General features: G+C 55.1%; 407 protein-coding genes, 8 tRNA genes, 6 rRNA genes, 1 other RNA gene, 3 pseudogenes and 1 riboswitch (2 of these 426 only partly in view). Of the genes and pseudogenes, 278 read left to right on the plus strand and 147 right to left on the minus strand.

Translation table 11 applies throughout. The features are described from left to right. From RGU70_RS02525 to RGU70_RS02555, 7 genes are all read left to right on the plus strand, one after another. A protein-coding gene (locus RGU70_RS02525) for an ABC transporter substrate-binding protein (protein WP_416186543.1) crosses the window boundary here: on the plus strand, positions 1-459 show its end. Its footprint begins 1,185 nt before the window's first position; the window shows 459 of its 1,644 coding nt (coding positions 1,186-1,644); its start codon lies beyond the left edge, outside the window; it ends in the stop codon at positions 457-459. A gap of 121 nt (positions 460-580) precedes the next feature. Next, on the plus strand, positions 581-1,534 hold the full coding sequence (locus RGU70_RS02530) for an ABC transporter permease (RefSeq protein WP_322207844.1): 954 nt from the start codon (positions 581-583) through the stop codon (positions 1,532-1,534). A gap of 2 nt (positions 1,535-1,536) precedes the next feature. Next, positions 1,537-2,427: an ABC transporter permease gene (locus tag RGU70_RS02535; protein WP_322207845.1), complete on the plus strand. Its 891-nt coding sequence runs from the start codon at positions 1,537-1,539 to the stop codon at positions 2,425-2,427. Further along, on the plus strand, positions 2,424-3,527 hold the full coding sequence (locus tag RGU70_RS02540; protein ID WP_322207846.1) for an ABC transporter ATP-binding protein: 1,104 nt from the start codon (positions 2,424-2,426) through the stop codon (positions 3,525-3,527). Before RGU70_RS02535 ends, RGU70_RS02540 begins: the two co-directional genes overlap by 4 nt. Next, positions 3,520-4,521, plus strand: a complete 1,002-nt coding sequence (locus tag RGU70_RS02545; RefSeq protein ID WP_322207847.1) for an ABC transporter ATP-binding protein — start codon at positions 3,520-3,522, stop codon at positions 4,519-4,521. The genes RGU70_RS02540 and RGU70_RS02545 overlap by 8 nt, the downstream gene beginning before the upstream one ends. Positions 4,522-4,577: 56 nt before the next feature. Beyond that, complete coding sequence (locus RGU70_RS02550) at positions 4,578-5,798, plus strand: amidase (protein WP_322207848.1); 1,221 nt, start codon at positions 4,578-4,580, stop codon at positions 5,796-5,798. After that, positions 5,795-6,316 (plus strand): ureidoglycolate lyase, encoded by a 522-nt coding sequence (locus RGU70_RS02555; RefSeq protein ID WP_322207849.1) that lies wholly within the window; start codon positions 5,795-5,797, stop codon positions 6,314-6,316. The genes RGU70_RS02550 and RGU70_RS02555 overlap by 4 nt, the downstream gene beginning before the upstream one ends. Positions 6,317-6,375: 59 nt before the next feature. Here the strand turns inward: RGU70_RS02555 and RGU70_RS02560 are convergent, their stop codons facing one another. Together RGU70_RS02560 and RGU70_RS02565 are read right to left on the minus strand one after the other, a co-directional pair. Continuing rightward, positions 6,376-7,296: a LysR substrate-binding domain-containing protein gene (locus RGU70_RS02560; protein WP_322207850.1), complete on the minus strand. Its 921-nt coding sequence runs from the start codon at positions 7,294-7,296 to the stop codon at positions 6,376-6,378. Between the two features lie 135 nt (positions 7,297-7,431). Then, positions 7,432-8,661: an amidohydrolase family protein gene (locus RGU70_RS02565; protein WP_322207851.1), complete on the minus strand. Its 1,230-nt coding sequence runs from the start codon at positions 8,659-8,661 to the stop codon at positions 7,432-7,434. 394 nt (positions 8,662-9,055) lie between these two features. Here RGU70_RS02565 and RGU70_RS02570 point away from each other — a divergent pair, with 394 nt between their 5' ends. The 9 genes from RGU70_RS02570 to RGU70_RS02610 all read left to right on the plus strand — a co-directional run bounded on the left by RGU70_RS02570 (position 9,056) and on the right by RGU70_RS02610 (position 18,044). Next, positions 9,056-10,273, plus strand: a complete 1,218-nt coding sequence (locus RGU70_RS02570; protein ID WP_322207852.1) for an ABC transporter substrate-binding protein — start codon at positions 9,056-9,058, stop codon at positions 10,271-10,273. A 14-nt stretch (positions 10,274-10,287) separates the two neighbouring features. Next, on the plus strand, positions 10,288-11,160 hold the full coding sequence (locus tag RGU70_RS02575) for a branched-chain amino acid ABC transporter permease (protein WP_322207853.1): 873 nt from the start codon (positions 10,288-10,290) through the stop codon (positions 11,158-11,160). Further along, positions 11,160-12,047: a branched-chain amino acid ABC transporter permease gene (locus tag RGU70_RS02580; protein ID WP_322207854.1), complete on the plus strand. Its 888-nt coding sequence runs from the start codon at positions 11,160-11,162 to the stop codon at positions 12,045-12,047. The genes RGU70_RS02575 and RGU70_RS02580 overlap by 1 nt, the downstream gene beginning before the upstream one ends. Continuing rightward, on the plus strand, positions 12,044-12,823 hold the full coding sequence (locus RGU70_RS02585) for an ABC transporter ATP-binding protein (protein WP_322207855.1): 780 nt from the start codon (positions 12,044-12,046) through the stop codon (positions 12,821-12,823). Before RGU70_RS02580 ends, RGU70_RS02585 begins: the two co-directional genes overlap by 4 nt. Continuing rightward, complete coding sequence (locus RGU70_RS02590) at positions 12,823-13,527, plus strand: ABC transporter ATP-binding protein (RefSeq protein ID WP_322210684.1); 705 nt, start codon at positions 12,823-12,825, stop codon at positions 13,525-13,527. Before RGU70_RS02585 ends, RGU70_RS02590 begins: the two co-directional genes overlap by 1 nt. A 329-nt stretch (positions 13,528-13,856) precedes the next feature. Continuing rightward, positions 13,857-14,579: a FadR/GntR family transcriptional regulator gene (locus RGU70_RS02595; RefSeq protein ID WP_322207856.1), complete on the plus strand. Its 723-nt coding sequence runs from the start codon at positions 13,857-13,859 to the stop codon at positions 14,577-14,579. Positions 14,580-14,705: 126 nt separating this feature from the next. After that, entirely contained in the window at positions 14,706-15,461 is a 756-nt protein-coding gene (locus RGU70_RS02600; protein ID WP_322207857.1) for an SDR family oxidoreductase, read from the plus strand. 12 nt (positions 15,462-15,473) lie between these two features. Beyond that, entirely contained in the window at positions 15,474-16,334 is an 861-nt protein-coding gene (locus tag RGU70_RS02605) for a fumarylacetoacetate hydrolase family protein (protein WP_322207858.1), read from the plus strand. Between the two features lie 390 nt (positions 16,335-16,724). Further along, positions 16,725-18,044, plus strand: coding sequence for an MFS transporter (locus tag RGU70_RS02610; RefSeq protein WP_322207859.1), 1,320 nt, complete (start codon positions 16,725-16,727; stop codon positions 18,042-18,044). A gap of 107 nt (positions 18,045-18,151) precedes the next feature. On the opposite strand, the gene RGU70_RS02615 is transcribed toward RGU70_RS02610, so the two are convergent. Beyond that, positions 18,152-19,048 carry a DMT family transporter gene (locus RGU70_RS02615; protein ID WP_322207860.1) on the minus strand — a complete coding sequence of 299 codons (897 nt, stop codon included), beginning with the start codon at positions 19,046-19,048 and terminating at the stop codon, positions 18,152-18,154. 346 nt (positions 19,049-19,394) lie between these two features. Here RGU70_RS02615 and RGU70_RS02620 point away from each other — a divergent pair, with 346 nt between their 5' ends. Next, positions 19,395-19,979: an outer membrane beta-barrel protein gene (locus tag RGU70_RS02620; protein WP_322207861.1), complete on the plus strand. Its 585-nt coding sequence runs from the start codon at positions 19,395-19,397 to the stop codon at positions 19,977-19,979. Between the two features lie 223 nt (positions 19,980-20,202). Here the strand turns inward: RGU70_RS02620 and RGU70_RS02625 are convergent, their stop codons facing one another. The 3 genes from RGU70_RS02625 to RGU70_RS02635 all read right to left on the minus strand — a co-directional run bounded on the left by RGU70_RS02625 (position 20,203) and on the right by RGU70_RS02635 (position 25,259). Next, the gene (locus tag RGU70_RS02625; protein ID WP_322207862.1) at positions 20,203-20,709 is read right to left on the minus strand and encodes an acetone carboxylase subunit gamma; all 507 of its coding nucleotides are present in this window, start codon (positions 20,707-20,709) and stop codon (positions 20,203-20,205) included. Between the two features lie 66 nt (positions 20,710-20,775). After that, positions 20,776-23,100: a hydantoinase B/oxoprolinase family protein gene (locus tag RGU70_RS02630; protein WP_322207863.1), complete on the minus strand. Its 2,325-nt coding sequence runs from the start codon at positions 23,098-23,100 to the stop codon at positions 20,776-20,778. Then, the gene (locus tag RGU70_RS02635) at positions 23,097-25,259 is read right to left on the minus strand and encodes a hydantoinase/oxoprolinase family protein (RefSeq protein ID WP_322207864.1); all 2,163 of its coding nucleotides are present in this window, start codon (positions 25,257-25,259) and stop codon (positions 23,097-23,099) included. The genes RGU70_RS02630 and RGU70_RS02635 overlap by 4 nt, the downstream gene beginning before the upstream one ends. Positions 25,260-25,707: 448 nt before the next feature. On the opposite strand from RGU70_RS02635, the gene RGU70_RS02640 reads away from it, so the two are divergent. The 4 genes from RGU70_RS02640 (at position 25,708) to RGU70_RS02655 (ending at position 30,754) form a co-directional block, all read left to right on the plus strand. Further along, positions 25,708-27,750: a sigma-54-dependent Fis family transcriptional regulator gene (locus tag RGU70_RS02640; protein WP_322207865.1), complete on the plus strand. Its 2,043-nt coding sequence runs from the start codon at positions 25,708-25,710 to the stop codon at positions 27,748-27,750. 281 nt (positions 27,751-28,031) lie between these two features. Next, the gene (locus RGU70_RS02645) at positions 28,032-28,751 is read left to right on the plus strand and encodes a DUF969 domain-containing protein (protein ID WP_322207866.1); all 720 of its coding nucleotides are present in this window, start codon (positions 28,032-28,034) and stop codon (positions 28,749-28,751) included. Beyond that, on the plus strand, positions 28,748-29,734 hold the full coding sequence (locus tag RGU70_RS02650; protein WP_322207867.1) for a DUF979 domain-containing protein: 987 nt from the start codon (positions 28,748-28,750) through the stop codon (positions 29,732-29,734). Before RGU70_RS02645 ends, RGU70_RS02650 begins: the two co-directional genes overlap by 4 nt. A 9-nt stretch (positions 29,735-29,743) precedes the next feature. Beyond that, positions 29,744-30,754, plus strand: coding sequence for a DUF2891 domain-containing protein (locus RGU70_RS02655; protein ID WP_322207868.1), 1,011 nt, complete (start codon positions 29,744-29,746; stop codon positions 30,752-30,754). A 166-nt stretch (positions 30,755-30,920) separates the two neighbouring features. On the opposite strand, the gene gyrB is transcribed toward RGU70_RS02655, so the two are convergent. From gyrB to RGU70_RS02685, 6 genes are all read right to left on the minus strand, one after another. Next, on the minus strand, positions 30,921-33,419 hold the full coding sequence (gyrB, locus tag RGU70_RS02660; RefSeq protein WP_322207869.1) for a DNA topoisomerase (ATP-hydrolyzing) subunit B: 2,499 nt from the start codon (positions 33,417-33,419) through the stop codon (positions 30,921-30,923). Positions 33,420-33,593: 174 nt separating this feature from the next. Further along, positions 33,594-34,700: a DNA polymerase III subunit beta gene (dnaN, locus tag RGU70_RS02665; protein WP_322207870.1), complete on the minus strand. Its 1,107-nt coding sequence runs from the start codon at positions 34,698-34,700 to the stop codon at positions 33,594-33,596. A gap of 323 nt (positions 34,701-35,023) precedes the next feature. Continuing rightward, complete coding sequence (gene dnaA, locus RGU70_RS02670; protein WP_322207871.1) at positions 35,024-36,400, minus strand: chromosomal replication initiator protein DnaA; 1,377 nt, start codon at positions 36,398-36,400, stop codon at positions 35,024-35,026. A gap of 262 nt (positions 36,401-36,662) precedes the next feature. After that, a complete protein-coding gene (locus tag RGU70_RS02675; protein ID WP_322207872.1) occupies positions 36,663-37,427 on the minus strand; it encodes a class II glutamine amidotransferase in 765 nt (254 codons plus the stop codon). Positions 37,428-37,694: 267 nt separating this feature from the next. Then, positions 37,695-38,060 carry a hypothetical protein gene (locus tag RGU70_RS02680; RefSeq protein ID WP_322207873.1) on the minus strand — a complete coding sequence of 122 codons (366 nt, stop codon included), beginning with the start codon at positions 38,058-38,060 and terminating at the stop codon, positions 37,695-37,697. 136 nt (positions 38,061-38,196) lie between these two features. Further along, positions 38,197-38,430 (minus strand): hypothetical protein, encoded by a 234-nt coding sequence (locus tag RGU70_RS02685; protein ID WP_322207874.1) that lies wholly within the window; start codon positions 38,428-38,430, stop codon positions 38,197-38,199. A gap of 264 nt (positions 38,431-38,694) precedes the next feature. On the opposite strand from RGU70_RS02685, the gene RGU70_RS02690 reads away from it, so the two are divergent. Together RGU70_RS02690 and RGU70_RS02695 are read left to right on the plus strand one after the other, a co-directional pair. After that, positions 38,695-39,645 carry a LysR family transcriptional regulator gene (locus RGU70_RS02690; protein WP_322207875.1) on the plus strand — a complete coding sequence of 317 codons (951 nt, stop codon included), beginning with the start codon at positions 38,695-38,697 and terminating at the stop codon, positions 39,643-39,645. 32 nt (positions 39,646-39,677) lie between these two features. After that, entirely contained in the window at positions 39,678-41,690 is a 2,013-nt protein-coding gene (locus RGU70_RS02695) for an AsmA family protein (protein WP_322207876.1), read from the plus strand. Positions 41,691-42,384: 694 nt separating this feature from the next. Here the strand turns inward: RGU70_RS02695 and RGU70_RS02700 are convergent. Then, on the minus strand, positions 42,385-43,266 hold the full coding sequence (locus tag RGU70_RS02700) for a LysR family transcriptional regulator (RefSeq protein ID WP_322207877.1): 882 nt from the start codon (positions 43,264-43,266) through the stop codon (positions 42,385-42,387). A 171-nt stretch (positions 43,267-43,437) separates the two neighbouring features. Here RGU70_RS02700 and RGU70_RS02705 point away from each other — a divergent pair, with 171 nt between their 5' ends. From RGU70_RS02705 to RGU70_RS02765, 13 genes are all read left to right on the plus strand, one after another. Next, positions 43,438-44,946 (plus strand): CoA-acylating methylmalonate-semialdehyde dehydrogenase, encoded by a 1,509-nt coding sequence (locus RGU70_RS02705; RefSeq protein WP_322207878.1) that lies wholly within the window; start codon positions 43,438-43,440, stop codon positions 44,944-44,946. A gap of 26 nt (positions 44,947-44,972) precedes the next feature. Further along, positions 44,973-46,598, plus strand: a complete 1,626-nt coding sequence (locus RGU70_RS02710) for a GMC family oxidoreductase (RefSeq protein WP_322207879.1) — start codon at positions 44,973-44,975, stop codon at positions 46,596-46,598. 287 nt (positions 46,599-46,885) lie between these two features. Then, a complete protein-coding gene (locus RGU70_RS02715) occupies positions 46,886-47,656 on the plus strand; it encodes an ABC transporter ATP-binding protein (RefSeq protein WP_322207880.1) in 771 nt (256 codons plus the stop codon). Next, the gene (locus RGU70_RS02720; protein ID WP_322207881.1) at positions 47,656-48,420 is read left to right on the plus strand and encodes an ABC transporter ATP-binding protein; all 765 of its coding nucleotides are present in this window, start codon (positions 47,656-47,658) and stop codon (positions 48,418-48,420) included. Before RGU70_RS02715 ends, RGU70_RS02720 begins: the two co-directional genes overlap by 1 nt. 124 nt (positions 48,421-48,544) lie before the next feature. After that, complete coding sequence (locus RGU70_RS02725) at positions 48,545-49,756, plus strand: ABC transporter substrate-binding protein (protein WP_322207882.1); 1,212 nt, start codon at positions 48,545-48,547, stop codon at positions 49,754-49,756. A gap of 313 nt (positions 49,757-50,069) precedes the next feature. Beyond that, on the plus strand, positions 50,070-50,954 hold the full coding sequence (locus tag RGU70_RS02730) for a branched-chain amino acid ABC transporter permease (RefSeq protein ID WP_322207883.1): 885 nt from the start codon (positions 50,070-50,072) through the stop codon (positions 50,952-50,954). 16 nt (positions 50,955-50,970) lie between these two features. Further along, complete coding sequence (locus RGU70_RS02735) at positions 50,971-51,942, plus strand: branched-chain amino acid ABC transporter permease (RefSeq protein ID WP_322207884.1); 972 nt, start codon at positions 50,971-50,973, stop codon at positions 51,940-51,942. Between the two features lie 87 nt (positions 51,943-52,029). Further along, positions 52,030-52,791 carry a sulfite exporter TauE/SafE family protein gene (locus RGU70_RS02740; protein ID WP_322207885.1) on the plus strand — a complete coding sequence of 254 codons (762 nt, stop codon included), beginning with the start codon at positions 52,030-52,032 and terminating at the stop codon, positions 52,789-52,791. 163 nt (positions 52,792-52,954) lie between these two features. Beyond that, complete coding sequence (gene mnmG / locus RGU70_RS02745) at positions 52,955-54,862, plus strand: tRNA uridine-5-carboxymethylaminomethyl(34) synthesis enzyme MnmG (protein ID WP_322207886.1); 1,908 nt, start codon at positions 52,955-52,957, stop codon at positions 54,860-54,862. A 29-nt stretch (positions 54,863-54,891) separates the two neighbouring features. After that, positions 54,892-55,581, plus strand: a complete 690-nt coding sequence (gene rsmG / locus RGU70_RS02750) for a 16S rRNA (guanine(527)-N(7))-methyltransferase RsmG (RefSeq protein ID WP_322207887.1) — start codon at positions 54,892-54,894, stop codon at positions 55,579-55,581. After that, a complete protein-coding gene (locus tag RGU70_RS02755; protein WP_322207888.1) occupies positions 55,578-56,162 on the plus strand; it encodes a lipocalin family protein in 585 nt (194 codons plus the stop codon). The genes rsmG and RGU70_RS02755 overlap by 4 nt, the downstream gene beginning before the upstream one ends. Before the next feature lie 126 nt (positions 56,163-56,288). After that, positions 56,289-57,062, plus strand: coding sequence for an AAA family ATPase (locus tag RGU70_RS02760; RefSeq protein ID WP_322207889.1), 774 nt, complete (start codon positions 56,289-56,291; stop codon positions 57,060-57,062). 6 nt (positions 57,063-57,068) lie between these two features. Beyond that, entirely contained in the window at positions 57,069-57,965 is an 897-nt protein-coding gene (locus RGU70_RS02765; protein ID WP_322207890.1) for a ParB/RepB/Spo0J family partition protein, read from the plus strand. Positions 57,966-58,241: 276 nt separating this feature from the next. On the opposite strand, the gene RGU70_RS02770 is transcribed toward RGU70_RS02765, so the two are convergent. Further along, the gene (locus RGU70_RS02770; RefSeq protein ID WP_322207891.1) at positions 58,242-60,083 is read right to left on the minus strand and encodes an ABC transporter ATP-binding protein; all 1,842 of its coding nucleotides are present in this window, start codon (positions 60,081-60,083) and stop codon (positions 58,242-58,244) included. 346 nt (positions 60,084-60,429) lie between these two features. Between RGU70_RS02770 and RGU70_RS02775 the strand changes: the two genes are divergently transcribed. The 6 genes from RGU70_RS02775 (at position 60,430) to RGU70_RS02800 (ending at position 67,012) form a co-directional block, all read left to right on the plus strand. Next, complete coding sequence (locus RGU70_RS02775; protein ID WP_322207892.1) at positions 60,430-62,208, plus strand: ABC transporter ATP-binding protein/permease; 1,779 nt, start codon at positions 60,430-60,432, stop codon at positions 62,206-62,208. A 163-nt stretch (positions 62,209-62,371) separates the two neighbouring features. Continuing rightward, the gene (locus tag RGU70_RS02780) at positions 62,372-63,220 is read left to right on the plus strand and encodes a D-amino acid aminotransferase (protein WP_322207893.1); all 849 of its coding nucleotides are present in this window, start codon (positions 62,372-62,374) and stop codon (positions 63,218-63,220) included. A 90-nt stretch (positions 63,221-63,310) separates the two neighbouring features. Further along, on the plus strand, positions 63,311-63,622 hold the full coding sequence (locus tag RGU70_RS02785) for a YbeD family protein (RefSeq protein ID WP_322207894.1): 312 nt from the start codon (positions 63,311-63,313) through the stop codon (positions 63,620-63,622). A gap of 17 nt (positions 63,623-63,639) precedes the next feature. Continuing rightward, complete coding sequence (gene lipB / locus RGU70_RS02790) at positions 63,640-64,284, plus strand: lipoyl(octanoyl) transferase LipB (RefSeq protein WP_322207895.1); 645 nt, start codon at positions 63,640-63,642, stop codon at positions 64,282-64,284. A gap of 38 nt (positions 64,285-64,322) precedes the next feature. Next, positions 64,323-65,306: a lipoyl synthase gene (gene lipA, locus RGU70_RS02795; protein ID WP_322207896.1), complete on the plus strand. Its 984-nt coding sequence runs from the start codon at positions 64,323-64,325 to the stop codon at positions 65,304-65,306. A gap of 113 nt (positions 65,307-65,419) precedes the next feature. Further along, the gene (locus tag RGU70_RS02800; protein ID WP_322207897.1) at positions 65,420-67,012 is read left to right on the plus strand and encodes a hypothetical protein; all 1,593 of its coding nucleotides are present in this window, start codon (positions 65,420-65,422) and stop codon (positions 67,010-67,012) included. An 85-nt stretch (positions 67,013-67,097) separates the two neighbouring features. On the opposite strand, the gene RGU70_RS02805 is transcribed toward RGU70_RS02800, so the two are convergent. Beyond that, on the minus strand, positions 67,098-68,333 hold the full coding sequence (locus RGU70_RS02805) for a DNA sulfur modification protein DndB (RefSeq protein WP_322207898.1): 1,236 nt from the start codon (positions 68,331-68,333) through the stop codon (positions 67,098-67,100). Beyond that, positions 68,333-68,821 carry a hypothetical protein gene (locus tag RGU70_RS02810; RefSeq protein ID WP_322207899.1) on the minus strand — a complete coding sequence of 163 codons (489 nt, stop codon included), beginning with the start codon at positions 68,819-68,821 and terminating at the stop codon, positions 68,333-68,335. Before RGU70_RS02810 ends, RGU70_RS02805 begins: the two co-directional genes overlap by 1 nt. 711 nt (positions 68,822-69,532) lie before the next feature. Between RGU70_RS02810 and RGU70_RS02815 the strand changes: the two genes are divergently transcribed. The 7 genes from RGU70_RS02815 to RGU70_RS02845 are packed head-to-tail and all read left to right on the plus strand — an operon-like array spanning position 69,533 to position 84,718. Then, positions 69,533-70,507 (plus strand): DUF4007 family protein, encoded by a 975-nt coding sequence (locus RGU70_RS02815; RefSeq protein ID WP_322207900.1) that lies wholly within the window; start codon positions 69,533-69,535, stop codon positions 70,505-70,507. A gap of 3 nt (positions 70,508-70,510) precedes the next feature. Next, positions 70,511-73,912, plus strand: a complete 3,402-nt coding sequence (locus RGU70_RS02820) for a hypothetical protein (RefSeq protein WP_322207901.1) — start codon at positions 70,511-70,513, stop codon at positions 73,910-73,912. Beyond that, complete coding sequence (locus RGU70_RS02825; RefSeq protein ID WP_322207902.1) at positions 73,909-74,760, plus strand: phosphoadenosine phosphosulfate reductase family protein; 852 nt, start codon at positions 73,909-73,911, stop codon at positions 74,758-74,760. The genes RGU70_RS02820 and RGU70_RS02825 overlap by 4 nt, the downstream gene beginning before the upstream one ends. Before the next feature lie 22 nt (positions 74,761-74,782). Beyond that, the gene (locus RGU70_RS02830; RefSeq protein WP_322207903.1) at positions 74,783-76,615 is read left to right on the plus strand and encodes a hypothetical protein; all 1,833 of its coding nucleotides are present in this window, start codon (positions 74,783-74,785) and stop codon (positions 76,613-76,615) included. Positions 76,616-76,617: 2 nt separating this feature from the next. Further along, positions 76,618-78,186 carry a hypothetical protein gene (locus RGU70_RS02835; protein ID WP_322207904.1) on the plus strand — a complete coding sequence of 523 codons (1,569 nt, stop codon included), beginning with the start codon at positions 76,618-76,620 and terminating at the stop codon, positions 78,184-78,186. Further along, positions 78,183-83,606: an FtsK/SpoIIIE domain-containing protein gene (locus RGU70_RS02840; protein ID WP_322207905.1), complete on the plus strand. Its 5,424-nt coding sequence runs from the start codon at positions 78,183-78,185 to the stop codon at positions 83,604-83,606. Before RGU70_RS02835 ends, RGU70_RS02840 begins: the two co-directional genes overlap by 4 nt. After that, positions 83,603-84,718 (plus strand): cysteine desulfurase family protein, encoded by a 1,116-nt coding sequence (locus tag RGU70_RS02845; RefSeq protein ID WP_322207906.1) that lies wholly within the window; start codon positions 83,603-83,605, stop codon positions 84,716-84,718. Before RGU70_RS02840 ends, RGU70_RS02845 begins: the two co-directional genes overlap by 4 nt. 32 nt (positions 84,719-84,750) lie before the next feature. Here the strand turns inward: RGU70_RS02845 and RGU70_RS02850 are convergent, their stop codons facing one another. From RGU70_RS02850 to RGU70_RS02875, 7 genes and pseudogenes are all read right to left on the minus strand, one after another. After that, entirely contained in the window at positions 84,751-85,347 is a 597-nt protein-coding gene (locus tag RGU70_RS02850) for a class I SAM-dependent methyltransferase (RefSeq protein WP_322207907.1), read from the minus strand. A gap of 64 nt (positions 85,348-85,411) precedes the next feature. Beyond that, positions 85,412-86,101 (minus strand): hypothetical protein, encoded by a 690-nt coding sequence (locus tag RGU70_RS02855; RefSeq protein WP_322207908.1) that lies wholly within the window; start codon positions 86,099-86,101, stop codon positions 85,412-85,414. 81 nt (positions 86,102-86,182) lie between these two features. Then, positions 86,183-86,758 carry a hypothetical protein gene (locus RGU70_RS02860; protein ID WP_322207909.1) on the minus strand — a complete coding sequence of 192 codons (576 nt, stop codon included), beginning with the start codon at positions 86,756-86,758 and terminating at the stop codon, positions 86,183-86,185. A gap of 6 nt (positions 86,759-86,764) precedes the next feature. Continuing rightward, positions 86,765-87,208, minus strand: a pseudogene (locus tag RGU70_RS17660) (TniQ family protein); the annotation flags it as partial. Between the two features lie 5 nt (positions 87,209-87,213). Continuing rightward, entirely contained in the window at positions 87,214-88,110 is an 897-nt protein-coding gene (locus RGU70_RS02865; RefSeq protein ID WP_322207910.1) for a TniB family NTP-binding protein, read from the minus strand. A gap of 1 nt (position 88,111) precedes the next feature. After that, positions 88,112-90,016, minus strand: coding sequence for a helix-turn-helix domain-containing protein (locus RGU70_RS02870; RefSeq protein ID WP_322207911.1), 1,905 nt, complete (start codon positions 90,014-90,016; stop codon positions 88,112-88,114). Beyond that, positions 90,009-90,674, minus strand: coding sequence for a TnsA endonuclease N-terminal domain-containing protein (locus RGU70_RS02875; protein ID WP_322207912.1), 666 nt, complete (start codon positions 90,672-90,674; stop codon positions 90,009-90,011). Before RGU70_RS02875 ends, RGU70_RS02870 begins: the two co-directional genes overlap by 8 nt. 216 nt (positions 90,675-90,890) lie before the next feature. On the opposite strand from RGU70_RS02875, the gene RGU70_RS02880 reads away from it, so the two are divergent. Next, a complete protein-coding gene (locus RGU70_RS02880; protein WP_322207913.1) occupies positions 90,891-91,367 on the plus strand; it encodes a 3'-5' exoribonuclease in 477 nt (158 codons plus the stop codon). Positions 91,368-91,507: 140 nt separating this feature from the next. Then, on the plus strand, positions 91,508-92,287 hold the full coding sequence (locus tag RGU70_RS02885) for a metallophosphoesterase family protein (RefSeq protein WP_322207914.1): 780 nt from the start codon (positions 91,508-91,510) through the stop codon (positions 92,285-92,287). A 24-nt stretch (positions 92,288-92,311) separates the two neighbouring features. Here the strand turns inward: RGU70_RS02885 and RGU70_RS02890 are convergent, their stop codons facing one another. Next, positions 92,312-92,629 carry a hypothetical protein gene (locus RGU70_RS02890; RefSeq protein ID WP_322207915.1) on the minus strand — a complete coding sequence of 106 codons (318 nt, stop codon included), beginning with the start codon at positions 92,627-92,629 and terminating at the stop codon, positions 92,312-92,314. 141 nt (positions 92,630-92,770) lie between these two features. Between RGU70_RS02890 and RGU70_RS02895 the strand changes: the two genes are divergently transcribed. Then, a complete protein-coding gene (locus tag RGU70_RS02895; protein ID WP_322207916.1) occupies positions 92,771-94,021 on the plus strand; it encodes an ISL3 family transposase in 1,251 nt (416 codons plus the stop codon). Here the strand turns inward: RGU70_RS02895 and RGU70_RS02900 are convergent. Further along, positions 93,945-94,382: a hypothetical protein gene (locus RGU70_RS02900; RefSeq protein WP_322207917.1), complete on the minus strand. Its 438-nt coding sequence runs from the start codon at positions 94,380-94,382 to the stop codon at positions 93,945-93,947. The genes RGU70_RS02895 and RGU70_RS02900 overlap by 77 nt on opposite strands. A 172-nt stretch (positions 94,383-94,554) precedes the next feature. On the opposite strand from RGU70_RS02900, the gene RGU70_RS02905 reads away from it, so the two are divergent. Both RGU70_RS02905 and RGU70_RS02915 read left to right on the plus strand, forming a co-directional pair. Beyond that, the gene (locus RGU70_RS02905) at positions 94,555-94,746 is read left to right on the plus strand and encodes a helix-turn-helix transcriptional regulator (RefSeq protein WP_322207918.1); all 192 of its coding nucleotides are present in this window, start codon (positions 94,555-94,557) and stop codon (positions 94,744-94,746) included. A gap of 447 nt (positions 94,747-95,193) precedes the next feature. Continuing rightward, a complete protein-coding gene (locus tag RGU70_RS02915; protein WP_322207919.1) occupies positions 95,194-95,928 on the plus strand; it encodes a hypothetical protein in 735 nt (244 codons plus the stop codon). On the opposite strand, the gene RGU70_RS02920 is transcribed toward RGU70_RS02915, so the two are convergent. Both RGU70_RS02920 and RGU70_RS02925 read right to left on the minus strand, forming a co-directional pair. Then, the gene (locus RGU70_RS02920; protein ID WP_322207920.1) at positions 95,888-96,442 is read right to left on the minus strand and encodes a hypothetical protein; all 555 of its coding nucleotides are present in this window, start codon (positions 96,440-96,442) and stop codon (positions 95,888-95,890) included. The two genes, RGU70_RS02915 and RGU70_RS02920, sit on opposite strands and share 41 nt — an antisense overlap. 751 nt (positions 96,443-97,193) lie before the next feature. After that, on the minus strand, positions 97,194-98,123 hold the full coding sequence (locus RGU70_RS02925) for a sodium-dependent bicarbonate transport family permease (protein WP_322207921.1): 930 nt from the start codon (positions 98,121-98,123) through the stop codon (positions 97,194-97,196). A 97-nt stretch (positions 98,124-98,220) separates the two neighbouring features. On the opposite strand from RGU70_RS02925, the gene RGU70_RS02930 reads away from it, so the two are divergent. Then, entirely contained in the window at positions 98,221-99,225 is a 1,005-nt protein-coding gene (locus RGU70_RS02930; RefSeq protein ID WP_322207922.1) for a LysR family transcriptional regulator, read from the plus strand. Between the two features lie 114 nt (positions 99,226-99,339). Further along, positions 99,340-99,984 carry a DsbA family protein gene (locus RGU70_RS02935; protein WP_322207923.1) on the plus strand — a complete coding sequence of 215 codons (645 nt, stop codon included), beginning with the start codon at positions 99,340-99,342 and terminating at the stop codon, positions 99,982-99,984. A gap of 18 nt (positions 99,985-100,002) precedes the next feature. Here RGU70_RS02935 and RGU70_RS02940 read toward each other — a convergent pair whose 3' ends face one another. Beyond that, positions 100,003-100,572, minus strand: a complete 570-nt coding sequence (locus RGU70_RS02940) for an aldehyde dehydrogenase (RefSeq protein ID WP_322207924.1) — start codon at positions 100,570-100,572, stop codon at positions 100,003-100,005. A 390-nt stretch (positions 100,573-100,962) separates the two neighbouring features. On the opposite strand from RGU70_RS02940, the gene RGU70_RS02945 reads away from it, so the two are divergent. The 3 genes from RGU70_RS02945 (at position 100,963) to RGU70_RS02955 (ending at position 103,395) form a co-directional block, all read left to right on the plus strand. Beyond that, the gene (locus tag RGU70_RS02945) at positions 100,963-102,132 is read left to right on the plus strand and encodes an HPP family protein (protein ID WP_322207925.1); all 1,170 of its coding nucleotides are present in this window, start codon (positions 100,963-100,965) and stop codon (positions 102,130-102,132) included. Positions 102,133-102,735: 603 nt separating this feature from the next. Then, positions 102,736-103,068 (plus strand): hypothetical protein, encoded by a 333-nt coding sequence (locus RGU70_RS02950; RefSeq protein WP_322207926.1) that lies wholly within the window; start codon positions 102,736-102,738, stop codon positions 103,066-103,068. A gap of 84 nt (positions 103,069-103,152) precedes the next feature. Further along, complete coding sequence (locus tag RGU70_RS02955; protein WP_322207927.1) at positions 103,153-103,395, plus strand: hypothetical protein; 243 nt, start codon at positions 103,153-103,155, stop codon at positions 103,393-103,395. Between the two features lie 89 nt (positions 103,396-103,484). Here the strand turns inward: RGU70_RS02955 and RGU70_RS02960 are convergent, their stop codons facing one another. Next, a complete protein-coding gene (locus RGU70_RS02960) occupies positions 103,485-103,955 on the minus strand; it encodes a hypothetical protein (protein ID WP_322207928.1) in 471 nt (156 codons plus the stop codon). Positions 103,956-104,009: 54 nt separating this feature from the next. On the opposite strand from RGU70_RS02960, the gene mnmC reads away from it, so the two are divergent. From mnmC to RGU70_RS02975, 3 genes are all read left to right on the plus strand, one after another. Next, complete coding sequence (mnmC, locus tag RGU70_RS02965; RefSeq protein WP_322207929.1) at positions 104,010-105,953, plus strand: FAD-dependent 5-carboxymethylaminomethyl-2-thiouridine(34) oxidoreductase MnmC; 1,944 nt, start codon at positions 104,010-104,012, stop codon at positions 105,951-105,953. A gap of 480 nt (positions 105,954-106,433) precedes the next feature. Further along, positions 106,434-108,038: an NAD(P)/FAD-dependent oxidoreductase gene (locus RGU70_RS02970; protein WP_322207930.1), complete on the plus strand. Its 1,605-nt coding sequence runs from the start codon at positions 106,434-106,436 to the stop codon at positions 108,036-108,038. Between the two features lie 265 nt (positions 108,039-108,303). Continuing rightward, positions 108,304-109,638: a ferric reductase-like transmembrane domain-containing protein gene (locus tag RGU70_RS02975; RefSeq protein WP_322207931.1), complete on the plus strand. Its 1,335-nt coding sequence runs from the start codon at positions 108,304-108,306 to the stop codon at positions 109,636-109,638. A gap of 91 nt (positions 109,639-109,729) precedes the next feature. Here the strand turns inward: RGU70_RS02975 and phaP are convergent, their stop codons facing one another. The 3 genes from phaP to RGU70_RS02990 form a co-directional block, all read right to left on the minus strand. Continuing rightward, on the minus strand, positions 109,730-110,293 hold the full coding sequence (gene phaP, locus RGU70_RS02980; protein WP_322207932.1) for a TIGR01841 family phasin: 564 nt from the start codon (positions 110,291-110,293) through the stop codon (positions 109,730-109,732). A 216-nt stretch (positions 110,294-110,509) separates the two neighbouring features. Beyond that, positions 110,510-111,664 (minus strand): patatin-like phospholipase family protein, encoded by a 1,155-nt coding sequence (locus tag RGU70_RS02985; RefSeq protein WP_322207933.1) that lies wholly within the window; start codon positions 111,662-111,664, stop codon positions 110,510-110,512. A gap of 119 nt (positions 111,665-111,783) precedes the next feature. Next, positions 111,784-111,996: a DUF3717 domain-containing protein gene (locus RGU70_RS02990; protein ID WP_322207934.1), complete on the minus strand. Its 213-nt coding sequence runs from the start codon at positions 111,994-111,996 to the stop codon at positions 111,784-111,786. 245 nt (positions 111,997-112,241) lie between these two features. On the opposite strand from RGU70_RS02990, the gene RGU70_RS02995 reads away from it, so the two are divergent. After that, on the plus strand, positions 112,242-114,143 hold the full coding sequence (locus tag RGU70_RS02995) for a potassium transporter Kup (RefSeq protein WP_322207935.1): 1,902 nt from the start codon (positions 112,242-112,244) through the stop codon (positions 114,141-114,143). 211 nt (positions 114,144-114,354) lie between these two features. Here the strand turns inward: RGU70_RS02995 and RGU70_RS03000 are convergent, their stop codons facing one another. The 4 genes from RGU70_RS03000 to rsmB are packed head-to-tail and all read right to left on the minus strand — an operon-like array spanning position 114,355 to position 119,271. Further along, complete coding sequence (locus RGU70_RS03000; RefSeq protein ID WP_322207936.1) at positions 114,355-115,077, minus strand: response regulator; 723 nt, start codon at positions 115,075-115,077, stop codon at positions 114,355-114,357. A 14-nt stretch (positions 115,078-115,091) separates the two neighbouring features. Next, positions 115,092-117,353: a sensor histidine kinase gene (locus RGU70_RS03005; RefSeq protein WP_322207937.1), complete on the minus strand. Its 2,262-nt coding sequence runs from the start codon at positions 117,351-117,353 to the stop codon at positions 115,092-115,094. Beyond that, positions 117,350-117,904: a DUF4390 domain-containing protein gene (locus RGU70_RS03010; RefSeq protein ID WP_322210685.1), complete on the minus strand. Its 555-nt coding sequence runs from the start codon at positions 117,902-117,904 to the stop codon at positions 117,350-117,352. Before RGU70_RS03010 ends, RGU70_RS03005 begins: the two co-directional genes overlap by 4 nt. Before the next feature lie 53 nt (positions 117,905-117,957). After that, complete coding sequence (gene rsmB / locus RGU70_RS03015) at positions 117,958-119,271, minus strand: 16S rRNA (cytosine(967)-C(5))-methyltransferase RsmB (protein ID WP_322207938.1); 1,314 nt, start codon at positions 119,269-119,271, stop codon at positions 117,958-117,960. Between the two features lie 203 nt (positions 119,272-119,474). Between rsmB and RGU70_RS03020 the strand changes: the two genes are divergently transcribed. Next, on the plus strand, positions 119,475-120,683 hold the full coding sequence (locus tag RGU70_RS03020) for an MFS transporter (protein ID WP_322207939.1): 1,209 nt from the start codon (positions 119,475-119,477) through the stop codon (positions 120,681-120,683). A 68-nt stretch (positions 120,684-120,751) separates the two neighbouring features. Here the strand turns inward: RGU70_RS03020 and RGU70_RS03025 are convergent, their stop codons facing one another. The 4 genes from RGU70_RS03025 to RGU70_RS03040 form a co-directional block, all read right to left on the minus strand. Further along, positions 120,752-121,096, minus strand: a complete 345-nt coding sequence (locus RGU70_RS03025; RefSeq protein WP_322207940.1) for a DUF1840 domain-containing protein — start codon at positions 121,094-121,096, stop codon at positions 120,752-120,754. A gap of 160 nt (positions 121,097-121,256) precedes the next feature. Continuing rightward, complete coding sequence (locus RGU70_RS03030) at positions 121,257-121,790, minus strand: hypothetical protein (RefSeq protein WP_322207941.1); 534 nt, start codon at positions 121,788-121,790, stop codon at positions 121,257-121,259. A 129-nt stretch (positions 121,791-121,919) separates the two neighbouring features. Beyond that, the gene (locus RGU70_RS03035) at positions 121,920-123,455 is read right to left on the minus strand and encodes a YifB family Mg chelatase-like AAA ATPase (RefSeq protein ID WP_322207942.1); all 1,536 of its coding nucleotides are present in this window, start codon (positions 123,453-123,455) and stop codon (positions 121,920-121,922) included. Positions 123,456-123,468: 13 nt separating this feature from the next. After that, entirely contained in the window at positions 123,469-123,717 is a 249-nt protein-coding gene (locus RGU70_RS03040) for an accessory factor UbiK family protein (protein WP_322207943.1), read from the minus strand. A gap of 436 nt (positions 123,718-124,153) precedes the next feature. On the opposite strand from RGU70_RS03040, the gene RGU70_RS03045 reads away from it, so the two are divergent. The 59 genes from RGU70_RS03045 to RGU70_RS03335 all read left to right on the plus strand — a co-directional run bounded on the left by RGU70_RS03045 (position 124,154) and on the right by RGU70_RS03335 (position 172,445). After that, positions 124,154-124,966 carry a TorF family putative porin gene (locus RGU70_RS03045; protein ID WP_322207944.1) on the plus strand — a complete coding sequence of 271 codons (813 nt, stop codon included), beginning with the start codon at positions 124,154-124,156 and terminating at the stop codon, positions 124,964-124,966. Between the two features lie 11 nt (positions 124,967-124,977). Continuing rightward, positions 124,978-125,316: a P-II family nitrogen regulator gene (locus tag RGU70_RS03050; protein ID WP_322207945.1), complete on the plus strand. Its 339-nt coding sequence runs from the start codon at positions 124,978-124,980 to the stop codon at positions 125,314-125,316. Positions 125,317-125,362: 46 nt separating this feature from the next. Then, a complete protein-coding gene (locus tag RGU70_RS03055) occupies positions 125,363-126,868 on the plus strand; it encodes an ammonium transporter (protein WP_416186470.1) in 1,506 nt (501 codons plus the stop codon). 277 nt (positions 126,869-127,145) lie between these two features. After that, on the plus strand, positions 127,146-128,444 hold the full coding sequence (gene gshA / locus RGU70_RS03060) for a glutamate--cysteine ligase (protein ID WP_322207947.1): 1,299 nt from the start codon (positions 127,146-127,148) through the stop codon (positions 128,442-128,444). A gap of 95 nt (positions 128,445-128,539) precedes the next feature. Continuing rightward, on the plus strand, positions 128,540-129,490 hold the full coding sequence (gshB, locus tag RGU70_RS03065) for a glutathione synthase (protein WP_322207948.1): 951 nt from the start codon (positions 128,540-128,542) through the stop codon (positions 129,488-129,490). Positions 129,491-129,539: 49 nt separating this feature from the next. Further along, positions 129,540-129,944, plus strand: a complete 405-nt coding sequence (locus RGU70_RS03070) for a PTS fructose transporter subunit IIA (RefSeq protein WP_322207949.1) — start codon at positions 129,540-129,542, stop codon at positions 129,942-129,944. Between the two features lie 56 nt (positions 129,945-130,000). Further along, positions 130,001-130,270, plus strand: a complete 270-nt coding sequence (locus RGU70_RS03075) for an HPr family phosphocarrier protein (protein ID WP_322207950.1) — start codon at positions 130,001-130,003, stop codon at positions 130,268-130,270. 132 nt (positions 130,271-130,402) lie between these two features. Then, a complete protein-coding gene (gene ptsP, locus RGU70_RS03080) occupies positions 130,403-132,193 on the plus strand; it encodes a phosphoenolpyruvate--protein phosphotransferase (RefSeq protein WP_322207951.1) in 1,791 nt (596 codons plus the stop codon). Between the two features lie 434 nt (positions 132,194-132,627). Then, positions 132,628-133,767 carry a homoserine O-succinyltransferase MetX gene (metX, locus tag RGU70_RS03085; RefSeq protein WP_322207952.1) on the plus strand — a complete coding sequence of 380 codons (1,140 nt, stop codon included), beginning with the start codon at positions 132,628-132,630 and terminating at the stop codon, positions 133,765-133,767. Then, complete coding sequence (metW, locus tag RGU70_RS03090; protein WP_322207953.1) at positions 133,764-134,369, plus strand: methionine biosynthesis protein MetW; 606 nt, start codon at positions 133,764-133,766, stop codon at positions 134,367-134,369. Before metX ends, metW begins: the two co-directional genes overlap by 4 nt. 157 nt (positions 134,370-134,526) lie before the next feature. Next, positions 134,527-135,795, plus strand: a complete 1,269-nt coding sequence (locus RGU70_RS03095; RefSeq protein WP_322207954.1) for an AmpG family muropeptide MFS transporter — start codon at positions 134,527-134,529, stop codon at positions 135,793-135,795. Positions 135,796-135,836: 41 nt separating this feature from the next. Then, positions 135,837-135,922, plus strand: a tRNA-Tyr gene (locus RGU70_RS03100). A 107-nt stretch (positions 135,923-136,029) separates the two neighbouring features. Then, positions 136,030-136,103 (plus strand) — tRNA-Gly (locus RGU70_RS03105). A 68-nt stretch (positions 136,104-136,171) separates the two neighbouring features. After that, positions 136,172-136,246, plus strand: a tRNA-Thr gene (locus RGU70_RS03110). A gap of 119 nt (positions 136,247-136,365) precedes the next feature. Further along, the gene (gene tuf, locus RGU70_RS03115; RefSeq protein WP_322207955.1) at positions 136,366-137,556 is read left to right on the plus strand and encodes an elongation factor Tu; all 1,191 of its coding nucleotides are present in this window, start codon (positions 136,366-136,368) and stop codon (positions 137,554-137,556) included. Between the two features lie 75 nt (positions 137,557-137,631). Continuing rightward, positions 137,632-137,707: transfer RNA gene (locus RGU70_RS03120), tRNA-Trp, on the plus strand. A 32-nt stretch (positions 137,708-137,739) separates the two neighbouring features. After that, a complete protein-coding gene (gene secE / locus RGU70_RS03125; RefSeq protein ID WP_322207956.1) occupies positions 137,740-138,120 on the plus strand; it encodes a preprotein translocase subunit SecE in 381 nt (126 codons plus the stop codon). Between the two features lie 2 nt (positions 138,121-138,122). Further along, the gene (gene nusG / locus RGU70_RS03130; RefSeq protein WP_322207957.1) at positions 138,123-138,701 is read left to right on the plus strand and encodes a transcription termination/antitermination protein NusG; all 579 of its coding nucleotides are present in this window, start codon (positions 138,123-138,125) and stop codon (positions 138,699-138,701) included. A gap of 154 nt (positions 138,702-138,855) precedes the next feature. Beyond that, positions 138,856-139,287 (plus strand): 50S ribosomal protein L11, encoded by a 432-nt coding sequence (rplK, locus tag RGU70_RS03135; protein ID WP_322207958.1) that lies wholly within the window; start codon positions 138,856-138,858, stop codon positions 139,285-139,287. Next, positions 139,287-139,982 (plus strand): 50S ribosomal protein L1, encoded by a 696-nt coding sequence (gene rplA, locus RGU70_RS03140; protein WP_322207959.1) that lies wholly within the window; start codon positions 139,287-139,289, stop codon positions 139,980-139,982. The genes rplK and rplA overlap by 1 nt, the downstream gene beginning before the upstream one ends. A gap of 332 nt (positions 139,983-140,314) precedes the next feature. Continuing rightward, positions 140,315-140,812, plus strand: coding sequence for a 50S ribosomal protein L10 (gene rplJ, locus RGU70_RS03145; RefSeq protein ID WP_322207960.1), 498 nt, complete (start codon positions 140,315-140,317; stop codon positions 140,810-140,812). A gap of 96 nt (positions 140,813-140,908) precedes the next feature. Beyond that, positions 140,909-141,280: a 50S ribosomal protein L7/L12 gene (gene rplL, locus RGU70_RS03150; protein WP_322207961.1), complete on the plus strand. Its 372-nt coding sequence runs from the start codon at positions 140,909-140,911 to the stop codon at positions 141,278-141,280. A gap of 249 nt (positions 141,281-141,529) precedes the next feature. Further along, positions 141,530-145,636, plus strand: a complete 4,107-nt coding sequence (rpoB, locus tag RGU70_RS03155; RefSeq protein WP_322207962.1) for a DNA-directed RNA polymerase subunit beta — start codon at positions 141,530-141,532, stop codon at positions 145,634-145,636. Between the two features lie 105 nt (positions 145,637-145,741). After that, entirely contained in the window at positions 145,742-149,980 is a 4,239-nt protein-coding gene (rpoC, locus tag RGU70_RS03160; RefSeq protein ID WP_322207963.1) for a DNA-directed RNA polymerase subunit beta', read from the plus strand. A 300-nt stretch (positions 149,981-150,280) separates the two neighbouring features. Further along, the gene (gene rpsL, locus RGU70_RS03165; protein ID WP_322207964.1) at positions 150,281-150,664 is read left to right on the plus strand and encodes a 30S ribosomal protein S12; all 384 of its coding nucleotides are present in this window, start codon (positions 150,281-150,283) and stop codon (positions 150,662-150,664) included. Positions 150,665-150,795: 131 nt separating this feature from the next. Beyond that, positions 150,796-151,266, plus strand: a complete 471-nt coding sequence (gene rpsG / locus RGU70_RS03170) for a 30S ribosomal protein S7 (RefSeq protein WP_322207965.1) — start codon at positions 150,796-150,798, stop codon at positions 151,264-151,266. A 139-nt stretch (positions 151,267-151,405) separates the two neighbouring features. Continuing rightward, positions 151,406-153,511, plus strand: a complete 2,106-nt coding sequence (gene fusA / locus RGU70_RS03175; protein WP_322207966.1) for an elongation factor G — start codon at positions 151,406-151,408, stop codon at positions 153,509-153,511. Between the two features lie 102 nt (positions 153,512-153,613). Next, positions 153,614-154,804 (plus strand): elongation factor Tu, encoded by a 1,191-nt coding sequence (tuf, locus tag RGU70_RS03180; RefSeq protein ID WP_322207955.1) that lies wholly within the window; start codon positions 153,614-153,616, stop codon positions 154,802-154,804. A 67-nt stretch (positions 154,805-154,871) separates the two neighbouring features. Then, positions 154,872-155,189, plus strand: coding sequence for a 30S ribosomal protein S10 (gene rpsJ / locus RGU70_RS03185; protein WP_322207967.1), 318 nt, complete (start codon positions 154,872-154,874; stop codon positions 155,187-155,189). Between the two features lie 175 nt (positions 155,190-155,364). Continuing rightward, positions 155,365-156,021, plus strand: a complete 657-nt coding sequence (gene rplC, locus RGU70_RS03190; RefSeq protein ID WP_322210686.1) for a 50S ribosomal protein L3 — start codon at positions 155,365-155,367, stop codon at positions 156,019-156,021. 3 nt (positions 156,022-156,024) lie between these two features. Then, positions 156,025-156,645 (plus strand): 50S ribosomal protein L4, encoded by a 621-nt coding sequence (rplD, locus tag RGU70_RS03195; protein ID WP_322207968.1) that lies wholly within the window; start codon positions 156,025-156,027, stop codon positions 156,643-156,645. Beyond that, a complete protein-coding gene (rplW, locus tag RGU70_RS03200; RefSeq protein ID WP_322207969.1) occupies positions 156,642-156,959 on the plus strand; it encodes a 50S ribosomal protein L23 in 318 nt (105 codons plus the stop codon). Before rplD ends, rplW begins: the two co-directional genes overlap by 4 nt. Further along, a complete protein-coding gene (rplB, locus tag RGU70_RS03205) occupies positions 156,959-157,786 on the plus strand; it encodes a 50S ribosomal protein L2 (protein WP_322207970.1) in 828 nt (275 codons plus the stop codon). Before rplW ends, rplB begins: the two co-directional genes overlap by 1 nt. A gap of 10 nt (positions 157,787-157,796) precedes the next feature. Continuing rightward, positions 157,797-158,072 carry a 30S ribosomal protein S19 gene (gene rpsS / locus RGU70_RS03210; RefSeq protein WP_322207971.1) on the plus strand — a complete coding sequence of 92 codons (276 nt, stop codon included), beginning with the start codon at positions 157,797-157,799 and terminating at the stop codon, positions 158,070-158,072. 6 nt (positions 158,073-158,078) lie between these two features. After that, entirely contained in the window at positions 158,079-158,411 is a 333-nt protein-coding gene (gene rplV, locus RGU70_RS03215; RefSeq protein WP_322207972.1) for a 50S ribosomal protein L22, read from the plus strand. 9 nt (positions 158,412-158,420) lie between these two features. After that, complete coding sequence (gene rpsC / locus RGU70_RS03220; protein ID WP_322207973.1) at positions 158,421-159,266, plus strand: 30S ribosomal protein S3; 846 nt, start codon at positions 158,421-158,423, stop codon at positions 159,264-159,266. A gap of 2 nt (positions 159,267-159,268) precedes the next feature. Further along, positions 159,269-159,688, plus strand: a complete 420-nt coding sequence (gene rplP / locus RGU70_RS03225) for a 50S ribosomal protein L16 (protein ID WP_322207974.1) — start codon at positions 159,269-159,271, stop codon at positions 159,686-159,688. Positions 159,689-159,700: 12 nt separating this feature from the next. Continuing rightward, positions 159,701-159,895: a 50S ribosomal protein L29 gene (rpmC, locus tag RGU70_RS03230; RefSeq protein WP_322207975.1), complete on the plus strand. Its 195-nt coding sequence runs from the start codon at positions 159,701-159,703 to the stop codon at positions 159,893-159,895. Further along, on the plus strand, positions 159,892-160,164 hold the full coding sequence (gene rpsQ, locus RGU70_RS03235; protein ID WP_322207976.1) for a 30S ribosomal protein S17: 273 nt from the start codon (positions 159,892-159,894) through the stop codon (positions 160,162-160,164). Before rpmC ends, rpsQ begins: the two co-directional genes overlap by 4 nt. Positions 160,165-160,350: 186 nt before the next feature. Further along, complete coding sequence (rplN, locus tag RGU70_RS03240; protein ID WP_322207977.1) at positions 160,351-160,719, plus strand: 50S ribosomal protein L14; 369 nt, start codon at positions 160,351-160,353, stop codon at positions 160,717-160,719. Between the two features lie 9 nt (positions 160,720-160,728). Then, entirely contained in the window at positions 160,729-161,043 is a 315-nt protein-coding gene (gene rplX / locus RGU70_RS03245) for a 50S ribosomal protein L24 (protein ID WP_322207978.1), read from the plus strand. Between the two features lie 6 nt (positions 161,044-161,049). Further along, positions 161,050-161,589, plus strand: a complete 540-nt coding sequence (gene rplE / locus RGU70_RS03250) for a 50S ribosomal protein L5 (protein ID WP_322207979.1) — start codon at positions 161,050-161,052, stop codon at positions 161,587-161,589. A 7-nt stretch (positions 161,590-161,596) separates the two neighbouring features. Further along, on the plus strand, positions 161,597-161,902 hold the full coding sequence (gene rpsN / locus RGU70_RS03255; protein WP_322207980.1) for a 30S ribosomal protein S14: 306 nt from the start codon (positions 161,597-161,599) through the stop codon (positions 161,900-161,902). Between the two features lie 13 nt (positions 161,903-161,915). Next, positions 161,916-162,311, plus strand: a complete 396-nt coding sequence (gene rpsH, locus RGU70_RS03260; protein ID WP_322207981.1) for a 30S ribosomal protein S8 — start codon at positions 161,916-161,918, stop codon at positions 162,309-162,311. 10 nt (positions 162,312-162,321) lie between these two features. Next, positions 162,322-162,855: a 50S ribosomal protein L6 gene (rplF, locus tag RGU70_RS03265; protein WP_322207982.1), complete on the plus strand. Its 534-nt coding sequence runs from the start codon at positions 162,322-162,324 to the stop codon at positions 162,853-162,855. Between the two features lie 9 nt (positions 162,856-162,864). Then, entirely contained in the window at positions 162,865-163,227 is a 363-nt protein-coding gene (gene rplR, locus RGU70_RS03270; RefSeq protein ID WP_322207983.1) for a 50S ribosomal protein L18, read from the plus strand. Between the two features lie 11 nt (positions 163,228-163,238). After that, complete coding sequence (gene rpsE, locus RGU70_RS03275) at positions 163,239-163,757, plus strand: 30S ribosomal protein S5 (RefSeq protein ID WP_322207984.1); 519 nt, start codon at positions 163,239-163,241, stop codon at positions 163,755-163,757. Positions 163,758-163,768: 11 nt separating this feature from the next. Then, positions 163,769-163,948 carry a 50S ribosomal protein L30 gene (gene rpmD, locus RGU70_RS03280; protein WP_322207985.1) on the plus strand — a complete coding sequence of 60 codons (180 nt, stop codon included), beginning with the start codon at positions 163,769-163,771 and terminating at the stop codon, positions 163,946-163,948. Between the two features lie 26 nt (positions 163,949-163,974). After that, positions 163,975-164,406 carry a 50S ribosomal protein L15 gene (rplO, locus tag RGU70_RS03285; protein WP_322207986.1) on the plus strand — a complete coding sequence of 144 codons (432 nt, stop codon included), beginning with the start codon at positions 163,975-163,977 and terminating at the stop codon, positions 164,404-164,406. 25 nt (positions 164,407-164,431) lie between these two features. Further along, entirely contained in the window at positions 164,432-165,763 is a 1,332-nt protein-coding gene (secY, locus tag RGU70_RS03290) for a preprotein translocase subunit SecY (protein WP_322207987.1), read from the plus strand. A 34-nt stretch (positions 165,764-165,797) separates the two neighbouring features. Next, a complete protein-coding gene (gene infA, locus RGU70_RS03295; protein WP_014004414.1) occupies positions 165,798-166,016 on the plus strand; it encodes a translation initiation factor IF-1 in 219 nt (72 codons plus the stop codon). Positions 166,017-166,054: 38 nt separating this feature from the next. Beyond that, complete coding sequence (rpmJ, locus tag RGU70_RS03300) at positions 166,055-166,168, plus strand: 50S ribosomal protein L36 (protein WP_322207988.1); 114 nt, start codon at positions 166,055-166,057, stop codon at positions 166,166-166,168. A 28-nt stretch (positions 166,169-166,196) separates the two neighbouring features. Continuing rightward, on the plus strand, positions 166,197-166,562 hold the full coding sequence (rpsM, locus tag RGU70_RS03305; RefSeq protein ID WP_322207989.1) for a 30S ribosomal protein S13: 366 nt from the start codon (positions 166,197-166,199) through the stop codon (positions 166,560-166,562). A 45-nt stretch (positions 166,563-166,607) separates the two neighbouring features. Next, on the plus strand, positions 166,608-167,012 hold the full coding sequence (gene rpsK, locus RGU70_RS03310; RefSeq protein WP_322207990.1) for a 30S ribosomal protein S11: 405 nt from the start codon (positions 166,608-166,610) through the stop codon (positions 167,010-167,012). Positions 167,013-167,164: 152 nt separating this feature from the next. Further along, positions 167,165-167,788, plus strand: a complete 624-nt coding sequence (gene rpsD / locus RGU70_RS03315; protein WP_322207991.1) for a 30S ribosomal protein S4 — start codon at positions 167,165-167,167, stop codon at positions 167,786-167,788. Between the two features lie 177 nt (positions 167,789-167,965). After that, positions 167,966-168,943: a DNA-directed RNA polymerase subunit alpha gene (locus tag RGU70_RS03320; protein WP_322207992.1), complete on the plus strand. Its 978-nt coding sequence runs from the start codon at positions 167,966-167,968 to the stop codon at positions 168,941-168,943. Positions 168,944-169,110: 167 nt separating this feature from the next. Continuing rightward, complete coding sequence (rplQ, locus tag RGU70_RS03325; protein ID WP_322207993.1) at positions 169,111-169,506, plus strand: 50S ribosomal protein L17; 396 nt, start codon at positions 169,111-169,113, stop codon at positions 169,504-169,506. A gap of 467 nt (positions 169,507-169,973) precedes the next feature. Beyond that, the gene (gene dsbD / locus RGU70_RS03330; protein WP_322207994.1) at positions 169,974-171,680 is read left to right on the plus strand and encodes a protein-disulfide reductase DsbD; all 1,707 of its coding nucleotides are present in this window, start codon (positions 169,974-169,976) and stop codon (positions 171,678-171,680) included. Between the two features lie 126 nt (positions 171,681-171,806). Next, positions 171,807-172,445 (plus strand): peroxiredoxin, encoded by a 639-nt coding sequence (locus RGU70_RS03335; RefSeq protein ID WP_322207995.1) that lies wholly within the window; start codon positions 171,807-171,809, stop codon positions 172,443-172,445. Between the two features lie 85 nt (positions 172,446-172,530). On the opposite strand, the gene hemB is transcribed toward RGU70_RS03335, so the two are convergent. Further along, positions 172,531-173,541 (minus strand): porphobilinogen synthase, encoded by a 1,011-nt coding sequence (gene hemB / locus RGU70_RS03340; protein ID WP_322207996.1) that lies wholly within the window; start codon positions 173,539-173,541, stop codon positions 172,531-172,533. A gap of 265 nt (positions 173,542-173,806) precedes the next feature. Continuing rightward, positions 173,807-174,541, minus strand: a complete 735-nt coding sequence (gene yihA / locus RGU70_RS03345; RefSeq protein WP_322207997.1) for a ribosome biogenesis GTP-binding protein YihA/YsxC — start codon at positions 174,539-174,541, stop codon at positions 173,807-173,809. 200 nt (positions 174,542-174,741) lie between these two features. Here yihA and RGU70_RS03350 point away from each other — a divergent pair, with 200 nt between their 5' ends. From RGU70_RS03350 to RGU70_RS03375, 6 genes are all read left to right on the plus strand, one after another. Further along, positions 174,742-175,413, plus strand: a complete 672-nt coding sequence (locus tag RGU70_RS03350; protein ID WP_322207998.1) for a c-type cytochrome — start codon at positions 174,742-174,744, stop codon at positions 175,411-175,413. 110 nt (positions 175,414-175,523) lie between these two features. After that, positions 175,524-177,695 carry a cytochrome c biogenesis protein ResB gene (locus RGU70_RS03355; protein WP_322207999.1) on the plus strand — a complete coding sequence of 724 codons (2,172 nt, stop codon included), beginning with the start codon at positions 175,524-175,526 and terminating at the stop codon, positions 177,693-177,695. A 43-nt stretch (positions 177,696-177,738) separates the two neighbouring features. Beyond that, complete coding sequence (gene ccsB / locus RGU70_RS03360) at positions 177,739-178,887, plus strand: c-type cytochrome biogenesis protein CcsB (protein ID WP_416186471.1); 1,149 nt, start codon at positions 177,739-177,741, stop codon at positions 178,885-178,887. Between the two features lie 110 nt (positions 178,888-178,997). Next, positions 178,998-179,978, plus strand: a complete 981-nt coding sequence (gene msrP, locus RGU70_RS03365; protein ID WP_322208000.1) for a protein-methionine-sulfoxide reductase catalytic subunit MsrP — start codon at positions 178,998-179,000, stop codon at positions 179,976-179,978. Positions 179,979-179,993: 15 nt separating this feature from the next. Beyond that, positions 179,994-180,623, plus strand: a complete 630-nt coding sequence (locus RGU70_RS03370) for a protein-methionine-sulfoxide reductase heme-binding subunit MsrQ (RefSeq protein WP_322208001.1) — start codon at positions 179,994-179,996, stop codon at positions 180,621-180,623. A gap of 222 nt (positions 180,624-180,845) precedes the next feature. Continuing rightward, positions 180,846-181,085, plus strand: coding sequence for a hypothetical protein (locus RGU70_RS03375; protein WP_322208002.1), 240 nt, complete (start codon positions 180,846-180,848; stop codon positions 181,083-181,085). Between the two features lie 57 nt (positions 181,086-181,142). Here RGU70_RS03375 and RGU70_RS03380 read toward each other — a convergent pair whose 3' ends face one another. From RGU70_RS03380 to RGU70_RS03400, 5 genes are all read right to left on the minus strand, one after another. Continuing rightward, positions 181,143-182,138 (minus strand): NAD(P)H-dependent glycerol-3-phosphate dehydrogenase, encoded by a 996-nt coding sequence (locus RGU70_RS03380; protein ID WP_322208003.1) that lies wholly within the window; start codon positions 182,136-182,138, stop codon positions 181,143-181,145. 52 nt (positions 182,139-182,190) lie between these two features. Then, positions 182,191-182,640 carry an SH3 domain-containing protein gene (locus RGU70_RS03385; RefSeq protein WP_322208004.1) on the minus strand — a complete coding sequence of 150 codons (450 nt, stop codon included), beginning with the start codon at positions 182,638-182,640 and terminating at the stop codon, positions 182,191-182,193. A gap of 51 nt (positions 182,641-182,691) precedes the next feature. Then, on the minus strand, positions 182,692-183,186 hold the full coding sequence (gene secB, locus RGU70_RS03390) for a protein-export chaperone SecB (RefSeq protein WP_322208005.1): 495 nt from the start codon (positions 183,184-183,186) through the stop codon (positions 182,692-182,694). 86 nt (positions 183,187-183,272) lie between these two features. Continuing rightward, positions 183,273-183,533 carry a glutaredoxin 3 gene (gene grxC / locus RGU70_RS03395; protein WP_322208006.1) on the minus strand — a complete coding sequence of 87 codons (261 nt, stop codon included), beginning with the start codon at positions 183,531-183,533 and terminating at the stop codon, positions 183,273-183,275. Then, positions 183,530-183,955: a rhodanese-like domain-containing protein gene (locus RGU70_RS03400; protein ID WP_322208007.1), complete on the minus strand. Its 426-nt coding sequence runs from the start codon at positions 183,953-183,955 to the stop codon at positions 183,530-183,532. The genes grxC and RGU70_RS03400 overlap by 4 nt, the downstream gene beginning before the upstream one ends. Before the next feature lie 141 nt (positions 183,956-184,096). On the opposite strand from RGU70_RS03400, the gene gpmA reads away from it, so the two are divergent. The 7 genes from gpmA to RGU70_RS03435 all read left to right on the plus strand — a co-directional run bounded on the left by gpmA (position 184,097) and on the right by RGU70_RS03435 (position 192,171). Continuing rightward, the gene (gpmA, locus tag RGU70_RS03405) at positions 184,097-184,843 is read left to right on the plus strand and encodes a 2,3-diphosphoglycerate-dependent phosphoglycerate mutase (RefSeq protein WP_322208008.1); all 747 of its coding nucleotides are present in this window, start codon (positions 184,097-184,099) and stop codon (positions 184,841-184,843) included. A gap of 32 nt (positions 184,844-184,875) precedes the next feature. Beyond that, complete coding sequence (locus tag RGU70_RS03410; protein WP_322208009.1) at positions 184,876-186,234, plus strand: murein hydrolase activator EnvC family protein; 1,359 nt, start codon at positions 184,876-184,878, stop codon at positions 186,232-186,234. A 4-nt stretch (positions 186,235-186,238) separates the two neighbouring features. Then, entirely contained in the window at positions 186,239-187,738 is a 1,500-nt protein-coding gene (locus RGU70_RS03415; RefSeq protein WP_322208010.1) for a S41 family peptidase, read from the plus strand. A gap of 72 nt (positions 187,739-187,810) precedes the next feature. Then, positions 187,811-188,566, plus strand: coding sequence for a molybdopterin-synthase adenylyltransferase MoeB (locus RGU70_RS03420; RefSeq protein WP_322208011.1), 756 nt, complete (start codon positions 187,811-187,813; stop codon positions 188,564-188,566). A 454-nt stretch (positions 188,567-189,020) separates the two neighbouring features. After that, positions 189,021-189,425: an RNA polymerase-binding protein DksA gene (dksA, locus tag RGU70_RS03425; protein ID WP_322210688.1), complete on the plus strand. Its 405-nt coding sequence runs from the start codon at positions 189,021-189,023 to the stop codon at positions 189,423-189,425. Positions 189,426-189,573: 148 nt separating this feature from the next. Further along, the gene (locus RGU70_RS03430; protein ID WP_322208012.1) at positions 189,574-189,912 is read left to right on the plus strand and encodes a hypothetical protein; all 339 of its coding nucleotides are present in this window, start codon (positions 189,574-189,576) and stop codon (positions 189,910-189,912) included. 237 nt (positions 189,913-190,149) lie between these two features. Continuing rightward, positions 190,150-192,171, plus strand: a complete 2,022-nt coding sequence (locus tag RGU70_RS03435) for a TonB-dependent receptor (protein WP_322208013.1) — start codon at positions 190,150-190,152, stop codon at positions 192,169-192,171. 37 nt (positions 192,172-192,208) lie between these two features. On the opposite strand, the gene recD is transcribed toward RGU70_RS03435, so the two are convergent. Genes recD through RGU70_RS03455 form a run of 4 tightly spaced genes read right to left on the minus strand, consistent with a single transcriptional unit; the run spans position 192,209 to position 203,186 of the window. Beyond that, on the minus strand, positions 192,209-194,224 hold the full coding sequence (gene recD, locus RGU70_RS03440; protein ID WP_322208014.1) for an exodeoxyribonuclease V subunit alpha: 2,016 nt from the start codon (positions 194,222-194,224) through the stop codon (positions 192,209-192,211). Next, complete coding sequence (gene recB, locus RGU70_RS03445) at positions 194,221-198,045, minus strand: exodeoxyribonuclease V subunit beta (protein ID WP_322208015.1); 3,825 nt, start codon at positions 198,043-198,045, stop codon at positions 194,221-194,223. Before recB ends, recD begins: the two co-directional genes overlap by 4 nt. Next, a complete protein-coding gene (recC, locus tag RGU70_RS03450; RefSeq protein WP_322208016.1) occupies positions 198,042-201,518 on the minus strand; it encodes an exodeoxyribonuclease V subunit gamma in 3,477 nt (1,158 codons plus the stop codon). The genes recB and recC overlap by 4 nt, the downstream gene beginning before the upstream one ends. A 36-nt stretch (positions 201,519-201,554) precedes the next feature. Further along, positions 201,555-203,186, minus strand: coding sequence for a glucan biosynthesis protein D (locus RGU70_RS03455; RefSeq protein WP_322208017.1), 1,632 nt, complete (start codon positions 203,184-203,186; stop codon positions 201,555-201,557). A 239-nt stretch (positions 203,187-203,425) separates the two neighbouring features. Between RGU70_RS03455 and RGU70_RS03460 the strand changes: the two genes are divergently transcribed. From RGU70_RS03460 to RGU70_RS03470, 3 genes are all read left to right on the plus strand, one after another. Continuing rightward, positions 203,426-204,724: a divalent metal cation transporter gene (locus RGU70_RS03460; protein WP_322208018.1), complete on the plus strand. Its 1,299-nt coding sequence runs from the start codon at positions 203,426-203,428 to the stop codon at positions 204,722-204,724. 92 nt (positions 204,725-204,816) lie between these two features. Further along, positions 204,817-205,356: a DUF4142 domain-containing protein gene (locus RGU70_RS03465; RefSeq protein ID WP_322208019.1), complete on the plus strand. Its 540-nt coding sequence runs from the start codon at positions 204,817-204,819 to the stop codon at positions 205,354-205,356. 40 nt (positions 205,357-205,396) lie between these two features. Then, on the plus strand, positions 205,397-207,826 hold the full coding sequence (locus RGU70_RS03470; protein ID WP_322208020.1) for a DUF3772 domain-containing protein: 2,430 nt from the start codon (positions 205,397-205,399) through the stop codon (positions 207,824-207,826). 55 nt (positions 207,827-207,881) lie between these two features. Here the strand turns inward: RGU70_RS03470 and RGU70_RS03475 are convergent, their stop codons facing one another. The 3 genes from RGU70_RS03475 to RGU70_RS03485 form a co-directional block, all read right to left on the minus strand. Further along, positions 207,882-208,553 (minus strand): C39 family peptidase, encoded by a 672-nt coding sequence (locus RGU70_RS03475; RefSeq protein WP_322208021.1) that lies wholly within the window; start codon positions 208,551-208,553, stop codon positions 207,882-207,884. Between the two features lie 547 nt (positions 208,554-209,100). Continuing rightward, positions 209,101-209,457 (minus strand): hypothetical protein, encoded by a 357-nt coding sequence (locus RGU70_RS03480; protein ID WP_322208022.1) that lies wholly within the window; start codon positions 209,455-209,457, stop codon positions 209,101-209,103. Further along, on the minus strand, positions 209,454-210,392 hold the full coding sequence (locus tag RGU70_RS03485; RefSeq protein WP_322208023.1) for a hypothetical protein: 939 nt from the start codon (positions 210,390-210,392) through the stop codon (positions 209,454-209,456). The genes RGU70_RS03480 and RGU70_RS03485 overlap by 4 nt, the downstream gene beginning before the upstream one ends. A 529-nt stretch (positions 210,393-210,921) precedes the next feature. Here RGU70_RS03485 and RGU70_RS03490 point away from each other — a divergent pair. Then, a complete protein-coding gene (locus RGU70_RS03490; RefSeq protein WP_322208024.1) occupies positions 210,922-211,368 on the plus strand; it encodes a hypothetical protein in 447 nt (148 codons plus the stop codon). Between the two features lie 38 nt (positions 211,369-211,406). Next, positions 211,407-211,715 (plus strand): type II toxin-antitoxin system RelE/ParE family toxin, encoded by a 309-nt coding sequence (locus RGU70_RS03495; RefSeq protein WP_322208025.1) that lies wholly within the window; start codon positions 211,407-211,409, stop codon positions 211,713-211,715. Between the two features lie 277 nt (positions 211,716-211,992). Here RGU70_RS03495 and RGU70_RS03500 read toward each other — a convergent pair whose 3' ends face one another. Genes RGU70_RS03500 through RGU70_RS03510 form a run of 3 tightly spaced genes read right to left on the minus strand, consistent with a single transcriptional unit; the run spans position 211,993 to position 217,945 of the window. Then, positions 211,993-213,498: an efflux transporter outer membrane subunit gene (locus RGU70_RS03500; RefSeq protein ID WP_322208026.1), complete on the minus strand. Its 1,506-nt coding sequence runs from the start codon at positions 213,496-213,498 to the stop codon at positions 211,993-211,995. 3 nt (positions 213,499-213,501) lie between these two features. Beyond that, the gene (locus RGU70_RS03505) at positions 213,502-216,696 is read right to left on the minus strand and encodes a multidrug efflux RND transporter permease subunit (RefSeq protein WP_322208027.1); all 3,195 of its coding nucleotides are present in this window, start codon (positions 216,694-216,696) and stop codon (positions 213,502-213,504) included. Positions 216,697-216,727: 31 nt separating this feature from the next. Then, positions 216,728-217,945: an efflux RND transporter periplasmic adaptor subunit gene (locus tag RGU70_RS03510; RefSeq protein WP_322208028.1), complete on the minus strand. Its 1,218-nt coding sequence runs from the start codon at positions 217,943-217,945 to the stop codon at positions 216,728-216,730. A 248-nt stretch (positions 217,946-218,193) separates the two neighbouring features. Between RGU70_RS03510 and RGU70_RS03515 the strand changes: the two genes are divergently transcribed. Further along, a complete protein-coding gene (locus RGU70_RS03515; protein WP_322208029.1) occupies positions 218,194-219,216 on the plus strand; it encodes a LysR family transcriptional regulator in 1,023 nt (340 codons plus the stop codon). Between the two features lie 42 nt (positions 219,217-219,258). On the opposite strand, the gene RGU70_RS03520 is transcribed toward RGU70_RS03515, so the two are convergent. The 3 genes from RGU70_RS03520 to RGU70_RS03530 form a co-directional block, all read right to left on the minus strand. After that, positions 219,259-220,701 (minus strand): hypothetical protein, encoded by a 1,443-nt coding sequence (locus tag RGU70_RS03520; RefSeq protein WP_322208030.1) that lies wholly within the window; start codon positions 220,699-220,701, stop codon positions 219,259-219,261. 578 nt (positions 220,702-221,279) lie between these two features. Further along, a complete protein-coding gene (gene ribA, locus RGU70_RS03525) occupies positions 221,280-221,918 on the minus strand; it encodes a GTP cyclohydrolase II (RefSeq protein ID WP_416186544.1) in 639 nt (212 codons plus the stop codon). A 62-nt stretch (positions 221,919-221,980) separates the two neighbouring features. Continuing rightward, a complete protein-coding gene (locus RGU70_RS03530) occupies positions 221,981-223,414 on the minus strand; it encodes an MFS transporter (protein WP_322208032.1) in 1,434 nt (477 codons plus the stop codon). Between the two features lie 306 nt (positions 223,415-223,720). Here RGU70_RS03530 and RGU70_RS03535 point away from each other — a divergent pair, with 306 nt between their 5' ends. The 7 genes and pseudogenes from RGU70_RS03535 to RGU70_RS03565 form a co-directional block, all read left to right on the plus strand. Continuing rightward, complete coding sequence (locus tag RGU70_RS03535) at positions 223,721-224,968, plus strand: M20/M25/M40 family metallo-hydrolase (protein ID WP_322208033.1); 1,248 nt, start codon at positions 223,721-223,723, stop codon at positions 224,966-224,968. A 488-nt stretch (positions 224,969-225,456) separates the two neighbouring features. Continuing rightward, positions 225,457-226,987, plus strand: a 16S ribosomal RNA gene (locus RGU70_RS03540). Positions 226,988-227,116: 129 nt separating this feature from the next. Continuing rightward, positions 227,117-227,193: transfer RNA gene (locus RGU70_RS03545), tRNA-Ile, on the plus strand. 40 nt (positions 227,194-227,233) lie between these two features. Then, positions 227,234-227,309 (plus strand) — tRNA-Ala (locus RGU70_RS03550). Positions 227,310-227,624: 315 nt separating this feature from the next. After that, positions 227,625-230,498, plus strand: a 23S ribosomal RNA gene (locus RGU70_RS03555). Between the two features lie 152 nt (positions 230,499-230,650). Beyond that, positions 230,651-230,763, plus strand: a 5S ribosomal RNA gene (gene rrf / locus RGU70_RS03560). Together the 16S, 23S and 5S rRNA genes with 2 tRNA genes alongside form the textbook arrangement of a ribosomal RNA operon. Positions 230,764-230,984: 221 nt before the next feature. Then, a pseudogene (locus tag RGU70_RS03565) lies at positions 230,985-231,550 on the plus strand (transposase); the annotation flags it as partial. 46 nt (positions 231,551-231,596) lie between these two features. Here the strand turns inward: RGU70_RS03565 and RGU70_RS03570 are convergent. After that, positions 231,597-232,702 (minus strand): IS3 family transposase gene (locus RGU70_RS03570; RefSeq protein ID WP_416186472.1). Its coding sequence is split into 2 segments (ribosomal slippage): positions 231,597-232,444 and positions 232,444-232,702, totalling 1,107 coding nucleotides; the frame shifts between segments, so codons are not numbered across the junction. 730 nt (positions 232,703-233,432) lie between these two features. Here RGU70_RS03570 and RGU70_RS03575 point away from each other — a divergent pair. The 5 genes from RGU70_RS03575 (at position 233,433) to rrf (RGU70_RS03595) (ending at position 238,739) form a co-directional block, all read left to right on the plus strand. Then, positions 233,433-234,963 (plus strand): 16S ribosomal RNA (locus RGU70_RS03575). 129 nt (positions 234,964-235,092) lie between these two features. Continuing rightward, a tRNA-Ile gene (locus RGU70_RS03580) sits at positions 235,093-235,169 on the plus strand. A gap of 40 nt (positions 235,170-235,209) precedes the next feature. After that, positions 235,210-235,285 (plus strand) — tRNA-Ala (locus RGU70_RS03585). A 315-nt stretch (positions 235,286-235,600) separates the two neighbouring features. Continuing rightward, positions 235,601-238,474: ribosomal RNA gene (locus RGU70_RS03590) — 23S ribosomal RNA — on the plus strand. Between the two features lie 152 nt (positions 238,475-238,626). Next, positions 238,627-238,739 (plus strand): 5S ribosomal RNA (gene rrf / locus RGU70_RS03595). Between the two features lie 177 nt (positions 238,740-238,916). Here rrf (RGU70_RS03595) and ureG read toward each other — a convergent pair. The 7 genes from ureG to RGU70_RS03630 form a co-directional block, all read right to left on the minus strand. Next, complete coding sequence (gene ureG / locus RGU70_RS03600) at positions 238,917-239,546, minus strand: urease accessory protein UreG (protein WP_322210689.1); 630 nt, start codon at positions 239,544-239,546, stop codon at positions 238,917-238,919. 186 nt (positions 239,547-239,732) lie between these two features. Beyond that, positions 239,733-240,413: an urease accessory protein UreF gene (locus RGU70_RS03605; RefSeq protein ID WP_322210690.1), complete on the minus strand. Its 681-nt coding sequence runs from the start codon at positions 240,411-240,413 to the stop codon at positions 239,733-239,735. 18 nt (positions 240,414-240,431) lie between these two features. Then, positions 240,432-240,968 carry an urease accessory protein UreE gene (gene ureE, locus RGU70_RS03610; RefSeq protein ID WP_322210691.1) on the minus strand — a complete coding sequence of 179 codons (537 nt, stop codon included), beginning with the start codon at positions 240,966-240,968 and terminating at the stop codon, positions 240,432-240,434. 23 nt (positions 240,969-240,991) lie between these two features. Further along, on the minus strand, positions 240,992-242,692 hold the full coding sequence (gene ureC / locus RGU70_RS03615; protein WP_322208035.1) for an urease subunit alpha: 1,701 nt from the start codon (positions 242,690-242,692) through the stop codon (positions 240,992-240,994). Further along, positions 242,689-243,030, minus strand: coding sequence for an urease subunit beta (locus tag RGU70_RS03620; RefSeq protein WP_322208036.1), 342 nt, complete (start codon positions 243,028-243,030; stop codon positions 242,689-242,691). Before RGU70_RS03620 ends, ureC begins: the two co-directional genes overlap by 4 nt. Before the next feature lie 29 nt (positions 243,031-243,059). Beyond that, on the minus strand, positions 243,060-243,362 hold the full coding sequence (locus RGU70_RS03625; RefSeq protein WP_322208037.1) for an urease subunit gamma: 303 nt from the start codon (positions 243,360-243,362) through the stop codon (positions 243,060-243,062). Positions 243,363-243,467: 105 nt separating this feature from the next. After that, on the minus strand, positions 243,468-244,376 hold the full coding sequence (locus tag RGU70_RS03630) for an urease accessory protein UreD (RefSeq protein ID WP_416186545.1): 909 nt from the start codon (positions 244,374-244,376) through the stop codon (positions 243,468-243,470). A gap of 52 nt (positions 244,377-244,428) precedes the next feature. Here RGU70_RS03630 and RGU70_RS03635 point away from each other — a divergent pair, with 52 nt between their 5' ends. Then, a complete protein-coding gene (locus RGU70_RS03635; RefSeq protein ID WP_322208039.1) occupies positions 244,429-244,647 on the plus strand; it encodes a hypothetical protein in 219 nt (72 codons plus the stop codon). Between the two features lie 151 nt (positions 244,648-244,798). Here RGU70_RS03635 and RGU70_RS03640 read toward each other — a convergent pair whose 3' ends face one another. After that, on the minus strand, positions 244,799-245,626 hold the full coding sequence (locus tag RGU70_RS03640; protein ID WP_322208040.1) for a ferritin-like domain-containing protein: 828 nt from the start codon (positions 245,624-245,626) through the stop codon (positions 244,799-244,801). Positions 245,627-245,838: 212 nt separating this feature from the next. On the opposite strand from RGU70_RS03640, the gene RGU70_RS03645 reads away from it, so the two are divergent. Next, complete coding sequence (locus tag RGU70_RS03645; protein WP_322208041.1) at positions 245,839-247,062, plus strand: Bcr/CflA family multidrug efflux MFS transporter; 1,224 nt, start codon at positions 245,839-245,841, stop codon at positions 247,060-247,062. A 129-nt stretch (positions 247,063-247,191) separates the two neighbouring features. Further along, positions 247,192-248,859, plus strand: a complete 1,668-nt coding sequence (gene ettA / locus RGU70_RS03650) for an energy-dependent translational throttle protein EttA (RefSeq protein WP_322208042.1) — start codon at positions 247,192-247,194, stop codon at positions 248,857-248,859. Positions 248,860-248,969: 110 nt separating this feature from the next. On the opposite strand, the gene RGU70_RS03655 is transcribed toward ettA, so the two are convergent. After that, the gene (locus RGU70_RS03655; protein WP_322208043.1) at positions 248,970-249,548 is read right to left on the minus strand and encodes a DUF4337 domain-containing protein; all 579 of its coding nucleotides are present in this window, start codon (positions 249,546-249,548) and stop codon (positions 248,970-248,972) included. Between the two features lie 192 nt (positions 249,549-249,740). Here RGU70_RS03655 and hisC point away from each other — a divergent pair, with 192 nt between their 5' ends. Next, positions 249,741-250,805: a histidinol-phosphate transaminase gene (hisC, locus tag RGU70_RS03660; protein WP_322208044.1), complete on the plus strand. Its 1,065-nt coding sequence runs from the start codon at positions 249,741-249,743 to the stop codon at positions 250,803-250,805. 199 nt (positions 250,806-251,004) lie between these two features. On the opposite strand, the gene RGU70_RS03665 is transcribed toward hisC, so the two are convergent. Then, positions 251,005-252,219, minus strand: a complete 1,215-nt coding sequence (locus RGU70_RS03665; protein ID WP_322208045.1) for a YbfB/YjiJ family MFS transporter — start codon at positions 252,217-252,219, stop codon at positions 251,005-251,007. A 206-nt stretch (positions 252,220-252,425) separates the two neighbouring features. On the opposite strand from RGU70_RS03665, the gene RGU70_RS03670 reads away from it, so the two are divergent. Continuing rightward, on the plus strand, positions 252,426-253,622 hold the full coding sequence (locus tag RGU70_RS03670) for an MFS transporter (protein WP_322208046.1): 1,197 nt from the start codon (positions 252,426-252,428) through the stop codon (positions 253,620-253,622). Then, complete coding sequence (locus tag RGU70_RS03675) at positions 253,619-254,314, plus strand: alpha/beta fold hydrolase (protein WP_322208047.1); 696 nt, start codon at positions 253,619-253,621, stop codon at positions 254,312-254,314. The genes RGU70_RS03670 and RGU70_RS03675 overlap by 4 nt, the downstream gene beginning before the upstream one ends. Before the next feature lie 203 nt (positions 254,315-254,517). Here the strand turns inward: RGU70_RS03675 and RGU70_RS03680 are convergent, their stop codons facing one another. From RGU70_RS03680 to RGU70_RS03715, 8 genes are all read right to left on the minus strand, one after another. Next, positions 254,518-254,865 (minus strand): hypothetical protein, encoded by a 348-nt coding sequence (locus RGU70_RS03680; protein WP_322208048.1) that lies wholly within the window; start codon positions 254,863-254,865, stop codon positions 254,518-254,520. A gap of 144 nt (positions 254,866-255,009) precedes the next feature. Next, entirely contained in the window at positions 255,010-255,972 is a 963-nt protein-coding gene (locus RGU70_RS03685; protein ID WP_322208049.1) for a nitronate monooxygenase family protein, read from the minus strand. Between the two features lie 175 nt (positions 255,973-256,147). Next, positions 256,148-257,092 carry an MBL fold metallo-hydrolase gene (locus RGU70_RS03690; RefSeq protein WP_322208050.1) on the minus strand — a complete coding sequence of 315 codons (945 nt, stop codon included), beginning with the start codon at positions 257,090-257,092 and terminating at the stop codon, positions 256,148-256,150. Continuing rightward, positions 257,089-257,514: a YchJ family protein gene (locus RGU70_RS03695; RefSeq protein WP_322208051.1), complete on the minus strand. Its 426-nt coding sequence runs from the start codon at positions 257,512-257,514 to the stop codon at positions 257,089-257,091. The genes RGU70_RS03690 and RGU70_RS03695 overlap by 4 nt, the downstream gene beginning before the upstream one ends. Then, complete coding sequence (locus RGU70_RS03700; protein WP_322208052.1) at positions 257,515-258,120, minus strand: 2-hydroxychromene-2-carboxylate isomerase; 606 nt, start codon at positions 258,118-258,120, stop codon at positions 257,515-257,517. A 56-nt stretch (positions 258,121-258,176) separates the two neighbouring features. Continuing rightward, on the minus strand, positions 258,177-259,961 hold the full coding sequence (gene aceK, locus RGU70_RS03705; protein ID WP_322208053.1) for a bifunctional isocitrate dehydrogenase kinase/phosphatase: 1,785 nt from the start codon (positions 259,959-259,961) through the stop codon (positions 258,177-258,179). A gap of 30 nt (positions 259,962-259,991) precedes the next feature. Further along, entirely contained in the window at positions 259,992-261,176 is a 1,185-nt protein-coding gene (locus tag RGU70_RS03710) for an isovaleryl-CoA dehydrogenase (protein WP_322208054.1), read from the minus strand. A 146-nt stretch (positions 261,177-261,322) separates the two neighbouring features. After that, positions 261,323-261,727, minus strand: a complete 405-nt coding sequence (locus tag RGU70_RS03715; protein ID WP_322208055.1) for a MerR family DNA-binding transcriptional regulator — start codon at positions 261,725-261,727, stop codon at positions 261,323-261,325. A 129-nt stretch (positions 261,728-261,856) separates the two neighbouring features. Here RGU70_RS03715 and RGU70_RS03720 point away from each other — a divergent pair, with 129 nt between their 5' ends. Next, positions 261,857-262,927 (plus strand): MBL fold metallo-hydrolase, encoded by a 1,071-nt coding sequence (locus tag RGU70_RS03720; RefSeq protein ID WP_322208056.1) that lies wholly within the window; start codon positions 261,857-261,859, stop codon positions 262,925-262,927. Positions 262,928-262,993: 66 nt separating this feature from the next. Here the strand turns inward: RGU70_RS03720 and def are convergent, their stop codons facing one another. Further along, positions 262,994-263,512 carry a peptide deformylase gene (def, locus tag RGU70_RS03725; protein WP_322208057.1) on the minus strand — a complete coding sequence of 173 codons (519 nt, stop codon included), beginning with the start codon at positions 263,510-263,512 and terminating at the stop codon, positions 262,994-262,996. Positions 263,513-263,723: 211 nt separating this feature from the next. Between def and dprA the strand changes: the two genes are divergently transcribed. The 4 genes from dprA (at position 263,724) to RGU70_RS03745 (ending at position 269,631) form a co-directional block, all read left to right on the plus strand. Then, positions 263,724-264,869, plus strand: a complete 1,146-nt coding sequence (gene dprA / locus RGU70_RS03730; protein WP_322208058.1) for a DNA-processing protein DprA — start codon at positions 263,724-263,726, stop codon at positions 264,867-264,869. Positions 264,870-264,965: 96 nt separating this feature from the next. After that, positions 264,966-265,442 (plus strand): DUF494 domain-containing protein, encoded by a 477-nt coding sequence (locus RGU70_RS03735; protein WP_322208059.1) that lies wholly within the window; start codon positions 264,966-264,968, stop codon positions 265,440-265,442. A 293-nt stretch (positions 265,443-265,735) separates the two neighbouring features. Continuing rightward, the gene (locus RGU70_RS03740; RefSeq protein WP_322208060.1) at positions 265,736-268,405 is read left to right on the plus strand and encodes a DNA topoisomerase III; all 2,670 of its coding nucleotides are present in this window, start codon (positions 265,736-265,738) and stop codon (positions 268,403-268,405) included. Positions 268,406-268,497: 92 nt separating this feature from the next. Continuing rightward, positions 268,498-269,631 carry a hypothetical protein gene (locus RGU70_RS03745; protein ID WP_322208061.1) on the plus strand — a complete coding sequence of 378 codons (1,134 nt, stop codon included), beginning with the start codon at positions 268,498-268,500 and terminating at the stop codon, positions 269,629-269,631. Between the two features lie 89 nt (positions 269,632-269,720). Here the strand turns inward: RGU70_RS03745 and RGU70_RS03750 are convergent, their stop codons facing one another. Beyond that, on the minus strand, positions 269,721-270,494 hold the full coding sequence (locus RGU70_RS03750) for an exodeoxyribonuclease III (RefSeq protein WP_322210692.1): 774 nt from the start codon (positions 270,492-270,494) through the stop codon (positions 269,721-269,723). 167 nt (positions 270,495-270,661) lie between these two features. On the opposite strand from RGU70_RS03750, the gene pyrE reads away from it, so the two are divergent. Further along, complete coding sequence (gene pyrE / locus RGU70_RS03755; protein ID WP_322208062.1) at positions 270,662-271,324, plus strand: orotate phosphoribosyltransferase; 663 nt, start codon at positions 270,662-270,664, stop codon at positions 271,322-271,324. A 277-nt stretch (positions 271,325-271,601) separates the two neighbouring features. On the opposite strand, the gene gatB is transcribed toward pyrE, so the two are convergent. The 3 genes from gatB to gatC form a co-directional block, all read right to left on the minus strand. Continuing rightward, positions 271,602-273,089, minus strand: coding sequence for an Asp-tRNA(Asn)/Glu-tRNA(Gln) amidotransferase subunit GatB (gene gatB / locus RGU70_RS03760; protein WP_322208063.1), 1,488 nt, complete (start codon positions 273,087-273,089; stop codon positions 271,602-271,604). Continuing rightward, positions 273,086-274,552, minus strand: a complete 1,467-nt coding sequence (gene gatA / locus RGU70_RS03765) for an Asp-tRNA(Asn)/Glu-tRNA(Gln) amidotransferase subunit GatA (RefSeq protein ID WP_322208064.1) — start codon at positions 274,550-274,552, stop codon at positions 273,086-273,088. Before gatA ends, gatB begins: the two co-directional genes overlap by 4 nt. A gap of 87 nt (positions 274,553-274,639) precedes the next feature. After that, the gene (gene gatC, locus RGU70_RS03770) at positions 274,640-274,942 is read right to left on the minus strand and encodes an Asp-tRNA(Asn)/Glu-tRNA(Gln) amidotransferase subunit GatC (protein ID WP_322208065.1); all 303 of its coding nucleotides are present in this window, start codon (positions 274,940-274,942) and stop codon (positions 274,640-274,642) included. 398 nt (positions 274,943-275,340) lie between these two features. Between gatC and RGU70_RS03775 the strand changes: the two genes are divergently transcribed. The 7 genes from RGU70_RS03775 to RGU70_RS03805 all read left to right on the plus strand — a co-directional run bounded on the left by RGU70_RS03775 (position 275,341) and on the right by RGU70_RS03805 (position 282,875). Further along, positions 275,341-276,384, plus strand: a complete 1,044-nt coding sequence (locus RGU70_RS03775; RefSeq protein WP_322208066.1) for a rod shape-determining protein — start codon at positions 275,341-275,343, stop codon at positions 276,382-276,384. Positions 276,385-276,462: 78 nt separating this feature from the next. Continuing rightward, on the plus strand, positions 276,463-277,599 hold the full coding sequence (gene mreC, locus RGU70_RS03780) for a rod shape-determining protein MreC (protein WP_322208067.1): 1,137 nt from the start codon (positions 276,463-276,465) through the stop codon (positions 277,597-277,599). Continuing rightward, on the plus strand, positions 277,596-278,111 hold the full coding sequence (mreD, locus tag RGU70_RS03785; protein ID WP_322208068.1) for a rod shape-determining protein MreD: 516 nt from the start codon (positions 277,596-277,598) through the stop codon (positions 278,109-278,111). The genes mreC and mreD overlap by 4 nt, the downstream gene beginning before the upstream one ends. A 20-nt stretch (positions 278,112-278,131) precedes the next feature. Then, positions 278,132-280,075: a penicillin-binding protein 2 gene (mrdA, locus tag RGU70_RS03790; protein WP_322208069.1), complete on the plus strand. Its 1,944-nt coding sequence runs from the start codon at positions 278,132-278,134 to the stop codon at positions 280,073-280,075. A 66-nt stretch (positions 280,076-280,141) separates the two neighbouring features. Further along, positions 280,142-281,251 carry a rod shape-determining protein RodA gene (gene rodA, locus RGU70_RS03795; RefSeq protein ID WP_322208070.1) on the plus strand — a complete coding sequence of 370 codons (1,110 nt, stop codon included), beginning with the start codon at positions 280,142-280,144 and terminating at the stop codon, positions 281,249-281,251. Positions 281,252-281,452: 201 nt separating this feature from the next. Next, positions 281,453-282,538 carry a septal ring lytic transglycosylase RlpA family protein gene (locus RGU70_RS03800; protein WP_322210693.1) on the plus strand — a complete coding sequence of 362 codons (1,086 nt, stop codon included), beginning with the start codon at positions 281,453-281,455 and terminating at the stop codon, positions 282,536-282,538. A gap of 4 nt (positions 282,539-282,542) precedes the next feature. Further along, positions 282,543-282,875, plus strand: coding sequence for a DMT family transporter (locus tag RGU70_RS03805; RefSeq protein ID WP_322208071.1), 333 nt, complete (start codon positions 282,543-282,545; stop codon positions 282,873-282,875). A gap of 44 nt (positions 282,876-282,919) precedes the next feature. Here the strand turns inward: RGU70_RS03805 and rsmI are convergent, their stop codons facing one another. Further along, on the minus strand, positions 282,920-283,849 hold the full coding sequence (rsmI, locus tag RGU70_RS03810) for a 16S rRNA (cytidine(1402)-2'-O)-methyltransferase (protein WP_322208072.1): 930 nt from the start codon (positions 283,847-283,849) through the stop codon (positions 282,920-282,922). Positions 283,850-283,860: 11 nt separating this feature from the next. Here rsmI and RGU70_RS03815 point away from each other — a divergent pair, with 11 nt between their 5' ends. From RGU70_RS03815 to RGU70_RS03835, 5 genes are all read left to right on the plus strand, one after another. Next, positions 283,861-285,075, plus strand: a complete 1,215-nt coding sequence (locus RGU70_RS03815; RefSeq protein WP_322208073.1) for a penicillin-binding protein activator — start codon at positions 283,861-283,863, stop codon at positions 285,073-285,075. 5 nt (positions 285,076-285,080) lie between these two features. Then, complete coding sequence (locus RGU70_RS03820; RefSeq protein WP_322208074.1) at positions 285,081-285,458, plus strand: YraN family protein; 378 nt, start codon at positions 285,081-285,083, stop codon at positions 285,456-285,458. Positions 285,459-285,507: 49 nt separating this feature from the next. Next, positions 285,508-286,104, plus strand: coding sequence for a phosphoheptose isomerase (locus RGU70_RS03825; protein ID WP_322208075.1), 597 nt, complete (start codon positions 285,508-285,510; stop codon positions 286,102-286,104). A 22-nt stretch (positions 286,105-286,126) separates the two neighbouring features. Then, positions 286,127-286,786, plus strand: coding sequence for a BON domain-containing protein (locus tag RGU70_RS03830; RefSeq protein WP_416186546.1), 660 nt, complete (start codon positions 286,127-286,129; stop codon positions 286,784-286,786). 97 nt (positions 286,787-286,883) lie between these two features. After that, positions 286,884-287,417, plus strand: a complete 534-nt coding sequence (locus RGU70_RS03835; protein WP_322208077.1) for a TlpA disulfide reductase family protein — start codon at positions 286,884-286,886, stop codon at positions 287,415-287,417. A gap of 71 nt (positions 287,418-287,488) precedes the next feature. On the opposite strand, the gene RGU70_RS03840 is transcribed toward RGU70_RS03835, so the two are convergent. The 3 genes from RGU70_RS03840 to RGU70_RS03850 all read right to left on the minus strand — a co-directional run bounded on the left by RGU70_RS03840 (position 287,489) and on the right by RGU70_RS03850 (position 291,856). Beyond that, positions 287,489-288,343: a PA4780 family RIO1-like protein kinase gene (locus RGU70_RS03840; RefSeq protein ID WP_322208078.1), complete on the minus strand. Its 855-nt coding sequence runs from the start codon at positions 288,341-288,343 to the stop codon at positions 287,489-287,491. A 75-nt stretch (positions 288,344-288,418) separates the two neighbouring features. After that, the gene (gene dbpA, locus RGU70_RS03845) at positions 288,419-289,807 is read right to left on the minus strand and encodes an ATP-dependent RNA helicase DbpA (protein ID WP_322208079.1); all 1,389 of its coding nucleotides are present in this window, start codon (positions 289,805-289,807) and stop codon (positions 288,419-288,421) included. Between the two features lie 285 nt (positions 289,808-290,092). Further along, on the minus strand, positions 290,093-291,856 hold the full coding sequence (locus RGU70_RS03850; RefSeq protein WP_322208080.1) for a methyl-accepting chemotaxis protein: 1,764 nt from the start codon (positions 291,854-291,856) through the stop codon (positions 290,093-290,095). Positions 291,857-292,228: 372 nt separating this feature from the next. Here RGU70_RS03850 and RGU70_RS03855 point away from each other — a divergent pair, with 372 nt between their 5' ends. Next, positions 292,229-293,179, plus strand: a complete 951-nt coding sequence (locus RGU70_RS03855; protein ID WP_322208081.1) for a DnaJ C-terminal domain-containing protein — start codon at positions 292,229-292,231, stop codon at positions 293,177-293,179. Beyond that, on the plus strand, positions 293,176-293,520 hold the full coding sequence (locus RGU70_RS03860; RefSeq protein WP_322208082.1) for a chaperone modulator CbpM: 345 nt from the start codon (positions 293,176-293,178) through the stop codon (positions 293,518-293,520). Before RGU70_RS03855 ends, RGU70_RS03860 begins: the two co-directional genes overlap by 4 nt. Before the next feature lie 24 nt (positions 293,521-293,544). Here the strand turns inward: RGU70_RS03860 and cysW are convergent, their stop codons facing one another. From cysW to RGU70_RS03895, 7 genes are all read right to left on the minus strand, one after another. After that, a complete protein-coding gene (gene cysW / locus RGU70_RS03865) occupies positions 293,545-294,381 on the minus strand; it encodes a sulfate ABC transporter permease subunit CysW (RefSeq protein ID WP_322208083.1) in 837 nt (278 codons plus the stop codon). After that, entirely contained in the window at positions 294,378-295,220 is an 843-nt protein-coding gene (cysT, locus tag RGU70_RS03870) for a sulfate ABC transporter permease subunit CysT (protein WP_322208084.1), read from the minus strand. Before cysT ends, cysW begins: the two co-directional genes overlap by 4 nt. Positions 295,221-295,336: 116 nt before the next feature. Further along, positions 295,337-296,341, minus strand: coding sequence for a thiosulfate ABC transporter substrate-binding protein CysP (cysP, locus tag RGU70_RS03875; RefSeq protein WP_322208085.1), 1,005 nt, complete (start codon positions 296,339-296,341; stop codon positions 295,337-295,339). 336 nt (positions 296,342-296,677) lie between these two features. Next, positions 296,678-297,613, minus strand: coding sequence for an AEC family transporter (locus tag RGU70_RS03880; RefSeq protein WP_322208086.1), 936 nt, complete (start codon positions 297,611-297,613; stop codon positions 296,678-296,680). A 102-nt stretch (positions 297,614-297,715) separates the two neighbouring features. Further along, positions 297,716-300,151 carry a penicillin-binding protein 1A gene (locus RGU70_RS03885; protein ID WP_416186473.1) on the minus strand — a complete coding sequence of 812 codons (2,436 nt, stop codon included), beginning with the start codon at positions 300,149-300,151 and terminating at the stop codon, positions 297,716-297,718. Between the two features lie 118 nt (positions 300,152-300,269). After that, entirely contained in the window at positions 300,270-300,440 is a 171-nt protein-coding gene (locus tag RGU70_RS03890) for a hypothetical protein (RefSeq protein ID WP_322208087.1), read from the minus strand. Positions 300,441-300,682: 242 nt separating this feature from the next. Continuing rightward, on the minus strand, positions 300,683-301,321 hold the full coding sequence (locus tag RGU70_RS03895; RefSeq protein WP_416186474.1) for a siderophore-interacting protein: 639 nt from the start codon (positions 301,319-301,321) through the stop codon (positions 300,683-300,685). A 131-nt stretch (positions 301,322-301,452) separates the two neighbouring features. Here RGU70_RS03895 and RGU70_RS03900 point away from each other — a divergent pair, with 131 nt between their 5' ends. Continuing rightward, positions 301,453-301,917, plus strand: coding sequence for a MarR family winged helix-turn-helix transcriptional regulator (locus RGU70_RS03900; protein ID WP_322208089.1), 465 nt, complete (start codon positions 301,453-301,455; stop codon positions 301,915-301,917). On the opposite strand, the gene RGU70_RS03905 is transcribed toward RGU70_RS03900, so the two are convergent. The 3 genes from RGU70_RS03905 to RGU70_RS03915 are packed head-to-tail and all read right to left on the minus strand — an operon-like array spanning position 301,914 to position 303,419. Next, positions 301,914-302,141: a DUF3820 family protein gene (locus tag RGU70_RS03905; protein ID WP_322208090.1), complete on the minus strand. Its 228-nt coding sequence runs from the start codon at positions 302,139-302,141 to the stop codon at positions 301,914-301,916. The genes RGU70_RS03900 and RGU70_RS03905 overlap by 4 nt on opposite strands. 2 nt (positions 302,142-302,143) lie before the next feature. Then, positions 302,144-302,470 (minus strand): hypothetical protein, encoded by a 327-nt coding sequence (locus RGU70_RS03910; protein ID WP_322208091.1) that lies wholly within the window; start codon positions 302,468-302,470, stop codon positions 302,144-302,146. A 7-nt stretch (positions 302,471-302,477) separates the two neighbouring features. Further along, entirely contained in the window at positions 302,478-303,419 is a 942-nt protein-coding gene (locus RGU70_RS03915) for a DMT family transporter (RefSeq protein ID WP_322208092.1), read from the minus strand. Positions 303,420-303,717: 298 nt separating this feature from the next. Between RGU70_RS03915 and RGU70_RS03920 the strand changes: the two genes are divergently transcribed. After that, complete coding sequence (locus tag RGU70_RS03920) at positions 303,718-304,113, plus strand: hypothetical protein (protein WP_322208093.1); 396 nt, start codon at positions 303,718-303,720, stop codon at positions 304,111-304,113. 65 nt (positions 304,114-304,178) lie between these two features. On the opposite strand, the gene RGU70_RS03925 is transcribed toward RGU70_RS03920, so the two are convergent. Continuing rightward, the gene (locus RGU70_RS03925) at positions 304,179-305,450 is read right to left on the minus strand and encodes a D-amino acid dehydrogenase (protein WP_322208094.1); all 1,272 of its coding nucleotides are present in this window, start codon (positions 305,448-305,450) and stop codon (positions 304,179-304,181) included. Positions 305,451-305,607: 157 nt separating this feature from the next. Between RGU70_RS03925 and rnpB the strand changes: the two genes are divergently transcribed. The 19 genes from rnpB to lpxC all read left to right on the plus strand — a co-directional run bounded on the left by rnpB (position 305,608) and on the right by lpxC (position 327,603). Then, positions 305,608-305,935, plus strand: an RNA gene (gene rnpB / locus RGU70_RS03930) — RNase P RNA component class A. A gap of 87 nt (positions 305,936-306,022) precedes the next feature. Next, complete coding sequence (locus RGU70_RS03935; protein ID WP_322208095.1) at positions 306,023-307,180, plus strand: enoyl-CoA hydratase/isomerase family protein; 1,158 nt, start codon at positions 306,023-306,025, stop codon at positions 307,178-307,180. Between the two features lie 443 nt (positions 307,181-307,623). Then, positions 307,624-308,052 carry a division/cell wall cluster transcriptional repressor MraZ gene (mraZ, locus tag RGU70_RS03940; protein ID WP_322208096.1) on the plus strand — a complete coding sequence of 143 codons (429 nt, stop codon included), beginning with the start codon at positions 307,624-307,626 and terminating at the stop codon, positions 308,050-308,052. A gap of 10 nt (positions 308,053-308,062) precedes the next feature. After that, positions 308,063-309,025 carry a 16S rRNA (cytosine(1402)-N(4))-methyltransferase RsmH gene (gene rsmH / locus RGU70_RS03945; protein WP_322208097.1) on the plus strand — a complete coding sequence of 321 codons (963 nt, stop codon included), beginning with the start codon at positions 308,063-308,065 and terminating at the stop codon, positions 309,023-309,025. Beyond that, positions 309,022-309,294: a cell division protein FtsL gene (ftsL, locus tag RGU70_RS03950; protein WP_322208098.1), complete on the plus strand. Its 273-nt coding sequence runs from the start codon at positions 309,022-309,024 to the stop codon at positions 309,292-309,294. Before rsmH ends, ftsL begins: the two co-directional genes overlap by 4 nt. Positions 309,295-309,299: 5 nt before the next feature. After that, on the plus strand, positions 309,300-311,081 hold the full coding sequence (locus RGU70_RS03955; protein WP_322208099.1) for a penicillin-binding protein 2: 1,782 nt from the start codon (positions 309,300-309,302) through the stop codon (positions 311,079-311,081). Continuing rightward, the gene (locus RGU70_RS03960) at positions 311,078-312,643 is read left to right on the plus strand and encodes a UDP-N-acetylmuramoyl-L-alanyl-D-glutamate--2,6-diaminopimelate ligase (protein WP_322208100.1); all 1,566 of its coding nucleotides are present in this window, start codon (positions 311,078-311,080) and stop codon (positions 312,641-312,643) included. The genes RGU70_RS03955 and RGU70_RS03960 overlap by 4 nt, the downstream gene beginning before the upstream one ends. Next, entirely contained in the window at positions 312,643-314,088 is a 1,446-nt protein-coding gene (locus RGU70_RS03965) for a UDP-N-acetylmuramoyl-tripeptide--D-alanyl-D-alanine ligase (protein ID WP_322208101.1), read from the plus strand. Before RGU70_RS03960 ends, RGU70_RS03965 begins: the two co-directional genes overlap by 1 nt. Before the next feature lies 1 nt (position 314,089). Further along, positions 314,090-315,259: a phospho-N-acetylmuramoyl-pentapeptide-transferase gene (mraY, locus tag RGU70_RS03970; RefSeq protein ID WP_322208102.1), complete on the plus strand. Its 1,170-nt coding sequence runs from the start codon at positions 314,090-314,092 to the stop codon at positions 315,257-315,259. Positions 315,260-315,269: 10 nt separating this feature from the next. Then, positions 315,270-317,027 (plus strand): UDP-N-acetylmuramoyl-L-alanine--D-glutamate ligase, encoded by a 1,758-nt coding sequence (murD, locus tag RGU70_RS03975; RefSeq protein ID WP_322208103.1) that lies wholly within the window; start codon positions 315,270-315,272, stop codon positions 317,025-317,027. Continuing rightward, positions 317,024-318,256: a putative lipid II flippase FtsW gene (gene ftsW, locus RGU70_RS03980; RefSeq protein ID WP_416186475.1), complete on the plus strand. Its 1,233-nt coding sequence runs from the start codon at positions 317,024-317,026 to the stop codon at positions 318,254-318,256. The genes murD and ftsW overlap by 4 nt, the downstream gene beginning before the upstream one ends. Continuing rightward, positions 318,253-319,347, plus strand: coding sequence for an undecaprenyldiphospho-muramoylpentapeptide beta-N-acetylglucosaminyltransferase (gene murG / locus RGU70_RS03985; RefSeq protein ID WP_322208104.1), 1,095 nt, complete (start codon positions 318,253-318,255; stop codon positions 319,345-319,347). The genes ftsW and murG overlap by 4 nt, the downstream gene beginning before the upstream one ends. Further along, a complete protein-coding gene (murC, locus tag RGU70_RS03990; RefSeq protein ID WP_322208105.1) occupies positions 319,344-320,774 on the plus strand; it encodes a UDP-N-acetylmuramate--L-alanine ligase in 1,431 nt (476 codons plus the stop codon). The genes murG and murC overlap by 4 nt, the downstream gene beginning before the upstream one ends. Then, positions 320,771-321,757, plus strand: coding sequence for a D-alanine--D-alanine ligase (locus RGU70_RS03995; protein WP_322208106.1), 987 nt, complete (start codon positions 320,771-320,773; stop codon positions 321,755-321,757). The genes murC and RGU70_RS03995 overlap by 4 nt, the downstream gene beginning before the upstream one ends. Positions 321,758-321,776: 19 nt before the next feature. Then, positions 321,777-322,544 carry a cell division protein FtsQ/DivIB gene (locus tag RGU70_RS04000; protein ID WP_322208107.1) on the plus strand — a complete coding sequence of 256 codons (768 nt, stop codon included), beginning with the start codon at positions 321,777-321,779 and terminating at the stop codon, positions 322,542-322,544. Between the two features lie 13 nt (positions 322,545-322,557). After that, positions 322,558-323,790 (plus strand): cell division protein FtsA, encoded by a 1,233-nt coding sequence (gene ftsA / locus RGU70_RS04005; RefSeq protein ID WP_322208108.1) that lies wholly within the window; start codon positions 322,558-322,560, stop codon positions 323,788-323,790. A gap of 165 nt (positions 323,791-323,955) precedes the next feature. Next, on the plus strand, positions 323,956-325,131 hold the full coding sequence (ftsZ, locus tag RGU70_RS04010; RefSeq protein ID WP_322208109.1) for a cell division protein FtsZ: 1,176 nt from the start codon (positions 323,956-323,958) through the stop codon (positions 325,129-325,131). A gap of 902 nt (positions 325,132-326,033) precedes the next feature. Next, positions 326,034-326,540 (plus strand): peroxiredoxin, encoded by a 507-nt coding sequence (locus tag RGU70_RS04015; RefSeq protein WP_322208110.1) that lies wholly within the window; start codon positions 326,034-326,036, stop codon positions 326,538-326,540. A 127-nt stretch (positions 326,541-326,667) separates the two neighbouring features. Next, positions 326,668-327,603 carry a UDP-3-O-acyl-N-acetylglucosamine deacetylase gene (gene lpxC, locus RGU70_RS04020; RefSeq protein WP_322208111.1) on the plus strand — a complete coding sequence of 312 codons (936 nt, stop codon included), beginning with the start codon at positions 326,668-326,670 and terminating at the stop codon, positions 327,601-327,603. A 92-nt stretch (positions 327,604-327,695) separates the two neighbouring features. Here lpxC and RGU70_RS04025 read toward each other — a convergent pair whose 3' ends face one another. Continuing rightward, on the minus strand, positions 327,696-328,217 hold the full coding sequence (locus RGU70_RS04025) for a DciA family protein (protein ID WP_322208112.1): 522 nt from the start codon (positions 328,215-328,217) through the stop codon (positions 327,696-327,698). A gap of 102 nt (positions 328,218-328,319) precedes the next feature. On the opposite strand from RGU70_RS04025, the gene RGU70_RS04030 reads away from it, so the two are divergent. From RGU70_RS04030 to RGU70_RS04055, 6 genes are all read left to right on the plus strand, one after another. Further along, positions 328,320-329,273 carry a M23 family metallopeptidase gene (locus RGU70_RS04030; protein WP_322208113.1) on the plus strand — a complete coding sequence of 318 codons (954 nt, stop codon included), beginning with the start codon at positions 328,320-328,322 and terminating at the stop codon, positions 329,271-329,273. Between the two features lie 149 nt (positions 329,274-329,422). Beyond that, positions 329,423-332,185 carry a preprotein translocase subunit SecA gene (gene secA, locus RGU70_RS04035; RefSeq protein ID WP_322208114.1) on the plus strand — a complete coding sequence of 921 codons (2,763 nt, stop codon included), beginning with the start codon at positions 329,423-329,425 and terminating at the stop codon, positions 332,183-332,185. Between the two features lie 150 nt (positions 332,186-332,335). After that, on the plus strand, positions 332,336-332,656 hold the full coding sequence (sugE, locus tag RGU70_RS04040; protein WP_322208115.1) for a quaternary ammonium compound efflux SMR transporter SugE: 321 nt from the start codon (positions 332,336-332,338) through the stop codon (positions 332,654-332,656). Between the two features lie 97 nt (positions 332,657-332,753). Beyond that, positions 332,754-333,989: a bifunctional glutamate N-acetyltransferase/amino-acid acetyltransferase ArgJ gene (argJ, locus tag RGU70_RS04045; protein ID WP_322208116.1), complete on the plus strand. Its 1,236-nt coding sequence runs from the start codon at positions 332,754-332,756 to the stop codon at positions 333,987-333,989. 13 nt (positions 333,990-334,002) lie between these two features. Beyond that, positions 334,003-334,878 (plus strand): ATP-binding protein, encoded by an 876-nt coding sequence (locus tag RGU70_RS04050; RefSeq protein ID WP_322208117.1) that lies wholly within the window; start codon positions 334,003-334,005, stop codon positions 334,876-334,878. Further along, positions 334,875-335,282 (plus strand): NUDIX domain-containing protein, encoded by a 408-nt coding sequence (locus RGU70_RS04055; protein WP_322208118.1) that lies wholly within the window; start codon positions 334,875-334,877, stop codon positions 335,280-335,282. Before RGU70_RS04050 ends, RGU70_RS04055 begins: the two co-directional genes overlap by 4 nt. Positions 335,283-335,351: 69 nt before the next feature. Here RGU70_RS04055 and yacG read toward each other — a convergent pair whose 3' ends face one another. From yacG to ispB, 10 genes are all read right to left on the minus strand, one after another. Beyond that, on the minus strand, positions 335,352-335,546 hold the full coding sequence (gene yacG / locus RGU70_RS04060; protein ID WP_322208119.1) for a DNA gyrase inhibitor YacG: 195 nt from the start codon (positions 335,544-335,546) through the stop codon (positions 335,352-335,354). Between the two features lie 8 nt (positions 335,547-335,554). Continuing rightward, positions 335,555-336,310, minus strand: coding sequence for a cell division protein ZapD (gene zapD, locus RGU70_RS04065; protein ID WP_322208120.1), 756 nt, complete (start codon positions 336,308-336,310; stop codon positions 335,555-335,557). 161 nt (positions 336,311-336,471) lie between these two features. Beyond that, on the minus strand, positions 336,472-337,131 hold the full coding sequence (gene coaE / locus RGU70_RS04070) for a dephospho-CoA kinase (protein WP_322208121.1): 660 nt from the start codon (positions 337,129-337,131) through the stop codon (positions 336,472-336,474). Between the two features lie 46 nt (positions 337,132-337,177). Further along, on the minus strand, positions 337,178-338,071 hold the full coding sequence (locus RGU70_RS04075; protein ID WP_322208122.1) for an A24 family peptidase: 894 nt from the start codon (positions 338,069-338,071) through the stop codon (positions 337,178-337,180). Beyond that, positions 338,068-339,285, minus strand: coding sequence for a type II secretion system F family protein (locus RGU70_RS04080; RefSeq protein ID WP_322208123.1), 1,218 nt, complete (start codon positions 339,283-339,285; stop codon positions 338,068-338,070). Before RGU70_RS04080 ends, RGU70_RS04075 begins: the two co-directional genes overlap by 4 nt. After that, on the minus strand, positions 339,282-340,943 hold the full coding sequence (pilB, locus tag RGU70_RS04085; RefSeq protein WP_322208124.1) for a type IV-A pilus assembly ATPase PilB: 1,662 nt from the start codon (positions 340,941-340,943) through the stop codon (positions 339,282-339,284). Before pilB ends, RGU70_RS04080 begins: the two co-directional genes overlap by 4 nt. A gap of 227 nt (positions 340,944-341,170) precedes the next feature. After that, positions 341,171-342,475, minus strand: a complete 1,305-nt coding sequence (locus RGU70_RS04090; RefSeq protein ID WP_322208125.1) for an HlyC/CorC family transporter — start codon at positions 342,473-342,475, stop codon at positions 341,171-341,173. A gap of 114 nt (positions 342,476-342,589) precedes the next feature. Further along, positions 342,590-344,119 (minus strand): SulP family inorganic anion transporter, encoded by a 1,530-nt coding sequence (locus tag RGU70_RS04095; protein WP_322208126.1) that lies wholly within the window; start codon positions 344,117-344,119, stop codon positions 342,590-342,592. Beyond that, a complete protein-coding gene (locus tag RGU70_RS04100) occupies positions 344,116-344,739 on the minus strand; it encodes a carbonic anhydrase (RefSeq protein WP_322208127.1) in 624 nt (207 codons plus the stop codon). The genes RGU70_RS04095 and RGU70_RS04100 overlap by 4 nt, the downstream gene beginning before the upstream one ends. Positions 344,740-345,077: 338 nt before the next feature. Then, positions 345,078-346,007, minus strand: a complete 930-nt coding sequence (gene ispB / locus RGU70_RS04105; protein WP_416186547.1) for an octaprenyl diphosphate synthase — start codon at positions 346,005-346,007, stop codon at positions 345,078-345,080. Positions 346,008-346,366: 359 nt separating this feature from the next. Here ispB and rplU point away from each other — a divergent pair, with 359 nt between their 5' ends. The 4 genes from rplU (at position 346,367) to proB (ending at position 349,575) form a co-directional block, all read left to right on the plus strand. Beyond that, positions 346,367-346,678, plus strand: a complete 312-nt coding sequence (gene rplU, locus RGU70_RS04110; protein WP_322208129.1) for a 50S ribosomal protein L21 — start codon at positions 346,367-346,369, stop codon at positions 346,676-346,678. A 53-nt stretch (positions 346,679-346,731) separates the two neighbouring features. Beyond that, positions 346,732-346,989, plus strand: coding sequence for a 50S ribosomal protein L27 (gene rpmA / locus RGU70_RS04115; protein WP_322208130.1), 258 nt, complete (start codon positions 346,732-346,734; stop codon positions 346,987-346,989). 201 nt (positions 346,990-347,190) lie between these two features. Further along, complete coding sequence (gene cgtA / locus RGU70_RS04120; protein ID WP_322208131.1) at positions 347,191-348,303, plus strand: Obg family GTPase CgtA; 1,113 nt, start codon at positions 347,191-347,193, stop codon at positions 348,301-348,303. Between the two features lie 138 nt (positions 348,304-348,441). Next, the gene (proB, locus tag RGU70_RS04125; protein WP_322208132.1) at positions 348,442-349,575 is read left to right on the plus strand and encodes a glutamate 5-kinase; all 1,134 of its coding nucleotides are present in this window, start codon (positions 348,442-348,444) and stop codon (positions 349,573-349,575) included. Positions 349,576-349,688: 113 nt separating this feature from the next. Here proB and RGU70_RS04130 read toward each other — a convergent pair whose 3' ends face one another. Further along, the gene (locus RGU70_RS04130; RefSeq protein WP_322208133.1) at positions 349,689-350,303 is read right to left on the minus strand and encodes a CNP1-like family protein; all 615 of its coding nucleotides are present in this window, start codon (positions 350,301-350,303) and stop codon (positions 349,689-349,691) included. Positions 350,304-350,305: 2 nt separating this feature from the next. Beyond that, complete coding sequence (locus RGU70_RS04135; protein ID WP_322208134.1) at positions 350,306-350,881, minus strand: RNA pyrophosphohydrolase; 576 nt, start codon at positions 350,879-350,881, stop codon at positions 350,306-350,308. Between the two features lie 222 nt (positions 350,882-351,103). On the opposite strand from RGU70_RS04135, the gene RGU70_RS04140 reads away from it, so the two are divergent. Beyond that, the gene (locus tag RGU70_RS04140) at positions 351,104-352,852 is read left to right on the plus strand and encodes a proline--tRNA ligase (RefSeq protein ID WP_322208135.1); all 1,749 of its coding nucleotides are present in this window, start codon (positions 351,104-351,106) and stop codon (positions 352,850-352,852) included. Between the two features lie 163 nt (positions 352,853-353,015). Here RGU70_RS04140 and RGU70_RS04145 read toward each other — a convergent pair whose 3' ends face one another. Further along, complete coding sequence (locus RGU70_RS04145) at positions 353,016-353,354, minus strand: SWIB/MDM2 domain-containing protein (RefSeq protein ID WP_322208136.1); 339 nt, start codon at positions 353,352-353,354, stop codon at positions 353,016-353,018. A 173-nt stretch (positions 353,355-353,527) separates the two neighbouring features. Continuing rightward, positions 353,528-354,895: a signal recognition particle protein gene (gene ffh, locus RGU70_RS04150; protein ID WP_322208137.1), complete on the minus strand. Its 1,368-nt coding sequence runs from the start codon at positions 354,893-354,895 to the stop codon at positions 353,528-353,530. 137 nt (positions 354,896-355,032) lie between these two features. Between ffh and RGU70_RS04155 the strand changes: the two genes are divergently transcribed. The 8 genes from RGU70_RS04155 (at position 355,033) to RGU70_RS04190 (ending at position 363,652) form a co-directional block, all read left to right on the plus strand. Beyond that, positions 355,033-355,842 carry a cytochrome C assembly family protein gene (locus RGU70_RS04155; RefSeq protein ID WP_322208138.1) on the plus strand — a complete coding sequence of 270 codons (810 nt, stop codon included), beginning with the start codon at positions 355,033-355,035 and terminating at the stop codon, positions 355,840-355,842. Continuing rightward, positions 355,839-356,087 (plus strand): PP0621 family protein, encoded by a 249-nt coding sequence (locus tag RGU70_RS04160; RefSeq protein WP_322208139.1) that lies wholly within the window; start codon positions 355,839-355,841, stop codon positions 356,085-356,087. Before RGU70_RS04155 ends, RGU70_RS04160 begins: the two co-directional genes overlap by 4 nt. After that, positions 356,087-356,725 (plus strand): 1,6-anhydro-N-acetylmuramyl-L-alanine amidase AmpD, encoded by a 639-nt coding sequence (gene ampD / locus RGU70_RS04165; RefSeq protein ID WP_322208140.1) that lies wholly within the window; start codon positions 356,087-356,089, stop codon positions 356,723-356,725. Before RGU70_RS04160 ends, ampD begins: the two co-directional genes overlap by 1 nt. 354 nt (positions 356,726-357,079) lie before the next feature. Further along, positions 357,080-359,953, plus strand: coding sequence for a ribonucleoside-diphosphate reductase subunit alpha (locus RGU70_RS04170; RefSeq protein WP_416186476.1), 2,874 nt, complete (start codon positions 357,080-357,082; stop codon positions 359,951-359,953). A 263-nt stretch (positions 359,954-360,216) separates the two neighbouring features. After that, positions 360,217-361,395, plus strand: a complete 1,179-nt coding sequence (locus tag RGU70_RS04175; protein ID WP_322208142.1) for a ribonucleotide-diphosphate reductase subunit beta — start codon at positions 360,217-360,219, stop codon at positions 361,393-361,395. A gap of 564 nt (positions 361,396-361,959) precedes the next feature. After that, complete coding sequence (locus RGU70_RS04180; protein WP_322208143.1) at positions 361,960-362,661, plus strand: histone H1-like DNA-binding protein; 702 nt, start codon at positions 361,960-361,962, stop codon at positions 362,659-362,661. Between the two features lie 166 nt (positions 362,662-362,827). Then, on the plus strand, positions 362,828-363,346 hold the full coding sequence (locus RGU70_RS04185) for a YggT family protein (protein WP_322210696.1): 519 nt from the start codon (positions 362,828-362,830) through the stop codon (positions 363,344-363,346). A 3-nt stretch (positions 363,347-363,349) separates the two neighbouring features. Beyond that, a complete protein-coding gene (locus RGU70_RS04190) occupies positions 363,350-363,652 on the plus strand; it encodes a DUF167 domain-containing protein (protein WP_322208144.1) in 303 nt (100 codons plus the stop codon). 80 nt (positions 363,653-363,732) lie between these two features. Here the strand turns inward: RGU70_RS04190 and RGU70_RS04195 are convergent, their stop codons facing one another. The 12 genes from RGU70_RS04195 to RGU70_RS04250 all read right to left on the minus strand — a co-directional run bounded on the left by RGU70_RS04195 (position 363,733) and on the right by RGU70_RS04250 (position 374,927). After that, complete coding sequence (locus RGU70_RS04195) at positions 363,733-364,290, minus strand: peroxiredoxin (protein WP_322208145.1); 558 nt, start codon at positions 364,288-364,290, stop codon at positions 363,733-363,735. A 116-nt stretch (positions 364,291-364,406) separates the two neighbouring features. Beyond that, complete coding sequence (locus RGU70_RS04200) at positions 364,407-365,342, minus strand: carbohydrate kinase family protein (protein ID WP_322208146.1); 936 nt, start codon at positions 365,340-365,342, stop codon at positions 364,407-364,409. A 139-nt stretch (positions 365,343-365,481) separates the two neighbouring features. Continuing rightward, positions 365,482-366,339, minus strand: a complete 858-nt coding sequence (locus RGU70_RS04205) for an alpha/beta hydrolase (protein ID WP_322208147.1) — start codon at positions 366,337-366,339, stop codon at positions 365,482-365,484. 1 nt (position 366,340) lies between these two features. Further along, complete coding sequence (locus RGU70_RS04210; RefSeq protein ID WP_322208148.1) at positions 366,341-367,132, minus strand: TSUP family transporter; 792 nt, start codon at positions 367,130-367,132, stop codon at positions 366,341-366,343. Positions 367,133-367,190: 58 nt separating this feature from the next. After that, positions 367,191-368,300, minus strand: a complete 1,110-nt coding sequence (locus RGU70_RS04215; protein ID WP_322208149.1) for a hypothetical protein — start codon at positions 368,298-368,300, stop codon at positions 367,191-367,193. 528 nt (positions 368,301-368,828) lie between these two features. Continuing rightward, positions 368,829-370,172, minus strand: a complete 1,344-nt coding sequence (locus RGU70_RS04220; RefSeq protein ID WP_322208150.1) for a DUF3426 domain-containing protein — start codon at positions 370,170-370,172, stop codon at positions 368,829-368,831. A 29-nt stretch (positions 370,173-370,201) separates the two neighbouring features. Continuing rightward, entirely contained in the window at positions 370,202-371,113 is a 912-nt protein-coding gene (gene prmA, locus RGU70_RS04225; protein ID WP_322208151.1) for a 50S ribosomal protein L11 methyltransferase, read from the minus strand. Continuing rightward, entirely contained in the window at positions 371,113-372,495 is a 1,383-nt protein-coding gene (accC, locus tag RGU70_RS04230) for an acetyl-CoA carboxylase biotin carboxylase subunit (RefSeq protein WP_322208152.1), read from the minus strand. Before accC ends, prmA begins: the two co-directional genes overlap by 1 nt. Positions 372,496-372,645: 150 nt before the next feature. Continuing rightward, positions 372,646-373,107 (minus strand): acetyl-CoA carboxylase biotin carboxyl carrier protein, encoded by a 462-nt coding sequence (gene accB, locus RGU70_RS04235; protein ID WP_322208153.1) that lies wholly within the window; start codon positions 373,105-373,107, stop codon positions 372,646-372,648. 116 nt (positions 373,108-373,223) lie between these two features. Further along, complete coding sequence (gene aroQ, locus RGU70_RS04240; RefSeq protein ID WP_322208154.1) at positions 373,224-373,661, minus strand: type II 3-dehydroquinate dehydratase; 438 nt, start codon at positions 373,659-373,661, stop codon at positions 373,224-373,226. Between the two features lie 74 nt (positions 373,662-373,735). Next, entirely contained in the window at positions 373,736-374,269 is a 534-nt protein-coding gene (locus tag RGU70_RS04245; RefSeq protein WP_322208155.1) for a TlpA disulfide reductase family protein, read from the minus strand. Positions 374,270-374,297: 28 nt separating this feature from the next. Then, on the minus strand, positions 374,298-374,927 hold the full coding sequence (locus RGU70_RS04250) for a hypothetical protein (protein ID WP_322208156.1): 630 nt from the start codon (positions 374,925-374,927) through the stop codon (positions 374,298-374,300). Between the two features lie 150 nt (positions 374,928-375,077). Here RGU70_RS04250 and mpl point away from each other — a divergent pair, with 150 nt between their 5' ends. The 7 genes from mpl to mtgA all read left to right on the plus strand — a co-directional run bounded on the left by mpl (position 375,078) and on the right by mtgA (position 382,646). Continuing rightward, a complete protein-coding gene (mpl, locus tag RGU70_RS04255; RefSeq protein WP_322208157.1) occupies positions 375,078-376,526 on the plus strand; it encodes a UDP-N-acetylmuramate:L-alanyl-gamma-D-glutamyl-meso-diaminopimelate ligase in 1,449 nt (482 codons plus the stop codon). Beyond that, positions 376,523-377,140 carry a YqiA/YcfP family alpha/beta fold hydrolase gene (locus RGU70_RS04260; RefSeq protein WP_322208158.1) on the plus strand — a complete coding sequence of 206 codons (618 nt, stop codon included), beginning with the start codon at positions 376,523-376,525 and terminating at the stop codon, positions 377,138-377,140. The genes mpl and RGU70_RS04260 overlap by 4 nt, the downstream gene beginning before the upstream one ends. Further along, positions 377,137-377,721, plus strand: a complete 585-nt coding sequence (locus RGU70_RS04265) for a chorismate--pyruvate lyase family protein (RefSeq protein WP_322208159.1) — start codon at positions 377,137-377,139, stop codon at positions 377,719-377,721. Before RGU70_RS04260 ends, RGU70_RS04265 begins: the two co-directional genes overlap by 4 nt. 84 nt (positions 377,722-377,805) lie before the next feature. Continuing rightward, positions 377,806-379,908 carry a ribonuclease catalytic domain-containing protein gene (locus RGU70_RS04270; protein WP_322208160.1) on the plus strand — a complete coding sequence of 701 codons (2,103 nt, stop codon included), beginning with the start codon at positions 377,806-377,808 and terminating at the stop codon, positions 379,906-379,908. 25 nt (positions 379,909-379,933) lie between these two features. After that, a complete protein-coding gene (locus RGU70_RS04275) occupies positions 379,934-380,824 on the plus strand; it encodes a TonB family protein (protein WP_322208161.1) in 891 nt (296 codons plus the stop codon). 51 nt (positions 380,825-380,875) lie between these two features. Continuing rightward, positions 380,876-381,694, plus strand: a complete 819-nt coding sequence (gene aroE, locus RGU70_RS04280; RefSeq protein ID WP_322208162.1) for a shikimate dehydrogenase — start codon at positions 380,876-380,878, stop codon at positions 381,692-381,694. A 193-nt stretch (positions 381,695-381,887) separates the two neighbouring features. Further along, positions 381,888-382,646 (plus strand): monofunctional biosynthetic peptidoglycan transglycosylase, encoded by a 759-nt coding sequence (gene mtgA, locus RGU70_RS04285; RefSeq protein ID WP_322208163.1) that lies wholly within the window; start codon positions 381,888-381,890, stop codon positions 382,644-382,646. Here the strand turns inward: mtgA and RGU70_RS04290 are convergent. Both RGU70_RS04290 and RGU70_RS04295 read right to left on the minus strand, forming a co-directional pair. After that, positions 382,597-383,736, minus strand: a complete 1,140-nt coding sequence (locus RGU70_RS04290; protein WP_322208164.1) for an anhydro-N-acetylmuramic acid kinase — start codon at positions 383,734-383,736, stop codon at positions 382,597-382,599. The genes mtgA and RGU70_RS04290 overlap by 50 nt on opposite strands. A 116-nt stretch (positions 383,737-383,852) precedes the next feature. Then, a complete protein-coding gene (locus RGU70_RS04295; protein WP_322208165.1) occupies positions 383,853-385,244 on the minus strand; it encodes a M23 family metallopeptidase in 1,392 nt (463 codons plus the stop codon). A 265-nt stretch (positions 385,245-385,509) separates the two neighbouring features. Here RGU70_RS04295 and tyrS point away from each other — a divergent pair, with 265 nt between their 5' ends. From tyrS to RGU70_RS04335, 8 genes are all read left to right on the plus strand, one after another. Next, a complete protein-coding gene (gene tyrS, locus RGU70_RS04300) occupies positions 385,510-386,781 on the plus strand; it encodes a tyrosine--tRNA ligase (protein ID WP_322208166.1) in 1,272 nt (423 codons plus the stop codon). Then, complete coding sequence (locus tag RGU70_RS04305; protein WP_322208167.1) at positions 386,778-387,446, plus strand: histidine phosphatase family protein; 669 nt, start codon at positions 386,778-386,780, stop codon at positions 387,444-387,446. Before tyrS ends, RGU70_RS04305 begins: the two co-directional genes overlap by 4 nt. 122 nt (positions 387,447-387,568) lie before the next feature. Next, positions 387,569-388,585 carry a tRNA dihydrouridine synthase DusB gene (gene dusB / locus RGU70_RS04310; protein WP_322208168.1) on the plus strand — a complete coding sequence of 339 codons (1,017 nt, stop codon included), beginning with the start codon at positions 387,569-387,571 and terminating at the stop codon, positions 388,583-388,585. A 75-nt stretch (positions 388,586-388,660) separates the two neighbouring features. After that, positions 388,661-388,894, plus strand: coding sequence for a Fis family transcriptional regulator (locus tag RGU70_RS04315; protein WP_322208169.1), 234 nt, complete (start codon positions 388,661-388,663; stop codon positions 388,892-388,894). 208 nt (positions 388,895-389,102) lie between these two features. Continuing rightward, on the plus strand, positions 389,103-390,668 hold the full coding sequence (purH, locus tag RGU70_RS04320; protein WP_322208170.1) for a bifunctional phosphoribosylaminoimidazolecarboxamide formyltransferase/IMP cyclohydrolase: 1,566 nt from the start codon (positions 389,103-389,105) through the stop codon (positions 390,666-390,668). Between the two features lie 68 nt (positions 390,669-390,736). Then, positions 390,737-391,279: a crossover junction endodeoxyribonuclease RuvC gene (gene ruvC, locus RGU70_RS04325; RefSeq protein ID WP_322208171.1), complete on the plus strand. Its 543-nt coding sequence runs from the start codon at positions 390,737-390,739 to the stop codon at positions 391,277-391,279. Positions 391,280-391,369: 90 nt separating this feature from the next. After that, a complete protein-coding gene (locus tag RGU70_RS04330; protein WP_322208172.1) occupies positions 391,370-391,624 on the plus strand; it encodes a type II toxin-antitoxin system Phd/YefM family antitoxin in 255 nt (84 codons plus the stop codon). Further along, entirely contained in the window at positions 391,621-392,046 is a 426-nt protein-coding gene (locus RGU70_RS04335; RefSeq protein WP_322210697.1) for a type II toxin-antitoxin system VapC family toxin, read from the plus strand. Before RGU70_RS04330 ends, RGU70_RS04335 begins: the two co-directional genes overlap by 4 nt. An 81-nt stretch (positions 392,047-392,127) precedes the next feature. Here the strand turns inward: RGU70_RS04335 and RGU70_RS04340 are convergent, their stop codons facing one another. Continuing rightward, entirely contained in the window at positions 392,128-393,072 is a 945-nt protein-coding gene (locus RGU70_RS04340; RefSeq protein WP_322208173.1) for a DUF808 domain-containing protein, read from the minus strand. Positions 393,073-393,222: 150 nt separating this feature from the next. Here RGU70_RS04340 and ruvA point away from each other — a divergent pair, with 150 nt between their 5' ends. From ruvA to RGU70_RS04355, 3 genes are all read left to right on the plus strand, one after another. Next, positions 393,223-393,801: a Holliday junction branch migration protein RuvA gene (gene ruvA, locus RGU70_RS04345; RefSeq protein WP_322208174.1), complete on the plus strand. Its 579-nt coding sequence runs from the start codon at positions 393,223-393,225 to the stop codon at positions 393,799-393,801. Between the two features lie 54 nt (positions 393,802-393,855). Beyond that, positions 393,856-394,923, plus strand: a complete 1,068-nt coding sequence (ruvB, locus tag RGU70_RS04350; RefSeq protein WP_322208175.1) for a Holliday junction branch migration DNA helicase RuvB — start codon at positions 393,856-393,858, stop codon at positions 394,921-394,923. A gap of 139 nt (positions 394,924-395,062) precedes the next feature. Further along, positions 395,063-395,908 (plus strand): 4-oxalocrotonate decarboxylase, encoded by an 846-nt coding sequence (locus RGU70_RS04355; protein ID WP_322208176.1) that lies wholly within the window; start codon positions 395,063-395,065, stop codon positions 395,906-395,908. Positions 395,909-395,963: 55 nt separating this feature from the next. On the opposite strand, the gene RGU70_RS04360 is transcribed toward RGU70_RS04355, so the two are convergent. Together RGU70_RS04360 and RGU70_RS04365 are read right to left on the minus strand one after the other, a co-directional pair. Further along, positions 395,964-396,404 (minus strand): DUF2147 domain-containing protein, encoded by a 441-nt coding sequence (locus RGU70_RS04360; protein WP_322208177.1) that lies wholly within the window; start codon positions 396,402-396,404, stop codon positions 395,964-395,966. A gap of 234 nt (positions 396,405-396,638) precedes the next feature. Further along, positions 396,639-399,455, minus strand: coding sequence for a valine--tRNA ligase (locus tag RGU70_RS04365; protein ID WP_322208178.1), 2,817 nt, complete (start codon positions 399,453-399,455; stop codon positions 396,639-396,641). 172 nt (positions 399,456-399,627) lie between these two features. Between RGU70_RS04365 and RGU70_RS04370 the strand changes: the two genes are divergently transcribed. The 6 genes from RGU70_RS04370 (at position 399,628) to thiE (ending at position 406,099) form a co-directional block, all read left to right on the plus strand. Beyond that, positions 399,628-401,298, plus strand: coding sequence for a hypothetical protein (locus RGU70_RS04370; RefSeq protein WP_322208179.1), 1,671 nt, complete (start codon positions 399,628-399,630; stop codon positions 401,296-401,298). Between the two features lie 129 nt (positions 401,299-401,427). Beyond that, positions 401,428-401,527: riboswitch (TPP riboswitch) on the plus strand. An 85-nt stretch (positions 401,528-401,612) separates the two neighbouring features. Continuing rightward, positions 401,613-403,526, plus strand: a complete 1,914-nt coding sequence (thiC, locus tag RGU70_RS04375; protein ID WP_322208180.1) for a phosphomethylpyrimidine synthase ThiC — start codon at positions 401,613-401,615, stop codon at positions 403,524-403,526. Positions 403,527-403,535: 9 nt separating this feature from the next. After that, a complete protein-coding gene (thiS, locus tag RGU70_RS04380) occupies positions 403,536-403,736 on the plus strand; it encodes a sulfur carrier protein ThiS (RefSeq protein WP_322208181.1) in 201 nt (66 codons plus the stop codon). A 60-nt stretch (positions 403,737-403,796) separates the two neighbouring features. Next, on the plus strand, positions 403,797-404,603 hold the full coding sequence (locus tag RGU70_RS04385; RefSeq protein ID WP_322208182.1) for a thiazole synthase: 807 nt from the start codon (positions 403,797-403,799) through the stop codon (positions 404,601-404,603). Between the two features lie 2 nt (positions 404,604-404,605). Further along, positions 404,606-405,451 carry a hydroxymethylpyrimidine/phosphomethylpyrimidine kinase gene (locus RGU70_RS04390; protein WP_322208183.1) on the plus strand — a complete coding sequence of 282 codons (846 nt, stop codon included), beginning with the start codon at positions 404,606-404,608 and terminating at the stop codon, positions 405,449-405,451. A gap of 12 nt (positions 405,452-405,463) precedes the next feature. Further along, positions 405,464-406,099 carry a thiamine phosphate synthase gene (thiE, locus tag RGU70_RS04395; RefSeq protein ID WP_322208184.1) on the plus strand — a complete coding sequence of 212 codons (636 nt, stop codon included), beginning with the start codon at positions 405,464-405,466 and terminating at the stop codon, positions 406,097-406,099. 91 nt (positions 406,100-406,190) lie between these two features. On the opposite strand, the gene RGU70_RS04400 is transcribed toward thiE, so the two are convergent. The 3 genes from RGU70_RS04400 to RGU70_RS04410 form a co-directional block, all read right to left on the minus strand. After that, on the minus strand, positions 406,191-406,913 hold the full coding sequence (locus RGU70_RS04400) for a hypothetical protein (RefSeq protein WP_322208185.1): 723 nt from the start codon (positions 406,911-406,913) through the stop codon (positions 406,191-406,193). Between the two features lie 123 nt (positions 406,914-407,036). After that, positions 407,037-407,537 (minus strand): Dps family protein, encoded by a 501-nt coding sequence (locus tag RGU70_RS04405; protein ID WP_322208186.1) that lies wholly within the window; start codon positions 407,535-407,537, stop codon positions 407,037-407,039. Positions 407,538-407,640: 103 nt separating this feature from the next. After that, complete coding sequence (locus tag RGU70_RS04410; protein ID WP_322208187.1) at positions 407,641-408,852, minus strand: MFS transporter; 1,212 nt, start codon at positions 408,850-408,852, stop codon at positions 407,641-407,643. Between the two features lie 159 nt (positions 408,853-409,011). Between RGU70_RS04410 and RGU70_RS04415 the strand changes: the two genes are divergently transcribed. Both RGU70_RS04415 and RGU70_RS04420 read left to right on the plus strand, forming a co-directional pair. After that, entirely contained in the window at positions 409,012-411,288 is a 2,277-nt protein-coding gene (locus RGU70_RS04415) for a UvrD-helicase domain-containing protein (RefSeq protein ID WP_322208188.1), read from the plus strand. Positions 411,289-411,660: 372 nt separating this feature from the next. Continuing rightward, complete coding sequence (locus RGU70_RS04420) at positions 411,661-412,485, plus strand: hypothetical protein (protein ID WP_322208189.1); 825 nt, start codon at positions 411,661-411,663, stop codon at positions 412,483-412,485. 31 nt (positions 412,486-412,516) lie between these two features. On the opposite strand, the gene RGU70_RS04425 is transcribed toward RGU70_RS04420, so the two are convergent. The 4 genes from RGU70_RS04425 to RGU70_RS04440 all read right to left on the minus strand — a co-directional run bounded on the left by RGU70_RS04425 (position 412,517) and on the right by RGU70_RS04440 (position 415,781). Continuing rightward, positions 412,517-413,302: a BPSS1780 family membrane protein gene (locus RGU70_RS04425; RefSeq protein WP_322208190.1), complete on the minus strand. Its 786-nt coding sequence runs from the start codon at positions 413,300-413,302 to the stop codon at positions 412,517-412,519. Position 413,303: 1 nt separating this feature from the next. Further along, complete coding sequence (locus RGU70_RS04430; RefSeq protein ID WP_322208191.1) at positions 413,304-414,260, minus strand: homoserine kinase; 957 nt, start codon at positions 414,258-414,260, stop codon at positions 413,304-413,306. Positions 414,261-414,428: 168 nt separating this feature from the next. Continuing rightward, positions 414,429-414,821 (minus strand): hypothetical protein, encoded by a 393-nt coding sequence (locus RGU70_RS04435; protein WP_322208192.1) that lies wholly within the window; start codon positions 414,819-414,821, stop codon positions 414,429-414,431. 225 nt (positions 414,822-415,046) lie between these two features. Further along, positions 415,047-415,781 (minus strand): TIGR00730 family Rossman fold protein, encoded by a 735-nt coding sequence (locus RGU70_RS04440; protein ID WP_322208193.1) that lies wholly within the window; start codon positions 415,779-415,781, stop codon positions 415,047-415,049. Here RGU70_RS04440 and polA point away from each other — a divergent pair, their 5' ends adjacent. The 9 genes from polA to RGU70_RS04485 all read left to right on the plus strand — a co-directional run bounded on the left by polA (position 415,782) and on the right by RGU70_RS04485 (position 425,350). After that, positions 415,782-418,574, plus strand: coding sequence for a DNA polymerase I (gene polA, locus RGU70_RS04445; RefSeq protein WP_322208194.1), 2,793 nt, complete (start codon positions 415,782-415,784; stop codon positions 418,572-418,574). A 48-nt stretch (positions 418,575-418,622) separates the two neighbouring features. Continuing rightward, positions 418,623-419,504 carry a dienelactone hydrolase family protein gene (locus RGU70_RS04450; RefSeq protein WP_322208195.1) on the plus strand — a complete coding sequence of 294 codons (882 nt, stop codon included), beginning with the start codon at positions 418,623-418,625 and terminating at the stop codon, positions 419,502-419,504. 79 nt (positions 419,505-419,583) lie between these two features. Next, positions 419,584-420,264: a YqgE/AlgH family protein gene (locus RGU70_RS04455; RefSeq protein ID WP_416186477.1), complete on the plus strand. Its 681-nt coding sequence runs from the start codon at positions 419,584-419,586 to the stop codon at positions 420,262-420,264. Next, complete coding sequence (gene ruvX / locus RGU70_RS04460) at positions 420,257-420,691, plus strand: Holliday junction resolvase RuvX (protein ID WP_322208197.1); 435 nt, start codon at positions 420,257-420,259, stop codon at positions 420,689-420,691. Before RGU70_RS04455 ends, ruvX begins: the two co-directional genes overlap by 8 nt. 6 nt (positions 420,692-420,697) lie before the next feature. Next, positions 420,698-421,222, plus strand: a complete 525-nt coding sequence (gene pyrR, locus RGU70_RS04465; RefSeq protein WP_322208198.1) for a bifunctional pyr operon transcriptional regulator/uracil phosphoribosyltransferase PyrR — start codon at positions 420,698-420,700, stop codon at positions 421,220-421,222. Then, positions 421,215-422,174, plus strand: a complete 960-nt coding sequence (locus RGU70_RS04470; protein WP_322208199.1) for an aspartate carbamoyltransferase catalytic subunit — start codon at positions 421,215-421,217, stop codon at positions 422,172-422,174. Before pyrR ends, RGU70_RS04470 begins: the two co-directional genes overlap by 8 nt. 569 nt (positions 422,175-422,743) lie before the next feature. Continuing rightward, a complete protein-coding gene (locus RGU70_RS04475; protein WP_322208200.1) occupies positions 422,744-423,235 on the plus strand; it encodes a GIY-YIG nuclease family protein in 492 nt (163 codons plus the stop codon). Beyond that, positions 423,219-424,517: a dihydroorotase gene (locus RGU70_RS04480; RefSeq protein WP_322208201.1), complete on the plus strand. Its 1,299-nt coding sequence runs from the start codon at positions 423,219-423,221 to the stop codon at positions 424,515-424,517. The genes RGU70_RS04475 and RGU70_RS04480 overlap by 17 nt, the downstream gene beginning before the upstream one ends. A gap of 5 nt (positions 424,518-424,522) precedes the next feature. Then, the gene (locus RGU70_RS04485; protein WP_322208202.1) at positions 424,523-425,350 is read left to right on the plus strand and encodes a lysophospholipid acyltransferase family protein; all 828 of its coding nucleotides are present in this window, start codon (positions 424,523-424,525) and stop codon (positions 425,348-425,350) included. Here the strand turns inward: RGU70_RS04485 and RGU70_RS04490 are convergent. Continuing rightward, positions 425,280-426,098, minus strand: coding sequence for a symmetrical bis(5'-nucleosyl)-tetraphosphatase (locus tag RGU70_RS04490; protein ID WP_322208203.1), 819 nt, complete (start codon positions 426,096-426,098; stop codon positions 425,280-425,282). The genes RGU70_RS04485 and RGU70_RS04490 overlap by 71 nt on opposite strands. Positions 426,099-426,506: 408 nt before the next feature. On the opposite strand from RGU70_RS04490, the gene rfbF reads away from it, so the two are divergent. From rfbF to RGU70_RS04505, 3 genes and pseudogenes are all read left to right on the plus strand, one after another. Further along, positions 426,507-427,277, plus strand: a complete 771-nt coding sequence (gene rfbF / locus RGU70_RS04495) for a glucose-1-phosphate cytidylyltransferase (protein WP_322208204.1) — start codon at positions 426,507-426,509, stop codon at positions 427,275-427,277. Between the two features lie 198 nt (positions 427,278-427,475). Further along, complete coding sequence (locus tag RGU70_RS04500; protein ID WP_322208205.1) at positions 427,476-428,090, plus strand: class I SAM-dependent methyltransferase; 615 nt, start codon at positions 427,476-427,478, stop codon at positions 428,088-428,090. Positions 428,091-428,493: 403 nt separating this feature from the next. Further along, positions 428,494-429,219: pseudogene (locus RGU70_RS04505) on the plus strand (IS3 family transposase); the annotation flags it as partial. 38 nt (positions 429,220-429,257) lie between these two features. Here the strand turns inward: RGU70_RS04505 and RGU70_RS04510 are convergent. Further along, positions 429,258-430,403, minus strand: a complete 1,146-nt coding sequence (locus RGU70_RS04510; protein ID WP_322207422.1) for an IS30 family transposase — start codon at positions 430,401-430,403, stop codon at positions 429,258-429,260. Between the two features lie 113 nt (positions 430,404-430,516). On the opposite strand from RGU70_RS04510, the gene RGU70_RS04515 reads away from it, so the two are divergent. Together RGU70_RS04515 and RGU70_RS04520 are read left to right on the plus strand one after the other, a co-directional pair. Then, positions 430,517-431,604 (plus strand): IS3 family transposase gene (locus RGU70_RS04515; RefSeq protein ID WP_322208206.1). Its coding sequence is split into 2 segments (ribosomal slippage): positions 430,517-430,769 and positions 430,769-431,604, totalling 1,089 coding nucleotides; the frame shifts between segments, so codons are not numbered across the junction. Between the two features lie 82 nt (positions 431,605-431,686). Further along, positions 431,687-432,832, plus strand: coding sequence for an IS30 family transposase (locus tag RGU70_RS04520; RefSeq protein ID WP_322207422.1), 1,146 nt, complete (start codon positions 431,687-431,689; stop codon positions 432,830-432,832). Positions 432,833-432,972: 140 nt separating this feature from the next. Here RGU70_RS04520 and rffA read toward each other — a convergent pair whose 3' ends face one another. The 7 genes from rffA to RGU70_RS04555 form a co-directional block, all read right to left on the minus strand. Next, positions 432,973-434,112: a dTDP-4-amino-4,6-dideoxygalactose transaminase gene (gene rffA / locus RGU70_RS04525; RefSeq protein ID WP_322208207.1), complete on the minus strand. Its 1,140-nt coding sequence runs from the start codon at positions 434,110-434,112 to the stop codon at positions 432,973-432,975. A gap of 545 nt (positions 434,113-434,657) precedes the next feature. Beyond that, positions 434,658-435,032: an EamA family transporter gene (locus RGU70_RS04530; RefSeq protein ID WP_322208208.1), complete on the minus strand. Its 375-nt coding sequence runs from the start codon at positions 435,030-435,032 to the stop codon at positions 434,658-434,660. Beyond that, positions 435,032-435,940: a hypothetical protein gene (locus tag RGU70_RS04535; RefSeq protein ID WP_322208209.1), complete on the minus strand. Its 909-nt coding sequence runs from the start codon at positions 435,938-435,940 to the stop codon at positions 435,032-435,034. The genes RGU70_RS04530 and RGU70_RS04535 overlap by 1 nt, the downstream gene beginning before the upstream one ends. 2 nt (positions 435,941-435,942) lie before the next feature. Then, a complete protein-coding gene (locus tag RGU70_RS04540) occupies positions 435,943-436,608 on the minus strand; it encodes an acetyltransferase (protein WP_322208210.1) in 666 nt (221 codons plus the stop codon). Positions 436,609-436,610: 2 nt separating this feature from the next. Next, a complete protein-coding gene (locus RGU70_RS04545) occupies positions 436,611-437,240 on the minus strand; it encodes a class I SAM-dependent methyltransferase (protein WP_322208211.1) in 630 nt (209 codons plus the stop codon). After that, complete coding sequence (locus RGU70_RS04550; RefSeq protein WP_322208212.1) at positions 437,221-438,150, minus strand: glycosyltransferase family 2 protein; 930 nt, start codon at positions 438,148-438,150, stop codon at positions 437,221-437,223. Before RGU70_RS04550 ends, RGU70_RS04545 begins: the two co-directional genes overlap by 20 nt. Next, positions 438,147-438,842, minus strand: a complete 696-nt coding sequence (locus tag RGU70_RS04555; RefSeq protein ID WP_322208213.1) for a WbqC family protein — start codon at positions 438,840-438,842, stop codon at positions 438,147-438,149. Before RGU70_RS04555 ends, RGU70_RS04550 begins: the two co-directional genes overlap by 4 nt. A gap of 659 nt (positions 438,843-439,501) precedes the next feature. On the opposite strand from RGU70_RS04555, the gene RGU70_RS04560 reads away from it, so the two are divergent. From RGU70_RS04560 to RGU70_RS04640, 18 genes are all read left to right on the plus strand, one after another. After that, positions 439,502-440,284 carry a transketolase gene (locus RGU70_RS04560; protein WP_322208214.1) on the plus strand — a complete coding sequence of 261 codons (783 nt, stop codon included), beginning with the start codon at positions 439,502-439,504 and terminating at the stop codon, positions 440,282-440,284. Beyond that, the gene (locus tag RGU70_RS04565) at positions 440,281-441,189 is read left to right on the plus strand and encodes a transketolase (RefSeq protein ID WP_322208215.1); all 909 of its coding nucleotides are present in this window, start codon (positions 440,281-440,283) and stop codon (positions 441,187-441,189) included. The genes RGU70_RS04560 and RGU70_RS04565 overlap by 4 nt, the downstream gene beginning before the upstream one ends. Position 441,190: 1 nt before the next feature. Further along, positions 441,191-443,167 (plus strand): NAD-dependent epimerase/dehydratase family protein, encoded by a 1,977-nt coding sequence (locus RGU70_RS04570; RefSeq protein WP_322208216.1) that lies wholly within the window; start codon positions 441,191-441,193, stop codon positions 443,165-443,167. Positions 443,168-443,600: 433 nt separating this feature from the next. Then, a complete protein-coding gene (locus tag RGU70_RS04575; RefSeq protein WP_322208217.1) occupies positions 443,601-443,984 on the plus strand; it encodes a hypothetical protein in 384 nt (127 codons plus the stop codon). Continuing rightward, positions 443,981-444,385, plus strand: coding sequence for a GtrA family protein (locus tag RGU70_RS17665; RefSeq protein ID WP_416186478.1), 405 nt, complete (start codon positions 443,981-443,983; stop codon positions 444,383-444,385). Before RGU70_RS04575 ends, RGU70_RS17665 begins: the two co-directional genes overlap by 4 nt. 224 nt (positions 444,386-444,609) lie before the next feature. Beyond that, positions 444,610-446,202, plus strand: a complete 1,593-nt coding sequence (locus tag RGU70_RS04580) for a hypothetical protein (protein ID WP_322208218.1) — start codon at positions 444,610-444,612, stop codon at positions 446,200-446,202. Positions 446,203-446,430: 228 nt separating this feature from the next. Continuing rightward, entirely contained in the window at positions 446,431-448,125 is a 1,695-nt protein-coding gene (locus RGU70_RS04585; RefSeq protein ID WP_322208219.1) for a hypothetical protein, read from the plus strand. A gap of 374 nt (positions 448,126-448,499) precedes the next feature. After that, complete coding sequence (locus RGU70_RS04590) at positions 448,500-448,898, plus strand: acyltransferase (protein ID WP_322208220.1); 399 nt, start codon at positions 448,500-448,502, stop codon at positions 448,896-448,898. A gap of 5 nt (positions 448,899-448,903) precedes the next feature. Further along, complete coding sequence (locus RGU70_RS04595) at positions 448,904-450,445, plus strand: acyltransferase family protein (RefSeq protein WP_322208221.1); 1,542 nt, start codon at positions 448,904-448,906, stop codon at positions 450,443-450,445. Positions 450,446-450,770: 325 nt separating this feature from the next. After that, positions 450,771-452,186, plus strand: a complete 1,416-nt coding sequence (locus RGU70_RS04600) for a mannose-1-phosphate guanylyltransferase/mannose-6-phosphate isomerase (protein WP_322208222.1) — start codon at positions 450,771-450,773, stop codon at positions 452,184-452,186. 167 nt (positions 452,187-452,353) lie between these two features. Next, positions 452,354-453,421, plus strand: coding sequence for a dTDP-glucose 4,6-dehydratase (gene rfbB / locus RGU70_RS04605; protein WP_322208223.1), 1,068 nt, complete (start codon positions 452,354-452,356; stop codon positions 453,419-453,421). Positions 453,422-453,434: 13 nt separating this feature from the next. Then, positions 453,435-454,325 (plus strand): glucose-1-phosphate thymidylyltransferase RfbA, encoded by an 891-nt coding sequence (gene rfbA / locus RGU70_RS04610; RefSeq protein ID WP_322208224.1) that lies wholly within the window; start codon positions 453,435-453,437, stop codon positions 454,323-454,325. A 68-nt stretch (positions 454,326-454,393) separates the two neighbouring features. Further along, positions 454,394-454,939: a dTDP-4-dehydrorhamnose 3,5-epimerase gene (rfbC, locus tag RGU70_RS04615; protein WP_322208225.1), complete on the plus strand. Its 546-nt coding sequence runs from the start codon at positions 454,394-454,396 to the stop codon at positions 454,937-454,939. Next, positions 454,936-455,835: a dTDP-4-dehydrorhamnose reductase gene (gene rfbD / locus RGU70_RS04620; RefSeq protein WP_322208226.1), complete on the plus strand. Its 900-nt coding sequence runs from the start codon at positions 454,936-454,938 to the stop codon at positions 455,833-455,835. The genes rfbC and rfbD overlap by 4 nt, the downstream gene beginning before the upstream one ends. Beyond that, positions 455,828-456,649: an ABC transporter permease gene (locus tag RGU70_RS04625; protein ID WP_322208227.1), complete on the plus strand. Its 822-nt coding sequence runs from the start codon at positions 455,828-455,830 to the stop codon at positions 456,647-456,649. The genes rfbD and RGU70_RS04625 overlap by 8 nt, the downstream gene beginning before the upstream one ends. Next, positions 456,639-458,015, plus strand: coding sequence for an ABC transporter ATP-binding protein (locus RGU70_RS04630; protein WP_322210698.1), 1,377 nt, complete (start codon positions 456,639-456,641; stop codon positions 458,013-458,015). The genes RGU70_RS04625 and RGU70_RS04630 overlap by 11 nt, the downstream gene beginning before the upstream one ends. 102 nt (positions 458,016-458,117) lie before the next feature. Next, complete coding sequence (locus tag RGU70_RS04635) at positions 458,118-461,258, plus strand: glycosyltransferase (RefSeq protein ID WP_322208228.1); 3,141 nt, start codon at positions 458,118-458,120, stop codon at positions 461,256-461,258. A gap of 28 nt (positions 461,259-461,286) precedes the next feature. Beyond that, positions 461,287-461,373, plus strand: the 5' portion of a protein-coding gene (locus RGU70_RS04640) for an acyltransferase (RefSeq protein ID WP_322208229.1). Its footprint extends 888 nt past the window's final position; 87 of the gene's 975 nt are visible here — the first part of the coding sequence; it begins with the start codon at positions 461,287-461,289; its stop codon lies beyond the right edge, outside the window.

The raw sequence follows: 461,373 nt of genomic DNA on the forward strand, positions 1-461,373 counted from the left end.
CTGCCGATGAATGAATTCATGCAGCAGAATCTGAAAGCCTGCTTCTTCGACGTTCAGTTCGATGTGGTGGAGTGGAACACGCTATACAACAACTGGCGCGTCGGTGCCAAAGACCCGAGCGCGCATGGTGCGGATGCGGTCAACATCAGCTTTGCCGCCATGGACCCGTTCTTTGCAATGGTGCGTTTCGTCAGCTCCAAAGCTGCGCCTCCGGTATCGAATAACTGGGGCTTCTACAGCAACCCCAAGATCGATACGCTGGTTGAAAAAGCCCGCACCACCTTTGAAGACAAACCACGCGATGCTTTGTTAGCGCAGTTGCACGCCAGCATCGTCGATGACGCCCCGTTCATCTGGGTCGCGCATGACACCGGTCCGCGCGCCATGTCGCCCAAGGTCAAAGGTGTAGTGCAACCGCAAAGCTGGTTCATCGATATCGCCACCATGTCGATGGACTAATCCTGCCGCAGGCGGTGGCAGAAGTTGCCACAAGAAGTTGCCACAGATAGACGCCACCGCCTGCGCCTCATTATCCCGCTCACCGGAGGCTGCCGCCGCAAGACGGCAGCCGCACAGCACGATGATTTCCTATTTGATACGCCGCATTTTGTACGCCATGCCCATCATGCTGGGCGTGGCCTTTCTTTGTTTCATGCTGGTGCATATCGCCCCCGGCGATCCGCTGTCGTCCATTCTGCCGCCGGACGCCTCGGTCGATCTGCGCAACCAGCTCATGGAACTCTACGGTTTCAACCGCAGTTATCCCGAACAGTTTTTTAGCTGGATTATCCGCGCCTTCCACGGCGATCTCGGCAGTTCCATCGCCACCGGCAGGCCGGTGGCAGAAGAAGTATTCAAGGCCGTCGGCAATACCCTGATGCTGGCCTCGGTGGCGACGCTGATCGGGTTTTTCTTCGGCTCGCTGTTCGGCTTCGTGGCCGGTTATTTCCGCCACTCCTGGGCTGATCGGTTGGCCTCGCTGATTTCCGTCGTCGGCGTCAGCGTGCCGCATTACTGGCTGGGCATGGTGCTGGTGATCGTGTTTTCGTCGCAGCTGATGTGGCTGCCGCCCACCGGTGCCGGCCCTGACGGCTCTGCCGCCTGGGTCTGGGATATGGAGCACATCAAGTACATGATCATGCCGGCAGTGACCATGTCCTTCATCCCTATGGGCATCATCGCTCGCACCGTGCGCGCACTGGTGGCCGACATCCTCTCGCAGGAATTTGTGCTCGGACTCAAGGCGCGTGGATTGCTGGAGTTCGGCGTGTTCAAGCATGTGCTGAAAAATTGCGCACCGACCGGGCTGGCAGTCATGGGCCTGCAACTCGGTTATCTGCTGGGCGGCTCCATCCTGATCGAAACCGTGTTTTCCTGGCCCGGTACCGGCTTCTTGTTGAATCAGGCGATTTTCCAACGCGACCTGCCGCTGCTGCAAGGCACGATCCTGATCCTGGCCCTGTTTTTTGTCTCGCTCAATCTGCTGGTGGACATCCTGCAGACCGTGCTCGATCCCCGCATAGAAAGAAGCTGACCATGCAAGCTACCACTACCGCACTCCCTGCCAGCCCGACCAGCTTCGTCCGCTCACGCGGCCATCTCACTAACGTCGCAGCGCGCATCGTGCGCAATCCCATCGCCATGGCCGCTGCTGCGGTGATTGTCGTGTTGCTGGTCATGGCGATCGCCGCGCCGTGGCTGATGCCGGGCGATCCCTTCGAGGCCTCAATGTTTACCCGCCTCAAGCCGATAGGCACCGTCGGCCATCTGCTCGGCACCGATGAACTCGGCCGTGACATGCTGTCGCGTCTGATGCTGGGCGGTCGGCTGTCGCTGTTCATGGGACTCACCCCGGTGCTGCTGGCATTCCTGATCGGTAGCAGTCTCGGCATTCTGGCCGGCTACGCGGGCGGCATCATCAATACGGTGGTCATGCGCAGCATCGATGTGCTGTATGCGTTTCCCTCGGTGCTGCTGGCCATTGCGCTTTCCGGCGCGCTGGGCGCGGGCATTCTGAACGCCCTCACTTCGCTGACGATTGTGTTCATCCCGCAAATCGCACGGGTGGCGGAAAGCGTCACCACGCAAGTGCGGCGCAGCGATTATGTCGACGCCGCCCGCGCCTCCGGTGCTGGTCCGTTTGCCATTGTGCGGGCGCATGTGCTGGGCAATGTACTGGGGCCGATTTTCGTTTATTCGACCAGCTTGATTTCGGTCTCGATGATTCTGGCCTCCGGCCTGTCCTTCCTTGGTCTGGGCGTGCGGCCACCGGAGCCGGAATGGGGTCTGATGCTCAACACCCTGCGCACCGCCATCTACACACAACCGTGGATCGCGGCCTTACCGGGCGTATTCATTTTCATGACTTCGATTTCTTTCAATATGCTGTCGGACGGCTTGCGTGCGGCGATGGAGGTGAAGCAATGAGCGATTCAAGCATCAATGCAGAAAACGCAGTCAGCGCCCACGTTGACATCCGTGATGTCGGCGGCCCGCGCCAGCCCCTGCTGCAGGTCAGGAATTTGCTCAAGCACTTTCCCCTGAAAAACAAGGCGCTGCAATTCGGTAAAGTATATCGTCGCTCGGTGCGGGCGGTGGACGGTGTCAGTTTCGACATCCTCAAAGGCGAAACGCTGGGCGTGGTGGGCGAGTCCGGCTGCGGCAAATCGACCACGGCGCGGCTGCTGATGCAGTTGATTGAACAAGACCGCGGCGAGCTGGTATTCGACGGTGAAACAGTTGGCTCGCGTGCCTTGCCCTTGCGCGAATTCCGGCGGCAAACGCAGATGGTGTTTCAGGACAGTTATTCCTCGCTCAATCCGCGCATGACCATCGAAGATTCGATTGCGTTTGCGCCAACGGTCCACGGCACACCGGCACGCACTGCGATTACCCGCGCCCGTGATTTGCTGGCACGGGTAGGTCTGGAGCCGCAACGCTTCGCAGGTCGCTATCCGCATGAGTTGTCGGGCGGACAGCGCCAGCGGGTCAATATCGCCCGGGCGCTGGCACTGGAACCGCGACTGGTGATTCTGGACGAAGCGGTGTCCGCGCTCGATAAATCGGTCGAAGCCCAGGTGCTCAATCTGCTGCAAGATCTGAAGCAGGAATTCGGCCTGACCTATTTATTCATCAGCCACGATCTGAATGTGGTGCGCTTTATTTCCGACCGCGTGCTGGTGATGTATCTGGGCGAAGTGGTGGAAATCGGTAGCGCGGATCAGGTGTTCGACCAACCTAAACATCCCTACACGCAGGCCTTGCTGCAATCGATGCCCACCTCCGACCCGCTGCAAAGGACGATGGTTGCCCCACTGTCCGGCGATCCGCCGAATCCGATTAATCCGCCGTCCGGCTGCCGCTTCCACACGCGCTGCGCACTGGCGCAAACGGTGTGCAGCGAGCGCGCACCCTTGTTTATTAACGATGCCAGCGGACACGGCGCGGCCTGTCTGCGCTACGAGCCGGATTCCGGCTATGTCGGTGCCACTACCTTTTTACCTGCCTGGGGGACTGCTGATGTCTGATACCAACATGATCAGTTTGCGCGATTTCCACGTCAGCTTTGCCGCACCCGGCAAACTGGTGCGCGCTGTCAACGGCGTGAATCTGACCGTGGCACAGGGCGAAGTGGTGGCGCTGATTGGCGAATCGGGTTCCGGCAAAAGCGTCACGCTGCGCGCCATCATGCGTCTGCATTCGGAACGCTCCACCCGCATGAGCGGCCAGCTGGAAGTCGATGGCCAGGATGTACTGAAGCTGTCGCCACGCGGTCTGGCCGACTTGCGCGGAAAAACCGTCGCCATGATTTTTCAGGAACCGCTGCTGGCACTGGACCCGGTCTATACCGTCGGTGCGCAAATCATGGAAGTGATTCGTCGCCACAAAAAAGTGTCGCCACAAGAAGCGCACCGGCAAGCGCTGGCCTTGTTTGAGAAAGTGCGCATTCCCAGCCCTGAAAGCCGGCTCGATGCCTATCCGCATGAAATGTCGGGCGGCATGCGGCAGCGGGCCATGATTGCCTTGGCGCTATCGTGCTCGCCCAAAGTCTTGCTGGCCGATGAACCGACTACCGCGCTGGATGCAACCGTGCAGATTCAGATTTTGCTGTTGCTGCGCGATCTGCAAAAAGAGCTGGGCTTGTCCATTGTGTTCGTGACCCACGATATCGGTGCGGCAGCCGAAGTGGCCGACCGCATCGCAGTGATGTATGCCGGCAAGATCATCGAACAGGGCAGTGCTGCTCGTCTGCTCACTGCGCCGCGCCATCCTTACACGCAATCCTTGCTGATGAGTCGTGGTCATGGCGCGATGCAAAAAGGGCGGCGGCTGGAAACCATCATCGGTGCGCCACCGGATTTATCGGACTTGCCGCCGGGCTGCGCGTTTGCCGCCCGCTGCAAATACGCCGCGCCGGAATGCCTGCTTGCCACACCGCCCGAAGTGGCCCTCGGTGAGGGTCATGTCGTCAGCTGTGTGCGTCTTGAGCAAATTGCCGCATCCGCATTGGCAAGCTCATAAACGCTCTGCTTTTCCTTGCTTCCTCCCTCTGTTTTTCCATTGTGAAAGAGTGATTCATGCCTTCGATTACGCTTAAAACTACGCTCTCCGACGCCGATGCCGATGCCGCCCACTGCTTCGTGCCCTATCCGACCAGCACTACGCCTGTCGCCGGTGCCGTCAGTTCCTCGCCACTAGCGGGATTACGTTTTGCGGTGAAGGATATTTTCGATGTGGCCGGCTACCCGACCGGCTGCGGCAATCCGCACATGCTGGCGCTCTCCGGTATCAAACCCGTCTCCGCGCTTGCGGTGCAGGCACTGGCGCAGGCCGGTGCGACTTTCGTCGGCAAAACCATTACCGATGAACTGGCCTTTTCCATGAATGGCAAGAACGCCCATTTCGGTACGCCACGCAATGGCGCAGCGCATGAGCGGATTACCGGCGGCTCCAGCTCGGGTTCGGCATCGGTGGTTTCCAACGGGCTGGCCGATATCGCGCTGGGGACCGATACCGGCGGTTCGGTGCGCGCACCCGCCAGTCATTGCGGCCTGATTGGTCTGCGTCCGACCCACGCGCGTATCGACCTCAAGGGGACCATGGACTTGTCTCCCGGCTTCGATACTTGCGGCTGGTTCGCACGCGATATCGATACCTTTGCTCTCGCAGGCGGGGTCTTGCTTGGGGCCGATACCGGCACCTTGCCAGCGTCGCCGGAAATCATCGTTCCGACTGACTTACTGGCCTTGCTCAATCCACGGGTGCAATCCGTGTTTGCGCAAACGCTGCAACAGTTGTCGTCCAAGCTGGGCGAGGCAAAGCCGGTGAACGTTGCCGCGCCGTCATTCGATGCGATGTATTGGGCCTTCCGCCACATTCAGGGGTATCAGGCCTGGCAAAGTCACGGTGAAACCATCACCCGCTACGGTCTGCAACTCGGGCCGGGAGTGAAAGACCGTTTTGCGTGGTCGAGTCAGATTACGGAAACGCAACTGGCCGAACATAGCGCGATACGCGCCAATTTTTGCGCGCATTTCACGTCCTTGCTGGCGGGGGGAAAGCTGATGGTCTTGCCGACCATGCCCGATGTTGCGCCGCTGCTGTCGGATACGGAAGACATGCTGGAAGACTATCGCAATCAAGCGATTCGTATGCTGTGCCTGTCCGGCTTATCGGGCTTTCCGCAAATTTCCTTGCCGCTGATGCACATTGATGGCGCGCCGCTCGGGTTTTCTCTGATCGGCCCGCCGGGCAGCGATCTGGCCTTGATCCGCTTTGCGCGCACCTTGCTGGCATGAGTCTGCGCCTGATTACGGCAGTCCCACTGACTGCCGCTGGGATTGCGCCGTTCGGTGATCTGCTGATGCCGCACGCGCAAGCGGGGGTCGAAAGTGTCGCGGGTGTGGCCATCAATGCCGGTACAGCGCAACGCTTCGACCTTGCGCATCTGGATGTAGCCGGCGAGGGCGGTACGGCCTGCGTAACGATCTTCCGCACGCAGGAAGGAGCGCATCGCGCACCGTACCGGCTCACCGCATTCGAACGGCACCGCCACGGCAGTCAGACTTTCGTTCCTTTGGGCGCGGCGCGCTGCCTCGCCGTCGTTACCTCGGGCGCGGATGCGCCGGATGAGTCGGCGATCCGCGCCTTCATCGTCGAGCCGGGTCAGGGACTGACGCTGCGACGCAGTGTCTGGCACCATCCGCTCATTACTCTCGACGCGGCCGACGTGTTAGTCATCGAGCGCCGCGCAGCGGAAGTCGATTGTGAGGTCCAGCCGATTGCGGGGCAGTTTGCTGTGGTGATCGGGGATTAGTGCAGCACCCACCTGAGCAGCATGAGAAATAGGTAAGGCACTGTCTTAAGGCCAAAAAACTATTCCGCCGGACTGCCTTTGCGCACGCTCTCCAGCATGATCCATTTGCGGAAGGTATAAGAAGCGGTCGATTCGGCGCGGTCGCTTGGCCATACGGTGTAGTAGCCGCCACCAAGACTGGCACTGGCGCTGCCCTTGCATGCACGCACCAGCAGCCCGGAGTCGATGCAGGAGTCGATCATGTGGCGCCATCCGAGAACGATGCCGCCCCCTTCGATGGCGAGCTGAATCAGCAAGGGGTAATGGTTTGCCACCAACGTGGTCTGAAAGCGTGAGGTCGAAATGCCGTTTTGCGCAAACCACGCCTCCCAGGACATCCATTGCCGCTGTCCGTCTTCCAGCATCAGCAGCATTTCTTTCGGCAGGTCGACTGGCAAAATGGTGCGGCCTGCCAGATATTTCGGAGAGCAGACAGGAAACACTTCTTCCCCGTAAATCCGACGCGCAGCCAGTCCTTTTGGCGCGCCTTCGCGCAGATAATAAATGCCGACATCAAAGTCGGATTCCGACAGCGAAGACAAACTGTCGTTGACGATCAGGCGCAGGTGCACTTCGGGATGTTCCGCGCGAAAATTGCCGAGTCGGGGCGCGAGCCAGAGCACCGTCGCGCCGGAAGAGCAGGCAATCGTCAGTTCGCTGCCGCCCTTGTTTTTCATCAGCGCGCCGGTCGATTCGGCGCAACTGACGAGCAGACGCTGTACCTGTTCGGCATAAATCTGACCGCTGACCGTGAGCCGCAAGGTGCGGCGCTCACGCAAGAATAATTTTTTGCCGAGGAATCGTTCGAGCTGCGCAACCTGACGGCTGATGGCGCTTTGAGTCAGGTGCAGTTCGTTGGCGGCGCGCGTGAAACTGCCGTGTCGCATGACGGCTTCAAACGCAATCAGCGCCTGAAGCGGTGGAAGGGGGGAGATGCGCATGGACTACCCGGAAATAAAGTAGCCCCGATGATAAGTTCAAACACGGCTCATGTATATCGCTTATCTTTGCCGCGCATTTCTGCTGCATATCTCCCCTATGTGATTGCTGCGCCGTGATTCAAGTCTATTCGAACCTCAGTCACCATTCCGTATCCGCCCACCCTGCATCACCACCGAGATATGCTGCGCACCGTTGGAGAGGAAAGAAATGTCGGCCAGCGGATTGCCGTCCACCACAATCAGATCGGCCATCGCGCCTTCACGGACGGTGCCGAGTTCGCCTTCGCGCTGCAAGATGGCGGCGGCAATCGAGGTGGCCGAACGGATGGCTTCCAGATTGCCGATCAGTTCGGCGCGGAGGCGGAATTCGCTGGATTGGTCTTCGTGCATTTCGCCCAGCAAATCAGAGCCAAAGCCCATAGGTACGCCAGCCTCGGCATAAATCAGCAGCGAATTGCGGCCGGCCAGTCGCACCGAGTCAACTTTCGCAATCGATTCGGGCGGCATGCCCAGACGCGCGCCGTCGCGTGCCAGCGCTTCATATGTCACTAGGGTCGGAACGACGAAGGCACCGTGTTTGCGCATCACGTCGGCGGCTTCGCGGTCGACCAGATTGCCATGTTCGATTGTGCGCACACCGCAACGCACGGCGCGGGCAATGGCGCGGCCGGTGTAAGCATGGGCCATGACATAGGTTTGCGCCGCTTCGGCTTCGGCGACGATGGCGCGGATTTCTTCCTCGCTATATTGCGTGTTGCCGATAGGATCGACCGGGGAGGCAACGCCGCCGGAGGCCATGATTTTGATCTGCGTTGCGCCCTTCTGGATTTCTTCACGCGCTGCCAGTCGTACCGCATCGACACCATCAACGATGCGGGCAATGGCACCGGCCTGGAAAGCGCAGGAGCAAGGTTCCATGTTTTCCAGACGAGCCCGGAAATCGCCGTGGCCGCCGGTCTGCGACAGCGCCTTGCCGGAGGGGAAGATACGCGGTCCGGGTACCAGTCCCAGTGCGATTGCATGCGCCAGTCCCCAGTCAGCACCGCCAGCGTCACGCACCGTGGTGAAGCCGCGCTTGAGCATGGCCTCCAGGATAGGCAGCGAACGGAGGGCGATCAATACCGAAGGGGTCTTGGCATTCAGACCGAGATTGGCGTTGGAGGCCAGCACATGCACATGGCAATCGATCAGACCGGGCATGACGGTTTTGTCCGTTGCATCAATCACTGTTGCACCGGGTGCGTCAATGGGCGTTGCCGACACCTGCTTGATGCGGTCGCCCTCAATCAATACATCGTGGCCGGCGAGAATGGTGCCGAGGCCGGGATCGAAGACGTTGCCGTTTTTAAAAAGGATCTGGGTCATGATTGCCTGATAGAAAGAGAGTGTCTTGGTGGTGAACGCACATAGGGCAATTTCAATCGTCATTGCAGAGCCGATTTAAATGCCGCCTTGAAGCCGGGCTGAATGCTAGCTTAGTGTTTATTTCAACTACGATAGTAGGGCCGTCCATGCCGCTGGCGGTAATGAATTTTTCGCATGTATCTATTCGCAGAATTCATTTTCAGTTCTGGCTTGCCTGGCTCTATGATCGCTGAGCAAGTTTGTTGTCCTCAGTCAAATGTGGACTGATCGTAAATGTTCAGGGATGATCGGGGCGCAACGTATCGGTGCCATGGTTACAGTGGCCATGCGTTGCCCAGTAGATAGTGCAGCAGCTGAATGATCGCCTTTTCACAATAACTTAAAAGAGATGAATATGAATCGTCGCAAGCTCATCACGCTCGGTACCGCCGCGCTCATCGCATGTCAGTTCGGTGCTTCCGCATTGGCGGAGCAGGGAACATTCAAGGTCGGCTCACTCAATCCGATTACCGGCGCAGGCTCACCGTACGGCTCCGGCATGTTGAAAGCGTCGCAAATGGCCGTCGCAGAAGTCAATGCAGCGGGTGGTGCTGGCGGTGCCAACTTTGAGCTGCTGCCGGAAGATTCGCAGACCAGTCCGCAGGCCGCCGTGCTTGCCGCCAAAAAACTGATTGAAGTACAGAAAGTCAAAGCGATCATCGGCACCTGGAGTTCCGGCGTGTCGCTGGCGGTGATTCCGATTACCAACGATGCCAATGTGCTGCTTCTGCATACCTCCGGCGCACCCGCGCTGAGCGTGGCCCCGGCCAATGCAAAAAAACTGGGCTTCCGCTTTCAGGCCACCAATGACCGTTTCGGTCGTGCGTTTGCCGAAATCGCCAAGCGCGAAAAATTCAAGCGTCCTGCCACGATGGCGTTCAACAATGCGTCCGGCATCGGCAATACCGAAGGCTTCCGCAAATCGTGGACGGCCAGCGGCGGCACTGTGGTGGCCAACGTGGTGTATGAACCGAACCGTCCTTCCTACCGCTCCGAATTGCAGGAAGTGCTGCGCGGCAAACCGGATGTGATCGTGACCGGTTCCTATCTGGCCGACACCACCATCATCCTGCGCGAGTGGTATCAGAGCGGTCAGCCGGCACGCTGGATCATTCCGGGCTGGGCGGCCAATAGCGACTTGCTCAAGGCGCTCGGTCCCGATGTGACCGAAGGCATCATCTCGGTGGAATCGATCAGCGCTGAAAACTCGCCTTCCTACAAGAGCTTCGCGGATCGTTTTGCGAAGCAGACCAAGATGGCAGCGCAGGACAATGTGTATGCCGCGATGACCTACGATCAGGTGATGGTTCTGGCACTGGCAGTGCAGGCAGTCGGTCCGACCGCCAGCGCCGATGTGCTGGCCAAGAAGGTGCATGAAATCGGCACACCCGGCGGAACCATCGTCAACAGCTTTGCAGAAGGCAAGAAGCTGCTCGCCGCCGGCAAACGTGTGACGTATAACGGGGCCTCCAGCGCGCTCAATTTCGATGAATTCAACGACGTCACTCCCGACTTCGCGGCGTCTTTTGTCGAAAAAGGCAAGCTGGTCCGTAAATACGTCGTCAAGCTGTAAGCGGAGCGAATCGAATGACTCTTGCGGATTTCATCAATCTGGCGCTCAACGGTCTGGTGGAGGGATTGCTGATCGCACTCCCTGCGCTGGCCGTGACGCTGGTCCACGGGCTGGCGCGCTTTCCTAACGCCGCCACCGGCGATGTGGTGGCGGCCGGCGGTTTTGGCGGCTACCTCAGCTTCAACGCCACTGGTTCGCTGCTGCTGGCGGGTCTCGGCGGCGCGCTGGTCGGCGCGATCGTGTCGCTGGCGTCTTACTATCTGGCGTTCAAGGCGGTGATGCGACGCTCGGTCATTACCCTGCTGCTGACCTCGATCGGGGTCGGCTTTTTTATCCGCGCAGTGATGGGCTTGAGCTTCGGCCATGAATTGAAGATGTTCAGTCTGCCACTGACCCGCTCTCTCAATTTCGACGGCATCATGCTCAACCCGACTGATGCGACGCTGGCCGGTATCATCCTTGCCGTTCTGGCAGCGGTGTTTGCGATGTTGTATGTCGCGCCGGTCGGCCGCATGATGCGGGCGCTGGCAGATGATCCTGACCTGGGCCGTGTCAGCGGCATTCGCAATGATCGTGTGATGCTGATCATGTGGTCGGTGACCGGTGCCGTGTGCGGTATCGCCGGCACCGTGCTGGGCATGCGCACCGTGTTGTCGCCAGAAATGGGATGGGCGATGTTGCTGCCAGCCTTTGCCGCCGCAGTCATCGGCGGACTCGGCAATCCGGTCGGCGCTGTGGCCGGGGCATTGTTGCTGGGCGTGGTGCAGGAGTTATCGACGCCGGTAGTGGGCTTTGTTTACAAGATCGCGCTGGCTTACGTCGTGATGCTATTGGTATTGCTGGTGCGTCCGCAAGGTTTGTTCAATCGTCCTCAGGGAGTTCGCTGATGCTCAGCTACCTGCTCACGATTCTGATCGTCATGCTGATTTATATCTTGCTGGCGTTCTCGCTTGATCTGCAATACGGGTTTACCGGTCTGATCAACTTCGGGCTGGTCGGTTTTTTTGGCGTGGGTGCATACACGTCTGCGCTGGTGACCATGAATCTCGGCTTGCCGGCGTGGATATCGTTTCCGGCGGCGATGCTGGCGGCGGGATTGCTATCGTGGCCGCTGGGACGCATTGCGCTGCGCTTGCGCGACGATTACCTTGCCATCGTGACGCTGGGGTTTTCGGAAATTATCCGACTGGTGATCGTCAAGGAAGACTGGCTTACACATGGCGTGCAGGGCATTTCCGGTGTGCCGCGTCTGTGGCCGGAGTGGCGCAGTAGCGCCAGCGAATTATTCCTGTTCGGTGCGCTGGTCACGGCCTGCGCCGTCACCACGGTAGTCATGCGTCGTATCACGCAAAGCCCTTATGGCCGCACCATTCAGGCCATTCGGGATGATGAAGTCGCCGTCATTGCGCTCGGCAAAGACCCTGCCATTTTCAAAACGCAAGTGCTGGTGATAGGCGGTGCGATTGCCGGTCTGGCGGGTGCTTTTTATGCGCATTACATTACGTATATCGTGCCTGACCAGTTCGTGCCCGTCACCACCTTCTACATCTGGATGGCGATCATTATGGGTGGCGTGGCGCGCTTGCTGGGGTCGGTATCGGGTGCGGTCTTGTTGGTAGTGCTGCTGGAAGGCACTCGCTTCCTGCGCGGCGTCGTGCCGGGCGTGACGGATGCCGGCATGGCCAGCTTTCAGCTTGGCGTGATCGGCTTGCTACTGATTCTGTTCATGCGCTTCCGTCCGCAAGGTCTGTTCGGCAAACGGAGCGCCTCATGAGTATTGCTGCGACATCCACGCCTATGCTGAGTACTTCCGGTCTCGAATTATCGTATGGCGATTTCAAGGCGCTCGACGGCGTGACGATGGAAATGAACCTGAGCGGATTACACGGCATGATAGGGCCGAACGGCGCAGGCAAAAGCACCTTGTTTGCGGTATTGAGCGGCTTTGCGCGACAAACAGCGGGCAAGGTGAATTTTGCGGGGACGGCGTTCGAGTCCCTGTCACCGGTAGAACGCGCGCGCCACGGTTTTGGCCGTACCTTCCAGGTGCCGCGTGAATTCAAACATTTGACTGTGCGTGAAAATCTGAAAGTCGGCGCACGCAAACAACCGGGCGAATCCTTGCTCAAGCTCTTGCTTGCACCGCGTGAAGTGCGGGAAGCGGAAGCCGCGCTCGATGCGCGTGTCGAACAGAGCCTCGATTTTCTGAAGTTGCGTCCCGTTGCTGACGTGCCTGCCAGCGGATTATCGGGCGGCCAGAAAAAACTGCTGGAACTGGGCCGCATTTTGATGTCCGATCCGCAATTCATTCTGCTCGACGAACCTTATGCCGGCGTGAATCCGGTATTGATTGAAGAAATTTCCGAACGCATCCGCGAACTGAACCAACAAGGAATCGGCTTCTTGATCATCGAGCACAACCTGGAAGCCCTGAACCGTCTGGTCGACGATTTGTATGTCATGGACCGCGGCGCCTTGCTGGCACACGGCAAGCCGGACGACGTACTAGATAACGCCGCCGTGCGGGCCGCTTACATGGGGAGCCAATGATGAATCCCGTTTTCGATATCAAGGGGCTCAGCGGCGGCTACGGCGAAGTGGACATCCTCAAGGGGATCCATCTGCATGTCATGCCGGGCGAAATCGTGACCATTGCCGGGACCAACGGCGCGGGTAAATCGACCATCATCAAGGCGGCAATGGGCTTGCTGCCGCGTGTCAGTGGCAGCATCCTTTTTAATGGCGTCGATATTGCACACGCCAGTGTGGAATCGCGCCTTGAGCACGGCATCGGCTACGTTCCGCAAGTGGCGAATGTATTTCCGTCGCTGACCGTGCATGACAATCTGCTGGTGGTACAGGGCGTGCGTCAGCAGAAGCAGCGGGCGGAAGAAATGTATGCCTTGTTTCCCGCCCTGGCCACGCATCGCAGGCGCAAAGCAGGCTTGTTGTCGGGTGGCGAACGGCAACAGCTGGCGTTCGCTCGTGCATTGATGCGCACGCCCTCCATGATGCTGCTGGACGAACCCACGGCCGCGCTTTCGCCGTCGCTGGTCGAAGAAATTTTTACCTACGTCGCCCGCCTGCCTGCGGCGGGTGCGGCGGTGTTGATGGTGGAGCAGCGAGCGCGCCAGTCGCTCGCCATCAGCCATCGTGGTTACATCATTGATCAGGGAAGCGTTGCGATGGAGGGCGACGCTGCCATGCTGCTCAACGATCCGCGTGCGGCTGATCTTTTTATCGGCAAGCACTGATCCGGCACTTCTGATGCGGTACTCTTGATACGGCAGCTTCAGGCGGACGTCCTCATTGCCTGAAGCTGCCATTCATTTTGTTGCGGAATTTGCGCAGTAACTCGCTACTGACACGCAAGTACGGGTCATCTTCGGCAAACACTTCCCTCTGTTTTCTGATCGCCAGGATGCGGCCGCTTCCCATGCATTCTCATGGCGACAAGGCAGGCATTCCCGTCCCTCCCTTCCTGTTTTGCGCACAACATTGTTGACACATCACAATATTTTGCCTATTCTTGCCCCACCGGTCTTACCACTGAAGTGGCAAAGCTCCACCTTACCCCCACACCATGTCATTCGATCCCATTATTCAAACCACGGTCTCCGAGCAGGTTGCGCAGCGCTTGCTGGGCATGATCCGCAGCGGCCAACTCAAGCCGAATCAGCAGTTACCGCCCGAACGCGAACTGGCCGCCATGTTTGACGTCGGCCGCCCGGCGGTGCGCGAGGCGATCAAGGGATTGTCCTTGCTGGGTCTGCTGCGCATCCGCCAGAGCGAAGGGACCTTTGTCGGTTCGCTGGAAACCCGCGAACTGCTGGAGCCGCTGGAGATGATCATCAACCTTAATGCTGGCACGCTGGATGCGCTGTTCGATGCGCGCATCGTCATCGAAAGCGGCGTTGCTGCACTGGCGGCGCAACACATCAGCGACGAGCAACTGGCCTTTCTGACGACGACGATCGACAGCGAAAGCGGCTTGCTGGGCGATGGCGAGACGTTTGCCGCTTCCGATGTGGCCTTCCACGAGACCATCATCGAGGCTTGCAACAATCCCTTCATGCAAAGCATTGCCGGCAGTTTGTACGTGCTGGGCAAAAAGAGCCGCGCCATTACGTCGCGCATTCCGGCCGTGCTGGAGCGCAGTTTGCAAGATCACCGCGACATTCTGGAGGCGTTGCAAGCACGCGATCCTGAGCGCGCAGCGCAGGCCATGCGTCAGCATTTGCTGCGGGTGCGGGAGGGCTATCACCACGCCGAGAATGCTGCCTCTCTGACTGCGTCGGTCAAGTGAACGGCCACTCGAAAGTCAGCGCCGGGCTCGCACTATCCGGTCGGCAATCGGTGATGAGCGGACAGCGCCTACGCACACCAATCCTGCTTCATGTCACTTCATTTATCCCCTCTTAAGGAATCATTCATGACCAATCGCCTGACGGGTAAAACCGCGCTGATTACCGCTGCTGCTCAGGGCATAGGACGCGCGACTGTCGAAACTTTCCTGCGGGAAGGCGCGCGCGTCATCGCCACCGACATCAACGAATCGCTGCTCGCGGAACTGGCCGGGTTGCCTAATTGTGTCGTGCGCAAACTGGATGTCACCAGCAGCGCCGAGGTTAATGCACTGGCCGCTGAGTTGGGCGCGATCGACGTGTTGTTCAATTGCGCCGGTTACGTGCATCACGGCTCCATCCTTGAGTGCGACGAAGACGCCTGGAATTTCTCATTCAACCTCAACGTGAGTGCCATGTACCGCACTATCCGCGCCTTCCTGCCGGCCATGCTGAAAAATGGCGGCGGCTCGATCATCAACATGTCCTCCGCGGCGTCGAGCATCAAGGGCGTGCCGGCGCGCTTCGCTTATGGTGCCAGCAAGGCGGCCGTGATTGGCCTGACTAAAGCAGTGGCCGCAGATTTTATTTCGCAGGGCATCCGCTGCAATGCGATCTGTCCCGGCACAGTGGAATCGCCTTCGCTGCGCGGGCGCATCGCCGATCAGGCGCACAACAGTGGCAAGAGCGATGCGCAAGTGCGCGAGATGTTTGTGTCGCGCCAGCCCATAGGCCGCGTCGGCAAGGCCGAAGAAATCGCTGCACTGGCGCTATATCTGGCATCGGACGAATCGGGATTCACCACCGGCACCAGCCAGATTATTGACGGCGGCTGGTCCAACTAAAAGGAAATCACCATGAAGTTATTACGTCACGGCCCCAAGGGCCACGAAAAACCCGCTGCCATCGACGCCAGCGGCAAGATCCGCGATTTGTCCTCCGTCATTGCCGACATCACGCCGGAAATGTTGTCCCCCTCCGGATTGGCAAAACTGCGCGCGCTCGATCTGTCTAGCCTGCCGGAAGTTCTTGCGCCCAAGCGCATCGGCACGCCGTTCACCGGCCTGGGCAAGTTCATGTGCGTCGGACTCAATTACAGCGATCACGCGGCGGAATCCGGCCTGCCGGTACCGCCGGAGCCAGTGCTGTTCAATAAGTGGAATAGCAGCTTTACCGGCCCGAATGATCCGGTAGTGATGCCGAAAAATTCAGTCAAGACGGATTGGGAAGTTGAACTCGGCGTGGTGATCGGCAGCAAGGCACGCTACGTTACGCTGGAAGATGCGCTGAACCATGTCGCCGGTTACACGGTGATTAATGACGTGTCGGAGCGCGAATATCAAATCGAGCGCAGCGGCACCTGGGACAAGGGAAAAGGATGCGACACCTTCGGCCCGGTCGGTCCGTGGCTGGTGACGTCCGATGAAGTCGGCGATCCGCAAAACCTCTCGATGTGGCTGGAAGTGAACGGCAAGCGCTATCAGAACGGCTCGACCAAAACTATGATTTTCGATGTCGCGTTTCTGGTGCATTACATCAGCCAGTTCGCCACCTTGTATCCCGGCGACATCATCTCCACCGGCACGCCTCCCGGCGTCGGCATGGGCCAGAAGCCACCGGTGTATTTGAAGAATGGTGATGTGATTCGCCTGGGTATCGACAAGCTGGGTGAGCAGCAACAAACGGTGCATAGCTGGGATGAATCCTTGCTCGACTAAACAGGAACGTCGTTTTTGAAAAGTGACGACGGTGATTACGGAGCAGACCGGCGTGCCGCCGGATCCTTCGATACGGCGCGATGCGCCTACTCAGGACGAACGGTGGGTGGATATTGAAACTGCAAACGACGACACATTATTCGTCACTGGCAGCAGCTCAAGCATCACTTACCGTTCGTTCTGAGTAGGGAGGCAATCCCGATCGAAGGATCCGGCGGTAAGCCGGCCGAATCGCCAACATGAATTGGCGTCCTTCAAATGCCGCTCATCTCCCATGCAATCGCGTTTATATGCAGTGTTGGTATAGAACAAGCTTAAATATTCCATGTGATTGCGTCGGATAGTCGCGTCATCAGTGGTTCATCAATAATAAAATCTCAGGAGACAAACATGACAGCAAGTCCCGGCCTTCTTTCGGCCAGCAGCAAGGCATTTGAAGAAGCGACCTATCGCAAAATTACCTGGCGCATCATTCCCTTTTTGATCGTCTGTTTCATCTTCGCGTATTTCGATCGCGTCAATATCAGCTTTGCCAAACTGCAAATGCAAGGCGACCTTGGCTTGAGCGATGCGGCCTACGGTTTCGGCGCGAGCATCTTTTTCATTGGTTATTTCATTTTTGAAATCCCGAGCAACATCATCCTGCATCGGGTCGGCGCCAAGCTCTGGATTGCGCGCATCATGGTGTCGTGGGGCATTGCTTCCTCGCTGCTGATGCTGGTAGAAAACGAGACCTGGTTTTATGTGCTGCGCTTTATCATCGGCGCTACCGAAGCGGGTTTCCTGCCGGGCATCATCCTGTATTTCACTTACTGGTTTCCGGCACAGAGAAGAGCGCGCATCAACGCGATTTTCATGACCTCGATCGCCATCTCGGGCGTGGTCGGCGGTCCCATTGCCGGTTTCATCATGACCCGTTTTGCCGGGGTGAATGGCTGGGCCGGCTGGCAATGGCTGTTCCTGCTGGAAGGGGTGCCGACCATCGTGCTGGGCTTGCTGGTACTGCTGTGGCTGGACGATAACATCGGTAAAGCGAAGTGGTTATCGACGGAAGAGAAAACGCTGTTGCAAGACAATATCGACCGCGACAGAAGTGCCGCAGTAGCGCATAGCTTCCTCGATGCGGTCAAACAGCCTGTCACTATTTTTCTTTCCGTGGTGTATCTCTTCATGCTGATGGGTCTGTACGGCCTGACCTTCTGGCTGCCGCAACTGATCAAGAATACCGGTGTCGCCAGTCCGATGACGATTGGCCTGCTGAGTACCATTCCCTACGCAGCCGCAGGTATCGCGATGGTGCTGATTGCGCGCAGTTCCGACCGCCACGGCGAACGTCGCTGGCATCTTGGCTTGTCGGTGCTGGTCGGTGGGATTGGGTATGTGCTGAGTGGTTTGTTTGGCGATCATACGGCTATTGCGATTGCGGCATTGTCGCTGGCGGCCGTCGGTGTGATTGGTTGTCTGCCGGTGTTCTGGACGCTGCCGCCCAAATTTTTATCGGGCAGCGCCGCCGCCGGGGGTATCGCGCTGATTAATTCCATCGGCAATCTGGGCGGCATCATCAGCCCCTACATGGTGGGCAAGGTAAGGGACGTCACCGGCAGTACGGCCGGCGGTCTGTACGCCATCGCTGCCGTCACACTGTTAGCCGCGCTGCTCATTTTGTTTGCTTTGCCGCGCAGCATATCGGAGAAGGATCCGGTGCACTGAACTGTCGTTTGATCTCTGCATCATGAAACCGGCAGCCGGGCAGATTTGCTCCGCTGCCGGTTTTCTTTCCGGCCTCCTTATTTTTTGCTCCCACTCTCCACGGCATCTCAGCGCTTGCGCTCTTTTGCCGGCGACCTGAGCATGGCCCAGATTGCCGCGCAGATACAGGCTCCGCCGACGAAATGCGCCAGGGTCAGCGTTTCGTTCAGAAATATCACCCCCCATAAAACACCGAACGGCGGAATCAGAAACGTGACGGTCATCGACCGCGTCGGACTAATATCGGCAATGAGCCGGTAATAAATAATGTAAGCGAACGCGGTGCATGCCAGTCCCAACCCCGCCATGGCCAGCCATACGCCGCTACCGCCCCAGCTTACCGGCGGCGCGGCAAGTACGCTATATGCCGCGAATGGCAACAGCAACAGCACCGCGCCAAGCTGACTGCCTAGCGCAAGCAAGGTACTGTCGAGCCCGCCTTTTTCTGAAATCCATTTTCTCGTGAGAAAACCGCCCAGACCGTAGCAGGCCGTGGCGATAAGGCAGGCTCCTGCCCCCATCAATACCTCGGGCGTCAGTTTCACCGGTCCCGCATTGGTGAGTATGGCAACACCGGCAATGCCCAGAAATACGCCGGCTACTTTTAACGGTGTCAGTTTTTCAGAAAAGAACAAGGCGCCGATAACCGCACCCATCAGCGGCGTAGTGGCATTAAAGATGGCCGAGTATCCCGCCGGCAGTACCCGTGCGGCGACGCTATACATGGCAAACGGAATCCCGGAATTGACGACACCCAGCAGCAATGCAAGACCCAGCTTGCCCTGATAGCGGAGACGGATGCGCAACAGCAGCGCAATGGCGAACAATCCGCCCGTGGCCAGCAGTACCCGAAAAAATGCCGTCGGCAGTGCGCCAAGGACCGGCACGATCATCCGCATAAACATAAAACTGGCACCCCAAACGGCGGCCAGACCAAGCATGCGCAAGCTATCTGCTGTTCTCATGGATTTTAAAATAGTCGGCCAGTGTTGATGGCGACGAGAGTAAGTAATAAGGGCTGACAGTCTAACCGTGATGATCGTTTGGCTTTTGCAGAAAGCGCCGCATCATGGCGCATGCCAAATGCGGCAGGGTTTAACTCCCCCGATAATCAATAATCAATAATCAGCACGAACAATTGCCTGGAACTTACGCAAAAGCCTTTTGACTGTGTTGCTTTTTACTATCTTTTTTAGCGCGTAATGTAGCCGTGTTTTATCGGCAGTGCTAGACTGCCGCGGTGGGTTGAAAGCGATTGTTTTCTTGAAAAGCGCGCTGCCATTGTCATAACAACAACAATTGAGCACAAAAATGATTACATCTGTCATGGCAAGAGTGGATATAAAGAAGATCATGGGCATCGCCTTATTGGCCATTAGCCCGACTGCCTTTGCACAATCCCAGAATTTTGAAGGCGTTGGAGTCTCGCTGGACTACGGGCTTTTTGCCATCAAAGACAAGTCCACTCCAGGCAGCAGCATCACCAGCAATAGCGGGATTCCTGCCGTCACACTAGATTATTACCATGCCGTTACCGACAAAGTGTTATTGGGCGGGTATTTTACTTATGACCTGGTATCAAGCGATACTTACGGCTCGGATCCCGATGCGCAACATCCGATGGAGTTGGGCGCTAAAGCCGCCTATGCGGTAACGGATTCGCTCATAGGCTATGTCAAGCTCGGTTATGCGTGGACTAGATTCAGCTCTCCCGGGTTTTACCAAATCATGCGCGGCCCGGCTTTCGGTATTGGTGCCGAATATTTATGGACCAAAAATATCTTTACCCGTGTTGAGATTGCCCGTCAAAATTACAAGCAGGTCAACTGGTCCGATGGTACTGCCGACAAGGTCAACATCGATTCCTATACGGTTTCTGTCGGCTACCGGTTTTAGTAACCCGTAAAACCTGTATGCCGTTGGTTTTCCGAAAATGCTAACGGCAGGCAACGTAAAAAATCCCCGCTCGGTTCAGAACTTAATGAACTTAAGCGGGGATTTTTTATGCCAAGCGCACTTTTAAAACCACGCATCAGTACGTACAACTCTTCATAAAAAAATCACAACATCCAGCGTGAACGGAAAGAGACCGGATGCAATGTCCGGCCTCTGGAGCACCTTAGTTAGCTTTTTCCGGCAAAGGCAAATGCACCCAGTCGTTGTAAAAAGCTTCGATATCCGGCTCAAATTCATGGATCACCGGGTACCAGGGAGTCGGCGCTTCCACATCGTGCATGATGCCGCATTCAGGACAATAGTACTCACGATAAACCTGCCAGGCGGTGTCCGGTGCCATCAGCGTCGGATAAATTTCGTGCATCGCTTCCGGCGTATCGCGCACATAGACCAGGGCTTCCAGCTTCCAGTTTTTCCGATAGTCGCCGAATTCATGGCCACAACTGCACTTGGTCACCCACTCTTTGCTGGTCTTGTTTTGCGCGATGTAGAGATGCAGACTGATCGGCAGAATCAACTTGTCATCCCACGTTAATTTGGACTGCAAGGTATTCAAATACATCTTGAAGCGGTCATGGTCCTTGGGCATCGACAGCATGCGCATGGTGGTTTCCCAATCCAGCTTGCCTTCCACCAGATAGTTCACTTGCTCTTGTGTATAAACAGACATTGTTATCTCCTCTATATGGGGTGGTCGGGGTGCATCCCGCTTCGCGGAAGCAACCCCGACCTGAAATCACTCTTCGACCAGAACCACCGTACGAACATCCGGCAACTTCGACAGATCCATCCGGTACTTGGAACCGAAAGACGGAACGCCCAACTCGGATTCCGGCAATTCCCAATCTGCAGGCAGATCCCAAAAAGCCTTGAACTCATTTTTGAATTTGGCGCTGAGATCGAAGCTGGTGGAAAACATATGCCGCACCTGCACCGAAGCCTGCTTGGTGACAATGCGTTCACGCTCCTCTTTCATCCATTCACGCGTCGGCTTGGCTCTGGCAATACGTTCTTTACGAATTTCCTTGCGACGCTTGGTCGTCTCCGCCACATTAACCTTCCACTCCTGATTCGCATCCAGCTTGATAACAACGCCGTAGACCTTTTGCGCAAACTCGGGCAACACGAAGCGAGAATTGAGATCCGTTTCAATCGATGCGCAATCGCGGTCGAGTGGATCACCGAAACCGGGGCCGCCGCGAATATAGTTCAGATATAAATCGTGGTTTTCAAAAATGGCTTCGGTCGTGGTGCATTGCTGATCACGCTTGACCTCCGCCGTCGAACTGATGTGCTGCTCGTATCCGGCCGTTTCAGGATTACGATCGGCCCCCAGAGGCAGCGACAGATTCTCTCTGATGCGTGCTTCCAGATCGGTCTTGTGCGCTTCAAAGCGATAACCGGTAGCAGACGGATAACCGCCCATCAGACCCCAATCGCTATTCATGTAACCATTGCCCATGAAATACATGCTCCAGTCTTCGGCCTTCCACACCATGCGCAGCGTTTCGAAACCGCAACCGCCGCGATACTTGCCGTAGCCGCCGGAGTTCGTCTTCACATTGCGTCCGAGATAGAGCAGCGGCTCAGCCATTTCCCAAATTTCGATATCGCCCATATCGCCTTCAGGGTTCCACACCGCAGCCGCATGGTTGAGCCCATCCTTCACCGCGCAAGCACCGGTGCCGCAAGCCGCCGGTTCGAAACTATTGACCGCATGCGCCTCACCATCCTGATTGATACCGCCGCCTTGCAACCAGTTAGAAGTGTTGGCGTTACCGGCATTCACTTCTTCCAGATAACCGCGGGCAAAGTAAGACTGACTCATGCCGCGCCAGATCGCGCTCCAGCCCGACACAAGGAAATGCCATGCATAAGAATGCGCCGTGCGACGGTCATCCGGATTCATCCAGGTGCCTTTCGGCAGTTTGAATTCGGTGGCGTAATACGCGCCATCATTGATGCGCGCAGTGGGAACCAGCGTTTGCGTGAGCATCACCCAAATGCCGCTGGTAAAGGCCACTTGATTAGCATTGAAGCTATGCCAACCCCAGCGACTTGCCCCCTCGAAATTAAGCCGCCAGGTGGCATCAGGACGGATCGTCATTTCGCAAGGTGCGTGCATGATGGTGTTCATCTTGCCGAATTCGGAAGCGAGATGCACATCGTCATGCGCATAAGGAATATCGACAAAAGCAACGCGGCGATACACGCCCGGCACGGTCATCGCTTTGAGCCGCGCCTGCAGGCCGCGCCGCCCCTCTTCGATAATTTCGTGCGCGAACTTGGTGTAGCTCTCAATGCCTTCCGCCGCCAGCACTTCCTCGACGAGCGTGCGCACCATATGGCAACCGGCAATGCGAGTGCGTTCGTCCAGAATCCAGTATTTGGTAGTGCGCACATTACGCTGGCTCTCATGCAACCAGTCGCGCAGCGGCGTATCGTTGATCCCGGTCTTGCGGCAAGTGACTTGCATGCCGTCACCGAAACGCGATACCTGCCCGGTGGACATCGAACCGGGCGTCATTGCGCCAAGGTCGATCACATGCGTAACACCGCCGACCCAACCGACTAACTTGCCTTCCCAGAAAATCGGCACGATGGTGGCGATATCGCAAGGATGCACATTGCCGATGGAACAATCGTTGTTGGTAAACATGTCGCCGGGATTAATGCCGGGATTGTTTTCCCAGGCGTTCTCGATCATGTACTTGATGGCTGCGCCCATGGTGCCGACGTGAATGATAATCCCGGTCGATGTGAGCAGGCAGTCGCCGGCGGCGTTATACAGCGTGAAGCACAGCTCCCCTTCTTGCTCGACGATAGGCGATGCGGCAATTTTTTTCGCAGTTTCGCGGGCATGCACCAGACCGCCGCGAATTCTGGAAAACATTTTTTCGTAAGTGATCGGATCGGATTCCTTGAACTCCAATGTCTCCAGTCCGTTGTAGAAGCCGGTTTGCTTGGTCCGCTCCAATACCTCGTCGCGGTGTTCCTTGAGGGTTTTGCCGTTGCCCAGCAAATCGGGAAATCCCATTTCTTTTCTCGACATCGTATTCATGACTTGGCTCCTTCTTTAATTTCTTTCAAATGAAATAAGCGATGGGTGTCGCAGTAGGTTTCAAAGCCCAGCGGCACGATGAAGGTGGTGGAAGGCGATTCAACAATCGCCGGACCCACCACGCGATTGCCTGCCTTCAATGCTTCCATCGACCAGATTTTGGCGTCCTGCCATGCTTTATGCCGATAGAAAGGACGGCTGCCAATCAAGGCTTCCGGTGGCGGAATTGGCCCTGCGTCCGGCTCTTCAGGCAGTTCCGGTTTGGAAGAGATGACGCTGCCGCGCATGATGGCGCCGGTCACACCGAAGCCGAGTTCCGGCGAACTGGCCGAACTCGCGTACACCCGCGCATAACGATCTTCAAACGCGCGCACCAACTGATCCCAATCCTCCAGCGTCGACGCATTCGTGACCGGCGAATTAATTTCCAGATCATTGAGCTGCCCCATGAACTGCATGCGGTAGCCAGGACTCAGCAAGACGTCTTCCGGTTTGAAGCCATTGATGATGAATTCTTCGATGACCTTTTCAGCCAGATCACCCCAGGCTTCGGTCAGTGTTTTGCAGGCGGCAATTTTTTCTGCATCGCTGGCTTTCGGGCCAACGCCAAGATCGACGCTCTTGTCGTAACGGTATTCATATTCAGCGCAAGCGCAACCGAAGGCAGAGAAACCGGCTGCCCAAGCGGGAACAACGACATCTTTGAAATTCAGACCTTCGGTGTAACCGTAGGTATGCACCGGGCCAGCGCCGCCATATGAGAAGCAAACGAAGTCGGCCGGGTTGTAACCCTTGGCGCTAATGGTGGAGCGCATGTATTCGCGCAAATTCAAATCCAGCAGTTCGATCACGCCTGCGGCGGCATCTTCAACGGTCAGGCCTAGCGGATCGGCAATCTGCTCTTTCAGATATTTGCGCGCGCGGTTGACGTCGAGCTTGATCGCGCCACCGAGGAAATTATCCGGATTCAGATAACCGAGCACGACGTGGCAATCGGAGACCGACACGGTGTCCAGTCCGCTATCAGCCCAACACATGCCGACGCGATAGCCTGCGCTGTCCGGCCCGAGCTTGATGGCCTTGCTGTACGGATCAATGCGGATGAAGCTGCCGGCACCGGCACCCACGGAATCCATTGCCACCAGCGGCAAAGACAGCAACAGACGCGCCATATCGGGATCAGATTGAATCGCGAAATTGCCCTTCGTAATAATCGCCATATCGAAACTGGTGCCGCCGATATCACTACAGGCGATGTTGTCGTAACCCAGTTTTTCGCCGAGAAATTTCGAGCCTATCACCCCGCCGATAGGGCCGGAGACGATGGTGCGCGCCAGTTCCTTGGCTTTCCAACCGATGGTGCCGCCGTGTGTTGCCATCACGCGCAAATCAAACTTTGCGCCGTGCTTCTTGAAACGGTCACTGACTTTTTTCAGCGTTTCACGCGAAGGTTCGGCGGCATAGGCTTCGAGGATGGTGGTGTTGGTGCGATGCGTTTCTTTGCGTGAGGGGTAGTAATCGACCGTGGCAAATACAGGAATAGTCAGCCCCATTGCCGTCAATTCTTCGCGGCAGATATCGCGGGCGCGCAGTTCGCTTTTATCGTTCTTGTGTGACTGCAACAAGCTGATCACGATGGCCTTCGATCCACGGGCAACCAGTTCGCGGGTGGCGACGCGGACTTCTTCTTCGCGCAACGGAATGACGACTTGCCCCTGCACATCGGTACGTTCGGTAACGCCACGCGTACGCGACAGCGGTACCAGTGGTTCTTCGTAGCGATGGCAGTTCAGATGGATGCGTTCTTCCAGCGCATAACCGAGATAACTCTGCGCGGCGCGACCCATGGAATGAATATCTTCAAAACCGCGATTGCACATCAGGCCCACGTCCAGACCCTTGCGCTGAACGACGCGGTTCAACATCGCCGTGCCGGAATAGACGCAGGTCAGCAGCTCAGGAAAAACGTCGTCTACTTGACGGTTCCATTCGAGCAGCGCATCGATCGATGATTCGTAGATAGCCTGCGACTCGTCACCGGGATTGCTCTGCGCTTTACCGACAACGAAAGCGCCGTCCTCCCTGACGAAAAAGGTGTCGGTCATCGTGCCACCGGCATCGATGCCCATCACCTGAACGGGCGAATGTGGAGTGTGCATGTGTGTCTCCTTAGTAGGTATGTTGCTTTTTGAAAGTCAGCCATTCAGTCTCAAATCAGCTTCACTTCAGCTTCATTGAGCGCCTTTGGCTGCCCACCGTGCGTATGAATCGCATGCCGGTAAGCCACTAAGCGCAAGGACTATGCCAATGCGTCATAGGCTGATTTTTCCGGGTTCTTTTTGCTATGAAGATCAGATAGCGAGAACATCGAATCAGGCACTGTCCGGCATTGTTGCGAGCGTCTGTTTTCCGGCCGCTCTGACTCAATGCGACCGGAAATCGAACGCTGGATTGGAAGCCCGGACGCGGTTCGATATGCCTGCATACATCAAGGGATACCTCAATGGAGCGGCCCGTCAGCGTATTGAGGTGTATAGTAAAAATCGGTCCGCCAGGGGAAGCGATGACTCACCACAAAAATAGAATGCACACCCAGTAGGAGACAACATGATGCTTAACCCGCCAGATCAACGGCACTCCAATCCACGCAACGACCAGAAGATCATGGCGGCGTGGGAAGGCTTTGTCAGCGGCCATGCGCCACATGCGAATGCGCTGCGTTGTCTGATCGACGATTCCTGGCGGCGCTGCCTCGATGTGCAGGTCGACCCAACGCGCCGACAAGCACCTGCTCCTGTCAACGAAGACATCCTCACATCCTTGCAACACCAACACCGGGAATTACTGAGCGCCGGAAAACAGGTAATGGCCATGGCCAGAGATTTTCTGGCAGAGACCGGCACCATCATGATTCTGACCGATCCGAACGGGATGATCCTGGGCGTGGAAGGCGACTACCGCGCGCTGGCCTCGGCAGAATCCATTCATCTCATTACCGGTAGCAACTGGAATGAAGGCGTGTGCGGTACCAATGCGATCGGCACGGCGCTATCGATTGGTCAACCGGTGCAGATTCACGCGTCAGAACATTTTTGTGCCGGCGTCAAACAATGGACCTGCTCCGCCACGGTGATTCGCGATCCTTATGATGGCGCGATTCTGGGAGCCGTCGATGTATCGGGATTAGGTCAGACATTCAACCCGCATAGTCTGGCTCTGGCAGTCACTACAGCCAGCCGTATCGAGAGTCAATTGGCGCAGTTAGAGATGGATGTGCGCTATCACTTGCTGGAACGAGGCATGGCGAAAATCACGACGGGGACCGACGGCGTGATTATTTGCGATCGTCGCGGTTATCCGATCAAGGCCAACGAACAGGCTGCCACAGCCCTGTTGGAGCGTGGTATTGATTACGATCTGAAAATCAAGACGCTGATTCCAACTCTCCGCACGGGCACATTCGCCTCGCCCACTAGCATCTGCGCACCCGAATGGCTCAGTGCCGATTGGATAGAGCCGATCATTGAGGCGGGTGAGCGCATCGGCACACTACTGACGATTCCGCGCATGCCGCAGTACGCCAATACTTCCGGTTTTTCACGCAAGGAACGCAGCGCGAAAGTCGCCATGACCTCGGACATCAAAGGCTTCGCGGGAATCGTCGGCAATAGCACTGTGCTGGCTCAAGCGGTGCAGAAGGCCAAGCTACTGGCACGAACCAATGTCCCTGTTTTGCTGCTTGGCGAAACCGGCGTTGGAAAAGAAAACTTTGCGCAAGGTATTCACCGCTCAGGACACACGGAAGAACGACCCTTCGTAACGCTGAACTGTGGCGGTCTGTCCAAAGATTTGCTTGCTGGTGAACTGTTTGGGCACTGCGAGGGTGCGTTCACTGGTTCGCGTCGCGGCGGCATGATCGGCAAGGTTGAGGCAGCGAACGGCGGCACTTTGTTTCTGGACGAAATTGGCGAAATGCCGCTGGAGCTGCAACCGCATTTTTTGCGCGTGCTTGAAGAGGGCGAAATTTATCGCATCGGCGAAACTACGCCGCGCAAGATTGCATTCAAACTCATCACGGCCACCAACCGCAGTTTGCGCGAGGAAGTGGCAGAAGGTCGCTTCCGCATGGATCTTTTTTATCGGGTGTCGGTGACCAGCATCACTATTCCCCCGCTGCGTGAGCGGGCAATCGATATTGCACCGCTCGTCGAACACTTCCTGCAAAAATTCGCGGCAAAATACGCGCTGGGTGCCAAGCGCATTGCGCCGGAAGTGATCGCCGCATTGAAACTCCATGCATGGCCAGGCAATGTGCGCGAACTGCGCAATGTGATCGAGAGCATGTTTCTGACGACGGTCGGAGAGACGCTAGGCTTGAGCGAGTTGCCGCCGGAAATCGGAATGGCTGGAATAGCCGGAATAGTGATACCTTCTGGCACACCGATTGTTACGGCGGGTTCATCGGCTGCTGCCGGAACGCTGGAAGATGCGGAGTTGAAATCGATACGCGAAGTACTTGAGTCCGATCACGGCAACCTTACTCTCGTTGCCCGACATTTGGGAATTGCGAAAAGTACCTTGTATGTGAAGCTGAAGAAGTATGGCCTGGATCAGGTGGTGAGTGGGGCGAGGGGGCAACCACTACACTGAATACCGTGTGCGTATACCGTAACGAGTTCCATAAGGGCCTGCTGCCTGGCCTTTTTGATACAAAAGACCGCATCATTTTTCTCCCGAAATATCGCATTCGCAATACACTACGCGTCCTTCGTTTATTTCACTCGATCGCGAACTACACCAACGCCTGAACACTCCACGGGCAATGAAAGTCGACACCTCTCTTCCCTTGCTCCGCGCAAGTTATGCAAGTCCACCAAGTAGTTAACGGACTCGGGGCGGCGCAACGACCGCCTCCAGACCAGGAGATCGCAATGACCGTTATAGATTTATTGCCACTCATCGGCATCCCGATAGTGGTTGCTGGCTTTGCGTTTAAATTTAACCCCCTGCTGGTTGTGACCGTGGCAGGTCTGGCAACCGGCCTGTCAGTGGGTATGGATGTCGGGACTTTGCTGGAATTATTTGGCGAAAAATTTATTAATAGCCGTTCCCTGGCGGTCTATGTGCTGATCCTGCCGATAATCGGCCTGCTCGAAAGTTATGGTCTGAAAGAGCGTGCGAAAGACTGGATTTCCAGCATGGCTGGCGCCACTTCCGCACGTATTCTGATGTTGTATTTTATTTTGCGTCAGGGATTGGGCGCGCTTGGATTAACCTACATCGGCGGTCATGCGCAAACGGTGCGGCCACTGCTTTCACCGATGGTGGAAGGTGCTGCAACAGCGCGCTACGGTGAATTGCCGCGGCACATTCGCGACAAGTTGCGCGCGCATTCTGCTGCGTGCGACAACATCGCCGTGTTCTTTGGTGAAGACATTTTCATTGCCTTCGGCGCGGTGCTACTGATGGATGCCTTCCTCAAGGAAAACGGCATCACCAATATCGAACCCTTGCATCTCGGGCTGTGGGCTATCCCTACCGCTATCGCGGCCCTCATCATTCACATGTTCCGCCTGGTGCGCTTAGATGCCCGTATTGATCGCGATGTCACTGCCTGGAAAAAATCGAATGCGCAAGGAGCAAGCGCATGAGCACCCTGCTTACCCTTAATGAAATCTACTATCTGATCGGCGTTATTCTCATGCTGCTGGTTGGCATGACCTTGCGTGATAAAGGAAATCCGAAACGCCTGACCACGGCACTATTCTGGTTTTTGTTTGGTTCGGTATTCCTGTTCAGCGATTTGCTGGTTTCTTCACTAGGAAAGCCGCTGGCCTATCGCATCATCGGCGCGATGGTGATACTGATGTCGCTGATCGCCGGCGGCGGTTTGCTGTCCATCGGCTCGTATAAACAACGCAGCGCCGAAATGCGCCAGGCATCCGCCAATCGGATTGGCAACTGGATATTCTTGCCAGCCCTGCTGATACCGATTGTCACTGTGCTGTGCACGGTTTTTCTCAAAGGCGTGTCCATCGGCGGGGTCTATCTGCTCGACCAGAAACAACTAACGCTGGCCGCTCTGTGCGTTGGGTGTATCTGCGCGATTCTGACTGGTTGGAAACTCACCGGTGGCACGCCGCTGCATGCAGTGCGTGAATCGCGTCGGCTGCTCGATGCCATCGGCTGGGCCGCTGTCTTGCCGCAAATGCTGGCGATGTTGGGTGGTGTGTTCGTTGCCGCGCACACGGGCAAATCGGTGCAGGATGTGGTCAGCCTGTTTATCAATCCAGACAGCCGCCTCATGCTGGTTGTGATTTACTGCGTCGGCATGGCCTTGTTCGCGATGATCATGGGCAATGCCTTCGCTGCTTTTCCTGTCATGACCGCGGGTATCGCCTTGCCCTTTTTGATTGTCGGCCAGCATGCCGATCCTGCACCGCTGGTAACGATGGGCATGTTGGCCGGCTATTGCGGAACTTTGATGACGCCCATGGCCGCCAACTTCAACATCGTGCCGGCGGCGCTGTTGGAGCTGAAGGATAAATACCTGGTCATCAAGGTCCAGATTCCCACTGCATTGACGCTATTGGCCGCCAATATTGTGTTGATGTATTTCATCATATTCCGTTAGGGAGATTCCATGCAGCTCACTCTTGATCAGGTTTCGGCCTTCGTTCGCTTGCCTCTGCGCTCTTTGCGCCACGAATATCCGAATCACATCATGCACGTCTTGAACGACCCGCAGGATATCTTGTCGCCGCGTACCCTGCACCCGGTGTTCTACGGTTGCTACGACTGGCATTCAGCGGTACACGGCTACTGGCTGTTGGTCCGTTGCGCCCGTCTTTATCCGCTGCTGGAACAGCAAGATGAAATTGCAACGCTGTTCGACGAACACTTTACTACGGCCAATATGCACCAGGAGCTGGCGTATTTTCAGGCACCGGGACGCGCTCCTTTTGAACGCCCTTACGGCTGGGCGTGGATCATGGCGCTGGCGCAGGAACTGGAAACGTGGCAGCACCCAAAGGCGAAAATCTGGCTGGCAAGCATGGAGCCTTTGGTCGCGGAAATACGCGCGCGCGTGTTCAGTTATTTCGCCAAACTCAGCTATGCCATTCGCGTCGGTACCCATTACAACAGTGCGTTTGCCTTAAAGTTGATACTCGATTTTGCTCGCCATCGCGGTGACACGGAACTGGAAAACGCCGTGGTCAACGCCGCCCTCCGTTACTTCACGGGCGACAGCAATTATCCAGCGCATTACGAACCGGGCGGCGACGAGTTCCTGTCGGCTGCGTTGACTGAAGCCCTGCTGATGGCCGATGTGCTTGATGCGGAGGTCTTCATCGACTGGTTTGCCCAGTATTTGCCGGCGTTAGCTGACATCGACAGACTGATGAACCCGGCCGAGGTCAGCGATCATAGCGACCCCAAGATTGCCCATTTGAATGGTTTGAATTTGAGCCGCGCCTGGTGCATGAAAAAGATCGCCCGACATTTGCCGGAAAGCGCACCGGTCACGTCCACATTGCTTGCGGCGGCGCACCGTCATATTGAGGCGGGTCTACCCCATGTTGTCAGCGGCGAATATGCCGGTGAACACTGGCTGGCGACGTTTGCCATGCTGGCGTTGGAATCAGCAAACTAGGAGGGAGCAGGCATTGTCTGCTTATGAAGAGGCTTGAGATAACTGTGGCATATAGAGAGGCATTGAAGGGCTGCATTGCACGGCCTTTCAATGCCTCTTGCCCTTGATGAAATTCCAGAGTCTGTTGAGGTTTCGTTAGTGAGTAGTGTCAACAGACTCTAACTCATCAGACGTCAATATTCCCCGCCCTCAAGGCATTCAACTCAATAAACGCACGGCGCGGTTCCACGTCGTCGCCCATCAGGGTCATGAAAATCTGATCCGCAGCAATGGCGTCTTCGATCTGCACTTTCAGCAAGCGGCGCACGGTTGGGTCCATGGTGGTTTCCCACAGTTGTTCCGGGTTCATTTCGCCCAGTCCTTTGTAGCGCTGTTTGCTGACGCCGCGTTCGGCTTCGTCGCGCAGCCAGGCCATGGCTTGGTGGAAATCGCTGATGGCGGATTCCTTGATTTTGTCGCCTGTACCGCGGCGAATCATGGCGCCCGGTGCGATCAGGCCCTTGAAGGTAGCAGCGGCGGAAGACAGCACGAGGTAGTCGGGACTGGCGGCGAAGTCGGCGTCGATGGTGCTGATTTTGATGTTGCCGTGCAGGAGCCGCTGTATGCGCAGGGAGTGCTTGTCGGTCAGTTCGTCGGTGCTGATGACGACTTCGACTGCCGGGTCGCCGATGGCGGCGGTCATGTTCCTGGCGGATTCGGTGGCGGCTTCTTCGCTGTCGAGTTGCAAGGTGACGCCGGTCATGATGGCGGTCAGTGCGGCGCTGTCGATGGCGCGGGTGAGACGCATGATGATGGCGTTGGCAGTGTTGTACTGACGAACCAGTTCGGCCAGCGCGTCGCCGCTGATGGCGGGTGCGTTTTCCGAAGGGATCAGGGCAGCGTCGTTGAGCGCGATTTGCATCATGTACTGCGCTTCTTCGACATCGTCTTTGAGGTAGCGCTCGTCCTTGCCAGCTTTGACTTTGTACAGCGGCGGTTGGGCGATGTAGATGTGGCCGCGTTCGACCAGCAACGGCATTTGACGGTAGAACAGCGTCAGCAGCAGGGTGCGGATGTGGGCGCCATCGACGTCGGCATCGGTCATGATGATGATGCGGTGGTAGCGCAGTTTGTCGATGTTGAATTCATCGGGGCCGATGCTGGTGCCGAGTGTGGCGATGAGCGTGGTGATTTGCTCGGACGAGAGCATTTTTTCGAAGCGGGCTTTTTCGACGTTGAGCACTTTGCCGCGCAACGGGAGGATGGCCTGGAATTTACGGTCGCGACCTTGCTTGGCGGAGCCGCCAGCGGAGTCACCCTCGACGATGTAGAGTTCGCACAGCGCCGGGTCTTTTTCCTGGCAGTCGGCCAGCTTGGCGGAGAGGCCGAGGCCGTCCATGATGCCTTTGCGGCGCGTGAGGTCGCGCGCTTTGCGCGCAGCTTCGCGGGCGCGGGCGGCTTCGACGATTTTGCCGCAGATGATTTTGGCGTCGTTCGGTTTTTCTTGCAGGAAGTCGGTAAGCGTCTTGGCGACGATCTCTTCGACCGGTCCGCGCACTTCGGAGGAGACCAGCTTGTCCTTGGTTTGCGAGCTGAATTTCGGCTCGGGCACTTTGACGGACAGCACGCAGGTGAGGCCTTCGCGCATGTCGTCGCCGGAGATTTCGACTTTGGCTTTTTTGGCGAACTCGTGTTCTTCAATGTACTTGTTGATGACGCGGGTCATCGCGGCGCGCAGGCCGGTGAGATGGGTGCCGCCGTCGCGCTGAGGAATATTGTTGGTGAAGCAGAGCACTTGTTCGTTGTAGGCGTCGTTCCATTGCATGGAGACGTCGACGCTGATGTTGGTGCCGTGCTCCGACATTTTTTCGCCGGTGGCCTGGAAGATGGTCGGGTTGAGGACACTCTTGTTCTTGTTGATGTATTCGACGAAACCACGGGTGCCGCCTTCGAACGCGAAATTTTCTTCCTTGCCGGTGCGATGGTCGGACAGTTTGATGCGCACGCCGTTATTGAGGAAGGACAGTTCGCGGATGCGCTTGGCCAGAATCTCGTAGTGGAATTCGACGTGTGTGAAAATTTCTTCATCGGCCCAGAAGTGAACTTCAGTGCCGCGCTTGTCGGTTGCGCCGAGTTCTTTGATGGGCGAGGTGGCGATGCCGTCGAGCATCACGATCTGACGGTCTTGCGGTATGCCGCGCACGAAATCCATGGCGTACATTTTGCCGTCGCGACGAATCGTCAGCTTGAGCAGTTTGGACAGGCCGTTGACGCAGGAAACGCCGACGCCGTGCAAACCGCCGGAGACTTTGTAGGAGTTCTGATCGAACTTGCCGCCAGCGTGCAGTTCGGTCATGACGATTTCAGCGGCGCTGCGCTTGGGGTCGTGCTTGTCGTCCATCTTCAGGCCGGTCGGAATGCCGCGGCCGTTGTCGGTGACGGAAATCGAGTTATCGACGTGGATGGTGACGTTGATTTCGGTGCAATGTCCGGCCAGCGATTCGTCGATGGAATTATCCAGCACTTCGAATACCAGATGGTGCAGGCCCGTGCCGTCGGAGGTGTCGCCGATGTACATGCCAGGACGTTTGCGTACGGCTTCCAGTCCTTCCAGAATCTGGATGGAGGAGGCGCCGTACTGTTCTTCCGACGCGACGCTGGAGTTCTCTGCTGGAGTGGTGGACATGGCTACCTTTTGAAAAAACGATGACGGAGTGCAAGAAACTCAAAGACTGAATGCGCAAAACTAATTGCAAAATCACTTGTAAAACTGAATTCTTAAAAGCGGCAAAGGGGCGCGCTGTTGCGGCCCCTTGCGGTAATGCGGCGCTTGCCGCGGGGACCGAAGTCCCCGGCGGTGCTAGATGCGCATTGGCATGACGACGTATTTGAAGTCGGCTTGCTCAGGCACGGTGATCAGTGCGGATGAGTTGGCGTCGCCCAGCGCGATGTTGACGCTGTCGGACTTCAGATTGTTGAGTACGTCGAGCAGATAGGTGACGTTGAAGCCGATGTCGACGCTGTCTCCGCCGTAATCGATTTCCAGTTCTTCGACGGCTTCTTCCTGATCCGCATTGGTGGAGCTGATCTTGAGGCTGCCCGGTGCAACAATCCAGCGCACGCCCTTGAACTTGTCGCTGGTCATGATGGCGGCGCGTTGCAAGGAACGCAGCAATTGATCGCGTCCGATGGTGAAGTTGTTTTTGTAGCCTTTAGGCACTACGCGGGTGTAGTCGGGGAATTTGCCCTCGACCAGCTTGGAAATCAGTTCGATATCGGCAAAGCCGAGCTTGACCTGATTGTTGGCAATGTCGATCTGCACCGGCTCATCGCTGTCGCCTAATAAGCGTTGCAGTTCGATGATGGTCTTGCGCGGGATGATGACTTCCTGACGCGGGAAATCCTGTTCGGTTTCGACCTGGCAGAAAGCCAGACGATGACCGTCAGTGGCCACGGCGATCACGTTTTTGCCTTCGACGACGAGCAGCAATCCGTTGAGGTAATAGCGGATGTCCTGTTGCGCCATGGAGAAATGAACCATGTTGAACAGGTGCTTGAGCGTTTTTTGCGGCAGGCTGACGGAGGCGTTGTAGTGCTCGGCCTGGGCTACGGTCGGAAACTCTTCCGCTGCCAGCGTTTGCAGTGCGAAGCGCGACTTGCCCGATTGCACCGTAAGGCGCTTGTTGGACAAGGTCATGGTGACTTCGCCGGTGTCAGGCAGGGCGCGCAGGATGTCGAGCAGTTTGCGCGCGGCGACGGTGGTGGCGACGCTTTCACTGCCGGAACCGACTTCTGCGTGCGTCGTGATCTGCACTTCTATATCGGTAGACAGAAAGGAAACCTTTTCGCCGTCTTTGCGTATGAGGATATTGGCCAGAATCGGCAATGTGTGCCGACGCTCGACAATACCGCTCACGATTTGCAGTGGCCGGAGAATGGTGTCTCTGCTGGTTTTGACCAATTGCATAGTCTCGAACCCTTACGAAGAGTGGTTGATAAGTTGCCCGGGGCGACTGCATTGAGAGGCGCTTTTTTGCGCTTGCCGCCGGGTGTCATGACTGCATTGCGACTTCATTACGACTGTATTGCGGCCTTCATTCCATTCACTTCTCAGTACATTTCCAAGCTCTGCTGCTAAATTGCATCAACTGCATGTATTTTTTGCTATCGCCGTACAAAAGTCTGCTTTTATCTTGCATCACCGCCAAATAGTCAGCTTATTACTGCTGCTGTACGGATTTGTGAAAAAAGCACTCGCCATTGTATCAAATCAGCCCTGACCCGGCTGTTTTAACCCTTCAGGGTCTGCTCAAGCACATGCAACTCATGATTGCATTCGGGATTCTTGAGGCGGTCCGCTGTGATCTTGCGTACCGCATGCAAGACGGTGGTGTGATCGCGACCACCGAACAAGTCGCCGATTTCCGGCAAGCTTTTTTGTGTCAGTTCTTTGGCCAGGTACATGGCGATCTGACGTGGCCGCGCAATGTTGGCTGGCCGTTTTTTGGAGTACATGTCAGCGACTTTGATATTGAAAAAGTCAGCCACGGTCTTTTGGATGTTCTCTACTGAAACTTGTCGGTTCTGCACCGAGAGCAAGTCCTTGAGAGCATCCTTGACTACGTCAATGGTGATGTCCTTGCCGTGAAAACGCGAGTACGCCAGAATTTTGCGCAACGCGCCTTCGAGTTCGCGCACGTTAGAGCGCAAATGCTTGGCGACGAAAAAGGCGACGTCATCGCTCAGCTGCACCCCTTCCTGCGTGGCTTTTTTCATCAGGATGGCAACCCGCATTTCAAGCTCGGGCGGTTCGATCGCTACCGTCAGGCCGGAGTCGAAGCGCGAAGTGAGGCGCTCGTCCATGCCGGTGATTTCCTTGGGGTAGGTATCGCTGGTGATGATGATTTGTTTTTTGGCGGCGATCAGCGCTTCGAATGCGTAAAAGAATTCTTCCTGCGTGCGGCTCTTGCCGCCGAAAAATTGAATATCGTCAATCAGCAACAAATCGAGTGAATGATAGTAGCGCTTGAAGTCGTCGAAACCCTTGCGCTGATAGGCCGTCACCACGTCGCGCACATATTGCTCGGCGTGGATGTAGCGGATTTTTGCCGACGGATTGTCGATAAGGACCTGGTTGCCGATTGCGTGAATCAGATGGGTTTTGCCCAATCCGACGCCGCCGTAGAGAAATAGCGGGTTGTAGGACACCCCGGGATTATTCGCGACCTGGGTTGCGGCGGCGCGCGCCAGCTGGTTGGCTTTTCCGGTGACGAAGTTATCGAAAGTCAGGACATCGTTGATGCGCGACAGGTCTTGACGTGGCACAACCGGTGCTTGCGCTTCCGGAGACCTCTGTTGAGACGCGACGTAAGAAGCCGCCTCGGTATTACCGGCCGGATAAGCAACGGGCGCGGTTTTTTTAGCGCCGCGTGGATCGAGGACGAATTGCACATCGATCGCCATTTCCCAATACGATGCGGCGATTGCTGTAATACGGCTCGCGAACTGCGTCTTGACCCAGTCGAGCTTGAAGCGATTAGGCGCGGCAATGCGCAGCCGGCCGTCTTCGTAGTCCAGCGGTACCAGCGGCTTGATCCAGGCACTGTACTGCTGGGGCGTCAGCTCTTGCTCTAATTGCGCAGAGCAAGCCTGCCAGAAATTTTCCATGAATCTACTTATGACAAGAGGTGAAAAGCGCATCCGCTGCCAACGAGTGGCAGCAGACAATATGGGGGTACGGGGTGGTATTGATTCAGGAACTGCCAGCTGTTTCAGCTGCCGCGTGCTATTAATTTTACCGGCATGCCTGTTCAACGAAGAGGACATGGCCGCTTGATGCACGGTAGGTCATTTTACTCCCGACAGCGAAAGTTATCCACAGGCGGCTTCTTTTTTACGAACAGATTTTTATTACATGAACCGTTTAAGCTTATGCAACTTCTCCGTCGATGAACGTGATGAGTTCACCGCTTTGAAACGCCGTCCAGGTTTCGTTGGTCGTCAGCGGTTGGGTGACGATGACCGCCACCCGATCATTGGTAGTCGTGACCTCGGCGAAGTCGACACTCAGGTCTTCATCCGATAACTTGGCGGTGGTGAAGGGGTGCTGGCGAATTACGTAGTACAGATTGGTGGAGCAATGTGCAAACAGCGCAGAGCCATCCGACAACAGCATGTTAAATGCGCCGTGTGCTGCAATTAGTGGCATCAGCCGTGCTAACTCCGCGCGCAAGTCTGCCAGGGGTGGCAAGGCAGAACCGAACGTACGTTGTAATTCTTGCAAAAGGTAGCAAAAGGCGTGTTCGCTGTCAGTGGTTCCGACGGGCCGATAAGGGCCATCCAGCGTCGGGTTGAAATTCTTCAAGTCCCCGTTATGCGCAAACACCCAGTAACGCCCCCACAGTTCCCGGACAAACGGGTGACAATTGGCGAGTGTGACTCGTCCTTGGGTTGCTTTACGGATATGGGCAATAACGTGCTGCGATTTGATCGGGCAGCGACGGATAAGATCGGCTACGGGCGACGTTACCGCCGCCTGATAATCGACGAAATGGCGTACGCCAGAGCCTTCGAAGAAGGCGATGCCCCAGCCATCGCTGTGATGATCGGTCAAACCCCCGCGTGTTGCGAAACCGGTAAAGCTAAAAACGATATCAGTGGGCGTATTGCAATTCATCCCGAGTAACTGGCACATGTCTGTTTGGTCAAGCTGTAGCGGATAAGGGTGGAGGGATGGGCTGCGTTTTCTTAGCTGGTTACGGTAACACGCGACTGCGGCTCGAAAAATATAAATTACTGCCAGCGTTTTTTTCAGCTTTGAACAGAGGATTAACCGCTACACCCCCGGCATCAATAAAAAAACCCCGCATGTAAAAACAGGCGAGGTTCGTTTTACGGCAAATCTTACTTCTTGGTATAGCCTTACTAACAGTCTTACGCTAAGCAGTTTTACAAGCCAAAATTAATCGCGGGCAGCAATAGCGCGCAACTCCGCAGCAAGTCCTGGTTGGCTATTGTTATAGTGGTTGGCCATACGGTTCATTATGCGCAAGCCTTCAAAGCGGTGTTTTTCACGGCGTTCTGCCAAAGACTGCCTTGGCTTGAACAGCACCAACAATGCGCGCAATACCCCTGCAACCAGCGGTTTGAATACCACTAATAATGTGGCCAGGGCTCCAACACCCAAAACAGGGCGAACCAGTGCGATTGTTGCGCCGGCTACCGTTTGTGCGAAAGGGGCCGCAGCTTCAATTGCTTCCATTGGGAAGGCTAAGTTGGTCAGGAACATGGTGTTGCTTTCTTTAGTGATTGCCTGCTGTTGTTTCATTGCGGCTGTCGTTGTGGCCGCAGGGCAACTCAACAGCGAGGCAAATCGGTCATGCTTTTTGTGCGGCGCGGAAAGAACTCTTTTCTCCGCTTTCAACCGACGATCAGCGAGTGATTAACGTACGTTTGGCGGGTTATTAACCGCGTGATGCAATGAAGCGCAATTCTGCCGCCAGATTCGGTTGCGTTGCTTCCATGCTGTTGCTCATGCTGTTCAAATAGGCCAGTTCACGATCCGCATGCAGGTTTTGCGCATTCAGCAAGCGTTGTTTCTTGTTTGCTGCAATAGCGATGGACAATGTATGCAATACAGTGCGGATCTTGCTAACAAGACTGGTGTGGGAAGAGTAAGAAGCGGTCAGGGTGCTCATGATGTATTCCTTGGTAGTTGATTTTCAATGTAGGGGCTGGCGCTAACGCGGCACTGCATCCCTATGAATTTCATCTCTAAATGCGTTAATGTTGCATTGCAGTGTAATGATCCCCTCGAATAATTTCCAATTTTGATTGGCGATAACAGTTATATTGTTCATGAATGTGTTTTGCATGCGTTATCAGCCTCAGCGCTAGCGGCTATTGCGACCTTCGCCCCCGCACCTTCACCGTCATCGACACCGTCAATTTGCAGGACTGCCATGAACTTTCTGACTCTCGATCTCAACTTGTTACGCGTCTTCGACGCTGTAATGACCGAACAAAACCTGACACGCGCCGCCAATCTGCTGGCGATGACACAGCCGGCGGTATCGAATGCCTTGAAGCGTTTGCGCGATTCCCTGCACGATGACTTACTGATCCGTACCGCACACGGCGTAAAGCCAACACCCCGCGCCGAAGAGCTCTGGCCGACCATACGCCGGGCCTTATCGGAACTGGAGGCGATTATTACGCCGGAGACCTTTGACGTGACGCGCGCCCAGAACACCTTTCGCATGGCGATGGTGGATGCGACAGCCGCTCTGTGGCTACCGTCGCTGGTGCGCACCATACTGCGTGAGGCCCCACAACTTAAAATCCGCATGATGCCGTTGACCACCCGCGACCCACGCTCGATGCTATTGCGCGGTGATGTTGATCTGGCAATTGGGTTTTTCCCGGGCGTTGCGGCACAACTTGCCGATGGCGGCATGGCAAAAACGCAAATCAGCCATCAGCGTCTGTATACCGGCCACTATGTCTGCGTGATGAACAAGAACCATCCTTTAGCAACGCAAGAAATGACGCTGGACCGGTATTGCGCTGCCGATCATTTGCTCGTGAGTCTTTCAGGCAAGCCGCACGCTGTTATTGACGATGTGCTGGCCAGCATGAACCGCGAACGGCGTATTTTATTGACCGTGAACCAATTTTTTACTGCGGGTCGCATCGTTGCCAGTTCCGATCTGATCACGGTATTACCGCGCCATCTGATCGCCGCCACAGGAATGACGGAAGCGCTGGTCGTCAAGGAATTACCGTTTCAGACCCCACAAGAGCATGTCGATATGCTCTGGCATGAGCGCGATGCCCGCAATCCGGCCCATAAATGGCTGCGAGCGCACTTGAGCGCCACCACACACGACGAATTCGGTCGTATTGATACTTAAAAATCAGACTTATTAGGTCTATCAGGACTCACATGCACTCTCTCCCCAAATACGTCGCCTGGTTTTTTGCCTTTATCGTCACTCTGATTATTCTGTGCGCGGCCATCTTGCTCAACCTCGATATCGACCGTTTCAAGCCTTGGTTAAATCAGCGCATCAGTAACAATACTGGTCGGCATTTTGCTATTAACGGCCCGCTTTCTTTGGAGTGGAAGAAATCACAAACAGCCCATCAAGGCTGGATACCTCTGCCAGAAATTACAGCACAGGATATTCGCCTGTCCAATCCTGATGGGGCATCTGCTACCGAGGACATGCTGAAAATAGACCGTTTGCGCTTCAGCGTAGAACTGTTGCCCTTGTTGCAGATGAACATCGTGTTACCGACACTGGAAATGGATGCCCCGTCGCTTTCTCTCTCTCGCAGTAAATCCTTACAAAATAACTGGACCTTCAAAGTATTACCTCCTTCCGCATGGAATGTTCGCCTGGAACGCATTGCTATCAACAAAGGATCGGTGCAACTCAACGACGCCTTCCTGAAAATTCGCGCTCGCATGCTGATGGACACCTTACCGCAGGCGCTCCCGGGCAGTTATGGCTTGCTATGGTCGGTGAATGGTGATTACAACGGCGCGCCCATTGTCGGCAACGGTAAGGCGGGTTCCGTACTTTCGCTGCAAAATGAAGCCGTCCCTTTTCCGCTGGAAGCTAAAGTGCAGCTCGGTAAAAGCGCTATTGCGTTCAAAGGTAACCTGACAAAACCAAACAATCTGGCAGCAATTGATCTGCAACTCAGTTTATCGAGCGACAGCATGGCGCATCTGTTTCCCCTCACGGGCATCTTGTTGCCGCAGACACCGCCCTTCCACACGGAAGGGCATTTAACCGGGCAATTGGATAAAGTCCACAGCCTTTGGACCTACGATCAATTTTCCGGCAAGGTGGGTGCCAGCGATCTGAGCGGTTCGGTGCAATACGAAACCAGTCCACAGGCCCGCCCTGTTTTGAGCGGCAAAGTAGCGTCGCGTCTGCTGCGACTACAGGATTTAGGCCCGGTCATTGGTGCTGATTCGAATGCGTCCAAACAGCAGCGCGGCGCGGAAGAAAGGCAACCTACAGGAAAAGTGCTGCCACAGATGCAGTTTCAAACAGCCAACTGGGATGCGCTAGACGCCGATATCCAGTTCACGGCCCGGCAAATCGTGAAAGACAAAAATCTGCATTTTTCCGACTTGGTCACGACTATTCGCATGAAAGATAAAGTACTGACGCTGTCACCACTTAATTTTTCTATGGCTGATGGCCAACTGGTTTCCAAGGCAATTCTGGATGGACGTTCGGAACGCATTAATGCGGCAGTTACCGTGTCAGCACGGCATCTAAAAATTCAAAAGTTATTCCCGGCGCTGGAAGTGAATCAAACAAGTTTCGGCGAAATTAACGGAGATGCTCACCTATCAGCCTCTGGTGATTCCGTTGCAATGATGCTGGGGAATTCGAACGGTGAACTAAAGACTTTGATCAACCAAGGGGCTATCAGCAAGTTATTGCTGGAAGAAATGGGGCTGAATCTGGGAAATATTGCTGTTTCCAAGATGTTCGGAGACAAGCAGGTGAAATTGAACTGCCTTGTCAGCGATTTCAATATCAGTCATGGGGTCATGGATGCACGTACCTTCCTTCTCGATACCGAAGACGCGCTCATATCCGTCACAGGCCAGATCAATCTGAACAAGGAAGTGATCGCCTTGAAGATCAATCCCAAAAGCAAGGGCATCCGTATTTTTTCCCTGAATGCTCCGCTTTACGTTACTGGCAGCTTTAACCAGCCGGATATCAGCGTCGACAAGGGCGTGCTTGCTTTGCGTGCAGGTGGCGCTCTGGCGCTGGGACTGCTGGCGGCTCCGGCGGCTTTGCTGCCCTTAATGTACGCAGGATCGAGCAACGATGATAACTGCAGCCAGTTTCTTGTCAAAGCCGGCATCAAACCCCTCGCAGCCGTTCCTGTTACGGCTGCGCCGCTTCCAGGTCCTACCAACTAAAACGACTGCACTGGCTTGCTGAATGCTTTCTGGCAAGCCAGCAGGCACGTCGCTCTCTTCCCCACTTTCTGTCTGTCGCTTGAAGCAAGCCCTTGTTTCGGCTGTGGATAAGCCTGGGGATAAGCTGTTGAGCATTATTGGACAACTCCCGCCATTTACCCCCCTTCCGTTTTTATCCCAAACTCATCCTGCGTTCATACAGAGTTTACAAGTCACTTATTTTCGCGATAAGTACCTGTATATAAAGAGGAATAGTGACTTATCCACAATTTAGCGAATGCCTACTATTATTACTATTTATATATATAAGCTGTTAACTTAATAAATCAAAAACGGGATTTTTTCAAACTGAGGGGATTTTTTCTTTTTTTAAAAACGGAAAACAACTTTATTCAAAACAAGTCTTGTTAATAACTCTGTGGATAAGCTGTTAGCTATTAATGAACAACTAACAAAAAAATCGCCTTGTCTTTTTTTATCCTGAATTCATCCTCCTTCCATACAGAGTTTACGAAGCATTTATTTTCGAACCAAGTACTTGAAAATAAAAGAGAAAAACCAGTTATCCACAAATTTTGCACTCCCTACTATTACTACTATTTATATATATAAGCTTTTAATTTAAGAACACGATAAAGCCATCTCAAACCAAAACATCCCGAAACAACATATTTGGAAACTCAAACCGACAGTTTCATTGCCACAAATTTTTAACAATATCGAATGCCGCTGCAATTGCCGATTCGTTAAAGCGTTTTTCAAGAACGACGAACGACAGTTCAGTCGATAGGCTAACGGCGTTAGCAATGACCAGTCCATGCGCTTGCGCCTGATTGAGCGCTATTGAAGTTCTTGCAAGCGACAAACCCACGCCAGATTTCACCAAATCCAACATGGAGGCTTCCTGGTCGACCAGAGCGACTTTGTCTGGATTAACTTTATATTGCTGAAAAATTTTGCTCAGCAAACGATGATGCGCAGACTCAGGGGGAGTCCAGATCCACGGCAGACTTGCCAATTGTTTCCAGTTTTTGTCCACAACGCGTTGTTTCCAGCCGGCTGGGGCTATGACGCTGTAAGTAAAAGAAGTGAGTGTCAGCGCATGAAAACCTTTGCCTGGCTCTCCAAGATAAAAGCCCACATCCAGCTCCCCACTGCGCACATGCTGCAACACTCCGCCTGACATATGGTGCTGTAACCGGGTAGCGATAGCCGGCTGTTGCTCCACCAGACGCTTCAGGAAGGCCCCCAGTCGTATAAATTCGGGATCCAGTATGGTCCCTATGGAAAGTTTGTCTTTCAGCCTCAGCGGCTGTATTTGCAAAGCATGGGCAGATTGTTTGAAGTCCTGCATTCCGGACAATAATTTTTGCGCTTGTGGAAGCAGTTTCAAACCATCGTCTGTCAATTTCATTCCGGTAGGAGTGCGCTTGAATAAAACAAGATTTAAATCTTGTTGCAAGGTTTTGAGCTGTAAGCTGACTGCCGGTTGACTCACATGCAATTGTTCTGCGGCACGAGTGAGATTACCTTCCTGTGCCACTGTCACGAAAGCGCGAAGTTGTGTGAGGTCCATGATGCTTCTTTCTGAAAACGAGGGTGTTGACTTGTTTGGGACGTGCGGAATCAAGCCCTTATTATAAGTTTTACTAATATTGACGTTGATAATTACTGATTGGATTTATATTAAATTCGTCGATATGCTCCTAAATTACATTAAACCTAACTTTTATTAAAAGGCTTGCTTATGACTACCCCGCTCCAGCATTTCATTCATGGCCGTTTGACGGCATCGACCAGTGGCCGCGAGCAGGATGTGTTCAATCCGGCAACCGGTGAAGTGACGGGGCGTGTGGGTTTAGCCAGTATTGAAGATGTCAATACGGCTGTTGCGTCTGCGCAGTCAGCAGCCCCTGCATGGGGTGAAACGGCGCCGCTCAAGCGCGCCAGAATTTTGTTTAATCTCAAACAAATAATGGAACAGCAGCAAGATGCCCTTGCTGCGTCGATTACCAGTGAGCATGGAAAAGTCTTATCCGACGCAAAGGGCGAAGTCACCCGTGGCCTGGAAGTCGTCGAATTTGCGTGCGGCATACCGCAATTGATGAAAACGCAATTCAGCGACAACATCGGTGGTGGTATCGATAACTGGAATTTGCGTCAGCCCTTGGGCGTTACAGTCGGCATCACACCCTTCAACTTTCCCGTGATGGTGCCTCTATGGATGGCCCCGGTCGCTATTGCTACTGGCAACAGCTTCATCCTGAAACCTTCGGAACGGGATCCTTCCCCTTCCTTGTTGCTGGCGGATATGTTCAAACGTGCTGGGCTCCCAGACGGTGTTTTCAATGTGGTGCAAGGGGATAAAGTCGCGGTTGATGCTCTATTGCAGCATCCGGATGTCAAGGCGGTCTCCTTTGTAGGTTCAACACCTATCGCGGAATACATTTATCAACAGGCGACTTTGCGTGCAGGTCCCTACCCATTACGCGCTCAGGCACTGGGCGGGGCAAAAAACCATCTGGTCGTTATGCCGGATGCCAATCTGGAGCAAGCTGTCGATGCACTGATCGGCGCTGCCTACGGTTCTGCAGGAGAGCGCTGTATGGCGATTTCTGTGGCTGTTGCCGTAGGGTCGGTGGCAGATGAGCTGATTGCGGCGCTGGTGCCCCGTGTAAAGGCTCTGGTGATCAAGAATGGTGTGGAAGCTGATGCTGAAATGGGGCCGTTAGTCAGTGCCGTGCATAAAGCCAAGGTAGAGGGCTATATCGAAGAGGGCGAGCGCGCAGGTGCCAAGTTGCTGGTCGATGGTCGTGGTTTGCGCGTTGCCGGCCATGAAAATGGTTTCTTCCTCGGTGGTACTTTGTTCGATCACGTTACTGCCGACATGAAGATTTATCAGGAAGAGATTTTCGGGCCGGTTCTGTGCGTGGTGCGTGTTCCCGATTTTGCAGCAGCGGTCAAATTGATCAATGCGCATGAATATGGCAATGGCGTTTCCCTCTTCACCGCAGACGGCAATACGGCGCGTGAGTTCTCGCGTCGAATTGAAGTGGGCATGGTCGGTATCAACGTGCCTATCCCTGTGCCTATGGCCTGGCATTCTTTTGGTGGCTGGAAACGATCCTTGTTCGGTGACAGCCACGCCTACGGCGAAGAAGGCATCCGTTTTTACACCCGCTACAAATCCATCATGCAGCGCTGGTCGACCAGCATCGGTAAAGGGGCGGAATTCACCATGCCCGTCGCCAAGTAAAAGCAATCAGACAAGAGGGGACAGGAATGGAATCAGCAGGCAAATACGACTATATCGTTATCGGCGCCGGAACGGCCGGTTGTGTGTTGGCTAATCGGCTGAGCAGGGATAAGGATGTCAAAGTCCTTCTGATTGAAGCCGGTGCAAAAGACGATTACCTGTGGATTCACATTCCTGTCGGATACCTGTATTGCATCGACAACCCACGCACTGACTGGCGTTTCCGTACGGAGGCAGACATTGGCCTGCAAGGACGCAGTCTGCTTTATCCGCGTGGCAAAGTACTCGGGGGATCTTCTTCCATCAATGGCATGATTTACATGCGTGGCCAGGCTCGCGATTACGACCAGTGGGCATCTGCTACCGGGGACGATAGTTGGAGTTGGGATAAGGTCGTGCCGGTTTTCAAGAAAAGTGAAGATTATTACAAAGGCGCTGATGCAATGCATGGCGCTGGCGGTGAATGGCGCGTCGAAAAGCAGAGGCTGTCATGGGACTTGTTGGACGCGTTTCGTGATGCAGCGGCAGAAGTAGGCATTCCCAAGATTGATGACTTCAATCGTGGCGACAACGAAGGTTCCAGTTATTTCGACGTCAATCAAAAACGCGGCATACGCTGGAATACGGCGAAAGCCTTCCTTAAGCCTGCTATGCAATACGGCAATCTGGAAATCATGACGGGTTGCCATGTGACGCGTTGTCGCATCGAAACCGACGAAAACGGCCCTCGCTGCAGCGGTGTTGAGTTTACCGGGGGTGGGCGTCAGTGGTTCGCTGAAGCAACGCAAGAAACATTGCTGACGGCAGGGGCGATAGGATCACCACAGATTCTCCAGATGTCCGGAATAGGACCGGGTTCTTTACTGCAACAGCATGCTATTCCGGTGGTGCATGAGCTATCTGGTGTCGGTGAGAATTTGCAGGATCATCTTCAACTGCGCATGGTTTTTAAAGTTAACGGTGTAAAAACCTTGAACATACTGGCCAACAGTTGGTTTGGAAAATTCAAAATCGGTATGGAATATGCGATGTTCAGGTCGGGCCCTATGTCCATGGCGCCGTCGCAATTAGGTGCTTTTGCCAAATCCGATCCTGGGCAAAAAACGGCCAATCTTCAGTACCACGTTCAACCCTTGTCTCTGGAGAAATTTGGGGATGCGTTACATACCTTCCCGGCATTTACTGCGAGCGTGTGTAATTTAAGGCCAACTTCCCGTGGCCACGTCCGTGTTGCAGGCGGTTCTACAGAAGCCCCAAAAATTACGCTTAACTATCTTTCTACCGAGGCAGATCGTCAAGTTGCTGCGGATTCTATTCGTCTAACGCGGCGCATTGTGGCGGCGTCCTCTTTGCAAAAATACCAGCCGCAAGAGTACAAGCCGGGTTCAGCCTATCAAACTGAAGCTGAGCTGACACAGGCGGCCGCTGAGATTGGTACAACCATTTTTCACCCTGTAGGTACTTGTGCAATGGGGCACACAGATGATCCGCTGGCAGTGGTTGATAGTCAGCTGCGGGTGAGGGGGGTGCGTGGCCTACGTGTAGTCGATGCTTCAGTGATGCCCACTATCACCTCAGGTAACACCAATACGCCTACCTTGATGATTGCTGAAAAAGCCGCGCAAATGATACGAAACGGCAAAGTAAAGTAATCTCTCTGCTTCAGGTATTTTCTGCAACTGGCTTGCCCAGAATTGACTCCGCGCAATTATCCGTAAAATTGCGTATTGTCGGAACCCGATAGCTCGGATACCATGCAGCCAGAATTAAATTTGTTCGAGTAATAATTTCGAATTATTACGGTCGCCAAAAACACCAAAAGAGTGAAGTGACCGCCAAGGCAGGCATATATCACCTCGGTTTCGAAAGTCTGTCCCCTACGGGATGGAGACACGTCCGGGGGGATTGCATGCCAGTCGATACATGATTGGATGAGACGATGAGTGATGTCATTCTTGAAACCAAGAATCTGACCAAAGATTTCAAGGGCTTTACGGCAGTGAGTGCGGTCAATTTACAAATTGAACGCGGCCATATTCACGCGCTGATCGGCCCTAATGGAGCTGGTAAAACTACCTGTTTCAATTTGCTTACCAAATTTCTGGAACCTACCTCAGGCCAGATATTGTTTAACGGGAAAGACATCACGTCGGCAGCGCCGGCGCAAATTGCCCGCCAGGGCATTATCCGTTCATTCCAAATCTCGGCAGTGTTTCCTTACCTCAGCGTGATGGAAAATGTCCGTATTGGCCTGCAACGCAGCCTTGGTACTTCCTTCCACTTCTGGAAAAGTTCTGCCTCTCTGAATCAATTGAATGAGCGCGCTATGGCGCTGCTTGAGGAAGTTGATCTCAGCGAATTCGCTGACACGATTACGGTTGATTTGCCCTACGGCCGCAAACGCGCTCTGGAAATTGCCACGACATTGGCGATGGAGCCTGAGCTGATGCTGCTTGATGAACCTACACAAGGCATGGGTCATGAAGATGTCGATCGCGTGACTGCTTTGATCAAGAAGGTGTCAGTGGGTCGTACCATCCTCATGGTGGAACACAATATGAATGTGATCGCGGGTATTTGCGATCGCATTAGTGTTTTGCAACGCGGCGCAGTACTTGCTGAGGGTCGTTACGAAGAAGTATCGAAAAACCCGCAAGTGATGGAAGCCTATATGGGTACTAGCACTGCTGAGCTTGAAGGAGCGCATTGATGAGTGAAGTTATTGCAGCACCTGCACCGACTGGCAAAAATTCGGCTACTTCAACTCATGTTCCCGCCCTTGAAATCAGCAATTTACAAGCCTGGTATGGTGAGTCGCACATCCTCCACAATGTGAATTTGACCGTTGGTCGCGGTGAAGTCGTAACGCTGCTGGGCCGTAACGGTGCCGGTCGCACCACTACTTTGCGCTCCATCATGGGTTTGACAGGTGCGCGCACTGGTTCCATCAAGATTAACGGCGTCGAAACCATCGCCTTGCCAACTTACAAAATTGCGCATCAAGGTGTGGGCTACTGTCCTGAAGAGCGGGGCATCTTCTCTTCGCTTTCCACGGAAGAAAATCTGATGCTGCCACCTTCGGTCTCGAAGACGGACAAAGGGATGTCGGTTGCAGAAATTTACGAGATGTTCCCCAACCTGGAAGAGCGCAAGCACAGTCAAGGCACCCGTTTGTCAGGCGGCGAACAGCAGATGCTGGCAGTCGCACGTATTTTGCGTACGGGCGCTCGTCTGCTTCTCCTGGATGAAATTTCCGAAGGACTTGCTCCGGTGATCGTGCAAACCCTTGCACGCATGATTACGACGCTGAAGTCCAAGGGCTACACCATCGTGATGGTAGAACAAAATTTCCGTTTTGCCGCACCGCTGGCAGATCGTTTCTATGTCGTCGAGCATGGCCAGATTGTTGAGTCTTTCGCTTCTTCGGAACTGGATGCTAAATCCCATCGACTCAACGAATTGCTGGGCGTTTGACCAGGATTTCACTTGCTTGCGTGCAATCAGTTTTGACGAAGCTTCTTTAAGTTTCATGTAAGCATGCTGCATGCGTATTACCTTGACCTCTGTTCGCATAGCTTCACCCACCAGGAGATAAAAAATGAAACTCAATAAAATGGCTTTTGCAATCGCGACCGCGGTTGCAGCGGCTGCCTTTGCGGCACCAGTATCTGCGCAGATTTCCGGCGATGTCATCAAGATCGGTTTCATTACCGACATCTCCGGTGTGTATTCGGATATTGATGGTCAGGGCGGCGCGGAAGCTATCAAGATGGCAATCGCTGAAATGGGTGGCGCTATCAATGGCAAGAAAATCGAACTGGTCGTTGCCGACCATCAAAACAAAGCCGACGTTGCAGCCAGTCGCGCCCGCGAATGGTTTGATCAACAAGGGGTGGACGTTCTGATCGGTGGTACCAATTCCGGCACTGCATTGTCCATGGCGAAAGTGGCCTCCGAAAAGAAAAAGATTTTCATTGAAAATGGTGCTGGTTCGGCGCGTCTGACCAATGAAGAATGCTCTCCTTATACCGTTCACTACGCTTACGATACTGTTGCTTTGGCTAAAGGTACTGGTTCAGCAGTGGTTAAGCAGGGCGGTAAGACTTGGTTCTTCCTGACAGCCGATTATGCGTTTGGCGCGTCACTCGAAAGCGACACATCGACCGTGGTCAAGGCCTCTGGCGGTACGGTGCTGGGTTCGGTTAAGCACCCTCTGGGCGCATCCGATTTCTCGTCTTTCATGCTGCAAGCACAATCATCCAAGGCGCAAATCATTGGTTTGGCGAATGCCGGCGGCGATTTCATCAATGCGGTCAAAGCAGCTAACGAATTTGGCGTGACAAAAACCGCAAAACTGGCTGGCCTGCTGGTGTTCATCAACGATATTCATTCCTTGACGCTGAAAACCACGCAAGGTTTGTATTTGACTGATAGCTGGTACTGGGATCAGAACGAGCAAACCCGCGCATGGTCGCAGAAGTATTTTTCCAAACAGAAAAAGATGCCATCCAGTCTGCAAGCTGCTGACTATTCCGCTGCCTTGCAGTATCTGATGGCAGTCAAAGCAGTGGGCAGCGACGATACCGACAAGGTACTGGCGCAAATGAAAAAGACCAAGTTCACCGACGTCTACCAAAAGAACGGTTATTTGCGTGGTGACGGCCGCGTTGTTCATGACATGTACTTGTTCCAGGTCAAAACACCGGCTGAATCCAAGTACCCTTGGGACTACTACAAGCTGGTTCAGACGATTCCTGCCGAGCAGGCATGGACTACTAAGGCTGAGTCGAAGTGTGCTGCCTGGAAGTAATCTAGTGTTGTTCTCTGTCCTATAGGGCAGGGGACATTTCGCGGCGGGTCACGATTGCTGTGGCCCGCGGCATTGCACTTTTCTTTCGTATGGCTTGATACAGATGTTTATTGCTTTAGTTTTATCTCTGTTTTGACTACGTCGTTCGTCTCTCTGATAGCGTGTTTTCTTTTTTGTCGGCTGCAGTGAACTCAATCTTAAACAACTAAACCAGTTCGCTTTGCTGTCTGTCGCTCACATCGATTCGTCAGAAGTTTCTTTCTGACAATAGTTTTTCTTTTCAACCCTACTGATAAGGTTTGAACCTGATTCCATGGAAATCTTCGGTATTCCTTTGCAAGCCATGTTGAGCCAGCTTTTGCTGGGCTTGGTCAACGGCTCGTTTTACGCCATGTTATCGCTAGGACTCGCGGTAATTTTCGGCCTGCTTAATGTTATTAACTTCGCCCACGGCACCTTGTATATGTTGGGTGCGTTCACTGCCTGGATGGGCATGAACTATTTCGGCTTGAACTACTGGGAGATGCTGGTACTTGCTCCTTTGCTCATTGGTTTGTTCGGAATTCTCATCGAAAAAACCATGCTGCGTTGGCTTTATAAGCTGGATCATCTTTACGGCTTGTTATTGACCTTTGGTATTACGCTGATGGTAGAAGGCTTGTTCCGGTCGGTGTATGGGGTCTCGGGTCAGCCGTATTCGGTCCCGGATGCCTTGTCAGGCGCAACTGATCTGGGTTTCATGGTCTTGCCTAATTATCGAGCATGGGTGGTTCTGGCTTCGCTGGTAGTGTGTTTTTCGACCTGGTTTGTGATCGAAAAGACCCGACTCGGCGCCTACCTTCGCGCAGGTACTGAAAATCCAAAAATGGTCGAGGCCTTCGGCATCAACGTCCCGCTGATGGTTACTCTGACTTATGGCTTTGGTGTGGCACTCGCTGCTTTCGCCGGAGTACTGGCCGCGCCGGTGATTCAGGTGTCTCCTTTGATGGGTTCCAATCTGATCATTGTTGTTTTTGCCGTTGTCGTCATCGGGGGCATGGGTTCTATTCTCGGCTCCATTCTTACCGGTCTTGGCCTGGGGGTGATCGAAGGATTGACGCGGGTGTTTTATCCTGAGCTGTCTGCCACGGTCGTGTTCATTATTATGGTGATCGTGCTGCTGCTGCGTCCGGCAGGGTTATTCGGGAAAGAGAAATAAGTCCATGGGCGCTCTTATGAACAAGAAATTATTTGCCATCGTCATTCTGCTTTTGTTGCTGGCGGCACCGTTCGGCATCTATCCGGTGTTCCTGATGAAGATGTTGTGTTTTGCCCTCTTCGCTTGCGCCTTCAATCTGTTGATTGGTTACACCGGTCTGCTGTCTTTCGGTCACGCTGCTTTTTTCGGTGGTGCGGGCTACGTTGCAGGACAAGCCTTGAAGGTGTGGGGATTCCCAACTGAGATAGGACTTTTATTGGGAACATTGGCAGGCGCCAGTATCGGTTTGCTGATGGGCTTGCTGGCTATTCGCCGGCAAGGGATTTATTTCACCATGATCACCCTGGCGCTGGCACAAATGCTGTTTTTCCTCTGTCTGCAAATGCCCTTTACTGGTGGCGAGGATGGATTGCAAGGCGTACCTCGCGGTACCTTGTTTGGCTTTATCAACCTAGGTAAAGACATCAATATGTACTATGTGGTGCTGGCTATTTGTGTTGCTGGCTTCGCTTTGATTGCTCGCACTATCAACTCTCCTTTCGGGCAGGTCCTGAAAGCGATCAAGGAGAACGAACCGCGCGCTATTTCGCTTGGTTACGATGTGGCGCGCTATAAACTTTTGGCCTTTGTTTTGTCGGCTGCACTGGCTGGTCTGGCCGGCGCGACCAAGACATTGGTGCAGGGCTTTGAGACCCTTACTGATGCGCACTGGTCCATGTCAGGCTTGGTTGTACTGATGACTCTGGTGGGTGGTCTGGGTACGCTGGTGGGGCCAATCGTTGGTGCTGTCCTCATCATCTTGCTAGAAGAAAAGCTGGGTGATATAGGCATGTGGCTCTCCCACGCGACCGGTGTTGAGTGGTTCAATACTTTGGGTGACTCGGTAACGATCGTGACGGGTTTCATTTTCATCGTTTGCGTATTGGCTTTCCGACGGGGTATAGTCGGCGAAGTCCTTGCGCTGTTCCGGCGATTCCAACGTCCCTAGCAACACCTTGCTTTAGACCCTATGAACTGGCGCGTCTTGTAAGACGCGCCTTTTTTTCGCCCCTTACTTTATCCTCAGATTTTTTCCATGCTTGATTACTTTATTCTGTGCATTGCCGCCTTTGTTGCCGGTCTGATCGACGCTGTCGTCGGTGGTGGAGGTCTTGTTCTGGTACCGACTTTGTTCTCCGTTTTCCCCAATACCGCCCCGGCAACCTTGTTAGGAACCAATAAGGTTGCCAGCATTATGGGTACCACTGCTTCCGCTGTTAACTATGCACGCACAGTTCGCATTCGTTGGAGTACGGCCGCACCCGCCGCCATTGCCGCATTGTTGCTGTCATTCCTCGGTGCCTTTACGGTTACGCATATCCCCACTGGCTTGATCAGGCAATCTCTTCCCTTTGTTCTTGTCGCTGTCGGTGCCTATACGTTTATGAAGAAAGATTTTGGCCAGCATCATGTGCCACTTTTGTCCGGTTCAAAAGAAAAGTGGATGGCTGTTTTGGTAGGGGCGTGGGCGGGCTTCTACGACGGCGTCTTTGGGCCTGGCACTGGCAGCTTCCTTGTTTTCGCTTTTGTCCGCTTGTTTGGCTTCGACTTCTTGCGCGCTTCTGCCGTATCCAAAGTCGTTAATATCGCGACCAATCTTGCGGCGCTTACCTGGCTGGGTTACACCGGACACGTCATCTGGCAGTTGGGCATATTGATGGCGGCATTTAATATTGCTGGCTCCCTGTTCGGGACAAAGCTCGCGATACGGCATGGCAGCGGGTTTGTCAGGCGTTTATTTTTAGTGGTTATTTCCGCCCTTGTTCTCAAGACTGGCTACGACGCCTTCTTCCGTTAATGGTCAGCGTGACAGCACATTGTTTCACGTGAAACTACCGCAAGAACCGGAAGGTTTGGCTGTTAGTGGTTTCACGTGAAACGCTCGGCGCAAGGCGAATGTCCGACGAGCGATCAAAAGGACTTATAATCTCGCCTCTGCTCATCCTTTCCGTACCCATTCCATGTTATTTCCTACTCAGTTCGATGTCATCGTAGTCGGCGGCGGTCACGCCGGAACGGAAGCCGCTCTGGCTTCCGCTCGTATGGGGCAGAAGACTTTGCTGCTCAGTCACAATATCGAAACCCTGGGGCAGATGTCATGCAATCCCTCAATTGGGGGGATTGGCAAGGGACATCTGGTGCGGGAAGTGGATGCAATGGGCGGGGCGATGGCGCTGGCGACCGACGAAGCTGGCATACAGTTCCGCATCTTGAATTCTTCGAAAGGCCCGGCCGTCCGTGCCACGCGCGCCCAGGCTGATCGCATTCTGTACAAGCAAGCAATCCGCTTCCGCCTGGAAAATCAACCTAACCTGTGGCTGTTCCAGCAAGCAGTCGATGATTTGATGGTGGAGGGCGATCGCGTTATTGGTGCGGTAACGCAAGTCGGGATTCGCTTTGCGGGCAGGGCGGTAGTGCTAACTGCCGGCACTTTCCTTGATGGCAAAATTCATGTCGGCCTGAATAACTATTCAGCAGGACGTGCGGGTGATCCCCCAGCCATCTCTTTATCTGCACGCTTGAAAGAATTGAAGCTGCCGCAGGGACGCTTGAAAACCGGGACGCCTCCGCGCATTGATGGGCGTAGCGTAGATTTTTCAGTGATGGAAGAGCAGCCCGGCGATCTTGATCCCATACCTGTTTTTTCAGTCATGGGGAATGCCGCCATGCATCCGCGGCAAATGCCATGCTGGATTACCCACACCAATGAGCGGACGCACGACATCGTCCGCGCCGGACTGGATCGCAGCCCGATGTATACCGGAGTCATCGAGGGCGTCGGGCCGCGTTATTGCCCATCGATAGAAGATAAGATCCACCGTTTTGCCGGCAAAGATTCGCACCAGATATTCATGGAGCCGGAAGGACTGACGACCAACGAGTATTACCCTAACGGCATCTCCACCAGTCTGCCATTCGATGTGCAGTTAGCGCTGGTACGGTCAATGCGCGGCTTGGAGCAGGCGCATATACTTCGCCCCGGCTATGCCATCGAATATGACTACTTTGATCCACGCGGATTAAAGGCATCGCTGGAAACGCGCCAGATTCAGGGCCTGTTTTTCGCAGGTCAGATCAATGGAACCACCGGTTACGAAGAAGCCGCAGCGCAAGGCATGCTGGCAGGACTCAACGCCGCGTTGCAAACGCAGCAACGCGATGCATGGACACCGCGCCGCGATCAGGCCTATCTGGGTGTGCTGGTCGATGATCTCATTACGCAAGGTGTGCAGGAGCCGTACCGGATGTTCACCAGCCGCGCTGAATACCGGCTTAGCTTGCGCGAAGATAACGCTGACATGCGTCTGACCGAAATCGGACGTGAACTGGGTTGCGTCGGCGATGCGCAGTGGGAGCAATTTGAGCGCAAGCGCGAATCGGTTGCCCTCGAACTGGAAAGACTCAAATCCACTTGGGTGAATCCGCGTACCCTGCCCGTAGCAGAAGCAGAGCGGGTTCTGGGTAAGCCCATCGAGCGTGAATATTCTTTGCTTGATCTGTTGCGCCGTCCGGATGTCAGCTACCAAAGTCTGATGAGCTTACGCGATGCAGAAGGACAGCCGATGGCCGGTCCCGGCGTTAGTGAAGACCATGTGCGCGAACAAGTAGAAATTCATGTCAAATACGCCGGCTACATCGACCGTCAGGCCAAGGAAATCGGTCGTCACGAGCACAACGAAACACTGAAGTTGCCGCTCGATCTGGATTACATGGAGGTCAGCTCACTGTCGATAGAAGTCCGGCAAAAACTGAATCAGCACAAACCCGAAACCTTGGGACAGGCCTCGCGCATTGCGGGCGTAACTCCGGCCGCCTTGTCCTTGCTGTTGGTGCATTTAAAAAAGGGCGACTTGCGGCAGCGCGCCTGAATTGTGCCGCCCCCTCTGATCAAGAACCCATGACAACGACAACTAGCAAACCACATTTCCCCCCCGCCACGGATGAAGCCCTGGCGCACACCTTGCGGGAGGGCGTGCAAGCACTCGGTCTGCAACTGAGCGAAGCGCAGCAAGCAAAGCTGCTTGCGTATCAGGCGCTGATGGCCAAATGGAACAAGGTCTACAACCTGACTGCCTTGCGCGAGCCAGCGCAAATGATGACGCACCACTTGCTCGATTCTCTGGCCGCAGTCAGTGCATTCGCCAATGCCCGTCAGGTGCTGGATGTGGGCGCAGGGGGTGGATTGCCGGGTATCGTCCTCGCTATCTGGGCAGAAGAGGCCTTTCCTGAGATGCACGTCTCGATGGTCGATGTGGTCCATAAAAAAACCGCGTTCTTAACGCAGGCCAAAGCAGAGTTGCACTTAGGCAATGTCAGTGTCTATACGGACCGGGTAGAAAACTTGCCTTTGAAGCAACATTTTGATGTCATCACCTCCCGCGCTTTTGCAGAGTTGCACGATTTCGTCGACTGGTCGCAACACCTGCTAGCCCCCGGAGGGCAGTTTATAGCCCTCAAAGGGCTACTGCCAGAGCAGGAAATGGATCGCCTGCCGGAGGGGTGGCAGGTGGCGCGTATTACGCCTCTGACCGTGCCTGGCTTGTCCGCATCACGGCATTTAATTTTCATCGAGAGAAAATCCGCATGAGTCTCCAACAATCTAAGATCAAAACAATGCGCGGGTTGCAAACCACCTTGCGTCGCAGCCTCTGCGCCCTGACTTCGGCTACATTGCTGCTAAGTACAGTGCAGGCACAAGAAGTGCAAACAGTCGGCACGGTGGATCTGCAGCGCTACGCAGGGACATGGTACGAAATTGCCAAATTTCCCAATCGCTTCCAGAAAAAATGTATCGCCAATACCCGGGCCGACTATGCCGCACAGGAAGATGGCCGTATCAGCGTGCTTAACCAATGTAAAGTGGCGGGCGGGGTGGTAGATCAAGTAAACGGTGTCGCACGTATCGTCGATACCAAAACCAATGCCAGGCTAAAAGTGCGATTCGCACCGGCATGGCTTTCATGGTTGCCGTTTGTCTGGGGCGATTATTGGATTATTGGGCTCACCCCCGATTATTCCGTCGCCACAGTGGGGTCGCCTGATCGGGATTATCTGTGGATATTGTCGCGTACGAAGAGCTTGTCGACCGCCGCCTACGATGCTGCCGTTGATAAGGCAACCCGGCAAGGATTCGATACTTCGAAACTGGAAAAATCCGTGCAGGAGTAGGCGGATGCCGACGTAATTTGCATCAGGCAGTCACAGAGCAGTAGAGGGGTAGTAGATGGGTAGTAGATGGATCAGAGCTTCTTAAAAAAACTTAAAGCGCCACAACGAACATTTCGAAAAGAAGCCATGGCAAAAATTTTCTGTATCGCGAATCAAAAGGGCGGCGTTGGCAAAACGACTACTGCGGTCAATCTGGCAGCGGCGTTGAGCCAGTTGCAGCAGCGGGTGCTGCTGGTCGATCTCGACCCGCAAGGCAATGCCACCATGGGTGCAGGAATCAACAAGGCGGAGCTGAAAGGCTCCATCTATGAAGTGCTGCTCGGCATGGCTGATATCGCCTCAGTGCGCCAGCGCTCGGAAGCGGGCGGCTTTGATGTGTTGCCGGCCAATCGCGAACTGGCCGGTGCGGAAGTCGAAATGGTCGAGCTGGACAACCGCGAGAAACGGCTCAAGGACGCCTTTGTACCCGTGATCGATGAATATGACTTCATCCTCATCGATTGCCCGCCAGCGCTCTCTATGCTGACCCTGAACGGCTTGTGCGCAGCGCATGGCGTGGTCATTCCAATGCAGTGCGAATATTACGCATTGGAAGGACTGTCGGATCTGGTCAACACCATCAAGAAAGTGCACGCCAAGCTGAACCCGGAACTGAAAGTCATCGGTCTGTTGCGCGTCATGTTCGACCCGCGCATGACCTTATCGCAGCAAGTCTCGGAGCAACTTGAAAAACACTTCGGCGACAAAGTATTCAAAACGGTTATCCCGCGCAATGTGCGGTTGGCCGAAGCCCCGTCCTACGGACTGCCGGGTGTTGTCTTTGATGCCGCCTCAAGAGGTGCGCAAGCCTACATCGCGTTCGGTGCCGAAATGGTCGAACGTATTAAAACTCTCTCGTAAAAGAACATGGCAACTAAAAAATCAAAAGGTCTCGGCCGCGGGCTGGACGCATTATTGGGCGGCGCGGATATTGTGGCGGATACGCCGGTTATCGCCGGTGCGCCCACGAACCTGTCAGTGGATGACCTGCAAGCCGGGAAGTATCAACCGCGCACTCGCATGGACGAAGGTGCGCTCAACGAGCTGGCCGCCTCGATCAAGGAGCAGGGCTTGCTGCAACCTATCCTGATCCGGCCGATTGTCGCCCGTGAAGGCCAGCCGCAATACGAAATCATCGCCGGCGAACGACGCTATCGCGCCGCCAAAATCGCCGGACTGACCGAAGTGCCGGTGCTGGTCAAGGATGTGGACGACCAGACCACCGCCGCTCTGGCGCTGATTGAAAACATGCAGCGCGAAGACCTCAATCCGCTGGAAGAAGCGCAGGGCATACAGCGACTGATCGGCGACTTTGATTTCACCCATGAGCGCGCTGCACTGGCAGTGGGCCGTTCCCGTAGCGCAGTGTCTAACTTGCTGCGCTTGCTGAATCTGACGCGTCCGGTGCAGACCATGCTGATGGCCGGCGATATCGACATGGGTCACGCCCGCGCTTTACTGGCCGTCGATGCTGCGAACCAGATCACGCTGGCCAACCAGATCGTCGCCAAACGGATGTCGGTGCGCGAAGCAGAAAAACTGGTGACGCGCGCCGGACTGGAGCAAGCCGCCGGCGGCAAATCACGTGACAACGGCAAGGACAAATCGCGCGACATCGTGCGATTGGAAGAGGAATTGTCGGATGTGTTGACGACGCAAGTTGTTATCAAAGCCAACGCCAAAAACAAAGGCCAGATCGTGATTCATTTCGATAATCTGGACGCGCTTGATGGCGTGATTTCCCGGTTGCGCGGGCCGCAGTAAGCCGGACGCTTCGGGCTTACTGTGCATGGATGCAGCTCTCGAGTCTTCGTGCAGAGCGGGTCGACCGGCGCAGCGCCGGATCCTTCGATACGGCGCGTTGCGCCTACTCAGGACGAACGGTAGGTAGTTGTTTAAGCTCCGTATGAATTAAGCTCCATATGAAGAAATTTGCTGGCGTTGCACTATCCACGAACCGTTCGTCCTGAGGAGGGATGAAATTCCGTATCGAAGGATCCGGCGGTCTGCACCGCCAACGCAGAGCAGGCCGCAATGGCCTTAAGCTTCTTCGCCCAAGAAACCGCCGCTCTGATGCGCCCACAAGCGCGCATACAACCCCTGTTTTTCCAGCAGCTCGTGGTGCGTACCCTCTTCGATAATACGACCCTCATCCAGCACCACCAGCCTGTCCATGGCCGCAATGGTCGACAGGCGATGCGCGATGGCCACTACCGTTTTCCCTTCCATCAAGGTGTACAGGCTGGCCTGAATCGCTGCTTCGACTTCGGAATCGAGCGCGCTGGTCGCTTCGTCCAGCAACAGGATGGGCGCATCCTTGAGCATCACGCGAGCGATGGCGATACGTTGTCGCTGACCGCCAGATAGCTTGACGCCGCGCTCACCCACATGCGCGTCGTAAGCACGCCGTCCATGCGCATCGCCGAGTTGCGCAATGAATCCGTGCGCCTCGGCGCGAGTGGCCGCTGCGATCATGTCGGCATCATCGGCGGCAGGACGGCCGTAAAGGATGTTGTCGCGCACCGAGCGGTGCAGTAGCGAGGTGTCCTGCGTCACCATGCCGATTTGCTCCCGCAGGCTGTCCTGAGCAACGTGGGCGATATCCTGGCCATCAATCAGCACCCGACCTTGCTCCACATCATAAAACCGCAGCAGCAAATTGACGATGGTCGACTTGCCCGCGCCGGAACGGCCGACCAGTCCGAGTTTTTCACCCGGACGTATGGTCAGGGACAAGTGATCAATGATCTGACGCGCATCCGCGCCGGTCGCGCCATAGGCGAAGCTGACATCGTCGAAACGCAATTCACCCTTCGTTACTTTCAGCGGTGGCGCATCGGCACGATCGGTGACGCGGTGCTGCTGGGAGAGCGTATTGATGCCATCCTGCACGGTGCCGATTTGTTCAAACAATGAAGTCATTTCCCACATCACCCAGTGCGCGATACCGTTCAGGCGCAAGGCCATGGCAATCGCGGCGGCCACCGCACCGACCCCCACGCGACCTTGCGTCCACAGCCATAAAGCCAGTCCGGCAGAACCCGTAATCAGCAGCATGTTCAGAATATGATTGACGACCTCAAAGCCGCTGACCATGCGCATCTGGCGATGCACCGTTTGCAGGAACTGCTGCATCGCGGTGCGGGAATAAGCGGCTTCGCGGCCGGCATGGGAAAACAGTTTGACCGTCGCAATATTGGTATAGGCATCGGTAATGCGGCCAGTCATCATGGAGCGCGCATCGGCTTGCAATTTGCCCACCTTGCCCAGACGCGGCACGAAGAATTTCAGCATTACCAAATACAACAGAGCCCAGATCGCGAACGGCAGCACCATCATCAGATCGAAGGCACCCAGCACGGCGCTCATGGTGATGAAATAAATCAGCACGAATACCAGAATGTCGGCAGCAATCATGCACACGTCGCGCACCGCCAGCGCGGTTTGCATCACCTTGGCCGCGACCCGGCCGGCAAATTCGTCCTGATAAAAATACATGCTCTGATTCAACATCAGACGATGAAAATTCCAGCGCAGCATCATCGGAAAATTGCCTGCCAGCGTCTGATGTTTGAGCAAGGTCTGCAACCAGACCAACAAGGGACTAGCAAGCAGTACCAATGCCAACGGGATCAGCGCGTGGCGCTCTTGCGTCCACAATTGGGCCGGTCCGATCGAACTCATCCAATCAACGATGCGACCCATCATGGCAAAGAGCAGCGCTTCGAACGCACCAATGACGGCGGTCAGTGCCGTCATTGCCGCAATCATGGGACGTGCGCCTCTCGTGCTGCTCCAGATGAATTGCAAAAATCCCGACGGAGGCGGCGTAGGCACGTCGGCAGGGAAGGGGGACAACAGACGCTCAAACCAGCCAAACATGGCACTCTCCGGGTAAATTAGAAATAACGCAAACGCAGCTGCCGTGGCTGCAACACCTTGCTGCGCTGTTTGCACTGCCTGCGGCGATGCGCCTGGTTAGCGGCGTTTTGCGCAATTCCTATAGATTTCAGACGCATTGGGTAAAATGGATGCGCCGGACTGGCGAATTCTAGAGCAGTTTTGTTTTGTCTGCGCCGTAGCCGCCGGTCATCCCCTTTTAGCAACTTTTGATAACGCTACTGGCAGGGCAATTAAGGGTGGCGTTTCTTTGCGCTGCCCTGATTTTGTTCTGCCGTTGCCGGTGACACGGCATCAGATAGCCCTATTTAGAAAACACTCCATTTTCATGAATCCACAAGTAGACCGAGCGGAACATACCAAGCTGCGCGCCATCTGGCGATTGATCAAACCCTACTGGACATCCGAGGAAAAATGGACGGCCTGGGGCCTTCTCGCCATCATCATTGGTCTGGCGCTGGGGATGGTCTACATCAATGTCGAGATTAACCAATGGAATCGCGATATTTACGATGCCTTGCAGAATCACGACTTCGTCTCGTTCAAGACACTGCTGTGGCGCTTTAGTTATCTCGCGGTCATTTTCATTTGTATTTACATCTCTCGTGTCTATCTGGTGCAGGCCCTGCAAATTCGCTGGCGCGCCTGGATGAGCGGGCGCTACATGGAAAAATGGCTGGCGCACCGCGCCTACTACCGGATCGAAGACCAGCACAGCGCCGACAATCCTGACCAACGTATCGCGGAAGATTTACGCAGTCTGACCTCCGATACGATCAGTCTGGTGCTGGGCTTCATTTCCAGCACCGTCACGCTGGTCTCCTTCGTCGGCATTTTGTGGGCGATCAGCGGGCCGCTGGCCTTCGCATTGGGCGGCCGCGACTGGGTATTGCCGGGCTACATGGTCTGGTTTGCGCTGGGGTATGCCTTCATTGGTTCCTGGCTGATCTGGTGGATCGGCCGGCCTCTGGTGAGGCAAGGCGTGACGCAGGAACGGTTCGAAGCCAACTTCCGTTTCGGCCTGATCCGCGTGCGCGAACATGCGGAAGCCATTGCCTTTTACCGGGGCGAATCGCAAGAGCAGGCCGAGCTAGGCAAGCGCTTCGAGGATATTCGTAAAAACTGGTGGACCATCATGCGGACCACCAAATGGCTCAATATTGCATCCAGTTTTTATGGCCAGTTCGCCAATATTTTCCCCATGCTGGTGAGCGCGCCGCGCTATTTTTCCAGCGCCATCACGCTTGGCGCGCTGATGCAAATCAGCAGCGCGTTCGGACAGGTGCAGGACGCCTTGTCCTGGTTCATCAATGCCTTTTCAACATTGGCAAGCTGGAAAGCCAGTATCAATCGTCTGGCCGGTTTTAATCAGGCGGTGGAGCTAGCCGAGCAACTGGCGCAGCAACCGACTATCCATGTCGAGCGTAACAATGTCGGGGCGATTCTGATCGATGGACTGTCCCTGAGCCTGCCGCCTGCAGCGGACGGGTCAGATGCGCTGCTGATTGCCGACATAACTGCGCAAATACATGGCGGCCAAAAAATTCTGGTCAGCGGCCCCTCCGGTTGCGGCAAATCGACCTTGTTCCGCGCACTGGCTGGCATCTGGGCTTACGGTGCTGGCGATGTACAGATTCCGGTCCAGGCCAAGTTGCTGTTTTTGCCGCAACGCAGTTATCTGCCCATAGGCAGCCTGCGCACGGCAATTTCCTATCCGGCCGCATCCGGGACTTATACCGATCTGGCGATCCGGCATTACCTCGACCTGTGCGGCTTGCCAGAACTGCAAGAGCAACTCGATGCGTCGCGCGACTGGAGTCGTGTGCTCTCGCCCGGCGAACAGCAAAAACTGGCGTTTGCCCGCATCTTCCTGACCCGCCCCGATTACCTGTTCCTCGATGAAGCCAGCAGTGCGATGGATGGTGAAACCGAGGAGGCCGTGTATCGACTGCTGCAACAGGAATTGCCGGACACCGCCGTGATCAGCATCGCCCATCGCGAAACGCTGGCGCGCTTCCATCAGACGCGCTGGCATTTCACTGCGACGGCAGGCGGCGTGCAGAAGACCGCCTCGGCAAAATGCCGGTTGGTTGTCAGCACTTTATAAGCAGAAAAAAGAGACAAGGGCAAAACAGGCGCGTCCATTGATGTGCTATATCAGCAAAAAAGAATGCGTCGCCCGTTCCCGGTGACGCATTCTTTTTTTGCATAACGCGCAGCAGTGGTCTGTGTGAGAATGCCTTCTCTCCTCCTTCTTATCGGATCACACCATGCAAGACCCCATCGTCTATCTGAACGGCGCACTGACGCCGCTTTCCGAAGCCCGCATTCCGGTGCTCGACCGCGGCTTCATTTTCGGTGATGGCGTGTACGACGTGATCCCGCTATACCGACGCATTCCCTTCCGTGGCGCGCACCACCTGGCGCGCTTGTTCCGCAGCATGGCGGCTATCGGCATCGCCAATCCCTACGATGCGCCGCAATGGCAGGCGCTGATCGATAGCGTGGTCGAGGCCAACAGCTACGACGATCAGATGGTGTACCTGCACGTCACGCGTGGCGTGGCCAAGCGCGCCCATGCTTTTCCGGCAGACACGCAGCCGACCATCTTCATCATGACCAACCCCATGAAATTGCCGTCCGCCCAGATGTTGAAAGACGGCGTGGCCTGTATTGCCATCGAAGACCAGCGCTGGCTGCACTGTGAAATCAAGGCGATTTCTCTGCTCGGCAACGTCCTGGCAGCACAATGCGCGGCTGAAAACGATGTGACCGAGGCGATCCAGTTCCGTGACGGATTCCTGAGCGAAGCCTCAGCGTCGAATGTCTGGATCGCCAAGGATGGCGTGCTGTCAGCGCCGCCCAGAGATAACCTGATTCTGGAAGGCATCCGCTATGCCTTGGTCGAGGAGTTGTGTGCCGCGCAGACTATTCCGTTTCAGGCGCGCCGCATCATCCGGGCAGAAGTGTTTGATGCCGACGAAGTCATGCTGACTTCTGCCAGCAAGGAAATTCTGCCGGTCGTGCGCATCGACGGCAAGCTGATCGGCCAAGGCGTGCCTGGCCCCCTGTTCAGCAAACTGTATGCGGCCTATCAGGCGGCTAAAGCAGCGCTCTGAGTCCCGCTTGCCTGACGACAGGCGCTGCGGGAGCAGGGCGGGGCAGCATGGCGTAAAATGGGGCATCCCCATTCACACCTGCCTGCTGCCATGACCGAACCTAGCGTTAGCGCCGCGCCTGCCGCTGCGACCGTCCCGGAATCTCTGGACTTCCTGATCGATTACCCGAGTGACTTCCCCATCAAAGTGATGGGCTTGCAGCACGACGCCTTTGTCGAGACCATCCTGCAACTGGTGCAGCAGCACGACCCGGAGTTTCACGGCGGAAAAATCGAACACCGACCCTCCAGCAAGGGCACCTACCTTTCCCTGACCGTGACGGTGGTCGCCACCAGCCGTGAGCAACTCGATAACCTGTACCGCGCCCTGTCCTCGCACGACATGGTCAAGTACGTCCTTTAACCGGGACCCGAGCGCGCATGCGCATTCCCCCCGAAATCATTGACCGCGGCGTCGAGGATTACCAAACCAGTTTCGACGCCATGCGCCGTTTCACCGAGACGCGCGATGTCGATACGCCCGACCAGTTGTGGCTGGTCACGCATCCCCCGGTGTACACCTTGGGGCTGGCAGCCGATCCGGCGCATATCCTCGACGCTGGCAACACGCCTGTGGTGCAGACCGATCGCGGCGGCGAAGTGACGTATCACGGCCCAGGGCAAGCCATTATTTATCTGCTTATGGACCTGCGACGCGATCAGCCCGGCGCGCGCCTTTTTGCGCGGGAATTCGTCCAGAAAATCGAGCAAGCCGTCATCGCCACACTGGCGGCGTATAATCTTTCGGGTCAGCGCAAGCCCGGCGCGCCGGGCATTTACGTCACCGAAGGTGCGTGGCAAGGGGCAAAAATCGCCGCGCTGGGCCTCAAGATTCGCGGTAACGGCCGCACGTATCACGGCGTATCGCTCAACGTCGACATGGACCTGACGCCGTTTGACCGCATCAATCCTTGCGGCTACGCCGGTCTGGTCACTGTCGACATGAAAACGCTGGGCAGCAACGCCGCCTTGCCCGACGTGCAACGCCTGCTGGCGCACCAGCTGCTTGCACACTTCACTCACTGAATATTCCCGTACGAGCCAAGCGCTCCACCAATCACACCATGACCACAGAAAACACTCCCGTCGCCGCACCATTGCGCAATCCCTCCGACAAGCAAAAGGGTGCCGGCAAAACCGCCTGGATCCCGATCAAGATCGTCGCTGCCGAAAAGCTGAAAAAGCCGGACTGGATTCGCGTCAAGGCCGGGTCGCCCAGCACCCGCTTCTACGAAATCAAAGACATCCTGCGCGCCAACAAGCTGGTGACGGTGTGCGAAGAAGCGTCCTGCCCCAACATCGGCGAATGCTTCGGCAAGGGCACAGCCACCTTCATGATCATGGGCGACAAATGCACCCGGCGCTGCCCGTTCTGCGACGTCGGCCACGGTCGGCCCGATCCGCTCGACGCCGACGAACCGGAAAATCTGGCACGCACTATCGCCGAGTTGAAACTGAGCTACGTCGTCATCACCAGCGTTGATCGCGACGATCTGCGCGATGGCGGCGCAGGCCACTTTGCCGCCTGTATCCAGCGTGTGCGTGAATTGTCGCCCGCCACCCGTATCGAAATTCTCACCCCCGACTTCCGCGGCCGCATGGATCGCGCGCTGGAAATCCTGAAGATGGCCCCGCCGGACGTCATGAACCACAATCTCGAAACCGCACCGCGCCTGTACAAGGAAGCGCGTCCCGGTTCCGACTATGAATACTCGCTGAACCTGCTCAAGCGCTTCAAGGAACTGCACCCGACCACGCCGACCAAATCCGGCATCATGGTTGGCCTCGGTGAAACCGATGAAGAAGTTTTGCAAGTCATGCGCGATATGCGCGCCCACAACGTCGATATGCTGACCATTGGCCAGTACCTGTCACCGAGCGGCGACCACTTGCCAGTACGTCGTTACGTCCACCCCGACACCTTCAAGATGTACGAAGAAGAAGCCTACAAAATGGGTTTTGTGCATGCGGCAGTCGGCGCGATGGTGCGTAGTTCTTACCACGCAGATGAGCAGGCGCATGGCGTGGTAGCGGGTGTGAAATTGTGAAGTAAATGAGAATTTTTCTAAGTTGGTGAGATTTTCACTAAGTGAGTGAGATTTTCTAAGTAAAAATAACGATACCGTATGTCTTTAACCAGCGAGGGGGCTGGGTTCATTAGATGGCGGAAACAGACTCACTGATTGTTGGCGCGCTGCCCAAAGACGGCCACGCATGGCGAATTGATTGGTTCGGGAATCTCGCATTTCCGAATCGGATGATTCGCCGGACACAGACCTCGATGCTTTTGCATTTTTCTCGGGTCTGCGACGATCCTTACGATCCTGCCGCACTACTCTCCGCCTCCTCAACGAATACCCACTATCAACGCAAGGCATGGGTGTCGATCGGCAGCCTTGGGCTCTTTCGTGTTGGCGATATTTGGCGCAACGGACGACTTGAATCTCGCCCTGATTATCAACTAGAGACTTTTGATGATCTTTTGATCGACAAAAGCACAACGACTATTGTAAAGGCCGGCTTGAGTCTGGACTGCGACTGTTTCTTGCTGCCATTAGAAGAGCATCCTTGGCATCGTAATAACACGCAGTCCTACTGTCTCACGGTTGATCTGCCCGACAACAAGCGCCTAATTATTCCCTGCTATGAACTTATCCGCTTTTATTTCGGTTCATCCAGCAATCTTCTCGCACAGTTTTTTCGCCCACCGCTAAATCGCGATACGCTTTATAGCGATCTCAAATTCGACAGAGTGTCGAAACATCTACAAATAACTCTTGCTTCCAAACTTTCAGGATTCTCTGCTGCCGATATCGCTCGCATTGCGCTCGATCCCGTAGCGTGGCGAGCTGCGGCTCACATCGGCACGTCCAGCCTAAAAGCATCGACATCCGGCCAGTCGATATATCCACAGGCAATATTTCCATTCGAGGGAACGACCCACCTGTCAGCATCTGGTAAATGGATGCCGTTTGGCGAACGAGAAAATGCTACTTTTGTAGTGTTCAGCCTTCGCTCCTGTTCGCACCCGTTTCCTTTTAAATCCATGCGCTATGAAACTGACCGGCAACATCAGACCGCTAACGATATAGATAAGGAGCGTGAGGACAATCCGAATCCGCGATCTCCACGCCTTCGGTCTGCACCGGATTCTAGAACCCAAGATTTAACCGACCAAGATGCATCAAGCCGCCTTTCATCCAAAACAAAAATGATTCAGTCGGATTTAAGATTCCCAGATCTATTGAAAAAATCTATATGGAAAACAAAACCGTTAAATAACGAAGGAGTCGGTGCAACTGCGAAGGGTGTGGCGCTTGAAGGCATGGCTGTTGGCGAGCCTGGCTCGGATCGAAAAATTCGACCGATCGATATAATAATTGCATGTCAGCGAGAAGAGAGCAATACATCAATCCCCGATTTTTTACGTTCTTTCGTGAGCATATTATTGGATATCAAACACGTCCAAATTGATTTGCTTACTTGCAGCGATGAAGACGGATGGACGATTCCAATTTCAGTTGTGTCTAATGAAGATGGTGAAATCGATTTAAGGCATTGCATCACCGATGCCTCAGGAAAACCGCGCTTGCGTAAAACGTCCATGTTTTCGCTAAAACGAAATCAAGATCACATATATGTAGTTCTAATAGAAGCTTCGCCTATCTATTTGAAGATTTATTCTGCCACGGACGGAATAAATAAAATATTACTTCAGGCGGCGGTCGACTACGTTGCAGAAATCAATAATTAAATTGCAAATAAGCTAAAGGACAACCGGATTCAATTTCTTAATAGACCATCCAAATTCTGCTTCGATAATATTTGGATAGTTGTCCTCATACTGACTGATTTGTAATAGCAGTAAGAAAGCCTCTTAAGTCAGCTTCGTTTTTTTTCGTATTCGCCGCCTGCCCCGCCTGCAATAACAGTTGAGTCTCCGCCATCGATAATTTGGTAGATATCATGGCTTCACTAATTGGGTTCCACAATAAATGGTGCCAAATGGGATTAAACAAGTTTAGATCAACCTTACTCAATATTGCGACTGCGGCGCTTATGGTATTTCCTCTTTCTATCAGCAAGCTAGCGGCCCTAGCAAAAACCCTTTGTCCAGCGGGACGAAATAACAAATGATTTATAGTCTTCGACCGAAATTCGTTGGCGTTCTTTTTTTGGTCAATAAAAACCTGTTTGTATTCAGGGATTTTTGTTAAAAGCGCGTCTAAATATTCAATGCAATGATTTGCGAAGCTTTCAATATCTGGATCTGACGGCCTTTCAGATTCAAAGTCTTTTCGTTTTAACTGTCCATATAGCTCTTTGACGATTTCATATAATCCGACTACGCTCGTTATAGTTGTTGGATTATTTGCTGAAAGGGAACCGGTGCTCGTATAAGAAATATGTTCCCGATTGTCTTCAAAAAGCCAATGCGTATCAATGATGAATCTCGTCACCACCGCAAATCCGTTATCCTCATCGAGTGCAATGATTCCGGCTGTCGATACCCGCTTGGCTTTTTTATTTACGGTCGTAAAGAGCCGTCTTGTGCGTATTTTTCCTTCTGGTGTGGACGCATCATGGCCAACGAATATTGCCGCGACTTCATCGAGACGAGCTGCGTCATCAGTTTCCCAACTTTGAACCGCGTTCTTAATTCCGGCAACCCTATGCTGTCCATCAATTGCAAATAACTTTTCTGTTCCGCTAAGCTGCAAAAAGCCCAGTCTTCCGGTAACTTGTTCTTGTTGTTCTATAGTTGCATTTAACGCGTTGGCCTTGAAGCTGACATCTAAGGGAGCCCATGTGGGATTACCATCATAAATACCAATAATTATTGCACCCAGAAATCTCTGCTGGTTTGCCAATATATATTTTGCGATTGCTTCAGAGTGTTCGTTAATTGCCTCCCTCTGTATCCACGTTGAAAGCTGCTTTCTTTCATGAATTTCATCAGGGTCTTTTATTAAGGTCGCGACATCATTTAGCGTTAATGCCGTCACATAAAAATTCCAGTCACCTATATGGGATCGGATCGCAGGCAATAATGTAGTAGTGACGGAATCAGCCATTAGGAAAATGCTCTCATGACGCGGCTAGTGGTAGCGGCTTTATATTGTTTATTAAATGGCGGGCGAAATGCTTCGATCATTTCTTCCTCTAGATTTTCAGCTGCTTCGACAGTGGCGGTCGTCACATAGAAATATCGCAGGTGACCATTCCACTGATTTAGCATGCTCCAGATTGCTGGACGCCCGCTGACCGCGAAGTCTTTACCGATTTCTGCAATGTAGGCCGATATTCTATTGTGCAAGCTTGTTGCCTTGCCAACGTAAAATAGGCCGCCAGCATAATCAAAATTAAAAATATTGGGAGTTGCCACAAAGGCATAAACTCCTGGCACCTTGGGTGCAACATTTGGAGTTGGGGGGAAATCAAACTGATGCCAGGTTAATGACACTGAAGGCGCGGCCCTCCACGCTGACGGAAGAAACATCATCTCAACTTGATGGATTTTAACAAATGCCAAGTCATGTATGGTCGTAGCTGCAGTCGCCATTAAATAAACAATCTCCGTCGAGTACCGTCTCGGCCAACCGATTCGATTTTTATTGTTAAATTTGCAATAGACCAATTTACGAAGCACCGTTAAATTGGAAAACGCATTCAATTTGTTATCTGCGGATGATAGTCAATATATAAACCCGCCGCAATCTAATCGAAAATTTCGCACAGAAATATGCGCTTCCTATTTCTGCATCACCGCCATCATAGTCCACCCGACGGCTATAGACAATATGACTAATTTACTTGCATTGCTAGCACATATAGCATTAATATCATTGCTATGTATGCTAGCACTTACTGAGTAAATTTATGCCTCGAGCAAAACAACGCCAATTGAAGATAGCAACTGACATGGCTTCGGCTAAAACAGTTTTTTTAAGAGTACCGCCTGAACTTCACGCCGCACTGATCATGGCCGCAGGAGTTGAGCAACAGAGGCGGGGTGAAAGAACTAGTGTAAATTGGCTAGCGACGAAGGTGCTGGCCGAAGCCATGGACTTTGTCGTCTCTGATTGAAGCCACTAAGCGCGACTATGGCCTTACTCACTGGCTGAGTATTCGAGCTTTTAGCCGGAGCACTCTATACTATGTGATCTATGAATATGATGTGATTAAAAGCTAAAAAATATTTTCCAAACACATCCTTACGAATTTGTAATTAGCAGTTAATCTGCCGCACTCTATCTTTACGTCCGGGTTCTAAATGTCAAAAGTCCTTACCAATTTGCAACCTGCTGATTTCAACCAGCCTCTTGAAAAAGCCTCCCGCTTTCGTTTTTCGGGCCATCAGTCATTTTCATTACGCATTGCATGGTTACCAAAAGCGATCAAAGAAATTTCCAAAGGACATGATCCACTTACTGATATCGATCTAGGCATCACCTCAATGGGTCTTGGTAAAAACATGGTCGAGTCACTTCGGTGCTGGATAGAAGCATTCCAGGTTGCTACAAAAGAAGGCTCGGATTGGAAGCTTACGCAAATTGGCGAGCTGATATTTTCTCCAAAAACTGGCCAGGATCCATATTTAGAAGACCATACCTCTAATTGGTTACTTCATTGGCTAATTTGTAGTAACACCTCCTACACTCTTTTTGCTTGGGAATGCCTTTTTAATCGTTGGCCAACCACTGAATTCAGTGCCGCGGAGGTTATGACCGCATTTCGCCGAGAATTTGAGAAAAACAATAGAGAGGCTTCCCCGGTTACCTTAAAACAGCATTGGGAGGTTTTTCTCCACAGCTATCGGCCTCCTCGTGGAGGAAAAGGTGAAGATCACTTGGATAGTGCGCTTTCAGCGCTCGGATTAATTCGTGAGGTCGGCGAAAGGCAAAATTCGCAGGGGAAATGGGAGCCGCTTTATTCTTTCGATATCGGTCAAAAGGCCAGTATTCCGCAACAACTTTTTGCGTTTTTTATTCATGACTGGTGGAACCGCAAATTCCCTGCAGAAAAGACCGTTTCGCTTCAAGAGATTGTTTCGGGCGAACACAGTCCTGGCCGATTACTTAAGCTGCAGGAAAAGGAATTGCTGTTACGGATCGAAAACCTTGCGCATATTTATCCAAAGGTTTTCAAACTTACAGAATCAGCAAATGTAAGGCTGCTTCAGAGACCGACAACACAGAGTGGATACGAAGCTCTCATAACTGCTTACACGAACCCAATTTTTCTTTGACCGATGCCTACTATAAAAGCCAAATTCGAGGAACAACCGATTTCCTCCCTTCTGCAGATCCATCCCCGGTTCATGCGGTCGGCGCATCTTGAACGTGACATTCAAGATCCCAGATCCTCGCAGGCTTACATTCTTACTCCAGTTGCTCGGCAAGCGTTAGAGCGTATCACGGAAGGTTTTCTGCCAAATTCCACCCAACGCGCATGGCGTATCGCCGGAGACTACGGCTCGGGAAAAACTGATTTTTCGTTGGCCCTCGCTCGGGTCGCCAAAGGGGCAAAGAATGAGCTACCCAACGATATTCGCAAATTCGTCGGCCGCACTACATTTTTTCCAGCGATGGCCACGGGCGACAATGAGCCGCTCGGGATAACTATTCTTCGCGCACTTAACGTGCCCTGGGAGCACAAACGCCAGCCGTCTACAGAGGACGTTCTCGTTGCCGTTCGAACTGCGGTAACTAAAGCGCGGAAAAGGCAGCATGGAGGCCTACTGCTCATTTTAGATGAATTGGGGAAAAATCTTGAATACGCGGCCAGAAACCCAGAGCACGACGATATTTTTCTGCTGCAGCGGTTGGCAGAAGAAGCTAGTCGAAGTGGCGAAAAGGCGTTTATTGTTGTGGCGATGCTTCACCAAGGCGTTGCCGCATATGCTTCAGGATTGGACTCCGTCTCGAAAAGGGAATGGGACAAAGTAGCTGGGCGCTTTGAAGAAATAATTTATGCTCAACCGACCGAACAAGTAGCCGCATTAGTGGCGGCGACCTTAAATGTTCAAACTGACCGACTTCCGCAGGTGATTCAAAAGGAGTCACACGCAGCCATGCGAGCCGCCCTCACTGCAGGACTTTATGGATCGGTTGCCGCAGAGTCCCTATTGGATCTCAGCGCCAAAATTTTCCCTCTTCACCCTACAGTCCTCCCAATTCTTATCCGTACGATGAGAAAATTTGGTCAGAATGAGCGATCACTTTTCAGCTTTATTTCATCCGGAGAGCCATTAGGTCTGCAACATCACATTACGAGAAAATTCGGTGATGCAGACTATTATCGTATGTCGAATTTATTCGACTATGTCCGCTCAAACTTACTCCCCACAATTACCGCTGGCAACTCATTTACTCATTGGGGTGTGATAGAAGCTGTTTTAGCGTCGACAGCGATCGAAAGTCCAGCGGAAGATGCTGTTCTGAAATCTATTGCGATGTTGAGTCTACTTGACGCGCCGGATCTTCCATCTACGGAAGAGGCTATTAAGCTAGCAATCGGGGGAAATCGCGAAGCCACTACAGTGGCGATTAATAATCTTCGCGTCAGAGGGGTCGTTTATGAGCGCGGTACCGTCCGGGGACTGTGTCTGTGGCCACATACCAGCGTTAACCTTGATGAAACTTTCACTCAAGCAACGGAGGTGACATCAGATCGTGGGGATGGTATTCGCGGGTTATGCGATCACATCCAATCAGAAACGCTCGTCCCCCGTGCCTATTACACGGAAACGGGAACATTGAGATATGCTGATGTGCAAATTCTTTCAGTGGTCGACTTAGAGGCTCGTTTTGCGAATTTGCCAAAGCTTGATGGCAAGGGTGCCGACTTAAATATTTACGTCGCGCTACCGGTCGACGTTAATCAATATAACAAAGCTCGAAAATTCCTCATCGCCAATTCTGAAAAAATACCCAAGGGGTCTTATATAACCTTGGCGGTGCCACAGGGGATGGCGATTAAAGCAATGGCGGATCTTATAGCGTGGAAATGGGTGAAAGACAATGTACCTACATTGTCTGGGGACCGTTATGCGCGCGAAGAGGTAACTCGTCAAATTAATCTGGCAGAAAAACAAGTTCGGGCGAAACTGGGCGGCATTGATAACCTTGCCGTCTCCAATGGGAAACGTCTGGACTGGTTCTACCACGGCGCAGAATCTCCCCTGCGTCTGCTTACAGGAAGGGAGCTTCTGACTTTTCTTGGTGAAGAATGCCGGCGCATCTACACCGCCACGCCCCGAATCTTAAATGAACTGATAAACCGCAGATCTCCATCCAGCGCTGCCGTCGGTGCACGAACAAAGCTCGTTGAAGCGATGACCACATCGCCAGAAAAACCAAACCTCGGACTAGATATAACTAAGCGTCCACCAGAAATGGCGCTTTACCTATCGATTCTTCAGCATGGTGGCTTTCACGTCGAAACTGAAACTGGCTGGATGTTTCGTTCGCCCAAAAAACGTGACGATCATTGTAATCTGCTACCGGCACTCGACCTTATTACCAAAACTCTTCAAGCAAAGGGAATAGACGTACTTATTCCTTTGCCCGAAATATTTGAAGCACTATCACGCCCTCCGTTCGGAATTCGAGAAGGCCTTCAACCATTTATTGTCGCGATTTACCTGGCCACTCATCATCAGCGTGTTGCACTGTATGAAGACGGCACTTATCTGCATGAGGTCGGTGGTGAAGCCTTCCTCCGGTTAATGAAAGAACCCCAATATTTTCATTTGCAGTATTGTGAATTGGATATTGTCCGTGCGGAAGTTTTAAATAGCTTATTAACTCAACTTCAGATTGATCCAAGAGACGCATCTAAAACCGATTTGCTGGATTTAATCCGACCCTTGGCAATTTTCATTAGTCGAGAAGTTCCAGAGTACGCTCGCAAAACACATACTCTTTCAGCAACGGCATCTACTGTACGTGCCGCTCTTCTAGATGCGCGAGAGCCTATTAAACTTGTTTTTACTACACTTCCTTCAGCATGTGGCCTTCCACCAATCGACAAGGGCGGTTTGAAGAATCCCGAAGCTTTTGCCGCAGGCTTAAAAAACGCGCTGCACGAAATTCGAACTGCCTACCCTAATCTAATACAGCGTCTAAGTAACTCCCTAACTGCCGCGTTCAAAATAGAGAATTCTGCGCCTAAGGCACGCGAAAACATCATGGATCGAGCCGCGCAATTAGGCGCGGCTGTGACCGAGCCAACACTAAAGGCTTTCGCTTTGCGCCTTTCAGATAAAGCGCTCGGTCACCGAGAATGGGTTGAATCTATCGCCAATTTGCTTGCTAGAAAATCACCTGAGCGATGGACAGATAAAGACGAGATGGAGTTTAATCATCAATTGGAACTCGCATCCGCCAAATTTTTGCGTACGGAAATGGCGCTTATTGGTACCACGAAAAAATTAAATGGGCACGCCTGCAGAATTGCTATAACGAAGAGTGATGGTACTGAAATGGGCGAACTTATTAACTGGGACGGAATGGATGACGCTCGTATTGCGACTGCGGAAATCGCCATACAAAATATTCTTACTCAGCATGGCCGTTATGGCATGGCCGCCGCTATGCGAGCCATATGGGACCGTCTTGAAAGTGAAAGCAACGCAACAAGGAAAGTATGACTGAAAAATCAACTGGATCCCCCATCACATGGCCCGAAGATCCATCATTAGTACGGCACATACTGAGTCTCTCAGGCGGGAAAGATAGTGCCGCGCTCGCCGTTCATCTCCGTGATCGAGTTGAGAACATTGAGTATATTTTTCATGATACTGGCAAAGAGCTTCCAGACACGTATGAATATCTTGAACGATTGGAAGGTTATCTGGGGCAGAAAATCGTTCGCACGACATTTGGGACAACTTTCGATCATATTCTTAGAATAAAAGGAGGCATGCTTCCTTCAACACATCGGCGGTGGTGTACCGACCTGATGAAACTCAAACCATTCGAAAACTATATTGGTGATGATTTTTGCATAAACTATGTCGGTATCCGTGCCGATGAAGACCGTGTGGGATACATCAGCCACAAACCTAACATTCGTGCAGTTTTCCCGTTTCGAGAAGACGGAATTGCCTATGAAGGTGTTCAACGCATTCTGGAAGAGTCAGGGCTAGGCATGCCTCCCTATACAGAATGGGGTAGGACCCGGAGCGGTTGTTTCTTCTGCTTCTATCAACAAAAAATTGAATGGGTTCGGCTTAAGAGACGCTATCCCGAGCTATATGAAGAAGCAAAATCTTACGAAAAACCTAATCACATAAACGGAAACGTCTTTTATTGGTGTGGAACCGAGTCATTAAGCGATTTGGAGCAGCCAGAACGAATGGCACAAATTGAGGGAAACTGGAATAAAGCCCAAATACGGATTGCAAAGCACCAGCCAAATCGTTCACTTGCCGAAACTCTCGGGGGACTTCATGTAGAGCCCAGACGTCGAGAAGGCTGCTTAATCTGCCAACTGTAATACCACTTTCAAGCGGGAAGTCATGCTGACACAAAAAAAGGGTGAGAAATGGGTTCGCCTACTAAGAAACTATAGTCCAGTCGGCGGCAATGAGGCGATGCAAGCTGAAACCGTAGATTCACTATCAAAATTTCTTGGTATCTCGAAGCTCGCATTCACGCATCCCGCTCGTCAGAAAATACTCGATTGCTTCCCCGAAACTGGTTCGTTTCGAAATATTGTATTAACCGGGACGGCAGGAGATGGTAAGACGTCCCTTTGTATCGATCTCGTAAAAACGCTAGAAGGCACATCAAGCAGCACCACAGATGGAATCAAAACTATTCAAGTGGAAACAGCAGATGGACCAAAGCACATCACATTAATTTACGATGTCACCGCCTGGCGAAATCAAGCACGGGTCCGAACTAGTGGCGAAGATCTCGCTGTTTTAACTGAAATGGCCGCTTCGGTATATGGAGACACAAATAAATTCTTTGTACTTGCCGTCAATGATGGGCAAATGCATGAATTATTTCGTTCCCTTCCTATTGATACAAGCGAAAACGTTCGAAGACTTGAAAAGGATCTGATTGCGCTTCACGCCCAAGGCGTAAGAGATCAGGGGGAACGCCTAAGGTTAATTAATCTCAGTCACGTCCGAAGCGAAGAAATCATGGCGCTCTGCCTGGACGCGATATTGCAACGTGAGGAATGGAAATGCTTTGAAGAGGAGCCTGATAATCCGCTCTTTGCTGAAGGGTCATCGCTTCGCAAAAATTTTATGTTGCTTAATACGCCGGAGCTTCGGGCTAAGCTTCTTATGTTTGCGCAAATTGCGGATATGACCGGTTATCACTTTCCGATAAGAGGCGTTTTTTGCTTACTTGCCAATGGCTTACTGGGTCACCCCGACGCCAAGGATGGCGTAATTCGGCCAGGAAAAGAAGCTGCTCAGCTACTAAAGAAATCAACCCACTACAAGGCAGCGCTCCATCGCACACTTTTCGGTGAAAATTTAAGGGAAAGTACGCGTAACAAAAGGAGTGTATATCGGTTTTTTTCGATGCTGCATATCGGAGAAGAAACAACGAATGACCTTGACGAATTATTTGTATTCGGAACGAGAGATTCCAGTCTAACTGCCGCATATGACGATTTGGTCGCACCCGATCAATTTGATCAGCGCAACCCCCAATTTCATGAAATGCTCAATCAATACATTCGAGGAGATTTAGCAGACGAAGGTGCTACCGAAACATTTTTATCGGAGCTTGCCGTAGAACGCCGTAGGGTATTTTTATATGCAAGTCTCGACCAATTAGAAAAATATCACCTTTGGCAAACGACTGTATTTCATCACGCTGGCGAATATATTAAAGAAATTTTAATTCCGCTCGAAATCGGAAAACGACCAGCACGCCCGCATTTACGAAAAATCGCTTCCGGGCTTAATCGTATTTGGACGGGCTTATTGTTAGCGGAGAACGCAAATGAAATTTATTTTGCTACCGGCTTAGATCTAACAACCTCACCTGTTAGCGATATTTTACTTCGTCAGGCAGATATCAATGGTGACGAACCGGCATTGGAGATTGCCCTAAACGAAAATAGCCCCATTCCTAACGTGATTCTTTCGACAAATGGGCGCTCATTCACATTTCGCTTAACATTGCCACGTTACGAATTTCTTTGTCGCGTAGCTGATGGTGCAATGCCATCAAGCTTTTCTCGAGAATCGTCATCGGACTTTATGTCCCTAAAGCAGAGGTGTTTACGTGATCTTGGTATTAGAGCGAGCACGCATACCCTGAACCTCATAGAGGTTCAGGACTCCGGGATCATTCATAAACGTTCCATCCATTTCGCAGAATAAAAATGATTGAATTAGATAACACGGAAGATTTTTCCGGATCAAAAAATCAAAACGATTCTTGGATTATCGAAGCGATTTGGGGACACCGCATAGAACGTCAACCATTTTCCGCTTTAATGCTGGAATTTTTGGGAATGGCTGAAGGAATGTATCGCCAAAAGAAATTGTTTGCACATACATCCCCTTCCGATAATCCGATATATGTAGCAAATAGATCTCTCCAATTGCGCAATATTCTCTTTAACAACCCACAAATGGAAGAAATTTTACGCAACTCATTAGGAGATGACGCTTCAGCTTGGGAGAAATGGCTTGAAGTTATGAAAATTTCTGCGTCGGTGGGAGAAAACCTCAGCCCAGATTTTTCATATTTAAAGAACAACTTTGAAACATTTGGCGAATTGGTCAATGTTGTTCGTCTGCTGCGAAATATCACAATCGATCAGGAGAGCGAACGTGGCTGGACGACACAATTTATTTTCCCTATCGGCCCAGCCGCTCTTTATGAGGCACTTTTAGAGCGCGGTGACAAGTTCGAAAGAACTCGGAGAGTTTTTACTCGTACGGGAGAACTCGGCTATTTAATGGTCTCTCGCGCATCCGAGGAGCTCCGCAATAAAATCGAGAGAAAATTAGCACATTCATTTGATCCCAATGGGGCCCGCAATAAATTGGTCTTACGCCTTTTATCGTCGGATGAACCCGATAAAGGCGAAAAAAAAAGTGGGACATATTTACCCTATAAGACACACCCCGCTTACAACAGAATGGCTGAGGACATCTCTGCCATTCTCGATCTAGATTTGCCCGATCAGGACTCATTTGAATTTATCCAGCCACTGCTCGGATTGCATATTTATCTTTATGGAATAGAGACCGCTAGCCATTGGGTTGGAACTCCCGAAATGCCGCCTATGGTTTGTGAAATTCTCGCTCCTCGAAGCGATTTAGTCCGCAAAGCGGCCGTCGCATCGTATCTCGATAATGATGGACTTGGAAGCCAAGCGGTACGAACATTTATTGATACAACGCTATTTTCGGATCCAGATTTAAAGCGAATGCTCGCCAATAACGAGGCAGACGACGAATCCAAAAGGGATTACCTTTTGCACTTCCTGGAAAAATCATGCGCCCTAAATAAGGAAGGTATGGCGAATGCTCCTGACACCAAGTCATTAATCCAAAATTTTTATAGTTTTGCAGATAAATTTTATCGAAGCTATGCTGCAGATGGATTGACCGGTCTCGCAACCGGATGTGGATTTGTTTCTCGTCGTGGGACCACTCGTTTTCGATATGCACCAACTGACGGCCTATTACGAGCATTGGTACTTGCAAATGTTACCGCCCCTGTGGAGGAAGGCGCTTTTCTACGCCGCCTCTATGATCGATATCGTATTGTCATAGGTCCCGTCGAAGCAAAGGCTACCGTACGCGCTACACTTTTTGACGAAACTGATTTTAAGAAAAATCGTGACAGACTGGTCCAACATCTAATAGGCATGGGACTCGCGCAAAGGATGAGTGATGCCTGTACTTATGTACTTAATCCAATGGATGAACACGCGTGAAAACCCTTTCAGAAATTTCCGCACCGGACTCGCTTGTTGGAGCCATTGCCCTTGAGTATGTTCTATTAAAATTCAAGCCTTTAATGGAAGACGACGACTCTCGAGGAGCCTTCCATGTGTTGTCGGGATTTTCCGCCGACCAGTTAGTTGGATTTATTAGAGCTAAAGATGCAAAAGGCCAAGAAACAACGCGGCTAAGACTTCAGTTTCCCGCGACGGCATTATCCGGCCACGACATTAATCCGCTTTATCTAACGGATGACTCGGCGGTTGGTGTACGCAACCAACCACGAGGAAGTGGTCTCATCGTACTTACTGCCGAGGTGGAAAATGATGCGGAGGCATCACTGGCCGATAGTGATAGAACGGATGCCTCTGATTTAAAAGATAAAAATATCGCTCATATTTGGGTCGATTTTGTATCGAGGAATGTAAAACGCGCGCTTTTACCTGATGAAACTCCAAAGGCAGAGGCCCTTTTAAAGGGACTATTTGATACCGGACGATGCCCGACTACGAAGGTAGGTGAATATCTAGAGGCAGTTCTTGAAGCATTCAAGGACGAACCCCTAACAAGAGCGGCCGGAAGATCGCTGCCAATTATTGGTCTTCCCCGTTTCGATGATTGCTTCAGTTCTTTGAACGATAAAAAGATGGGACAGGCGTCGCAATGGGCAGAAAAATTCAAAAGCCACTACACCTTAGAGTGTTACGTTGACAAGCGAGGCCCGTCACAAGAATTGCTAGATACAGAAACTTTGCGCAAGACACTAGCGAGGCTATTGGCCGATGAACAACAGCCGCCAATTCCTGAGGACGTTCTAGATGCATTTTCAAGCTATATAGATTCCGAAGGAAAACGTAACGCGGCAACAGAAAATCTGCTTTTCGAATTCGATTGGAGTTATACACGCCATTGCTTCGATAAAAATAGACGAAGCTCATCGAAAGATTTTTCCGACCGCACTCGCAAGGCTTTAGATGATGAAGGGGTCGTGCCAACTGACGACGACATATTAGTCATTGAATCACTAAAAAAAGTTACTCGCAGGTCAGGTACTGCACCGCCAGATTTTCGAGAATTCTTCGAGCGAAAATCTGAAACTTTAGAAAAGGACACGAAGCTTTTCATTGAATGGGAAGATTATGTCCATGGCAAAAAAATTGAATGCTTTGATTTGTTTCAAGGAATTTTCGAGTGCTTACAGCGGACAGTCCGCGGTCTAGGATTAGACGAGTCGGCATACATCGAACTCGAAGGGCGTAGACAGAGCAAACCAAATAGTTTCATGGAAAGTAATCAGCGCGCGTGTGAATATTTTGAAAGATCATATGGGTCACTCAGCGCTCTAACAAACAACAAAATCCGTTTCAAAGATACCTTGGTACTTAAGTACTCCAAGGAGGTACTGCCTAAGTTGAAAGATAAGCCGAAATTCAAAAACGCAAAGAAAACGACTAAAGCTATTACTTTAGAATTTTTTGCCTCGGTTTTTCAAACAAAGAACGGCAACACGGGCCGTAAGATCGGCATGTTAGCTTTAACGTGGAAATTCCCCATCGAATCTGTTCTTGCACAGGAAACTCCGGATTTCGATGCTATCTGTCGATACCATAACCAAAAAGCAACCACGCTAGTCCATTGTTTTGCAGAATATGAGGGGGTTGGACGCAAGGGTCTACCTCTTTCGCTCTCATTGCAAAACACAGAGGGTTTCGCTGATGTCGTCCGCGGAGGTGGGCGCGGCGCATTTGTGCCGGCGCAGGATCGAATCAAATCATTAGCGGCAGATTGGCATAAATTAATCAAGGAAGGCGAAGCTTTATCATGGTTCTCAGAAAACGCTAGTTTAAGTTTACAGACCAGGTTCAAATTATTCGAAGAGGTCTATAACAATGGCGTTTTAAGCCTGCGCAAAGACGCCATGGCTCACGGCTATACAGCCGAGATTGCGTCGGCGTACCGTACGCTTTTACTTGAGATTAATCAGCTTTCTCATGAAAATGCACGGAGGTCTTTACTTCAGATATTACTTTCCGTGGGATTGGCACAAGTCAAACGATCTGGGGGACGGAACTCTGTAGCTATCGTTTGCCCATGGCATCCGCTGCGTATGGAGGCGACAGCGGCACGACAACATCAGCTCCTTGGATTCATACATCAGTTGCTCGAAAATGGGCGCCTGCCATTTTCTGATGGCGCCAGTGGCGCGCTATTCTTCCGTGAGTTGGAACAACTCCAAATTCACCCCCTATACCCAGAAATGGCCTTAATTTGGGAAAACAAATCTCCCTCTGAACGAGTTGTCGCTCAGGCATTTTCTGGCTACACCCTTCATCACTCAGCAAAACGATCAAAGGCACCCATTTTGGCCGAATCTGATGACGGCTCGGCCTCTGCCTCCGCAACAATTGAGCATGAGGTCGGCGAATACCTGCGTCTTCAACCGCACGAAAGAGACAATCTTTCAATCCTTCTCTATAACTGTGCCTCCCCAACATTACCCTTAGCCGTCGTAAAAAGTATTAACCGAATTAACGAAAAAAGAGATGGCACCAAAATTACTTGTCAGGTTCTACTCGTACACCGTGACGAAAAACAGCTTCGACAAATTTACCGCGATATTATGTCCCGCGGTACAGAGGCGGAAGGTGATTCAACTGAAGCTACTGGAGATTTTCTTGCCAAAGTAAGGGTAAATATAACGGCTGCGAACCGGTTGAGGCGAACAGGGCGCGCTCAGCCGGTAGACATTGCATACTGCCGTGACCTCATATCCAATGAGTCTGAAGCAATATGGGAATGGGTACATCGGGAAACCGTTGCTCCAATTGAATTAAAACCACATCAATGGAGTCGTAAATTTCCAGTCATTGCAGGTGATCGTAAAGTGCGCCTGCAGCTGGTTTGCCCTGCGCAGACCGAAACAGGATGGACCTATCTCTATGCCATCGCGGAACTTTGTGCAAATGGCGCGGAAAAAGCATGGAAAGCCGGCGATTGCCCGGTGCTAATGCGAAGGCTGGACTTCGATGATCAAAGTGTTGAACGAATTTTTAAAGAGACACATGAATTGGCAACGTGGGTAGTCAACCAGGATGAGCTTCTGGATCGAAAACTTCTCGAAGCGTGCCAGGTCAAGGTCATCCGATATATTCAATCCGCTACACATGGCCGTAATTTAATCATCTCTTCTGATGCCCGTGACACCCTCCTGGTAAATACCCTTAAAGAGAAAATTAAAGCAATATTGGTGTCAGAGACTGCCGAGAATTTCATAGTTAATCTAAGCAAAAAATTTATCGACGACGCAAATCGCATTTCCGGCGGATTAATTCTCAAAGCAGCTCGACGTGCGAACAATACAAACGAACTATTGGGAATGGTCTTATCAAGATATATTGTCCAATCGGAGCTTGGACTTGAGCGGGCTATCGCATGGTGCTTTTTAGATGACTATAGTCAATGGCTCGGCAAAAAAGAAGGTGCCCAAATTGCTGATCTATTAGTTCTTGCACCGACCACCAAAGAAGATGGTTCGCTGCACTTGGACGTCATCGTTACCGAGGCAAAATTCGTTACAAATGATGCCGTGGGCAATGCGGCCAGCAACTCAGCAAAGCAGCTTGTTGACACACTGTCCCAATTGGCTGAAGCCCTTAATGGTACGGCACCTACCATTGACCAAGATATTTGGCTAGCCAGGCTCTCTGATTTGCTTATTCTCCAAACCGTGACGGTCTCGGGAAAACCTGCCCTTGATGCCATCGCTTGGCGGCGTGCCATACGTAACCGGGATTGCTCATTTCGGATACACGGCTATTCTCATGTCTTCGTGTATGAACCACAGGATTATTCCGCTCAAGAATCGTCAGTTAAAGGCGTGCCTGCGCCAAAAACTAAAATAGCGCTTGATGCTATTCAGGAAGTTTTTTCTCCGAACGATGTTCGTGAACTTTTAATGCAATATCAGAGGGAAGATGGCAAAAGCACCAATGAAATGCGAATTCGAAATGGCCATCCTTCATTTGGGCTGGGCAAAATCCAAATACTTACGCCAAAGTTAAATCCGAAAGCCTCCCATTTAACGGACAGCTCGGTCGGAAACATCGAGGGCAACCCAAATCTTCTAACTGATACGAGTGCGATTCACAATGACCATGACTCGCCTAAAGAAGAAATTAAAACGGTCGCGGTAGAATTGCCTCCTGAAAATGCAGTGGGAACCAATGGCAACCATGAACTAATTAGCTTCCTTGACGCTGCATCGTCTCAATTCGAAAGTTCTAAAACAGACGGAAATATTTGGCTCAAAGACGTCACTGCTCAGCTACGTCAAGCACTAATAAGTCGAGGCTTGACAGCAAAGCTTAGTGAAGAATTTTCTCCTATTCTTACCCCTAACGCGGGCATTATAAAATTGCAAGGAACAAAAGAATTAACTGTTCAAGCTATAGAATCACGCGCCAGTGAAATCTTCACTTCAGACGGCATACAGATTATTAGTGTCATGCCCGAGTCCGGAAGAATCTCTATTGCGGTAAAACGGCCGATACGAGAAATTTTGCACACCGAAAGAGTGTTATTAGATTATCTTAAAAATTTTGACGCGCTTAACGCTGGTGAAAGTATCTCCATCGGCATCGCCGAAGAAGATGGCAAACAAATATTGCTTGATCCGCTATCCCAACCGCATACACTAGTGGCGGGTATAACTGGAAGCGGCAAATCAATTTTAATTCAAAATATTCTTATAACGATCGCAGCATCACGTTCCCCGGATCAAGCGCTCATATATCTCATCGATCCAAAATTTGGCCTCGATTACCGTCCTCTTGAAGGTCTTCCGCATCTGAAGGCAGGTTCTGGCCGCATCATTGATGACACGCAAGAAGCTATTGAGATGCTAAAAAACCTCGTCACTGAGATGAACAATCGTTACGTATTATTCAAAGAAGCCGGTGTACCAAACATCGGCGCTTATCGGCGCGCAACAGGTAAAAAAATGCCGACGCTATGGGTAATTCATGACGAATTTACTGACTGGATGATGATTGAAGAATATCGAAAAGCTGTGCCAGATGTAGTTAGCCGATTAAGCGTAAAAGCCCGTGCAGCTGGTATTTTTTTAATTTTTGCTGCGCAACGTCCTGACAAAGATGCAATGCCAATGCAACTACGCTCCCAGTTAGGAAACAGGCTGATATTAAAAGTAGATAATGAAGCGACCTCAGAAATTGCGATGGGTATAAAAAACGGTGGCGCCGAAAGGCTGCTCGGACGCGGACATATGCTTGTGCGAATTGGCCAGCCCGATTCCATATACGCCCAGGTGCCATTCATTGATATCGAAACTGTCGTTCCAGAAATCGTTGAAATCATTCAACGCCAATATAGAGATCTTCTCGTCCCCGCATGATTTATCTAGATAATAACGCGACCACTAAGCCAAGTTCAGCTGCAATAACAGCGATGCAAATTTATTTGCATGAATGTTATTTCAATGCGTCTACATCAACTGCCGAACTGACCGGTGCCAACAGGCCGTATGACGATGCTGCCGCGGCCATGACCTTCCTACTGGAAGCAGAAGATCCGACATGCTTTACTTTCACTTCTGGTGCCACTGAGTCTAATAATTGGATATTTTCAAATTTTTCAGACTCCTCACACGGCAGAATTGTCATCAGTACGATAGAACATCCTTCAGTTTCTGATTCTGCATCGCAAGCCGCCACTTGCGGTAAAGAGGTAGTGAATCTCCCTGTAGACGGCCAAGGCATTATTCTTCTCGCCGATCTTGCAAATTTACTCACACCAAATACGCAACTCGTCTCAATTATGGCGGCGAATAACGAAACCGGCGCACTCCAGCCTATCCACGAAATTGGCCAATTAGTCCGCAAGCTTAGTCCAATGGCGCTTTTTCATACCGATGCAACGCAAGCAGTTGGAAAGATCGCGATAAACCTTCAGGAGGATTGGAGTGACGTTGATTTGCTTTCATTTTCAGCGCACAAATTTCACGGGCCAAAGGGCATTGGCGGCTTGTATTGCCGCCCTGGAATTGAACTAAAACCATTGATATTAGGTGGTGGCCAGCAAAAAGGACTGAGATCTGGAACAATGAATACCCCGGCCTTGGCCGGGTTAGCAGCGGCTGTTCAAAGTCTGAATCTCCTTGCTGCCAGCAAGATTGAAGCCCTTCGTGACTATTTCGAACAACACTTAGCCCAGGCTCTTCCAGTAACCATGCATTCCGTTAATACAGAAAGACTGCCTAACACAAGCTGCTTTTCAATTGCCGGCACGTCTGGGGAATATCTCGCTCAAGAACTCGCGCTTGCAGGTATCATTGTCGGGACGGGATCCGCATGTTCCTCTGGGTCGCTACATCCCCCAAAAACTCTTCTTGCTATGGGTATAGAGTATGGCGTCGCACAAAGTGCATTGCGGGTGAGCCTTAGTAGCCTAACTACAATTGAAGAGATTGATATGCTATTAAATCAATTAATCCATATCAACAAATAGTAAGCATTCAATGGCTAAAAATAAATCTAGTTTTACTTTTTTATAAATACCAATTTTTTCCAATATACATCCAGGCGACTCATGGAGTCAAAAGTCCTGCGCCCGTTATAAATAAGAAATAATCCTGCTTTTTCTGCTTGTTTTATTAATTCATCTATCTCGACTGGATACATCATCCGGTCCTTGCTTGCCGGGCCAAAGCGAATAGTTAGGGCAACATGACCGGTTCTACTTAAAATAGAACAAAGCGAAAACAACGCTTGCTGCCTATCATCTGGGCTAACGTGCATCCACACCGCACTCAATAAAATAAATTCATACTTTTCATCTAGCCTTCGTACTTTTGATAACGAAGGAAGACTGTCATTTATCCAATGGATCTTATATTGATTATGAGTTCTCTTAGCCAAACGCATCAATGTACCGCTGGGTTCGACCGCGGTAACAATATATCCACGCTTAGCAAGGGCAACGGCATCCCGGCCAGAACCAGAACCTATATCTAAACAATTTGTCCCAGTTGCTGGTAAATATTTTAAAAAATTACGATGAATCTTATTAAAGCTTAATTGCTCATACGTTTGAAAAAATTGTTCGCCAAATAAGTCATAATTTTCCCAGCTAACCATAATTGCTCTCAATACAGTTGCACTACATTGTCGTATTTTTGCTTTTATTAAAATCTAAATTTTTCTAATTTTTCTTTCTGACTTCATGAGGAGTCCGCTCAGAAATTTGTTTTTGCCGCAGTGTTAATGCCTTTATTTCATTTCGAATTTCAGTTTCAAAATACAGTTGTGCTTTTATTGAAGCGTCCAATTCGGATTGCAAAGGATATAAACTTTGCGTTGGCGCTTCGTTTTTTTTCACAACTGAAGGAAAAAACGCTCCCGTAAAACTAAGAGAGGCAGCGAATAAAAGTAAAAGGCTCCAACAAAAAACAACCACATATCCCTTGGGTAAATAATCTTTTATTTTCTTTTTCTGAGCCCCGATGGCTATTTGAATATTTTTATTTGCAAGAGGATATTTTTGTTGCACCAAGATATTCTTGCCGATTAATCCTCTCAAGCGGAAGAGAACTACTATCGTAAGCAAATTGAAGGTCCCAACAAAAATTAATGTCAGCATTTTTGGCATATCGGCAGCTAGCTGAGTTACACCGTACCAAAGCCCACCGGTAATCGCAATTGTCATTCCTGGCACCCGCCATAAAAACCCATTTAAAGACCGCAAATGCAGACCGGCCTCTAGATAACCGATTTCCTCTTGCCGAGCGTGTATTTTTTTCTCCTCTAATTTACTAGAGTAGTTATATTTTATTTTTTCAAGTTTGGCGTCTGACATTTTTTCGTCCATATATTTATTTAAATTTTCAGGCATCTGTGTTCACGGCGTAAATTGTATGGATAAAAGCAGTGATTTCCTTATTTTCGATCAAATACAAAAATCCGATTATTCTATTTAGAAATGAATTTTTCGTTCTTTCGCATGTGCCATTCGTTGAATTAAATTGCCATACCAATTCGGATGCTCAGGGAAATCCTTCAGAAATAAGTTGTATCGGACCGCTTGCGCGCGCCAAGCCTCCATTAATCTGTTATCTAGATCAACTAACAACCAAGCGGCTAATTGAATCAGATGATGACGTTCCTCGATAGGACGTACTTCAAAAGAGATATGTCCTTTGGTTAAATGAATATCAGGAAATCCAAGTCGATCCAAAATGAAATCACGCAAGCTGGCATGCCTATATCGAGTGGTCATGATTCTGGCCAATTGATGCATAACTGAATACCGTCCAATTTCCCATCTCATATCATGGCAAACTGGGTCACAAAGAGAATTACTTGCTTTCATTAGTAATTCAAATGCCTGATTATCGTACGAAATAGGCTTTGTTCTTATCCCTGTTCGTAAATCGAACTTGCACGCATGGCACGTCGATATCGGACCAATCTCATGGCCAGCAAGACAGCCAATGTCCAACCGATGTGCCGCAACTGAAGAACCACATTTTGGGCAACGATCAAGCAACATGGTTTTATGCTCGTTACAAACGGTATAAAAAGCGACCCGCCATCTTCTACGAAAATAAGGTACAGAATCCTCCGCCAAACACGTCGGACAAAATTGGAGGCCGTACGCATTTCTCTTACGGTGATACATTTTTAGCACTAGTATCCAATGCAGCGGTCCCGCGTACCGAAATTTCCGATATAGAAATCCCTCATATGAACGTAAAGTCGTATTCCAAACCACTTGGGGACTTGTTCCAGTCCGATAGCTAAGCTCTTCTAGAAGCCATGCTGGTGCCAGCCTATCAATGTCTCGGTTCCAGACCTGTAAATTATTACCGAATATCTGATTGCAAAACGTTTGAACTTTAAGTCCATGCCCATGAGCTAAACGCACAAGCCAGCACGATAACAATTCATCGGGTAATGGCTTGTAATGGATCGGCCAAAGCGATGATGTTATCCCGCGCATGATAATTAGTTGGGACGAACAGACTGCTTACGCTTGGACGGCGGCGTCCACTGGAGATCGGCGATCTGATCGAGCGTGATCCGCTCTGCGCCGCTTCGAATAGCGTCAATCGCTGCCGTTTTAATCAAATCGCAGAAATCCCCTAGCATCCCTTCACTTAGCGAATGGATTCTCAGCATCAATCCGGGCTCGTCGAGTCCCGATGGATATCTGAGCGGGGTGCGGCGCTCAAGCGTCGCGAGCAAACTACCGAACGTCTCATCAGCACGCCATCTGGTCAACACTTCAGGCACGAAACGGCTCGACATCTGCGGGTCGATATTGAAAGCATTAAACGCATCCTCAACACCGGCAGCAACAATCGTTACCTTGGTTTCATTACCCAGACTTTTGATCGCATTTCTAAATTCACGCTGTCGGTTCAGACTCCCGGCAATCAAATGCTGGATTTCGTCAATGATGAGCAGACGCACCTTCAATTGCGCAAACAGCACTTTGACTTGATAGTATCGTTCCGCCGGCGACGAGGTCGGTTTATAGGGCGACATTAACGCCTGCAGGATGCGACTGTAGAAATCGGATGCATCGGGCTTAGTCGGCGCCTCCACCATCACCACCGGACAAATGGTGCATTCTCCGTCCGGATCAATATCGGGCGGATGCGTATTTACAAACCGCTCAAGAATAGAAGTCTTCCCGCTAAAGGATGGCCCGACCAAGAGCATGTTGGGCATTCGTGTAATGCGAGGATAGTTCAATAGATCCTCCATGCGCCCGATGACTTCCTTCGCGCGCGCATAGGGCAACCAAGATCCTTCCTGAATGGAGCGGATACGCTCGGCGGCCGTCCATGCCATTTGATCGGTGGCGACATCGTTGAGATGTGGATAATCCGTCGGCATGTCAGTACTCATCCTCAAGCGGCTTTACCTTGGACGGATCGTATCCGCGAACCGCAGAAGGAGGACCGGACGGCCCCGGCGTACTTACCGTTGGCAGATCGGCCGCGTTCTTCTTTCTCGCTTTCTCGTGTTCCGCACGTTTTTGGACGTTACGACGCGCTACTTTGGTTTTATGCGCAGCATCGGATTCCAGCTCGCGCTGGCGATTAATGAGCGCAAATACCTCTTTCTCGTGATCGGTCGGAATCCCCAACTCACGCGCTCGCGCTTTCGCGTCACGCAGCTCCCAAATACTCACCGGCGGCAGGCTGAGATCCCGATAAGGGATAGCGCAGTACCGTTTAACCTCTGGATCGAAGAAATAGACGTGGCTGATGTCTCGTAGGTCTCGCTTGAACCGGAATTTACGGCGATGACGCGGAAAGTGCGGATCCGGTACGTTGATCCAAGGCCGCAGCACGTCATGGAAATAATGTACGTCATCAATCACGATGCCGTAGTCCTGGACCGTACGTTCCTCGAAGGGCATGAAGTCTAGGCGGATTTTCTCTTCATCAAGCCGACGGGCGGGCAATCCGCGCGCAGGCCGACCGTTACCGCCCAATAAACCTTCGCGCCACTTCTGCAAGGGTGTCGTACCGATTCCGGCATGAATGCGCCGGTGGTAACGCCCGAAAAATAGTACCAACCACTTTTCGAGTTCAGCCAGTGTGAGAAACGCCCGCACCTCAGAATCGTATTCGCCTTTTTCCTTCGGTCCGGAGAATGTCGCTCCGTCCAACGTTTTGAGCGCCTCGGAGACCGTTCCCATCAGCCGTTCGATGTGCGCCCCATAGCGCGGCTTTTTCACCGGACGCAGATGCAGATCGATGTCATATTCTGCGCAAGCTACTTTCAGCATATCGCCGCGGAATTCACGGGCGTTATCCATGTGCAACGTGCCCATGACGCCCCAACAGGGCCATTCGACATCTTCCGCTAACTCGGCGAGCCACTTCTCTTTACCTATTATCGCGTGCGAGACGCACATGCCGGCCGACATCGCCGACGGCGGATCCAATGTCAGGCACATGCCCAGATTCATCCGACTTGATACGTCGATAGCGAGAGTGATCCATGCGCGACCGATCGACAGACGCGATATGTCGTCGACGATCATGACAGGTAATAGGGTGTGATCGATCTGCACCATGGCCAGCGGCCACTCAGCGTCGGGAATGCTGCTGATGTTAGGATCGAAACGTTGTTCAGCCGCGCGAGTACCTTTACGCCGACTGAGGAGCTCCCTTTCGGTTATCCACAGAATTCGCCGCCGTACCGTCGATGCATCAGGCAATGGAAAATTTGCATTCGAGCATAAACGGCGGACTTCTTCAGCCGTTGCGCTCACTGAGCGCTGCTGATCCGTCAAATGATAGTTCTCGATGCAATCTTTGATAATCGCTTCGACCTCGTCGGAAAGCCGACCTCGGCCGCGACCGCCATCGCGTTTTGTAGGGAGCAAGGATGATAGCAAGCCGGTATTGCGAAAAGCTTGAACCCAACGATATAGCGTGGCGCGGCTCACGCCGCTTTCCTCTGCTATTTTTGCGTACAAAACACTGGCGCGGTCTTGCGGCTCCAGCAACGGATCGATGATCTCGCGATGCTTTTCTGCGATCAGCCAATCCTCGCTTGATGTCTCCAACAGATCTGTGGAATCATTTTTCGACGTCTTGGCGATCACTTTAGAAAACTTTTTCGTGCTGAGATCGGTGATTTTGAGTAAAACCTTTTCACCGGAACCGACTTCCCGCGCGAGCAACAGATTCAGATCGGCCACCGCAACGATGACGTAGTCTCGACCATTGCTTGTTACCGTTGCGCCCTTGTCCAGGCGCAGCACTGTGCTTTGTTGTTCAGCCATTGCTCACCTGCGGCAGCCATATGAGTATGTTGTCGGAGAAAGGCGTGTCCAAATCGGTGTGAATCTCTTTGGTTACTATTAAATGCCAAATGATCGGTATCCAATACAGCTTGTCTTGGCTGTCGGTCAGTAATTTATCGATCATCGTATTAAACGACGCCGGGCTTCGAAGTCCCTTTAACGCCTCCAAAGCCTGACCTAAATCCGATTCCGCCGGATTGATATTGCGGTATTCGCGTAAAAATTTCAGATTACTTAACTTGGGTATACGGATATCTTTTTGAGTGACAATTCGAAAATCCCAATTATTAACCGCCGCATATGCCGTGGCCAATTCAAATTTAGGAGCATATTTTTTAGAATTTTTTGTTAGGTCGTCCGTATGCTTGACTTCAACAAGGCACGGCCGCTGAGCAACCGTCTGTTGGACAACCGGATGAAAGCGAACCAGTAAATCAGGAGTGTAAGAATTTTTCGTTCCGGGAATCGGGATGGAAACGGGTTGTTCCTCGAAACTCTCCACGGTTTCATCGAACTCCAGCAAGAGCATGTACTCTTTCTCGAGCAGCGATTCGAAGCCTAGCATCTGCCCGTTCTTCTTGCTGGCGAAACCGCCTGTGACTCCTAGGTAGTTTTTCGGTATTTTTCGGACCGGCATGTTGCTCCTTCATGGAGAATGACTGACAGATAGTATCGGGCAGAACGAGATATCTCAACCGACAATAGTCAGCACTTTGATTTAATTATTAGCCGATAAAATAATATATTTTAAGAAATGGATCAAAGCGTGCGCAGGAAAGATAAATTTCAGTATGCTCATCAAATCTCCTCGAACCCCGATTAGCGCGCTATTTGATTTGATGAAAGATACGCAATGTCGTTTAAGGTCTTCATCGATACGGAATTCACGGATTTTATCAACGTATCTCTCATTAGCATCGGAATGGTAGCTGATTCCGGCGAAGAATTTTATGCGGAAATTCCTTATCCGCCGAATGAATGCAGCCCATTCGTGCACGAAGCCGTCATTCCGCTACTTGGACGTTTTCCTGACGCAGCTTGTTCTCAAGAGGCGTTGCCAGAACGGCTGCTGACGTGGTTGGAAAAAGTCAAAGGGCAACATGAACAATTAGAAATCTGTTTTGATTATCAAACAGATTGGGACTTGTTTAACGATACATTGGAATATCGGGTACCGGAGTGGTGTAGGCCGCGAAACGTCGTACGAAATATAAACGAATTGCTTTCCTATACGTTTCACAAGAAAAATAATTTCCCGCAACATCACGCGCTTTACGATGCACGCGCAAATCGTTATGCGTACCGAGAAAGACCGGATATATCATCGTGACTTGATGTGCCCGACTATCCGGGCATTGGCGATGTTCGCGTGAGGAAGCGGATCAGATTGATCCTCTCCACGTACCAAAAAACCGGAATAAATATGCGGTTGTAATTCGTTATGAAAGACTCAGAACAAATGGCCAGAACATGCGCTTACTAATCCTCTCAGATCTACATCATGAACTGTGGCGCGAACATGCCCCGGTTATCAATCCAGAGATTAGCTTGCCGGACGTGGTGATTCTTGCCGGGGATATCAATAAAGGCGCTAAAGCCGTGGAGTGGGCTGCGAGGACCTTTTCTGAGATACCGGTGATGTACGTTCACGGCAATCATGAGGCCTACAGTAAAAATCTGGAAGATGTGCCGGATGAAATCCAAGCGGCATGTGAAGCGTCGAAGAATGTTCACTTCCTTAACCGTGGCGAATACCTGTTGGGCAATGTCCGCTTTCTTGGCGCGACCTTATGGACTGATTTCCGGTTACTTGGTGACGATGAACGCCAAGCCAGTATGCGGGCTGCAGAGGCGGCCATGGCGGATTACAAGCTGATTCGTTTGGCCAAGAAAAATTACCGGAAATTGCGCTCCAGCGATACGGCGCAACTCCATGCGGAAGATAAGTCCTGGCTTCTGCGGAAACTTGCCGAGCCTTTCGTCGGATCGACAGTGGTCATTACGCATATGGCACCGTCCATGCTGTCCGTTGCCGATCAATACAGTTTCGACCGCGTTTCATCAGCTTATGCGTCCCGTCTGGATGAGGTCGCAAGCCTCGCGGATGTATGGGTTCATGGCCACATGCACGACTCTTCCGATTATCGAATCGGTCGATGTCGCGTGGTCTGCAATCCGTGTGGCTACAAGATGCGCGGAGGGGGAACCGAAAACGTTCAGTTCGACCCAAATTTTATTATTGAAATATAAGATAGCCTAAATACGCTTGCACTTTTAGGCGGATTCGCGGGCTGAGCAACACGCCGCGCAGTGAGCAAGAAGCGACTCACGTTCGCTCATCAGAATTTGATGCTTCAATTTCGCCTCATCTGAATTGATCAGGCAAAGGAGCCTGCCCATGCGCACCGCGCCCTTGAGGTAATCAATCCGTCGCTCGATTTCGCTCATTACACTTTCGGGCGACGATGATTCTTCGCGCGTGATGATCAGCTCTAGCCGGGTGCGCTCCGTGTTGAGCAAGAGCTCGAAGTAATTCTGAAAATGCTGCTGCAAATCGGTGCTTTTTGGAGGGAATGCCTGGGCTTTCCACATAGTGTTCCTCCTCAAATAACCGTCGCCAGGCTTTTGCCATGACGGCAGTTATCATTTTGAAAGGTTTAAAGTTTGGGTTCTTCGGACATTTCTGTGGGTAAGGGGTACGCTATGGCGCAGGTTTAGCCAGGGAGTAGCGCAATGGAAGGCAAGGAGCTGTACCAGAATTTGTTGGGTTTGAATGAACCGTGGACGGTGGAGCGAGTTGATCTGGACATGGCGAAGCTGCATGTTGACGTGCACGTCGCGCACCCTGCCGGTACCCGGTTTGCGTGTCCTGACTGCGCGGCGTCGTGCACGGTCTATGACCATTTGGCGGAGCGTGTTTGGCGGCATCTGGACAGTTGCCAATTTCTGACGTACTTGCATGCCCGGCCACCGCGGATTTCGTGTCCCGAACACGGTGTGCGCCAAGTTGGGTTGCCGTGGGCGGAGCAAGGCAGTCGGTTCACGCATCTGTTTGAAGTGTTGGCCATCGAGTTGCTGCAGGCCGCCAACGTCAAACGCGCAGCGCAGATCCTGCGCATTAGCTGGGATCAAGCGTGGCACCTGATGGAACGCGCGGTATTGCGCGGGCGTGCGGCCAAAGGCGCCGCCGTGCCAAGACAGATTGGTATCGACGAGAAGGCGATTGCGAAAGGCCATCAGTACATGACGCTGGTGTGCGACCGGCAAGCAGCGACGGTGGAGTATGTCGGGGAAGGTCGTACCCAGGAAAGCCTGGCGGCGTACTTTGCCGCCTATAGCAGGGAGCAACTTGCTGGGATCGAGGCGATCAGCCTGGACATGTGGCCGGCGTACATCAGCGGCTGCAAAGCGCACGTTCCGCAGGCGCAGGAGAAGATGGTATTTGATCGCTTCCACATCATGCAGCATGTCGGCAACGGTGTCGATCGCGTGCGCAAGGAGGAACACAAAACACTGCTGCAACAGGGCGACGAAACACTCAAGCGCAGCAAGTACCTGTGGCTCTACAGCGCCGAGAACATGCCTGCAGCTGCACGCGCCAGATTTGATCAGATCAAGCACGGCAACTTGAAAACGGCCCGCGCCTGGGCGCTGAAGGAATCGTTGCGGGGGATGTGGGCTTACCAAAGCCTCGGCTGGGCCAAACGGTTCTGGAAGCGCTGGTATTTCTGGGCCACGCACAGCCGCCTGCCGCCCATGATTGAAAAGGCCAAACTGGTTGCCCGGCACTTGCCCAACATCTTGACCTATTTTAATCATCGCATTACCAATGCCGTCGCAGAAGGATTGAATTCGAAGATTGCAACTGTACAAAAACGCGCCTGTGGCTTCCGAAATCGTGACAACTTCAAGATCGCCATTTACTTCCATTGTGGTGGCCTTGATCTTTATCCGGCATCAGTGACCCACAGGAAAGTCTGTTGAACCAAAGTTTGAGTTCGCTCACGCTGTAGCTTTCGACGATGCCTTTTTTATCGAATACGAAGCGCACGTATTTACCTGTGATGCCGCTAGAGCCCGTCACTATGGAGGAGAAGGGAATGAAGCTGAGGACGCTGTTCTGAGCCATCTGATACGCCCAATATTCCTTACCCTCATTAATGCCGGTCTCGGCCGGTTCGCCAAACGTGGCGCGCAGCTCGGTTTTGTTGGTTTTTCCTTTGATGACCTTTTGTTGGATGCTGCTGGCCGATTCATTGGTCATGGAAGCATTGCCATTGACGCAACCGGTAAGAATCGATGCGGTCAACGCCAAAGCGCAGGTAAGGATGGGAAGTTTCTTCATAAATTTGTATCTCTGATAGTTTAATTGAAAAAATTTATGCATTTCCTCTGGAAACGTATTGCCAGAAAGAATATTACAACGTTTTTGCTATTAATAGAGTGTCGATTCAAAGGGTGCAAATCATTGTAATGTCCGCATGGACAAGAGACTGGCACCCGAAAAAAGAATAGGCATGGCCATCAGAGCCAAGCGGCTAGCCAAAGAATGGTCTCAGGAACAGCTGTCTTTTGAATGTGGCTTGCACCGGACTTACATCGGCGCTGTTGAGCGAGGCGAAAAAAATCTGACGTTGAAAAATCTCGTTAGGTTGGCCAGGTCGCTTGATACTGTGGCTTCCGAGATCATGGCGGCGGCGGGTCTTTGATAAGAACATCCATTTTTGGATTAGTGGCGTTTCTTGGGCGGTCTTTTCGTGGCACTCAGCGACCTTCCTCTCCAATATCTTAATGGAAAGATTGTTCCAGAGTCTGAAATCCGAATAGGAGCTACCTGACAGTACAACAAGCGTATCGGGATGATGCAACGATATAACTGGATACGGCCACATGAGTTCAGCGACGGACTTGCACTGGCAGTGGACGAGCAAAAACTTAATATAGTGTCCGGAAATACTTGATCTTTAGGTGACGGTAGCTCGGATTAATTTGCCTAAATAATTACTGATATTTATCTCATTAACTTCTGGACGAATTTATACTAACCGGGCAGTTTATGATTGACCTCAGACGCTCATATTTATAAAAGAATACTAGATTCCGAGAGCACTAATATTCTCAACAAAGATTATGCCCACAACGATTGAGAGATCTAGATGGAAACAGCGTGTTATGGGCACCCTAACGGGCCATTCGTCAGCGTTCAAGCGTTTCATGAACGAGCGTCTTCAAACTATAAGGAAAAAGGTATCTTTCCCTACTGTCCTCAATGTTCCGAAATCGTTGAACTGTACGGCGTCCATAACTGGGGGATTTCAAGATTCGATCATAAAAATCGTGCGGAGGACCTTGATCCGTTAGATGATTGTCCTTCAGCAAATCGTGGTGATAGTAGGTTTGCCGGGATGGCACCGGATGCATGGGACTATGAAAGAGGGAGACAGCTGCGTCAGGCTTTTTTTGAAGACGACAATCTTAAAAGCGCATATGCATTTTGCCGGAGTTTGGCACGGACCGGCAATATGCCTCTCTCCAAATTCAGGTCCATGATTCGAAAGGCCGATAGGAGAAAAATATGGTCCTATGCTGACATTCCGCTGTGGTTGATTCCCTATATTTTATTAACCCTAGAAAATTTTACCCAAGCAGCTGCTGAAAAAACAAAAGGGTATGAATTTCACTTCGTCTTTGTTAAGCCCAGAGGAACAACTGCGTCAGCACTTTGGAATCAACAGATAGCCACGGCGCTGAAAAAGGTTTTTCCGAACGGAAGCGAGGTCCAAACCGCTGACAATCCCTATCCATTATCGAAAGAAGATAAGCAACGGAAAGCGCAAGATACCGGTTGGATTACGGTCGATTTTTTACGACAGTTAAAAAAGTTGGCATAGGTGGAGGAGCCCAAGCGCCATTTTCGTCAAAAGCCCCTGTCATGCCATATACATTAAGAATGCGATTGTCTGCTTGACTTCCGTCAGCAAGTTTGCTGTCACATCCACAACGTTTTTTGATATCAAATTCGATGACCATCATGGCGAGTTCAGTAGCCGCGCCGATTAAACTTTTAGATTCAGAGTAAACATCGCCGTCTCGTTGAGACAGGCAGGGTTCATATTCAAGCCGATCCATGATCCAGTAGCGAAACCGCTCAAACTGCAGGTGAGTCGAAGGCGCGTTCACCAGTTTTGTACTCCATACAATTGTCGATACAAAAACTTTCGGTTTATCAGGGTGTTCCATAATATGAGCATACCAATAGCCAAAAGTCGGGTCGTCCGCATAAATTAGCCCTAAAATTTCCGCAGCTCCGGAGGGCCCAATTGGAACGCCAAACACTTTTTTCTGTATGAGAAGTCCCGTATGACATTTAGGATTACTATTTAGTGCGCTAGTGAGCATAGCCATGCAAGATTGCAGCACGATCCACCTCCTTGGATTCATTGGCTCAAATTAGCGGTAGAATTTGTCTCGCCAACTTGAATAAATAATCTCAGCTTCTTAGTATAAAAATGCTGAAATTCCTGGCAAAAATCTCATTAACTTAGTTAATTCACAGCGGGTTGAAAAATCAGTTCTAGACTGAGACAAGGTCAGAAGTAGTGACGCCATCCTGACGTGGAGCAAAGGCGCTTTACGACAGAGAGTAAGCGCGCGACAGTCAATTTGAGCGTAAGGTTTTCCAGTGCATCACAGCGTAAGGCACGAATGTCTGCGCGATGGATGCCATGACTTGACCTATTTTTTGATTGGATGATGCTAGTAAATTCAAGGTACCTAATACAGAAAGAAACCAAAAAATTCTTCACATGTCCATGAGGTCTGACAGCGAAATGGTTCGCTGCATATAGGAGATGAATGTGAAGATTCCAATTGGTACAACCGTCGGAACGGGTCAAAAATGCCCTGAAAGTGGTATATGGGAATCGCAAGATGCGCCGCCCACAACAGCGCCGATTGCCCGGCACAATACAATGCCGCCGCATCGGGGCAAAGCCGTGGTCTGGAAGCTGATTTCCTACGCATGACAAAAGCATCCCGCCTGCCTTTGCATTACTCACGGCGATCAGGTTTTTAGTCTGACCGCAGTGGTTAAGTAAAACATACAAATAAAAACAAGAGGAATTGCCGATTTACCGATGCAAGCTAATCACTCATCCTAATAAAACAGCTGCACCCAGTGCTGGTAAATCGGCAGTCCAACTAATACGTTGATGGGGAAGGTAATCCCCAATGCGGCCAGCATGGCCAGGCCGATATTGGCGTTGGGAATGGCGGCCCGAATTGCAGCCGGCGCGGCAATATACGAGGCGCTGGCGGTCAGACTGGCGAGCACCACGGCGCTGCCAGCAGGCAAACGCAAGACCAGCGACGCAGCAATACCCACCCAGGCCAGAGCGAATGGCATCCCCGCTGCGAACACCATCAAGCGCCAATGCTTCAAGGGCAGCGGTGAGCAGACTTTGGCGGTACACAATCCCATTTCCAGCAAAAACAAAGCCAGCATGGTCATGAATCCATCGAGCAGAACTGGCTTGATCGGTGCCAGTCCCACCGGGCCATACAGGTAGCCGATCAGAAGCCCGCCGCCAAGCAGCAACACGCCGCGGCTAGTCAATGCTTCGCGCAGGATGCTGCCTTTGCTGCCCGCGCTGCTGTGCCGACGATAAAACCACAACATGATGAGGATGGACGGCAGCTCAAGCATGACTAAATACAGCGTCGTTTGCGGATTGGTCGGCATGCCGGATTTCTCAACCAGCGTCAGCACCACGGCGAAGGTGCCGGCACTGACCGAGCCATAGTGCGCCGCTACGCTGACGGCATCATCGAGCGATAAACCCACCACTCTGCGCAAGATCGGGTAGCAGACAAACGGCAGCGCCAATCCGAGCGCGGCGATCGGCAGCAATTCGGCCAGCATGCCCAGTTCGAATTTACCGTGCAGTGCCATTCCGCCCTTCAGTCCAAGCACCAGCATGAGCAATATCGACAGCGTTTCGTAAATCGATTGCGGTACTTTCAAATCCGCTTTAATCAGGCCCGCCAACAAGCCAAGTGCAAAAAAAGCGATCACGATATCCGGCATTTTTGCCTCTCCTAAATTGAATCAAGGAGGCAATTGTGCGGGGGATTTGGTATATTAAGTTATAAATTGTTTAACACTATTGCATAGAGAATAATCTATGAATGTCCGTCATCTGAGTTTTCGCTTGCTGCAGGTTTACGTCCAGGTTGTCCGGCTGGGTAACATTTCGGCGGCTGCTCGCGCCTTGCATTTGACGCAGCCGACGGTTTCCTTGCAGTTGAAAAAACTGGCGGAAGCGGTCGATGAGCCCTTGTTTGACAGCCGTGACGGCCGCATGGTCGCGACCCCCGTCGGAGAAGAGTTGTACCGCGCCGCGTGTGATGTGCTGGGGCGCTTTGACGATTTCAACGGTTTTATCGAACAAGCCCGTGGCGGTCATTCAGGCAACTTAAGTATCGGCATTGTCACCACGGCAAAATATGTCGTGCCGCGCATTCTGGGGGCGTTTTACCGCCAGTTTCCAAAGGTCAAAATCACTCTCAATATTGGCAACCGCGCGCACATTCTGGGGCGCTTCGCCAGACAGGAAGACGACTTGTATGTGTTCAGCCATCCGCCCAGTGGCATTGACGTGCAGGCCACGCGCATCCTGCGTAATCCTCTGCAAGTCATTGCCCCGCTGGATCACTGGGCCGCAGGCAAAAAGCAGCTCAGCTTTGCCGAATTGCGCGCAGAGCGTTTCCTGATCCGCGAACCCGGTTCCGCCACCCGCATGATGTTCGAATCCTGGCTGATCGGTCATGGTCTTGAGCTGGGCGATACGATGCAGATTGAGAGCAATGAGGCGATTCGTCTTAGCGTCGCCGCAGGCTTGGGGCTGTCGGTGATTTCGACGCACACACTGCAGGAAGGGCGCGAACAACTCGTCATTTTGCCGGTGGAGGGGTTTCCGCTGGAAAGCAACTGGTATCTGGTCAGCAGAAAAGACCGTCGCCTGCACTACGTGGCGATGCAATTGATTCAGTTCATGGCAGAGCATTTGCCGCACTGCGTCGATCCGGCGCTGGTCGCTGCCGACATCGCCAGCCTGGCGCAACACTTTTCCTTCGCCTCGCCTGCGCAAGCGAACGGAACGATTCGGAGCGATAGAAAATCTCCGTAACTGTGACCCATTGCCGGACACATATTTGCCTTGCTCGATGAGCTGGAAAATCCGGCGCATATCCGTCAGCGCTTCACGGTAGGTTATTAATCATCTTTAACGAGGAACTGCGCCATGAGCCTTAATACGGCCGTCTTGCATTACATTTACGACCCGCTGTGCGGCTGGTGTTACGGCGCTGCGCCGCTGGTCGCTGCGGCGCGCACGGTCTTGCCGGTGGTCGGTCACGCCGGTGGCATGATGACCGGAGCCAATTGCAAGCAGGGCGGTCCTGGCTGGCGCAACTATGTGATGCCGCACGATCATCGTATTGCGGATCTGACCGGGCAGGAGTTCGGCGCTGCCTACTTCAATGGCTTGCTGCTGGATGAGGAGGCGATATTCGATTCAGCGCCGCCGACGGCCGCCATTCTTGCTGCAGAAGAGATGGCGGGAAGCGGACTCGACATGCTGGCCCGCCTGCAGCAAGCGCATTACGCGGAAGGCCGACGGATTGCCGATGTGGCAGTACTGCACGCGTTGGCTGTCGAACTGGGATTGGATGAGGGAGTTTTTGCCGCCGCGTATGGACGTATTAACGACGATGAATTGCAACAGCACATCACCGTTAGTCGCCGTTTGCTGTCGCAGGTCGGCGGCCACGGTTTTCCTACCTTTGCGCTGGAACGGGATGGGCGCATGGAAGTTCTCGATACCGGACTCTGGTTGGGCCGACCCGATGCGTGGCGCGAACATCTCGCGCAGATGCGTCCCCGCTAAGCGGAGACGATCAATCCTCTACTGCTTTTGTCCGATCTGAAACAACAAGCCTTGTCCCGTTACTTCCGTTGAAAACACTTTGTCGCCGATGACTTCGGTCGCGCGCTGGCCGGGAAAGTCCAGCGCGCTGTTGGTGAGTCGGGTGATTGTCGGTAGCAAGGCTTCGTTGACGAAGACCTTGCCGGTAGCTTCCGCGCACAGGAAAAATTCATCACGCGCAGCTTGCGTGCGTTCTGTCAGTAAGACCCCTACCGTTTTTAATTTTCCCTCGGTGGTCATGCTGCCGAGCAGCGTCGTGTGCGTCATGCCGACGCTGATTTCAAATACGCGCGGCTGGTCGTTAGTGAGAAAGCGATCAACGTCCATCACGTAAAGCCGCGCCATGCGCCTCGACGCCGAACCAGGGCCTTTGGTGCGAAATAGCACTTCCGGTAAGGTCTGGTTGAATTTTTCTGCAAATACAGCCGGTGCCATGTCGAGCGAACGCTCAGCCGCTTTGATGGCTGCCAGCTTGTCATCAACGGAATGGTCGCAGGCGCAAAGCAGCGCCGCCGTCATGACGATTAACGATGTAATTTTCCACCTCATCCCGTACTCCTCTTTGATAGGACTCACGCAACCGCTGGCCTTGTCGCAATGTCTTGCCACATGGACGGCCGGCAACAACAGGCCTGTCCAGTGGCCTTTTGCGCAAGTCCTGTTTTATTGTCATTTTGTTATTAATTGTCTGTGCAATATCTTTAACGCCAAATACAGCATACGTGATGTTGGATAAAAAGCTTGAACAGTAGTAAATGCTGGGCATCCGGAGCGGATGCGCGGCATCTGAAATGTTGAATGCTTATCCGCAAAAATTGAATCGCGGGTCAAAGACTATTGGATAGCGAACAGGATGGTATTGACACGGAAAGACGGGAGGAAGAGAGGCATTATTGATATCGCCCCATGCTATATTTGAAAAAAAGGGGCGCACAGATAATGACAATAAAAAACCGATTCGAATGGGTCCTCGCCTATTTCACTGCAGAAAATACAGTCGACCGTTTCGAGCGCATGCGCGCCTGTGCCGGCGCCCTGATCGGCATCACGCTGACCGGTTTGTGCAGTTACCTCATGCTGGACAACGATAGTGCTGCCTTGTGGCTGATTGCGCCTATGGGCGCTTCCGCCGTGCTGTTGTTTGCTGTGCCGGCAAGTCCGCTGGCGCAGCCGTGGTCTCTCGTTGGCGGCAATCTCTGTTCCGCGTTCGTTGGCGTGACATGCGCCAAGCTCATCGGCGAACCGATACTCGCAGCAGGATTGGCAGTCGCCCTGGCGATTGCCATCATGTTCTGGTGGCGCTGCCTGCACCCGCCCAGCGGTGCAATCGCCCTGACCGCCGTGTTGGGCGGACCGGCGGTACAGCATCTGGGATACCACTTCTTACTGACGCCGGTGGCGCTCAATACCTTGCTGCTATTACTGATCGGAGTCTTGTTCAACAACGCGACGGGACGCCGGTATCCCCATGCAAGCAGGGCCGATCCAGTGAGACAACAACCCGGGGAAAATCCGCAGCCGATGGCACGCATCGGGTTTTCCGCCGACGATCTGGACGCCGTATTGCGCCGCTATAACCAGGTGCTCGCTATCAGTCGTGACGATCTGGGAAAAATTCTCTATGAAACCGAAATGGCGGCCTACCAGCGCAGATTTGTCGTCGTTACTTGCAAGGACATCATGTCCAGTGTCGTCTTCCGCGTCGAGTTCGCAACCACCCTGCTGGATGCCTGGAAATTATTGCGGGAACATGATCTCGAGGCCCTGCCCGTCGTGGGGAACGGCGGTCACGTCATCGGCATGATCAGTCGCTCCGACTTCATCCGTCATGTAGCGCCGCGCAACTATGCGCAAATTGAAAAAAAACTGCGGCAGCTGCTGCGAGTCGTACCGCGCGCGCACTCCAGAAAACCGGAAGTCGTGGGGCAAATCATGCTGACCGATGCGACCAAGGTCAGGCAGGACCAGCCCATCGTGGAAATCGTCGCCTTGATGTCTAACCACGGCCATCACGTACTTCCTGTGGTGAACGACGAGGGCAAGCTGGTGGGCATCATCAGTCAGACCGACCTCATTGCGGCACTCTACGAAAGCCGCCTGCGCACCTAGGAACCGCTGATTAAGCTACTGCGCGGCGCAATCTCAGGGCTGCGATGCTCGTCGTACTCAAGTACGACTGCGCTTCTTACCCTGACCTTGCATCGCTCGCTACGCTTACTCAGCGGTTCCGGAGTTGTGGGTAGGAACGCGGGTTGCGGCGTGGTGCGTAGAAAGGACGGTTGCCGGGTGGCGCAATCTCAGGGCTGCGATGCTCGTCGTACTCAAGTACGACTGCGCTTCTTACCCTGACATTGCGTCGCTCGCTACGTTTACTCAGCGGTTCCGGAGTTGTGGGTAGGAACGCGGATTGCGGCGTGGTGCGTAGAAAGGACGGTTGCCGGGTGGCGCAATCTCAGGGCTGCGATGCTCGTCGTACCAGAGTACGACTGCGCTTCTTACCCTGACCTTGCGTCGCTCGCTACGCTTGCTCAGCGGTTCCGTTGCAGTGCCTGGGGCTGGCTATTGCGCGGCTTGTTTGGAATTTCAATACTCGACCCATATTCGACTTTGCAAATATCAATTAACTTCGATTCTATGATCAATTTTAATTGGTAATTGCATCGCAATTTTTTGATTGCGAGGGCGGGGGTGGGGTGAAAAATGGTGTCGAATATGGAAAGTGATCCGAATGTGTGGACCAACAGCGAGCTGATCAGTCTTGCCATGGTGGCGGGGCTTTATCTGCTCGGGCTGGTATTTTCGGTCTGGAGTGGATTTCGCGCCATGAAATGGCGCATTTACTGGAAAACATGCGCGGCGATGATGCTGGTGGGGGCGTTGGGGGCGCTTGTGAGTTCGTTCTATTCGCTGGATGAAATCGATATGCCGACCATCTTTGATCTCAGTCTCTGGCTCCTGCTGGCGGGGCAGTCCGGAGCGGTCATCGGTGCTTGTTGGGTCGGTTGTAGTCGACTTTCACAGCGACTCACCAAAACCAGCCTGTAAATTCCCTGTCGCGGAGAGTGGTTATGGAAGTGGTTATCATAGGGATTTCCTTGTCTTGGCAAGTCAACCCGGGAGGACATCACTATGCGCCGTTTGCGCCGTTGGATGATTGCATTGCTGTTGGTCGTTTCATCGGCCAGTTACGCAGAAGGTCAATACGACCCCTTTAGCTCCAAAGACCCGGTGGAGCGCGCCAACGCTGCCGCCATGCGCGACGCCATCGTTGCCGGTCATTGGGATCAGGCGAAAACCTTTGCCACGACCGATGCGCTGAAGAACCTGTACCGGCAAGCGCAAAAAGAATATCCGCAACCACCCGCGAAATAAATCGGGCAAGTCTCCATTCTTAGTCGCCACTGTAACTCGGCATTCTTGTTTGCCATTCTTGGCTGTATTTCAACGGCGATCTGATCGGCTCAGAGCGAATTGGCGATAACCGTCGCGCCGAAGAAATCGCTGCCTACGCGCAAGGCGTCGCGCAAGCGTTGCCGTCCTGCTTCATCGGCTGGCAGAGTCAGGGTCACCGTCATGTACTGGGTGCTGACTGCGGGCGCAATCACTGGTGCGGCGGCGGCAAGGTCGGGGACCGGCGCGGTCGCCACGACTGGCGGCATGGTCGCTCGCAGCGCAGTAGCGATTTCCTCTTCGCTGACGATCACGGTGGTGTGCGGCTCCAGCCACTTCCTGCTGTTGCCGGTGACGGTAAGCAGACCGCCCGTCAGTTCGTATTCGGTGGCGGAAATTTTTTCGTAGTGGAAAGGCTCCCACCCGGCCACGCCCTGCTTGTTTATGGCAATCGTCTGCATCATCTGCACAGCCGCGTGGCCATTGGTCAGCATGCCGACCGGCAGAAAATCGGCGTCGTCGCCAGTGGTGGATGGATTCATGGGGCTTCCTTCTGAGGCGCTACGGTATGATCGGGGCGATGCAATGCGCTCGGCATGCACGCTCGACAGGCATTATCGCTGTCTTTCTTCCCTGGCCCCCATGTTTCCTTCTTTGCTGTCATGCTTGGCCTGAATCCTGATGTCCTCCTCGCCCCGGCGCTGCCGTCTTCGGACTGGCGCGGACGCGATGGTTTCGTCATGCTCGAACTCGGCTTGCCCGACCTGACCCGCCTGATGGCAACGGCTGCCTTGCTGCAGGCCGATGCGCAGCGGCCGCGTCGTCTGCATTATCTGGCGCTCACCGCTACCCCGCCCGATGCGGCGCAACTGGCGCAATGGCTAACACAATGGCTGGCGCTGCATGACGCTACCGCACCGCTGGTTGACGAACTACGGGCGCACTGGCCGTCGCCGCTACCGGGATTCCATCGCTTGTTACTGGACGACGAACGGCTGGTATTGACGCTGGTGTTTGGCGACGTCGATACCAGCTTGCCGCAGCTCGACGCACAAGTCGATTCCTTCCACTTGCATCCCTGTCTGGCGCAAGAGCCTGGCCCCGTGTGGTCACGCACGCTGGTGACCTGGCTGGGCCGTCTGGCGGCACCGCAGGCGACATTGACGGCAACGATGCAGGCCGAACCGTCTCCCGCGCTATTGCAAACGAACAAGCGGGCGCTGGAAACAAGCGGCTTCCTTGATCTGCGCTGGCAGCAAGTTGGCGATACCACTCAGCACTGGCTGCACGCCCGGTTCGCCCCGCGCCGTCCCGTCGCGGCATTGCCTGTGCCGGAGCGTGCGCAACGACGGGCGATTGTCATCGGCGCAGGTCTGGCCGGTGCGGCCGTCTGCGAACGACTGAGCGCACGCGGCTGGCAGCTCGACTTGATTGAGCAGCACGCTGCTCCGGCACAGGAAGCCTCCGGCAATGCGGCCGGGATTTTCATGCCGCATATCGCGCGTGACGATAACCGCGCCGCGCGTTTAAGTCGCGCAGCGTATCTGTTTTCGGCGCATGTCTGGCAGCGTCTGGGGGGCATAGGCGCGGCGTTTCCCGGCGAAGCCTGCGGCGTGTTGCAAACCATGCGTGACGCTGAACAGGAGCATGCGCAGCGCGAGGCCGCGCATTACTGGCGCTATCCGGCGGCATACGCGCAGTGGCTGGAGGCCGATGCCGCCAGCGACTTGCTCGGCATGGCCAGCGGCGCGGGATGGCTGTATCCGCAGGCCGGTTGGGTGCATCCGGGCGGGCTGTGCGCGGCGCTGATCGCGGCTTGCGGCGACCGGGTGCGCACGCACTTCAATACCAGAGCAATGCAGGTGCAGCGGGATGGTGAACTCTGGCGCGTGTATGACCACGCGCAGCGCTGCATCGCCGAAGCGCCGGTATTGATTCTGGCAAGCGGCAAACATGCGCTGGAATTCGATCTCGGCGCGGATTTGCCGATCAGTCTGGTGCGCGGGCAAGTCACCTACGTGCCTGCGGCGGCCTTGCCGGTGTTGCCGGTAGTGCTGTGCGGTGATGGCTACCTGACGCGCCCGGCGCAGCAGCTGTGCAGTCTGGGCGCGAGCTACGAACCCGACGCAGCAGCAGACGACACCGGCCTGCGCACACAAAGCCATGTGGACAATCTGGCGCGGCTGGCGCGACTGGTGCCGCCGACGCTGACGCCGCAATTGAACCGTATCGATCCAGCGACGCTCGACGGCCGCGCCGCCATACGCTGCGTATCCGCTGACCGTTTGCCGCTGGTCGGTGCCTTGCCGGATCGCACGGACGGCTTGTCGGGCGCGGCCAACAGGAAGCTGAGCGACTGGCCGCGTTTGCCACAGGTCTATGGTTTGCTGGGCTACGCCTCACGCGGGGTGATCTGGAGTTCGCTAGCGGCGGAATTGCTGGCGGCGCAATTGCAGGGCGAACCGTTGCCGCTGCCACGCGATCTGGTCGCCGCGCTCGACCCGGCGCGCTTTGCTTGCAAGGCGGCGCGACGGATATAAGGCCTGCGCTGAATGTGCCGGTCCTGACTTTCTGTGACGTCAGCGTTGACCGGCGTGCCGCCGGATCCTTCGATACGGGATTGCATCCCTACTCAGGACGAACGGTTGGAGGGGAGGGCAACGTGAAAACAGCACTAGGGCGTGTTGACGTTTCATTTGCGAGTGCGAACGCGCGGCAGGCGGTAACTGCCTGGGCGCAGCGACACGTCGTAGCGGGACTGCGGCAAGGAGCTGCAACAACGGCAGGCGACGCCTGCCGCACTTTCTGGCGGAAACGCATCTCACAAATGAAGCATCAACACGCCCTAGTCATTGAACTTGAATGCACTGCCTTCCCTTCGTCCTGAGCAGGAGCAGCGCTCCGTATCGAAGGATCCGGCGGCACGCCGGGCTGATCCATCAACCGTTCTCTTTAAGGCTTATCGTAAAATAGCGCATTGCCGGATAAATCCTGGCCTCCCTGCCTGATTGGATGCACGTATGCTGCGACTGACTGAACTACAACTCCCCATTGACCACACTGACGACGACCTGCAAGCCGCGCTCCTGGCGCGCCTTGGCATTGAGGTCGATCAGCTACTGGGTTTCACTATTTTTCGGCGCAGCTACGATGCGCGCAAAAAGTCGGCTGTCACGCTGACCTATGCGCTTGATGTCGATGTGCGCGATCAGGTGGCGGTGTTGCTGGCAATGGCAGGCAGTCGCAATGTGGTGCTGTCGCCGGACATGGAATACCGTTACGTCACGCAAGCGCCGGCCGGGTTGGCTTCGCGTCCGGTCGTGGTCGGCACCGGCCCCTGCGGTTTGTTTGCCGCGCTGATTCTGGCGCAGATGGGGTTTCGTCCCATTGTTCTGGAGCGCGGTAAAGCGGTGCGGGAACGTACCAAGGACACCTGGGGCATGTGGCGCAAGGGAGAACTCAATCCCGAATCGAATGTGCAGTACGGCGAGGGCGGTGCCGGGACTTTTTCGGATGGCAAGTTGTACAGCCAGATCAAGGACCCGATGCACTACGGGCGCAAGGTGCTGATTGAATTCGTCAAGGCCGATGCGCCGCCTGAAATCATGTATGTCAGCAAACCGCACATCGGTACTTTCCGGCTGGTCAAGATGGTCGAGCAGATGCGCGAAACCATCGAGGCGCTGGGTGGGGAATACCGTTTCGAGCAGCGCGTCGACGATATCGACATCGCCGATGGCAAAGTGCGCGGGCTGGTGATGGCAGACGGGACGTATCTGGCGGCCGACCATGTGGTGCTGGCGATCGGCCACAGCGCGCGCGATACCTTCGAGATGCTGCATCGGCGCGGGGTGTATATGGAAGCCAAGCCGTTCTCGGTGGGTTTCCGTATCGAACACCCGCAGTCGCTGATCGACCGCGCCCGCTTCGGTCCTAGCGCCGGACATCCGATACTGGGCGCGGCCGATTACAAGCTGGTGCATCACGCGGCCAACGGGCGTTCGGTATACAGTTTTTGCATGTGTCCCGGCGGTACGGTAGTGGCGGCGGCGTCCGAACCGGGGCGCTTGGTGACGAACGGCATGAGCCAGTATTCGCGCAATGAACGCAATGCCAACAGCGCCATCGTGGTCGGCATTACGCCTGCCGATTATCCCGGTCATGCGCTGGCAGGGATTGAATTTCAGCGGCAGTGGGAAACCCGGGCGTTTGAGCTGGGCGGGAGCAATTACCATGCGCCGGGCCAACTGGTGAGTGACTTCCTGGCGCAACGGCCTTCTACCGCATTGGGGACGGTCACGCCGTCTTACCAACCGGGCGTGGCGCTGGTGGATCTGGCGGCGGCGTTGCCGGCCTACGCCACTGAAGCAATCCGCGAAGCCCTGCCGGCTTTCGATAAGCAGATTCGCGGTTTTTCCATGGGCGATGCGGTATTGACCGGCGTGGAGACGCGCACATCGTCACCGGTGCGCATCCGGCGCGACGATCGCAGCTTGCAGAGCATTAATACCGTGGGCTTGTTTCCGGCGGGCGAGGGAGCCGGTTATGCGGGGGGGATTCTGTCGGCGGCGGTCGATGGCATCAAGGTGGCTGAGGCGCTGGCGCTGAGCATGGTGGCGGGCTAAACGCCTTCCGGCCTTGAGTAAAAAGAACTTACGCAAAACGCCGCTGGCGTTGTTGCTTCGCCTTGTCGTCCGATTTGTACTGCCAGCGGCCTTTTGGAGAGGTCCTGTCAAATGGCGAATTTTGCGGCAACGGTGGACCGACTGATTTTTTCTGCGCTCGGTTTTGTCGCGCAAATTTGATCCAGTCGCTTGACCTGTGGTTGAAAAGCCAAGACTCTGACGGATTGAGGTTCGGTATGAAGAATCTCTCTGACCGGAGTTGAATATGAAGCAGATTAAATTAAGTTTGTGGTTCTTTTTGCTCGCCCTGAGCGGTCTATGGTTGCTGGCAGATACCTTGATGCCAACCCCTTTTACCTATTTTACGTTTCGCAAGGTCCTGGTCCAATTCACCGGGGTGATTGCCATCGGTGCCATGAGCGTGGCTATGATGCTGGCGATTCGCCCCAAGTGGCTGGAGCGGCATCTGGACGGACTCGATAAGATGTACCGCTTGCACAAGTGGCTTGGGATGACGGCGTTGATTGCGGGTGTCACGCATTGGTGGTGGGTAACGGGTACCAAATGGATGGTGGGCTGGGGCTGGCTGATCCGACCGGCGCGTAAGCTCAAGACGGAGCAGAGTTTCGGCGTGATTGAACTCTGGCTGCGCACACAGCGCGGTACCGCCGAATTTCTCGGCGAGTGGGTGTTCTATGCCGCAGTGGTGCTGATTGCGCTGGCCTTGATCAAGCAGTTTCCGTATCACCTCTTCACCAAAACCCATCAATGGATGGCCGCGATTTATGCGGTGCTGGTTTATCACGCGGTGATCCTTATCAAAATGGACTACTGGCGCCAACCCGTGGGCTGGGCGCTCGCTGTGTTGATGCTGGGCGGCTCTTGGGCGGCTGTGCTGGCGCTATCAGGCCGCATCGGAAATCGGCGGCGAACCTCCGGGAAAATTGAATCACTCCTCTATTACTCGGAACTGCGGATGCTTGAAGTTTCAATCCTGTTAGCGGAGGGCTGGGCTGGGCATGCCGCGGGGCAGTTTGCGTTTGTCACGTCCAACAAGCGGGAAGGGGCTCATCCCTACACCATTGCTTCGTCTTGGAACGCGCAGGACCGGCGGGTCGTGTTCATCGCCAAAGCCTTAGGGGATCATACAAGTCGACTGCACAATAACCTCAAGGTCGGTATGCCCGTCACCGTAGAGGGGCCGTACGGTTGTTTTGATTTTTGCGATCAGCGGCCACGTCAAATCTGGATTGGGGCCGGGATTGGTATTACGCCGTTTATCGCACGTATGAAACAACTGGCGCACATGCCCGTGGCGCAAGAGATTGACTTGTTTCATCCGACGGCGGAGGTTGACCAGGCGATGCTCGACAAACTGATGGCCTATGCACAAGAGGCTCATGTCAGGCTACATGTGCTGGTGACGGGGACGGACGGACGGCTTGATGGGGCGCGCATCCGTGCGGCCGTGCCAGAGTGGCAGTCGGCCAGTATTTGGTTCTGCGGCCCTCCTGGATTTGGGCAAGCCCTGCGCGATGATTTTGAGGCGCAGGGTGTTGCGAATACGGAGTTTCATCAGGAGTTATTTCAGATGCGCTAATTCATTCATGGTTTGCGCACGACAAAACGGATCGCCGAGGCGATCCGTTTTCACATCTGTACCGGCTAGGAAGCCGATGTTGCTCAGATAGTTACTTCTTTGTGGCGCGAGTCGCTTTTTCAGCAACTTGTGTGAACTGCTGGGTAGCGGCTGTCAGGTTGGCTTCCAGGGATTCCACGGCTTGCTTAGTGGTTTTGCTGAATTGCTCGTAACCTGCATTGGCGTTGCCAATCACGGACTTCAGGATGGCAATGGTCTGTTCCGAACCGGCTGGTGCATTCTTGCTCAGCTCATCGACCAGCGAAGATACTTTGCGGCTGGTGTCGGCGATTTGTGCTTCGGCAGTGCGGGTGAATTCTGCTTGCGCACCGGACAGGATGCCCGCCAGATGACGGCTATAGGCCAGCGCTTTTTCTGAAGTCGGTTGTGCCTGGGCAGCAACAGCAGTCAGGAATTCTTGTGGGTTCTTGGTGGCGGCCAGGTGCTGTGCGGAAGCGGTAGATTCTTCCAGCGATGCTTTAGTGGCGCTCAGATTCAGTTCAATGATTTTCTCGACGCCGGCAAACGCTTTTGCTGTCAATGTATTGAGCAAGGCATATTGGGCTTCGAAATGGGCTTTGGTGGCGGCGGAAAATTGGTCTTGGAACGAAAACACGGTGCTCTCCTTGAATGTGTTGTAGGAAAATCAACGTCTGACTTCAGATGGGGAACCGGGCGGGAAAATTCAGCTTTCAAACACTGGTTTAACCGGATTCCTCAAACTGAGGCAGTACGCGTAGCGACGGTGGGTAACGAATGATGCGCCGCAACAAAAATACATTTTACGCACTTATTTGGTGAAGTCAAGCACTTATTGTGCATTGCAACACAACTATTTTTCAGAGGCATTTTTCCCGTATTCATGCACCACAACACCGGCATCGGTGGGTTCAAAAATCCAACCCTGGTCGCTGTCGATGGCTTTTAATGCGTCGTTATAGCCCTGTTCCCAGCGCCATTCAATGGAGCCACGGGCGAAATTGACGTCCTTGGAAGCCATGTTCCAGTCTCGTCCGGCATAGGCCAGCCGCAAAATATGAATGGTGCCGTCGTTTTCCAGTGCCGCCAAATCTTTCAGGTCGGCATGTTTGCGTGTGGCAGCGGGGAGTCGTTCATACAGATCGCGCATCTGGCGGCGCATCTGATGGGTGTGCAGGTAGGCATCGATGTGGCGTTGCGAACGGGAGGCGAAGGTCACGTCCTTTTGCCGGGTCTGCACTTCTTCCAGGGTGCGCGGTTCATTGCCGTCGGCGTGCCACAGGTCGACCATGACGCACAGCGTGTTGCGGCCGGGTGCGTCGTCCAGCACCACTTCCAGCGGGGTATTGGAGTACAGGCCGCCGTCCCAGTAGAGATCGCCGTCCACCCGTATCGGGGCAAAGCCGGGGGGCAGCGCGCCGCTGGCCATGATGTGTTCGGGGCCGATGCGTTGTGTGCTGCTGTCGAAATTGACCAGCGTGCCGGTCGCGACTTTCACTGCGCTGACGGTCAGGCGCATGCTTTTGTCGCTATTGAGATAGTCGAAGTCGACCAGCCCCTCCAGTGTGGTGCGCAAGGCCGAGGTGTCGTAAAAGCTGGCGTTTTCAGGCGGAACCGGCAGTCCCATTGCAAAGGGATTGAACGGGCGCGGAGAAAAAAAGCCGGGGACGCCGCGGGCGAAGGTGTCCATGGTCAATAGCCAGGTATTGAGCTGACGGGTGGCATCAGCCACGGCGTTCATGTCCAGTGCATCGTCGTGCGCGATGCCCTCCCAGAACTGACGCAAGCGGGTGATCCGTGTTTCGCGCGGGTTGCCGGCGATGATCGCGGCGTTGATGGCGCCAATCGAGGTGCCGACCACCCAGTCCGGAGTCAGGTTGCGTTCGTGCAGCGCTTGGTAAACCCCGGCCTGATAGACGCCCAACGCGCCGCCGCCTTGCAGGACGAGTGCAACATTCGGTCGCGTGGGGGAAGGGTCTTTTTTCTTGCCTGGTGTGCGCGTAGCCATGATGGAGGATCCTTTGATGAGCTGCGGGAAACGGAATGGCAGAGCACGTTCGTGATGTTGCTGGAGCCCGGTCGAATGAAACATTAATACGCCGGACGACGGGAGAACCAGGCAGTGTACTAAGTATGCGTTTGCCAGTTTTCCAATAGCGTACGTTGCTTGTTTTCCAGTGCGTCCAGGGCGAGTTTGCCGCGATGCTCAAAAATCATCAGGGCGTAGAGACTGGCGAGGGCGTTGACTTCGCTAGATAAGGCGCATTCCTCGCCAGTAGCGGGGGATTGCAGTCGCCAGAAATTGATGGCGGCTTCCAGTTCAGTAAGGGTAATTTCCATAAGGCAATGATTCCGGTGGGCGCTATCGTAGCCGCTGAGAGTGGCTGAAGTGTAGCGTAAAAATATGACCGGGCTTGTCTGGGTGTGTGTGGCTGTCTTCTAGGCTTCCCGTAGGGCACTGTCAAGTTATTTTGCGGTGCAACGCAGATTTTCTGCAACGTCTGAGTGACGATGAATGCATTTTTGAGTGAAGCTCCAAATAGTACGATAAAGTACGCGCAATTGCTTTTACCCTCGGGATATCCATGCGCTCTTCAACAGTTCGGCCCAATCATTCCTTTCGTTCACAACGCTTGCACATCATCACTTTGGCGGCGCTGGGAGTGGTGTTCGGTGATATCGGTACCAGCCCTCTTTATGCGCTGAAAGAATGCTTCAGTCCGGAACACGGGATTCCTTTTTCGGCAGCGGGCGTGCTGGGCATCATTTCCATGCTGTTCTGGGCTATTACGATTGTGGTCTCGCTCAAATACATCATGTTTGTCATGCGGGCCGACAATAACGGCGAAGGTGGCGTACTGGCGCTGATGGCGCTGTCGCTGCGCACGGCGGTGGCCGGATCGCGCTGGGCCAAGCTGCTGATGATGCTGGGCGTGTTCGGTGCCTGCATGTTTTATGGCGATGTCGTGATTACGCCGGCCATTTCCGTGCTGTCTGCGGTGGAGGGGCTGACCATTGCCGCCCCTTCATTTACCCAGTGGGTAGTGCCGGTCACTATTGTGATTCTGGTGGCGCTGTTTCTGTTGCAGCGGCATGGCACGACGGTGGTGGGCAAGCTGTTCGGCCCGGTCATGTTTCTGTGGTTCTTTGCCCTGGCAGTGCTGGGGGTAATGAATATCGTCAAGGCACCCGAAATCCTCGCGGCAATTAATCCCTACTATGCAGTGAACTTCATGCTCCAGCATTCCTGGCAAGCATTCATCGTGCTGGGTTCGGTCGTGCTGGTGCTGACCGGCGCCGAGGCGCTGTACGCAGACATGGGGCATTTCGGTATTCGTCCGATTCGCTATGCGTGGTTGTACACCGTTATGCCGAGCTTGCTGATCAATTATTTCGGACAGGGCGCGAACCTGCTGGTGCATCCGGCAGCCGTAGAAAATCCCTTCTTCCTGATGATGCCGGAGTGGATGCTGGTGCCGATGGTGTTGCTGGCGACACTAGCCACGGTGATTGCTTCGCAGGCGGTGATTTCGGGCGCGTTTTCACTGACCAGTCAGGCGATTCTGCTGGGCTTTGTGCCGCGCATGAAAATTTTGCATACCTCGGAAGACGAGCGCGGACAAATTTACATTCCGGTGATCAACTGGATGCTGCTGGTTCTGGTATTGGCTGTCGTGCTGGCATTCAAGAAGTCCGACGCTCTGGCTGCCGCTTATGGTGTCGCTGTGACGACCACCATGGTCATCACTACGGTGTTGGCCGGCGTGGTGATGCGCCGCGACTGGAAATGGAGCCGACCGATCGTGGTGCTGGTCATCAGCTCTTTCTTCATCGTTGACTTCGCCTTTTTTGCTGCCAATCTGTTGAAAATAGCCGACGGTGGCTGGTTCCCGTTGCTGCTGGGCGGCTTCGCGTTCTTCCTGCTGATGACGTGGTACTCGGGACGGATGTTGCTGCGCACGCGCACCAAGGACGATGGCATTCCGCTGGTGCCTTTTGTGGAGGGCTTGCTGGCCCATCCTCCGCACCGGGTCGGCGGCACAGCCGTGTTCATGAGCGGTAATATCGATACGGTGCCGGTAGCCTTGCTGCATAACCTGAAGCACAACCGCATCCTGCATGAACGGGTGTTCTTCCTGAAAATCAGTATCTGGGATGTGCCCTACATCAGCGATGAAAAACGCCTGACCCTGACGGAACTGGGCGGCAATCTTTATGTACTGCGCGCAGTGTTCGGCTTCAAGGAAGCGCCTGACGTCAATCGGGTGATGGCGCTGATGAGCGAGCGCTTCGGTCAGGAATTCGACTTGATGGACACCTCGTTCTTCCTGGCGCGCGATTCGGTGGTGCCAAGCAAGCTGATGGGAATGTCCTTGTGGCGCGAGCAATTATTCGCCTGGATGTATCAGAACGGCGCGAAGCCTTCGGACTTTTTCCGCATTCCGCCTAACCGTGTGGTGGAACTGGGAACCAAGGTGGAGATTTAAGGACCGGCTGATTCAATAGATTCTGGACAGCAGATGCCCGCCGTACTTAACAGTGCGGCGGGATTTTTTTTGACTGAGCTTGCGCTGTTTTTGGGCTTTGATCAGAGACGCTCTGAAGAAATGGACGGGGAAGCAGGGAGAGGATGGGGGATGAAGTTCTTCTGCGGCAAGCGACCGTCGGCATGGCGCCGGACGACGGTCGCTGCGCCGGTTACAGCGCTTTGCGTGCGAGTTTACCCGGTTCGACGCCGAGTTGCTTGAGTTTGCGGTAAAGATGGGTCCGTTCCAGTCCGGTACGTTCCGCCACGCGCGTCATGCTGCCGTTTTCTTGTACCAGGTGGTATTCGAAATAGGCGCGCTCGAAGGCGTCGCGTGCTTCGCGCAGGGGAAGGTCGAAAGAAATGTTGGCGGCATTATCCGGCGTCGACGACTGGCTGGTGCTATGCGCGCCTTCTGGCGTGATATCCGCGTTGGCGGCGATTGCCTGAAGCGAGGCCGGAGTGCTTGTGTTTGCCGAATCACCGGCGGGCGTTACGGGACGCAGATAGGTGGCAGGACGGACGGCGTCGCGGGTATGCACCAATCCTTGCTGTACCGCTTTCAGCAGTTTTTGCAGTGCGATTGGCTTCTCCAGGAAGTTGAGCGCCCCGATGCGGGTTGCCTCCACTGCCGTATCAATCGTGGCGTGACCGGACATCATGATCACCGGCATGGTCAAAAGACCATCCCGTTGCCATTCCTTGAGCAGTGTTACGCCATCGGTGTCGGGCATCCAAATATCGAGCAGCACCAGATCCGGCACGATGGATAGGCGCAATTCGCGCGCCTGCTGCGCATTTTCTGCGCTGGACACAACGTGTCCCTCATCACCCAGAATTTCCGATAACAGTTCGCGGATTCCCATTTCGTCGTCAACGACCAGGATGTTAGCCATTTGCCTCTTTCCTCTTATACGTCCGGTGCTAACTTTAACAGCAAAATTAGTATTTTTGCGCCACTTGTATCCACTCGATTTTGAATATCGATTCTGCCACTGTGTTCGTCGATGATTTTTTTGACCATGGCCAAGCCCAGACCGGTGCCTCGGGCCTTCGATGTGACATAGGGTTCGAAGGCGCGCGTGAGTATTTTTTGCGCGAAGCCGGGGCCATTATCAATAATCGAAACGCGCACGGCCTTGTCAGATAAACCATCGGCGCTGGCATAGTGTACTTGTTCCGTCACGATATCGATGCGCGGCGTCGGCTGGCCACTGTCGGTGACGGCATCCTGCGCATTTTGCAGCAAGTTATGGATCACTTGCCGCAGTTGCGTCGCGTCGCCCAGAATCTTGGGCAGATCCGGTGCCAAATGGGCATGGATGATGTCGCGGTCGTCGCCGGCCAGATATAAATTCAGAATTTCGCTGACCAGCGCATTCAGGTCGAGCACTTCCGGCTTGGCTTGCGGCACGCGGGCATAGTCACGGAAATCGTCCACCATGCGCTTCATCGCCGTCACCTGATTGACGATGGTGGTGGTGCTTTTCTCAAGGATGGCAGCATCCGGCGGCATCAGCTTGTCTGCCAGACGCATTTGCAGGCGCTCGGCCGATAACTGGATAGGCGTCAGCGGATTTTTAATTTCATGCGCCAACCGACGGGCCACTTCGCCCCAGGCGATCGAGCGCTGGGCTGAAATTACATTACTGATGTCGTCGAATACCACGACATAGCCAACACCGTCGCCCACCGGCAGATGCGAGCCGCGTGCCAGCAGCGTGACGGTATGGTTGTTTTCATTATCAGCGTGTTCGAGCGGCAACTCGATCTGCCGCTGCCAGTGCAGACTGTCGCCGGCGGCAGAGCCGACACCGAGATGGGCGTGCTGCTCGGAAAAGGCTTTGATGATCGCTTCGGAAAAGAAGTGCTGGCCGGGGATCGCGAGCAGTGGCGTACCGATGTGGGGACTGAAATCGTATTCCAGGATGCGGTCCACCGAGCCATTGCTGCTGACCAATTGAAACTGTTCGTCCAGCACCATCACGCCCGCCGACATATTCGCCAGCACCGACTCCAGATAGGCTTTGGCGTTCTCCAGCTTGGCGCGGTTTTCTTCGACTGTGGTGCGGGCATCCAGCAGTTGCCGGGTCATGATGTTGAAGGATTTGGTGAGGGTGCCGAGTTCGTCGGCGCTGGAAACGATAGGGCGTGGCGAGAAATTGCCCTCGGCCACGGCCTTGGTTCCTTGCGCCAGCAACAGCAGCGGCTTGACCAGATCGGTGGCGATCAGGAAGGCGCTGGCAATGGCGCCGAAGATGGCCAGCAGCAGCGTCAGCGTCAGCGTCACCAGATAGATTTTGCGCAGGCCGGAACGCGATACTGAGCGTTGCTGATATTCGCTGTAGGCGGCGCGCAGGGTTTCCGCATTAGCCGCCAGATAGCCCGGTACCGGTTGCAATATCTGGAGGTAGCGCTCGCTGTTGGGCGCTGTGAGTGAATGGCTGGCGCTGTGGATGACCACGACCACGTGCAGTCGCAGATCGTGGTCGCCGTCATCATTGATTGACCTGGGGGTACTACGGGTGTCGTCGCTTTCAACGACCGCGAAGCCGCGCGACATTCTCGCTTGCGTCAGCATCGTTGGCGTCGGCAAGGTCGGCGTGAGCGAACCCAGATTGCCGCCGACCGAGGCCAGTACCTGCCCGTTGCCGGTAACGACCGACGCTTCCAGATTTTGATCGCGCAGCCGGGATAAATAAACGACTTGCGCGGACTCCGGCATGTCGGCCAGCTCCTGCGCCATAGATCGTGCGCGGACGGTGAGGTCGGTCAGCGAGGCGTCCAGCGCGCTGCGGCCGAGGTTGAGGCCGGCTTCCAGCGCCGATTCAATGCGGACATCGAACCAGGATTCAATCGAGCGCGAGACAAATTGCACCGACACCATGTAAATGACCACGCCGGGCAAAATACCGATGACTGCAAACAGCATCACCAGCCGCGCCATCAGCCGTGAACCAAAAACGCCGCGCCGGTAGCGTTTGTACAGACGCGCCAGCAGCATGATGACCAGGCACAGCAGGCCGATGGTTACCAGCGCATTGAGGCCCAGTAGCAAGGAGTAGTGTTGTTCGAAAAAAGCGGAGTTTTCTGAGGCAGAGGCGAGCAAGAACAACAAAATGGCAGAGGCCGCGCCGGCAATCACGAGCAGGTAGCGGATGGTGCGGCTCATTCAGGCTTGAAGGAGAACGTTTTCCAGTCGGAGGAAAAGCGCCAGTCGCTGTTGTTGAGCGCATTGATCTGGAACGGCTTGGGCAATTGGGCCACATCCAGGTACATGCGCAAGCTGACTGCGTAGACCTCGCCGGATTTGAGCGTGCCTTTTTCTGCGATCAGCCAGCGGTTCGGACGACGCAGCAGCGACAGTGCGTCGTCGAGGGAGCTAAAATTTTGTTGCAACTGGCCGGTGACCGCCGCATGGTACTGGCGCGTCAGGACATTGTAGGAAAGTCGGATGGTGCGGGAGGTGGAAATGGCGGTTTCATCGAGCCAGTACCAGCGCTTGCGTGTCAGTTGCAGGTCGGTGGTGAAATACAGTGGCACGCCGCGCACGAGTGCGTCTTCCAGCCCATGATTGAGTTCAAACGTATAGCTGGTCGCTAAGCGATAACCCTCATCGGTAGATTCCAGCGACGCCTGCGCCAGTTCTATTTCAGCAGCATGGGCGGGAATCAGAACGCAAAGCAGCAGGGCAGTGAGGCAAGCACGCCAACATCGGGCCAGACGCTGCGGTAGCGAAAGACGTGCTGCAAGAAGGCGCAGAGGAAAATAAATCGTCAAGGCAATACACCCGGTTTTTGGAACAGCGCATAAAACAGACCGTCATGGTCAACTTCTGCATTGGCGGTCGGCAACAACTGGCCGGGAGCGGGCAGGCGGATGGCTTGATTGCGGATGGCGAAAGCAGATGCCTGTTGCTCCGACTCCTGGGGCCATACCGAGCAGGTAACAAGCAGCAATTTACCATCGGGCCGTAGCATCTGCCAAAGGTTGTCCAGGATTTTCGTGGAAAGTGTTGCTAGTTGGAGGGTGTCGGATTTGCGGCGCAGCCAGCGGATGTCAGGATGGCGGCGCACGATGCCGGAGGCGGTGCAGGGCACATCGGCCAGGATGCGGTCGAAGGGCAGGCCGTCCCACCAGTCGCGGCCAGTAGCGTCGCCGCAGACCAGATGCGCTTGCAGCTGCAAGCGGTCCAGATTTTCCTGCACCCGCGTCAAGCGGCGGGGATCGTGATCTAAGGCATACAAATCCAGGTCGGCCACTTCCAGCAGGTGGCCGGTTTTGCCGCCGGGCGCGGCGCAAGCGTCCAGTACGCGCATGCCATCCTGTACATCCAGCAGCGGTGCGGCCTGTTGCGTGGCGGCATCCTGCACCGAGATCAAACCGTCGGCGAAGCCCGGCAATTGCGCTACCGGGACCGGTTTGAGCAGACGAATAGCGTCCGGCCCGATCTGACGGGCGGACATGCTGCGCTGTTCGAGGGTCAGTAAATAATCGGCGACAGAGGTGCGACGGCGGTTGACGCGCAATGTCAGCGGGGGCGGCTGATTGCCGGCCGTCAGGATGTCTTTCCAATCGCGCGGGTAGACTTCCCGCATGCGGTCGATCCACCAGGTGGGGTAGTTCCATGCACCGGGCGGCGTTTTTCCGGCTTGCTCCAGCAGCATCGCCTCTTCGCGCAGAAAACGGCGCAGGACGGCGTTGACCATGCCCTTGGCATGCGCCATGTCGGGATCGTCTGCGGCAGCGGCGACGGCCTGATCGACCAGGGTAAAGCTGGGATAGGCGGCTTCGCCGCGTTCGGCGGCCAGCGCCAGCGCGCAGCACAGCAATCCATGCAGAATCGGTGGTTGCGGCGCTTTGGTGGTGAGTAATCCTAGTAGCACTTCCGCCATGCCAAGGCCGCGAATGGTGCGGTAGGCGATATCTTGAATCGCGCCCCGCGTGCCGGGAGGCGCATCCATTTCAGTAAAGACTTGCGTGAGTGCCAGAGGCAGCGCGCCGCCGGCGAGTACGCGGCTGACTGCGCGTGCGGCACCATGCAATTGGAAAGCCAGGGAATCATGGTGCAGGGAAAGAGTGGTCGTCACGTTAAAGCCCGGTCGTGCCTGACGACAAAAACACCGTCGGCGAAATGGAGAAAAACTCGAACCCTCTGCCGGCGCTGCACAAGATGCTGCGGCCGTAGCGCGGCGCGCCAGTGTACCAGTTCAAGCTGCGGAATCGGGTCTGTCCCGGCAATTTCCTTGCGTTTCAGATACAGTAAGCGGCTTTCTTTTACCGACTGCCCCTCATGAGTACATCCAGTACCAGCCACGCCCCGGGACAGGACATTTCCTCCCGGATGATTTTCTTGCTGGCTGCCGCTGCCGGTCTGATCGTCGCCAATCTCTATTACGCACAACCGCTGGTCGGCCCCATCAGCGCAGCGCTGGGCATTTCGCCGGGCGCTGCCGGGCTGATCGTGACCTTGACGCAAATCGGCTACGGCCTCGGCCTGTTATTTCTCGCGCCGATTGGCGATCTGGTCGAAAACCGCCGTTTGATTCTGATTTTATTGGGCGTGACGACCGTGGCTTTGCTGTGCGCGACTTTTGCCCAGAGTGCCCCTCAGTTTTTCCTGGCTTCGTTGGCGATTGGCATCAGTTCTGTCGCCGCGCAAGTCGTCGTGCCCTATGCGGCGCATCTGTCTTCGCCGGAAACGCGCGGGCAGTCCGTGGGGAAGGTCATGAGTGGTTTGTTGCTCGGGATTCTTCTGGCGCGACCGCTGGCCAGCATCGTGGCCGATATGTTTGGATGGCACGCTATTTTCGGCTTGTCGGTATTGGCCATGGCGCTGCTGGCGCTGGTGCTGATGCGCTTCCTGCCGCGTCGTGTTCCGGTCGGAGGTCTGCATTATTTTGATTTGTTGCGTTCGATGTGGACGCTGCTGAAAACCACGCCGGTACTGCGCCGGCGCGGGGCCTATCACGCCTTGCTGTTCGCGACCTTCAGTTTGTTCTGGACCACGGTGCCGCTGTGGCTGGCGAGTCCTGTCTATCAGATGTCGCAACGCGGCATCGGCCTGTTTGCCCTGGCCGGAGTGATCGGCGTGTTTGCCGCACCGATGGCCGGAAAACTGGCCGATCGCGGCCACAGTCGCTTGGCGACAGGGATTGCGATGAGCGCCGTGGCAGTGGGTTTTCTGCTGATGCATGTGGCCCAGAATGGCACGCCCCTGGGTGTGGCGCTGTTGCTGGCGGCGGCGCTGCTGGTTGATTTCGGCGTGTCCGCCAATCTGGTGATCGGACAGCGGGCAATTTATGCCTTGGGCGCAGAAGTGCGTAGCCGCTTGAACGGCTTGTATATGGCGATGTTTTTTGGTGGCGGTGCGGTGGGTTCGGCGCTGGGCGGGTGGATTTATGCGCAAGCCGGCTGGACTGGTACGGCCTGGCTGGGTTTTGCCTTCCCTTGCATAGGTCTGCTGTACTTTGCCACCGAATTCAGGAAGCGTGCCGACTGAGCATGCCGCTTCGTGATGAAGTAATACAAACGGAGCGGCGCTCGCCGCTCCGATCAATGCTCAGGTCGTCAGACGCCCCATATTACGTCGTGCTTGCTTTCGCCTGCTGCGCGTAGCATCTCCAGCAGGGGGTATGCCCGCGCCGAAAAAGTTACGGGCTCTATCTTTTCATGTTTGTGGTCGTCGCCATTGCCGTTGTGATGGGCGTGTACATCGCGTTCCAGCGCTTCGGCGGCTTCGTGCGCCTTGCTGTTGACGATTTGTTTTTCGAGCAGCGCCTGTGCATTGGCGTTTTCTGCGGCGGTGATGACGCCTATCTTGATATCTTTGTGCAGCATGTCCAGTATCGGTTTTGCATGCGACTCATACATCACGACGTCGGCGGCAGCTTTGGATTTGAACGTAACGAGCATATTTCCTCGGGGTAATCAGGTAGGTGAATCGAAAAGACGCGTAAGAATACCCGTAGTGGGTTGGTTTGTCATGCGCCACCCCCCTTTTCGTGCTGGTGTGCTGGTTCGTGCTGGTATCGTCGCTGGCTGTTTTGTTGTCCACCAGCGCTATTCGGACAAATTACATGGCTTTGAACGAAGTGAAAAACATGTCCAGGGTTTCAGGCGTGACGGCTTTGGCGTCGCCCAGAACGAGGATTTGATAGATGCGCGGCCCTTTGGCGGCGAAACGCGCGGCCAGCCGTGCCGGTTTGCCGCGCAGGGTGCCGCTGGCGGCGGCATCCAGCGTCATTTCTGCGCCATTGACGGTTCCGGGGATGTGGGTTTGGTCAGGTACGCCGTTGATGTTGGCAATCAGCGCCGTGCGCATCCCGGCGAGTGCGGCTTGCGCTTGCTCGGCATTCGGTAACAGCGCCGTGCCGACGGCAAAGCTGATGTTGTCGACTTCGGCGGCAGTCATGGTCATGCTGACTTGCGTGTTGCCCAGCGTGACGGGGCGCGAATACGAACTAGGCTTGGCGGGCAGCAGCACCGAAAAGGCGCCGTTTTCACCGTGGGCTTCGCGCCAGTTGTAATGAGGGGAGCAGGCGCTGAGCGCTACGATCAGCAGCAGTAGCGACAGTAGCGACAGGGAACGACGAAAGCGCATTTCCATAAGTTATCCGGGAGGGGGGGCGGTGGGTAGTCGTCAATTATAAGAGACGATCCCTGTCCGGGCCGATTGGGGCCAGTTGGACTCGCACCGTGCTTCGCTTGACTCGCCCTTGTGGGGCGAGACGACAGTTCAGGATTCGCGCAGGGCGCGCCGGTATTGGATCGCTTCGCCAATGTGCGCCGGGGCGATGTTTTCTGTCAAAGTCAGATCAGCGATGGTGCGCGCCACTTTCAGTACGCGGTGATAGGCGCGTGCCGACCATTGCAGTCGGATCATGGCGGCGCGCAGCAGTTGTTCGCCGGCATCGTCAGGTTGGCAGTGGAGTGCGATCTCGGAGGGGGTGAGCAAATGATTCAGTTTTTGCTGGCGCTGATGTTGTCTGCTGGCCGCTGCCGCGACGCGTTGTGCAATGACGGCGGAGCTTTCGCCCGGTGCGGCGGAGGAAAGCTCTTCCGGCGTCAGCCCGCCGACGCTGATTTGCAGGTCGATGCGATCGAGCAAAGGGCCGGAAATTTTCCCTTGATAGCGACGCACCTGATCCGGCGTGCAGCGGCAGCGGCCTTCCGTGTGGCCGTAATAGCCGCAGGGACAGGGGTTCATGGCGGCAATCAGTTGGAAGCGGGCGGGAAAGTCGGCTTGCCTCGCGGCGCGGGAGATGGTGATGCGTCCTGATTCCAGTGGTTCTCGCAAGACTTCGAGTACTTTTCGATCGAATTCCGGGAGCTCATCGAGAAATAGTACGCCCTGATGCGCAAGTGAAATCTCCCCCGGCCGTGGAACGCCGCCACCGCCGACCAGCGCGACGCCGGAGGCGGTGTGATGCGGTGCGCGGTAAGGCCGCAATTTCCATTTCGATAAATTAAAACTGCCGTTGAGTGATTGCACCGCCGCGGTTTGCAGGGCGTCGTCATCGTTCAGTGGTGGCAGGATGCCGGGCAAGCGGGCGGCCAGCATCGATTTTCCGGTACCGGGAGGGCCGATGAGCAGGGCGCTGTGGCCGCCGGCCGCGGCGACTTCCAGCGCCCGTCGTGCTTGCAGTTGACCTTTGACTTCGCTGAAGTCGGCGCAGAGTGGGGCGACGGCAAGCGGCGTGGCGCAATGCGGAACCAGCCGGTCGTTTTCCATTGCGGCACCGCCGGCCAGTGCCGAGAAATGCGCACAGACTTGCAGCAGGGATTGTGCAGGATAGATCGTGGCATGGGAGACCAGGGCCGCTTCATCCGCATTTTGCCGGGGCAGGATGAAGGCGCGGGGAGTGCGTCCAGCCGCTCCGCGGTGCATGGCATAGGTCATGGCGAGTGCGCCACGGATCGGGCGCAGCTCGCCGGAGAGCGACAATTCGCCGGCAAATTCGTAGCGCGATAGCTGATCGGACGGCATCTGGCCTGATGCCGCCAGAATGCCTAGGGCAATGGGGAGATCAAACCTGCCGGATTCTTTTGGCAGATCGGCCGGTGCCAGGTTGACGGTGATGCGTTTGGCGGGAAATTCGAAGCGGCCGTTTTGCAGGGCGGCGCGGACTCTGTCCTTGGCTTCTTTGACTTCGGTTTCGGGCAATCCGACGATAGTAAAAGAGGGAAGCCCGTTGGCCAGATGGACTTCGACCGTCACTTCCGGGGCTTCCATGCCGGCCAGTGCGCGGCTTTGCAGTACGGCCAGACTCATGACAACGAGGGGGTCAGGCAGTCGCTTGCTTCAATTGCGCTTCGAGTGCGACGACGCGCGCTTCCAGCAAGTCCAGTTTGGTGCGGGTTTTGGCCAGGACCTGGGCCTGAATGTCGAATTCTTCGCGCGTGACCAGATCCAGCTTGGAAAACCCCTGATTGAGCATGGCCTTGACGTTTTTTTCGATGTCTTTGGCGGGGGAGCTGGCGATGGCCTGTTGCACGCGGGCCTGCATGTCCGCAAAAAAGCTGGATTTGTCCATGATGTTCCTTATTGATTCTGAAAAAGGGAAAAGACAAGTGTACCTGTTTGCCGAAAAATCATGAAATCACGGGGCGCTTGCGCCGTCGTTGCTGGCGGGGGTGGCTGAGATCGTCTGTTTTCTCCCGACGCGAGAGGAATTTATAGGGAATCTGGGGCGAAATGAGAGGGCATTGAAGCAGGCATAGCGAGGTCGTCCACAAATTACAACATCTGATTTAATCCCGGAAATTATGATTGGTACGAGTTCTTGTTTGGTGCAGAATCCAATTTTCGCACCAAATAGACGCTTTTTCTGTGGATTGATATGTCGGATTTGGTTTTTTGAGTGCTTAAAATTATTGAAAAGAGAAATGAATCGTTGGCACGGCTCCTGCTAAGGAGTCTGTGCAAGGATTAAAAGAGACGAAGTTCAACATCGAAATCAGAGGGAAGACATGAAAAAATTGATATTGGTAACGGCAGTTGCGGCAACTCTGTTGGGTAACGTGGCTTATGCGGAAGATGCGCCAGTGGTTGCGGAAGCGGTTCCGGATAACCTGGTGACCTATAACATTGGTGTCGTCAATGATTACCGTTTTCGCGGTATTTCCCAAACGCGCTTCAACGCGGCCCTCCAAGGCGGTGCTGATTATGTGAACAATCCAACCGGTCTGTACGTCGGCACATGGCTGTCGAACATCCAATGGATCAAGGATGCTGTCAACGCAGTACCAAAGCAGTCGGGCACTGGTTCGATTGAATGGGATCTGTACGCAGGCAAGCGCGGCGATATCGGCGGCGGTTTTACCTACGATGTGGGCGGTCTGTACTACTACTATCCGAGCAACAACTACGCCAGCAGCGGCGGGGTGAATGCCAATACGTTTGAACTGTACGGTCAAGTCGGTTACGGCCCTGCCTACTTCAAGTATTCGCAAGCGCTGACGAATGCCTTCGGTAACGCTAACAGCAAGAACAGCGGTTACTACGATCTGGGCGCTAACTTTGATATCGGTAACAACGCCATCATCGGCTTGCATATCGGTCATCAAACCATCAAGGGTTCGGTCGGCACGGTCGGCAACAGCCTGTATAGCTACACAGACTGGAAAGTCGGCTACACCAAGACCTTCGAGGATTTCTACGGCATTGCACTCGGCGTGGCGTATGTCGGTACCGATGCTAAAGATGCGGCTTACAGCGTGAATCCAAACAAGAAAAACCTGGGTCGTGACGCCATCGTCTTTTCCCTGGCAAAAACTTTCTAATCGAGGTCACTATGAAATTGATTACAGCGATCATCAAACCATTCAAGCTTGACGAGGTCCGCGAGGCCTTGTCAGCGATTGGTGTACAGGGCATCACGGTCACGGAAGTCAAGGGTTTTGGCCGGCAAAAAGGCCATACAGAGTTGTATCGCGGCGCGGAATACGTCGTGGACTTTCTGCCTAAGACAAAAATCGAAGCAGCCGTCGACGACACTATCGTCGAACGCGCACTGGAAGCCATCGAATCCGCCGCACGTACCGGCAAGATTGGCGACGGTAAGATTTTCGTTCAGGACTTGCTTGACGTTATCCGTATCCGTACCGGTGAAACCGGTACAGAAGCTCTTTAAGGGGAATCGCATGAGAATAAAGAATGTGTTGTCCTGTGCGCTTGCAATGGGCACTCTTTTACTGGCGGTAGGATTCGCTGGGCCAGCACGGGCAGAAGATGCGCCGAAGGCGCCGGAGGCAATGGCGACGATGGCAGCTCCTGATGCTGCCAAGGCAGACGCACCAAAGGCAGTCGCTCCGGCCGTTGCTCTGGTGGCTGCGGCCGCCGCTGCACCAGCCGCTCCAGCGGCACCCGTCGGTCCGGTGCCTAACAAGGGCGATACTGCCTGGATGCTGATTTGCACCGCCTTCGTGATCCTGATGACCTTGCCTGGTCTTGGTCTGTTTTACGGCGGATTGGTACGCAGCAAGAACATGCTGTCGGTGCTGATGCAATGTTTCATGATCTTTTCGCTGATCTTCATCCTCTGGTTCGTCTACGGCTACAGCGTGGCATTCACCGAAGGCAATGCATTCTTCGGCGGCCTGGATCGTTTGTTCCTGCACGGTCTGACCGGTGATTCGAATACAGCGACTTTCAGCAAGGGTGTCGTTATTCCTGAGCTGGCTTTCGTGGCATTCCAGGGCGCATTCGCGGCAATCACTGTGGCGCTGATCATCGGTGCTTTCGCTGAGCGCATGAAGTTCTCCGCTATTCTGATCTTCTCAGTGTTGTGGTTCACCTTCTCGTATCTGCCAATGGCACATATGGTCTGGTTCTGGCCTGGTCCGGATGCCTTCACCGATGCTGCTGCCGGCGACAAGGCAACTGCTATTTCGGGTTGGTTGTTCCAGAAGGGCGCATTGGATTATGCCGGCGGTACTGTGGTGCATATCAATGCGGCTGTCGCTGGTCTGGTGGGTTCGTATGTCATCGGCAAGCGTGTCGGTTTCGGCAAGGAAGCATTCAAGCCGCATAGCCTGACGCTGACGATGGTCGGTGCCTCCTTGCTGTGGTTCGGCTGGTTCGGCTTCAACGCCGGTTCCGGACTCGAAGCCAACGGTACTGCTGCTCTGGCATTCGTTAATACTTTGCTGGCAACGGCTGCGGCAGTCCTGTCCTGGAGCTTCGGCGAATGGATCGGTAAGGGCAAGCCTTCGATGCTGGGTGCTGCTTCCGGTGCGGTTGCCGGTCTGGTGGTCATTACTCCTGCGGCTGGTTTCGTCGGCATCATGGGCGCGGTTGTCATGGGTTTGATCGCTGGTCTGATCTGCTTGTGGGGTGTTACTGGCCTCAAGAAGATGCTGGGTTCCGATGATGCGCTGGACGTGTTCGGTGTGCATGGCGTGGGCGGTATTGCCGGTGCGTTGCTGACGGGCGTGTTCGCTGCGCCTAGCCTCGGTGGATCGGGTATTTATGACTACGTTGCTAACGCTGTCGCTCCTGATTACTCGATCGGCGGCCAGGTCTGGATTCAGTTCCAGGGCGTGCTGACTACGGTCATCGTGTCGGGTGTGGTTGCTTTCATTGCTTACAAACTGGTCGATGCTATCGTCGGTCTGCGTGTGACTGAGGAAGAAGAACGCGAAGGTCTGGATATTTCCAGCCACGGCGAATCGGCTTATCACTGATCGTTGTTGTTCATAGCAGGTGGGGTCCGCTCAGGCGGAGCCCTTGAAAAGCGCCTCTTGCAGGCGCTTTTTTAATGGGCAAACGGGATACGGAAAAGGTGCAGGGCTTTAAAAAAGTTAAACTAGCGCCATGTAGACGCTGTTATCAGACGTTCTCCTCAGTCTGCCAAGAAAAAAATTAGGATCGCCTTCCCTGCTGTACGCATAGGCCTGCCAGAAAAATCGGTAATTTCTCACGCTGCTGCAATGGCGATATCCTATTCAGTCAAAGGTTTTTATGGTTCCGCATCTGGTTACTGCACTAAACGGCCCACTTCTCGATCTGGAAAAGAAAATTCTCGGTGCCACTCCGGCCATCGAGCGCTGGTTCCGCATGGAATGGCAGGAACATACGCCGCCCTTCTATTGCTCGGTCGATTTGCGCAACGCCGGTTTCAAGCTGGCACCGGTCGACACCAATATGTTTCCTGACGGATTCAATCATTTGTCGCCCGAAATGCTGCCGCTGTCGATTCAGGCAGCAATGGCGGCGATTGAAAAGTATTGCCCGGATGCCAAGAATCTGCTGCTGATCCCTGAGCAGAATGTCGACAACAGTTCGTATCTGCAAAATGTTGCCCGCTTGATGCAGATATTCCGCCAGACCGGCCTCAATGTCCGGGTCGGATCGCTGGTGCCGGGCTTGAAAACGCCCACGCCGGTCGAGCTGCCCGATGGAACGACGATCATGCTGGAACCGCTTGAGCGCCAACAAAACGGGCGCCGTCTCGGTCTGGAGAATTTCGATCCCTGTACCATTTTGCTCAATAACGAGTTGGCAGCAGGGATACCCTCTGTCCTGGAAAATCTGCATGAGCAAAACGTGCTGCCCCCTCTGCACGCCGGCTGGACGGTACGACGCAAGAGTCATCACCTCGCCGCCTACGACGAAGTGGTCAAAAAATTCTCCAAACTGATTGATGTCGATCCCTGGATGTTGAATCCGCTGTTCAACAAATGCGGCGGTCTGGATGCGAAAGATCCTGCCACTGAACAGAAGCTGGTCGATAACGTCAGTTCGCTGCTGGCAAAAATCCGGAAAAAATACAAGGAATATGGCATCAAGGAAAAGCCATTTGTCATCGTCAAGGCCGACGCCGGCACAGACGGCATGGGCATCATGACCGTCAAGGACATCAATGAGCTGAAAAATATGACGCCACAGCAGCGTGCCTGCATGTCAAAAGGCCTGAATGGCTTTGAAATCAACGACCTGATCGTGCAGGAAGGGGTCTACTCCTTCGAACAGATCAATGATGCCGTGGCGGAACCGATGGTCATGATGATTGATCGCTATGTCGTCGGCGGCTTCTATCGGGTCCATGCCGAGCGCGGCGTGAATGAAAATCTGAATGCCCCGGGCGCGCACTTCGTCCCACTGGCGTTTGCACAGCAACATGGTTTGCCGGATATCAACGCCAAGCCGGGGACCCTGGTGCCGAATCGTTTCTACATGTATGGGGTCGTGGCGCGACTGGCCTTATTGGCGGCGTCGCTGGAAATGGAAAAAACCGATCCCAATCCCGAGATTTACTGATTCTTGTCATAATGGCACCGGCGTGCTGACATGCATGCCGGCTGCTCGCTTTCGCCCCCGGGCGTTGGCTACTCAACTGAAGTTTCTGGAGTCTCATGAAAATTGCTTTTCTCGCCGATCCGCTGGCCACGTTCAAGACCTACAAGGACTCCACTTTCGCCATGATGCGGGAAGCGGCGCGCCGCGGACATCGCATTTATGCGTTCGAACAGAGCGATGTCGCCATGGAAAGTGGACTGGTGACGGCCAACGTGGCAGAAGTCACGCTGACTGGCGAGGCCGATGACTGGTATCGGGTTGGTAAGGCAGAGACGATTTTCCTCTCGGAGTTCGATGCCATCGTGATCCGCAAGGACCCGCCCTTCGACATGGAGTACATCTACACTACGTATTTGCTGGAACTGGCGGAACGCCAGGGAGCGCACGTATTCAACAAACCGTCAGCGATACGCGACCACAATGAAAAGCTGGCGATTGCGCAATTTCCGCAATTTACCGCGCCGACGCTCGTCACGCGCAATGCCAGTCTGCTGCGCAAATTCCATGATGAACATCAGGACGTCATACTCAAGCCGCTCGATGGCATGGGCGGCACGGGTATTTTCCGGGTGCGCCCGGATGGCATGAATCTGGGATCGATCATAGAAACCCTGACCAATGATGGCAAGGAAACCATCATGATTCAGCGTTTCATTCCCGAAATTGTCGCGGGTGACAAACGCATACTGGTGATCGGCGGGAAAGCCGTGCCGCATGTGTTGGCGCGCATTCCCCAGGGCAGTGAAGTGCGCGGCAATCTGGCCGCCGGCGGCTTGGGTGTGGCGCAGCCGGCCTCGCCGCGCGATCTGGAAATTGCCGCGGCACTCGGCCCGGTCTTGCATCAGCGTGGACTTTTGCTGGTAGGATTGGATGCGATTGGCGACTACCTGACCGAGATCAATGTGACCAGTCCGACCTGTTTTCAGGAAATTACGCAGCAGACTGGCTTCGATGTTGCCGCGATGTTTATCGATGCGCTGGAAAGCGCCGTCGGCAGCGCGCACTAAATCTCTCCGATTCCCCTATTTCACCCTTCACCCCTCACCCGGCATACACATGGTTGGCATTCTCTTATTGACGCACGCTCCGCTAGGACAGGCATTCCTTGCCGCTGCCGGGCATGTATTTCACAGCATCCCCGAGCAGATCGAGGCGATCGATGTGATTGCCGATCAGAACCCGGACGAAGTGCATGCCCTGGCCGATGCCGCCGTCAAGCGGCTCGACGATGGCAGCGGCGTCCTGGTCATCACGGACGTCAAGGGCGGTACCCCGTCCAACTGCACCGGCTCCTTGTGTTCCCGCGAGCGGGTGGCGGTGATCGCCGGTATCAGCTTGCCGATGTTGTTGCGCGCATTGACTTACCGTAATGAGTCGCTGGACGTTGTGGTTGAAATGGCGCTGGCCGGCGGTCAGAGCGGCGCTGTGCGTGTCGATAACCGGATTCGACTTACTTTTTGAAAAACACTCAGCGGCCCGACTGACTTGCCGCTTTTTCCACTCTATCCCCTACGCACATGATCCAACAAGAACTCGAAATCGTTAATAAACTGGGGCTTCATGCACGGGCTTCGGCCAAACTGACTCAATTGGCCAGCAAGTACAAGTGCGAAGTCTGGCTCACTTACAATAAACGCCGGGTGAATGCCAAATCCATCATGGGCGTGATGATGTTGGCCGCAGGCAAGGGCACCCTCGTGACGCTGGAAGCCGATGGCGAGAACGAACAGGCTTGTTTCGACGCCGTCGCCGCCCTGATCGCAGACAAGTTCGGCGAAGGTCAGTAAGGTTTTCCCCCGGAATTCCGGTTCGCTGTCATGCCTGCATCGCCATGCGTTGCGTGCGGAGGCCATTCCATATACTGTGCGTTTATTGCTGCCGGAGATGCAGCATTAAATAACAGGCAGGAGACGAAAGCGATGGCATCATTTACTTTGCACGGCATATCCGTCTCGCGCGGTATTGCGATAGGGCGGGCGCACCTGCTGGCAGCCGCTGCGCTGGAGGTAAAACACTACCTGATTGCTGAAGAGCAAATCGAAGCCGAAGTACTGAGGCTGAAAAACGCCATGGCAAAGGTGCGAGAAGAATTGCACACGATACGCGCCGACTTGCCACGAGAAGCGCCCGCTGAACTGGCAGCCTTCATTGATCTGCACGGACTGATTCTGTCCGACCCCATGCTGACCGAAGTCCCGCTCAATATCATCCGCCATCGTCAGTACAACGCCGAATGGGCGCTGGTCACCCAGATCGACGAGGTCTCGGCGCAGTTCGACGGTATCGAAGACCCTTATCTGCGCGAACGCAAGGCCGATATTCAGCAGGTGGGTGAGCGGGTGCTCAAAGTGCTGTTAGGTAGCGCAACTGATTTGCCTGTCGCCGATGGTGGCGATGGCACCTTCGCCAGCATCATTGTTGTTGCGCACGATATTTCCCCTGCCGACATGCTGCAATTCCGTGACCGGGCGTTTGCCGGCTTTATTACGGATCTCGGCGGACAGAACTCGCATACCGCAATCGTTGCCCGCAGCCTGGATATTCCGGCAGCCGTTGGTATGCACAATGCCTCGGTGCTGGTGCGTCAGGACGACCTGCTCATCATTGATGGCGATGCCGGGATTGTGATTGTCGATCCTTCGCCGCTGGTGCTGGCCCAGTACCGGCAACGGCAGGAGCGGATGCAGCGCGACCGTAAAAAACTCGGGCGACTGAAAAAAACACCGGCCGTAACCTTGGACGGTACGCCGATCACCCTGCTGGCCAATATTGAACTGCCCAACGACGCCGTCGCGGCAATGGAAGCGGGCGCTGCCGGAGTGGGACTGTTTCGCTCCGAGTTCCTGTTCATGGGGCGTGATGAGCGACTGGAAAAATTCCCGACGGAAGAAGAGCAGTTCGCCTCCTACAAACAGGCCGTTACGCTGATGAAGGGGCGACCGGTCACTATCCGCACGTTGGACGTCGGGGCCGACAAGCCTATGGATCTGGCCGAGCAGACTTCGCTCAACCCTGCGCTGGGTTTGCGCGCTATTCGCTACTGTCTGTCCGAACCGCAAATGTTTCTCACGCAATTGCGCGCGATCCTGCGCGCCTCCGCGTTCGGCCCTATCAAATTGCTCATACCGATGCTGGCGCATGCCTTTGAAATCGACCAGACCCTGGGCCTGATCGATCAGGCCAAAGCGCAGCTACGTAAAAGTGGACAGAAGTTTGATGCGGAAATCGCCATCGGGGCAATGATAGAAATCCCGGCCGCTGCGCTGGCGCTACCGATGTTCATCAAGCGGCTCGATTTTCTTTCTATCGGCACCAATGATCTGATCCAGTACACGCTGGCGATCGACCGTGTCGACCATGAGGTGGCGCATTTGTACGACCCCTTGCATCCGGCCATCCTGTTCCTGCTGGCGCAAGTCATTACGCTGGGCCGCAAGGCGGGCATTCCTGTGTCGGTGTGCGGCGAAATGGCAGGAGATGTCAGATTGACCCGGTTATTGCTGGGCATGGGGCTGGAGGAGTTTTCCATGCATCCGGCGCAGCTGCTGGCGGTCAAGCAAGAAATTCTTAATAGCGATCTCACGATGCTGACGCCGCAGGTCAAGAAAATCATGCGCTGCACGGAGCCGACCTCGATTGCAGCGGGTGTCGCTCAATTGCAGGAGACAGTGGCAACTCTCTCTACGCAAGTGAGCGCCAAGTTTGGTTAGGGCGCCGCTGATGGCGCTCTGCGCGGCGCAATCTCGGGACTGCAATGATTAATCATCGCCGTATCCAATGCGGTTGTGCTTCTTGCCCTGATTACGCTGCTCATTACGCTTATCGTTATGCTTGCTCAGCGCTTCCTTCGAGCATGGTGCGGCAGCCGCTCGCGATTCGCCAGCGTTGACTGGTAGCCTCGACTTGGTTATTCTCAGGGTTCGCGCCGATTTGAATGTGTGGCACGCTGCCCGGATGGGGTCGGCGTACCAGACTCAGCTTGCGGGCGCCGGGATATCCCACCTAAATACGGCTAAAGCGAGCTTGCAATCCAAGCCTGAATTTAGCCCGTAAGCAATCGCTTCCGGGCTTTTTTTATTTGAATGTTGAAATGCCGTCGGTATCTCTTGGAAGATGCCTGCGACCGGGAAGTGAGAAGCAAATTATGTCCGTAGGAGTCGTCGCTTCGCAAATCATGGAATTTGCCGATGCTTTGCCTTTGCAGAGCGGCAGAACCTTGCACAATTACCAATTGGTCTTTGAAACCTACGGTACGCTTAACGCCGCCAAATCAAATGCCGTATTGATCTGCCATGCCCTCAATGCGTCACACCATGTGGCCGGGATCAGTGATGTCGATGCCACGGATGTGGGATGGTGGGACAACATGGTGGGTCCGGGCAAGTCGGTCGATACCGACCATTTTTTTGTGGTGGGGGTCAATAATCTGGGCTCGTGTTTCGGCTCCACCGGCCCCATGCATATCAATCCCGCTACCGGGATTCCCTACGGCGCGGCGTTTCCTGTGGTGACCGTGGAGGACTGGGTCGATGCGCAGGCGCGGCTGGCTGATCGTCTCGGTATTCAGTGCTTTGCCGCCGTGATGGGCGGCTCTCTGGGCGGCATGCAGGCGCTGGCCTGGAGTCTGCAGTATCCAGACCGGTTGCGCCATTGCGTGGTGATTGCCTCCACGCCGAAACTGTCGGCGCAAAATATTGCGTTTAACGATGTGGCGCGACAGGCCATCGTGACCGATCCGGAATTTCACGGCGGTGATTTTTATGCGCATGGCGTCGTCCCCAAAAACGGCTTGCGCGTAGCGCGCATGGTCGGACACATCACCTATCAATCCAATGACGACATGGCCGAAAAATTTGGCCGTGAATTGCGCAATGGGGCCTACCAGTTTGGTTACGGCGTCGATTTTGAGATCGAATCCTATCTGCGTTATCAGGGCGATAAATTTTCTACTTATTTCGACGCGAATACTTATTTGCTGATTACCAAAGCGCTTGATTACTTCGACCCGGCGAAGGATTTCAATGGGGACCTGGCGGTGGCATTTTCTCGGGCCCGGGCGCAATTTTTGTTAATTTCTTTCGCGACCGACTGGCGTTTTGCGCCGGAGCGCAGCCGTGAAATGGTGCAGGCGCTGGTCAGTAACCGGCGCCGCGTCTGCTATGCCGAAATTGATGCGCCTCATGGGCACGATGCGTTTTTGCTGGACGATGCGCGGTATATGAGCGTAGTACGCGAATATTATCGTTGTATCGCTGACGAGCTTGATGCGCAGGAGGCAGCATGAATTTTTCCGAATTAAACCAGTTGCGTCCTGATCTGGCCTTCATCGCGCACTGGGTGCGTCCCGATAGCGCGGTGCTGGATGCCGGGTGTGGCGATGGCGTCATGCTGGATTATCTGCAAACGGACAAGCGCTGCAACGGCTACGGGATAGAAATTGACGACGACAGGATTCCCGACTGCGTGCGCCGGCATGTCTCCGTCATTCAGCAAGACTTGGAGGGAGGATTGGCGATGTTCGCCGACAATGCCTTCGATACCGTCCTGTGCCTGTCGGCATTGCAAATGGTCAAGGATGTTGAGGGGATCTTGCGCGATATCGCGCGGGTAGGGCGGGAGGCGATTGTGTCCTTTCCAAATTTTGCCTACTGGCCGCATCGTTTGGCCTTGCTGCGCGGGCGGATGCCGGTGTCCGACGCCTTGCCTTACGAGTGGTATGACACTCCCAATTTGCGTTGCGCGACGATTTCCGACTTCGAGCAGCTGGCCAATGAGGTCGGCTTAACCGTTCTGGAATGCGTCGCTTTGAATGAGGCCGGTGAACCGGTCAGGTTCTTGCCGGACTGGCGCGGGAGTCTGGCCGTATTTCGTCTGAAAAAGAAATAAGGTGCTTCCGACGAGTGTTCTTATTTTTTGCACGGCCCTGGCGTTATTTATCCTGTTTCGTCAGAAGTTTTCTTAATTTTTTAAACCCATCCTCCGCCCCGGCCACACTGACTTCGGAAAGTGACAGGTCGTTTGTCGTCACAGTAAAGTTCACTTCATGAAATCCATTCCGCCTGCATCCCCTGTCTGGCGTAGTTATCTCAGCCGGCGCATGCTCATTTGCGTGGCGACCGGTTTTAGTTCCGGGTTGCCCTTGTTTATCCTGCTCAGTCTGGTACAGGCGTGGCTGACTAAAAGCGGGCTCAATGTCAAGGCACTCGGTTTGTTTGCGCTGGTCATGTTTCCGTATCCCCTGAAATTCCTGTGGGCGCCGCTGATGGATCGTTTCCACTTCGGAAAAATGGGGCGGCGACGCGGCTGGATGGCGTCGACTCAGTTGTTATTGTTTATTGGTTTGGGCGGGATGGGATTGCTTGATCCGCATACCCAGATCATGTGGGTGGCGGTAGCGGCAGCAGGGATGGCCTTTCTCTCGGCTAGTCAGGACATCGCGATTGATGCCTATCGTCGTGAATTGCTGCCGGAAAATGAGCTTGGCTTGGGTAGCGCGGTTCATGTGAATGCCTACAAGTTGTCGGGCATCGTGCCGGGTTCCTTGTCGCTGGTGCTGGCCGATCTGATGTCCTGGCATTGGGTATTCTGGATTACGGCAGCCTTCATGCTGCCGGGCTTGATCTGCACCTTGCTGGTGAAGGAGCCCACATTGCATGGCGCGCCGCCTAAAAATTTGCGCGAAGCCGTGATTCTTCCGTTTCGCGAATTTATTGCCCGCGCCGGCTGGCAAAACGCTTGTTGGGTGCTGGGCTTTATCTTTTTTTACAAGCTGGGTGACAGCATGGCAACGGCGCTGGCGACCAAGTTTTACATCGATCTGGGCTTTTCGATGACGCAAATCGGACTGGTATCGAAAACCGTCAGTTTGTGGGCCAGTATTTGCGGCGGTATTGTCGGCGGATTATGGATGGTTCGCCTGGGAATTAATCGGGGCTTGTGGGTATTCGGCGTGGCTCAGGCGGTGGCTATTCTTGGGTTCGCATGGCTGGCCAAAATCGGGCCGGATACCGTGGTGCTGGCAACGGTGATCGGAGTGGAGGCATTTGGTGTCGGATTAGGGACGACGGCCTTCGTCGCTTACATCATGCGGGAAACCGATCCGCGCTATACGGCGACTCAATTCGCGTTGTTTACCAGCATGTCTGCGGTGCCACGGACTTTCGTGAATGCATCTGTCGGCTACATTGTTTCCTATGTCGGATGGTTCAATTTCTTCCTCGCGTGCTTCGTGTTGGCCCTGCCCGGCATGTTGATGCTGCTGAAAATTGCACCCTGGAATAATAAAGAAGAGAAGGGCATGCATTCTTGTTGACAAGGTGCCGACATGCGCCTATAGTTTGGGGTTCCCTGCGCGGAGAGGTGGCCGAGTGGTTAATGGCAGCAGACTGTAAATCTGCCCTCTTACGAGTACGCTGGTTCGAATCCAGCCCTCTCCACCATTTAAAGGGCGCGGCATAGCCATAAGGCGACGCTGACGACGAAGTAAAAAGTAAGCAAGTGGCAAGCAGTGAAGTGTTATCTGCTTCTGGCTGTTGTACAGATTTATGCGGGTGTAGCTTAATGGTAGAGCTGAAGCCTTCCAAGCTTATGACGAGGGTTCGATTCCCTTCACCCGCTCCAGTATTTGCACTGCCGCATTATGTTTTATCTTCATGGCATCGTTTGGTTGTTGATGTTGTGAGTCAGTCGCCCTTGTAGCTCAGTGGTAGAGCACTCCCTTGGTAAGGGAGAGGCCACGTGTTCGATCCACGTCAAGGGCACCAGGTTGTTGGTAGGTGCGCTGCAGTGTCCGGTATTTGTAATCGGTGCAGCGCCGACCGCAAAGTCACAAGTCGGTCAGGCGCGTGCCTGAACATTCTCATCAAATCGTTAGGAGTCTACAATGGCAAAAGGCAAGTTTGAGCGGACCAAGCCGCACGTGAATGTGGGCACGATTGGCCACGTTGACCATGGCAAGACCACGTTGACAGCGGCGATAGCAACCGTGCTGTCGAAAAAATTCGGCGGCGAAGCCAAGGCCTACGATCAGATTGATGCAGCGCCGGAAGAAAAAGCGCGCGGCATCACGATCAACACCGCACACGTTGAATATGAAACAGCAAACCGTCACTACGCCCACGTTGACTGCCCAGGCCATGCCGATTATGTGAAAAACATGATTACTGGTGCCGCGCAGATGGATGGCGCGATCCTGGTGTGCTCCGCAGCAGATGGCCCGATGCCACAAACGCGTGAGCATATCCTGCTGTCGCGTCAGGTCGGCGTGCCCTACATCATCGTGTTCCTGAACAAGGCCGATATGGTCGATGATGCAGAGCTGCTGGAACTGGTTGAAATGGAAGTGCGTGAGTTACTGGTGAAGTATGAATTCCCAGGCGACGACCTGCCAATCATCGTTGGTTCGGCAAAGCTGGCACTCGAAGGCGACACTGGCCCAATGGGCGAGCAAGCAATCATGGCGCTGGCCGAAGCACTGGACACCTACATCCCGACGCCAGAACGCGCCATTGACGGCACATTCCTGTTGCCAGTGGAAGATGTGTTCTCGATCTCCGGTCGCGGTACTGTGGTAACCGGTCGTATCGAGCGCGGTATTGTCAAGGTCGGCGAAGAACTGGAAATCATCGGTATCCGCGACACACAAAAGACGACTTGTACTGGCGTCGAAATGTTCCGTAAGTTGCTCGACCAAGGTATGGCAGGCGACAACGTCGGCGTACTGTTGCGCGGCACGAAGCGTGAAGACGTCGAGCGTGGTCAAGTTCTGGCGAAGCCAGGTTCGATCAAGCCACACAAGCATTTCACTGGTGAAATCTATGTGTTGTCGAAGGATGAGGGCGGTCGTCACACGCCATTTTTCAACAACTACCGTCCGCAATTCTATTTCCGTACGACTGACGTGACTGGTTCGATCGAGTTGCCAGAAGACAAAGAAATGGTGATGCCGGGCGATAACGTGTCGATCACAGTCAAGCTGATCAACCCGATCGCAATGGAAGAGGGTCTGCGTTTCGCTATCCGTGAAGGCGGTCGTACCGTCGGCGCTGGTGTTGTTGCCAAGATCATCGAGTAATAATTATAGTCGTAGCAAATGCCGTGTCCCGAATTTTCGTGGCGCGGCATGTGTGTCTCAATCAAGAGTTTTTGTAGGGGCGTAGCTCAATTGGCAGAGCGTCGGTCTCCAAAACCGAAGGTTGGGGGTTCGATGCCCTCCGCCCCTGCCACCGATTCCGGTGACGGGTACCGAAAGTAAAAAATGGCTAACCACCCTGTACAAACAGTCAGCACATCCAATGACAAGATTAAGGTCGCTTTGGCGATTGTGTCCGTCATTGCTGGCGTTGTCGGATTTTTCTTGCTGGCAGATAAAGCAACGGCCATTCGTGCTTGCGCGCTGGTAGCGGGTTTGCTGGTAGCAGTGGGTTTTGCCTGGACATCTTCACAAGGCCGTGGTTTTGTTGGCTTTGCGCGTGAATCTGTCCGCGAAACAAAAAAAGTTGTCTGGCCTACCCGTAAGGAAGCGACACAGATTACCGCGATCGTATTTGGCTTCGTCCTGATCATGGCGATATTCTTGTGGGGCACTGACAAGTTGCTGGAAGTTTTGTTGTACGACGTTATTTTGGGCTGGAAATAAACATGAGCGATAGCGCGCAGGATGTAACGCCAGTAGTGGCGCCGGTCAGCAAAAAACGTTGGTATGTAGTGCATGCTTATTCAGGCATGGAAAAAAGTGTCCAGAGAGCATTGACTGAGCGCGTTGAGCGCGCCGGCATGCAAGAGCAGTTTGGCCAGATTTTAGTGCCGACTGAAGAAGTCGTTGATGTCAAGAACGGTCAAAAGTCGGTTACCGAGCGGCGTTTCTTTCCCGGCTATGTGCTGGTCGAAATGGAAATGACCGACGAGACTTGGCATTTGGTAAAAAATACCAACAAGGTTACGGGTTTCATTGGTGGGAAGTCAAATCGTCCAACGCCGATTCCACCGCACGAAGTCGACAAAATCATGCAGCAAATGCAGGATGGTATCGAGAAGCCGCGGCCTAAGGTCTTGTATGAAGTGGGTGAGCAAGTGCGCATCAAGGACGGTCCGTTCACTGACTTTAATGGCAACGTCGAAGAAGTCAACTACGAAAAATCCAAGGTGCGTGTTTCGGTCACCATTTTCGGTCGTGCTACACCAGTTGAACTCGAATTCGGCCAAGTCGAAAAAGTTTAATAAGCAGATAAGCGCTGGTCAAAGCGCAGGCGTCAACCGATAGGTGGGCGATAAATTTGACAGGCAATAAGCAGCAAGAGGAGCCACAGTAGCAAATTCAGGCGGTACAGGGTTTGCCAACCGGCGCTAACACTCAACTAACGTAGGAGCCATCATGGCCAAGAAAATCATTGGTTTTATCAAGCTGCAAGTCCCAGCTGGTAAAGCAAACCCATCCCCTCCAATCGGCCCTGCTCTGGGTCAGCGCGGTCTGAACATCATGGAATTCTGCAAGGCATTCAATGCGCAGACCCAAGGTCTTGAAGCCGGCATGCCGATTCCTGTCGTGATTACTGCATTTGCGGACAAGTCTTTCACTTTCGTGATGAAGACGCCTCCTGCAACTTATCTGATCAAAAAAGCATCAGGTGTGCAAAAGGGTTCGCCTAATCCACATAGCGACAAGGTCGGTAAACTGACCCGTGCGCAAGCTGAGGAAATCGCTACTATCAAGAAAGCGGATCTGACAGCGGCAGACATGGAAGCAGCCGTGCGTACTATTGCTGGTTCCGCACGTTCGATGGGCATCACGGTGGAGGGTCTGTAATGGCTAAGTTAACCAAGCGCGTAAAAGCATTCGCAGAAAAAATCGATCGTACCAAGTCATACCCATTTGATAACGCTCTGGCGTTGATCAAAGAAGCGGCAACGGCAAAGTTCAATGAATCGATCGACGTATCGATCCAATTGGGCGTCGATGCAAAAAAATCTGACCAAGTGGTGCGCGGCTCTGTCGTTTTGCCAGCGGGTACCGGCAAGACTGTTCGCGTAGCGGTTTTTGCTTCAGGCGAAAAAGCTGAGCAGGCAAAAGCAGCTGGCGCAGACATCGTTGGTATGGAAGACCTGGCCGAAATGGTCAAGGCCGGTAACATGCCATTCGATATCGTGATCGCTTCGCCAGACACTATGCGGATTGTCGGTACTTTGGGTCAAATCCTCGGACCTCGCGGCCTGATGCCTAACCCTAAAGTGGGCACTGTGACGCCAGACGTTGCAACCGCAGTTCGCAACGCCAAGGCTGGTCAAGTCCAATACCGTACTGACAAGGCAGGCATTATTCACGCCACCATCGGCCGCAAGTCGTTCGCCGATGCAGATCTGAAGTCCAATTTGTTGGCGCTGGTTGATGCGTTGAACAAGGCCAAGCCAGCCAGCAGCAAGGGTGTTTACATGCGCAAGGTATCTCTGTCCTCGACAATGGGTGCTGGTGTGCGCGTCGATCAGTCGACTCTGTCGGCCTAAGCAATTATTGAAGCCCTGGCATCCTGCGGATGTCGGGCGAATCTTTGGGCTGAGCAGGCGCCGGCAATATCGGTAACCTGTTCAGACAATCAAAGACCGTTGGGCGGAGTGGGAATGGCAATAATATTCTTACAAAGTTAAACAGAAGCGAGTGAAAACTTGCTACCCAGCGCAGATGGTGTACCCGAGCAAGTTTTGTAGTCTTGAGCAGCGTTGATGGTTTTTGTAATCGCCGCACTGAACTCCTAACTTCGGACGCCGTGTTCGAACCGATGCAAGGCAAGCGACCAGCCGGTCGCGTAGTCGCCAAACATCATTTTTGGAGGTTGATCTTGAGTCTCAATCTGAATGACAAAAAGGCCGTTGTAGCCGAAATCTCTGCCAAGGTAGCAACAGCGCAGACGATTATCGTGGCCGAATATCGTGGCATCCAGGTTGGTCACTTGACACAACTGCGTGCTAAAGCGCGTGAACAAGGCGTGTACCTGCGCGTGTTGAAAAACACTCTCGCGCGGCGTGCCGTCGAAGGCACTGCGTTTGCCGACCTCGCTTCTGCAATGACTGGCCCGCTGATCTATTCGATCTCGGAAGATGCCGTGGCTGCTGCTAAAGTCCTCGCTGACTTTGCAAAAACCAACGACAAGCTAGTCTTGAAGGCAGGTAACTACGCTGGGAAGACGCTTGATAAAGCGGCTGTTACAGCGTTGGCAAGCATTCCAAGCCGTGAAGTTCTGCTGGCCCAAGTTGTGGGCATGATGCAGGCGCCGGTAGCTGGATTTGCACGTGGTCTGGCAGCTTTGGCTGCTCAGAAGGAAGCCGTACCTGCATAAACAATTTTGCCGCATCAGCGGCGAATTGTTGGCAGCAATGGTTTCCATCGTCAATACCGATCAGATGTTAATACTGAAATAAATTAGGAGTTTCAAATGGCAATTAGCAAAGACGATATCCTGGACGCAGTTGGCGCCTTGACCGTGTTGGAATTGAATGACCTGGTAAAGGCATTCGAAGAAAAATTCGGCGTTTCCGCTGCCGCAGTTGCATCCGGCCCAGCTGCCGGTGGCGCTGCTGCTGCTGTTGAAGAGCAAACAGAGTTCACCGTTGTTCTGACCGAAATCGGCGCGAACAAAGTTGGCGTGATTAAAGCAGTTCGCGAAATCACTGGTCTGGGCTTGAAAGAAGCCAAGGATCTGGTTGATGGCGCACCGAAGCCAGTCAAGGAAGCAATTCCTAAAGCTGATGCTGACGTCGCTAAGAAGAAGCTCGAAGACGCTGGTGCGAAAGCGGAAATCAAGTAATTTTCTCGATCTCCGAAGGCGTTCACAACGCCGCAGCCAAAGTGCCGAATCCCTGAGAGGGGATTCGGCTTTGGCTTCTTTGTCGTTTATAAAATCGTCATGAAAATATAAACGGCAAATGTGCAAAAAATGTAGTTCCCGCAGCCCGACATAAAGGGCTGAGACTTGAAGTTTCACAATCACAACGGTCGCCCGGCGGCTTGTGTGAAGCTTGAATTCTCTATCCTTCCTGTCACTCACGGAGTGTCCATGCACTACTCATTTACTGAGAAAAAGCGTATTCGCAAGTCATTTGCAAAGCGCGCTATTGTCCACAACGTTCCGTTCCTGCTGGCGACTCAACTCGAGTCCTACCAGACATTCCTGCAAGCGGAGAAAGTACCGTCGCTGCGCAAAAATGAAGGTCTGCAATCGGCTTTTTCATCTATATTCCCCATCGTCTCGCACAATGGCTTTGCACGACTGGAATTTTTATCCTACGTACTCGGCGCACCGCCGTTTGACGTTAAAGAATGCCAACAACGCGGATTAACATTCGCGTCGCCGTTGCGCGCCAAGGTGCGTCTGGTGATTCTCGATAAAGAATCGCCAACCAAGCCTGTCGTGAAAGAAATGAAAGAGCAAGAAGTCTACATGGGCGAACTGCCTTTGATGACAACGACGGGCTCTTTTGTCGTCAACGGTACCGAGCGTGTCATCGTGTCGCAGTTGCATCGTTCCCCAGGTGTGTTCTTTGAACATGACCGCGGCAAAACGCACTCGTCCGGCAAGCTGCTGTTCTCTGCCCGTATTATTCCTTACCGCGGTTCATGGTTGGATTTCGAGTTTGATCCGAAAGATATCTTGTTTTTCCGTGTCGACCGTCGTCGCAAAATGCCGGTAACGATTCTGTTGAAAGCCATCGGCATGACGGCAGAGCAGATTCTGGCTAACTTCTTCGTATTCGACAATTTCGCGTTGCATACCGAAGGTGCCGAGATGGAATTCGTGCCTGAGCGTCTGCGTGGCGAAGTTGCCCGTTTTGATATTACCGACAAGGCCGGGAAATCACTGGTTACCAAAGATAAGCGCATCAATGCCAAGCATGTGCGCGACATCGAGGCGGCCGGCATCAAGTTGATTAGCGTTCCTGAAGACTATCTGTTGGGTCGCGTTCTGGCCAAGAATATCGTCGATGGCGACACTGGCGAAGTCGTTGCCAACGCCAATGATGAATTGACAGAAGAGTTGCTCGCGAAATTGCGCGACGCCAGCGTGACCGATATACAGACTTTGTATACCAACGACCTGGATATGGGTGGCTACATTTCCCAAACTCTGCGCGTGGACGACACTAACGACCAGATGGCTGCAAAAGTAGCGATCTATCGCATGATGCGTCCTGGCGAGCCGCCAACCGAAGATTCGGTTGAAGCGCTTTTCAACGGCTTGTTCTATAGCGAAGACCGCTACGACCTGTCCAACGTGGGCCGCATGAAATTCAATCGCCGCATTGGTCGCGATGAATTGACCGGTGCCATGACGCTTTCCAACGAAGACGTGCTGGCAGTGATCAAAATTCTGGTTGAGTTGCGCAATGGTCGCGGCGAAGTCGATGACATTGATCACTTGGGTAACCGTCGTGTGCGTTGCGTCGGTGAACTGGCTGAGAATCAATTCCGTGCCGGTCTGGTGCGGGTTGAGCGCGCTGTCAAGGAACGTCTGGGTCAGGCTGAAGCCGATAACCTGATGCCGCATGACCTGATCAATTCCAAGCCAATTTCTGCTGCGATCCGTGAATTCTTCGGATCGTCACAGTTGTCGCAGTTTATGGATCAAACCAATCCGTTGTCGGAAATCACGCACAAACGTCGCGTTTCTGCACTGGGCCCCGGTGGTCTGACGCGTGAACGCGCCGGTTTTGAAGTGCGCGATGTGCACCCAACTCACTACGGTCGTGTTTGCCCGATTGAAACACCGGAAGGTCCGAACATTGGACTGATTAACTCGCTGGCATTGTATGCGCGCCTGAACGAATACGGTTTCCTTGAAACTCCGTATCGCAAGGTTGAGGGCAGCAGCGTGACCGATCAGATCGATTACCTGTCGGCAATCGAAGAAGGCCGTTACATCATCGCCCAAGCGAATGCCACCATCGACAATTCCGGCAAGCTGTCGGATGAGCTGGTCTCGGCTCGTGAAGCCGGCGAAACGATTCTGGTGTCGCCAGAGCGCGTGCAGTACATGGACGTTGCTCCTGGTCAGGTGGTTTCCGTTGCAGCTTCGTTGATTCCGTTCCTCGAACACGATGATGCGAACCGCGCTTTGATGGGTGCCAACATGCAGCGTCAAGCCGTTCCTTGCTTGCGCCCTGAAAAAGCGTTGGTTGGTACCGGTATTGAACGCACAGTGGCAGTTGACTCCGGAACCACGGTGCAGGCATTGCGTGGCGGTATTGTCGACTACGTTGATGCAGGCCGTGTCGTGATTCGCGTCAATGATGAGGAAGCGACTGCCGGCGAAGTCGGTGTCGATATTTACAATCTGATCAAGTACACACGTTCGAACCAGAACACCAATATCAACCAACGGCCAATCGTCAAAGTGGGCGACCGCGTTGCCCGCCATGACGTGATTGCCGATGGCGCGTCGACCGATCTGGGCGAATTGGCTCTGGGTCAGAACATGCTGGTGGCGTTCATGCCGTGGAATGGTTACAACTTCGAAGATTCGATTCTGATCTCCGAAAAAGTGGTGGCCGATGATCGCTACACTTCGATCCATATCGAAGAACTGTCGGTCGTTGCCCGCGATACCAAACTGGGTGCGGAAGAAATCACGCGCGACATCTCGAACCTGGCTGAAAATCAGCTGGCCCGTCTGGATGAGTCCGGCATTGTTTATATCGGTGCGGAAGTGACTGCCGGCGATACGCTGGTTGGTAAAGTGACGCCGAAGGGCGAAACGCAATTGACGCCGGAAGAGAAGTTGTTGCGCGCCATTTTTGGTGAAAAAGCATCGGACGTCAAAGATACTTCACTGCGCGTGCCGTCAGGCATGGTTGGTACGGTTATCGATGTGCAAGTGTTCACCCGCGAAGGTATCGTGCGCGACAAACGTGCGCAACAGATCATCGATGATGAACTCAAGCGCTATCGTCTGGACCTGAACGATCAGTTGCGTATTGTCGAAGGCGATGCATTCCAACGTCTGGAGAAAATCCTGATCGGAAAAGTCGTCAACGGCGGTCCTAAGAAACTGGTCAAGGGCGCCAAGCTGACCAAGGAATATCTGGCCGATCTGGACAAGTACAACTGGTTTGATATCCGTCCTGCGGATGATGATCTGGCAACAGCATTGGAAGCAATCAAGGATTCGATTGCTGAAAAACGTCACCAGTTCGATCTGGCCTTTGAAGAAAAGCGCAAGAAACTGACGCAAGGCGATGAACTGCCACCAGGCGTTCAAAAGATGGTCAAGGTGTATCTGGCAGTCAAACGTCGTCTGCAACCAGGCGACAAGATGGCCGGTCGTCACGGTAACAAGGGTGTGGTTTCCCGCATCCTGCCGATTGAAGACATGCCGCACATGGCTGACGGTACTCCTGCCGACGTCGTTTTGAATCCACTCGGCGTGCCGTCGCGGATGAACGTTGGACAGGTTCTGGAAGTTCACTTGGGCTGGGCTGCCAAGGGTCTTGGTTTGCGTATTGGCGAAATGTTGAACGCACACGTTCAAGCCAACGACATGCGCAAGTACCTGAAAACCATTTACAACGAATCTGGCAAACAGGAAGACCTGGACAGCTTTTCCGATGAGGAAGTGCTGGAACTGGCAAGCAACCTGAAAAAGGGCGTTCCATTCGCTACGCCAGTGTTCGATGGTGCAGACGAGGGCGAAATCCGTCGCATGCTGGATCTGGCTTATCCCGACCATATTGCCAAGCAATTGGGCATGACGGCATCGAAGAATCAGGTCACGATGTACGATGGACGTACTGGCGAAGCTTTTGAGCGCTCCGTCACTGTCGGTTACATGCACTTTTTGAAGCTTCACCATTTGGTGGACGACAAGATGCATGCACGTTCGACTGGTCCTTACTCGCTGGTTACCCAACAACCGCTGGGCGGCAAGGCGCAGTTCGGCGGTCAGCGTTTCGGCGAGATGGAAGTGTGGGCACTGGAAGCCTACGGCGCATCATATGTGCTGCAGGAAATGCTCACCGTCAAGTCGGACGATGTGAACGGCCGGACCAAGATGTACGAAAACCTGGTCAAGGGCGATCACAGCATCGACGCTGGTATGCCAGAGTCGTTCAACGTGCTGGTGAAGGAAATCCGATCACTCGGTATCGATATCGATCTGGAACGAGATTAAGGCAGTGTCCGTCGATCCCGTGGAGAATTGAATTTTCCACGGGGTCGATAGTCCGCGTCATAGCTTCAAACAGAATATTTTTTTCACGCCAACCTGGAGTGATACATGAAAGCACTGCTCGATCTATTCAAGCAAGTACAGCAAAACGAACAATTCGACGCCATCAAGATTGGCCTCGCATCGCCTGAAAAAATCCGTTCGTGGTCCTACGGCGAAGTTAAAAAGCCGGAAACCATCAACTACCGCACTTTCAAACCTGAGCGTGATGGTTTGTTCTGCGCAAAAATCTTTGGCCCTATCAAAGATTACGAATGCCTGTGCGGAAAATACAAGCGTCTCAAACATCGTGGCGTTATCTGCGAAAAATGCGGCGTTGAAGTTACGCTGGCTAAAGTGCGTCGCGAACGCATGGGTCATATCGAACTGGCGTCGCCTACCGCGCACATCTGGTTCCTGAAATCCCTGCCATCCCGTCTGGGCATGGTTCTGGACATGACATTGCGGGATATCGAACGCGTTTTGTATTTTGAAGCCTACGTCGTAACCGATCCAGGTATGACTCCGCTGAAAAAATGCCAAATCATGTCGGAAGATGATTTTGCCGCAAAGTATGAAGAATACGGCGACGATTTCACTGCATTCATGGGCGCTGAAGGTATCCGCGAATTGCTGCGTTCGATCGACATCGATCGTGATGCCGAGACTTTGCGTCAGGAATTGAAAGAATCGAAGTCCGAAGCCAAGATCAAGAAATACGCTAAGCGCCTGAAGGTGCTGGAAGCGTTCCAGCGTTCGGGCATCAAGCCTGACTGGATGATCATGGAAGTCTTGCCAGTGCTGCCGCCTGAGCTGCGTCCGCTGGTGCCTTTGGATGGTGGTCGTTTTGCGACTTCCGATCTGAACGATTTGTATCGTCGCGTGATTAACCGTAACAACCGCCTCAAGCGTTTGATGGAATTGCGCGCACCTGAAATCATTACGCGCAATGAAAAGCGGATGTTGCAGGAAGCAGTCGATTCGCTGCTGGATAACGGCCGTCGCGGTAAGGCAATGACAGGCGCGAATAAGCGTCCTCTGAAGTCACTGGCCGAAATGATCAAGGGCAAGGGCGGACGTTTCCGTCAAAACTTGCTGGGCAAACGCGTCGATTACTCCGGTCGTTCGGTCATCGTCGTGGGCCCGCAACTGAAATTGCACCAATGCGGTTTGCCTAAATTGATGGCGCTGGAACTGTTCAAGCCGTTCATCTTCAACAAGCTGGAATTGATGGGTCTGTCGACCACGATCAAGGCGGCGAAGAAGCTGGTCGAAGCGCAAGAGCCAGTCGTCTGGGACATCCTGGAAGAAGTCATCCGTGAACATCCGGTGATGCTCAACCGCGCACCTACTTTGCATCGACTGGGTATTCAGGCGTTTGAGCCGGTACTGATCGAAGGCAAGGCAATTCAGTTGCATCCGTTGGTTTGCGCCGCGTTCAACGCCGACTTTGACGGTGACCAGATGGCCGTCCACGTACCACTGTCAATCGAAGCGCAGCTGGAAGCGCGTACGCTGATGCTGGCATCGAACAATATCTTGTTCCCGTCAAACGGCGAGCCATCGATTGTTCCTTCTCAGGATATCGTGCTCGGTCTGTACTACGCCACACGCGAACAGATCAACGGCAAGAACGAAGGGATGATGTTCCCCGACGTCTCCGAGGCGATTCGTGCCTACGATAACAAGGAAGTCGAACTGACGACCCGTGTCACCGTACGTATTACTGAATATCCGAAGGATGCTGTCAGCGGGGAGTTCGTCAAGACGATCACCCGCTACGAAACTACCGTCGGTCGCGCCATCTTGTCCGAGATTCTGCCTAAGGGCTTGCCTTTCTCCGTGCTCAATCGTGCACTGAAGAAGAAGGAAATTTCGAAATTGATCAACACTTCCTTCCGTAAGTGCGGTTTGCGCGCGACGGTGGTGTTTGCCGATCAATTGATGCAATCCGGTTTCCGCCTGGCAACTCGCGCTGGTATCTCGATTTGCGTGGATGACATGTTGGTTCCGCCACAAAAAGTGACACTGATCGCGGCCGCTGAAAGCGAAGTGAAGCAGATCGAACAGCAATACTCGTCAGGTCTGGTGACTTCCGGCGAACGCTACAACAAGGTTGTCGATATCTGGGGCAAAGCCGGCGATGACGTTGGTAAAGCCATGATGGATCAACTTAAGGTTGAAGACGTGATCCGCCGCGACGGTACTAAGTCAACGCAGGAATCGTTCAACGCGATTTACATGATGGCCGACTCCGGTGCGCGCGGTTCCGCAGCACAGATTCGTCAGCTGGCCGGTATGCGTGGTCTGATGGCGAAACCGGATGGTTCCATTATCGAAACGCCGATCACCGCGAATTTCCGCGAAGGTCTGAACGTGTTGCAGTACTTTATTTCCACCCACGGCGCTCGTAAGGGTCTGGCAGATACGGCGCTGAAAACAGCGAACTCCGGTTACCTGACACGCCGCCTGGTCGATGTGACTCAGGATCTGGTGGTCATTGAAGACGATTGCGGTACGGCCAATGGCGCTTTGATGAAGGCCATGGTCGAAGGCGGAGAAGTGATCGAAGCATTGCGTGACCGCATTCTGGGTCGCGTAGCCGCTACCGATATCGTCAATCCCGAAACACAAGAAACGCTGTATGAAGCCGGCACTTTGCTGGATGAAGACTCTGTCGAAGAAATCGAGCGTTTGGGTATCGATGAAGTCAAGGTGCGTACGCCTTTGACCTGCGATACACGCTATGGTCTTTGCGCAAAATGCTACGGTCGCGATCTGGGACGTGGTTCCATGGTCAATGCCGGTGAAGCAGTGGGCGTGATTGCAGCACAATCGATCGGTGAGCCAGGCACGCAGTTGACTATGCGTACCTTCCACATCGGCGGTGCGGCATCCCGTGCGGCAGTTGCCTCCTCGGTTGAAGCCAAGTCCAACGGTATCGTGCGCTTTACTGCAACGATGCGTTATGTGACTAACGGCAAGGGCGAACTGATCGTCATTTCCCGTTCAGGCGAAGCACTGATTACCGATGATCAAGGTCGTGAGCGTGAGCGTCATAAGGTGCCTTACGGCGCTACGCTGATCGTCAAGGATGGCATGCTGATCAAGGCTGGTACGGCTCTGGCAACATGGGATCCACTGACGCGCCCTATCATCACCGAGTACACCGGTACCGTGAAGTTCGAAAACGTCGAAGAAGGCTCGACCGTTGCGAAGCAGATTGATGAAGTGACAGGTTTGTCGACACTGGTAGCTATTGATGCCAAGCGCCGCGGATCAGTAACCAAGACTTTGCGTCCGCAAGTGAAGCTGCTCAATGAACAAGGCGAAGAAGTGAAGATCGCCGGGACTGAGCATGCTGTGACGATTGGTTTCCAGGTTGGTGCGCTGATTACCGTCAAGGACGGTCAGCAAGTCACTGTCGGTGAGGTTTTGGCGCGTATCCCGACCGAATCGCAAAAGACACGCGATATTACCGGGGGTCTGCCGCGGGTTGCGGAATTGTTCGAAGCGCGTTCGCCGAAAGATGCCGGTATGTTGGCAGAAGTCACGGGTACCGTTGCATTCGGCAAGGAAACAAAGGGCAAACAACGTCTCGAAATTACCGACATGGACGGTGCCAAGCACGAATTCCTGATTACCAAAGACAAGCAAGTGCTTGTGCATGATGGTCAGGTTGTCAATAAGGGTGAAATGATTGTCGACGGCCCGGCCGATCCACAAGACATTCTGCGCTTGTTGGGCATCGAAGCTTTGGCGCGCTACATCGTTGACGAAGTGCAAGACGTTTATCGTTTGCAGGGTGTGAAGATCAACGACAAGCACATTGAAGTCATCGTGCGTCAAATGTTGCGTCGTGTACAAGTGGTAGATGCAGGCGATACCGATTACATCATCGGCGAGCAGGTAGAGCGCTCCGAGTTATTGGATTCGAATGACTCCATCGCTAAAGCCAATAAGATCCCTGCAACATACGAAAATATTTTGCTGGGGATTACCAAGGCATCGTTGTCCACTGACTCGTTCATTTCTGCCGCATCGTTCCAGGAAACTACGCGTGTGTTGACAGAGGCTGCGATCATGGGCAAGCGCGATGGTCTGCGCGGACTGAAGGAAAACGTCATTGTTGGCCGACTGATTCCTGCCGGCACCGGCCTGGCTTACCATCGTGCCCGCAAGGAAAAAGATACTTGGGAAGCAGAAGAGCGTACTGCTTTGCTGGAATCCGAGCGTCTGACTCGTGCAGCAGACTTGCAAGCGCAACAGGCAGAAGTGTTTGGCGGCAGCGGTGACGTTGAACTGTAAGTAAGAATCAGGCGACACTGGCAGATTTTGCCGGTGTCGTCTATTGAACCGAAAGTATCGGACATGCAAGACTCAGCTTGACGAGTTCTGAAATGATCGTTATAGTAGCCAGTTCTCGAATTTAAGCTTTTTATGGTTCTAGCGTTCTCTGGTGCTCTTTGCACTTAGTAACTGTAGCGCTTCCCCATTTCGGCTGAATAAAAAGCGCGCATTAATTTGTGCGCCAGTTTTTGTGTGATCCTGGGCAACCGTTTCCGGGATTGCTGTTATCAATGCCATAATTTTGTTGGACAAAAAACGATGCCAACCATCAATCAACTGATTCGCCAACCACGTGTCTCCGCGACCGTCAAAAGCAAATCGCCGGCGCTGGAAAACAGCCCGCAAAAACGTGGGGTATGTACCCGCGTTTACACTACAACTCCAAAAAAGCCGAACTCCGCTTTGCGTAAAGTTGCCAAGGTGCGCCTGACCAACGGTTTTGAAGTCATCTCCTATATCGGTGGTGAAGGTCATAACCTGCAAGAGCATAGTGTTGTGCTCATTCGCGGCGGCCGGGTAAAGGATTTGCCTGGTGTGCGTTATCACATGGTTCGCGGTGCGCTGGATACCCAGGGCGTCAAGGATCGTAAGCAGTCGCGCTCGAAGTACGGTACTAAGCGTGCTAAGGCAGCAAAGAAATAATTGTTTTCATCGGGCGCGAGCCTCGTGAAATGTATCGGCCCCGAATGGGCCGAGTAAGTGGATATCTATGATGGATGTCCGCGAGTCTGCAGTTTTACTGCACACTCAACTGAAGACTGAAAGGAATTGAAATGCCACGTCGTCGTGAAGTACCCAAACGGGAAATTCTGCCAGATCCAAAATTTGGTAATGTAGATGTCGCCAAGTTCGTCAACGTATTGATGTTGTCGGGCAAGAAGTCAGTTGCTGAAAACATTATTTATCGTGCTTTCGAGCATATCCAGACTAAATCTGGCAAGGATCCACTAGAAGTGTTTTCTCTGGCAATCGGCAACTGCAAGCCGATGGTCGAAGTCAAGTCGCGTCGTGTTGGTGGTGCTAACTACCAAGTGCCAGTCGAAGTGCGTCCAGTCCGCCGTATGGCTTTGTCGATGCGTTGGTTGCGCGAAGCAGCTAACAAGCGCAGCGAGAAGTCGATGCCACAGCGTCTTGGTGGTGAGTTGCTAGAGGCTGCAGAAGGCCGCGGCGGTGCCATGAAAAAACGGGATGAAGTTCACCGTATGGCAGAAGCTAATAAGGCGTTCTCGCACTTCCGCTTCTAAGCCCGTTACAAAACCGGATTTGACTCGGCTTGCAGTGGAGCTAAGTCAACTCATGTATCTGATATTTGCACGAACCGAGCGCATATTTTTTAATGAAAATATAGCTCGGTTTCGTGCATTCAAGAGTTAGGAATAAATCATGGCCCGTAAGACCCCCATTGAGCGCTATCGTAATATCGGTATTTCAGCGCATATTGATGCAGGTAAGACCACGACTACCGAACGCGTACTTTTTTACACGGGTGTGAACCATAAAATCGGCGAGGTGCATGATGGCGCCGCTACGATGGATTGGATGGAGCAGGAACAAGAGCGCGGCATTACTATTACATCCGCTGCAACGACTTGTTTTTGGAAGGGTATGGCGAATAATTTCCCTCCTCACCATATCAACATCATTGATACCCCTGGCCACGTTGACTTCACAATTGAAGTAGAGCGCTCAATGCGCGTACTCGACGGTGCCTGCATGGTCTACTGTGCCGTTGGTGGCGTTCAGCCGCAATCTGAAACTGTTTGGCGTCAGGCAAACAAGTACAAGGTTCCGCGTCTGGCATTCGTCAACAAGATGGATCGTACCGGTGCTAATTTCTTCAAGGTTTACGATCAGATGCGTTCGCGTCTGAAGGCGAACCCAATCCCAATGCAAGTGCCTATTGGTGCTGAAGAAAACTTCGAAGGCGTCATCGATCTGGTCAAAATGCGTGCCATTTACTGGGATGATGCCAGCCAGGGTATGAAATTTGACTATCGTGATATTCCAGCGCATTTGTTGGAAGAAGCCAAAAAATGGCGCGAAAATATGGTCGAAGCAGCTGCTGAAGCATCAGAAGAGCTGATGAATAAGTATCTGGAGGAAGGCGATCTGTCGGAAGACGAAATCAAGATGGCAATTCGTCAGCGTACTATCGCCAGCGAAATTGTTCCAATGATGTGCGGAACAGCTTTCAAGAACAAAGGCGTGCAGGCGATGTTGGACGGCGTAGTTGAATACTTGCCTTCGCCGGTAGATATTCCGCCAGTTCCAGGCCTGAACGAAGATGATGAGCCAGTTGTCCGTAAAGCGGAAGATACTGAAAAATTCTCCGCATTGGCATTTAAAATTGCGACTGACCCATTCGTCGGTCAATTGTGTTTCATTCGTTGTTACTCCGGCACTTTGAATTCAGGCGACACAGTGTTCAATTCTGTGAAGTCGAAGAAAGAGCGCATCGGCCGTATCGTTCAGATGCACGCAAATCAACGCGAAGAAATCAAGGAAATGTTGGCCGGTGATATCGCCGCAGTCGTTGGTTTGAAAGATACAACGACGGGTGACACCCTCTGTGATGACAAGGCGATTGTTGTGCTCGAACGCATGATTTTCCCTGAGCCTGTGATTTCGCAAGCTGTTGAGCCGAAGACTAAAGTCGATCAGGAAAAAATGGGTCTGGCGCTGAATCGTCTGGCAGCTGAAGATCCTTCTTTCCGTGTCCGCACTGATGAAGAATCCGGCCAAACAATCATCGCCGGTATGGGCGAATTGCATCTGGATATTATCGTTGATCGCATGAGACGTGAATTTAACGTCGAAGCAACCGTCGGTAAGCCGCAAGTGGCGTATCGCGAAACAATCCGCAAGACTTGTGAAGAAATTGAAGGCAAGTTCGTGAAGCAATCGGGTGGTCGCGGTCAATACGGTCACGTTGTTCTGAAAATCGAGCCACAAGAGCCGGGTAAGGGCTTTGAATTCGTCGATGCAATTAAGGGCGGTACAGTTCCACGCGAATTTATCCCCGCCGTTGAAAAAGGTGTTCGTGAAACATTGAATACTGGCGTGTTAGCTGGTTATCCAGTGGTGGATGTTAAGGTAACGCTCTTTTTCGGTTCTTACCATGACGTCGACTCGAACGAAAATGCGTTTCGCATGGCTGGTTCAATGGCTTTCAAGGACGGCTGCCGTAAAGCAAGCCCGGTTATCCTGGAGCCAATGATGGCTGTTGAAGTCGAGACGCCTGAAGATTATGCCGGTACGGTGATGGGTGACCTTTCGTCACGTCGCGGCATGGTTCAGGGTATGGATGAGATTGCTGGCGGTGGCGGCAAGATTATCAAGGCTGAAGTCCCATTGTCGGAGATGTTCGGTTATTCGACATCACTGCGTTCGGCGACACAAGGTCGTGCAACTTACTCGATGGAATTCAAGCACTATTCCGAAGCGCCAAAGAATGTGATTGATGCGATCGTGACATCTAAGACCAAGTAACTGCTAGATGGCCCACTTCGTGAGAAGTGGGCTTATGCGTAGTCCCTAATCCCTTTCCGATTCATCGGATAAATAAATCGTTCTTTTTGAAGGAAATGCAAAATGGCAAAAGGCAAGTTTGAGCGGACCAAGCCGCACGTGAATGTGGGCACGATTGGCCACGTTGACCATGGCAAGACCACGTTGACAGCGGCGATAGCAACCGTGCTGTCGAAAAAATTCGGCGGCGAAGCCAAGGCCTACGATCAGATTGATGCGGCGCCGGAAGAAAAAGCGCGCGGCATCACGATCAACACCGCACACGTTGAATACGAAACAGCAAACCGTCACTACGCTCACGTTGACTGCCCAGGCCATGCCGATTATGTGAAAAACATGATTACTGGTGCCGCGCAGATGGATGGCGCGATCCTGGTGTGCTCCGCAGCAGATGGCCCGATGCCACAAACGCGTGAGCATATCCTGCTGTCGCGTCAGGTCGGCGTGCCCTACATCATCGTGTTCCTGAACAAGGCCGATATGGTCGATGATGCAGAGCTGCTGGAACTGGTTGAAATGGAAGTGCGTGAGTTACTGGTGAAGTATGAATTCCCAGGCGACGACCTGCCAATCATCGTTGGTTCGGCAAAGCTGGCACTCGAAGGCGACACTGGCCCAATGGGCGAGCAAGCAATCATGGCGCTGGCCGAAGCACTGGACACCTACATCCCGACGCCAGAACGCGCCATTGACGGCACATTCCTGTTGCCAGTGGAAGATGTGTTCTCGATCTCCGGTCGCGGTACTGTGGTAACCGGTCGTATCGAGCGCGGTATTGTCAAGGTCGGCGAAGAACTGGAAATCATCGGTATCCGCGACACACAAAAGACGACTTGTACTGGCGTCGAAATGTTCCGTAAGTTGCTCGACCAAGGTATGGCAGGCGATAACGTCGGCGTACTGTTGCGCGGCACGAAGCGTGAAGACGTCGAGCGTGGTCAAGTTCTGGCGAAGCCAGGTTCGATCAAGCCACACAAGCATTTCACTGGTGAAATCTATGTGTTGTCGAAGGATGAGGGCGGTCGTCACACGCCATTTTTCAACAACTACCGTCCGCAATTCTATTTCCGTACGACTGACGTGACTGGTTCGATCGAGTTGCCAGAAGACAAAGAAATGGTGATGCCGGGCGATAACGTGTCGATCACAGTCAAGCTGATCAACCCGATCGCAATGGAAGAAGGTCTGCGTTTCGCTATCCGTGAAGGCGGTCGTACCGTCGGCGCTGGTGTTGTTGCCAAGATCATCGAGTAATAGAAAAACGACAAATTGTCATCGCCACGGATGTGATCATCCGTGGTTCGTTCTTTAAAGGAAAATCATGTCAGCTCCAAGCCAAAAAATTCGCATTCGACTGAAAGCTTTCGATTACAAATTAATCGATCAGTCTGCACAGGAAATTGTAGAAACAGCCAAGCGCACAGGTGCAGTAGTCAAGGGCCCAGTCCCTTTGCCAACACGGATCCAGCGTTTCGATGTGCTGCGTTCCCCTCACGTCAATAAAACTTCCCGTGATCAATTCGAAATCCGTACGCACCAACGTTTGATGGATATTGTTGATCCTACGGACAAGACTGTTGATGCACTGATGAAGCTCGATTTGCCAGCTGGCGTCGATGTGGAAATTAAACTGCAATAAATTCAGTATTCAGTAGCTGAAGCGTGTGGAAAAAAGCATACGCAGTTTTCTTGTGTAATTGCATTTCCCGCGCTATAATGTTCGGCTTCGATATGAATGTGTAATAGCGCATTCATAATTATTGGTACTGCAAACAATCAGCCCCGCCCAATCGCAGGCGGGAATGGAGAAAAAAATGAGCCTAGGCCTACTTGGTCGCAAGGTTGGAATGATGCGCATCTTTACGGATGATGGGGATTCGATTCCTGTAACCGTATTAGACGTTTCAAACAATCGTGTGACGCAAATCAAAACTCCTGAAGTGGATGGTTATTCCGCTGTTCAGGTCGCATACGGTCAGCGCCGCGCATCGCGCGTTACGAAGGCTGCTGCCGGGCACTACGCTAAAGCTGGCGTTGAGGCCGGAACCGTACTCAAAGAATTCCGCATAGATGTTGCCCAGGCAGCTGAACTTAAAGCTGGTGACGTAGTTGCCGCTAGTTTGTTCGAGCTAGGTCAAAAAGTGGATGTGCAAGGTGTGTCTATCGGTAAGGGTTATGCCGGTACTATCAAGCGCCATCATTTTGCATCTGGCCGTGCTTCGCATGGTAACTCGCGGTCCCATAATGTTCCTGGTTCTATCGGTATGGCTCAGGATCCCGGTCGCGTGTTTCCTGGTAAGCGGATGACTGGTCACCTTGGTGATGTCACGCGTACCGTACAAAATCTGGAAATTGCCCGCATTGATGCTGAGCGTCAATTGCTGTTGGTCAAAGGTGCTGTTCCAGGTGCGAAAAATGGGCAAGTTGTCGTGTTGCCTGCGGTAAAAGTCAAGTCGAAAAAAGGAGCCTAAGCGATGGAACTCAAGCTCCTAAATGAACAAGGTCAGGCGTCATCCAATGTTGCGGCTCCCGATACAATTTTCGCTCGTGACTATAACGAAGCGTTAATTCATCAGGTCGTGGTTGCGTACCAAGCGAATGCACGTAGCGGTAACCGCAAACAAAAAGACCGTGATGAAGTTCATCACACAACTAAAAAACCGTGGCGTCAAAAAGGTACTGGCCGCGCTCGTGCTGGTATGTCTTCTTCGCCGCTATGGCGTGGGGGTGGACGTATTTTCCCGAATTCCCCGGACGAAAATTTCACTCACAAAGTTAACAAGAAGATGTATCGGGCAGGTGTCTGTTCGATCTTGTCTCAGTTGGCTCGTGAAGGTCGCCTGTCAATCGTTGAGAGTTTCAATGTTGAAGCGCCTAAGACCAAGTTGTTGTCGCAAAAATTGAAAGGCATGGGACTGGATTCCGTGTTGATCATTACCGATAATGTGGCAGAAAATTTGCTGCTGGCTGCGCGCAATTTGCCTGGTGTTTTGATCGTTGAGCCTGGTCAGGCCGATCCCGTATCGTTGGTACACTACAAGACGGTATTGATCACCAAGCTTGCATTGGCTAAGATTGAGGAGTTGCTGGCATGAACGCAAACGTTAAATATAGCGAAGAGCGCTTGATGAAAGTGCTGTTGGCGCCGGTAATTTCCGAAAAGTCAACTTTCATTGCTGAGAAAAATGAGCAAGTCATTTTCCTGGTGACGAAAGATGCTACCAAGCTTGAGGTTAAGGCTGCGGTGGAGTTGTTATTCAAGGTTGAGGTCGAGTCCGTTCAAGTTGCTAATCGTATCGGTAAGCAAAAACGTTCAGGCCGTACCATGGGTCGCCGTAATCACACTCGCCGTGCTTTCGTAAGCTTGAAGCCGGGTCAAGAAATCAACTTTACCGAGGAGGCTAAATAATGGCACTCGTAAAAGTAAAGCCAACGTCGCCAGGTCGGCGTGGTATGGTCAAAGTAGTAAATAGCGATTTATATAAAGGTCGTCCGTTTGCTGCATTGATCGAAAAGAAATCTAAGACTGCAGGTCGAAATAATAATGGTCATATCACCACACGCCATATAGGCGGTGGTCATAAGCAGCATTATCGTGTAGTCGACTTCCGTCGTAATAAAGATGGTATTCCGGCAAAAGTCGAACGTATTGAATACGATCCTAACCGGACAGCGCATATTGCATTGCTATGTTATGCAGATGGTGAGCGTAAGTACATCATTGCACCAAAGGGTCTGGCAGTCGGTGACCAGTTGTTAAGCGGTTCCGAAGCGCCAATTAAGTCTGGTAATACTTTGCCGATTCGCAATATCCCGGTTGGTACAACAATTCACTGTGTGGAAATGTTGCCCGGCAAGGGTGCGCAAATGGCTCGTACAGCTGGCGCGGGCGTTGTTCTGATGGCTCGTGAAGGCACATATGCTCAGGTTCGTTTGCGATCTGGTGAAGTTCGCCGCGTGCATATAGAATGCCGCGCTACCATCGGTGAAGTGGGTAATGGCGAGCACAATCTGCGCAAAATCGGTAAAGCTGGCGCAATGCGCTGGCGCGGTGTTCGTCCTACCGTTCGCGGTGTGGTGATGAATCCTGTCGATCACCCGCATGGTGGTGGTGAAGGTAAAACGGCGGCTGGTCGTCATCCGGTTTCGCCGTGGGGTCAACAGACCAAGGGCAAGAAGACTCGCCGTAACAAGCGCACGACTTCAATGATCGTCTCTCGCCGCGGCAAGAAATAAGGAATAGAACATGACTCGCTCATTGAAAAAAGGGCCGTTTTGCGATGCTCACTTGGTAAAAAAAGTGGAAACTGCGCAAGCGACTAAAGATAAAAAGCCGATCAAAACCTGGTCGCGTCGTTCCACCATCATGCCTGATTTTATTGGCCTGACAATTGCGGTTCATAACGGTAAGTTGCACATACCCGTTTATGTTTCGGAAAATATGGTTGGTCATAAGCTCGGCGAATTCGCGCTGACCCGTACGTTTAAGGGTCACGCGGCAGACAGGAAGGCTAAGAAATAAGGCCCTATGATGGAAACTAAAGCTACCCTCCGCGGTGTACATCTTTCGGCGCAAAAAGGCCGTTTGGTTGCCGATCTGATTCGCGGCAAAAAAGTTGATCAGGCTCTAAATATCTTGACCTTCAGTCCTAAAAAAGGTGCTGTCATTATCAAAAAGGTTCTGGAATCCGCAATTGCGAATGCCGAACATAATGATGGTGCAGACATCGACGAACTGAAGATTACGACCATTTATGTCGAAAAAGGTACGGTCCTTAAGCGCTTCACAGCGCGAGCAAAAGGCCGTGGTGATCGTATTTCCAAGCAATCCTGTCACATCTATGTGACTGTTGGAAACTAAGGAGTCACGATGGGACAGAAAATACATCCAACCGGTTTTCGCCTGGCAGTAACGCGCAACTGGGGTTCACGTTGGTATGCAGGCAATAGTAATTTTGCTGAAATGCTGATTGAAGATCTTAAAGTACGTGCTTATCTGAAGACAAAACTGAAGAACGCTTCCGTTGGCCGGGTTGTTATTGAGCGCCCAGCCAAGAATGCTCGTATTACAATTTATAGCTCCCGCCCGGGCGTTGTAATTGGTAAAAAAGGCGAAGACATTGAAGTGTTGAAGACAGCATTAGGCAAATTGATGGGCGTACCTGTCCACGTCAATATCGAAGAAATTCGTAAGCCTGAAGCTGATGCACAATTGATTGCAGATTCAATTGCACAGCAGCTCGAAAAACGCATCATGTTTCGCCGAGCAATGAAACGTGCGATGCAAAATGCGATGCGTTTGGGTGCTCAGGGTATCAAGATCATGTCGTCGGGTCGTTTAAACGGTATTGAGATAGCTCGTAAGGAATGGTATCGCGAAGGTCGCGTTCCCCTCCATACGCTGCGTGCAGATATCGACTATGGTTTTGGTGAGGCACAAACTACATACGGCATCATCGGGATCAAGGTTTGGGTTTACAAGGGTGATCGTCTTGCAAATGGCGATTCGCCTGTGCTCGAAGGTTCGCTGGACGATGACAAAAAACGTCGCGGTCCGCGTCGTGATGATGGTAAGCCTGGTGCTCGTCCTCGTCCTAAAACTGGTATCGCTGCGCCAGCTTCTGCGCCTAGTGCAAATGCCGGTGTCAAACGAGTGCGGACGGCAAAACCCGCCGATGCTGAAACTGTAGTTTTGGCTGAGAAAGCAGGAGAATAATCATGCTGCAACCAGCACGTAGAAAATATCGTAAAGAGCAAAAAGGTCGCAACACAGGCATATCCCATTCACGTGGTACTGCCGTGTCGTTTGGTGAATTTGGGCTTAAAGCTGTGGGTCGCGGTCGTATCACTGCCCGTCAAATTGAAGCGGCTCGCCGAGCGATGACCCGCCACATTAAGCGTGGTGGTCGTATTTGGATTCGCGTATTTCCGGACAAGCCAATTTCCCAAAAGCCTGCCGAAGTACGTATGGGTAATGGTAAAGGTAATCCAGAGTATTACGTGGCAGAAATTCAGCCAGGTAAGGTTCTGTACGAGATGGACGGCGTCGACGAAACTCTGGCCCGTGAAGCGTTTCGCTTGGCAGCAGCCAAATTGCCTTTGTCGACGACTTTTGTTGTTCGTCAAGTCGGTCAATAACAGGAGCGGAACATGAATGTAGCAGAACTCCGCGGTAAAGACGAAGCGGCGCTGGCCAAAGAATTGCATGAGTTATTAAAAGCGCAATTTAGCTTGCGCATGCAAGTGGCTACGCAGCAATTGAACAATACTGCGCAATTGAAAAAAGTACGTCGCGACATCGCACGTGTAAAGACAGTCATCAATTCAAAGGATGGACAACAATGAACGATACAGTGAAACAGGCGCTGAAGCGCACGCTGATTGGCAAAGTTGTATCAGACAAAATGGATAAGACTGTTACGGTGTTGATTGAACGTCACGTAAAACATCCCCTGTACGGGAAGATCATTATGCGTACGAATAAGTACCATGCACATGATGAATCTAACCAGGTCAAGGAAGGCGACACTGTAGAGATTCAAGAAGGTCGTCCAGTTTCCAAGACTAAAGCTTGGAGTGTGACGCGTGTTGTTCAGGCAGCACAAATAGTTTAAGTTATCCTTGCATGTATGGTACTTAGCTGCCATAATGCTCAGCTCTTCTTTTGCTTTGTGAAGTTTTGTAAAAGAGATCGCAAAAGTTTACCGTCCCCTAAAAATCAGTTAGCTGATTTACAGGACCAAGACTGACCGCGCTGCACATTGTGTGCAGTTAGCGGATTAAGTTGGGAAAGAAAATATATGATTCAGACAGAAAGCCGGCTAGAAGTGGCCGACAATACTGGTGCGCGCGAAGTTCTGTGCATTAAAGTGTTGGGTGGTTCGCGGCGCCGTTATGCAGGAATTGGTGATGTGATCAAGGTCACAGTCAAGAGCGCGGCTCCTCGTGGGCGCGTCAAAAAAGGTGAGATTTACAATGCCGTAGTGGTTCGTACTGCTAAAGGCGTGCGTCGTCCTGATGGTTCCTTGGTTAAATTCGACAGCAATGCTGCCGTGTTGCTTAATGCCAAGCTTGAGCCAATTGGTACTCGTATTTTTGGACCGGTTACTCGTGAGTTGCGCACCGAGCGCTTCATGAAAATCGTGTCTTTGGCCCCTGAAGTTCTGTAAGGATAGGTCATGGGAAAGATTCGTACAAACGATGAAGTCGTCGTATTGACCGGCAAAGATAAGGGCAAGCGCGGAATCGTCTCGCAGCGTGTCAGTGCCGATTATATTGTTGTCGAGGGCGTTAATGTTGTGAAAAAAGCAACTAAGCCTAATCCGATGACTGGCGCAACAGGTGGCATCGTCGATAAGTTGATGCCAATTCATGTGTCTAATGTGGCTTTGTATAATGCTGCATCAGGCAAGGCAGATCGCGTGGCTTTTAAGCAAGTGGACGGTAAGAAAGTCCGCACTTATCAGTCCACCGGCGAAGCAGTTAAGGTTTAAGAGATCATGGCTCGTCTCCAGGAATTTTATAAAGCAAAAGTCGTTGCTGATTTGACTGCTAAATTTGCATACAAATCTGTGATGGAAGTGCCGCGTATTCTGAAAATCACTTTAAATATGGGTTTGTCGGAAGCGGTAGCGGACAAGAAAATTATTGAGCATGCTGTTGGTGATTTGACAAAGATTGCAGGTCAGAAGCCAGTGGTAACTAAAGCGCGTAAAGCTATTGCGGGCTTCAAGATCCGTGAGGGTTATCCAATTGGTTGTATGGTAACTTTGCGTGGCGCTCAGATGTATGAGTTCTTGGATCGCTTTATTACAGTTGCTTTGCCACGTGTTCGGGATTTTCGGGGTGTCTCCGGTCGCGCATTCGATGGTCGTGGAAACTATAATATCGGCGTAAAAGAGCAAATTATTTTCCCCGAAATTGAGTACGACAAAATTGACGCTTTGCGTGGGCTTAACATCAGCATCACGACGACAGCGAAGACCGACGATGAAGCGAAAGCGCTTCTCGCCGCATTTAAATTTCCGTTCAGAAACTGAGGCTGCCATGGCAAAGTTGGCACTGATTAACCGTGAACAAAAGCGTGCAGACCTGGTAAAGAAATATGCTGGGAAGCGTGCTGCGTTAAAGGCAATCATTGATGATCAATCAAAATCGGAAGAAGAACGTTACGAAGCGCGTCTGAAGTTGCAGTCGTTGCCGCGTAACTCTGCTCCGACGCGTCAGCGTAACCGTTGTGCATTGACAGGTCGTCCACGTGGAACATTCCGTAAATTCGGATTGGGCCGTATTAAAGTCCGTGAATTCGCCATGCGTGGTGAGATTCCGGGTATGACAAAAGCCAGCTGGTAATAGGAGAACCGCAATGAGTATGAGTGATCCTATCGCCGATATGTTGACACGTATCCGCAATGCCCAAGTCGTTCAAAAAGTATCAGTTGCCATGCCCTCCTCGAAAGTGAAGATCGCAATTGCCAATGTCCTTAAGGATGAAGGTTATATTGAAGATTTTGCAGTAGTCGAGGCTGGTGGTAAGGCTGAGCTGAAGATCGGTTTGAAATATTATGCAGGTCGTCCAGTTATCGAGCGTATTGAGCGTGTGTCACGCCCTGGTTTGCGTATCTATAAAGGCAAAGATGATATCCCGAACGTGATGAACGGTCTGGGTGTTGCAATTGTCTCAACGCCGCGCGGTGTGATGACAGATCGCAAAGCGCGCGCTACCGGTGTCGGTGGCGAAGTGATTTGCTACGTAGCTTAAGGAGTGCAATATGTCTCGTGTTGGTAAAATGCCGATTGCACTGCCTAAAGATGCCGAAGCAATCATCACAGCAGCGCAGATCGTAGTAAAAGGACCATTAGGTACATTGACACAACGTCTTACTGACAAGGTAAAAGTTGCAAATGTTGATGGCACACTGAGTTTCGATGTTGCCGACGATAGTCGTGAAGCAAATGCAATGTCTGGAACCCTACGTGCATTAGTAAACAACATGGTTCATGGTGTGACTAAGGGTTTTGAACGTAAGCTGAACTTAGTAGGCGTGGGTTTTCGTGCGCAAGCGCAAGGTGATAAATTAAATTTGTCACTAGGCTTTTCGCACCCTATCGTACATCAGATGCCGCATGGCATTAAGTGCGAGACACCGACTCAGACTGAGATCTTAATTAAAGGTATCGACCGTCAGGTAGTTGGACAGGTCGCCGCTGAAATTCGTGCATATCGTGAGCCAGAGCCCTACAAGGGTAAGGGCGTACGTTATTCGGATGAAGTGGTCGTACTCAAAGAAACCAAGAAGAAGTAAGGGTTGACGATGGACAAGAAACAATCACGTCTGCGGCGCGCGACTCAAACCCGGGCGAAGATCGCAGAACTAAAAGTAAACCGTCTTGCGGTTCATCGCACCAATACGCATATCTATGCCAGCATCATTGGCCCAGATGCAAGCATATTGGCTTCGGCTTCAACACTCGAGGCGGAAGTTCGTCAGCTGTTGGCGGGTCAATCGGGTAAGGGCGGTAATGCCGCTGCGGCTTCCCTTGTAGGCAAGCGAGTTGCTGAAAAAGCGTTGCAAGCTGGAGTAACCGAGGTAGCTTTTGATCGCTCCGGTTTCCGTTATCACGGTCGCGTCAAGGCGTTAGCTGAAGCTGCGCGTGAAGCCGGCCTGAAGTTCTAAGGAAAATCATCATGGCAAAAATGCAATCCAAGATGCAAAGCGATAAGCCAGATGATGGCATGCGCGAAAAAATGATCGCTGTTAATCGTGTTACCAAGGTTGTTAAGGGTGGCCGGATCATGGGTTTCGCTGCGCTCGCAGTGGTCGGTGACGGCGATGGTCGCATTGGCATGGGTAAGGGTAAATCAAAAGAAGTTCCAGTTGCTGTTCAAAAGGCAATGGAAGAAGCTCGTCGCAAGATGATCAAAGTGACGTTGAAAAACGGCACTCTTCAGCATACGGTAACAGGCAAGCACGGAGCGTCGTCAGTTTTGATGTCTCCAGCCAAGGATGGTACCGGTGTGATTGCTGGTGGTCCCATGCGTGCGATTTTTGAGGTGATGGGTGTGACCAATGTGGTGGCTAAGTCGAATGGATCGACTAATCCCTACAATATGGTGCGCGCTACAATCGATGGTTTGTCAAAAATGAATACTCCTTCTGAGATCGCTGCCAAGCGCGGTAAGTCAGTTGAAGACATTCTGGGCTGAGGTGATACAAAATGGTTAATAAAATCAAAGTCCAGTTGGTTAAAGGATTGATCGGTACTCGCGAGTCTCATCGTGCAACCGTGCGTGGACTTGGTCTGCGCAGGATGAACTCTATATCTGAGCTTGAAGATACTCCATCGGTGCGCGGAATGATCAACAAAGTATCGTATCTTGTGAAAGTTGTTTCGTAAGCTGAGGCTTACGAACGGAGCAAATTATGGAATTGAATACGATTCAACCAGCTGAAGGCGCAAAGCATTACAAGCGTCGTGTTGGTCGCGGTATTGGATCCGGCTTGGGTAAAACTGCCGGCCGTGGTCATAAGGGCCAAAAATCTCGTTCTGGTGGTTTTCATAAAGTCGGTTTTGAAGGCGGTCAAATGCCTTTGCAGCGCCGACTGCCGAAGCGTGGTTTTAAATCCTTAGCAACACCTTACAAAGCTGAAGTTCGTCTTTCGGATCTGGAAGCCTTGCCAGTTAGCGAAGTTGACATCCTGGCATTGAAACAAGCTGGTGTTGTTTCTCAATTGGCGCGAGTTGTTCGCATCATCCTTTCTGGCGAACTGACTAAAAAAGTTAACGTCAAGGGTTTGATTGCAACTAAAGGTGCTAAAGCTGCGATTGAAGCTCTTGGTGGATCTGTTGCCTAATTTTAAGTTTGACGCGGAGCTTTAATTGGCTACTACACCACAGCTTGCAAAAAGTGCGACAAAAGGTTTTCCTTGGAATCGCCTTTGGTTCTTACTGTCTGCGTTGGTGGTATACCGTATCGGGGCTCATATCCCTGTCCCTGGAATTGATCCTACCCAACTGGCGCAGCTATTTCGCCAGAATCAGGGTGGCATCTTGGGCATGTTTAACATGTTCTCTGGTGGCGCATTATCACGATTTACGATATTTGCGTTGGGTATCATGCCGTACATATCGGCATCGATCATCATGCAGTTGATGTCGGTGGTTTCTCCTCAGCTGGAGGCGCTTAAAAAGGAAGGTGAGTCCGGTCGTCGTAAGATTACTCAATATACTCGCTACGGAACTCTGCTCCTAGCAACCTTCCAGGCACTTGGTATTGCTGTTGCTCTTGAGTCGCAGGCTGGGCTCGTACTGGATCCTGGACTTGCTTTTCGCTTAACAACAGTAGTTACGTTGCTAACTGGAACTATGTTTTTGATGTGGTTGGGTGAGCAAATTACTGAACGTGGACTTGGCAACGGTATCTCTATTATCATCTTTGCCGGTATTGCGGCTGGTCTTCCAAACGCACTTGGCGGATTGTTTGAGCTAGTCCGGACGGGATCTATGAACGCGTTATCTGCAATTTTGATTTGTTTGATAGTTGCGCTTGTTACTTTCGTTGTCGTTTTTATTGAGCGTGGCCAGAGAAAAATTCTTGTTAATTATGCAAAAAGGCAAGTTGGGAACAAAATTTATGGAGGTCAAAGTAGTCACTTGCCTCTAAAGCTTAATATGGCAGGTGTAATTCCTCCTATTTTTGCTTCATCAATTATCCTGTTTCCTGCAACGATTACTAGTTGGTTTACTTCAGGCGAAACATCGAATTCTTTCGTTCGATTCCTCAAGGATCTTGCTGCTTCGATGGCCCCTGGTGAGCCGATCCATGCCTTGTTGTATGCCATTGCGATTGTTTTTTTCTGTTTTTTCTATACTGCGCTTGTTTTCAATAGTAAAGAAACAGCGGATAACCTTAAGAAGAGTGGTGCTTTTGTACCAGGAATTCGCCCAGGTGACCAGACTGCTCGTTATATTGACAAGATTTTGATGCGTTTGACTTTGGCTGGTGCCGTGTACATCACTTTAGTATGCTTGCTGCCTGAGTTCTTGATCGCTCGCTGGAAGGTCCCGTTCTATTTTGGCGGTACGTCTTTGCTAATTATCGTGGTGGTTACTATGGACTTTATGGCGCAAGTTCAAAATTATGTAATGTCGCAGCAGTATGATTCGTTGCTCCGCAAGGCAAATTTCAAGGGTGGTGCGTCTTCACGTTGAGTGAGACAAGCGACCAAAGGAACAAGAAGACCGAATGGCAAAAGACGATGTTATCCAGATGCAAGGTGAGATTTTAGAAAATCTCCCTAATGCAACTTTTAGAGTTAAGTTGGAGAATGGGCACATTGTGCTTGGCCATATCTCCGGAAAGATGCGTATGAATTACATTCGTATACTTCCTGGTGATAAAGTCACTGTAGAATTGACCCCCTATGATTTGAGCAGGGCACGCATTGTGTTCCGCACGAAGTAATTTGATTTGAACCAAGTATTAAAAGAAAGAGGGCCAAAATGAAAGTGCTCGCATCAATCAAGCGGCTTTGCCGCAATTGTAAAATCATCAAGCGCAAAGGCGTGGTTCGTGTTATCTGCATTGAACCGCGTCATAAACAGCGCCAAGGTTAAATTAACGTTATTGATTGAGGAATAACGCATGGCACGTATCGCAGGGGTAAACATCCCAAATCATCAGCACACTGTAATTGGTTTAACCGCTATTTATGGTGTTGGTCGCCCACGAGCGCAAGAAATTTGTGCTAGTACCGGTGTTCTGACTACTAAAAAAGTTAAGGATCTGGACGATAACGAATTAGAAAAGCTTCGCGAGGAAATTGCAAAATTCGTCGTTGAAGGTGATTTACGTCGTGAACTTTCGATGAACATCAAGCGTTTGATGGATCTCGGCTGTTATCGTGGCATGCGCCATCGCAAAGGCTTGCCTTGCCGTGGACAACGGACTCGTACAAATGCGCGTACTCGTAAGGGTCCACGCAAAGCTGCACAGTCGCTGAAGAAATAATCCCGATAGACAGTTCGCTTAATCGTCGGATTTAAGGAAATCATTATGGCAAAAGCACCTAATAACGCCGCAGCAGCACGCGTGCGTAAAAAAGTGAAGAAGAATGTTGCTGAGGGAATCGCGCACGTTCATGCTTCCTTCAACAATACAATCATCACGATCACTGATCGTCAAGGTAACGCGCTTTCTTGGGCTACTTCTGGTGGTGCGGGTTTTAAAGGTTCGCGCAAGTCGACTCCATTTGCAGCGCAGGTAGCTGCTGAAGCCGCCGGTAAAGTTGCTGTTGAGTGCGGGATCAAGAATTTGGAAGTCCGCATCAAAGGGCCTGGCCCAGGTCGCGAATCTGCTGTGCGTGCATTGAATAATTTGGGCATCAAAATTACCCAAATTCAAGACGTTACTCCAGTTCCGCATAACGGTTGCCGTCCTCCAAAGCGTCGTCGTATCTAATTTTTAATTCCTTACAGGAATTGAAGTACATTCATTGCCCGCCGGCTTCTAGGCGGGCTTTGTTCTTAAGTCCACTGTTTGATTGTACGTAGGTCGAACTAGCGTCGGTTTCATCGTTTGATGTTCTGGCGTCATTTTTCAAAGGATTCACTGTGGCTCGTTATATTGGACCTAAAGCTAAACTTTCACGCCGTGAAGGCACTGACCTTTTTCTTAAGAGCGCACGTCGCTCATTGGATTCCAAGTGCAAACTGGATTCTAAGCCAGGTCAGCATGGTCGCACATCGGGTGCTCGTACTTCTGATTATGGTAATCAACTGCGCGAAAAGCAAAAAGTAAAGCGCATGTACGGTATTTTGGAACGTCAGTTCCGTCGCTACTTTGCTGACGCAGACCGTCGCAAGGGCAATACTGGCGAAACGCTGTTGAAATTGCTCGAAGCTCGTTTGGATAATGTGGCTTACCGTATGGGTTTTGGTTCAACTCGTGCTGAAGCTCGCCAATTGGTATCGCACAAGGCGCTTACTGTTAACGGGATTGTTGTTAATATCGCCTCCTACCAAGTCAAAGCTGGTGATGTTATTGCCATCCGTGAAAAGGCTAAGAAGCAAGTTCGTATTGCTGAAGCACTTTCTCTGGCGGAGCAAAGTGGTTTCCCTTCTTGGGTTTCGGTTGATGCTAAAAAATTGGAAGGCATTTACAAAATGTCTCCTGATCGCAGCGAAATCGCCAATGATGTCAACGAATCGTTGATCGTCGAACTTTACTCTCGTTAATTTTTGGTGCTTCGGCACTCAGGTTGATGACACGAGAATAGTATTTAGCTCGACGTTGGCTTAAATCTTCTCTGTCACGACTCATCTTTCAGGCCTGCCGTTCTTTCGGCAGGCATTTTTCGTAATGCCATCAGCCTTATCGGTGTAACGAGCCGAGGGTATTGAAGAGGACATTTCATGCAGAACAGCTTGTTGAAACCCCGAATTATTGAAGTCGAAGCGCTGGCCCCAGGTCATGCAAAAGTTGTGATGGAGCCCTTTGAGCGTGGTTACGGCCATACCTTAGGAAATGCTCTGCGTCGGGTCCTTCTCTCCTCGATGGTTGGCTATGCGCCTACAGAAGTAACAATTGCCGGTGTTGTTCATGAATATTCCTCCCTTGATGGCGTTCAAGAGGATGTCGTCGACATTCTGCTGAATCTCAAAGGTGTTGTATTTAAATTGCACAATCGCGATGAAGTTACTTTGACACTCAAAAAAGAGGGTGAAGGTGCAGTACTGGCTTCGGATATCGATTTGCCACACGATGTGGAGTTGATTAACCCTGATCACGTGATCGCGAATCTCACTGCCGGTGGCAAGTTGGACATGCAGATTAAAGTCGAAAAAGGCCGTGGCTATGTACCCGGTAATGTTCGTCGATTGAGCGAAGATACGAATAAGACTATTGGTCGCATTATTCTCGACGCTTCTTTTTCTCCTGTTCGCCGCGTTTCCTATTTCGTCGAATCTGCTCGTGTTGAGCAACGTACCGATCTGGATAAATTGATCATCAACATTGAAACTAATGGCGTGATCACTCCCGAAGAAGCAATTCGTCAATCTGCTCGCGTCTTAGTTGATCAGCTGAATGTGTTTGCTGCGCTGGAAGGTACCGAAGCTGCGCCAGAGGCTCAATCGCGCGCCCCACAAGTTGATCCAATTCTTCTGCGCCCCGTGGATGATTTGGAGTTGACAGTCCGCTCTGCGAACTGCTTGAAAGCTGAGAATATCTATTACATCGGCGATCTGATTCAGCGTAGTGAAAATGAGTTGCTCAAGACCCCAAATCTTGGTCGTAAATCATTGAATGAGATCAAGGAAGTTTTGGCAACGCGTGGTCTGACGCTGGGAATGAAATTGGAAAACTGGCCGCCAGCAGGGCTTGAAAAGTAATTTATTTGGTCTATGCCGCTGTGGGTGTAAAATCTGCCGCGGCATGTTCTTGTTGTAGGCATATATCTGTCGTATGCCAATTTAGTAGTACCTACCCCTTTGTTACCGGTCCGCGGCAATTTTTGCCGATCGAAGAACTGGAATAAAATTCAATAAAAGGAATTATCATGCGTCACCGTCACGGTCTTCGTAAGCTTAATAGAACTTCTTCCCATCGTTTGGCAATGCTGCGCAATATGACAGTATCCTTGCTGCGTCACGAAGCGATCAAAACCACTTTGCCAAAAGCAAAAGAACTGCGCCGCGTTATTGAGCCGATTCTGACACTTGGTAAAACCGACACACTGGCTAACAAGCGTCTGGCATTTAGCCGTTTGCGTGATCGCGAAATCGTCGGCAAATTGTTTTCTGTTCTTGGCCCACGTTATGCAACACGTAACGGCGGTTATTTGCGTATTTTGAAAATGGGTTTCCGCGTTGGTGATAATGCCCCAATGGCTTACATCGAACTGTTGGACCGCCCTGAAATCTCGGATGATTCCGAAGTTGAAACTGCGGAGTAAGATCGATATCAATCACGTATTGATTCGTCTATAAATTAAAGCCAGGCATTTGCCTGGCTTTATTGCTTTTAGCAGTAGTTCAAACTTGTCGTTTCATCATGTGTCCCTGTTCTTCAGGAGTGGCTCGTACTCCTGATTGAATTACTGGTTACACTTCAGTTTTTCTCTCACATCAAGATGACGTAGTGCATGGTGTGAATATCGTTGTGAATCTTGCTGTTCTGCCTCGTACGGGATGACCTGTTACATCAGGCTGATCTGATCAACACCATCTCATCGCCTTACTCAGCGGTCGTTAGGTTCCAAGTCTCTCCCTGTGCTTTCCTGAGATCATTATTGATAGCAGTCTCGTTATCGCTGTAGATTGACAGTCATTTCCCACCGATCTAAAGAGGGTCCCAGTGCATACGCGGCAAACAGTCTTAATACTAAGAATCAAGGATTTCGCTGCTCAAGCATGCTTATGCGTGGGCGCTGTATTTTTGTTCGTCGGATTACTGGCAACCCCTCTGGCTAAAGCTTCAACTGAATATCTGGCCCCGGAAGCTGCGTTCCGTTTTTCGGCCCAAATGATCGATGCACAAAACATTCAGGTTGTTTATGAAATTGCAGACGGTTACTACATGTACCGTGATCGGTTTCACTTCGAGGGTGAAAGTGTAGCCGTAGGCGATGCCATCATTCCCGCTGGCAAGATCAAATTTGATGAGAATTTTCAAAAAAACGTAGAAACCTACCGTGGACGTCTAAGTATCCGCTTGCCGGTCACCGCAGCGGCAGAATTTACTCTGATTGCTACTGCTCAGGGTTGTGCTGACCAGGGTTTGTGTTATCCGCCGATGACCAGCAAAGCCAAACTAAATCCGACTCTGATTGGTAAAACAGCAGACCCAGCTCCGTCGACGAGCGCACAACCGATTGACTCACAAATTTCAAGTTCTTTGCAAAGTCGTAATCTATTAAAAATACTTCCCCTATTCTTTCTGCTGGGTATTGGCCTTGCCTTTACTCCCTGCATGTTCCCAATGTATCCGATACTGTCCTCCATCATTGTGGGAGATCGTCACAAAGTGCATCGAGGCAGAGGCTTATTGCTTTCTTTCATGTATGCATTAGGCATGACCTTGGTCTACACCGGAATGGGTATTGCCGCCGGTTTGCTTGGCGAAGGTTTGGCTGCGAGTTTGCAAAATCCCTGGGTGCTGTCCATCTGCGCCGCCATCATGGTGGGTTTGTCGCTTTCCATGTTCGACTTATATCAACTGCAACTTCCGGCATCCTGGCAGACCGGTTTGATACATCTCTCGGGCCGCAGGAGTGGCGGTAAGTTGATTGGCGTGTTTGTAATGGGTGCAATATCCGCGCTGGTGGTTGGCCCGTGTGTAGCCCCACCGCTGGCAGGCGCACTGTTGTATCTGAGTCAGAGCCGTGATGTCTTAATCGGCGGTAGCGGGCTCTTTGCTCTGGGTGTAGGGATGAGTGTGCCGCTGCTATTGATCGGGGCCTCTGCCGGGACTGTGCTGCCGCGTGCTGGCAAATGGATGAACGAGGTCAAGCGTCTGTTTGGCATTCTGATGCTGGGGACCGCATGGTGGATGCTGAGTAGCTTGTTACCAGGTGTGCTGGCGGTTCTTGGTTGGGCTGCGCTGGGAATTGCTTACGGCGCGTACCTCATCTGGCGGGAAGATGCGCATTGGTCGGTTAAGGCGATGGGCCTTGTGTTCGCAGCATTGGGTTTATTGCAACTGATGAGTGCCGCTACCGGTGGAAAGGACGCTCTGTCGCCCATGTCGCAATTCCGAGGCGTCCCAGAGTCGCGCATTCAATTCACCCGCGTTCGTTCATCGGCAGAGCTCGATGCGGCGTTGGCCAATCTACAAGGTAAATCTGCGTTATTGGATTTCTATGCGGACTGGTGCGTCTCTTGCATAGAGATGGAAAAGGGGACGTTTACTGATCCGGCTGTGAAGGCGCAAATGGATAAAATGGTATTGCTTCAAGTCGACGTCACCGCCAATAATGCCGATGACAAGGCATTGCTAAAACGATTTAATTTATTTGGCCCGCCAGGGATCATTATGTTCGACCGTCAGGGCCGCGAAATTCCTCATGCCCGGGTAATCGGCTACAGCAAACCCACTGATTTCTTGCCTGCATTACACGCGGCAGATTGATACCGTACTTTCTTGCACGGCATGCCTGCAGGGTATTTGCTTAGCTGATAAATGTTGTTTGTCTCGCCAGCCATGGAGACTATAGTAGGTAGGTTGATCCCAGCAAACTCGCACAAGGAGCAAGATATGTCATTACGATTGGGCGATACCGCCCCTGATTTTGAACAAGATTCCACCATAGGCAAGCTTCATTTCCACGAATGGGCAGGAGATTCCTGGGTAGTGTTATTTTCGCATCCAGCTGACTTCACTCCGGTCTGCACGACTGAACTGGGCCTGACTGCCAAACTGAAACCAGAATTTGACAAAAGAAACGTGAAAGCAATCGCTCTTTCTGTCGACGGTGCCGAGCAGCATGGCAAATGGATTCGCGATATCGAAGAAACACAGCACACCGTGGTAGGGTTTCCGATACTGGCCGACATCGATAGAAAGGTAGCAACCCTGTACGACATGATTCATCCCAATCAGTCAGAAACCGCCACCGTGCGTGCTCTGTTCATCATCGACCCAAAGAAAAAGCTGCGGCTAACGCTGACGTATCCGCTGACCACGGGACGCAACTTTGATGAAGTCTTGCGGGTGCTCGATGCGCTGCAATTAAGCGATCAATATTCCGTAGCGACGCCGGGCAACTGGAAAGATGGAGACGACGTCATTATTCCGCTGTCGATCAAAGATGAAGAAGTGATCAAGCAGAAATTCCCTAAGGGATACAAGGCAGAGCGGCCCTATCTGCGCTTAACGCCACAGCCAAACAAGTAATACCTTCGCTAAAGCAGCAAAAACACTAACGCCCCGGGGGCATTCAGTCCGCCGGGGCGTTTGCTATAGCGAGGCTATGGAGCGATTAGCGCCGTTGCAGGTGGCGAGCAATATCCAGCGCAAAGTAAGTCAGCACGCCATCGGCGCCAGCACGTTTGAACGCCATCATGGCTTCCAGCATGGTTTTGTCGTGATCGAGCCAGCCGTTTTGGGCCGCAGCCTTGATCATGGCGTACTCGCCACTCACCTGATAAGCAAAGGTCGGTACCTTGAACGTCTCTTTGACTCTGTGAAGAATATCGAGATAAGGCATGCCAGGTTTCACCATGACCATATCGGCCCCCTCTGCCAGATCAAGCGCCACTTCGCGCAGGGCCTCATCGCTATTGGCGGGGTCCATCTGGTAAGTGCTCTTGTTGCTTTTTCCCAGATTAGCGGCAGAGCCGACTGCATCGCGGAACGGTCCGTAAAAGGCAGACGCATATTTAGCCGAATACGCCATGATGCGGGTGTAAATAAATCCATTCGATTCCAGGGCTGCACGGATAGCGCCGATACGGCCGTCCATCATGTCGGACGGCGCAACAATGTCGACGCCGGCCTGGGCCTGCGCCAGCGACTGACGCACCAGCAGCGCAGTAGTCTCATCATTAAGGATATAGCCATTGGCATCGAGTACGCCGTCCTGGCCATGGCTGGTGTAGGGATCCAGGGCCACGTCAGTGAGAATGCCGAGTTCGGGAAACCGTAGCTTCAGTGCCCGTACAGCTCGAGGAATCAGGCCATCGGGATTAATGGCTTCAATGCCGTCCGGTGTTTTCAGCGCGGTATCAATGACTGGGAACAGCGACAAAACCGGGATGCCAAGTTGGACGCACTCTTCTGCGACAGTCAGCAGCAAATCAATGGAAAGACGTTCGACGCCGGGCATGGAAGGAACAGGGTGTCGTTGCTGCTGACCTTCCTGAATGAATACGGGATAAATCAGATCCGCAGCGGTAATGACATTTTCCTGCATCATTGCGCGAGAAAAAGCATCCTTGCGCATACGACGCATACGAAGCTGGGGGAATGAGGGGGTGGGGGAATAGGTCATGGTCGATAAATCCTATGAATGTGAATGGTTACATTGAAAAAGTTTCGATTCACAGTCGTACATTTGCGAAAAGATCGAATTTGTAAGAGGGCGAGAAACTTTACTGACAATGAGTGGCTCATAAGCGCAGGCAATGAACTTGCCTCCCGCTTTCCCTTCCCTCCCTAAGCGGGGTCTATCCAAAAAGATAGACATTTCGCCCCGGCTAGACTCCCTCTTCCGGGGCTTTTTTTCGTCTGAGGATATGCGGATATAAAAGAAGGGCTTATGCCGCCGGGTTGGAATCGGGCGCGGGAGGGGGCGAGGTCGGGTTATCTTCGGCAGGAGTCGCGAGCGGGACATTTAATCCTGCCAGTTCCAGAATGCGGGCATCGGCTTCTTCCAGGCCGGTGCGCTTCAAGGCAGAAAACAACTGTACGGTAAAAGGAAACGGTTGCCCCTTATCATCAACGTAGCTGGCCAGCACTGTCTCCGCCATGCGCAGGGCCTTGGTGGCTTCGGTGCGATTGAGCTTGTCTGATTTGCTGAGGATGCAGTGCAGCGGCTTGCCGGTAGGCGCAAACCATTCCACCATTTGAATATCCAGATCGGTGAAAGGCCGACGCGAATCGACAATCAATACCAGCGCAGCCAGTTGATCGCGACGGCGGACATAATCCCCCAGCAGCTCTTGCCAGTGCAGCTTGGCCGAACCGGAAACCTGCGCATAACCGTAACCGGGAAGATCAACTAGCATGGCGCGGATTTCATCCACCCGGGTTTCATCCTTGCGATGCTGACCCACATGGGCCCCGCCTATGGAAAAATAGTTGATATGCTGAGTGCGACCGGGCGTTTTGGAAGCAAAAGCGAGTTTTTTCTGATTGCACAGAATATTGATCGCAGTGGATTTCCCTGCATTGGAACGACCAGCAAAAGCGATCTCGGGGATCTGCGTACCGGGCAGGTCGCGCAAATGGTTAACGGTGGTAAAGAAACGGGCTTGCCAAAGTTGGGACATGGATCTGGATAGGGATTCTGTAGAAAATACGGATGAGGGAGGGAAATGCTAAAAAGCTATTGTACAATAAGGGGTTATTGTTGTTGTGCATAGCGCGTACAGGCAGCCTTAGTGGCATGCAGTTGCGGTCCAGGCAAGCTTATGGGGTGCCGGCGCCAACAGGGCAAAATCCACAAACTAAAAGTTTCCAGGGTGTTTGAATGAATCGTGCCTTTTCCCCATTGTTGAAGTCCTTGTTTGTCGCGTTGCTGGCGATGTCATCAGCCGTTCATGCCGCCGATGAAAAAACAAGCGCCCCCGTAGTCGTCAAGGCAGATCCCGCCAAGGGCGAGGCGTTGTACACCAACGGCGATGCGGCGCGAAACATCACCGCCTGCATTTCCTGCCACGGTGCTGCCGGCAACTCGACCATCGTACAGAATCCACGTCTGGCCGGACAGCATGAGGCCTACATCGTCAAACAGCTGATGAATTTCAAGTCCGGCGAGCGCAGCAACCCTATCATGATGCCGATGGCGATGAGCCTGTCTGACGGCGACATGAAAGACCTGGCCGCCTACCTGAGCAAGCAGGCTCCCAAGCCAGGCGCAGCCAAGAATGAAGCATTGCTGGAACAGGGCAAGAGCATCTATCGCGGTGGAATCGCCTCGAAAAATGTACCTGCCTGTGCCGGCTGCCACAGCCCTAACGGTGCCGGTCTCCCCGCACAATATCCTCGTCTGGCAGGCCAGCATCAGGATTACACGATTGCCCAGTTGACCAGTTTCCGTAGCGGCGCGCGCAAGAACAACGTGCCGATGACGATGATTGCACAGCGCTTGTCCGATACTGAAATTCAGGCTTTAGCCGATTACGTGGCCGGATTGAAGTAAGCCTCAACGCAGCAAAACAAGGGGGGTGGCCAGAAAGCCACCCCCTTTTTGCATTAAAGAATGCCACCGGCACATTGCCGGGCATGCCGCACATGAAACGAGACTGATCTATGCCTAGCGACACCTCTGGAATACACATCAACACCAAGCGCCGCTGGCTGGCTGACGCGGTCGAGCTGGTGTCCTCAATGCGCTTTGCCATCAGCCTGCTGACGCTCATCGCAATCGCATCGACTATCGGCACGGTACTCAAGCAAAACGAGCCGATGCCGAACTACGTGAATCAGTTCGGTCCGTTCTGGTTCGACATCTTCAGCAAGCTCGGTCTCTATAGCGTGTATTCGACATGGTGGTTTCTGCTCATCATGGCCTTCCTGGTGACTTCCACCTCGCTGTGCGTCGCTCGTAACGGGCCGAAAATGCTCAGCGACATGCGCAACTGGCGCGAAAATGTGCGCGAGCAATCTCTGCGCAATTTCCGCCACAAGGCCGAATGGACCGCTGCGGCAAGCCCCGCCGATCTGGCCGCACGACTAGAAACCCGCATCAAGGACAACGGCTATCGCGTGAAGCTGGTCGCCAAGGATGACGCAATTCTGGTGACGGCCAAAAAGGGTGCCGCCAACAAGCTCGGTTACATCTTTGCCCATAGCGCCATCATCATCATCTGCCTTGGCGCACTGCTCGACTCCGACATGCCGATCCGGTTTCAGCAATGGTTTTACGGCAAGACGCCGTTCGCCGGCAGCGGCATCATTGCGCAAATTCCGGCGCAGCATCGACTGAGCGTCAACAACCCCACCTTCCGGGGCAACACACTCATTCCCGAAGGCGCTAGCAGCAGCACCGCCATCATTCCCCAGCAAAGCGGCGTACTGATTCAGGACTTGCCCTTCACCATCAAACTGAACCGCTTTGTCATCGACTATTACTCGACCGGCATGCCCAAGCTGTTCGCCAGCGACGTCACGGTGCGCGACAACGAAACCGGCAAGACGTTTTCCTCCACCATCAAGGTCAATGAGCCGCTGATTTATAACGGCGTGGCCGTCTACCAATCCAGCTTTGAAGACGGCGGCAGCAAACTTAAACTGACCGCCTGGCCGATGGCGGGCGTTGCCGACCGGACCTTTGAGGTTGCCGGTGAAGTCAATGGCAGCACGCCACTGCGCAACGCTAAGGAAAATGGCAAGGACAACGACTACACCGTGGAATGGAGCGGTTTCCGCGCATTGAACATCGAAAACCTGAAAAACAATAACAACGGCAGTCAGGATGCCCGGGCCGTGAACCAGAACTTCAATCGCCAACTGGCGGACAAGCTGGACGCCCACCTCGGTTCCGGTGCCAAAACAGCCAATAGCAAGGATTTGAAAAACGTCGGCCCCAGCGTCCAATACAAATTGCGCGACAAAACCGGGCAAGCGCATGAATTCATGAATTACATGCGCCCCATTCAGGTCGATGGAGCCTATGTCTATCTGGCCGGCATGCGCGATCAGCCGGATCAGCCCTTCCGCTATTTGCGCATTCCGGCCGATGACGAGGACAGTGTTGCCGAATGGATGCGCCTGCGCGCTGCACTGGCCGATCCGGCGTTGCGCGAGCGCGCCGCCCAGCGCTATGCCAGCCACGCAATGAGCGATAACCGAAATGCCCCTGCCGACATGCGCGAGCAACTGCAAAAATCCGCTGCCAAGGGCTTGTCCTTGTTCGCTGGCAGCGGCGAGGGAGACGGGCGGCAATCCGGTTTTATTGCCGTTTCCCGTTTCCTTGAGCGGATGCCGGCGCAAGATCAGGAAAAAGCCGCCGACATCTTCATGAAAATTCTCAACGGCAGCTTATGGGATCTGTGGCAGGTGGCGCGGGAAAATGCCGGCCTGAAGCCGATGCCTGTCGATGAGCGGCACGCCCGCTTCCTGCAGCTGGCGACCAATGCTTTGGCCGATACCGGGTTTTATCAGGCTCCGGTCTATTTGCAGCTGCACGATTTCACCGAAGTCAAAGCATCGGTGTTGCAAGTGACGCGCTCACCGGGCAAAAAAGTCGTTTATTTCGGCTGTCTGCTGCTGGTGCTGGGTGTGTTTTCCATGCTCTACATCCGTGAACGGCGTCTGTGGATATGGATACGGCCACGCAGTGCCGATGCTGTTGATGGTGACAGTGGTAGCGGCAGTGACGGCGGCAGCCATGCCTTGCTGGCCATGAGCACGCAGCGCAAGACACTCGATTTCGAACGCGAATTCGAGACCCTCAAAGCACAATTGACGCAACAAGCGTAAGCTGGCGGCCAGCCGTTCGCCGGCGGCCGCAGCACTGGAGAAGATGATGGAAATGACGCAAACCTACACGCCCGAACCGGGTTATTTCAAACGTCTCAGCGTGGTCGACTGGGTCTATGCCGTCGCGCTGGTCGCTGCTGCGCTGTTTGCGCTGAATCGCTTCGGCGGTTTCATGGATTACTACGAAAAAGCGGTGCTGGTACTGGCTGCGCCGACCTTCGCCTGTCTGGGCTGGCACTGGAAGCCGGTGCGCTCGCTGATTGCTTTGCTGACGGTGCTGGCGCTGTCGGCGGTCGCACTGTACGGCGGTGCGCTGGAAATGGCGAATCAGAAATTCCTGCTCAAGTACCTCTTGTCCAGCCAATCGGCGATTTTGTGGATGAGCATGCTGTTTTTCCTGGCGACCCTGTTTTACTGGATCGGATTGATCGCTCGTTCGGAAACCGGGTATTCGATAGGCTCCAAATTGTGCTGGGCGGCGGTTGTGTTTGGTTTCACCGGCATGCTGGTGCGCTGGTATGAGTCCTACCTGATCGGCGGCGATGTCGGCCACATTCCGATTTCAAACCTTTACGAAGTATTCGTGCTGTTTTGCATGATTACCGCCCTGTTCTATCTTTACTATGAGCAGCGCTATGCCACCCGTCAGCTCGGACCTTTCGTCTTGCTGGTCATTTCGGCGGCGGTCGGATTTTTGCTGTGGTACACCGTTTCGCGCGACGCTTCGGAAATTCAGCCGCTGGTGCCGGCCCTGCAAAGCTGGTGGATGAAAATCCACGTCCCCGCCAACTTTATCGGCTACGGCACTTTTTCGCTGGCAGCGATGGTGGCGGTGGCTTACCTGTTGAAATCCAAGGGCTATCTGATGGACCGCTTGCCCTCGCTGGAAGTGCTCGATGACGTGATGTACAAGGCGATTGCCGTTGGCTTCACCTTCTTCACCATCGCCACTATTCTTGGCGCGCTGTGGGCAGCCGAAGCCTGGGGCGGTTACTGGTCCTGGGACCCTAAAGAAACCTGGGCCCTAATCGTCTGGCTCAACTATGCGGCATGGTTGCACATGCGTCTGATGAAGGGCTTGCGCGGACAAGTTGCGGCCTGGTGGGCGGTCTGCGGCTTGCTGGTGACCAGTTTCGCCTTCCTTGGCGTCAATATGTTCTTGTCCGGGCTGCATTCCTACGGCGAGCTGTGACGCAGTAAAAGAAGTGGGGCCGGGAGGGCGATAGTTGTAACCGCCGCCCGGTCTGCAACGTATACCTTGTTGATGGATCATTCAATCCGCTTCTTTCTGAGGAACTCACCATGCTAATCAAATCGCTATCTGACGTTGTGGATGCGCCCCAGCCGTCCGAAATCACCCCGCGCGCGACCTTCGAAGCGCGCCGCCATTTCATCCGGCAGATGGCAGTCGGAACGGTCGCTGGCGGCGCGATGCTGGAAATGGCCGCGCAGCAAGCCATGGCGCAAACGCGCGGTGCGCAAAAACTGGCGGCAACGCCCAATCCTGGCTATGTCGTCATGGATAAGCAAACCTCGTTCAAGGACGCCAGCACCTACAACAACTTCTATGAATTCGGCACGGACAAGGCAGACCCGGCGCAAAACGCCGGCACCCTGAAAACCCGGCCGTGGACCGTCGCCATCGAGGGCGAAGTCAACAAACCCATGACGCTGGATATCGATAGCCTGCTCAAACTGGCCCCGCTGGAAGAGCGCATCTATCGCCTGCGCTGCGTCGAGGGCTGGTCGATGGTCATTCCGTGGATCGGTTATTCGCTGGCCTCACTGATCAAGAAGGTCGAGCCGACCAGTGCCGCCAAATACGTGCAGTTCGTGACGCTGGCCGATAACCGGCAAATGCCGGGGGTGGGCGACCGCGTCCTGCAATGGCCTTACACCGAAGGTTTGCGCATGGATGAGGCCATGCATCCGCTGACCCTGCTGACGGTGGGCATGTATGGCGAAGTGCTGCCGAATCAGAGCGGCGCGCCGGTGCGCATCGTGGTGCCCTGGAAGTACGGCTTCAAATCGGCCAAATCGATCGTCAAGATTCGTTTCCTCAAAGAACAGCCTAAAACGGCCTGGAATACTTCTGCCCCGCAGGAGTATGGGTTTTATTCCAACGTCAATCCGGGTGTCGATCATCCCCGCTGGTCGCAAGCGACGGAGCGGCGCATCGGCGAGGATGGGTTTTTCAACAAGAAACGGCCAACGCTGATGTACAACGGCTATACCCAGGTCGCACCGCTGTATGCGGGCATGGACCTGAAACGATTCTTTTAATCGCCGCCACCACCAATGTTCTTACGCCAACTCACGCCGACACAGGTCACCGCCGTCAAGGCGGTTTTATTCATTTTGGCCTTGCTGCCTTTCGTGCGGCTGGTGCTGTTTACCCTGACCGACCGGCTGGGTGCCAACCCCATCGAATTTATCACGCGCAATACGGGTGACTGGACGCTGTATTTCCTGTGCATCACGCTGGCGGTCACGCCGCTGCGCCAGCTCAGTAAATGGAACTGGCTGATCAAGCTGCGACGTATGTTGGGCTTGTTTGCTTTTTTTTACGTGGCGCTGCACTTCATGACCTTCTTTTGGTTCGACCATTTCTTCGATCTGGGCGAAATGTGGAAGGATGTGCTCAAGCGGCCGTTCATTACCGTTGGCTTCATTGCCTTCGTGTTGCTCATTCCGCTTGCGCTGACAAGTACGAATGGCATGATACGGCGCTTGGGTGGCAAGGGCTGGCAGTGGCTGCACCGCTTGATTTACCTCATCGTGCCGCTGGGATTACTGCATTTTTGGTGGATGAAGGCGGGCAAGAATCTGTTTACTCAGCCGATTATCTTCAGCGTTGTGGTGGCGATACTGCTGCTATTGAGGTTGTTGCACCGAAAACAACGGTCAAATCGTGCAGTTGCAACATAAAAATACCTAGTTGAAGGCGTTTTCATGGGCGAAGTGAAGTGTTGCTAAGCAGCGAATCAGCAGAAGTTGCATGTTGAAACACATTTCTCGTAAATATTTTGTATTTTTCGTATTCCAAATGCATCCCGGCGCGTTAATCGGATAACAGTAGTTCTATGCGTTGTATCTGCCATTCGGCGGAGATCAAGCAGGAACGAGTGACCAGGATGTTCAAGGAATGCCATGCAAGCGACTAAAAATACTCCGAATGCCCGCAATCAAGCGCATCGCAAGCTATATGCCTTGCCGCTGATCAGTAATAATTTTCAGCCAATGGCGGCATTGCGTATCGTGGCGTCGTCCACCAGGGACGATTGTTCGACGAGCGATAAGCTGCCAAAACAAATTGACGACCTCATCGAAGGCGGATCGCCAACTTGCTTCCGTCGATTGAAAATGTCCTGCGATATTATCGCCCGCTAACAACTTGGGGCTGAGGGTGGGGCGGTTGGGCTGACTTGTGCAGTTCCGCCGCCTGGTTTAGCGCGTTTCTTCCCGCTGATCGCGCGCCAGCAGTCGGTCAACCAACTGTTGTACTGAAAGACCATCAAACAATGCGTCGGCAACGGCCTCGGTAATCGGCATGTCGACCGCATATTGCCGCGCCAGAGCGCGCACCGCCTGCGCGCAGCGCACGCCTTCGGCAACGTGACCCAGCTCCTGTTCAATCGTCGCGAGCGGCGTACCCCGCGCCAGCGACAGGCCAACCCGACGGTTGCGCGACAAATCGCCGGTACAGGTGAGAATCAGATCGCCGATGCCGGACAAGCCCATGAAAGTTTCCATCCGGCCACCCAGCGCCATGCCGAAGCGGGTAATTTCAGCCAGTCCGCGCGTGATCAGAGCTGCCCGGGCATTCAATCCCAATTGCAGACCATCGGCGACACCCGTGGCGATCGCCAGAATATTCTTAACCGCACCGCCTACTTCGACCCCAATCACATCGTCACTCGAATAGACGCGCAGATTGCCGCCGTGGAGACCCTCTGCTGCGCGTTCGCGCAAGGCGGCATTGGTGCTGGCAAGGGTAAGGGCGCAGGGCATGCCTGCGGCGACTTCTTGCGCGAAGGAGGGGCCGGACAGCGCGCCCGCCGGAAAATGCTCACCCATGACCTGGTGGATGACCTGATGCGGCAGCAAATGCGTGCCATATTCCAGCCCCTTGCAAAGCCAGATCAAATGGCTTGCTGCGTGAAGTTGCAAGCGTTGCGCCAGCTCTCGTAAGCCAGCGACGGGGGAGGCGGCAATCAGCAGGCCATCTGGATTGGCATGAGCGACTGCGGCGGTAAAGTCGGAGGTCACGCGCAAGCTGTCGGGCAAGCGATGTCCCGGAAGGTAGCGGGTATTTTCGCGATTGAGTGCCATCTGCCCGACTGTATCGGCGTCGCGCCCCCACAGGACAAGGTCATGGTGGTTCGCCAAACCAATGGCCAGGGCGGAGCCCCAGGCGCCGGCGCCAAAAACGGTGATATTCATGGACGGGGATGACTGCGCAGAAAATTGCTGCGGATAGCTTGCGGGGAGGGGATCAATCGCCCCATAACTCGCTCGCTTTGGCGTAGCCGGTCTGGCCGTCGCGGTGGCGGATCTTGACCCAGCCGGATGCGGCCGGTTCGACCAGTTCCAGCAGGACGTTTTTATCGGCGCTGAAAGTGACTGCGCCGGTATCGTTGGGCGCGGTGCGGATTTTGGCATTGGCGGCAGTCACTACCAGCATGCGCTTGGCTTGCAGGGCTTTCGACGAAACCCAGGACAAACTGCCCGCCGAATCACGCACTTTGCTCCACTCGCCATAAGTCAGGACGACTTCTACTGGCATGTTCCGTGGGGCGACAAAGACACGCCGTCCTTTTTCGGAAGGCGCGTCGTACAGGACTGCCGGTGCGGCACCCACCGATTTGAAATCCAGCGCATAAGCATGGCTAGCCACACCGGTAGAGAGCGCCAGTAAGCTAAGCAGGCGAAGTGCTGTCTTCACATTAAGCTCCATCGAAGGGGATGCCGGAGTGGGTTGCCGCAGGAATCACTATCAATTGATTGCAGTAGATGTGCTGGGGACCAGTGTGCTGTCGGCTTGTTGCGCGGCCACGGCTTGCAGGCGTTGCTGGTAAAACACTTCGAAGTTGATTTCAGCCAGATGCACTGGAGGGAAGCCCGAACGGGTGATGAGATCCGCAATATTGGCGCGCAAATAAGGATAAATGATGTTGGGGCAGGCGATACCGAGCAGCGGGTCGAGCTGATCTGCCGGGATGTTGCGCACTTCAAAAATCCCTGCTTGCTTGCCTTCGACGAGGAAAGCAACCTTGTCCTTGATTTTCGCGGTCACGGTGATGGTGACAGTCGATTCAAAGATGCCTTCGGCCAGCGCATCGGCACCGACATCGACGGAGACTTCAATCGCGGGCGCTTCTTGCTCGAGGAAAATGGCGGGAGAATTCGGCTGTTCCAGCGACATATCTTTCAGATAGATGCGTTGAATCTGGAATACGGGTTGTTCTGTCGTGCCGGTTTCTTCGGTCATGGGATGCTTTCGTTAAGATGGTTAAGATGGTTAAGAATTGAATCGGTCTCGATCGGGGCGGCAGTCGCCGTTTCCCTGGAGTGTTTTCAGCCTTGCAGCAGCGTATCAAGCTTGCCGGCGCGGTCGAGTGCGTTCATGTCGTCGAAGCCGCCGACATGGGTATCGCCGATATAAATTTGGGGGACAGTACGCCGTCCGGTTTTTTCCATCATGACATTGCGCTGCGGCAGGTCGATGTCGATGCGGATTTTTTCGATGTTTTCAATACCTTTGCTTTGCAGCAGGCGTTCGGCCATAGCGCAGTAAGGGCAGCTGCCGGTGCAATACATGACGACGGGCTGGCTCATGAGTTGAGTTCCTTGAGCCCGGCTGTCGGCAAACCTTGCGACTGCCAGCCGGCAATGCCACCGTTGAGTCCAAAGACATTTTCAAAGCCGGCTTTTTGCAATAAAGCGGCAGCGCGCGAAGACTGGGTGCCGCTCTGGCAGACGACGATCACGTTCTTGGCTTTGAACTTCTCCAGTTCGGTGATGCGTTGCGTCAGTTCCTTGACAGGGATATGCTTTGCGTCGCGCAGATGGGCGGCGGCGAACGCGGCTGCGTCGCGCACATCCAGCACCAGAGTCTGAGTTTTGCCGCGATTGATCATTTGTGTGGCCTGCAGCGAGGTCAGGCTATTTCCTCGCTGTTGCAGGTAAGGCAGCAGCAATGCGCCACCTGATAAAACAGCCAGGCCAATCAGGAATATGTTGTCTATGATGAATTTCACGTTGATCCAATGTGTTTACCGAATCCCGCCATTATAAAATAGAAGGCGACAAGCGAGTGCGGAGCTTCACAACTTCTGGGACCTCGTCTATGGCAGATGACTCTGCTTTCCTTTTTTTACCAGACTATTATTAAGAAACCCATGTACAAAATTGTCCTTATGCGTCACGGCGAGTCCACCTGGAATCTGGCAAATCGCTTCACCGGCTGGGTCGATGTCGACCTGACCGACAAGGGTGTGGCCGAAGCGCGCAATGCGGGAGTGCTTCTGAAGGAGGCCGGATTCAGCTTCGATGTTGCCTATACTTCGGTGCTCAAGCGCGCTATTCGCACGCTCTGGACGACGCTCGACGAGATGGATTTGATGTGGTTGCCTGTCAAGCACGACTGGCGTTTAAATGAGCGCCATTACGGTGCGCTTCAGGGTTTGAACAAGGCAGAAACGGCGGCCCAGTATGGCGATGCCCAGGTATTGACCTGGCGGCGTAGCTACGACACGCCGCCCAATCCGCTGGACGAAGCCGCCGCACAGGCGACCTGGGACGATCCGCGCTACGCCACCCTGCCGCGCGAACAAATTCCTTTGACCGAATGCCTGAAAGACACGGTTGCCCGCGTACTGCCTGTCTGGAACGAAGAAATCGCCCCGGCCATTCTCGCCGGCAAACGGATATTGATTTCCGCCCATGGCAATAGCCTGCGCGCGCTGATCAAATATCTGGATGGCATCAGCGATCAGGATATCGTCGGTCTGAATGTGCCGAATGGACAACCGCTCGTCTATGAGCTGGACGCTGACCTGAAGCCGATCCGGAGCTACTACCTGGGCGATCAGGCGGCCATTGCGGCGGCGCTGGCGGCCGTTGCCAATCAGGGAAAATCCAAATAGACGCTTCTCCTTCCCTGCGGGGACTCAGCGGGATGGCGTGGTTGCCTGCGACGTTGGCAGTATTGTTTCTCGCCGTCGGCACCTTGCCGTTCTTGTTGCCGACGGCACAGGCGCAGGCACTGAATGAGCGCACCCGTCAGAAACAGCTTGCCGAGAACGAACGCGCCGCCTTGCAGGAAAAATTGGGCAAGCTCAAGCGCGACATCAACCAGACCGAAACGGCCAAAGGCAATGCTTCCGATGCCCTTTCGGTATCGGAGACGGCCATTGCCAAGGCCAATCGTGCCTTGCACGATCTGAGCAGCGAACAGCAGCGGATCGAGGCAAAGCTGGCCCAGCTGAGCCAGCAGCAGACGGCTTTGTCCGGCGTGGTCAATTTGCAGCAGGCGCAACTGTACAAATTGCTGCGCCAGCAATACGAGGCAGGCAACGAAGACCGGATCAAGCTGCTGCTATCCGGCGACAATCCCAATCGGATTAATCGCGATCTGCGCTACATGGGCTATGTCTCGCAGGCCCAGGCCAAGCTGATCGACACCCTGCGCAGCAATTTGCAGGCGGTGAAAAATAACCAGGAAGAAACGCAAAAAGCGCAAACCGAGCTCAGCGACATCAGCCAGAAACAATTGCAGCAAAAAGCGGTTCTGGAGCAGGAAAAAAGCAAACGGGTGGCGCTGCTGGCGCAGCTGTCGAGCAAGCTGAGCGCCCAGCGTAAAGAAGCCGGCAGTCTGCAACAGAACGATCAGCGGCTGTCCGGGCTGGTCGACAAGCTGGCGCAATTGATCGAGGAGCAAAAGAAAACCGAAGCCGCTGCGCGTGAAAAGCGACGGCAGGAGCTATTAGCAAAAGCCAAAGCAGCCCGAGATCGACGTGCGGCAGCGAGCCGCAAATCCGCGCCGGCGGGCAGCGACAAAATCGATGATGACCAGCCAGCATCTCAGTCAGCCGGGCGCAACGACCTTGTGCCGAGTGCCAATGAAGAACATTTCGGCAAGCCCTTTGCTGAGCTGCGCGGACAATTACGTTTGCCTGTGCGCGGCGAATTGGCCGCGCGTTTCGGTGCCAAGCGCGGCGAGGGGCCGGTCTGGAAAGGCTTGTTTATTCGCGCCGCCGATGGCGCGGAAGTCAGGGCCGTAGCAGCGGGGCGTGTCGTGTTTGCTGACTCGCTACGCGGTTTTGGCAACCTGATTATTGTCGATCACGGCAACCAATACATGACGATTTATGGCAATAACCAGGGGCTTTCCAAGCACCCTGGCGATCTGGTTAAAACTGGTGATGTCATCGCCACGGTAGGGAATGCCGGCGGCAATGAGCAATCGGGTTTATACTTTGAGATGCGACATCAGGGTCGCGCTTTTGACCCGTTAGCGTGGGTAACTACTAGGTGAATCAATGCGCAGCAAAATAAAGAACTTCAGTCTTATCGGTTTAGGTGTCATTGCAGGTGTTGCAGCGTCCTTTCAATTTGATGCCATTGCGCAAAAGAATGCGGCCTCACCGCTGCCTTTGGAAGAGTTGCGACAGCTCACAGATGTCTTTGGTTTGATCAAATCCGATTACGTTGAACCAGTCACCGACAGCAAAATGCTGACCGACGCCATTGCCGGCATGGTCGGTTCACTCGACCCGCATTCTGCCTATCTGGACAAGAAAGCCTACAAGGAATTGCGCGAAAGCACGATGGGCAAATTCGTCGGCCTCGGCATCGAAGTCGGCATGGAAGACGGTTACGTCAAAGTCATTTCGCCGATTGAAGATTCTCCCGCCTACCGCGCCGGCATCAAGGCTGGCGATCTGATCACACGTCTCGACAGCGCGCCGGTCAAGGGCTTGTCGCTGGACGAAGCCGTCAAGAAAATGCGCGGCGAACCCAATACCAAGATTACGCTGACCATCGCCCGCAAGGATGTGGACAAGCCGATCATTCTCACCGTTACCCGTCAGGAAATCCGCGTCCAGAGCGTCAAAGCCAAGGTGGTCGAGCCTGGTTACGCCTGGTTGCGCGTGACGCAGTTCCAGGAACCGACGGTCGACGACATGGTGAAAAAAATCATGGCGATTTACGCGCAGGAGCCTAATCTGAAGGGACTGGTGCTCGACTTGCGCAACGATCCGGGCGGAGTGTTGCCCGGCGCGATTGGCGTATCGGCAGCTTTCCTGCCGAAAGATTCGGTCGTGGTCACAACGAATGGTCAGTTGGCAAGTTCCAAAGCGTCCTTCCTGGCGCGTCGCGAATTCTATGCCTCCAGCCCGACGAGCGATCCTCTGGCGAAGTTGCCGGATGCCATCAAAAAAGTGCCGATGATTGTATTGGTCAATACCGGCTCTGCTTCCGCCTCGGAAATCGTCGCCGGCGCGCTGCAGGATTACAAGCGCGCCATCATCATGGGCACGCAAACCTTCGGCAAGGGCTCGGTGCAATCCGTGATTTCCTTGCCACCGGACAAGACCACGGCCGTCAAGCTGACCACCGCCCGTTATTACACTCCTAACGGACGCTCGATTCAGGCCAAGGGCATCGTGCCCGACATCATGGTCGATGAATATGCGGATGGCGACGGACTGAACGCCCTGCGTTTGCGCGAAGCCGATCTGAGCAAGCATCTGACCAATGACAAGGACAAGGAAGCCAACGTGGCACGGCCTCCTATCGATGAGCTGGAAGAAGAGCAGCGCATTGCCGCTATCGAGAAAAAGCGCAAGCCGCTCGAATTCGGCAGCAAGGAAGACTTCCAGCTGAACCAGGCCCTGAATCAACTGAAGGGCTTGCCGGTGCAAGTATCGAAGGTCAAACCCGAGGTTCGTTCCGAAGAAAAGCCACTGGACGGCGCTCCCGCGAAGGCCGGAAGTAAAGAGAAAAAAGAAGTACCCGATAAAGAAGATAAAAAGTAATTCGCACCAGATCGGGCCGCAGCGATGCGGCCCTTTTTCTTTCCACTTGTTTTGTTTCCCTTTCTTACCCTCATGAACGATCAGCAATTACTGCGCTATTCCCGCCACATCTTGCTCGACGACATCGATATCGCCGGGCAAGAGCGCGTGCTGGCCGCGCATGCGTTGGTAATCGGTGCTGGCGGGCTGGGTTCTCCTGCCGCTTTATATCTGGCCGCGGCCGGCGTGGGAACGATCACCCTGGTCGACGACGATACCGTCGACCTGACCAATTTGCAGCGGCAAATCATGCACACCACCGGGCGCGTCGGTCAGCTCAAGGTGCGTTCCGGCGCAGACGCACTGGCCCAGATCAATCCCGACGTGAAAGTACGCGCCCTGTCCGAACGTGTGGCCGGGCAGCGATTGCTGGATCTGGTGGGCGAAGCAAGCGTAGTACTCGATTGCAGCGATAATTTCCTCACCCGCCACGCAGTCAATCGCGCTTGCGTGGCACAGCAGGTTCCGCTGGTATCCGGCGCAGCACTGGGGTTCGACGGCCAGATCAGCGTTTTTGATACGCGCAGCGCCGCATCGCCGTGCTATGCCTGCCTGTTTTCTCCCGAGCAACAATTCGATGAAGTGCGCTGCTCCACGATGGGCGTGTTTGCGCCGCTGGTCGGCATCATCGGTGCCATGCAGGCGGCCGAAGCATTGAAACTGATCATCGGCATCGGCACATCGCTGGCCGGCAGCTTGCAAATCCTGGACGCCCGCACCATGGAGTGGACCACCATCGGCGTACCCCGCAATCCGGGCTGCGCGGTATGTGGTTCAGTACACGCATAAAACAACGGATAAGTAAGCATAAAACTTAATCCTTGCCGCAAGCAGGGTTTGAGATACACTATGCGCGCTCTACCGTTTTGCCCGTCTTCAGGAATGGCGCAGATTGGGCAGGGCGGGGCCGAATCAGACCGATGGTTTGGCACGATGGAAGGCATGCAGCAGTGCAATTCCGGCAAGGTTAGCGGAACCGTAGGTTGTTGGTGTAGAATCCTTGTCTGCCAAAATTCCGGCTTGCCGCAAGCCGGCCAGAACAGGCAATTGGCGGGGGTTCTGCTGCTGAGGAAATCAGCAGGAAGGATAGTCTTCCAAAGCGACCGCATCCGGCGCGTGCTCCAGAAATGCGAAAGCGCGTTCCGGATTAGCGGATAACATTCTGTAATCCGTAGCATCGAAAGTAAGCGAAGTGGCCACTAAAACTCCTAAAGCATCTCCCGACGAGCAAGTCCCAGGCGTACTGCTCACTGAAGAGCAACTCCTGAAGATGAGCGAGAAGGACTACATGAACGCCGACCAGTTGGCGTTCTTCAAGGCGCGTTTGCAGCAGCTCGAAAAAGATCTGTTGAAAAATGCCGGCGAAACCACGGAACATTTGCGCGAAACCGTGCTGGTTCCCGATCCGGCTGACCGCGCCACCATCGAAGAAGAGCATGCGCTCGAATTGCGTACGCGTGACCGCGAGCGCAAATTGCTGAAGAAAGTCCAGCAATCGATCCAGATCATCGATAACGGCGAATATGGCTGGTGCGAAGAAACCGGCGAGCCTATCGGCGTGCCGCGTCTCCTGGCTCGGCCAACCGCCACGCTGTCGCTGGAAGCGCAGCAACGGCGCGAACTGAAGCAGAAGCTTTACGGCGACTAATCCAGTCGCGCGAAGTACCAAATCGCCCGGGGCGACGGCTTCTTTGCCTGTCACCCCGGGCGATCTCATTTAATACACTCCCATGCGACTGCTAACGCGTTCCGGGTGGCAAACGTCCCGCCCGACGTTGCGCCTGACATTGCTCCTGATGCTTGCGCTCCTGTACACGCAAGGTCTGGGATTCGTGCATGATATTTTCCATGCCGGATGGGCCGAAACACCGCAGCAGCAAGCGCGCTCCGCCGCTCTGTTCAATCACGTCGAGCATCATGGTGATGAACACTGCGATGAGCAGGGCAATCAGAGCAGCCACCACGACGACGATTGCGACGCCTTCGACGCCGCCGCCATCGCCGCTACCATACACATCGTCATTCCCTCTTTACCCGTCATTCCCAGCGCCTATGTACTGGCCTTATGGGTGGCCTTCGCCTCGCGCGACATCCCCTTCCTGCGTCGGTTCTCGACCCGGGCTCCCCCGCTCTGACAAGTAATAAGCGCCCGTTCCAGGGACTGTTCGCACGCGCCAATGCCGTCTAACAGACCCTAAGCAACCGGTACTGAACGGCCGGATATCGGCCGCCGATTTCTGCGCACCGTCCTTTGCCATTACCAAGGCAGCATTGCTGCCAGCCGCGCCTGCCTGAAGAGTCAGGGCGTGTCGGCTCGCGCACATGCTGAAATTACTGTGCGCAGAGTATTCACTCTGTCATCAAGGAATTTCATGTATTTCCAACGCACCTTATTGGCCAGCGCGGCATTGTCCGCCCTCGCCGGATTGCCATCGTCCGTCCTTGCGCAAACCACCTCACAAACCACCTCGCAAACACTGAGCGAAGTCGTCGTCACCGCCAGCCCCTTCGCCGGTAGCGAAGACGCCCAATTATTCGCGCCCGCCAAAGTACTGACCGGCGACGAATTGCGCAACAAACTCGGTAATTCGCTCGGCGACACACTCTCGCAGGAACTCGGCGTATCCGCCTCCGCCTTCGGTGCCGGCGCATCGCGTCCTATCGTGCGCGGCATGGAAGGGCCACGCGTCAAAATTCTGGAAAACGGCATGACCGTATCGGACGTGTCCAGCCTGTCCAACGACCACGCCCCGGCCACTGAAAGCGCCACCGCCAGTCAGATAGAAATCCTGCGCGGCCCGGCCGCCTTGCTCTACGGTTCCGGCGCAATCGGCGGCGTCGTCAATGTGGTCAACAACCGCATCCCGACCGAACTTTCGACCCAGCCCAGCGGCGAGGTCGAAGTGCGCAGCGGCACCGCCGACAATCTGAAAAACACCTCCGCCACGCTCGAAGGCGCGGTCGGCAAAATCGGGCTGCATGTCGATGGCAACTGGCGCGACACCGGCGATTACGCCATTCCCGGCAACGCCAAACAATCCGATGGCAGTAGCGCCACAGGCCGCTTGCCCAACTCCTTTACCCATGAAAGCAGCTTCGGCGCGGGTGCCTCGCTGATGGATAGCTGGGGCCATGTCGGTGCCTCGGTGGCGCGATTGGACGACCACTACGGCATTCCCACCGCCGAGAAATCGTTCATCGACCTCAAACAAACCCGCTACGACATCGACGCCCTGTTGCGCGCCCCCTTGCCCGGCTTCGACACCTTCCGCTTCCGGCTCGGCTACACCGATTATGCGCACACCGAAAAACAGCAGGACGGCACGCCCAATACCGTGTTTGCCAACCGCGCAACCGAAACGCGTTGGGAATTGACGCATCAGGACTGGGCCGGCTGGCGCGGCAATCTGGGCGTGCAAACCGACACCAGCAATTTTTCCGCACTGTCGGCCAGCACCGGCAAGGCCGATACCGTGCCGCAAACCCGGTCACAGACCTTCGCCGCATTTGTCGTCGAAGAACGGCAATTCGGCACCCTGCTGATCAGCGCCGGCCTGCGCGGAGAAGCCGTCAAACGCAGCCCGGACGGCATGAGCGGCAAGCCAGACCGCGATTATCAATTAGGATCGTGGTCGCTCGGCAGCTTGTGGAGTTTCGTTCCCGGCTACGGTCTGGGACTCAGTTACGCCGCCTCGCAGCGCGCACCAGCGGCCGAAGAGTTGTATTCCAGCGGCCCGCACGAATCCACCGCCACCTACGATATCGGCGACAACAGCCTGAAAAAAGAGACCTCGCACAACATCGAGCTGAGCTTGCAAAAGACGACAGGCCAATGGCGCTGGAAAACCAACCTGTTCCAGAATCAGGTCGGCAACTACATTTATGGACGCACTGCCGGGAAGGTGGACGATAGCGGCAACGCCAGTGCCGATGGCGAATTCACGCAGCGTTTCTGGTCACAGGGCGACGCCACTATTCGCGGCGCGGAGGCGGAAATCAGCTATCGCCTCAATCAGGAAGGCCCCTCAGTGCGCTTGTTTGCTGATACTTCACACGGCAGTCTGGATCAGCAAGGCAGTCTGCCCTTGCAACCGGCGACCCGCTACGGCCTCAACCTCGGGTATTTACAAGGCGCGTGGCGCAGTGGCATCAATCTGCTCCATGCGCAGCAGCAGGACAGGCTGGCGGCATTTGAAAACTATGTCACCCCCTCGTACACGCAGCTCGATGCCAATCTTGCCTACACCCAACGGCTCGATGCAGTCCGTGTCACCTGGTTTGCCATCCTCAGAAATCTGTTGAATCAGGACATCCGCGTGTCCACTTCGGTTTTGCGCGAAACGGTACCGCTGAGCGGACGCAGCCTGATTGTCGGCGTGCGTACGCAATTCTGAGGCGGTCGTAGCGAGCGGTGGCGGCAGGGGAGAAAAATTACCGCGACCCTGTCGCCGCCGCATTGAGCAACTCCCGCAATCCGCTGGCGCGCTCTGTGCGTCGGCGGATGGCTTCTTCCAGCATTGCTGACTGCGGCGACACCAGCGTAAAGCCAGCACGCGCCCGCGTGATACCGGTGTACACCAGTTCCCGCGTCAGCACCGGCGTCGAAACCGAGGGCAGCACCAGCACCGTATGGCGGAATTCCGAACCCTGCGCTTTATGCACCGTCAGCGCATACGCCGTAGCGACATAGCGCAAACGCGTCGCCAGTACACTGCGTACCGACTCGCCATCGAGAAAGTAAACCCGCAAAGCCTGTGGTCGCAGCGGGTCCGGCAAAGCCACGCCGATATCGCCGTTATAGACACCGGTTCCGGAATCGTTGCGCCCCACCATTACCGGCCGACCGGCATACCACTCACCGCGCTTGGCAATTAATCCGACGCTATCCAATTCCTTTTCAATCGCCAGATTGAGGCCGGCCACGCCCCAGTCGCCTTCGCGCACCGCGCACAAAATACGGAAAGTATCGAAGGCCAGCAACAGCGTTTTCGCCCAGGCTTCGTAGTCGGCCTGACTCACATCAACAGGGCGCTGCGCCAGCAATTCCAGATAGGCGCGATAACCGCCGGTCGCACCGGCACGGCCTTGCAAGACCAGATCCAGTACATCGCGCTGTTGCGCTTGCTCCAACCAAAAGAGCGCTCCCGTACTGTCGTCGCGCAGACAGGCTGTCGCAGCAACGGCGTCGCCGCGATTGACCGCCAGCGCCAGCGCACCGATGGGTTCGCTAAAACGACGCACCTGACGCAGCATCACCGTTTGCTGCGCCAACGTCCCGGCGTCGCCCAGAAATTCCGACCCCGGCTGCTCGCCGCAGCTTGCTTCCAGATAGGCGACGGTATTCGCGTCATAGCCACCCGCTTCCGCATCGCGGCAGAGATCGCCCAGCACCGCCCCGGCTTCCACCGACGCCAGCTGATCTTTATCGCCAAGCAGAATCAGCATCGCCCCGACCGGCAGCGCCGCCAGCAGCGCCGCCATCATTTCCAGATGCACCATCGACGCCTCATCCACAATCAGCACATCCACTTCCAGGGGATGTCCGGCGTGATGGATAAAACTGCGCGTATCACCGCGTGCGCCCAGCAAACTGTGCAGCGTGCGCGCCGAGCCTATGCGCTCTGCCAGCGCCGCCAGCGGCAGTGCCGCGCCCACGCGTTGATCCAGTTCTTGCAGCGCGCCATCGATGGCTTGTTTCAGCCGCGCCGCCGCCTTGCCGGTCGGTGCCGCCAGCGCCACCCGCAATTGCTGCGGCTGAGACGACATCGCAAACAGCAGCGCCAGCAGCCGCGCCACGGTATAGGTTTTACCCGTGCCGGGGCCACCGGTGATGATGGATACGCCACTGCGCAAGGCAATGGCGCAGGCGATTTTTTGCCAGTCCGTATCGTCATTCTGCTCGCTGGCGCTTGGTGCCTGATCGAACAGTTTTCCCAGCCAGTTCCGCGCAGCAGCCGTATCGACGACACGCGCTTGCGCCGCCCGCTCGATCAGCGCACGCGCCACCAGCGACTCATCGCGCCAGTAGCGGCGCAGATACAAGCGGTCGCCATCGAGTACCAACGGTTGCTGGCCATCCTCCGCACCGGCTTGCAATACCTGTGCTGCGGAGGTCAGCGCCACGCGCCAAGCGGCAAGACTCTCCGGCAGCGTACCGCTGGCCGCGCACAGGTCTTGCCATTGCGTGGCATTCCACTCCAGCAAGGCAGCCGGATCGTCCGCCAGAAAATCCAGTCGCAGACAACTATGCCCGCGCCGTTCGAGTTCAGACAGCACGGCGCAGGCCACCGTCTGTGCCGGCGCAGTCATGCCCAGCGTTCCCATGAAACGCGCAAAAGCGCTGGACAGGCGGCTGAGCAAGCCCTGATCGGCATAGCTGTCCAGTAAGTCCAGCAAAGGCAAGGCGGCGGGGAGTTCGAGAGCCTGGTGTTGGAGCGCTTGATTCATGGTGTCGTGATGTCGTCGGAGTTGCCCAGCAATACGTCCAGCGCATCGAGCAGGGCGGGCGGCGTGGCTAAGTGATAGCAACCGTGCGTCGTGGTGTTGGCGATGCCGCGCAGAAACAAGAAACATGCGCCGCCAAGTTGCCGTTCCGGGTCATAGGCCGCACCCAGACGGCTTTTCAGCAGACGGTGCAGCGCCAGCGCATACAACGCCCCCTGAATGTCGTAGCGATGCGCTGCCATGGCGGTCGTCAGCGCAGCGGGATGATAGGCCGCGTCGTTAGGGCCCAGCGCGTTCGATTTGTAATCGAGCACCCAGTAACGGCCGTCGCGCTCGAACACCAGGTCGATGAATCCCTTGAGCATGCCGTGCAGCTGGCGCGGCGGCAATGCCGGACGCGCGACTTGTTCCAGCAGATGTTGCCGGGACAGTCGATCCAGCGCCAGACTTTGCAGTCGCTCGCTGGGAAACCAGAATTCCATTTCCGGCGTCGTGGCCGCCAGATCGCACAGCGATGCGCCCAACGGCGGCAGCGGCGCGACGGCAATGGCACGCAGCCAGGCGATTGCGTCTTCTTGCCGATGTCCCCATCCGGCGCGGGTAATGCGGGCAGTCAGCCGCGCCTCGAATTGGGCATCCTCAATGCAGCGAAAGCCCGTCGGTTCCTGTGCCATCCATTGCAGCTGCTCATGCAGAAACAAGCCCGGCAGCGTGCCGCGCGGAAAGCGATGCCAGGGCGCATTTTGCGGTGGTAGTTGCGGTGATAGTTGCGGTGACGGTTGCGCTGAATTCGCCTTGTTGTCGTTCGCGCCTTCGTCGCTTGTTCCCTCTTCTTCGCCTTCAAGCAAATGCGCTTCCAGCGCCCGGGTCGGCGCAGCGAGCGGCAAAGCCCCCAGCGATCGGGTAAGCGAGGTAAAACTGTCGACTTGCCAGTCGCGCTCGAAGCGGGCGCTGTACACGGCGTTGGCATCGTCCCGCAGCGGCAGCCGCTTTGTCATGCGCGCCAATCGGGTGCGCGCAAAGGGCGGCGTGACGGTATCGATGTGGATATCGTCGCAGCCGCCGCGCAGCGCCTGCAAATACGGTGCCACTTGCTCCGCTGCCAATGCCGCCCCACCCGCCATCAGATAGCCCAGCGCCGATTCCGCCAGCCGCGTCGCGCCATTGCTGCCGCGAGGAATGGCCGCGACGCCTAGCCACAAGGCATGGCGCGCGCGCGTCAGGGCCACGTACAGCAGCCGCAGCGCTTCTTCCATGCGCGCCTTCTCGGCCAGCGCCAGCATGTCGTCGGACAGGCGCAGATCGAGCTGGTGCTTGCCGTCGGCATCGGTATATTCGAAAAATTGTTTGTTCTGTTTTTTTACCGGCTGAGCGCTGACGGCGAAGGGCAGATAGACCAGCGGATATTCCAGCCCTTTGGCCTTGTGGACAGTCACCACCTTGACCAGCGCCGCATCGCTTTCCAGCCGCAAAATCCGTTCGTCGCCGGGAGCGGATTCCACCGCGATCTGTTCGCTCAGCCAGCGGATCAGGGCTTGCTCGCCTTCCAGTTGCTGACTGGCTACTTGCAGCAATTCGGCCAGATGCAGCAGATTGGTCAGACGGCGTTCGCCGCCCGTTTCGCGCAACAGGCGCGCCGGCAATTGCAGTTCGTGGATAAAGCGCCGCAGCATCGCCAGCACACCCTGACGCTGCCAGACCAGATGCAATTGCTTGAGTTGCTCCACCCGGGTTTCCCACGCCAGATCGTCGCTGGCCAGTTCGGCCAGTTGCGGCAGCGACAAGGCCGCCGTACCGGTGGCGAAGGCAGCGTGCGCCAGCGCATCGTCCAGCGGATTGGCCAGCGCATGCAGCCAGCGCAGCAGATCGGCTGCTTCCTTGCTGCGCATGACCGAATCGGAATCCGACAAATAGACGCTGGCCACGCCGCGTTGCTGCAAGGCCTGACGTACTGCGGCGGCTTCAAAGCGGGTGCCGACCAGAATGGCAATGTCGGCCGGTTGCAGGCGCGTGAAAGCGTCGGCGCTCTGGAAACCGGCGGCGGTATCGTTGAGCAAACCGACAATGTGTTCGGCGCACTGCGCAGAGAAAAATTCGAGGTAGGCGGATTTGTCGAGATCGTTGGCCTCCAGGTGCCAGAACGTCAGTGCAGCGACCTTGCCGGCGCTGCTCACTAAGTGTTCGGCGCGACCGCGCGCGGCCACTGGCGCGAACGGCAGTGGATTGTGCAGGCCGTCACGGAAACGGAATGCGCCGGGAGGAAAACCGGCATCCCCGGCATCCCCTTCCGCACGCAGAAAGAGACGATTGACCGCGCCCACCAGTGCATGGCTGGAACGGAAATTGGTTGCCAGCACGTAATGCCGTCCGGCCGTCGCTGCACGTGCCGCCAGATAGCTGTGGATGTCTGCGCCGCGAAAGCCGTAGATCGATTGCTTGGGGTCGCCGATCAGCAGCAGCGCGCTGTCGGCATTGTTGGCCGCGACCTGATACAGCAGATCGAAAATACAGTACTGGTCGGGCGAGGTGTCCTGAAACTCATCGATCATCGCCACCGGATATTGCGCCACGATGCGCGCCCGTAAGGCCACGCCGTTATCGCCCTGCAAGGCCTCTTTCAGACGCGTGAGCAGGTCGGCGAAACCGAATTGTCCGTCGCGTTCCTTGAGTGTTGCGATGCGTTGCGCAATGCTCACGGCGGCGTGGCGCTTGAGTGCATGCGACAGCGGTTCGAGTGCGTCCAGCGTTGCGCGCAGGAGGGGCAGGGCATCGAAATCGGCAGGGATGTCGGCGGACTTGTTTTTGCTGAACGCATCGAGTATGCCGTCGGCGCACAGGCGCTTCCAGGCGGTGTCGTTAAATAGTTTGGCGTCCGGCCGTTCAGCGTCGGGGTCGTTCGCCCAACTGCGTAGCGCATCGAACCAGCCGATGGCTTTGTCCAGTTTTAGTTTGTTGCCGTTAAATATTTTTGGATCGGCCGCGACTTGCGCCGCGATCCACGCCTGCATGCGATCGGCGCGCGCTGGCCATTCGGCTTTGAGCGGTGCCAGCACGGCTTGCCGTTGAATCTGATGCGCGGCAATCAGCGCTCCCAGCGACGTCGGCTCTTGCGGCCCGAACAGCGTGGCGCGTTTCACCAGCTCTTTCAGGCTCGGCAGTAGGGCCGGTAAATTTTTCCAGCATAGTGTGACTTGCTGCAAGGTCGCACCGGACAAGGGATAGACCTGTTGCCGCCAGTAATCGCGCGCAGCATCGCCGAACAGAGCGGATTCGTCGGCCAGTAATTCTTCGTCGAACAGACTGCCGCTGTCGAACGCGTGTTCGCGCAGCATGCGCTGGCACCAGGCGTCGATGGTGAAGATGGCCGCTTCGTCCATCGTTTCCGCCGCCAGCATCAAACGGTGGGCGGCTTGTTCGCGTACGGTGCCGGAGGGATGTTCGGTCAGCAATTGTTGCAGGAAGTGGTCGCTGCCGGGGACATCGGCTTCGCCACGGAAACAGCGCGCCGCATCGACCAGCCGTTCCCGTACCCGATCCGATAATTCGCGGGTAGCGGCGCGGGTAAAGGTCATCACCAGAATTTCCGACGGCAGCAAGGGCCGGGGGAAGGCCTGCGTCGCGCCGTGTCCCAGCACCAGCCGCAAATACAGCGCGGCGATGGTCCAGGTTTTGCCGGTACCGGCGCTGGCTTCGATGAGGCGCGAACCGTGCAAGGGGAAAATCAGTGCATCTAATGCTATTGGGGTGATCGGGGCAATGGGTGCGATGGCGTCGGTGTCCGTTGCGGATGCTTCATTGCGCTCAGTGAGCGGTAAGGACGTCATGCTGCTTGCTCTCCCTCGTTGGTGTGGTCGGCGCTGTCATCTGCCGCAGAGTCCAGCGACATCATCGTAGTCTGCGTTTTCATCCAGTCCAGCAGCGGTTGATACAGACGGTCGGCATAGTCTTCCCAGCCGGTTTGCGCGCGCAGGGTGGCGAAATCAGGCCACAAGCGATCCAGACAGGGTTCTTGTTCGACCTCGCCGGTGCGCTGATAGCCGCCCTCATAAGTGAGGCGGGCCGCCGAGTCAGATTTGTCGCTGGCAAGCCAATTGAGCGTTGTTTGGCGGGCGACGGGCAAGGGCGCATCCATCCCGGCGCGATAGCCGTCGAGCAGCGCGGAGAGCGTGGCACGCGCGGCTTCCGTTTCCAGCGGATGCAATCGGACAATAGCGTCGCGCCCTACCAGATGGCCGCTCAGCACCACGCCGGAGGCCGCTGCCGCCAGTTGTCGCAGCCACGGAGAGATCAGTTTATCGGCGCGCAATACGCCGTCTTTGTCGAGCAGTTTGCTGGCGCTGAGCTGACGCCAGATCAGTTGACCGTGTTCATTTTGTCGCAAGGGACTGAGCCAGTCTTCGAGGTGCAAGTCGCCGTGGAGCAATCCGAATGGGCGACGTTCGGCTTCCTGCGCGTAACGCTGGCCGAGTTGCAGCCAGGCGCGTCGCGTGGGCAGTAGCAATTGCACCAGTTGCTGCTGCCATTGCTGGCCGCTGGCACCGATGGGCAAGACGCCGCAGCGCGCCAGATGCGCCACGCGCAGTCTGAGCGTGGCCTCGGTATCGTCCGGGTTTTCTTCGCTGCCGTCATCGGCCAGCAGTTGTTCGGCGATGTCGTACAGCGGCAGTCCCTGAAGTTCGAAGGGTTCGTCGTCCTCGCCATCGGCCTCGTCTTTATCGAAACGGACGACCAGTCGCTGGCGGAAAAAATAATTGACCGGTTGTCGCAGGAAAGACCCCAGATCGGTCAGCGACAAGCGCGGGTGGGCGCTGCTGTCAAACAGCGGGACAGCGAGCGGCACACTGCCGCCAGTGTCTTGCGCCGGGTCCTCAGGCGTGCGGTGCGCCGCCTGCCATTCGCGGGCGTGAGACGGCAAGCCGCCTTCCTCGAAATAGCGACGACTAAAGGCTTGCAGCGGGTGTTCGGTCGTCAGCGCGGCGGGTTCGATGCCCCAGCCGTCGCGCAGATAATCGCGTAGCTGCGATACCAGTACCGACGGCGGTTGTTCGCTGTTGTCGCGCACATGGCGACCGGCCCAGCTGATGTAGAGCTTGCGGCGCGCCGCCAGCAGCGCTTCCAGCATCAGGTAACGGTCGTCGTCGCGGCGGGCGCGGTCGCCTGGACGGGACAGACTGGCTTGCGCCAGCAGATCGAAATCGTTGCGCGGCGCGCGGCGCGGATAGTCGCCGTCGTTCATGCCAAGCAGACAGACTACGGGAAAGGGAATGGCGCGCATCGGCATCAGGGTGCAGAAGGTGACGCCGCCGGAGACGAATTTGTGTTCCAGCGTTTCTTCATCAATCGCGCCTAGCCAGGCTTCGCGCAGCACGCTGGCGCTGACGGCTTCGTCGAACGTGGCGCTGTCGCAGGCTTCCAGCCAGCGTTGCAGCGATTCGTGCAGACGGGTCAGGGTCAGTCGGTCGTGTTCGGTGTCGGTCTTGAAAAAAGCGTGCAGCAGTTGTCGTGCGTGTTGCCCCCATTCTTTCGGGCTGCGGTCTTGCGCCAGCGTAGCGCGCCAGACAATCAGGGCGTCGATCAGCTGTGCCAGCGAACCGGCCAGTCCCGCTTCCAGTCCGCCGACCTCAGCGTAGGGAGCGATGCCGTCGAAGGCCTCGCCGTTGCCGCTGGCGTAACCGAGCAGCATGCGACGCAGGCCGAAAATCCAGGCGTTTTGTTCGCCCGCTGCGCCCAGTCCTAGCGCCTTGCGGTGGGCGCTGTCGAGTCCCCAGCGCACGCCGCTGCCTTCCATCCATTGCGTCAGACGCGGCAAATCGTCCGGCGTCAGGCCAAAGCGCGCCGCCAGTGCGGGCACGTCGAGCAGATCGCGGATTTCGCTTTGCCGACAGCGTTGTTGCGGCAGGCGCAGCAGCCAGTCCAGCGCCATCAGCAAGGGATCGATGCCGCGCTCCCGGACATCGCCAATGACGAAGGGGATGCGGCGTGCATCGTGGCGACCGTACTGGTCGAACACGGCCAGAATCGCCGGCGAGAACACTTCGATGTCCGGCACCATCACTACGATGTCGCGTGGTTTCAGATATGGCATGGCGGCAAACCAGCACAGCAATTGATCGTGCAGCACTTCGACTTCGCGCTGCGCGCTGTGCGCGACGTGGAATTCCACCGAGCGGTCGTCCGCCGCCAGCGGCTGCTGCGCAAAGCGGCTGTGTTCGTCCAGCGGCAGCATGTCGCGCACGGCGCTTTGTATTTGTTGCAGCAGGGTCTCGCCCGGCTCTTCGGTAAACAGGTCAATGCGCAGATTGGCGAAGCGGGCGCGGCTGTCCTCGGCGTTGTCGAAGTCGTCCAGCATGCGGATGAAGTCGCGTCCTTGCCGGCCCCATGCCGCCAGCAGCGGATGGCTGTGGGCATGGACTTGTTCCAGCGGCAGCGCGGCCAGATCGCGGCCGTGGCGCTGTTGCTGACGTTTGCGTTCGGCTTTGAGCAGATCGCGTCCGGCGATGATGTCGCCCCAGTAGTACTGGCAGGGATTGGGAATGGCCAGCAGCACTTGCGTATGCGCGGCCAGTGCGGCCAGTGCTTCCAGCGTTTGCAGCGGCAAGGCGGAAACGCCGAACAAGACGATGCGACGCGGCAAGGGCATGGCCGGCGTTTGCTGCGCTTCGATGGCATTCAGGAAACGATGATGAACGGTGGCGCGGCCTTGCTCCGGGCCTTCGGCGGCGGGGAGGGAGTGCAGTACGGCGCGCCAGAGTTGCGCCTGCCAGCGCTGATCGTCGGCCAGCGGCAGCGCGGCGCCCTGAGCGCGTTGCACCTGATCAATGCCCTTGGCCCAGTCACTGAGCCAGTCGGCGCGGTAGACCTGATATTGGTCGAACAAATCGGCCAGCCGTTGCGCCAGTTGCAGGCGACGCTCGGGTTTGCCGTCGCGCAGAAAATAGCGCAAGGGAGCGAAGTCCTCGTGTTTGAGCAAGCCCGGCAGCAGTTGCATCAGACGCCAGGTCAGCGGTGCTTTGTCCAGCGCCGAGTGAGTCGGTACGGCGTCACCACCCAGCATGGCGCGATAGCTGCGCCACAGAAAACGCCCCGGTAATTCGATGCGGGTGGCCGCGCAAACGCCGAGGTCTTCGGCGATGGCGATTTTCAGCCATTCGGCCACACCGTTCGATTGCACCAGAAAAATTGCTGGCTCCAGTGGGTCGAGCGGATTGTCGCGCAGCCACTGAAAGACGGCGGCGCGCAATTGTTCCAGCTGGTTGCTATGCAATACCAGCAGACCGGGGACGATGGGAGTGGGCATAGTTGGGGGTGAGCTGGTTTAGCGGGTTGAACTGGTTTACACAGCGGCTGCGCCGTAGAGGCCGCGGGTCTGGAACGGGTGGTATTGGTAGAGCCAGGTTTCGCTCAGGGTTTGCTGGCCCTGCCGCAAATACAGGCGCAGATCGACCGCTTCCTCTCCATCGACGGTCAGATCGAACTGGGCGCGCCAGTGGCCGGGTACGCCGTCCGGTACGGCTTCGGTAAAGACATAGGAAAACGTGCCGCGTGAAGTGGTCAGCACGGCTTCCGGCAATTCGCCGAAGGCCAGTTTTTCCAGCGGCGCGCCGTGGAATTCGACCATGAACTTGCGCACGTTGGGCGGCCGTGGTTGTCCCGGTTGACCGCCGTTGCCCAGACGGGTGGCGACGCAACGCGCCAGTGGCGTGGGGAAAGGTTCGTCGCGCTGCCAGTGCAGTCGGTAACGCAGGCGGTATTCGGCACCGGCGACGGCAGGCGCTTTCGGCACCCACATGGCGACGATGTTGTCGTGGATTTCATCGTTGGTCGGGATTTCCACCAGTTGCACAGCGCCTTCGCCCCAGCCTTCCAGCGGTTCCACCCACAGGCTGGGCCGGCGTTCGTAAGCGACACCGTCCTGATAGTGGTCGAACACGCGATCGCGTTGCAGCAGGCCGAAACCGCGTGGGTTGACGTCGCCGAAGGCCGAAGCAGTGGTGCGTGGCGGGTTGTTGAGCGGTCGCCAGAGATGCTCGCCAGCGCCGGTCCACAGGGCCAGTCCGTCGGAATCGTGGACTTCTGGTCGCCAGTCGGCACCGCTGCCTTTGGCGGTTTCGGAAAACCAGTACATCGAGGTCAGCGGGGAGATGCCGAAACGGGCAATGTCGCGGCGCAGGAACAGGGCGCAGTCGATGTCCATCACTACGCCGGTGCTGCGGGTCATGTTGAAGCGGTAAGCGCCGGTGATGCTGGGGCCGTCGAGCATGGCGTAGACCGTAACAGTGTCACTGCCGGCGGCGGGTGTTTCGAAGTAAAAATGGGTAAAGCTGGGGAATTCTTCCGCCCGTCCGGCTTGCGCTACGTCGATGGCGATGCCGCGTGCCGACAGGCCGTATTGATATAGGTCGCCGATGGCGCGGAAATACGAAGCGCCGAGAAAGGCCACCCAGTCGTTTTTGCGCCAGTCCTTTTTGCTTTGGTCTGCGAGCCGGCTTTCCTGAAAACGGAAACCGGCAAAGCCGCTGCCCCGCGGCAACTGACGCGCCGGGCTGTCGGCGGGCATGTCGAAATAACTTTCGTCGTAAATGATTTCGCGGGCGCTGACGTCTTTGCCTCCCTTGTTTTCAATAACGTGCATCCGGGCCGGAGCCTGAAAGAAACGGCCCAGATGGAAAAACGTTACCGGAAACTGGCCCGGGCCTTTGGCGAACAGGGCGGAATCGGTATCGAAGCGGATCTTGCCGTGGGCTTCGTAATTGATCTTGTCGAGGATGTCGTGCGAGTCGCTGGTCTGTGGGCGGTAGGCCATGTGCGCCTGGGCGCGTGCCTGGGTGATCAGGGCGTCGAAGGAAAAGGCCTCTGCTGCGCCCAGTCGGACGCGGTTGGCGGCAATGGCGGCAGGAGTCACGCCCAGCGCGGCAAGTGCGGCGGCAGCAGTGGCGGAGGCTAGGAAGGTGCGTCGTTTTACCATGAATTTGTCGGTCTCGAAGGGGAGTTGCGGGTCACAGGACGGCGCTGGCGCGGAGAGGGGGGACTGGCGGGCATGACCCGTCAGTCAGAGAGCCATACTAGCATGAGTCCTTGCTGCCTTCTGACCGGCCTTCTGAAGGGGAAAGCTCTGTTATGCTGCGTGCGCCCTCTCCGGCGTACGGATCAGTTGTGTGACGCGCTGATCGTTGTCTCTCCTACTCACCCCCCGTGGAGTTCTGCATGAGTCAAGCCGGTCCCGATCCAGCGTCGTCAGCGCTGTCAGTATCGTCAGCATCCTCATCCTGGTTGAAAAAACTGGGCCCCGGCCTTATTACCGGCGCGGCGGACGACGACCCTAGCGGTATCGCGACCTATTCACAGGCCGGGGCGCAATTCGGCTTCGGTTTGCTCTGGACCATGCTGCTGACCTTCCCGCTGATGGTGGGGATTCAGGTGATTAGCGCCAAGATAGGGCGGGTGACGGGACACGGACTGGCAGGCAATATCCGGCAGCATTTTCCGCGCTGGCTCTTGTATCTGATCGTGGGCTTGCTGGTGGTTGCCAATACCATCAATATCGCCGCCGATATCGCCGCCATGGGCGATGCCATGAAATTGCTGGCGGGCGGTTCGTCGCACTTATATGTGGTCGGTTTCGGTGTGCTGTCGTTGTTGCTGCAGGTGTTTATTCCCTATAGCCGCTATGTGCGGATTCTGAAATGGCTGACGCTGGCGCTGCTGGCCTATGTCGGCATCGTGTTCGCGGTGCCGATTCCCTGGGGAGAAGTGGCGCGGGCGACGGTCTGGCCGACCTTGTCGTGGAACCCCGATTATCTGACCACGGTGGTCGCCGTCTTCGGCACGACGATCAGTCCTTACCTGTTTTTCTGGCAGGCGTCGCAGGAAGTCGAAGAATTGCGCTCGCATCCCGAGCAGCGGCCGCTGCGCGATGCGCCAGAGCAGGCGAAAGCCAATTTCAACCGTATCAAGGTTGATACCTGGATCGGTATGGGCTTTTCCAATGTGGTGGCATTTTTCATCATTCTGACGACGGCGGTAACGCTGCATGAGCACGGATTCACCATGATCCAGACTTCCGCCGAAGCGGCTGCCGCCCTCAGGCCGATTGCCGGTAATTTCGCTTTCTGGCTGTTTGCGGCGGGCATTATCGGCACTGGATTGCTGGCGATTCCGGTATTGGCTGGTTCGGCGGCCTATGCCGCAGCCGGGGCCTTGGGCTGGGTCGACGGGTTGGAGCTGAAATTCAAATTCGCCAAGGGGTTCTACAGCATCATTGTGGTGTCCACCCTGATTGGCGTGGCTTTATGTTTCATGCCGATTGATCCGATCAAGGCGCTGTACTGGAGCGCAGTGGTCAATGGCGTGATTTCCGTCCCGATTATGGTGGTGATGATGCTGATCGCCGCCCGGCCCGCGATCATGGGCGCGTTCATTATCAGCCGTCGGCTGACCGTGCTGGGGTGGCTGTGCACGGGCGTGATGGCATTGGCGGTAGGGACCATGCTGGTGACGCTGTAGTAAGCCTGTCGGGTGATGGTGGTATCTTGTCTTTATCTTGTTCCTGTCAGCCGCAGATTCACCCCTGAAATGCTCAAAAAAACGAAAGGTGCATGATGTGCAAACGAGCTGTATTTTCTCTATGGATACTTTGTCTGGCGGTCGTCACGATGACCGCGACCATCATTCCCGCGCAGGCGCAAACCACCCTGGGGACGCAAGATAAGCAGTTTTTGCTTAATGCGGCCGCTGCCAGCGTAGCGCAGGTCAAGGCATCCCAATTGGCCGACACCAAGGCCGCGAGCGACGATGTGCGTATTTTCGCGGCCAATATGTTCAAGAACCATAGCCTGATCGGGCAGGATTTGCGCGATCTGGCGAAAGCGAAAGACATCGTCTTGCCGACCGAGCCGCGCATGTCGCAGCAACAGGATATCGGCAAGCTGGGCAAGTTGACCGGCGCCGGTTTCGACCGGGAATATGCGCGCGTCATGGGCGTGCTGGCCAGCAAGGAGCTGGTCGCCTTGTACAGCAAGGCAGCGGGAGGGGCGCAGGATGGCGACGTGAAAAGTTTTGCGGCGCGCACCCTCATCAATTTGCAGGACGACAGCCAATCGGCTGCGCAACTGAAGACGGCGACCGATAAGCGCTAATCAGGCCCCTAGTGCCGAGAATATTTTCAAGGACGGAACCATGACATTGTTTTTTTCCCGCAAATGCGGCGCGTTTTTTTGCGCGCTGTTGATGCTGATCGGCTTGCATGCGCCACTTTGGGCCGCGGAAGATACCACCGCGCCGCTCAACGCCGATGCCGCTCTGAGTGATCTGAGCAAGCAAGTCAATACCATACAGACCCGATTGCAGGCCAAGCCGGAAGATGCCGAGTTGCTGCAATTGCGCACGACGGCACTGGAAGTGGTGACGCAGGCCGATAAGCTGGGGAGCAACCTCGGGCCGAATCTGGAAAGTGTGCAGGCGCGCCTGACCGAACTGGGAGCGGCGAAGCCAGGCGTGAAAGAGCCCCCGGGCATTGCCGCTCAGCGCGCGCAATTGGACAAGCGCAGTCTGGCGCTGGACGCGCAAGTGAAGCTGGCGGGATTGTTGTCGGTGGAAGCAGGGCAGGCCGCCGATCAGATTTCTACTCAGCGCCGCATGCAATTTCAGGCGCAGCTAGGCCAACGCACGGCGTCGATCTTGTCGGGGCCGTTCTGGTCCGAGTTGCGCGAAGACTGGCCTGAGGATTCTGCCCATCTGGCGGCATTGGGGAGCGAATTGAGTAGTGCCGCGCGGAGTACGCCGCTGCTCGTCTGGGCCGGTGTGCTGCTGGCGCTGGTGGCGGCCATGGCCTTGCGCTCCTGGATTCGTCGTCGCTTGTTCCATCTGGCGGTCAATCGCGTGCCGTCCGGTCGTTTGCGGCGCTCAATGCTGGCCATGTCGCGCGTGTTGCTGTCGGCAGCCACACCAGCGCTGCTGGTATGGCTGGTATGGGTCGGTTTGCGTTGGGGTTCGCCGTTAAGCGACGGCACCCGCAGTTTTCTTTCAGGCGTCCTGGCGGCGCTTTGCTTTGGTGGCTATGTCAGTGGTCTGGGGCGGGCGCTGTTGTCGCCGAATCAGCCTTCCTGGCGACTGCCGCCCTTGCCGGACGAAGTGGCGCTGACCCTGCGGCGGTTTCCGCTGGTGCTGGCGCTGGTCATGGCGTCGACCTGGATCGCTGAGCAACTGGCGGTGCAGATCAACGCCGGACTGGCGACGACGGTGGCGCTCAATTGCATGGTGGCTTTGTTGCTGGGTGTCACCCTGGGAGTAGGTTTGCTGCGCGGCGAACGTCGCTGGCGGCTTTTGCGGCAGGCGACGCCGGTGGACGGCGCGGCACCGGTGATCGGCAGTCCGCTCTGGCTCAAGCTGGTGGCGGGTATCAGTATGGCGGTGCTGGCACTCGGGGTCATTGCGCTATTGGCCGGTTATGTGGCGTTTGGCGGTTTTCTGGTCAAGCAATTGGCATGGGGCGTGGTGGTGCTGACGTCGGCGTATCTGTACATCGGTCTGCTCGATGATGTGTGCGCAGCATGGATGAACGCCTCCCAGCCGGAACAGGATGCCAGCGCGGCAGTGGTGGCGAACCACGGCATGCGGGCTCAGACGGCGGTGCTGTTGTCCGGGTTGGGCAGGGTCGTGCTGGTATTGCTGGCGCTGCTGCTGCTGCTGGCACCGTTCGGCGCGGGGCCGTCGGAGTTGTTCCAGTTGCTCGATAGCGCGCACGACGGTCTGGCGATCGGTGAAATTCAATTGCGACCCGGTGCGCTGCTGCAATCCTTGCTGGTGCTGTCGCTGACGCTACTGGGTTTGCGTGCTTTCAAGCGCTGGCTGGGCGAGCATTATTTGCCCACGACCGGGCTTGATGCCGGCATGCGCACCTCGGTGGTGACGCTGGTCGGTTATAGCGGCGGCATCGTGGTGGTGTCACTGACCCTGTCGGCGCTGGGCATTGGTCTGGAGCGCATTGCATGGGTTGCCAGCGCCTTGTCGGTGGGGATTGGTTTCGGCTTGCAGGCGGTGGTGCAAAATTTTGTGTCGGGATTGATTTTGCTGGCCGAACGGCCGGTCAAGGTGGGCGACTGGGTGTCGCTGGGCGGGATTGAGGGCGATATCCGCCGCATCAACGTACGGGCCACGGAAATCCAGATGGCCGACCGATCTACCGTCATCGTGCCGAATTCCGAGTTCATTACCAAGACCGTGCGCAACGTGACGCACACCAATCCGCTGGGGCTGGTGCAGATCAAGTTGCCGCTGCCTATGGATACCGATGTGGCGAAAGTCAGGGAGTTGCTGCTGGCGGCGTTTGTCGATAATGGCGAGGTGCTTGATGAGCCGGCCCCTAGTGTGTATCTGGATGCGGTCGATGTCACCGGCCTGACCTTAAATGCGACGGGCTTTGTCTCCTCGCCGCGCAAATCCTACGGCGTGCGCAGCGCGCTGTTATTTACGGTCTTGGGCAGTCTGCGGGAGGAGGGCATTAGCCTGGTTAAGCCCTCGACGCTGGTGTTGCGCGAGGCGATGGCGCCCGCTATTACTGCTGTGGCACCGCCGGAGGCGGCGGTTGCGGCAAAGCAGCCTTTGTGACGTCTTGCAAGGGTACTCAGAACGCAAGGAGGTGTAAAAGACGCTGCATGTAGCATTAACGGAAAAAATTGCGTTGTAATTGCAGTGATATTGCTAATGCTGTTGGTCTTTTTGGATTGATAGTAAAAAAATCCCTGCTTTCTATGAGATCAGAACGATCTGCCAAAATAACCAGGATTTTCCCATTTTGCTTCGCAGAATCTTTGCCCCCCCACATTGCAAGAAATTGATGGCGGCTTAAATAACGATTCCCCAGAGAAGAATCTGCCAGCCAAACAGTATCTGCATTGATGCCGCGCACGACAGAAAAGTGGTCATCTCCACGGTATTTGAGATAAACGATGACAGGTATTTTGAGTTTTGTTAACTGCTCAAACGAGGCAGCGTAGCCCACAGCGCGAAAACCGAATTGAGGAACAGCGCGCTCCATGTCGTCAAAAGACGTGATTGAATTTCCTTTGTCAATAGCTTTCAATATGTCAAGTTCTGTAACTGTTTGCTGATAAAACTGATTGAGAATAGTTGCAATGGCTGACGAGCCGCACGAGTAATCAAAACTTTGCTTCACAACCCGAAAATCACGTAGCGTTTTCCAACTGCGGGTTGAGATTGCACCATTGGTACTAAGGGTATTGATGTGAGCAACTTCCATGCCCCAAACAGCATATACATTGACCTGTAGTGCCAATGTTATTGCATGTATCCAGATTTTTTTTGTCAGGGGCATGCAGACTTCATTAGCCCAATAAACGTCTTTTGAAAAGATATTTTTGGACAATATTCATGCCATTCGATAGCGTCAAATTAGATGCAACTGAATCGCAATACATTACCGTTTAACCATAGTATTTTTAATTGAGTAAATTATTATTCCAAGCGCAACGACAATTACGCCACTTATAAAGCCGCGAAGCAAGCGATGCAATAATTCAAAATCCATATTAAATAAATGTAAAATCATAAAAAACAACACTATCGCAGCCAATTTTACGTAAAAAAATTTGGATTTTCTAAATTTTGGGATCAAATAAAAAGAACTATAAACGATAGAAAAACTATTAATCATTAAAAACGTAGTGTGATTCATAATTCAAAAATTTAAAATTAACTAGAATTTTATAATCGAATTTAATTATCCAATATCTACATTAAAAATAATATAGATATTCATTGGGTAACTATTTTCAACTAAAACAATGATCAATATTTTTCGGGGAAATCGGGTGCTATATCTTCATCGCGCCTAAATTAAAGAAATCTCCTGAAATATTTTTTTATCTTCTAATTAGCCCGGCATATGCCTGACCAAATGTACTAACCATTGCGCCGGGAAATCCAAACCCTCCAAACGCCCCAGTTCCAGCGGAAATTGCGAAGCCTCCCCAATTAGGGTTGCTTGTTGTAAGTAAATATCCAGTCCCTCCAGCGATTGCCCCAATAATAGGGACAGGGAAAAATGCTCCTTCTGTTTCTTCCATTTCTGTCTGGGAAAGGCGCGCTAATTCCAGAGGATTACTATCCATATTGAATATTTTCTGCGCATCATCAAGCGGCGCAGTGGATTCTTGCTTTGCCATTGCGGGCATGATCGCGATAGTACTCAAAGTTATTGCCAGAACAAGCTTCTTCATGTTGCATTTCCTTTTTTAAGGGTGGGTTGGGAAGTGGGAATGGGTGTCTTATCAAAAGCGTGTAATAAATTAATGCGAGCACTTGATCCACTACTGCCAGATGCATTCGTGGTCACCGAGAATGCTAAGCTGGTTGTATCAGAGAGTCCGTAAGCAACGCCGAAAATAAGATCTGTTGTAGTGCGGCGAAAGCTCTGCGATGATCCATTGATACGATCCGGCTGTCGATTCAGCCATTGAGCGCCACCTGTGAGCGTTATGCGATCATTTACAGCAAAGGCGAGTGATGGATTAAGCAGTAAGAAATTTCCAGGTTTATAACGTTGCGTATCATTTATACGCTCTTGATTGAATCGATATGCCGCTGTGAAAGAAAGAACAACGGGGTCTATTACGCTGTAACTTGTGGCTCCAAGCATCCATGATTTGGCCTTTGAACTATTTTCTTTTAATCGTTCGACCACGGCGACTTCGACAAATCCTAGTAAGGCAGGCGTTTCACCATCTTTTAAAAAGCGATAATTCAGACCTAGCCAAATATCTGAGAAATAATTGCTTTGGTTGCTCGATGTTTCGGAAAAATGAGTGGAGCGACTGCCATTCCACAAATAACTACTGCGTCCGTATAGTTCAGTGTTTTTTGTTAATCCATAACGTAGCCCAAGTGTCGCAACACTGATATCTGTGTCGGTTCTTGTCTCGCCGACGCGTGTAGGGATGGCAGTGAATGATGTTGGAGCAGTCTGGACAATGAGCGGAGATCCGATTGCTACGCCTTGTTGATTTCTGTTTGCGTAGGAAAAAGTCGCATCTAGCGTCACCTGACCTTTGTCAGTCATTAAATCTTCAATGTGTAATGGAATCTCTGCCAATGCAGATGGCATTCCACCGCGAAGGATTAATAAAGTAATTAATTTTTTCGATATGATTTTCATTCATCAAATATAAATATTATTTTTTTTATAAGCAATATTTCACTAAATATAATAATAAATTTTTAATACTTTAATGACTTTTAAAAATGCAAATCGCGTCAGGTTAGATTTATTTTCTATTTTTCATGCTCGATTTCTTGGGTTTTAACTTGGCAGCTTATGTCTCTAACCGTGCGATTTGCCGGTTTCGTGAGCTGCTCCTACTGTAGTGCTCGAATTGAGTCGCACTTAGCATCGCGCTGCTCTCGGTATGTGTTTTTTGGGAGGGCGTTGGGCCGCCTGGTAAAAAGGTCAGCATGGTGCAAAGATCGCGACAGGTGATTCCCTGTGCCAAGAAAGGCCGCGAGACGGGCGTGGAAGTGCGGGTGGGGGCGGCCAAGACAACCACCGTTTTTCATATTCCGTAGACCGAAGAAGGGGTCTAATCTGCGACCGCTCATTTCCCCGGCGGGGAAAAGATTGCGCAACTTCTATATGTCATGCACAATATATCTATACGATTCGCGTTTAATCTATAGAGGAGAGGATCATGCAAGGCATGACACTTGAGCAGCTACGCGCTACGACCAGCGCCGGCGGCGTTGTCAGCGTGACCTTGAAAGGACAAGGCAGCGGGTTCTTCATGGAGATTGCTACCCGCAGCGGAAAAGACGCTTTTTTGGTGAAGGCCCGTAGCACTGAGCCGCGCCGCTTCGGCAGTCCGAATTCCGCGCTGATGGTGTTGCGTGATCTTGGCATTGTCGTTGCCCAGATCGACGCAAGCAACTGGGACCCCGACCAAAAAGAAGTTACGCATAATCGGAGTAGCCGCGCACAGGCGATGCGCCAAGCGCACGAAGCGGTCGCCTATAACCAGTCGCTGGCCGCCGAGATTCAGGAGGCGATTGACGATCCGCGGCCGAGCGTGCCGCACGATGAGGTGATGGCCCGGATGGATGCTCGCATTGCTCGCCACAAAGTAGCGGGAGCGAAGTAAACGTGATCCAGCAGCCGTATAAGCTAGCCGCCTGACTCATGGCAAAGACAAACTCCCCTTACCGCATCGTCTGGCGACCGATCGCCGAATCCGACTTAGACGACATCATTGACTACATCGCTCAGGACAACCCTTTTAGAGCAGGGACGTTCGGCCAGGAGCTGCGTGACAAGACCTTGTCGCTTGCGCAACATCCTGAGCTTGGCCGCGCAGGCAGGCCGGGCCTGCCCGCTTTTCTGCGCGAGTTGGTCGTACATCGTAACTACATCGTTTTTTATCGCGTGCTGGCTAAAATACACACTGTTGAGATATTGAGAGTAAGGCACGTGGCGCAACAAACGTTGTGATTGATGATCCTGATTGCCAAGCTGAAAAAAAGAAAAGCCCAACACCGGGCTAACAGAGTTGGGCTGATGCTGCCAATAGTGGTGAAACCCATTAAGCTGTGTGACCACTACTCAAACAGTGTGGTCGATCTTTTCAAGCAAGACGATGCTACTTTCGGACCTGCGAGGCGATTCCTCGCATGTCGCAAGCCCGTAGCCCGTAAAAATAGCGAAGTGCGCGGTTTCCGAAGTCGGGAATGATAGAGATATTCCCGGCTTCTTCTGCCGCGCAGCCTGCCTAACGCTGCGCCACTTTTTGCGGCGCCAGCTCCCACCCTCCGCCAATCGCGCGGATCAGACTGACGGTCGCTCTGGCCCGTTCCCCCTCCAATTGCGCTGCCGCCCGTTGCTGAGTCAGGACCGTGCGATCGGCATCGATCACGTTGAGAAAACCGATTGCCCCTTCGCGGTACTGAACGTGCGACAGATGCGCGGCGCGGGTGGACGCCTGTACGGCCTCATCCTGCGCCCGTATCTGGTCGGCCAGAATGCGCAGCGTGGCCAGATTGTCTTCGACTTCGCGGAAGGCGTTGAGGACGGTCTGGCGATAGGTGGCGACATCTTCTTCGTAGACGGCGGAAGCGCGGTCGACCCCGGCCTGACGCGCACCGGCGTCGAACAGCGGCATCGACAACATGCCGCCGATTAACGGCCCCAGCAGGAAGGTGCGGCTTGACCAGTGGAACAGATTGCCCAGTTGCGCCGATTCATAGCCCAGGGTGGTGGTCAGGTCGATTTGCGGGAAGAAGGCGGCTTTGGCCGCGCCGATGCGGGCGTTGGCAGCGGCCATGGTGCGTTCGGCGGCGGCGATGTCGGGTCGGCGCTCCAGTAGCGCCGAGGGCAAGCCGGCAGGGACTTCCAGCACGATGCGCGTCAGCGGACGCGGCGGGAGGGAAAATTCAGCCGGGGTCTTGCCCAGCAAAATCGCCAGAGCGTGTTCCGCCACCGCACGCGAACGCGTGACGCCCAGCGATTCGGCTTGTGCCGAGGCTAGTTCGGTACGCGCCCGCACCAGATCGAGTTCTCCGATATCGCCTTCGTCGAAACGGCGCTGCATCAGTTTCAGTGTGTTGGCGCGCAACGCGACGCTGTTGGCGGCGAATTGCTGGTCGGCGTCGAGCTGGCGGATGGCAAAGTACTGTTGCGCCACATCGGCTTGCAGTGCCAGTTGCAGCGAGCGGAACAGGGCGATACCGGCTTGCGCATCGGCGGTGGCGGCGTCGACCGTGGAGGAGACGCGTCCGAACAGATCGGCTTCATAGGAAATGTTGGCCTGCGCGCGCCACAGCGTGGTGGGCTGCACCGCCGCGTCGGGCGTCAGGCCCTTGGCAGCGGGCGAGACGCGTTGCCGGGTGGGGCCGAAGCCGAGATCGACTTCCGGGAACATGCCGGCTTCGGCATTGCGTTGCAGGGCGCGCGCCTGACTCAGACGTGCGGCGGCGGCTTTCAGGTTCTGGTTGGCGTCGCGGGCCTGATCCTGCAAGGTGTCCAGCGTGTCGTCGCCGAAGGCTTTCCACCATTCGCCACGGGCGGCATTTTCAGCCGGTTGCGCGGTTTTCCATTGGCCGGCGTCGACGGCGGCTTCCTTGAATGCAGCCGGCGTTTCAAGCGCTGGTTTTTGATAGGTGGGGCCGACCGCGCAGCCGGCCAGTGTCAGCGCCAGTAGCAGGGTGGTCAGGGCCGGGATTGCTGGCGCTGTTGAGCGCAGCCGCAATGAGCGCGGCAAGTAAGTAAGGGTGCGCATAGTTTATTTTTCCAGAGGATCGGTGTGGTGCATCAGCGGAGCCGGGTGCGGCGCGGCGGAGTGCAGCTTGTGGCGCTTCCCTAATGTACGCAGCAGTACATAAAACACGGGAGTCAGGAACAGCCCGAAAAAGGTGACGCCCAGCATGCCGAAGAACACGGCAATACCCATGGCGTGGCGCATTTCCGCCCCTGCGCCGCTGGAGGTAATCAGCGGGATGACGCCCATGATGAAGGCGATGGAGGTCATCAGGATAGGACGCAGACGCAGGCGGCTGGCGTCAATTGCGGCTTGCAGCGGGGTGCTGCCCTGCATTTCCAGTTCGCGGGCAAATTCGACGATCAGGATGGCGTTCTTGCAGGCGAGTCCCACCAGCACCATCAGGCCGATCTGCGTGAAGATATTGTTGTCGCCGCCGGTGAGCCAGACGCCGGTCATGGCGGCCAGCAAGCTCATCGGCACGATCAGGATCACCGCCAGCGGCAAGGTCAGGCTTTCATACTGCGCGGCCAGCACCAGGAAGACGAGCAGCAGGCTGATCGGGAAAATCCAGATGCCGGCATTGCCTGCCAGTATTTTCTGGTAAGTCAGATCGGTCCATTCGAACTTGATGCCGTGGGGCAGGACTTTGGCGGCGATGCGTTCGGCGGCGGCTTCTGCTTCCGCCGAGGAGTAGCCGGGCGCCGGACCGCCATTGATATCGGCGGCGGTGTAGCCGTTGTAACGGACCACCATTTCCGGGCCGAAGCTCGGCGTGACTTTGACCAGCGAGGACAGCGGCACCATCTCGCCGCTGAGGTTGCGGGTCTTCAGTTGCAGGATGTCTTCCGGCTTGGCGCGGAACGGGGCGTCGGCTTGCGCTCGGACCTGATACACACGGCCGAAGCGGTTGAAGTCGTTGACGTACAGCGAGCCGAGATAAATCTGCATGGTGTCGAAGACATCGGTGATCGGCACGCCGAGCTGCTTGGCCTTGACGCGGTCGAGATTGACATCGAGCTGCGGCACGTTGATCTGGTAGCTGGAAAACATCGGGCCCAGTTCCGGCGCGGACTGTGCCGCTTTCATGAACGCTTGCGCAGCCGCATCCAGTTCCGCATAGCCGAGCGCGCCGCGATCTTCGATTTGCATCTTGAAGCCGCCCAGCGTTCCCAGACCGAGTACCGGCGGGGGCGGGAAGACGGCAATGAAGGCATCCTTGATGGAGCCGAACTGCTGGTTCAGTGCGCCGGCAATTGCTCCGGCGGACAGTGCTTTATCGCGTCGTTCCTCAAACGGCTTGAGCGAGACAAAGACGACGCCGGCGCTGGAGCTGTTGGTGAAGCCGTTGATCGACAGGCCGGGAAAGGCGATGGCGCTTTCCACGCCCGGCTGTTTCAGGGCGATGTCGGTCATGCGGCGGATGACGTTTTCAGTGCGGTCTAGCGTGGCTCCGCTGGGGAGCTGGGTAAATCCGACCAGGTATTGCTTGTCCTGCGCCGGGACGAATCCGCCCGGGACGATATAGGAAATCGCCACGGCGCCGATCAGCAACAGCGCATAGACGCCCATGGCTGCCGACTTGCGGGAAATGACGCCGGCCACACCGCGCCCGTATTGGTCGGAGGTGCGACCGAAGAAGCGGTTGAACGCGGCGAAAAAGCGGCCGAACAGGCGGTTCATGATGCGGGTCAGCCAGTCCGGTTTGGCGTCGTGCGGCTTGAGCAGCAGGGCGGCCAGCGCCGGCGACAGCGTCAGGGAGTTGAAGGCCGAGATGACGGTGGAAATGGCGATGGTCATCGCGAATTGCTTGTAGAACTGGCCGGTCAGGCCAGTCATGAAGGCCAGCGGCACGAAGACGGCAACCAGTGTCAGGGCGATGGCGATGATCGGTCCGCTGACTTCTTGCATGGCGCGATAGGTGGCGTCCAGCGGCGAGAGACCTTCGGCGATATTGCGTTCGACGTTTTCCACCACCACGATGGCGTCATCGACCACGAGGCCGATGGCCAGCACCATGCCAAATAGCGACAGCGCATTGATCGAGTAGCCAAACACCAGCAGCAGGGCGAACGTGCCGACGATGGAAATTGGCACTGCCAGCAGTGGAATGATCGAGGCGCGCCAGGTTTGCAGGAACAGGATCACCACCAGCACCACGAGCAGGATGGCTTCGAGCAGCGTATGCACCACGGCTTCGATGCTGGCGCGCACGAACTGGGTCGGGTCGTAGGCGATGCGGTATTCGATGGAGGCGGGGAATTCCGTCGACAGTTCCTGCATGGCCTTGCGGACTTGCTTGGAGACTTCCAGTGCGTTGGCACCGGGTGCCTGGAAAATCGGGATGGCAACGGCGGGTTTGTTATCGAGCAGTGAGCGCAGGCCGTATTCGGAGGCGGCCAGTTCGATGCGGGCGACGTCGCCTAAATGGGTGATGGCACCGTCGGGCGAGCTCTTGAGGATGATGTCCGAGAATTCGGCTTCGGTTTTCAGGCGACCCTGGGCATTGACCGAGAGTTGCAGGGCGGTGTCGCTGGTATTCGGTGTGCCGCCGATCACGCCGGCGGCGACCTGGATGTTTTGCTCGCGGATAGCGCGCACGACGTCGCTGGCGGTCAGATTATGTTGCGCGACTTTTTGCGGATCGAGCCAGACCCGCATGGCGTAGTTGCCGGAGCCGAACAAGCCGACTTCCCCGACGCCGGGGATGCGGGCGAGCCGGTCCTTGACGTTAAGGACGGCGTAATTGCGCAGGTAGGTCATGTCGTAGCGGTTGTCGGGCGAGATCAGGTGCACCACCATGGTGATGGTGGGGGAGCTCTTGATGGTCGTCACGCCGAGTCGCTGGACGTCGTCCGGCAGGCGCGGCAGGGCTTGCGAGACGCGGTTCTGCACCAGTTGCTGGGCTTTGTCGGGGTCGGTGCCGAGACGGAAGTTGACGGTGATGGTCAGGTTGCCGTCGCTGTTGGCTTGCGATTGCATGTACAGCATGTTTTCGACGCCGTTGATCGATTCTTCGAGCGGCGAGGCGACGGTTTCGGCGATGACCTTGGGATTGGCGCCGGGAAACTGGGCGCGGACGACCACGGAGGGCGGCACGACTTCGGGGTATTCGGAAATCGGCAGCTGGAACATGGCCAGCGCGCCGGCCAGCAGGATCAGGATCGACATCACGCCGGCGAAAATCGGCCGGTCGATGAAAAATTTGGAGATGTTCATGGGGACTCTGTTCTTATTGGGTCAGCCGGGTTCAGGCGGCGGGCTTGGCAGGCGCGGCGTTCGCTGCGGGCTGCATCGGCAGCAGGGTCGGCGTGACGGCATCGCCGGGGCGCACGCGTTGCAGGCCGTTGACGACGATGCGTTCGCCGCTATGCAGGCCGCTTTCGATAATTTGCAAGCCATCCTGACTGGCTCCCAGCAGCACTTCGCGGTAGGCGGTGTGATTGTCTTTGTTGAGCACCAGGACGAAGCGTTTGTCCTGATCGGTGCCGATGGCTTTCGGATCGATCAGGACGGCGTCACGCGGGGTGCTGCTGCCGAGACGGATGCGGGCATACAGGCCGGGCAGCAGTGCGCCGTCGGCGTTGTCGAAGACGGCGCGCACGCGGATGGTGCCGGAGGCGGGGTCAACGCGGTTGTCCACTGAGCCGACTTTGCCCTGACGCGAGTAGCCTTCTTCATTGGCCAGGCCGAGTGCGACGGGTGCCGCTGCGCCGCTGCGGGTCGGGTGGATGAATTTCAGATAGCTTTGCTCATCGACATTGAAGGAGGCGTAGATGGGCGCGATCGACACCAGCGTGGACAGCGCTTGCGAGGCGGCGCCGGCGGTGACGATATTGCCGACGGTGACTTCGGCGCGTGAGATGCGGCCGGCGACCGGGGCGACGATGTGCGTGTATTCCAGATTCAGCTTGGCCAGTTGCAGCGCGGCCCGGGCCGCTTGCAGGCTGGCGCTGGCTTCGCGTGCGGCATTTTGTTTTTCTTCATAGTCGCGGCGGGCGATGGCGTTGTCGGCCAGCAGGCGCTCGCCACGGGCGACATCGGTTCCGGTATAGGCGGCGCGTGCTTCGGTGCCGGCCAGTTGCGCCTGCGCCCGCGCCACTTCGGCGGCGTAGGGGCGGGGGTCGATGGTAAAGAGCAGGTCGCCTTTTTTGACGGTGCTGCCATCTTTGAAATGGACGGCGGTCAGCGTGCCGGAAACCAGCGGGCGGATTTCGACCCGGTTGAGCGCTTCCAGTCGTCCCGAGTAGCTTTGCCAATCGACGATCTTGCGACTGATGACTTCGGCAACATCGACGCCGGCCGCAGGGGGCGGCGTTTTGCCGGCGGTTTCGCTGGCATTGACGCCGATGGCGGCGAGGGTGCCGGCGACGGCAATGCCGATGACTGCGAGGACGGTGACGCTGAGGGCGATGCGTTTGCGCGTGCGGGGTGAGGCGGAAGCGAGCGGGAGTAATGCGTTGGACATGATGGGCCTTAGGCGGAAGTTGTTTTTTTTGATAATGCGAATCGGCGCAGCAAGGCCTTGAGGGCGAAAATTGCCGGCAGGAGTGTGTCCGTTCGCATGGGTTTTGGCGTTGGATGTTGCAACGCAATAGTTGATTGTGTCGGATTGTTACTCAAAGTGATGCTTCGGATAAAGATCTATAATTCGACAACACTATTCGGCTAATCCGAACAATCCTGGCCGCAAGGCTATTTCACTCTGGAAATCGTATGGATAAGTTTCAGGCAATGCAGGTATTTACCCGTGTGGTGGATGCAAATAGCTTTACGCGTGCCGCCGAAAGTCTGGGATTGCCGCGCACGACGGTCACGAATATGTTGCAGAACCTGGAAAGTCTGCTGCATGTGCGCTTGCTCAATCGAACCACGCGCCGCCTGAGTCTGACGCCGGATGGCGCGGCTTACTACGAACGCTGCGTGCGCATTCTGGGTGATGTGGAGGAGACCGAGGCCTTGTTTCTGGATGCCAAACGCGGTCCGCGGGGACGCTTGCGTATTGACGTGCCGCCGTCGATCGGTCGTTTGATGTTGTTGCCTAAACTGGGGGATTTTCATGCGCGGTATCCCGAGATTGAGCTGGTGTTCGGGATGAGCGACCGTCCGGTGGACATGGTGCGGGAGCAGGTCGATTGCGTTATCCGCATCGGGGAGTTGCAAGATTCCAGCATGGTGGCGCGCCGCATCGGGACCTTGCACAGCGTGACCTGCGCGGCGCCTGCTTATCTGGAGCAATACGGGGAGCCGCGCACTATTGCCGAATTGCAACAGCATCGTGCTGTGCATTATTTTTCCAGCCGGACCGGGCGCGATATCGACTGGGATTTTGTGGTCGATGGCGTGGCCACGGAAGTCAAGGTGAAGGGAGCGATCTCTGTCAATGACGGCGAGGCCTATGTTGCTTGCGCCTTGCAGGGCATGGGCATGATCCAGCCGCCGCTGTATATGGTGAAACTGCAGTTGCAGTCGGGCTTGCTGCGGGAAATATTGCCCCAGTGGTCGTCGTCGCCCATGCCGATTTTTGTGGGTTATCTGCACAACCGGCATTTGTCGCCGAAGGTGCGTGCCTTCGTGGATTGGGTGGCGGAGTTATTTGCCGAGTGCCCGCTCCTTAATGGTCGCGGTATCGATTACCTGAATGCGGCTGAGCAGGAATGTGTGTTTGCCGGTAAGCCGGGTGAAAATACCGTGCGCCAGGTGGTGCAGAAATATAATTTTGCTGAAAGCGTTCTGTAATCCCGGCCTTGTTTTTTGAGTCGGTTCCGATCAGGGCAGAATTTATAGCTCAGTGACATACACCCAGCTTGGTTTGGGAGGCGGTTCCTGCTTTTCAGCGACTTGCATCTGGACAGCCGAGAAGGTGCGAGGGCGAATGGCGCTCGATGATGTCTGGAGGTTGCCGGGATCGCTGATCGAGCGTTGCAGCATTGTGGGAGGCCTCTTCTTGTAGGCCGGTACGGATGTTAGCTGCGGTGATTTTCCCCAGAAGGCGCGTACTTTGAGCAGGCTTGCTACCACTGCGGGATGGTCGTTCTCCAGGGCCAGTTGGAGTGCGTTTTTGCCATCGGCGCGTGAGCCGCCACTGAGCATGTACTCGTTGCCGAGCAGCCCCGCATGCCGCAGGATGATATCGACCGCTTTGGCATTCCCCTGGGCGGCCGCCTCCATCAATACGGTATTTCCATCGAGCTGTTCACCCTTGAAATAAGACAAAAATAATTGCTCGTACTCGCGTTGCCCGGTTTTTATTTCGTGACTCATCTGGGGCGTGAGTTGGCGTCCTCTGGTGAGGGGTATGACAGGGCGGCCGCCTTTTTGAGGGACTTTTGTGATGGCGCATATTTCATTGACGACCTTCGGGAAGGCGGTCTCGCTGGCCAGAGCCGCATGCAGGACTGTCGGATCCAGGCAGAGTCTTTTATCGGGGCCCGGAGTGAGTCGGTAAGGAAAATGCCGGATGACCGGGCGCGGTGATGCGGTGTTAGCCGTCGTCTCTCTGGGGGATGTTTTTACCAGTTTGCACCACCATTTTTTCAGCGCGCTTGCAAGGCCGGGCTTTTTGATGCTGAGGGAGCGGGGTGTTTTCGCTGCCGTCTGCGCTGTCAGTGTCGTTAGTGTTGTCAGTGCCACCTGTGCCGCCTGTGATGGCGCCGCCGTATTTTTCTCGGTGCGAGAGAGGAGGGGCGGGAGCGTTTGGGGTAGCGGTGCTTTCAGGGGGCCTTGCTGGTGTGCGGTGTCGCGAGCGCGTGCGGTGTGTGGATTTTGTGCGTTTACCCATGCGGCGCGCGCGAGGGGTGTGCTGTTGGCGAGGGCTTCTTCGATTAATGCTTGATCCGGGGTAAAAAATCCGCATGCTTCGAGGTGCGCTAACTGCACGGCCTGGCGTTTTGCCGGTGTGTGGGCATCCGGCTGTGTTTCCGTCCAGAACAGGTCTCCGATGCGACATAGCCGCAAGGCATATATTTCTGGCGAGGGATGCTGTAGTTCATGCAGGCAGGTCGCCTGTTGCCGGACAAGGTTTTCCGGAAGAAATCGTAATGCCATCAGGTGCAAAGTGGCCAGGGGAGGCCGCTCGTCGGCAGTGCCGGGTTCAAGCAGGTCATCCATGTGGAGTCCATTGCTGTCGATGGTTGGCAGCAAGCATGAGGCGAGCAATGCGCTCATGCATTCCCTTATTTTTCCGCTTGCCGGATCGACGATGGGTGTCAGATAGCGTTGCATGAACTGCTTGCATGCGCCGGCGCGCTCTAGCGCGATATCGCAATGGTGTTTGATGTCAGCGGCGTTTTCCGCGCTCGTTTCCTGGAGGGACGATGCGCGTCGGAAATGGCGGGCCGGTAGTGGCGGGAGGAAGGAACTCATAGGGCGTTGGCAAGCATATTGACTATGCCTGCATCCGGAGAATAGGCCAGGGCGAGGTTATGCCTTTGTCTGCTCTGCGCCGGTCATGTCGGCATTGGCGAAGTTTTTCAGGATCAATGACGGTTTATAGGGGATGGCGGATTGGTACAGCTTTTGTATGTGACGCGAATCATGTCGTCGTCCGGAAAAGCTGTCTTGTACGTTTCGATTGCTCTTGCCGGGGAGGCAGGGCGGCTGCACGCGGTAGGAGGCAACGATAAGGCCGGCGCGGACGTTGGGATCAAATTAACAAGAGAAATTCGGACGAAAATGGTAGGGGGGTGAGGTGGGCTATGGAGGGACGTCAATCGGAATGTCGCTACGCTGCGCCACATTGGACGTCGATCCGTATCGGATTGCTCCCTTTGACTGCCGCACGGGACGGTGCGGCAGGTTCGTTACTCTACATCCGGGATCATGTGCCCCAGCTTGGCGGCTTTGGTGTCCAGATAGGCGGTATTGAATGGATTGCGGTTGACGATCAGGGGGATGCGTTCCACCACTTCGATGCCGATTTGCTGTAAGGCATCGACCTTGCGCGGATTATTGGTCATCAGGCGCACCTGGCGTACGCCAAGGTGTTCCAGCATAGGACGGCAGAGGGCGTAACTGCGCAGGTCTGCGGCAAAGCCAAGTTGCTGGTTTGCTTCTACTGTGTCGGCTCCGCCGTCTTGCAATGCATAGGCGCGGATTTTATTGAGCAAACCTATGCCACGCCCTTCCTGCCGTAGATACAACACCACGCCGCGCCCTTCGTGGGCGATGGCGCGCAATGCGGATTCCAGTTGCGCTCCGCAATCGCAGCGCTGGCTGAACAAGGCGTCGCCGGTCAGACATTCCGAATGGACGCGGGCCAGTACCGGTTCGCCGTCGCCGACATCGCCAAGACTGAGTAATAGATGTTCCTTGCCGGTCGCTGGTTCGGCAAAGGCGTGCAGGCGAAAGGTTGCCCACGGCATGGGGAGATCGCACGTCGCTGTGTAGACGAGGTCAGTGCTTGTCGTGGTGACCGGAAGGGCGTGAATGTCTGAGTGCATCATCGGTAATAAAAATGCTGAATAAAAAAGAAGGATACGGCACCGTCTGGTGGCTGTCACGCTTACACGGCGGCGATGCCCTTGGTTTTGCTGACGGTCAGTCGCAGAAAGCTGGCGATGCTGGCGGCACCGGCGAAGCCTGCGCCCAGTGCCAGAGCGATTTTGGCGCCATGTAAAGTGGAAGCGGAGAAGCAGAGTGCGACCAGTGCCGTGCCTAGCGTTTGTCCCAGCAGCCGTGCGGTGGCGACGATGCCGCTGGCGCCGCCACTACGATGCGCCGGGGCGCTGGTCATGAGCGCTTTCAGGTTGGGCGATTGGAAAAATCCGAAACCGGCACCGCACACGACCATGCGCCAGGAGATGTCGAATACGCTGGGAGAAGAGGGCAGCAAGGCCATCAGAATCATGCCTAAGCACAGGGTAATCAGTCCAAAGCCACCCAGCATTCCCGCCGGGTAACGGTCTGACAGTCGTCCCGCCAGCGGCGCGGCGATGGCTACCGCTGCCGGCCAGGGGGTGAGCAGCAGGCCGATTTCGACCTGGCTGCGCCCGAGATCATGGTGGAAGAAAAAGGGCAGCGATACGAATGCCAGCCCTTGTGCCGCAAATGAACACACGGCGGTAATCGCGGACAGAGAAAACACCGGGAGCTTGAACAAATCTACCGGCAGCATCGGTGCCGGATGCGAGGCTTGTCGCCGCAAAAGCAACAAGCCGCATGTTAGTGCCGCAATCAATTCAATGGCGACGGTTAATCCTGAGGCCTGATGCGCGCCCTCACCAATGGCAAGGATGAGCAGGCCAAAGGTGCCAGCGTTCAGGATGGCGGTTTGTATGTCGAAAGGATGGGTCGATAGCGGGGTTTGCGGCAAGGCTTTGACCGAAAAGGCAAGGGCCAGCAAGCCCAGCGGTACGTTGACGGCAAATAGCCACGGCCAGGGAGCGATTGCCAGGATGGCGGAGGCGACCGTCGGCCCGACGGTGAAGGAGACGGCCACAATCAGTGTATTGAGTCCGACGCCGCGCCCGAGTGAGCGGGTGGGATAGATGAAGCGAATCAGCGCGGTATTGACGCTCATGATCCCGGCGCCGCCTAATCCTTGCAGAAAACGTGCGGCAGCCAGCGTGGGCAGCGACCATGCGACGGCGCATAACAGCGACGCCAGCGTGAACACCGCGATGCCCCCTATATAGATGCGGCGATAACCCACAATTTCGCCCAGCGCGGCCAGCGGCAGTAGCGCGCAAATCATTGCCAGTTGGTAGGTGGTCGCAATCCAGACCGAAGAGGCCGGTGTGACATGCAGGTCGATGGCCATTGCCGGCAGGGCCGTATTGGCAATCGCGGTGTCGAGAGTGGCTAGTGCAACGGCGATCAGAAGGGCTGCAATAGCGAGTCCGCGCGTTTCGGGGGGGAGTCCGTCGCCTGCTTTGAACTGCACCGCGTCGAAAAGGGGGGCTGCCGCGGTGATCGACGGTGTGGTGGATGTGGTCATGGAAAGAGGTTCAGGTTGGAGGCCAGTCGGCAAAACTTACCGCCGGAGGCGCTATCAGAATCGGTTCATATGATAGCGTGGAACTCAGGGGCTTGCTGACGCCTTCCAGATAAGCTTAGTCGGAAAGGCGCGGGTATATCTTCCCCGGGATAAAATGGATGGGATTGAACTTACGCAAAAACCGGCTGGCATAGTCGCTTAACTTTGCCGTGCTGCTTATCCCTGCACTTGGCTAGCGGACTTTTGCGTAAGTCCTCATTACATTATCCAACCAGCGCAAAAGCGCCACCGACTCTGGAATACACCATGCCTGACAGCGAACTCTCACGCCAATTATCTTCCTGGATTGATCAGCACTTTGATGAAGAGGTCTCTTTTCTGCAGCAATTGCTGCGCATTCCGACGGATACGCCCCCTGGGGACAATGCGCCGCATGCGGTTGCAGTTGCCGCATTACTCAGTAGCTGGGGCTGGCAGGTTGAACAGTACGCTGTGCCAGAGCAGCAGGTGAAAGACTATGGGATGCAAAGCATCACGAATTTGATTGTGCGACGCCAATATCGCGAGGGTGGTCCGACGGTTGCGCTCAATGCGCACGGAGATGTGGTGCCTCCCGGAGAGGGCTGGAGCAAGCCGCCGTATGAAGGAGTCATTGAGAACGGACGGATATATGGACGGGCGGCGGCAGTATCGAAAAGCGATTTTGCAACGTACAGCTTTGCGGTAAGGGCGCTGGAGTCGCTGCAAGCGGATCTGGGCGGGGCTGTCGAGCTGCATTTTACCTATGACGAAGAGTTCGGCGGTTTGCTTGGGCCGGGCTGGTTGCTTGAGCAGGGGTTGAGCAAGCCGGACTATGTCATTGCACCTGGCTTCAGCTATCAAGTGGTGACTGCGCATAATGCCTGTCTTCAGCTCGAGATCACCGTCCACGGCAAAGCGACGCATGGGTCTATGCCGGAAACGGGACACGATGCGTTGCAGGCGGCAACGGCAATCTTGCAGGCAATCTATGAGGAAGTGCCGCGATTGCGTGAAATCAAATCCGCTGTGCACGGGATAGGTCATCCGACGATGATCGTGGGGCGCATTGATGGTGGGACGAATACGAATGTGGTGCCGGGGAAGGTGGTACTGAAAATGGATAGGCGAATGATCCCGGAGGAAGATCCTGCGGCGGTTGAGGCGCGACTGCGTGTTCTGATAGAAGCTGCGGTGGAGGGCATGCCGGGCATCCGGGTTGAAATAAAGCGATTGCTCCTGGCGCAAGCATTGCGACCTATGCCGGGGCAGCAAGTCCTGTTGGATAGCTTATTGCGCAATACGAGCGCCGTGTTTGGTGAGGCTGCGGAGATCTGTGGCTCCGGGCTGTATACGGATGCGCGTCTATATGGAGAGCGCGGCATCCCTGTCGTCCTGTATGGCGCTGGTCCCCGGACGCTGATGGAATCGGCGGCGAAACAGGCTGACGAAAACCTGTTATTGGACGATTTGCGGAGGGCGACGAAAGTGGTAGCGATGACACTGTTAGATTTATTTGAGGGTTCTGCAAAATAATTTACGATAAATGCTTGCAAAGAAGAGGGTGGGTTGCTATAGTTCGCCTCCCCGCTGAAGACAGCGAGTTGCAGCGGAAACGAAGCAGCGGAGCAGTAGAGAAAGTGGGGTACGAAATGAGTTGTTTTCAGGGTTGGATGAAAGCAGCGAAATGTAGTTGAAAAACAAAATTTAGCGATGACACAAAACGATGTGATTGCGGCATAAGCGGAAGTTCAGAGATGAATGAAAGCGATGCGAAGTAGCAGAGTATGTTGGGCGGCGAAGTGTGCGGCTTGGGTGCGATGAGACTGAAAGTTCTTTAAAAATTAACTGTCGATAAGTGTGGGCGTTTGATGGAACTGTGGCGATATTTCTTCGGAAGTGTCGCAAACTTTACACATTAAATGTTCACAAGAAATATAGGTAAGATCGAAAGAAATTATCTGTCAGTATTTTGAGTGAGCGATACCCGAGAGGGTAGGCAGCAATGCCACAAAACAGAGATTAAACTGAAGAGTTTGATCCTGGCTCAGATTGAACGCTGGCGGCATGCCTTACACATGCAAGTCGAACGGCAGCGCGGGAGCAATCCTGGCGGCGAGTGGCGAACGGGTGAGTAATATATCGGAACGTGCCCTAGAGTGGGGGATAACTAGTCGAAAGATTAGCTAATACCGCATACGATCTAAGGATGAAAGTGGGGGATCGCAAGACCTCATGCTCGTGGAGCGGCCGATATCTGATTAGCTAGTTGGTGGGGTAAAAGCCTACCAAGGCGACGATCAGTAGCTGGTCTGAGAGGACGACCAGCCACACTGGGACTGAGACACGGCCCAGACTCCTACGGGAGGCAGCAGTGGGGAATTTTGGACAATGGGCGCAAGCCTGATCCAGCAATGCCGCGTGAGTGAAGAAGGCCTTCGGGTTGTAAAGCTCTTTTGTCAGGGAAGAAACGGTCTGGATTAATACTCTGGGCTAATGACGGTACCTGAAGAATAAGCACCGGCTAACTACGTGCCAGCAGCCGCGGTAATACGTAGGGTGCAAGCGTTAATCGGAATTACTGGGCGTAAAGCGTGCGCAGGCGGTTGTGCAAGACAGATGTGAAATCCCCGGGCTTAACCTGGGAATTGCATTTGTGACTGCACGGCTAGAGTGTGTCAGAGGGGGGTAGAATTCCACGTGTAGCAGTGAAATGCGTAGATATGTGGAGGAATACCGATGGCGAAGGCAGCCCCCTGGGATAACACTGACGCTCATGCACGAAAGCGTGGGGAGCAAACAGGATTAGATACCCTGGTAGTCCACGCCCTAAACGATGTCTACTAGTTGTCGGGTCTTAATTGACTTGGTAACGCAGCTAACGCGTGAAGTAGACCGCCTGGGGAGTACGGTCGCAAGATTAAAACTCAAAGGAATTGACGGGGACCCGCACAAGCGGTGGATGATGTGGATTAATTCGATGCAACGCGAAAAACCTTACCTACCCTTGACATGGATGGAATCCTGAAGAGATTTGGGAGTGCTCGAAAGAGAACCATTACACAGGTGCTGCATGGCTGTCGTCAGCTCGTGTCGTGAGATGTTGGGTTAAGTCCCGCAACGAGCGCAACCCTTGTCATTAGTTGCTACGAAAGGGCACTCTAATGAGACTGCCGGTGACAAACCGGAGGAAGGTGGGGATGACGTCAAGTCCTCATGGCCCTTATGGGTAGGGCTTCACACGTCATACAATGGTACATACAGAGGGCCGCCAACCCGCGAGGGGGAGCTAATCCCAGAAAGTGTATCGTAGTCCGGATTGGAGTCTGCAACTCGACTCCATGAAGTTGGAATCGCTAGTAATCGCGGATCAGCATGTCGCGGTGAATACGTTCCCGGGTCTTGTACACACCGCCCGTCACACCATGGGAGCGGGTTTTACCAGAAGTAGGTAGCCTAACCGTAAGGAGGGCGCTTACCACGGTAGGATTCGTGACTGGGGTGAAGTCGTAACAAGGTAGCCGTATCGGAAGGTGCGGCTGGATCACCTCCTTTCTAGAGTGCACGGGGAAGTCAAGCGTCCACACTTATCGACAAGTTAATGAAGAAAAGAACAGTTATTTGGCTGCGCGACTGGGGCGCGATGTAAAGCGCGAGAGTTGGCCGCTGTGTACTGATCCAAGCGGGTCTGTAGCTCAGCTGGTTAGAGCACCGTGTTGATAACGCGGGGGTCGTTGGTTCGAGCCCAACCAGACCCACCAAGGTACAAGATTATCAAGCGAAGTTTGATAAGAAGTAAATGGGGGTTTAGCTCAGCTGGGAGAGCACCTGCTTTGCAAGCAGGGGGTCGTCGGTTCGATCCCGTCAACCTCCACCAAGAAATATCAAACCTAAGTCGAACGCGAAGAGCGTGCGGATTTAGGTTTGATCTTTTAGATCACTAGCTGTTTCGTTCTTTAACAATCTGGAAGAAGTAAAGATTTATCAATTTAAGCGGATTCACGCAAGTGGAGAAGTGGAGATTGATGGGTGTGATTGTATCAAATCAAAAAAGTATTATTTGAAGTGATCTTTAAGTTTTAGAAGACCGCTTTGGAAATACGGCAAACGCTAAACTCATAGAAATACCCTTGTAACCACTTTTTGTCTGCGAATGAACGGTAGTACAGCAGATGAGAAGCTAAAGTTATAGGGACAAGTGAATAAGTGCACATGGTGGATGCCTTGGCGATGTCAGGCGATGAAGGACGTAGTAGCTTGCGATAAGCTGCGGGGAGCTAGCAAACAAGCTTTGATCCGCAGATTTCCGAATGGGGTAACCCGGCCTTAGGGTCATTTAACACTGAATACATAGGTGTTAAAAGCGAACGCGGCGAACTGAAACATCTAAGTAGCTGCAGGAAAAGAAATCAACCGAGATTCCCAGAGTAGTGGCGAGCGAAATGGGACCAGCCTGCAAGATTTAGCATTATTGATAGTAGAAAGCTCTGGAAAGTGCTGCCATAGAGGGTGATAGTCCCTTATACGAAATCAGTAGTGTGGAACTAAGCTTGCGACAAGTAGGGCGGGACACGTGAAATCCTGTCTGAACATGGGGGGACCATCCTCCAAGGCTAAATACTCGACATCGACCGATAGTGAACCAGTACCGTGAGGGAAAGGCGAAAAGAACCCCGGAAGGGGAGTGAAATAGATCCTGAAACCGTGTGCATACAAACAGTAGGAGCGGACTTGTTCCGTGACTGCGTACCTTTTGTATAATGGGTCAGCGACTTACATTCAGTGGCAAGCTTAACCGTATAGGGAAGGCGTAGAGAAATCGAGTCCGAATAGGGCGATAGTCGCTGGGTGTAGACCCGAAACCAAGTGATCTACTCATGGCCAGGTTGAAGGTGCGGTAACACGCACTGGAGGACCGAACCCACTAATGTTGAAAAATTAGGGGATGAGCTGTGGGTAGGGGTGAAAGGCTAAACAAACTTGGAAATAGCTGGTTCTCTCCGAAAACTATTTAGGTAGTGCCTCAAGTATCACCATCGGGGGTAGAGCACTGTTATGGCTAGGGGGTCATCGCGACTTACCAACCCATTGCAAACTCCGAATACCGATGAGTGCGAGCTTGGGAGACAGACGTCGGGTGCTAACGTCCGGCGTCAAGAGGGAAACAACCCAGACCGCCAGCTAAGGTCCCAAAGATTGGCTAAGTGGAAAACGAAGTGGGAAGGCTAAAACAGTCAGGAGGTTGGCTTAGAAGCAGCCACCCTTTAAAGAAAGCGTAATAGCTCACTGATCGAGTCGTCCTGCGCGGAAGATGTAACGGGGCTAAGCCAGTCACCGAAGCTGCGGATATGTGTTTACACATATGGTAGGAGAGCGTTCTGTAAGCCTGCGAAGGTGTCTTGTAAAGGATGCTGGAGGTATCAGAAGTGCGAATGCTGACATGAGTAGCGATAATGGGGGTGAAAAGCCCCCACGCCGTAAGCCCAAGGTTTCCTGTTCAACGTTCATCGGAGCAGGGTGAGTCGGCCCCTAAGGCGAGGCAGAGATGCGTAGCTGATGGGAAGCAGGTTAATATTCCTGCACCGTCGTTAGATGCGATGGGGGGACGGATCGCGGAAGGTTGTCCGGGTGTTGGAAGTCCCGGTTCCTAACTCACAGAAGGCTACTAGGTAAATCCGGTAGCGTAATTCAAGGGGTTGGGACGAGTGAATTTATTCACGAAGCAATTGGAAGTGGTTCCAAGAAAAGCCTCTAAGCTTCAGTCTAACGAGACCGTACCGCAAACCGACACAGGTGGGCGAGATGAGTATTCTAAGGCGCTTGAGAGAACTCGGGAGAAGGAACTCGGCAAATTTGTACCGTAACTTCGGGATAAGGTACGCCCTAGTAGTTTGACTGGCCTGCGCCAGAAGGACAAAAGGGCTGCAATAAAAAGGTGGCTGCGACTGTTTAATAAAAACACAGCACTATGCAAACACGAAAGTGGACGTATATGGTGTGACTCCTGCCCGGTGCTGGAAGATTAAATGATGGGGTGCAAGCTCTTGATTGAAGTCCCAGTAAACGGCGGCCGTAACTATAACGGTCCTAAGGTAGCGAAATTCCTTGTCGGGTAAGTTCCGACCTGCACGAATGGAGTAACGATGGCCACACTGTCTCCTCCCGAGACTCAGCGAAGTTGAAATGTTTGTGATGATGCAATCTACCCGCGGCTAGACGGAAAGACCCCATGAACCTTTACTGTAGCTTTGCATTGAATTTTGAACCAATCTGTGTAGGATAGGTGGGAGGCTTTGAAGCGTGAACGCTAGTTTGCGTGGAGCCAACCTTGAAATACCACCCTGGTTTGTTTGAGATTCTAACCTTGGTCCGTTATCCGGATCGGGAACAGTGCATGGTAGGCAGTTTGACTGGGGCGGTCTCCTCCTAAAGTGTAACGGAGGAGTTCGAAGGTACGCTAGGTACGGTCGGACATCGTGCTAATAGTGCAATGGCATAAGCGTGCTTAACTGCGAGACTGACAAGTCGAGCAGGTACGAAAGTAGGACATAGTGATCCGGTGGTTCTGTATGGAAGGGCCATCGCTCAACGGATAAAAGGTACTCTGGGGATAACAGGCTGATTCCTCCCAAGAGTTCATATCGACGGGGGAGTTTGGCACCTCGATGTCGGCTCATCACATCCTGGGGCTGTAGCCGGTCCCAAGGGTATGGCTGTTCGCCATTTAAAGTGGTACGTGAGCTGGGTTTAAAACGTCGTGAGACAGTTTGGTCCCTATCTGCCGTGGGCGTTGGAAGTTTGAAGGGGGCTGCTCCTAGTACGAGAGGACCGGAGTGGACGAACCTCTGGTGTATCGGTTGTCACGCCAGTGGCATTGCCGAGTAGCTAAGTTCGGAAGAGATAACCGCTGAAAGCATCTAAGCGGGAAACTCGCCTTAAGATGATACTTCCCGGGAACTAGATTCCCCTAAAGGGTCGTTCGAGACCAGGACGTTGATAGGTCAGGTGTGGAAGCGTAGTAATACGTTAAGCTAACTGATACTAATTGCCCGTGAGGCTTGTCCCTATAACCTTAGCTGGTTATATTCGATGAGATTTGTGTTTGCCTTGGTCGGTACAACACACCCGGCGTCTCTGCCCAGAGATGCCAACTTTACTTCTTCCCAGATTGCGCTTTGTGCTGCTCCCGTTGGAGAGCACCGAGTGTTACAAGTTATGCCTGATGACTATAGCAAGTTGGTACCACCCCTTCCCATCCCGAACAGGACCGTGAAACGACTTCGCGCCAATGATAGTGCTGCAACCAGTGTGAAAGTAGGTCATCGTCAGGCTTTGTTTTAAATAAAAGGGCCCTAGCTTAACCGCTACGGCCCTTTTTCTATTTCAACTCAATAATCTTCAGCGTAGCGGCTTTGTGACCTGCCCCCAAGAATTAGCGACAGCGCGCAGTAGAATCCGAGTTTAAAAACTGTTTGGCAGCAAATGCATTTGACCTTCCCCCGCCAAAGTATCCCAATGTAAAGTTAGTGACTGTGCTGATGGAGAGCTAGTCATGAAAAAATCGAGATTTACGGAAGAACAGATAATCGGCGTCTTGAAGGAAGCCGATGCCGGAATGAAGGTGGCTGATTTATGCCGTAAGCACGGCATATCAGACGTCACGTTTTACAACTGGCGTAGCAAGTTTGGTGGCATGGAAGTTTCGGAGGCCCGGCGTTTAAAGGCTTTGGAAGAAGAGAATCAGAAACTCAAACGTCTGGTTGCAGAGCAAGCGCTGGATATCCTCGTATTGAAAGACGTCCTGCAAAAAAAGTAGCGCTGCCCGCGCAGCGCAAAGAAGTCGTGCAGCAGGTCATCGCGCAATACGATTTCTCTGAGCGGCGGGCCTGCAGCTTAATTGGTCTGAACCGGCGCACCTATCGACGACCGATACCTGTTGAGGACGATGCGCCTGTTCGTCAGAGGATGCGCGAACTGGCACAGGAGCGCCCTCGATTTGGATCGCCACGTTTGCACGTTATGTTGCGCCGGGAAGGCTTGGTCATCAACCATAAGCGTACCGAGCGTCTCTATCGTAAAGAAGACTTGTCGTTGCGAGGCAGGCGTCGTAAGAAGGGACCAAGTCACTTACGCGTTGTGTTGCCGATGTGACCTGCTCCACAATTTAGTCCGAAACCGACATAGAGTTTGCGGTTAAAAAACTATCTGCAAATCTGTTCGGTGTCAGGTAGCCAAGTGCGCTGTGGGGGCGCTCCTCGTTGTATTCCTGACGCCATGCGGCGATGACTTCCCGTGCATGACGCATTGATAAAAACCAATGCTCATTCAAACATTCATCCCGAAACTTACCGTTGAAACTTTCAATATAGGCATTCTGCTGCGGCTTGCCCGGTTCGATAAATCGCAATTGAAGCTGTTTTCGGTAAGCCCATTCATCGAGTACCTTGCTAATAAACTCGGGGCCGTTATCTACAGTCACCGATCTGGGCAACCCTCGATTTTCTGCCAAACGCTCTAAAACAGCCACGACACGGCGACCAGGCAGTGAGGTATCCACTTCTATTGCCAAACACTCTTTTGTGAAATCATCGACGATATTCAAACAGCGCAGGCGACGTCCGTCAATAAATCCATCCGATACAAAGTCCATCGACCAACTCTGATTCGGTCCCAGTGCTACTACCTTCGGCTGCCGTTCAACGCCAGCGATACGCTTGCGCTTGCGTCGACGCACCATCAAACCGGCTGCGTGGTAAACCCGATACGTACGCTTAGGATTAATCAACCAACCTTCCCGGCACAGCAGCACATGCAGGCGTCGATATCCGTAACGCCTCTTCTGACCAGCCAGTTCAGTCAATCGTCCTGCCAACTGTTCGTCGCTCGGGCGAGTCGATTCATACCGATATAACGACCTGGAAATGCCCATCAGCCCACAAGCACGCGTAACACCTATTCCGTGGTTTTCCATGACATAGGAAACGGCGTCACGTCTGGCTTGTGGGCTTACCACTTTCGGCCAACAACATCCTTGAGAGCTGCGTTGTCGAGCATTGATTCTGCCAGCAAGCGTTTCAACTTGGCGTTCTCTGCTTCAAGAACCTTGAGTCGTTGTGCTTCGGATACCGTCATCCCGCCGAATTTCGCTTTCCAGTTGTAATAGGTGGCGTCGCTAATACCGTGTTTGCGACAAAGCTCCGCTACTTTTACGCCAGTTTCCGCTTCTTTTAATACGCCAATGATCTGTTCTTCCGTGAATCGATTCTTCATGCTTGCCTCCTTAGGGGCAAACTCTACATTATGGCCGTACTAATCTCGGGGAGCAGGTCACATGATCCAGCTCCTTTCAGAGTTGGATTCTACCCAGGCTTGATGCTCATGTTGGGGGTAGGTCAATGTTTTCATGTAAAACTTCCTCAAAATCTGATTTAAGAAAATTCTACTTTTAAAGTTCACTTTTTTGTGAGGGCATTACCATTATAGTGCGGCCTCTTTTCGCTGGCGGCAGTGGGTTGGCAAAGGAAGTGGCGAAACAGGTAAGTTGTTTTAATAGTGGGACGAAAGCAGCGGATTCGCCAAATAGTTTAAAAAGGTATTGACTGAAGTCTAAGGATGTCGCATAATCTCGCTTCTGTGTTGTTGAGCAGGAAGAAAAAAGAAAAAATGTAGTTGAAAAACAAAATTTAGCGATGACACAAAACGATGTGATTGCGGCATAAGCGGAAGTTCAGGGATGAATGAAAGCGATGCGAAGTAGCAGAGTATGTTGGGCGGCGAAGTGTGCGGCTTGGGTGCGATGAGACTGAAAGTTCTTTAAAAATTAACTGTCGATAAGTGTGGGCGTTTGATGGAACTGTGGCGATATTTCTTCGGAAGTGTCGCAAACTTTACACATTAAATGTTCACAAGAAATATAGGTAAGATCGAAAGAAATTATCTGTCAGTATTTTGAGTGAGCGATACCCGAGAGGGTAGGCAGCAATGCCACAAAACAGAGATTAAACTGAAGAGTTTGATCCTGGCTCAGATTGAACGCTGGCGGCATGCCTTACACATGCAAGTCGAACGGCAGCGCGGGAGCAATCCTGGCGGCGAGTGGCGAACGGGTGAGTAATATATCGGAACGTGCCCTAGAGTGGGGGATAACTAGTCGAAAGATTAGCTAATACCGCATACGATCTAAGGATGAAAGTGGGGGATCGCAAGACCTCATGCTCGTGGAGCGGCCGATATCTGATTAGCTAGTTGGTGGGGTAAAAGCCTACCAAGGCGACGATCAGTAGCTGGTCTGAGAGGACGACCAGCCACACTGGGACTGAGACACGGCCCAGACTCCTACGGGAGGCAGCAGTGGGGAATTTTGGACAATGGGCGCAAGCCTGATCCAGCAATGCCGCGTGAGTGAAGAAGGCCTTCGGGTTGTAAAGCTCTTTTGTCAGGGAAGAAACGGTCTGGATTAATACTCTGGGCTAATGACGGTACCTGAAGAATAAGCACCGGCTAACTACGTGCCAGCAGCCGCGGTAATACGTAGGGTGCAAGCGTTAATCGGAATTACTGGGCGTAAAGCGTGCGCAGGCGGTTGTGCAAGACAGATGTGAAATCCCCGGGCTTAACCTGGGAATTGCATTTGTGACTGCACGGCTAGAGTGTGTCAGAGGGGGGTAGAATTCCACGTGTAGCAGTGAAATGCGTAGATATGTGGAGGAATACCGATGGCGAAGGCAGCCCCCTGGGATAACACTGACGCTCATGCACGAAAGCGTGGGGAGCAAACAGGATTAGATACCCTGGTAGTCCACGCCCTAAACGATGTCTACTAGTTGTCGGGTCTTAATTGACTTGGTAACGCAGCTAACGCGTGAAGTAGACCGCCTGGGGAGTACGGTCGCAAGATTAAAACTCAAAGGAATTGACGGGGACCCGCACAAGCGGTGGATGATGTGGATTAATTCGATGCAACGCGAAAAACCTTACCTACCCTTGACATGGATGGAATCCTGAAGAGATTTGGGAGTGCTCGAAAGAGAACCATTACACAGGTGCTGCATGGCTGTCGTCAGCTCGTGTCGTGAGATGTTGGGTTAAGTCCCGCAACGAGCGCAACCCTTGTCATTAGTTGCTACGAAAGGGCACTCTAATGAGACTGCCGGTGACAAACCGGAGGAAGGTGGGGATGACGTCAAGTCCTCATGGCCCTTATGGGTAGGGCTTCACACGTCATACAATGGTACATACAGAGGGCCGCCAACCCGCGAGGGGGAGCTAATCCCAGAAAGTGTATCGTAGTCCGGATTGGAGTCTGCAACTCGACTCCATGAAGTTGGAATCGCTAGTAATCGCGGATCAGCATGTCGCGGTGAATACGTTCCCGGGTCTTGTACACACCGCCCGTCACACCATGGGAGCGGGTTTTACCAGAAGTAGGTAGCCTAACCGTAAGGAGGGCGCTTACCACGGTAGGATTCGTGACTGGGGTGAAGTCGTAACAAGGTAGCCGTATCGGAAGGTGCGGCTGGATCACCTCCTTTCTAGAGTGCACGGGGAAGTCAAGCGTCCACACTTATCGACAAGTTAATGAAGAAAAGAACAGTTATTTGGCTGCGCGACTGGGGCGCGATGTAAAGCGCGAGAGTTGGCCGCTGTGTACTGATCCAAGCGGGTCTGTAGCTCAGCTGGTTAGAGCACCGTGTTGATAACGCGGGGGTCGTTGGTTCGAGCCCAACCAGACCCACCAAGGTACAAGATTATCAAGCGAAGTTTGATAAGAAGTAAATGGGGGTTTAGCTCAGCTGGGAGAGCACCTGCTTTGCAAGCAGGGGGTCGTCGGTTCGATCCCGTCAACCTCCACCAAGAAATATCAAACCTAAGTCGAACGCGAAGAGCGTGCGGATTTAGGTTTGATCTTTTAGATCACTAGCTGTTTCGTTCTTTAACAATCTGGAAGAAGTAAAGATTTATCAATTTAAGCGGATTCACGCAAGTGGAGAAGTGGAGATTGATGGGTGTGATTGTATCAAATCAAAAAAGTATTATTTGAAGTGATCTTTAAGTTTTAGAAGACCGCTTTGGAAATACGGCAAACGCTAAACTCATAGAAATACCCTTGTAACCACTTTTTGTCTGCGAATGAACGGTAGTACAGCAGATGAGAAGCTAAAGTTATAGGGACAAGTGAATAAGTGCACATGGTGGATGCCTTGGCGATGTCAGGCGATGAAGGACGTAGTAGCTTGCGATAAGCTGCGGGGAGCTAGCAAACAAGCTTTGATCCGCAGATTTCCGAATGGGGTAACCCGGCCTTAGGGTCATTTAACACTGAATACATAGGTGTTAAAAGCGAACGCGGCGAACTGAAACATCTAAGTAGCTGCAGGAAAAGAAATCAACCGAGATTCCCAGAGTAGTGGCGAGCGAAATGGGACCAGCCTGCAAGATTTAGCATTATTGATAGTAGAAAGCTCTGGAAAGTGCTGCCATAGAGGGTGATAGTCCCTTATACGAAATCAGTAGTGTGGAACTAAGCTTGCGACAAGTAGGGCGGGACACGTGAAATCCTGTCTGAACATGGGGGGACCATCCTCCAAGGCTAAATACTCGACATCGACCGATAGTGAACCAGTACCGTGAGGGAAAGGCGAAAAGAACCCCGGAAGGGGAGTGAAATAGATCCTGAAACCGTGTGCATACAAACAGTAGGAGCGGACTTGTTCCGTGACTGCGTACCTTTTGTATAATGGGTCAGCGACTTACATTCAGTGGCAAGCTTAACCGTATAGGGAAGGCGTAGAGAAATCGAGTCCGAATAGGGCGATAGTCGCTGGGTGTAGACCCGAAACCAAGTGATCTACTCATGGCCAGGTTGAAGGTGCGGTAACACGCACTGGAGGACCGAACCCACTAATGTTGAAAAATTAGGGGATGAGCTGTGGGTAGGGGTGAAAGGCTAAACAAACTTGGAAATAGCTGGTTCTCTCCGAAAACTATTTAGGTAGTGCCTCAAGTATCACCATCGGGGGTAGAGCACTGTTATGGCTAGGGGGTCATCGCGACTTACCAACCCATTGCAAACTCCGAATACCGATGAGTGCGAGCTTGGGAGACAGACGTCGGGTGCTAACGTCCGGCGTCAAGAGGGAAACAACCCAGACCGCCAGCTAAGGTCCCAAAGATTGGCTAAGTGGAAAACGAAGTGGGAAGGCTAAAACAGTCAGGAGGTTGGCTTAGAAGCAGCCACCCTTTAAAGAAAGCGTAATAGCTCACTGATCGAGTCGTCCTGCGCGGAAGATGTAACGGGGCTAAGCCAGTCACCGAAGCTGCGGATATGTGTTTACACATATGGTAGGAGAGCGTTCTGTAAGCCTGCGAAGGTGTCTTGTAAAGGATGCTGGAGGTATCAGAAGTGCGAATGCTGACATGAGTAGCGATAATGGGGGTGAAAAGCCCCCACGCCGTAAGCCCAAGGTTTCCTGTTCAACGTTCATCGGAGCAGGGTGAGTCGGCCCCTAAGGCGAGGCAGAGATGCGTAGCTGATGGGAAGCAGGTTAATATTCCTGCACCGTCGTTAGATGCGATGGGGGGACGGATCGCGGAAGGTTGTCCGGGTGTTGGAAGTCCCGGTTCCTAACTCACAGAAGGCTACTAGGTAAATCCGGTAGCGTAATTCAAGGGGTTGGGACGAGTGAATTTATTCACGAAGCAATTGGAAGTGGTTCCAAGAAAAGCCTCTAAGCTTCAGTCTAACGAGACCGTACCGCAAACCGACACAGGTGGGCGAGATGAGTATTCTAAGGCGCTTGAGAGAACTCGGGAGAAGGAACTCGGCAAATTTGTACCGTAACTTCGGGATAAGGTACGCCCTAGTAGTTTGACTGGCCTGCGCCAGAAGGACAAAAGGGCTGCAATAAAAAGGTGGCTGCGACTGTTTAATAAAAACACAGCACTATGCAAACACGAAAGTGGACGTATATGGTGTGACTCCTGCCCGGTGCTGGAAGATTAAATGATGGGGTGCAAGCTCTTGATTGAAGTCCCAGTAAACGGCGGCCGTAACTATAACGGTCCTAAGGTAGCGAAATTCCTTGTCGGGTAAGTTCCGACCTGCACGAATGGAGTAACGATGGCCACACTGTCTCCTCCCGAGACTCAGCGAAGTTGAAATGTTTGTGATGATGCAATCTACCCGCGGCTAGACGGAAAGACCCCATGAACCTTTACTGTAGCTTTGCATTGAATTTTGAACCAATCTGTGTAGGATAGGTGGGAGGCTTTGAAGCGTGAACGCTAGTTTGCGTGGAGCCAACCTTGAAATACCACCCTGGTTTGTTTGAGATTCTAACCTTGGTCCGTTATCCGGATCGGGAACAGTGCATGGTAGGCAGTTTGACTGGGGCGGTCTCCTCCTAAAGTGTAACGGAGGAGTTCGAAGGTACGCTAGGTACGGTCGGACATCGTGCTAATAGTGCAATGGCATAAGCGTGCTTAACTGCGAGACTGACAAGTCGAGCAGGTACGAAAGTAGGACATAGTGATCCGGTGGTTCTGTATGGAAGGGCCATCGCTCAACGGATAAAAGGTACTCTGGGGATAACAGGCTGATTCCTCCCAAGAGTTCATATCGACGGGGGAGTTTGGCACCTCGATGTCGGCTCATCACATCCTGGGGCTGTAGCCGGTCCCAAGGGTATGGCTGTTCGCCATTTAAAGTGGTACGTGAGCTGGGTTTAAAACGTCGTGAGACAGTTTGGTCCCTATCTGCCGTGGGCGTTGGAAGTTTGAAGGGGGCTGCTCCTAGTACGAGAGGACCGGAGTGGACGAACCTCTGGTGTATCGGTTGTCACGCCAGTGGCATTGCCGAGTAGCTAAGTTCGGAAGAGATAACCGCTGAAAGCATCTAAGCGGGAAACTCGCCTTAAGATGATACTTCCCGGGAACTAGATTCCCCTAAAGGGTCGTTCGAGACCAGGACGTTGATAGGTCAGGTGTGGAAGCGTAGTAATACGTTAAGCTAACTGATACTAATTGCCCGTGAGGCTTGTCCCTATAACCTTAGCTGGTTATATTCGATGAGATTTGTGTTTGCCTTGGTCGGTACAACACACCCGGCGTCTCTGCCCAGAGATGCCAACTTTACTTCTTCCCAGATTGCGCTTTGTGCTGCTCCCGTTGGAGAGCACCGAGTGTTACAAGTTATGCCTGATGACTATAGCAAGTTGGTACCACCCCTTCCCATCCCGAACAGGACCGTGAAACGACTTCGCGCCAATGATAGTGCTGCAACCAGTGTGAAAGTAGGTCATCGTCAGGCTTTGTTTTAAATAAAAGGGCCCTAGCTTAACCGCTACGGCCCTTTTTCTATTTCAACTCAATAATGCCTTCGCCCAACAGCACGCTCAAGCGCTTGCTGGCCACCCTACCTAGACGCACTCAAGCGGCTTGTTAGATCAGATCGGATCGCGGTACTACAGTTTGCGTAGGTACTCGATCACAGTACATGCCGATCCAGAAGCCCTTGCTCGCGAACGAAGGCAATCACTTCATCAACACCGACTCCTGTACGCAAATTGGTAAAGATAAAAGGCCGATCACCGCGCATACGTTTTGCATCGTGCGCCATGACGTCCAGATTGGCGCCTACATACGGTGCCAAATCCACTTTGTTGATAATCAATAAATCAGAACGAGTAATGCCAGGCCCGCCTTTGCGAGGAATTTTTTCTCCACCCGCTACATCGATGACATAAATCGTCAGGTCTGACAGCTCCGGGCTGAAGGTTGCCGCTAAATTGTCGCCACCCGACTCCACCAGAATCAAATCCAGATTTGGAAAATCCGCACACATGCGGGCAATCGCTTCGAGATTGATCGAGGCATCCTCGCGGATAGCCGTGTGCGGACAACCGCCAGTCTCCACGCCCATCAAGCGCTCGGCGGGAAGCGCCTCCGCGCGCAACAGAATTTCCATATCTTCTTTGGTATAGATGTCATTGGTGATGACAGCCATATCGTAGTGATCGCGCATGCGTTTGCACAGCATTTCACACAGAGCGGTTTTGCCTGAGCCGACCGGACCGCCGATGCCGACACGAAGGGGATTGGAAGTGGAAGCAGTCATCATAAGAAAGGAAGAAAAATAAATTCAATGAAAATACGGAGGAATACTTTAATCGGACTTACGTAAAAGGCCGCTGGCTAAGCGCATTAAGTGGTGTGGCAGGCGATACAACAATGCCAGCTGGCTTTGGCATAAGCCTGATTTAAAATCTAACAGTAGCGTACAAGGAACCTAAAAAGCGCGTTATCAGGATCGATAAAGCCGACTATATTGCACCTCATGCTGCATGGACAAAAGCGAAAGCCCGGGAGACCAGTTCGACAGCTGATCGTCATCGAGCAATTGAGCCGACTCCGCCACCAAAGACAGATCACTTTGTAGCGAAAGCAGAAGCCGCTGACCGGCAACCTGACCAAGCGGCACCGATTTCACACAAACCAGCACCTGATTTTCAGCCCAGGAAAAAAGAAAACCCAACAACATGGCTGCCGGTGGAATCTGCAAAGCCACGCCGGCACAGGCAAAGGCCGTAGAAAATCCGACTTCCTCCTGCGCCACGAGAAGTTCACGCAAAGAGGCCTCGCCCATTTCCAGATCAATCATCAAACGTGCCAGCGAATAGCCCATCTGTACCGTTTCTGCCCGGAACTCCGCTGTGTCGCGCGCGGCAAGCAAGCAGGCATTCCAATGCGCGACCGCCGCACCATCCGATTCTGCAAAGGCCTGTAGCAAACGCCATAAAACCGGCGCATCGAAAGTCGCCACGACTTCATGCAGCATGGCGCGAATCCAAAGACGGGCAGTCTCTTCATTCTTGACGGACCCGTTTTCAATCGCACTCTCCAACCCCTGCGAATAACTATAAGCGCCCACGGGCAGAGACGGGCTGGCCAGCTGCAACAAGTGCAAAAGCGCGGAGGATGGAATCATGGCAATACCCGGTGCTTACGCTGCATCGGGTTTGTCGGGCTTGTCACTCGGCCGGTGAATGCGCTGACGCAAAGGCACCGGCGCCAGAAGATGCGAATGGCCCTCGTCACCATGTCGATGCCCGCCGCCATAAGCGCCGGCTTCCGGTTCAAAGACAGCGAACTCCTCACTGACCACCGCGCCTAATCCAACCAGCATTTCCTTGAGCACCGCATCCTGCCGAATCCGCAAAAAACCCGCGCCATCACTGCCAATGTGCGCTTGCGTGTGCCGATTTCCAAGATGAAATGCGCAGCGCAGCAACAGGTGCGGCGTCGCACATTCGACCCGATACGTGGCCTCATCGGCGGCAACGATACGCACAACGCGGCCATCGTCGCCGCGCAGCAAATCACCATCGCGCAGAACGGTGCCGCGCACCGTAAAGACGGCGACATCTTCTCCAGAAATCAGCTTTGCGCGGAGCCGGCTTTTTTCGCGCAAATCAAAGGGCAGGCGCAGCTCTCCATCGATGTGATCTGAATGCGGTAATTTGGTATGTAATGTCAACATAGTCGTCAGCATGGTCATGCGCCTTAAAACAGGAAATAGCGTTGCGCCAGCGGAAGCACCAGCGCGGGTTCGCAAGTCAATAACTCGCCATCGGCGCGCACCTCATACGTCTCCGGATCGACTTCCATGTGCGGTGTCGCGCCGTTATGAATCATGTGATGTTTGCGTAATTGACGCACGTCGCGCACCGCAATGACAGGTTTGTTCAGCTTCAAATGTGCGGGAATGCCACGGTCGATAGCGGCCTGCGACAAAAAGGTCAACGAGGTTTTCAGGCCGCCGCCAAAGGCGCCGAACATCATCCGGTAATGTACCGGCTGAGGCGTAGGAATCGAGGCGTTAGGATCGCCCATTTGCGCCGCCGCGATCATGCCGCTCTTCAAAATCATCGACGGTTTAACGCCGAAAAATGCTGGTCGCCACAACACGATATCCGCAATTTTCCCCACTTCCAGCGAGCCGACCACATGCGACACCCCGTGGGTAATCGCCGGATTGATGGTGTATTTGGCGATATACCGCTTGGCGCGGAAATTGTCGTTGCGGCTCGAATCTTCCTTCAGCGAACCACGTTGCACTTTCATTTTGTGCGCCGTCTGCCAGGTGCGCATGATGACCTCGCCGACGCGGCCCATCGCTTGCGAATCGGACGACATCATCGAAATCGCGCCCAGATCGTGCAGGATATCTTCGGCAGCAATCGTCTCGCGGCGAATGCGCGATTCGGCAAACGCCACATCTTCTGCAATCGCAGGATCGAGGTGATGGCAGACCATCAGCATGTCCAGATGTTCGTCTAGAGTATTGCGGGTGAACGGACGGGTTGGATTGGTCGAGGAGGGCAGCACATTGCTGTGACCAACTGCGGCAATAATATCCGGCGCATGACCTCCGCCCGCACCTTCGGTGTGGAAGGTATGAATAGTGCGATCCTTGAAAGCCGCCAGCGTGTGTTCCAGAAAACCGCCTTCATTCAAGGTGTCGGAATGGATGGCCACTTGCACATCCATGCGGTCGGCAACGCTCAGACAATTATCGATTGCCGCCGGTGTGGAACCCCAGTCTTCATGCAGCTTGAGTCCGATAGCGCCAGCTTCGACCTGCTCTTCCAGCGGACGGGGAAGGCTGACATTGCCTTTACCCAGAAATCCGAGATTCATCGGAAAGGCATCGGCGGCCGACAACATCGAATGAATATGCCACGGCCCCGGCGTGCAAGTGGTGGCCGCAGTGCCGACCGCCGGCCCGGTGCCGCCGCCGATCATGGTGGTGACGCCGCTCATCAGCGCCTCTTCGATTTGCTGCGGACAAATGAAATGGATATGCGTATCCACTCCACCCGCCGTAACGATGAGCCCTTCGCCGGCGATAATTTCCGTCGCGCCGCCAATGGCCATGGTCACATCCGGTTGGATATCGGGATTGCCCGCTTTGCCGATGCCCGCGATGCGGCCCGACTTGATGCCGATATCGGCCTTGACGATGCCCCAGTGATCGAGAATGACGGCATTGGTAATGACGGTGTCCATCACCTCCCGGTGATTGCGTTGCGACTGTCCCATGCCGTCGCGGATGACTTTGCCGCCGCCGAATTTCACTTCTTCGCCGTAGGTGGCGTAGTCTTTTTCGATTTCGATATACAGCTCGGTATCGGCCAGACGGATGCGGTCGCCGACGGTAGGGCCAAACATTTCTGCGTACGCCTGACGGCTGATTTTGCTCATGCTTTTGTGCCCACTTGTGCGCCCACTTTTTCTTCCAGTTTGCCCATCACCTGAGCGTTAAAACCGTAGACGCAACGCTCACCTGCCAGCGCGACCAGTTCCACCGTCCGATGTTGGCCGGGTTCGAACCGAACCGCTGTGCCTGCGGCAATATTGAGCCGCATGCCGTACGTGAGCGGACGATCAAAGACCAGCGCCGTATTGGTTTCAAAGAAATGGAAATGGGAGCCGATTTGAATCGGCCGGTCGCCGCTATTGGCGACCTTGACTGTCACGGTTGCGCGGCCGACATTGAGTTCAATGTCGCCGTCTTCAATCAGCATTTCGCCTGGAATCATGGCTGCCTCATTCGTCAATAAGAGTGTAGTTAAGGGATAGGATGATGCACGGTGACCAGCTTGGTGCCGTCCGGAAAGGTGGCTTCTACCTGAATGTCCGGGATCATTTCCGGCACGCCTTCCATCACGTCGGCGCGACTCAGAATAGTCGCACCGAAGGACATCAGCTCCGCTACCGTACGACCATCACGCGCTCCTTCCATGATGGCGGCGGAAATCAGCGCGACGGATTCGGGATAATTCAATTTCAAACCGCGTGCCTGCCGCCGTTCCGCTACTAATGCTGCGGTAAAAATCAGCAGCTTGTCTTTTTCTCTCGGAGTCAGTTCCATTATTTTTTCCTGTGGCAGAAGTCAAAGTGTTGCAGCAATTCAGTGCCGGTAGCGATTAAAGTAAGCGCTGCGCGGCAGTGTGGTCGGAGAGTTTTTCAATAAGCATTAGGTATTCCAGATGCGCGGAACCAGCGCCGGACGCTGCATGAATTCAGGGCGCAAAAATTGCCAGGCTAGTGTCAGCCATTGCCGCGCCAGTTCGCTGGAGTGGCCGAGATGGCGCAGGACGATGACGTCTTTTATTTGGCTGACGCCGCATTTGCCATTCGCGCCGATCAGATCGCTGGTGGCGGCGCGTAAATCGTTGACGAACTGATTGCGGTGCAGCGGTTTGCCCTCGTTGTTTACGGGTAATTTACCGACGGCAATCAGCGTCGCGCTCACGGTGTATCCGGCCAGCCCCAGCGGACTTTGCATGGCGTTGCCGGCCGCTTCCAGTGTCCCTTGTTCAAACCACAGCAGCTTGCCTTCGCGGTGCAGCGTCGTGCGTTGCAGGATGCGTCCCTGACGGAAAGTTTCGCCCGACGCCGTGCGGCCGAAACAGAGAATTTCGCCGCCGATATAGCTGGCATCCGCCGCCAGATGGACGGCGTGCTGCAAATGCACTTCGGAGCGATCGAAGAAAATGGTTTCCTGCGGCAGCCATTCCAGATGCGCGCCCGGGCCCAGTTCCAGCGCAATGGTCTGGCGCGATACCTGACCGTTGGCCTTGTACCATTTAGCCGCTCCCGGCGTGGTCAGCAGCGCCCGCCCGGCAGCACCGACGCTGGCCTTGATGTGCAGCTCATCACCGCCCACTACACCACCCGGCGGATGCACGATGATGGCGTGGCATACCGCAGCGCCTTCAGGATAGAGCGGCTTTTGTACACGCAGCGGCCCGAAATGCGCGCGCTCCACCAATCGTGTGGTGCCGCCGTCGTCGGCGAAGCGCAAGCTCAGGCGCGCTTGGCGGTCGGCGAGGGCGCTGTCTTCGCAAACAGTGGGGGACGGTGCGAGTGCAAGAAGATTCATCGACCTGATTTCAAAGGGTAAGGCCGCACTATACCGCCAGATGCCGCGCACCATGGACGCCATCCATCTGCGCCGGCACGCCAGTCGTGACGGCTACGATGCCGCAGCGTTGTCGGGCGTGGGACATGAGCCATCGATTTCGTCCTTGACGGTGGTGGTTTGCCGTTCTGAGTGGGCGGCCATGCCCATGACCTTGTTCGTAGTCAGGGGCGACTTATTTTTTGTTGCCTGCTCAATAAGCAGTTTGTATGCCAGCCGCTCCCCGTTTTGATGCGTAGAGGAGGCGCAGCGAGAGCGCAAAGACGATTCCAGTGCGCACCAAACTGGTGCCGCTTAGTTGGTGCGCAAGAACACCACTTAGCGAGTCCAGAGGAAAGTCGAGGGGGTTGGTTGCGGTAAAGGGGCAAGCCCGTGAGCGGAAGTCAGCGCAAAAACACGCGCTGCATGAAGTGAATGAGCGGGTACTGAACCATGCTTTGCAACATCGGCGGTAATTCCAGCGGCTTCATGATCATCTTGATGGTCGTGTCTGGCGTCAGGTGGGTGCGGACGGTGTGATTCATCGTCGCCAGCAGCCGCTGTCGCTGTGGCACATCGTCTGCGTGCAAGGGGTCGCGTATTTTGATGACATGGCGAATGGCGCAATCGGCATCTTCGCTTTTCAGCTCCAGCGTGCGGCGGCAGAGCGTGCCGAGGGTGCGCAGGCGTCCGGTGCCTTCCTGCTCCCGATAGCGGCGGAAACTGCGATAAAACTGCTTGTAGTGACTGACTTCATCGTCGGCGATGCGGTGCGCCAGTTGCCGCAGCACCGGTTCGCTCGTGCTGCGTGCCAGCGCCCGATAATACGTAGCGGTGCCGGTTTCCACCACGCAGCGCGCCGCCAGTTCCTGTGTTCGGGTCGATTCCAGCAGCTCGACCTTGCAATAGCCCGCATACTCACCGAGAAAGCTGCGATACGCGCGCTCCCAGTCGAACTCTGGCCAGACATAGTTAACATAGGCCCGCAAAGCCGCGCCATGCTGTAATTCTTCCACTTCCCAGTGATTGCGCAGCCAGTCCGACAGTTCGGCGTCGTTGCGATAAAAATCGACCAGGTTGCTGGCGTACACATTGGCACCGCTTTCCACGAAAGAGGCGCAGGCCAGCAGATAAAACAGGTTTTCATCGCGCCGTGTGGCGGGGATGTCGATGCACGAAAAATCCAGGTCGGTGATTTTCCAATGTCTTTTGTCTTGAAGGGGAATCGTCATATAGGTCTCCGTGTTGGAGTGGGATAAAAATCGCACACTAAATAAGACGGAGTGATGGAAGGTTTGGTTCAGGGGCGGGGCATAGTCGCGGGGTACGCTGACAGCAAAAGCGCCGATGTTGGTGTAGGATCAAGAGTTTTCCCGCAGGCCGGCCTTAAAAGCGCGTCTCCATCGGCGCCAGTCACTGCGGAAATGTTCACCCTCTGGATTTTATGCCCCCCGATTCTTCTTCCTCCCTTCAAGGCCGCGGCATTCCGCTGTGGCTGATTATGCTCGCCGTACTGACTGCATTCGGCTCTTTGTCGATCGATATGTACCTGCCCAGTTTTTCCACTATCGCCCATGAATTCGGCGTCGGCATCAACATGGTGCAATTGACGCTGGCGAGTTTTCTGGTCGGACTGGCGCTGGGTCAAATGTTTTACGGGCCGCTCAGCGATCGTTACGGACGCAAACCGCCGCTGTATTTCGGGATCGGTATTTACGTCGTGGTGTCGGCCGCGTGCGTGTTCGTTCACAGCATTGAGTCGCTGATCGTCCTGCGGTTTTTTCAGGGACTGGGCGCTTGCGCCGGGATCATCATTCCGCGTGCGGCCATTCGCGACAAGATGGGCGCAGCCGGTTCGGCCCGCGCTTTTTCGCTGCTGATGCTGGTGTTCGGTCTGGCACCGATTCTGGCGCCGTTTTTTGGCGGACTGGCTCTGCAGGCATGGGGCTGGCGTTCGATCTTTGTGATTCTGACCGTGTTTGGCGCAGGCTGTCTGATCGCCATGCACTTCATCATGGAAGAAACGCTGGACCGTCATCAGGCCAAGCCGCTGCAACTGGGACGGACGCTGCGCCAGTACCTGGATTTGCTGCGCCATCCGCAATTCATCGCCTACGCAGTCAACGGTGGCTTGATGCAAGCCGCCATGTTTGCCTATATTGCCGGCGCGCCCTTTGTGCTCATTGAGTTGCATGGCATAGCGCCGGAGCATTTCGGTTATGTCTTCGGTGCCAATGCCGTAGGGCTGATTATTTTTTCGCAGGTCAATGCGCGTCTGGTGCGCAAGCATCCGCTCGATTATTTGCTTAAACGCGCTTTGTGGGTGGCGGCTGGCGTGACGGCGACCATGGCGGTGCTGATTGCCGCCGGGGCGGATAGTCTGGCCGTGGTGCTGATTGGATTCTTTGGCTTTACTTGCAGCTATGGCTGTATCAGCCCGAATGTTGCGGCTATCGCTTTGTCGGAGCAGGGGCAGCAGGCCGGTACCGCGTCTGCGTTAATGGGCACGCTGCAATTCGGCATGTCGGTGCTGGCGGGCGTGGGCATCAGCATCTGGCACGATGGCACGGCATTGCCGCTGGCCATCATGATGGCCGTTTGTACTGTAGGCGGTTTGTGCTTGTATCTGGGTGTGGCCAGACGGCATGGGCTGAAGGCATCGAGTTAGTTTGTCGCCGGCTGCCGGGTTGCCCTACGCGCTCGCTTCGACCCTACGCGCAAATGCGTAATCGGCAGGCCCTGACGGTATACTGCGCGCAGTGTTTTTATTTCTCTTACTTTTAGGCAGATCCCAACTATGGCCCAATACGTCTATACCCTGAACCGCGTCGGCAAGATCGTGCCTCCCAAGCGGCAGATTCTGAAAGATATTTCGCTCTCCTTTTTCCCGGGTGCCAAGATCGGCGTGCTGGGTCTGAACGGCTCGGGTAAGTCGACGCTGCTCAAAATCATGGCTGGTCTGGACAAGGACATTCAGGGCGAAGCCACGCCGATGCCGAATCTGAATATCGGCTATCTGCCGCAGGAGCCGCAGCTTGATCCCGAGCAGACGGTGCGTCAGGCCGTCGAGGGAGGGCTGGGCGAGGCGTTTGAAGCGCGCGGCAAGCTCGATGAGGTGTATGCCGCGTATGCCGAGGAAGACGCCGATTTCGATGCGCTGGCCACCGAGCAGGCGCGGCTGGAGGCGATCATTTCCACCGCCGACGGCGGCAATCTCGATCAGATGCTGGAAATGGCCGCCGACGCACTGCGCTTGCCGCCGTGGGATGCGGTCGTCGGGGTTTTGTCCGGTGGTGAAAAACGGCGCGTAGCCTTGTGCCGCTTGCTGCTCTCGAAGCCAGACATGTTGCTGCTCGATGAGCCAACCAACCATTTGGACGCGGAATCGGTCGACTGGCTGGAGCAGTTCCTGCTGCGCTTTACCGGCACTGTGGTGGCCATCACCCATGATCGTTACTTCCTCGATAACGCGGCCGAGTGGATTCTGGAACTCGATCGCGGTCACGGTATTCCGTGGAAGGGCAACTACAGTTCCTGGCTGGAACAGAAGCAGGCGCGTTTGCAGTTGGAAGAGTCCAGCGAATCGGCGCGGCAGAAAACCCTCGCCAAGGAGCTGGAGTGGGTGCGTCAGAATCCCAAGGCCCGCCAATCCAAGAGCAAATCGCGGCTGGCGCGGTTTAACGAATTGTCCGAACACGAATACCAGAAGCGCAACGAAACCCAGGAAATTTTCATTCCAGTGGCCGAGCGACTGGGTAATGAGGTCATCGAATTCAAGAATGTCAGCAAAGGCTATGGCGACCGTCTGCTGATCGAAAATCTCGATTTCAAAATTCCCGCTGGCGCGATCGTCGGCATCATCGGCCCTAACGGCGCGGGTAAATCGACCCTGTTCCGCATGCTGGCCGGCAAGGAAACGCCCGATAGCGGCGAAGTGGTGCTGGGTTCGACCGTCAAGGTATCGCTGGTAGACCAATCTCGCGACGATCTGGAAAACAAGAAGACCGTGTTCGAAGATGTTGCCAACGGCGCGGATATTCTCACGGTCGGGCGTTTTGAAATGCCATCGCGGGCCTACCTCGGCCGCTTCAATTTCAAGGGCGGCGACCAGCAAAAAATCGTCGGTAATTTGTCCGGCGGTGAGCGTGGCCGTTTGCATCTGGCCAAGACCCTGCTGCAAGGCGGCAATGTCTTATTGCTCGATGAACCGTCCAACGATCTCGACGTGGAAACACTGCGCGCCCTGGAAGATGCCTTGCTGGAATTTGCCGGTACGGTACTGGTGATTTCCCATGATCGCTGGTTCCTGGATCGGATTGCCACGCACATCATGGCATTTGAAGGCGATTCGCACGTCAGCTTCTTCGACGGCAATTATCAGGAATACGAAGCCGACAAGCGCAAGCGTCTCGGCGAAGAAGGTGCCAAGCCTAAGCGGATTCGCTACAAGCCGGTTACTCGCTAAGACGAGTTAGTTCACTGCCTGACGGCAAACGGCGCGGCACAGTCATCAGACTGCACCGCGCCGTTTGTTTGTGTGCCGACCGCTTAGGTCGTGCCAGGTCTTGCTTCGTCTTAAATATGCAATGCCGCCAGCGCACCTAACACCAGACCCACGCCGCCCACGCTGAACGACATGCGCTTGAGCCAGTTCTTGCGCGTCAGCAAGGTAATGGCCGCGAGCGAAATCGCAATCTGAATCGCCGTCATCGCCTGCGCCCAACGGTGGTGCTGATGCATGCTGGCTTCGGATTTCTCATCCCAGGCCAGCGATTCGGCTTCCAGTTTTTCAGCGCCGATACGGATTTCTTCCTTTTCTTTTTTATAGCGCTCGGCCGAGGCAGCGTATTTGCTTGCATCGACACCGGGGATGGTCATCGCCAGTTCCGACAGGTTTTGCCGGCTCGATTTTGCCTGGTAGTAACTCCACTGATTGGCCGCCTCGGTTTTCTTGATGACCGCATTGTTCTTATTCATCGCTGCCGCGCTTTCAGTGGAGCCGACCTGATAGCTGAACATCGCCCCGGCAGTGGCCATGATGGCGGTGACCATGGCGATCTTGCCGGCAAAATTGTCGCCGCTGCCATGAGCGTGTTCGACGACGTGCTCCAACTGCTGTTCGTGCGGGCTGGGTACTTCGAATTCTGCGGCCATATTTTCTTTCTTTTAGTGAGAATTAATGAGAGTTCGTCCCCCGTTGACGGGCATATCCGGACATTAATGATGTTGTGTGCTGGCGCACATCAACGCTCACCAATGCGCAGATCGCCGTTTCCGTTGACACGCCCCTTGCATGTCCGGGATTTTGATACCATGGTGTTTTAGCCGTCCTGAGCACCATCTGCCATGAGTCAATACTGGAGTCCCATCGTCAGTCGCCTGACCCCCTACACCCCTGGCGAACAGCCAAAACTAAGCAAACTGATCAAGCTTAACACCAACGAAAACCCATATGGCCCTTCGCCGCTGGCGCTGGCCGCGATGGCGCGTGAGGTCAGCGACGATTTGCGTTTGTATCCCGATCCTGACGCCGCTTCGCTCAAACAAGCGATTGCTGCGCGCCATGGCCTGAAGCCAGACCAGATATTCGTCGGTAACGGCTCCGACGAAGTGCTGGCGCACGCCTTCCTCGGCTTGCTGCAGCACGGCGCACCGATTCTGTTCCCCGATATCAGCTACAGCTTTTATCCGACTTACGCCGGCTTGTATCAAGTCGACTACCGACTCGTGCCGCTGGCCGCTGACTTCAGTATCCGCATCGACGATTATCTGGACGCCAACGAAGCCATCGGCGGCATTATTTTCCCCAATCCGAATGCCCCGACCGGCTGCCTGCTCGCGCTCGATGAAATTGAACGCCTGTTGACCGTGCGCCGTGAGCGCGTGGTCATCGTCGATGAGGCTTACATCGATTTCGGCGGCGTCAGCGCCATTGAGTTGATCGAGCGTCACCCGAATCTGCTCGTGGTGCAAACCCTGTCCAAATCGCGCTCGCTGGCCGGCTTGCGCGTCGGCTTTGCGCTGGGGCACCGGGATCTGATCGACGGGCTGGAGCGCGTCAAGAACAGCTTTAATTCCTATCCGCTGGATCGCATTGCCATCGCAGGGGCCACCGCCGCGATGCAGGATGAAGCGCATTACGAAAAGACGCGGCAAGCCGTGATCGCCAGTCGTGAGCGCATGTCTGCCGCTTTGCAGGATCTGGGTTTTGAAGTGCTGCCTTCCGCCGCCAATTTCGTTTTTGCTCGGCATCCGCGTCACGATGGCGCCACGCTCGCCGCTGCTTTGCGCAGCGAAGGCATCATCGTGCGCCACTTCAAAAAAGCGCGTATCGACCAGTTCCTGCGGATTACGGTAGGGACTGATGAAGAGTGTGCCGCCCTGGTAGAAGCCCTCCGAACCCCTGATTAAGCTACTGCGCGGCGCAATCTCAGGACTGTGATGCTCACCGTACTCAAGTACGGTTGCGCTTCTCGCCCTGACCTTGCGCCGCTCGCTACGCTTACTCAGGGGTTCCGGTGCGGTGGGACATCAGGCTAGTGTGTGACGTAATTTTGGGGCGGCAATTATCCGCAATGGTTGCGTACAAGTGCAACGACGCAGGATCATCTCAGTGCTGCGCCAGCGGTCGCTGCCGCCACGCCAGCAGCGCGCCGGTCAGCAGCACCAGTGCAGAAAACAAGAGGCCGTTGCGTAATCCGCCGCCATGGTCGGCAATCCAGCCGACGATCGTCGGGCCGACGATCTGGCCAGCGGCAAAGACGATGGTGAAGGCGCTGATGCCGGCTGCCCAGTGGGTGTGCGGTAAATTGTGCCGCACCATCGCGGTTGTCGAGGCGACGACCGATAAAAATACGCCGCCGAACAAAATACCCGAAGCAAAAATGAGCGGTGTCGAGGCGGTCAGCGCAGGTAGTGCGGTGGCCAGTGCCAGCAGCGCACACAGGATTGCCATTGCCTCGCCGCCACGGAATTTGTCCAGCATGCGCGCCCATAGTCGGGTGGCCGCGATGACGGCGACTCCCAGCAAGGCATAAAACAGCGTGACCGTGGTGGCGCTCATGCCGTCCTCGCGCAACAGGGCGATGACAAAGGTCATGTAGCCGATGTAGCCCACGCCAAATAAAAAATACGCGGCCAGTCCGCAGGTGAAGCGGCGCAGCGGTGCGCGACTGGCGGATTTGTCGTGCGGCGGCAATGCCGGAATGCGACGTGCGGCCAGCATCATCAGGGCGGTGGCGAGTAATCCCAGCAGCCCCATCAGCAGCCACGCCAGTTGCCAGCGATGCGGCGCGGCGATGTGTTCCGCATACGTCAGTGACCACGGCACCAGCAGCGACGAGGCGATAATGCCGAAGCCGGTGCCGCCGTAAAACAGGCCGATTAAAAAGCCGGCGCGTTGCGGTTGCAGCATCGCCATGCGGGTCGCCAGCAGGCCGCCGGCAATGAATAACAGGGCGCTGGCAGCACCCGCCAGTATGCGCAAAATCAGCAGGGTGGTCGTGCTGGCGGTGAGGCCGGAACCCAGCATGAACAGGGCCGAAAAAATCGCCCCTGCCAGCAGCACCCGGTGCACACCCTGACGACGCAGTAGCCACGGTGTCAGTAGCGCGCCGATCAGGTAGCCGAGTGCGTTGCCGGTATTCATTCCCCCGGCGACGATGTAAGTCCAGCCCAGATCGTCGCGCATCGGCGTCAGCAGCAGCGCGTAGGAAAAGCGGGCGATACCAAGAGCGATCGCGGAACCGAGCGAGAGGGCGAGGGCGATCCAGAGCGGATGGTGGGGCGGTGTGGCGTGCGGCGGCGCAGGGATTGCTTGGGGCATGAGGCGGTCTCTGTCTTTCTGTTGTGGAGCTTCGCCAGACGGGTGGTCGCCGCCATGTTCGCTAGTGTCGGGATGGCGGCGACGTTTGCGCCGGGGAAGTTCTTATCGTTTTCGGTCGGTATGGCGCCGCCAGTCAGTATGCCACTGTCGCACGGGGGACGTATGCCGGCATCCGTGGGCGGTCGATGCGATAATGGACGCCGGCAATGATGCTTGCGCCGTCCTTCCTCTTTTCTTCCCCCGATTCCATGACCCACGGTTCCCTCCCCGTACTACCGCTGCGGCAAGCCTATGCGCGCCGCAACGCCTTGTTGTTCTTGTTTTTCATGCTGGGCGTGATTTATGCCAGCTGGGCCGCCCGGATTCCGGCGATTCGCGACGCTCAGGGTCTGGATGCGGCAACCTTGTCGCTGGTGCTGCTGTGCAGCGGCATCGGCGCGGTCGCTTCGTTTCCGCTGGCGGCGTGGCTGGTGGCGCATGTCGGGGCGCGGCGCAGTGCCTGGTTTTTCGGACTGGCGCTGTTGCTCGGTTTGCCGGCGCTGGCATGGGCGCCCGGGCTGTCCTGGCTGATGGCGGCCGGGGTGTTGTATGGCGCGGCCAGCAGTTGCTTCGATGTGGCGATCAATGCGCTGGGTGCGGCGCTTGAAAAACAGGAGCAGCGATCGCTGATGTCGACCTTGCATGCCTGGTTTTGCGTCGGTAGCTTTAGCGGAGCTTTGATGGGAGGGGCGATTGCCGCGACCGGCTTGACGCCGGGCTGGCATTTCACACTGATCGCGCTGGTCTGCGTCTGGCCCTTGCGACTAGCCTGCCAGATCTTGCCGCAAGATCGTCCGCAGCACGATCCTTCACGGCGGATTTTTGCCGTACCGCACGGGCACTTAGTGGCGCTGGGCATTATCGCGTTTTGCGGTGCGGTGATCGAGGGCTCGACCGCCGACTGGAGCGGGGTCTATCTGAAAGATCATTTGCAGGCCAGCGATGGCATGGCACCGCTGGCGTTTGCCGGATTCACCGGGATGATGCTGGTGGCGCGCTTGCTCGGCGACCGCTGGAAAGAAAGATTCGGTGCGCGCGCCGTTGTCGCGACCGGTGCATTCGTTGCCGCTATCGGCATCCTGATCGCTTCTGCTGCGCACTCGCTGCCGTTGGCGCTGGCCGGTTTTGCGCTGGCGGGCGCGGGTGCGGCGACAGTGTTTCCTTTCATTTACAGCGCCGCCGGACGGCACGGGCCGAGTGCGCTGGCAGGGGTCGCCACGCTCGGGTATAGCGGCAATTTATTGGGGCCGCCGCTGTTTGGTGTGGTGGCACATACGTGGGGGATATCGATGGGATTCGTCTTTATTGCGGCATTGTGTGTGGCGGTGACGCTGGCCGCTAGTCGTGCGCGGTGGCTGGAATGACGCGCGATATCGTGTTGCTGCCGGGCTTCATGCTGACCGCCGGTTTGTGGGACGACATGCGGGACGGTCTGGCGCGCTTAGGGCGTCTGCATTTTGGCGATATCGGGCAGGACGACACCATCGCCGCCATGGCTGCGCGGGTCTTGCAGCAGGCACCGCCGCAGTTTGTGCTGCTCGGATTTTCCATGGGCGGTTTCGTGGCGCAGGCGATGGCCTTGCAAGCGCCGGACAGAGTGCAGGGGCTGGCGCTGCTCAATACCTCGTCGCGGCCGCCGAGTGCGATGGAGTCTGCTGCCTTGCAGGAGCAAATCGCGTTAGCGAGCAGGTTGCCGTTCAAGGGGCTGACCTCACGCAAGCTGGCGTCGTCCCTGCATCCTGATCGGGCTGACGATAGGGTGTTGCTGGCGCGCTTGCAAGCGATGGCTTTGCACAACGGCAAAGATGTTTTCCTGCATCAGCTGGCAGCGCTGCGCGACGATAGCGTCGCCGCGCTGGAACAGATTGCCTGCCCGGCGCTGATTGTGGCGGCTAGGGAAGACCGTTTGCGGACGGTGGAAGAGTCCGAGGAAATGGCGCAGCGCATGCCGAAGGCCATGTTCAGGATACTGGAAGATAGCGGCCACATGACGCCCATGGAGCAGCCGCTGCGCTTGCAGATGCTGCTCGATGAATGGCTGGGTTTGGAGAGATAGCGCGGCAGATAATTTCTGGCGAACGTCGTTAAGTTGGGGGGGGGGCTTGCTGGCGGGCTGTCTGCATCAGCAGGCCAAATCAGCGCGGCAGACTATCCCGGTTTATCGGGGGGATGAGTTCGTCGCGCTGAAAGGACAGGGCGCTGTGTGGTGGGTAGGCATGCGGGGCTGCCCGGGGAAGTTGCCGTGCGGGCATGAAGATGTCAGCGCTTGTATTCTCGCCGCTCTGCTGCCTGTGGCGATGTTTGCTCTGCGCGTTTTTCGCGCTGCCGGTTGAGTTCGTCCAGATCACCGTTGCTGCGCAAAGCGGTATCAGTCTGACCTTCGGCATTGTCCCGAAATACATGCTGCATACCGTCACGCGATGTGGCGCGGGTCGGGCTTTGGGTGGGATTCTTTTGGGCCTGATTCCTTTGGGTCTGACTCTTGTATGAGGTATCGTCTTCGTGGGGCAGGAAGGGCTCAATCGCTTCGATTGATTCATATGGCTTGTCGATGGGAGTGCGTTTGACATACCGGTCTTTGCGGGTGCGGAGAAAGCTGCTGGCCATGAGGTACTCCAAGGGGATAATCGCAGTACGACACCTCGCCTGGATGATAAGTGCCGGGGTTTGGCACTCTTCACGGAAATTACAGACTTGTCTGTGTCGGAGCGGTCGATCAATGTGCTTTGACCCCGCTCCGGCTTGAACTATTTACAACATCAGACGCGCTCTTGCCGCACGATATTCAGTTTCCAGCCGATCAACCACTTCGGCAACCGAGGGGGCGTCATCCATCAGGCCGACGCCTTGCCCTGCACCCCAGATATCGCGCCAGGCCTTGGCCGCTCTGTCGCTGCCAAAATTCATATGTGTTTTATCTGCTTGCGGCAGATTGTCGGGGTCGAGGCCGGCGCTGATGATCGATTGCCTCAGATAGTTGCCGTGGATGCCGGTAAATAAATTGGTATTGACGATATCGGCGGCCGTGGCGGCAATCACGGCATCGCGGTAAGCATCGGTGACATTGGCTTCGCGTGTGGCTAACCAGCGCGAACCGATATACGCCAGATCGGCACCGGCGGCTTGCGCGGCCAGGATGGCGTCGCCGCTGGCGATCGCGCCCGACAAGATCACCAGTCCCTGATAAAAACGGCGCACTTCGCCTATCAGCGCAAAGGGCGACAGCGTACCGGCATGGCCGCCCGCACCGGCGGCGACCAGAATCAGACCATCGACCCCCGCTTCCAGCGCCTTGTGCGCATGGCGTATCGAAATGACATCGTGCAGCACAATCCCGCCGTAGGAGTGAATCGCCGCCAGCATCTCGGCCGGTGGCGCGCGCAGGCTGGAGATGATGATGGGAATTTGATGCCGCACGCACACTTCGACGTCATGTGCCAGACGGTCGTTGGACTGATGCACGATCTGATTGACGGCAATGGGGCCTATCGTGGCAGTCGGGTGTGCGGCACGATGCGCTGCCAGCTCCTCTTTCAATTGCGTCAGCCAGACGTCGAGCAGCTCGGCGGGACGGGCATTGAGTGCCGGGAACGAGCCGACGATGCCCGCCTTGCACTGTGCTGCGACCAGTTGCGGTCCGCTGGCGATGAACATGGGCGAGGCAATGACGGGCAGACGCAGGTTTCGCAGAGTTTCGGGCAGGAGCTGGGACATGGGGCGTTCTCGCTGTTAAGGGGGTAAAGACTCGAAAGTATAAGGGAAAAAATATTACGGTCGTGCTTTTAATTGCCAATGACTATTTCAGGTCTGCGAAGGGCGGGCATCTTGCGCATTAAATTAATGATCAAGACATCGCTGAGATTGCGCCGCGCATTCGCTTAAGCAGCGCCTAGCCGGCGTTGCAAAGAAGGCCATTACTGATACTGGCTGCGCCGGATTTCAGCAGTTGCGCCACGACCCATTCCGCCAGTTCCTGTTCGGAAAGATGCAGATAGCGGCGATTCGCATCGCCGATGAGGCGGATGCCGCCCAGTACCGCCGGCAGCGTTGCCAGCGGGATAGCCTGACGTTCCAGCAAGAGAAATTTGAGCAGTACCTTGACCGCATATTGCGCATTGCGCAGCGGATCGGCGGCGAGATAAGTCAGCCGCGAAAAAGCGCGTTCGAGCGCGGCATCGACATCCTCGAACAAAGCGCCATGCCCGGGAATGACCAGTCGTACATTGAGCCCGGCGATCAGTTCCAGTGTGGCGTGCGCGGCATCGAAGCCGGGTTCGCCTTCCAGCTCGGAAAAGATTACACCGAAGCCGTTGTGCCAGAGCGCGTCGGCAGAAATCAGAATAGCCTCCTGCTCGCAATAGAACATCAGCGAGTGCGGGTCGTGGCCGGGCGAACCCAGCAGCAGCCAGTCCAGCCCGCCTAATTGCACCGTGGCGCCGGCCTGCAAGGCCCCATCGACCGTGAAGCGCGGGCATTGCTGTCCGGTGGCGGCGAAGCTGAGCGCGCCTTCGTCCCAACTGCGCACCCGCTCTGTTTCGGGCAGGGGGATGCTGGTATGGCAGCCGTAGGCGGCTTGCAGCGCGGCGTTGCCGCCGCAGTGGTCGGAATGCAGGTGGGTGTTGAGCAGTCGCCGTAAGGGCCGCTCTTGCAGCGTGTGCTGCACCAGCGCTAGCGTCTGCGGTGCGTGCGCGACATAGCCGCTGTCGACCAGCGCCGTGTCGTCGTGGTCGATCAACAGGATGTTGTTCGACGATAGCCAGCCGCGCTCAAAAACATGCATGCCTGCCGGGAGTCGGAACGGGTTGGCTTGGTTGTGCTGCTTATGTTGAGTCATGCTCCGGGAAAACTGCCGTCGAGGTAGTACCAACGGGCGCGTCCGGAGGCATCCGGCTGGCGCACAAAACGGCTGATTTCATGCAGTCGCTGGGCCTTGCCGCCGACCTTGAAGCGGGCGATGAATTCGACCGTTGCCTCATCGCCGTTGTCCGGCTGCGCATGGGCGCGGATGTCCAGCCCGATCCACTTGACATCGTTTTCGCCGGTCAGGGGCTCATCCGGCAGTGTGTCGGGATGCCAGGTAGCGCGCAGCCAGGCTTCGTCGCAGCGGATATAGGCGGTGTAGCGCGAGCGCATCAGTTCGACTGCGGTGTCCGGCAAGGCTGCGCCGTCGAGAAAGCGGCCGCAGCAAGTCGCATAGCTGGCACCGCCGCAGGGGCAGGGCATTTTTGCCGCAGAGGAGGAGGGTGAGCGCGCCATTCAGATACTGCCGTTTTTCAGGAAGGCGGCTAATTGCTCGAAGCGATCCAGTCCCCAGAAGGCTTCGCCATCGACAATCACAAAGGGCGCGCCAAAGACGCCGCGTTCCAGTGCGGCTTCTATGGAGGCTTTCAAGGCATTCTTGATTTCGTCTTGTGCGAGGGCGGCTTCCAGTTGCGGGCGATCAGCACCGTTTGCAGCGGCGATGTCGAGGATGAGGGGCAGGCTGCCGATATCCTGATTGTCGTAAAAATAAGCGTGGTAAACCGCCAGCGCAAATTGGGTAGCGACGGCCTTGCCCAGGTGTTGTTTGATCCACAGCATGGCGCGAGCAGCGATCTGGGTGCTGACCGGGAACGTGTCCGGCATGCGGAAAGGGATGCCGTGGAAACGCGCGCTGCGTTGCATGTCATGCAGTGAGTACGGGCCTTTCAGTGGGACGGACACCAGCGACGCGGTGCCGATGTTCTTGAAGATCGCGCCGAGCAGGAGCGGATGCCATTCGACTTCCCGGCCAGCGGCGGCGGCCAAGGCTTCAATTTTGGTGGCGCCGAAATAGCCGTAGGGGGAGCTGAAATCAAAATAAAAATCGAGGGCGGTGGACATCGCTATTTCCTTGGTGGAGAGGCTTGAGGGGCAGATCCCGGCGTATCAGGCTTGCGCTAAGTAGTGACTAAAAAGTGGCTAAGGTGGCTGAAACGGATTTCTTGCGGATAAGGAAAGACATCGTACAGGTGACCTTCGGCAATCCGTTGCTGATGCTGCTGCCAGTAGGCGGCGCTGAGCAGATCGGCATGGTATTGGAGGAACAGGCGTTTGATGTCCGGGTTACCGAGCAGGAACGCGCCGAACTGCTCAGGGAATACATCGTTGCGGGCGATCGGGTACCAGGGTTCGGCGGCCATTTCGTCTTCTTCGTTGCGTGGCGTCGGAATGGTGCGGAAGCGGCAATCGGTCAGGTATTCGATTTCATCGTAATCGTAAAACACGACGCGGCCCTGCCGTGTAACGCCGAAGTTCTTGTAGAGCATGTCGCCGGGGAAGATGTTGGCCGCGATCAGTTCCTTGATGGCATTGCCGTATTCGATGATGCCGTGTTCCAGTTGCGCCAAGTTGCCGCTTTGTCCGGCCTCGGCCAGATACAGGTTGAGTGGCGTCATGCGGCGTTCGATGTACAGGTGGCGAATGATGATCTGATCGCCTTCTTCTTCGATCATGGACGGCGCGGCGCGCTGGAGTTCGCTCAGCAAGTCGTCCGGGAAGCGGGCGCGGGGAAAAGCGACGCTGGAATATTCCAGGGTATCGGCCATGCGGCCGACGCGGTCGTGGTATTTGACCAGCAGGTATTTTTCGCGCACCAGCGCCTGGGTGGTTTCCTTCGGCGGGGCGAAATGGTCGCGGATGACCTTGAATACATAGGGAAACGAGGGCAGCGCGAACACCACCATCACCATGCCGCGAATGCCGGGGGCGATATCGAAACGGTCGGAGGAATGATGCAGATGGCGTAAAAAGTCGCGGTAGAACAGCGCCTTGCCCAGTTTTTGCAGGCCGAGAAGGGTGTAAATCTCGCTGCGCGGTTTGCCCGGCAGCAGGGTGCGCAGGAATTGCACCGTGGCCGACGGCACTTCCATATCGACCATGAAATATGCGCGGGTAAAAGAAAACAGCAGCGAGAGCATGGCGGTGTCGGTCAGTACGGCGTCGATGAACAGTTCGCCCTGACGGTTGTGCAAAATCGGCAGTACGAAGGGGTATTCGCGGCCATCGTTGATGATCTTGCCGACCAGATAGGCCCCTTTGTTGCGATAGAACAGGCTCGACAACACCTGAATCTGGAAGTCGACTTTGAATTCCTGGCCCAGCAAGCTGTGCAGCCGCTGTTCGACATGGCCGACGTCGTGCTCCAGATCGGCGAACGGACAGTGCAACTGAAAATTGGTGAGGATGCGTGTGAGCGTGTAGTGCAGGCCGTCTGTCGCCGGGTAATAGGCGCGGTAGAACGGCGTCGGTTCGTCGCCGTCCAGATACTCGGTGGACACCGCGGGTCGGACGAAGATGAAATCGTTATTGAAGTAGGTACGGTGCAGCAGTTTGCAGCAGACCGAATTGAAGAAGGTTTCCGCCAGTTCCGGTTGCTTGTGTTCAATCAGCAGACCGATGTAATGCAGTTTGACTTCGCGCCAGACCTCGTCGCTGAGATCGACCGGTTCGTATTCGTCTTCCAGCGTTTGCACGCATTCCGCGACGCGCTGGTCGTAAAAGGCAATCCGGGCGCGGGCAGCGGCTTGGGCGGTGGGCCAGTCGCAGGTTTCAAAATAGCCTTGCGCCGCCTGACTGGCCGCGCGGAACAGGCGGTAATGCTTGTCGAACCCGTCCAGGATCGTGCGCGCCGTGTCGAACGCGATTTGCGACGATAGCAGTTTGGGGAAGGCGGTGGCGGGCATGGCGCTGGTCGGGGGCGGGATGGTGTGGGCTTAGCAGGTTTCGGCGAACAGTTCGCGGCCGATCAGCATGCGACGGATTTCACTGGTGCCGGCACCGATTTCGTAGAGCTTGGCGTCGCGCCACAAGCGGCCCACGGCGTATTCATTGATGTAGCCGTTGCCGCCCAGCGCCTGAATGGCTTCGCCCGCCATCCAGGTCGCTTTTTCGGCGGCGTACAGAATGGCACCGGCGGCGTCCTTGCGCAGGGCGCGTGCGGCACCGGGGGCGGTGGCGCGTTCACAGGCCTGACCGACCGCGTAAACATAGGATTTGCAGGCCATCATGGTCGAATACATGTCGGCGATTTTTCCTTGCATCAGCTGGAATTCACCGATGGCCTGACCGAATTGCTTGCGCTCGTGCAGGTAGGGCACGACGACATCCATGCAGGCCTGCATGATGCCCAGCGGGCCGCCGGCCAGCACGGCGCGTTCGAAATCGAGTCCTGACATCAGAACTTTGACGCCTTCGCCAATGCCGCCCAGGATGTTTTCCGCCGGAACTTCGCAATCGCGGAACACCAGTTCGCCGGTATGCGAGCCGCGCATGCCGAGTTTGTCGAGTTTTTGCGCCACGCTGAAGCCGGGGAAATTCTTTTCCACCAGGAAGGCGGTGATGCCGCGTGCGCCGGCGGCGAGGTCGGTCTTGGCATAGACCACCATCACATCGGCGTCGGGGCCGTTGGTGATCCACATTTTGCTGCCGTTGAGGACGTAGCGATCGCCCTTGAGGTCGGCCCGCAGTTTCATGCTGACGACGTCGGAGCCGGCATTCGGTTCCGACATGGCCAGCGCGCCGATGAAGTCGCCGCTGATCAGCTTGGGCAGGTAGCGCTGTTTTTGCGCGGCATTGCCGTTGCGCTGAATCTGGTTGACGCACAGGTTGGAGTGCGCGCCGTAGGAGAGGCCGACCGAGGCGGAGGCGCGGGAGATTTCTTCCAGCGCGACGATATGCGCCAGATAACCCATGCCGGCACCGCCGTACTCTTCGTCTGCGGTGATGCCCAGTACGCCCAGATCGCCCATTTTTTTCCACAGGTCCATAGGGAACTGGTCGTTGCGGTCGATTTCCGCTGCGCGGGGGGCGATTTCTGTCTGGGCGAATTGCGCGATGCTGGCGCGCAGGGCGGCGATATCTTCGCCGTGGTCAAAGGTCATGCCGGGTAAGTGGATCATCTGCGGTCTCCGAAGGGGAAGCGGGGCGACTCTGTGCTGGCGTCGCTTGGTATGGGTGGAGTGGGGATCATACGACACATTCGCCGTTGGTTGACGTTAACGTCAATTGGACTTGCGCAAAAGTCCTGGTCAAAAGGGCCTGGTAATCAAGCGGTCGGCTCCTGCGGCAGACCCCGGGCGCTGAGCAATTCCCGGCATTGCGCTTCATGGCCGCTGATTTCATCCAGCGTCAGATCGAGGTCTTCGCGTTGCTGTTCGAGTTTTTGCCTATGCTCGGCCAGTACCAGCAGAAATTGCTGCAGCTGGACGGTGGAGTCTTTCGGTGAGTCGTACATGTCGACCAGGGTCTTGATTTCCGAAAGCGATAATCCCAGCCGCTTGCCGCGCAAAGTCAGTTTGAGCCGGGTGCGCTCGCGGGCGGGATAGACGCGGTTGCGGCCGCCTGCGCCTTCGCGTTTCGGACTGAGCAGTCCCTGATCTTCATAGAAGCGGATGGCGCGCGGCGTGATGTCGAATTCTTGCGCCAGCTCGGTGATGGTGTAGGTGGGCATAGGTGTGTCTCAGGAAATGTCCGAAGGTGGTAAGCTGACGTTAACGTCAAGTCTCCGCAGTATATTCCAGCGCAAGGTCAAGCAGTCGGCGCTATTCCCTTCATTGCAAAATTTCCCCCGGGCGGTCTTATGAATGCACTTGAATCCCAGCTCGACTACGCTTTCGGCGATACGCTGCCCGCTATCGGCAGCACGCTCGAAGTCGCTCCCGGCGTCTTGTGGTTGCGCATGGCTTTGCCGTTTGCGCTGGATCACATCAATCTGTGGTTGCTGGAAGACGAACTGGAAGGGCCGAACGGCCTGCGCAAGGGCTGGACCGTCATCGATTGCGGCATTGCCAACGACGCCACGCGCGCGGCGTGGGAACACATCTTCGAGACCCAATTGCGCGGACTACCGATTTTGCGCGTGATTTCCACGCACTGCCATCCCGATCATGTCGGTCTGGCCGACTGGCTGTGCCAGCGCTGGAAGGTGGCGCTGTGGATGACGGGCGGGGAATACCTTGCTGCGCGTGTGATGTCGGCGGGTTTGCCGGGGGCGGATGGCACGGCCTCGTTACCGCATTTTCAGCGTCACGGCTTGAAAGACCCGGAACTGGTGACCAAGCTGGGTGGACGCAATAATTACTATGCGGCTATGGTGCCGTCGGTGCCGGAGTCGTATTTCCGGATGCACGACGGGCAGACGGTGCAGATAGGGGGGCGTGGCTGGAACGTCATTACCGGTTTTGGCCATGCGCCGGAACATGCGTCACTCTATTGCGCCGAGCTGGGCGTGCTGATTTCGGGCGACATGGTCTTGCCGCGCATTTCGACCAATATATCGGTCCTGGCGATCGAACCGGAATCCAATCCGGTGCAGCAATATCTGGATTCATTGAAAAAATACGCGACCTTGCCGGCCAATACGCTGGTGCTGCCCTCGCACGGCAAACCGTTTCGCGGCTTGCCTATCCGCATTACTCAGCTCAACGACCATCACGCAGCGCGTCTGGCCGAAGTGCTGGAAGCCTGCGCGATTCCTTGCTCGGCGGTCGACATACTGCCGGTGATGTTCAAGCGGCCGCTCGACACGCACCAGCTCTCGTTTGCGCTGGGCGAGGCGCTGGCGCATTTGCATCAACTCTGGTTTGTGGGTTTGTTGCGACGGGAATTGGGGACGGATCAGGTGTTTCGTTTTCAGGCGTTGGCCGCCTGATATACCCAATTTATACTGTGGACTTACACCGCAGACTTCGCCGTCCCATCCTTCTGGTGAAGATGCTTAGCGCTGATCGCGCTTGGCGTCGCGCTCTTCCTTGAGCATTTTGGTCTTGATGCGGTTGCGCTTGAGCGGTGACAGGTATTCCACGAAGACCTTGCCAATCAGATGATCCATTTCATGCTGGATGCAGACCGCCAGCAAGCCATCGGCCTCAATCTCGAATGACTTGCCATCGCTATCGTGCGCCCGCACCTTGATGCTGGCCGGGCGTTCGACGCCGTCGTAAATGCCGGGTACCGACAGGCAGCCTTCATCGTAGACTTTGGTTTCCGCGCTGGCCCAGATAATTTTAGGATTGATGAAGGCCTGCAAGGCATTGCCGGCGTCTGAGACGTCCACAACGATGACCTGCGAGTGGACATCGACCTGCGACGCGGCCAGACCGACGCCGGGGGCTTCGTACATGGTGTCGGCCATGTCGGCGATCAGCCGTTTCAGGCGCGCGTCAAACACAGTGACTGGCGCGGCGTGCTTGTGCAGGCGCGGATCGGGGTAGCGGAGAATATTAAGTAAAGCCATACGATGAGTGCGCTGTTGCGATGTAATTGAATGAGGGGGCGGCGCGAGAGAATATCTGCGACGACTAAACAAGTCTGAAAATGCGGGTGTTGGATTGCCAGTTCGACAATTTATCGTCAAAATCTGCAACCTTTTGCTGATTCCTGACTATGAAAAAGTGTAGCACGACTGTCAATCCGGCTGTTTTTCTCCTGCGTTTCGGGGCGCAGCGATGATGCCGCAGGGGCATGCTGTTGTGGGTACGGATGCAGCCGAGCTGGGTACCTGGTTGCGGTTGCAGCAAACGCCCGGCGTTGGCGCACTCACGGCCCGTCAACTGCTGAGCGCTTTCGGTTTGCCGCAGCAAATCTTCGCCGCATCGGTGGGCGACCTGAGGCAGGTGGTATCAGAGCGTATCGCGCTGGCGCTGCATGCCCCGCTTTCTGAAAAAGACAAGGCCCTGCTGGCGCGCAGCCTGGAATGGGTGGCGCAGCCAGATCATCATGTCCTCACGCTGGCCGACACCGCTTACCCACAGGCCCTGCTGGAGATCCCCGACCCGCCCTTGCTGTTGTATGTGAAGGGGCAGGCGTCCTTATTGCACGGTGCGGCGCTGGCGGTGGTAGGCAGCCGCAATGCAACCACGCAGGGCATGTTGAACGCCGAGCATTTTTCCGCCGCACTGAGTCAGGTGGGGATGACGATTATTTCCGGCATGGCGCTGGGCATCGATACCGCCGCCCATCTGGGTGCCTTGCGTGGCAGTGGCTCGACGGTGGCGGTGATCGGCACCGGGGCCGACCTGGTGTATCCGGCCCGTAACCGGGGACTGGCGCACAGCATTGCCGCGCAAGGCTGCATCGTGAGCGAATATGCGCTCGGCACACCGGCCATCGCCAGCAATTTCCCGCGCCGCAACCGGCTGATTTCGGGTCTGGCGCGCGGGGTGTTGGTGGTGGAGGCGGCGATGCAGTCGGGGTCGCTGATTACCGCCCGCATGGCCGCGGAACAGGGACGAGAGGTGTTCGCCATTCCCGGTTCGATTCACTCCCCTTTGTCCAAGGGCTGCCATGCCCTGATACGGCAAGGAGCGAAACTGGTCGAATCGGCCGAGCATGTGCTGGAAGAATTCGGCGCATTCCGGCGAGTGTGCGCGCAGCCATCTGCTGAAGTTGCTGCAAATAAATCGGTAACGACGCCAGAGACCTTGCAGTTTTTGCAAGGCATGGGGCACGACCCTGTAAGTGCCGATACCCTCTCCCTACGCAGTGGCCTGCCTATGGCGGCACTACAGGCGCGCTTGCTGGAACTGGAACTTGCCGGAGTGATAGAAATGTTGCCGGGCGGCTTATATAGTCGTTTGGCAATTGATCGATAAAGAGACGCTTATCGCCAGGTATTTGGCAAAAACTTAGAATTCCTGCGATACTAAGTTCGTAAAAAACCGTTTTAACACTCTTGGGACTGCACAGCCATGTTTGATGTCCTCGTCTATCTCTATGAAACGTATTACCGGCCCGACGCCTGCCCTGATTCCGCTGCGTTGGCGAAAAAGCTGTCGGCCATCGGTTTCGAGGAAGAAGAAATCAGTAAAGCGCTAGGTTGGTTAACCGATCTGGCGGAATCGACGCATGAGTATGCGATCACGTATCCGCAACAAACCGCCTTTTCCTTCGGCATCCGCATTTACGCCGAGCAAGAGATGGAAGCACTCGGCACGGCCGCCATCGGATTTATCCAGTTTCTGGAGTCGGCCAAAATGCTCAATCCGGTGCAACGAGAAATTGTGATCGACCGGGCGCTGGCCATTGGCGATACGCCGGTTCCGCTCGACAGAGTCAAAGTCATTGTGCTGATGGTCTTGTGGAGCCAGGGCAAAGAGCCGGACGGCCTGATGTTCGACGAGCTTTTCCTCGACGATGAAGACGCCGAGCCGCGGCTGCTACACTAAGCACGCAGCGTCGGCAGGCAAAACTCCAGTGCTGCCGTCAGGCGAATCCGGCCAGCGGCCACTGGCAAGCTATCGCCGCCACGCGAATTTTTCCGCTGTAAAATCAAGCCCCCGGTAACCGGCACACTTGCTCATTGCGCGATAACGCGCTTATCATTGCGCCGGTTTCTCGCAATGGCTGCATAACAACAGCAATGTTTTCTGCTGGCAGCATGAGCGCCACCCGCGCAACCGGGCGACGTCCCGACCGCAACAGCCCGATCCGGGCGCACCACCCTCTTTGAGACAACACTATGAGCAAGACCCTCATCATCGCCGAGAAGCCTTCTGTCGCGAACGACATCGCGAAGACGCTCGGCGGCTTTACCAAGCACGATGAGTACTTTGAATCGGACGAATACGTCCTGTCGTCGGCCGTCGGTCACTTGCTGGAAATCGCCGTTCCGGAAGAATTCGACGTCAAACGCGGCAAATGGAGCTTCGCCAATCTGCCGATGATTCCGCCGCATTTCGCCGTTAATCCCATCGTCAAGACTGAAGCGCGGCTGAAGGTGCTCAATCGCCTGATCAAGCGCAAGGATGTCACCGCACTGATTAACGCCTGCGATGCCGGACGGGAAGGCGAATTGATTTTCCGCCTGATTGCGCAGTACACCAAGGCAAAACAGCCGGTCAAGCGACTCTGGCTGCAATCGATGACGCCGGGCGCGATCCGCGACGGTTTCGCTCACTTGCGGGAAGATGCCGACATGCTGCCGCTGGCCGACGCTGCGCGCTGCCGCAGTGAAGCCGACTGGCTGATCGGTATCAACGGCACCCGCGCCATGACCGCCTTCAATTCGAAAGAAGGCGGTTTTTACCTGACGACCGTGGGCCGGGTGCAAACGCCGACGCTGTCGATCGTGGTCGAACGCGAAGAGAAAATCAAAAAATTCGTTTCCCGCGATTTCTGGGAAGTGCGCGCCGAATTCATTTGCGCCGCCGGTTTGTACGAAGGTCGCTGGCTGGACAAGTCGCACAAGAAAGACGAAACCGATCCCGAAAAACGCCCTGAGCGCTTGTGGAGCAAGGCGGCCGCTGAATCGATCGTCGCCGCCTGCCGCAACAAAATCGGCAACGTCACGGAAGAATCCAAGCCGACTACGCAGATGGCCCCCGGTCTGTTCGATCTGACCAGTCTGCAGCGCGAAGCCAACTCGCGCTTCGGCTTTTCCGCCAAGAACACGCTAGGACTGGCTCAGGCCTTGTACGAAAAGCACAAGGCGCTGACCTATCCCCGTACCGACTCCCGCCATCTGCCGGAGGATTACATCGACACCGTCAAGCAGACGGTCGATGCCTTGTCGGAAAACAATAATTACCAGCCGTTCTCATCGAAAATCCTGAAAAACGGCTGGATCAAGCCGAACAAGCGCATTTTCGATAACACCAAAATCAGCGATCACTTCGCCATCATTCCTACGCCGCAAGTGCCGAAGAATTTGTCGGAGCCGGAACAGAAACTCTACGACCTGGTCACGCGGCGCTTCATGGCGGTATTTTTCCCCGCGGCCGAATTTCAGGTCACGACCCGTTTTACCGAGGTGTCCGGTCATCAGTTCAAGACCGAAGGCAAGGTCATGACCAATCCGGGCTGGCTGGCGATTTACGGCAAGGAAGTGCAGGACGAGAAGGAAGAAGGCAGCGGCACGCTGGTCGCCGTGGCCAAGGATGAGAAGGTCAAGACCGAATCGGTCGTGGCCAACGGACTGGTCACCAAGCCGCCCGCCCGCTATACCGAAGCCACGCTGCTGTCGGCCATGGAAGGTGCGGGCAAGCTGCTCGATTCGGAAGAACTGCGCGATGCGATGGCCGGCAAGGGCCTCGGTACGCCAGCGACACGCGCCGCGACCATCGAAGGTTTGCTGTACGAAAAATACATCCTGCGCGAAGGCCGGGAAATTATGCCGACGGCCAAGGCGTTTCAGTTAATGACGCTGCTGCACGGCCTGGGCGTGCATGAACTGACCGAACCTGAGTTGACCGGCGAGTGGGAACAAAAGCTGGCACAGATGGAGCGGGGCAAGATCAGCCGCGAAGAATTCATGCGTGAAATCGCGCAGATGACGCAAGTCATCGTCAAGCGCGCCAAGGAATATACCAACGACACCATCCCGGGCGATTATGCGACGCTGCATACGCCGTGTCCGAATTGCGGCGCGGTGGTGAAAGAGAATTACCGGCGTTTTGCCTGCACCAAATGCGAATTTTCGATGAGCAAGGTGCCGGGCGGACGCCAGTTTGAAATTCCTGAAGTCGAAGACTTGCTCGAAAAACGGACCATCGGTCCCTTGCAGGGCTTCCGCTCCAAGATGGGACGGCCATTCGCCGCCATCCTGAAAATTTCACGCGACGAAGAAATCAAAAACTTCAAGCTGGAATTCGATTTCGGCCAGAACGATGGCGAAGGCGAAGATGGCGAAGCCGTCGATTTCAGCCAGCAGACTCCGCTGGCTCCCTGCCCGAAATGCGGCAATGGCGTGTTCGAAATGGGACTGGCCTATGTCTGCGAAATGAGCATGGCCAAGCCCAAGGCCTGCGATTTCCGCAGCGGCCGCATCATCTTGCAGCAGGAAATCCTGCCCGAGCAGATGGTCAAGTTGCTGACTGAAGGCAAGACCGATCTGCTGCCGGGATTTGTTTCGCAGCGCACGCGTCGGCCTTTCAAGGCATTCCTGGTGCGTGGCGCGGACGGCAAAGTCAGTTTCGAATTCGAACCGCGCAAAGCCAAAGCGCCGGCCAAGGGCAAGGCCGCTGCGGTGGCCGATGAGGGCGAAGACGGTGCTGCGCCGGTTGCCGCCAAGGCGACGAAAGCGGTTGCTAAAAAACCGGTGAAGAAAGCGGCTGTCAAGGCAGTCAAAAAGCCGGCCGCTAAAAAGCCCGCCCTGAAAAAACCGGTAGCTAAAAAAGTGGCTACGGCCTGATCGCGTCAATTGTTGTGAAATAGTCGATTTTGGAAAGAAAAGAAGGGTGAAGTGAGTATGATCGGCGAAGTTATCTTCAATGGATCGTATTTATGGCTTCCTGCTTTTCTTCTCCTCATGTTTCTGCCGCCAGTTTTTCATGCGGAGTAATCCGCGCGAATGGCAAGCCTTGGGCGGCGGCGGCTAACCGCAAGTCGCCGCTCTATGGCAACGTCGTGGACGATGTCGCGCTCTGTGCCGAGCAAGCCCGCAGCGGCTCGCGGCCGGATCTGGAACTCCTCATCAATCAGACTTTGCGCAATGACAGCAAAGGCGCTGCGGCCGAACAGGCACTGTTTTTCCTCTACCTCGACGCTTCACCCGACGTGCGTGGCATGCTCGGGAAAATGGCGGTGGACTTATATCAAATGAAAATGGCCGCCGAGCGCGATCTGAGCCCGGCAAATTACCGCGCCAGCCTGCTAGGCAGCGCCCTCAGTCTGAATCAGGCCGGACACTTGCTGTACATCGTGCGTGAGGCGGCGCAAGGCTGCCCGGGGATCACGGAAATGATTGATCCCTTGTTCGTCGAATCTGAGAAGGAAGACTTGCGCCAGATAGTGGACAGCAATCCGGCCGTTTTTTGGAATCGCACACGCTTCATTGACGGCGACGAGATCAATACCTTTGCTGCTCTGCGCAGTAATCCCCGACTGGAATGCCTGCCTTGCGTCAGCCTCGATTCGACCTCGGCGAGCGAGGAAATCCAGCAATTAGCCAATTCCAGCAGCAAGCTTTTGCTGGTGCCGTTTCTGCGCGCCGAACACTGGCAGTTGATGGTGATCGAGCCTAACCCGGAGGGCGGTCGGCCTATGTCCGCGCTGTTCAATTCCAATCTGGCGGAAAATGAACAGACCTTGCCGGTGGCTGAGCGCATCAAGGACTGGTTTGCCTGGACGGATGTGCGGCACCATGTGCGTGAAGCCATGCAAGCCACGACCCCCGACGGCTGCGGTTTGTTCGTCAGCTACATGATCGAACAGCTCATGGAGCAATATCGTCCGGGAATGTCGATTCTGGATATCATGCAAACCGCCAAACTGCAGCTTTTGCTGCGGTTGCAGCAGGAGCCGGATGCCTTCGGCCGTGAAATGCGCCTCCAGTTGATCGAGCCCTTCCTTGTGCGGCCGGAGAATCAGCGCCTCTTTAACCCTCTGGATGCGGATGGTCAGGCCCCCGGCGGCTAATGTCGGGGTGGCGGTGAGCAGGTTCTCGCCGGTGCGGTGGCGTGTCTGCTTAGCCCTGTTGAGTTCTGTTTATTCCGATTTATCCCGGTTTAGCGATAAGCAATGGTGAGCGGCGCATGGTCAGAAAAGCGCTGCTCTTTATAAATGGACGCGCTGTCCGCTGTTGCCGCGATGCCGCTGGTTGCAATCTGGTAATCGATGCGCCAGCCGACGTTATTGGCCCAGGCCTGACCGCGATTGCTCCACCAGGTGTAGGCGTCGCCAGTGGCTTCCGGATACAACTTCCGATAGACGTCGACGAACTCCAGCTCGTCGAATATGCGGGTCATCCAGGCCCGTTCTTCCGGTAAAAAGCCCGAGTTCTTCTTGTTGCTCTTCCAGTTTTTTAAATCAATTTCCTGGTGCGCGATATTCCAGTCGCCGCAAATGACGATTTCGCGGCCGCTGTCGCGCAAGCTTTGCAAATGCGGCAGGAAAGATTCCATGAAGCGGAACTTGGCTAACTGTCTTTCCTCGCTCGACGACCCGGACGGGCAATACAGTGAAATCACGGTCAAATCGCCAAAATCGCATTCGACATAACGGCCTTCTGCATCGAACTCGTCGTTGCCAAACCCTATCCGCACGCTATCCGGCTGGCGCTTGCTGTAGACGCCCACGCCGGAATAGCCTTTTTTCTCCGCGTAGTGAAAATGCCCGACATACGGTGCTGGCGCCAAAAATTGGGGCGTCATGTCAGCAGCTTGCGCCTTCAACTCCTGCACACAGAAAAAATCGGGCGAATACGTGGCGATCCACTCGAAAAAGCCTTTTTTTGCTGCGGAGCGAATGCCATTCAGATTGGCGGAAACAATGGTGGTCATCAGGAAGCCGTTCAGATAGAGGGGAATAGAGCGGACGTAGGATAACCGATTCATTTAAAATCGAGGTTTTATCGTTCCCATGTCCAACGGATGGGCAAGGAATGTCCGGCAAGCCTCTGTTTGTGAAGAGAATTTCTAGTCCTCCCCTTATTTCCCAGGAAGTTACCTTGAGCCAATTAAGACAAGAATTTATCGCTTTTGCCGTCAATGCTGGCGTTTTGCGTTTTGGCGAGTTCGTCACCAAGGCCGGTCGCACCAGCCCGTATTTTTTTAATGCCGGTTTATTCAACGAAGGCGCAACGCTCGCCCGTGTCGCCGATTTCTATGCGCAAACGCTGCTGGATTCGGGTATTGAATTCGACATGCTGTTCGGCCCGGCCTACAAGGGCATTACGCTGGCTTCGGCCACCGCCATGGCGCTTGCTGCCAAGGGGCGCAATGTGCCGTTTTCCTATAATCGTAAAGAAGCAAAGGACCACGGCGAAGGCGGCACGATTGTCGGCGCCAAGCTCGAAGGCCGGGTCGTCATCATTGATGACGTCATTTCTGCCGGTACCTCGGTGCGCGAGTCGGTCGACATGATCCGTGCCGCCGGCGCGACTCCGTGCGCAGTCCTCATTGCATTGGACCGGATGGAGCGGTCCGGTAAAGATGATGCGCTGTCAGAGCGTTCTGCCGTGCAGGAAGTCGCGAACGCCTACGCCATGCCGGTGGTCTCGATCGGCAATCTGAATGACTTGCTCGATTACATGGGTGGCCTGGGCGATAACGCCGAGCTGGATCAGCATCGGCGTGCGGTATCGGCATACCGCCAGCGCTACGGGGTCTGAAGCGATTTGATTGAGTGATGGCCGGTATTGAGGGATTGAGGGATTGAGGGATTGAGGCCGCTGATTTTCTCAGGGTGACGGTCAGCTGATGCCGCCATACAGAACGGGGTGGCATGCGCATTGAAGCTTGCCACCCCGTTCTGTTTCAGCGAGCCTGAGATCATGCCGCTAGCGGTACTTATTCAGCGCTTCTTTTGCTTCTTTTCGTGCAGCAAGGCATTCCGTACTGCACTCCGCACTCGCACTACTCTCCGCACTGTACCCCGCACTGCGCCGCTTATGCGGTCAATTTAGCCCGCAGCAATTCCGTCAGTTGCGCCGGATTGGCCTTGCCGCGCGTGGCCTTCATTGCTTGTCCGATCAGGGCGTTAATCGCCTGCTCTTTCCCCGCGCGGAATTCTTCCACAGATTTGACGTTGGCAGCCAGCACCTGATCGACGATGGCTTCCAGCGCGCCGCTATCGGAAATTTGCTTGAGACCCTTCTGATCGATAATTTCATCGGCCAGAGCCGGGCTCTCCGACCGTGCTTCCCACATGGCCGCAAACACTTCCTTGGCGATCTTGTTGGAAATGGTGCCGTCAGCGATCCGCTGCAACAACAAGGCCAGTTGGCTGGCGCTGACCGGCGCGGCGGCGATATCGGTATCTTCGCGATGCAGGGTCGAGGCCATATCCCCCATCAGCCAGTTAGCCGCCGACTTGGCTTGCGCATTCCCGGCAGCCGCTACGACAGCCTCGAAATAAATACTGGTCGCCTTCGATTGCGTCAGCACGACGGCGTCGTATTCCGACAGGCTGTAGTCGCGGATGAAACGCTCGCGCATGGCGCCGGGCAATTCCGGCATCGTTGCTTTGACGCGGGCAATCCACTCTTCTGAAATCATCAGCGGCGGCAGATCCGGATCGGGGAAGTAGCGGTAATCCTGCGAGTCTTCCTTGCTGCGCATCGAGCGCGTTTCCTTGCGGTCGGGGTCGTAGAGCCGGGTTTCCTGCACCACTTTGCCGCCATCCTCGATCAGTTCGATCTGCCGCCGCACTTCGTAATTGATGGCGTCTTCCATGAAGCGGAAGGAATTCAAATTCTTGATTTCGCTGCGCGTGCCGAAAGCGGCCTGCCCGACCGGACGCACCGATACGTTGGCGTCGCAGCGGAAAGAGCCTTCCTGCATATTGCCGTCGCAAATACCCAGCCACATCACCAGTGAATGCAGTGCCTTGGCGTAGGCGACCGCCTCGGCGGCGCTGCGCATGACCGGTTCGGTCACGATTTCCAGCAGCGGCGTGCCGGCACGGTTGAGGTCGATCCCGGTCATGCCCTGATAATCTTCGTGCAGCGATTTGCCGGCATCTTCTTCCAGATGGGCGCGGGTCAGTTCGACCGAGCGCAATTCCGGCTTGCCGTCTTTTTCCATGACAAATGGGACGTGTCCGCCCTGAACCACCGGGATTTCAAACTGGCTGATCTGATAGCCCTTGGGCAGATCGGGATAAAAATAATTTTTGCGCGCAAAGACCGAATGCGAGGCCACGGTAGCGCCGACGGCCAGACCGAACTGAATGGCGCGTTCGACTGCGCCGCGGTTAAGTACCGGCAATACGCCCGGCAGGGCCAGATCGACCGGACTCGCTTGCGTGTTCGGCTCCGCGCCGAAGCGGGTCGAGGAACCACTGAATATCTTGGAGACGGTTGAAAGTTGCGCGTGCGTTTCCAGACCGATGACGACTTCCCATTGCATAAAATTTCCTTGGCGGTATTGGTTCAAACCGGGGCGCGTAAGTGCCAGTCGGTGACTTGTTGATATTGATGGGCCACATTGAGCAAGCGGGCTTCGTCGAAGTAGTCGCCGATGATTTGCAAGCCGACCGGACGCCGGGAATTTTTTTCGCCCTGTCCGAAGCCGCAGGGAACCGACATGCCGGGTAAGCCTGCGAGGCTGGTGGAGAGGGTGTAAATGTCGGCCAGATAATTGGCAACCGGGTCATCGGTCTTGTCGCCCAGATCCCACGCCACGCTAGGCGCGACCGGGCCCATGATGACGTCGCACAGGCGGTTTTCGCCATGTAGCGCCTGCTGGAATTCCTGGGCGATCAGGCGGCGGATTTTTTGCGCCTGCAAGTAGTAGGCATCGTAATAACCATGCGACAGCACGTAGGCACCGACCAGGATGCGTCGTTTGACTTCCTCGCCGAAACCTTCCGCCCGGGTTTTGCTGTACATCTCGGCCAGATCTTTGTACTCGGCGGCGCGATGGCCGTAGCGCACGCCGTCGAAACGGCTCAGGTTGGACGAGGCTTCGGCCGGGGCAATGACGTAATAGACCGGAATCGACAGCTCGGTTTTTGGCAGGGAAATATCGACCAGCGTCGCGCCCAGTTTTTCAAATTCGCGCAAAGCGTCGCGGACGGCTTGTTCGACGTCGGCGGCTAATCCGGCGCTGAAAAATTCACGCGGCACGCCTATCCGCAAACCTTGCAGGCTGGTGTTGAGCGAGCGGTTGAAATCCTCTTCCGCGCGCGGCAGGCTGGTGGCGTCGCGGGCGTCGAAACCGTTCATGACATTGAGCAGCAGGCCGCAGTCTTCGGCCGTCTTGGCGATGGGGCCGCCCTGATCGAGCGATGAGGCAAAGGCGATCATGCCGTAGCGCGATACGCGGCTGTAGGTCGGCTTGATACCGGTCACGCCGCACAGTGCCGCCGGTTGGCGGATCGAGCCGCCGGTGTCGGTGCCGGTAGCTGCCGGGGTCAGCCGTGCGGCGATAGCGGCGGCCGAACCACCCGAAGAGCCGCCGGGGACGGCGGTTTTGTCCCAGGGGTTTTTAACCGCGCCGAAATAAGAATTTTCATTGCCCGAACCCATTGCGAATTCATCGCAGTTGAGTTTGCCCAGCGTGACGGTGCCGGCCGCGTTGAAGCGCTCGACGACAGTGGCGTCGAACGGGCTGACATAGTTTTCCAGCATCTTCGAACCGGCGGTAGTGCGCCAGTCGCGGGTGACGAAAATATCCTTGTGGGCGATCGGGATGCCGGTCAGGACGGTGGCGTCATTGTGCGCCAGCCGACGGTCGGCGATTTCGGCCTGGCGCAGGGTCAGTTCGGGATCGACGTGCAGGAAGGCGTTCAGATCGCTGCGGGCGATACGGTCGAGAAAAAGTGAGGCCAGTTCGCTGGCGGAAATTTTTTTGTCGTGCAGCAGGGCTGACAGCTGCTTGATGGTTTTGGTATGCATGGAATCGGAATGTGCTCGCGGGTTGTGCTTGCGTTGTTGTGCGGTGCCGTTCGCAACGGCCCGCAACAGGAATGGCGGTCGTCGGGGTCAGTCGAGTACTTGCGGGACCAGATACAGACCGTCGCGGGTGGCGGGGGCCGGCTGTTGGTAATCTGCCCGGCGGTTTGTCTCGCTGACTTCGTCCTCGCGCAGTCGGAGCGCCAGGTTGGGCGTCAGCGCGGCGATCGGGTGACTGAGCGGTTCAACGCCGCGGGTGTCGACCGCTTTGAGTTGTTCGACCAGGGCGAAGATGCCGTTGAGTTTGGTCAGGGTTGCATCGGCCTGCACTTCTGTCAGCTCTAATCGGGACAAATGGGCAATGCGTTTTACGTCGGAAAGCGTGAGGGTCATAGTAGGAGTGCGCCGCCGGCGCCTGAAGGTCAATGAAGGTCGGGCAGGGAAAAAGGTGCGCCTAAAAATACTGTGAGGTAACTCTGGCTGCTATTGGGAGTTTTTGCCTTTTTTGCTTGCGGGTATCGGGCAAATTATAAGGTAGAATGCGTGGTTAATGCCTTGCCGGTGTCGGGAATGCCTAACTATTGTTGTGCTGCACGGATCCAGGCCATGTCTGCGGTGCTTGTTGTGCCTCTGGTTATCGGTGTCCTTGCGTCAGCCTTGATCGTCCGTCGCGCACTCTGTCGGGCGCTCGCGATTCGTCTCATCCGCGCCGCCGCGGGCATGTTAATGATAAATCGCCTCCCCACTATTTACTTGCCTCGCGCTTTGCGCGCGGCGCATCAGGACAATTCATGTTTGGATTTTTACGTAGTTATTTCTCGAATGACCTCGCCATTGACCTGGGAACTGCCAATACGCTGATTTATGTGCGCGGACAGGGCATTGTGCTGGACGAACCTTCCGTTGTGGCAATTCGCCAGCAGGGCGGCCCCAGTGGCAAAAAAACCATCCAGGCGGTGGGCAAAGAAGCCAAGGCGATGCTGGGCAAAGTGCCAGGCAATATCGAGGCGATCCGCCCAATGAAGGACGGCGTGATTGCCGACTTCACCGTGACCGAGCAAATGCTCAAGCAGTTCATCCGCATGGTGCATGATTCCAAACTGTTTCGCCCATCGCCCCGCATCATCATTTGCGTGCCGTGCGGTTCGACTCAGGTTGAGCGTCGCGCCATTCGCGAATCGGCGCTGGGTGCCGGCGCATCGCAGGTTTATCTGATTGAAGAGCCAATGGCGGCGGCGATCGGTTCCGGTCTGCCGGTGTCGGATGCAACCGGTTCGATGGTCGTGGATATCGGCGGCGGCACGACCGAAGTCGGCATCATCTCGCTGGGCGGCATGGTGTACAAAGGCTCGGTGCGCGTTGGCGGCGATAAATTCGACGAAGCCATCGTCAACTACATCCGTCGCAATTACGGCATGTTGATCGGCGAACAGACTGCTGAAGCAATCAAGAAGCAAATCGGTTCCGCGTTTCCTGGTTCCGAAGTGCGGGAAATGGAAGTCAAGGGCCGTAATCTGTCCGAAGGCATCCCGCGCTCATTTACGATTTCCAGCAACGAAATTCTGGAAGCGCTGACTGACCCGCTCAACAACATCGTTTCTGCTGTTAAAAACGCTCTGGAACAGACTCCGCCGGAACTGGGCGCTGACATTGCCGAAAAGGGCATGATGCTGACCGGCGGCGGCGCATTGCTGCGCGATCTGGATCGTCTGTTGATGGAAGAAACCGGTCTGCCCGTGATTGTGGCGGAAGATCCATTGACTTGCGTCGTGCGCGGTTCCGGCATGGCGCTGGATCGGATGGACAAGCTGGGCTCGATTTTTTCTAGCGAATAATAATTTGTCCGTGCGCCGGCTGCCAGTTGCGGTCGGTCGTTGCGGATTTGGCTTCCATCACACCCTGTTTCTCGGTTAATGGATATTCCACCACTTTTTAAGCAAGGCGCTTCGGCACGCGTACGCGCGGGATTTTTTGCGCTGATTGCCGTTGCCATGCTGATCGTTGACTCCCGCATGCACAGCCTGATCGCCATTCGTCAGGCAGTCGGTAGCGCCCTCTATCCATTCCAGACCCTGGCCTTGATGCCGCGCGATGCGGCACAGGAAATGGCTGGCTATTTTTCTTCGCTGTCTTCGCTGCAGCAGGAAAATCAAAACCTGCGCCGTCAACAAATCACCAATGCTCAGGCCTTGCAGCAATGGCGGCTGCTGTCGGCTGAGAATGGACAATTGCGCAATTTGCTCAATATGCAGAAGCGCTTGACGGTTCGTTCATTGGTCGGAGAAATCCTCTACGATGCCCGCGATCCATTTTCTCGCAAGATCATCCTTAACCGCGGCTCCCGCGACGGAGTCGAAACCGGACAGCCGGTGATCGACGATATCGGGGTAGTGGGCCAAGTCACCAGAATTTTCCCCTTTAGTGCCGAAGTGACGCTTCTGACCGACAAAGATCAGGCAATACCGGTGCAGGTGCTGCGCAACGGCTTGCGCAGCATTGCTTACGGGCGCGGTCAGGCCGGGTCGCTCGATCTGCGTTTCATGGCGGCCAACGCCGATGTTCGTAACGGCGATTTACTGGTGACTTCCGGTATTGACGGTTTGTACCCTGCCGGGCTGGCAGTCGCCACGGTCAGTCAGGTGGAGGTCAAATCCAGTGATGCCTTCGCGCGCATTCTGTGTACGCCGGCGGCGGGCATTGACCGGCACCGGCAATTGCTGATTTTGCTGGCGCCACAGAATTTGTTGCCGCGCGCCGGGGCGGACGATGTGGCAGAGGCTAACGTCAAGGCTTTCCCGCGCCGGTTGCGCGAGGCGGTCCCGGCGATTGCACCGTTGCCAACGGCTGCGGCTACTTCAGTCACTCCCGCCACGGGGACTGCAACGGCCGCCATTCCGGGTACTGCGAATGCGCCGGTACCTGCGTTGCCAAAACCGAGTCCAACGCCAACGCCAACGCCAACGACTACGACTACAGCGGCACCGGTGTCAGCCGCTCCTGCTGCTCCTGCCGCTGTCACGCCTGCTCCTAGCGGAGCGGCTCCACGATGAACAATCCCCATTTTATTTTATTGCCTGTCAGCCCTTGGTTTATCGGCTTCAGTCTGCTGATGGCATTCCTGCTCAATTTGCTGCCTTGGGGCGGTATTGGGGTAGGTGTGCCGGATTTTGTTGCGCTGGTGCTGGTGTTCTGGAGCATTCATCAGCCGCGCAAAATCGGTATCTTCGCGGCTTTTCTGATGGGGGTTCTGATGGATGTCCATCAGGGAACTTTGCTCGGCGAAAGTGCCTTGGCCTATACCGTCCTCTCGTATTTCTCGATCATGATTCACCGCCGCATACTGTGGTTTCCTACCGCGACGCAGGCACTGCACATCCTGCCTTTGCTGGTGGTGGCGCAATTGATGCAAATGACGGTACATCTGGCGGTCAGCGGTAAATTTCCGCACTGGTATTACTTCCTTGGCAGTCTGGTCAGTGCAGTCTTGTGGCCGCTGCTGAGCTGGCTGTTGCTGGCGCCGCAACGGCGCTCGGTCAATCACGACGACAATCGTCCGATCTAGTCCAGTGCAGATCGGACGCCATGACTGAATTCAGAAATACCGAGCAAGAACTGCGCTTGTTCCGTGTGCGACTGTTGGCGGCGGCATTCCTGATCCTGATCTGCTTTTCGCTGCTGCTGGCCCGGTTTGTCTGGTTGCAGGTAGTGCGTCATAACGTCTACGCTTTGCAGGCCGAGGAAAACCGCATCTCCGTGGTGCCTATCGTCCCTAACCGGGGACTGATTCTGGATCGCAACGGCGTCGTTCTGGCGCGCAATTACTCGGCGTACACCCTGGAAGTCACCCCCTCCAAGATCAAGGTCAGTCTGGACGATCTGGTCGAACAGCTCAGTGCGCTGGTCGATATCTCGCCCAAGGACAGACGTCGTTTCCGCAAACTGCTGGACGAGTCGAAGAATTTTGAAAGCCTGCCCATCCGCACCCGCCTGAGCGATGAGGAGGTGGCGCGCTTCACTGTACAGCGCTACCGTTTTCCTGGCGTAGATATCAAGGCGCGCCTGTTCCGCCAGTATCCGTTCGGCAAGACTGCCGCCCATGTCATCGGCTATATCGGTCGCATCAGCAGGTCAGATGCCGATGCGCTGGAAGACAGTGATGACGAAGCCAACTACAACGGCACCGACTACATCGGCAAGGACGGCCTGGAAAAAAGCTATGAAGCGCAGTTGCATGGCACGACGGGTTACGAGGAAGTCGAAATTTCAGCCAGCGGCCGCGCTGTGCGTACCCTCTCTCGCACCGGTGCCACGCCAGGACGCAATCTGATTCTGTCCATCGATATCGAATTGCAAAAAGTGGTGGAAGAAGCCTTTGGCGATCGTAAAGGTGCGCTGGTGGCAATCGATCCGGCGACCGGCGATATTCTGGCCTACGTATCGCAACCCTCGTACGACCCGAACGTCTTCGTCGATGGCATCGATCAGCAAAGCTGGGATGAACTCAATAATTCGCCCGATCGCCCCCTGGTCAACCGGCCCTTGATCGGCACCTATGCACCCGGCTCCACCTACAAACCTTTCATGGCCCTGGCGGCGCTGGAGCTGGGCAAACGCAAGCCACAGGACGCCATTCGCGATCCCGGTTTCTTCTGGCTCGGCAATCATAAGTTCCGCGACGATAAAGAGGGCGGTCACGGGCTGGTCGACATGTACCGCTCCATCGTGGTCTCTTGCGACACGTATTACTACATGCTGTCGAACGACCTCGGCGTCGACGCCATTCACGATTTCATGGCGCCGTTCGGTTTTGGTCAATTGACCGGCATTGATCTGGAACATGAAAAGCGCGGCATTTTGCCTTCGACCGCATGGAAACGCGCGTCCTATCGCAAGCCGGAACAGCAAAAATGGTATGCCGGCGAAACCATTTCTCTGGGTATCGGCCAGGGCTACAACGCATTCACGCCGATTCAGATGGCGCATGCAGTAGCGACACTGGCCAATAACGGCATAGTGATGAAGCCGCATCTGGTGAAAATTCTGGAAGATGGCGTTACGCACCAGCGCACGGTGACGGTGCCGAAGGAAAGTGGCCGCATTCCGCTCAAGCAGGAAAACATCGATGTGATCAAGCATGCGATGGAAGGGGTCAACCTGGAAGGTACCGGTGCGAGGGCATTCGTCGGCGCCGGCTATACTTCCGCAGGCAAGAGCGGCACGGCACAGGTGGTAGCGATCAAGAAAAATGAAAAATACGACGCCAAACGACTGGCGACGCATTTACTTGATAACGCGCTGTTTACCGCCTTTGCACCGCTCGACAAGCCACGCATTGCGGTGGCGGTGGTGGTGGAAAATGGCGGCTTTGGCGCGCAAGCAGCCGCGCCGCTGGCGCGCAAGGCGCTGGATTATTACTTACTGGGAAAACGGCCGGTCAACAAGGATATCGCCCCCGCGCTTGATGCTCCAGCGGCCGCAGAGAGCGAGTCTGCGCCGGCAGAATCGTTTCCTCCGACGCGGGACTGAGCGTGACTACCGTCATGTCCTTTTCCGATTCGCATCCATTGACAGTCAGCTTCAGACCGGGCTTCCATGAACCTGCATAAACCTTCACTCTGGCAATTGATTCAGCCGCGACTGGCCGTGTTCGATGGCGCCTTGTCGCTATTTCTTTTTCTGTTGTTGTCGGTCGGCATCATTACCCTGTACTCGGCCGGCATGAATTTTCCCGGGCGGGTCGAAGACCAGTTGCGCAATATCCTGGTGGCTTTCATTGTCATGTGGATCGCCGCGAATATTTCGCCGCAGACCTTGTTGCGTTTCGCGGTACCGATTTATTCGGTCGGGGTAGCCTTGCTGATCGGCGTGGCCGCTTTTGGCTTGATCCGCAAGGGCGCGCGCCGCTGGATCAATATCGGCATGGTGGTGCAGCCGTCCGAAATCATGAAAATTGCCATGCCGCTGATGCTGGCATGGTATTTCCAGAAACGCGAAGGCATGCTGCGCTGGCATGCGTTTATTATCGCCGCCCTGCTGCTGGCGGTACCGGTCGGTCTGATCGTGCGTCAGCCCGATCTTGGCACGGCGGTGCTGGTGCTGGCCGCCGGTTTCTACGTCATATTTTTCGCGGGACTGTCCTGGAAAGTGCTGTTCGGACTGGTCGTCGCCGGTGCCGCCAGTCTGCCTGTGCTATGGTCCCTGATGCATGACTACCAGCGGCAGCGGGTCATGATGCTGATTGACCCGACGTCGGATCCCTTGGGAAAAGGTTTCCATATCATTCAGTCGACCATTGCCATCGGTTCCGGCGGGATCGCCGGCAAGGGCTGGCTCAAGGGTACCCAGACTCACCTGGAATTCATTCCCGAGCGCACCACCGACTTCATTTTTTCGGTCTATTCGGAAGAGTTCGGTCTGATCGGTAACATTGTGCTGCTGGTGCTGTACACCCTGTTGGTCGGACGTGGACTGATGATTACCGCCAATGCGCCGACCCTGTTTACGCGGCTGCTGGCGGGAGCCATCACGATGATCTTTTTCACCTACGCCTTCGTCAACATGGGCATGGTCAGCGGCATTTTGCCGGTAGTGGGCGTGCCCTTGCCGTTCATGAGTTACGGCGGCACCGCACTGGTGACACTGGGCATGGGCGCCGGGATATTGATGAGCATTCAACGCCATCGCAAATTGGTGCAAAGTTAGGGAGCAACACGGCCTAGCTTTGATCGAGGTGCTACGCGGGGCAATCGCGGGATGGCCATGGCTCAGCGGCGGTTGCTGATGCCCGCAACCCTGGGGCAAGCCGGCCCGCTCTTTTCAGAAGGAAGAATCATGCACACTATCGACTTACCATTTCGTCGTCAGAATTTGCGCAATCCGTTGTGCAATCCGTTATGCAATCCGATGCGCAATCCGATGCGCAATCCGTTTTGCAATGCGGCCTACCTGCTGCGCCCTCTTGCCGCACTGCTCGTGCTGGCGCTGGCCGCCTGCAGCAGCGCACCGAACCGACCCGCTCCCCCCGATGCCACCGGCAAAGCCGGCAAGTCCCCTTCGGCCAGTACCGGGCGAACCAATCCGGCATTGCCTGCGGCCGGTTCTGGCCGGGGGGGGTACTACCTTGACGATGGCCCGGGTGACAAGACGCCTGAAGGCTTGATGGATACTCCCGACGCCGAACCCCGCATCGAACCCTACTCCAAGAGTTCCGGGCGGCCCTACGTCGTGTTCGGCAAAACCTATACCCCGCTCATGGATGAGAAGCCCTTCAAGCAGCGCGGCATCGGTAGCTGGTACGGGAAAAAATTCCACGGACAGAAAACGTCCTCCGGCGAGCCTTACGATATGTACAAGATGACGGCCGCGCATCCCACTTTGCCGATTCCTTCCTACGCCAAAGTCACCAATCTGAAGACCGGCGCCCAGATCATCGTGCGGGTGAACGACCGCGGGCCATTCCATTCCAGCCGCATTATCGATTTGTCGTACACCGCTGCTTTGAAGCTCGGTTACTTGTCTAACGGCAGCAGCGAACTGGAAGTCGAGCGCCTGTTGCCGGACGACATTACCCAAATACTGGCGGATAAAAAGGCCGGTAGGCCAGTGCTGATGCAAGCCAGCGCAGCGGAACAGGGGGCGACGATGGAAGCCGTCAGCACCTCCCGGATTGAGACGCAGGGACTGATGGACGCCCCTGCCGACAAGGCTGCGCCAGCGCTGGTGGCGGGAGGGTCTCAGAGCATGCAGGCAGCCGCTGTCCCAGGTTTTTACTTGCAGTTCGGTGCGTTTTCGCAGGAAAACAATGCAGAAGCAGCGAAAGGGCGTTTGGAGCTGGGCCTGAGCGGGATCGTCGATCACATGCAAACGATGACCGTCAATGGGGTGTATCGGCTCTATGCCGGTCCTTACGCCAGTCGTGGTGCTGCGCAGGAGGCTGCGCAGCAGATACGCCAGCGTGGCGTGGTAACGCCGTTTATTGTTGAACGGTAAGCGTATGCATCCTTATGTCTATCTTGGCATCGCCATCGTTTCGGAAGTGATTGCCACCTCAGCGCTGCGTGCGGCCGACGGATTTACCCGACTGGTGCCATCGCTGTTGGTGGTAGTTGGCTATGCGATCGCCTTCCTGTTTTTGTCGCTGACGCTGAAAACCATACCGGTGGGGGTTGCTTACGCTATCTGGTCAGGGATGGGGATCGTACTGATTTCACTGGTGGCGTATTTTATCTACGGACAAACGCTGGATGCACCGGCGCTGATTGGCATGGGCCTGATTGTGGCCGGCGTGCTGGTACTGAATCTGTTTTCCCACTCGACGACGCATTAAAATCGCAAGCCGCCGCCTCAAAGTGAGCGGCGCTGAGTGGGGATTTAGCCCTGCTCTGCGGCAGCGTCGTCCGCGTCACGCAAGGCCAGCGCTTGCTGGTAGAGCGCATTTTTTTTCTGTCCGGTCAATTGTGCGGCGAGCGTGGCGGCCTGCTTGACCGGCAATTCGGCCAGCAGAATACGCAATACGCGCAAGGCCTCAACGTCATCGTTGTCCGCCTGCTGCGGCGCTCCCTCTATCAACAAGACGAATTCTCCGCGCTGATGATTCGCATCAGCCGATAACCAGCCGGGCGCTTCGCTCAGGGGGCAGCGGTGAATCGTTTCAAACAGCTTGGTCAGTTCGCGGGCAAACACGATCTGACGCAGCGGACCAAAGACCTTCAATAGCGCATCGATTGTGTCGACGATACGATGCGGCGCTTCGTACAGCACCAGGGTGGCCGTATCGGTGGCAAGGCGCTCCAGTTGCTTGTCGCGCGCGCCGGCCTTGGGTGACAGGAAGCCGATGAAATGGAATTGATCGTTCAGCAAGCCGGAGGCCGATAAAGCCGCAATGCCCGCCGAAGCGCCGGGCAAGGGAATCACGCGCAGTCCGGCGTGCAGCACCGCATCGACAATGCGCGCACCGGGGTCGGAAATGGCCGGCGTGCCGGCATCGGAGACTAAAACGATACGCTCCCCCGCTTGCAGGCGGGCGACGATTTTCTCGGCAACTTCGCGTTCATTGTGTTCATGCGCCGCCAGCAGCGGTTTCGATACCCCATAGCGGTTGAGCAAATGCGCGGTGTTGCGCGTGTCTTCGCAGGCGATGGCATCGGCCAGACTCAGCATGTGCAGGCCGCGCAGGGTGATATCGCAAACATTTCCGATGGGAGTGGCCAGCACATATAATGCCGACACCGGGTAGGTCTGTTGCGCGACTTCATGCATGACCGGCATGGCAGTAAGAAGGGGAGGGCTTGTTTGACTCATCGGAGATGCATATGTTGTTGAAATTACGGATAGCGCTGACGCTTGGCACCGCCTTGCTCGGCGGACTGAGCGGATTGTGCGCCCACGCGCAGGCAAATACAACCGTCGTCACCGATCCGGCCCCCATAGCGGCTGGGCCGGTCAGGGTTGCGCTGCTGCTGCCCTTGCATTCCGGTGTGTTTGGCGCGGCGGCCGATGCGGTACGCACCGGTTTTTTAACCGCGTATGAATTCGATAAACAGCAGATCACCGTCAACATCGTCGAAACCGGCGACACGGCGCAACAAATGCTGACTGCCTACACCGCGGCCATTGCCGCCAACGATATCGTGGTTGGGCCGCTGTCGCGCAGTGGTGTGACGGCAGTGGCGCAAAGCGGTCAGGTCAGCAAGCCGACTATCGCACTGACGCAGCCCGACCTCGTCAGCGAGGTCGGAATCGTCTTGCCGCAGCAATTGCTCTTGCTGGGTCTGTCCGTCGAGGATGAGGCGCGGCAAGTGGCGCAATGGGTGGAGCGGGAGAAAACACCGGGCAAGATATTTACCTTGTCCACGTCTTTGTCCTGGCAGCGGCGTGCGGCCAAGGCGTTCTCGCAACAGGCGCAGCGAATGGGCATGCAAGTGGAATCGCTGGAAGTAACCAGCGCGGGCAATGCTCTCAATGCAGGCGGGCTGGCGCAATTGCAGCAACGCTTGCAGGCGGAAAAGCCAGCCCTGATTTTTGCCGCGCTCGATGCGGCACAGGCCAAGCAACTGCGCAATGCGATCGGCGGCGAGATACCGGTGTATGGCACGTCACAGCTCAATCCGCTGACTCTGGCGGATCAGGCGACCGCCGTCGCGGCACCAAAGGCAGACGAGATCTCGGGGGTGGCTGCGATTGCCGACAATCCCGTGAGTGAAAAACTTGCCGATCTCAATGGCGTCCGCTTTGTCGACATTCCCTGGCAATTGCAGCGCGATTCGGTGGCGGTCACCACGTATCCGCGCCGTATTGTCAGCGCCGGCGAAAAGCACGACGCCGATCTCGAACGCTTATATGCGCTTGGCATCGATGCTTACCGCGTGGCGCGCCAATTGGCGGGTCGCCGTTACGTATTTGACCTCGATGGTGCTACCGGCAAACTGAGCATCGACATGCAGCATGGTGCGACCAGCATGCAGCGCATTGAAACTCCGGGGGTGTATCAGGACGGCTTGCCGGTGCCGCTGGCGGATCAGCGTTAAACGGCGTGGCACTACCTGCTTCTCGACCATCAGGGCAGACCGACCGCCAAGTGACCGGTGCTGCCGCCGAGCAGTCTGCGCTGGATTATCTGGCGCAGCAGCACCTGCGCTTAGTGATGCGTAATTTTCGTTGCAAGGGCGGCGAAATTGACCTTGTCATGCAAGACGGCGAGGTGCTGGTCTTTGTGGAAGTACGCTGGCGCGCCAGCGCGCAATTTGGCGGGGCGGCCGCCAGCGTAACCCGCAGCAAGCAAAACCGGCTTATCATTGCAGCGCACACATTCCTCGCGCGCTACCGCGCACCGCCGCCGTGTCGCTTCGATGTGGTGGCCTTCGAAAGCGGCCGGATGGTCTGGTTAAAAAACGCCATCGAAGCCGGCTGATGTCCATGTGGACGATGGTTTTACCTCTTTTCTTCTTATCTCTATCCCTATGACAAATCAACGAATCATTGCCCACTTCCAGGAAAGTGCAGAGCTGAAAATACAATCCGCTGCGGTCCTGGCACAACCGATCGCCCAGGCGATTGACGTGATGTTCGTCGCCTTGTCGAACGGTAATAAGATTCTTGCCTGTGGCAATGGCGGCTCGGCCGCCGACTGTCAGCATTTCGCCGCTGAACTGGTGGGACGCTTCGAGCGCGAACGTCTGCCGCTGCCGGCAATGGCGCTGACGACCGATACCTCCATCCTGACGGCCGTTGGCAACGACTACAGTTATCTGGAAATTTTTTCCAAGCAAGTACAAGCTTTTGGTCAGGCCGGCGATGTATTGCTGGCGTTTTCAACTTCGGGCAATTCGGCCAATGTGCTGGCCGCTATCGACGTGGCGCTGGAGCGCGACATGCGCGTCGTGGCGTTGACCGGCAAGGGCGGCGGCGCAATCGGCAAACGGATTACCGAGGCGGATGTCCATATCTGCGTACCACACGACCGTACAGCGCGCATCCAGGAAGTGCATCTGGTGACGCTGCACTGCATCTGCGACGGCATTGACGTCGCTCTATTTGGAGGTGATTTGAATGATTGAAGTAACTACTGCAACAAACGCAATGAAGGTGAATGTACCGACGGCATCGCGCGTTAATCGCTTGAAACGGCCACTGGCTACCTTGGCCATCTGCGGCATGCTGGGACTGGGTTTGCAAGGTTGTTTCGGGGTGCTGGCAGGTGGCGCACTGGTGGGGGCGTTTTCCGCCTCTGATCGCCGCACGGTGGGCGCGCAGACGGAAGACAAGGGCATCATCATCAAGGGCGAATCGCGCATCCCCGGTGTGGTTGCTGCAGGTTCGCACGTAAACGTGACCAGCTACAACCGCAAGGTATTGCTGACCGGTGAAGTGCCGGATGAGAAATCGAAACAGGCTGCCGCGGCTGAAACAAGAGACATTCCTAACGTGCAAGGGGTGTTCAATGAATTGCAAATATCAGGCGCTAGCAGCTTCGGTTCGCGTTCCAGCGATGCGCTGATCACGAGCAAGGTACTGGCCAGCTTTGTCGATGCCAAGGATGTTTTTTCCAACGCCTATAAAGTCGTGACGGAAAATGGCGTCGTCTTTCTGCTGGGTCGGGTCACGCAGCGCGAAGCAACGCGCGGTGCTGAAATCGTCAGCGGTGTGAGCGGTGTGCAAAAAGTGGTGACGCTGTTTGAAATTATTTCCGAAGATGATTTGAAACAAAACGACCGCCAATCAGGTAAACAGGCGGAATAATCGTCTGAGGTCGTAAGCAAGGCCGCTCGCGTCGGATTCGTCCGGGCGGCCTATAATGACGGCAGACAGTATTCCCGCCTCCTTTCAGGATATTCCCATGGACTCCCCGACTACCGTTGTTGCCGTATCGCGCAATCGCCTTTGGATCAAGCTGGCTTGCGCCATGGTCGCTACCGCGCTGGCGGTGTTTGCGTATTCCACCATGTCAGGCCACAAGGCTGCGCCGGATGTGAGTTTCGTCCAGCTGGACGGGCAGAAGCTGGCATTGAAGGATTTGCGCGGCAAAGTGGTGATGGTCAATTTCTGGGCGACCAGCTGCACCACTTGCGTGGGTGAAATGCCGAAAATGGTAGAGACCTACAACAAATACAAAGACCAGGGCCTGGATTTCGTCGCCGTGGCCATGAGTTACGATCCGCCGAACTATGTGCTGAACTATGCCCAGACACGCAAGCTGCCGTTCCGCGTGGCGCTCGATTCTACGGATCAGCTGGCGAATGCCTTCGGTGATGTGAAGCTGACCCCCACCACGTTTCTGATCGACAAGCAGGGGCGGATTATCCGCAAATTCGTCGGCGAACCGGAATTTGCGCAGTTGCATCAATTGATAGAAAAAGAACTGGCGGCCTGATTTACTGACCGTGAAAGAGGGGAAGGCAAGAGCGCATTCCCCCGCCGCCGTGAGGCGGTTTTTTTTCGCCCTTACATCCCCTGCATCTGCTGCAGGCGCTGCACCCGTTCCTCTTCCTCCTGGCGGGCGAGTTCGATTTCACGGATCACCGCGCCGACGTCAGCCGGGCGGGTATCGAGCTGGACGATGCCGGTCAGCACGGTATCAGGCGTCAGCAATCCGGCGGTGTACAGCGCCCAGATTTCCTTGCCGTATTGGGTCGCGGCCAGTTGCGGGGCGACATTGCCGAAGAAGGTGGCCAGATTGGCGACATCGCGTTCCAGCATCGGTTGCGCTTCGGTATTGCTGGCGGCATCAATGGCTTGCGGCAAGTCGATGATGACCGGGCCGTGCTCGTCGACCAGGATGTTGTATTCCGACAGATCGCCGTGGATGATGCCGGCGCACAGCATCAGCACGACCTGCCGCAGCAGCTGCGCGTGATAATCGAGCGCCATTGCTTCCGTGAGTTCGACATCGTTGAGGCGCGGCGCGGCGTTGCCGTCGGCATCAGTCACCAGATCCATCAGCAAGACACCCTCGAAGCAAATGTAAGGCGTCGGCACGCGCACGCCGGCAGCGGCCAATCGATAGAGCGCATCGACTTCGGCGTTCTGCCAGGATTCTTCTTGCATCTTGCGACCGTAACGGCTGCCTTTTTCCATGGCGCGCGCCTGACGGCTGTTCTTGACCTTGCGGCCTTCCTGATAGGCGGCGGCCTGATGGAAACTGCGCTGGTTCGCCTCCTTATAGACTTTGGCGCAACGCGTTTCTTCGCCGCAGCGCACGACATAGACGGTGGCTTCCTTGCCGCTCATCAGCTGGCGCAGCACTGAATCGATCAATCCTTCTTCGACCAATGGCTGGATTCTTTTTGGTATTTTCATAGATAGGGCAGCAATGTAGGTAAAGGAACATCTGATGAAACTATTGCGCGGCGCGATCTCCGATTGGTGCGCGCATCAGGTGGCCGCAATGAAGCGCATCTTGAAATTCCGGCCCTTGATATTGCCTTCGCTCAACTGCGCGTAGGCTTGCTTGGCGCTGTCGCGATGCAAGGCGACATAGGTGATGAATTCGAACACATTGATCTTGCCGATCTTGTCCTTGCTCAAGCCGGCGTCGCCGGTCAATGCGCCAAGGATATCGCCCGGGCGCAGCTTGTCTTTTTTGCCGCCCATGATGAGCAGCGTGACCATAGGCGCTTGCAAGGCCTGGCCCGGAGCCGCTTCCAGCGGAGCCAGATCGAACCACTGCACCGGTCCCTTCTGATATTGCTCGATCAGCTTGACCCATTTCTTTTCATTCGGCGCGCACAGACTCAGCGCCAGTCCCTTTTCCTGACCGCGCCCGGTGCGGCCGACGCGATGGATATGGACTTCGGTATCTTTCGATACATCGACATTGATGACCGCACCCAGCGACTGAATATCGAGTCCGCGCGCGGCGACATCGGTGGCGACCAGCACCGAGCAGCTCTGGTTGGAAAACAGCACCAGAATTTCATCGCGCTCCTTTTGCTCCAGTTCGCCATACAGCGCCAGCGCGGAAAAACCCTGCGCGCGCAATTCCGCCGCCAGTTCGCGGCAATGGATTTTGGTGTTGCAAAAAGCCAGTGTGGAAACCGGTTTGTAATGGTTCAGCAGCTGCGCCACGGCCGCATTGCGGCCCTTGTCGCTGACGTCATAAAAACGCTGTTCGATGCGCGCGCCGTCATGCTGCGCTTCGACTTTGATTTCGGTCGGATTTTGCAGAAAGGCAGCGCTGGCCTTGCGGATATCCTCGGCATAGGTAGCGGAAAACAGCAGCGTCTGGCGACGCGTCGGGCAGGCGCTGACAATGCCGGAAATTTCTTCGTGAAATCCCATATCCACCATACGGTCGGCCTCGTCCAGCACCAGTGTCTGCACATGCGACAAATCGATGGTGCCGCGGCCAATATGGTCGCGAATCCGGCCCGGTGTGCCTACGACGATATGCGCGCCATGTTCCAGCGATGCGATTTGCGGACGCATAGGCGCGCCGCCGCACAGGGTCAGCACCTTGATATTGTCGGCAAAGCGCGCCAGCCGGCGCAATTCATTCGATACCTGGTCGGCCAGTTCCCGCGTCGGGCATAGCACCAGCGCCTGAATCGCAAAATAAGTCGGATTCAGTTTGAACAGGATGCCGATACCGAAGGCGGCGGTTTTCCCGCTGCCGGTTTTGGCCTGCGCAATCAGATCGCGGCCTTCGAGAATCAGCGGCAGGCTCTTGGCCTGAATGTCCGTCATCTCGTGATAGGCGAGCAGCTCGAGGTTGCTCAGGAGTGCCTGCGGTAATGGCAGGTCGGAAAAGGGGGAAACGGTCATGGTGATAGCGCTGGCAGCGTGAAGAAGGAGGCAGTCTAACAGGCGCAGGGACTCGCCGCGGCGGCAAACGGATGAAAGCGCTGAAAACAGGCCCGGCATTGTTGTCTGGGGGCACGTTTAAGGCTGGAATGGCGCGTCGATACGTGTCAGACGGGTGGACGGCCGGTCACAAAAAAACAGGGCCGACTATGCATCGGCCCTGTTCTTATTTCGTCTTCGCCATCCAGTGAGGAGAATTACCTAGCTTTGATGATTTACCTTGGATTGCTTGCCTTATTGCCAGCCTTAGAAGGTTTCCCAGTCGGACTCGTTGGACGGTGCGGAAGGGGACTTAGGTGCCGCCTTTTTCTCGATCGCGATGCTGGATTTTGCCGCCGTTACCTTGGGTGTGGCAGGGCTGACGTCGATCGTTCGCTTGGCCATGGCGGGCGCTGGTCGTGCAGACGCGGCGGGTGCGGCGGGCTGCTTCCGTGCGGGTGCCGATGTGGTCGATGGTATCGATGAATCAATCTGGAACTGACTGACCAGTGCTTCCAGCGTGCTGGCCTGATCTTGCAGCGATTGCGCCGTCGATGCCGCTTGCTCTACCAGTGACGCATTTTGCTGTGTCGTCTGATCCATCTGGGTAATCGCCTGACCGACCTCATTAATACCGATGCTTTGTTCTTTGCTGGCTGAACTGATTTCCGCCACGATGTCCGTGACCCGCTTTACGCTGGCAACCACTTCGCTCATCGTGTTGCCGGCCTGCGCCACCAGCTTGCTGCCGCTGTCGACCTTATCTACCGAGTCATCGATCAGGGTTTTGATTTCCTTGGCGGCAGCGGCGCTGCGTTGCGCCAGACTGCGCACTTCGCTCGCCACCACCGCAAAGCCACGGCCCTGTTCGCCGGCGCGCGCAGCTTCCACCGCGGCATTGAGCGCGAGGATGTTGGTCTGGAAGGCAATGCCGTCGATGACGCTGATGATGTCGACGATCTTGCGCGACGAGTCATTGATCGAACCCATGGTTTGCACCACTTGCCCCACTACGCTGCCGCCCTGGACTGCCACCTCGGAAGCAGAGACAGCCAATTGGCTGGCCTGCTGCGCGCTGTCGGCATTTTGTTTCACCGTTGCGGTCAGTTGCTCCATTGCCGAGGCGGTTTCTTCCAGCGAGCCTGCCTGTTGCTCTGTCCGGTGCGACAGGTCAACGTTGCCTGCGGAAATATCACGTGAGGCAGAAGAAATCGTGTCGGCAGCGACTTTGATATTGCGGATCGTTTGCGCCAGTGCGTCGCGCATGCGCTTCATGGCGTAGACCAGACTGCTGTTATCGCCGGCCGGGACGTTAATCTGCACCGACAGGTTGCCGCTGGCAATGCGGTTAGCGATATCCGTTGCATATTCAGGGTCGCCGCCCAGCATACGCAGGATGCTGCGGTTGACCAAAGAAATCAGTGCGAACAGCGCCAGTGTAATGAGCAGCAGGATGATGCCGGCCTTGTACAGGGCTTGTATGAAGGCACTGTCGATATCATCGATATAAGTACCGACTGTAAACACCCATCCCCATGGCTGGTAGTTGAGCGAATACGACGTTTTGGGCGAGGACTCTGTCGCGCCGACATGCGGCCAGACATAGTTGCTGAAACCGCCACCCGGTTGTTTTGCCGCTTTGGCGGTGTTGACGAACACGGAATTGCCTGCGGTATCTTTCACATCCGTCAGTTTTTTTCCATTCAGTTCCGGCTTGATCGGATGCATCAGCATCACTTCGCCTTCGCCCGCAACGGAAACATAGCCATCTTTTCCGAAGCGCATGGCCTTGATGGTATCGAGCGCTTGTTTTTGCGCATCGGTCAGACTCAGTTTGCCGCTTTGCGCCAACTCTGCATAATATTTGGTAACGCCTACGGCGACCTCGACGGCGCCAGTCAGTGCTGTTTTGCGTTCTTCCAGGCGGATTTGTCGGACAGTATTGGCGTCATAGACCGAAATGGCGAATAAGGCGATCAAGCTGGCGATGAGGGGGAGCCAGAGTTTCTGGCTAAAGCTGAGTTTATTCATGGCGAAGGTTCTGGCGTGTATCTTTTAGTTGTTTAAAGTCGGAAAAATTGAATCCTCCGTCGAACTTTCGTCTTGCTCAATTGCAGTTCCCTGCTAGGGCTGAGTAGGTTAAATCGAGAATCCGGGGATTGCAATCATTGCCATAAAAAATCTGCCAAAATCTTTTAAATCGTCTTTTTGGTGCAAGTGGCTTGAGAAATATTTACTTGCTTTGAATTTTTTATGCTTATTTAAAATTCCTGCGAATAGTGGTGATTCGAATTGCCGCCCGCACCGGCCACCGGCCTATACTGTCTCAATCAGGGAGCAAAACTCTCCCGCAAAGGCGTGCCTGCCAGAATGGCTGCGCTTCATTTCACCCTCAGGAATCGAATGAAATACAAGGACTATTACGAAGCGCTGGGCGTTGAGCGGACGGCGACGACCGACGACATCAAAAAAGCCTATCGCAAGCTGGCGCACAAATATCATCCTGACGTTTCCAAGGACCCGCAAGGGGAAGAGAAATTCAAGACCATTGCCGAGGCCTATGCCACGCTCAAGAATCCCGAGAAGCGCCAGGAATACGATGATCTCGGCAAGCATCAGGCGGAAGAAAGTTTCAGTCCGCCGCCCGAGTGGCGGCAGCAATATGGTGGCGGCGGCGAGGCCCGTTACGACGATGTCGATCTGTCGGACCTGTTCAGTTCTTTCCGCTCGGGCGGACGCGGCAATCCCGGCGCGCGCAGGCAGCCGCGTCCGCAACCGGGCGAAGACTACACGGCCAATATTGCGGTGTCGTTTGAGAAACTCTATAGCGGCGGCGAAACCGATATCAGCGTCGATGTGCCCGAATACGACGAGCATGGTTTGCCGCATCGCGTCGCGCATACGTTTCGCGTCACCATTCCCAAAGGAGCCAGTCCCGGGCAGCGCTTGCGGCTGGGCGGCAAGGGCGGTCCCGGCCAGCATGGCGGTAAAGCAGGGGATTTGTATGTCGTCCTGACGCTGGCCTCGCATCCGCTGTACCGCGCCAGCGGTGCCGACATGACCCTCGACCTGCCACTGACCCCGTGGGAAGCCGCGCTGGGCGCCGCCGTCAAGATTCCGACGCTGGGCGGCGAAGTGGAACTCAATGTCAAACCCGGTACGTCTTCGGGGCAGCGGCTGCGGCTGGCCAAGCGCGGATTGCCGGCCTCGGACGGGACTTTCGGCGACCTGTACGCCATCGTGCAAATCGTCGTGCCCAAGGATATGAGCGCCGCTGAAAAAGCGCTCTACGAACAGCTCTCCACGCTCGGCGGAGCCAATCCGCGCGAGCATTTCAAACAAGGTGCGAAATGAAGATCGACATCTCGGAATGGGTCTGGCTTAACGATAGAGCGGTGTGTTCCGCCGCGCACTTACTGGAAGTCTCCGGCTTGTCGGAAGACGAACTCAGCGACCTGATGGACGCCGGCGTCATCGCAGCGGCTGCTACTGATGCCGCTGCTGACGACATGACCGCGCCGCAACAGAGTCTGGCGACGGCCTCGTTTCATTTGCACTATGTGGTCGTCGCCCGGCGCGCTCGCCGCTTGCGTGACGATTTTGAGCTCGATAAAAATGGCGTGGCGCTGGCGCTCGCGCTGATACAACGCATCGATGCTTTGCAGGCAGAACTGGATGCAAAGCGGGCGGGTTGATGCGCTGAGGTGTCCTTATCGCCCCTAGCGGATCGATGCCTGACGCGCCAGACGCCACTCCATGAAAGTTTTCAGTATCAGCGTAACGACTGCCATGCACGCCAGCAATGCGGCGGCGGTAAAGGCCGCCGTTGTCTTGTAGTCATTATTGAGTTGCTCGACCAGCAGCGGCAGGGTCAGGGTCTGATTCATGATGGTGCCCGACACAACGGACACCGCGCCAAACTCGCCAACTGCGCGCGCACTGCTCAGCACCGCCCCATATAACAGACCCCATTTGATGTTCGGCAGCGTCACCTTCCTGAAAATCTGCCAGCCGCTTGCGCCAAGCGAAAAGGCGGCAAGCTCTTCTTCGCTCCCCTGCACCTGCATCAGCGGAATCAGAATGCGTGCGATATAGGGGGATGTGACGAAGATCGTTACCATCACAATCCCCGGCCAGGCAAACATCAGCTGTATGTCATGCCCGTAAAGCCATTTGCCTACCGTGCTTTCCATCCCGAACATCACCAGATAGCAAAGTCCGGCCACGACGGGCGAGGTGGCATACGGAATGTCCACCAGCACCATCAGCAAGGCGCGTCCTTTAAAGTCGTAATGCGTCACGCACCACGCCAGCAAGATGCCGAAGACCAGATTGCAGGGAATGGTCAGTGTCGTGACTATCAGCGTGAGCCAGATAGCGTGATGCAGATAGTCCTCACTGAGGTTGCTGAGAAGCGCGTCCCATCCTTCGCTGAACGCTTTGGAGAAGATCAGCACAAGCGGCGTCGCCAGCATCAGCAAGGCCAGAGCGATTCCGAGCAAGACCAACAATACCTGTACGGCCCCTTCGGGAGCCTTGCGTCGATTCGGGGTCATCGCGCATGCCTTTGAAATATCTTGACCTGTACCAGCTGCAACAGGAACAGCAAGAGCAATGAGGCCACCAGCACCACCGAGGCAATGGCGGCCGCCGCCGAATAATTAAATTCCTGCAGTCGCACAAAAATCATCAGCGACGTCACTTCCGTTTGAAAAGGGATATTGCCGGCAATCATGATCACCGCGCCGAACTCTCCCAGGCTGCGAATGAAGGCCTGCGACGATCCGGTAATGAGGGCGGGGACCAGCGTAGGGAAAATGACCTTGCAAAATATCTGCCACTTCCGTGCGCCCAGCGTTGCGGCCGCTTCTTCCTGCTCGGCTTCGATTTCTTCCATTACCGGTTGCAGCGAGCGGACGATAAACGGCAGCCCGGTGAAAATCATGGCCACCACGATGCCGGGAAACGCATACGCAATTTTCCAGCCGAACAGTTCGAACCATCGTCCCAGCCAGCCGGAAGGGATAAATAAGGCCGACAGGGTAATGCCCGCCACCGAGGTCGGCAAGGCAAACGGCAAGTCAACCAAGGCGTCGATCAGCCTCCGGCCGGGGAACTCGTAGCGCGTGATGATCCATGCCAAGATCACGCCAATCAGCGTGGCGGCCACGGTGGAATACAAAGCCGCCGTCAGGGTGACGCGGTAACTTTGCAAAACCCGGGCATCGGTGATCGCGGCCCAGTAAGCGGCCCAGCTCATGTCGGCAGCATTCACGAGCAGCGCGGACAGCGGAATAAGAATAACGAAGCTGATATACAGCGACGAAAACCCGAAACTCAGCGCGAAGCCGGGCAGGATGGGCTTGCTTCTAAAGAAAAACAAGGGAGCTGGCACAGTGGGGTGTACGCCTGTTCAATAGGGCATTAGGACTTACGCAAAAGCCCGTCTGACCGGCAAAGTCGGGTCAGACGGGCCGCCTGGTCAGTGCGGGTGAGGAGAAGCAAGAAAAATCAGCGCTGTCCTAACAGCTGATCCAGAATCGCGCCGGACGCAAAATGCGCCTGCTGGATCTGATCCCAGCTGCCAAGCACCTTGGTCGGGTCGATCAGACGTACCTTCGCATAGCGATCGGCCACCACCTTGGCGACATCGGGATGATTGACCCGGTAGTGGAAGGTCGTCAGCAATAGCTGGATTTCACGCGAATACTCATATTGAAGATAGGCGGTGGCGACTTTGCGCGTGCCTTTTTCGTCGACTACCTTGTCGACCACGGCGACCGGAAACTCGGCCAGCACAGAGACGGCAGGCACCACTACCTCAAAGCCACCGGCTTTGAACTCGTCGCTTTGAGCGATATTCAAGACTTCCGATTCAAACGTCAGCAATACATCGCCTTGTCCGTTTTGCGCAAAAGCGACCGTCGCGCCGCGACCTCCGGTGGCAAAGTTGACCACGTTGTGCAGCAGACTGCCGACGAACTGCTTGGTCTTTATCGGATCGCCCTTGAATTTTTCATTCGCATAGAGCCATGCGCCAAGATAGGTATAGCGCGCATTGCCCGATGTTTTTGGATTAGGGAACACCAGTTTGACGTCATCCCTGACCAGATCGTCCCAGCCTTTGATGTGCTTGGGATTGCCCTTGCGCACCAGAAAAGCGATCGTGCTGTAATACGGCGAGCTATTGTTGGGGAAGGCCTTTTGCCAGTCTTTTCTGAGCAAGCCGCGTTGCGCGAGGATGTCGATATCGGTGACCTGATTGAAGGTGACGGTATCGACCTTCTTCCCCTGAATAATGTCTTGCGCCTGACGCGAGGTGCCGGCATACGACTGGTCGATGCGCAAATCCTGCCCGGTCTGGGCTTTCCAGAACGCATTGAATTTGGGATTGATCGCTGAAAACACTTCGCGGGCGACATCGTAAGAGGCATTCAGGATTGGCTTTTCCTGCGCTTGGCATACGCCAGTCAATAACATCAGTCCGGTGAGCGTATAGCGGATAGCCTTGATCATTGTTTTCCCTTAAGGATAAATTTTTATGTAGGTAGCGGAGGCTAAATGACGGGCCTGAAAGACTTGCCCCAACAATTTAACAGCATGCGTCGTGCGCATGAACAACAAATTTCGACTTTGCTTATGCAAGGGCGGGCTAATAGTAGCAAAGGGCGGACGACTGCGTCTGAAGAGGAGCGATGCGGAAGTGAGGCCGTCCAATCGGTCAGTGCGGTCAGTACGGTCAGTGCGGTCGATGCAGTAATGCGGATATTAGGCAAACTGCGCAATGATGCGCTCGACTTTGCTGAGTCGGGTCATTCCCGATGCGGTCTGAGGCTTCCTACGGGACACGGCTTAGTGCGGAAACAGCCAGTACAGCAGCAGTGAGACGGTCAGCAGCGAGCCCAGCGTTGACAGCAGAATGGCGCGCGACATGCCGGATGCTTCCCGACCGTACAGTTCGGCCAGCATGAAGGGGCCGCTGCCTATCGGCAAGGCGGCCAGCAGAACCGCGATACCGGCCACGGTGGGCGGCAGATCGAATACCCAGTAAGCCAGCACAGCCGCCAGCGCCGGTTGCAGTAATAACTTGACCAGCAGCAGCAGAGTCACCGGCTGGCGGGTCGCGTTGACTGGCGCGACGGCCAGAAAGACGCCGATCGAGATCAAGGCGCAGGGCGTGGCAGCCGCTCCCAGCAAATGCACCACCTGTTGCAGGCCCGACGGCAAGGTCAGACCCAATGAGGCAATCGTCAGTCCCAGCAGCGGCGCGACCACTACCGGATTGCGGCACAGTGAGAGGCCGACTTTTTTCAGTGCGCGACCCAGCGGCTGATTGGCGTGGGCGACACTTTCCAGCATGACGATGGTGATGGCAAACAGGACGCACGCGGTCATCACCGTCGCTACGACGGCCGGTGCGGCGTCTTTGGGGCCGAATGCCAGCAGGCAAATCGGCAGACCGATGAAGCCGACGTTGCTATACGAGGACGCCAGTCCGTCCAGGATGGCGTCGATGGCCGGGACTCCTTGTCGCAGGCGGATCAGCAGCGTCAGCAGGAACGCGCCGACAATGCTGAGCCCGAAGACGGCGATGAATGGCAGATTGCCGAGCTGGCTCCAGCGCATTGTGGAAATCAGATCGAACAGCAGCGCCGGCAGGCTGACATAGATGACGAAGCGGTTCAGTTCCGCTGCGGTAGACAGGCGGAAGACTTCTTTCCGTTTGAGAACATAGCCTAGCAGGATCAGGAAAAAAACCGGGAAAATCACATTCAGCAATGCGCTCATGATGCAGCCTTGCCTATGGCCTGTTGACGTTTCATTTACGAGTGCGAACGCGCGGCAGGCGGTGACTGCCTAGGCTATCCCTTATTCCTGATGAGGTGGTGTTCAATGCCCGTCGTAGAGCCGGCCGCGGGAGGCGGGTGGTGCCGGTTCGTTATTGCCGCTGCCGTTGTTGGCGGGGGCTGCCGCAGGTTTGTCGAACCCGAAAAACTCGGCGACGGCGGCGGGGAACGAGCTGGCCTCGACCCCGAGCGATTCGACGAAGCCGTTGCCCGGAGTGAAATTGTCGTAATACGGTTCGCCATTAATGACCGTTATTCCTGCCGGCATGGGCATTTGCTGCTGAGGCACGTTTTTCAGAGCGCGGCCCATGTATTCGACCCAGATCGGCAACGCGAGTTGTGCGCCGAACTCTTTGCTGCCGAGGCTCTTCGGTTGGTCGTATCCCATCCAGGCGACTGCCGTCAGCGAACGCTGATAACCGGCAAACCAGCCATCGACCGCGTCATTGGTGGTACCAGTTTTACCCGCCAGATCGGTACGGTGCAGCACGTTGCTGCCAGCTGCCGTGCCGCGCTGGGCGACCGATTGCAGCATGCTGGTCATGATGTAGCTGTTACGCGCATCAATGGCGCGCGGGGCATTTTGCTCGGCTATCAGCGGTTGCGCTTTCGACAGTATCTTGCCGTGGGTGTCGGTGACTTCGCTGATCAGGTAAGGGTTGACCGTGTAACCGCCATTGGCAAATACGGCGTAAGCAGCCGCCAGTTGCAGCGGTGTGGTTTGTCCTGCGCCCAGTGCCAGCGGCAGGTAGGGCGGCGTTTTTTCAATGTCGAAACCGAAATGCTGGGTGGTGAATTCCTGCGCATAGTTGACGCCGATGGCGGCAAGCAGACGGATGGCGACCAGATTGACCGATTTTTGCAGGGCGGTGCGGATGGGCGTCGGGCCGGCAGGCGGATCGTCATCGCGCGGTTCCCAATTGTCCTGACCCGGGCCGGCCGGATAGGACACCGATGCATCGTTGACGATGCTGGCCGGGCCATAGCCTTTTTCCAGTGCCGCCGAATAGATGAAGGGCTTGAAGGTGGAACCCGGCTGACGCCAGGCCTGCGTCGCGTGGTTGAATTTGCTTTGCGCAAAATCGAAACCGCCGACCAGCGCCCGGATCGCCCCGTCTTGTGGCGTCAGGGCGATGAGGGTTGCCTGCACCTGCGGCGCTTGCGTGATCTGCCAGTTCTTTTTAGCGTCCAGTACGACGCGGATGATCGCGCCGGGCTGGATGCGCAGCGCGGCGCTGGCTTTCGGGCTGAGGCCGGCGGCGGCGAAGCGCAGGCCATCGCCAGTGATGACGACTTCAGTGTCGTTGCGCAGCATCGCCTTGACTTGTTTCGGTGAAACCTCGGTGACCACGGCGGCCAGCAGGGTGTCGTCGTCGGGGTGATTGTCGAGGACGTCGTCGATCGCGTCCTGACGGTCGTCCTCATCGGACGGCAGGACGATATTGCCTTCCGGGCCGCGATAGCCATGCCTCCTGTCGTAATCGAGCACGCCCTTGCGCACGGCATCGTAGGCAGCCCGCTGATCTTCGGCCTTGATGGTGGTAGTGACGCTGATGCCGCGGGTGTAGGTGTCTTCCTTGTACTGCGCGTACATCATCAGCCGGACCATTTCGTTGACGTATTCGGCGTGGACGTTGTATTGGCTGCCGGGTGCTTTGACCTGGATGTCTTCTGCCATCGCGGCGTCGTATTGCTGCTGCGTGATGTATTCCAGCCCGAGCATGCGCTTGAGGATGTATTGCTGGCGGATCTGGGCGCGTTTCGGATTGACCACCGGGTTGTAGGCGGAAGGCGCTTTGGGCAGCCCGGCGAGCATGGCGGCTTGCGCCAGTGTGATGTCTTTGAGTTCTTTGCCGAAGTAGACGCGGGCGGCGGCGGCAAAACCGAAGGCGCGTTGGCCGAGGTAAATCTGGTTCATGTAGAGCTGAAGGATATCGTCCTTGCTCATGGCGGCTTCGATTTTGCCGGCCAGCAGTACTTCGTAAATTTTACGTGTGAGGGTTTTTTCATTCGACAGGAAGACGTTGCGCGCCACCTGCATGGTGATGGTGCTGGCCCCCTGTTTGGCTCCGCCGCGAATCAAGTCAGCGCCGACGGCACGCACCAGACCCAGATAGTCGACACCGCCGTGCTGGTAAAAGCGCGCATCTTCGATGGCCAGCACGGCGTTTTTCATATTGGCGGGGATGTCGGCCAGTTTCACCAGACTGCGCTTTTCTTCGCCGAATTCACCGAGCAGAACATGGTCCGCCGAATAAATGCGCAAGGGTACTTTGGGCTGGTAATCGGTAATCACGTCGAGCGCGGGCAGTTGCGGGCGCATGACGATGAGGGCGTAGGCGGTGATCAATGCGCCGATCAGCACCAGCGTCAGCACGAGCCCGCCGATCATGAATAGCAGCCGCCGGCCGGAAAAACCTGCTTGTGTTCTGGATTTGCTCAAGGGGATGGGGGGATCGAAAGTTGGGGGAATTGACATCGGGCTGCCTGGCAGCGACCGGGGATCTGTCCGGTATGTCCGGTATCTTACAGCATCCTCAGGGGGAGCCCGCGGTGCTTGGCCGGGCCTGAGGATGCGGAGGGGTTTGGTCAGGAGTTTAGTCGCTCAAGGCTTCGTTGGCGGCCTGTTGCGGCGTCATGCCGTCGATGAACAGATCGGTGAACCAGTCAATTTCTTCTTCAATATGTTCCTGCGCCTGTTTCAGCGTTGCGCCGCCGGCCACCAGGAAGCCTTCGACTTCGGTGCACCATGCAATGAGCGCGGCCATCTCAGGATCCAGCTCATTTTTTTTGCCATTTTATTTCTCCGATCGGTAGTGCGGCGGTATGCCTGCGGTAAGGATAAGCCAAGCGTCCGGTCGGCGCTACAGAATACTCAGTCTGGCGAGGTATTGACATGGGGTAATACAAGGGAATGCGGTCGGTTTGAGGCGGGGAACGCCCCATTCGAAGCAAGCTGCGGGCATTAAAAACGCCGTTTGCAAGGACTGATGTATGCACTGGTTGGCCTTTAGGCAAGTTTTTCGTGGAAATCGGCAGCGCCATGTTTCCAGTATGCAGAAACGCGCATGGCATCCTTGGGATGGCGTTTTTCGTCGGTGAGCAAGGTTCTGAGTTCCTTCATCGTGCTGGTTTCGCCCGCGGCCCAGATATAGCCTTCGCCAGCGGGCAAGGCCAGATTGCGAACCGTGGCAAGCAGCTCATCGGCCGACTTTACCCAATGCGGCTCGACATCGGCGCGGGTGTCGAATGCGCGGATATCGTCTGCATGCGCGATTTCAATGACGCTCAACGCCTTTGTGCCGGGCGCGAATTCCTGGAGGCGACGGTGGATCGCAGGCAGGGCAGACAGATCGCCCACTAGCAGATGCCAGTCATAATTTTGCGGAATCACCATGGAGCCGCGTGGACCCGCAATAATTGCGTTCATCCCGACTTTGGCCTGACGCGCCCATTCCGTGGCGGCACCTTGGGCGTGCAGGGCAAACTCCAATGTGAGCTCGCCGCGTTGTTTGTCATACCCTGTTGGCGTATAGTCGCGGCGGGTCGGGGTGCCGTCGCTATCCGGGAAGATGAATTTGATGTGATCGTCAAAGGAATGGGAAATGAAATCGCTCAGGGCCTCCCCTTTGAAACGTACGCTGAGCATGTTGGCGCCGATTTGGTGGACGCCGGCAACGCTTACTTCACGGGATTTGGGCTCTTGGCGGATGCGTTGCACCGACCGGGATGTTGAATTGGTATCCATACTGATAATATTTAGTTGATAAAGTCCTCATTATGAAAATAAAGCTTGATAAAGTCAATCAATCTCCCGCTGCCGATGCGGTCTTTGAAGCGATTCATGCCGTGATGCATCTTTACCGGTCGAGTCGGTCACAAGCCTTTCGGGAGGATGAACGCGACGTCACGCATATGGAAAGTCGTGTGCTGGATTATTTCGCGCGCCATCCCGGTGCCGCCCAAAGCGATCTGGTGATCCATTCCGGACGGGACAAGGCGCAAGTCGCGCGACTGGTGCGCGGACTGCGGGAGCGAGGCTATCTGGATGCACAGGAAGATGAAAAAGATAGACGTAGCATCCGGCTGCAACTGACGGCCGAGGGCCATGACTTGCATCAGCAGTTCCGGCGGTCCGGCAAACAGATACTGGAACATGCGGTGGAAGGCTTGTCGCCGCAGCAGCGCGAGGACTTGGTGCAATTGCTGAGAACCGTACAGGCCAACCTGGAAAAGCAACGCTAGTTGTCGGCTTGGCGTGGCGCTCGCAGCGGATCTAGCAGATGCCGCAGGGCATTGTGATCCAGCTCATACATCAGCGCCAGCAATGTACCCAGGTCCCCCTTCGGAAACCCTTCGCGCGCGAACCAGCCGAGATAGTGTCCGGGCAGGTCGGCCAGCAGCCGTCCCTTGTATTTGCCGTAGGGCATGGTGAGGGTGACGAGGCGCGTCAGGGATTCCACTTCCATATTCACGCCTGCCATACGCCGTAACCGGCTTCGCGCAGGCCGATGGCCAGTTCCACTTCCATGTCGCGCGCGCCGTCGTAGGGCATGGGGTTGTACATCTGATACAGGTGCGGCAGCAGGCGCAGTCCGAATTCCCGGGCGTAGCGGTTCGACTGGATGCCGGCTTTGTGCTTGTCAAAGCGCAGATCGGGATTGAGGCCGGTCATGCCGACGTAAACACAGGGCTTGCCAGTCTGATAATCGGGATTGGCTTTGCGAAAACGGGCTTCATACATCACATCTCCATTGAGTTCGATGACGTAGACGGAGTAATGGTAACCGCGGCGCATGCGGGCCTCAGGCCGATGGGCGGCTGCGACGCCGTTGCGGCAGGGTTGCCAGCACCATGCCGCTGACGGCAAGACCGAACGCCCACAGTTGTCCGCCGCTGAGAGATTCACCCAGCACCAGCACGCCGGTGAGTGTGGCGCTGAGCGGCAGCATGACGGTGAACACGCCGGCTTGCGCGGCCGGGATAGTTTTGAGACCGGTCATCCAGAGCCAGACGGTCCATACGCTGGCGGCCATGCCATAAAACAGCAAGAGCAGCCAGATATCGGTTTTCACCGGAGAAAAATCGAAATGGAGCGCCGTCCACAATCCAAGGGGGGTCATCAGCGCCAGGCCCCAGAGATTGATGAGGGCGCTGATGCGCTTGGGGCTGAGTACGGCAGTCAGCTTTTTGCCGATGACGGTGTACGCGGCTTCGCACACCACGGCGCAAAAGACCAGCAGATTGCCTAGCCATGCCGGTGCTTGCGTCGTCCCGGCGGCCAAGGTGGGAAGTGCGTGCGGCGCGGTGTCTTGCGTCAGTGCCAGCAAGCCTATGCCGATGGCGCTCAGGGCAATCGCGGCCCAGGTGCGCGGGGCAATGCGCTCCTTGAGCAGAACCCAGCTCAGCAGGGCGGCGACGGCGGGGATGGCCGACAGGATGATGCCGGCAGAGACGGCGCCGGTCAGGCTGACGCCGTAAATCATGCACAGCGTGAACAGGAAATTGCCGAGGAAGGATTCGATAAATACCAGGCGCTTGGTCTGGCGCGTCATTGCGGGGACGATGGCAGGTTTCTTCAGCCAGCGCAGCATGGCCACGGCACCGATACCGAAACGTAGCCACGCCAGCAGAAAGATGGGTAGGGCGACTGCCAGCGGCTTGGAGAGAGCGACATAGACGCCGACTAAGGACATGCTCAGCGCGAGACACAAAATAGCCAGTGCGCGATTGGGGACGTGATTCATTGACCGTTTCTTTGGTGAGCTTCCCGCGCGGGTGGATAAAAAGAGGCGAGAGAAAAGAGGCGAGGAGCTGCCTATTTTTGCATTTTTACAGTGCGTCCGCGCATTCGGCACGGGTGTTGGCGCAGGATTCCTCTATCGGGACGCTATTGGGACGCTATCGGGAGCGGATGGAGAGGGGCGGAAAGAGGAGAGTTAGTAAGAGATGTAAGCAAATCAATGGAAACCGGACGTTGTCGGCAAACAGTTCTATATTGGGATCATGACGCGGTTAAAAGCGTCTTATTCTAAGGAGTGAGTCATGTCTAACTATAAAATTGTTTCTGCCTTGTTGATTGCCGGAGTGCTTGCTTCCTCCGTGTCGACAGCGGCGTATGCCGACGGACGCGGGCATGGTGGTGGGAATGGCGTTGCGCTGGTTGCCGGCATTCTCGGCGCAGTGGCCGTCGGTTCCATCATCGCCAACTCAGGGCCGGTGTATCAGGAAGCGCCGCGCTATTATCCGCCGCAGCGGGTCTATCAGGAGCCACAACCTGTCTATTACCAAGCGCCGCAACAAGTGTATTACCAGCAGCCGGGCTATTACCAACGGCCTGTGGTGTACGTTGAGCCGGAACATCGCCGTCATCATGGGTATTACGAAGATTCTTATTATGGCCGACGTCACGGCTACGATGATGATCGCCGCGACCGTTGAGTAAGTTAGTGCGAGTGCGCGGCATGCATCGCCTGTCGCGCACTCGCTAATGAAGCGTCACAGACCTATAGTCCGTTGTAAAGAAAGGGCGTGGCGTCGATAGGCGTGGCGCGGCCGCCGATGTGCGCGGCCAATAGCGCTGCGCTGCCACATGCCAGCGTCCAGCCGAGCGCGCCGTGTCCTACGTTGAGAAATAGTTTGGGGACCGGCGAGCGACCAATGAGTGGCACGCCGGTCGGTGTCGCTGGGCGAAATCCCATCCATGGTGAAAGTGCGGCTTCATCGTCGAGCGCGCTGCTGGCGGGGAACAATTCGCGCACACCCTGTTTCAGTTGCGCGATGGCGCGCGGCGAAATCGTGCGGTCATGGCCGACCAGTTCCACCCGTCCTGCCACTCTGAGTTGGTCGCCCAGGCGGGCATAGACGATTTTTCTGGATAGATCGGTGATGGAGACCTGCGGCGCTGCGGCGCGGGCGACGTCATCGGTCAGCGGCACGGTAATGCTATAGCCCTTGAGGGGGTATACCGGCAAGGCAAATCCGGCATGGGCGGCAAATGCGGCGCTGTTGGCACCCATGGCCAGCACAAAAGCGTCGGCTGTAAATTGCTGTTCTCCGGCCAGCACGGAATGCAGTTCTCCCCGGGACATCACGGCAGCGGTAATCCGGGTGGCGGGGACGAAACGGAAGCCCGCTTGTTGTTCCATTGCCAGCACCAGTTGACGGCAAAACAGAGGGCAGTCGCCGACGGCTTCGCTGGGGGTATGCACTCCTCCGGCCCAGCGTTTTGATGCAGCGGCCAGCGCCGGTTCGATTTCCAGGCAGCGTCGCATATTGACGATTTCCTGCTCACATCCATATTGCGCTTGAAATTTGATTTGACCGGCCGCTGCGGCCAGTCCTGCGGCATCGCTGTACATCACCAGTTTGCCAGGGGTCTTGTGCGCAAAATCGAGCGAGAGCCCTTCTTCCCAGGTCGCGAGTTCTTCGCGGCTCAAGCATGCCAGTTGTAATAATTCCTGCGTAGTGCGTTTGACCCGGCGCGAGTTGCTGGCGGCCAGAAACTGCGCCAGCCAGCGCAGTTGCCCGCTGCCTGCGCCCAGGCGCAAGCTCAGCGGCGATGAACTGCTCAACAGATAGTGGGGCCATTGCGTCCAGATCGAGGGATCGGCCAGCGGTGCGACGTAGGAGTAGCTCAGTTGCGCGCCGTTGCCGTAGCTGGTCTGGCTGCCGGCGGTGGGCTCGGCGTCGATGAGGGTGACTTGATGTCCGTCTGCCAGTAGCCGGTAGGCCGAGCTGACGCCGATAACTCCGGCTCCCAGTATGCAAACGTGCATGTGTTTCTTCCTTGTAAAGTGGCGTGGCGGGGGAGGCCCGTCACTTCTGACGCACTATATAACGCAGCGCTGCGGATGTCGCATGCAAAATCGGCATGAGGTATCCACCGTGCATCAGTGACGCATCGCAGGCCGGGAGTGGGCTACAATGGCGCCCGAAGCAAGCCAGACAGTCGCTGGCCGGCGTTGCAAGACGCTGGCGGGAGGAAGGTCCGGACTCCATAGAGCAGGGTGACGGTTAATGGCCGTCCGCTGAAAGCCGCAAGGTATAAGGCGAGGAATAGGGCCACAGAGACGAGCGTATTTAGTTACGGTGAAACGCGGTAACCTCCACCCGGAGCAATTTCAAATAGGCACGCATTGATGCTGCTCGCGGAGCGTGCGGGTAGAAAGCTTGAGCGCTGGAGTAATTCAGCGCCTAGAGGAATGGCTGTCATAACGGGCAACCGTCGTAACAGAATCCGGCCTATCGGCTTGCTTCACTTTTTTCTGAGAGTTGGACGATTTTGGGTTGATTTGACCTATTTTTGTCTGTTTTTCATTTGTTTTCGTTACTGTTGCCGCCAATCATCATGGACGTTTACGCTGTCGCTCCCGTTTTGTTTGAGGAAATAAGCTGCGCCAACGGCCGTCGCATCGGCGTTGCCACACTTAATGCCGAAAAAACGCTCAATGCACTTTCGGCAGACATGACAGCCTTGCTGACAAGGCAACTGCAAGCATGGCGTGAGGACGCCGCCATTGCCATCGTGGTTTTGCAGGCGGCCGGTGAAAAAGCGTTTTGCGCTGGCGGCGATCTGCAACAGTTGTACCGCGCCATGCAGCAACACCATGCCTCGGCCGAGCGGGACGACATCCGCGGCAATCGCTACGCACTGGATTTTTTCGAGCATGAGTACCGCCTCGATTATCTGATCCACACTTATCCGAAACCGATCTTGTGCTGGGGGCACGGCATTGTGATGGGCGGCGGTATTGGTCTGATGGCCGGTGCCAGCCATCGCGTGGTGACGGAGCGGTCGCGTCTGGCCATGCCGGAAATCACTATCGGCCTGTTCCCGGATGTGGGCGGTAGCTGGTTTCTGAGTCGTATGCCGGGTCGGCTCGGTCTCTTTTTGGGTTTGACCGGGGCGGCGATGAACGCCGAAGACGCGTGTTTCGCCGGCCTTGCCGATTACCGGATTGCCCATGCCGATAAGTCGGCGGTGATCGACGCATTGCGGCAGCAAAACTGGAGTGGTGACGGCGATGCTGCGCTGCTCAGTCAGGTGTTGCTGGAGGCGGAGCAAAGCGCTTTGGGGCAGGCGGCGTTTGCGCCGTCACAGCTCCGCATTCATTACGATTTGATTGATCGCGTCTGCCGGGCGCCCTTGCTCGGTGGCGTCGTCGATGCTATCGCTCACATCGGCGGCGATGATGCGTGGCTGCAAAAAGCCGCTAAAACGCTGGCGGCCGGCGCGCCCGGTTCTGTCTGGCTGATTGCGGCCTTGCAGCAGCGCGCACGTCATTTGTCGCTGGCAGAGGTATTTCGCCTGGAGTTGGTGACGGTGCTGCATTGCGCGGCTCGTCCTGATTTCGCAGAAGGCATACGCGCTCTGATTATCGACAAGGACCAGCAGCCGCGCTGGCAGCACGCCAGTCTGGCGGAGGTCAGCACAATCTGGGGCGAAGGTTTCTTCGTCGACCCCTGGTCTGCCGCTGAGCATCCGCTCGCTGATCTGGGGCGCTGAGCCAGGTACTATCCCCGCGTCGTTGTAGTCCCCGCTTCTGCTTGGCGTATTTTCATTCGTATGTACGTCGATTCCACTCGGAAAAGTCTCATTTTTTGAGGCGTTTCTCCCAGGCGCAACATTGATTTTCCCCTCCTGCTGGAAGTGGTTTTCAGATAAACCCATGTGTTTATCTCGCCCATTACATTCACTATCCTTCCTAAGTCCTTCATTTCCCTCAGAAAGCAATATAAGCATTTTTCGAATTAGTTGCGCTAAGTCGTTGACTTCATTCGAAAATCTCTTATTTGCAATGCCGAATATTGCTTGACCTGTATTAGTGCATCCACTAAAGTGGGCGATAGTGTGAAAAAGTGTTTTTTTGTGGGTTGTTTTCAAACAAAAAAACAACACTTTTCGCGATCACCCACTGTGTGTACCTGTTTCAGGCCAAGGATTTCACTGTGTTTCAAGGCGCTTCAGCTCTCAATCTCGATGCCAAAGGACGGATGTCTATTCCGGCCAAGCATCGTGACGCCTTGTCGGTGCAGTGCGAAGGGCGCGTCACCCTGACCCGCCATCCGCATGGTTGTCTGCTGCTTTTCCCGCGCCCGACGTGGGAAAGCCATCGCGAACAAATCGCCGGCTGGCCGATGTCAGCGCGCGCCTGGCAGCGCATTTTTCTGGGCAATGCCTCTGACGTGGAGCTGGATTCCGCCGGTCGCATCCTGATTGCGCCGGAACTCCGCTCGGCAGTTGGTTTGCAGCGCGACGTGATGGTGCTGGGCATGGGTAGCCATTTCGAAATTTGGGATGCCGCCCGGTTGGCGGAAAGCGAGTCGCAGGCGATTGCCTCCGGCATGCCGGATGTGTTGAGCGATTTTTCGTTCTGACGGCGGCGCGATGACTTTGCAAACGGTGCCCGATTTGCAGCACCGCACGGTGCTGCTAGAACAAGCTGTGGCTGGACTGGCGATAGAGGGCTCCCGCGCCGACGGCGTGTATGTGGATGGCACTTTCGGTCGCGGCGGTCACAGCCGGCGCATTCTGGAACTGCTGAGCCCGCGTGGTCGCCTGATTGCGTTCGATAAGGACTTGCAGGCTATCGCCAACGCACAAACGATCACGGATTCCCGTTTCAGTATCGTGCACGACAGTTTTGCCACGTTCGGAGAAGCTCTTTCGGAGCGTGGTATTGCGCAGGTGGATGGCGTCTTGCTGGATCTGGGTATTTCGTCGCCGCAGGTAGATGACGCCGCCCGCGGTTTCAGCTTCCGTAACGACGGTCCGCTGGACATGCGCATGGATACGACCCGAGGTCTGTCTGCCGCGCAGTGGCTGGCAGAAGCTCCTGAACAACTCATTGGAAAGGTCATACGCGAATATGGAGAAGAACGGTTTGCTGTTCAGATTGCAAAGGCGATTGTTGCTCGCCGCGCAATCGAGCCGATTTCGGGCACACGACAGCTTGCCGCGATCGTGGCACACGCCGTCAAAACCCGGGAAAAAGGCAAAGATCCGGCAACTCGGACCTTTCAGGCTATACGGATTTTCATCAATCAAGAGCTTGAAGAACTCGAGATAGGTTTGGCCGGGGCATACGCACACATGGCGGCGCAGGGGAGAATGGTAGTGATCAGCTTTCACTCGCTCGAAGACCGTATCGTCAAGCAATTCCTGGCCTCCAAAGCCAAGGTGCCGCAGCCGGATCGCCGCCTGCCGATTCGTGCGGTTGACCTGCCGCAGCCAGAAATGACGCTGATAGGGCGTCAGATGCCCGATGAGGAAGAAATCTCCCTGAATCCGCGCGCGCGCTCTGCCGTCATGCGGGTGGCCGAGCGCTTGCCTGCCGGAGCGCCGCGATGAGCGCGCGTTTCAACCTCCTGCTGACCGGCATCCTCGTAGTTTGCGCCCTCTCGCTCGTCAATTCCCAGTATCAGGCGCGTCAGCTGTTCATCGAGCAGGAGCGCGCTCAGTCTGAAATGCGGCAACTCGATATCGAATGGGCGCAATTGCAGCTCGATCAGTCCACTTTGGGCAAGAACTCCCGTATCGAAGCGATCGCCCGTAGCGAGTTGAGCATGATGCCGCTGACCCCGGCCCGCACTGAATATCTGACGGCAGGTGGAAAATGACGCGCATGACGCGTACGCCATCGCGCGCCAGTGTCGCCGGCGCGCGTGTTGCTGCGGGCAAAGGCGTGGCCTTTACGGCCAGTCCTTTGCTTGAGGTCAAGCTGCCCAGCTGGCGTTCGCGCGTCGTATTGTTCATGCTGTTCGTCGCCTTCCTGGCGTTAGCATTGCGCGCCTTGTGGTTACAGGGAATGACGACCGATTTCCTGCAAAAGCAGGGTGCATCGCGTTACGCGCGCACCTTGGAACTGCCCGCCACGCGCGGGAAAATTACCGACCGTAACGGTCAGGTATTGGCGTCATCGGTCCCGGTCAAGGCGATCTGGGCGATTCCGGACGATCTGGTCGACGCACCCAAAGAAAAACTGCACGCGCTGGCAGGATTGCTCGGCATGAGCGACAAGGATCTGGCCAAAAAACTCAGTTCCGACCGTAGCTTTGTCTATCTCAAGCGTCAGGTCGAGCAGGATGTTACCGACAGCGTGCTGAAACTCGGCCTCTCTGGAATCGAAACCCGCAAGGAATACAAGCGCTTTTATCCCGAAGGCGAAGTCATGGCTCACGTGGTCGGCTTTACCAATGTCGAAGACGCCGGTCAGGACGGCATGGAACTCGGCTCTCAGGCCACGCTGGCCGGCACGACCGGCAGCCGACGCGTCATCAAGGACCGCCTGGGCCGTATCGTCGAGGACATCCGGGCAGTGCGCGAACCGCATGACGGCAAGGATCTGGTGCTGTCGATCGACAGCAAAATTCAGTACATCGCCTTTACTCAGTTAAAAGAGGCGGTAGAGAAAAACAAGGCCAAGGCCGGTGGCATTATCGTCATCGATACCCGTACCGGCGAAGTGCTGGCGCTGGCCAACATGCCGACCTACAATCCCAACGATCGCTCAGTGCTGACCGGCGCGCAACTGCGCAACCGGGTGCTGACCGATACCTTCGAACCTGGCTCCACGCTCAAGCCATTCACGGTTTCGCTGGCACTGGATACCAACCGGGTCACGCCTGCAACAGTGTTCGATACTTCGCCCGGCAAGATGACGATTGGCACCGCGACCATCGGCGACTCGCACGCGCATGGTGTGCTGAGCGTGGCGCAGATCATTGAAAAATCGTCCAACATCGGCACGGCCAAGATCGCACTGGGTCTGCCGCGCCAGGAAATGTGGGAAATGTTTACCGCCGTCGGACTGGGTCAGCAACCGAAATTCGGTTTCCCCGGAGCGGTCGCCGGGCGCGTGCGGCCTTACAAGTCATGGCGGCCGATTGAGCAGGCCACCATGAGTTACGGTCATGGCATTTCGGTTTCCCTGATTCAGCTGGCGCACGCCTATCTGATCTTTGCCCGTAACGGTGACCTGATTCCTCTGTCGTTCCAAAAGTTGACCAACGCGCCGGTAGGACAGCGCGTCATTTCCTCCAATACCGCTTTGCAAATGCGCCGGATGCTGGAAACCGTGGTCAGTCCTACCGGCACAGCCCCTCAGGCGCAAGTGCCTGGATACCGGGTCGGCGGCAAAACCGGTACCGCCTACAAAGTAGTCGGCGGCAAATACGTCAGAAAGTACGTGGCATCGTTTGCAGGCATTGCGCCGATGTCCGACCCGCGCATCATTGTGGCGGTCATGATCGACGAGCCTAGCAACGGCTCGCACTTTGGCGGAACGGTTGCCGGCCCGGTATTTGCCAACGTCGTGGCCAGCGCATTGCGCGCACTGAACGTCGCTCCCGATTCCAGCGTGACCAACATCATCATCCCTAAAGATGGATATGAGGAGGGCGTATGAACAAGGCCGTTTCTACCGCTAACGAGATTCTGAACTGGTTGCAAAGTCAGCGGGATGCAGGCGCAAGCGAGCCTCAATGCGTGCCGCAGTTAAGCGCCGATTCGCGCCGCATCAGCGCCGGCGATATTTTCTTTGCTTATCCGGGCGACGAAGCCGATGGCCGTCGCTATATTGCCGATGCTATTGAGCGCGGTGCTGCTGCCATCGTGTATGAAGCCGCCGACTTCGTCTGGGATGCCGCACTCGATTTGCCCATGCCATTGCCACGTCTGGCAGTACAGAATTTGAAGCAACTGGCCGGACCAGTTGGCAGTGCCTATTACGGACATCCTGATAGTTCGCTGTTCACCGTTGCCGTTACCGGCACCAATGGCAAAACCTCCTGCGCATGGTGGCTAGGCGCAGCGCTGTCGAAAATCGAGGGCGCTCCGTCCGCCGTGATCGGTACTTTCGGTGCCGGACTGTTCCGCGAAGGCGCATCGCAGGGTTTTGCTGCCACTGGCTACACCACTCCCGATGCGTTGCTATTACAGCAGCAGCTCGATGTGTTGGCGCGCGCCGGAGCGACTTCGCTGGCGATCGAGGCGTCCTCCATCGGTTTGCATCAGGGCCGTATGTCAGGCCTGCATGTCGATGTCGCTCTGTTTACTAATTTCACCCGCGATCATCTCGATTATCACGGCGACATGGACGCCTACGAAAGTGCGAAGAGCGCGCTGTTCGACTGGCCCGGTCTGCGCCAGGCGGTAATCAATAGCGACGATCCGATGGGGCAGCGCCTGATTGCCCGTCTTGCTGCGCGGGGCTTGCCGCTGATCGCTTACAGCATAGGACCCGCCGCCGGTATCCCGGAGACTGCCGGCGTACAGCAGTTACGCGCCAGCGCGATTCGCAGCGGACCGGCCGGTACCAGTTTTCATGTGGAATCGCCGTTCGGCAATGCGCTGGTCAAAACGCAACTGGTGGGTTTGTTCAACGTCAGCAACGTGCTCGGTGTGTTGGGAGTGCTGCTGGCCAGAGGCGTGGCATGGGATGCGGCTCTTGTCGCGCTCGCTGCATTGACGCCGGTTCCAGGACGCATGCAACAGGCGGGTGGACAGGAAGCGCCGCTGGTGGTGATCGACTATGCGCATACTCCGGATGCACTGGAAAAAGCACTGGCAGCGCTACGCCAGATCGCTGCCCAGCGCGGTGGACAGCTCTGGTGCATGTTCGGTTGCGGCGGTGGTCGCGATTCGGGAAAACGCGCCGCGATGGGACAGGCAGCCATGATGGCCGATCGCATCGTACTGACCAACGACAACCCGCGCTACGAAGATCCGGCAGAGATCATTACCCAGATTCAAAGCGGCATCAGTGGGCTGGTACCGCATGTGATGGCCGACCGCGCCGCCGCCATTCTGTGGACTATCCGGCATGCCGGCAAACACGATGTAGTGCTGCTGGCAGGCAAGGGCCACGAAAACTATCAGGAATTCAACGGCAAGAAATTGCCCTTCCTCGACGCCGACCATGCCGCGCTGGCGCTGGCTGCGCGGGTCACGATGGGAGGGGCGATCTGATGCGCGCCACGTTCGCTCAATTGTTGCAGGCATTGCCGCAGGCGCAATGGCAGCCGCACGATGCGGCAGCGGATCAGGTTTCTGCTATTGATGGCGTCACCACCGACAGTCGCGCAGTCAAGCCCGGCATGTTGTTCGTGGCCTTGCGCGGCGAACGGTTCGACGCGCACGATTTTCTAGCGGCAGTGCAGGAGCAGGGTGCGGCCGCTGTGGTGGTCGAGCGTCTTGTGCCCGGACTAAGCATTCCCGCGCTGGTAGTGCCGGATGCACGACTTGCATTGGGTCAGCTGGCGCACTACTGGCGCGGGCAATTCGCGTTGCCGCTGATCGGCGTGACCGGCAGCAACGGCAAGACTACCGTCAAAGAAATGCTGGCCTCCATTCTGGCGGCTGCCTACGGTGAAGACTATCTCGCAACGCGCGGCAATTTCAATAACGATATCGGCGTGCCGCTGACGCTGTTCCGCCTGCAAGCCGGACAGCGCGCCGCGGTGATCGAACTGGGCATGAATCATCCGGGCGAAATCGCTGTGCTGTCGCGGATGGCGCAACCGAGCGTGGCGCTGGTCAACAACGCCCAGCGTGAGCATCTGGAATTCATGAGCAGCGTCGCGGCGGTCGCGGATGAAAACGGCGCCGTCCTCAGCAGTCTTCAGGCCGACGGCGTTGCCGTGTTTCCAGCCGACGACGAATTCACCGCGCGCTGGCGCGAACTGGCCGGTGCGCGTCGCACGCTGACCTTCGGTCTGACGGCTGCGGCCGATGTCAGCGCCACATATCAGACCACCGGTTTCGGTAGCGCCTTAGTGGTCGCTATTCGGTCCCAGCTATCAGGTCAGGCGACGGCGAATTTCGCGCTGCAATTGGCCGCAGCCGGTGAACACAATGTCAGAAATGCACTGGCGGCGATTGCCTGTGCCTTCGGCGCAGGTATTGGTATCGAATCGATTGTTGCCGGGCTTGAAGCGTTCGCGCCGGTCAATGGACGCTTGCAACGTAAGCATGCGGCCTGCGGCGCATTGGTGATCGACGATACCTACAACGCCAATCCTGATTCCGTACGTGCTGCCATCGACGTGCTGGCGCACTCCGGCGAACACTCCATTCTGGTGTTGGGCGACATGGGCGAAGTGGGCGACGAGGGGCCGCAGTTCCATGCGGAAATCGGCGCTTATGCGCAGCAGCGCGGTATTTCTCGCCTGTTGGGCCTGGGCGCATTGATGTCGCATGCCGTCGCCGCGTTCAATACGGCCGGTGAAAACAAATTTCCGGCGCAGCATTTCGCCACGATCGAGGCGCTCAATGCTGCGCTGGCAATTGTGGTTGAGTCCGATACGCCGGTGCTAGTCAAAGGCTCGCGATTTATGCAAATGGAACGCGTGGTGCAGCAATTGGCGGGCGCCGCATCCGGCACGACCGCACAAAATAAACAAGGGAATCACTAAGATGTTGCTCTGGTTGGCACAAATGTTTCAGCAGGACTTCAGCGCACTGCGGGTGTTTAACTTCATCACCTTCCGCGCGGTGTTCGCGACGTTGACCGCGCTGTTGATCGGCCTCGCGGCCGGTCCGGCAGTGATCCGTATGCTGGCCCGACTCAAGGTGGGTCAGGCAGTGCGTACTGATGGTCCGCAAACGCATCTGATCAAATCTGGCACGCCGACCATGGGCGGTGTGCTGATTCTGATCGGCATCGGCATATCAACACTGCTGTGGGCTGACCTCAGCAACCGCTTCGTCTGGATTGTACTGATCGTGACGCTGGGTTTTGGCGCTATCGGCTGGGTCGATGATTACCGCAAGGTGGTCTACAAAGACCCTAACGGCATGCGCTCACGCGACAAGTTTTTCTGGCAATCACTGATCGGTATCGTGGCTGCGTTTTACCTCGCGTTTTCGGTGTCGGAAGTGACGAATGCAAAAGTACTTGAACTGTTTTCCGCGTGGGTGCAATCCGGCTTCAATCTGGAGCTGTCGCCCAAGGCCGATCTGATCGTACCGTTTTTCAAGACAGTCAGTTATCCATTGGGCGTCTGGGGATTCATTGCGCTGACTTATTTTGTGATTGTCGGCACCAGCAACGCGGTCAATCTGACCGACGGGCTGGACGGTCTGGCGATCATGCCGACGGTGATGGTGGGTTCGGCGCTGGGCATTTTCGCGTATCTGACCGGTAACGCGGCCTATGCCAAATATCTAATTATTCCTCACATTTCCGGCGCCGGTGAATTGTTGATTTTTTGCGGAGCGATGGCGGGTGCCGGACTGGCCTTCCTCTGGTACAACGCCTATCCGGCACAGGTCTTCATGGGTGACGTCGGCGCGCTGGCATTGGGCGGAGCGCTAGGTACTGTCGCCGTGATCGCGCGGCAGGAAATCGTGCTGTGCATCATGGGCGGCATCTTCGTGGTGGAAACCTTGTCGGTCATGTTGCAGGTCGCGTATTTCAAAATCACCAAAAAACGGACTGGCGTCGGCAAGCGCGTGTTGCTGATGGCGCCGCTGCATCATCACTACGAACAAAAGGGCTGGAAAGAAACACAAGTGGTCGTACGGTTCTGGATCATTACCATGATCCTGGTGCTGTTCGGCCTGTCGACACTGAAACTCCGCTAGATAAGGCGCAATGAATTATTCAGGCAAACACGTTCTGGTACTCGGGCTCGGTGAGTCGGGACTGGCAATGGCACGCTGGCTTCTGCACTGCGGTGCCAGCGTGCGCGTGGCCGATACCCGTGATCAGGATGCGGTCGCCGCACGCCTGCAGGTATTGCGCGAAATTGCCCCGGATACGGAGTTCATCGGCGGACGCGCTTTGGATGCGGCACTGTTGAACGGAGTCGATTTCCTTGCGCTCAGTCCTGGTTTGTCGCCGCAGCATGAGCTGGCCGAAATCGTTGCTGCAGCGAACGAAAAAGAAATACCCTTGTGGGGCGAGATCGAATTGTTCGCGCAGGCGCTGGCCTCCTTGCAGGAGCAAGAGGGCTATGCGCCGAAAGTACTGGCGATCACCGGTACCAATGGCAAAACCACGGTCACGCGTTTGACCGGGCTGCTGTGCGAACGCGCCGGTTTGAGTGTCAAAGTAGCCGGCAATATCAGCCCGGCAGCGCTGGATGTGCTGCGCGAAGCGCTGATACAAACTGCGCCGCCGGAAGCAGAGCAGGATGCGCCACTGGCGGTGTCCGCAGAATCCGCAGAATCCGTTGAACCAATGGAACCAATGGAACCAACGGAACCAACGGAACCAGCAGAGCCAGTGGACCCCGAAGAACCAGCCGCATTGGCAGAGACGGCGGAACCAGAAAATGTCACAGAATCAGTAGAGTCAACAAACACCACAGAACCCGCGTCAAAAACAGCGCAACAAAAATGGCCGTCGCTACCCGATGTATGGGTACTCGAGTTGTCGAGCTTTCAGCTGTACGCCACGCAAAGTTTGCAGGCGGACGCCGCTGTGCTGCTCAATATTACGCAAGACCATCTGGACTGGCATGGCGATATGGCGGCGTATGTCGCGGACAAGGCGCGCATTTTCGGTGCGCGCACCATACGCGTCCTCAATCGCGACGATGCGCGGACGATGCAACTGGCGAGCCCTGCCAACGGCACCGTCAGTTTCGGGATGGATGCGCCCAACCGGGCAGACAATTTCGGTCTGGTCGATGACAACGGCATGCTGTGGCTGGCACAAGCAGTCGCGCAGGACGAGACCGATGGCACTCCGGATCGGCGGCGCAAGAAAAAAAATCAGCAGGAATTGATCGAACAGGCTTTCATCGTGCAGCGCTTGATGCCGGTCGACGCCCTGCACATTCGCGGCATGCACAATGCGCAAAATGCCCTGGCGGCGCTGGCCTTGTGCCGCGCCATCGATTTGCCGTTAGCGCCCTTGCTGCACGGTCTGCGTGATTATCGCGGCGAGCCGCATCGGGTGGAGTTGGTGGCAGTGCTGCAAGATGTCGAGTACTACGACGACAGCAAGGGCACCAACGTCGGCGCGACGGTCGCCGCACTGAACGGACTGGGGCATGGCGGTCGTCCTAACCGCTTGCTGCTGATTGCCGGTGGCGAGGGTAAGGGGCAAGACTTTACGCCGCTGGCGCAACCCGTCTCCAAATATGGACGTGCCGTGTTTCTGATCGGCCGCGATGCGCCTCAGATCCGCGCGGCACTGGCCGACAGTGGCGTGGCGCTGATCGATTGCGCGACCTTGGAGCAGGCCGTGCAGCAAGCCGCTTTGCTGGCGCAACCGGGCGACGCCGTGTTGCTGTCGCCAGCCTGCGCCAGTTTCGATATGTTTAAAAATTATGCGCACCGCGCCGAAGTGTTTGTCGAAGCAGTGCGCGAACTGGCTCTGGAACATGGCGAGGTGCTGGCATGAAACTAGCCCTGCCAATCATCGGCAAGTGGTTCGCCGAACCTGCCAACATCGGGCGGGATAGCCGGGCCGTGGGAGATTTTGAACAGCGCTCGAAGATGATGGCTTACGACCAGGCGCTGGTCTGGGTAGTGCTGCTGCTGATGCTGTTCGGCATGGTGATGGTGTATTCCGCTTCGATCGCTCTGCCGGATTCGCCAAAATACGCTAATTACACGACCTCGCATTTCCTGGTGAGGCAAGCGACGTTCGTGGTGATTTCTCTGTTTGCCGGGTTACTGGTGTTTCGCATCAAGATCGCCACCTGGCAAAAAATGGCTCCCTATTTATTCGTCTTTACGCTGATTTTATTGGTGCTGGTATTGGTGCCGGGCATTGGCAAGGGCGTCAACGGAGCCAAGCGCTGGTTATCGTTCAAAGTATTCAATTTGCAGCCATCTGAACTGATGAAGCTGTTCATCGTGATTTATGCGGCCGACTACACCGTGCGCAAGCAGGAAGTCATGCACAAACTGACCAAGGGCTTTATGCCGATGACGATTGCGGTCGGCGTGGTCGGTTTGCTGTTGTTGCTGGAGCCGGATCTGGGTGCATTCGGCGTCATCGTTTGCATTGCGATGGGAATTTTGTTTTTGGGCGGCATCAATGGCGTGTGGTTTGGCGGCATTGGTGCCACGCTGGTGGGTATTTTTTCGCTGGTCATTGTGATGTCTCCGTGGCGGCGCGAGCGGATTTTCGCTTACCTCAATCCCTGGCAAGAAGATAACGCCCTGGGCAAGGCCTATCAGTTGTCGCACTCCCTGATTGCCTTTGGTCGTGGCGAATTGTTCGGCGTCGGCCTTGGTGCCAGTGTCGAAAAATTGCATTACTTGCCGGAAGCGCATACCGATTTTCTGCTGGCAGTCATTGGGGAAGAGCTCGGATTCGCCGGTGTGCTGGTCGTCGTGGCACTGTTTTACTGGTTGGTCAAACGCACTTTTGATATCGGTCGTCAGGCCATCGTGCTCGATCTGACTTTCGCCGGACTGGTCGCCAAGGGTGTCGGCATCTGGTTGGGTGTGCAGACCTTCATCAACATGGGCGTCAACCTTGGTTTGCTGCCGACCAAGGGCCTGACATTGCCGCTGATGAGTTATGGCGGTTCCGGTGTCCTGCTCAATTGCGTGGGTCTGGCGATTGTGCTGCGCATCGATTACGAAAATCGCATGCTCATGCGCGGAGGTCGCCCATGAAGCTACGACAACGCGGCAAGCACTTGCAAATCATGGCGGCCGGTACCGGCGGTCATATTTTCCCCGGCCTGGCGATTGCGCAGACGATGCAGCAGCGCGGCTGGACAGTCAGCTGGCTAGGCACGACGCACGGCATGGAGCGTGAGCTGGTGCCGCAGGCCGGACTGCCGTTCGACACCATCGTTTTTTCCGGCGTGCGCGGCAAGGGATTGCTGCATACCGTACGCGGCGTGGGACGTTTGCTGGCCGGATTCGTACGTTGCTTCCGTATTCTGCAACAGCGCAAGCCGGACGTCGTGATCGGCATGGGCGGTTATGTGACGGTTCCCGGCGGTGCCATGGCGCGTTTGCGCGGTATTCCACTGGTGCTGGTCAATGCCGATGCGGCGCTGTTGTTATCGAACCGCGTGCTGGCACCACTGGCGCAGCGGGTGTTGTTCGGTTTCCCCGCCGATTTCGGCGCAGCCGCTGGTAAAGCAGAAGTGACCGGTAATCCTGTGCGCGACGAAATTATCGCCCTGCCGCCACCGGCACAACGGTATGCGGGTCGCAGCGGACCCTTGCGCGTCCTGGTGGTTGGCGGCAGTCTGGGCGCGCAAGTGCTCAACGAATGCGTGCCGGCAGCACTGGCTTTATTGCCGGCAGGCGTGCGGCCACAAGTGATTCATCAGTCCGGCAAGCGGCATATCGAGGCTTTGCGCAAGGCTTATAAAGCAGCGCAGGTGGACGCCGAGATTGTCGATTTCATCGACGACATGGCGCAGCACTATGCGCAAGCCGATCTGGTGATTTGCCGCGCCGGGGCGATTACCTTGTCGGAATTGACGGCGGCGGGGGTTGCCAGCGTGCTGGTACCGTTCTCGGCATCGACCACTTCGCACCAGCGCAATAACGCCAGCTGGATGGCGGCGCAGCATGCCGCAGTGCATTTGCCGCAGGCGGAAATGACGCCGCAGGCATTGGCTGATTTGCTGCAACGATTAGACAGGACGGCTTGCCAGCAACTGGCGCAGGCCGCATACGAACAAGGCCGGCGCGACGCCAACGAGGCGATCGCGAAGGTACTGGAAAGACTGGTAGTGACATCATGAAATACCGCGTTAAAAATATCCATTTCGTCGGCATAGGCGGTTCCGGCATGAGCGGCATCGCTGAAGTCATGCTCAATCTGGGCTACGGCGTATCCGGCTCGGATCTGGGCAGCAATGCCGCGACTCAGCGTCTGCTGCGCCTCGGTGCGCGCGTGACGCGCGGCCATGCCGCGGAAAATATCGACGGTGCCGACGCCATCGTCACCTCGACTGCCGTCAAGGGGGATAACCCGGAAGTCATGGCGGCGCGCAAAAAACACATTCCGATTGTGCCGCGTGCAGTGATGCTGGGCGAACTGATGCGCCTCAAAAAAGGCATCGCGATTGCCGGCACGCACGGCAAAACCACAACGACGAGTCTGGTCGCCAGCGTGCTGGCCGAAGGCGGGCTTGACCCTACCTTTGTCATCGGTGGACGGCTGACCAGCGCCGGTGCCAATGCCAAGCTCGGCTCCGGGGAATTTATCGTGGCCGAAGCGGATGAGTCGGACGCCTCGTTCCTGAATCTGATGCCGGTGATTGAAGTCATCACCAACATCGATGCCGATCACATGGAAACGTATAACCACGATTTCGCCCAGCTCAAGCAGGCTTTCGTCGAGTTCACGCAGCGCCTGCCGTTTTACGGTGTGGCCGTACTGTGCATCGACGATCCGCATGTGCGCGAAATCATGCCGATGATTTCCAAGCCGATACTGACTTACGGCTTCCGTGAAGACGCCGATATCCGCGCCATCGACGCCAGCGCGGTGGGCGGACATATGCAATTTACGGCGATACAGGAAGGTTATGCGCCGATGCAAATCAGCCTGAACCAGCCGGGCATGCATAACGTGCAGAACGCCTGTGCCGCCATCGCTATCGCGCGTGAACTGGATGTCAGTGACGCCGCCATACAAAAGGCCCTGACGGAATTCAACGGCGTGGGTCGACGCTTTACCCGTTACGGCGATCTGGCGTTGCGGGATGCCGAAGGCAATCAGACTGGCAGCTATACGCTGGTTGATGATTATGGTCACCATCCGGTAGAAACCGCCGCCACGATTTCAGCGGCGCGTGGTGCCTATCCGGGCCGTCGTCTGGTGTTGGCGTTTCAGCCGCACCGCTACACGCGCACCCGCGATCTGTTCGAAGATTTTGTGAAAGTGTTGTCCAGCGCCGATGCCTTGGTGCTGGCAGAAATTTATGCCGCAGGCGAAACGCCGATTGTGGCCGCCGATGGTCGTGCGCTGGCACATGCCTTGCGCGTGGCCGGCAAAGTGGAGCCCGTGTTCGTTGAGGATATCGCCGAAATGCCCGATACCTTGCTCGCCATTTTGCGCGACGGCGATGTGGTCGTCACGATGGGTGCGGGTTCGATCAGCGGCGTGCCTGCGCAACTGGTAGCGCATGCCGACGGCAGCGCAGAAAAAAGGGAGCAAGCATGACGAATCCATCGCAAAGCAGCGCTTCCTTCGGCAAAGTCGGCGTCTTGTTCGGCGGCCGTTCGGCTGAACGTGATGTGTCGATCATGTCCGGCAATGGCGTCTTGCAGGCGCTGCGCGCCAAAGGTGTCGATGCGCATCCTTTCGATCCGGCGGAACGCAGTCTGGCGGAATTGGCCGCAGAAAAATTTGATCGCGTCTTCATTGCGCTGCACGGACGCTTTGGTGAAGACGGCACGCTGCAAGGCGCGCTGGAACAACTCGGCATTCCTTATACCGGACCCGGCGTGATGGCATCTGCGATCGCGATGGACAAGATCATGACCAAGCGCATCTGGCTCGGTTATAACTTGCCGACGCCGCGTTTTCTGGTGATCGATGCCGACCATGCCACACCGGCAGCGTTGCGCGAGGCGGCCGACTTTTTGGGCTTGCCGCTGATGCTGAAAGCTCCGCATGAAGGCTCGACGCTGGGTATCAGCAAAATTACCGAACATGCCGAGATGCAAGCGGGTTTCGCGCTGTGCTCCGAATACGATGCGGTGGTGCTGGGAGAAGAATTCATTACTGGCCGCGAATTGACGGTTGCAGTGATCGGCGAGGGGAAAACTGCCCACGCTTTGCCGGTGATTGAAATTCGCGCACCGCAAGGCAACTACGATTATCAAAACAAGTATTTCAGCGACGACACGCAGTATCTGTGTCCTGCGCCCTTGGATGAAGCGCTGACACAACGGGTGCAGGCGCTGGCGGTACAGGCCTTCAATGCGCTGGGATGCCGCGGTTGGTCGCGGGTCGATTTCATGCTGCGCGCCAGTGACAACGAACCGTTTTTGCTGGAAATCAATACTTCGCCGGGCATGACCGGTCACTCGCTGGTACCGATGTCGGCCAAAGCGACAGGAATGAGTTACGAAGAGTTGTGCTGTGAAATTCTGAAGTTGGCGGCGCTGGATCAGCGCGTCGCTGTCGGCGGAAAACTGTGAAGAAGCGGGGCGAATAAGCATGTGGCAAGACATCAAAACGCTCAATGCCATCTCCAATGCCTTGCAGACGCTGGTTCTGCTGGCCTTGCTGGCGGTCGGGTTGTGGTGGTTGTCTGAGCGGCCGATGTTTGCGTTACGGGTGATTCAGGTTGAAGGCATTGATGCAGAGCCCCTGCGACGCGTGAATCGGGTAACGGTGCAGGCGAGTCCGGTGCCGCTGCTCAAAGGCAATTTCTTTACCGCCGATCTGGGTGCGGTGCGGCTTGCATTTGAAGCTGTGCCCTGGGTGCGCAAGGCAACGGTGCGGCGCGAATGGCCGGACAAGCTGGTAGTGGCACTGGAAGAACATCGCGCACTCGGTACCTGGGGTGATGCCGGCCAGTTGTTATCGGTACATGGCGATGTGTTTACCGCCAATCTGGCGGAGGCGGAAGACGATGGTGCTTTGCTGGAATTCGGCGGCCCTGTCGGAAGCGCGCCGGATGTCGTGGCGCGCTATGCGGATTTCAAGAACTGGTTTTCGCCGCTCAAGTTATCGCCGGCGGCAGTGCAGTTATCTGGCCGGTACGCCTGGTCGGTGCGGCTGGACAATGGCATGAATGTGGAATTGGGACGTGAGCAGGATAAAACGACCCTGAGGGAACGAGTAGGGCGGCTGGTGACGGTGTATCCGCAATTGGTGCAGCGTCTGCAGGGGAATATAGAAGATGTCGACATGCGCTACCCGAATGGCTTGGCTTTGAAATCGGCCGGACTGGTTTTGGCGGGATTGAACGGCAAGAAATAATAAGTGGAACGCTATGACTAAAGATGCAAAAAATTTAATTGTCGGGCTCGACGTTGGCACCTCGAAGGTGGTGGCAGTCGTGGCCGAAGTCTTGCCGGATGGCCGTCATGAAGTGATCGGTCTTGGTCAGTCGGAATCGAAGGGCTTGAAAAAGGGTGTGGTGGTCAACATCGAAGCCACGGTGGAATCCATCCAGCGCGCGCTGGAAGAAGCCGAGCTGATGGCCGACTGCAAGATTCGCAATGTGTATACCGGGATTGCCGGCAGCCATATCCGCAGCTTCAACTCCAGCGGCATGGTCGCTATCAAGGACAAAGAAGTCAGCGCAGCCGATGTGTCGCGCGTGATCGAAACGGCCAAGGCCGTGAATATCCCGACGGACCAGCAGTTGCTGCATACGGTGCCGCAGGAATTCATCGTGGATAACCAGGAGGATGTGCGCGAGCCTATCGGCATGAGCGGCATCCGGCTGGAAGTCAAAGTGCACATCGTCACCGGTGCGGTGTCGGCGGTGCAGAACATCGTCAAATGCGTGCGCCGTTGCGGGCTGGAAGTATCCGATCTGATTTTGCAGCCCTTGGCCTCGGCAGATGCCGTGCTGACGGCCGATGAGCGCGAACTCGGCGTGGTGCTGGTCGATATCGGTGGCGGCACGACTGACGTCGCCGTGTTCACCGAAGGTGCGATTCGCCACACCGCAGTGATCCCGATTGCGGGCGATCAGATCACGAACGATATTGCGATGGCGCTGCGGACGCCGACGCTGGAAGCGGAAGAAATCAAATTGCGCTACGGCGTGGCCAAGCAGGTGCTGGCCGATCCGGGCGAAACGCTGGAAGTGCCCGGTCTGGGCGACCGCACCCCGCGCACGCTGTCGCGTCAGGCGCTTGCGGCGGTGATCGAACCGCGCGTCGAGGAATTGTTTGCGCTGGTGCATCAGGTGGTGCGCGAATCGGGTTACGAAGAAGTGCTGTCGAGCGGCATTGTGCTGACCGGCGGATCGGCTTTGATGCCGGGAATGGTGGAAATGGCAGAGGATATTTTCCTCAAGCCAGCGCGCTTGGGTACGCCCGAGTACAGCGGGCAACTGGCCGATGTGGTGCGTAGTCCGCGTTATGCGACGGTGCTGGGTTTGATGCTGGAAGCAAAAAAGCAATATCTGCGCGGTCATATCGTGACGCGTCAGGAAGGTTCGATGAAGGCAGTGTGGCAGCGCATGAAGGAATGGTTTCTCGGTAATTTTTGAGGCGGCAGGGACGTAGATTTTTTCGTATTTCGTTTTTCGTATTTTGCATTTCGTATCGGGTGAGTCGGACAGGGTCATTTTTACGCAGTTGTCAGTTGCTAGGCGTCACGCAGAGTGATGCCTAACAACTGCAAGCTGCATCAACATTATTAAGGAGTCATCGTCATGGAAATAAATATGTTGGATAACGCCGCACTCGGCACCATTATCAAAGTCGTTGGTGTTGGCGGCGCCGGCGGCAATGCGGTGCAGCACATGATTAACAAAGGTGTATCGGGCGTCGAATTTATCGTCGCCAATACCGATGCGCAGGCATTGAAATCGTCCAAGGCGGACAACGTCATTCAGATCGGCGAAACCGGCCTGGGCGCAGGGATGAAGCCGGATATCGGCCGTCAGCTGGCAGAAGAAACCCGTAGCCGCATCGAAGATTCCTTGCGCGGCGCGCACATGGTCTTCATCGCAGCTGGCATGGGCGGCGGCACAGGAACCGGTGCTGCACCAGTGATTGCGCAAATCGCCAAGGAACTGGGCGCGCTGACCGTGGCAGTGGTTTCCAAGCCCTTCTCCTACGAAGGTCAGAAGTGCATGGACATCGCTGACAAAGGCCTGGAAGAACTCGGCCAGCACGTCGATTCGCTGATCATCATCCTCAATGAAAAACTGGAAGAGATCTACGAAGACGACAGCATGATCGAATGGCTGGGCCATGCGGATGATGTGCTCAACAACGCAGTGGCGGGGATTGCGGAAATTATCAATGTCCCTGGTCATATCAACGTCGACTTCAATGACGTCAAGACCATCATGGGCGAGCAGGGCAAAGCGATGATGGGTACGGCCACGGCTTCCGGCGTCGATCGCGCACGCGTCGCAGCCGAACAGGCGGTTGCTTCGCCGCTGCTGGACGGTATCGATCTGTCCGGCGCGCGCGGCGTGCTGGTCAATGTGACGGCCAGCCGCAATCTGAAGGGCAAGGAAATCAAGGAAGTGATGGCCACCGTTCGCGCCTTTGCCGCCGCTGATGCCTCGATTGCGCAAGGCATTGCGTATGACGACTCCATGGGTGACGATATCCGCGTGACCGTCGTGGCAACTGGCCTTGGCCGATCGCGCAAGACGGTGCAACTGGTGCAAGCACCGATGTTGCGCACGGGTACCCACAATGAGCCAATCATGGCCGGCACCAGCGGTAACCCGCACGTCGGTACATCATTGGGCGGCATGAAGGCCCCTGCAGTCTGGCGTCGCGAGTCGGCTTCCGACACCGTGCGTGCGCTGGAAAAGAATGGCATGGAAACCTACGACATCCCGGCCTTCCTCCGTAAACAAGCCGACTAAGGGAACCGCTGATTAAGCTACTGCGCGGGGCAATCTCAGGACTGCGATGCTCACCGTACTCAAGTACGGTTGCGCTTCTTATCCTGACCTTGCGCCGCTCGCTACGCTTACTCAGCGGTTCCGGTGCGGTGGGTGGGGTGCGGTGAAACTACCGTGCGGTGCGATTTGATTAAGCTACTGCGCGGGGCAATCTCAGGACTGCGATGCTCACCGTACTCAAGTACGGTTGCGCTTCTTGTCCTCATCTTGCGCCGCTCGCTACGCTTACTCAGCGGTTCCGGTGTGGTGGGTGGGGGCGGTGAAATTACCGTGCGGTGCGATTTGATTAAGCTACTGCGCGGAGCAATCTCAGGACTGCGATGCTCACCGTACTCAAGTACGGTTGCGCTTCCTATCCTGACCTTGCGCCGCTCGCTACGCTTACTCAGCGGTTCCGGTGCGGTGGGTGGGGGCGGTGAAATTACCGTGCGGTGCGATTTGATTAAGCAACTGCGCGGGGCAATCTCAGGACTGCGATGCTCACCGTACTCAAGTACGGTTGCGCTTCTTATCCTGACCTTGCGCCGCTCGCTACGCTTACTCAGCGGTTCCGGTGCGGTGGGTGGGGACGGTGAAATTACCGCATGCAGTATTAAGGGTTGAGTAGCTCGTCGTATTCAAACGACTATGTTTTTGCTCCGACTCTGTGCCACGCGCTACTCTTAATTAGAGGATCTTCAAAAGATTGGTTGGAATCGGTCGTCGTTATCGGTGTACTTTAGGCCGGTGCAGCGGGGGTCGTTGAAAACGGGCATACTGCTCTTATGCGCTGCGTTAATTCGCAGCGTTTTTGTATCTGCTCCATTTTCCGGGCGCTGTTATGCCCCTCATTAAGTCCCTCATCTGAATCAAGGAATTTCCTCATGACTATTAAAATCGGCGAACGCTTGCCTGAAGGTACTCTGTCTGAATTTATCGATATCGCTACCGAAGGGTGCGCGCTCGGTCCTAATGCGGTGAACGTCGCCGCTGCGCTGAAGGGCAAGACCATTGCCATTTTGGCGCTGCCGGGTGCGTTTACGCCGACCTGCTCCGCTAAGCATTTGCCCGGCTATATTCAGCATGCCGATCAATTCAAGGCCAAGGGCGTCGATGAAATCTGGTGTCTGGCAGTCAATGATGCCTTTGTCATGGGCGCATGGGGTCGCGAGCAAAAGGCCGTCGGTATCGTCCGTTTGTTGGGTGACGGTAGCGCGATCTATACCAAGGCGCTGGGTCTGGATGCCGATTTCACGGATCGTGGCATGGGCATTCGCTCGCAGCGGTATTCGATGTTGGTGGTTGATGGCGTGGTCAAACAATTGAATGTGGAAGCGGCAGGCAAGTTTGATGTGTCGACTGCAGAAACATTGTTGGCGCAGCTGGGCTAAGCAGATCCTGCGGAGTTTTGCTTCGCAGTGAATGAGAAAAAGCGGCTTGCGGGCCGCTTTTTTGTTGCCGCAGACAATCATCCGTATCAGCAGGACAGTGCAGGTGATTTTCCGGGATAATGAGCGCATGTTAAAACAACGCACTATCAAACAATTAGTCCGCACTGTCGGTGTCGGGCTGCACTCCGGAACCCGGGTAGAACTGACCTTGCGCCCCGCACCAGTCGATACTGGCATCGTCTTTCGCCGCATTGATCTGGTGCCGATTGTCGAATTCCCCTGTTCGGCCCACATTGTCGGCGATACCCGCATGGCGTCGACGTTGGGTGTGGGCAGTGCCAAAGTGTCGACCGTCGAGCATTTGCTTTCCGCCTGCGCTGGTCTGGGAATTGACAATATGGTCATCGATTTGACCGCTGAAGAAATTCCCATCATGGATGGTTCGGCTTCGTCGTTCGTTTATTTGTTGCAGCAAGCCGGATTGCAGGAGCAGTCCGCTGCGCGCAAATTCATCCGCGTCAAGCGCATGGTCGAAGTGCGGGAAGGTGAGGGCGATAAAGAAAAATGGGCCAGGCTCGAACCGTATGAGGGTTTGAAACTGAAATTTTTCATTGAATTCAACCATCCTGCCGTGGATACGACTGGTCAGACAGGGGAAGTGGATTTTGCGATTGAGTCTTACGTGAAAGAAATCGCCCGGGCCCGTACTTTCGGTTTTATGCAGGATGTGGAAACACTGCGCGGTATGGGATTGGCGCGAGGCGGTTCGTTTGAAAATGCCATCGTGCTGGATGAATACCGTATTCTCAATGCCGATGGCTTGCGCTATGAAAATGAATTTGTGCGGCACAAGATGCTGGATGCGATCGGCGATCTGTACCTGATCGGCCATCCTTTGCTGGCGGCGTATGTCGCGCATAAATCCGGGCACGGGCTCAATAATCAGTTGTTGCGAGCCTTGCTGGCGCAGCCGGATGCTTATGAGATCGTCAGTTTCAATGCGCCTGAGGGAGCGCCGCCTACCTACGTCGCGCAAGCAGAGCAGGAGTGGGCGCTGAATTAAGCAGGCGTATCGCTACCCATTTAAGACTCGTTAAATGGAAGGGTATGAAATACGGTTTGTTTGATGGTCGCGGTATGGCAGGGGCAAGCTTGTCAGGCTATGGTCTCGGTGGGGACAAGGTGATGGCGCACCAGCGCAGCCAGGGCCGATTTCAAGGCTTGATTGCGGGGCGTGTCTTCCAGCATTTGATTCAAGCCGGAGAGCGCTGTCAGCGCGTTTGCAGGCAGTTGCAAGGGCGTGTGCGGTGGCGTCGGAACGCGGTTTTTGGCAACTTGTACTTTGATACGTATTGCGTTAACCTGCCAGCCTCGCTTTTGCAGATGTTCCTGCAATTTCGGCAGCTGTTGTTTTAGTTTGGTGGCCAGTGCCGCGTTCGGTGCCGACAGAACCAGTTGGCCATCTTCCAGTTGCAGCGGGTCGCAAGAAGAAAACATTGCAGGCAGCGCGGCGGCATAGTCTTTTTGCAGTGCCGCCAGACGCACGATGGCCGGCATGAGCGAGGCCATGCCGTCATGTGCGCGTAAAAAATCCGATGCGTCTTTCGGCTTGTGCTGCTTCACATGCGCAGATGAGCCGCTTTGACGCCGGGGAAGAAAAGGGGAGGATTGCATCATTGAGCAACCTTATCATATTCGGGCGTTTATCAGCGGTCTGAGGTGTGCTGTGAACGTCTGCTGCCGCAAGGGGCCGTCCACCGAAACGGCTGAGGAATAACGATGCAAATCATTGTGATGCACCCTCGGTTTTCCCGCTCGCGTTCCATTACGCTGGCTTCCCGACATATTCTGTTGCTTCTGCTGTTGCTCATTACGGTGTTGATGGGTTTGTCGAGCGTGCTGACCTACGCAGTATTGCGGCGGGCGGCTACCGGAGATGCTCCGTTCTTACGCAATGTGCTGGGTCTCTCGGTCAATCAGGACGGCGACCGCAAAGAAAAGTACGTGAAGGAAAACCTGACGCTCATGGCGATCAAGCTCGGGGAAATGCAAGCCCAGCTCATACGACTGGACGCACTGGGTGAGCGGGTGCAAGGGCTGGCCGGCGTGCGGCCGGAAGAGTTCAATTTCAAAAAAATGCCGGGACGTGGCGGTGCTTCATCTACAACGCCCGCCGTGGTGCCAGGTATCAGCGAGATGCAAAAATTGCTGGATGCGCTGGCAACGGATGTCTCGCGCCGCTCCGATTACATGAATGTGGTCGAAACCACCTTGATGAGCGACAAAATCAAAACCCGGCTCTTGCCGACCAAGCAACCGGTCAATGTCGGCTACAACTCATCGAGTTTCGGTTGGCGTCTCGATCCCTTTACCGGCGGCAATGCTTTTCACGAAGGTCTGGATTTTCCCGCCTCGGTAGGCACGCCTATCTATGCCGCCGCCGCCGGCGTAGTGATGGCTTCGGAATATCACCCGCAGTTCGGCAACATGGTGGAAATCGACCACGGCAATGACATCATGACCCGTTACGCCCATGCATCGGCGCTGTTTGTGAAGGTCGGCGATATCGTCAGTCGCGGCCAGCATATCGCCGATATCGGCACCACCGGCCGTTCTACCGGCCCCCATTTGCACTTTGAAGTGCGGATCAGAGGCGTGGCGCAGGACCCCAAGAAATTCCTGGCGCTGGGCGGCAGTCCCGGCAAGGCTTTGCCGGAATTCGTGCGGCGTTAGCCCGCATACTCGTAGTGCGTTTCTGCGGCCTGTGAGGGAGGGTGTCCTCATGGTAAAATCGTCGTTTGCTTGCCCTTCGTCCGCTGCCGCATCGTACAAGCACTGTACTGTGCAGTATCGTTTTCCGGCGCTTTTATAAAATTCCTCGCATGTCATTACTGACCCAGATTTTCGGCAGCCGCAACCAGCGGCTGCTCAAGCAATATCAAAAAACCGTTCGCGCCATCAATGCGCTGGAGCCGGCTATCGGACTCCTGTCCGATGATGAATTGAAAGCCAAGACCCCAGAGTTCCGGCAACGCGTGGCGCAGGGCGAAAAGCTCGATGCGCTGCTGCCGGAAGCCTTTGCCGTGTGTCGCGAAGCCAGTAAACGCTTGCTGAAAATGCGCCATTTCGATGTCCAGTTAGTGGGCGGCATGGCCTTGCATTACGGCAAGATCGGCGAAATGGGTACCGGCGAAGGCAAGACGCTGATGGCGACGCTGCCAGCCTATCTGAATGCCTTGTCCGGCGACGGCGTGCACGTCGTCACGGTCAATGACTATCTGGCGCAGCGCGATGCCGAATGGATGGGGCAGCTTTACAGCTGGCTGGGCCTGACGACCGGCATTAACATGTCGCAAATGGCGCACGACCTCAAACAGCAGGCGTATGCCGCCGACATCACCTACGGCACCAATAACGAATTCGGTTTCGATTATTTGCGCGACAACATGGTGTTCGAGCGCAGCGACCGCGTGCAGCGCAAACTGAATTTTGCCATTGTCGATGAAGTCGATTCGATTCTGATCGATGAAGCCCGGACGCCACTGATCATTTCAGGACAGGCCGAAAATCATACCGACCTGTATCACAAGATCAATTCGCTGCCGCCCCTGCTGACCTTGCAGATCGGTGAAGAAACGCCGGATGGTAAGAGTACGGTGGAAGTCCCCGGCGATTACACCAAGGATGAGAAATCGCATCAGGTGCTGTTGACCGAAGCGGGCCATGAAAAGGCCGAGTCCATTCTGGCCGGCATGGGTCTGCTGGCCGAAGGTGGTTCGCTGTACGACGCCACCCACATCACGCTGGTGCATCACCTGTACGCCGCATTGCGCGCCCACACGCTGTATCACAAGGATCAGCACTACGTGGTGCAGAACGGCGAAGTCGTGATCGTCGATGAATTCACCGGCCGCCTGATGACCGGACGTCGCTGGTCGGATGGCCTGCATCAGGCTGTCGAAGCCAAAGAAGGCGTGAAGATTCAGAACGAGAATCAGACGCTGGCATCGATCACCTTCCAGAACTATTTCCGCATGTACGGCAAGTTGTCGGGCATGACCGGTACGGCCGACACTGAAGCCTACGAATTCCAGGAAATTTATAACCTGGAAACCGTCGTCATTCCACCGAACCGGATCAGCGCCCGCAAGGATCGTCAGGATCAGGTTTACAAGAGCTCGCAGGAAAAATATCAGGCCATGCTGGTCGATATCCAGGATTGCTACGAGCGCGGGCAGCCGGTGCTGGTGGGGACTACCTCGATTGAGAATTCCGAATTGCTGTCCGGCATTCTCGACACCGCCAAACTGCCGCACAACGTCCTCAATGCCAAGCAACATGCGCGCGAAGCTGAAATCATCGCCCAGGCCGGACGGCCGAAGATGATTACGATCGCGACCAACATGGCGGGTCGCGGCACCGATATCGTGCTCGGCGGCAATGTCGAAAAGCAAATTCAGATCATCGAAGCCGATGCGGCGTTGAGCGATGCCGATAAAGCGACACAGGCGCAAACACTGCGTGACGAGTGGCATTCGCTGCACGAGCATGTGGTGAAGGCCGGCGGCTTGCACATCATCGGTACCGAGCGCCACGAATCGCGGCGCGTCGATAACCAGTTGCGCGGCCGTTCAGGACGTCAGGGCGATCCCGGTTCTTCCCGTTTCTACCTGTCGCTGGACGACGCCCTGCTGCGCATTTTTGCCGGCGACCGCGTACGCGCGATCATGGATCGGCTGAAGATGCCGGAAGGCGAGCCGATCGAAGCGGGCATCGTTTCCCGCTCTATCGAATCAGCGCAGCGCAAGGTGGAAGCGCGCAACTTCGATATCCGCAAGCAATTGCTGGAATACGACGATGTCGCCAACGATCAACGCAAAGTGATTTACCAACAGCGCAATGAATTGCTGGAAGACAACGGCGTCGAGGGCATGATTACTTCGCTGCGCGAAGGCGTACTGACCGATATTTTCCGTACCTATGTGCCGGAAGAATCGGTTGAGGAGCAGTGGGATATCCCCGCGCTGGAAAAGACGCTGGCAGGCGAATGGCAATTGCCGGTGGCGCTGAGCGCCATGCTGGAAGCGGAGCCCAACCTGAGCGACGAGGAGCTGCTCAAGCGCGTATTTGACGAAGCGACTGCCGCTTACGAGGCCAAGATTGCCATCGTAGGCCGCGAATCGTTTGCCGGTTTCGAGCGCAGCGTCATGCTGCAAAGTATCGATAGCCATTGGCGCGAGCATCTGGCAGCGCTGGACCACTTGCGTCAGGGGATTCATTTGCGCGGCTATGCGCAAAAAAATCCTAAGCAGGAATACAAGCGCGAAGCCTTCGAACTGTTCGGGCAGATGCTCGACCAGATCAAAAATGAAGTGGTCAAAATCGTCATGGCGGTTCGGATCGACAGCCCGGACGATGTGGTGGCAGCCGAAGAGGGACTGACGCCAGCCCAGCTGGAAAACCTTAATTACCAGCATGCCGATTTCGACCCGGATGCCGCGCCGGAAGAATTGCTGGCGCCGACGGCCTTCAGCGCAGCTGAAAGTAGCGTATTGGCCAGCGATCTGCCAAAGGTGGGACGTAATGATCCTTGCCCTTGCGGTAGCGGCAAAAAGTACAAGCAATGCCACGGCAAGCTTTCGTAAGCTAGGCGCATTGGCTGGCTAAAAAATGACGGGCTGGTAACGCCGTTAGCGATGGGGTGCTGCGAGAGCAGCACCCCGTTTTTTTTGTATGAGTTCTGCTCGATCAGTCCTGCCCGGACTGGAAAGGTGGAACATCGAAGGGAGTGTCTTATGGCATGGCTCATGTTGATATTGGCGGGGATCTTTGAAATCGCCTGGGCAGTCGGTTTGAAATACACCGAGGGATTTACCCGCTTGTGGCCCAGCATTGGTACTGCGCTGGCGATGGTGCTTAGCGTTGGCTTGCTGGCGTTGGCGGTCAAGACGCTGCCCTTGAGTACGGCCTATGCCATCTGGACGGGCATCGGCGCGTTCGGCGCAGTGATTTTGGGCATTGTGTTGTTCGGTGAGTCGGCCGCCCCGGCGCGGCTGGCTTGCCTGGGGTTGATTTTGCTCGGCATCATCGGCTTGAAAATCGTCTCGCCGGATTAGCTTTTTGCCGTGGCGTGCCTGCGTGCCGGAGCGCGCATTCGACGTGATGCCGTATGCGTTTACAATGAGCCTCCTTTTCTTTTTCGGATAAGCCACGATGGCCGTTAACTCCCCTCTCCCTATCGCCGCAGACCTGCGGCCTGTTGCCGGCATCACGCTCGGCCATGCTGAAGCCGGTATCCGCAAACCCGGTCGCAAGGATTTGCTGGTGTTGGAACTGGCACCGACGGCGACGGTAGCCGGTGTGTTTACGCTCAACCGTTTTTGCGCCGCTCCGGTGCAACTGTGCAAGACCCATCTGGCGCAAGTCAGCCCCGGCGCGCCGATTCGCGCCTTGCTGATTAACACCGGCAATGCCAATGCCGGTACGGGCGCAGAGGGTCTGGCGCGAGCGCAGGCCACCTGCGTCGCGCTGGCAGAATTGCTCGGCTGCGCGCCTGAGCAAATATTACCGTTCTCAACCGGCGTGATTCTGGAACCCCTGCCGGTCGAGCGCGTGATTGCCGGCTTGCCACAAGCACTCTCCCATTTGCAAGCCGACAATTGGTTCAATGCCGCGCAAGCGATCATGACCACCGACACCCAGCCCAAAGCCGCTTCGCGCACCCTCACCATCGCCGGTCAACGCGTCACGCTGACCGGCATCAGCAAAGGTGCCGGCATGATCCGGCCGAACATGGCGACCATGCTGGGCTTTGTCGCCTGCGATGCGCGCATCCCACAAGCGCTGCTGGAAACACTGGTGAAAGACGCGGCGGATCAATCCTTCAATTGCATCAGCATCGATGGCGACACCTCGACTAACGACTCCTTCATGCTGATTGCCACCGGCGCGGGTGAACTCGTTATTGAGAGTGTGAACAGCCCCGGGTACGCTGAATTAGTAACGGCAGTGAAGGCCTTGTCGCAGAATCTGGCGCAGCAAATCATCCGTGACGGCGAAGGCGCGACCAAATTCATTACCGTGGCAGTCGAGGGTGGGCGTAATGTCGAGGAGTGCCGCAAGATTGCCTATTCGATTGCGCATTCGCCGCTGGTCAAGACCGCTTTTTTCGCGTCCGATCCGAATCTGGGGCGCATTCTGGCGGCGATCGGTTATGCCGGTGTCGACGATCTGGATGTATCGCTGCTCAATTTATATCTGGATGATGTCTGGGTCGCGCGCGATGGCGGGCGTCATCCCGATTATCAGGAAGCCGATGGCCAGCGCGTGATGCAGCAAAGCGAAATCACGGTGCGCGTAGTGCTGGGGCGCGGGGCTGCTGCGGCCACCGTCTGGACTTGCGATCTGTCCCACGAGTACGTCTCGATCAACGCCGATTACCGGTCCTAACCCGTTCCCGTTCATGAATCCATTAGATCAATTTTTGTTGCGGGCGGAAGCCTTGCTCGTACGTGTAGAGGCCTTGCTGCCCGCCAGTGGCAATGCGCCGGACTGGAACGCTGGCGTCGCCTTCCGCTGGCGTCGCGGCAAGGGATCGAGCAACGGGTATTTGCAGCCGGTGGCGCATGTGTCACAGATCGCTTTGTCGGATTTGCAGCACGTTGGCGTCCAAAAGGAGCAGATTGACACCAATACGCGACAGTTTGTCGAAGGAAGGCCTGCCAACAATGTGCTGCTGACCGGCGCGCGCGGGACGGGAAAATCTTCGCTCATCAAGGCCTGCCTGAATCAGTATGCGCAGCGCGGCTTGCGTCTGATCGAAGTGGATAAGGACGATCTGCATGACCTGCCCGATATCGTCGATCTGGTCGCGGCGCGGCCGGAACGCTTCATTGTTTTTTGCGACGATCTCTCGTTCGAAGAGGGCGAGCATGGCTACAAGGCCTTGAAAGTGGCGCTGGACGGCAGTATTTCTGCGCAATCGGACAATGTGCTGATTTATGCCACGTCCAATCGTCGTCATTTGATGCCGGAACGCCTGTCCGACAATATGAGTTATCAGCATACCGAGGATGGCGATCTGCATCCGGGCGAGACGGTCGAGGAAAAAATCTCGCTGTCGGAACGCTTCGGGCTGTGGGTGACGTTTTATCCCTTTAAGCAGGACGACTTCCTGGAAATCGTGGCGCACTGGCTGCGTCATTTCGACTGTACTGCGCAGCAGATTGAAGAGGCGCGTGGCGACGCTTTGCGCTGGGCTTTGCAGCGCAGCTCGCGCTCGGGCCGCGTGGCCTGGCAATTCGCCAAGGATTACGCCGGCAAGTTGCGTTCGGCATGAGTGATGCAGCGGCACTTCCGGTCGATGTAGCGGTCGGCATCCTGATGCAGCCGAACGGTGACGTCTTGCTCGGGCAGCGTCCTCCCGGCAAACCCTATGCCGGATATTGGGAATTTCCCGGCGGCAAAGTGGAAAAGGGCGAGTCGATTCTGGCCGCTTTGCAGCGCGAGTTTCAGGAAGAGTTGGGAATTGAAGTGGTGTCGGCGGAAGCCTGGTGCGGCGTGGAATACATTTATCCGCATGCCCATGTGCGCCTGCATTTCTATATCAGCCGGGAGTGGCGCGGCGAACCGCAAAGCCTTGAGGGGCAGGCCTTTTCCTGGCAGGGCAGTATCGGACTGGAGCCGCTGCTGCCGGCAACGATACCGCTACTTGGCTGGCTGGATCAGTTGCGCGGCCGCTGAGGTTCCAGTCGACCTATTCAACCTATTCAACCGATTCAACCCATTCGACAGGGGATACTCAGGCGGGGGTTATTGCAGAGACTGAAGAGATGAATCGCTGTCGTCGTCGGTCGGCATATTGACTGCCGGTATTGTGTATTTTTCTTCCGCCCAGGCACCGAGATCGATTTGTTTGCAGCGATTCGAGCAAAACGGGCGGAATTTGTTGATCTCGTTCCATTCCACCTTGGCGGCGCAGGTCGGGCAATCTACGATGGTAGCCATGGTGTCTTTCAAAAACCGCAGAGGGCCAGTTCAAATGGCACATCTGCTTCAAATGCCTTGGGCTTCATGTCACCGTCCTGAGACGTGAAGCGCACCCACAGCATGTATTTGTTGGCGGAAATTTCGGGGATGGCGCCCAGTTCATCATCCAGCACCAGTCTCAGCATCTGATACACCTTACCTTGCAGCATCTGCTGATAGCTGCCTGCGGCGGCTTCAATCTTCGTGGCCATTCCCGATTCGCGCAGCAAGCGCAGAACGATGCCGATGGCGTCGAACAAGGTGGCAGAAGGCGCGAACCACGCGACGATATCCGCATAGCGCTGCTGGGCGGGACGCTGTTGCCAGGCATAGTAGGAGGGCAAATCAAATTCACAAGCGCCGCCGGGGATGATGGTGCGGCCGCGTATGCTCATGAGCCATTCATTGTCACGGATGTTTTGTCCCGTGCGCCCTTGCGATGCGGAGAGGCCAGTAATGACGCGGTCAATATCCGACAGGATGGCGTCGAGCATCTCCGGTTCGACATTGGGATTGGATCGGTACGCCAGAAGCACTTGCTTTTGGCGTTCCAGCTCTTGAAGCAAATCAGACTTCAGATCGGCACGGCCGGCAACTTCCAGCATTTCGAAAATGATGGAAAGGGCGACGTGATGTTGCAGGGCGCTTTCCTGATTCAGGAAAAACACAAATCTTTCGTGGAGATCTTCTAGCCGCAACAGCGTGCGAATACGCTCGTTGAACGGGTATTCGTAGACAATCAAAGTTGCATCCCTTGTAAAGTGGTAGCGAGGCCATCCGTTCTGCGTATGGATCTTTTGTGTTGCTTTTGGCGCAATTTTTGACGCTTATGCACACATTCCGCACACATTCTTTGCATCAGACGGAATAGCAGATACGTGATTCTGACCCATGCAGCCGAAAATTACAAATGCCTATGACGTTTTGTTTCTGCAAGGGCCAGATAACGGGCGTGTAGCGCGTCGATTTGCGCTTGTAATTGGGCATGTCCGGCGGCAGTGTGGTCGGCGTCGTTGTCGATCACATCATCGGCACACGCCAGTCGCTGTTCCCGCGTGGCTTGCACTTCCATGATGGCGCGTACTTCGTCGGCGCTGAGCTTGCTACGTTGCATCACGCGGGCGATTTGCGTCGCTTCGCTGCAATCCACTACCAGAACGCTATCGACGCGCTGTTTCCAGGTACCCGATTCGACCAGTAGCGGCACGACGAAAATCGTATAGCAGCCGGTCGCTCTGGCAGCGGCTTCTGCCGTTGCTGCGCGGATCATGGGATGCAGCAGCGATTCCAGCCGATGGCGCGCTGCGGGCGCACTGAAGACATGGGCGCGCATGCGGGCGCGATCGAGTGCGCCTGCGGCATCAATGAAATCGGGACCGAATTCAGCGGTGATAGCCGGGATGGCCGCGCCACCTGGGGCAGTCAGTTGATGCGCAATCGCATCGGTGTCGATCAGCGTGGCACCGCGTTCGCCGAACAGATTGGCAATGGTGGTCTTGCCGCTGCCGATGCCGCCGGTGAGTCCGATGGAAAAAGTGCGGGAGATAGCGGCGTCAGAGGTCATGGTGAGCGGTTCGGTGATCGGCAAAAGCAGCGCGGCATGCGCAGGGTCAGGGGAACAGCGCGGTGTAAGCGGACAGCAGATGTGGACTTGTGAGCAGAGCCAGCAAACCTGCCAGCGCCAGAAACGGGCCGAATGGCAGCGGCGTTCCCTTTGCCTGCCGTCCTGTGGCCATCAACACGCCGCCCACTATCGCACCCGAGACCGAAGAAAACAAGAGCACTGGCAGCAGCATCTTCCAGCCCAGCCATGCGCCCAGCGCCGCCAGCAGCTTGAAGTCGCCATAGCCTATGCCTTCCTTGCCCGTTGCCAGCCAGAACAACCAGTACACCGCCCACAGCGTCGTATAACCGATGGCGGCACCCAGAACCGCATCCGGCAGCGGGGCGAAACTAGCATTGAGATTGACTAGCAGACCCAGCCACAGCAGCGGCAGGGTCAGGCTGTCGGGCAAGAGCCCGGTGGCGTGGTCAATGGCGGCCAGCGCCAGTAGCGGCGTGGCGAACAGGAGTGCGGCAAGGCCCTGTTGCGTGAGCCCGAAGTGCCAGATCAGACCGGCCCATAACAACGCGCATGCCAGTTCGATGAGCGGGTAGCGCACGGAGATCGTCCCGTCGCAGCGATGGCAGCGACCGCGTTGCCGCAGGAAACTGAGCAGAGGCACATTGTTGTGCCAGCGCAATGCTTGGGAGCAGGAAGGGCAAGCGGAGCGCGGCAGCACCAGGTTGTAGCGCTGGGTATGCGGCAAGGGTTGGCCGAGGGCCTGTGCGATATCGTTTTCCCATGCGCGCTGCATCATGCGCGGCAAGCGGTGGATCACGACATTCAGGAAGCTGCCGGCCAACAGGCCCAACATAGCGGCCAGCAAAGTCGTCAGCGGGTTAGCAGCTTGTGTCAGCGTGTGGTTCGCAGCGAGAAAGTAGTACGACATAGCGACACTCATACTACCGATCCCAAAGTAAAAATGGGCAGGTACATGGCGATGACCAATGCGCCGATGAGGATGCCCAGAACCACCATGATAATCGGTTCCATCAGACTGGCGGCGGCAGATACGGCCAGATCGACTTCCGACTGAAACATATCGGCGGCCTTGCCCAGCATCTGATCCAGCGAACCGGACTCTTCACCGATGGCAGCCATTTGCGTGAGTAGTGGCGGGAAGGCCTGCGTTTGCGCCATTGCCAGCGTCAGGCTGCTGCCGGCGATGATGTCGCGCTGAACGGCTTCGCTTGCCTCACGAAAAACGGCGTTACCGGCGGCAGTGCCGACCGCATCGAGTGCTTCGGCCAGCGGTACGCCGGCAGCAAACATGGTGGCCAGCGTATGCGCCCAGCGGGCTGCGCAGGCTTGGCGCACGATGTTGCCAAGAATCGGCAGTTTGAGCAGAAGCCGGTCGCTCCTGGCGCGCAAAGTCGGTGAGCGACGCCAGCCGCGCACCAGACCCCAGCTGGTTCCGCACAGAACCACGAGCATCAAATGCCACCAGGCGACGACCCAGTTGGAAAGCGCAATGACCGCCTGCGTCATCAGCGGCAGTTCGGCGCCAAACCCCTTGAAGACGGCGGCAAACGCGGGTACGACAACAATCATGATGACGGCCGTGACGATCAGCGCCACGGCCACGATAGCGGCCGGATACAACAGTACTGAGCGCAGTTTGGCTTTCAGGGCGAGCGTTTTTTCCTGATAAGTCGCCAGTCGGGCGAGCAGCTCATCGAGCACCCCCGCCTGTTCGCCGGCCCCGACCAGATTGCAAAACAGCGGGTCGAAATACTGAGGATGCGCGGCAAAGGCTTGCTGCAGACTACTGCCGCTTTCGATGGCCGTACCGAGTTGCCCCAGCAGGCGCACCACTGCCGGATTGGTGTGACTGTTGGCGACAATGCCGAAGGACTGTAGCAGCGGCACACCGGCCTTGATCATGGTCGCCAGTTGTCGCGTCAGCATGCAGATATCCTTGGGCTTGATGCGCCCGCTAAAACGCTTTGGCCGCAGCTGCGCGACCAGCACCCCGCGTTCGCGCAGAGCACTGTGGGCAAGGGCAAGGCTGTGCGCACTGAGTTCTCCTCGCGCCGGTTTGCCGTGGCGATCCCGGCCATGCCACTGATAAATCGTTTCGCGCGGGGGCGTGCTTGGTGGGGATGAGCTGTTCATGGCGGGGTGCAGGCGAGGACTTCTTCCAGACTGGTCAGACCCTGGCGCATTTTGAGCAGGCCGGCTTGCCGCAAGCTGGTGATGCCTTCGCTTGCCGCCTGGGCCGCGATCTGGGACGTGGTGGCGCTGGCCAGAATCAGATTTTCCATGGCCGCGCTGACGGGCATGACCTGATAAATACCGACTCTGCCGCGATAGCCGCTACCGGAGCAGACCTTGCAGCCAGCGGCGGCGTAGGCTTGCCACGCGTCATCGCATTCAGCGGGGGGGAAACCGGCTTGCAGCAAGAGTGCTTTGGGCAAGGTGACGGGCTGCTTGCACTGACACAGACGGCGCGCCAGCCGCTGCGCAGTGATGAGCGTGACCGCCGAGGCGATATTGAAGGGCGCCATGCCCATGTTGCGCAGGCGCGTCAGGGTGGAGGGGGCGTCGTTGGTATGCAGCGTTGACAGCACCAGATGACCGGTCTGGGCGGCTTTGACGGCGATATCGGCGGTTTCCAGATCGCGGATTTCGCCGATCATGATGACGTCGGGGTCCTGTCGCAGGAAAGCGCGCAGGGCGACGGCAAAACTCAGGCCGGCGCGCTCGTTGACGTTGACCTGATTGATGCCGTTGAGGTGAATTTCTACCGGGTCTTCGATGGTGGAAATATTACTTTCGGGGCGATTCAGAATATTCAGGCAGGCATAAAGCGACACCGTTTTTCCGGAGCCGGTGGGGCCGGTCATGACGATCATTCCGTGCGGCTGGCGCAGCGCGGCAAGCAGCAGTTGTTGCTGTTGCGGTTCATAGCCGAGGGTGTCGATGGCGATATCGACTGCGCCGGTATTGAGCAGGCGCAAGACGATTTTTTCACCGAACAGGGTGGGCAGGGTTGATACGCGAAAATCGACGGGGGCCTTTCCTTCCATGGTCAGGCGCATGCGCCCATCCTGCGGCACACGTTTTTCGGCGATGTCCAGACGCGCCAGCACTTTGATGCGGGATGCCAGATTGTCTTTCAATGCCAGCGGCGGCGGGTCGAGATCGCGCAAGACGCCATCGACCCGGACGCGGATGCGGCACAGGTGTTCAAACGGTTCGAGATGCAGATCGGACGCGCCCAAGCGGATGGCTTCTTCCAAAATAGTATGCAGATAACGAACCACCGGAGCGTCGTCTTCAGGGCGACTGGTGCTGGCGGGCGCAGCTGCGGTGCGTTCGCTGGACGTTGCCGTGTCGGGCGCTTCCTGCGCATGGGAGGCGATCATTTGCAACAGCCTGGGATGTTCGACCACGACCGGGTCGACCAGCAACTGGGTCTGAAACCGGATTTGCGCCAGCGCATCGGTGGCGGAGGGGTCGGAAATAGCGACGGTGAGGCGCCGTCCCTGCAAGCGCAGAGGCAGGATGCGGTGGCGTTGCAGCAGTTTGTGATCGCTGAAAGGGAGTGACCTGGTTTCGGGTGCCGGTGCGCTCAACTCTTCGAAGGGATAGCCGTAATGTCGGGCGCAAAACAGGGCGAGAGATCGCGCGGAAAGAGCGCCGTCTTGCAGCAGCAGGTCGATAAAAGGGGTGTTGTCGGTGGCTGCGCTGCATAGCGCGTCGGCCTTTTCGGGCGACAGCAGACCGGCTTGCAACAGGGCGGCGGGAAGGCCGTGATCGTTTGCATTCATGGGGCGGATAAGGGACTTGGCAGGCAGTGGTCAAGGACTCGCTGAACGCCTACTGTGTTGCGAGCAGTGCAGTCATTTGCCGGGACTACTTGTCCTGAGCTTGGCCTGCTCGCCACACTGACATGCTAAATCAGCGGTTCTTTGAACCATTTCCCATTGGAAATGGTGGGCCATCATGCCGAGTCAAATCCACGATGTAAAGTCGTCGGAAAAGAGAGCGGGAGTTTCTAGGACAATTCATCCCGCACAGAAACCGCGGGGCCGCGGCGGATCAGTTTAGCCACTTTGATGGCCTGATTTTGTACCTGCACGATTTCGATGATGCAGCCATCCTGCTTGACGCAGACGTTGGCTTCGGGGATGTCGCGCAGCCATTCCAGCAGCAGTCCGTTGAGGGTTTTGGGGCCGTCCAACGGCAGTTGCAGCGATAGTCGTTTGTTGATGTCGCGCAGGGTGGTCGTGCCATCGAGCAGGCAGACCCCGTCCTCGTCCCAGGCAAAGGCGTCGGCGCGGGAAGCGCCCGGCATCGAGGTGGTGAATTCACCGATCATTTCTTCGATGATGTCTTCGAGGGTGACCAGCCCCTGCACTTCGCCGTATTCATCGACGATGATGCCGAGCCGCTCATGATTTTCCTGAAAATACTGGAGCTGGGTGAAGACGTCGGTGTCTTGCGGAATAAAGTAGGGCGGCGTCAGCAAAGCGCGAAAATCTTCAATGCTGATTTCTTCTTCCTGCGTCAGCAGCGCGACCACTTTTCGCACATGGAGGATGCCGATGATCTGATTGATTTCGCCTTCGTAGACCGGGAGTTTGTTGTGGTAGCAGGTTGCCAGATGATGGCGGATATCGTCTACCGAGGCGGCGAGGTTGAGTGCTTCTACTTGCGAGCGCGGGGTCATCACATCTTCGACCGAGATTTTTTCCAGATCGAACAGGTTGAGCAAAATGCTTTTGTGTTTTTGCGGAATGAAGTTGCCGCCTTCTAGCACGATGGAGCGCAATTCTTCCGGCGATAGCCGGGTGGTGTGCGCATGAATCCCGGTTTTAATGCGCAGAATGGCCAGGAACGTGGAAACGAACAGATTGACGAACCAGATCAGCGGTTTGGCGATCGTCATCAGCGGTCTGAGGATGAAGCTGGTCGGCAGTGCGATGCGTTCCGGGTAGGTGGCGCCGATGATTTTGGGCCCGATTTCGGCAAACACGATGAGCAGGAAGGCTACGCCGGCGGTAGCGCCCGTGATGACTTTTTCATGGTTGCCAAAGGTGGAGATGGCAATGGCGGTGACCAGCGCGGTGGCCAGCGCATTAATCAGGGTGTTGGCGATGAGAACCAGGGAGAGCAGTTTGTCGGTGCGTTCCAGCAGCCACAGGGTGGTCGTGGCGCGCTTGTTGCCGCGCTTGGCCATGTGGCGCAGCCGGTGACGGTTGGCCGCCATCAGCGCCGTTTCGGCCATGGCGAAAAATGCAGAACAGAAAATCAGTACGAAAAGTGCAAGAATTTGCACCCAAAGGGGTACGGTATCCAAAGGGTCACCGTTCGAAAATGGAGAGCATGTTAGGGGGAAGAGTTGCGCCGGCTGTTTATTACCGGCGATTCAGATAAAGCAAGATTTGTATTATAAATCAATACACGTTCTAGCCTACGGTGGATTCACCACCGGAGCCGGTGAGGGGAGGGCTTGCCATGCGGCGCGCAGGCCGTGAAAGTGGACGGTAATGGCGCACTGCGCGGCATGGTAATCAAAGCGTTGCAGTACGGCTAAGACGTCGGGATCGATGAAATCGACGTGGTCGGCGTCGATGGTGAGCGTGGCACCGGGGGGGATGGCGTCTAAATGCTTCTGTAGTGTGATTTTGCCCAGAAAAGAGACGTCCTTGCGAAAGAGGAGGAAATATTGATTGTCGTAATGGGAAAATAAAAACGTATGACGCAAATTGGCGGCGATAGTGAGCGTGAGGCAAAAGACAAACCCCAGCGCCGCGCCACTCAATACATCCAGCGCGATGACGCCGCCGGCGGTCGCCAGAAACGGCCCCCAGGAATGGATGCCTTGCCTGGCAATTGACAGGAGGCGCGAGGGCTTGGCCAGTTTGTAGCCGGTATGAAACAGGATGGCGGCCAGACTGGCCAGAGGAATCAGATTCAGTAAGTGATCCAGCGTAAACATGCTGATCAACAGCAATAGTCCATACACGACCGCTGCCATTTTGCTGCGCGCGCCCGTATTCAGATTGGTGGAGCTGTGGACGACCATGACACCGATAGGTAAGCCACCGATTAGCCCTGCCAGCAGATTGCCGCAACCTTGTGCGCGCAATTCGCGGTTGGGCGTTGTCGGGTGCGGATGCGGATCGAGTTGTTCTACCGCCTCCATGCTGAGCAGGGAATTGAGACTGGCGACGAGCGCTAAACTCATTGCGATGAGCCAGACCTGTGGGTCCCCCAAACGGGTGAAATCGGGAAACGCCAGGATGCTCCGCAGATCGGCGAAGGAATGGAGTATCGGCAATTCGACCCGGTGTTCGGATGGCAGGGCCAGCATCGGCGCCCATTTGCTCAGTATCAACGTCGATAGGATGCCGGTCAGGACCACCAGTAATGCCGCTGGCGTGGTGCGCACCAGTGGCGACCTGCGCAGAGTGGCGTTCTCCCAGAGAAAGAGCAGCAGCAGGCTTAACAGCGTCACTCCCAGCGAAGTCAGTAGATGCCCATTGAGCGAGGTGGCCGCGCTGATCCAGTTGCCGTCGGGGAAGCCGAGCGCCAGAGGAATTTGTTTGAGCATCAACAGCAAGCCTATGCCGGTGAGCATGCCTTTAATGACGGAGGAGGGCGCGTAGGCAGCTAGTTGTCCGGCTTTCAGGAGGCCGAGTCCGATTTGCATGATCCCGGCCAGTACCACGGCACTCAGGAAGGCATTGAAACTGCCCAGCCGCGCAATGGCTTCCACGATGATCAGAATCAAGCCGGCCGCAGGTCCGCTGACGGTCAGGCGCGAACCGCTCAGGAGCGCCACAATGACGCCGCCGATGATGCCGGACAGCATTCCCGCTGCGGGTCGTACGCCGGAGGCATCGGCGATGCCCAGACAGAGCGGCATGGCGATCAGAAACACGATGCTGCCCGCCAACAGGTCGGCACCGCGTGCCATTGCCCATATTTGAGCCGTCATGCGAATTTGATGGCGGCAATCGGCTGCGTCGGCGCTGAATCCTGAGGCAATACCTGCAGTCGTCCATCCTCCAGGCTGAAGATCCATCCGTGCAGTGTCAATGCTTGTTCTGCGGTGCGGATGACGGGCATGCGACGCAGTGCTGTCAGTTGGTGCTGCACGTTGATTTCGGCAAAACGGTCGACGCGGGCATCGAAGGAATCACAGGACAACAGGGTCGTTGCGTGCCGTGCGGCCAGCTCCCGTAATGGCTGGAGGTGCCGGTTGACGGCCGGCAAGTCGGGGTCGAGCGGCATCAGCGCGGCGCGTACGCCGCCGCAGCCGTAATGGCCGCAGACGACGATATGGCGCACCTTGAGTACTTTCACGGCATATTCAATGACGCTGGCGGCGTTGGTGTCGTCGGTACAAACGAGGTTGGCGATATTGCGATGGACGAATAATTCGCCGGGCAGCGAGACCGTGATTTTTTCAGCCGGTACGCGGCTGTCGGCGCACCCTATCCAGAGTGTTTCGGGATTCTGGATTTTGGAAATGCGCGTGAAAAAATCGGCGTCGCGCCGGATCATGTCGGCGGCCCACGCCACGTTTTTGGCAAGCATGAGTTTTTGGTGGCTCACGATACGATCCTTTGGTAGCTAAAGGCATCTGAAATAACGTGGCGCCGCGCCGCAGGGGATGCCCGTGACGGTTGGTTGTGCGTTATGACAGGCGTCTTTGATTTACGGGGAGGAGGAAAGTAGCATGGAGAATAAAAAAAGCATCCGTGTTTACATTAGTAAACAGCCATATTTTTTCTAAACTATTTGCTATAGATGGGGCTAAGAATAGTTTTGAGAAAGGCCTGTTGGTATGGCGAGGCATTTGTTTCGTTTTTAGATCGGATGGCGGTTCGCCGGGGGATATGCGTCCGCCCTTTTGATAGGGGCGGACTTGCAGGGCAGGGGCGGTGAGGGGGTCAGTGATTGCGGTCGACCGCAAACGTGGCCAGATCCAGCAGCGCTTGCTTATAGATGCTCTCAGGCATCGCTTCCAGGGCTGCGCTGGCACGTTGTCCGGCCGTGACCGCGTTTTTGCGGGCGTAATCCAGTGCGCCCGACTCCGTGATGGCCGCCAGTATTTCTGCAAAATGTTGCTGATCGCCATTTTCGATGCAGGAGCGTACCAGCGCTTGTTGCTTTGCGTTGCCGTGTTCCATCAAATAGATCAGCGGCAGGGTGGTTTTCCCTTCGCGCAAGTCGTCGCCGACGTTTTTGCCGATATCGGCGGCGTTGCCGGAGTAGTCGAGTACATCGTCGATCAGCTGGAACGAGGTGCCCAGCGAGCGGCCGTATTCGCCGGCGGCTTCGATGGCGGCTTCGTCTGCGCCGGCAATGAGTGCGCCCAGTTGGGCGGCGGCTTCAAATAATTTGGCGGTTTTGGAGCGGATGACTTGCAGGTAATCGGCTTCGGTCACGTCAGGGTTGTGCATGTTCAGCAATTGCAGGACTTCGCCTTCGGCGATGACGTTGGTGGCGTCGGCGACGATCTGCATCACGCGGGCGTCGCCGACCTTGACCATCATCTGAAATGCTCTGCTGTAAAGGAAGTCTCCGACCAGAACCGACGCTGCGTTGCCGAACAAGGCATTGGCGGTGGGCTTGCCGCGGCGTAGCGAGGATTCATCGACGACATCGTCGTGCAGCAGCGTGGCGGTGTGGATGAATTCGATGACGGCGGCCAGGCTGTGGTGCGCTTCGCCCCGATAGCCATGGGCATTGGCGATCAGGAGTACCAGTATTGGACGAATCCGTTTGCCGCCGGCACCGATGATATATTCGGCGACCTGATTAACCAGCGGCACTTCAGAGTGCAGCTGACGGCGGATAACGGCATTGACTGCCTGCATGTCGCCGGCGATGGTGTCGGCGAGGTTATTCTGGGATGGGGCGTGGATGGCTGCGGACAAGGCGAAACCTGTTAAGAGGCATGAAGTGGCGTGATTATACGATGAGCAGCAACAGCGGGGGCCGGAGCGACGTTATTCCTCCGGCGACGGAGCATTAATTCGCCTGAGAAAATGTGTTGTTTTTGCTGCTTGTCAAGAGTTTTTGACGGATGCGCTAAGTCTATGTATAATTAGAGGTTTTCCCGATTCAAAAGACGCAGTTCGCATGGCTGGTTCTCCTGCCGATGCGGCGTAGTGCAGTGTTTTGTTACGTCTCGGTGAAGAAAATGTTCTTTAATTTTCATTCGATGAGGTTCCCCATGTACGCGGTCATAAAAACCGGTGGCAAACAGTATAAAGTTGTCGCTGGTGAAAAACTTAAAGTAGAACAGATACCGGCAGACATAGGCTCCGAAATCACTTTGGATCAGGTGCTCGCTGTGGGCGCTGGTGAAACCGTGAAATTCGGTGCGCCGTTGGTCGAGGGTGCAACGGTGCTAGCTACAGTTGTAGCGCAAGGTCGCCACGATAAAGTCAAGATCTTCAAAATGCGTCGTCGTAAGCATTATCAGAAGCGTCAAGGCCATCGTCAAAACTATACCGAATTGCAAATCGTCTCGATCAACGCCTAATCGGTTTCCGATATAGCGTTCTGGTCAGCAAAACAGATACCAAGGAGTTCTAAGTGGCACATAAAAAAGGCGGCGGCACTACGCGCAACGGCCGTGACTCAGAGTCAAAACGACTCGGCGTCAAGGTCTATGGTGGCCAGGCAATCAATGCCGGCGGCATCATCATCCGTCAACGGGGCACTAAAGTGCATCCAGGCGAAAACGTCGGTATGGGCAAGGATCACACCCTGTTCGCACTGACACCAGGCAAGGTGCAGTTTGTTGTCAAGGGTCTCAAGCAACGTCAGTTCGTGACGGTGGTTGCAGCCTGATAACACGGCTCAGCACGATGAAAGGCATCAGCCTTTCATAAAAAGGCTCTGCCTCCGGTGGGGCCTTTTGGTTTTCTGAGGGTAATAAAAGCGTCGCCAGCATCCCTCTGGCGCAGGCCGGCGCCAGGATGCGTCCATGCCGGCGACTTGCAACAGGCAGTAAACAAACAGGGCCGCGCTCTTTTGCCGCGGCAAACAAGCATGAAGTTTATCGACGAAGCAAAAATCGAACTCATCGCCGGCGACGGTGGTAATGGCGTGGCAAGTTTTTGCCGCGAAAAATTCCGTCCGTTCGGCGGGCCTGACGGCGGCGACGGCGGCAAGGGTGGCAGTATCTGGGCGGTTGCCGACCGCAACGTCAACACACTGATTGACTACCGTTTTGCGCGGCTGCACAAGGCGCGTAACGGCGAAAATGGTCGCGGTGCCGACTGCTACGGCAAGGGCGCGGACGATATTTTCCTGCGCATGCCGGTAGGCACGCTGATTGTCGATATTCTCAACGGCGAACCGATTGCCGATCTGACCGAACACGAACAAGTTGTCTTGCTGGCCAAGGGCGGCGAAGGCGGCTGGGGCAATATCCATTTCAAGACATCGACCAACCGCGCCCCGCGTCAGAAAAGCGAAGGCAAGGAAGGCGAACGACGCGATTTGCGTCTGGAGCTCAAAGTGCTGGCCGATGTCGGCTTGCTCGGACAGCCGAACGCCGGCAAATCGACTTTCATCACCGCCGTCTCGAACGCGCGGCCGAAAATTGCCGATTATCCGTTTACGACGCTGCATCCGAATCTGGGCGTGGTCCGTGTCAGCCATGAGAAAAGCTTCGTCATTGCCGATATTCCGGGACTGATCGAAGGCGCGGCCGATGGCGCGGGACTGGGCATTCAGTTCCTCAAGCATTTGCAACGTACCGGCTTGCTGCTGCACATTGTCGATCTGGCGCCGTTCGAAGATACCGTCGATCCCGTCAAGGAAGCGAAGGCCATCGTCCAGGAATTGAAAAAGTACGACGAATCCCTGTTCGACAAACCGCGCTGGCTGGTACTCAACAAGCTGGATGTGGTGCCGGCCGCAGAGCGCCGCGCACGCGTCAAAGATTTCGTGAAGCGTTTCGGCTGGAAAGGCAAAGTGTTCGAAATTTCGGCGCTGACGCGTGAAGGCTGCGAAGAGTTGATCACTGAAATTTATGCTTATCTGGATGAAAAGCGGCAGCAGGAATACCGTGCTGAAGAAACCCAGATGACCGAAGAAGCGCGTGGTATTGCTTCTATCGATCCTGACGATCCGCGTTTCAAAATCATCGAGGAATAAGCAAACAGACCTCCCGGCGGCATTCGTCAGGAGGTCTTTCCACGATGCAGGTTCCATTTCGCTGGCGGACATGTCCGTCGGCCACCATTGAGCGTCTCTGCACGTATCGCCAGCAATCTAGAAGTCTGGATAAAACCCATGCAATCCGTCATTCAAAACGCCAAACGCATTATCGTCAAAGTCGGGTCCTCGTTGGTGACCAACGATGGCAAGGGACTCGATAGCGCGGCGATTGCCAATTGGGCGCAACAGATCGCTCAGTTGCGCGGACTCGGCAAGGAAGTCGTACTGGTCAGTTCCGGTGCGATCGCCGAGGGCATGCAGCGTCTCGGTTTTGAAAGGCGGCCGACCGGTGTGCATGAGTTGCAGGCCTGCGCCGCCGTCGGCCAGATGGGCTTGGCGCAAATTTACGAAACCAGCTTCCGCAGCCATCAGCTGCATACGGCGCAAGTCTTGCTGACGCACGCGGATCTGGCCGACCGAGAGCGCTATCTGAACGCACGTTCAACCTTGTTTACTCTGCTGCGCTTTGGCGTGGTACCGATCATCAACGAAAACGATACGGTGGTCACCGATGAAATCAAATTCGGCGACAACGATACCCTCGGTGCGTTGGTGGCCAATCTGATCGAGGCGGACGTCCTGGTCATTCTGACCGATCAACGCGGCTTGTTTACGGCGGACCCGCGCAAGGACCCCGCGGCCCGATTTGTGGATGAAGCTGTCGCTGGTGATGTGGCGCTGGAAGCGATGGCGGGCGGTGCCGGCTCCAGCCTTGGACGCGGCGGCATGCTGACCAAAATTCTGGCGGCCAAGCGCGCTGCCGCCTCGGGTGCGCATACGGTGATTGCCTGGGGCCGGGAAGAACAAGTGCTGACACGACTGGCAAACGGAGAGGCCATCGGTACCCATCTGATTGCCCAGACCCCGCAATTGACGGCCCGCAAGCAATGGATGGCCGACCACTTGCAAACTGCCGGCAGCGTCATGCTGGACGCGGGGGCAGTGCAAAAACTGAGTGCAGAAGGAAAGTCGCTGTTGCCGATTGGCGTGACGGAAGTGATAGGACAGTTCGGACGTGGCGACGTGATTACTTGTGTCGATGCGGCTGGCAGAGCCGTTGCGCGGGGTATCAGCAATTACGCCAGTGGCGACGCGCGCCGCATCATGCGTCATTCTTCGGCAGATATCCTGTCCATCCTCGGTTTTGTTGAGGAAGTCGAATTGATACATCGTGACAATATGGTGTTGTTACAGGGCGGCGCTGAATAAGCGACCGCGTGGGGTAAGCGGAGGGTATCAATCTTGCTCTACACAAACAGGCGTGTTCTCATTTCTGAGACTGCCCCTCCCGTCCCGCCTCCCCAGAAGCTATTTATCCCGATTCAACGACCCTTGGCGTTGCCGCTGGAGTTCATCGGTTGATGATTGCGAAAGCGCAGAACAATCGTTTCCAGGTCGCCGGCAATGGTTGTGCCGTCGCAAAAATATTCTTTGAATAGCACGGCATCCTGACGATTGGCGCCGGCATTGGAGATGACTTTCCATTTGTCCTGACGCGCACGCGACCAGGCTCCATCACTGCGTCCGAATGCGTAGGATTTGCTTTCGTACGTTGCGCAACGAATCCCGTTGTAGCTGACATTGACAGCGCCGCCCTGGGTTTTGACGACCATCGTATAGCGGATCACGCCATCGGTGCCGATGCTGATCGATTTGGCATCGACCGCCGATTGTCCCGTTGCTCTGGGGTCGACATAAAAAGAAGCCAGATCAGACTCTTGCGGAGCAGGTGGCAATTGCAGACTGATTTCTTGCCATGACTTGCTTGAATCGTCGAAATCTTCATCCAAATTGCCGGGTAGTCCTGTCAAAGAACCCGCGGCGAACGCGCCGGAGCTGCATAACAATCCTGTTGCCAGGATCATGCGGAGTACTTGCGGCAAGGAGCAGGGCAGTGCGCGTGCAGAATGGCTGGCGTCAGATTTCAATGGAGGCATAGTCAATTGTCGGGGAGTGAGGGGGGCGCGACAGGCGTCGCAGGTTCGCATGTTTTCGCTGCGTCGCTAGTCGCGCAGGGCGACTCGGGACGTAATGCGCCGGCGGGACGCGTCATGAATCGTGACAGTTCTTGCAATGCTTGCTGGTAGACGTCGCGCTTGAATTCAATGACGACATCGAGCGGCACCCAGTAATCGTGCCAGCGCCAGGCATCAAACTCAGGATGGGCCGTCAGACGCAGATTGACATCGCAGTCGCGGCCGACCATGCGCAGCAGAAACCAGATTTGTTTCTGACCGCGATAATGGCCGCGCACTTCGCGCTTGATGAAATGGTCGGGAACCTCGTAGCGCAACCAGTCGCGGGTACGACCGATTATTTTCACGTGTTCGGCCCTCAGGCCGATTTCCTCTTCGAGTTCGCGAAACATCGCTTGCTCCGGAGTTTCGCCGTATTTGATCCCACCCTGAGGAAACTGCCAGGAATGCTCGCGCACCCGCTTGCCCCACCACACCTCATTTTGCGCGTTCAGCAGAATGATGCCGACGTTCGGGCGAAAGCCTTCTCGATCCAGCATGACTAACCTCGATACTTTCTGCGGCCAAACGTACTCAATTGCGCAATCAGTCGTGTGCGGCTCTGTCATTGGCTGCGCGCGTCACACTCCATTAGTGCGGGTGTTTGGCGGACAGACGGGCGAAACATGAATCGATTGTGCAAAGAGTGGGCGCATCGGCCAACTAATCCTTTAAAATTGCACTGATTATAACCCCCCCTCTTTTAAAAAGAACCGATCGTCATGCGCGCCTCCCGATTTTTTATTTCCACCCAAAAAGAAGCTCCTGCCGATGCTGAAATCGTCAGTCACAAACTGATGATGCGCGCCGGCATGATCAAACGTCTGGGTTCCGGCATTTACACTTACATGCCCATGGGTTTGCGCGTTATCCGCAAGGTCGAAGCCATTGTCCGCGAGGAAATGAATCGCGCCGGGGCGGTTGAATTACTCATGCCGCTGGTGCAGCCGGCCGAACTCTGGCAGGAAACCGGCCGCTGGGACAAAATGGGCGCCGAACTGATGCGTGTGAAGGACCGGCATGGCCGGGAATTCGCCATCCAGCCGACGTCGGAAGAAGTCGTGACTGACATGGCGCGCAGCGAATTGCGCAGCTACAAGCAACTCCCCGTCAATTTTTATCACATCCAAACCAAATTCCGCGACGAGCGACGGCCGCGTTTCGGTCTCATGCGCGGACGTGAATTCACGATGAAGGACGCGTACTCGTTCGATCGCGACGCAGAGGGCCTCCAGCGCTCGTATCAAATCATGTACGACACCTATACGCGCATCTTCACCCGCTTCGGTTTGCAATTCCGTGCAGTGGCGGCCGATAACGGTGCCATTGGCGGTTCCGGCTCCCACGAATTCCATGTGATTGCGGCCACCGGCGAAGACGCATTGGTATATTGCCCTACCTCCGACTACGCGGCCAATATGGAAGCGGCAGAAGCATTGGCGATCAGTGCCACACGCCCGGCAGCCAGTGAAGCAATGGTGAAATTGGCCACGCCCGGTAAATCGAAATGCGAGGCCGTCGCGGAAATGCTCAACGTGCCGCTGGATCGCACCATTAAATCCATCGTGCTGGCGGTCGATGCCAATCCCGATGCAAAATCGGGGACCGCCGATGCCGCCAAGCAAATTTTCCTGCTGTTGTTGCGCGGCGATCATCACATGAACGAAGTCAAAGTCAGCAAAATCGCCGGCATTGCCGGATACCGGTTTGCCAGCGAAGACGAAATTGTCGAGTATTTCGGCACGCCGCCCGGCTACCTGGGGCCGGTGGCAACCCTCAAGCCAGTACGGGTTGTGGCCGATCGCACCGTCGCCAACATGAGCGATTTCATCTGCGGCGCGAATGCAGAAGATTTCCATTACACCGGCGTTAACTGGGGCCGCGATTTGCCAGAACCGGAAGTCGCCGATTTGCGCGATGTGGTCGAAGGCGACGCCTCGCCGGATGGCAAGGGCGTGCTGGCGATTCAGCGCGGCATCGAAATAGGGCATGTCTTTCAACTGGGCACGGCTTACTCGGTCGCGATGAAAGCTACTTACCTCGATGAAAATGGCAAGCCGCAGCCATTGCAGATGGGATGTTACGGCATCGGCATTACCCGGATTCTGGGTGCAGCGATTGAGCAGAATTTCGACGAAAAAGGGATCGTCTGGCCTTTGGCGCTGGCCCCGTTCGAAGTAGTGCTGTGCCCGATGGGCTATGACCGTAGCGCCGACGTCAAACTGCAAGCCGATGCGCTGTATGACAAGTTAGCGGCTGCGGGAGTGGATGTTGTCCTCGATGATCGCAATGAGCGACCCGGCGCCATGTTTGCCGATTGGGAGCTGATTGGTGTACCGCACCGTATTGTGATCGGTGACCGTGGCCTTAAGGAGGGACAGCTCGAATATCAGGGACGGCGCGATACGGCGGCGACACCGGTTCCTCTTGAGCAAGCGACCGCTTTCGTTCTGGAGAAGCTGGCGCGCTGATGACGATATCGGGATTGGCGTGCGCTGCGTTTTAACTGGCGCGCGAAAATCCCGACGGCGATAATCACCAATACAAACATAAGCGCAAAAACAAAAACGCCCGCGCGATGCGGGCGTTTTTGTTTTGCAAGAAGAGTTGCAAAACCCTGCTACTGCGAATGGCTTATTTCAAATGACCGGAAATCAGTTTAGTCATTTCAAACATGGAAACTTGTTTCTTGCCGTCAAAAATAGCTAACAACTTTGCATCTGCATCGATATTGCGCTTGTTTTCTGGGTTTTGCAGATTGTGTTTCTTGATGTATTCCCACACTTTCTTGGTGACTTCTGTGCGTGGCAACGGTGCTGCGCCGACCACTTCAGCCAATGCTGCGGATGGTGTCAATGGCTTCATGAAAGCAGCGTTAGGTGTACGCGCTGCCGGTTTTGCTGCGGCTGGTTTCTTGACTGCTGCTGGCTTTGCTGCAGCTTTAGCTGCGGCTGGTTTTTTTGCTGTGACCATCTGTGAGCCTCCTAAACAGGGACGTTGGTTAAATGCGTCAATTACGCACCGCTAATAGTGGTGGGGTTTCCCCCTTGATGCAAGTGTTTTTTACGCGTTTCAGACTGATTTTGTCTATGAGGCAACGCAAGTTGTCAGTCTTTATTCTCCGCCGACGATCTTGTACGCGCCGCTTAGCGCATTCCCGGCAGCATGCCTTTCATGCCGCGCATCATTTTCATCATGCCGCCGCTCTGCATTTTTTTCATCATGGTTTGCATTTGATCGAATTGCGCCAGCATGCGGTTGACGTCTTGTACTTGCACACCGGCACCGGCGGCAATGCGGCGTTTGCGCGTGGCCTTGATCAGCTCGGGTTTGGCGCGTTCTTTCAGGGTCATCGAATTGATCATCCCTTCCATGCGGCGCACTTGCTTGTCCGCCTGGCCCATATTGGCGCCGCTGGCAGCTTGCTGCATTTGCGCCGGCAGCTTGTCGAGAAGGCCGGCCATGCCGCCCATTTTTTTCATCTGACCGAGCTGGGCCTTGAAATCGTTCAGGTCAAACTTACCGCCGCCTTTAATCTTCTGCGCCAAATCCTGCGCGGCGGCAACGTCCATTCCCTTTTTGGCTTCTTCGACCAGCGCCAGAATGTCGCCCATACCGAGAATACGGTTGGCCATGCGGCTAGGGTCGAAGGCTTCAAGGCCGTCGAGTTTTTCGGAAACGCCGGCAAACTTGATCGGCTTGCCGGTAATGTGTCGCACCGACAATGCCGCCCCGCCGCGCGAATCGCCATCGAGTTTGGTCAGGATAATACCGGTCAGCGGCAGTGCATCGCTGAAGGCCTTGGCCGTATTAATAGCATCCTGACCCAGCATGGCATCGACCACGAACAGGGTTTCAATCGGCTTGACGGCGGCGTGCATGGCGCTGATTTCCAGCATCATCGCTTCATCGATACCGAGACGACCGGCGGTATCAATGATCAGGACATCGTGATAATGGCGCTTGGCGAAATCCAGAGCGGCAAGGGCGATGGCGACAGGATCATCGCTTGCTTCGGTCGGAAAAAAATCCGCGCCGGCTTGTGCCGTGACCGCTTGCAGTTGCGCAATAGCGGCCGGACGGTAGACGTCGGCAGAAACAGTCAGGACTTTCTTTTTCTTGTTTTCGCGCAAATATTTGGCCAGCTTACCGACGGTCGTGGTTTTACCCGCGCCTTGCAAACCGGCCATCAAAATGATTGCCGGCGGTTGCGTGGCAAAACTGAGCTGCGAGGCATCGGGGCCGAGATCGGCTCCCATCAGGCTGGCCAGTTCGCGTTGGACGACGCCAACTAGTGCTTGACCAGGGGTCAGCGAGCCGATGACGTCTTCACCGATCGCCGCTTCTTTGACCTTGGCGATGAATTCGCGTACCGCAGGCAGCGCAACGTCGGCCTCAAGCAAGGCCAAGCGCACTTCGCGCAGCATGTCGGCGGTATTGGTTTCGGTCAGACGCGCTTCGCCGCGCAGGGTTTTAACGACTTTGGCAAGCCGGTTGGTCAGATTGTCGAGCATGGTTGTGGGGGCTTCAAAGAGAGTGGTGGCCGCTGTGCGGCAAGCGCGGAGGCGCTGGATTGGCAGTCATTTTAACTGATTGCATCCCGGCGGGCCTCGCGGCAGATTCGGAGGCGACTTGATGATAAACTTGGCCGATGCAAAATTCCTTTTTCCTTCTGGCGGCGCTGTTGTATTTGATCGCAGCGGTATTGCCGACGACTGCGCGCAGGGCGCAGTCCGTATTGACTTTGTTTGGCTGGCTGTTACATGGCGCGGCGCTCTCTGCCGATGTGACGGCTCCCGATGCCGTCCGGGTCGGATTCGCGGCGATGCTGTCAGCCACCTTGTGGATTACGGTCGCTTTCTATTGGCTGGAAAACCGCAATTCCGCTTTGGACAGTCTGCGCGTACTGGTCTTGCCGGTAGCGGCGCTGGCGGTCGTGTTGCCCGGCATTTTTCCCGGCAACATGGTGCCGCTGGCCGGGAAGTCCGGCTGGTTTCTGGGGCATATCGCGATTTCCATTCTGGCCTATAGCACTTTGACCATCGCCGCATTCCACGCGGTACTGATGGTCCTGCAGGAGTCCCGGCTGCATATTCGATCAGCGCAGCCGAAGGCGGGCTGGTTCAATGGCGCGCTGGAGCGGTTGCCGCCCCTGCTGACCATGGAGAAGCTGTTGTTCCGTCTGATCGCGCTCGGTTTTACCTTGCTGACCTTGACCATGTTGTCGGGGGCCGTGTTTTCCGAGCAGCTGTTCGGTCAGGCCTTGAGGCTGGATCACAAAACGATTTTCACTTTTTTCTCCTGGCTGCTGTTCGGTGTGTTGCTGGCAGGCCGGCGGTGGCAGGGCTGGCGCGGCAAAACCGCTTTGCGGTTTACGTTGAGCGGTTTTGCGATTCTCTTACTCGCCTATGTCGGCACCCGTTTCGTGCTGGAAGTGGTATTGCATAGGGCCTTCATATGAAATACCTGATTTGGTTACTGATCCTGGTGGCAGTGGTGGTCTGGCTGAAACGCGCGAAAAAATCGATGATGGGCGGGCCTGGCGCTGCCCCGGGCGGGACACGACGTCCGCCGGCCGCGCCGCAGGTTGAGCGTATCGTCCAGTGCGCCCATTGCCACGTCCATTTCCCTGCCTCGGAAGCGGTGGTGGATGCTGCCGGCAATGTCTTCTGCGGGGAAGAGCATAAGCAATTGTCGACAATCTGATGCCAGCGATGGCCTATCCGGTCCTGATTCTAGATAAGAACGGCTGGTGTCCGGCGGCGCAGCAAGTGCCCTCACCGAATTTCGATGCCCGGCCGGCCGGTGTCGCGGCGGATTTACTGGTCATTCACAATATCAGCCTGCCGCCAGGAGAGTTCGGCGGCCCCTACATTGCCGATCTGTTTACCAATCGGCTCGATTGTCAGGCGCACCCCTATTTCGAGCAACTGCGCCCATTGCGGGTGTCCTCGCATTTTTTAGTGCGACGCGACGGCAGTTTGCTTCAGTTCGTCAGCATTCATGATCGCGCCTGGCACGCCGGTGTCTCCCAGTTCGAGGGTAGGCATGGCTGCAATGCCTTTTCCATCGGGATTGAATTGGAGGGGTCTGATTTTGTCCCATTCGATGACCGCCAATATGCCACCCTGGCGGCGCTGACGGCAGCGCTGCACGATGCAGCGCCCTTGGATGCGATCAGCGGCCACGAACACATCGCACCGGGACGTAAAACCGATCCTGGTCCATTTTTCGACTGGCAGCGCTTTGGCGCGGCGCTGGTCACCGTAGGGGTCAAGAAGCCGGATGTGCCACCGATCCGCTTCGTTATTGGCGATGTCAAAAGTCAAGACGAAAACAGATAAAAATATGCACAAATATTGTTTGCCAAGTCCCTTGGCAGCCACTAGAATTAGTTCCGAAAACTTAAAAAACAACTAGATGTAGTGTTTTTTTGATGATTCTTTGTTTTGCCAGGGAGCGTTTCGGGAGCTTTGCAGCTTACCCGGACGGGCAAACATCAGGTAGTTTCCGCTTGCATGGCGGGCAGGGCGCAGTATTCGCCCCTGCTCTGCATTCATCACCCAATTCGTATGCCCTCGCTGACACGAGGGTTCATTCCTACTCAGTCATCCATATCGGATGACTGGTTTTACAGCTCAGGAGGCTCAGTGCGCTCTACTCAAGAAATTTCCGGCCAATCAACAACTGATTTCGGCATGCTTTCTTCCACTTCAACTCAGGATGGCGGCCCTGCTTCGCTGGCAAAATCCGCGGCCACTCTGGCGGATTACCGCATCATTCGCCGTAATGGCTCGGTGGTGGGCTTTGAGCCTTCCAAAATTGCGATTGCCGTGACCAAAGCATTTCTGGCGGTCAATGGCGGGCAGGGTGCTGCTTCGGCCCGCGTGCGCGAAATGGTCGAGCAACTGACATCGAATGTCGTTTCTGCGCTGGTGCGCCGGCAGCCGAACGGCGGCACCTTCCATATAGAAGACATCCAGGATCAGGTGGAACTGTCGCTGATGCGCTCCGGTGAGCACGATGTGGCGCGCGCCTATGTTCTGTATCGCGCCAAACGGATGGAAGAGCGGGCGCAACATGCCGCCGCGGCCCCTGAATCTGCTGTGCCGCAATTGCATGTGATGGAAGATGGCAAGAGCCGTCCGCTGGATCTGGCCGAAGTACGCACGCTGATCAAGGCCGCATGTGTGGATCTGGAGCAACACGTTGACGCGGAAGCAATCCTGGCGGAAACCGTCAAGAATCTGTACGACGGTGTGCCGGTCGAGGAACTGCACAAGTCGGCCATTCTGGCCGCCCGCGCCCTGATGGAAAAAGACCCGGCCTACAGCCAGGTCACTGCACGTTTGCTGATGCACACCATCCGCAAGGAAGTGTTCGGCAAGGAAGTGGCGCAAGCCGATGCACCGGCCGAATACCTCGACTATTTCCCTAAATACATCAAGAAGGGGATCGAAGCCGATCTGCTCGATCCTAAGCTGGCGCAGTACGATCTGGCGTTGCTGGCCAATGCCATCAAGCCCGAACGCGACCTGCAATTCGGTTATCTCGGTCTGCAAACGCTGTATGACCGTTACTTCCTGCACATCCGCGACGTTCGCATCGAAATGCCGCAAGCCTTTTACATGCGCGTGGCGATGGGTCTGGCACTGAGCGAAGTCGATCGCGAAGCGCGCACTATCGAGTTCTACAACCTGCTGTCTTCGTTCGACTTCATGAGCTCGACGCCGACGCTGTTCAACTCCGGCACGCTGCGTTCGCAATTGTCGTCCTGCTACCTGACCACGGTGGCTGACGATCTGGAAGGCATCTACGACGCCATCAAGGAAAATGCCTTGCTGGCAAAGTATGCCGGCGGTCTGGGCAACGATTGGACGCCAGTGCGTTCGCTGGGTGCGCACATCAAGGGTACCAACGGCAAATCGCAAGGCGTGGTGCCTTTCCTGAAGGTGGTCAATGACACTGCCGTGGCAGTCAATCAGGGCGGCAAGCGCAAGGGGGCAGTCTGCGCCTATCTGGAAACCTGGCACATGGACATCGAGGAATTCCTCGACCTGCGCAAAAACACCGGCGACGATCGCCGCCGCACGCATGACATGAACACCGCTAACTGGATTCCTGACCTGTTCATGAAGCGCGTCATGGAAAAAGGCCAATGGACACTGTTCTCGCCTTCCGATACGCCAGACCTGCACGACAAGTTCGGCAAGGCGTTTGAAGAAGCCTATGTCGGCTACGAAGCCAAAGCAGCGCGCGGTGAGTTGCGCCTGTTCAAGACGATCCAGGCCAATGATCTGTGGCGCAAGATGCTGTCGATGCTGTTCGAAACCGGTCATCCTTGGATCACATTCAAAGACCCTTGCAACATCCGTTCGCCACAGCAACACGTCGGCGTCGTGCATAGCTCGAACCTGTGTACCGAGATCACGCTCAACACCAATGCTTCTGAAATCGCGGTCTGCAATCTGGGCTCGGTGAATTTGCCAGCGCACATGCTCGACGGTGAAATCGACCACGTCAAACTGCAAAGAACCATCCGCACCGCCATGCGCATGCTGGATAACGTGATCGACATCAACTATTACGCCGTCAAGAAAGCACGCGATTCCAACCTGCGTCATCGTCCGGTCGGTCTGGGCATCATGGGTTTTCAGGATTGCCTGCACATGAAGCGCACGCCTTACGCCTCGAAAGATGCGGTCGAATTCGCGGATCGTTCGATGGAAGCCGTCTGCTATTACGCTTATCTGGCCTCGACCGAACTGGCTGAAGAGCGCGGTCGTTACAGCTCGTATCCCGGCTCGCTGTGGGATCGTGGCATCCTGCCGCAAGACTCGCTCAAGCTGCTGGCCGAAGAACGCGGTGGCTATCTGGAAACAGATTCCTCCGAAACCATGGACTGGACGCTGGTCCGCAGCCGTATCCGTGATTTCGGTATGCGCAATTCGAATTGCGTGGCGATTGCACCGACAGCAACGATTTCCAATATCATCGGCGTCTCGGCCTGTATCGAACCGACGTATCAGAACCTGTACGTCAAGTCCAATCTGTCCGGCGAATTCACGGAAATCAATGCCTATTTGGTGCGTGACCTGAAGGCGCGCGGCTTGTGGGATGAAGTCATGATCTCCGATCTCAAGTATTTCGACGGCACGCTGGCCAAGATTGATCGCGTCCCGCAAGATCTGCGTGAAATCTACGCCACGGCGTTCGAAGTGCAGCCGTCATGGATCGTTGAAGCCGCTGCGCGTCGCCAGAAATGGATCGATCAGGCACAGTCGCTCAATATTTACATGGCTGGCGCTTCCGGCAAGAAGCTCGACGAAACTTACAAGCTGGCATGGTTGCGTGGCCTGAAGACGACTTACTATCTGCGCACCATGGGCGCCACCCATACGGAAAAATCGACTTCCAAAACCGGCGCGTTGAACGCGGTCGGTGTCGATGGCTCCGGCGGCGGCAACGTGATGACATCGGCACCAGTGGCTGACGACATCGAGCTGGATGGCCCGGCCTGCGTGCTGCGCCCTGGTGACGCTGGTTTCGAGGAATGCGAAGCCTGCCAATAAGCTGTTCGCTGCAAGGGAAGCTCTGATGAAGCAATTGCGTGGCGCTTATCCGAGTTTCCATCGCAGAGCTTCCGCTGCCGAGCTTCGACTGATTTATTCAAGCGATCGTTACGGTGTCAGGAACGATCGTGAAATGCCGGCAGGCAAGGGTGTGCAAGTGGCGCACTTTTTGTTTTGCCCTCTAGTCCTACTGTTATTGATAAGACGCATTGCTGCCAGCGTTGAACGCTGCGCCACGCTTTGCTACCGCTAAGGAATTAAATATGCTCTCTTGGGATGAAGAAATCGCTACGACCCCCGCCGCTCATGTATCGCCGCCGGAGTCGCCATTGCAGGCGCCGCGCCAGCAAGCCGCACCGCAGTTTTCCGATGTTGCCCTGAATCCGACGCTGGTCACTAAAGACGAACCGGCACCGGATGTCACGCGTCGCGTCAATGCGGCCGACAAGCGCATCATCAACGGCCACACTGACGTCAATCAATTGGTGCCGTTCAAATACAAATGGGCCTGGGATAAATATCTGGCCGGTTGCGCGAATCACTGGATGCCGCAGGAAATCAACATGCAGCGCGATATCGAGCTGTGGAAAAATCCAAACGGTCTGACCGACGACGAGCGTCGCCTGGTCAAACGCAATCTGGGTTTCTTCGTGACTGCCGATTCATTGGCGGCGAACAACATTGTGCTTGGCACTTATCGCCACATCACTGCGCCGGAATGCCGCCAGTATTTGTTGCGTCAGGCGTTTGAAGAAGCGATCCACACGCATGCGTATCAGTACATCGTCGAATCGCTTGGTTTGGATGAAGCGGAAATCTTCAACGCGTATCACGAAGTCAAATCGATCCGCGACAAGGATGAGTTCCTGATCCCGTTCATCAATACGCTGACCGATCCTCAATTCACCACTGGTACCACTGAGAATGATCAGAAATTACTGAAGTCGCTGATCGTGTTTGCCTGCATCATGGAAGGCTTGTTCTTCTACGTTGGCTTCACGCAAATTCTGGCGCTGGGACGGCAAAATAAAATGATGGGCGCGGCTGAACAGTATCAATATATCTTGCGCGACGAGTCGATGCATTGCAACTTCGGTATCGATTTGATCAACACGATCAAGATGGAAAATCCGCATTTGTGGACGCCGGAATTCAGAGATGAAATTAAATCGTTGTTTTTCAGCGCGGTAGAGTTGGAATATCGCTACGCAGAGGATACAATGCCGCGAGGAGTGCTAGGTTTGAATGCACCGATGTTCAAAGGTTACTTGCGATTCATTGCAAACCGGAGAGCGCAGCAAATTGGTCTGGACCCGTTATTCGCACAAGAAGAAAATCCATTTCCCTGGATGAGTGAAATGATCGATTTGAAGAAGGAGCGCAACTTCTTTGAAACCCGTGTCATTGAATATCAAACAGGGGGCGCATTGAACTGGGAATAACCGGATGATCTGATGAAGCTTGAAGCCGCAGCTTCATCAGAGTTTTCAAAATGGTTCTGCAACGGTTCTACAACGGTTCTACAAAATTGACGCCGATCTTAACGCAACATCAAGATCGGCAAGCACGGCGCCGGCTAGCTTGCAAGATAGCCGGAGTGCAAGAACTGACGAGGCAAACGCCCTATTAATGAACAGTAGAAGACCCCTCATATCCCGCCTGCTATTGCCGCTTATCCCGATGTCATCGGTCAAGGCGGCTTTTCCTTTGCTGGGTTTGATAATCTTTGAAAAAGCTATTCCAGCGCTGGCGTAATTGCCGGCGTTTTTTTTGACCGCGTTCGGAGAAACTCCACCGTCGCTCGCATTGTGAAGCGGGACGGGAGCGCGGTTGATCAGGCTGAAGTGCTGCATAGTTGAGGGAATGCAGCAGTTCGGCTGGTGCCAAATTCATTAGCGCAAGCAAGCATTGCGTGCGCCGATGAATAATCCGCCTGCGTCATCGCGATGGTTCAGGCGGGTTTCCAATCAAGCTTGATTTTTTCCATCATATGAAGGAGAAACAAAATGGCAACAGCAGCAAAAAAAACCGCCGCGAAGAAACCCGTCGCCGCCAAGAAAGTAGTCGCAGCGAAAAAGCCAGCGGCTAAAAAAGTAGCAGCACCTAAGGTCGCCGCGAAGGCAGCACCAAAGGCCGCAGCGAAAAAAGTCGTCGCCAAGGCAGCAGCAAAGCCCGTAGCGAAAAAAGCAGCAGCGCCTAAAAAAGTCGTTGCCGCTAAAAAGCCAGTAGCGAAAAAAGCAGTCGCAGCGAAAAAACCTGTTGCTAAAAAAGTAGTGGCGAAGAAAGTCGTCGCTGCCAAAAAGCCAGTGGCCAAGAAAGCTGTCGCCGCTAAAAAGCCAGTCGCCAAGAAAGTTGTCGCTGCTAAAAAGCCGGTAGCCAAGAAAGCAGCAGCGCCTAAAAAAGCCGTTGCCGCTAAAAAGCCAGTAGCGAAGAAGGCCGTTGCGGTTGCAAAGCCAGCAGCGAAAAAAGCAGTAGCAAAGCCAGCAGCGAAGAAACCTGTTGCCAAGGTTGCCGCGAAGCCAGCAGCAAAGCCAGCAGTCAAGGCGGTAGCAAAGCCAGCGGTCAAGGCAGTAGCAAAGCCGGCAGCAAAGAAAGCAGTCGCAAAAAAAGCGGTTGCCGCCAAGCCAGTCGCCATTGCTCCTGCAGTAAAAACCGTGTTGAATCCGGCAGCAGCATGGCCGTTTCCGACAGGCACTACCCGTCCATAATATCGGATGAGTGCTGCCCGGATTTTTCGGGCGCTAAACCCGCTGTCTGGCGTAGGTCAGACAGCGGGTTTTTTACAAGGCGCGCCATTCGAACGGACCGCTGGCTTACCCTATTGAGCCAGACTTAACTTGATGGAGATATGCCGTGTTGTATAGCATTTTTATGATGATCGTCGATACCATTGCCAGCATTCTGACCGGCGCCTTGTTGCTGCGTTTCTGGACGCAAGTCGTCCGCGTGCGCCCTCCGGCGTCCCTGGCCCAATTCATTTTTCATGTCACCGACTGGCTGGTCAAACCACTCAGGCGCGTGACGCCTTCTTCCGGCGGATACGACTGGGCCAGCCTGATTGGCGCTTATCTCGTGATTGTGCTGTCGACCGTGGCAGGATTAGTCGTGGTAGGTCTGGCCTGGGAACCGATCTTGCTGCTCTCCGTATTGCGCTTTGTACAGTGGATTTTCTATGGTTTCATGGCGACGCTGATCGTGGAAGCCATCTTCAGCTGGGTCAATCCCCACGCCCCTCTGGCACCCTACGTCGGTGCATTGAATGAGCCACTGCTGCGCCCTTTGCGCCGTGTGATTCCGCTGTTCGGTAATGTCGATTTGTCGCCGCTGGCGGCGCTGATCCTGTTGCAGATCGGTCTGAAGCTAATCAGCGCGCTGTTGATCTCCTTCCCGTAAGCGATGACTTACGCCTGGTGCCAGGCATCAGGGGAGGGCGTTCGCCTGACCTTGAGGATTGCGCCGAACGCCAAGAAAAGCGAAGTGATCGGCGAGTTCGATACGGCGCTGAAAATCCGGCTGCATGCGCCGCCAGTGGACGGCAAGGCCAATGAGGCCCTGATACGCTTTATCGCCGAACGTCTGGACCTGCCGCGCAGCGCGGTGGTGTTGCTGCACGGGATGACATCCAAACAGAAAGTGCTCGCCATCCACGGCACCGGTCTGGATGCGGAAGCGGTCGGCAAACGTCTGCTCGGCGTTTGATCCGACCGCGCTTCGACTGCCTTCCTCCGGCTACCTTCTCTGGCGAGACAGCAAGCCTGCCAGCACTGCCTTATGTATCCTCAGCGGGTCTTCGCTTTCCACTGCTCCAGCGCCTTCATGGTGTTGGCAACGTGCTGGTCAGGATTGAGGCTACTGTATTCGTAGATGACCTTATGGTCGGGCGTGATGACGTAAGAAACCCGGCTGGCATGACTAGGCATGAGCAGCATTGCCGCATCGTAAGCTTTGATGATTTTTTTATCGGTGTCGGCGGCCACGGCAAATTTGCTGCGGCATTCGCTGAGCGAAAACCGGTTCAGTGTGTCGATATCATCGTTCGACACGCCAATTACAGTCGCCCCCAACTCCTTGTAACGATCAATCGCATCGGCGAACAGATGGGCTTCAATCGTGCAGCCGCTGGTAAATGCCGCCGGGAAAAAATACAGGACGACCGGCCCCTTTTTGAGCGTCGCGTCTAGTGAAAAGGACGTTACCTGTCCGCCCATTGATGCCTGAGTGGTAAAGTCCGGCGCGGTGTCGCCCGGTTTAAGCACTGCTAGTGCAGTCGTTGGCAGTGCGCTCAGCGCCAGAAACAGGGCCGCTACAGCGGGAAGGGTGGCAAGGTAAGGTCGCATGAGTTTTCCTTTGCGTCGCTGGTGCGGATGGTTCCACGTTAGCCAGAGGCACGAGGCAACTATCATCGCACAACACGGGCGGCCTTGTTTGGCCGCCCGGTTATGCCGACCGGGCGTTAGCGGTAACGATATCCGAACGCGCTGAAGAAACGATCTTCGATCTCTGCCAGGCTAGGGGCATGGTTTTGCGGGCCTTGCTGCGCGATCTTGATCGAACCCATCAGGCTGGACAAACGACCGATAGTGGCCCAGTCCATGTCATTACTCAGACCGAACAGCATGCCGGCGCGGAATGCGTCGCCGCAGCCGGTAGGGTCGGCAATGGTGTCGGCTTCGACGCAAGGGATCACGATCTTCTCGCCGCCAGTGAAAATTTCGGCACCGAGTTCGCCACGGGTGACGACCAGCGCCTGAACCCGTTCTGCGATCTGCGACAAGCTCAGGCCGGTGCGATTGGTCAGCAATTCGGCTTCGTAATCATTGACGGCCACATAAGTAGCCAGCTCGATGAAATGCTTGAGTTCCTCGCCATTGAACATGGGCAAACCTTGGCCCGGATCGAAAATCAGCGGAATACCCAGGCCGATGGCCTGCTCCGAATGTTCCAGCATGCCGTCGCGACCGTCGGGGGCGACGATGGCGAGCTTGACGCTGCCGGCGTCGGCCACTTGATTCTGGTGCGAAAAGCTCATTGCTCCCGGATGGAAGGCGGTAATTTGATTGCTGTCGGCGTCGGTTGTGATGAAGCACTGCCCGGTAAAGGCGGTATCGATCACACGGATGCATTCGCTGCTGATGTTGAGCTGACGCAGGTGGTCCAGATACGGCGCGCTGTCTTGTCCGACGGTGGCCATGATGAGCGGCTCGCCGCCTAACAGTTTCAGGTTGTAGGCGATATTGCCGGCGCAGCCGCCGAATTCGCGGCGCATGGTCGGCACCAGAAAGGAGACGTTGACCTTGTGCAGCTGATCGGGCAGCAGCGATTCGGAAAAGCGTCCGTCGAACTGCATGATGTTGTCGTAAGCCAGGGAACCGCAAATAAGAGAGCGCATAGTCAGTAGGTAAGTAGATAAATAGTGGGGAAGAGCTTGCCAGGCCGTGTTGATCCGAGCCACATCTTAGCAGGGAGTCCTGGTAAGAGTACGAAGGAATGAGTACGAAGGATTCAGGCAGGGGCTTTGAACGCAGAGCTTAGCTACGGATGAACGCTGCAACTTTCTGGGTCAGACGATCTGCCGCTATGGGGTTGGCGCGAAGCCAGGAGGAGATGCCGTGATCACAATCGGGCAGGGTTAGCACCTCAAGATGGGGGGCGGGGATCGCGGCTTTAATGCAATCAATGACTTCCCTGGGGATGGCGCTATATTGTTTGACGCCATCAATCAGGACAACCCCGGCGGAGGTGCCATCGACACCACCATAGTCTGTGGAACGCAGTCCATCGTATTGCCCGATAACGAGCATCAGCTTGCCCTTGAACTGACGAAGAAATTCAAAGGCATCTGTCCGCAAAAATCCGTTTGGAACGGAAATGGCGCGTTTAAACGCTCCGCCAAAGAGAGGCCCGTAAGCCAGATCGCCATAAACGGCCGGGCAAAACAGCACCAGTTTGTCTATCCGTTCCGGGTGCGCTGCTGCGAGTTTGAGTGCCAGCGCGCCGCCGAGGCTGTGACCCATGACCGTACAGGAGCCGTCCTTGAGTCGCCCGAAAAAGCGATCCGACTCTTTCAGGTTGTTCCGCAGTGAGGTTTGAGAAAGCGCCACATTGGAAGCTGCACTATGCCCGGATAGATTGAACCCCAGCGTGGAGATACCTTGTTTTTGCAGGCCATACATCAGCACATTGAGTTTTGTGTAGTCCGACCGGGCGCCGTGGATCGTGAGCACTGACGGCCAGCATTGGTCCTGCGAAAACAGAACCCGTCCTTCAAGCTGATAAGTACCGAAATCCTCGACAAAATAGCTCGCCGGACCAGGTGGTGTTTCGGAAAACATCCACTGATCGGAGACCGAGGATTCAGACAAAATCGACACAGGGAAGGACGTCATATCAACTCCAATGCATCAAGGCATGTCTTAAGGGATTGTCGGGGTTCAGCAGCAACTTCCCGGCCATCAGGCAACAAATAGCAATGAGGATAGGCTTGATCAGGCGAGAGCCGAACCTGACTGCGCAACGCGCACCTAACTGTGCGCCAAGGAAGGCCCCTGCCGCCATTGATAATGCGACGGGAAGAATGATGGCACCCTTCCAGGCGAAAACAATGAGTGCGCCGATGTTGCTGGAGGCATTCGCCAACTTGGTGAAGGACATGGCACGCAGTATGCCTTGCCCAAGCAAGAGTACAAACGAGACCATGAAAAACGACCCCACTCCCGGGCCGAATACGCCATCGTAGAAGCCGATCGTGGGCGCAATGGTCAATGAATACAAGAACGGAGATATTTTTGCCCGGCTTTCGTTATCGCTGAGTTTCGGCGCCAGTAAAAAATAGATCGCGACTGAAATCAGCAAGAGGGGGACAACGGCTTCCAGGGCAGACCTGGGAAGAATGCTGACGGACAAAGCCCCCGCGCTGCCGCCAAGCATGGCCATGAGCGCGATTGGCATACCCGAGCGCCATTCAATCATCCCTTTGCGCCAGAAGGCGACGGTCGCCGACACCGTTGCGGATGCCGCTTGAAGTTTGTTGGTGGCGATGGCCGCTACCGGATCAATGCCGGCAAGAAACAGCGCGGGTAAGGTGATCAGACCGCCGCCACCCGCTATGGCATCGATAAAACCGGCAAGTGTCGCTACTGCGGCTAAGGCGGCCATCGTTTCAAAAGTTATTTCGAGCAAAGTACGTTCCGTTCAATGATCGGGGAAGAAAAATTAGGCTGTTCAAGACGAAATTGCACTATCCCTGCATGAGAAGTGGATCTTCAGAAAGGATAATTCCCTCGGCGTCACGCGAGTATCCAAACAGACGCACCAGTAGCCGCCGATTGTCTTTGATTTCATCGCGACAATGTAAGGCTCTGCAATTATTGATGACGATGGCGTTACTTGGCTGGGGCGCGTATTGCACCATCTTGCTCTGCTCAATTTCGTTATTGAGACATTGAAAAGCGGACTTGACAGACAAGGGCGCATCTTCGTTCACACAGAAGCGATAGGCGTTATATCGAATGGCGAATGCGCCTTGGTCATCGATATCGAGAATGGAAACGTCGCGACCGTCTTCGCCCTTACCAGAAACAAAGGAATCACTCCGGCTAAACTTGAAAACCTTCGCGGTAAGTGCGAGCGCATTGTGCGAGCCGATTTTAGCGATGATGTCATGCATCGGAATGACGGTCGTTGGCTCGCACTGCGGATTCCAGCGCGCGGTTAAGATAAGCGACGAAGGGGCCGGGGAGTGAGAGCCAGAATATTTTACGGAACAGTAATAAGGTGCTTCGGTGTGCGCTCCGAGGGCCAGGCCGGAATGGGAACTGAGTTCGGCCGCGCCGGACGTGTACTCGCCCGCGAGTTTTGTTTTCCCACCCCCCTTGAAGTTTCCAACAAGTCTTACTAACTGCCCGTTATTGTCCAGGTCATAGGCGAATGCGCTGTGGCTCACCATCTGTAACAGAATCTGACTGCGCGATGCTAGTCGCCGGCAATGGAAATCATTTTCAAGTTCACTTAATTCCGGTAACTCCACCAGCGGCGCATCGGAAGTTCCGGGGTCATGCAGGCCCTCGAAAATTAACAGGGATAGTTCCCCGTTTGCAAATCGGCGAGTAGCGCTGAATTGTTGTTCCGTGAATGTCATCGCAATGGCAGTGGCATAGTACGCTGCCTTAGTCTTTGCACCTTGGACTTGCGGCCCACCCAGCCGGGCTATGTCAATGGCGGCGGACTCTAATTCGTTGGCCTGGATTTCGTCAAATGTGAAAATGTTGACCTCAGAATGCTGCAATAAGGGTTTCACTGCCGACATACTGATTTGGTCTGATGCCATGAGGCCAGAGGAAGAGTTCATCGCTTAATCCACCTAACAATAGAGAGATGTGGCTGACCAGTGCAGTCAGACAACCGTCTGATTCATCGGGCAGAGTTCGAGCGCTATCTTTATGCATGGCAAGATAACTGTGAATCTGACTAGAACTAGCTCATTGAGAAAAGTTGTCACGGTAGCCCGGTATCACAGCAGGTGCTGGCACACGCTCGATGTGGTCGGCAAACCTATTAATCGGACATGAACGCATCGCCCGTTGATGGTCAGAAGCTGGTGACGCTGAGTCAGTTGTTTGATTGGCGTAAGTTGAACGTACAGGCGCATTGACGACGGTGAGCGGGGCGAGCGCCGTGCCGGGAGTAAATTGGCGACAGCCATTGGTTGGCGGTTCAAATGCAGCGGCTATTCGACAAGAAAGCCAGGCAGAGCAAGATATTGCGGGGGAGGGGCAAAGCAGGGATGTCGTACTGCCATTTCACCGCGCAGCAGAGCGATTAACACTTCTTTAAGATGGCCTTTGTTCTGCCCCTGTTTTGACAGCGTGAGTGAACATCACTTGGGGTAAAACAAATAGACTGCGTAGCCAGACGCCGTGACCTGATCGAGCGCATACGACAATTTTATTGGCTGCTCGCTGCCGGCCGGCATGGCTTTGAGGCTGCGCAATGCGGGTGGCAGATAGTCGTTCGGTGCGAATACGCGGCGCACGATGGCTTGTTCTTCGTCATTCTTCAGCGTCAGTTCGATGTGCGGCCAGGCCTGCGGTGTTTTGGCGCGGTTACGCAGCAACAAGCTCAGCGTATAGGTATTTTCATCTGGCGCTGTCGCGAGCAATTCATTCGATTCCAGAGATAACTCACGAATGTCGCTGGGCAGCCCCATGGTGCAGTGAAGGCGGGCGCAGATTTTTTCCAGGACAGGCGCCGTAGCCGGTAGCGCTGTGGCAACGTCATTGCGCCAGTAATACAGCGATTGCCCGGCAACTCCGGCTATCAGCAGCAAATACAGGCTGAAAAAGACAGCACGGCGCACACCGCGCCACCGCTTTTGGCGTCTTGCCTGCAGCAAGAACGCCGGAGTCTCTTGCTCTGCCTCGGCTTTTCCCGATGCATCATGCGAAGAATACGAAGACGATTCTTCTTCATCCGACGACAGATTGGCCGCGTTCAGGCCGAGTTCGGCCAAAGCCGCTTGCATGTGTACCGCCGCGTCAGCCGCCTGACTCGAAAATTCGGGCCAGGGATCGCTGTCGGCGGCGTTGTCTTTACTGTTGTCCGCAGCGGTCGGTAGCGAGGAAGTTTGCTGTTCTGGCGGTGGGGTAGATGCTTCCTGCGCCGGAGTAGAAAGAGGGCTTTCTGATTCGGCGGGCAGTCCGGCGTGAGGGGCGACCTGAGGTGGGGCCTGAAGTGCGGCTTGAAGCGCGGCCTGTGCAGGGGCTTCTTCAGACGTGGCTTGCTCAGGGCTGGTCTGCACCGGTTCTGCCATCGGTGCGATTTCTTCCAGCGGCGGTGTCGGAGCTTCAAAAGCCGGCGCTGGGTTCGCCTCGGGATCATCGCCAAAGTCGATGTCGAGAGGCGGCAGGGTGTTGGGAACCGTCGGTTCCGGCAGCGCGGGTTCCTGTTCTGCGGCGCTGAGAGCCGATGCCTGTTCAATGGCGATGAGCGAGAGTACCGGCGATGCGGCATCTGGCGTATCGGACGTATCGGACGTATCGGACACAACGGACGCCTCGGTCTCCGGCGCAGCGGGTTCCGCTGTCTCCGGCATTAAATGCTCAATGCCGTTGAACACCTGTTTGCAGGAGCCGCAACGCACCAGTCCGTCGCGCAGTTTCAATTGATCGGCGACGACGCGGAACGTGGTCAGGCAATAGGGGCAGCGAGAGGCGAGGGACACGAGCGGCTAGGGGGCGAGGGGTGGCGAAATCAGACGGGCAGACGCCCGGCCAGCGCTACCCATCCTTCATGTTCGGCCCAGATTTCCAGCGCGATATAGGGGGCATAGGCCGCGCAGACTTGCTCCGCCTGACTATCCAGCACGCCCGACAACACCAGTGCGCCGCCATCCGCGACATGGGCCGACAGCATTGCTGCCATTTCTGTGAGCGGGCCGGCGAGGATGTTGGCAACGACGATGTCGTAACGATGCGCAGGGCAAGCCAGCACAAACGATTCCGGCAGGTAGTAGGCAATATCGCTGCAATGGTTACGTTCGCTGTTGAAGCTGGCCGCTTCCAGTGCCTGCACGTCCAGATCGACGCCGATGACCGGCTGCGCCCCGAGTTTTCGGGCGACCAGCGCCAGAATGCCGGAACCGCAACCGTAATCGAGTACCGATTGTTCGGCTTGTACGTATTCTTCCAGCCATTCCATGCACAGACGCGTGGTGGGGTGGCTGCCGGTACCGAAGGCCAGACCTGGATCGAGTTCCAGCACCAGAGCGTCCGGTTCCGGCGCTTCGTGCCAGCTAGGGACGACCCAAATGCGTTTGCCGATATGGATGGGTTCGAATTGCGATTGGGTCAGACGCACCCAGTCCTGATCTTCCACGGCGCGCATGGCGAACGGCAGGGCGTAACCCAGTCCCAGCGATTGCACTGCATCGGCCACCATGCCGGCGTGGTCGGCGTGATTGTCCGTCAGCGCGACGACGCGGCTGCGTTCCCAGGCGGCGGCTTGCGGCGGCATGCCGGGTTCGCCGAACAAGGGCTGCTCGGCATCGGTGCCGAGGTCGGCGTCTTCCACCGACACCGACAAGGCACCATGCTGCATCAGCGCATCGGACAAGGCTTCCGCCTGATCGCGCGCGACTTCAATGACGATTTCAGTCCAGCTCATCAGTTCTTGGCCGGCTTGTCGGCCAGTTTCAAAGTCTCAGGACGCTGGGCCAGTTTGTGTTCCAGATAATGGATGTTGGTGCCGCCTTCGATGAAACGGGCGTCGACCATCAGTTCGCGGTGCAGCGGGATGTTGGTCAGAATGCCTTCGACGACCATTTCCGACAGCGCGACTTGCATGCGCTTGATGGCCTGATCGCGGGTGGCGCCGTAAGCGATGACCTTGCCGACCATCGAATCGTAATGCGGGGGGACGTAGTAACCGGCATAAGCGTGCGAATCGACGCGGATGCCAGGACCGCCCGGCACATGCCAGGAAGTCAGGCGACCGGGAGACGGCGTGAACTTGAACGGGTCTTCAGCATTGATCCGGCACTCAATGGCATGGCCCTTGATTTCGATGTCGCGCTGGCGGTAACGCAGTTTTTCACCGCAGGCGATACGGATCTGTTCCTGCACGATATCGACGCCAGTGATCATTTCGGTCACCGGATGCTCGACCTGCACGCGGGTATTCATTTCGATGAAATAGAACTCTTCGTTTTCATACAGGAACTCGAAGGTGCCGGCGCCGCGATAATTCATTTTGCGGCAGGCTTCGGCACAACGGTCGCCGATTTTTTCGATGATCTTGCGTGGAATGCCGGGTGCCGGCGCTTCCTCGACGACCTTCTGATGGCGGCGCTGCATGGAGCAATCGCGCTCGCCTAGCCAGATGGCGTTGCCGTGTTCATCGGCCAGAATCTGGATTTCCACATGGCGTGGATTTTCCAGATATTTCTCCATGTAAACCTCGGGATTGCCGAAGGCTGCACCGGCCTCGGTCTTGGTCATCGACACCGCATTGATCAGCGCGGCTTCGGTATGCACGACGCGCATGCCGCGTCCACCGCCGCCGCCGGCGGCCTTGATGATGACCGGATAGCCGACCTTGCGCGCAATTTGCACGATTTCCTTGGGATTGTCCGGCAATGCACCTTCAGAACCGGGGACGCAAGGCACGCCGGCACGGATCATCTCCTGCTTGGCCGACACTTTGTCGCCCATCATGCGGATATTTTCGACGCGCGGCCCGATGAAAACGAAGCCGGATTTTTCGACGCGTTCGGCGAAGTCCGCATTTTCGGAAAGGAAGCCGTAGCCCGGGTGGATCGCTTGCGCATCGGTCACCTCAGCGGCGCTGATGATGGCCGGCATGTTGAGGTAACTGAGCGCGGACTGTGCGGGTCCGATGCAGACCGATTCGTCGGCCAGCTTGACGTATTTTGCTTCGCGATCGGCTTCCGAATGGACAACCACGGTCTTGATGCCCATTTCGCGGCAAGCGCGCTGGATGCGAAGAGCGATTTCGCCACGATTGGCAATAAGGATTTTTTCGAACATAAGAATATACGTCGCCAGAAACCGGCGTCTCTAAGTAAACATCATCCCGGAGGCCGCTATGTGCGGCGGCGATCCGTACGGGAGCAAATGGCGGGCTGCTGCGCGTTCAGGCCGGTCAGGGTGACCCGGCCGGCAGCGTGACCGGCTTGGTTAGCCGATGATGAACAGCGGTTGTCCAAATTCGACCGGTTGGCCATTTTCGATCAGAATTTGTTTGACCACGCCAGCGTGGTCGGTATCGATTTCATTGAGCAGCTTCATGGCTTCGATCAGGCACAGTGTGTCGCCTTCCTTGACTTCCTTGCCCACTTCGACGAACGCCGGAGCGCCGGGCGCCGAAGAGCGGTAGAACGTGCCGACCATTGGCGATTTCACGACGAAACCTTCTGGCACGGCCGGTGCAGCGACGACTTCAACTGGCGCTGCAGCGGCGGCTGGCATCATTTGCGGCGGATATTGCATGCCTTGCTGCGGCATCATGACCATTTGGTTTTGCGGATGAGGGGAGGACTTGACGATGCGTACCTTGCTTTCGCCTTCAGTCACTTCCAGCTCTTCAATGTCCGACTCCGCGACCAGATCGATCAGCGTTTTGAGTTTCCTTAAATCCATGTGCTTGCCTTAGAAAAAATTGAATAACTGATTGATAACCTGCTGAAAAGCGACCGGGTAAATCAATGGCTAAAGTAAAGGTGCCGTGCGCTACATCACAACTGTATTAAGGAACCTTAAAGTTCTGATAACGCATGGCTCAGGGCGAGGCGATAACCGTCTACGCCCAATCCGCAAATCACGCCCTTGGCAATACCCGACAAATAAGAAAAATGCCGGAATTCCTCGCGCTGATGAATATTGCTGATGTGTACTTCAATAAAGGGAATCGCCACTGCCGCCAAGGCATCGCGCAGGGCGACACTGGTGTGCGTGAAGGCGGCCGGATTGATGATGATCGCATCAATTGCCTGCTGTTTGGCAAGGTGGATGCGATCGATCAGAGCGCCTTCGTGGTTGCTTTGAAAATACTGAAGTGCGGCACCCGCTGCCTCAGCCTGTCGCAACGCTGCCTGTTCGATATCGGCCAGCGTAGATGCTCCATACACCTCAGGCTCCCGGGAGCCGAGCAGGTTCAGATTCGGACCATTGAGGAGGAGGAGATTTTTTGCCATGAATTTGGTCACGTTTAACGACGATAGCGGCATTTTGCCGTCAAATAGCCGAGTTTGGCAAGAAAAACTTTATATCAGGGAGCTTGCAGCAGTTTCAGGTCCTTATGTAATTCGTCGAACTTGATGCTGCCAAGATAAGATTTCTTGATCGTGCCATCGGCACCGACCAATAAAGTGAAGGGCAAACCGCCGCTGGCATTGCCCAATTGTTGCAAAGCCTCGGTCGCGCCGGTTCCTGCAAGGTACAGAGGATAAAGGATATGGAACTTTTCTGCAAATTCATCGATGTTTTTCGAAGAATCGACGCCGATGCCGATAATTTGAATCGGCGCGATTTCTTTGCTCAAGGCATTCAGGGCCGGCATTTCCTCAACACACGGCGCGCACCAGGTCGCCCAGAAATTGATAATGAGCGGCTTGCCGCGCCATTGCGCCAGAGCTTGTGGTGCCGTTTTCGCGCCTGGCCCTGCCTGCGGCATATCCTGCGACAACAAATGAGCCAGTGCCTGATCTTGTGGTGTACCGGGCGTGTGGCGGAGCACGCCAAAATAGACGCCGGCAGCGACGGCCAAAATAGCAATGGCAACAAACAGAGCGATGCGTTTCATGGGAGGCCGGGAAAAAGTGGAGGGGTTTTCAGCTTGTTTCTTGCAACAAGCGGCGTACAGCCGGCAAATCGGCCCGTTCACCGGGTTTGGCAACGCCTGCGTGCAGATCGTCGCAATGATACAGGGTCAGATGAACGCCTTCGGCATCGGCGTCTGGCTGCGGCAGCAAAAAGCTCAGGACTTCCACCGTTTCCCGTCCGCGCCTTCCTTTCATCGGTTCGCCGACCGACACTTCAAAGCGCAGATTTTTATTCAGCAGGAAAATTTCGACATCTTTGGGGCTGAGCGTAAACAGATGCAAGTGGATGTCCGAATGCGCGCCGGCAGTGCCCTTGAGGACCGCGCCGGTCAGATAAGGCGAGAACTGGGCCAGATCCTCCATTACCTGAAGCGCCAGACGACGCAGGTGCGCCAGCCGCGCCGGTTGGGTATCGGCAAAGAACAGTTCGTTGTAAATGCGGACTTCTTCTTCGATCAGGGCGTTATCCGGCAGCGCATCGCGCTGTTCCTGATCGCCCAGCACCATTCGCGCCGCCCGGCGCTTGGCGCTGCCGTAGTCGGCACCTTCTTCGGCAATCATGCGGGCGGCGGCAGCGGCGATTTCGGCGCGCAGCAGATCGAGTGCGGAAAACGGCGGGAGTGAAGGGGCGTTTGGCATGGCCTGCATCATAACCCTTCTAACCTTGAGCCGCCGGTCAGGTAAAATCCGGGGATTCTTTAATTCCGGGCCTCATCGCCGGCTGCGCTGCCATTGCGGCAAATAATAGCGGTCGCGTTGCCGTCCCTCACCCGGCGCTCACTCATTCGTATGCACATTCATATCCTCGGTATTTGCGGCACATTCATGGGCGGGCTGGCCGTCCTCGCCAAGCAGGCCGGCCACCGCGTCACGGGTTGCGACGCTAACGTCTATCCGCCGATGAGCACCCAGCTGCAAGAGCAGGGCATCGAACTGATTCAGGGCTTCGATCCGCAACAGATCGCCTTGCAGCCTGACGTCTTTGTCATCGGCAACGTGATTTCACGCGGCAACGCGCTGATGGAAGAAATTCTGAACCGTGGTTTGCCCTATATTTCCGGCCCGCAGTGGATGGGCGAACACATTTTGCGGGACAAATGGGTGCTGGCCGTCGCCGGTACCCACGGCAAGACGACCACATCGGCCATGCTGGCGTGGATATTGGAAGACGCCGGCTATGCGCCGGGTTTCCTGATCGGCGGCGTGCCGCTCAATTTCGGCATCTCGGCGCGCTTGGGTGGCGTGGGTGCCAAGGGAGGCAAAGACAACAAGGGCGATGAATCCTCCTTCTTTGTCATCGAAGCCGATGAGTACGACACCGCTTTTTTCGACAAACGCAGCAAATTCGTCCATTACCGGGCCCGCACCGCGATTCTCAACAATCTCGAATACGATCATGCCGACATCTTCCCCGATCTGGCCGCGATAGAAACGCAATTCCACCACCTGGTGCGCACCGTCCCCGGTATCGGCCGACTGGTCGTCAATGGCGGCGAAGCGGCTTTGCAGCGCGTCACGGCGCGCGGCTGCTGGAGCGAGCTGGAATGGTTCGGTGCCGATGGCGGCGCAGGTCACGGTGCAAATCGCCCGGTCTGGGCGCTGGAGACGCAAGAGGACGGCAGTTTCAGCGTCTTGTTCGGCGGCATCGTGCAGGGCGTGGTGGAATGGGACTTGAGCGGCGAACACAACCGCCTCAATGCCGTCGCCGCCATCGCTGCCGCACGTCACGTCGGCGTACCGGCGGCGCAGGCGATCCGCTCGCTGGCCGGTTTTGCCAACGTCAAACGACGCATGGAGCTGCGCGGCAATGCCGGCGGCGTCAAGGTCTACGACGATTTCGCCCATCACCCGACCGCGATCACCACCACTATCGCCGGCCTGCGCAAGCAAATCGGCGCGGCGCGCATTCTGGCCGTGCTGGAGCCGCGCTCGAACACCATGAAGCTGGGCACGATGAAAGACGCGCTGCCGGGCAGTCTGGCGCAGGCCGATCTGGTCTTCGGCTACGGTAGTCAGGATTCGCTGGGTTGGGATCTGGGCGCGGCGCTCGCTCCGCTGGGCGACAAGGCCCATGCTTACGACGACATGGCCGTACTGGTCGGCGCGATTGCCGCCGCCGCCCGTCCCGGCGATACCGTCCTGGTCATGAGCAATGGCGGTTTCGGGGGCGTGCATCAGAAAATCCTGGACGCGCTGGCCTTGGTCATTCCCACGACCCTGCTAGCCGGGTCGCCATGATCCTGTATCTGCACGGTTTCCGTTCCTCGCCGCAATCGTTCAAAGCCCGATGGATGGGGCAGCGTTTGCAAGAACTGGGGCGCGCCGATGAATACCGTTGCCCGCAGTTACCTGCTTCGCCAAAGCAGGCCATTGCGCTGGCGCTGGGCATTGCAGAAACATTTTTGCAAACGCATCCGGTAGCGCAACTGAGTCTGATCGGTTCTTCGCTCGGCGGCTATTACGCCACCTGGCTGGCCGAGCGGCTGGGTTGCCGCGCCGTGCTGCTTAACCCGGCAGTCAAACCGCCGCGCGACCTGCAAAGCTATGTCGGCATCAGCACGCAATATCACAGCGACGAACCTTTCGAATTCCGGCCCGAATATGTGGCCGAACTGGAAGCGCTGGCAATCGCCGCGATCAGCGCGCCGCAGCGCTACTTCCTGTTGGCGGCCACCGGCGACGAAGTACTGGACTGGCGCGAGAGCCGGGCGTTCTATCTGGGCGCCAAGCAATGCATCATCGCCGGCAGCGACCACGGTCTCAGTGATTTCACTCAATATGCCGACGAAGTGCTGTCGTTTTGCGACAGCAAGCCCGGCGCGGCAACACCGTCGTCGGCTACCGGCGCATGAAGATAGTGTCCCCCGTTCGCCGCACCTCGCACTGGTGGGACCACGTCAATGCCGTCCGCCCGCCGCCGTATCTGCGCCGCTGGCTGACCGACCCCGCATCAATGACAGTCAAGCTGATGGCGCACTGCCGTCAATTCGACGTGCAGCGTTTGCGGCAAGCGAGTGGGCGCTGTCAGGCCGACGAGGCCGTGCTGCTGGGTTTGCCGCCGCGTAGCCGCGTACAGCAGCGCGATGTATTGTTGTGCGGCGACGGTCGGCCCCTGGTATTCGGTCATACTACGCTGGCGGCAGGGCAGGCCGACTGGCCGTTTTTCAGCCAGCTCGGTGAGCGTCCTCTGGGCGAGGCCTTGTTTGCCGATCCGCTGGTGCGACGCGGCCCCTTGCATTTTGCCCGTTTGCACAGTCATCATCCTCTAGTGCGCCAGCTGGGCGGCGCACTCGGCAAGCCGTCCATGCCATCGCTCCATGCGCGCCGCTCGCTGTTCCTGCGCGGCAATGCCGTGTTGTTAGTAACCGAAATTTTCTTACCGGCCATCGACGAATTGACGATGGTCGCGCCGACTGATAGTCGCAACCTTTAGCCCGTTTTTAGCCCGGTTTAGCTCGTTTATCGCTGCATCTGCGTGCGCATGTAGGGCAAACCCCGAACCCATGATTGAAATGACATGAATTTATTATTTGAAGAATCCGGTGACCTCAAAGCCGGCAGCGTAATGTCCCAGCAAGGCGAGGCCTATCAGGTCGAGATGGCTTCCGGCAAGCGCAGCAAGATTAAATCGCGCGACGTGCTGTTGCAATTTGCTACTCCGGCCCCGGCACAGTTGCTGTTGGATGGACAGGTCGTGGCAGACACCATCGATCTGGAATTTTTATGGGAAGTCGCCGGTGCCGAGGAATTCGGCTATGCCGAACTGGGTCAGGAATATTTCGGTCATGCGCTGTTGCCGCAGGAAGCCGCCGGTTTGCTGATGCGTCTGCACAGCGCGCCCGTGTATTTCTACCGAAAAGGCAAAGGCCGCTTCAAGGCCGCCCCCGCCGCCGCATTACAGGCCGCGCTAGCCGGACAAGAAAAGAAGCGCTTGCTGCTGTTGCAACAACAGGGTTATGTGGACGAACTGGTGGCGCAGCGCCTGCCGCTGCCGCTGCGGGCAATGGCGATACAACTACTGTTCAAGCCGGACAAGAACGGTATCGAATACAAGGCGCTGGATGCCGCCTGCAAGCAATTGCAAACCACGCCGCAGCGACTGATTCTGGCGCTGGGCGGCATCGACAGTCCCAAGGATTTGCATTACGCCCGCTTCCTGCAGGATTTTTTCCCTAAGGGTACGGATTTTCCGCCGCTGGTCGCGCCCACTGCGCCGACATTGCCGCTGGCCGATGTGCAAGCGTTTTCCATCGATGACGTGACCACCACTGAAATCGACGATGCCATCTCGGTCGTCACGCTGGCCGACGGTACCTTGCGGGTCGGCATCCATATCGCCGCACCGGGGCTGGGCATCAAGCGCGACGACGCTATCGACGTTCTGGCGCGTCAGCGCATGTCCACCGTCTACATGCCGGGTGAAAAAATCACCATGCTGCCCGATTCGCTGGTGCAGACCTTCACGCTCGACGCCGGTACGGCGCGGCCGGCAGTCTCGCTGTACGCCACGCTCAATCCCGAGGACTGGAGCGTCATCAGTACCGAAACCCGGGCCGAGCTGGTGCCGATTGTCGCTAACTTGCGGCATAACGATCTCGACGAACACGTTACCGAAGAAGCGCTCACCGAGGGCAGTGGCGACTATCCGCACAAGGCTGAATTTGCCCTGCTGTGGCCGTGGGTGCAGGCGCTGGAACAGGGGCGGATGGAAAAGCGCGCCGGCTTCGGTCTGCGGCCGGAACAAAACAATCGCGTCGATTTCAACTTTTATGTCGACGACGGCATCGTCAGCATCGCCCGTCGCAAACGCGGCGCGCCGCTCGACAAAATCGTGGCCGAACTGATGATCTTCGCCAACAGCACCTGGGGCAAGCTGATGGCCGACCACGGCGTACCGGGAATTTATCGCGCACAAGGCGGTGGCGGCGGCACTGGCTGGGCGGCCAAGATGCAGGTGCGCATGGTGACCCATGCCGCGCCGCATCAGGGGCTGGGCGTGGATCAGTATGCGTGGAGCACGTCGCCGCTGCGGCGCTATACCGATCTGGTCAATCAATGGCAGATTCTGGCCTGCGTCGAGCATGGCATCGCCGCGCCGCTGGTCGCGCCGTTCAAGCCGCGCGATGCGGATTTGTTCGCTATCGTTTCAGCTTTTGAAGCGGCCTATGCCGGTTACTCCGACTTTCAATCGAACATGGAGCGCTACTGGTGCTTGCGCTGGCTGACGCAGCAAGAAGCGCGGCAGGTCGATGCCGTCGTGCTCAAGGACGAGATACTGCGCCTGACGGAAATCCCGCTGGTGATTCGCTTGCCCGGCATGCCTTCGGTGGCGCGTGGCTTGCAGGTCAAGCTGGAGCTGCTGCGTTGGGACGAGGTCGATCTGACAGTGGAAGCGCGCTTGCTGGAAATTCCCGCTGCACAGTCTGCCGAATCTGCCGACCTGCCCGATGCCGATGAGGAGGAAGACGCCATCGGTGCTGTCGATGGTGTGGAGGATCCCGATGGCGGCGACGGCAATGCTGACGACAAGGAGGTCGCCCTCGAAGAAGAGCGTGCCGAAGCGATTACCCCTCAAGCCGATGCCAGCGACGCCGAAAATTCGGGTGCGGCAACTTTGTAGTCTGTTTTTTTCAACCGGTACCGGCGTGAAATTTTTTTCTCAACAGCGCATTCTGGTCATTGCTCTCGGTGTGTCCTTGCTAGTGCATGGCGCGCTGCTGGCGATCCATTTTGTCGCGCCCAATGCCTTTCGCCTCAAGCCCTCCGACGCCAGCCTGGAAGTGATTCTGGTCAATGCCAAGCACGACAGCAAACCGCTTCACGCGGACGCGCTGGCGCAGGCCAATCTCGATGGCGGCGGTAACGCCGAGCAGGGCCGCGCCAAGTCGCCCTTGCCCGATATGCGCAAGCTGGAGGATGGTCAGAACGCCAAGGCGAGCAGTCGCCGGGTCGCTGAACTGGAGGCGCGGCAACAGCAAATCCTGGCGCAGATGCAGCGGCAGACCGCGCTGAGCGTAGCGCAGGGGAAACTTGCACAGCCGCCGCAGCCGTCGCAGGTCGACGGACGCGAACTGTTCGACAGCGCCAAGGCCGTGGCGCGGCTGGAAGCCGAAATCGCCAAAAACATCGAGGACTACAACAAGCGCCCGAAAAAAACCCAGATCACCCCCAGCACCATTCAGGTCGGCTACGCGGTGTACTACAAGAGCCTGCAAGACAAAATAGAAAAAATCGGCACGCTGGATTTCCCCCAGAAGGACGGCGTCAAGCTGTACGGGCAGCTGGTGCTGTCGATTCCGGTGTTTCAGGACGGTACGATTTACCAGCGCGATGGCGGCGCACGCGTGGAGCGCAGCTCCGGCAATGCGGCGCTGGACAATGCGGCGCTGGCAATCGTGCGACGCGCCGCACCGTTCGGCCGTTTCCCGGATAACATGCGCACCAGCGGCAAGGACGATGTATGGGAAATCATTACCCGCTTCACCTTCAGCCGCGAGCAGGGATTGCAGACCGATTTGCCCGGCAGCCGCCGATGAGGGGGAGTGCTTCCATCCTCCGCAGCAAGTATTCATGAAAGAGGAATGACAATGGATTTATACGCAGTAGTCGGCAATCCGGTAGCGCATAGCAAATCGCCGGAGATCCATGCGGCATTCGCCGCGCAGACCGGCGAGTCAATGCGCTATGAGCGGCTGCTGGCGCCGCTGGACGGTTTCGCTGCCACGCTGCAGCAATGGCGCGCTGACGGAGGCAAGCACAGCAAGGGCGTTAATGTCACCTTGCCATTCAAGCTCGAAGCCTATGCGCTGGCGACGGAGCTGAGCCCGCGTGCGCAGCGCGCCGGTGCCGTCAATACCCTGCTGTTCGACGGCGAGCGAATTTTCGGCGACAACACCGATGGCGCAGGGCTGGTGGCCGATATCGTTCGCAATGCTGGTGTTACGCTGGACGGCAAGCGCATCCTCTTGCTTGGCGCGGGCGGCGCGGCGCGGGGCGCGTTGCTGCCATTGCTGGTCGGTCGGCCGCGTCAGCTGGTGATTGCGAATCGCACGGCGGACAAGGCTGCGCAACTGGCCAGTCAGTTTGCCGCCGACGGCCCGATCGATGCCTGCGATTATGCTGCGCTGGAAGGGACTTTCGATCTCATCATTAACGCCACTTCCGCCAGTCTGGCGGGAGCGGTGCCACCCTTGCCACCCGAAGTGTTCGGCCCTTCTACGTTGGCCTATGACATGATGTACGCCAGTCAGCCGACGGCGTTCATGCAGTTCGCCTCGGGGCATGGTGCGCAGGTGCGCGACGGCTTGGGCATGTTGGTAGAGCAGGCGGCGGAAGCCTTCCTCTTGTGGCGTGGTGTGCGGCCACAGACAGAGGAAATCTTTACGCGTTTGCGCAGTAGTTTGTAATACGGGAAATACACAGATTAAAAACAGATAAGGAAGTGCTGAATAAGTGATGTGAGTGGCGCAAAGTCGGAGCCGCGCAGTTGCTTCATCGGTGCTTCCATCAATAAAAAAGACCGGGCATCTGGCGTGCCTTGCTGCTGATGGCGCATAGCGCGTACATGCGCGTCCGGATCGAATAAAAAGGGAAGTATCCATGAAACAAATCCGCAAATGGCTGTGGCGGCTGATCCTGTTGAGTGTGCTGCTGGTGCTGGCGCTGCAACTATATTTTTTCCTGCAAATTGCATGGTGGGCCAATCACAACCCGGGCAGTACCAGTTTCATGCGCGAGCAACTGTCGGTGCTGCGCCAGCAGAATCCCGATGCGCAACTGCAATTCATCTGGATGCCTTACGAGCGCATTTCGAACAATCTGAAACGCGCCATCATTGCCTCCGAAGATTCGAATTTCTCAGAGCATGAGGGCATCGATTGGGATGCGCTGGAAAAGGCCTACGAAAAAAATAATCGCAAGGGAAAGGTCGTGGCCGGCGGTTCGACGATCACCCAGCAACTGGCGAAAAACCTGTTTCTTTCCAATCAGCGCAGCTATCTGCGCAAGGGGCAGGAGCTGATCATCACTTACATGCTGGAGATGTTGCTGGATAAGCGACGCATCTTCGAGATTTATCTCAATGTGGTCGAATGGGGTAATGGCGTATTTGGCGCGGAGGCGGCGGCCCGGCATTACTACGGCGGTTCCGCCGCCGGTCTGGGGGCGGCGCAGGCAGCGCGGCTGGCGGTGATGTTGCCGCGTCCGCGTTTCTACGACAAGAACCGCGGCTCAGGCTATCTGGCCATGCGCGGCAGTCTGATTCTGCGACGCATGGGAGCAGCGGAATTGCCACCTATCAAGCCACTCCCTAAGCCGGATACAAAGCCCCCAGCACACGCAGCCCGACGGCCCCGGTGACAGCAGGCAGATTGCCCGGCTGACGCACACTGAAGCGCTGCGCCAGCCAGGCAAAAGCCAGTGCTTCGACCTGATTCGGCGCAACGCCCAACACGGCAGTGGAGGCAACCGTCACTTCCTGACCGGGACTGGACAGCCGGGTGCGCAGTGCTTGCATCAGCACGCCGTTGTAAGCCCCGCCGCCGCACACATAAAGCTGACGCGCGTCTGGTGCGTGGCGCTGCATGGCCTCGGCGATGGTGCTTGCCGTCAATGCGGTGAGCGTGGCCTGAATATCGGCGGCGGGATACGTCGGACAGCACGCCAGCCGCGCATCCAGCCATGCCATGTGAAACAGATCGCGCCCGGTGCTTTTCGGCGGCGGCAGCGCGAAAAAATCTTCCTGCCTCAATACCTTCAGTACATCCTGCCGGACAGTGCCGCTGCCGGCCCATGCACCGTCGGCGTCGTAGGCGTGTCCTTGGTGTCGCAGAATCCAGCCGTCCATTAAGACGTTGCCGGGGCCGGTGTCGAAGCCAGCCGTATGCGCGGCGGCCTCGGCCGGCAAAATGCTGATATTGGCGATGCCGCCGATATTGACGGTCACTCTGGCGGCGTCCTGACTGCCGAATACGGCGCGGTGAAAAGCAGGCACCAGTGGCGCGCCCTGACCGCCGGCGGCCACGTCGCGGCTACGGAAATCGGCAATCACATCGATGCCGCACAGTTCTGCCAGCAGCGCAGGGTTGTTAGTCTGGCGCGTGTAACCGCGGTGAGGCTGATGCCGGATGGTTTGTCCATGCGCGCCGATGGCACTGATGTCGGCCGCTGCGCAGCCGCTTTGCAGTAATAGTTGTTCGACGCAGGCGGCGTAATGCCGGACCAGTTCGTTGGCAGCGAGCGCTTCGCGGTCGATTTCATCCGTGCCGGAAACCTGTAGCGCCATCAGACTGGCGCGCAATGCGGAGGGGAATTCGACGTAGGCGTCGGCCAGGGTGAGGAGGGTCGGGGCAGTGTCGTTATCGGAAAACGACGCCAGCACGCCATCGACGCCGTCCAGACTGGTGCCCGACATCAGGCCGATATACAAATTGCGCGAAGGTGCGGCCATGAAATACTCCAGCGGGGATATGCCGGGCATTCTACAGGGCGGCCGGTGGGAATTGCCCGCCGCCGCCATGCAGGCCGGACGGGGGCTTATGGAGATGGAGTGATGCTGAGGGTTGCTTACTTGCGGGCCAGTCGGGTACTAGGGTCACCCGGCGGTTGCAACAGCGCCAGTCGTCGGTTCATGTCCATGCCGACCAGCGTGAATTGTTGCAGCTGCGCGGTGGTCAGCGGGGTGGCGTTAGGGATATCCACCGTCATGGGATTTTGCGGCTGGTTACTGATGCGGAATTCATAATGCAGATGCGGGCCGGTCGCCCAGCCAGTCGAACCGACATAGCCGATCAGCTGACCCTGCGTGACGCGTTCACCTTTACGCAAGCCGCTGGCGAAGGCGCTCATGTGGCCGTAGGCAGTGGAATAGTTCGACCAGTGCTTGAGCACCACGATATTGCCGTAGCCGTTCTGCTTGCCAACGAATTCCACCACGCCATCGCCCGAGGCGCGGATCGGCGTGCCGGTCGGTGCCGCAAAATCGACGCCAGTGTGCTTCTTCCACAGACCGGAAATCGGATGCAGTCGCATGGCAAAGCCGGAAGAAATGCGGGTATAGGCCAGCGGTGTTTTCAAAAAGGCTTTTTTCAGCGATTTGCCGTCGCCGGAGTAATAACCGCCGGCCAGTTTGCCGCCCGGCGGCTCGAACCACATCGCCTTGTTGGTGACACCGGCATTGATGAATTCGGCGGCGAGTATGCGTCCGCTGCGCATCAGATGACCGTTGTGCCAGAAACTTTCAAAGACGACATTGAATCGGTCGCCGCGCCGCAGGTCGGAGGCAAAGTCGATGCTGGACGAAAACATATCGACGATCTGGGCGGCCACGGCGTCCGGTACCGCTGCCGCATCGGTCGCGGCAAACAGCGACGAGCGTATCGTTCCCGAGCGCATTTCGACGCGGCGTTCCAGATTGAGCGCGACCTTGACGGCGGTGAAGTGTTCGTCCGCACCCTCGCGGCTAATGACCAGATTACTGGCATCGTCGTCTTTTTTGGCGTTCAGACTGGTACTTAGTTGTAAGAGACGGCCCTCTTCATCGGTTTGCACCAGGACGTTCGTGCCCGGTTTCAGGCGCATCACGGCGCGCGCCAGTTCGTTGGATTTGATGAAGCTGGTTGCTTCGTCATCGTCCACGCCGAGGCGTTGCAGCAGTTTGCTCAGCGTATCGCCCGAGCGCACTTTTTCTTCGGTGATGTAGAGATGCGGGCGTTGTTCCAGCTCGTCGATCTGCGCGGTCAGATCGGGCAGCTTCAGCGCTTCGACAATTTCCGTGACCGGCGGCGCATCGGCGTCGTAGCTGTCGGGGGCGAAGCCGGCCGCGCCGAATGCGCAAGCACCCAGGAACAGGGCGCCTGCTGACAGGACACGGGTTTTACGTGAGGTGGTGCGTACCAGTAAATTGCTGCGAGCGATAACGCGAAGGATAGGAGCGGATAATTTATCGATGGGAGTCATGCAATACGTTAAAATTTGCGGTTTAGCGGGTGGGCGCTGACGAAGTTGACTTTTCAGTCGCCGGGCAATATGCGCGCCTTACTAGACAAATCTGTAACAGGCGGCGATGGCGGGTGTGGCGGTAAGAAATAACAGTGGCGGCCATTATAACCACGGATTTTTCCGCTTTTTTGCCATCCCCTCATTTGTTACAAACTTTAGTATTCGTATCTCCCCGTATCTCCCGCATTTCCGCTCCTTATTTTTATTTATTGGCACTTATCTGATGACCTCCGACTTGCAGTCTCCTCCTCTTCCCCCTCAATCCACAGCCCTGTCCACGGCCCCGCTGCCGCTGTCTGATCGCGTGCAGGAGGCGCTGGCCATTGCCCGTCGCGGCGCGGAAGAGTTGTTGATTGAATCAGAGTTTGCGCAAAAACTGGCGCGCTCGGAACTGAGCGGTACGCCACTACGCATCAAGCTGGGCCTCGATCCGACGGCGCCCGATCTGCATCTGGGCCATACGGTGGTACTCAACAAGATGCGGCAATTGCAGGACATCGGCCATAACGTGATTTTCCTGATCGGCGATTTCACGTCGATGATCGGCGACCCTTCGGGCCGCAATGTAACCCGGCCGCCACTGACGCGCGAACAGATTGAAGTCAACGCCCAGACCTATTTCGCGCAAGCCAGTCTGGTGCTGGACGCCTCCCGCACGGAAATTCGCTATAACTCCGAGTGGTGCGATCCGCTCGGTAGCCGCGGCATGATCCAGCTGGCCTCGCGCTACACGGTGGCGCGCATGATGGAACGCGACGATTTCACCAAGCGCTTTAAAGAAGGCACGCCGATTTCGGTCCATGAGTTCCTGTACCCGCTGATGCAGGGCTATGACTCGGTCGCGCTGAAAGCCGATCTGGAACTGGGCGGCACCGATCAGAAATTCAATCTGCTGGTAGGGCGCGAACTGCAAAAGGATTTCGGCCAGGAACCGCAATGCATTCTCACCATGCCACTGCTGGAAGGTCTGGACGGCGTGGACAAGATGTCGAAGTCGAAAAACAATTACATCGGCATCACCGAACCGGCCAACACCATGTTTGCCAAACTGATGAGCATTTCGGACTCCATGATGTGGCGCTACTACGAGTTGCTGTCGATGCAATCGCTGGCCCACATCGCCGGGCTCCGGCAGCAGGTCGCGGAAGGCAGCAATCCGCGCGATATCAAAGTGGCGCTGGGTCAGGAAATCGTCACGCGTTTCCACTCGCGTCAAGCCGCCGAAGACGCGCTGGCCGACTTCGTCAACCGCTCCAAGGGCGGCATTCCTGACGACATCGACGAAATCAGTCTGAGCGGCGCGCCACTCGGTATCGGCCAGTTGCTCAAACAAGCCAATTTGTGTCCGTCTACCTCGGAGGCCTTGCGCATGGTCGAGCAGGGCGGCGTACGCATCGACGGCGCGGTGATCAGCGACAAGGGCTTGAAAGTCGACGCCGGTTGTTTCGTACTGCAAGTTGGCAAACGCAAATTCGCGCGCATCACACTGGCATGACCGACATCCTGTTGATCCGCCACGGCGAAACTGACTGGAATGTGGAGCGGCGACTACAGGGCTTCAAGGACATCCCCCTCAACGCGCAAGGCCAGCTGCAGGCCGAGCGGCTGGCGCTGGCCTTGCGCAGCGAAGCGCTGGACGCGATTTACTGTAGCGATCTCGAACGCGCCCGGCAAACCGCCGTGGCGCTGGCCAATCCGCACGGCATCGTGCCGCAGATTGATCCGGCCTTGCGCGAACGCTGTTTCGGCGCATTCGAGGGACTGCAGCATGCCGACATCGAGACCCTTTATCCGCAGCAATACGCGGCCTGGCAGCGGCGCGATCTCGATGCACGCTACCCGGACGGCGATCAGCCCGCCGAAACCTTGCGCGACTTCATGACCCGCAGCGTGGCGGCTGTTACTCGACTGGCAGCAATGGAACATCGTGGGCAACGCGAACAACATGAGCGGCGATGTATCGCCATCGTTACGCATGGCGGTGTGCTGGAATGCCTGCACCGCGCTGCGACCGGCGCATCGATAGCCACCGTGCGCGATTTTGAAATTTTCAACGCCAGCATTAACCGCTTCCACTGGGATGGCGTGGCGCTGCACCTGAAAAACTGGGGCGACGTCGCGCATTTGCCGCAAGCCGCGCTGGATGAGACCGTCAGGTAGCTGTTACTCAGATCGGCTAAAATAGGCCCCCTGCGCGTTCTGAAACCCCGTATTTGCCTGTATGCGAAAACCAGCCCTGCACTATGGGCGCGCCGTGCTATTCCCTTTTTTCTGGACGCCCCGTGAATATCGGCCCCTATCTCCTGAGCAACAATGTGTTCGTCGCGCCGATGGCGGGCGTGACCGATCGCCCGTTCCGTCAGTTGTGCAAGCAGCTCGGCGCAGGCTATGCCGTGTCCGAGATGGCCGCGTCCAATCCGCGTCTGTGGAATAGCGACAAAAGCACGCGCCGCACCAATCACGACGGCGAAATGGAACCGAAAGCGGTGCAAATCGCCGGTGCCGATCCGCTCATGCTGGCCGAATGCGCCCGTCATAACGTCGAACGCGGCGCGCAAATCATCGACATCAACATGGGCTGCCCGGTCAAGAAAGTCTGCAACAGCTGGTGCGGCTCGGCCTTGCTGCAGGATGAGGAGCTGGTAGCGCGCATTCTGGATGCGGTGGTCAGTGCGGTCGATGTCCCGGTCACGTTGAAATTTCGCACCGGCTGGGACCGGCAGCACAAGAACGCGCTGTCGATTGCCCGGCTGGCCGAACAGTCCGGCATCGCCATGCTGACACTGCACGGCCGCACGCGTGCCGACGGTTACAGCGGCGCAGCCGAATACGACACCATTGCCGCCGTCAAGGCCGCAGTCGGCATTCCGGTGGTGGCCAACGGCGACATCACGACGCCCGAACAAGCGCGCTACGTACTCGATTACACCGGTGCCGATGCCGTCATGATCGGCCGCGCAGCGCAAGGGCGGCCCTGGATTTTCCGCGAGATCGAGCACTTCCTGCGTACCGGCGAACATCTGCCGCCGCCGCGGGTGGATGAAGTGGCCGCGCTGATGCACGAACACTTGCAGGCGCATTACGCTTTTTACGGCGATTATCTGGGCGTGCGTACGGCGCGCAAACACATAGGCTGGTATGTGCGCGACTTGTCCGGCGGAGAAGATTTTCGCCAGCGCATGAACCTGCTGGAAGATTGCAGCACGCAGCTCGATGCCGTCGCCGCCTTCTTTTCATACCAGGCCACGCAGGGCGACCGGTTACAATACGGCCTTGTCGATCAGTCGCTGGCTGCTTAAGGCTTGCAGCGCCGCAAGAAAATAGTTTGTCCACATCAAAAATAACATCCTCGACGTTCAAAAAACGTTAAAAACATGAGCAAAGAAAGCATTCAGGAAACCGTCAGAAAAAGTCTGGAAAAATACTTCCGCGACCTTGGCGAACAAACTCCGTCCAACGTCTACGAAATGGTCATTCTTACAGTAGAAAAACCGATTTTCGAGGCAGTCATGCTGCGCGCCGACGGTAATCAGTCACAGGCAGCCGAAATGCTGGGCATCAACCGCAATACCTTGCGCAAAAAATTGCAGCAGCACGGTTTGATCTAAGCCGTAATTCAAGACAGGCAAGTGCGCGTAAGTGCGTAAGTACGCAAGTAAGTAATTCCATCGCGGCGCGTAGCCAGCGCAAGCAGGAACATCGCTTTGAGCTTGGTCAGCGATCTTCACCGTCATCTTCGTCGCGCATTTCCGTCATTCATTTCCGTCACTCATTTCCGTCACTTATTTCCGTCATTCTTTTTTACGACTATTCATCATGATCAAACAAGCCCTCATTTCCGTCTCCGACAAAACCGGTGTCCTCGAACTGGCGCGTGCGCTCAATGCGCTGGGCGTGCGCATCCTGTCCACCGGCGGCACCGCCAAGCTGCTGGCCGACAACGGCGTGCCGGTGACGGAAGTGGCCGACTACACGGGCTTCCCTGAAATGCTGGATGGCCGGGTCAAGACCCTGCATCCGAAGATTCACGGCGGCATCCTGGCGCGTCGCGATTTCCCCGAACATACCGCCGCGCTGGCGCAGCACGCCATCCCGGCTATCGATATGGTGGTGGTCAATCTCTACCCGTTCCAGCAAACCGTGGCACGCGCCGAATGCGCGCTCGAAGACGCGATTGAAAATATCGACATCGGCGGCCCGGCCATGCTGCGTTCCTCCGCCAAGAATCACAAGGACGTCATCGTCCTGTGCGACCCAGCCGATTACGCGCCGGTGCTGGCTGCGCTGCAATCGCCGGCAGGCGACCTGGCCTACGCAGAACGCTTCGCGCTGGCCAAAAAAGTGTTTGCCCACACCGCGCAGTACGACGGTTCGATCACCAACTATTTCACAGCACTGGGCAGCGACCTGACGCACACCACGCGCAGCGCCTATCCCGCCACGCTCAACCTGCACTTCGACAAAGTGCAGGACATGCGCTACGGTGAAAACCCGCACCAGTCGGCCGCGTTTTACCGTGACCTGCATGTGGTCGATGGCGCGCTGGCCAACTACACCCAGCTGCAAGGCAAGGAACTGTCCTACAACAACGTCGCCGATGCTGATGCAGCGTGGGAATGCGTCAAGAGTTTCGACGAGAACGCCTGCGTCATCGTCAAGCATGCCAATCCTTGCGGTGTAGCGATTGCGGCCAATCCGCTGGCGGCCTACACCAAGGCATTGCAAACCGATCCGACCTCCGCTTTCGGCGGCATCATCGCTTTCAACCGCGAACTCGACGGCGCCGCCGCCGAAATGGTCGCCAAGCAATTTGTCGAAGTGCTGATCGCGCCCTCGTTCACTAAGGAAGCACTGGCCATTTTCGCCGCCAAGCAAAATGTGCGGGTGTTGCAGATTCCGCTGGGCAAGTCGGGCAATACCTATGATTTCAAACGCGTCGGCGGCGGCTTGCTGGTGCAATCGCCCGATGCCAAGAATGTCTTGCCGGCCGATATCAAAGTCGTGAGCAAGAAACAACCGACGCCGCAGCAATTGCAGGACCTGATGTTTGCCTGGCGCGTGGCCAAGTTCGTCAAATCGAATGCCATCGTTTTCTGTGCCGGCGGCATGACGCTCGGCGTCGGCGCGGGTCAGATGAGCCGCATCGACTCCGCCCGCATCGCCTCGATCAAGGCGCAAAACGCCGGTTTGTCGCTGGCCGGTTCGGCAGTGGCGTCAGATGCCTTCTTCCCGTTCCGTGACGGGCTGGATGTGGTGGTCGCAGCGGGTGCCACTTGCGTGATTCATCCGGGCGGCTCGATGCGCGATCAGGAAGTGGTCGATGCGGCTGACGAACAAGGTGTCGTCATGCTGCTGACTGGCGTGCGTCATTTCCGTCACTGATATCGGTAACGGTATCGCCACTTATAGTCACTCATAGCCACCCATAGCCACCCAACGCGCAGGCATCGATGAAAATTCTCGGTATCGACCCCGGCTTGCGCGTCACTGGCTTCGGCGTCATCGACAAGCAGGGCAACCGTCTCACTTACATTGCCTCCGGTACGATCAAGACCTCGGAAGGTTCGCTGCCGGAGCGTCTCAAGACCATTCTGCTGAGTCTGGGCGAAGTCATCCGTACCTATCAGCCCGACTGCGCGGCGATTGAAAAAGTCTTCGTCAACGTCAATCCCCAATCCACCCTCCTGCTCGGACAAGCCCGCGGCGCGGCGATTTGCGCGCTGGTGAGTGCCGACCTGCCGGTCGCGGAATACACCGCGCTGCAACTCAAGCAGGCCGTAGTCGGCCACGGCAAGGCGCACAAGCAACAGGTGCAGGACATGGTGCAGCGCCTGCTGTCCTTGTCCGGCTTGCCCGGTACCGATGCCGCCGATGCGCTAGGCATGGCGATTTGCCACGCGCATAGCGGCGAGACGCTGGCCATGCTGGGCGCGCTGGCACCGGCGCTGGCGAAAAAAGGCTTGCGGGTGAAGGGCGGGCGTTTGGTGGGGTGATTGGGGGGTGTAGAGATGTTGCTACATCATTTTTGGCGCGACTGTTTTTGTGCTAAGGTATTCCTACTCAAGACATGCAGGAGGTCCGACATGACCATCACTACACTTTCCAGTCGACAATTCAACCAGGACGCCGGTAAGGCAAAAAAAGCGGCACAAGATGGCCCGGTATTCATCACTGACCGCGGCCGGCCGGCGCATGTTTTGTTGACCTTCGATGCCTATCAAAAAATGAGCGGAGGCCATGTCAAGATCGCTGATTTGCTGGCGATGCCTGGCATGGGCAATGTCGAATTTGACCTTTCACAATCGCACGATCTGGCGGAAGCGGCCGATTTTTCCTGATGTTTCTCCTCGATACCAATGTCGTTTCAGAGCTGCGTAAAATTCGCATCGGCAAAGCTGATCCGCACGTTGCCGAGTGGGCGGATAGTGTTAATGCTGCGGATTTGTATGTATCGGTGATCACGATTCAGGAGCTGGAGATCGGCGTATTGCTGTTGGAACGTCGCGATGCAGTGCAAGGCGCGATCTTTCGGTCCTGGCTCAACACGCATGTTTTGCCGACCTTCTGTAATCGCATACTGCCGGTCGATACGGCGGTAGCGCAGCGCAGTGCGCAGCTGCATGTACCTGATCCACGTCCTGTTCGCGATGGATTAATCGCCGCGACAGCGCTGGTACACGGCATGACTGTGGTCACGCGAAATGTCGCTGACTTTGCCCCTGGCGGGGTTGCTACATTCAATCCGTGGCTGGCTTATTAAGCAGGCTTGCTGTCCCCGATGAAGGGGGGCTGCACTGATTGCACGCATTTTTCACTGTTTGTCTGCCGGGAAATTACCCGGCTAATTCCGCTTCCACCGCCGCACTCCCGCCTGAGCCATCACGATAATCGCCAGCGCAATCGCTCCCGCCAGTAGTCCCGCCACCGCATTGAGTACTGGTGAACTCATCCATGCCAGCACGCCGCCTATTCCCGCGAGTGGAGCGACAGCTTGTTCGGCGTGTGCCGTCAGCGCATGCGCCGCCGGTATGCCGTGCATCAGAATGCCGCCGCCGACCGTGAACATGGCGACGGTGCCGATGACCGACAGGCTCTTCATCATGACCGGTGCGGCGCTAAGGATGGCGCGGCCGCAGCTTCGCTGCCAGCGTCCTAGCGTGTCCTTACCTTCGCGCAGCACCAGATAGAGGCCGGCGTCGTCCAGCTTGACGATGCCTGCTACCGCGCCATAAACGCCTATCGTCATGACCAGTGCAATGCCGGACAACACCGTGATCTGTTGCATCAGCGGAGCGCCGGCCACGATGCCCAGGGTGATCGCAATGATTTCCGCCGAGAGGACGAAATCGGTACGGATGGCTCCGGCGATTTTTTGCTGCTCCGTGGCGGGTGGGCCTTTTGGCGCAGGCGGTATGTTGGCCACTGGCGGCGGGTGGTTTTTCTCTCGCCTGTGTTTGAAGGCATGCAGAAGTTTTTCCGACCCCTCGTAGCAGAGGTAAAGGCCGCCCGCCATCAGTAGCGGCGTTACGGCCCACGGCGTCAGCGCGCTGATAATCAGCGCTGCCGGCACCAGGATGATCTTGTTGCGCAGCGATCCCTTGGCCACCGCCCACACCACCGGTAATTCGCGGTCGGCACCGACGCCGCTGACTTGCTGGGCATTGAGCGCCAGATCGTCGCCCAGCACGCCGGCGGTTTTCTGCGCCGCAACTTTGGTCATGAGGGAAACGTCGTCCAGAATGCTGGCGATATCGTCGATCAGGGCGAATAAACTGCTGACAGCCACGGTGTGTCCTTTCGGTTTTGGATAAATGGATTGCAGATCAGTATAGCGGGGCAATCAATGTCCGCCGTTCTCGTCGGCAGTCCCCCGGCGCAGCGGCGCAGTCCTGTATCATGTTTGCTTCCCTTCTGCCCTAGTAAAGAACCTCCCGCCATGATCGGTCGCCTCTCCGGAATTCTGCTCGAAAAAAATCCTCCGCAACTGCTGGTCGATTGCAACGGCATCGGCTATGAGGTCAATGTGCCGATGAGTACGTTTTACAATCTGCCCGGACTCGGCGAAAAGGTGGTGCTGCTGACCCATCTGACGGTGCGCGAGGATGCCCATCTGCTGTACGGATTTGGCAATGCCGAAGAGCGCGACGTATTCCGTCAGCTCATCAAAATCACCGGCGTGGGCGCACGTACCGCGCTGGCGATTTTATCCGGCATGTCGGCTGCCGATCTGGCGCAGGCGGTGACCTTGCAGGAAGCCGGTCGTCTGACGCGGGTACCGGGCATCGGCAAGAAGACCGCTGAACGTCTGCTGCTGGAACTCAAGGGCAAGCTCGGTGCCGATCTGGGCGCGGTCGCTGGCGGTACGCAGCATGGAGCGACGGGCGATATTCTCAATGCCCTGCTGGCGCTTGGCTATTCCGACAAAGAAGCGGCGCTGGCGCTCAAGCAGGTACCGGCCGACGCCACCGTTTCAGACGGCATCAAGCTGGCGCTGAAGTCGCTGTCCAGAGCATAGGCAATCTGAAAAACACCCCCTGCACCGCACGCATCAGCGAGGACCGCAACGCACATGAGCATACAAACCGACGATTTTTCCGAACAGCGCATCATTGCCGCCACGCCAGCTTCGGCCAATGAAGAGGCGATTGAGCGCGCTTTGCGGCCCAAGCAGCTCGATGAATATGTCGGTCAGGAAAAAATCCGCAACCAGTTGCAGATTTTCATCAGCGCCGCGCGTCAGCGCAAAGAGGCGCTCGATCACACTCTGCTGTTCGGGCCACCGGGACTGGGCAAGACCACGCTGGCGCACATCATTGCGCGCGAAATGGGCGTCAATCTGCGCCAGACTTCCGGCCCGGTATTGGAACGCGCCGGCGATCTGGCCGCGCTGCTGACCAATCTGGAAGCCAACGATGTGCTGTTCATCGATGAAATCCACCGGCTTTCCCCGGTCGTGGAAGAAATCCTCTATCCGGCGTTGGAGGATTATCAGATCGACATCATGATCGGCGAAGGTCCGGCGGCCCGATCGGTGCGGCTGGATTTGCAGCCGTTCACACTGGTCGGCGCGACTACCCGCGCTGGCATGCTGACCAATCCGCTGCGCGACCGCTTCGGCATCGTCGCCCGGCTGGAGTTTTATACCGCGCCGGAACTGGCGCGTATCGTCACCCGCAGCGCCGCGCTGCTCGATGTGCCGCTTGATGCAGAGGGTGCGCTGGAAATCGCCAAACGCAGCCGCGGCACGCCGCGTATCGCCAACCGTTTGCTGCGCCGCGTGCGCGACTATGCGCAAGTCAAAGGCAACGGAAAAATCACCAAGCCGACGGCCGACGCGGCGCTGATCATGCTGGATGTGGATGCCGTCGGTTTCGATCTGATGGACCGCAAGCTGCTCGAAGCGGTGCTGTTCAAATTCAATGGCGGGCCGGTGGGACTGGACAATCTGGCCGCCGCCATCGGTGAAGAGCGCGACACTATCGAAGACGTGCTGGAGCCGTATCTGATTCAGCAAGGTTATCTCCAGCGCACCCCACGCGGCCGGATTGCCACGCCGTCGGCGTATGCGCATTTCGGTTTGACTGCGCCGCACATCAGCCCGAACGGGGACCTGTGGGGACCGATATCGACGGCCTGAGGTGGTCTCTTAAGTAGCTACATCGAAGGCTGTTTCGCTCTGTTTTGTTGCGGTGCGTAAATATGCGGATAAGTACTTGTATTAATACGAGGCCTCACTGACAATGCTTGCTCACTTCATTTCACTTTCCGAGCCAGCCATGCTTATGTCCACTCAGGCCAACCGCTATGCGCACCAGTTGCTCGATGCCCGAGCGCAATCCTTGTTGCTGCCCTTGCCTTCCGGCGAGCCCCTCACGGTAGAAGACGCCTACGATATCGCCAAGTGCATCCTCGATGCTCGCGTGGCGCAGGGCGAGCGTCCGATCGGGCGCAAGATCGGTTTCGGCGTACGCAAAACGCTCGTCCGCTACGGAGTGAAAGATCCTGAGTCGATGCTGGCGCCGATCTGGGCACCGATGTATGACTCGACAGTGCGTTTCGCCGAGGACAACCGTGGCACGCAAAGCCTGACCGGCGCGATGCAGCCGCGCATCGAACCTGAAATTATTTTCAAACTGAAAAAAACGCCGTCACCGAAAGCCACGCTCGATGACCTGGCTGGCTGCATTGAATGGATGGCGCACGGTTTTGAAATTGTGGTGTGTCCGTATCCCAACTGGAAACTGACCATTCCGGCGTCGATCGCGGCATTTGGTTTGCACGGCACGCTCATCATCGGTGAGCCGCATGTGCTGTCGTCGTCGACGCGCAGTCATCTGGCGTCGATTCTGGCCAGCGCTAGTGTGTCGCTGTCGAGCAGCACTGGCAGTGGTGGTACTTTGCGCGCCGCTGGTTTTTGCAATGACGAGCTCAGTAGCCCGTTGCACGCGATGTGGCATCTGCACCAGTTGCTGCAAACGCAGCGTCAGTTTTCACCGTTGAAAGCCGGGGAAATCATTACTACGGGTACCTGGACCGATGCCTATCCGGTCGCACCGGGACAAACCTGGAGCACGGCCTTTTCTGACATTGCTCTGCCGGGATTGACGGTTTCCTTCGTTTGACCAGCGGGGTGGCGTAAGTCCTGGTTAATCGTCGTACGCTACCCGCCCTATATATTTACTCTTCCCTTACCCAAATCTGGGTGCGTCCCAGCAGCGGCATGCCGATATAGCCGCGCACATTGAGCTTCTTGCCGTCTTCCGTGACTGTCAATTTGCTTTTGTAGGTTTTGCCGTTGGCCGGATCGATAATCTGGCCGCCGCTGTACCCCTCGTCCTCTTTTTTCAGGCCCGACAGAATGACCATGCCGATGACTGGCTGATCTTTCAGCTCGCCGGTGCATTTTGCGCATGTGGGCGCTTGCTCTTCCTCGGGGCCGCGAAACAGTTTCTCGATTTTCCCCGACAGCGCCCCATCGACTTCAGTGATGCGGATCAGCGCTTTCGGCTTGCCGGTCGCATCGTCCATACTTTTCCACAAGCCCAGCGGCGAACTATCGGCCCAGGCGGCAGCGGTGACAAGGAATAACAGGGCGGCGGTGAGCAGGTGCTTTTTCATCAGAGATCCTTCGGTGGGCAGGCAAAGCGAAAGGGAGTGACGCAATAAGAGAGACGGCAAGAAAGACGGCAAACGAGGCGGTAAAAGAGACCGCAAGAGCGACAGCAAGTGCGCCAGTCTACTCGAGATTATCCGAAGAAAGCACGATCGTGCTGAAATGAGGTGAGATGAGTGCGCTGAGGGCGATGCGACCGCCTCAGAGAGAGGCAGTCGCATGCAGGGGTTGACGCTGGCTTAGAGTTTCGCCAGTTGCTGCTGCAAAGTGGCGACGGTAGCGCTGAAGTTTACAACGCGTTCCTGCTCTTGCGCCACCACCTGCGCCGGGGCGCGGGCGACGAAGCTTTCATTGCCGAGTTTGGCCTGCGCCTTGACGATTTCCCCGCTCAGGCGGGCGATTTCCTTGGACAGACGTTCCCGCTCGGCGGCAATATCGATTTCCACCTTGAGCATCAGCTTGATGTTGCCTACCAGCGCCACCGGCGCAGGCGATTCCGGCAGAGTCTCCACGACCTGCGCTTCGCTCAGACGCGCCAGCGATTGCAGATACGGCAGGAAAGTCTGCATCTGCGCTTGCGCGTCGGCATCGCCCGCTTCGACGATCAGCGGCACTTTCAGCGCGGGCGACAATTGCATCTCGCCGCGCAGATTGCGGCAGGCGTCGGTGAGGGCCTTGAGCTGGGTCATCCAGACTTCGGCATCGGTATCGATTTTCTCTGGCTGCGGCTGCGGATAGGCCTGACGCATGATGGAATCGCCGGCCGGGTCGAGCTGCTTGCCGGTCAGCGGTGCCACGCTCTGCCACAGCGCTTCGGTGATGAACGGCAGCACCGGATGCGCCAGTCGCAGCACGGTTTCCAGCACGCGCAACAAAGTGCGGCGGGTGGCGCGTTGCTCTGCCTCAGTGCCGTGTTGAATCTGCACCTTGGCCACTTCCAGATACCAGTCGCAGTATTCATCCCAGACGAATTTGTAGATGGCGGTGGCGATATTGTCGAAACGGTAATCGGCAAAGCCCTTTTCGACCTCTGCCTCGGTGCGCTGCAACAGCGAGACGATCCAGCGATCCGCCTGCGAAAAGCGCAGTTGTTCCTTGTCGCAAACGCCGGCAACGTGGCCCTCGAAACCGCAATCCTTGCCTTCGGTATTCATCAGCACGAAGCGGGTGGCGTTCCACAGCTTGTTGCAGAAATTGCGATAGCCCTCACAGCGGTTCAGGTCGAAGTTAATGTTGCGACCCAGCGTCGCCAGTGAGGCAAAGGTGAAGCGCAGCGCATCGGTGCCGAAAGCGGGGATACCGGCCGGGAATTCCTTGCGGGTGGCTTTGGCGATGCTGTCGGACTGCTTGGGATTCATCAGGCCGGTGGTGCGCTTGGCTAGCAGTTCGTCGAGCGTGATGCCGTCGATCAGGTCGATAGGATCGAGCGTATTGCCCTTCGATTTCGACATCTTCTGGCCATTGCCGTCGCGCACCAGTCCATGCACATAGACCGTATGGAACGGCACTTTGCCGGTGAAATGGGCAGTCATCATGACCATCCGCGCCACCCAGAAGAAAATGATGTCGAAGCCGGTGACCAGCACGGAGGAGGGCAGGAACATCTTGTAATCGGGAGTTTCTTCCGGCCAGCCCAGCGTGGAAAACGGCACCAGCGCCGACGAGAACCAGGTATCGAGCACGTCAGGATCGCGTCTGACCGGCTTGCCGCCAGCCTGCGCCTGCGCTTCGGCTTCGGTGCGGGCGACGTAGATACTGCCGTCTTCGCCGTACCAGGCCGGGATTTGATGACCCCACCACAGCTGACGCGAGATGCACCAGTCCTGGATGTTGTTGAGCCACTGGTTGTACGTGTTGCTCCAGTTGTCGGGAATCAGCTTGATTTCGCCATTGGCGACTTTTTCCAGCGCCACTTCGGCAATCGACTTGCCGGGGAAGAACGTCCCTTCCGGTGCCGGTTTGCTCATGGCCACGAACCACTGGTCGGTCAGCATCGGTTCGATAACGACGCCGGTGCGGTCGCCGCGCGGCACCATCAGCTTGTGCGGCTTGACCTGTTCCAGCAAGCCCAGCGCATCGAGGTCGGCCACGATTTTCTTGCGCGCCACGAAACGATCCAGTCCGCGATAGGCGGCCGGCGCATCGTCGGTGATTTTGGCGTCCAGCGTCAGGATGCACAGCTGCGGCAACTGGTGACGCTGGCCGACGGCATAGTCGTTGAAATCGTGCGCAGGGGTGATCTTGACGCAGCCGGTACCGAAGGCTTTATCGACGTATTCATCCTCAATGACGGGGATTTCGCGGTCGGTCAGCGGCAGCTTGAGCATCTTGCCGATCAGGTGGACATAGCGCTCGTCGGTTGGATCGACGGCGACAGCAGCGTCGCCCAGCAGGGTTTCGGGACGGGTAGTGGCCACTGTCAGGTGGCCGCTGCCATCGGCCAGGGGGTAACGGATGTACCACATCGAACCGTCTTCTTCTTCCGAGACCACTTCCAGATCGGATACCGCAGTGCCCAGTACCGGGTCCCAGTTCACCAGGCGTTTGCCGCGATAGATCAGGCCTTGCTCGTACAAACGCACGAACACTTCCGTGACGCTGCCCGACAGTTTGGGGTCCATCGTGAAATATTCGCGCCCCCAGTCGGTCGAGGAGCCCATGCGACGCATCTGTCCGGTGATGATGGAGCCGGATTTTTCTTTCCATTCCCATACTTTTTCGACGAATTTTTCCCGGCCCAGATCGTGGCGCGATACTTTTTGCGCGTCGAGCTGGCGTTCCACCACGATTTGCGTGGCGATACCGGCGTGGTCGGTGCCGGGAATCCAGGCGGTATTGAAACCGCGCATGCGGTGGTAGCGCGTCAGGCCATCCATGATGGTCTGATTGAAGGCGTGCCCCATGTGCAGCGTGCCGGTCACGTTGGGTGGCGGCAACTGGATGCTGAAGGACGGATTTTCGGGTGCGGTGGTGGCGGCAAAATAGCCGCGTTTTTCCCATTCCTCACGCCAGAATTTTTCTATGTCGGCGGGTTCGAAAGACTTGGCTAATTCCATGATTTGCTTTGTGTTTTTGCGAAACCGACCATTATAAAGGAGGCGGGCAGCCGCAGCCTCCCCGTAGGCAAAAGTAGCGCCGGTTTGGGCGTTTCCTGGTGGTGATGAAGGGCGATATCGAGGCTAATAGCCCGGTCATCATTTTTGCGTAAGTCCTGCCCAGAAAGGAAACATGAACGGAATAAACCCACAGCCCATTGCTCAACGCTCAAGAGTCGTCAGCAGCAGGCCCTCTTTGCCCGATACGTCGGAGAATCTCGGCACACATTTCACCGCCGTCACTAATCACTCCACGCGCCCAAGCGACAGCGCTTCTGTCGCTCCGGGTACGCAAGGGGCCGGACTGCCCCGCAGACGCGGCCAGCTTCCGGCGCTGCTGGCGCAGTATAGGGAGAAACTCAAAAGCCAGAATAAGGAGCCGGCAGCGCTTGAAATCAGCTATCTGGATCTGATCAAGCACATCGATTTTGTATCCGAATCGATTTGCCGGCATATGCGGCATTGGTCTTTTCCTGTCATTTTAAAAGCCAGGGCAGCGCTTCCCGTCTCCTGGCATCCGGCGCTGGATGCGCTGGTGAGTGAGCAGGTAGCAAAAATGTGCGGTCTGAACCAGCAGGATGCGCCACCTCAGGACCGACGCGCAACGATGTTCAGTGCAAGAGGAATGGAAGAAAACCGGAGCATCGCCATGCATGTTCTCGGCACGCCGCCGGAAGAGCGCACCGAGGCCATGTTGCGTGAAATGGGCATGATAATCAGAGCCCACGACAGCATCGGCATGGAACTGCTCAGAAGCGACATGGGCATTTATACCTATCTGATACAACGCAGAACCTGGTGGATACCCGCTGATATGTTTCACATCCCCCGTTCTGAAGGGCTTGAGGCGCAGAAACAAATTATTCGTTTGCTGCACTACTTCAAGGGCGCCATCGACATGTTCGTCTTACCGCTTACACCCAATCAGGCCAGTCTGAGTCTGTTTCAATATGCGGTGAAAATGCACCGATTCGATATCGCGCAGTTATTGGTAGAGCAAGGCTGCGATCCCAATTTTGGCATTGACGGCGTGCAGTTTACCTATATGCGGGACTGCACTCTGGAAGAGATCGTCCAGCTGTGCAAGTGGAATGTCGAGCTGCGCTTTCTGCTGGCCGAGCGTCTGACCGATGCTTGCCGACAGTTTGTTATTTCCGCTCAAGCATGGCGCTTCCCGGAGGAAAAACTCGAACAAGCCGAAAGATCCTTAGGACGGTCGTTTGACTTGACTCGTGCGGAGAGCGCCGCGTTTTACAAAGACGCAAGCGAAGCCGATAAGCAAAAAATCGCGCGATGGAGAAGAGCGTCTATCCGGGCGGAGCGGGCCGGACAACTGCTCGCCTCCGGACTAAGGCCGCTCTGGATGGCGTCGGTCAATGAAGTGAGCAAAGTGATGCAAGCGGAAATCGCCAAAAACGAGAATGGAGCGAGCGCTCTGCCGTGGAAGGTGATCCATTACGAAAGATTTCTCGCGCCCTGGCTGTGGCGCTTATGCATCACTGCCAGTCAGTTCATGATTCCAGAGGTGCAGGAATTGAAGGACGAGATAATCCAGGAACTGCTTCAGGCCGAAGAAAATACCCATGTCCCCGCGTTGCGGGAAGCGGTGACAAGACTGGAGGCCAGCTATGAGGGGGGGGATGAGGTGGAACTTACGCCGTATGGCAGCGTTGCCTTGCTGTTTGCCGTCATTATGTCTTTGTCTTTCCCGCTATGTTTTTCACGGGCCAGAGCCTCGCGTGACAGGCTTGATGTCTCCAGCCGAGAGTCCCGTTCACGCCCTCTGCAAGATACTGGCAGGTGAGTCCACCCGAGATAGACAGGTGCGTGGCAGGCGAATAAATTTGCTTGCCGTGGATCAGTGTAGAATTCGGAGCACTGCGTTGTACAGTAAGTAAATAAGGCGGTACCGCAAGGAAGCAACGCAGTCATAAGTACATGCTAGGGGTCCTGACAGCGCAAGCTGTCGGGTGAGAGATACCCTTGAACCTGATCTGGGTAATGCCAGCGTAGGGAAGCTGCCGGAACGAGCGCGTTGCATCTGCACCCTGCCGCGACGTTCACCGGACACCTCCTTTGCTGGCCCCAAGCCAAGAAACACCAAGCAAAGGAGCCACAATGAACGCTAATCCCAAGTTTTTATCCGCCACCGCCACGGTTGACGAGGCGGCTGTCAAGCCATTACCCAACTCCAGCAAGGTCTATGTCACCGGATCGCGTCCCGATATCCGCGTGCCTATGCGCCGTATCAGCCAGTCCGACACCGAAGCCTCCTTCGGCGCAGAAAAAAATCCGCCGATTTACGTCTACGACACTTCCGGCCCTTACACCGATCCTGACGCCACCATCGACATCCGCTCCGGCCTGTCCAGCGTGCGCGGTCCGTGGATCGCCGAGCGCAATGACACCGACGAACTGTCCGGCCCCTCGTCCGCCTACGGCATCGAACGCCTGAACGATCCTGAACTGACCGAACTGCGCTTCAATCTGCACCGCAAGCCACGTCGCGCCAAAGCCGGCGGCAATGTGTCGCAAATGTATTACGCCCGTCAGGGACTGATCACGCCGGAAATGGAATACGTCGCCATTCGCGAAAATCTGCGTCGCGAAGAATATCTGGAAGAACTCAAGGCCTCCGGCCCTATGGGTAACAAACTGGCCGACCTGATGGGTCGCCAGCATCCCGGACAATCGTTCGGCGCATCGATTCCCGACCGCATCACGCCGGAATTCGTCCGTTCCGAAATCGCCCGCGGCCGCGCCATCATTCCCGCCAACATCAACCACCCGGAAGTCGAACCGATGATCATCGGCCGCAACTTCCTGGTCAAGATCAACGCCAATATCGGCAATTCGGCAGTCACTTCGTCCATCGGCGAAGAAGTCGAAAAAATGACCTGGGCGATTCGTTGGGGCGGCGATAACGTGATGGACTTGTCCACCGGCAAGCACATCCATGAAACACGCGAATGGATCATCCGCAACTCACCGGTGCCGATTGGCACTGTGCCTATTTATCAGGCACTGGAAAAAGTCAACGGCAAGGCCGAAGACCTGACCTGGGAAATTTTCCGCGACACGCTCATCGAGCAAGCCGAACAAGGCGTCGATTACTTCACCATCCACGCCGGTGTGCGTCTGCAATACGTGCCGATGACGGCCAAGCGCATGACGGGTATCGTCTCGCGCGGCGGCTCTATCATGGCCAAGTGGTGCCTGGCGCACCACCGCGAATCCTTCCTCTACGATCATTTCGAAGATATCTGCGAAATCATGAAAGCCTACGACGTCAGCTTCAGCCTCGGCGATGGCCTGCGTCCCGGTTCGATCTACGATGCCAACGACGAAGCGCAATTGGGCGAACTGAAAACTCTGGGCGAACTGACCCAGATCGCCTGGAAGCACGACGTGCAAGTCATGATCGAAGGCCCTGGCCACGTGCCCATGCACCTGATCAAGGAAAACATGGACCTGCAACTGGAACAGTGCCACGAAGCGCCGTTCTACACGCTGGGACCTTTGACTACCGACATCGCCCCCGGTTACGACCACATCACCTCCGGCATCGGCGCTGCGCAGATCGGCTGGTACGGTACAGCCATGCTGTGCTACGTCACACCGAAGGAGCATCTGGGTCTGCCCAACAAGGCCGACGTCAAGGACGGCATCATTACCTACAAGATCGCCGCTCACGCCGCCGACCTCGCCAAGGGACATCCCGGCGCGCAGATTCGCGACAATGCCTTGTCCAAAGCGCGTTTTGAATTCCGTTGGGAAGACCAGTTCAACATCGGTCTCGATCCCGACAAAGCGCGTGAATTCCATGACGAAACACTGCCCAAGCATTCCTCCAAAGTGGCGCATTTCTGCTCCATGTGCGGACCGCATTTCTGCTCGATGAAAATCACGCAGGAAGTCCGCGAATACGCCGCCAAGCAAGGCCTGTCGGAGATCGAAGCGCTCAAGCAGGGGATGGAAGTGAAGTCGGTGGAATTCCTCAAGGGCGGCGCAGTTATTTACGCTAAACAGTAAGCTGCAGACATGCAAATCGTCTTGAACGGAGCAGCGCATACGCTGGCCGACGACGCCTCGCTGAACGATCTGATGGCGACGCTATCGCTGGGAAACCAGGCGGTAGCGGTCGCCGTCAATCGCCAGGTGGTACGCCGTCAGGCGTGGGAAACCTGCGTACTGCGCGCAGGTGATACCGTGGACGTGGTGCGGGCCATCGGCGGCGGTTAACTCCGCATACCGCCGCCTTCGCCACACCACTTTGCGCACTATCGAATGAAAGGAAACCTCATGCACATGAATGACCTCACCGAGGCCGTCGATCCCGGCCTCACCATTGCCGGCGTGACCTACTCATCGCGTCTCTTAGTCGGTAGCGGCAAGTACCGCGATCTGGAACAAACCCGCGCGGCCACTGAAGCCAGCGGCGCCAACATCATCACGGTCGCTATCCGCCGCGTCAACATCGGGCAAGACCCCAACGCGCCCAATTTACTGGATGCGGTTCCGCCGTCGCGTTTCACCATCCTGCCCAATACCGCCGGCTGCTACACCGCCGCCGATGCCGTCTACACCTTGCAACTGGCACGGGAATTACTGAACGGCCACAAGCTGGTCAAGCTGGAAGTGCTGGGCGATGAAAAGACCCTGTTCCCCAACATGCCGGAAACCCTGAAAGCCGCCGAGACCCTGGTCAAAGATGGTTTCGACGTCATGGTCTACTGCAGCGACGATCCGATTCAGGCGCGGATGCTGGAAGAAATCGGCTGCGTCGCCGTCATGCCGCTGGCCTCGCTGATCGGCTCGGGCATGGGCATTCTCAATCCATGGAATTTGTCGCTGATTATTGAGCAAGCCAAGATCCCCGTGCTGGTGGACGCCGGTGTCGGCACCGCTTCCGATGCCGCCATTGCCATGGAACTCGGCTGCGACGGGGTACTGATGAACACCGCCATTGCCGGCGCACGCGACCCTATCCGCATGGCGCGCGCCATGAAGCTGGCCGTGCAAGCCGGACGCGAAGCCTACCTCGCCGGACGCATCGCCAAACGCTTTTCGGCATCGCCTTCCTCGCCGATGGCTGGACGCGTAGTGTGAGCATGATGAGCCAAAAAAACGCCGCTGTTTATCGTGCAACCCCGCCCATCGTGCTGGTTTTTTCCGGCTCCGACCCCAGCGGTGGAGCCGGACTGCAAGCCGACATGCCTGCTATTACCGCGCTGGGCGCGCATCCGCTCACAGTCCCCACCGCGCTGACGGTGCAGGACAACGTCAGCGTATTCGCCGTGCATCCGATCGATGCCGACCTGGTGCGGCATCAGGCGCAAGTACTGATAGACCGTTTTCCTATCGCCGCCGTGAAACTGGGCATTGCCGGCAACCGCGCCAACGCCGAAGTGATTGCCGGACTGATACGCGGCTTGCGTCAGCATCAGCCGGATTTACCGGTCGTGCTCGACCCGGTGCTGGCCAACGGCAAGGGCGACAATCTCTCGGCGCATGACGACCCGGTGGAAGCGCTGACCTCGCTGTATGCGCTGGCCACCATCATTACCCCCAATCTGAACGAAGCGCAGCGTCTGTGCGGCGGCAATCGTCCGCTGGAAGAGCAGGCGGCTTTGCTGATGCAACGAGGCTGCCGGCATGTGCTGCTCAAGGGCGGACACGGGCCGCAACAGGAAGATGTTGTCAATCACTGGTTCGGCCCCGATGGCGCGCACGAAGCCTGGCGCTGGCCGCGTCTGGCAGATGAATTCCACGGCAGCGGCTGCACGCTGGCGGCGGCGCTGTCGGCCTTACTGGCGCGGGGCCTGAGCATGCGCGAGGCCCTGCTGCAAGCGCAAATCTATTGTCAGCACGCGCTGGCAACGTCCTACTCCATCGCGCCGGGGCAGCGCATTCCGAATCGGGTACCCTTGTTTGATTTCTCAAATGTGGCCCACTGACAAAGTAAAAAAATGAGCGCTTCCAAAAACTGGACCTTAAAAGGTTTGTACATCGTCACTCCTGACTGGGACGATACCGAACGCTTGCTGGCCGTCACCGCGCAGGCGCTCGACGGCGGTGCCGCCATCGTGCAGTACCGCCACAAAACCGCCGACGCCGCACTGCGCCGCACCCAGGCCACCGCCCTGCTGCAACTGTGCCGCGCCCGCAGCGTGCCTTTCATCATCAACGACCATCTCGACCTGTGCGTGGCGCTGGATGCCGACGGCATTCACGTCGGCGGCACCGATGCCTCCATCGCGCAGGCCAGGGCAGCAGTCGGCCCCGGAAAAATTGTCGGCGCATCCTGCTACGCCACGCTGCAACTGGCGCACGACGCGTATCGTGCCGGTGCCAGCTATGTCGCCTTCGGCGGGTTTTATCCTTCGCGGGTGAAGAAATACGACTTCAAAACCACCTCCGACATCATCGTTCAATCGCATGCGGAAATCCCCTTGCCGGTGGTGGTGATCGGCGGCATGACGCAGGAAAATTCGGTACCGCTGGTGGCCGCCGGCGCCGATATGGTGGCGGCGATCAGCAGCGTTTATATGGCGGACGATCCGCGCGCGGCGGCGGCGGGGTTGGTGGGTTTGTTTGCGGGATAGGCGGATGCAACAGGCGGCATAGAAATGCCCTATGTTTTTTGTTTGGAAGTATTTGCTACCGATGCGGCTGACGGCCGTGTTGAGAGGGCGTTCATGACATTCCCCATAAATAAGGATATTCATCATCCTGCCATTCAGAAAATCCGCTTTGTACGGGGATGACGTTTGAGTGCGGTAGAGATGTGCTTATGGCGATACATGCTTTTGTCAGATCTACAGAGTTATTGTTGATGACAAGCCATGTTGAGTCACCAATAGGTAAGTCGTCCTTAACTTTCCCTAATGCCTGCATCAGAAACTTATCCGTCTCACATTCGAATGACATCCCAGCGACGACGAATCGCCTGTTGTTAGTCATAGCAACATAAAACTTGTTCGCTTCAACGGTCCATTTCCGTTCAGATGAAACGTCCTCTTGAAGTAAAAATGGACTTCGATTTTGGTTGCTTGTGAGTTCCTCAGTAGTACCGTTCAGGTGTGAAACGTGCGAATCGACTAGCCATTCAGGACAATCAATATCTCCCTTTTCCGTGGCTGGCATTTCACGTTGCAGCAAATAGTCCCAGTTTGTCGTGCCAAAATGATGTTGATGGCCTGGAGGTGTTTGGGTTGCCAAGTCATCCAGAAGACGACGAATGCAGGAAGTGTTAACAGTCGGCTTATTCATTTCGCAGCGTATGGCGGTTTTGATTTGCTTAATGTGTTGTTCGCGCGGAAGTGTTTTCCATTCGTCAGGAACAGTCCACGTCAATCCGCAGTTACAAGACAAACCACGGCCAAATAGCCAAATTGTTGTGTTGTCCTTCATCGTCATTATTTGCCTTAGATTCCACTTGCGCTAATCGTCAAAGAAATGTGTCACATCACCGTATGGAATTGAAAATGCCGCCCATTCGGCGGCATTTTCACAACTTCGCTGCATACCAGCGACAGTCGATTACTCTTCCAGCAAACTGCGCAACATCCACGCATTTTTTTCATGCAGTTGCATACGAGCGGTCAGCAGATCGGCTGTCGGCTCATCGGCGGCAGCATCGACGACAGGGAAAATCGAACGCGCAGTGCGGGTGACGGCTTCCTGACCGGCCACCAGCTGACGAATCATTTCCGTCGCATTAGGCACGCCTTCGGCTTCTGCGATGGTGGAGAGTTGCGCGAATTCACGGTAAGTCCCGGGAGCCGGATAGCCCAGCGCGCGGATGCGTTCGGCAATCTCATCGACAGCCAGTGCCAGTTCGCCGTATTGACCTTCAAACATCAAATGCAGCGTGCTGAACATCGGACCCTTGACGTTCCAGTGGAAATTATGGGTCTTCAGGTACAGCGTGTAAGAGTCGGCGAGCAGCTTGCTCAGGCCATCGGCAATTTTTTTGCGGTCTTTGTCGTTGATGCCGATATTGATGGAAACGGCAGGCGTTGCAGAATCTTTTTTAGCCATGATGAAAACTCCTTAAAAGTAGATACGAGTCAGTATGGGACTCAGGAAAATAAGCATTGAAATCCTGCGCAGCGCTTGTGCTGTCTTGTCGATACCAAGGGATTTAACGTGAATTGCGACGCAGGTCATTTCTGTACAGCACGAGGGTTAACAGTACACCTATTAGCGCCGCAGCGGCGCCGACGAGGAAAATCGCATCGTAGCCGTAGCCGCCCACTACCAGTCCGGCCAGCGGACCGACGACTGCCAGCGCCACATCCAGAAAGACAGTAAACGTGCCGAGCGCAGCACCGCGATTGGCGGGGGCGACATGGCAGACAGCCTCGGTACCGAGCGAGGGAAATACCATCGAAAAACCAAGACCCGAAATGGCCGCGCCCAGCATTGCTACGGCCGGGCCGGGAGCCCACCATAGCAGCAGCAGTCCGAAAGTTTCTACCGTAAATGCGGCAATCGCCACACGGAAACCGCCGTGGCGGTGGATGGATTGCGCGAACAGCAAGCGCGCCGCAACAAAGGACAAACCGAACAGTGATAAGGCCAAAGCGGCATTGCTCCACTGATGACTGGCGTAGTACAGCGTGACAAAAGTGGCGATGATGCCGAAGCCGACGGTACCCAGCGCCAGACCCGCGCCATACGGCATGACATAAGAAAACACCTGACGGAATCCCATCCGTTCGCCATGCACAGCCGGCACGGCTTGCTTGACCCAGGCCCATAAGAATCCGCCCAGCGCCAGCAGCACGATCAGGATGCCGATGGACAGTAATCCGAAATAATGTTCCAGCGCCACGCCCAGCGGCGCGCCCACCGCCAGCGCGCCATAGTTGGCGATGCCGTTCCAGGAAATCATGCGCGTCGTGTGGCCGCTACCGATGCGACCTATGCCCCACATGATGGCACCGGTGCCGACCAGACTTTCGCCCAAGCCCAGCGCCAGCCGGCTGCACAGCAGAAACAGCAAACTGAGTCCCTGCATCGACTGCGCCAGCGACGCCAGAAACAAAAATACACCGCTAATACCGCAGCCGGTCAGGCCGTACAGCACACTGCGTTTAGCACCGATGGAATCGGCCAGACGACCGGCTTGTGGCCGCGTAAGCAGGGTCGCCACATATTGCACACTGATCGCGATACCGGCAATGAAAGAGCTGTAGCCGAGATCAACATGGACGTACCCCGGCAGCACCGCCATCGGTAAACCGACGATGAGATAGCAGATGAAGGTGAGTGCGACGGTGGATAAAATCTGGAACGTGACGGCGTTCGGGGAGAGCGTGGCAGGAGCGGAACTGACGGTATTTGATGGCATGGCGGGAGAAAGGAATCGGAAGTAGGGCATTGCTGCCGCTCGCGGATTTTACCTTGTGCGGACAAATCTTGCCGGTGGTAGGGGCGTGCTGAAGACCGCGCACAGAATCGCCGACAAAACGGGCAGGGCTGCGCAGGAGTCAGGCCGTATAATCAGCGGATGCAAAATCTTCTCGATAATCTCAATCCCGAACAGCTCGCTGCCGTTACTTTACCGGCGCAATCCGGCCTGATTCTGGCGGGTGCCGGGTCAGGTAAAACGCGGGTGCTGATTACCCGCATCGCGTGGCTGATTCAGACCGGACAAGTCTCTCCCGGCGGCATCCTGGCCGTGACCTTTACCAACAAAGCCTCAAAGGAAATGCAGACGCGTTTGTCGGCGATGCTGCCGATCAATACGCGTGGCATGTGGATAGGCACTTTCCACGGCCTGTGTAACCGGCTGCTGCGCGCGCATTTTCGCGACGCCGGTTTGCCGCAGACCTTTCAGATTCTCGATTCGCAGGATCAGTTATCGGCCATCAAGCGCTTGCTTAAGTCGCTCAATGTCGACGATGAAAAATACCCGCCGCGCAATCTGATGTATTTCATCAACGGTGCCAAGGATCAGGGCTTGCGCGCAAAAGATGTGGATGCCAGCGACGATTACAGCCGCAAGCTGACCGAACTGTATGAACTCTACGACCAGCAATGTCAGCGCGAGGGCGTGGTCGATTTCGCCGAACTGCTGTTGCGGACGTATGAACTGCTGACCCGCAATCAGCCGCTGCGCGAGCATTATCAGGCTCGCTTCCGGCACATTCTGGTCGATGAGTTTCAGGATACCAACGACCTGCAATACAAATGGCTCAAGCTGCTGGCCGGCCCGCACAACGCCGTGTTTGCGGTGGGCGATGATGACCAGAGCATTTACGCTTTCCGTGGCGCGAATGTCGGCAACATGAGCGCGTTCGAGCGCGAGTTCAAGGTGCAGAACCTGATCAAGCTGGAACAGAACTACCGTTCTCACGGACACATTCTGGACGCTGCCAATTTCCTGATCGCCAACAATACCAATCGTCTGGGCAAGAACCTGCGTACCGATGCCGGTCACGGCGAACAGGTGCGCGTGTTTGAATCGACCAGCGATTTGCAGGAAGCGCAGTGGATCGTGGAGCAGGTCAAGAGTCTGATTAACGACGGTGCGTCGCGCAGCGAAATTGCCTTGCTGTACCGTTCCAACGCGCAATCGCGGGTGCTGGAACATGCGCTGTTTTCGGCCGGGATTCCTTATCGCGTGTATGGCGGGCAGCGCTATTTCGAGCGCGCTGAAATCAAGCACGCCATCGCCTATCTGCAATTGATGGATAACCTGCATAACGATTCGGCGTTTCTGCGGGTGGTGAATTTTCCTACCCGCGGCATCGGTGCGAAATCGCTGGAGCATTTGCAGGATGCGGCGCGGCAGTATGGGATTTCGCTGTACGCCGCCGTGCCGTATGTCAGCGGCAAGGCTGGCACTTCCTTAGCCGGGTTTATCCGGCTGATCGAAGGGGCGCGCTTCGAGGCGCAGAATCTGCCGCTGCCGGAGATGGTCAATGTGGTGTTGCAGGCCAGCGGCCTGCTGGCGCATTACGGACTGGAGCGCGAAGGCGCGGACCGTATCGAGAATCTGGAACAGTTGGTCAATGCGGCGACCGTGTTCATCAACGAAGAAGGATTCGGCCATGCGGCACCGGCCTTCCTCGGCCCGCAAAGCGATGCGGTCGCGGGACTGGCCATTGTCAACGCCGACGGTATCGAGATCTTCGATGCCGATGCAGCCTTGCCGGCGATCATGTCGCCGCTGTCAGCCTTCTTGTCGCATGCCTCGCTGGAGGCGGGCGACAATCAGGCGCAGGTGGGGCAGGATGCCTTGCAACTGATGACGGTACATGCAGCCAAGGGGCTGGAATTCGATGCGGTGTTCATTACCGGTCTGGAAGAGGGTTTGTTCCCGCATGAAAACAGCGCCAAGGAAGAGGGCGGTGTCGAAGAGGAGCGGCGCTTGATGTATGTGGCGATCACGCGGGCGCGCCACCGTTTGTTCATGACGCTTTCGCAAACTCGCATGTTGCACGGCCAGACGCGTTACAACCTGCGTTCCCGCTTCTTCGACGAATTGCCGGAAGAAACGCTGAAATGGCTGTCCGCCAAGGTGCAGCAGCCGCAATGGTATGTGCATCCGAAAGCGGCATGGGCGGAATCTTCGCTGGTGGAAGCCAATACGATTGCGCAAAAAATTGGCAAGGCCGATATCGGCTGGCGTATAGGTGAAAGTGTGGCGCATGCCAAATTCGGCGAAGGCGTGATCGTCAATATCGAGGGCAGCGCTGGTAATGCGCGCGCGCAAATCAATTTCGGACGGCATGGCATGAAGCTGCTCGATTTGAGTATTGCCAAGCTGGATCGCTTGTAAAACGGATTACTCAAAACCCGGCTTGTCAGCCGGTTGGCGGCGTATCGGAGCTCAATTCGATGCGCCGCTATTTTTTCGTCTCTCTTCTCTGACTTTCTCCTGTAGTTAACGCGGCCTCCTCCTTTTTTTACCCTCTTGAAATCGCTATCTTTCCGTTTGCGCCTGAAAAATATTTTTTGATGTGAGGGGCGGGAGAACGATGGCCAAAGTAGCCAGTCCTAAAACTGGTCGCCATGGGGAAAGGACGTTTCTGCCGGATGCGAGCGGGTCTCTCGTACGTGCCAGACGTGTTCATTCAGGCTCTCTGCATGGCGTCATGTTGTAAGACGCCGCTTGATTCGGTATTTTTTTATTCTGATAAGGAGCAACACCATGACAAAGGTCGCCTCGCGCCATATGAATTCTGCCGCACAACAATCGCAAAACGTCGTGCCATTAAGCTTTTTAAGAGAGCGGGTGGCGCAGCAGAAAGCCGTTATCGCGCAATTACTTAAGCGCTCCGGTAACGGCGCCAATAGCAATGGATTGAGCAATCGATTCGGAAGTAATGGGGGTGCGTTTCGGTCGGGAAAGGAATATCGCCGCCCAAGCGTGGAAAGCATGGGCGAGCATTTCCGCAACAATCCTGAGTTTTATGCCGATAAATGTGCCGACATCATCCATGCCAACGAGCAAGCCGCACAAATAGCCTGTGACGCATTGATTCGGATGACGGTGACCGGTCAGGCCTCGCTGAACAGTCGCGGTCTGTCGGAAGAACAATTGGGTCGCTTGTTCTCGGCCGTCAAAAAAAATCCAGCGGGATTTGCCGACTTTTGTGCGGTACAGGTGGGAAAGAACAAAAAAGAAGCGCAGCGGGTATGCAACAAGCTGGTCAGGGTCGGATTGGAAGCGATGGATAAAAAATCGCCATTCAATGCGGACAGCAGGGAGAGTCAGTCAGACAGGCAAGACTGGATGCGCCACATCCGCACCGCGCCAATCAATAATATGCCGCCTTCGCATCAGGAGAGTGAGGAGCATATCCCCAGCGCGACGGGAATGATGCTGGCAATGGAGGGGGCGGTGATCGCGTTGATTCCGGTTCTGGGAGTGGGCGAAGCTGCGGTACTTGCCGCCGGGGGCTTCGCGCTGGCGACGCAGGCCATGTTGATGGCGTCGCCTAAGGGCGCTAATGGCACCAGTTCACTCAGTTGAGTCTTGCCCTGAGTACGGTTTCAGCGCCGCATCATTCCGGCGTTGAAACCTCGGCCTCCGTTGCCGAATCGATGAATACTTGCTTATAGGTAGGGTAAAACGAGCTGTACATAATGACGGTCAGGACGATCGACATGGGCAGCAGAACGAAGATGGCGACATCGGCGTTGCCAACCACGAAGGCGACCAAGGTGCTTAAGATGGCAGGCACCAGCACCCCCAGGGCGATCCAGATGCCAGCGTAAACCAGGAAGGCGCGGTACTCGCGGCGCACGGTGTAAAAGCTGTAGAAAATGGCTTTGCCGACGGACATATCTTGCCAGGCGATCAGCGGTGCGGCATACCAGAAAGCCATCGCTGCCGGGATGTACAGCACGACCGCGGTAATGATCGCCAGCAGAAGCGAGGAGCTGTCGAATTTCTCAGGGGCGATACTGGTCTGGCCTGTCATGGCCTGCCATAAAAAGCCGCCATCGACCAATGACGATGCGCCGATGGCAACGAGTGCCGCCAGCACATACAGCACACCAAGCGTCGCCAGACGTTTGAATAATGGCGATCGGAAACCAGTCATCAGCAAAGAGGGATAGACCCGTTCGCCCTTCTCAATGTTGGCGCAGGCTTGCATGAATGCGATGGCAAACACCGGCACCAGAATCAGCGGCAGCAATTGCCCGAGAACAGGGATGATGCCGATGACCAGCATGAGAAACATGTAGGCCAGAAACAGGGTGGACAGTTCTGCCGGTTGTTTGCGGAAGAGGGCGACCCCTTGTTTGATCCACAGCCAGCCGGTCGATGCGGGAAGTTTTTGCATATCAATAAAGCGTAGGAATGGGCATGTCGATGCGGGAACGCAGAATGCGTTCAAAGTGCATGGGATCGTGCGGTGTCAGCATTTCGGCCTCGCGTGGAAGATAGTAGTCGTACAGTCGCGACAGCCAGAACCGCAGTGCCGCCGCACGTAACAGGATAGCCCAGGATGCGCGCTCAGTCTCATTAAACGGGCGCACGGCACAGTAAGCGTCCAGCATCGCCCGCGTGCGCGCCTCATCCAGCGTGCCGCTGTCAACGTCGATGCACCAGTCATTGACCGTGACGGCCAGATCGAACAGCCAGGTATCGCACCCGGCGAAATAAAAATCGAAAAATCCGCCCAGTTGTTCGCCATCGAACATGACGTTATTGCGGAATAAATCGGCATGCACCGGTCCATGCGGCAATTTCTGATAGTCATCCGAGGCGGCAAACGCCTCTTGAAAAGCCAGTTCGCTGCGCAGCAATGTTTGCGTCGGCAAAGGCAGTTTCGGCAGCACCACCGGCGCCGTGACGCGCCACCAGGAGAGACCGCGCAGATTGGGTTGGTGCAGCGGAAAATCAGCTGCGGCCAGATGCATTCTCGCCAGCATTGCACCGACTGCGGCGCAATGCACCGGGCCGGGCGACATTTGGCAGGCGCCGGCCAGTTTGCTGACGATGGCGGCTGGCTTGCCGTTAAGCAAAGTGACCAGCGCACCGTCCTGATTGGCCACTGGTGCCGGCGCCGGAACGCCGCGTTGCGCCAGATGGCGCATCAGTTCCAGATAAAACGGTAATTGCTCGATACTGAGATTTTCAAATAGCGTCAGCACGAATTCGCCGCACTCGGTCGTGATGAAAAAATTGCTGTTCTCGATGCCGGATGAAATGCCCCGGATGCCGACTGCCTTGCCGAGAGGAAATTGCGGCATCCATGCCGTTAACTGGTCCAGCGTGACCGGTGTAAATACTGCCATCGGAGAAATGAATAAAAAGAGGTTTGCGGAATGAGGTAGTTGCCTGGCCGTGCGCAGGCAAAAAATGCTCGGGCCATCGGCATCGTGGCCGCATCTAAATGAATGTGGCTATGCCGCCAGGGGATAGACGCTAAGCCACGCGTCCATCCCTTGTGATGCAGGCTTGATTTACCTTGAAGGGGTCACTACGCTGGGTGGTGTGCCCGGTGGCTTTCCTGATCCCCAGTCGAATTCTTTGACAACCCATTGCGGATTGGTCTGCCCGCGACTTTGGGCGTCGCCCGGCAGGGCAGTACCTACCTGATGCGGTTTCATGTGATAAGTGCTGCCGCCGCTGGTGACTTCGACATCCGTGACCACACCCTGGCTACGCTTCTCGGTAATGCCGTTGGCTTTAGGGGCTTCGTTTGGATTTTTGATGGTGACGGCAGGCGGTTCGCCTTCTTCCAGCTTTTGCAACTCAGGTGGCGGCGGTGCCAGATTATTTTGTTGCGCATGCGCCAGGGAAGACGACAGGCAGGCCGTCAATGCCAGAGCAGGCCAGATTTTAATAAGATTCATGATGGGTTCGATGAGGTAGGGCAGCGTTGGACAGCGATAAATGGGGAGCCTCGGATGACGCCACTGCGATGCATCAATTCCGTGTTGCTTGCCCGGAGATTGCGCAGTTCGCCATGCTTTATCAGAAGTTCCGTAGCAATATGCAGCGGCACAGGGCATTGTAACAAACTCCCCGCGTCAAACCGGCCTGAAAGCAGCCGTTGTGCGGACTTGGCTGCATCTTGACTATAAATACATGCCGCTTTCCTGTTCGCTTTCCGGCGGAGTGGTCTGATCCTCGTAAAAATCGAGGATAGCCTGCACCACTTCGGCCGGATCGTCGATCACTTGCATCAGATCCAGATCTTTTTCAGCGATCATGCCGTCGGCCACCAATTGCGAGCGGAACCAGTCCAGCAAACCGCTCCAAAAGGTGGAGCCGACCAGAATGACTGGAATCCGGCGCGATTTGCCGGTCTGAATCAGCGTCAGCGCCTCGGACAGCTCATCCATCGTGCCGAAACCGCCCGGCAGCACCACGTAAGCATCTGCATAGCGCACAAACGCCACCTTGCGCGCGAAGAAATGACGGAACGTGATGGAAATATCCTGCCACTTGTTGCTGGTCTGTTCGTGCGGCAACTCGATATTTAGTCCGACCGATGACGATAGTCCTTCAAACGCGCCCTTGTTGGCCGCTTCCATGATGCCCGGCCCGCCGCCGGAAATAACAGCAAAACCCTCATCGGACAAACGCCGGGAGATATCCACGCACAAATCGTAATAAGGGTTGTCCGGCTTGATACGCGCCGATCCGAACACCGAGACGGCGGGCCGCAGTTCTGAAAGACGTTCGGTAGACTCGATGAACTCTGCCATAATCGTCAGCATATGCCACGATTCGCGGGCCTTCTTTGACGTGGCGCGTTCGATATCGATTATTTCCCGCAGGCGCGGTACTTTCTTCCCTCTAATTTCCATATGCAAAAAACCTTGTTGTTAGTCGACGGTTCGAGTTATTTATATCGCGCTTTTCATGCTTTGCCGGATATGCGTAACGCGCAGGGCGCGCCGACCGGAGCGTTGTATGGGTTCATCAACATGCTGCGCCGTCTGCGCACCGATTATCCCGCAAGTTACCTGGCCTGTGTTTTCGACGCCAAAGGAAAAACTTTCCGCGACGACCTGTACGCCGATTACAAAGCTACCCGCAAATCGATGCCGGAAGATCTGGTGCTGCAAATCGAGCCTATCCACGCCGCGGTGCGCGCCATGGGTTGGCCGATTTTGATGGTCGACGGCGTGGAAGCCGACGACGTCATCGGTACGCTGGCAGTGCTGGCCTCGCAGCACGGACTCGACACCATCGTTTCCACCGGCGACAAAGATCTGGCGCAACTGGTCAACGCGCATGTGACGCTGATCAACACCATGAGCAATGAAACACTCGACCGCGAAGCCGTCATCGCCAAGTTCGGCGTGCCGCCGGAACGCATCGTCGATTATCTGAGTTTGATTGGCGACACCGTCGATAACGTCCCCGGCGTGGATAAAGTCGGCCCCAAGACCGCGGTGAAATGGCTCGCCAAATACGACTCTCTGGACGGCGTCATCGCCCATGCCGCCGACATCAGCGGCGCAGTCGGCGAGCATTTGCGCAAGGCGCTGGACTGGTTGCCGCAAGCCAAGGTGCTGGTCACGGTCAAGACCGATTGCGATCTGGCCGGCCACATGGTGTCGATCGCGGAATCGCTGCAAGCGGGCGAGGCCGACAATCAGGCGCTGATGGCTTTGTACACCGAATACAACTTCAAGAGCTGGCTGCGCGATCTCACCAACCTCGTGGCGGCATCCGCGCCACCGGCCGCCGCTGCCGGGCAGGGGGGATTGTTTGATGTTTCGGTCGATTCCCCGGCTTCTGCCACGCATCCCTCCGCCACGCCGGTTGCCCCGCTAGCAGCCCCTCTTCCTACCGATTACGAACTGGTGCTGACCGCAGAGCGGCTCGATCACTGGCTACAGATCATCACGGACGCAGAACTGACCGCGCTCGATACCGAAACCACTTCGCTCAACACCATGCAGGCGCGGCTGGTTGGCATTTCGCTGTGTTGCACGCCCGGCTACGCCGCCTACATCCCGGTGGCGCATCGTTATCAGGATGCCCCGGCGCAATTGCCGCTGGAACAGGTGCTGGCCGTTCTCAAGCCCTGGCTGGAAGACCCGGCGCAGCGCAAGGTCGGCCAAAACATGAAATACGACAGCCATATTTTCGCTAATCACGGCATCGCTTTGCAGGGTGTCGCGCACGATACGATGCTGGAATCCTACGTCTTTGAATCGCACCGCACGCACGACATGGATAGCCTTGCCTTGCGTCATCTGGGACACAAGACCATTGCCTATACCGAGGTCTGCGGCAAGGGCGCGTCGCAGATCGGTTTTGACGAAGTCGATCTGGAGCGCGCCACTGCCTATGCCGCCGAGGATGCCGATATCACCTTGCAGTTGCACCACGCCATGTGGCCGCAGGTGGAAAGCGTCGATGCCTTGCGTTATATCTACGAAAAAATCGAACTGCCGGCCGCCGTCGTGCTGCAAAAAATCGAACGCAACGGCGTGCTGATCGACTCGGATTTGCTCGGCATACAGTCGAACGAACTGGGCCGCAAAATGCTCGACATCGAACAGCAAGCCTACGCGCTGGCCGAGCAGCCGTTCAACCTGAATTCGCCCAAGCAACTGGCGGAAATCCTGTTCGTCAAACTGCAATTGCCGGTGGTCAAAAAAACTCCCTCCGGCACGCCCTCGACGGATGAAGATGTCTTGCAGAAACTGGCGGAAGATTACCCGCTGCCGAAGATACTGCTCGATTACCGCAGCCTGTCCAAACTGAAATCGACCTACACCGACAAGCTGCCGAAGATGGTCAATCCCGATACCGGCCGGGTGCATACCAACTACGCGCAAGCCGTGGCGGTGACCGGGCGGCTGGCGTCGAACGAACCGAATCTGCAAAATATTCCGGTGCGCACCGCCGAAGGGCGACGCATCCGCGAAGCCTTCATTGCGCCAGCCGGTAGTGTCATTGTCTCGGCGGATTATTCGCAGATTGAATTGCGCATCATGGCGCACTTGTCCGGCGATGAAGCCATGCTGCGCGCCTTTGCCGCCGGCGAAGACATCCATCGCGCCACCGCCGCTGAAATTTTCGGCATGGCACCGAGCGAAGTCGGGTCTGAGCAGCGGCGCTACGCCAAGGTCATCAACTTCGGTCTGATTTACGGCATGAGTGCGTTCGGACTGGCCGGCAATCTGGGCATCGAGCGCGGCGCGGCGCAAATGTACATCGACAAATATTTCCTGCGCTTTGCCGGCGTCAAACGCTTCATGGATGAAACGCGGCTGCTGGCCAAGGAACAGGGCTATGTTGAAACGGTTTTTGGCCGTCGCTTGTGGTTGCCTGAAATCAATTCGCCGAACGGCCCGCGTCGCCAGGGTGCGGAACGCGCCGCGATCAATGCGCCTATGCAGGGGACGGCGGCCGACCTGATCAAACTGGCGATGGTGGCGGTGCAGGACTTTATCGAGCGAGAACGCTTGCACTCGCTGTTGATCATGCAGGTGCACGATGAACTGGTGCTGCAGGTCACGCAGGAAGAGCTGCCGCTGATACGCGAAAAATTACCCCAACTGATGGCCGGCGTGGCACAGTTGAAAGTGCCGCTGACGGCGGAAGTCGGCGTTGGCAATAATTGGGAGGAGGCGCACTGACGCTGCGCCAGCGAGTTTTTTTTATGCAGGATCACTTGAGGGAACGCCATGAATGACGTGCAACGGGATCTGGATAGTCTGGTCGGTACCAACGCTTTGTTTGAGGACGGCAATCGCCGCGCCTTCCTGAAAACGGCTCTGGGAGCCAGTTTCGCGGCTGCCGTATCGCCAGTGATGGCGCAAACCGTGATTCATACCGATAGTGTCGGGCTCGAAGTGTTCGAGGTTGGCGTGATGGTCGATGGGCAGCGGGTGCCAGCCTATGTCGCTAAACCGGCTGGCAAAACGCATCTGCCGGTGGTGTTGGTAATTTCTGAAATTTTCGGCGTCCATGCGCATATCGCCGATATCGCCCGCCGTTTCGCCAAGCAGGGCTATCTGGCGATTGCGCCGGAACTGTTCATTCGCCAGGGCGATCCGTCGGCCTATCCGACCATCACGGAACTGAACGAAAAGATCATCTCCAAAACGCCGGATGCGCAAGTGCTGGGCGATCTTGATGCCTATGTTGACTGGGCCAAGGACAACGGCGGTGACATGAAACGCCTCGGTATCAACGGCTTTTGCTGGGGCGGTCGGATTACCTGGTTGTATTGCGCACATAATCCGCAGGTCAAAGCAGGCGTGGTCTGGTATGGCAAACCCGAGGGTGAAAAATCGGCACTGATGCCGGCCAATCCCATCGATATCGCTGCCACGCTGAAAGTGCCGGTGCTGGGCATGTACGGCGGCAAGGACGCTGGCATTCCGGTTGCCAGCGTGCAACGCTTGAAGGCCGCACTGGAGGCCGCCGGCAACCGTTCCGAATTCGTCGTCTTTCCGAATTCAGGCCATGCCTTCAATGCCGACTACCGCCCCAGCTATGTCGCGGCCGATGCCAAAGACGGCTGGCAGCGCGCCCTGACCTGGCTGCGCTCTCACGGCGTGTAAGCAGGCACACAGGCAGGCACAAGGGTCAGGAGGGGGCAGGGCAAGCATTTACCCCCCCTGACCTGCTAAAATGTCAGGCATGACGAAGCAACGCACCTCTCCCCTGATTCACCTCTCTTCCATTGGCGCGGCCGCCTCCGGCCTGACCGGTTCCGGCACGACTGAAGACGACGAACCCCTGCTGATGGACCTGACCAACCATTTCCTTATTGCCATGCCCTCCATGCTCGACCCGATTTTCGGCGGCAGCGTGGTGTATATGTGCGAGCACAATAAAAACGGCGCACTCGGCGTGGTCATCAACAAGCCCACTGACATGAGCATGGACGTGCTGTTCGACCGCATCAATCTGAAGCTGGAAATCGTCTCCGACGCAGAACGCTTCCGGCCGCTGAAATATGCCCGCCCGGTAATGTTTGGCGGGCCGGTGCAGGTTGAGCGCGGCTTTGTGCTGCATTCCTCCCTGGACTCGTATTCTTCGACCTTGCAAGTAACGGAGGCCATATCGCTGACCACCTCCAAGGATGTGCTGGAAGCGGCAGCGCATGGTGCCGGTCCTGATGAGATGCTGGTCACGATAGGCTGTTCCGGCTGGAGCGCCGGGCAGCTCGAAGGCGAAATCGCCCGTAACGGCTGGCTGACCGTGCAAGCCGACCCCAATATCATTTTCAATTTACCGATTGAAGAACGCTTCACCGCAGCGCTGGCCTTGCTGGGCATAGATCCGATCATGCTGACGGCCGATTGCGGTCATGCCTGAGGACGGAACGAGCGCAGAAAACGATGCCACGCCGGTAGCCGCTCAGCACTTGACGGTACTGGCCTTTGATTTCGGCCTCAAGCGCATCGGCGTCGCGGTAGGCAATACCTTGCTGAAACAGGCGCAGCCCCTGAGCATCGTCAGCGCCGCCACCAACGACGGCAAATTTGCCGAAATCGCCGCGCTGATGGCGTCCTGGCAACCGGGTTTGTGCGTCGTCGGCGTGCCGGTACATCCCGATGGCGCAGAACACGAAATGACGCAGCGCTGCCGCCGTTTCGCCAACCAGTTGCACGGCCGCTACGGCGTGGCCATCGCCCTGATCGACGAGCGCTATACCTCGGCGGTTCTGGTGCAGCGGCGCGGCGAACATGTCGATGCGCAGGCTGCGGCACTGATCTTGCAACAATATTTTGACGGGAATTGACTGCACATGACGCTGACTACTACCTCGCCCTTAACGGAATTCGATGCCGAAGCCTTGTACGCTTCTCTGGCGCAACAAATTAAAGCCGGCTTGCAGGATGTGCCTGACGTCGCCCTCGTCGGCATCCATTCCGGCGGCGCCTGGCTGGCGGAACGTCTGGCGGCAGACTTGCAGCTGACAGCGCGTCTCGGTTTCATCGACTCCTCTTTCTATCGCGACGATTACGCCGAAAAAGGCCTGCGCAGCGACGTCAAGCCCAGCCAGATCCCGTTTGAAGTCGAAGGTGCCACGATTGTGCTGATCGACGACGTGCTCTACACCGGCCGCACCACGCGCGCGGCCATCAACGAATTATTCGATTACGGCCGTCCCGCCAGGATCATCCTGGTGGCGCTGGCCGATCGCGGCGGCCGCGAATTGCCGATTGCCGCCGACTTCCTCGGCACCCGGGTTGCGCTGACCGCAGGTCAGTCGCTGTTATTCCAACGCGCCGACGACGGCCGCTTTTCTCTTTCGGTGGTCCATGCTTAATCCACAACTCAATAAAAACGGCGAACTGCAACATTTGTTGTCGATAGAAGGTTTGCCGCCGGCCATCGTGACGCATATTCTGGACACGGCCTCGTCTTTCGTCGGCATCAGCGACCGCGAAGTCAAAAAAGTGCCGCTGATGCGTGGCAAAAGCGTCTTCAACCTGTTTTTTGAAAATTCCACGCGCACGCGCACGACGTTTGAGATTGCTTCCAAGCGGCTGTCGGCGGACGTCATCAACCTCAATATTTCCGCCTCCAGCGCCAGCAAGGGCGAGTCCCTGCTCGACACCATCGACAATCTGGCCGCGATGCACGCCGACATGTTCGTGGTGCGTCACGCCCAGTCCGGCGCGCCTTACCTGATCGCCAAGCATCTGGTCGACACCCGGCAGACGCATGTGCACGTAGTCAACGCCGGTGATGGCCGTCATGCCCATCCGACGCAGGGCTTGCTGGACATGTACACGATCCGGCACTACAAGAAAGACCTGACCAACCTGCGCGTAGCCATCGTCGGCGACATCTTGCACAGCCGGGTGGCGCGTTCCGACATCCACGCGCTGACTACGCTGGGCGTGCCGGAAGTGCGCGCCATCGGTCCACGTACCTTGCTGCCGAGTGGACTGGAACAAATGGGCGTGCGCGTGTTTACCGACATGAATCAGGGCCTCAAGGATGTGGACGTCATCATCATGCTGCGCCTGCAAAACGAACGCATGAGCGGCGCGTTGTTGCCATCGGCGCAAGAATTTTTCAAAAGCTACGGCTTGACGCCGGAACGACTGGCGCTGGCCAAGCCGGACGCCATCGTGATGCACCCCGGGCCAATGAACCGTGGCGTGGAAATCGATTCCGCCGTGGCCGATGGCGGTCAGGCGGTGATTTTGCCGCAAGTGACCTTCGGGATTGCCGTGCGGATGGCGGTTATGAGTATTTTGGCGGGGAATTGAACTGACTAGTGTTGCTGACAGCTTCTCCGGCCCTATCGGGCCGATCCTTCGATACGCCCTGCGGGCTACTCAGGACGAACGGTTGGTGGTGAGTCATAGCGTTAGAAATATGAGATGGCCATTTATTTTGGACGCAGGATGATATACGCGCAGATGTGGCAGTGATTACGATCAGTTTTGTAAGACGAATCACCTTGAACCGTTCCGTAAAATGAACCACCCCGAACCATTTTGTAAGATGAAGCACCCCGAACCGTTTTGTAAGATGAACCACCCCGAACCGTTCGTCCTGAGTAGCCCGCAGGGCGTATCGAAGGATCCGGCGGTACGCCGGTCGAACAGCACCGCCAGGCTTGTTTCAAACGAACGGACGTGGCAGTGAGCATCACCAGTTTTGAAAGAGGAAGCACCCCCGAACCGTTTTGTAAGATGAACCACCCCGAACCATTTTGTAAGACGAACCACCCCGAACCGTTCGTCCTGAGTAGCCCGCAGGGCGTATCGAAGGATCTGGCGGTACGCCGGTCGAACAGCACCGCCAAGCTTGTTTCAAACGAACGGACGTGGCAGTGAGCATCACCAGTTTTGAAAGAGGAAGCACCCCCGAACCATTTTGTAAAATGAAGCACCCCGAACCATTTTGTAAGGCGAACCACCCCGAACCGTTCGTCCTGAGTAGCCCGCAGGGCGTATCGAAGGATCCGGCGGTACGCCGGTCGAACAGCATTGCCCGGGCGCATGATAAAGAGGAAAGCACCGGTATGGCTTTTTACGTTTATTTGCTGCGTTGTTCTGATGACAGTTACTACGTAGGTCATACCGACAAGCTCGAAAGTAGAATCGCCCAGCACCAATCAGGCAGTATTGCAGGCTATACCGCAAAAAGACGGCCCGTCACTTTGCTCAAAGCGGAAGATTTTCCCACTCGCGAAGAGGCGCTGGCCGGCGAGAGGCAACTGAAAGGCTGGACGCGGGCAAAGAAAGAAGCATGGATCACCGACGATTTTATGTCATTGAAACGACTCGCCAAGAAACCACGAATTCATGAAACTACATATTAAAAACGGCCACCTGATCGATCCCGCCAACGGCGTCAACGCCCGGCATGACCTGTACATTGCCAACGGCAAGGTGGTCGGCATCGGCAGTCCGCCAGCCGGTTTTCACGCCGACCGCAGCATCGATGCCAGCGGCCTGATCGTCGCGCCAGGATTGGTTGACCTCAGCGCCCGTCTGCGCGAACCGGGTTACGAATACAAGGCCACGCTGGAATCCGAAATGCAGGCCGCCATGCACGGCGGCGTCACCAGCCTGATTTGCCCGCCGGACACCGATCCGGTACTCGATGAGCCGGGTCTGGTCGAAATGCTCAAGCACCGCGCCAAATCGCTGAATCAGGCCAATGTGTATCCGCTGGGTGCGCTGACCGTTGGACTCAAGGGCGTGGCGCTGACCGAAATGGCCGAATTGACGGACGCCGGCTGCATCGGTTTTTCGCAGGCCGATGCGCCTATCGTCGACACCACGGTGCTGATGAGCGCACTGCAATATGCCAAGACCTTCGACTACACCGTCTGGCTGCGCCCGCAAGATCCGTATCTGGGTCGCCACGGTATCGCGCATAGTGGCGCTACTGCCTCCCGTCTCGGCCTTTCGGGCGTGCCGGTATCGTCGGAAACCATCGCTCTGCACACGATTCTGGAACTGGTGCGGGTAACCGGTGCGCGTGTGCATCTCTGCCGCCTGTCGTCCGCTGCCGGGCTGGAACTGATACGGCAGGCCAAGCACGAGGGCTTGCCCATTACCTGCGACGTCGGCGCGCATCACATGCACATGACGGATAACGATATTGGTTTCTTCGATTCCAACGCCCGTGTGCAGCCGCCTTTCCGCTCGCAGCGCGACCGCGATGCAATCCGTCAGGGTTTGCTGGACGGCACAGTCGATGCGATCTGCTCCGACCACACGCCGGTGGATGATGATGAAAAACTTCTGCCGTTCGGCGAAGCTTCGCCCGGCGCGACCGGTCTGGAACTGTTGCTGTCGCTGGCGCTGAAATGGGCGCAGGAAAGTGGTGCCGGCACGGCCAGCGACGATACGGCCGCCATCTCTCTGGCGATCAGCAAGATCACGATTGAGGCGGCGCAGATTGCCGGTTTACCGGCAGGTCAGCTGGGATTGGGTAGTGTCGCTGACCTTTGCCTGTTTGATCCGTCCGTGCGCTGGATGGTGGAAGCCAAGGCCTTGGCCAGTCAGGGCAAGCACACGCCGTTTCTCGGTTATGAACTGAGCGGACAGGTGCAGGCAACGATTGTCGCCGGGCATATCGCCTACCAGCGTTGAATCCCATGATCGCTCTGCGCGTGCTGCGTCTGATTATTCACCTGATGGTGGGCATGGCGCTCTGCGCCTTTCTTTTTCCCTGGCAGGATGCCAAGTCGAAAGAAGCGCGCACGCGCCTGTGGTCGGCGCGGTTGCTGGGGATTTGCGGCATACGCTTGACGATCCGGCAGGCTGACGTATCGTTAGATCCATCCTTCGCAGTAGGGCAGCGCAGTCTTATCGTCTGCAATCATGTTTCCTGGCTAGATATTTTTGTCATCAATAGTCTGCAACCTTGCCGCTTTGTGGCGAAATCCGACATTCGCAGCTGGCCGATGGTGGGCTGGCTGTGCGCTAAAACCGGCACTATTTTTATTTCCCGCGGCAAGCCGCGTGATGTGCGTCGGATTTTTCAGGGCATCGTGGGCAGTATTGAAGCGGGGGATAGGGTTGCGTTTTTCCCGGAAGGGACCACAACTGCGCAAGGCGGCTTGGGGGATTTTCACGCTAATTTGTTTGAAGCGGCGATCGATGCCGGTGTGCCGGTGCAGCCGTATGCCTTGCAGTATCGTAACCGTCACGGCGAATTGCATCCGGCCGCCGATTTTATCGGTGAGATGACTATTGCAGAGAGCATTCTGGCGGTTCTTGGCGCGCAGCGGCTTGCTGATCCGCTGGTGGCCGAGTTATGGGCGCTGCCGTTGATTGCCAGCGAGGGCATCGGTCGCCGCGAACTGGCGGGACTGTCGCGCGCAGCGATAGGCGCAGCCTTGCAATATGACCTCAGCCCGGTCGTTGCGCTTGCGGACAATCCACCTGAAACAATGCCCGATCCGATAGCCGTATCGCTGTAAGCTGACCGCCCCAGACGCAGCCGGTGTCTAGCCCTAGCAGGTAGGGACGCAATGTCAGGCCCAGTGTGGACCAGTGGCCGAAGACCACTGTGACGTCGGCGCTTTGTCGGTGCGGTAGATCGAACCACGGCAGATAGCCGGCCGGGGCTGTTCCGGCACCTTCCTTGATACTGAATTCCATCGTCCCGTCCGGAGTGCAGAAGCGCATCCGCGTTAGCGCGTTGACGATGCAGCGCAGACGCGCATGGCCTTGCAGCGCGTCGTCCCAGTGCGCAGGAGTATCGCCGTACATGTCGTGCAGGAAATCGAGCCAGTTCGGCCCGCTCAATACCGCCTGCACTTCTGCGGCCAGCGCGACGGTTTGCGCGGCATTCCATTGCGGCAAGACCCCAGCGTGGACGAACAAATGTCCTTCGCGCCATAACGCCAGAGGTTGGCGGCGCAGCCAGTCCAATAGCTCATCGCGGTCTGGTGCGTTGAGGATGTCGTCGAGCGTGTCGGATTTGTTTTTCTTGCGAATACCGTGCGCCACCGCCAGCAGGTGCAGATCGTGATTGCCCAGCACCATCTGCGCCCGTGCGCCCAGCGAGCGGATCAGGCGCAGCGTCGTCAACGATTGCGGACCGCGATTGACCAGATCGCCGACGAAAATCAGTTGCGGGTCGGGGGTGGCGGCGTGCAGTTGTGTCAGCAATTGTTCGAGTTGCTGACCGCAGCCTTGCAAGTCGCCGATGGCGTAGGTGGGCATGGGGAATGGTGATAGTGAGGGGTGGGGCATCTTAACGTATTACCTTGAGAGGACGGGGTTGGATGCGGAAGTGAGCGTGTTCTTGCCATGTCTCAATACCTGCGTGGCTCGGTTGTTAATGGTCGGCAATGGATGGCGAGTGGTGAGGTGATTTCTCCCCATTTTCTTGCCAATACCATCATTCAAGTCTGTATTTGCCAACGGAATACCGCTATTGGGTGCAGTACAATGACCGGAGGAGCCGGGGGTATGCTGGAAAGTGTGTCGTACTGCATGCTCTTTTTATGTGCATGACATAAATGCCGGAGGGGAACAGGGAAGAAGTCCAGCTTGTGAGCTTAAACGCAGTCGGTGATTCAATCACTGCCTATTCGTATCTCTATCAATTACTTTATAAAAAATCTGATCATGAAAGCCGTCATTCTCGCAGGTGGTCTTGGTACCCGCATCTCCGAAGAAACAAGCACGCGCCCTAAGCCAATGATAGAAATTGGCGGGATGCCTATTTTGTGGCACATCATGAAGATGTATTCCGCGCATGGCGTGAATGAATTCGTGATCTGCTGCGGGTATAAAGGTTATTTGATCAAAGAATATTTCGCCAATTACTTTTTGCATATGTCGGACGTCACCATCGACATCGCCAAAAACAGTATGGAGATCCATGAGCGCAAGGCGGAGCCGTGGAAAATCACTCTCGTTGATACCGGTGAGCAAACGCAAACCGGCGGTCGCCTTAAACGCATTGCGCGCTATGTCGAAGGCGAAGATTTTTGCATGACGTATGGCGATGGCGTCGGATCGATCGATATCACCGCGCTGATTGCATTCCACAAGGCACACGGCAAGCTCGCTACCATGACGGCGGTGCAGCCACCGGGGCGTTTTGGGGCTCTCGAAATCAGCGGCACCCAGGTCACCTCTTTCCTGGAAAAACCTTCAGGCGACGGTGGCTGGATTAACGGCGGGTTTTTCGTGCTGAATCCTAAAGTGTTGGACCTGGTCGAATCGGATGACATATTCTGGGAACGCAATCCCCTGGAAGCGCTTGCTACTCAGGGGCAGATCGAGGCGCATTTTCATCCAGGATTTTGGCAACCGATGGACACGCTCAGAGATAAAAATCGGCTGGAAGAGTTGTGGGGGACGGGGAATGCGCCTTGGAAGGCTTGGAAGTAGGGGGATTGCCATCCTTCACTGCCATATAATCGAAATGAGAAACGACAGCTATCGTTGTAAAAACAGATCAATTCAAATAAACGAAAAGGAGTCTGAAATAAAAATGACATCGGCTTGACCTTTTTCAACCCAATCGGTGGGTCATAATTTGATGCAAATGGTGGGTCAGATTCAAACGTAAAAAACAAAGGCTAATCAATGGCACAAATCACGCATGGCTTAAGGGCGATTCTTTCGCATCCTCTCATTTACTCCACACTTCAGTTGCTTATGGGCGCGCACTCGTTCAGAAAAAGCTTTGTGGCAAATTATGTTAAACCTCATACTGGGATGCGGATATTGGATATCGGTTGCGGTCCCGCGGGAATTCTTGCCTATCTGCCGCAGGTTAGTTATTCAGGCTTCGATATCAGCCAAGACTATATCGATCAGGCGAGCAAGCGATTCAGCCCTATCGGGGAGTTCCACTGCAAGCATCTTTCAGTGGGGGACCTCGAAAGACTGTTACCGTTCGATGTCGTTTTTGCTCTGGGGCTGCTTCATCACCTTGAGGATGATGAAGCTATTGACGTCATGCAAATAGCTTGGCGCGCCCTGAAACCAGGGGGGCGTTTGTTTACGATAGATCCATGCTGGGAACCGTCGCAGAACCCAGTTGCCCGGCTTTTGATTCGTGGTGACAGAGGACAGAATGTCCGGGATAAGGTCGGATATGAGGCGCTGGCCGGGGCGGTCTTTGAAGCGCCCCGTGTCTATGTAAAGCACAGGGCATGGATACCATATACTCATTGTATTATGGAGTGCCAGCGATGAATTTCATCCAGCAGTTCGGCGCCGGGATTGTCCTAATGAATTTACGGGTAATTGCAGTGAATTTGCCCCTCATTGAATTGGCGATATGACGTGACAAGTGGAAAAATTCCATTCAACAAGGCTTAACATGTCGAGCATGTAAACGCTTCTGTGTAAAATCCACGGTAGTATCAACGAGCGTACTTTTAAATACGCTCTTCGAATTGGGTCGTAAAGCGATTTAAGGCAACACGTCAATTCTGGATTGGTATAGTCCATTTCTTTGCTGCTTGCTCGATAGCCAGATAAATGATCTTTATGGCCGATTCGTCACTCGGAAACTGTAGTGGTCTAATAAAGCCAGACACCAATTTAGGCGAAAATACTTGCCAAAGAGAGGTGTTTGATGAGCAAGTAAAGATGATCGTTTTCTCCCGAGTTCAAGCAACAGGCTGCCTGCCAGGTTCTGGACAAGAACTATGGCCACATTGAACCGAGCCGGTCGGTTGGTGTCGGCGAGTTTGTTTTACGTCTCCGGGTTAACCAGCTTCAACTGGAACGGCAAGGCATCACGCCGCAAAGCAAGGCGATGACGTCGGATCAGCAACGCATTCAGGAGATTGAGGCGCGTATTGATCGACTTGAGCGCGAAAAGGCCATTTTAAAAAAAGTACCGCGCTCTTGATGTCGGAAGAAATCAAACGTACGAGATAATCGACAAGGTTTGCCGTGATGATCCTGTCGAACTGGTCTGTGCATTATTGGATGTGTCACGGTCATGCCTATACTCGTATCGAGAGTGATTCCGGCAATCCGACACCAGCGCATGGCACTATGCAGCCGCGTCCATGAATTGTTTGTCGAGAGTCGAAGTTCGGCTGGTAGCCGCAGCATTATGAGAATTATGCGTGAAGATGGCGACGTGATTGCTCGCGTCAATGTCAGCCGCTTGATGGAAGAACTGGGCCTGATCTGCAAACAACCAGGCAACGGTGGAGCGCATTGACATCCCCAATCATTTAAATCGCCAGTTTGTGGTCGATGTGCAGAATCAAGTTTGGTTCGGTGACACTACCTATATCTGGCAGAGGGCTGCTGGCATTATTTGGCTGCCGAACTGGACTTGTACACGCGTCGGCTCGTTGGCTGGTAATCCCCCCAATAAAAAGTATCGGCGGATTCAAGCGGTCACTGCAACGCGTTATTAAAAATTTCCGCCGGCGTTCTAAACCCGAGAGTTTTTCGTGGTCGGGCATTGAGCTCTGCTGCTATGTCATCTAATTCGTGTTGGGAATATTTGGCCAGTCCGCTTCCTTTTGGGAAATATTGCCTCAACAGACCATTGGTATTTTCATTAGTGCCACGTTGCCATGGACTACGAGGATCGCAAAAATAAACTTCCATATCTGTTGCGATAGTAAATTGTTTATGTGCTGAAAGCTCTTGTCCGCGATCCCAAGTTAAACTTTTGCAGATCTGATAGGGAAGTTTTTTCATCTGCTCCGTCAGTGAGTGCACCACACTTGGTGCTGTGCGGCCTTCACACTTACACAAGACGGTAAATCTAGACTGACGCTCAACTACGGTGGCTATGGCGCTGTTATTGGCACCGATAATCAGATCGCCCTCCCAGTGCCCAGGGATTGCTCGGTCTTCGATTTCAACGGGACGATCTCTGATCGAGATAGCATCCAAAATTTGCCCTCTACTACCGGCCTTATGATTTTTGGCATGGCGAAACATCCGTTTCGTTCTTAAATGTTTTTTCAGCTCTTCCCGAAATAAGGCCCGTGTCTGAATAAACAAAGATTTGTATATCGTTTCATGGGACACATACATCTCCTTGCTCGTGTCGGTCTGCCTGGTCTTTAGCCATCCAGCGATTTGCTCTGGAGACCAGTTTGAGGCGAGCCTTTCCTCTACAAGACATCTTAGGGCGGGACGTTCTGCCAGTAAGAATGATTTTGGTCGCTTCGCTCGTTTAAGAAAAGCTTGTTCAGCAATACTGGCACGATATTTAACGACGCCACCGTTCCGGGATATTTCCCTGGAAATTGTCGATGGTGAGCGATTAAGTTCTCTGGCAATACTGCGAATACTGCACTCTTTGGCTAGTGCCCTAGAAATGTCTTCGCGCTCTTCAAGAGTAAGGTAAGTCGCTCGACGCTGCCTCTTTCGTGGCGTGATGCCACCGTGATAGAGCAGGTAGGAGTATATGGTTGCCGCTGGCTTCTCAATGTCCCTGGCTATTTCGCTCATCGGATATCCTTGTTGCCACATTCGCCAGATGATGGCTTTGCGATCATCGGTCATTGCTCCGTAAATACTTGGCATCGCACACCTCATCGATTTTAATTTATGATGAAAATCAGGTGTTGCAGTGACCGCTTGAATCCGCCTCAGTTAGAAGTAGAATTTTCTTAAATGAGATTTTGAGGAAGTTTTACATGAAGACATCACGCTTTACGGAAAGTCAGATCATCAACATCTTGAAGCAGGCCGAGGCCGGTACGCCAGTACCGGAGCTTTGCCGGGAGCATGGGATGAGTTCGGCATCGTTTTATAAGTGGCGCAGCAAATATGGCGGCATGGATGCGTCAATGATGTCCCGGATGAAGGAACTTGAGGAAGAGAACCGCCGGCTCAAGAAGATGTACGCCGAAGAACGATTGAAGGCGGAGATGGTGACGGAGGCGATGCAAAAAAAGTGGTGAGGCCATCTCTGAGGCGAGAGATGGCCAAAAAAGCGGTTCAGCAATATGGCTGCAGTATCCGGGTGGCGTGCGCGGCCTTTGCGATCAGCGTGGTTTGCTACCGTTATCATGCCAAGTTGTCGGACGAGAACGCGGTGATTGCGGACTGGCTGGTAAGACTGACCAACAATCAGCGTAACTGGGGATTCGGCATGTGCTTTCTGTATCTGCGCAACGTCAAGGGGTTCGGCTGGAACCATAAGCGCGTCTATCGCATTTATCGCCAGCTGGAACGCAATTTGCGGATCAAGCCGAAGAAGCGATTGGTCAGGGAAAAGCCCGAAGCGTTAAACGTGCCTGAGTCGATCAACGCGGTGTGGTCGATGGATTTCATGCATGATCAATTGTCGGATGGACGCAGTATCCGTTTGTTCAACGTGATCGATGACTTCAATCGCGAAGGCCTTGCCATTGATATCGATTTCTCGCTGCCGGCAGCCCGAGTCGTCCGTTGCCTGGATCAGATCATTGAATGGCGCGGTAAGCCGCTGACCATTCGCTGCGACAATGGTCCGGAATACATCAGCGCGACGCTGGCGACTTGGGCACAAACGCGTGGCATCCGGATCGAATACATCCAGCCAGGACAGCCGCAGCAAAATGCGTATGTCGAGCGCTACAACCGCACGGTACGTTATGACTGGCTGGCCCATTATCTGTTTGAATCGATCGACGAAGTGCAGGAGTTTGCGACCAAATGGCTATGGACCTACAATCACGAGCGACCGAACATGGCGCTCGGCGGCATCACCCCAAAACAAAAATTAGCACTTGCAGCATAACCTCTACTTTTAGCTAAGGCGGATTCAAGCGGTCACTGCAACACCTGATTTTCATCATAAATTAAAATCGATGAGGTGTGCGATGCCAAGTATTTACGGAGCAATGACCGATGATCGCAAAGCCATCATCTGGCGAATGTGGCAACAAGGATATCCGATGAGCGAAATAGCCAGGGACATTGAGAAGCCAGCGGCAACCATATACTCCTACCTGCTCTATCACGGTGGCATCACGCCACGAAAGAGGCAGCGTCGAGCGACTTACCTTACTCTTGAAGAGCGCGAAGACATTTCTAGGGCACTAGCCAAAGAGTGCAGTATTCGCAGTATTGCCAGAGAACTTAATCGTTCACCATCGACAATTTCCAGGGAAATATCCCGGAACGGTGGCGTCGTTAAATATCGTGCCAGTATTGCTGAACAAGCTTTTCTTAAACGAGCGAAGCGACCAAAATCATTCTTACTGGCAGAACGTCCCGCCCTAAGATGTCTTGTAGAGGAAAGGCTCGCCTCAAACTGGTCTCCAGAGCAAATCGCTGGATGGCTAAAGACCAGGCAGACCGACACGAGCAAGGAGATGTATGTGTCCCATGAAACGATATACAAATCTTTGTTTATTCAGACACGGGCCTTATTTCGGGAAGAGCTGAAAAAACATTTAAGAACGAAACGGATGTTTCGCCATGCCAAAAATCATAAGGCCGGTAGTAGAGGGCAAATTTTGGATGCTATCTCGATCAGAGATCGTCCCGTTGAAATCGAAGACCGAGCAATCCCTGGGCACTGGGAGGGCGATCTGATTATCGGTGCCAATAACAGCGCCATAGCCACCGTAGTTGAGCGTCAGTCTAGATTTACCGTCTTGTGTAAGTGTGAAGGCCGCACAGCACCAAGTGTGGTGCACTCACTGACGGAGCAGATGAAAAAACTTCCCTATCAGATCTGCAAAAGTTTAACTTGGGATCGCGGACAAGAGCTTTCAGCACATAAACAATTTACTATCGCAACAGATATGGAAGTTTATTTTTGCGATCCTCGTAGTCCATGGCAACGTGGCACTAATGAAAATACCAATGGTCTGTTGAGGCAATATTTCCCAAAAGGAAGCGGACTGGCCAAATATTCCCAACACGAATTAGATGACATAGCAGCAGAGCTCAATGCCCGACCACGAAAAACTCTCGGGTTTAGAACGCCGGCGGAAATTTTTAATAACGCGTTGCAGTGACCGCTTGAATCCGCCAAGCTTAAAAATGGGGGGATTACCCTCGTTCAATCATGCGCACTGGCGCGACTTAACGAAAGACGGCCTTGAGTTAGCGCTTACCTTGCAGTGCCATCGGTCATGCTTTTTTCCGACGGTCTTAGCTAGGAAATTGCCTGAGTGAGCACCGCAACAACTTTATCTTGCTGCTCCTCATTCAGTGCTACCCACAAAGGCAGGCGAATCAGTTGCTCTGACTGGCTATTTGTTACATCCAGTGTTCCGTGAGCCCTACCAAATTGTTTGCCACCCGGTGAAGAGTGCAATGGGACATAATGAAATACGACGCCAATATCGTGACGTTTGAACGCTTCCAGTACTTTATGTCTATCGATTTCAGGCGAAAGTATCACGTAATACATGTGCGCGTTATGCTGGCATTCGTCCGGGACAATTGGACGGCGAATCAATCCTTTGGATTCCAGTGGTGCAAGTAGCTCGTGATACCGTCGCCACGAGGTCAAGCGCTTTTGCGTTATGCGATCAGCCTCTTCGAGTTGCGCCCACAGGAAGGCAGCTATCAATTCACCAGGTAGAAAAGACGAGCCCATTTCTTGCCAGGTATATTTGTCTACTTCGCCGCGGAAAAAACGATTGCGATCAGTACCTTTTTCCCGAATGGTCTCGGCGCGCGAAACCAGGTCCGGATCGTTGACCAGCAAGGCTCCGCCTTCGCCCGAGATAACATTTTTCGTTTCATGAAAACTGTAAGCCCCCATATGCCCGATGCTACCCAATGCGTGTCCTTTGTAGGTCGCCATGACGCCTTGAGCGGCGTCTTCCACTACTTTCAGGTCGTGGCGGTTGGCGATGGACATGATCGTATCCATTTCGCAGGCAACTCCTGCGTAGTGGACAGGAACAATTACGCGCGTACGGGAAGTTATTGCTGGCTCAATCAAGTTTTCATCTAGGTTGAGGGTGTCGGCTCGAATATCGACAAATACCGGTATGCCACCACGAAGCACAAATGCATTTGCCGTTGAAACAAAGGTATAGGATGGCATGATGACTTCATCGCCGGGTTGTATGTCCAGTAATAAGGAAGCCATTTCCAGTGCGGCAGTGCAAGAGTGGGTAAGCAAAGCCTTGTCGCAACCTGTGCGTGACTCAAGCCAGCCATGGCAACGTTTCGTGAAGGGGCCATCCCCCGCCAGACGTCCATTGACATGGGCTTCGGCGATGTAATGCATTTCTTTACCGGTCATGTACGGCCAATTAAAGGGGATGCGCGCAGTTTTCATATTGGGGCCGCTTTAACATAATGATTTCAACCGCCGAGTAATTCGTCGGGATGCTATTTATTCTTAACTTCTACACCAGTTTCACATGTGCTTGCGGAGGATCATAAGATGATCGAATCTTGCAACTTCTTTGTATCCCGCGGCTTGAATTGCATCAGCAACGCTTTGGCGTGCCTGCTCTTTATGCGGCGCGTATCTCAAAATATCAAATATTGGTATACCGCTCGGGTCGGATTGATATGCAGGTGGCGAATATTTTATTTTTCACATATTTATAGGGTAAAAACACATCAGTATGTTTTTAATAATAATATGCAAAAAAATCGGTATCAGTATCGCCCAAGCCTTGATTAGCTTTCCAGTAGGAATATATTCCAATAATATAAAAAATGCATATTAAAAATAATATGCTTAGGATGTCAAAAAAAATTCCTGAGTTATCTGGATTTGTCTTTTTGAAGGAACTTATTTTTTTAAAAACATTTTTTATTGACTTTAGCGTATCAAGTGCCAGATATAGGCCGGTTAGCGTGAGTTTTTATAAATCATCCGCGAACTGCTACTACAGTTCCAATGGTTATCAATACAATTCCCAGGATTTTTTGCATGGATACGGGTTCGTTAAGCAACCAACCACTCAGAAGTACCACCAGCGCAAAGTTGATACTCATGAAGGGATAGGCGTAATTCAAATCGAATTTCGTCATCGCGGCCATCCATGCAAGGGATGCCAGGAATGCAGAGACAAAACCGGAAAAAATCAGGGGATCAAAAAAGAGTGCGAACAGGAATCTCAATTTTTCCATGCCGTCGACTGGAAACGCACCGAAATTCTGGATGCGCCACTTGAGTATCAGTTGCCCGTAAACAGTGAATGCCATCGTCGCCAGAATATAGAGATGGTCGAAAAGGCGGGGCATTAGCTTTTTTCCAATACAGCCAAGCCAAATCCGGTCGTCCCATATCCGTTGCCGTTGTAGAGCATGTAGCGCTGGCCTTTGTGATCAAATACGTACGGATATTCCACCATGCCCGAATCCCACCCGGTAGCGGACACGTCAATGCCTGCCTCGTTGTCGCGTCGGGTCCAGTGACGACCATCGGCAGATTCTGCATACCCTATCCGATAACGCGGACCCCGGTACGAATACCACATCCTCCAGCAGTCCTGGTCGCGCATCACGGACGGGCGTGAAATTGCATACTCTCCATCATCGGTAAAATCGATGCAGACTTTCCCATCGCGTTGCCAATGAATGCCATCCGGCGACTCTGCATATTTGATGTGATATCGGTGTTCGGGTTTACCTTCGCGTATTCTCCAACCCACACAGGACAGGTACCACATGCGCCAAAAATCATCTCCCGGCAACACACAACAACTTGCGCAAAAATGCGGTTCTTTTACAGAGCGATCAACGATGGGTCCTTCCGAGTAGCGACTGAAACTGCCATCCGGATTATTGATTGATAATCCTATCGAATTCCGGAAAGGGACTGTAACACCCAGATTCCATCCTATGTAATAGAGAAATTTTTTATCTTCATGTTGTGTCAACCAGGTTGCCATTGCGCCGCTGTCGTCAAATTCGCCGAGTCCACCGGGAGCCAGAACGGGTGCGGTAGATAATTCGAGCATTTGATTGGGGGCGGTGATATCGATCACTACATATCCCGTATAGCTCCTATTGGATTGATCGCGTGAACTGAAATAAATTTTGAATAGGTCGCCCCCGAGATTTTCGGCAATTGGTACGGCTGCATGCGTGTGCATCCATGGTGTTTCGCCAGACGGACAAAAAATGAGTCCAAGTTTCCGCCATTTCATACTTATATCCCTCTTAATCTTGTGCTCGGTACTTTTGATCGTGTAGTTATGGTGCCGACATACACTCCCTCAGGTTCTGCATCAGCAAGCAATAGGGCACCGGCACCAATGACACATTTTTCACCAATCTTAATGTGATCGCGCAAGGTGGCATTGACGCCGATAAAGCACTGTTCTCCGATCTCAACCCGCCCTGATATAACGGCATGAGAGGCAATGAAACAGTGATCCTTGATGACGGAGTGGTGGCCAATATGATTGCCGCTCCACAGCGTGACGTTGTTGCCGATGGTGACGAATGGTTGAATAGTGTTGTCTTCAAAAATAAAGCAATTCTCTCCGATGCGACCCTCATTCAACACTGTCGCGTGAGAGCTGATGAAGGTGGCTATTGGATAGCCTAATGCTTTGGCAGCCAAATATTTATCTTTTCGGACATTATTAAGCTTTGAATAGCTAAGAGCGACAAAAAATGTGAATTTTTCAGGAGCGTAAATTTTTACAACATCCTCAAAGGCTACGACAGGTAGCTCACAAAATTTTTCTTCCTGCATGTACGTTGAATCAACAGTAAACGCGATTACCTCATATTCTGAATCCGTGCTGAAGTAAAACGCTGCCAATTGTGCAATATCTCCTGTACCAAAAATTATTAGCGGAGTTTTCATGTTTACTTTCTTACGAGGATCGTGAATTCGTATAAGCCGTAATCATGTAGAAGAGCTACATTGCGTGAATATCGGCGTTTGCAAAGATCAAAGAGTGCGCCAGGGTTTGCATAATATAAATAGTCATGCATCTTGTTCGCATCTGAATAAGATGTCAGACAATTGAATGCGAAACCAATACTGCTAGTTTTATCAAGAATATCCAAAGTGGCTTCTAAATAAGCCCACCATTCATCATCCGACCTACCCAGCCGAACATTAAAAATACCACTTGCTATACCGTAATCAGATGTGTGATCCGGCTCTTTAGATAAAATGAAACGTGCTTGAGATGAATCTTTATGTCGCAGCATAGCAGCCCGAATCATATTTTCAGAAACGTCTATTCCTAAATAAGAGAATTTTTCATTTTTTTTAGCGAGAAAATCATAGAGAGCGCCATAACCACAGCCCAAATCATTTAAAGAAAAATTATTTTTTTCATCAAGGATAGTTGAAAGTTTCAAGAAGCGAAGTATTTGACTTTCTTCTCCATTCCAATCGACTCCTTTAGGCGTATCTCCATGCTCTGCAAGTTTGATGTCATAATATTTAGCAACATCGGCTAACAGGTCATTGTCGTTGTTTTGCATAAATTTGTCTCACGATGGTGTAGGGGCGCTGTTTTGTTTCAGAAAATATTTTAGATAGATAAATGCCAACTACACCAATAAACGAGATGACCATTCCACCAATTAACCAGATTGATGCCATAACTGAAGTCCAGCCGCTTAAGGGTTTCGCAAAAAATACCCAATCCGTTATCAGATATAGGATGTAAATCGCTGTAAAAATCGAAATTATTACTCCGATATAAAAGATGCCGACAAGTGGCACATTACTGAAGGATGTGACTGAATTGACGAGGAGCGAAATTTTTTTACTGAACGTGTAAGTGGTTTGACTAGTGCTATGTTTTTTTACAAGATGCGGCTGTTGCTGAAAACCGGTAATGTGCCACAATCCAGCAATAAAAATTTCACTCTCTTTATGCAGTAGCAAGGCGTTGACGTAGCGGCGGCTCATCAATCTTGCGGTGACAATGTTTTCCGGTAGTGCGAAACCAGTCAGGAAATTGAATAAACGATAAAACCAACGGCCGCTCAAGCGCTCCAACCAGTTTCCTTTGCGCTGCTCTTGTACTCCGTAGACGACGTCGCAGCATTGGCTTTGCATTTGCTGAGCGAAGTCAGTCAGGCACTCTGGCTCTTCTTCCAGGTCACTATCAATCAGTAAGACCCGCTCTCCGGTTGAGTGAGCGAGGCCAGTCATCATGGCTTTGTGGTGGCCGAAATTACGCGATAGGTCGACGACCATAATATGACTGTCGGTTTCAGTGAGCTCGACTGCGAGATCGAGACTGTTGTCGGGGGAGCCGTCATTGACCAAGATAATTTCATAATCGTCTCCTGCGAGGTTCCTCGCGGCGACACTGGTTCGATGATAAAACTCAGGGATGTAGGTCGCTGATTGGTAGAGTGTTGCGACAATCGAAAGCTTCATGGTTGTACATGCCTCATGTATCGATGTGCATCTTTCCCGCAGTTGAACAGTAAGTCGAGAATCGTGACACCATGCGAGAACTCTCCCCATAACTGTGGGTATTCAGGGTACCCGACATAATCAAACCAGGTCAGTTTGATATTCATGTCAGTGAATATTTTTTCCTCGACATAATCTTTGGCTGCTGGACCGGAGATGTATTCCGTGCCGCCGGCTTGCTGGCAAAGATCTGCTAATCGCTCGGTTTTTCCGTCAAGCAGGCTGTAATCCCATGAATTTCTAATTACTGTCTTGATATTCAGAAACTTGCAGATGGCGTTAATGAACGTGTGATTCAGCTGCGAAATGTGAGTATAGGAATTCGCAATATAGAGCGGTTCCAGCCATACCGCTATCTCGTCAAAATACGGTGCCCTACGATAATTCTGCACTAATGCTTTCCAGTGGGAAGCGGCCCAATCCGCATCATCGAGTTCGGTTTCACGGATTTTTTGATGATATTTTCCCTTGACCAGAACGGGTACCGTCAACCATTGAATCCCCTGAGGTGTCTTGATCTGGTTGCGATTGCGCCAGTCGCGGCGTGTGTACTGCATGTCGTCGTAAAGGATGAACTCATCGACTGCGGCGATCATGTCGAAGTAGCCCTTCCAGGGGATGTAGTTGGATTGGAGGATGGCGACTTTTTTCATTGCAGCGGCACCTCTGACTTGCCAATTTGGTGTGCCGTTACAGGCAAAGTAGCATCCGGCGCGAGTTTGTCCAGAATATGAATTATTGACACAAGTACTTTCCTGATGTGCTTAGCAGCATAAATTCGCAAATCGCCAACTGCCCGCATTGAATTCTAGATTTTAATCTACAGGGAGGGGGGGCGTCCATGAAATTGGTACTCATACTGTGCTTGGCAGTTAATTGACGTGGGTGACATGTGCTGATAGCCGTCGCTGTTTGGGTAATGGCGGGGCGTTTGCCGAGCAACATTTTCGGTATTGATGTGGCGATTCGATGCGCACTGATTTTGTGCAAATGAATAGTGTCGACCGCATAGCGCATTTTGCAAACAGTGCTTGGGTAATGGGTATACCTTCGGTTCGAGGCATCTAAGGCTCCCTACTGCCAACTGAATTCGCACTTTTAGCCGAATTGTTCAGATGTACTTCAATTTTGTAAGGAGCGCTATTGATCATTTATATCGAACCTAAAACTCGACTTCCTCCCTTTTCGCTGTGTTGTTTGCTGCTTTTATTCCCTGATTATTCGAACTTAAACGCATTCATTCGATTTAAAAATCGCTACTCTCATAGCGGCCGGTTACAATGTCACGGGTTAAATCAGAACGCATCGCCATATGAAAAAAATAATCCTAACGTCAGAAAAGCTTAAGGCGGCTCGAAAACGCCTTCTTCAAATGCATTTTGAAAGCGGTGTTGGCCATATCGGTGGGAATTTGTCGGCACTGGATTCAATGCTGGTAATTTTTCATGAATATCTGGAGGCGGACGATAAATTCATTTTGTCCAAGGGGCATTCAGCTGGTGCGTTATATACATCCCTTTGGAGTATTGGTCGACTTCAGGATGCAGATTTAAAACTCTTCCATAAAGATGACACTCTGCTTGCCGGCCACCCACCTGCAAAAGGAATTGCGGAAATCCCTTTTGCGACAGGAAGTCTCGGTCATGGTTTGTCACTTGCTGCCGGCACAGCTTTAGGTTTTAAGCTTAAAAATAGCGCTGCGCAAGTAATCTGCTTAACTTCCGATGGTGAGTGGCAGGAAGGTTCGACCTGGGAGGCGCTCATCTTCTCGTGCCACCAAAAACTCAATAACCTGACTGTTCTGGTTGATCACAATAACTTGCAAGGCTTTGGCTCGACTACGGATACTGCCTCAATGGCGCCGTTATGGAAAAAATTTCAAGGATTTGACGTCGAAGTGCAAGTGATTGACGGTCACGATCTGGACGCTATCCGCGCTGCATTGTCAGGCGAACAAACGCGCTTCCGAATTATCATTTTGAAAACAATAAAAGGTCGAGGCGTCAGCTTTATGGAGCACCGTATGGATTCACATTACCTTCCCCTCACTGAAAACCAGTTTCGGATGGCCAGCGAGGAGCTTGATTCGCTATGAGGAAGCAACTTTGTGACGCCCTGGTGGCACGTTCGGTGAATCAGAAAATGGTATTTCTGACCGGCGATCTCGGCTTTATGGCGCTAGAGCCGCTTCAGACTGCAATGGGGAGCCGGTTTATCAATGCCGGTGTGGCGGAGCAGAACATGATTTCGGTCGCTGCCGCACTTGCGCGGCAAGAATTGGATGTTTGGGCATATAGTATTGCGCCTTTCATTTATGCCAGGCCGTTTGAACAAATTCGCAATGACATTGCTTTTCATAACTTGCCTGTCAAGTTGATTGGTAATGGTGGCGGTTATGGTTACGGTGTAATGGGGCCGACTCACCATGCCATCGATGATTATGGCGTGTTGTTAACTTTGCCGAACATGTCTGTTTATATACCGGTTTTTGATGAAGATATGGCCGCTGTGGTTGAGCGAGCAGGTGATTCGGGGCGCCCCTCTTATATCAGGACCGGGCGCGGTGAGCCTCCTAAATCTTATTCTGTACCGGCATACGCACCCTGGCGTCAGCTAACGCAAGGCGGTGGCCCTGTCGTGATCGCAGTAGGTCCGCTTGCGGGTATTTATATCGAAGCGATTGAACAGCAAGCTGAAAACCTGAGGCCGAGGCTGTGGGCGGTAGCCGAATTACCCATTGACGTGTCTCCCTTGCCAGTGGAGTTGTTGGCACAAATAGAGGGCTGCTCCAGTCTGTGCGTTGCCGAAGAACATGTGCGACGTGGCGGGTTCGGTTCGGAGCTGCTGCTGCACTTGGCGGGTAAAGGAATTGCAGTCAAGAAATTTAGTCACCTTTATGCCAAGGCGCATCATTACGAGCGCTATGGTTCCCAAGCTTATCTTCGACGGCAATCGGGGCTTGATGTGGATAGCTTATTGGTCGCACTGAAGGGCGCTTAGCATGAGTCAATTGCATGCTTATATACGCGCTTTGCGTGGCCCGATTCTGGTCGCGGGCGCATCAGGTTTTGTTGGTGCCAATTTATTTAAGACTATCAGTGCGATACGCAGTGATGTGTATGCGGCCGTTCGGCATGAAAAAAACTGGCGTCTCGCAGAAGTCAGCGATGAACAAGTCATTGCGGTCGATCTGAATGATTATTCAGCGGTAAAAAATCTCATTAATAGCGTTGCACCACAAACGGTTTTCGATTGTGTGGCTTATGGCGCCTATTCGTTTGAGGAAGATGCAACCCTTATATATCAGACGAATTTTCAGTCAATTGTGAATTTCGTCGAGTTGCTGGCACAACAGCCCTTTGCTGCTTTCATTCATGCCGGCAGCTCTTCCGAGTACGGTACGAATTGTGCCGCGCCGCCTGAAGACAGCGTATGCGAACCGAATAGCGCCTACTCAGTGTCAAAAGTAGCGATAGGGGGCTACCTGCGTTTTATGGGTAAACAACGTAGCTTTCCGTGTGTGAACTTGCGTTTGTACTCTGTATACGGGCCCCTCGAAGATACTTCTCGGCTGATCCCCAATTTGGTCCGTAAGGCGCTTGAAGGTGGATTACCCCCCTTTGTAGATCCGCGTACCTCGCGTGATTTTATTCATGTGGAGGATGTTTGCGCCGCATTCATTATGGCGGCCGCAAAAATGCATCCTGGCTTGTACGGCGAAAATTTCAATATCGGAACCGGCATTAAGACAACGATTGCGGAGTTGGCTGCAGTTACGCGGAATGAATTTAACATTGAGGAAGAACCGAAATTCGGCACCATGGAAGGCCGCAACTGGGATTTGGCAGAATGGTATTCCGACCCACGTCGGGCAAGTGAGCAATTGGGTTGGGAGGCTACCATCAATCTTCCGGAAGGACTCCGATCCATGGCCGCTTGGGTTGTGACGCTGACCGATAACCAAATGGTCACGGGATCCAAAAAGAACAAAAATATACGGAAACGCAGTGTGTCGGCGATTATTGCTTGCTACAAGGATGGACAGGCAATCCCTGTGATGCATCGACGGCTGACGGATACCTTCGTTAAGCTTGGGATCGATTACGAAATTATTTTTGTCAACGATGGCAGTCCCGACGATAGTGCGCAGGTTATTTTAGAAATCAGCGAAAAAGATCCTCGGGTGATCGGGATTACCCATTCTCGTAATTTTGGTTCTCAGATGGCATTCCGGAGTGGCATGGAGCTTTCCACCAAGGACAGCGTAGTCTTGCTGGACGGGGATCTGCAAGATCCGCCAGAGCTGATCGAATCATTTTATGCCGAGTGGGAAAAGGGTTATGACGTAGTTTATGGCCGACGTGTGAAGCGCGACATGCCTTGGTACTGGGGGCTGATGTATAAACTTTTCTATCGTGTATTTGCGATGTTTAGCTATGTCACCATACCTCTTGATGCCGGTGATTTTTCGCTGATGGATAGTCGAGTAGTTGGTTGGTTGCTGAACTGTCCTGAGCGGGATCTCTTTGTACGTGGGCTTCGCGCCTATGTTGGATTTAAGCAAACTGGTGTCGATTATGTCAGACCAGATCGGATGTTTGGGGTGACTACTAACAGTCTTTTCAAGAACATTGACTGGGCTAAAAAGGGGATATTTTCGTTTAGTAACGCGCCCCTTACCATGCTTACGAGTGCCGGCATCCTATCGCTGATGCTGACTACCTTCATTGCAGTGGTGGTGGTGGTGCTCCGTTTGTTAGTACCCGATATTGCTCCTCGAGGCGCGACCACCATATTGCTTGCGATTCTCATGTTCGGGTCGTTTAATCTTTTTGCTATAGGTTTAGTCGGTGAATATGTCGCCAAGATTATGGCTGAGGTCAAAGGACGGCCGCGGCTGATTCGTTCCGCTCTGATTCGTAATGGTGGTTCAACTGATTTACTGCCGGATGGGAAAATTTTTGATCGTAGTCGTTAACTGTATTGATGTGTCGGATGGAATTTCTGTTTGAGATGTTGACTTGATCGGTAATTTGAAACGGTTGTCGGGTTTTTCGCCACAACTGCCAAGGACATTAAACAGCATTTTAGACGTTGCCGCCCCCGAGTTTTCCATTGAGACACTTTATTTCTGTAGGCATTAAATGCCTTAATCTAGATGTCAACAGTGTCGCCTAATTCAATAGGTATCAATGCAACGAAATTGCCTATTCCCCTGTAGCTCGTTTCCATCATCTGATAACAACCTTGGCAATGCTTTGGGTCCGAGGTGAAGGTGCGCATCAATGATACGAAAGTGTTTGTTGGTGAAATATTATTTGTTTTGTTCCGAACGGGAATGTCATATTAACCCTCCCGTTGGGTCTAGAACCGATGCCAGATTCCACTCTTGTTTTTACTAAAAGGTCGCCATGCCAGCTTTGCGCTCCTGCCCTGTTTGTGATTCTCCCGCTGAAGATGCCCTGTTATTCCAGGAAGAAAATATCGACGAAAGTCGAATATCTAGTTTTAGTTACGCCTCTCGTAAAGAGCCGGAGTACATGTGTCATCGGCTAGTTCGCTGCAAGAAATGTGATCTTGTATATGCGAGCAATCCTCCCGCTCAAAATGAGCTCGCGAATGCATACCACCTGGCTGAATACGACAGCTCAGAAGAAGCCAACGATGCTGCCAAAGCTTACATTAAGGCGATGTTGCCAATTTTGGGAGCGTTGAAACGGAAAGTCAGAGTTCTTGAGATCGGCTCTGGAACAGGTGTTCTGTTGGAACAATTAAAGGATATTGATTACCCATGAATAAATATGTATCGACTCGCTTTACAAAATATCTAATTGTCGGTGGACTTAATACGTTATTTGGATTGCTTGTATTTAGTCTCTTCGCGCTCACGCCGTTGCCAACATGGATGGTGTTGATAATTTCAAATATCGTGTGCATAACGTTCAATTTTTTCACGACGGGCAGTTTGGTTTTTGAAAATGCCAGTGCAAAAAAAATTCCCAGGTTTCTTATTTGTTATGGTGTGATTTTCATCATTTACTTGGAATTGATCGGATGGCTGTCTCCGATTGTAGGGGGGCGAATATGGGCGATGGCCGTAGTCGTCTTGCCTATGGCACTTTTTACTTATTACCTTCAGTCGAGATTCGTGTTCGGTACACAAGTTGCCGCCCCATCTGATCAAAATTTACTATAGCGATAAGACTAGAAGGCCGGATTACCGAATGGCCTACATACTTTCTTTGTGGATGATTTCAGGTTCTGCCTAATGATCCGAGATGAAGGCGTAATCATAAAATTGATTATCCACTAGATTTATATCCAGTTTCAGCTACTTCATATTGTTAATGAGCAGTGGTAGTACCTATTATGTTTAATTTGGTTTTAGCTTTAGTGTTGCCTCCGTTTAGGAAAATTCGTATGGGAAAAATTGAAAAATGGTTGGTTGCCGCGACGTGTATGGTTATCGTGGCACTGTTCACCAATTTCTTTTATCAAACCAGTGCTTTAAAACATTTGGATTCGGTTTTTTTGTACGAAAGTTCACAGAGCGTTATTGATAGCGGTCGGGCAACTTCGAGAACAATTGCAACCTGGCCCTTCGTACTAAGGTCGTTTACTCAACCTGTGGAGTCTGTTTGCAAGGATGATCTGGATCTGGAAAAGCTGACTCCTTATAACGTTTTAGATAACCATGCCTATGCTGCCTTGTATTTGATCGCGCCACTCACGGCACTCGTCGGTCCTGAGCTGACTTTTGCATTTTTATCTGCCTTGGCGCATGTCCTGTTATTGATCATTCCATATGTTTTTTTAAGGAGGCAAGGTGGTCGGCTTTTGCCTTGCTTGGCGTTTGTGTTTTGTATCTCACTCTATCCTGCGTGGTCATATTCGATGGTCGGTGATTATTATCTTGACCGTTTGTATATGCCATTTGCATTGTTGTCACTTTTTTTCATGCACGCTATCGCGCAAAGGGATGGGCAAGGAACGGACAGACGTTTAGTACTGGGCTTTATTGTGTCGGCTGTTATTGCTGCCTTATTTACGGAACGCGCCGCCATCATGATGGCGGCAGAAATCGTTTTTTTCCTGCTCTTTTTCCCGAGGATACGTAAATCCCCTCTAGTCAGAAACGCAGTGTTGGTACTGCTCGCAATTCTTATGGGATATTTGTACATCTATCTTCGCTTCTTCTATGTGGGCATGGAAAATGGAGGCTCGCTGTTAATTGTTGCGAATATAGAGATGCTAAAAAATACGGTGCTGAGATTTCAAGTGCCAGAGATATCAGCGTTTTTATTGGTTAATCTTTTGTTCATTGGTATTTTTGTTCCATTTGCAGGTTTTCGATATGTTGTACTTGTGGTCGGGGCGATGATGCCAAATCTACTAATTCCAATAGGAGGAGCGGAATTCAACGGATGGACTACTCATTATCATGCCATGTATCTCCCATTTGTTATTTTTGGGGCTTCGATTGGATACTTAAGGGTAATTCGATTCTTTAATGGTAATTATGGATGTTTCATGCTTCCGTTGATAATCGGAGTCTATGTTTTGTTAGCAGCCAGTCATCTCAATCCTTTTTCTGCGAAATATGAGAAGCAGGTTCTTTGGATTGATAGTAAAAATATATGGGGAACTATTTCTAGTTACTATCTAAACACTGGTCGTTCCGAGAAAAGATTTCAGGTAGAAAAATTAAAAGAACTTGGATCAATTATTCCTTCGGGTGCCAAAGTCAGTGCGATTGATGGAGTAATATCCTCGCTTTATAAGTCACGATTGCTGTCCCTATATCCTGTTGGTATAGATAGTGCTGATTACTTGATTGTTGCTGGTACTGCTAACGCTGGGCGGGTAACAACGATGTCAGGAGCAGTTAGTTTTTTTGGCAAAGCGGAGACAGATGCGTTGAATTTGTGCCTCTCAAAAAGAATAGTTAAAAGTGGCTTTGTGTTTGTCAAAGCTATAGATCCAATTGGCATTCTTGTATTTAAACGTAATTAATAAAAGTCGAGGCTGATTAATTTAGATATTAATGATTTGTATAATGTGTGTAGTGCCTAAGTCTAGTGTTGCAGATCATGACCTGATCTTATTTAAAAAAGACAGATTCATGTGCGAATCTGATTATGGAAATTAGTAGTTGGTATGTGGTGCGAATCGATGATTTTCTGAGAGGGGCTGAGTGTCTTAGGGCATACCTACAACATAATAGATTATCTAAATGCGGAGATGTATCCACCTACTTACAATCTGCGTATAGAATTTTTTCAACCATTCGAATATATGTATTTAATTTTAAAAATTTTCAAAAAAAAACTGAGTGGTTGTAATCTCTCGTTTTTATTTAACCTCCTTAATTATGCATTTTTAATATGCCTTGGCCTTATCGTAGGAATTTATTCATTATGGAAAGCTAGACAGGGCATAGGTGATACTGACACGGCTTTTTTTCTAGAGGTGATCGATAATACCTTAAGGAGCGGGCTTCCTACGACATTTGCGGTTCGAGCATATCTCAATATAGCTCCCTATTTAGATATGGCAGTGGCTCAATATTGCTCCTCTGATTTCAGTGCAGTGATGGATTCGAGTCCAGCCAATATTTTACTTGGGCATGCTAACTTTATTGTTTACCCACTCTCGGTGATCTCGTATTTTTTTGGACCTGAATTTACGGCCGCTGTAGCCAATACCTTTTCCTTTGTCGGATTGCCGTTAGTCGCGTACGTTTATTTACGAAAAACCAAAGTTCCAAGTTATATCGGCTTTTTGTTTATGATCGCATTGTGCGCGCATCCTGCATGGCGAATATCTGCAGAAGGATGGTTTTATTTTGATCGTATGTTCATGCCATTGGCACTCTTTTATGCGCTGACTCTGCATGGGGCAATCGCAAGCCGACATGAACTTACCGGTTTGCGAATGCTTGGAACTGCCCTTATTGTAATTGTTGGGGCGTCCATTCATGAGCGTGCAGCGCTCCTGCTTTTAATGTTTTCATTAAGCAGCCTTATCTTGTACGTAGGAGCTCCAAAGAGAAATATTCGGTTTGTTCTGGTGGTTTCGCTAAGTTTATGTGTGTATCTCAGTGTTTATCTCTTATTTCAAAAAAATATTGATAATCAGGCGGTCTATAAATCATTTTACTCATTCGACACTATTATTGAAAATGTATTCCAGCCTGGCCTCATTAAATTAATTTATTTCAACCTGATATTTTTTTCATTAGCTATCGTATTTCAATGGCGCGTCGCTCTCCTAGCGCTAATTATGTTGTTGCCGAATATCATTGTGACGATGCATGGATTAGAAAAAGATGGTTGGTTTACTCATTACCATAGTTTTTATTTCCCCTTCATCGTTTATGCAGGACTGATCGGTATCGTGAGTCTATCAGAGTGGTGTCAGCGCGAAAGAAACGAAAGTGTATATCAATGGCTCTGCCGATTGTGTCCCTCAGGCTTTTTAATTTTGGTGGCTTGTGCAATGTGCTTTCAAAATCCTTATGGAAAAATTATTCGATGGGATTTTGAATATATCAATGAAGGTTTAATGGGGTCGTTAATTGACCTATATGTCGTGCCATCACAGTTTTCTTCAAACCTATATGAGGCTGCGAGAGCCGATAAATTAGTTGCCCTGATCCATCCCACAGCAAGCGTCGCGCAGACTCCCCCATTTAATACTTGGAAACTATTGAAGAATAAAAATCTAGTTTCTGTTTTTCCAGTAGGATTGGGGCGAGTTAATTATTTATTACTTTATTTTGAAAAAAATGAGGATAATTTAATCCAATTTAGAATTAATAGTTTATCTAAAGATTACCGGGAAATGCAAAAATGCATAACTGAAAAAGTATGGACTGCTGGTTATAAAGAAGAGTTGAGAGTTGACAATATGATGCTTTTGCGCCGAGCAGAGTGAGCTTAATTAGTCGTATTATTTCCCATCATCAACAGCGGTGCCAAGTGATTCAATCCCGATTCGATGAAGAATTGTAAGAGTTTTTAACGGTATCTAAACGGGGCATTAGTGTTTTTAATTGCTCATTTCGGACGCAATTCTTGCACACTATTTTGTGTGATACGGGAACTGAATCTATTGCGAAAGCTTGCAAAAGTGGTTGGATGTCGAATTTTCTGATTGTGATTATCCGGCCCGCTAACTAATCAGCAATAAAATATGGCGGCGCTAGTAGTTTCTTGTATTGCGAGTAACGAAAACTATTCCAGGAAATTTTAAAATAAAATTCTTTGGCGTTTATTTGCCAAAAAAATAATCAGCATAGATAAGCTAATATGAATACCGTGCATTCGCAGTACCGTCCGGATATTGATGGACTTAGAGCTGTTGCGATACTTTCAGTTATTTTCTATCATGCTTTTCCATCTCTTCTGCAAGGAGGATTTGTTGGTGTTGATATTTTTTTCGTTATTTCCGGCTATTTGATAACTAAATTAATCTTGCAATCTTTATATCTTGAACAGTTTAGTGTAAAAGGATTCTATGTTCGTAGAATAAAAAGGATTTTCCCTTCATTGATCGTTGTCTTGGCTACCTGCCTCGTATTGGGCTGGTTTTTTATGCTGTTTGATGAATATAAGATGCTGGCAAAAAGTGTTATTGCCGGTACCCTTTTTTACTCGAATATCTATTTTTTTGCGAGATTGGTTATTTTGATACGATTGCCGAACTAAAGCCATTGTTGCATCTTTGGTCGCTTGGCATAGAGGAACAGTTTTATATACTTTGGCCTGTTATTATTTTTTTAATTTATCGCTTTAGATTAAATATTATTGGATCTGCATTATTTCTATTTTTAATTTCATTTTTCATAAATATTTATTCTTCCGAGAGTGGTTCAGTCAGTGCGTTTTGGTTGTTACAGGCGCGAGCCTGGGAGTTGTTAATTGGCGCCATACTCGCGGACATTGATTTGAATCATCGTGGCCGCATCCAGCAATATTTGACCAGCCGTATTTTGAATGTATTTTCTATATTGGGAATATTATTTGTAATAATAGGAATTGTGGTTATTAAAAATACTTATTTTGTTCCTGGATACTGGGCGCTACTACCTACTGTCGGAGCTTTTTTTCTTATATTTTCTGGGCCGGATGCTTGGATAAACAGGTGGATTCTTTCTAACAAAATTGTGGTTTATGTGGGTTTAATTAGTTATCCCTTATATCTTTGGCATTGGCCGCTATTATATTTTTCCAGAATACTGACGAATGGGACCCCCTCGCTAGAAGTTCGCATCGCCACATTAGGGGCTTCTTTTATCCTCGCATGTTTAAGTTATTTCCTTATTGAAAAGCCCGTTCGCAAGAGTGGTAATAAAATGGTGTTGGCGGGTTTGATATTTTCTTTGGCGATCATTACGTGTGCTGGTGTGGTTATTTTTATACGGGATGGTATTCCCGGGCGAAATCCTGAAGCGGATAAAATTTCCGCTGCTTCCGGTGAATGGGAGTGGCCGGGTGGCTTGACGCCTCATGTTGTTGAGGATGGTAAGTACTACACTGCGGGTGGAAATGGCTTCCAAACTCTGTATTTCGGGGATAGCAATATGGAAATGTACGGGGCAAGAATATCCACGCTGGTCAAAGAAAATAAGGGGACTGATCGCGGCGTTATATTTGTTATTCGTGATGGATGTCCACCGATACCCGACGCTCGTGAGCCCGGGCATGCTTACTGCGCTGGTTTCATCTCTCAATTTACTAAAACTGCGGCGAACCCAAAAGTTGATACCGTCGTAATTGGGGCGGCTTGGTTTAGTTATCTTTATAACGGTCCTTTTTACGTTGGAGCAGAAAAATCACTGTTATCTTCGAATGTAGGTGCAGTTAAGGCTATGAATGAGCTTCATCAATTAATAGCTACATTGGTGGCCTCTCATAAACGTGTATATCTTGTTTTAAATATTCCTTGGGGAAATTTTGATCCCAAACACATGATTCAACGCACATTGACCGGTGGATTCATGTTCGTTAAAAATCCTGTTCCGGAGGCAGAATTCATGGTTCCGTTTGCACTAATCCAAAGTCGGCTTATTGATGCAGCAACTTCAGCTGGCGCCCGTATCATTAATCCCGTGGATACTCTTTGTGTCAATGGACTTTGTCCGAGTGTCGATCGAAATGGTGATCCAATTTATCGTGACACTATGCATTTGAGGCCTAAATTCGTTAAAACTCAGATCCAATATCTGGATATAACGGCAATTTCGCCACACTAATTTTGAGTTGGAATTGCTACTTCGTAGCAATTGACAGGATTGCGTTCCTTCTCTGAGTCCTGTTTCGGAGTTTAGTCGGTAATTTTTCGTGTCGATTTCAAGCGGTGATGCATGGACTGCTGTGGAGGCTTGTCCTGTCGCTCTTGTATAATTTGACTTCATTTGGATTTTTCAGGATCGACGTTTAACCTGCAAAACTCGCACGGTTTTCTCTGTGTCGTCTAAATTTGATCTTGAATGTCTTTGCAATGACGCAAAGCATGAAATTAGAAATTGGTTGATATGTGGGCGCGCAAAAGTAGAAAATTACCTTCAAAGGAAGTTCATGCGTTTAATTACAACCATTCTTTGCGGTGGTGCGGGATCTCGGCTTTGGCCTGTTTCTCGTGAATCCCACCCCAAACCGTTTATCCGCTTGGCTGACGGGCAAAGTCTCCTGCAAAAAGCTTTCCTGCGCGGTACCAACCTTCCGGATGTCGCGGAAATCCTGACGGTAACTAATCGGGACCTGTTCTTCAAAACGGTCGACGAGTTTCGTGAAGTCAATAGGACGCAGATCGCCACTTCTTATATTTTAGAGCCTTGTGGTCGCAATACGGCAGCAGCAATTGCCGCTGCTTCTATTCAGGTGGCGCAGAAATATGGTGAGGATGCCATCATGCTAGTGCTTGCTGCAGATCACCTTATTGCAGATCAGCAGGCTTTTGAGGATGCGGTGACTAAGGCGACCAAGCTTGCGGCTGCGGGAAAGCTGGTTACCTTTGGTATTCGGCCGGATGCTGCCGAAACCGGTTACGGCTATATTGAGGCAGAGGGAAACACGGTCCTGCGCTTCGTTGAAAAGCCGACGCTGGAAAAAGCACAGGAATATCTTAACTCAGGTCGGTTTTTGTGGAATTCGGGGATTTTCTGCTTTGCTGCCGGCTCTATGCTCCAGCAAATGAATCAGCATTGTCCTCAGATACTCTCCGCTACTCAGTCGTGCATGGAGCAGTCTCGTTCTGCCTCGGGCAAGGGATTCACACAACTTGAACTCGACCCGGAGTCTTTCAACGAGGTCCCCGACAATTCGATTGACTACGCTGTCATGGAAAAATCCGATCAGGTTGCTGTTGTTCCCTGCGACATAGGGTGGAGTGACATAGGTTCATGGACTGCCTTGGGCAATCTGACTGAGCCAGACATCAACGGCAACCGAATTCAGGGCGATACCCTGCTTCACAACACTAGTAATTGCGTTATACATAGCAATGGGCGTCTGATTGGTGCAGTCGGTGTTGAAAATCTCATCATTATTGATACCCCTGATGCCGTGTTGATTGCCGATAAGTCGCGGGTACAAGATGTTAAGCATATCTATTCAGAATTGAAAGCCAGCGGTCACGAGGCGCACAAATTTCATCGCACGATGCACCGGCCGTGGGGGACTTATACTGTGTTGGAAGAGGGTAATGGCTTCAAGATCAAGCGCATCGAAGTCAAGCCGGGTGCCAGCCTCAGTTTGCAAATGCATCATCACCGAAGCGAACATTGGATTGTGGTCAGTGGCATGGCTAAAGTGACAAACGGTGAGAAAGAGTTTCTCGTGAGTACCAATGAGTCAACGTACATACCTGCGGGGCACAAACATAGGCTTGAAAATCCCGGATTACTCAATCTGGTCATGATCGAGGTGCAAAGCGGCGGGTATTTAGGGGAAGACGATATTGTGCGTTTTGAGGATAGTTATGGCCGAACGTAAGCTGTTTCTCTACACCGCCGTAGTTAAAGCAAGCTTGATTTGTAAGCTTTCGAGCTGCGTATGTGATGTTAACGGGTGAGGTTCTTTCGGGATTTATTTCTGTTGTCAGTAAAATATCCTTTATTAGTCCTATAAAATGCTAGGTTAGTTTTTTTTGGCGGAATACGATGATTTTTGTGACTGGTGGTGCCGGGTTTATTGGTTCAAATTTTGTTCTAGACTGGCTGGCACAGTCTGATGAGCCGGTCGTGAACGTGGATAAGCTCACTTATGCGGGGAATTTGTCGAATCTGGTCAGTCTGGGGCATGATCCACGCCATATTTTTGTCCGCGCTGATGTCGGTGATGAAAAAAAAATGTCGGAATTGCTCATGGAGTATCGGCCGCGTGCAGTTTTGCACTTCGCGGCAGAAAGCCATGTTGATCGATCCATCCATGGGCCTCGCGATTTCATTGAGACCAATGTCAACGGCACCTTCAATTTGCTAGAGGCGGTGCGCGCTTATTACGGGACGAATTTATCCGATACGGAAAAGCAGGCATTTCGGTTCCTGCACGTTTCTACCGATGAAGTTTACGGCACGTTGAGCGCCACGGATGCGCCTTTCTCCGAAACGACAGCTTATGCGCCGAATAGTCCTTATTCGGCATCCAAGGCAGCATCCGACCATCTGGTACGTGCCTATCACCATACTTATGGCTTGCCTACGCTGACAACGAACTGCTCCAATAATTACGGGCCCTATCATTTTCCTGAGAAATTGATTCCGCTGATAATTATGAATGCCAGGTTAGGGAAATCGTTGCCGATTTACGGTGATGGCCAGCAAGTGCGTGACTGGCTATACGTTAGTGATCATTGCGCCGCAATTCGACGCGTGCTGGATGCGGGTCGTCCCGGTGATGTCTATAATGTTGGTGGCTGGAACGAAAAGGCCAACCTTGATGTGGTGCATGTTTTATGTGACATCCTGGATGAACTCGATCCTCGGCCTCAAGGCAGTTATCGTGAGCAAATTACCTTTGTTGCAGATCGTCCCGGGCATGACCGCCGCTATGCCATTGATGCAAGAAAGCTGGAAGCTGAGTTGGGCTGGACGCCCAAGGAGACATTCGACACCGGCATTCGCAAGACCGTGCGCTGGTATTTGGATAATCAGCCATGGGTAGAGGATGTCCGGTCCGGGAACTACTTGAAATGGCTGGAAAAAAATTATAACGAACGTCAGGCTTGAAAGATGAATTCCCATGAGTAAGATTGCGCGCAAAGGCATTATTCTGGCCGGAGGGTCTGGAACGCGGTTGTACCCGGTCACGCTGGCGATATCAAAGCAATTGCTGCCGGTGTACGACAAACCGATGGTCTATTACCCCTTGACTACATTAATGCTGGCGGGGATACGGGACATCCTGATCATTTCTACGCCACACGATTTGCCCATGTTTCAACATCTCTTGGGAGATGGTACTCAATGGGGCATTAATTTGAGCTACGCGGAGCAACATAGTCCGGACGGGTTGGCACAAGCTTTTATCATCGGACGTGACTTTGTTGGCGGTCAACCATCCGCATTAATTCTCGGTGACAATATTTATTACGGGCACGATCTTGATGAGCAGTTGGGCAGTGCTTCCAGGCAACAGCATGGGGCCACCGTTTTTGCTTACCACGTGCAAGATCCCGAGCGTTATGGTGTTGTCGAGTTCGATACGGATCGCAGGGCCGTCAGCATTGAAGAAAAACCCGTCGCACCCAAGTCAAACTATGCCGTCACTGGTTTGTATTTTTATGACAATCAAGTGTGCGATATCGCGAAAAACGTGAGGCCATCAGCGCGCGGCGAACTTGAAATTACCGACGTCAATCGTGCCTATCTGAAGAGCGGGCAGCTTGATGTTGCATTGATGGGAAGAGGAATGGCATGGCTCGATACCGGTACGCATGAGTCGCTCATGGAAGCCGGACAGTTTATTTCGACCATTGAAAAAAGACAAGGCCTGAAAATCGCTTGCCCGGAAGAAATTGCTTATCGTAAGGGTTTTATCAATGCCAGTATGCTCGAAAAGCTGGCCGAACCGCTTAAGAAAAATGCATATGGGCAATATTTATTGGGCTTGCTGAAAGGCTCTTCATTCTGAATTGGCGGCACCTGTGACATCATGTGCGTCAATCCCGGGATTTTCCCTGATTACTAATCCCATTATTTATGCAAACTCACGTTACATCGCTGCCGGAAGTTATCATCATCGAACCCAGGGTGTTTGGGGATGACCGAGGATTTTTCTACGAAAGCTACAATCAGCTGCGGTTTAAGGAGTTGACCGGGGTCGATGCGACATTTGTACAGGACAATCATTCGAAATCGGCAAAAGATGTACTGCGTGGACTGCATTATCAGATCCAACAGCCGCAAGGAAAATTGGTTCGAGTGACGGAAGGTGCCGTCTTCGATGTCGCGGTGGACATTCGTAAAAGTTCTGCGACTTTCGGACGATGGGTAGGACAAATACTGTCGGCGGAAAATCGTTACCAAATGTGGATTCCGGAGGGATTTGCGCATGGGTTCATCGTACTTAGCGATAGTGCGCAATTTCTCTACAAAACAACCGATTATTGGGCGCCTCAGTTTGAGCGCAGCATCCTCTGGAATGACCCATCAATTGCCATCGATTGGCCGTTTGATGGCACTCCGGTTTTATCCAACAAGGATCGTGATGCTGTCTTGCTGGGAAATGCTGAGGTGTTTGCTTGAAGATATTGGTGACGGGCGGCAGCGGGCAAGTCGGAAGTGAGTTGTTGCATGCGTTGACTGGTTTGGGTGCCCTATATGCGCCGAACCGCAGTCAACTGGATTTAACCGACCTAAAGAAGCTTCGCGAAGTCATCCGCGACATGAAGCCTGATCTGATTGTCAACCCTGCTGCTTATACTGCGGTTGATAAGGCGGAAACCGAACCCGAACTCGCAGCTTTGCTCAATGCGCATGCCCCCGCAGTCATGGCCGAAGAAGCCCAAAAACTGGGCGCAGCCATGATTCACTATTCAACCGATTATGTTTTCGATGGCATGAGTAATCATCCTTATGCCGAAACTGACCGGGCTAATCCGCAAAGTGTCTATGGCCGCACCAAGCTGGAAGGCGAGCTTGCCGTCAGTTCGGTGTGCGAGGCGCATTGGATTTTCCGCACAAGTTGGGTATATGGTGTGCATGGCGGCAATTTTCTGAAAACGATCTTGCGCCTCGCAGCAGAGCGAGAAACCCTCAGGATAGTTGCCGACCAATACGGTGCCCCGACCTGGGCGCGTTTGATTGCTCAAAAAACGGCCGACGCACTGAGCGTTGCTATAAAGACGGGTGGAATTGCCGCATGTCCTGGCACTTACCATTTGTGTGCTGGCGGCATAGCTACCTGGCATGAATATGCATGCTACATCGTAGATCGTGCGCAGGAGTTGGGAGTTCCGCTGGCGTTGACATCCGCGAGCATTGAGCCGATTTCTACAGAAGCATATCCGCTGCCGGCATCCCGCCCCCGGAGTTCCCGGCTAGCGACAGATAAATTCCAGCAGACATTCCAACTCAAATTTCCTTGCTGGCAAGGCGATGTCAATGCTTGTCTGAGTGAGTTTTTGCAAAAACATGATTAAACATCGCGCGTCATTTCCTGTTATGTGTCGTTCACTTTGGCAGCATCGGCGGTTGATCGTGGATTTCGCCCGTCGTGATGCGCTCGGACGTTACAAAGGCTCCTTGCTCGGCGTAGTGTGGTCATTGGTTACGCCGCTTTTTATGTTGGGTATTTATACCTTCGTATTCAGTCATGTATTCAAGGCGCGATGGGGTGTGAATGGCGATGAATCGAGAGCGCAATTCGCCATTCTGCTTTTTGCCGGGCTGATTATTTTCAATTTTTTCTCGGAGTGCGTCGGGCGAGCTCCCATGCTGATTCTGAATAATCAGAATTTCGTCAAAAAAGTAGTATTTCCGCTGGAGATACTCCCCTGCGCCAGCTTGTTGTCATCTTTGTTCCATGCTTGCGTGAGCTTGACGGTACTTTTGGTGTTCGAATGGTGCGCCAACGGGGCGGTGCCATTGACTGCGCTGCTGATCCCACTGGTATTTTTCCCATTAATCTTACTGATACTGGGCGCCAGTTGGTGGCTCGCCGCAACCGGGGTATATCTGCGCGATATCGGACAAAGCATAGGCGTTTTTCTTACATGCCTGATGTTCGTTTCGCCAATTTTTTTCCCTAGTACTGCTTTGCCGGAAAAATGGCGTGGTATCGCACGCATGAATCCCCTCGCTTTCCCTATAGAGCAAGCGCGTAAGGTGCTGATTTTCGGATCGCCCATCGACTGGGGCCAATGGTGCGCATATACCGTATTTTCGGCATTGGTCGCATGGCTTGGGTTTGTCTGGTTCCAGAAAATGCGGAAAGGATTTGCTGATGTCCTCTGAAATTGTTATTAGCGTTCGGGGTGTGAGCAAATGCTTCAATACGTATGATCGCCCACAGGACAGATTAAAGCAGACATTTTTTTCCATTCTGAGCCGACTGTCACCGCAAGGACCCGGCAGAGAGCGCATGCAAGCACGTGCAGAAGCATGCGGGCGGTCTTTCTGGGCACTTTCAGACATTGATCTGGAAGTCAGAAAAGGCGAAACGGTTGGCATCATTGGTCGGAATGGTTCGGGCAAGAGCACCTTGTTGCAAATCATTTGCGGGACACTGAATCCGACTCAGGGAGAAGTCGAAGTCAAGGGACGCGTAGCGGCCTTGCTAGAGTTGGGTTCCGGCTTCGATGCCGAGTACACCGGGCGAGAAAACGTATTCATGAATGGCCAGTTGCTGGGTTTGAGTAAGCAGCAGATTAGCGAACGCTTTGCTGCGATAGAAGCCTTTGCCGATATCGGTGATTTCATCGATCAGCCGGTCAAGGCCTACTCCAGTGGCATGTATGTGCGCTTGGCTTTTGCCGTGATTGCACACGTCGATGCCGATGTGCTGGTGGTGGATGAAGCACTGGCGGTCGGCGATGCATTTTTCACTCAAAAATGCATGCGGTTTTTGCGTCAGTTCATGAAGACCGGGACGATATTATTTGTCAGTCATGACACCGCATCCATTAAAAATCTCTGTACAGATGCCGTATGGATAGAAAAAGGTGCTGTTCTTGAGTCTGGCACGCCAAAATCTGTTTGCGACATGTACTTACAGGCATTTTACGAAGAGCAACAGGGGAAGAGCACAACTACCAGATTAAACGTCGAGCCTCGCAAGGTCCTTGGGCCACGACGGGATGCCCGGCAGGACCTCATCAACGCTAGCAATTTACGCAATGATTTGCAGATATTCGAGTTCGACTCTGAAGCGGGATCCTTGGGTAGCGGTGGTGCCCGGATTGTCGATGTCGCCATTTGTAATGACGCAGGGGAACAATTGTCCTGGATTGTTGGCGGCGAAGACGTCAGGCTGATGATCAAAATTGATGCACTGGTCGATTTGCGTTCGCCTATCGTCGGTTTTTATATCAAGGATAAGTTGGGGCAGACTTTGTTTGGCGACAATACCTACCTGAGTTATGAAAACTTGCCGCTGGCTTGTTCTGCCGGAGAGCAGTTCGACGCCAGTTTTTCTTTTGCTATGCCTAGGTTGCAACGTGGAGAATATTCGATCAATGTCGCAGTAGCCGACGGAACCCAGGATGAGCATGTGCAATTGCACTGGATCCACGATGCTCTGATTTTTAAATCAGAATCCACCAGTGTTTCCAGTGGGATATTGGGTATTCCAATGCAATCGATTTCCTTGAGCAAAATGTAGATAGATCAAGTGTTGATCCATCCCTTTATCAAGTGGGTGGATAGGTAAAGAATTTCATTGATGGCCATTGGGCAATCAATCTAAAAGAATCAGGAAGCCAAGATGGAAGAACAAAAGAAAAATAGTCATTCCCACGCTGAGACGCTGGAATTTACCGGTGAACGCTTTGTCCCAGAAGAGCAGGGCAATATCGAATTAGAGCATTTACATCGCTACATGCAGGCACGGGAAATCGCCGCGGGGAAAATCGTCCTTGATATTGCGAGTGGCGAAGGTTACGGCTCTTCGATTCTGTCGGAGGTTGCGGCCGATGTGACGGGGGTGGATATTTCCGGTGAGGCTGTGGCCCATGCAAGTGCGCGTTACCAGCGTAGCAATTTACGGTTTTTGCAGGGAGACTGCGCCGCTATTCCTTTGCCTGATCACAGCGTGGACTTGATCGTTAGTTTCGAAACCATCGAGCATCATGAACATCATCAGGAAATGATGCAGGAGTTCAAGCGAATCTTGCGTCCTGATGGAGTGGTCTTGATCTCCAATCCTGATCGACACTACTACTCTGATGTACCGAACTATAAGAACCCATATCACGTCAAGGAACTCTACGAGCAAGAGTTCAAGGCTTTGTTGGGAAGCTACTTCACAAACACCCGGTATTTCGGACAACGGCTGGTGTATGGCTCTGCCATTTTCCCAGAAGAGGGGCAGGCGGCACTGTCGAGCTACGAATCGGTAGAGGGGATTCAGCATGCGGCAGGGTTGCCAAGACCCGTATATTGGGTTGCGCTGGCATCGGATGTGGCTCTGCCCATGCTGAATGCCGGAATTTTTGAACAAGACCCGATTAAATCCGAGTTGTTGAAAGACTGGCAAAGAGTCTTGGTTGAAACCAATCTTAATCATGCCAAAGAACTTGGGGAAACGAGAGCCCGTATTGCCGATCTTGAGAAAACTTACGACATTTTGGTGGAGCGCAATGCTGCGTTAATCAATAGCACGTCTTGGAAATTAACTCTGCCATTGCGCGGCCTGATGCGGTTGATACATGCTCCTGGCAGTACCGTCAGGCAGTGTGTGCGATATGGCGTGAAGGTGCTAAAGGCGTTGTACATGAAACTGCCGATAGAGAATCGTACCAGGATGGCTCACAGGCAATTCCTTCAGGCAAAACTCCCTGGATTGTGTGACGTTATTTTTCCCAAATCGGAGTCGGGACACGCTAGTGCTCGTAAGGTGATTGGAACACCCTATGCCGAATTCGACTGGCTGAATGTGCGCTTGCAAATACCGTCATCCGATCATCCCGTGGTGTCCGTGATCGTCCCCATTTACGGTAAATACAATTACACGCTCCGTTGCCTTGCATCGATAGTGCGGCATGTGCCGTCCGTCGCGTTTGAAGTGATTGTGGTGGATGATTGCTCGCCAGATGAGTCGTTAAGTGTTCTTGGTCATGTCGATGGCATACGTGTCGTGGCGAATGAAGTGAACATGGGCTTTCTTCGCTCTTGCAATCGGGGTGCAGAGCAGGCCCGGGGTGAATACCTGTGTTTTCTCAACAATGACACCGAAGTCACGCCAGGGTGGCTGGATTCACTTTACCAAACCTTCACTAAATTTCCTGGTACGGGTCTGGCAGGATCCAAGTTGGTCTACCCGGATGGCGTGTTACAAGAGGCGGGTGGCATTATCTGGAAAGACGGAAGTGCCTGGAATTTTGGTCGTTACGAAGATCAACTGGCGCCAGTCTACAACTATGCGCGTGAAGTGGATTATTGTTCGGGCGCATCTATACTGGTGCCGACCAAATTGTTCGCGGACTTGCAGGGTTTTGATGAGCATTATGTGCCGGCCTATTGCGAAGATTCCGATCTGGCATTGAAGATTCGTGATCGCGGTTATCGGGTTATTTATCAGCCACTGTCGGTAGTCGTTCACTACGAAGGAATTAGCTGCGGCACCGATACCGGGTCAGGAATCAAGGCTTATCAGGTACAGAATATGCGAAAGCAGTTCGATCGCTGGCAAGAGCGATTGGATACGCATCAGGAAAATGGTAAAGACGTGGATCGCGCTAAGGATCGCATGGCCAAACGTCGCGTACTAATACTTGATCACTGCACGCCGGCACCCGATCAGGATGCCGGATCCGTCATCATGTTCAATCTCATGCTTTTACTGCGAGAGATGGAATTTCAAGTCACCTTTATCCCTGAACATAATTTCCTTTACGTACCCGGTTACACGGAGGCGTTGCAGGAAAATGGGATTGAAGTCTTGTATTCTCCTTATTGCAATTCCGTTAAGGACCATTTGCAAGAAAGTGGAGCGCGGTACGACCTGGTACTGATGATTCGACCGGGGGTGGTGCAACAGCATCTCACTCTTGTACAACGTTATTGTCCGAAGGCCAAGATACTGTTTCATACGGTGGATTTGCACTACTTGCGCATGTCCCGCGAGGCTGCATTGTCAGGGAAACCTGAACTGTTAGTGGCAGCAGAAAATATGAAATCGATTGAGTTCGGCGCGATCCGTCAGGTTGATGCCAGCATAGTTGTCAGCGACGTCGAGCTGGAGATATTGCACGCCGAACTGCCCGATGGAAATGTACATGTGCTTCCGCTGATCATGGATATTCCAGGAACCCGCGCCGGATTTTCTGCTCGGCGCGATATCGTGTTTGTGGGTGGCTATCAGCACTCACCGAATATAGATGCCGTACTTTATTTTGTTGGTGAAGTGATGCCGCTGTTGCGTCAAGCATTGCCGGGAGTTCGTCTGCACGTAGTGGGTAGTAATGCACCGACACAAATCACGGAGCTGGCGAGTGAGGATGTTCTCATCATCGGTTACGTAGACGACTTGCAACCCTTGTTGGATGGCATTCGGGTAGCTGTTGCGCCACTGCGCTATGGTGCCGGCATCAAGGGGAAAATTGGTACCGCGATGGCGGCAGGTTTGCCGATAGTGGCCACCACGCTGGCAACAGAAGGGATGCGACTTTCTGCTGATCAAAATATCCTGATTGCAGATACTCCGCAGGAAATTGCTGGTCAGGTAGAGAAAATTTATAACAATGAAGCATTGTGGAGCAGCATTAGCTTGGCCGGTATTGATTTTGCAGAACGCGCATGGGGCGGAGAAGCGGCATGGAAGGCACTGGCTGGCATTCTTGCCGCGCTCGATTTGCCCGTGGTCAGGGGTGATCGACCATTGGCACTCTGGAACATCAATAACTGAAACAGCATGAGGTTGTGAGGAAAAATATATGAAAATCGGATTGGGGACGGGTCGGTTTTTTCTGGCTTTTTTAGTAGTTATTTCTCATCTATGGGCGGGGATGCTGGACGGACCT

Origin of the sequence: Herbaspirillum sp. RTI4, from assembly GCF_034313965.1 — a bacterium.
In the GTDB taxonomy this organism is placed as follows: Bacteria; Pseudomonadota; Gammaproteobacteria; order Burkholderiales; family Burkholderiaceae_D; genus Herbaspirillum.

Excerpts from the sequence above, each read along its gene's own strand:
- RGU70_RS02915 (WP_322207919.1), top strand. The coding sequence starts at position 95,194 with ATGGAAACAGCGTGTTATGGGCACCCTAACGGGCCATTCGTCAGCGTT.
- RGU70_RS02785 (WP_322207894.1), top strand. The coding sequence starts at position 63,311 with ATGACCGAACCTAGCGTTAGCGCCGCGCCTGCCGCTGCGACCGTCCCG.
- RGU70_RS03670 (WP_322208046.1), top strand. The coding sequence starts at position 252,426 with ATGATGCTTGCGCCGTCCTTCCTCTTTTCTTCCCCCGATTCCATGACC.
- RGU70_RS02655 (WP_322207868.1), top strand. The coding sequence starts at position 29,744 with ATGCAGCTCACTCTTGATCAGGTTTCGGCCTTCGTTCGCTTGCCTCTG.
- RGU70_RS04030 (WP_322208113.1), top strand. The coding sequence starts at position 328,320 with ATGCAAATCATTGTGATGCACCCTCGGTTTTCCCGCTCGCGTTCCATT.
- rsmG (WP_322207887.1), top strand. The coding sequence starts at position 54,892 with ATGACAACGACAACTAGCAAACCACATTTCCCCCCCGCCACGGATGAA.
- RGU70_RS02870 (WP_322207911.1), bottom strand. The coding sequence starts at position 90,016 with ATGGCTGAACAACAAAGCACAGTGCTGCGCCTGGACAAGGGCGCAACG.
- cysW (WP_322208083.1), bottom strand. The coding sequence starts at position 294,381 with ATGACCCCGAATCGACGCAAGGCTCCCGAAGGGGCCGTACAGGTATTG.
- RGU70_RS03815 (WP_322208073.1), top strand. The coding sequence starts at position 283,861 with ATGTTGTTGAAATTACGGATAGCGCTGACGCTTGGCACCGCCTTGCTC.
- RGU70_RS03470 (WP_322208020.1), top strand. The coding sequence starts at position 205,397 with ATGACATTGTTTTTTTCCCGCAAATGCGGCGCGTTTTTTTGCGCGCTG.
- RGU70_RS02855 (WP_322207908.1), bottom strand. The coding sequence starts at position 86,101 with ATGCCTGAAAATTTAAATAAATATATGGACGAAAAAATGTCAGACGCC.
- lipA (WP_322207896.1), top strand. The coding sequence starts at position 64,323 with ATGACCACAGAAAACACTCCCGTCGCCGCACCATTGCGCAATCCCTCC.
- rpsG (WP_322207965.1), top strand. The coding sequence starts at position 150,796 with ATGCCACGTCGTCGTGAAGTACCCAAACGGGAAATTCTGCCAGATCCA.
- RGU70_RS03965 (WP_322208101.1), top strand. The coding sequence starts at position 312,643 with ATGCGCGCCACGTTCGCTCAATTGTTGCAGGCATTGCCGCAGGCGCAA.
- RGU70_RS02575 (WP_322207853.1), top strand. The coding sequence starts at position 10,288 with ATGACTCTTGCGGATTTCATCAATCTGGCGCTCAACGGTCTGGTGGAG.
- ftsL (WP_322208098.1), top strand. The coding sequence starts at position 309,022 with ATGAGCGCGCGTTTCAACCTCCTGCTGACCGGCATCCTCGTAGTTTGC.
- RGU70_RS02960 (WP_322207928.1), bottom strand. The coding sequence starts at position 103,955 with ATGAATCCATCCACCACTGGCGACGACGCCGATTTTCTGCCGGTCGGC.
- aroQ (WP_322208154.1), bottom strand. The coding sequence starts at position 373,661 with ATGGCAAAAAATCTCCTCCTCCTCAATGGTCCGAATCTGAACCTGCTC.
- RGU70_RS04510 (WP_322207422.1), bottom strand. The coding sequence starts at position 430,403 with ATGCCAAGTATTTACGGAGCAATGACCGATGATCGCAAAGCCATCATC.
- RGU70_RS04055 (WP_322208118.1), top strand. The coding sequence starts at position 334,875 with ATGAGTGATGCAGCGGCACTTCCGGTCGATGTAGCGGTCGGCATCCTG.
- rfbB (WP_322208223.1), top strand. The coding sequence starts at position 452,354 with ATGATTTTTGTGACTGGTGGTGCCGGGTTTATTGGTTCAAATTTTGTT.
- RGU70_RS03380 (WP_322208003.1), bottom strand. The coding sequence starts at position 182,138 with ATGAATATCACCGTTTTTGGCGCCGGCGCCTGGGGCTCCGCCCTGGCC.
- RGU70_RS04390 (WP_322208183.1), top strand. The coding sequence starts at position 404,606 with ATGATGAGCCAAAAAAACGCCGCTGTTTATCGTGCAACCCCGCCCATC.
- RGU70_RS03490 (WP_322208024.1), top strand. The coding sequence starts at position 210,922 with ATGCAAGGCATGACACTTGAGCAGCTACGCGCTACGACCAGCGCCGGC.
- RGU70_RS04415 (WP_322208188.1), top strand. The coding sequence starts at position 409,012 with ATGCAAAATCTTCTCGATAATCTCAATCCCGAACAGCTCGCTGCCGTT.
- RGU70_RS04175 (WP_322208142.1), top strand. The coding sequence starts at position 360,217 with ATGCTCTCTTGGGATGAAGAAATCGCTACGACCCCCGCCGCTCATGTA.
- murC (WP_322208105.1), top strand. The coding sequence starts at position 319,344 with ATGAAATACCGCGTTAAAAATATCCATTTCGTCGGCATAGGCGGTTCC.
- rpmC (WP_322207975.1), top strand. The coding sequence starts at position 159,701 with ATGAATGTAGCAGAACTCCGCGGTAAAGACGAAGCGGCGCTGGCCAAA.
- RGU70_RS04630 (WP_322210698.1), top strand. The coding sequence starts at position 456,639 with ATGTCCTCTGAAATTGTTATTAGCGTTCGGGGTGTGAGCAAATGCTTC.
- tuf (WP_322207955.1), top strand. The coding sequence starts at position 136,366 with ATGGCAAAAGGCAAGTTTGAGCGGACCAAGCCGCACGTGAATGTGGGC.
- lipB (WP_322207895.1), top strand. The coding sequence starts at position 63,640 with ATGCGCATTCCCCCCGAAATCATTGACCGCGGCGTCGAGGATTACCAA.
- RGU70_RS02540 (WP_322207846.1), top strand. The coding sequence starts at position 2,424 with ATGAGCGATTCAAGCATCAATGCAGAAAACGCAGTCAGCGCCCACGTT.
- grxC (WP_322208006.1), bottom strand. The coding sequence starts at position 183,533 with ATGAGCCAGCCCGTCGTCATGTATTGCACCGGCAGCTGCCCTTACTGC.
- aroE (WP_322208162.1), top strand. The coding sequence starts at position 380,876 with ATGGATTTATACGCAGTAGTCGGCAATCCGGTAGCGCATAGCAAATCG.
- RGU70_RS04625 (WP_322208227.1), top strand. The coding sequence starts at position 455,828 with ATGATTAAACATCGCGCGTCATTTCCTGTTATGTGTCGTTCACTTTGG.
- RGU70_RS04080 (WP_322208123.1), bottom strand. The coding sequence starts at position 339,285 with ATGAACAGCTCATCCCCACCAAGCACGCCCCCGCGCGAAACGATTTAT.
- RGU70_RS02925 (WP_322207921.1), bottom strand. The coding sequence starts at position 98,123 with ATGCCGGATATCGTGATCGCTTTTTTTGCACTTGGCTTGTTGGCGGGC.
- RGU70_RS03835 (WP_322208077.1), top strand. The coding sequence starts at position 286,884 with ATGGACTCCCCGACTACCGTTGTTGCCGTATCGCGCAATCGCCTTTGG.
- accB (WP_322208153.1), bottom strand. The coding sequence starts at position 373,107 with ATGGATTTAAGGAAACTCAAAACGCTGATCGATCTGGTCGCGGAGTCG.
- ettA (WP_322208042.1), top strand. The coding sequence starts at position 247,192 with ATGGCCCAATACGTCTATACCCTGAACCGCGTCGGCAAGATCGTGCCT.
- rplB (WP_322207970.1), top strand. The coding sequence starts at position 156,959 with ATGGCACTCGTAAAAGTAAAGCCAACGTCGCCAGGTCGGCGTGGTATG.
- RGU70_RS03050 (WP_322207945.1), top strand. The coding sequence starts at position 124,978 with ATGAAATTGATTACAGCGATCATCAAACCATTCAAGCTTGACGAGGTC.
- RGU70_RS02565 (WP_322207851.1), bottom strand. The coding sequence starts at position 8,661 with ATGACCCAGATCCTTTTTAAAAACGGCAACGTCTTCGATCCCGGCCTC.
- RGU70_RS04200 (WP_322208146.1), bottom strand. The coding sequence starts at position 365,342 with ATGCGCTCTCTTATTTGCGGTTCCCTGGCTTACGACAACATCATGCAG.
- RGU70_RS04470 (WP_322208199.1), top strand. The coding sequence starts at position 421,215 with ATGCTTAATCCACAACTCAATAAAAACGGCGAACTGCAACATTTGTTG.
- RGU70_RS02760 (WP_322207889.1), top strand. The coding sequence starts at position 56,289 with ATGGCAAAAATTTTCTGTATCGCGAATCAAAAGGGCGGCGTTGGCAAA.
- rplC (WP_322210686.1), top strand. The coding sequence starts at position 155,365 with ATGAGCCTAGGCCTACTTGGTCGCAAGGTTGGAATGATGCGCATCTTT.
- RGU70_RS03505 (WP_322208027.1), bottom strand. The coding sequence starts at position 216,696 with ATGAACATCTCCAAATTTTTCATCGACCGGCCGATTTTCGCCGGCGTG.
- rpmD (WP_322207985.1), top strand. The coding sequence starts at position 163,769 with ATGGTTAATAAAATCAAAGTCCAGTTGGTTAAAGGATTGATCGGTACT.
- RGU70_RS02955 (WP_322207927.1), top strand. The coding sequence starts at position 103,153 with ATGCGCCGTTTGCGCCGTTGGATGATTGCATTGCTGTTGGTCGTTTCA.
- RGU70_RS02695 (WP_322207876.1), top strand. The coding sequence starts at position 39,678 with ATGCACTCTCTCCCCAAATACGTCGCCTGGTTTTTTGCCTTTATCGTC.
- RGU70_RS02835 (WP_322207904.1), top strand. The coding sequence starts at position 76,618 with ATGATTGAATTAGATAACACGGAAGATTTTTCCGGATCAAAAAATCAA.
- RGU70_RS03480 (WP_322208022.1), bottom strand. The coding sequence starts at position 209,457 with ATGAAGAAGCTTGTTCTGGCAATAACTTTGAGTACTATCGCGATCATG.
- ruvC (WP_322208171.1), top strand. The coding sequence starts at position 390,737 with ATGAAAATTCTCGGTATCGACCCCGGCTTGCGCGTCACTGGCTTCGGC.
- rodA (WP_322208070.1), top strand. The coding sequence starts at position 280,142 with ATGAACCTGCATAAACCTTCACTCTGGCAATTGATTCAGCCGCGACTG.
- RGU70_RS04295 (WP_322208165.1), bottom strand. The coding sequence starts at position 385,244 with ATGACTCCCATCGATAAATTATCCGCTCCTATCCTTCGCGTTATCGCT.
- RGU70_RS03320 (WP_322207992.1), top strand. The coding sequence starts at position 167,966 with ATGCAGAACAGCTTGTTGAAACCCCGAATTATTGAAGTCGAAGCGCTG.
- secA (WP_322208114.1), top strand. The coding sequence starts at position 329,423 with ATGTCATTACTGACCCAGATTTTCGGCAGCCGCAACCAGCGGCTGCTC.
- cgtA (WP_322208131.1), top strand. The coding sequence starts at position 347,191 with ATGAAGTTTATCGACGAAGCAAAAATCGAACTCATCGCCGGCGACGGT.
- mnmC (WP_322207929.1), top strand. The coding sequence starts at position 104,010 with ATGCACGCTCGACAGGCATTATCGCTGTCTTTCTTCCCTGGCCCCCAT.
- RGU70_RS02800 (WP_322207897.1), top strand. The coding sequence starts at position 65,420 with ATGGCGGAAACAGACTCACTGATTGTTGGCGCGCTGCCCAAAGACGGC.
- ureG (WP_322210689.1), bottom strand. The coding sequence starts at position 239,546 with ATGACTGCTTCCACTTCCAATCCCCTTCGTGTCGGCATCGGCGGTCCG.
- RGU70_RS03955 (WP_322208099.1), top strand. The coding sequence starts at position 309,300 with ATGACGCGTACGCCATCGCGCGCCAGTGTCGCCGGCGCGCGTGTTGCT.
- rplU (WP_322208129.1), top strand. The coding sequence starts at position 346,367 with ATGTACGCGGTCATAAAAACCGGTGGCAAACAGTATAAAGTTGTCGCT.
- RGU70_RS03900 (WP_322208089.1), top strand. The coding sequence starts at position 301,453 with ATGAAAATAAAGCTTGATAAAGTCAATCAATCTCCCGCTGCCGATGCG.
- RGU70_RS04490 (WP_322208203.1), bottom strand. The coding sequence starts at position 426,098 with ATGCCCACCTACGCCATCGGCGACTTGCAAGGCTGCGGTCAGCAACTC.
- RGU70_RS04360 (WP_322208177.1), bottom strand. The coding sequence starts at position 396,404 with ATGAAAAAGCACCTGCTCACCGCCGCCCTGTTATTCCTTGTCACCGCT.
- rplQ (WP_322207993.1), top strand. The coding sequence starts at position 169,111 with ATGCGTCACCGTCACGGTCTTCGTAAGCTTAATAGAACTTCTTCCCAT.
- RGU70_RS02645 (WP_322207866.1), top strand. The coding sequence starts at position 28,032 with ATGACCGTTATAGATTTATTGCCACTCATCGGCATCCCGATAGTGGTT.
- RGU70_RS03530 (WP_322208032.1), bottom strand. The coding sequence starts at position 223,414 with ATGACCACATCCACCACACCGTCGATCACCGCGGCAGCCCCCCTTTTC.
- ruvX (WP_322208197.1), top strand. The coding sequence starts at position 420,257 with ATGCCTGAGGACGGAACGAGCGCAGAAAACGATGCCACGCCGGTAGCC.
- RGU70_RS04050 (WP_322208117.1), top strand. The coding sequence starts at position 334,003 with ATGAATCCATTAGATCAATTTTTGTTGCGGGCGGAAGCCTTGCTCGTA.
- purH (WP_322208170.1), top strand. The coding sequence starts at position 389,103 with ATGATCAAACAAGCCCTCATTTCCGTCTCCGACAAAACCGGTGTCCTC.
- RGU70_RS02710 (WP_322207879.1), top strand. The coding sequence starts at position 44,973 with ATGGAATCAGCAGGCAAATACGACTATATCGTTATCGGCGCCGGAACG.
- RGU70_RS03005 (WP_322207937.1), bottom strand. The coding sequence starts at position 117,353 with ATGAGCCGCACCATCCGCTACCTGCTCGTGATTGCCGGCGCGGCCTCT.
- RGU70_RS03665 (WP_322208045.1), bottom strand. The coding sequence starts at position 252,219 with ATGCCCCAAGCAATCCCTGCGCCGCCGCACGCCACACCGCCCCACCAT.
- RGU70_RS02900 (WP_322207917.1), bottom strand. The coding sequence starts at position 94,382 with ATGAAGAAACTTCCCATCCTTACCTGCGCTTTGGCGTTGACCGCATCG.
- RGU70_RS03000 (WP_322207936.1), bottom strand. The coding sequence starts at position 115,077 with ATGGCTAACATCCTGGTCGTTGACGACGAAATGGGAATCCGCGAACTG.
- RGU70_RS03435 (WP_322208013.1), top strand. The coding sequence starts at position 190,150 with ATGTATTTCCAACGCACCTTATTGGCCAGCGCGGCATTGTCCGCCCTC.
- RGU70_RS04000 (WP_322208107.1), top strand. The coding sequence starts at position 321,777 with ATGTGGCAAGACATCAAAACGCTCAATGCCATCTCCAATGCCTTGCAG.
- RGU70_RS04385 (WP_322208182.1), top strand. The coding sequence starts at position 403,797 with ATGCACATGAATGACCTCACCGAGGCCGTCGATCCCGGCCTCACCATT.
- mreC (WP_322208067.1), top strand. The coding sequence starts at position 276,463 with ATGGATATTCCACCACTTTTTAAGCAAGGCGCTTCGGCACGCGTACGC.
- RGU70_RS02805 (WP_322207898.1), bottom strand. The coding sequence starts at position 68,333 with ATGGCTGATTCCGTCACTACTACATTATTGCCTGCGATCCGATCCCAT.
- msrP (WP_322208000.1), top strand. The coding sequence starts at position 178,998 with ATGCTAATCAAATCGCTATCTGACGTTGTGGATGCGCCCCAGCCGTCC.
- RGU70_RS04425 (WP_322208190.1), bottom strand. The coding sequence starts at position 413,302 with ATGCAAAAACTTCCCGCATCGACCGGCTGGCTGTGGATCAAACAAGGG.
- RGU70_RS03855 (WP_322208081.1), top strand. The coding sequence starts at position 292,229 with ATGAAATACAAGGACTATTACGAAGCGCTGGGCGTTGAGCGGACGGCG.
- RGU70_RS03850 (WP_322208080.1), bottom strand. The coding sequence starts at position 291,856 with ATGAATAAACTCAGCTTTAGCCAGAAACTCTGGCTCCCCCTCATCGCC.
- RGU70_RS02640 (WP_322207865.1), top strand. The coding sequence starts at position 25,708 with ATGATGCTTAACCCGCCAGATCAACGGCACTCCAATCCACGCAACGAC.
- RGU70_RS04545 (WP_322208211.1), bottom strand. The coding sequence starts at position 437,240 with ATGCAAAACAACGACAATGACCTGTTAGCCGATGTTGCTAAATATTAT.
- RGU70_RS03690 (WP_322208050.1), bottom strand. The coding sequence starts at position 257,092 with ATGACTCAACATAAGCAGCACAACCAAGCCAACCCGTTCCGACTCCCG.
- RGU70_RS02530 (WP_322207844.1), top strand. The coding sequence starts at position 581 with ATGATTTCCTATTTGATACGCCGCATTTTGTACGCCATGCCCATCATG.
- rplR (WP_322207983.1), top strand. The coding sequence starts at position 162,865 with ATGGACAAGAAACAATCACGTCTGCGGCGCGCGACTCAAACCCGGGCG.
- RGU70_RS04250 (WP_322208156.1), bottom strand. The coding sequence starts at position 374,927 with ATGCCAAACGCCCCTTCACTCCCGCCGTTTTCCGCACTCGATCTGCTG.
- ruvB (WP_322208175.1), top strand. The coding sequence starts at position 393,856 with ATGAGCATACAAACCGACGATTTTTCCGAACAGCGCATCATTGCCGCC.
- rpsK (WP_322207990.1), top strand. The coding sequence starts at position 166,608 with ATGGCAAAAGCACCTAATAACGCCGCAGCAGCACGCGTGCGTAAAAAA.
- rplK (WP_322207958.1), top strand. The coding sequence starts at position 138,856 with ATGGCCAAGAAAATCATTGGTTTTATCAAGCTGCAAGTCCCAGCTGGT.
- RGU70_RS04480 (WP_322208201.1), top strand. The coding sequence starts at position 423,219 with ATGAAACTACATATTAAAAACGGCCACCTGATCGATCCCGCCAACGGC.
- RGU70_RS02935 (WP_322207923.1), top strand. The coding sequence starts at position 99,340 with ATGAGCCTTAATACGGCCGTCTTGCATTACATTTACGACCCGCTGTGC.
- mtgA (WP_322208163.1), top strand. The coding sequence starts at position 381,888 with ATGAAACAAATCCGCAAATGGCTGTGGCGGCTGATCCTGTTGAGTGTG.
- RGU70_RS04155 (WP_322208138.1), top strand. The coding sequence starts at position 355,033 with ATGCAAAATTCCTTTTTCCTTCTGGCGGCGCTGTTGTATTTGATCGCA.
- RGU70_RS04315 (WP_322208169.1), top strand. The coding sequence starts at position 388,661 with ATGAGCAAAGAAAGCATTCAGGAAACCGTCAGAAAAAGTCTGGAAAAA.
- ftsA (WP_322208108.1), top strand. The coding sequence starts at position 322,558 with ATGACTAAAGATGCAAAAAATTTAATTGTCGGGCTCGACGTTGGCACC.
- coaE (WP_322208121.1), bottom strand. The coding sequence starts at position 337,131 with ATGACCTCTGACGCCGCTATCTCCCGCACTTTTTCCATCGGACTCACC.
- ptsP (WP_322207951.1), top strand. The coding sequence starts at position 130,403 with ATGGCATCATTTACTTTGCACGGCATATCCGTCTCGCGCGGTATTGCG.
- RGU70_RS04555 (WP_322208213.1), bottom strand. The coding sequence starts at position 438,842 with ATGAAAAAAGTCGCCATCCTCCAATCCAACTACATCCCCTGGAAGGGC.
- dbpA (WP_322208079.1), bottom strand. The coding sequence starts at position 289,807 with ATGACCGTTTCCCCCTTTTCCGACCTGCCATTACCGCAGGCACTCCTG.
- RGU70_RS04245 (WP_322208155.1), bottom strand. The coding sequence starts at position 374,269 with ATGAAACGCATCGCTCTGTTTGTTGCCATTGCTATTTTGGCCGTCGCT.
- RGU70_RS02885 (WP_322207914.1), top strand. The coding sequence starts at position 91,508 with ATGCGCTTACTAATCCTCTCAGATCTACATCATGAACTGTGGCGCGAA.
- RGU70_RS04565 (WP_322208215.1), top strand. The coding sequence starts at position 440,281 with ATGAGGAAGCAACTTTGTGACGCCCTGGTGGCACGTTCGGTGAATCAG.
- RGU70_RS02615 (WP_322207860.1), bottom strand. The coding sequence starts at position 19,048 with ATGAGAACAGCAGATAGCTTGCGCATGCTTGGTCTGGCCGCCGTTTGG.
- rsmH (WP_322208097.1), top strand. The coding sequence starts at position 308,063 with ATGACTTTGCAAACGGTGCCCGATTTGCAGCACCGCACGGTGCTGCTA.
- RGU70_RS04095 (WP_322208126.1), bottom strand. The coding sequence starts at position 344,119 with ATGACGGCTCAAATATGGGCAATGGCACGCGGTGCCGACCTGTTGGCG.
- RGU70_RS04560 (WP_322208214.1), top strand. The coding sequence starts at position 439,502 with ATGAAAAAAATAATCCTAACGTCAGAAAAGCTTAAGGCGGCTCGAAAA.
- RGU70_RS02625 (WP_322207862.1), bottom strand. The coding sequence starts at position 20,709 with ATGTCTGTTTATACACAAGAGCAAGTGAACTATCTGGTGGAAGGCAAG.
- RGU70_RS03800 (WP_322210693.1), top strand. The coding sequence starts at position 281,453 with ATGCGCAATCCGATGCGCAATCCGTTTTGCAATGCGGCCTACCTGCTG.
- RGU70_RS04370 (WP_322208179.1), top strand. The coding sequence starts at position 399,628 with ATGAACGGAATAAACCCACAGCCCATTGCTCAACGCTCAAGAGTCGTC.
- RGU70_RS03350 (WP_322207998.1), top strand. The coding sequence starts at position 174,742 with ATGAATCGTGCCTTTTCCCCATTGTTGAAGTCCTTGTTTGTCGCGTTG.
- RGU70_RS02560 (WP_322207850.1), bottom strand. The coding sequence starts at position 7,296 with ATGCGCATCTCCCCCCTTCCACCGCTTCAGGCGCTGATTGCGTTTGAA.
- rpsC (WP_322207973.1), top strand. The coding sequence starts at position 158,421 with ATGGGACAGAAAATACATCCAACCGGTTTTCGCCTGGCAGTAACGCGC.
- proB (WP_322208132.1), top strand. The coding sequence starts at position 348,442 with ATGCAATCCGTCATTCAAAACGCCAAACGCATTATCGTCAAAGTCGGG.
- RGU70_RS02765 (WP_322207890.1), top strand. The coding sequence starts at position 57,069 with ATGGCAACTAAAAAATCAAAAGGTCTCGGCCGCGGGCTGGACGCATTA.
- RGU70_RS02595 (WP_322207856.1), top strand. The coding sequence starts at position 13,857 with ATGTCATTCGATCCCATTATTCAAACCACGGTCTCCGAGCAGGTTGCG.
- RGU70_RS04265 (WP_322208159.1), top strand. The coding sequence starts at position 377,137 with ATGAAGATAGTGTCCCCCGTTCGCCGCACCTCGCACTGGTGGGACCAC.
- RGU70_RS04500 (WP_322208205.1), top strand. The coding sequence starts at position 427,476 with ATGGCACAAATCACGCATGGCTTAAGGGCGATTCTTTCGCATCCTCTC.
- RGU70_RS04420 (WP_322208189.1), top strand. The coding sequence starts at position 411,661 with ATGACAAAGGTCGCCTCGCGCCATATGAATTCTGCCGCACAACAATCG.
- RGU70_RS02985 (WP_322207933.1), bottom strand. The coding sequence starts at position 111,664 with ATGGCTACGCGCACACCAGGCAAGAAAAAAGACCCTTCCCCCACGCGA.
- RGU70_RS03500 (WP_322208026.1), bottom strand. The coding sequence starts at position 213,498 with ATGCGCACCCTTACTTACTTGCCGCGCTCATTGCGGCTGCGCTCAACA.
- RGU70_RS02550 (WP_322207848.1), top strand. The coding sequence starts at position 4,578 with ATGCCTTCGATTACGCTTAAAACTACGCTCTCCGACGCCGATGCCGAT.
- RGU70_RS04130 (WP_322208133.1), bottom strand. The coding sequence starts at position 350,303 with ATGCCTCCATTGAAATCTGACGCCAGCCATTCTGCACGCGCACTGCCC.
- infA (WP_014004414.1), top strand. The coding sequence starts at position 165,798 with ATGGCAAAAGACGATGTTATCCAGATGCAAGGTGAGATTTTAGAAAAT.
- RGU70_RS02940 (WP_322207924.1), bottom strand. The coding sequence starts at position 100,572 with ATGAGGTGGAAAATTACATCGTTAATCGTCATGACGGCGGCGCTGCTT.
- RGU70_RS03960 (WP_322208100.1), top strand. The coding sequence starts at position 311,078 with ATGAACAAGGCCGTTTCTACCGCTAACGAGATTCTGAACTGGTTGCAA.
- RGU70_RS02950 (WP_322207926.1), top strand. The coding sequence starts at position 102,736 with ATGGAAAGTGATCCGAATGTGTGGACCAACAGCGAGCTGATCAGTCTT.
- RGU70_RS03535 (WP_322208033.1), top strand. The coding sequence starts at position 223,721 with ATGCCTGACAGCGAACTCTCACGCCAATTATCTTCCTGGATTGATCAG.
- RGU70_RS03465 (WP_322208019.1), top strand. The coding sequence starts at position 204,817 with ATGATGTGCAAACGAGCTGTATTTTCTCTATGGATACTTTGTCTGGCG.
- RGU70_RS02780 (WP_322207893.1), top strand. The coding sequence starts at position 62,372 with ATGCAAGACCCCATCGTCTATCTGAACGGCGCACTGACGCCGCTTTCC.
- RGU70_RS02825 (WP_322207902.1), top strand. The coding sequence starts at position 73,909 with ATGACTGAAAAATCAACTGGATCCCCCATCACATGGCCCGAAGATCCA.
- RGU70_RS03495 (WP_322208025.1), top strand. The coding sequence starts at position 211,407 with ATGGCAAAGACAAACTCCCCTTACCGCATCGTCTGGCGACCGATCGCC.
- RGU70_RS02585 (WP_322207855.1), top strand. The coding sequence starts at position 12,044 with ATGAGTATTGCTGCGACATCCACGCCTATGCTGAGTACTTCCGGTCTC.
- RGU70_RS02680 (WP_322207873.1), bottom strand. The coding sequence starts at position 38,060 with ATGAAACAACAGCAGGCAATCACTAAAGAAAGCAACACCATGTTCCTG.
- RGU70_RS04485 (WP_322208202.1), top strand. The coding sequence starts at position 424,523 with ATGATCGCTCTGCGCGTGCTGCGTCTGATTATTCACCTGATGGTGGGC.
- RGU70_RS04075 (WP_322208122.1), bottom strand. The coding sequence starts at position 338,071 with ATGAGTGTCGCTATGTCGTACTACTTTCTCGCTGCGAACCACACGCTG.
- dnaA (WP_322207871.1), bottom strand. The coding sequence starts at position 36,400 with ATGGAAAATTTCTGGCAGGCTTGCTCTGCGCAATTAGAGCAAGAGCTG.
- RGU70_RS02580 (WP_322207854.1), top strand. The coding sequence starts at position 11,160 with ATGCTCAGCTACCTGCTCACGATTCTGATCGTCATGCTGATTTATATC.
- RGU70_RS04455 (WP_416186477.1), top strand. The coding sequence starts at position 419,584 with ATGACGAAGCAACGCACCTCTCCCCTGATTCACCTCTCTTCCATTGGC.
- thiS (WP_322208181.1), top strand. The coding sequence starts at position 403,536 with ATGCAAATCGTCTTGAACGGAGCAGCGCATACGCTGGCCGACGACGCC.
- RGU70_RS04160 (WP_322208139.1), top strand. The coding sequence starts at position 355,839 with ATGAAATACCTGATTTGGTTACTGATCCTGGTGGCAGTGGTGGTCTGG.
- RGU70_RS04190 (WP_322208144.1), top strand. The coding sequence starts at position 363,350 with ATGACTTACGCCTGGTGCCAGGCATCAGGGGAGGGCGTTCGCCTGACC.
- RGU70_RS03430 (WP_322208012.1), top strand. The coding sequence starts at position 189,574 with ATGCTTGCGCTCCTGTACACGCAAGGTCTGGGATTCGTGCATGATATT.
- RGU70_RS03895 (WP_416186474.1), bottom strand. The coding sequence starts at position 301,321 with ATGCTCAGCGTACGTTTCAAAGGGGAGGCCCTGAGCGATTTCATTTCC.
- RGU70_RS04215 (WP_322208149.1), bottom strand. The coding sequence starts at position 368,300 with ATGAACTCTTCCTCTGGCCTCATGGCATCAGACCAAATCAGTATGTCG.
- RGU70_RS04440 (WP_322208193.1), bottom strand. The coding sequence starts at position 415,781 with ATGGAAATTAGAGGGAAGAAAGTACCGCGCCTGCGGGAAATAATCGAT.
- RGU70_RS02685 (WP_322207874.1), bottom strand. The coding sequence starts at position 38,430 with ATGAGCACCCTGACCGCTTCTTACTCTTCCCACACCAGTCTTGTTAGC.
- tuf (WP_322207955.1), top strand. The coding sequence starts at position 153,614 with ATGGCAAAAGGCAAGTTTGAGCGGACCAAGCCGCACGTGAATGTGGGC.
- secB (WP_322208005.1), bottom strand. The coding sequence starts at position 183,186 with ATGACCGAAGAAACCGGCACGACAGAACAACCCGTATTCCAGATTCAA.
- accC (WP_322208152.1), bottom strand. The coding sequence starts at position 372,495 with ATGTTCGAAAAAATCCTTATTGCCAATCGTGGCGAAATCGCTCTTCGC.
- RGU70_RS02875 (WP_322207912.1), bottom strand. The coding sequence starts at position 90,674 with ATGCCGGTCCGAAAAATACCGAAAAACTACCTAGGAGTCACAGGCGGT.
- def (WP_322208057.1), bottom strand. The coding sequence starts at position 263,512 with ATGGCTTTACTTAATATTCTCCGCTACCCCGATCCGCGCCTGCACAAG.
- RGU70_RS04135 (WP_322208134.1), bottom strand. The coding sequence starts at position 350,881 with ATGCTGGATCGAGAAGGCTTTCGCCCGAACGTCGGCATCATTCTGCTG.
- RGU70_RS03720 (WP_322208056.1), top strand. The coding sequence starts at position 261,857 with ATGAATGCACTTGAATCCCAGCTCGACTACGCTTTCGGCGATACGCTG.
- RGU70_RS03860 (WP_322208082.1), top strand. The coding sequence starts at position 293,176 with ATGAAGATCGACATCTCGGAATGGGTCTGGCTTAACGATAGAGCGGTG.
- RGU70_RS03805 (WP_322208071.1), top strand. The coding sequence starts at position 282,543 with ATGCATCCTTATGTCTATCTTGGCATCGCCATCGTTTCGGAAGTGATT.
- RGU70_RS02890 (WP_322207915.1), bottom strand. The coding sequence starts at position 92,629 with ATGTGGAAAGCCCAGGCATTCCCTCCAAAAAGCACCGATTTGCAGCAG.
- RGU70_RS04530 (WP_322208208.1), bottom strand. The coding sequence starts at position 435,032 with ATGCCCCGCCTTTTCGACCATCTCTATATTCTGGCGACGATGGCATTC.
- RGU70_RS02720 (WP_322207881.1), top strand. The coding sequence starts at position 47,656 with ATGAGTGAAGTTATTGCAGCACCTGCACCGACTGGCAAAAATTCGGCT.
- recC (WP_322208016.1), bottom strand. The coding sequence starts at position 201,518 with ATGCCCACTCCCATCGTCCCCGGTCTGCTGGTATTGCATAGCAACCAG.
- RGU70_RS17665 (WP_416186478.1), top strand. The coding sequence starts at position 443,981 with ATGAATAAATATGTATCGACTCGCTTTACAAAATATCTAATTGTCGGT.
- ribA (WP_416186544.1), bottom strand. The coding sequence starts at position 221,918 with ATGCACTCAGACATTCACGCCCTTCCGGTCACCACGACAAGCACTGAC.
- RGU70_RS03420 (WP_322208011.1), top strand. The coding sequence starts at position 187,811 with ATGAACGATCAGCAATTACTGCGCTATTCCCGCCACATCTTGCTCGAC.
- tyrS (WP_322208166.1), top strand. The coding sequence starts at position 385,510 with ATGACCTCCGACTTGCAGTCTCCTCCTCTTCCCCCTCAATCCACAGCC.
- mrdA (WP_322208069.1), top strand. The coding sequence starts at position 278,132 with ATGACTGAATTCAGAAATACCGAGCAAGAACTGCGCTTGTTCCGTGTG.
- RGU70_RS03775 (WP_322208066.1), top strand. The coding sequence starts at position 275,341 with ATGTTTGGATTTTTACGTAGTTATTTCTCGAATGACCTCGCCATTGAC.
- rffA (WP_322208207.1), bottom strand. The coding sequence starts at position 434,112 with ATGAAAACTGCGCGCATCCCCTTTAATTGGCCGTACATGACCGGTAAA.
- RGU70_RS03035 (WP_322207942.1), bottom strand. The coding sequence starts at position 123,455 with ATGAGTCTGGCCGTACTGCAAAGCCGCGCACTGGCCGGCATGGAAGCC.
- RGU70_RS04400 (WP_322208185.1), bottom strand. The coding sequence starts at position 406,913 with ATGACGATGAAGGACAACACAACAATTTGGCTATTTGGCCGTGGTTTG.
- RGU70_RS03410 (WP_322208009.1), top strand. The coding sequence starts at position 184,876 with ATGGCGTGGTTGCCTGCGACGTTGGCAGTATTGTTTCTCGCCGTCGGC.
- RGU70_RS02895 (WP_322207916.1), top strand. The coding sequence starts at position 92,771 with ATGGAAGGCAAGGAGCTGTACCAGAATTTGTTGGGTTTGAATGAACCG.
- RGU70_RS02570 (WP_322207852.1), top strand. The coding sequence starts at position 9,056 with ATGAATCGTCGCAAGCTCATCACGCTCGGTACCGCCGCGCTCATCGCA.
- RGU70_RS02975 (WP_322207931.1), top strand. The coding sequence starts at position 108,304 with ATGAAGCAGATTAAATTAAGTTTGTGGTTCTTTTTGCTCGCCCTGAGC.
- rfbA (WP_322208224.1), top strand. The coding sequence starts at position 453,435 with ATGAGTAAGATTGCGCGCAAAGGCATTATTCTGGCCGGAGGGTCTGGA.
- RGU70_RS04205 (WP_322208147.1), bottom strand. The coding sequence starts at position 366,339 with ATGACGTCCTTCCCTGTGTCGATTTTGTCTGAATCCTCGGTCTCCGAT.
- RGU70_RS03355 (WP_322207999.1), top strand. The coding sequence starts at position 175,524 with ATGCCTAGCGACACCTCTGGAATACACATCAACACCAAGCGCCGCTGG.
- RGU70_RS03910 (WP_322208091.1), bottom strand. The coding sequence starts at position 302,470 with ATGCGCCGCGGTTACCATTACTCCGTCTACGTCATCGAACTCAATGGA.
- RGU70_RS04580 (WP_322208218.1), top strand. The coding sequence starts at position 444,610 with ATGGGAAAAATTGAAAAATGGTTGGTTGCCGCGACGTGTATGGTTATC.
- RGU70_RS03045 (WP_322207944.1), top strand. The coding sequence starts at position 124,154 with ATGAAAAAATTGATATTGGTAACGGCAGTTGCGGCAACTCTGTTGGGT.
- nusG (WP_322207957.1), top strand. The coding sequence starts at position 138,123 with ATGAGCGATAGCGCGCAGGATGTAACGCCAGTAGTGGCGCCGGTCAGC.
- RGU70_RS04330 (WP_322208172.1), top strand. The coding sequence starts at position 391,370 with ATGACCATCACTACACTTTCCAGTCGACAATTCAACCAGGACGCCGGT.
- gpmA (WP_322208008.1), top strand. The coding sequence starts at position 184,097 with ATGTACAAAATTGTCCTTATGCGTCACGGCGAGTCCACCTGGAATCTG.
- thiE (WP_322208184.1), top strand. The coding sequence starts at position 405,464 with ATGAGCGCTTCCAAAAACTGGACCTTAAAAGGTTTGTACATCGTCACT.
- ccsB (WP_416186471.1), top strand. The coding sequence starts at position 177,739 with ATGATGGAAATGACGCAAACCTACACGCCCGAACCGGGTTATTTCAAA.
- polA (WP_322208194.1), top strand. The coding sequence starts at position 415,782 with ATGCAAAAAACCTTGTTGTTAGTCGACGGTTCGAGTTATTTATATCGC.
- RGU70_RS04590 (WP_322208220.1), top strand. The coding sequence starts at position 448,500 with ATGAATACCGTGCATTCGCAGTACCGTCCGGATATTGATGGACTTAGA.
- rplO (WP_322207986.1), top strand. The coding sequence starts at position 163,975 with ATGGAATTGAATACGATTCAACCAGCTGAAGGCGCAAAGCATTACAAG.
- RGU70_RS03700 (WP_322208052.1), bottom strand. The coding sequence starts at position 258,120 with ATGTCCACCGCCCTCGATTTTTATTTTGATTTCAGCTCCCCCTACGGC.
- RGU70_RS03920 (WP_322208093.1), top strand. The coding sequence starts at position 303,718 with ATGTCTAACTATAAAATTGTTTCTGCCTTGTTGATTGCCGGAGTGCTT.
- RGU70_RS03635 (WP_322208039.1), top strand. The coding sequence starts at position 244,429 with ATGGACGCCATCCATCTGCGCCGGCACGCCAGTCGTGACGGCTACGAT.
- RGU70_RS04520 (WP_322207422.1), top strand. The coding sequence starts at position 431,687 with ATGCCAAGTATTTACGGAGCAATGACCGATGATCGCAAAGCCATCATC.
- gatC (WP_322208065.1), bottom strand. The coding sequence starts at position 274,942 with ATGACCCTCACGCTTTCCGACGTAAAACGCATTGCCCATTTGTCCCGA.
- RGU70_RS03880 (WP_322208086.1), bottom strand. The coding sequence starts at position 297,613 with ATGAGCGCATTGCTGAATGTGATTTTCCCGGTTTTTTTCCTGATCCTG.
- rsmI (WP_322208072.1), bottom strand. The coding sequence starts at position 283,849 with ATGAGTCAAACAAGCCCTCCCCTTCTTACTGCCATGCCGGTCATGCAT.
- metX (WP_322207952.1), top strand. The coding sequence starts at position 132,628 with ATGTCCGTAGGAGTCGTCGCTTCGCAAATCATGGAATTTGCCGATGCT.
- fusA (WP_322207966.1), top strand. The coding sequence starts at position 151,406 with ATGGCCCGTAAGACCCCCATTGAGCGCTATCGTAATATCGGTATTTCA.
- gshB (WP_322207948.1), top strand. The coding sequence starts at position 128,540 with ATGAAAATTGCTTTTCTCGCCGATCCGCTGGCCACGTTCAAGACCTAC.
- murG (WP_322208104.1), top strand. The coding sequence starts at position 318,253 with ATGAAGCTACGACAACGCGGCAAGCACTTGCAAATCATGGCGGCCGGT.
- RGU70_RS04270 (WP_322208160.1), top strand. The coding sequence starts at position 377,806 with ATGAATTTATTATTTGAAGAATCCGGTGACCTCAAAGCCGGCAGCGTA.
- rplP (WP_322207974.1), top strand. The coding sequence starts at position 159,269 with ATGCTGCAACCAGCACGTAGAAAATATCGTAAAGAGCAAAAAGGTCGC.
- RGU70_RS04430 (WP_322208191.1), bottom strand. The coding sequence starts at position 414,260 with ATGGCAGTATTTACACCGGTCACGCTGGACCAGTTAACGGCATGGATG.
- RGU70_RS02905 (WP_322207918.1), top strand. The coding sequence starts at position 94,555 with ATGGCCATCAGAGCCAAGCGGCTAGCCAAAGAATGGTCTCAGGAACAG.
- RGU70_RS02650 (WP_322207867.1), top strand. The coding sequence starts at position 28,748 with ATGAGCACCCTGCTTACCCTTAATGAAATCTACTATCTGATCGGCGTT.
- RGU70_RS03070 (WP_322207949.1), top strand. The coding sequence starts at position 129,540 with ATGGTTGGCATTCTCTTATTGACGCACGCTCCGCTAGGACAGGCATTC.
- rplN (WP_322207977.1), top strand. The coding sequence starts at position 160,351 with ATGATTCAGACAGAAAGCCGGCTAGAAGTGGCCGACAATACTGGTGCG.
- rpsN (WP_322207980.1), top strand. The coding sequence starts at position 161,597 with ATGGCAAAGTTGGCACTGATTAACCGTGAACAAAAGCGTGCAGACCTG.
- rplL (WP_322207961.1), top strand. The coding sequence starts at position 140,909 with ATGGCAATTAGCAAAGACGATATCCTGGACGCAGTTGGCGCCTTGACC.
- RGU70_RS03075 (WP_322207950.1), top strand. The coding sequence starts at position 130,001 with ATGATCCAACAAGAACTCGAAATCGTTAATAAACTGGGGCTTCATGCA.
- RGU70_RS03890 (WP_322208087.1), bottom strand. The coding sequence starts at position 300,440 with ATGGCCGCGCTCATTGCATGGTGCACCGAAGTCGAAGGCTTCCTGGTG.
- RGU70_RS04635 (WP_322208228.1), top strand. The coding sequence starts at position 458,118 with ATGGAAGAACAAAAGAAAAATAGTCATTCCCACGCTGAGACGCTGGAA.
- RGU70_RS03095 (WP_322207954.1), top strand. The coding sequence starts at position 134,527 with ATGAAATCCATTCCGCCTGCATCCCCTGTCTGGCGTAGTTATCTCAGC.
- RGU70_RS03675 (WP_322208047.1), top strand. The coding sequence starts at position 253,619 with ATGACGCGCGATATCGTGTTGCTGCCGGGCTTCATGCTGACCGCCGGT.
- RGU70_RS04355 (WP_322208176.1), top strand. The coding sequence starts at position 395,063 with ATGCTTATGTCCACTCAGGCCAACCGCTATGCGCACCAGTTGCTCGAT.
- RGU70_RS04540 (WP_322208210.1), bottom strand. The coding sequence starts at position 436,608 with ATGAAAACTCCGCTAATAATTTTTGGTACAGGAGATATTGCACAATTG.
- murD (WP_322208103.1), top strand. The coding sequence starts at position 315,270 with ATGAATTATTCAGGCAAACACGTTCTGGTACTCGGGCTCGGTGAGTCG.
- RGU70_RS03745 (WP_322208061.1), top strand. The coding sequence starts at position 268,498 with ATGGCTTCCTGCTTTTCTTCTCCTCATGTTTCTGCCGCCAGTTTTTCA.
- RGU70_RS03515 (WP_322208029.1), top strand. The coding sequence starts at position 218,194 with ATGGATAAGTTTCAGGCAATGCAGGTATTTACCCGTGTGGTGGATGCA.
- dprA (WP_322208058.1), top strand. The coding sequence starts at position 263,724 with ATGATGCCGCAGGGGCATGCTGTTGTGGGTACGGATGCAGCCGAGCTG.
- gatA (WP_322208064.1), bottom strand. The coding sequence starts at position 274,552 with ATGCATACCAAAACCATCAAGCAGCTGTCAGCCCTGCTGCACGACAAA.
- rpmJ (WP_322207988.1), top strand. The coding sequence starts at position 166,055 with ATGAAAGTGCTCGCATCAATCAAGCGGCTTTGCCGCAATTGTAAAATC.
- metW (WP_322207953.1), top strand. The coding sequence starts at position 133,764 with ATGAATTTTTCCGAATTAAACCAGTTGCGTCCTGATCTGGCCTTCATC.
- rpsJ (WP_322207967.1), top strand. The coding sequence starts at position 154,872 with ATGTCAGCTCCAAGCCAAAAAATTCGCATTCGACTGAAAGCTTTCGAT.
- RGU70_RS04260 (WP_322208158.1), top strand. The coding sequence starts at position 376,523 with ATGATCCTGTATCTGCACGGTTTCCGTTCCTCGCCGCAATCGTTCAAA.
- lpxC (WP_322208111.1), top strand. The coding sequence starts at position 326,668 with ATGTTAAAACAACGCACTATCAAACAATTAGTCCGCACTGTCGGTGTC.
- rpoB (WP_322207962.1), top strand. The coding sequence starts at position 141,530 with ATGCACTACTCATTTACTGAGAAAAAGCGTATTCGCAAGTCATTTGCA.
- prmA (WP_322208151.1), bottom strand. The coding sequence starts at position 371,113 with ATGAGCTGGACTGAAATCGTCATTGAAGTCGCGCGCGATCAGGCGGAA.
- RGU70_RS02755 (WP_322207888.1), top strand. The coding sequence starts at position 55,578 with ATGAGTCTCCAACAATCTAAGATCAAAACAATGCGCGGGTTGCAAACC.
- RGU70_RS02945 (WP_322207925.1), top strand. The coding sequence starts at position 100,963 with ATGACAATAAAAAACCGATTCGAATGGGTCCTCGCCTATTTCACTGCA.
- RGU70_RS03830 (WP_416186546.1), top strand. The coding sequence starts at position 286,127 with ATGAAGGTGAATGTACCGACGGCATCGCGCGTTAATCGCTTGAAACGG.
- RGU70_RS04140 (WP_322208135.1), top strand. The coding sequence starts at position 351,104 with ATGCGCGCCTCCCGATTTTTTATTTCCACCCAAAAAGAAGCTCCTGCC.
- hemB (WP_322207996.1), bottom strand. The coding sequence starts at position 173,541 with ATGACCTATTCCCCCACCCCCTCATTCCCCCAGCTTCGTATGCGTCGT.
- RGU70_RS03925 (WP_322208094.1), bottom strand. The coding sequence starts at position 305,450 with ATGCACGTTTGCATACTGGGAGCCGGAGTTATCGGCGTCAGCTCGGCC.
- RGU70_RS02830 (WP_322207903.1), top strand. The coding sequence starts at position 74,783 with ATGCTGACACAAAAAAAGGGTGAGAAATGGGTTCGCCTACTAAGAAAC.
- rpsL (WP_322207964.1), top strand. The coding sequence starts at position 150,281 with ATGCCAACCATCAATCAACTGATTCGCCAACCACGTGTCTCCGCGACC.
- RGU70_RS04170 (WP_416186476.1), top strand. The coding sequence starts at position 357,080 with ATGCTTTCTTCCACTTCAACTCAGGATGGCGGCCCTGCTTCGCTGGCA.
- rplF (WP_322207982.1), top strand. The coding sequence starts at position 162,322 with ATGTCTCGTGTTGGTAAAATGCCGATTGCACTGCCTAAAGATGCCGAA.
- RGU70_RS03840 (WP_322208078.1), bottom strand. The coding sequence starts at position 288,343 with ATGAAAATACCAAAAAGAATCCAGCCATTGGTCGAAGAAGGATTGATC.
- rpsS (WP_322207971.1), top strand. The coding sequence starts at position 157,797 with ATGACTCGCTCATTGAAAAAAGGGCCGTTTTGCGATGCTCACTTGGTA.
- RGU70_RS03735 (WP_322208059.1), top strand. The coding sequence starts at position 264,966 with ATGTTTGATGTCCTCGTCTATCTCTATGAAACGTATTACCGGCCCGAC.
- RGU70_RS04305 (WP_322208167.1), top strand. The coding sequence starts at position 386,778 with ATGACCGACATCCTGTTGATCCGCCACGGCGAAACTGACTGGAATGTG.
- RGU70_RS03750 (WP_322210692.1), bottom strand. The coding sequence starts at position 270,494 with ATGACCACCATTGTTTCCGCCAATCTGAATGGCATTCGCTCCGCAGCA.
- RGU70_RS02555 (WP_322207849.1), top strand. The coding sequence starts at position 5,795 with ATGAGTCTGCGCCTGATTACGGCAGTCCCACTGACTGCCGCTGGGATT.
- ureC (WP_322208035.1), bottom strand. The coding sequence starts at position 242,692 with ATGAGCAAAATCAGCCGTCAGGCGTACGCAGAAATGTTTGGCCCTACC.
- RGU70_RS02705 (WP_322207878.1), top strand. The coding sequence starts at position 43,438 with ATGACTACCCCGCTCCAGCATTTCATTCATGGCCGTTTGACGGCATCG.
- RGU70_RS03685 (WP_322208049.1), bottom strand. The coding sequence starts at position 255,972 with ATGTCCCAGCTCCTGCCCGAAACTCTGCGAAACCTGCGTCTGCCCGTC.
- RGU70_RS02920 (WP_322207920.1), bottom strand. The coding sequence starts at position 96,442 with ATGGCTATGCTCACTAGCGCACTAAATAGTAATCCTAAATGTCATACG.
- dnaN (WP_322207870.1), bottom strand. The coding sequence starts at position 34,700 with ATGCAATTGGTCAAAACCAGCAGAGACACCATTCTCCGGCCACTGCAA.
- RGU70_RS04365 (WP_322208178.1), bottom strand. The coding sequence starts at position 399,455 with ATGGAATTAGCCAAGTCTTTCGAACCCGCCGACATAGAAAAATTCTGG.
- thiC (WP_322208180.1), top strand. The coding sequence starts at position 401,613 with ATGAACGCTAATCCCAAGTTTTTATCCGCCACCGCCACGGTTGACGAG.
- secE (WP_322207956.1), top strand. The coding sequence starts at position 137,740 with ATGGCTAACCACCCTGTACAAACAGTCAGCACATCCAATGACAAGATT.
- RGU70_RS02635 (WP_322207864.1), bottom strand. The coding sequence starts at position 25,259 with ATGCACACTCCACATTCGCCCGTTCAGGTGATGGGCATCGATGCCGGT.
- RGU70_RS02740 (WP_322207885.1), top strand. The coding sequence starts at position 52,030 with ATGCTTGATTACTTTATTCTGTGCATTGCCGCCTTTGTTGCCGGTCTG.
- RGU70_RS03740 (WP_322208060.1), top strand. The coding sequence starts at position 265,736 with ATGAGCAAGACCCTCATCATCGCCGAGAAGCCTTCTGTCGCGAACGAC.
- RGU70_RS02690 (WP_322207875.1), top strand. The coding sequence starts at position 38,695 with ATGAACTTTCTGACTCTCGATCTCAACTTGTTACGCGTCTTCGACGCT.
- RGU70_RS03905 (WP_322208090.1), bottom strand. The coding sequence starts at position 302,141 with ATGGAAGTGGAATCCCTGACGCGCCTCGTCACCCTCACCATGCCCTAC.
- RGU70_RS02930 (WP_322207922.1), top strand. The coding sequence starts at position 98,221 with ATGAATGTCCGTCATCTGAGTTTTCGCTTGCTGCAGGTTTACGTCCAG.
- ftsZ (WP_322208109.1), top strand. The coding sequence starts at position 323,956 with ATGGAAATAAATATGTTGGATAACGCCGCACTCGGCACCATTATCAAA.
- RGU70_RS03680 (WP_322208048.1), bottom strand. The coding sequence starts at position 254,865 with ATGGCCAGCAGCTTTCTCCGCACCCGCAAAGACCGGTATGTCAAACGC.
- RGU70_RS04185 (WP_322210696.1), top strand. The coding sequence starts at position 362,828 with ATGATCGTCGATACCATTGCCAGCATTCTGACCGGCGCCTTGTTGCTG.
- RGU70_RS02630 (WP_322207863.1), bottom strand. The coding sequence starts at position 23,100 with ATGAATACGATGTCGAGAAAAGAAATGGGATTTCCCGATTTGCTGGGC.
- RGU70_RS03025 (WP_322207940.1), bottom strand. The coding sequence starts at position 121,096 with ATGCTCGTTACGTTCAAATCCAAAGCTGCCGCCGACGTCGTGATGTAT.
- RGU70_RS02535 (WP_322207845.1), top strand. The coding sequence starts at position 1,537 with ATGCAAGCTACCACTACCGCACTCCCTGCCAGCCCGACCAGCTTCGTC.
- RGU70_RS04585 (WP_322208219.1), top strand. The coding sequence starts at position 446,431 with ATGTATCCACCTACTTACAATCTGCGTATAGAATTTTTTCAACCATTC.
- RGU70_RS02850 (WP_322207907.1), bottom strand. The coding sequence starts at position 85,347 with ATGGTTAGCTGGGAAAATTATGACTTATTTGGCGAACAATTTTTTCAA.
- RGU70_RS03455 (WP_322208017.1), bottom strand. The coding sequence starts at position 203,186 with ATGGTAAAACGACGCACCTTCCTAGCCTCCGCCACTGCTGCCGCCGCA.
- rpsQ (WP_322207976.1), top strand. The coding sequence starts at position 159,892 with ATGAACGATACAGTGAAACAGGCGCTGAAGCGCACGCTGATTGGCAAA.
- RGU70_RS03645 (WP_322208041.1), top strand. The coding sequence starts at position 245,839 with ATGCCCCCCGATTCTTCTTCCTCCCTTCAAGGCCGCGGCATTCCGCTG.
- RGU70_RS04435 (WP_322208192.1), bottom strand. The coding sequence starts at position 414,821 with ATGAATCTTATTAAAATCTGGCCTGCTCTGGCATTGACGGCCTGCCTG.
- rpsH (WP_322207981.1), top strand. The coding sequence starts at position 161,916 with ATGAGTATGAGTGATCCTATCGCCGATATGTTGACACGTATCCGCAAT.
- mpl (WP_322208157.1), top strand. The coding sequence starts at position 375,078 with ATGCACATTCATATCCTCGGTATTTGCGGCACATTCATGGGCGGGCTG.
- hisC (WP_322208044.1), top strand. The coding sequence starts at position 249,741 with ATGAGTCAATACTGGAGTCCCATCGTCAGTCGCCTGACCCCCTACACC.
- RGU70_RS02865 (WP_322207910.1), bottom strand. The coding sequence starts at position 88,110 with ATGCCGACGGATTATCCACATCTCAACGATGTCGCCACCGATCAAATG.
- RGU70_RS04290 (WP_322208164.1), bottom strand. The coding sequence starts at position 383,736 with ATGGCCGCACCTTCGCGCAATTTGTATATCGGCCTGATGTCGGGCACC.
- RGU70_RS03885 (WP_416186473.1), bottom strand. The coding sequence starts at position 300,151 with ATGTCAATTCCCCCAACTTTCGATCCCCCCATCCCCTTGAGCAAATCC.
- gyrB (WP_322207869.1), bottom strand. The coding sequence starts at position 33,419 with ATGTCCACCACTCCAGCAGAGAACTCCAGCGTCGCGTCGGAAGAACAG.
- RGU70_RS02860 (WP_322207909.1), bottom strand. The coding sequence starts at position 86,758 with ATGTTGCTTGATCGTTGCCCAAAATGTGGTTCTTCAGTTGCGGCACAT.
- mnmG (WP_322207886.1), top strand. The coding sequence starts at position 52,955 with ATGTTATTTCCTACTCAGTTCGATGTCATCGTAGTCGGCGGCGGTCAC.
- RGU70_RS03715 (WP_322208055.1), bottom strand. The coding sequence starts at position 261,727 with ATGCCCACCTACACCATCACCGAGCTGGCGCAAGAATTCGACATCACG.
- rplE (WP_322207979.1), top strand. The coding sequence starts at position 161,050 with ATGGCTCGTCTCCAGGAATTTTATAAAGCAAAAGTCGTTGCTGATTTG.
- RGU70_RS02775 (WP_322207892.1), top strand. The coding sequence starts at position 60,430 with ATGAATCCACAAGTAGACCGAGCGGAACATACCAAGCTGCGCGCCATC.
- RGU70_RS02610 (WP_322207859.1), top strand. The coding sequence starts at position 16,725 with ATGACAGCAAGTCCCGGCCTTCTTTCGGCCAGCAGCAAGGCATTTGAA.
- mreD (WP_322208068.1), top strand. The coding sequence starts at position 277,596 with ATGAACAATCCCCATTTTATTTTATTGCCTGTCAGCCCTTGGTTTATC.
- RGU70_RS02605 (WP_322207858.1), top strand. The coding sequence starts at position 15,474 with ATGAAGTTATTACGTCACGGCCCCAAGGGCCACGAAAAACCCGCTGCC.
- RGU70_RS03935 (WP_322208095.1), top strand. The coding sequence starts at position 306,023 with ATGGACGTTTACGCTGTCGCTCCCGTTTTGTTTGAGGAAATAAGCTGC.
- rplD (WP_322207968.1), top strand. The coding sequence starts at position 156,025 with ATGGAACTCAAGCTCCTAAATGAACAAGGTCAGGCGTCATCCAATGTT.
- RGU70_RS02620 (WP_322207861.1), top strand. The coding sequence starts at position 19,395 with ATGATTACATCTGTCATGGCAAGAGTGGATATAAAGAAGATCATGGGC.
- RGU70_RS03655 (WP_322208043.1), bottom strand. The coding sequence starts at position 249,548 with ATGGCCGCAGAATTCGAAGTACCCAGCCCGCACGAACAGCAGTTGGAG.
- recD (WP_322208014.1), bottom strand. The coding sequence starts at position 194,224 with ATGAATCAAGCGCTCCAACACCAGGCTCTCGAACTCCCCGCCGCCTTG.
- RGU70_RS02770 (WP_322207891.1), bottom strand. The coding sequence starts at position 60,083 with ATGTTTGGCTGGTTTGAGCGTCTGTTGTCCCCCTTCCCTGCCGACGTG.
- rpsM (WP_322207989.1), top strand. The coding sequence starts at position 166,197 with ATGGCACGTATCGCAGGGGTAAACATCCCAAATCATCAGCACACTGTA.
- RGU70_RS03620 (WP_322208036.1), bottom strand. The coding sequence starts at position 243,030 with ATGATTCCAGGCGAAATGCTGATTGAAGACGGCGACATTGAACTCAAT.
- RGU70_RS03825 (WP_322208075.1), top strand. The coding sequence starts at position 285,508 with ATGACAAATCAACGAATCATTGCCCACTTCCAGGAAAGTGCAGAGCTG.
- RGU70_RS04410 (WP_322208187.1), bottom strand. The coding sequence starts at position 408,852 with ATGCCATCAAATACCGTCAGTTCCGCTCCTGCCACGCTCTCCCCGAAC.
- RGU70_RS02820 (WP_322207901.1), top strand. The coding sequence starts at position 70,511 with ATGCCTACTATAAAAGCCAAATTCGAGGAACAACCGATTTCCTCCCTT.
- RGU70_RS03040 (WP_322207943.1), bottom strand. The coding sequence starts at position 123,717 with ATGGACAAATCCAGCTTTTTTGCGGACATGCAGGCCCGCGTGCAACAG.
- RGU70_RS04180 (WP_322208143.1), top strand. The coding sequence starts at position 361,960 with ATGGCAACAGCAGCAAAAAAAACCGCCGCGAAGAAACCCGTCGCCGCC.
- RGU70_RS02995 (WP_322207935.1), top strand. The coding sequence starts at position 112,242 with ATGCGCTCTTCAACAGTTCGGCCCAATCATTCCTTTCGTTCACAACGC.
- RGU70_RS04550 (WP_322208212.1), bottom strand. The coding sequence starts at position 438,150 with ATGAAGCTTTCGATTGTCGCAACACTCTACCAATCAGCGACCTACATC.
- RGU70_RS03415 (WP_322208010.1), top strand. The coding sequence starts at position 186,239 with ATGCGCAGCAAAATAAAGAACTTCAGTCTTATCGGTTTAGGTGTCATT.
- RGU70_RS03030 (WP_322207941.1), bottom strand. The coding sequence starts at position 121,790 with ATGGAAATGCGCTTTCGTCGTTCCCTGTCGCTACTGTCGCTACTGCTG.
- RGU70_RS02715 (WP_322207880.1), top strand. The coding sequence starts at position 46,886 with ATGAGTGATGTCATTCTTGAAACCAAGAATCTGACCAAAGATTTCAAG.
- RGU70_RS03710 (WP_322208054.1), bottom strand. The coding sequence starts at position 261,176 with ATGATCCACTTACCCGGCATGACCTTTGACCACGGCGAAGATATCGCC.
- RGU70_RS03995 (WP_322208106.1), top strand. The coding sequence starts at position 320,771 with ATGACGAATCCATCGCAAAGCAGCGCTTCCTTCGGCAAAGTCGGCGTC.
- ffh (WP_322208137.1), bottom strand. The coding sequence starts at position 354,895 with ATGCTCGACAATCTGACCAACCGGCTTGCCAAAGTCGTTAAAACCCTG.
- RGU70_RS03695 (WP_322208051.1), bottom strand. The coding sequence starts at position 257,514 with ATGGCGCGCTCACCCTCCTCCTCTGCGGCAAAAATGCCCTGCCCCTGC.
- RGU70_RS03625 (WP_322208037.1), bottom strand. The coding sequence starts at position 243,362 with ATGGAACTGACTCCGAGAGAAAAAGACAAGCTGCTGATTTTTACCGCA.
- RGU70_RS04195 (WP_322208145.1), bottom strand. The coding sequence starts at position 364,290 with ATGCGACCTTACCTTGCCACCCTTCCCGCTGTAGCGGCCCTGTTTCTG.
- RGU70_RS03375 (WP_322208002.1), top strand. The coding sequence starts at position 180,846 with ATGCAAGCGACTAAAAATACTCCGAATGCCCGCAATCAAGCGCATCGC.
- RGU70_RS03640 (WP_322208040.1), bottom strand. The coding sequence starts at position 245,626 with ATGACGATTCCCCTTCAAGACAAAAGACATTGGAAAATCACCGACCTG.
- pilB (WP_322208124.1), bottom strand. The coding sequence starts at position 340,943 with ATGAATGCAAACGATCACGGCCTTCCCGCCGCCCTGTTGCAAGCCGGT.
- RGU70_RS04405 (WP_322208186.1), bottom strand. The coding sequence starts at position 407,537 with ATGGCTAAAAAAGATTCTGCAACGCCTGCCGTTTCCATCAATATCGGC.
- RGU70_RS04450 (WP_322208195.1), top strand. The coding sequence starts at position 418,623 with ATGAATGACGTGCAACGGGATCTGGATAGTCTGGTCGGTACCAACGCT.
- RGU70_RS02990 (WP_322207934.1), bottom strand. The coding sequence starts at position 111,996 with ATGGAAATTACCCTTACTGAACTGGAAGCCGCCATCAATTTCTGGCGA.
- RGU70_RS02845 (WP_322207906.1), top strand. The coding sequence starts at position 83,603 with ATGATTTATCTAGATAATAACGCGACCACTAAGCCAAGTTCAGCTGCA.
- RGU70_RS02675 (WP_322207872.1), bottom strand. The coding sequence starts at position 37,427 with ATGTGCCAGTTACTCGGGATGAATTGCAATACGCCCACTGATATCGTT.
- RGU70_RS02735 (WP_322207884.1), top strand. The coding sequence starts at position 50,971 with ATGAACAAGAAATTATTTGCCATCGTCATTCTGCTTTTGTTGCTGGCG.
- ureE (WP_322210691.1), bottom strand. The coding sequence starts at position 240,968 with ATGTTGACATTACATACCAAATTACCGCATTCAGATCACATCGATGGA.
- ampD (WP_322208140.1), top strand. The coding sequence starts at position 356,087 with ATGCCAGCGATGGCCTATCCGGTCCTGATTCTAGATAAGAACGGCTGG.
- sugE (WP_322208115.1), top strand. The coding sequence starts at position 332,336 with ATGGCATGGCTCATGTTGATATTGGCGGGGATCTTTGAAATCGCCTGG.
- rpsE (WP_322207984.1), top strand. The coding sequence starts at position 163,239 with ATGGCAAAAATGCAATCCAAGATGCAAAGCGATAAGCCAGATGATGGC.
- ruvA (WP_322208174.1), top strand. The coding sequence starts at position 393,223 with ATGATCGGTCGCCTCTCCGGAATTCTGCTCGAAAAAAATCCTCCGCAA.
- ftsW (WP_416186475.1), top strand. The coding sequence starts at position 317,024 with ATGAAACTAGCCCTGCCAATCATCGGCAAGTGGTTCGCCGAACCTGCC.
- RGU70_RS03915 (WP_322208092.1), bottom strand. The coding sequence starts at position 303,419 with ATGAATCACGTCCCCAATCGCGCACTGGCTATTTTGTGTCTCGCGCTG.
- RGU70_RS02815 (WP_322207900.1), top strand. The coding sequence starts at position 69,533 with ATGTCAAAAGTCCTTACCAATTTGCAACCTGCTGATTTCAACCAGCCT.
- RGU70_RS02600 (WP_322207857.1), top strand. The coding sequence starts at position 14,706 with ATGACCAATCGCCTGACGGGTAAAACCGCGCTGATTACCGCTGCTGCT.
- gshA (WP_322207947.1), top strand. The coding sequence starts at position 127,146 with ATGGTTCCGCATCTGGTTACTGCACTAAACGGCCCACTTCTCGATCTG.
- RGU70_RS02545 (WP_322207847.1), top strand. The coding sequence starts at position 3,520 with ATGTCTGATACCAACATGATCAGTTTGCGCGATTTCCACGTCAGCTTT.
- yihA (WP_322207997.1), bottom strand. The coding sequence starts at position 174,541 with ATGTCCCAACTTTGGCAAGCCCGTTTCTTTACCACCGTTAACCATTTG.
- RGU70_RS03370 (WP_322208001.1), top strand. The coding sequence starts at position 179,994 with ATGTTCTTACGCCAACTCACGCCGACACAGGTCACCGCCGTCAAGGCG.
- cysP (WP_322208085.1), bottom strand. The coding sequence starts at position 296,341 with ATGATCAAGGCTATCCGCTATACGCTCACCGGACTGATGTTATTGACT.
- RGU70_RS04600 (WP_322208222.1), top strand. The coding sequence starts at position 450,771 with ATGCGTTTAATTACAACCATTCTTTGCGGTGGTGCGGGATCTCGGCTT.
- RGU70_RS03475 (WP_322208021.1), bottom strand. The coding sequence starts at position 208,553 with ATGCCCCTGACAAAAAAAATCTGGATACATGCAATAACATTGGCACTA.
- mraY (WP_322208102.1), top strand. The coding sequence starts at position 314,090 with ATGTTGCTCTGGTTGGCACAAATGTTTCAGCAGGACTTCAGCGCACTG.
- RGU70_RS03055 (WP_416186470.1), top strand. The coding sequence starts at position 125,363 with ATGGGCACTCTTTTACTGGCGGTAGGATTCGCTGGGCCAGCACGGGCA.
- rfbF (WP_322208204.1), top strand. The coding sequence starts at position 426,507 with ATGAAAGCCGTCATTCTCGCAGGTGGTCTTGGTACCCGCATCTCCGAA.
- RGU70_RS03510 (WP_322208028.1), bottom strand. The coding sequence starts at position 217,945 with ATGTCCAACGCATTACTCCCGCTCGCTTCCGCCTCACCCCGCACGCGC.
- argJ (WP_322208116.1), top strand. The coding sequence starts at position 332,754 with ATGGCCGTTAACTCCCCTCTCCCTATCGCCGCAGACCTGCGGCCTGTT.
- rplA (WP_322207959.1), top strand. The coding sequence starts at position 139,287 with ATGGCTAAGTTAACCAAGCGCGTAAAAGCATTCGCAGAAAAAATCGAT.
- RGU70_RS04025 (WP_322208112.1), bottom strand. The coding sequence starts at position 328,217 with ATGATGCAATCCTCCCCTTTTCTTCCCCGGCGTCAAAGCGGCTCATCT.
- yacG (WP_322208119.1), bottom strand. The coding sequence starts at position 335,546 with ATGGCTACCATCGTAGATTGCCCGACCTGCGCCGCCAAGGTGGAATGG.
- rplX (WP_322207978.1), top strand. The coding sequence starts at position 160,729 with ATGGGAAAGATTCGTACAAACGATGAAGTCGTCGTATTGACCGGCAAA.
- RGU70_RS03520 (WP_322208030.1), bottom strand. The coding sequence starts at position 220,701 with ATGCAACGCTATCTGACACCCATCGTCGATCCGGCAAGCGGAAAAATA.
- RGU70_RS02725 (WP_322207882.1), top strand. The coding sequence starts at position 48,545 with ATGAAACTCAATAAAATGGCTTTTGCAATCGCGACCGCGGTTGCAGCG.
- RGU70_RS03485 (WP_322208023.1), bottom strand. The coding sequence starts at position 210,392 with ATGAAAATCATATCGAAAAAATTAATTACTTTATTAATCCTTCGCGGT.
- rplW (WP_322207969.1), top strand. The coding sequence starts at position 156,642 with ATGAACGCAAACGTTAAATATAGCGAAGAGCGCTTGATGAAAGTGCTG.
- pyrR (WP_322208198.1), top strand. The coding sequence starts at position 420,698 with ATGACGCTGACTACTACCTCGCCCTTAACGGAATTCGATGCCGAAGCC.
- aceK (WP_322208053.1), bottom strand. The coding sequence starts at position 259,961 with ATGCCCGCCACCGCCTTCCCCAAACTGCTATCGTCGCAAATCGCGTTC.
- RGU70_RS03335 (WP_322207995.1), top strand. The coding sequence starts at position 171,807 with ATGTCATTACGATTGGGCGATACCGCCCCTGATTTTGAACAAGATTCC.
- rpoC (WP_322207963.1), top strand. The coding sequence starts at position 145,742 with ATGAAAGCACTGCTCGATCTATTCAAGCAAGTACAGCAAAACGAACAA.
- RGU70_RS03630 (WP_416186545.1), bottom strand. The coding sequence starts at position 244,376 with ATGAATCTTCTTGCACTCGCACCGTCCCCCACTGTTTGCGAAGACAGC.
- RGU70_RS04145 (WP_322208136.1), bottom strand. The coding sequence starts at position 353,354 with ATGGTCACAGCAAAAAAACCAGCCGCAGCTAAAGCTGCAGCAAAGCCA.
- RGU70_RS04575 (WP_322208217.1), top strand. The coding sequence starts at position 443,601 with ATGCCAGCTTTGCGCTCCTGCCCTGTTTGTGATTCTCCCGCTGAAGAT.
- RGU70_RS02700 (WP_322207877.1), bottom strand. The coding sequence starts at position 43,266 with ATGGACCTCACACAACTTCGCGCTTTCGTGACAGTGGCACAGGAAGGT.
- rplV (WP_322207972.1), top strand. The coding sequence starts at position 158,079 with ATGATGGAAACTAAAGCTACCCTCCGCGGTGTACATCTTTCGGCGCAA.
- RGU70_RS02730 (WP_322207883.1), top strand. The coding sequence starts at position 50,070 with ATGGAAATCTTCGGTATTCCTTTGCAAGCCATGTTGAGCCAGCTTTTG.
- rfbC (WP_322208225.1), top strand. The coding sequence starts at position 454,394 with ATGCAAACTCACGTTACATCGCTGCCGGAAGTTATCATCATCGAACCC.
- RGU70_RS03020 (WP_322207939.1), top strand. The coding sequence starts at position 119,475 with ATGAGTACATCCAGTACCAGCCACGCCCCGGGACAGGACATTTCCTCC.
- RGU70_RS04535 (WP_322208209.1), bottom strand. The coding sequence starts at position 435,940 with ATGAAATGGCGGAAACTTGGACTCATTTTTTGTCCGTCTGGCGAAACA.
- RGU70_RS02810 (WP_322207899.1), bottom strand. The coding sequence starts at position 68,821 with ATGGCGACTGCAGCTACGACCATACATGACTTGGCATTTGTTAAAATC.
- RGU70_RS02970 (WP_322207930.1), top strand. The coding sequence starts at position 106,434 with ATGCTGCGACTGACTGAACTACAACTCCCCATTGACCACACTGACGAC.
- RGU70_RS02590 (WP_322210684.1), top strand. The coding sequence starts at position 12,823 with ATGAATCCCGTTTTCGATATCAAGGGGCTCAGCGGCGGCTACGGCGAA.
- RGU70_RS04570 (WP_322208216.1), top strand. The coding sequence starts at position 441,191 with ATGAGTCAATTGCATGCTTATATACGCGCTTTGCGTGGCCCGATTCTG.
- RGU70_RS03460 (WP_322208018.1), top strand. The coding sequence starts at position 203,426 with ATGAGTCAAGCCGGTCCCGATCCAGCGTCGTCAGCGCTGTCAGTATCG.
- ispB (WP_416186547.1), bottom strand. The coding sequence starts at position 346,007 with ATGCAGGCAGTCAATGCCGTTATCCGCCGTCAGCTGCACTCTGAAGTG.
- RGU70_RS02880 (WP_322207913.1), top strand. The coding sequence starts at position 90,891 with ATGTCGTTTAAGGTCTTCATCGATACGGAATTCACGGATTTTATCAAC.
- recB (WP_322208015.1), bottom strand. The coding sequence starts at position 198,045 with ATGACGTCCTTACCGCTCACTGAGCGCAATGAAGCATCCGCAACGGAC.
- RGU70_RS04015 (WP_322208110.1), top strand. The coding sequence starts at position 326,034 with ATGACTATTAAAATCGGCGAACGCTTGCCTGAAGGTACTCTGTCTGAA.